The sequence below is a fragment of the Christiangramia forsetii KT0803 genome, from assembly GCF_000060345.1.
In the GTDB taxonomy this organism is placed as follows: Bacteria; Bacteroidota; Bacteroidia; order Flavobacteriales; family Flavobacteriaceae; genus Christiangramia; species Christiangramia forsetii.
Genome location: NC_008571.1, coordinates 1614169 through 2075541, shown reverse-complemented (window position 1 = coordinate 2075541; position 461373 = coordinate 1614169). Strand labels below are relative to the sequence as shown.

The following is a 461373-nucleotide window of genomic DNA, read 5'->3' as shown; positions in this document are numbered from 1 at the left end:
TAGTTAAAACTCTGGTAGAACTGTAATCATCTACCGGAGCCGGAATAATTAAATGTTCGAATTGCTGAAGATTTCTTTTTAAAGTTTTTAGGTTTTGCGCCTCTTTATTGTAGTCCAGTTCATTGATTAAAATCCGCCTTAATTCCGCAAAAACTTCATCAATAGCATAAGTTTTTGCAGTTTCCAGATGGTTTACAGCTAAAGCAGTAAGTTCATCAAGCGTATCCAGATCTTCCATGAATTGCTTAGCAATACCCGGCCTTTGAACTTTTACGGCTACAGGTCTGCCAGAGTGCAATTCAGCGCGATGCACCTGTCCAATAGAAGCGCTCGCCAGAGGTGTTTCATCAAAAGAATTAAATGCCCTTGAAATTTTAGTGCCAAGTTCTTTCTCAATGATTTCCTTTATTTCCCCGAAAGGAACCGGAGAAACATTGTCTTGAAGATTGGCCAGGGCTTTCAGGTAATTATCTGGTAACAAATCGGGTCTTGTAGAAAGTAACTGTCCCAGCTTAATATAAGTAGGTCCCATTTGTTTGAGGTCTTCTACCAATTCTTCAGGACTTTGATCAAATTTATGATCTTCATCCTCTTCTTCGAGTGTATCATTTAATGCTGCGGCACTGGTTTGGCGAAATAAATCGCTGTTCCAGTATTTAAGCATAAAATGAATGAATTTATAATACCTCTTGATCTTATCTGGCGTATTGCTCATTAATGGCGTAAATTGTTAGGTGCCTAAATTTATAAAATTAAGCGAGATTAAAAGGAAAGCAGATTATTTAAATGGTTAATGTTATTTGGATGACCGAATAAGTATAGCAGATCTCCCTGATGAATGATAGTCTCAGGAGAGATTTCAGTAAGATATCTTCTATCTCGTTGAATAGCCAGTAAGGTGACCCGATAATTCTTTCCAATGCCCGAATCCTCGATGGTTTTACCTACAATTTGATGATTGTCTTTTTTAACTTTAAGCGTTACGATCTCTCTATTCGGAATATTTAAATGTTGCAGAGCAGGGGAGTGCGGACTCTTCTTCATGGAAGTAAGCATCTCATAATCTGAAGAACGAATCTGGTTGATAAATTCCTGAATTTCATCAAATGGAACCAGGTACTTTTTTAAAACCCTTGTGAAAATTTCAATAGAAGTTTCAAATTCTTCCGGAATAACTTCATCTGCACCAAGCCGGATTACATCTTCCATTTCCTTAACATACTTTGTTCTTACAATAATTGTCGCAGTTTGGGTAAACTGTCTAATACTCATCAGCATTTTTTTTGTCGCTCCGGGATCTGAAATTGCAATTACGATAACCCTTGCTTCCTGAACATGTGCATGCTTTAAGATGGTATCGTTGGTAGCATCTCCAAAAATAATGGGCTCCTTATTTTCTTTTGCTTTCTCAAAAGATTCTGGATTAGCATCAATGATTACGTAAGGGATTTCGGCCTTTTTCGCCGCTTTTGAGATATTAGAACCGTTAATACCATAACCTATAAGAACCAAATGATCATGTAGGTTTTCTTCTGAAAACTCCTCTTCAGCTTTAGTACTTCGCTTGATGTTTTCAAGACGTTTTCTAACGGAAGCAGGAATGGGAGCTTTAAGAATTGCATAGGTAATTCTTGGAGCTGAAGCAATTAAAAATGGCGTAACACCAATCGTTATAATTGATATCGCCAGGAAGTACTGATAAATATTTTCAGGAATAATGCCATTGTCTTTTCCTACTCCTGAAAGTAACAACGCAAATTCTCCAACCTGAAAAAGACTGAATAAGGATAGAAAAATAGTCCGTACGGGATATTTTAAAATTAGAACCGTGAGACCAACTACCAGCATTTTTAAGAAGATCACTCCAATTACCAGCAGGAAGATATTCAATAAATTGTTAAAGAAAAACTCCAGGTTCAGCAGGGTTCCTACAGAGATAAAGAAGAAACTGATAAAAATTTCCCTAAACGGCAGCACGTTTGCAGTTGCCTGATGGCTATAGTCTGATTCAGAAATAATAAGTCCGGCGAAAAAAGCGCCTAGAGCCAATGATAATCCAACGGTGGAGGTAAGCCAGGCAACACTAAAACAAAATACTACCACCGTTAGAATGAATAACTCCTTATTTTTTGTTTTTACAACCCAGCCGAAAACCTTTGGTACCACAAACCGAGCAAGAATATAAACAATCATAAGCACGAGTAATATCTTTAATACCATGATGATGATCGTAGATACTATATTAGGAGTTTCTCCTGCAAGAAGCGGAGTAAACAACATCATAGGCACTACGATAATATCCTGAAATATCAATATTCCAAGGCCTATTTTACCATGAGGTGTGGAAATTTCACCTTTCTCCTGAAGTAATTTTAAAACAATTGCTGTACTACTTAAGCTAAAAAGGAAACCAAGAAATATGGAAGTATTTAAAGGTAAACCTATAAAATAGGAGATGGCCGCGGTAATTGCAATGGTGCCACCTACTTGCAAACTACCACCAATGAAGATGATTTTTTTTATGGCGGCCAGCCCTTTTAGTGATAATTCTATTCCAATAACAAAGAGTAAAAAGATAATTCCAATTTCAGAAAGTAATTCCACTTCATGTTGGGAGCTTATTAAATTAAAAGCATGAGGACCTGCAATTATTCCTGCGATGAGGAAGCCCAGAATCGCCGGCAGTTTTAATTTTTGAAAAACTAAAATGATAACTATAGATAATCCTAAAATAATAACTATGTCCTGTAGAATAGGTATTTCCATGAATTGGCTGGTTTTAATCGAATTTAAAGATAATAAGTTATGCGGTTTGTATAGAACTTAAAACAAAAAAAGCGGCAGGAAAATCCTACCGCTACTTTATAATTAATAGTTCAAATAATTTATCCCTTTAACCAGGCATTTCTTAGTTCCATCTGGTTTCCATCTGTAGTTTGCATTTCCACCATTTTCATTTCCTTATCCATTGGTTTAGTGACTTTCCCTTCCAGTTTCATTTCTGCGCCATCTCTAATTATGGTCATGCTAATGGCATCTCCTTTTTTCCAGTTATTTGAAGCATTAATCAAATCGTATACATTTTTGATATTGTACTCGGTACCGTTGATAGTTTTTACGATATCTCCACCTTTAACACCAAGGTCTTTAAGAAATGTATTTAATTCAATATTATCTCTAAATATTATTTGCATCGTTTCTTGATTCGCAGTGATATAAGGAGTTTGACCTTTAAGAAAATACCCGACTTCACTCATCATTTCTTTTTCCTCTATACCGGCTTTCGCAAAAAACTCATTATATGGAATAGGAGTAGTACCGGTAATATAGGTATCGAAGAAATCCTGAATTTCAGGATAAGTCAATTCCACAATATTTGATATTAACTGGTCATCATCAAAAGGTTTGTCTTTTCCATATTTAGCATTCAGCTTTTTCATTAAGTCAAGAATACCTGTTTTGCCACCGCTAAGTTCTCTTAAGCGAATATCCAGAGCCATTCCTATAAGTGCTCCTTTCTGATAAACGTTATAATAACTATCCTTATACTCATCGGTTAGAATATTCTTGCTCATTACAGTAAAAGGAACGGTATCATCAAATCTTTTAGATACATTTATTTTATCTACCATTCTATCATAGAATTCCTGGTTACTTATCAATCCCTGGTTTACCTGGAAAAGATTGGCAAAATATTCAGTCACTCCTTCATACATCCATAAATGCTGTGACATTTTTGGATCGTTATAGTCAAAATAATGTACTTCTTTAGAATGTATTCCAAGAGGAGTAATAATATGGAAGAATTCATGAGAAACAATATCGGTCATACTTTTATCAAGCGCGGCAGCTTCCATAGTTTCAGGCATCACAACTACCGTAGAAGTATGGTGTTCTAACGCTCCAAAATTACCGGCATCATTCTGTCCCGGTGTTGCAGATAAATAAACAAGAATGGCATATTTATCTGTACTATTAATGTCTCCAAGGAATTTTTTCTGAGCGCGGATCATTTTTTCCATTCCAGGTTTAAGACTCTCTGCGGAAAATTTCTTATTTGGAGAATATACGTCTATGAGTACCTGCATATCCTGCACCATAAAGCTGGTAGTATCAGGGCTGGAGTACATAATAGGATTATCAATTACTTCAAAATACCGATCCAGATTATAGATGTCGGTTTTGCTATTTTCACCCTCAATCGTTTGATCTACAGTAAGTGCTGTTCCCGGGATTAATTCGGAAGGTCTCTGAATTTCAAGACGAAATTCCTTTTCTGTCATTTTATCAAAATACCCTACAAAAGCATGCAGGTTTAGAAGAAAGTTCTTGTCTTTAAGAATATTAGTACCAGCCATAGAATAAACACCGCCTTCGCCTTCCCAGTCGAAAGAATCGTTAACCTGGTACATGACCTTATCAAGATCTTTTGCATTTTTAATAGACCAGCTGTTTTCATCTATTTTCACAAACTCCATCTCATCACCTTTATAATTTAAGGCTTTGAAGTTTTCTGAAAATTTCCCGTAGTTGTCTGTAGAGTAGGTGCCCGGAACTGTTTTTGGGATATAAAAACTTGTACTGTCTATAGTAAACCTGTCAGGATTAACGGTAACCCATACTTTATCATTTTCTACATCTACCAGATTAATATTAGCAACGGTAGGTTTTGTGGTAGGTGTTTCAGTTACATTTTGAGTTTTACAGGCAAAAAGAAGTGAGACTGTAGCAACTCCCAGAATTATTTTTTTCATGAAATATTATCTTTAGGATGTTAGACTGGATTTTAAGTAATTTGTTACAATCAAAAAAGGCGCTGATTGGCGCCTTTTTTATTTTCTATGAATACTATTCCTTATTCTCTAATATGTCCTTCACCCAACACATAGTATTTATTGGTTACTAATTGCTTAAGACCTAGTGGCCCTCGGTGATGTAATTTATCTGTACTAATTGCCAGCTCTGCACCAGCTCCCATTTGCCCACCATCGGTAAATCGGGTAGAGGCATTATGATATACAGCAGCACTATCTACCTGCTCCATAAAAGTAGCAGCTTCTTCTTTATCTTTAGTAATAATTACAGAAGAGTGCCCTCCGGAATATTTGTTGATCTTTTCAATAGCGTCGTTTGTACCATCTATAGAGCCAAGTACAATTCTCATAGCAAGAAATTCCTCATACCAGGTATCTTCAGAAGGTATTTTCTCTGCGTCTGGAAGTATCTTCGCAACATCATCATCTACCAGAATATTCACTTTGTTTTGAGAAAACATCTCGTAAAGTTCTTTCACTTTATTTTCAAAATCTGGAAGGTTCTTATCAATAAGTACTTTATCAAGTGCATTACAACCTGAGATCTTATCGATTTTGGCATTCAGCATTACTTTCTTCGCTACTTCCATATCGGCATTCTTAGAAACATAAAGGAAGTTATTTCCTCTACCACTTACCAGCACTGCGCCGGTTGCATGTTCTTTCACGAATGCAATTAAACGTTCTCCACCTCTTGGTACTATTAGGTCTAATTGCACCGGTGGATTTTTAAGAAATTCCTGAGTCTTGGTTCTGTCTAAATGAAGGAGTTCGATCCAGTCTTTTTCAAGATCATTTTCTTTCAAGGCTTCATGCCAGCACTCTTCAAGAATTTGATTACTATTTATAGCTTCTTTACCTCCTTTAAGGTAAATTTTATTATTTGCTTTAAATGCAAGTACAGCTGCTTCAATGGTAACATCAGGTCTAGATTCGTAAATGATCATGATGTTTCCAAAAGGGGCTGTTTTATTAGTAATATCAAGACCTGTATCTAGCTTTTTATGCTCTATAGTTTTTCCAACAGGGTCATCCTGATCCATTACCTCTTTTACAGACTGAATCATTCCATCTACTTTCTTGTCATTCACGATAAGACGGTCGTACATGGCCTGATCTTCTTTAGTAAAAGCATCAAGATCTTTTTTATTGGCTGCAATTATTTCTTCACGTCTTTTATCCAGAATTTTCATCATGGATTTAAGTACACTATTTTTAACTTCTGATTTTATCAACTTCATTTCTTCGTTTCTTTAGTTTAGTTAATCTATTTTTTTTACGAGGTAAATTTGGTTCCTACAGGTTTACCGGCCATTATATCTAGTATTACATCTTCACGTTTACCGTTGGCGATGTAAGTAGTAATATTCTTGGCTGCAGTACCTTTAGCGATCTTAATTTTGGATTCCATACCTCCTCGGCCTTCACCTTCACCTTTGTCAGATTCCTGAACGTATTTTTCAACATTTTCATCGACCTGTACATTGTTTAGCTTTTCTGAATCGTCATGTTCAGGGTGTCCGGTATATAATCCATCGGTATCACTAAGAATAATCAACTTTTCAGCATCGATTAATTCAGCAACCAGACTCGCCAATTCATCATTATCAGAGAACATAGACATGGTCACCGATACTGCATCATCTTCATTCGCAATAGGAATTATTCCTTCTGAAAGTAAAGATTCATAACAATTGATCATATTCTCCCTGTGAATTCCAGGGCTAAAATCTCTTTTCGTAGCTAGTACCTGGGCACATCTCATTCCGTAATCATGGAAGATACTATAATAGTGTCTCATCATTCTAGGTTGTCCCACAGAGGAATAAACCTGTCTACGTTTACTTGCATCCTCAATATTAATTTCGCCAAGAATCTCCTTACCAGCGATCGCTGATCCTGAAGAAACTAATACCACCATAATGTCTTCTTCATATAAAGTGGCGATTTGTCTTACGAGGCTTTTTAATACCGGGCCTAATATTCTATTATCTTTATTGGTCATTACATTTGTACCGACCTTTACAACAATTCTTCTCTTTTTATCCATTTTTAGAGTCTTTTGTTATCTCAATTTTGAATATTAATATAATTATTTTTCTTCTCCAAGTTCTACTGCACGGTCAAAAGCCGCATAGGCTGCATCTTTAATTAATTCTTTAACGTTGTTATCGTCCATAGAATCTAATGCTGCTCTGGTAGTTCCACCTTTAGATGCTACACGATCCATCCAGGTGTCTGGAGAAAGATCATTCTGATTGAATAATTCAACGGCACCTTCAAAAGTTTGACTTACCAATACTTTGGAATCATTTTTAGAGAATCCCATTTTTAGAGCTGCTTCCAGCATAGAATTCATAAAATAGAAAACATATGCCGGCCCACTACCAGAAATCCCTGTAGAAGCATCTATATAATTCTCATTTTCCACATGTATGGATTCTCCTGTAGTATCTAACAGATTTCTCACCATTAATAACTCCACGCGAGATACTTCTTTAGATTCTGTATAGGAAGTAACACCTTTTCCAACCTGGGCTGGAAGATTAGGCATAGATCTAACAACTTTTTTAACACCAAGACCTTCCTGAATTTTATTAATAGTTACACCGGCCATAAGAGATACAAATATTTGATCCTTATTAACCATCGACTTCATTTCTTCAAAAAGGTCATCACAGTGGTAGGGTTTTACTGCAACGAATACCATATCTGCTTTGGGCAGGCACTCTTCAAGAGACTCATACACATCAAAGTGGTCAAGATCTCTTAATCTTGCTATCACATCTGCTGACTTATCGAAAATCATAAGGTTTCTGCGATTAAGCATGGCAGATTGTGCCATCCCTTCAGCATAAGTTAATCCCATGTTTCCTGCTCCAATAACTAATGTCTTCATTTTTACTTTTTTGGTTCAATTAATTTTAGCTTTCTGCTAATTAGTTCCGCCCATTATTTGGCAAATACCATGCGATAAAGCCAGTATTGCTAATTAGAATTTAGTTTAGCCTTATAATTTAGCCTGATTTGGCGAAAGCATACATTAATAAAAACATAAATTCCACTAAAATATATTGATTTTTAAGTCGGGATAAGTGTTTAATACTCAATAAATCATTTCATTTTGTGAATATTTCTGTTTATTCACTCCATCAGCATGGAAATATGTAATCAGAAAATGATCTTTATTTTAAGCCTAGATCAATATCTCTTAAAATTATGTTAATTACCGATTCGATTTTCTAATTGGTTCAATTCTTTGCAGAAATGGCAATAATCTGAAATTATGTCATGCTTTTTGGCTTCAATGCTCATTTAAGCTCGTATTTTATTGTTTTTTATCAATATTGAAAGATCTAAACCTTTGGAAACATCAGTTAATACTAATCATTTGCCGCAATAAATGTTTGATTTGTAGTATAAAAAGATGTGAAAAAATTATATTATTACGTTTTGAAAAATTTTGGATATTTTTAGAGTAATAACTTACTGCTCAGATTAATGGAAAATACGAAAGAGGTTTCTACAGTAGCAACTGTAAATGAAAGTAATATAGATCAACCAAGAATAGTTGCAGTTGGAGCGAGTGCTGGCGGATTAGAAGCCTTAAAGGCATTCTTCAAAAATATTTCTGCTAATGATAAAAGTGCTTTTGTTGTAATTCAGCATTTATCCCCGGATTACAAAAGCATGATGGGTGAGCTTCTAAGTAAGAATAGCAATCTACCAATTGTTCAGATCAAAGATCAGATGGAGATTAAAAAGGGGCATATATACCTTATCCCACCAGCCAATAATCTTGTTCTCGAAGATGAAATTCTCAGACTTACTGAAAAGCCTAAAAACCAGACCCTCAATCTGCCTATAGATATGTTTTTCGAATCTATGGCGAAGCAAAGAAAAGAAAGGGCTATTGGGGTAGTATTGAGTGGTACAGGTAGTGATGGTACCAGGGGAACCAGGGCTATTAAGGAAAATGATGGAATGGTGATGGTGCAGAATCCCAAACAGGCAAAGTTTGACGGGATGCCGAAGAGTGCCATTAATACCGGTCTTGTAGATTATATTTTACCTGTAGAAGAGATGGGGCCCGAGTTAAAAGATTTTATTTCAAGTCCTCCTATATTTCATTTTAAAGATGGCGATGTTCAATACGATGAAAAGGAATTAAATAAAATACTTAATTATATCGATGAAAAGTCTGGACTGGACTTTAGAGAATATAAATATGCTACGCTGGCCAGAAGAGTTGCCAGAAGGGTTAATATCTGCAAATGTCAAAATTTAAAGGAATATTATAACTTTTTAACCAGTGAAAATGAGGAAGTAGAAATTTTATATAGAGAATTTCTTATTGGGGTTACAAAGTTTTTTCGTGATGATGAAGTATGGGAATCTTTGATGACTCATGTTTTTCCAAAAATGATTCACGAAAAAGCGGACGGGGAAATTTTAAAAGTCTGGGATGTAGCATGTAGCACCGGTGAGGAAGCATATTCTTTTGCTATGTGTTTACATGAAGAAATGGAAAAACAGGGTAAAAATATTGAGATTAAAATTTTTGCTACAGATATTTCTCAACCGCATCTTGATATTGGTAGTAAGGGGTTCTATCCGGAAAGCATCGTTGCCGATGTGTCTAAAGATTTTTTACTTAAATACTTCGTTAGTAAATCTAATGGATATAAGGTTTCTGATAGAATAAGGAGATCGGTTGTTTTTTCCAGACATAATATTATTAAGAATCCACCTTTCAGTAATATGGATATGGTGGTATGTCGAAATCTGCTTATTTATTTCCAGAATAGTATTCAGAAGAAAGCACTTAATATGTTGCACTATGCTTTAAAGGAAAATGGGGTGCTCGTTTTGGGAACCAGCGAAAGTGTACATTCCCACCAGGAAAATTTCAGCGAGATAGATAGGAAATGGAAGATCTATAAAAATATTAAACCAAGTACCAGACTTAAAAACGGAGTAGGTCAAGCATCTATTTCTGAAAATTCAACAGCAGAATTGCATCAAAATAAGGCTAAAAGAAAACGAAAAGCAACCAGGCCACATTCAAATCCCATTCGGCAAAAGTTACAGGGAGAATTGAATGAAATGATTCTGGAACAATTTGGGGGAGCCTCTGTCTTTGTTGATTCAGATTATAATATTCTTCAGGCTGTGGGCGAGTTCCGGAAATATGCCAATTTACCGGTAAGCGGGTTTTCGATAAACTTATTAGATATGCTGGATACTGAACTTAAATATGCTGTTCAGTCTACATTTAATAAAGCATTTAAGGAAGACAGAAAGGTGGTTTATCGTGATGCAGTAATCAATCAAAGAAGTGAGAGGTTTGGTGCAGATATAATAGTAAAACCATTTAAAGATTATAGTCTTGGGGGTGAAACTAATTATATCATCTCTTTTATAGAAAAGGATATTGATTTTGAAGAAATAGAAGAGGTCGCTAAAATTAGTCCATCAAGTCAAACCAAGGAATATGTCGCAAGCCTTGAAAATGAATTAAAGGATACTAAAGAAGATCTGCAAACCTCACTGGAGGAAATAGAAACCAGTAACGAGGAATTACAGGCTGCAAATGAGGAACTTCTGGCTTCCAATGAAGAATTACAGAGTACCAATGAAGAACTCCAGAGTGTAAATGAAGAGATAAATACGGTAAATGCCGAGAATGTTCAGAAGATGGATGATCTGGCAGCATTAAACGCCGATATGAATAACCTTCTGAAAAGCACCGATATTGGAGTGATTTTCCTGGATTCTGATTTTAAAATTCGAAAGTTTACGCCAGCTATCAAAAAGCATTTCAGTCTTATAAATGGGGATCTAGGCAGGCCTATAGATAATTTCACCAATAGTTTTGGTTTGACCAGGAAACAAAGCTTTCTGGATCGCTGCGATAGAGTGCTGAAAACCGGAAAAGTGCTTGAAAAGCACATTGTTTCGAGAGAAGGGAAGAATTACCTGCAAAGAATTTCTCCTTATATGGAATCTAACAATGAAATAAACGGAGTGGTAATTTCTTTTATTGATATTGAAAGTATTCAAAAATCTAAAGAGCGATTAATTGCTAGTGAAAAGCGTTTCAAATCTTTTTATGAGGACGATCCTGTTTTACATATTAGTGTAGATTCAGAAACTTCAAAAATTATACATTGTAATAAGAAAGCTATTCAAAAGCTTGGATATGAAACTAAAGAGGATCTTATAGGAAAATTAATACCAGATTTATTTGATAAAGATTCTCAGGCGGTAGTAATGCAATTAAAGTCCAGTATTAAAAAATCGGGGGAATTAATCAATCTTGATCAGAATATGGTCACGAAAAAAGGAAGATTATTACCGGTTATTTTAAACGCAACGGCAGAGAAGGACGAGGATGATAAACTTAAAACAATACGTTATACCTGCGTTGATATCTCGGCACTTAAGAAAGCTCAGGAACAATTAAAAGAGCAGAAAAATGATCTTGAAAGAGCAAATCGGGATCTTGAGCAATTTGTATCTATATGCTCCCATGACCTTCAGGAACCTTTGGCAACCATCAAATTTGGTAGTGATGTACTGGGAAAAATGTATGCCAGTAAATTGGATGAAAAAGGTGAAAACTATATAAAATATATTAAGGACGCCTCAGACAGGCTTTCGGCTCAAATACGTGCATTGCTGGAACATTCCAGAATTGGTAAGAATGGTAATAAAACACTGGTGAATACCAAAGAGATGGTTGAGGTTGTTAAATATGACCTCGGAAAAAGAATTAGGGATTCTAAAGCCCAGATACATACAGGCGCTTTACCAAAGATAAAAGCTTATGAGGTTGAGTTAAGATTGTTATTTCAGAATTTAATTAGTAATGCTATTAAATATGTTCCAAAAGACAGAAAACCAGAAATAAGAATTTCTGCCTATAGAGAAGATAAACATTGGGTATTTTCTATCGTTGATAATGGAGTAGGTATTTCAGAAGAAGATCAGCGAAACATATTTACCATTTTCAATAGGGTTCCTGGAAATGATGATATGGAAGGAACCGGAGTTGGTCTTGCCCATGTAGAGAAAATTGTATTGCTGCACGAAGGAACTATTTGGGTAGACTCGCAAGTCGGAGTAGGAAGTACTTTTTACTTTAAATTAAAAGCTTAAAACCATAATGGCTGATAGTATTCGGTATCCCGGAAAAGTTGATCTTTCCAGTTGTGAAAAAGAACCAATACATATTATTGGGACTTCTCAAGCCCATGGGGTAATAGTAGCCTATGACAGGAAGAGTTCTAAAATAACTCAGATTGGTGAAAATTGTAAAGAATTGTTTGGAATTTCCGCAGAAGATCTGCTTGGCCAGGGTCTGGAGTCTATTTTCAGTAAAAATGTTACGCAACGCATTACTAACAGCCTTAAGGAGGACGGAGTTTTTGACATTGAAGAAACAGAGATTAACGGTAAAAAGTTTATAGTAATTCCGCAAATAACCAGTGAAAATCTTATTCTTGATATTGAATTGATCGATGATAAGAGGGAGAGTTATGATTTCCAGAAAGAACTTAGCAGTTTGCTGAATACTTTAACTGCATCACGCACTGCTGAAGAACTTTGTAATGATGCCGCCAGGATTACCAAATCTATTTTTGAATATGATAGGGTAATGATCTATAAGTTTGATGAAGAATGGAATGGGAAGGTCATAGCCGAAGAAGTAAATGAGGGTATGGAAAGTTGGTTGGGACTGCAGTACCCTGCAAGTGACATTCCTAAACAAGCCAGACAGTTATTTCTGAAAAACAGGGTCCGTGCAATTTCAGATGTGAATTATTCTCCTGTAAATATTATCCCTCAAATTTCACCGGTCAATAATAAACCTCTCGATTTAACAAATTCAAAATTGCGAGGTGTTTCGCCCATCCATATTGAATACCTTCAGAATATGGGAGTTGGAGCGTCATTAACCGCGGCCTTGATTAGCAACGGTAAATTATGGGGCTTGCTGGCATGTCACCATAATACTTCGAAGTTTATTAATTATTATCAACGACAGACTTGTGAATTTCTTATTCAGGTATTTTCTAATGAGTTATCGGTAAAAGAGTCAGGTAGTTTTCTTTCAAATATTGAAAAGCTGGATGATTTGCGGGTGAAGCTTATCAACCAAATTCAGAAGAAAAACAGTATTAAAAAAGGACTAAGCTCTGCAAGAACAAAACTTACAGATTTTTTGAATTGCTCGGGAGCCGCAATAGTTTTAAACGGGAAAATAAAACTCCTGGGAGACACCCCGGAGAAAAAAGAGGTTAAACATTTGATTAAGAGTTTTCTTGCAAAACAGAATAAGAACCTATTTTTCACCCAAAATCTTCGACAGTTTTATCCAGAGGCTGAAAACTTTAAAGAAACAGGATCGGGTATCTTAAGTGTAAAGCTTGGACAAAGCGATAAAGATTTTCTTATCTGGTTTAGACCTGAGGTTATCCAGACTGTAGAATGGGGAGGAAACCCTGAAAATAAAGCTACTTATGACGAAGAAAGGAAACGTCTAACTCCACGCAAATCCTTTGAAAAGTGGACAGAAAAATTAACCGGAGTAGCTGATAGCTGGAAAGATTACGAAATAAGAGGAGCCAGTAAATTAAGTGAAAGTGTTAGTTATGTAGTTCTTGAAAATCAAAAGAAAGAGATAGATATATTGAATGAGCAGGTAGTTGATGCTCATAGGGAACTCGAATTATTTAGTCATGGATTATCCCATGATCTAAAAGCCCCGCTTAGAGGAATAGATGCTTACGCCCATATTCTTAAAGAAGATCATTATACAGATCTTCAAAAGGAAGGACAGATGGCTGTAGACACTATTTTAAGTTCTGCGGAGGAAATGAAAAATTTGATTGATGATATACTCTCTTTTGCCGGTGTAACCAATCGCGATATTCATAAGAATACGAATACTACCAATACCATGATCGATGATATTTTTATCTCGTTCAATACAAAATCAAACTATCCAGATACTGAAATACTTGTGGAAGCGCATATGCCTAAAATAATTGGCGATAAACGTATGCTTAGCCAGGTTTGGTCTAATCTTATTGCAAACGCTTTGAAGTACAGCGAAAAATCTATTAAACCCAAAATAGAGATCGGTAGTGAAGTACGAGATAGAAAAACAGTGTATTATATTAAGGATAATGGGATAGGTTTTGATTCAAAATACAACGAAGAAATTTTCAATCTATTTTCAAGATATTCGGGAGGGGATTATCAGGGCACAGGCATTGGTCTGGCAATTGCAAAAAAGATTATTGAGAAGCATGATGGTAAGATATGGGCAGAAAGTAAAGAAAATTGCGGCGCTACATTTTACTTTTTCGTGTAATCAATAAGACCTTTTAAAAAGTATTCATTTATTTTAGTGCATATTCAATTAGGAAATGATCAATAGAAAACTCAATATTTTATTAGTAGAAGACAATCCATCTGATATTTTCCTGATTAAAAGACAAATTAATAAGATTGTTTCTAAACCTGAAATTGAAGTAACCGACAATCTGGAAGGTTGTAAAGAACTCCTTGTGAATTTTGCCCCCGATGTGGTACTTTCTGACTACAACCTGCCAAAATGTACAGGTCTCGATATTCTGGAAATGGTAAAAGATCATGATAGCAGTATTGAGTTCATTTTCATTACGGGAACTATTAATGATGAAGAGTTAGCGGCTAATACAATTTTGAACGGAGCCTCAGGTTATATCTTGAAGAAGCATATTAATAACTTAGGTGAAAAGCTGGAACCACTTCTAAAGAAAGTGGTGATCAATATGATATCTACAGATGATCTGCGTGAGCGTATAAGAAATAACAAAATCACCGTCAATCAGATATATGATTATCTTGATAAAATCAATTCAGATAATGCCGAACAGCGGGACAATATTAAAAATATCAAACAAGCAATAAATAGATTTAACCTGGACAATGGAGATGCTGAATAGCATAAGAGAGGAAACTAAAGAGTTACATGCTAATATTGAAAAGTATAATATTGCTAATAAGATAATGGATCATTCCATTAAACTGGAAGAATATAAACTTCTGCTATTTCAGAATTATATGGCCTATAAAGCGGCAGAATCAGAAATTAAAAAATTCCTTCCAGATTATTCAACAGACAAAACAGACCGGCTAACACAGGATCTTGAAAATTTAGGAATTACAGATTTAAATTTTAAGCTTGATTTTATTTGTGAGAATGAAGCCGAGGCAATTGGTGCTGCCTATGTAGTTGAAGGCTCTGCCATGGGAGGGATGTTGATTGGGAAAGAGGTCAAAAATTGTAAATCCCTTAGTACGCTGCCTTCACAATTTTTCTTTAATGGCGAAAGAAGCGGGATGGCTGGCTGGAATGATTATTTGAAATTTATGAGATCACGTAATTTTTCAGAGCAGGAAATCAGCATTGCAACAAGTAAGGCGAAGGATACTTTTTTACTTTTTAAAGAAGCTTTCAATTTACAACTTTCAGATTGCTGAAGATTTTAGTGACTTTCCGTAGTTCATAAAATATTAAACACATTATTCTGAACTTGTTACAGAATCTCTTCATATTATAAACCAATACAATAAACGGATACCTTATAATAAATTATTGGTGACAAAATAACTATTATTGAAAAAACCAGATATATCAAAATTTGATTTTCCTAAGTTGTTTCCCAATTCATTTTCAACTAGATTTAATTTCTCTAAATCCATATAGATGACCAGTATCTCTAAAATTTTTCTCGGCTTTCTTATACTATTTATCTCAAGTTTTCAATTAACTGCTCAGGGAGGGAGAATTCCTGTTTCTGCTGAAAAAGGAATGGTGGTTAGCAGCCATTATTTAGCTTCTGAAGTAGGAAGGGATATTTTAGCTCAGGGTGGAACAGCGGTGGATGCCAGTATTGCAACTGCTTTTGCCTTATCGGTCACTTTGCCGTCTGCCGGGAATATTGGTGGTGGCGGATTTCTTGTTTATTACGGGGGAGATGCTGAAACCACTACATTTAATTTTCGGGAAAAAGCACCACTTGCCGCAACCCGGGAAATGTACCTGGATGAAAATGGTGAAATAAAGAATAATTCTAATCACGAAGGTTTATTATCGGTAGGGGTTCCGGGAACGGTTGCAGGGTTATATAAGGCACATCAGAAATTTGGAAAATTAGAGTGGTCAGAATTGGTTCAACCTGCGATTGAAATAGCAGAAAATGGTTTTCCGGTAAGTCCCCATTTGGTGGGTTTCTCCAACTGGGTTCTTGAGAATGAAGATGAATATCCTTCGACCGCTGAAGTTTTCTTAAAAAATGGAGAAGCTTTGGAATCTGGGGATATTCTTATTCAGAAGGATTTGGCTGAAACTTTAAAGCGAATCCGTGATAAAGGAGGGGTAGAGGGCTTTTATCAGGGGAAAACAGCGAGCCTGATTGCTGATTTTATGAAGTCTAACGGCGGAATCATTACCAAAAAAGATCTTAAGGTATATGAAGCTGAAGAAATGGAACCAATAACGGGAACCTATCGGGGGTACGATATTATAGGAATGGCGCCTCCAAGTTCTGGTGGAGTTGCGATTGTGGAAATGCTCAATATACTGGAAGCATATGATCTTAAGGAGAAAAAGCATAATTCAGCAGAAAGCCTTCATTTTATTACCGAAGCCATGAGAAGAGCTTATGCAGATCGTGCTCAGTTTCTGGGAGATCTAAATTTTAATGAACAGGTTCCTTTAGATAAATTAACTTCCAAAGAATATGCTGAAATGCTGGCAGATCAGATTCAGGAAAATATAGCCTCTAAAAGCGACTCTGCAAATTTTAACAAAGCCCATTTAGTTTATGAAAGTCCGCAGACTACCCATTTATCTGTAGTAGATTCAGAAGGGAATGCGGTATCTCTTACCTATACTTTGGAGCAATCTTACGGATCAAAGATCGTGGTCAAAGGAGCTGGATTTTTGCTGAATAATGAGATGGGAGATTTTAATGCTATTCCCGGATATACAGATACAAAAGGAAGAATTGGAACAAAACCCAACCAGATAGAACCCGGAAAAAGGATGCTTTCCAGTATGAGTCCAACTATTGTAGCTAAAGATGGGAAGCCGGTGATCGTAATTGGTTCACCGGGAGGGAGGACCATTATCAATACCGTGCTGCAGGTTATTCTGAATATGGTGGATTATGATATGAATATAGCAAAGGCAATTGAATCGCCAAGATTTCATCACCAATGGTTGCCAGATGTTACTTATTTCGAAGAATGGGGGTTTTCACCGGATACTCAAAGAATTTACTATGAGATGGGGCACGAATTTAAAATTCGTGAGTCTCAGGGTAGGGCTATGGGAATTTATTTAGATCATGAAACAGGAATAATTGAAGCTGCTGCAGATAGCCGCAGTTATGATGGCCGTGCGGTTGGGTACTAAAGGTCTACCTTATTCAGTTCAATAACTTCTCCTGCATCCATATTTTTAATGGTTTCATTTCCAATTCTAACCCTTACTAGTCTTAGGGTAGGAAATCCTACTGCTGAGGTCATTTTTTTTACCTGTCTAAATTTTCCTTCTGTGAGGCTAATGCTTATCCAGCTTGTAGGGCCGTGGCGTTCGTCACGTATTTTCTTTGCACGCTCTGGAAAAGAGGGGCGATTTTTTAATTTTTCCGCTTTACATTTTAAACTTTTGTATGCTTTACCAAAAATGCTTATTTCCACACCATTTTGTAATTTGATCATTGCTTCATCGGTGATATCACCATCCACCTGTGCGTAATATTCCTTTTCAATACCGCCACGGTTAATTTTTGTGCTTAGTTTACCGTTGGTGGTTAGTAACAATAGTCCTTCAGAATCCTTGTCGAGCCTGCCTATAGACATAGTACCTTCAGGGAAGTCATACAGGTCACCTAGCAATTTATGTTTTCCGCCAGGTTTCTGATTTGTGATAAACTGGCTCAGGTATCCGTAGGGTTTATAGATCTTAAAATGCCGATGGTAGTCTGTTTCCATATTCTATTTAAAATATTTCTGCGGAAAATTTATAAAAATTTTAAAAGTTATTCTGGACTAATCTAAGTAAGTTACTATAAATATGAAATTAAAACTTGGGTTATGAACATTGCAATTATTTATTACAGTGCCACAGGTACAAACCACCAAATGGCAAAATGGGCTGCTGAAGCTGCTAAATCTGAAGGAAATCATGAAGTACGGTTTAAAAGAGTAAGAGAAACGGCTCCAAAAGAAGCTATTGCATCTAATGAAGACTGGAAAAAGCATCATCAGGAGACTCAGGATGTTGAAGTAGCTGAACTTGATGACCTTGACTGGGCAGATGCAATAATTTTTAGCATTCCTACCAGATATGGAAATTTACCTTCCCAGCTTCAGGCTTTTTTTGATACGACCGGTGGCCTATGGAGTCAAGGAAAACTGGTTAATAAAGTAGTTTCCGGAATGACCAGTGCACAAAATCCGCATGGAGGTCAGGAAACCACTTTGCTATCTCTTTATAAAAGTATGTATCACTGGGGAGCAATTGTAGCTGCTCCAGGATATACCTCACAGGAACTTTATAAAACCGGTGGAAACCCATATGGTTTCAGTTCTAATGGCGGAGTTGATAACTTAGATGAACAATCTAAAAATTCAATCACACACCAGGTTGTGCGGACCATTAAATTAGCAGAATGCATTAAAAATGGTATGGACTAAAGTATTGTATTAGCTTTAAGAGTAAATTTAAGATTGATATGGATCTAAATAAACTTAAATAAAAAATGCCTTGAAAATTCAGGGCATTTTTTATTAGAATTTTTTTAAATCACTAATTATTATCTTCCGGAACCGGAAAACCACGGTCGCGCATTAAAGCATCAATTTCAGCATCTCTTCCTCTAAACTTTTTATAAGCTTCCGCAGGATCCATAGCATTTCTTGGAGCAAAAAGATATTTAACCAGCTTGGCCGCTACCTCCTTATCATAAAAACCACCCGGTGCTTCAGCAAAAGCTTCCGCAGCATCAGAGGTTAATACATCTGCCCATAAATAACCGTAATATCCCGTAGCATATCCTTCGCCAGAGAATACATGTCCAAAATGCGGAGTACGATGGCGCATCACAATTTCTTCTGGCATATTAAGCTCTTTTAAAGTTTCTCTTTCAAAAGTATCAGGATCAATTTTATCAGGATCTGTGGTATGATATTTCATATCCATAATTGCTGAAGCCAGAAACTCTGTAGTTGCAAATCCCTGGTTAAAAGTGGAGGCTTTCTTGATCTTTTTTACCAACGCATCAGGAATTACTTCATCAGTTTCATGATGTCTTAGAAATTGATTGATCACTTTATCTGTAGATAACCAGCGTTCCAGAAGCTGCGACTGAAATTCTGTATAATCCCTAACTCCGCTATTAAGTGTTGGATATTCAATATTCGCTGATAGGAAATGTAGTGCGTGACCAAATTCATGGAAGAACGTATTCGCATCGTCCCATGAAACCAGTACAGGCTCTCCCGGAGCAGGTTCAATAAAATTTGAATTATTAGATGAAAGAACGGGCTTTTTACCCATTAAATCACTGTAGCTACGATAGGTAGTAGCCCAGGCGCCGGAGCGTTTACCCTGTCTCGCATAAGGATCTAAGTACCAAAGGCCAACGAGCTTTCCGGAGTCTTTATCACTAACTTCCCAAACTTTTACATCTTCCTGAAAAACCGGAACACTCCCTTCTTCAACAGGGGTGAATTCAAAATTGAATAATTCACCGGCGGTAAAGAATAAAGCCTGCGTAAGATTACCCAATTCCAGGTACTGTTTTACTTCTTCACTATCAAGGTCATATTTCTCTTTTCTAACTTTTTCAGCATAGAATCTATAATCCCATGGTTTAATAGTAATATCTGCATTTTCTGAATCTGCTACTTTCTGCATGTCGCTAACTTCTTCTTTAACCCTGGCTAAAGCTGCCGGCCAAACCTGCATCATTAAATCCATAGCATTTTCAGGGTTCTTAGCCATTCTGTTTTGTAAACGCCATTGAGCGTAGTTGTCATAACCAAGTAATTCTACACGCTCATCACGTAATTTCAGAATTTTTTTTACGTTCTCATTATTATCATACTCATCGGCATTATCACCACGAGAATAATAATTATTCCAAACTTTTTCACGCAGTTTTCTTTCTGTTGAATAGGTTAAGAAAGGATCCATAGAAGAACGCGTATTGGTAACCGCATATTTTCCTTGGTTATCGCGATCTGTAGCAGCCTGTGCAGCAGACTTTACATAAGATTCAGGAAGACCTCCAAGCTGATCTTTTTCAAGATATATCACATAATTCTCTTCATCTGCAAGTATATTATTAGAGAAGCTTGTATAAAGCCCCGATAATTCCTTATTAATTGCAGCGTATCTTTTTTTATCTGCTTCGTTCAAATCTGCGCCCTGCATAGCAAAATCTTCATAGATAAGATCTATCACCCTTTGTTTAGCAGTATCTAAAGGATTTTTCTGTGATTTATCATAAACAGTTTTAATCCTTTTAAAAAGCGCTTCATTCTGACTGATCTTAGAAGAAAACTCAGAAATTTCCGGTGCCAATTCTTTTTGAACTTCTCTAAATTTGGGACTGGAAACATTACTGCTATAAATTCCGTAATAAGTAAAAGCTCTATCGAGTTCTGCACCTGCTTTTTCCAGGGGGATTATGGTATTTTCAAAAGTAGCTGCCTCGTTATTGGCAGTTATCTTATCAATATCGGCAAGATGTAACTCCATTCCTTTTCTAATAGCCGGTTTAACAAGGTCAACTTTCATTTCATCGAATGCTGGAACACCTTGATAAGGACCGGTCCACTCAGATAATAATGGATTTTTATTCATAGTTTTTTTTTCTTTTTCCTGGCCATTAGTATAGGCAATGATAGAAACCAGAGCAAATACACTCAGGCCTTTTTTAAGTCTTGGGTTCATATTTTTGTTTGCTTTTAAAATAGGGTTGAATATACGAAGATTTAAAAATTTATGTTAGTCTAAATTGATTCAGAAATAAGTTAAGAAGAACGCTGTTATGAAGAAAGTTAGCTGTTTAAACTTCTGGAGGCTATTTTTCAGGTTTTCCAGGAGTAGATTTACCAGATAGTATCTTCCTTGGGGAAACACCATATTTCGCTTTGAAAATTTTAGAGAAATAGCTTCGACTTGAAAGACCTAATTCATAAACAACTTCACTTACATTTTTATTACCTGTAGAAAGCATATTGAGGGACTTGCTCAATCTAACATCTCTGATATACTGATTAACTGTCTTGCCATAAATAACCTGAAAACCTTCCTGCAACTTATTAGTGTTTACACCTGCAATTTTCGCCAGGTCATTCACCGTACCTGTTTGTGAAATATGGGTATCAATATATTCTACCGCTACTTCAATGGCCTTACGGTCTTTTTCTTTGATATCTTTCTGTTCAAATCGCTGGCTATCCTTTTTAAACCTGGCCAGCATATAACTTAACACTTCAAGTGCTTTTGCACCGATAAAATTAATCCGGGGGAATCCAGTTAATTCGCAATTTCTTATCTCTTTAATTGCGTCAGCTGTTTTAAGGCTATAACTCCCGGTTTCCGAAATTCGGTTAGAAGCCTGGATATCACTAAATATTTTATAGAAAACCGGTTCTAGATCATGAAGGTCAAAAGAGAAGTATTCCTGAAATTTTAATCGGTCAATTTCAAGATAGCAAAGCACAATATCCTTGTCTTTATTAAAAATCAAACTGTGTGTTTCCTTATCTTTGGGAGCAGCAATTAGAAATTGATGATCGGTAATGTTAACTACATCCTCTTGATTTTTAAAATGACTTTTCACCTCACCTTTTACACAATAAATAAATCGAATTGGTTTTATAAAAGGCTGGGAAATCTGTAAACCAAGATCTTTTTTGAGCTTGCAACGATAGGTGTATAGACCTATTCCGTTGGGAAAATTTATTCCTTTAATACTGCCTTCTCCATTGTTCTCAGGTATCACGAGTTTAAACTCACCGAGATGTTCAGAAAAATCACTTCCAAATTCACTTGCGAGTTCAGGTATAAATTCATCTACATCATTTAATTCTAAATGATAGTTCTCCATATCTTGGTTGATTGAATATTTTAAAGTTAGCCAAACTTAAAAGTACGGTCTACTGTAAAAATTAGCATGACGATATCAGTTAAACTTTTAATAAATCCATATATTTTTGGCGTATTTAAAAGTATTTAACCGATCTCCTTCCGAAGCACTACCAGGGGCGGGCTTTTAATTACGCTCAAACTGTTTCCCAGTCCTATAGTCACTACTAAAAGAATAATTCCCGGAAGAAGTACAACAAAAGGAATCCAGGAAGGAATAAAAGTGGTTTCAAAAACAAAATAGCCCAGTAATAAACTGCTGATAAGAGAAAGCAGAATTCCGGAAAGTGCACCTAACACCCCGAGATAGAAATATTCGAAAGCCAGTATTTTTAAAATTTGATCACTTCTGGCCCCGAGAGTTCTTAATAAAACACTTTCCTTGATACGCTGATATTTACTGGTTCGTACAGCGCCAATTAGTACAATTATGCCGGTTAAAATGCTGAAAAATGCCATAAAATTAATCAGCCAGGAAATTTTAGTAAGGATTTTTTCAATGAGCGTTAATACCTGTCTAAGATCAATAATCGTCAGATTTGGGAAATTTTCTACCAGATTTTGTTGGAGTTCTGCGGAACTATTTTCATCTGGTACTTTTGTTGTTAAAACCCGAAATTGAGGTGCATCCTCTAGCACTCCGGCGGGAAAAACAATGGAGAAATTTAGCTGCATTCTACTCCAGTCTACGGTACGAATACTTGCAACCACCGTATTTAATAAAACACCCTGTACGTTAAAATTTACCTTATCTCCAACCTGAACCTTTGCGTCTTCTGCAAAATTATTACTAACTGAGATCGGGATAATTTCATTTTCAGGCTTGTTCCCTATAAACTCACCTGCTTCCAGGACTTCAGAAGAGATTAGAGAATCTCTATAGGTGGTTCGGAATTCGTGTTGCAAGATCCATCCATTTACCTGGGAAGTAGAATCCTCCCTAATATCATTCACAGCAACGCCTTTTAAACTTTCAACTCTCATTGTTACAATGGGAATATTCTCAAGCACCGGAAGATCTTTGGATCTTATAGTTTTAGCGACTTCTTCTTGTTGTTCAGATTGAACGTCCAGTAAGATCATATTGGGACTTTCGGCTTGTTCATCGAGTGAAGCCTGAGCCAATAAAAGATCTTTGGTAAAATAAAGCGTGCTAATTAAAAAAGTTCCAATTCCAATGGCCAATACGAGAATAAGGGTTTGATTTTGTGGTCTGAATAAATTAAGCAGACTTTGTCTTGGTATAAAACCCCAATTGGAGGGGAAATATCTTTTTATGAACTTCATAAATAGATTAGCAACTCCGGCTAGAAGCGAAAATGTAATGATGATCCCCAGGACAAAAAATAGGGAGTATTTCCAGTCTTCCAGTAACCAGAAGGCGAACAGAAAGATAAATAAAAAGATTCCTGCAAGAACTAAAACACCCGCTTTTCTGGACTTGGAAATTTCAGTATCCTGAACTCTTAATGTTTGTAAAGGTGAAACATATAAGGTGACTATTAAAGGGTACAACGCAAATAATACAGACATTAAAATTCCCAATAAGATACCCATAAAGATCACTCTTGGGCTCATTGAAATTTCAACAGTAACGGGTAGTATATCCTGAAGAAATAATGGAAATATTTGCTGTAATAAAAGTCCAAGAGCAGTTCCGGCAACCCCTCCGATAAATCCGATAATTGCAATTTGAATCAGGTAAATTGAGAACGTCTGCTTTTTAGTGGCTCCAAGACATTTTAGCACCGCAATAGAGCGTAATTTTTCTTTTATATAAATATGTATAGCACTGGCAATTCCAACACAACCAAGCAACAGCGCTATAAAGGCAACGAGATTCAGGAATTTCCCGAAATTCTCATAGCGCCTTCCCAATCTCTCACTGGTAGAAGTATGCGTATCGAGATCGGCATCATTTGTATCCAGAATAGGATCTAAATTGTCATCAAATTTTTCAAGATCCATTTTTGGGTCGGCAAGGAAATAGTATTTATAACCAATTCTACTACCTACCTGTACGAGACCGGTTTTCTCAATAAATCTATTAGGAATTATTACTGGAGGAGCAATGGAACTAAAAATAGCAGCACTGCCGGGAACAGATTTCAAAGCTCCTGCAACAGGGATTTCTATATTACCAATCTTTATCTTATCTCCAGGTTCAATCCCTAATTGTAACATAACGGTTGCATCAAGAAGTGCAGCCCCTTTCGTTTGATAATCTTTTGCAGCAGAAGCAGGCTCGGTTTCAAGCTCTCCATAAAATGGAAAATCACCTTTAATCCCACGAACACGAACCAGTTTTGTTCCTTCTTTTCCCGGAAATGCCGCCATGGAAGCAAAACTGATCTCTTCAGCTTTGGGACCGCCAAGAGAATCCATGATAAATGAAACTCGTTCATTCGGTAAATCTTCGGTGTCAATTATATAATCGGCTCCCATCAGGGATTTAGACTGAAGCGCGATATTTTCTTTTAGGTTATTGCTGAAAGATTGAATAGAAACCACTGCAGCAATACCCAAAACAATGGAAGCCATAAAAAGCGCCAGCTTCTTGCTACTCGCTTTTCCGTCACGCATAGCCATCTTTAAAAGCCAGATGAATCCTGCCTTTCCGGAATTATTCTGTTTAGGATGGAACATGTCTATACGTTTAAAGTTTCCATTACTCTTCCACCTTTAAGACGTAATATTCTTTGAGTTTTTTTCGCCAGCTCCATATCGTGAGTTACTATAACCAGAGTAGTGCCAGATTCTTCATTTAGTTCAATAAGCAGTTCTATTACCTTTTTCCCTGTTTCTTCATCAAGATTTCCCGTAGGTTCATCTGCAAAAAGTATCGCCGGTTTATTACTGAATGCCCTGGCAAGGGCCACACGTTGCTGTTCTCCTCCAGATAGCTGCGAAGGGTAATGATCAAAACGTTTTCCTAAACCTACTTTTTCCAGTAATTCTTTTCCTATTTGGGTGGCCTTTTTATCCCCGCGCAATTCCAAAGGGACAGCAACATTCTCCAAAGCGGTAAGAGTAGGTATTAATTGAAAATCCTGAAATACGAAGCCTACTTTTTGATTTCTTAAAACGGCTCTTTGATCTTCATTTAAATCGTTGATCATAGTTCCGCAAAGTTCAATTTTCCCTGAATCTGGCTGATCCAGGCCGGCACAAAGTCCTAAAAGGGTAGTTTTCCCACTTCCGGAAGGACCTACAATGGCAAAGGTTTCTTTTTCTTCTATATCAAAACTGATATTTTCCAAAACAGTAAGCTCTTTTGAGCCACTGCTATAGCTTTTCTTCAGATTTTCAATACTTAATATCTTTGCCATCTACTTACTTTTAGGTTTCTTTATCAATCGAAACAAAATAAAGAAATGATTTCAAATAAATCCACAGAACTATGAGAAGCTTCACCTTATTTTTATCATTGTTTATGTTTTTGTTTATTTCTTCCTGTGGAGAGGTGACGAAAAAAGATGAAAAGGAGACCAACCAGGAGTTAGAAGAAAATGAATCTGAAAAGGATGATAAGCCGAAGGTGATCCTTTTTTTTGGAGATAGCCTCACTGCAGGTTACGGATTGGAACAGGAAGAAGCTTTTCCTGCAATTATTCAGAATAAAATAGATTCTCTAAAGCTTTCTTATAAGGTTTTAAATGCAGGTTTGAGTGGAGAAACTACCTCCGGAGGTAAAAACCGAATAGACTGGGTGCTTAAACAAAATGTAGACGTGTTTATATTGGAGTTGGGAGCGAATGATGGTTTAAGAGGAATTCCTGTAGAGGAAACCCGAAATAATCTTCAGGCAATAATTGATTTCGTAAGAGCTAAAAATCCAGATATTGAAATTATTCTGGCAGGAATGCAAATTCCGCCAAATATGGGTCAGGAGTATACCTCTGATTTTAAAAGAATTTTCCCTGATCTTGCTGAAAAAAATGAGGTACATCTAATTCCGTTTCTACTGGAAGATGTGGCCGGGAACCCTGAACTTAATCAACAGGATGGAATTCATCCAACGGCTGAAGGGCAGAAGATACTTGCTGAAAATGTTTGGGAAGTGTTACAACCGATAATAAATAATTAGAACAATTTAAAGAGACTTTTTAATTTGTTTTAGTGCACAGACAGCACCCAGTGAGATGGCAGCTGTAGTTCCAAGGCTTCCTCCGAAACCTTCAAAATAAGAACCGGTCAAAAGAAAGATCACCGAAAAAATAAAACCCGATAGTCCAATAATCCAGAATTGGCGAATTATTCTGGAAGCAGCCATGCCAATAAAAGAAGCCCCCATTACCACCACAGGAATATTGGTTGTTAGGTAGTTATTCAGAATATCTGGAAAAATGAAAAATAATCCACCTGCTAAAACAGAAATTCCGGCAGATGCCATGACCCCACCTAGTTGTAGTTGGTTATTGAGATAAAATGTCACTAAAGCACTAATTATGCCTGCGATTAAAATTATTGCTATATCCATGCTAAGAGAATAAGAATAAGATTAAAGACATCAATGCAACTCCACCAAAGGCAACAGATCCTAATTTTCCTCCGTAACCATGTAAAGTGTCTTTTGAAAAAATCAGGAGCAGTCCACTAAACAGTCCTGCAATCGCAATAAAAAAATATCCATTAGCAATAATAGGAGCAGTCATCCCCACAAAAGTACCGCAATAGACAGCGACCGGTAACTCTCTTAGAATATCAGATTTTCTATTCAAGAATGGTAGAAATGAACTTATAAGCCCTGTAATTCCTGCTGCCAGAACTGCGCCTATATAATATTCAATATTCAACCAGTAAGTTGCTATAGCTCCAATAACAGTGAATAGGATTAGTAAGATGTCTATTTTTTTTAATCTGGATCTATCAGAATTAAATTTTTTAAAGTAAAAGAATCCTAATAATAAGCTAACGGTAGCAAGTATAAGAAGAGAAGGTATGCTTTCCAGATTTTCAAAAAAGGCTACGATCAAAAAGGAAAAGTGTAGCATCAGAAAGATGAAAATCGGTAATTTTTTGAGTTGTTTTTGCAAACTATTGAAGCGTGAAATTATTTTGAAATAGTTGCCGGCAAAAATGGGATTTTTTAATGTTTATTCATAATTAATCTAACAGCATATATAAGGATAGTTTTATATAAAGAGAAGTGTATTATTAATGAAGTGAATGCATTTATTAGAGAGAATAAAGTAGTTACTTAACTTCCGAAGAGATTTTTACTGGATGGTAGATTTAATGGAGAGGTTTCAACTACTATTAATATTCTTTAGAATTTTTAAATAAATTAAAAGGATAAAGCATTTTATCCCATATTTGAAGTTTCTTAGCAGAAAGTGAATTACGTTAATCAAACCAGTTATAAATAATCTAATATAAAATGTCTAAAGCAAAACTTACAGTATTAAGCAACGGTTCTTTAAAGGTACAGGGTGATTTTGAAATCGTAGATAAAGAGGGAAATGTGTATGATCTTGGAGGTAGAGAACAGGTGTCTTTATGCAGATGCGGATTATCAAAGAACAAACCTTTTTGCGATGGTGCGCATCGAAATCATTTTGAACATACTGCTGAAGCTTTTGATCTACCTCCAAAAAAGTAGGGAACATTCAATTAAGAATATAGGCACTGTCCAGGAGCAAGTTTTTTTACTTGTTGACATGGTGAAAATTATGGTGTTTATGCACCTAAAGACCGGAATCTCTCAGAGATTCCGGTCTTATATTTATTGCGCTATATAAACTAACCTAAAAAATACGGGTTTATTAAATGGAGAAATTCTTGATCAACTCATCTTAATCTTCATTTTTTAAAGTTGTTCACTCCATGTTTTCAGCAGAGATTTTTCACTCCGCTTTATTGCGCATCAAAATGGCCCAGAGGCGTGTTTGTTATCCTCTGTTTTTCATTCCAACGCAGGAGGAATCTTTACCTTGCTAATTTTCCTGAAAACTCTTTTCCTTCTTTCCAGTGCCAAGTCTAAACTTCGTTCTAAGTTTTTGCCTCCGGGGTTTATCACTGTTTTCGTCCTTTACCAGTTGAATATGGAATTTAGATCCAGCTTCCTGGTAAGTAGTTTTTTCGGGTAAAATGGTATTGTCCCTGCTTTTTAGATTATTCCACGGAAGAGACAGCCAGATATTAATATATTCATCCAGCTTCATGCGGCCCTCAACAAAAACATGCAGGGCCGATGACTGAATTTCTGTACGTGGAATTATAATTTCACCATCGATTACTTCAAACGTCTGCCTGATAGGTCTGAAAGCTAACGAATCAAAGCGCTCTTCTTTCATAAGAACAACACTTTCCATAATTGGCTTATAGTTGTAAAGCGCCAGGTCTTTTAGATCCAGTTGGAGCGTTCCATTTACCGAATCCATATTCAGTTGGCCGTTATTATTTAGAACAGCATCAGCATCCAGGTTAAGGTTTAAGTTTCCGCTTAATTTTTCCGTGTCTCGCAATTCTTCATTCTGAAAATAATCTAAACCTTTTACTAATTCTTCAAGGTCTATATTCTCCATGTTCAACTGAATTTTCACAGGAAGATTTTCTGAATTACCTATTCCGGCAACAACATTTAAATTTACCCGACCTTTCAGAAAGTTTAATCTGGTATCATTAATTTTAAAACTTCCATTATTCTGAAAACCTAAATCAGATCTAAAATTTGAAACCGCTAAATTGTCGTATAAAAGCGAATCTATCTCTATTTTTGCGGAAGGATAATAGGAGTTATGGATAGACTTTAAAATGGCCTTAAGTTTTTTGAGTTCTAGTTGCGATGTTTTGGAAGAATCAGTGTTTTTAGAAGTTGAACCGATGAATGTCTTTATATCTTTTTTATTTAGGTAAGGAGATTTTATAATAAAGGTGGATGAGTGAGATTCATTTTCCTGATCATTATTAATAAAATTTGAAAAATTATTGATCGAACCTTTAATATCCAGGGAACTTTTTCCGGGTAGGTCCACGTCCAGTCTTTCCAGGGTGGCAAGATTATTTTCAATATTTAAATCCAGGCTATCTACCAGAATTTGGATATCTGTACCCTCAATGTTTATCCTGGATTTATCCAGGCTTAAATATCCCTGCGCATTTGGATTTAAGATTTTCAAGTCTTTAGACTGACCTGCATAACTTCCCTTAAAATCAAAATTTCCGGATTGAAATACAAAATTTACCGTTTTAAGGAGGTCGTTCAAATCTTTAGACCGGCCTTTTACTTCCGCATAAAAATTAAAAGCAAATGGGTTTTGATTTGAACTCAAAGTACTCACATCATTTGCAGCAATACTTCCGTCAATTTTCGCATTAGAGCCTTTATATTTAATTCTGAGATCTTTTAGCTTAAGGATAGAGTCATTTTCAAAATATACCTGAGCCCCAATATCCCTGGTAATAAGATTTCTAAATTTTAAAGAATCAACAGCCAGGTAAAGTTCGGGACTCAACTCATTAATATTTTTAAAGACTTCATACAATTTGGGATTTTTCAACTCTTTCTCTGAATTGTTAGTGTCTGTACCAAATCCAATTTTCATCCACTCATCCAAATCAATATACGGAGCTTCAATTGCCAGTTTAATACTTCCATTGTTTTCAATTTCATCAAGAAGAAATCCTGGGAAATTTTTTATTTCACTATTTAAAGTGAACGGATAGTGGTCGCCCAATTCCAACTCAAAGCTATTTAAGCTAATATTGGAATTATCTACATTAACCGATAGGGAATCGAATCCAATATCCATTGCAGCATTTGGATAATAGAATCGGGAATTCAAAAGCTTTAGATCACCGCTGGCATTACTCAGTAATTCTTCTGATTTCTGTACGTTCCCGGTAATCTTTCCTGAAAATTGATAGGTGCCAGCATTAATATCAACCAGGCTGATATTAAATAGTTTCTGAAACATTTTAATAGGCCCAGAGGAGCTTGCCTCAAAATCAAGAAAAATAGGTTCAGCAACGGTATTTCCCGGCTCCGGAACTCTAATCGTTCCTTTCAATGCTGTTTTTGCATTGTTGTATTTAAAGTTTAAGTTGTCAAAATAGATAGTTTCAGCATTTGTAAAGCTAATATTGGTGTTGAAATCATTAAAAATCAATTCATTATATTCTACTGAATTTAGGTTTAAGAAAATTTCCGGATGGAATTTATTATAGATCGTTTCAAAAGTCTCATTCAGGGTTTTAAGGTTAGTTGCCTTCTTATTGGATTCAGGCATAAATTCTATAATGGTTGCAATAAAATCGTTCAGGTTAATATTTTGAAAATCCATGCTAACTTTAGTGGAAGTAGGTTTATTTGGATTATCAGATATTAAGGAAGACACATTTGTAATGGAACCTTTAAAAATCAGGTTTTCGCCATTGGGCAGATTTATTTGTAATTTTTCAAGTCTGGAATTTTTTTCACGTAGGTTGATATCTATAATTTCCACCGGCAACTGAAGACTGTTCTTTTTAAGAATTACATTGGTTTTATTTAAAGTAAACCTTCCGTTTGCACGATCAAAAATTTCAGAAATATCTGAAATGTCCCCGTAAATATTTGCTGCGAAAGTGAAATTTCCGCCCTGAAAGTTAAAATTCTCGTTTTGCAAAATTTTGGCCAGGTTTTCATTATTCCCGGCTATATTTACATTGGCTTCAACAAAATTGGCAGACTCCCTAGAAGATTGGAAATAAGAATCTTCGGCGACGATTTTTATGTCATCTAAATGAGCCTGAAAATCTTCAAATAAGACTCTAACATCTGCCTTCGATTGCTTTTTTTGTATTGAATCCTTATCATTATACAACTGATTGGTGAGTAATCCGTTAAAATTAACTTTGGTCAAATTATAATCATTTTCAATACTTATAGAATTAGCCTCTGTAGAAAATTGTCCATAAACCTTCGGGATATCACCATAACGAAATTTCCCATCCAGGGAAAGCATTGTATTTAAGGGATTCGTAATCTCGTACGCTGAAAGTTTAGCAGAAATACTATCAGGAAGAAAACTTCTTAAAGCGCCAAAATCGGTATTTGGATTCTTAAGCGAAAAATTATATTGAGTAACCTCATTAAAATCGAAATTAGCAATTACTTCAAACGATTCTTTATCCAGGTTTAATAAAAATTCAGGAATATTGATGGTGTTATTAATTTCTTGAACTACTATTTCAGGACTACCAGTAAGCATAGCGCCATTGATGTAACTGCCCTTCATTGTATTGAATCCTAAATCATTTACTTTAATGGTGAAATCCAGCGTTCCTTTTATATTATTGTCTTCTTTTTTAAATCTTCCACCAATATTCCTGATTTCAAGATTAAAAGATTTATTCAACATAGTGTCTTTAGAGACAAAATGTATATTTTTAAGTCTGATATTAAATTTATCTGAATGTAACCAGGCTGGCAATTCTAGTCCTTCCTTGCGATTTTTTTGACTTTCTTTTTTTAACTGAATATATGCTGCTACAGATTTTTTGGACAGAATCTCGGTCCTTATTTTAGCATTTTCAACAAGGATATTTTTAAACTGTATATCACCACTCAATAAGTCTTTTGCGGCAATGCTAACTTTTGCCTGTTTGATATAAGTAGTAGTTCTCTTGTCCAGAATAGTATCGGTTCCCACCTGTTGTATATCACTGATAGTAAAACCTACATTTGGAAAGCCTTCCAGAAATGTCGCATCAACATCGCCGATTTCTAAAGTACCGTTATTGTTATTTTTATACCATTCCTGCAATTCATCAATAAGTAGATCTCTACTGAACCAGCCAATAATAAAAAGTGTGGTAGGAACTAAAAATAAGAACCCCACGAATAGGCCAATTTTCTTTAGCCATTTGAGATGTTTTTTCTTGATATTTTTTGGAGCTGTAGAATTCAAACTTTGAAAAATCTATTCATGAAAGATACTGGTTTTAGCAATCTTTCTCCCTTATCATTTTAAATAGGAACTAAGGGATCAAAAATAAGACAAAATCACAGATCAAAGGAGATAGAATGTTTCTTATGTATTTCTTAAAATTCATTTTAAGCTGTTATAATCTCTCTATATTTATTTTTTTCAAAAAAAGAAACAATAAGCCTTTATGCGCATCATTAATGCCTACCAAAATAATCTAAAAAACATTAATTTAAACATTCCTGAAAATCAACTGATTGTGGTGACCGGTTTATCAGGATCCGGGAAATCATCGTTGGCGATGGATGTTATTGCGAATGAGGGATACCGTTATTTTTTGGAAAGCCTTCCGGCATATAGTCAGCAAAATGCACAACTAATTCCTACTGCCGAAGTGGATGATATTGAAGGTCTGCCACCGGTAATAAGGGTAGAGCAATCAAAGCGTTTCCAGTCTGTCAAAGCTACTTTCGGAACCCTGTCTGAGCTTAGTGCTGTGTTTAGAGTTTTATTTGCCAGATATGCAGGTAAGGAAACTATGAGCAAGTCGCTCTTTTCCTTTAATCACCCTAAAGGGGTTTGTGAGCGCTGTCGGGGAATTGGGGAAGCTGAATATATAGATCTTAATAAACTGGTTGGAGATGAAAACAAAACGCTTAGAGAAGGCGCTGTTACCACGACTTTACCTAATGGCTACATCGTTTATTCTCAGATAACCGTTGATGAATTAAATAAAGTATGTAAAGCACATGGTTTTAATGTGGATATTCCCTGGAAGCAGCTTTCTGAAGAACAAAAAGAGGTCATTTTAAATGGTAGTGAGAGGATTAAGGTTTTCTACGGAAAACACAGTATAGAGTCCCGACTGCGATGGAAAGGCTTTAAAGCAAAGCCCAGAGAAGAAGGTTTCTATAAAGGGATTCTTCCTATTATGAGTAATATTTTAAGGCTTGATAGAAATCCAAATATCTTAAAATTTGTTAGTTCCAGTATTTGTCCGGATTGTAAGGGCGCACGTATTAAACCGGAACACCTGAAATTTAAATGGAAAGGCCTGAACTTTCAGGAATGGATGGAGCTTTCGTTAAAAGATTTGTATGATCTGCTGAAGCGTCAGAATCTTGTAGCCGGTGAGCAAGTTCTGGTTGATAAGATCTGTGATCAGTTATTCGATTTAATCCGGCTTGGAATGGAAGAATATTCCCTGAATACTCCAAGTACTGATATTTCTTCAGGGGACGCACAGCGAATCAAACTGATTCGGCAGGTGAATAGCAGCCTGCAGGGAATTCTGTATGTATTCGATGAACCTTCTATTGGTTTATCTGAAGATTACCAGGATTATTTACGCCACATTCTAAATCGTCTAATAAGTCGTGGAAACACCGTAATGGTAGTAGAACACGATTTAAATTTTATTAAATCTGCAGACTGGATCGTAGAATTAGGTCCGAAGGCTGGGGTACATGGAGGAGAAGTTATTTTCAACGGATCTATTCAGGAATTCCTTAGTGCCGAAAAAATTTCCAGTCCTACTTTAGCTGAATTGCGCAACACGACTTTCAGAAATGATAAAGAAGTCAAAAACGAGTCGGTAGATTTATTTCAGCCTCAACCGGATGAATTGATGCTTGTGACCAGGAAAACGCCCCTGATAATGGAGAGGCTATCCAATTATTGTGAAAAGAATGACTTAAAATTACTTAGCGTATCTGATCAACCCATCGGAAAAACTCCTAGAAGCAATCCTGCCACCTATACCGGTTTAGCCGATAAAATTCGTGATCTTCTGGCTAAATCTCCGGAATCGAAAAGCCTGAATCTTACAAAAACTGCCTTTTCCTTTAATAATAAACGAGGAAGATGCGAAGCCTGTGAAGGGGCTGGTGTAATTACGCTTTCTATGAATGTCATGGGAACGATAAATCAGATTTGTCCACGCTGTAACGGGAAGCGTTTTAAGGCTGAGGTATTACAAGTGCACTGGAACAAAAAGAATATTTCAGATATCTATAATTTGAGTATTTCGGAAGCTTATGATTTTTTTTCCGAAGAGAAGCAACTCCAAAAAATACTTTCTTTGATGCTGCAGCTGGGACTGGGATATATCAAACTGGGCCAGCCCTCCAATACCTTATCTGGTGGTGAAGCGCAACGTATTAAACTCACGAAGCATTTCGCAAAGCAATCTAAAAAAACACTCTTGTTGCTGGAAGAACCCAGTATTGGATTGCATCAGCAAAATGTAAGGGAACTGCTAAAGGCATTGCATCAGCTAAAAGCACAAACAGCAGGGATTATTTGTTTTGAAAGTCATCCACTCTTTAGATCTTCCAGTGATATGCTGGTAGATAATGCCTCGAAAACTCCGGAGCTAAAGCCAAAAAAAGTATTAGATCAACGTAGGGATGTGATTTCCATTAAAGGGGCTCGAACCCATTATCTCAAAGATCTGGATATAGATTTGCCAAAGAATCAATTATCTGTAATTACAGGAATTTCCGGTTCAGGCAAATCTTCTATGGTGATTGATACACTGCACGGCTACGGATTACAGGAAATGACGAAACAGTTTTCCGCTTATCAGCAGTCCAGAGTAGGCGTAAATTTTCAATTTGAGGTAGATCATATTGCAGGGCTTAGTCCTACCATCTGCATAACGCGTAAGACAAAAAGCTTTACGGAACGTTCTGATATTGCCAAGCAAACAGGAATAGATAAAATGTTGCGATTTGCTTTTTCGAGAAAAGCACAATATGAAAATAAAGAATTATCTGCCAGTCATTTTTCTAATAATCACGAGTTAGGAAAATGTGCTATTTGCGATGGAATAGGGGAAGAATTACTTCCCGATCTGGATAAAATAGTTTTAGATGAAGGCAAAAGTATAGCCGACGGATTATTTGAGCATAATAAAGCTTTGGGCTATTATGGTCATGCAGGAAGTCAGTATATGGCGATAGTAGAGGAACTTGGAGCAACTTATGGGTTTAGTCTGAAAACTCCTTTTAAGAAGTTAACAAATAACCAGAAAGAGATTCTATTTAACGGAACGGGCGAAACTGTCTGGAATACCAGCTGGCAATTTAAAACCAAAACCAGAGAAGGGGAGCAGGAACTAAGTATGCAATGGGAGGGACTATTCCATTATTTAAAAGAGGAATATTACAAAACCCGTAAAAATAAACATATAGATAAGCTAAAAGCTCTCTTTAGTCTTGCGGAATGCGGTCATTGTTCAGGCAGCGGATTAAAACCGGAACGTCTGGACTTTAAAATTGGAGGAAAATCTATCCATGAAATAAAGTTGCTGAGTTTTGAAGCTTTGGAAGACTGGCTTTCTAATGATAATTTTCAAGAGGAGATAGATAAAAAGCTCCTTTCCAAAATTAAGCCCTATTTATCCAATACGATCAACAGGGCGATGCAACTGCATATCAATTACCTGCAACTTCATCGAAAATCCTCCAGTCTTTCCGGAGGAGAAAATCAACGAGTAGCGCTTATCAAGCAGTTAAACAGCCCGTTAAAAGGCATTACTTACCTGTTGGATGAACCTTCCGCAGGATTATCCAGCGATAATATTCCCGATCTTATCAATATTCTGAAAGAACTTATTGAAAAAGGTAATACAGTCGTAGTCATCGAACATAACAAGGAGATTATTTTGTCCGCAGATCAGTTGGTTCAGGTAGGGCCGGAAGCAGGTAAACCTGGGGGATATATCACGTACCAGGGAACCCCTAAGAATTTTTTAAAACAAGCTATTTGTCATCCTTATCTGAAAAAACCTTCCAAAGCGGTTGCTTTAAAATGCGCCAAGGATGCAATCAATATTCAAAAATTAAATAAACATAGCTTAGTAAAGGATACATTGGAAGTTCCTATAGGAGGTATCACAGCTATTAGCGGGAAATCGGGCATAGGGAAAACAACCTTAGTAAAAGACATTTTAATTCCAAGTATTGAAACGAACACGCCGATAAATTGTGGGAGCATTAAATTTCCACAAACATATAAGGAAGCGCATTATTTCGAAGCTAAAAAGCTACGTTCCCATGCAAAAACCTTATTAGTTTCTTATCTAAATCTTCTGAAAGATATAAGTAAAATATTTGCACACGAAACAGCTCTTAAACCTCGTGACTTTTCCTATAAAACAAAAACGAGTCAGTGTCCTAATTGCAAGGGGAAAGGCTATTTAGAAACCAGTCTGGATGTCGTAGCCAATTCCATTGAAAAATGTGAGGTATGCCAGGGAAAACGCTATAATGATGATATTTTAAGACATACTGTGAGGTCGAAGAATATTGCAGACATACTAGCTTTTAATATAAATGAATTGAAAGAATGGGTACAAGGAGAAGTACCTGAAAAAACACTGCAATTCTTAGATCAGTTAGAGGAAGTCGGGCTGGCGCATCTTAGTTTAGATCAGCCGGTGCAGTCTCTTTCTTCAGGGGAAAAGCAACGTTTATTATTATTAAACTGGCTACAGGATGGGGCTACCAAGACACTTTATATTTTAGATGAGCCCAGCATCGGCTTACATTATGCTGATATTGACCTTTTGTATTCCATTCTTGAAAAGCTCAGCAAAGCCAATGATATTCTAATTATTGATCATAACCCTTACTTGCTGGAGAAAATAGGAGTTGGGGTGGTTTTGGAATAATTCAGGCAATAAGAGTTTTTAAATATAAAAGTTAGCAGGATGAAAACAGGAATTTGTTTACTCGGCTAAACTTCCCAACTACATTATATTGGTAGAATTCTTTTGAAATTTAATCCTCAATCTTATCCTTGACGCTATTGACATTTATACTTGATACATTTTTCTTCTAAATGCTGTTTTTACATAATTTTTACTATTTTTAGGATATTATTAAGAATAATGAAGGTTTTGATTTCATTTGAGCCTTCGTATAGCATATCTTTTAACACCCAATTTCGGGAAAATGATGATGAAACTCTTTAAACCCAAGAAGATAGGGAGAGCTTTTTCAGAATATGTTATCATCCTAAGTAATAGTTTAAAATAATTTATTCAATCAAGAAACAGATAGGTTTTTATGGAAAGAAGAAAATTTGTTCAATTAGCCGGTCTGGGAGCGGGGGCTTTAATGCTCCCAATGCAATTTATGGGAAGAGATATTCCTGCAGAAGCACTCCTGGAGCCCGGTATGGACGTGGCAATAAAAAAGAAAATGGCAGATGTAGCGCTAAATACAGCTAAATCTTTAGGTGCTACATATGCCGATGCCAGAATTGGCAGGTATCTTAATCAATATGTGTTTACCCGTGAAGATAAAGTCCAAAATGTAGTAAATACAGAATCATTTGGGATTGGTATTCGCGTGATTGCGAACGGTACCTGGGGATTTGCTTCTACTAATGAGGTGACCGAAGACGGAATCAAAAAAGCAACCGATCAGGCCGTGGCTATCGCCAAGGCTAATTCTATGATCCAGAAAGATCCGGTAAAATTGGCTCCGGTAGAATCGTATGGTGAAGTTTCATGGAAAACGCCGGTTAAAAAGGATTTTAAAGAAGTTCCTGTTTCAGAAAAAGTAGATCTTCTTCTGGATGCGAATGCTGCAGCTATGAGCAACGGGGCAGATTTTGTGAATTCTGCTTTATTTATGGTGAATGAGCAGAAATACTTTGCTTCCACAGAAGGTTCTTATATAGATCAGGATATTCATCGCATCTGGCCAACTTTTGGTGTTACGGCTATAGATCGTGCTGCCGGTAAATTTAAATCTAGAGACGCAATGAGTGCGCCAATGGGTATGGGCTACGAATATATGGACGGGCTGGAATCTGAAAAACTGGAAGGACCAGCAGGTCTCAAGTTATACAGAAATAGCTATGACATAGTAGAAGATGCCACAATGGCTGCCAAGCAGGCGAAAGAAAGGCTGACCGCAAAATCTGTAGAACCGGGAAAATATGATTTGGTATTAGAGCCAAACCATTTAGGTTTAACTATTCATGAATCTGTTGGACATCCATTAGAATTAGACAGAGTACTTGGATACGAAGCGAATTATGCCGGAACCAGTTTTGCTACTTTAGATAAGTGGAAATCTGGTGATTTTAAATATGGTAGTGATATCGTGAATTTAGTAGCCGATAAGGTTCAGCCGAACTCACTTGGTGCTGTGGGATATGATGATGAAGGAGTTAAAACCAAAGAATGGGATTTGGTGCGTAATGGTGTATTGACCAATTATCAGGCAATCCGTGATCAGGTACATATGATAGATCAAAATGAATCCCATGGTTGTTGTTATGCACAAAGTTGGAACGATGTACAGTTCCAGCGTATGCCAAATGTTTCCCTGGAGCCGGGCAAAGAAAAATATTCCATAGACGACATGATCAAGAATGTTGAAAAAGGAATCTATATAGCCGGAAGGGGATCCTATTCCATAGATCAGCAGCGTTATAACTTTCAATTTGGGGGTACCGTTTTTTACGAAATAAAGGATGGTAAAATCGTTGGGATGTTAGATGATGTAGCCTACCAGTCTAATACCCAGGAGTTCTGGAATTCCTGTGTGAAGATATGTGACAAAGATGATTATCGCATGTTCGGTTCCTTCTTTGATGGGAAAGGTCAGCCTTCTCAGGTAAGTGCGGTTTCCCATGGTAGTTCTACTGCCAGGTTTAATGGGGTGAATGTGATTAATACCGGTAGAACGGTGTAGATACAATTTTCTAAATAAAGATCTTATAATAATGGCAATATATACAAAAGAAGAAGCAAGAAAATTGATGGAAAAAGCCCTGAGCTTTTCTACAGCAGATTCTTGTGAAATCAATATGGGTGGCAGCGAGAGCGGTAATATTCGCTACGCCAGAAATACGGTAACTACGGCGGGGCATCAATCTAACCAGACCCTGGCAGTAACTTCCAGTTTTGGTAAAAAATCTGGAACTGCAACGATCGATGAATTTGACGATGCATCACTGGAAAAAGTGATAAAAAGAGCGGAAGAACTTGCGAAATTATCACCGGAAAACCCTGAATTTATGGAGCCTCTTGGCCCCCAGACTTATCAGGATTCAAAAGGTTTTATTGAAGGCACTGCCAATATTCAACCGGCATATCGTGCCAAGGTTGCAGCGAGTAGTATAGAACCAGCTTCGGCGAAAGATGTTACCGCAGCAGGGTTTTTGGAAGATTCAGCAGGTTTTAGTGCAAAAATGAATTCCAAGGGATTATTTGCCTACAACCAGTCTACGAATGTAGATTTTACAGTAACCATGCGTACTAATGATGGTACGGGTTCTGGCTGGGTAACCAGGGATTATAATGATATTTCAAAATTTAATCCTGAAGAAGCGGCTAAAGTGGCTATTGATAAAGCCGTGATGTCACGCGAAGCAAAAGCTATTGAACCAGGAAAATATACTGTTATTCTGGAGCCCGCGGCTTCGGTAGATCTGTTGGGAAACATGGCAGGATCATTCAACGCGCGTACTGCAGATGAGGGACGTAGTTTTATGTCTAAAGATGGCGGCACTAAAATGGGAGAAAAGATCGTGGATGAGCGTGTAAATATTTGGTCTGATCCACAACATCCAGACGTTCCTACTTCTACCTGGAATGGCGATGGTTTGCCTTTAAAGAAAATGAATTGGATTGAAAACGGAGTCGTTAAAAACCTTGCTTATAGCCGTTACTGGGCGAAGGAAAAGGGAGTAGAGCCGGTACCATTCCCCAGCAATTTCATTATGGCTGGTGGTGATGCTTCCCGGGAAGAACTTATAAAGAGCACTAAAAAGGGAATTCTGGTGACCAGGCTTTGGTATATAAGAGGGGTAGATCCGCAAACGCTACTCTATACAGGATTAACAAGGGATGGAACATTTTATATCGAAAACGGGGAGATAAAATATCCCGTTAAAAACTTCAGATTCAATGAAAGTCCAATAATTATGCTCAACAACCTGGAAGAACTGGGTGAGCAGGTTCGTATTGACGGAAATCTTATTCCGTATATGAAAATTAGAGACTTTACATTTACCAGCTTGTCTGATGCTGTTTAGAACTGATTAAATTTTTTATACTGGTTGTTTGGACTTTGTCTTTACAACCAGTTTTTATTTATCATATTTCCAACACAAAAGTCAGCCGGATTCTATCAAATTGATTAAATTATTCAACGTTTTAAAGTAAGTTGTTGTGAGTAATGAGTTTTTCTTTACCAGGCTGCAGTACGAGTCGGGAGATTGGGATGTAGACCAGCGTATGCCTTCTAATTTACTGAATTCTCTTGTAGAGTATACCACGCTAAGAATTGATAAACAGGAAAATATTGTCCCGTTAGGGAGTGACGAAATATTCGGTTGCCCTTTTTGTTATATCTCTGGTCATAAGCTGGTTCAGTTTACCAAAAAAGAGAAAGAAAATTTCAAGAAATATGTAGACAATGGAGGCTTTGTGTTTGCAGATGACTGTAACCATGATATAGACGGTTTGTTTGCGAAATCTTTTGAACGCCAAATGGAAGAAATTTTTGGTTTTTCAGCATTAAAAAAGCTTCCGAATGATCACGAATTGTATTCTATATTTTTTGAATTTGAAGATGGCCCTCCTACAACCTCACAGGAGCTTAATGGCTGGGGTGATGATCTGGTACATGATTATTTAAAAGCTATAGAAGTGAATGGAAGGATTGGGGTTTTGTATAGCAATAAAGATTATGGTTGTGAGTGGGATTACGATTTCAGAAACAAACGCTGGTATAAAATAGATAACACACGTTTTGGGGTGAACATCGTTATGTATGCGTTGACCTCATAAAATAGATAATATGGAAAAAGACCTGGAAGTTTTAGAACGGGAAGTGCAAAGCCTTACCGGGAAGCTAAAAGATTTAAAACGGGAAATTGCCAAAGTAATAATAGGGCAGGACGAAACGGTAGAACAATTAATAATATCATTTCTTGCGGGAGGTCATATCTTGTTAGAAGGAGTTCCCGGCTTGGCAAAAACATTGATGATCCGAACCCTTTCCCAGGCAATAGATCTAAAATTCAGAAGAATACAGTTTACGCCAGATCTAATGCCTTCAGATATTATTGGAACTGAAATTCTGGAAGAAGATCACAGCACCGGAAAGAAATTTTTTAAATTCAACAAAGGACCCATTTTCGCTAATATTATCCTGGCAGATGAAATTAACCGTACCCCACCAAAAACACAGGCGGCTTTACTGGAAGCAATGCAGGAATTTGAAGTAACCTATTCCGGCCAAACCTATAAACTGGACAGACCTTTCTTTTTGCTTGCTACACAGAATCCAATAGAACAGTCTGGAACTTTCCCTTTGCCGGAAGCGCAACAAGATCGTTTCTTATCCTATATTAAAATTGGTTATCCTTCTGAAAAAGAGGAAACTGATATTTTAATGCAGACTACAGGACTCAAGTCCAAAAAAGTTATACCTGTGCTTAACGGTGAGGATATTCTCAGGTTACAGGAACTTGTTCGGGAAGTGCCTATTAGTGAAGATCTGGTGAAAACAGTTAGTAAACTGGTACGCTCTACCAGGCCGGAAACTACCAATAACGATTATGTGAAAGAATGGGTAAACTGGGGTGCTGGTCCTCGTGCGGGACAGGCCATGATTTTAACGGCAAAAGCTCGCGCATTAGTTCACGGCAGGCTTGCGGTAACCATGGAAGATTTAAAGCATGTTGCTTTACCGGTTTTGCGACACCGAACCATCCTCAACTTTAAAGCGGAAGCAGAAGGCATTAGTTCAGACGATGTAACCCGTCATCTTCTAAAATCAATTAATGCAGAAACAAATACATCGAAGAGGTGAAAACCGAATATAAACAATTATTAAAACCTGAAATTGTAAATAGCGTTTCTGGATTGTCGCTTATTGCCAGGGTGATTGTAGATGGATATTTACATGGGCAGAATCACAGCAGGCGGGTAGGAGCAGGAATGGAATTCAGTCAATACCGGGGATATGAGCCTGGTGATGATTTAAGGCGCTTAGACTGGAAAGTACTGGCCCGTTCCGGAAGGTATTACATCAAACAATCTGAGATTGAAACCAATATTGCGGTAAAATTTATAGTAGACGCCAGTAAATCGATGTTGCATAAAGAGGACGGAATTTCTAAATCGGAATATGTAAAGGTTGTAATAGCTTCTTTAGCTCATCTCTGCCAGAACCAGGGTGATGCAGTAGGTTTGTTTGCACTGAATAATCAAAATGTGAGGAGTGTTTTTCCCAAAATGCAAAAGCAACATTTTAATCGATTTTTACTGGAACTTATCAATATTAAGAATGAAGGTAAATGGCCGGATAATCCTGGAATCATTGAAAACATTCATAATAGGGGGGAGAAGGAACTCATCATTCTTATTTCTGACATGTACGAAAGTAGTACTGAAATAACCAATTTGATAAAAAGCCTGAAAACTTCCCGAAATGAAATAGTTTTATTTCAAATTACCGGGAAAAGAGAAATGGATTTTGATTACAAAGGCACAGTTACTTTTGAAGATCTGGAAACCGGACAACGTATTAAAATAGATGCCGAAAAAGCGAAACAGGATTATCTAAATGCTTTCAAAGAAAAGATTAATACCGTTAAAGACGATTTATTAGCCAACGATATTAGCTACCAGCTTTTCAGGATGGATGAAAATATAGGGCAATTGTTACAAATATTTTTAAAGAACAGGAATAGGTTAGTGTAATATGGTTTTTCTGAATCCCACATATTTATGGGCTCTTCTGGGGCTTGCCGTTCCCATTCTAATTCATTTATGGGGTAAAAAAGAGGGTGCCACCATTAAGATTGGGAGTATTCAGTTTCTTAAGGAATCAGATCCAAAAAAAACAAGTTCCATCAACATTAATGAATGGTGGTTATTATTGCTCAGGATGCTTATAATTGGAGTCCTGGCCTGTATTCTTGCTAATCCAGTTATTTCAAATGATAAAACCACAAAAAAGGTCACATATCTTATAGAACCATCGATTGTTCTGGATTCAAAGTTTGAAAACCTGGTAGATTCTTTAAGATTAGACCATGATTTAAAAGTACTTCAAAATGGCTTTCCAGACCTGGATATAGATAAACTGAAATCTGGAGAAACTATTGCTCCAGATTATTGGCAGCTGGCAAAAAAGATGGAAAAACTATCTGCAGATAGTATTGTAGTGTTTACCCGAGCTATGGTTGCTGGAATTCAGGGGAAACGCCCGGAAATCAATAAAAAGATCAATTGGATACTTTTGAATGCTGAAAATTCCAAAGTCGTACCTGTGGAGGCTAAAAGAAAAGGAAATGATATTCAGCTACTTTCAATGTTGAGTGATGAAAAACATCTAAAGTTTGAAAAAGAAACTGTATCTATCAATGACCCTAAACTTGAACTTAATAATCAGGGCGATAGTTTAAAAATTAGGGAGACTAACAAGCTTCATCAATTAGCCTTGCAGGAGGATAGAGAATTAGGAGTGAAATTATTCTTTTCAGATAGTCTGGCAAAGGAAGCACGTTATATCTCGAGTGCTTTTTCAGCAATTTCAAACTATTTGGATATTGATATTCAACTCACTAAAACCAGAAATAGGGATAGCCTGAATATTCTGGAACAAAATCTCGTCGTATGGCTAAGCAACCAATCGATGCCGGAAACCTCTGGGACTGCACTGATTTACCAGCCAGACAGCCTGGCGAATACTATTGTTGAACCCGGACCCAATAAAAATACATTTTATCTCACCCGTCCCTTGAATGCTGAAAATATTGTAGAAGAACATCTGGCAGAAAAACTGATCGGTTTGCTTGATCTTCATGAAGTAGATGAAAAGATTGAAAAAAATGATACTCGGGTAATGGATAGGGCAACTTTTCTACCCGTAGAGAATTCAAAAAATAAACCAAAAAACCAACCAGTTGCAGCTTCTATTTCCAAATGGTTCTGGCTGGTACTGGTTTTATTATTAATAATGGAGCGGGCTTTGGCCGCTTATAGAAAACAGTGAAACAAACAGGGATAAACATATTGACCAATTTTAAAAAGCGATGGCAATTACTGCTTTGCCTTAAAATTGCTATAATGGCTTTGGGGCCTGCTATATTGATGTTTTTTATCCTGAACAATCTGTTGTGGGCTACTCTGGCTTTTTCAGGAATTGTCGGTTTGCTGGCTATTATTTATCAACCCTGGAAAATAGATCTAAAGAGCGTGAGCAATTCCATAGATCATCAACTGACGAGCATGGAGAACAGCTCCGGGTTGTTATTAGTGTCCACCGAAAATCTTTCTGGTATTGCCAGACTTCAGCAGAAAAAAGTCAGCAGGAAATTACAAGACCATAGAAATGAAATTAAGCCCGGAGTTAAGTTTGGGAAGACAGTAATATTCTTTTTTACCTGTGCAGGGATTGGATTTATTCTTTATCAATTTCATTGGTTTGATACAGCAGAAAATTTAAATTCTTCAGATGAGCAGGAAGAAATTATAAGTTTTAAGCCTATAGATTCAGTAGCCGGTAAAACCACCCCGCCTAAGCTGGTAAAACAGGAACTCATTGTTAGCTATCCTTCGTATACCAATATTTCTTCTTTTACCGCTTCAAATATGAATGTAAAAGCTGTGGAAGGTACCCGGTTGACCTGGAAATTACAATTTGATAGCGCCCCGGATAGTGTTTTTATGGAAAGTATGGGGAATCAATATCCCATGAATTTCAGTAACGAGACCTATACCAGAAGTTCCACCGTAACAGGCTCCGGATTTTACAATTTTCGATTTACAGATGAGCAGAATGCTTCCTATACTTCAGATCTATTTGCCATTGAGGCTTTTGAAGATCAAAGTCCAGTTATCGTAATTAATGACTTAAAACAGTTTGAGACCTACAAAGTGGATGAGAGCAAAGATATTTCCTTTGAAACCTTGCTTACAGATGATTTTGGTTTAGGGGAAGCTTATATAATTGCAACGGTTAGCAAAGGCAGCGGTGAGTCGGTAAAGTTCAGGGAAGAAAAATTAAGTTTTAAGGAATCTATAAGTATTGGAAAAAAACGTCAACGTTTATCCAAAACCATGAATTTGGATGCACTAAAAATGGAAGCAGGTGATGAACTATATTTTTATGTTGAAACCCTGGACCTTAAACGACCTACACCAAATAAAGCCAGGAGTGAAACCTATTTCGCAGTAATTCAGGATACGGCTACGACTAGTTTTGCCGTGGAAGGGAGCATGGGTGCAGATCTTATGCCGGAATATTTCAGAAGTCAGCGCCAGCTCATTATCGATACTGAAAAGTTAATTGAAGAACGATCAAAACTATCGAAAGAAGCCTTCAATACCGAAAGCAATAATCTGGGATTCGATCAAAAAGCCTTACGCATCAAATACGGCCAGTTTATGGGTGACGAGACAGAAGGAATGGAGGCGCAGAATACTGGTGAAGGAACAGAACATGAGTCTCATGATGATCCTTTAGCAGAATATAGCCATGATCACGATGGAAATAACGAACATAATCTTGTGGAAGTTAAAGAGAACCACGAGGAAGAGGATGCAAAGAATCCATTAAGCGAATACGTTCATAATCACAGCGATCCGGAAGAATCCACACTTTTCAGCAATTCTCTGAAAAGTAAATTACGGCAGGCTTTGAATATCATGTGGGATGCAGAATTGTACCTTCGTATGTACGAACCTGAAAAATCCTTGGCTTACCAGTATAAGGCTCTGGCACTAATTCAGGAGATAAAAAATTCTGCTCGTATTTATGTGCACCGCATAGGTTTTGATCCGCCACCAATTAAAGATGACGTTCGATTGTCTGGAGATCTGGAAGAAGTTTCCAGTTTTAGAAAGAAAGAAAACCTGGAGGAACAAGATGCTAGTAATTCGATGCGACTGGCGATTGGCAGGTTGGAAGATCTTAAAAATAATCCGCAAACTATTTCGGAAGAGGATAAGAAGCTTTTTGAAAATGCCGGGGATGAACTTGCCGTTATTGCTATTAACCAGCCGGGCAATTATTTAGATATCCTCCAGCAACTAAAGTCTTTAACGGGAAACCTTGAGATTTCTGAGAAAACACTTACCACGGTTCAACACGGTTTACTTAAAGCAGTAGGAGAATTAAAACCCAGTCCAGCTAAGAACATCAAATTTTCAGGCCAATTAAATAATATGGTTTTGGAGGAACTGGCTAAAAATGATGAATAACATTACTTTTTTAAATATCGATTGGCTTCTGCCGGTAATTTTTTCTGCGATTTTAATTTGGCTAATATTCATCTGGAAAGAATGGTATGTTTCTAAAAGCAAGAGATTTTTGCTAAAGTCTTTTCTGGCATTTTTATCGATTGGATCATTGGCACTAATAGCATTAAAGCCGGTTAGGTTAGTTGAAGCTGAAAAGAATAAGGCTTTAATTTTAACTCCCGGTTATAATGAAGAACAGCTAGATAGTCTCCAAAAGGAAACCAGGAATCTGAAAATTTTGAGATATGAACCGGGTGAACCCGTTTTGGAAGAAGAAGATAAAATAACTTCCGCTTTTATACTGGGACATGGCATTTCCTCTTTCGATTTGTGGCAATTTGATGGGATTTCTTCCAGTTTTTTACCTGGTGATCGTCCTGATGGAGTGATTAAATTGCGCTATAAAGAGAAAAATTCAATAGGGAAATCTTTTATTATACAGGGTAAATATAATAATCCCAAAAATGGAAATCAATTAGTCCTGAAAGGCCCTGGAGGAAGTAAATTGGATTCTATATCCTTGAAGGATGCTAAAAATCAATCTTTCAGCTTAAAAACCAGCTTAAAAGCTAAAGGCAATTTTCTTTATTCCCTGGTAGAAAAGGACTCTTTAGGAAATGTACTTTCTTTAAATCCTGTTCCTGTAAGAGTAGCAGACCGGCAGATTTTAAAAATTTTAATACTTAATGCATTTCCTACTTTTGAAACCAAATATCTGAAGAATTTTCTTGCAGAATCAGGTCATAAAGTTGTGGTAAGGAGTCAGCTTACCAGGGGAAGATTTAAATTTGAATATTTTAATACAGAACGATTACCGGTAAACAGCCTTTCAGAAGAAATTCTGGCAAATTTTGATCTTTTGGTAATAGATGCTAATCAGTTGAAAAATATAGGAGGCACCAATTATGATAACTTACATAAAGCAATAAGAGAGCAGGGATTAGGTGTTTTTATTCAGCCCGATTTAAGCTTATTTAATGCATCGCGAGAGTTTCCTGAATTTGATTTCACAACGAATAATAATTCCGAATTCAGACTAAAAGAATGGCCAAATGTGCCGGTAAAGACCTACTCATTTATAATTCAGGATAGGTTTAGGTTCCAACCTATTCACGAATCTGAGTCCGGAATACTTTCAGGTTATACGAAGCTTCAAAATGGGCGAATGGGGACTAGCGTGTTCAAGAATACTTATCAATTAATTTTAGATGGTAATACCGCAGTTTATCAAGCTTTATGGTCTCAGCTAATAGAAAAACTCGCAAAGAAAAAAAATCCGGTTATTGAATGGAACAGCGATTCTTTTATGGCGTATGCAAACGAACCTTTTTCATTTAAAGTAAGAACTACTATTCAGGATCCGGAAATTATAGATAATCAACAAAATGAAATTCCCATAAAAAGTAATATTGATATTCCCACTCTATGGGAGGGAACTACTTTTTCAAGAGAGAAAGGCTGGCAGTTTCTTACAGCCACGCAGGATACCACTTCTGGATTTTATTATTATGCAGGGGATAAAAAAGACTGGTCAAGTTTGAGAGCGCAAGAGACAATGCAACAGAATCTACGATATTTCAACTCAGACTTAAACTCAAATCAGCTTCAGAAAGTACAGGAGCCTATCAATCTATTCTGGTTTTATATAATTTTTCTGTGTTCTATCGGGTTTTTATGGCTGGAACCTAAAATGAGTAATTGATCTTTTCATACAATTATTTATTAATTATAGGATTGATGAAAACATGAATATGGGGAATTTTTGTTCGAAATATTGTTATAGATATGAAAGCTAAATGAAAGTAACAGGTACCGTATTATAACAACAGCAATGGTGCAATGATGCCTACTCTAACTTCATTCCTATTATAATCTGCAGCATTAAATTGATCTTCGGCATATGGGGTATAATTATAGAACCTACCAATATAAGCCAGGAAAAATTTAAGATTGAAGTCTTTAAACGGACTATAGTATAGCGTGGGAACCATCCCGTAACTTGTTCTCAGACGGTTACGGTCCTCATTCTCTTTACCGTAAGCGTTGCTAGTCATTAGACTTAATAAGCCTCTGAATTTTGGGCTAAACTGGTATTCTGCTCTCATCCAGTTTTCTATATATATCGCATCTTGTGCTACCGAGCCGGTATCGAAGATATCGGTAACAATACCTTTGGTATCAATCTCTTCATAGCTATAGTTAAAATCGTACATCAAGGTGAGGTTGTCATTTTGATACTTATTACCTAAGGTAAAAAAATAGGTTCCTCTACTTTTTACCTGGTTTGAATAACTCAGGCTATAAATCGTTTGAAATTTTCCATCAAAAAAGTTTCCACGCCAATTTCCAACCACTGCTACCGGCCAGATGGGTTCTTCGATGTTTTCTGCCACTTCATCGCCGTAAATATCGTCATATAGCATGGTGCGTGAATTTAATATTTGAAACCCGAATTTGTGATCTTCTTCAGGTTGATACGTAATCCCGGCGCCGGTAACATATGCCAGGGCATTACTTTGAATATCATTGTATTCCAGAACATTCAGTGCGCTAAACTCATATTCATAACCGCCATAAAAGGCATAAGTTTTTCCAATTAAGACATTGAGTTTAGGGCTAGCTTTGATGTCTACGTAGGCTAGTTCAATATTACTTCCCAATTGATCCAGACTTTGAATATCGCTGCCTCTATTAAAACGGTTTCTAAAACGAAAGTTTACCCGTTCATGCAATTTGGCTGCAAATCCAAGTGCCGTAAAACCATTTTCAAACTGCATCCCATTGTAATAACGATCCCCACCCCTAAAAGTATATGCCTGAAACTCTGTACGTAAATCGAAAGTAATATCGATATTATTTAAGAGCTCTATTTTTTCAGCGGAAATAATAGGCTTTGTGAGACTGTCGTTAATCTGGGAATATCCTGATAAAGGTGATAATAAAAGCACAATTATTAAAAATGACTTCATAAAATAATTAGGATTTACGATTTTGATTTAGATGAAATTGTAATAAGAGAGTCAGCGATCGATAGATTTGGCTCAATTTATTTTTGTAGGGGCTTCGTTTAAATTTACTAAAATTTCATCGAAATAAGCGTATAGGCTAATTAGTTAGAATCTTCAATTTTATTGGGTTATTCGATCCCTTTAACGGGAAACTTAATTTTTCAAATTTATTACTGAAATTTGAGCATAAAGATTCAGGAGGAAGAATTGGTATAATCCCACAAAAAAAGTATCCAATCCGGAACAAAACCAATTTCTATAAATGGTCTTAATTTCCTGACTGGATACTTTTTCTTAAAACTTTAAGTTCTTTCTTTATTCTAAATTTGTACTACAAAATCTGCAAACACCTTTTTATGAAGTTCCAGGTCTAAATCTGGAGATACTGAAACTCTGGCAATATAATCTTTGTCATCTTCTTTAGTGGTTCCCTGAGTTGAGGTTGCCGGAATCGTCCAGTAACAGCCTTTTAGCTGACCATAACTCACACAATACTTACTTTCATTTGGGATCTCAGTGATCATCATATCGATCAATTGCAAATTCAAAGCTCTTTTGTATGATTCTCTTTCTTCATCAGTACTTCCTTTCGTAGGAAGATCTAATGAAAACACCGATGGGGTAAAGCCTTCCTTAGCTAATTCATCTGAAACAAAATTGATTTTAGCTTCCGGCAAAGTGGTCTCGATAAAGTTTACAAATTCACGAGTATTCTTATATGCATCTTTTATTCTTTGATTCATAGAAGGTAGTTGCTCTGCTAATATTTCAACCTGAAGAGCGGTAGCTTCATTGTCACAAAGTTCCAGGTGCTTGTCTATTTTATCCAATAAAGATTCCGCTTTTTTGTTCGCTACACAATAACCTGCAGTACATCTTCCTCCACTTGGAAATTTAGATCCGCTTACATATGAGATGGTCCTAATTGCGGAGAGGATACCGTCTTCTCCACAGAACTGTATGTTAGGGCAAAAGGTTTGATCTAGAATAAAAACCGGATCGATGGCTGCTTTACCATAGGCATTTGTACGTTTTTTACTTAAAACCTCCCGTAATTTTTCCAGATCTGGAACTTCAACTCTGGGATTAGTAGGAATTTCGGCAATAATAAATGGTACGGCATCTTCTTCCGCTACTTGTTCCATTACCTTATTGGTGCTTTGAACCATATCGTTATTGCCATCTACAGGTAAGTCTAATATTTCTACATTTTCAATACAAGCCGCCACTCGTCTTGCCTGATCATTGGTGCCACCATAGCAATTTGGAGGCACAATAATTTTGATGGCTTTTCCTTTGTGCTTTTCAAGTGCTTCATCAATAAGTCCCATCATAATGGCATATTGAACAGATAGTCCACAGGAACCCAAAAGTACTTTCGAGGTGGTGGCGGTGATCTCCTGAACCGAATTTATTACACTTGACTTATTAGTTTCGTAGCTGTTCTTTTTCTGAGTTGTTGAAGGTTGGCCTATTAAATCCTGCAATGCAGAAAAACAGTCGGCGGGTGTCATGGCAATGCTTTCTCGTCTTCGAACATGCTGGATTTCTGAAATATAGGATGCATTTTGCGCGCCATTTACCAGTAGAACACTTCCTAGTTCAGCTTGCAGGTTTATATAAAAATCGATATTCGAATTAATATTAATGTCAGTCAGATCATCTTCCCGGGAAATAAAAATAGTGCTGCCATTAAACTCAGAAACATCTTCTGCTTTCACGACCTGTTTTAATTCAAAGTTATAATTGTAAACCTGTTTTAACGCTTGAAAATCAAAACAATCTGGCAATTTATCTGTGTAAACGATCTGGGTATCTTTCTTTTTAAATAAATTCTTTCTTAGCAACGCTAAAACAGGCATTGTTCTCGAAGAAAAACTAATGACATTTTCTGATTTTAGATCATTCAGCTTGGCAATTCCCCATTCTAAGATTGTAGATAAGGGATGTCCCAAACGAATATAATCGAAGGCCGTAGGCAATTCACTAAGAGCGGCTTTTTCAAAATTTTCAGTCTTAAATAAGATTTCGAACCGATCAATAAATTCAGTTTTTGCCAGCTCTTCATTATAAATATCCAGTCGATGGGTGGTAAGTTTTAACCAGTCTTCCGGCATATTTGCTAATACATTTTCTATATAGGTGGTCACTTTAGACGCTTTCATAATCTTCAATTTTAGATCGGTGGGGAATATAAATGAATTGGGTTATTTTAAAAAGTATTATACGTCGTTTTCTATGTATAATTAAGTGGAAAATAGAATTTAATGAGTATTCCTGAAAGGATAGTTTTTGCTCAGATTTCTTATTACAATTTCAGTTAAAATTTTATTTGGGCCGTTAGTTCTATGTAAATATGAAAAAAGAAATGAGCTGAATATTAACTTCAGCTCATTTATTAGATTCATCTTAAAAAGTGCTTATTCAGCTTATTCCTAAGAACGTACCGCTTTTTCTATATCCTGATCTCCGGAAAGAATCTCGAATACCGCATTGTGACGCACTTCATTCTCCAGAACTTCGGTTATAGTTTTAGCAACATCTGCACGAGAAATTTCTCCTCTTTCATTCAATTTTTTCTCCAGTTTAATCTTTCCAGATTCTTGATTATTAGTTAATGAACCAGGTCTCACGATGCTATAAGTAAGACCACTAGACATTAAGTATTCATCTGCATTCTGTTTTGCCTTAAGATAATCCTGAAGTTCATCGCTTACTGAAGGATCATCGGCTCCCATAGCACTTAACATCACAAACTTAGAAATACCTGAATTTTTAGCGGCATCCATAAGTTTTTTGGCTCCTTCCTGATCTACGCCAATTACATCTTTTCCTTTAGAACCGGCGGCGAAAATCACCTTATCGGTATCTCTAGTGGTATGGCTCAGATCTTCTTTTAGATCTCCCATAATGGCGCTCACATTATCTTTTTCAAAAGTTTCTTTTTGATCTTGCTTGCGAACCATTGCCACCGGGGTGTAAGTGTCTGAATTTTTTAATAAATTAATAATAATTTTTCCTGTGGTACCTGTGGCACCTGCTACTAATACTTTCTTTTTCATCATTTCAATTTTTTATTATTTATTATTCTCAAAGGTCTCTGCCAGATTCACAATTACTTTTCCCTGTGCATGTCCATCAGCTAAATATTCAAAAGCTTTCACAGCATCTTGAAAAGAGTAGATAAGATCTATTACTGGTCGAATCGTTCTGTCCTCAACCATTGTTTTAATTTCCTTTAATTGTTCTGCATTTGGTTGCATCCAGGTAAGTGTGTAGTTGGCCGACTTTTCTTTGATGAGTTCACTTAGTATTTCGGGCATTTGATAATCTTCCATCCCCATTTGTTTAGCGGTTTCAGGGTCCGGTGGGCCAACGATGCTGGTAACGCTACCACCTTTTTCAATAATATCGAAGGCTTCGAAGGTATAATCATCGCCTAGCGTATCAAAAACAATATCCAGGTTATTAGATACTTCTTTATAGTCTTCATTTTTATAATCAATTACGCGGTCTGCTCCAAGGGCTTTTACCCAGTCCATATTGGTTTTGCTGGTGGTGGTATACACAATCGCGCCTTTTGCTTTTGCATACTGAATTGCAAAGCTACCCACTCCGCCAGATCCTGCGTGAATTAGAACCCGATCATCCTTTTTTAAACCGGCCTTTTCTAAGGCCTGAATTGCAGTAAGTCCTACAAGGGGTAGGGAAGAGGCTTTTTCAAAACTAATCTCCTCGGGTTTGTGTGCCATTACAGCACTGTCTACCGCGACAAATTCTGCCAATGTTCCCATATATTCCTGCGGAACCCTTCCAAAAACTGCATCTCCAATTTTGAAATTCTTTACCGCAGAACCAATTTCTACTACCTCTCCACTTACATCATAACCCACAGTGGCAGGAAAGTCAAGCTTTAGCATTTCTTTTAAATTTCCCTCCACAATTTTATAGTCGATGGGGTTTAATGATACAGCTTTTACAGCGATTAATATTTCATTTTCAGATATTTCAGGTTTATCAACCTCATTAAATTGCAGGCTATCTTTAAAGTCTCCGTATTTGGTAATTTGTAATGCTTTCATAAATTTTATTGTTTAGTATTATCTGTTGATTTTTCAGAAGTATCTGAAAGGATATCAATCCATGATTCCAGGGTATTTTTAAGCACAAGCACTTCTGAAAGCTCCATGTTATCGTTTAGCAACGTATTTAATAAATTTTGTGGAATATGAGCCGCCTTTTCTTTATAGGAAAGTCCTTTATCCGTTAGACCCACCAAAACAGTCCTTTCATCATTACTGGACCTATTACGTTTCAATAGCTCGTTTTTTTCCATTCGTTTTAAAAGTGGAGAAAGTGTATTGGTATTTAGCATCAATTTTTCTCCAATCTTATTTACCGAAAGTTTATGCTCTTCCCACAAGACCAAAAGAACCAAATATTGCGGATAAGTCAATTCGAGTTTGTCCAGGTAGGGTTTATAGGCTTTTGTGATTAGTCTTGACACCGAATAAATAGGAAAACATATCTGATTTTCTAATTTTAACTGTTCGTCCTCGCTCATAAATTTGTTTTATACACGATTATATCGTACACGTCACAAAAATATAAAGACTATTTAGTTTTGCTATCAGGTTTAAATAAGTTTTAACTTCTCAAAGTATAAGAAATTACTCTCTGGCTAGTTCTATCAGGGCTTTTAAACTTTTTTAGATCTCAATGTGCTTACGAGGGAAGACTTATTTTGCCCTATTTATCGGTATCATTTTTAATTCCCTTTAATTTTCCATTTAGAAAACCAAAAATTAGGTTGATTAGAATTACAAAAACTGTGAGTGCGAGTAAATGCAGATATAACCCGAATCCTGCCAGACAGCCTGCAGCTGCACTACACCATATTGCAGCCGAGGTTGCCAGGCCCGTTACAGCGGTATTGTTTTTTTTATGTAATATCACCCCAGCGCCCAAAAAGCCAACACCTACCACAACCTGACCTACAATTCTTGTCATGTCGGTGCTTTCTGAAGATTGAAACATTAAAGAAATGCTTATAAAGGTAGCCGCACCGAGAGCTACAAGTGAGTAGGTTTTTAATCCGGCCGGTTTGTCTTTAAATTCTCTTTCCAAACCCATTAAAGCTCCGCTAACAGCTGCCGCACCTAGTTTGATTATAAACTCCCAGATATCTATTTCCATTATCTTTCAATTTAATGTTTTTGGGACTTAAAACTTTATGATTACTATTCATAAAACTGCCAGGTTTTTATTTTAACAGGACTATTCTCAAATTTATCTTGAAACTCATTATTGCTGCTAAAGGAACTTTGGGTCAATAACTTATACTCAGCAGTCACATGAAATTTTCTTTTGGCAAAGACCCAGGGCCTGACCTGAATGTTACCAGATTTTTTTCTGCTAAGCCAGTAGGTTTTTCCTGCAATACTGGTATTAATTTCAATCTCTCTATTTTTCTCAGGTACCTCGTCCTGACATAAAATTAGTGAACATCTGTCGGCAAATACCATTACCTGGTAAATTGTTTCTACTTCCTGCTGAGTAATTTGAAGGTCTTGTAAGTAATTCTTTTCAGTTTGTTCTAATTCTTTCAAAAACTTTGAAACGGTCTTATTTTCGCCCCGCATCTCTTTATAAATAAATTGTAAGTGATGGGCGATTAGCATGGCTATCCAGCAGGATTTTTCATTGGCTTGGGATAGCAATCTCTTGGAGCGCTTTATAATTTCATGGGTATTTCTTTTTTCTAACAGAAAATCCCTGGGAGTGCCCATTTCAGTTAAATAATTTTTTTCTTCAAAATCTAATTGCCGGTCATCATGTTCAATGATTGCAGCAAGAGTAGCCACCCAATTTTCATTTTTATAGGTATCTGTCAGTTCATGAGCGATTTTGCCGGCTAGTAAACCATGACTGGAATGAGAGAATATTTCCCAACCTTCGTTTTTTGAATTTACTATCATGTTTTAGTATTTAAACGGATATTTTTTGGAGGTACACCGTATCGTTCTTTGAAGATTTTTGAAAAATGGCTCCGGCTATTTAAACCAATAGCATACACTATTTCGCTAATACTTTTATCTGTCTTCAGTAATAATTGCATCGCGGTCTCCAATCTTCTGGACAGAATATATTCGTGAACAGTGCAATTGAATAAAATCTGAAATCCTTCCTGAAGTTTCACTTCACTTATACCTTCATTATCTGCAATTTGACTAATGTTATCCAGCTCAGCAATATTGCGATCTATTAACCGAACCACATTTTTAATTTTACCCAGATCTTTGGATCTCAGGATTTGCCGTCCTTCTGCCTGCGAGTCATCTTTATAAAGCATCAGCATATAGGTAAGTAGTTCCAGTGCTTTGGCTCCATTAAAACTGGTGCGTTCAAGACCACTTGATTTAAAGCGATATAACTCCTCCACCAAATGAGCCATCTTTAGGCTATACTCCGTATGATGGTAATGTGTACGGATAGCATTGGTATCTGCAAATAGTTCATGGTAAATTTTATCCATTTCATCCAGAGGAAATGTAAGCTGTTTTACAAATTTCTTCCGGTCTACATCCAGGATCACTGTCTTTATTTTCTTGTTTCCAGGAAATAAAATCTTATTGCCACTTTTATAATTAGCACCAAGGATTACCGATTGGCCCTGATCTAAAAAATGGGTGATCTCTTCATTACTAAATTGATGCTGTAGGTTCCCGAGAATTAAATAGATGAACTTAAAGGGCTGTATTTCTTCCGCACAAAAATCAAGACAATACTCACTTTTAAATTCAAGATCAAATTTAAAAAGTCCTACTCCATTTGGAAAATTAATACCCGAAATATGACCGGAGCCTATTTCCGAAGGTAAGCTAAGAGCATACTCCCCATATGATTCGGTACAGGTTGTATTAAATTTTTTAGCCAGCTCGTTGAATATATCACGGGCAGTAATTGCCTTGATTGAAATGATATTCATAATAGGATAATTTATCTATGTATTGCTAATTTATTAACACTCTGACCTAGTTTTCTATTCATTTCAGTTAAACATTTCCTAATAAGAAGAATATCGTTAAGGCACTCTCGAAAAACGCACGGAAGTTCCTTCTTAAAAGAGGAATTTTGAAAAATTCAATAGAAATAGAAGTTATGAAGAGGAATTTGGAAAAAATTTATGATGATTGGATTCTTGCAGAGGATCATCCATGTATTATGGCGCAGACAGTGTTTAGCCAGAAAAATATAATTATAGAAAATTACAAGCGATTTGGTATTTCCGGATCGACAGAGAAGTTACTAAAAGATCTGGAGAATTATATTGAAAATTATGATTTCAGTTCTAACGAATTTCAGTCATTTATAGCTGTATTTCCAGAATCTGAAATCCATAACGAAGATGAATTTGAACTGGTCTTATGGAAACAACTTTCAGATCTGAAAAAACTGGATAATCGCCCCTGGGATCCTTCCGTTAGTAGAAATCCTGAAGATGTAAATTTTAGTTTTAGTATAGCTGGCCGAGCTTTTTATGTGGTAGGTATGCATCCTGAAAGTTCCCGGATATCCAGAAGAAGTCCTTATCCTTCCATTGCCTTCAATCTACACGATCAATTTGAAAAGTTGAGGGAAATGGGTGTCTATCAAAATGTAAGGAATAAAATTAGGGATCGGGATATGGGATTGCAGGGATCTATTAACCCTATGCTGGAAGATTTCGGAGAGAATAGCGAGGCCCGGCAGTATAGTGGAAAGTCTACAGATAAGGATTGGACCTGTCCCTTTCACCAATAATTCCTGAATGAAGTGCCGAATGATAGAATGAATTTGAAAGAGTAAAAACCAATGAATAAATTTTTCAGAGAAAACAGAAAGGCGATCTATGGCGGAATTACGGCCACTCTTTTTACGGGAATGGGGGTTTTTCTATTAGGGCAGGTTTCCGGTTATGAGGCGAAACAATTGATAACAACCTCACATCAGGGTCTTAATATGCTATGCAATACCATTATCCTGGCTTCAGCGACGATTCTAACTTTATTATTAACCTTACTGGGAATTAGCACCGGAACCGAGTCTAAACTTAAAAGTGACCATTATTACCAGGTCCTGGATATAGCCCAAATAGATACCATTTTGCTTGTAGGAGCTTTAATAATGTTTCAGTTGTTTAATATACCTATCAACGAGGCCGACAATATTCCCTTGGCATGGTATAATACTATTTACTGGCTGAGTTTGATATTTTCTTCCATTTTGAGTGGAATGATGATCACCGTAGTGTTGATGCTTTATGCGACGCTCACTAATATCATCCATATAGTTGGTTTAAAAAATGATCATCATTTAATTTCAGAAGATGAAATGCAGGAAAGTAGAAATGAACCGGAAAAATAAATACAGTTGAACTATGTCTAATCACGCATTACTAGAAAAACATCGCCAGCTAATAGTACACCTGAAAGAAAGGTATGTTCTGTCTACTAATGATTTGAAGGTTTTGGAGGAGATACATACACATACGATCAATTGTGTAGCGTTTACTACAGAGGGAAGTTTTGATGCTAATAATGGCGAATTTTATCCTCAAGAAATAAGAGGGAATTATAAAATTAGAATTCGCTTTCAGAAAAACGAGTCTGATCCTGAGAATACGATCTATTTAAAATTAATATTCTGAAATTTTTTATTTGATTCTGTTTTTGATCATAGTGTGGCTAGTCCTTCAGGTCATAGTTCGTGATTTTTCTCGTATAAAAACATTCAGAACTTAAACACATTGATATGGAAAAATGGTTTGAATTATCACTAGATACCGTAATAGCAATATTTATTTCATGCATCGGAGTATATATTGCAATCATATTTTTTACCCGCATATTTGGCAAGCGTAGTTTTTCAAAGATGTCCAGTTTCGATTTTGCAATGACCGTGGCCGTGGGCTCTATGATTGCAAGTACCGTATTAACCAAATCTGTAAGTTTAGAACACGGGATTGCAGGACTGTTTTTTATTTATTTACTGCAATTAATTGCCGCCTATCTTAGGAGATGGAAAATATTTCAGAATTTAATTGATAATACTCCGCTTCTTTTGATGGAAGGAGATAATATTCTGTTTGAAAATTTAAAAAAAGCGAGAGTCACAGAGTCTGATTTAAGATCGAAACTTCGGGAAGCGAATGTGATGCAATTAGATCAGGTAAAAGCGGTTATTTTCGAAACTACCGGTGATATTGTCGTTTTACACACAGATCAGGACCGATTGGTATTAGATAAATGGTTGCTAAAAGATGTGGACAGGAAATAACACATAATTTTTTTGAGTTCTCTTTAATTCTTTCAATTATCTGAATAAATAAAAATATGATATTACTTATTTCAGTTTTTGCTACTCTTATGATGACCGCGTTTAGTTATATATGTGGCTATATCTCCGGGAATCAGTTTAGAGAGCCGGAATTATTGAATCAATTGATTAATACAAGCAGCCTACCATTACGACCAGAAAAGAAAAGTTTAGTGGGATGGTTATTACATGTACTGCTAGGATTTTTGTTTGCTGAAATGTTATTGCTGAGTTTAGAATATACAAAGCTATCTCCTAATTGGATTTTTGCTTTGATCAGTGGGGTAGTAGCCGGTATTATTGGTATTCTTGGTTGGCAAATCATGTTTTCTTTAAATCCGGATCCTCCAGAAATCCGATTAAAAAATTTTTATTTGCAGCTTGTGGTTGCCCACGTCGTTTTTAGCTTAAGTTTTATATTTATCATTGAATAGCCGGATGGTTTCGTTGAAAGTCTCTATTTGAGATTAAAATTCGAATTACTACTAATTTGATGCTTAACCAATAGAATATAAGTTTTGATTGGTTATGATTTTTTTATAAAACTCTTCAAAATTTTTGGGAATATATATATTCTAATTCTTAATAGATTTGAAAAAAAAATCGGTCATGAAAAAGAGTAAACTAGCATTAATTACGGGCGCATCAAATGGAATTGGTTACGAATTATCCAAAATTTTCGCTAGAAATGGGTATGATTTAATTTTGGTAGCCAGAGGAGAGACAAAACTCAAGGAAACAAAAGAGCATCTGGCTGAATACAATTCAGAAATTAGCATTTATCCCGCAGATTTGAGTAAGTATGATGAAATTATCAATTTGAAGAAATGGGTTGATCAAAATCAAATGAAAATAGATGTGCTGGTTCTAAATGCCGGGAGAGGTTTGGGAGGTTCATTTATTAATTCTACAGATCTAGAAGAAGAACTTAATCTTATTCGTCTCAATATTGATTCAATAGTTCATATGTCCAAGCTTTTTATAGGGGACATGGTGGATAGAAATGAAGGGAAAGTACTCATGACATCTTCAATTTCAGGGATCGAGCCAATTCCTTTTGAAGCCGTATATGGTGCTAGTAAAGCTTTTGTGAATTCTTTCTTCTTTGCTTTGCGTAATGAGATTAGTACTACCAATGTTCGTATGACGTTGTTACTTCCCGGAGCTACAGAAACTAATTTTTTCGACAATGCGGGTCAGTCAGATACAAAAGTAGGATCAATGGATAAAGATGACCCGAAAGAAGTGGCTGAGAGGGCTTACTATGCATTAGACTCCAATCATGAATTTGTATATGGTAGTGACGACGCGGAGTATGAAGGTGAAGTATTAAATAGAGCTCTGAGTTCATCACACAAGGCCCAAAAGCACAGAAAGATCTCAGAACCGGGATCAGCAGAATGACATGTAGATAAGAAGTATGCCTCGAGAAGTGAGGTTTATATATTTAAATTGATATAAGGAAGTGGCACCAAATTGGAACTTCTTTTTTAATGAATTTAGATATAGCTAATTTGGGAGAGCACCCGAGGTCTTTTAGATGTGAAAAGTCCTCAACTGAAAGATGAATATATATGTCACTTTTCAAAAACTAGGAAATTCTCTGTATAGATATGATATTGAATTCCCCTATAGATTTCTAGAGGTACTCTTTTTGTTATCAGTAAATTTTTCAAGATCACTTTTAAGACCTTCGGGGTGCCAAATGCAGGATTTTATAAGCTTTAGTTCTATAGAAGTCGTAATATGATTCGTTTTTTAATATGAGGCAATTCATTCTGAATTCTCTAAAAAGCTGATTTATTGGTATTTGTGCTTATTGAAGATGAAGCTATTGAAAATCAAATTTTAAGCATATTCTGCTTAGATCTATTTAGCCCTCTTTTCTTACACCCATCAATAAATCTGGATGAAGACTCTTCTCTCCATCGCCGTGCAAAACAGACATGTCTCCTGTACTCTCAAGAATAACTGCTTTAACCTCGCTGTAATCAAGCACATTAGCCTCCCTTAATTTTGCAATCAAATCGCCTTCACCAACATTTGCACTTTTCAAATTTGCATAAAGGATTTCTCCATTTTGCATTAAAAGTAATGGGTTATTAGTAGCCATTCTTTTGAACATATTACTTTTTCTGACCAATAATGAAAATATACTTTGAAAGCCGATGATTCCTGCAAGAGCGACGGCTCCTTTGAATAGGGAATGATCGGTACTAAGGACAACAGAAGCAAGTACGGAGCCTACGGCAATTGTAGAAGCAAAATCAAAACTTGACATTTTTGCAAAGGTCCGTAATCCCGATATCCTTACAACAATAATCATTACTGTAAAAATTGCCAGAATTGATATTATTACCTTTATTATAATTGGAGCTGTAGCATAAATCCAGTTTTCCATAATTTCTTTTTTTATCAATCTATTAGTACTGTTTACAGGAATGTGAATAGTAAAGATAAAAGATAGTTACTCCTAATCAAGTAAAATGGCAATCTAAACCCAGTTTATTAAATCATAAAACTTATAAATTTAAGGTGATTCGAAAGTGATTTAAATATAGGCTTTCGTTAATAGAGAAATTATGGAAAAGCATTCACAAATATCAAATGGATTCTTACTGTTCATTTGAATCTTTAGCCGTTGCAAAGTTTTTAAATTAGAAACCAGGAATGTTTTTTATAAATTGAATTCACGGTCATAATTCCTGTTTTTAGAAAATGTATGTCCATATTTTAATCTTATTTTCAGGGGTTTAATTTATAATGATCTATTCTTCGTAATTTGAACTGAAAATATAAAACCTTAAGCATGAGTATAAGAAAAGCGATTTATTATTTCGTAATTCTCGTTAGTACTGTTGTAATAATAGCAAGTCTTCTATCTCTCATTTATGATTTACCTTATTGGTATTCAAAATTGCTGGATTTTCCCCGATTACAGTACTTTATTCTAGGTATCGTTTGTTCTATTTTCTATGTTATCTTAACAAAAAAATGGAACTGGCTTAGCATTTTTCTCGGCCTTGGTTTGGTAGTGTCTTTATGGATCCAATCTATTCGTATATTTCCGTATTGGATTGGAGAGAAAGTTGTATCCGATGCCGGTGATACTATTTCAGTAAAAAACTCCGTGAGTATTTTACTGGCTAATGTTTTAATTTCTAATCGCAAGAGCGAAAAGTTCATAAAAGTAGTTAAAGAGGCTAATCCAGATATAATTTTAGCGATGGAAGTTAATCAATGGTGGTTAGATGAACTTGAAAATTTAAAGCAAGATTACCCCCATGTAATAAAGCAACCGAATGAGGTGGCCTACGGAATGGCTTTGTATTCAAAATTTCCGATAAAAAATGCTCAAATCAAATATTTAAAACACAAAAATGTACCATCTTTTCAAGGGCGCGTAGAATTAGGTTCAGGAAAGGAATTTATGCTTTATGCAGTACATCCGGTAGCTCCAATGCCAAGTGATGAGTATCCCGATAATGTTGGCGAAGAAGAAATTGAGCTAATAAGTGTAGGTAAATCTGTATCGAAAAACCAGATGCCTTCAATTGTTGCAGGAGACTTTAATGATGTTTCATGGTCTAATACATCAAGATTGTTTGAAAATAACGGAAAATTAAATAATGTAAGGCTGGGTAGAGGTTTATACAATACTTTCGATGCAAACTCCAGTATTATGAAATGGCCATTAGATCATTATTACGTAACTAAGGAATTTAAACTGATAGATATAAGACTATTGGATAAGATAGGATCTGATCATTTCCCTATCTATGCTAAATTCTTATTGGATGAATAGAAATTTAAAGCTGGTTATTTTTATGTGAAGTTTCTGCAACTATTGGTTCTTTCCGAATTAAAATTTAAAAATATTTTATTGTTATTACTTGCCAATACAAAAATTCGCAAAAATATTCCCAAGCAGATCATCATTGGTAATCTCACCGGTAATCTCACCAAAATGATGCAGCGCCTGGCGAATATCAATTGCCAGTAAATCTCCCGATAAATCAGCATTCAAGCCTTCTTCTACCTTATTAATCTCCTCTAAAGCTTTTAGAAGGGCTGCGTAGTGCCTGGAGTTGGTTACAATGGTATCACTATTACGCAATGCACCGGTATTTACATATTCCAGCAGCTTTTCTTTTAATTCTTCAACGCCTAAATTGGTCTTGGCCGATAATAGCAGAAATTGTGCTCTCTCTGCATGACTGGAGATTTCTTCAAGCTTGGTCTTTAGATTATGAATCTCTTCATCAGCTAGACGATCGGTTTTGTTAGCGATGATCAATAATGGTTTCTGCGGAAATTTATTTTTGATCTTTTCTATTTCAATCCGAACCTGCTGAAGCCTTTCTCTGTTCACCGCAATTTGAGAACTGTCAACTAAATAAACCACCACCTGCGCCTGACTGATCTTCTCAAAGGTCTTTTTGATCCCGATGCTTTCCACCACATCTTTGGTTTCGCGAATTCCGGCGGTATCTATAAATCTAAAACCTACGCCGCCAATACTCATTTCATCTTCTATCGTATCTCTGGTTGTTCCGGCGATCTCAGAAACGATGGCTCTTTCTTCGTTCAGTAAAGCGTTTAATAATGTTGATTTTCCAACATTTGGTTCTCCAACGATCGCAACAGGAATTCCGTTTTTCAAAACATTCCCGGTAGCAAAGGAGTCCAGAAGTCTTTTTAGTACCGTCTGTATCTTTGAAACAAGGTCCTTGAATTGATCTCTATTGGCGAATTCCACGTCTTCTTCGGCAAAATCCAGTTCCAATTCTATAAGGGAAGCAAAATTTAATAACTCCTCTCTTAATTTCTGAATTTCATTAGAAAAACCGCCACGCATTTGTTGCATGGCCATTTGGTGAGAAGCGGCATTTTCAGAATTGATCAAATCGGCCACCGCTTCTGCCTGACTAAGATCCATTTTTGCATTTAGGAATGCACGAAGGGTAAATTCTCCCGCTTCCGCAGAACGACAGCTTTTTCTTATCAATAATTGAATGATTTCCTGCTGAATATATGGACTCCCATGACAGGATAATTCTACTGTTTCTTCCCCGGTATAAGATTTTGGAGCTCTAAAAACTGAGGCCAAAACTTCGTCTATCGTGCGCTCACCGTCCATTACATTTCCGAGGTGGAGTGTATGTGTTGGCTGCTTGGCAAGGTCCTTTTTACTTTTTGCTTTGAAAAGTGGAGCAACGATTTCCAGGGCATCAGGTCCTGAAACTCGTATTATAGCAATAGCGCCGGCGCCTGAAGGAGTAGCAAGGGCAACAATAGTATCATTCAATTTCATGTGACAAATTTATAAAAGAAATTATTGCTAAGCCAATTCTGTAACAAACCTTGATTCTCCTCGTCTTTTATATAGAAACCATCAATAACCATCAAAAATTTTAGAATGAGAGAAGATAACCAAATGTTAGTCATGACACACTTAAGTCAATTATTAGACCTGGTGACTGGAATAGGAGGATTTATAGTTCCTTTAGTTCTATGGCTAACGCAAAAAGATAAAGTAGCAGGCATGGATATGCACGGAAAGATGATCCTTAATTTTCAAATAAGCCTTTTTATTTACTCTATTATATGTATTCCGCTTATTTTTCTTTTCGGTCTCGGAATACTTTTAATTATTATCGTTGGATTGATAGCCCTTATTTTACCTATTATGAATGCGATTAAGGTGAGCAATGGCGAAATGCCGTATTATCCTTTGACCATAGAATTTTTAAAATAAAAATTTTAGTAGATTTTTCATTTAGTTAGTAATAAAAAGCCCGTTCAAATTAATGAACGGGCTTTTTTATTTTTTTCCTACCTATTGTGACTGGAAACTGGATATTAATTATTCAGCATTACCGGCATGACCAGCATCGTAATTTTTTCTCCAGGATCTAAACCATCAATAGGGGTTAGGATACCCGCTCTATTTGGAAGGCTCATTTCCAGCATTACTTCATCGGCAGTCAGGTTGTTCAGCATTTCTACAAGAAATCTTGAGTTAAAACCAATTTGCATATCGTCTCCCTGGTAAGAACAGGTTAAACGTTCTTCGGCCTTATTGCTATAATCTACATCTTCCGCAGAAATATTCAACTCGGCACCGGCGATTTTTAATCGTACCTGGTGCGTGGTTTTATTTGAGAAAATAGAAACCCTTCTAACTGAACTTAAAAACTGATTTCTTTCGATCGTCAGTTTATTCGGATTCTCTTTTGGAATTACCGCCTCGTAATTAGGATATTTCCCGTCGATCAATCTACAGATCAACTGAGTTTCGTCAAAAGTAAACTTCGCGTTAGAATCGTTATATTCTATCAATACTTCAGATTCACTTCCGGCAAGGATTCCTTTCAGAAGGTTCAAAGGTTTTTTCGGCATAATAAATTCTGCAGCCTGGTTCGCTTTGATATCTTCTCTGGAATATTTTACCAGCTTATGAGCATCTGTAGCCACAAACGTAAGTCCGTCTTCCGTAAACTGAAAGAAAACTCCGCTCATCACCGGTCTAAGATCATCATTTCCGGAGGCGAAAATCGTCTTGGAAATTGCAGAAGCAAGAATATCGGCTTCCACAACCGTACTGCTTGGGTCTTCAAGCTCTACCGGATTAGGAAATTCTTCACCATCGGCATATGCAAGCGCATATTTACCGTGGTTGGAACTTAATTCTATGGTATTGTTATCTTCAACTACAAAAGTTAGCGGTTGCTCCGGAAAAGTCTTTAGTGTATCTAAAAGTAATTTCGCAGGGACTGCAATTTTACCTTCAGAATCTGACTCTACCTTAAGTTTTGCAGACATCGTGGTTTCAAGGTCTGAAGCAGAAACCGTTAGTTCGTCGTTATTGAGGTCGAAAAGGAAATTGTCTAATATTGGTAACGTATTACTGTTGTTAATTACCCCTCCAAGTATTTGTAGCTGTTTCAGCAGATAGTTGCTGGATACAATAAATTTCATCGGCTTTTATTGAATTATTTTAATCACTTACAAATATATTTTAATAAGATAAAAATAACGGCTTGTTCACGGAGTTTTTATTAACAGACTTTGATTGTAAAAATGATGTAAAAACCTGTAAAACAAGTGTTTGAAAAATTAAACTGAATTGAAATTGTTAATATGTAGTTGTTAAAACCTTGATTGGTTTCTACAGAGGCTTTACTTTACATATTTCTGCTTTCTGTAGTACCTGAAAGCAATTCCGAAGATTAACAGGAGAATTATAGGGCCGGCAAGATTTATTAATTGCCATTGTTCTCTTTGCGCAGCAGCTTTTTCCTTATCTAAAAATGCAAGCTTGATCTTTTTGGAACGAATATCAATAAGTCCGGTATCATCTAATAAATAATTTACCGCATTCAGCAGAAATTCCTTATTTCCGTAGGTATTTCCGGTATATCGCTGAAAGCCCAGTTCCATAGCTTTTCCGTCCCGTATATCATTCTTAATCACATCCCCGTCTGAAACCACCAGCATTTTTGAATCTACTCCTTTATCCCGATGATTTGATATTTTAAAAGGTTTTACTCTATTCTTATAAACCGATGTAAATTCGCCTTCCAGCAAAACAACGAGTGGCTGCTCCCCTGAATTGTATAAACTCACATCAGGTTTTTCGCCAACCATATCGAGGCTTATCTGTGCCGGAACTCCTTCAAGTCTGGTTCTTGGGGAACTACTTAAAAGAATGGTTTTTTCAATATTATTAGTAAGGGTATCTATAGGGTTAGCATATTCAAATTTCACAGCCTCAATATTGTTGATAATAGGGTGTTCATTAGGAGAACTTGTTAACGGACTATAGAACCAGGGGTAAGGATTAAACCTTGTATTTTGTCCACTACCGCTGGCAAGAATGATCGGGGCAGAGTAGAGGTCATTGATGAGTTCTGGATTTATACGAATACCATAAGAGAAAAAATAGTCACCCAGGTTAAGATTTCTTGGCAATGCAATGGCAGCTCCACGATTGTTGAAGAGGCTATCGGTTTCCATATTAGTAACTTCAGCCAGCCATAACATTTTCCCGCCATGCATTAAATACTGGTCCAGTATATATTTTTCATTTTCTGAATATGCCTGTGTTGGCTTAGGTTCCAGAATAAGATCATATTCCTTTAGATCTGCCATTGTTTTTTCAGGATTAGTTGCTGCGGAATCCAATGTAAACGGAGCCATAAAATAATACTCCTGAATAGTCTTTACAAAATCGGCAATTTGACTATCGGGCAGTTCCCCGTTTCCACGCATCACGGCGATCTTCTTTTCTCGAGGGTAGATGAGCTTGCTTAATCCATCGGCAAAAACATATTCCAGTTGTTGTACCGAAGCATTTACACGCTCTTCATCGGTAGCACCAATTTGATTTTTCAGCAATGGGATCTTTATCGTTTTATCGCCATAATTTGCAATTGCCCACGGGAAAATAATGCTTTCGCTGTTTTTACCATTTTCCTGAACATTCAGCCTTGCGGGGGTCATTCCCATTTTATAGAATTCTTCGGCAATGGCATGGGCATCTCCGCCTTCAGCTAAGGGATCTACAAAATTGACTTTTATATTTCGGTTATAGGCTGAAAACTCTTCCAGCATCTGGCGGGTCTCATTCTGAAGTCTTCTGAATTCTGAAGGGAAATTACCTTCCAGAAAGACATCGAAAATTACCGGCTGTTTTACATCTGCAACTATTTCTTTGGCTGCAGGGGAGAGGCTGTATCTCTGATCCTGGGTGAGATCGAATCTCAGGTAGAACTCTGAAGCCAGGAAATTTGCAGCTACAAGAATAACCAATAAAATAAGTATGGATTTTATCTTTTTTGGTTTCTTCATTATCGCCGGTTCTTTGTTGCTGAAAGATTGATCTCTGTCAGTTTTAAAAACAGAAATATTAAACTTAGAAAATAGATAAGATCGCGGGTGTCTACCACACCCCGGCTTATACTTTTATAATGAAAACTAATTCCGAAGGATTCAAGAATATAACTTGAAGTACCGAAAATGTTGGTTTGAGCAAGACCTTCAAAAGCATAATAACAAACGAAGCATAGAAAAACTCCAAGTAAAAATGAAACGATTTGATTGGAGGATAAACTGGAGGCAAAAATCCCGATCGCTGCATAACAACCCCCAAGAAAAACTAATCCGATATAAGAACCAATAGTGGCTCCCACATCAAAATTTCCTTGTGGTCTTCCAAGCTGACTTATAGTTAAAACATAAAGCAGCGTAGGAATAATTGCCAGAATCACTAAAAAGAGAACGCCTAAATATTTTCCGGTAATCAGCTTCCAAATTCCGATGGGTTTGGTAAGCAGAATCTCCATGGTTCCCATTCGTTTTTCATCAGCAAAGCTTTTCATGGAAATCGCAGGAATCAGAAATAAAAATATCCACGGTGCCAGGTTAAAGAAGGGTTTGAGATCGGCAAAACCGCTATCCAGAATATTGTAACCGCCTGAAAATACAAATAGAAAGAATCCGCAGGCAATAAGAAAAAGACCAATCACCAGGTATCCCGTAAGGGAAGAGAAAAAGGATTGTATTTCTTTATTTAATATCGCAAGCATGCTTTCAATTATCAATTATCAGTTGTGGGTTATTGGTTACCATTTATTAGTTGTCTGTTGTTTGTCATTTCGACCATCGGGAGAAATCTCACTTTTAATTTCCACATTTCGACTGCGCTCAATGTGACACTATTCAATTTTCACTTCTCAGTTGTATTTAAGTTTTCATTACGACCATAGGGAGAAATCTCATTCCTCCGGAATTATAATTTATGCGATTTCCTTTTTTTGTATTCTATACCGGAGGGAAAAACCTCTTCATTCTATTGAAATTTTAATAAATTAAACTTCTCACTTCTCACTTCTCACTTCTCACTTCTCACTTCTCACTTCTCACTTCTCAGTTGTATTTAAGTTTTCATTACGACCATAGGGAGAAATCTCATATCTAATTACTCACTACTCAATTCTAACTAATCCAAACTAGCCAACTTATCAACACTCCAGGCTTCCGGTTTTTCATTAAACAAAACCTTTGTTTTAGCCCAAACACTTTTAAAAAGTTCAGAATTTCTATAGTTCTCCAAAGCTTCTTCATCTTCCCAGAAACTATACGTGAAAAATTGGTTTGTATTGTCTTTACCTCGATAGAGTTCTAAAAACTGGCAACCTTCGAAACCTCTAATTTTGTCTTTGTTTTCTTCAAAATTAGCAAGAAACTCATCAATTTTTTCCGGTTGAAATCCCATTTTTACTATACGTACAAACATCTATTCAAAATTTACGGTTATGGTATCCAAATACTCAAGTCCGAATAGACTAGCGGCACTTCCCACGGTACTTGGATTACTTTTATAAATAGCCAGTTCTATGTAACCGGCAGAATTAAAAACAGCTAACTTCTTACCATCTTCTTCTTTTCGGTTTTCTTTTTCTACATTAAAATTAATGGCGTGGCTGTAAGTTTCATAGATCATATTAAAATTCACGTTTCTGGCGCTAATTTTAAAATCTCGTCCCTTACCAACACTTTCAAATAATTTCCTGGAAATATTGGTGATCACATTTCCATAGTTATCAACATAAATCACATGACCCAGAATCTGGTCTTTTTCAGAATTTATAAGTGGCTCAAACTGTTTTAGATGCCTGATCTCGCTAACGCTTTTACCTATAACTTCCAGGGTTCCACCACGGGAAATGTGACAGGCAACTTTAACAAACACATCAAGCACTGGGAAGTTGGTCTGTATTTTATCATGAATATTGATTTCCACGATCTTTTCAGGCATTATTTCTGAAGCCAGTAAAGAAAGGATCCCGTTATTGGCGCAAATAAAGTAATGCTCATCCAGTTTTACGGCGAGGTGCTTATTTTCCGGAGTAAGTTCAGAATCTATCCCAATAATATGGATGCTTCCTTTCGGGAAACTTTTATAGGCATTCTTTATAATATATGCCGCTTCACTAATATGAAAAGGAGAAACCGAATGGGAAATATCAACAATTTTAACATCACTAAGTTCGCTGTAGATAGCTCCTTTAACCGCACCAGCGAAATAATCTTTCTCTCCGAAATCGGTCGTTAAAGTAATGATTGCCATGGGCGATTGTTAATATTTTTTTAATCTGAGACTGCTAAATTTCCTTAAGTTTGTATAGAAGGCGAATATAATTTTATTTTTAGGTATTCGCTTAGGCTAAAAGGTAAAAAATGCCATAAATTCGGTTTCAAAATTAGGATATTGAAATGCGAAGGACAAATAAAAATGACCTGAAAAATGCACAATGCTTCATCTTAAAAATCATAGCTTTTGAACGAACTTCTTATTGAACTCTCAGAAATTAGCCCTCGAGAATTTTTCGGGCAACAGAATGAACATATTGAACTTTTAAAAAAATATTTTCCAAAATTAAAGATTATTGCCAGAGGAAGTAAAATCAAGGTCTTTGGAGATGAAGAAATGCTGGAAGAATTCGATAAACGTTTTTCGATGCTTATGGATCATTTTGGAAAATACAATAAACTTGACGAGAATACCATTGAAAGGGTTCTAACCAGTGAGAGTGAAGAAGATTATAATACTTCTAAAGAAAGTGGGGAAGTACTGGTTCATGGAGTAAGCGGAAAGGCTATTAGGGCCCAAACAGCCAACCAACGTAAATTAGTAGAACTTTCTAAAAAGAATGATCTTATTTTCGCTATTGGACCTGCGGGAACCGGTAAAACCTATACAGGTGTCGCTCTTGCCGTAAAAGCATTAAAAGAGAAACAGGTTAAAAAAATAATTCTTACCAGACCTGCGGTAGAAGCAGGGGAAAATCTTGGTTTTTTACCAGGTGATCTTAAAGAAAAATTAGACCCTTATATGCAACCATTATATGATGGTTTGCGAGATATGATTCCTGCTGAAAAGTTAGAAATGTTCATAGAAAAAGGAATAATTCAAATTGCACCATTGGCTTTTATGCGTGGGCGTACCCTGGATAATGCTTTTGTGATTCTGGATGAAGCCCAGAATACCACGCACGCACAGATGAAAATGTTCTTAACCAGAATGGGTAAAAGCGCAAAATTTATGATCACGGGTGATCCCGGACAGATAGATCTTCCCAGAAGAACAATATCTGGTTTAAAGGAGGCGCTACTTATACTTAAAGACGTTAAAGGAGTCGGCATGGTGTACCTGGACGATAAGGATGTGATTCGTCACCGATTGGTGAAAAAGATAATTTCCGCATATAAAACAATAGAACACAACGATTAATTATAAAAGATTAAGCTCTTTATGAGTAATACGATAATCAAAACAGATTTTAATTTTCCTGGTCAGCAATCAGTCTACAAAGGCAAAGTTCGAGATGTTTATTTTTTAGAAAATGACCTTCTTGCGATGATCGCTTCAGACAGGCTTTCAGCTTTTGACGTGGTAATGCCCAAAGGAATTCCTTATAAGGGGCAGATCCTTAACCAGATCGCTACCAAAATGATGGAGAAAACCAGTGACATTGTTCCAAACTGGCTGGAAGCAACACCAGACCCAAATGTTGCGATTGGAAAGAAATGTGAACCTTTTAAGGTTGAAATGGTGATTCGTGGTTATATGTCTGGTCACGCAGCCAGGGAATATAAAGCGGGAAAAAGGGAATTGTGCGGAGTTGCTATGCCTGAGGGTTTAAAAGAAAATGACAAATTTCCACAACCAATTATCACTCCTGCGACTAAGGCTGAACATGGTGATCATGATGAAGACATTTCCCGAGAGGATATTATAAAGAAAGGAATCGTTGCTGAAGGAGATTACTTGAAACTTGAAGAATATACAAGGAATTTATTTCAACGAGGAACTGAAATTGCAGCCCAACAGGATCTTATTCTGGTGGATACAAAATACGAATTCGGAAAAACTGTGGATGGAGAAATAGTTCTTATTGATGAGATCCATACACCTGATTCTTCAAGGTATTTCTACAAAGATGGTTATGAAAAGCGACAGGAAAACGGAGAAGCTCAAAAGCAATTATCCAAGGAATTTGTTCGTCAATGGTTAATTTCTAACGGATTCCAGGGCTTAGAAGGACAATCTGTTCCAGAAATGAGTGATGAGTATATCGAATCTGTTTCAGAAAGATATATTGAACTCTATGAGAAAATCACAGGAGATACATTTGAAAAGGCTGATGTTTCCCATATAGAATCTCGAATTCAGAATAATGTGGAATCATATTTAGAAACTCGTTAAAAAATGTTTCGTGTAAAAACGAATTGTCAGATTGAGCCTGTTGAAATATATAATATAATGATTCCAGACAAGCTTAGGTAGACCGAGTTAGGCAAGTTATACAAAAGAATAAGAAATTATCAGATTTCAATACATTCTAAGTAAAACACCTCTTTTAACCCTTATTACTTTTTTGATTGCATCCGATTTAATAATTTTAAAGACAGAACCGGTTAATCCGGTTCTGTCTTTTTGAATTAAACCAACTTAGATTATGAGTAATTATCACATAAAAAATCTGGAGGAATATTTCCAGGTATATAGAAAATCTGTTAGAGAGCCAGAAAATTTCTGGCAGGAAGTAGCCGAAGAACATTTTGTTTGGAGGAAAAAATGGGATAACGTACTTAGTTGGGATTTTTCAAAACCGGAAGTGAAATGGTTTGAGAATGCCAAACTAAATATTACAGAAAATTGTATAGATCGTCATCTTCTTGCTCAGGGAGATAAAACGGCAATTATCTGGGAGCCTAATGATCCAAAGGAAGATGCTTTACACCTTAGCTTTAATGAACTTCATAAAAAGGTAAATCAATTTGCGAATGTCCTAAAGGATAATGGGATCCAGAAGGGAGATAAGATTTGTATTTATCTGCCTATGATTCCGGAGCTTGCGTATGCTGTTCTCGCCTGTGCGAGGATTGGTGCTATTCATTCGGTTGTTTTTGCCGGTTTTTCAGCTTCTGCTTTGGCAACAAGAACCGTGGATGCAGATTGTAAATTGTTGATCACTTCAGATGGATCTTTCCGTGGAAATAAAACGATCGATCTTAAGGGGATTGTAGATAAAGCCCTGGAGGATTGTCCTGATGTAAATACTGTTCTGGTTGCTAAGCGAACCGGAGCTGATATTAATATGAAAGAAGGCAGGGATAAATGGCTGGCACCTTTGATGGAAGAAGCTTCTGATGAATGTACTCCTGAGATTATGGATGCCGAAGATCCATTATTCATTCTATATACTTCGGGCTCCACAGGCAAGCCTAAAGGGATGTTACATACCACGGCGGGATATATGGTGTATACAGCCTATACTTTTAAAAATATTTTCAATTATCAGAATGATGAAGTTTACTGGTGTACTGCCGATATTGGCTGGATTACAGGACATTCTTATATAGTGTACGGTCCGTTGTTAAATGGAGCAACTACCGTGATGTTTGAGGGAGTTCCTTCATACCCTGATTTTGGGCGATTCTGGGAGATTGTGGAAAAACACAAAGTAAATCAGTTTTACACTGCACCTACTGCAATTCGAGCCCTGGCTAAGAAAAATCTTGATTTCGTAGATAAATATGATCTTTCTTCTTTAAAAGTTCTTGGAACGGTTGGAGAACCTATTAATGAAGAAGCATGGCACTGGTATGATAATAATATAGGTAAAAATAAAAGTCCGATTGTGGATACATGGTGGCAAACGGAAACCGGAGGTATCATGATTTCTCCTATCCCTTTTGCGACTCCCACAAAACCAACTTTCGCTACATTACCTTTTCCCGGAATTCAGCCTGTTTTGATGGACGAGGAAGGGAAAGAAATTAAAGGCAACCAGGTAGATGGTAGGTTATGTATAAAATTCCCATGGCCTTCCATGGCAAGAACGATCTATGGAAATCACGACCGTTATCGCGAGACTTATTTTTCAGCCTTTGAAAATAAATATTTCACGGGTGATGGTGCGTTAAGAGATGAGACGGGATATTACAGAATTACCGGTAGGGTAGATGATGTGATCATTGTTTCAGGTCATAATTTAGGTACGGCTCCAATTGAAGACGCTATTAACGAACATCCTGCTGTAGCAGAATCTGCCGTGGTTGGATTTCCTCATGATGTGAAAGGTAATGCTTTATACGGATTTGTAATTCTGAAAGAATCTGGTGAATCCAGGAATCAGGATAACCTTAGAAAGGAGATCAATCAGCAAATCGCAGATAAGATAGGACCTATTGCAAAACCTGAGAAGATCCAGTTTGTGGAAGGTTTACCAAAAACCAGAAGCGGTAAAATTATGCGTCGTATTCTTAGAAAAATAGCATCGAATGAAACTTCAGATTTAGGAGATACCTCTACTTTATTAAATCCGGAAGTAGTTGAAGATATTATAGAAGGTAAACTGTAAAGGCATTTGGCTAAAAGCACGTAGACATGAAATTTTTATATGTATTGGTTTTTTTAATCCTAAGCATAGGATGCAGTAGTAATGGAGATGATCACTCTTCAGAAACGATACCGGACTTTTCAAAAGTTAAAGAAGTTGTCTATTGGAAAAAATTTGGAACAAATGATTCTACTATATTGGCGGAAAGAGAATATACCATAGAATCGGGATTTGTTACAGAAGCAGATTTTGGAGGTAGTGAAAATGTCTATTTTGAGTATGACGAGGATGGAAGGCTCATTGAAGTGAATGGTGGTACGGGCACTTTGGATTATGAGATAATTTGGAATGGTGAAAATTGTACTATTTCCACTGATTATAGCACTTCTAATCTTATTTATAATAATGGAAATTTAGTTGAATTAGAATATATTCATGAAGAGGGCAATGTATCAATATATCAAAAAAGGAATTTTGAATATTCAGGAGAAAATGTAATTGCTACCTATTTAAATGATACACTTCAAAGTGAATTTTTAGATTATCATTCAGATGTCATCAATCCATTATATTATTTAAAATCCATTGAGCCTTGGCGAGCCACTGTTAATTATAAACCATTTTCAAAAAATATTTTCGATATCAGGAGGGATCAACCTTATAGTGGAGGAGATTATTTTAGTTCTTTGAAAGATTATGAATACATCTATTTAATTAAAGATAGATATAGAGTTGAATCGATTTCTCCAGAGTGGTCAATCTATACTTGGAAATACGAGTTTTTTGATTAGCTTTCAAAAAGACATACTTCTATTAACTATACTCATATTTTGGCGATTATTCTGCTCGCTTGTCTTTAGATCTCTGAATAATATAATCTCGTTAAGAAATTTAGGATTTTTATAATTTGTAAATATCTTTTAAAGTTGAATCTTTATTTTTCTTCAAACGGCTCAGTAATTTCATAAAAATCAAAGCAGTAATATAGGCATCACCAGAAGCGGTATGTCTATCTATAAGATCAATATTATAAGCTTCAGCGATCTCATCTAAAGAATAAATCTTGTCCCGATCTATAAAATTGGTGGCAATACGGGTTTTTTTATAGAGTATGGAAGTATCCAGCACTTTATTCTTCAGTTTAGGAAGTCCGTTTCTGGAAAGTGCCTTATTGATCATTTTCATATCAAAACCAGCGTGATGAGCAACCAATACGGAATTTTGAATATAACTAAGAAATTTTTTTAGCGCTTCTAATTCTGATAATTTCTCGAACTTTTCATTCTGAATGATCCCATGGATCTTAACGGTTTCAGGATTGAATTTTTTTTGTTCCAGAAATACTTCAAAATTGTCGCTTATCTCAATGCTGTTATTTTCAATTCTCACGGCTCCGATACTTAGAACTCTATCTTCATCATAATTAAAACCTGTTGTCTCGGTATCAAATACTATAAATCTAATATCAGAAACTTCTTCCGGTAGTTTTTCTTCGAAACTTTGAGCGTAATTCTGCCAGAAATATGGAAGGTCTTGATTTGGAGTCTTTTTATTAAACCATTTCCTAATCATAAATAATAGGTAGTTTCAAATCTAAGTTTTATGAGTTCCTGAATTTCCTTAATTGTTTTAAAACAGCGTTTTAATTTAATCTTGTCCTCTTTACCAAGATCCTCAAGATTTATAAACCTTCCGTTATCTTTATGTTTAAGTCCTTGCTTGGTTCTAAATTTTATAAGTGCTCTGGAGGAATAAGCGCAAGCCTGGTAAATTTCTTTATTATTAGGTTCTAACTGGGCTAATTTTTCAAATCTTTCAGAAGTATTGCTAATATTTTTCACACGGTGTTCCAGTATCAGTAATCGGCCAGCATCAGTCAAAGGCATAATTCCCCTTTTTTTGATATCGAAAAGATCTTTTTTCTCACCATCCTGTTCTACCAAAAACTGCCTGAAAAAACCGAGGGGTGATGGATTTCTTAAGGCTTGCGCAGCCAATCGATTCAGGAAGTTTTTGTTTCCCTTTAATATATCGAATATATGGTCTGAAATGGAATTAGTGAGTTTTACTTCTCCAAAAGAAATATCAAAATCAAAAAAGATCTGGCATAAAAGAATCTCGTCGTTCCCGGAAGTAGTCACCCATTGCGAAAACTGATCTTTCCATTCAGAAAGGGAAAGACAATATTTTGAATTTCTCGCCATCATTTCTGCAGGACAAAATTCATATCCAATGATATTCAATCGCTTCGTTACTTTGGTGGCAAGTTTCAAAAAATATGCGCGGACTTCTTCAAGTTGATCTTCAGGGACATCTTCAAAAACCAGCGCATTATCCTGGTCTGTATGGAGTAACTGCTCTTTTCTACCCTGACTTCCTAAGGCCATCCAGGCGAATTTAACGGGAAGAGGTGAATCCATTTTATCTATACACCTTTTTATAGTGCGTTTAATGGTGGCATCATTAAGCTCGAATATAATATTTGATGTGTGGGTAAGCGGAATATTACTTTTAAGATACCCGTTTAAAAGGATCATAATTTTATTCCTGATCCGTTTTAATTTCTTGGTGCTGCTGGCCCTGTTGATAGCTTTCATTAAAACAGCCGGATTATTTCCCTGGGAAACAATAATGTCATGTTCAGAAACAATTCCTTTCACTTTGGTATTGGGAGTACCATCTTTGGTAATACAAATATGATTGATATTTTGTTTCATCATTATTAGCTGGGCCTGGGCAATGGTCAGCTTTTTAGAATAACAAATGACAGGCGAATTCATAACTTCACTTATGGGACTTTCAATTGGTAGTTTGCCTGTAGCAACCAATTCTCTAAAATCTACATCGGTCACTATACCAACAGGTTTTTCTTCCTCAACAATTATAACAGATCCCACCCTGCGTTTGCTCATTAATATGGCCGATTTCTGAATACTTGTATCTGGAGAAACCGTAACCATCTTTTTTACAATTGGAATTTGCTGTAATTCAAACAGGGCCTCTTTTTTAAAGCCGATACTCTCATCATCAGAAATTAGTTTCCCTCGATGCTCATTGGAATAAGGATTTCTGGTATTGGAAGCAAAACTCTCCATAAGGAAGTTTCCAACGTGTGGATTGCTAATAGCGTAGGGTTTAAATACAGTTAATGGGATAGCATAGATCACACTTTCCTCATCGGTAATCGCGTTAATTTGGTAATTCTCTTTTGCAAATAAGGGGCGCAATCCAAAAACATCTCCTTCGTCACATTTGTCGATAGTTTCAGGCTCCTGGTTTGCATCCAGTTTCTGTAGATCTACGGCGCCTTTTTGAACTATATAAAAATAATCATGTACGTTCTCATCTCTTGAAAATATCGTCTGCCCCTGTTCAAAGTACATTACTTTTATCTCATTGGCGATTAATTCTAATTGTGAATTATCCAATAATGAAAAAGGGGGGAAGTTACTCAGAAAATCTGCAATTCTGGAAGCAATTGAATTCGTCATAATTCAAATTTATCTGAATTATGACAAATATGGAACTATATTAATCTTCAATTTTTATTTTATAATCCTTTATAAGTTTATGAATTACTTTTTCAGTTTCTGAAAGTTGCGCATAGGTTGGCGCTTTGTCTTCCTTTACTTTTTTAAAATAAGGGATTATCTCGCCTGTTTCATAAGTCTCAATAAGTTTTGGATGAATATAATAACTTCTACAAACAGCGCGAGTATTCCCTAAACCTTCTGCAGCCGCATCAAAACCTTCAAGAATATTCTTTTTATTTTCCTTTTCATCTTCGATATATCCCTTTTCAATAAGTGTTTCAAAAAATATTTTGGAAGCAGACCAGGTTCTGAAATCTTTTGCCGAATACATATCACCGCTAATTTCATGGATGTAGTCATTGATCATTTCACTATCTATACTTTGTTTTTCACCATTTTCATTATAGAATTTGAAAAGCTCCCATCCCGGTATTTCTTCACATTGATTGATAAGGTCTATTAATAGCTTGTCTTCAACAGTAATTGAATGTTCTTTCCCTTTTTTTCCAATAAATTCAAATTTAATTCCGTTTTTAAAGGTTTTTACATGTCGGGTTCTAAAAGTTGATAGGCCATAAGTTTTATTGTTTTTGGCATAATAATGATTTCCGACTCTAATATGTGTTTCTTCCATGAGTCTGATCACAAGCGCCAAAACTTTTCTTTTGGGCATACCTTCTAATGACAAATCTGAATCTACTTGTTTTCTAATTTTTGGTAACATTTTACCAAAAGAAGTCATTTTAAAAAATTTCGTCTGATTTCGAATTTTTGACCAGGTGGCATGATATAAGTATTGTTTTCGTTCCTTTTCATCTCTCCCCACAACTTGAAGATGTCCGTTAGAGAGATGAGTAATTTTCACATCTTTCCATGCAGGTGGAATAACCAATTCTTTAATTCTTTCAAGAGTCTTCTTATCTGAAATTTTTTCTTCCTTTTTATAATAAGCAAAGCCTCGTCCAACTTTTTTTCTTTCAATAGATAAAAGGTTCTCAGAAACGTATCGAAGATTTGCCAGTTTTACAGCTTCGTGTGGGTTAGACATTACTGTTTCAACATCATCAGGCGACAGGGTCATAATTTTTTATTTAAATATACTTCGAAACCTAAATACATATATTTAAAAAATTGTGAAATATTTAGGTCTGAAAAAATTAAACTCCCTGATTTCAGGGAGTTTAACAATAAATTATGTGATGTTGAATCTAGTCGAAGTAACTAAAACTATCTCCTTCTTTAATATTCAGAAGAGATTCATAGATAAGATTAATCACATTTTCAACATCATCTCGATGAACCATTTCTACCGTAGTGTGCATATATCTTAATGGTAAAGAAATCAATGCTGAAGGAACTCCGCCATTACTGTAGGCAAAAGCATCAGTATCTGTCCCGGTAAATCTGGAAGATGCATGTCTTTGGAAAGGAATCTTTTTGTTTTCTGCAGTATCCAGAATAAGTTCTCTCAGTTTATTCTGAACTGCAGGAGCATACGAAATTACGGGTCCGTCTCCAATTTTATTTAATCCATTAGTTTTCTTTTCGATCATTGGAGTGGTAGTGTCGTGAGTCACATCGGTAACAATAGCAACATTCGGTTGAATCCTGTGAGTGATCATTTCAGCGCCTCTCAATCCAATCTCTTCCTGAACAGAATTTGTGACATATAATCCGAAAGGTAATTCTTTCTTATTCTCCTTTAGAAGTCTCGCTACCTGAGCAATCATAAAACCTCCAATTCGGTTATCAAGAGCACGACAAACAAATTTATCTCCGTTCAACACAAAGAACTCATCTGGATACGTGATCACGCAACCTACATGTACTCCCAGTTTTTCAACATCCTCTTTATTATCACATCCAACATCTATACAGATATTGTCCATTTTCGGGGATTGTTCTTTTTCTTTATCTCTGGTGTGAATGGCTGGCCAGCCAAATACTCCCTTTACAATTCCCTTTTTAGTATGGATATTTACTCTTTTAGATGCCGCGATCTGATGGTCGCTCCCACCATTTCGTACAACATAGATTAAGCCTTCATCACTTATATAATTTACATACCATGAAATTTCATCTGCATGGCCCTCTATAACTACCTTATATTTAGCTTCCGGATTTATCACTCCCACGGCAGTACCATAGGTATCAGTAATAAACTCATCCACGTATGGTTTTAAATACTCCATCCATAATTTCTGTCCTTCAGATTCATAACCGGTTGGAGCTGCATTATTTAAATAAGTCTCTAGAAACTCTAATGATTTTTTGTCAAGTACTTCACTTTTCTTCATTGTCATTTTAATTTTTACGAATTTAAAAAGTTTTAGATGGGTAACAACTTGCTATTGATTAATTTTGGAATGATTTTGGTGAAAATGATTCTGAAAAGTTCAAATTATATATGGTGATCAGATTTTTATTCATATCGATATTTTTAATAGGGTTTAGTGTAGCCGCTCAGGATACTCATAAACCTGTTGAAGTAGACTCAATTGAGAATGATACCCTGCAGAAAAAATATATGATCATAGCTGGGGATTCTATTCCTCGTGAAGCAATAGATCTTGAAGAAGTTGTTTTATTACGTAAATTAAAATTTGATAGTAACACAGACAGAAAACGTTACCTTATATTAAGGAGGAAAACTAGAAAGGTATATCCATATGCTAAACTTGCTTCTGAAAGGTTAATAGAATTGAATTCCAGGCTTGATGATATTAAATCAAAACGAGCGCAGAAAAAATACACCAAAATTGTGCAGAATTATATTGAAGAAGAATTTTCTGTAGAATTAAAAAAGCTTACCAGGACTGAAGGTCAGATCTTAGTCAAACTTATACACAGACAAACGGGGATTACTACATTCGATCTAGTAAAAGAGTTGAAGAGCGGATGGAGGGCATTTTGGTATAATACCACGGCAAGCATGTTTGATATCTCCTTAAAAGAAGAATATCACCCGGAATCAGATCAGGAAGATTTTCTTATTGAAGATATTTTACAAAGATCTTTCAGGGATAATATTTTGGAAAGGCAGGCTTCCGCGCTTGATTTTGAATACCTCGATCTTAGCGATAAATGGAATAATCGCAATTCTACAAAAAAAAGAACCAAGTGATCATCACCAGTTCTTTCTGATGTTCAGTAGCTTATAAATTAGTCTTAATTTTTCTTAAAAAAATTTAATAATTTATTTGGCAGGAAGAAAGAAGTTGGTGTATATTTGCAGCCGCTTACAAAACGAGCGAGATGTTCACTGACAGTAATGAGAATGGGGTATACGATAGGAAAGGACTTCAAAAATTAACTAAAAAAAAGATTGTTTTTTATTTGGTTGGAGAGCAGAAGTCGTTTTATATTTGCACCCGCTTTGGAAACGAAGTGATGTTCATTCAGAGAAAGGGGGGTTAGGGAATTGCTGCTGAAGTCTTTAAAAAGAAACTAAAATTTTTATCAAAAAAGTTTTGGTTGGTAAAGAAAAAGCATTGTATATTTGCACCCGCTTTGAGAGAGAGCACACGTTCAAAAATTACAGATTGAGATTAAAAGAGACCGCCGAACGGGGCGAGAGTAGAGGTTCGAATCCTTGGGTTTTAACTAGACAATGATCAATAAACAATAAGCAATGATCATCAGGCAATTTTAGGATTGTTAATTGATAACTGCTCATTGATAATTGATCGAAGTTCATTGATATATTGAATTGACAAGGATTATAGAGTATTTATATTTTATAATCAAGTGTATAAGAATTAAGACTAGAAAAAGTCATACTGAGCAATTTCTTTAGTAGTTGTTGAATATATATAAGATTTAACGATGAAGAGTTTGATCCTGGCTCAGGATGAACGCTAGCGGCAGGCCTAACACATGCAAGTCGAACGGTAACAGGGATTGCTTGCAATCCGCTGACGAGTGGCGCACGGGTGCGTAACGCGTATACAATCTGCCTTTAAGCGGGGAATAGCCCATGGAAACGTGGATTAATACCCCATAGTATTATGATTTCACCTGGGATTATAATTAAACATTTATGGCTTAAAGATGAGTATGCGTCCTATTAGTTAGTTGGTAAGGTAACGGCTTACCAAGACAGCGATAGGTAGGGGTCCTGAGAGGGAGATCCCCCACACTGGTACTGAGACACGGACCAGACTCCTACGGGAGGCAGCAGTGAGGAATATTGGACAATGGAGGCAACTCTGATCCAGCCATGCCGCGTGCAGGAAGACGGCCCTATGGGTTGTAAACTGCTTTTATACGGGAAGAACCACATCTACGTGTAGATGCTTGACGGTACCGTATGAATAAGGACCGGCTAACTCCGTGCCAGCAGCCGCGGTAATACGGAGGGTCCAAGCGTTATCCGGAATCATTGGGTTTAAAGGGTCCGTAGGCGGAATAATAAGTCAGTGGTGAAAGTCTGCAGCTCAACTGTAGAATTGCCATTGATACTGTTGTTCTTGAATTATTATGAAGTGGTTGGAATAAGTAGTGTAGCGGTGAAATGCATAGATATTACTTAGAACACCTATTGCGAAGGCAGATCACTAATAATATATTGACGCTGAGGGACGAAAGCGTAGGTAGCGAACAGGATTAGATACCCTGGTAGTCTACGCCGTAAACGATGGTTACTAGCTGTCCGGCCTAATTGAGGGCTGGGTGGTTAAGCGAAAGTGATAAGTAACCCACCTGGGGAGTACGTTCGCAAGAATGAAACTCAAAGGAATTGACGGGGGCCCGCACAAGCGGTGGAGCATGTGGTTTAATTCGATGATACGCGAGGAACCTTACCAGGGCTTAAATGCAGTCTGACAGGTCTGGAAACAGACTTTTCTTCGGACAGATTGCAAGGTGCTGCATGGTTGTCGTCAGCTCGTGCCGTGAGGTGTCAGGTTAAGTCCTATAACGAGCGCAACCCCTGTGGTTAGTTGCCAGCGAGTAATGTCGGGAACTCTAGCCAGACTGCCGGTGCAAACCGCGAGGAAGGTGGGGATGACGTCAAATCATCACGGCCCTTACGTCCTGGGCCACACACGTGCTACAATGGTAGGGACAGAGGGCAGCTACCCCGCGAGGGGATGCGAATCTTCAAACCCTATCACAGTTCGGATCGCAGTCTGCAACTCGACTGCGTGAAGCTGGAATCGCTAGTAATCGCATATCAGCCATGATGCGGTGAATACGTTCCCGGGCCTTGTACACACCGCCCGTCAAGCCATGGAAGCTGGGGGTACCTGAAGTCCGTCACCGTAAGGAGCGGCCTAGGGTAAAACTGGTAACTGGGGCTAAGTCGTAACAAGGTAGCCGTACCGGAAGGTGCGGCTGGAACACCTCCTTTCTAGAGCTTTGTCACCTAGTGACAAGCGACAATTAGTAAGGGAAGTTCAGAGGCCAATTTGGTCTTGATTCTTATCGTCAATTCGATTAAAAATAGTGAAGAGCGAAAAGTGAAAAGTGAAGAGTTGAAAAACTTTGAACTTTAAAACTTTGAACTTGGAACTGTTTTATGGACAGTCTCATAGCTCAGCTGGTTAGAGCGCTACACTGATAATGTAGAGGTCGGCAGTTCGAGTCTGCCTGAGACTACGACCGCGCAAAGCGCGAGTTTAAAGTTACAGGTTGAAAAGTTTAAAGTTAAGCTTGAGAGACTGAAGTTCATTTGAAATAAATTAAAAGGAAATTCTAGAAGCTAAGGAATTCTAATTCTAAATTCTGAATTCTAAACTCGGAATTCAAAAATGGGGGATTAGCTCAGCTGGCTAGAGCGCCTGCCTTGCACGCAGGAGGTCATCGGTTCGACTCCGATATTCTCCACGATTCCTAGAGATAGAACGGGCATAGTTTTTACAAACAACCAGGGAGCGAAAGCTTTTTAGTTTGTAAGATCATCGAGGTTTTATCGTTAGACAGGAAAAAAGTTCATTGACATATTGAGAAACAAAGAATACGAGAACACTATTAGATAGAAATATTTAATATTAAGTAATACATTATAATACTTCTGTTTTGAGCAATCAAAATAGATTAGAGCATTAAGCAAAGCGCATACAAGCTAGATAAGGGCGTATGGGGAATGCCTAGGCTCTCAGAGGCGAAGAAGGACGTGATAAGCTGCGAAAAGTCGTGGGGATTGGCACATACAAATTGATCCGCGAATATCCGAATGGGGCAACCCACTATACTGAAGGTATAGTATCCGCAAGGAGGCAAACCCGGAGAACTGAAACATCTAAGTACCCGGAGGAAGAGAAAACAATAGTGATTGCGCTAGTAGCGGCGAGCGAACGCGCAGTAGCCCAAACCAATGAGTTTACGGACTTATTGGGGTTGTAGGACTGTAACATTGTTTGTACAAGGAATTAGAACAAGTTGGAAAGCTTGGCCATAGACGGTGACAGCCCGGTATAGAAAACTTCGTATAAAGCATAGCAGTATCCTGAGTAGTGCGGGGCACGTGAAACCCTGTATGAATCCGGCGGGACCATCCGCCAAGGCTAAATACTCCTGAGAGACCGATAGTGAACCAGTACCGTGAGGGAAAGGTGAAAAGAACCCTGAATAAGGGAGTGAAATAGATCCTGAAACCATACGCTTACAAGCGGTCGGAGCCCCTTCGTGGGGTGACGGCGTGCCTTTTGCATAATGAGCCTACGAGTTACCGTTGCCAGCAAGGTTAAGCAGTTCAGCTGTGGAGCCGTAGCGAAAGCGAGTCTGAATAGGGCGTTTTAGTTGGTAGTGGTAGACGCGAAACCGTGTGATCTACCCTTGGGCAGGTTGAAGCTGTGGTAACACATAGTGGAGGACCGAACCCGTTGACGTTGAAAAGTCTTGGGATGACCTGAGGGTAGGGGTGAAAGGCCAATCAAACTCGGAAATAGCTCGTACTCCCCGAAATGCATTTAGGTGCAGCGATATAGATAGTTTTATAGAGGTAGAGCTACTGATTGGATGCGGGGGCTTCACCGCCTACCAATTCCTGACAAACTCCGAATGCTATAAAATGATTCATATCAGTGAGGGCATGGGTGCTAAGGTCCATGTCCGAGAGGGAAAGAACCCAGACCATCAGCTAAGGTCCCAAAATATATGTTAAGTTGAAGAAACGCGGTTGAACTGCCCAGACAGCTAGGATGTTGGCTTGGAAGCAGCCATTCATTTAAAGAGTGCGTAACAGCTCACTAGTCGAGCGGTTCGGCATGGATAATAATCGGGCATAAACATATTACCGAAGCTATGGACTTTCAGTTTACTGAGAGTGGTAGGGGAGCATTGTAACAGAGATGAAGGTGAGTCGCGAGGCTTGCTGGATTGGTTACAAAAGAAAATGTAGGCATAAGTAACGATAATGCGGGCGAGAAACCCGCACACCGAAAGACTAAGGTTTCCTCAGCTATGCTAATCAGCTGAGGGTTAGTCGGGACCTAAGGCGAACCCGAAAGGGGTAGTCGATGGACAAGCAGTTAATATTCTGCTACTTGCCCCACGTTAAAGCGGACGGAGGCGTAAATTTGGTGCGTACTGACGGAATAGTACGTTGAAGGGAGTGGTAACACCCCGATAGTACACAAAAGCTACGGCCGGCGTGATAATCCAGAGGAGCGACTTCCAAGAAAAGCGAGTGGAGGCAACCCGTACCCTAAACCGACACAGGTAGTTGGGATGAGAATTCTAAGGTGCTCGAGAGATTCATGGCTAAGGAACTAGGCAAAATTGGCCCGTAACTTCGGGAGAAGGGTCGCCCCCCTTATGGGGGGGCCGCAGTGAAAAGATCCAGGCGACTGTTTATCAAAAACACAGGGCTCTGCTAAATCGAAAGATGACGTATAGGGCCTGACACCTGCCCGGTGCTGGAAGGTTAAGGGGAGATGTTAGCTTCGGCGAAGCATTGAACTGAAGCCCCAGTAAACGGCGGCCGTAACTATAACGGTCCTAAGGTAGCGAAATTCCTTGTCGGGTAAGTTCCGACCTGCACGAATGGTGCAACGATCTGGATACTGTCTCAGCCATGAGCTCGGTGAAATTGTAGTATCGGTGAAGATGCCGATTACCCGCTGTGGGACGAAAAGACCCCGTGCACCTTTACTATAGCTTAGTATTGACTTTGAACAAGTGATGTGTAGGATAGGTAGGAGACTTTGAAGCTGCATCGCCAGGTGTGGTGGAGTCGTTGTTGAAATACTACCCTTTACTTGTTTAGAGCCTAACTTCCAATGGAAGGACAGTGCTTGGTGGGTAGTTTGACTGGGGTGGTCGCCTCCAAAAGAGTAACGGAGGCTTCTAAAGGTTCCCTCAGCACGCTTGGTAACCGTGCGTAGAGTGCAATGGCAAAAGGGAGCTTGACTGAGAGACATACAGGTCGATCAGGTACGAAAGTAGAGCATAGTGATCCGGTGACACCGCATGGAAGGGTCATCGCTCAAAGGATAAAAGGTACGCCGGGGATAACAGGCTGATCTCCCCCAAGAGCTCACATCGACGGGGGGGTTTGGCACCTCGATGTCGGCTCGTCACATCCTGGGGCTGGAGAAGGTCCCAAGGGTTGGGCTGTTCGCCCATTAAAGTGGCACGCGAGCTGGGTTCAGAACGTCGTGAGACAGTTCGGTCTCTATCTACAGTGGGCGTTAGAAATTTGAGTGGACCTGATCCTAGTACGAGAGGACCGGATTGGACGAACCTCTGGTGTATCTGTTGTTCCGCCAGGAGCACTGCAGAGTAGCTACGTTCGGAAGGGATAAGCGCTGAAAGCATATAAGCGCGAAACCCACCACAAGATGAGATTTCTTTAAAGGACCGTGGGAGACTACCACGTTGATAGGCTATAGGTGTAAAGGCAGTAATGTCATAGCCGAGTAGTACTAATAATCCGTAAAGCTTGATGCGCGATGGCTCTGAGGCCGCAAAACCTCAGAGCCGCCAAATGCTTATTTTATAAGTGTATTACGAATTCTTCTTATTTTTTGTTTCTTATATATGTTAACGATATTTGTTCTAAGCAATTAGAACAGTTTTAAGCTCGACGCTTATAACTTACCTTTTAAGGTGGCTATAGCAACGGGGCTCACCTCTTCCCATCCCGAACAGAGTAGTTAAGCCCGTTAGCGCAGATGGTACTGCTGTATTGTGGGAGAGTATGTCGCCGCCTTCTTCTTGAAAACCCTTTATCCAAAAGATAAAGGGTTTTTTTATGCCCTGTTGTGAAGGATTAAAGGGAAAGTATATTAATTATCATGTTTTTATTTTAGCGTATATATCTATGCTTATATATTCATTATTCTTTATTTCACAATCTTTCATTCTTCCCTCATAATTGAACCCTAAATTTTTTAGTGTTTTGGAGGAGCTTTCGTTTTCTGATTCTACATAAGCTTCCAAACGATGTAATTTTAAATCTTCAAACAGGTAATCGAAAAGAATATTTGCCGATTCCTGAATTATTCCTTTTCCCCAATATTCAGGAAATAGCCAAAAGCCTATTTCAGCTTTATTATGTTCTTTGTTGAAATCATTATAACCAATAGCTCCACAAAATTTACTATCCTCTTTACTTCTTATAACCCACCATTGTCCTGAACCGGATTTTTCTAGATTTTCATACCAGTTCATTTGATCTTCTGTAGCTTCAAAACTTTTATAGTTTACTCCATAATATTTTATAATTCCCGGAAGGGAAAGTCCTTGAAAGACCATCTGTTGGTCTTCTTTCTTAATTTTATTAAGTAGAAGTCTTGCTGTGGAGAAATTCAGGATCGTAGCTTTCAAAATATTTAATTTTGTAGGTTAAAAATAGTAAAAGCAAATTATAGAGATAGAGTCTAACCTAGTCTCATTTTAATTATAAATATCTCTATAAAAAGTAAAGTATTTAACTAATATGAACAATAACCATAATTTTCAGTCTGTTAATGGTGGTATCAAGTAGGCGTATGATCCAGTTAAACTTAAATTGAGCATACTTCAAAATTGAAATAGATTTACAAAATCGGCGTACCAGGAATGTGATCTTTGAAGCAGGAATAATCTCTGGAAGATTTATTCAGTCAGAGCTTAACGTCAAGACATAAAAAAGAGGCTGTCTAAAAAGTGTCATTCTGGATGAAATGAAGAATTTCATAAAAACCTAAATTTGTAATTTTAAGTAAATTGAGATTTTTCGACTTCGCTCAAAATGACATTACTTTCACTTTTTAGACAGCCTCTTTGAATTAGTCATTGTATTACCTATTTAGTGAGAACATACTTACCATCCATTTTCATTGTAAACTCCATTCCGCCTTGAGTAGTAGTGCTTTCCTGATCGATTATAAGAACCATTCTATTTTGTGTAACTTCACTAATTCTCATTCTACCTTCCTGAGGTCCGGCTACACCCTGGCCTTGAACCTGTCCAATAGTTTGTGAAGTGATTATGTAATCGCCTTCTATCTTCCATGTTCCTGAGGATGATGCATTATCGATAGGAACCACTTCAGTTAGTCCCTCTGCACTCAACCTAACGTCGTAACTGCCGGCCATATTAAAAGTTTTATCATCATTGAAACTTAATGTTGCATTAATATTCTCTCCTATACCATCAAAATTGGAGCTAATATCTATACCTTCAAAGTTTCCAGTAGTTTCTCCGGAATAATTGAATGCTTCAATATTCCATTCACCAGTTAGCATGGAGGTGTCTACATCAGGAGCGTCATCATCTGATGAACAGGAGGTAAAAAAAACAAATAATAATGCAAATACTGAAAATCTAATTGTTTTCATCTTTTAAAATTTTGGTTGATTAATTAATAAAACTGAAAAAGATGTGGTAGGGTAAAGACAAAACGTCGCTATCTTTATATTAGTCAAATTACTAAAAAATTATTGTAGCCGATTTAATTTTTAAGAAAATCGTTAAAATCATTAAAAAAATCTTCTAATCGCAACATTTTGCTTGAAAGGAATTTTTTTACTTCAGGCCAGTCTTCTTTATTATATATACTTACATTTCCCATCTCAACATATATTCTTGAAATCTTTTTTTCTTCTGGTAGATCGTAATTTTCAGCAAAGACAATTTCGGGTAGATAACCTTCAGTGAGCACAGTTTTAAGAGAAAGTAATTTTTCAAAATAATAGCTACGTATTAATTCATCATTATCAACAATGTCCAGCGAAACCTGGGCTACTTTCCGATCAAAGGTGAATTTCAGCTGAATTTCCTTCATCTTAGTGTTATACAATAACCATTTATGTGGAAATTCTTTCCCGAAACTGGTCCAGAATTCCTGTCGTAATTGCTTTGATTCCTCTTTGCTGAACATTTTAAATGAAATATGCGAGTAAAATTCCCAGGATGATCACGGCCAGTTTGGTTGCATTAAAAGAATGATTTTTTGAAGACTCGAACAATATGGTTGTAGATACATGTAGAAAAATACCAATTACTATAGCATTTACGTATACAATATATTCAGAAATAAAGGCGATATTATTTTTTAACCAGCTTCCAAGAGGCGTCATTAAAGCGAAAAAACCCAGGAATAAAAATACCTTAGGCTTGCTTAATTTACTTTGAATTAAAAAAACAGAAAGTATAGCGGCAACAGGAATTTTATGAACCACAACTCCATGTAAAAGATGATTATCACTTTCTAGTGGAAAGCCTTCAAGTAATGAATGTAAACTTAAGCTAATGAGTAATAATATAGGAAATGCACTGGTGTTATCATGGAAATGTAAATGACCGTGTTCCACTCCCTTCGATAGAAATTCCAGAACAATTTGTAAGAGCAGTCCAAGCATGATAAATATACCAATACCGGAGTCAGGATTGCGATAAACAGCGGGCAGTAATTCCAAAACAGTTACAGCTAATAAATAAGCTCCACTAAAAGCGAGTAAAAGTTTAAAGCCAGAAGAGCTACCTGGTTTTAATACTAAGGATATAAAATATCCCACAATGACTGCAAGAATTGGTAATAGATAGATATACAGATTTTCTAACAAGATATTTTTGATTGATTGTACCAGGATATTCAAAAACTACGTTCTGAAGTATCCTGTTATTATTATAGTTTCGGACAAAATTAACTTATTTTTGCGGTTCTTTAAAGAAGGATTATGGATAACTACAGAATGATCGCCAAGACCCTTTATGGTTTTGAATCGATCCTGGCAAAAGAATTACTGGACTTAGGAGCACTGGACATCAAAGAAGGTAACCGGATGGTTAGTTTCGCGGGTGATAAGGGCTTTATGTACAAGGCCAACCTATGTTTACGCACAGCCATAAAAATTCTGAAACCTTATGAAAGCTTTAGGGTGAATTCTGAACAGGAATTGTATGATAATATTAAAAAATTACCCTGGGAGAAATTCCTGGCAGACGATGGTAGCTTAGCCATAGATTCAGCTGTGCATTCAGAAATATTTACTCATTCCCAGTATGTAGCTCTAAAAAGTAAGGATGCCATTGTAGATAGGTTTAGAGAAAAATTTGGAAAACGACCTGATGTAGATCTTGATTTTCCAGACCTGCGCATCAACATTCATATTGAAAATAATTTCTGCAATGTCTCATTTGATAGCTCTGGAGATTCCCTGCATAAAAGAGGTTATAGAACTGCAACGAATATTGCACCTATTAACGAAGTACTTGCAGCAGGAATGCTGTTAATGTCCGGGTGGGACGGTCAGTGTGATTTTCTGGACCCCATGTGTGGTAGTGGAACCATTCCTATTGAAGCTGCCATGATAGCCTGTAATATTCCGCCAAATCTAAACAGAAAGGAATTTGCTTTTGAAAAGTGGAATGATTGGGATGAAGATCTTTATGAGAAAATTGAAGAGTCTGCAATGAAAAAGGTAAGGGATTTTCATTTTAAGATCAAGGGTTATGATAAAGCACCTTCAGCAATAATGAAAGCGAAGGATAATGTGAAAAATGCCAACCTTTCAGATTTTATTGATATTGAACAGAGAAGTTTCTTTGAAAGCGAGAAACAGAAAGAAGGATATCTTCATATGCTTTTTAATCCGCCATACGGAGAACGTTTGGAAATCGATATAGAAGATTTCTACGGAAAAATAGGAGATACGTTAAAGCAGAATTATCCCGGAACCCATGCATGGTTTATTGCCACTAATTTCGAAGCGATCAAAAGCGTTGGCCTGCGAGCTTCGCGAAAGATTAAGCTCTATAACGGACCTCTCGAAGCGAGATTATTGAAATATGTGCTTTATGAAGGTTCCAAGAAAAAAAGTAAGCAGGAGAATAATTAATTTCTCGACTTCTTATAGAATGGGATAAGGTAAGAGATATTGTATCCAAATCCTGCTCCAAACTCACTGCTATCATAAGTTCTTCCAAATCCGGGAATGGCAAGGTTGTCAAAGTTAGTCGGTGTATTCTGTCCAATTCTCCTTTTAAGCTGTACGTTAGCTGAAAGAAAGAGATTTTTAATGATTTCAACTTTGATTCCAATCATAACTTCCCCCCAGCTGGCAGTTAAACCTGTTGTTTCTGTATTATCTTCCCTAATGTCTGGACCAAAATAGTTTGAAGATGTATAGATCCTGTATTGATCCAGGGTCTGAGAGAAGCTGGCAAACCCAAAGCGTACACCAACGAAAATTGCATTTTGCATATCCAGCCAGTTTTCATAGGCATTATAATCACCACCAAGTTTTATATAACTGCCATTAGTAAAAGTCTCGATATTATCCCCTTCAAAAGTGATCTTTTCAGTACCTAACTCTGCGGCGGCATAAAAGTTTTTATAAACTCGATAATCTCCTACTAACTGAATTCCACTAAAATTATCATCTAATAATGTGCGCAGTGGTTTGCTTAGATCTATTCCTACCCGAACTCCATATTTCTCGTTATACTGAACAGTATCCTGCGTTGCTTCCTGCTGCTGTGCTGAAACCGATAACCCAAATAGAAGTATAAATAGTAAGCTAGAAAAATATCGATACATGTGCCTGGTTTTGATCATCAACATTAGGTTCATCAATCTGTATATCCTGTATCCAGTTGGGACCGTTAGCCCCGCCATCTACATCTACCTTCAGTCCTACGTAACTCACTTTGTATGCACAGGCGCGATTGATATACTCCTCCTGGCGACCATAAGTGAAATTTATAGTGTCACGCAGACCACTATTAGTAGCTGTGCTGTCATTAGGATCTGTATTTAACGTAAACACATATTCAGTTAAGTCTGCAGAGGTTTTTAAAGGAATAGCGACGCTATCCCTGCTAAATCTGAAGTATTCTACCGGAGTACCACTACCAGTATTAATTACAAAACTTGTACTATCGGTCGCTCTTATACTTAAATTTTGAGGATCTTTTAGCTCATCAGGTTCCTCAATATCATAAAACCTAATGATTAGTAGCGGAGTGGTTTCGATGGATTCAGCACAAATATCATCCCGCTGGCAGGCAAGTGTAGTTATTAATGTGAATACAAGTAAAAAGATGTAAGTATTTTGTTTCATTTGGATACTAACGTTTTTCCAGGCATACCACATTTTCAACATGGTGGGTCTGAGGGAACATATCTACCGCCTGGATTTGAGTTACCTTGTAATGTTCATCCAGCAAAGACAGATCACGAGCCTGAGTTGCAGAATTACAGCTAACATATACAATACGCTCAGGTAATATACCAATTATTTGAGCTACAACATCTTTATGCATTCCGTCTCTTGGCGGATCTGTAATAATAACGTCCGGGTGTCCATGTTTATTGATAAAGCTTTCAGTAAAAACCTTTTTCATATCGCCTACATAGAACTCTACATTCTGTATTTTATTTCTTTCGGCATTCTCCTTTGCATCTTTGATAGCTTCCGGTACGGCTTCAACACCAATTACTTTTTTGGCATTTTTCGCAACGAATTGAGCGATAGTTCCGGTTCCTGTATAAAGATCGTACACAAGTTCATCACCTTTGAGATTGGCATAATCTCTGGTAATCTTATAGAGGTTATAAGCTTGTTCTGAGTTCGTTTGATAAAATGATTTGGCGTTGATCTTGAATTTTAAACCTTCCATTTCCTCAAAAATATGATCACGTCCTTTAAAACAAATGACTTCCTGATCATAAATAGTATCATTTGCTTTAGTATTTACAACGTACTGAAGTGATGTTATTTCAGGAAATTTTTCTGCAAGCGCATTTAGAAGTAATTCTCTTTTTTCCTGATCTTCTTTAAAGAACTGAACAAGAATCATGATTTCCCCGGTGGAGGTTGTTCTAATCATTAAAGTTCTTAGGAGACCTTCCTGATTCCTGGTATTAAAAAAAGCAAGATCATTTTCTATAGCAAATTCCTTTACAAAATTTCGAATGGCATTACTAGGATCTGCCTGTAAGTGACATTTTTCTATATCAAGGATTTTATCCCACATTCCCGGGATGTGAAAACCCAGGGCATTTCTCTGCTGAATATCTTCCCCGCTTTGGATTTCTTCCTGTGTGAGCCAACGACTATCGCTAAAAGAAAACTCCATTTTATTTCGATAAAAGTAGATTTCCTCACTGCCCAGAATTGGAGTGATTTCAGGTAATTCAATTTTACCAAGCCTGCGAAGATTGTTCTCAACTTCATCCTGTTTATATTCCAGCTGAAATTTATACTCCATATTTTGCCATTTGCAGCCTCCACAGGTTCCAAAATGCTGGCAAACTGGCTCCGTTCTTTTATCAGATAATTTATGGAACTCGGTAGCAGTTCCCTGGTAATAGGATTTTCTTTTTCGTGTAGTTTGAATATCAGCTACATCCCCCGGAACGGCATTGTCTATAAAAATGACTCGGCCATCAGGTGATTTGCCTATAGCCTTGCCTTTAGCTCCGGCGCCTGTAATTTCAATTTCAGTAAAAAGCTTGTTTTTATTTCTTCTTGCCATAGCGCAAAAATAGGATAATTAACAAGATTTAAAGAGGAGGCAGTTGAAATTTTCAGCAAACATTTAGTAATTTGCAGCAATTCAAATCTCAGGGATGATTTCTCTCCCTTTTCTTGATTTTTCAATCAAATAAAGAAGGAATTGCATAAAACTAATTCAAAAACGAAAAACTAACATGCCATTACCTAAGATCAAAACTTCAAAAGAAGCCATACAACTTGAGGACCAACATGGTGCACATAACTACCATCCATTACCTGCTGTACTTAGCAAGGGAGAGGGTGTTCACGTCTGGGATGTTGAAGGTAAAAAATATTACGACTTTCTTTCTGCGTATTCAGCGGTAAATCAGGGTCATTGTCATCCGAAGATTGTTGAAGCAATGCATGAACAGGCGTCTAAACTTGCACTTACTTCACGTGCATTTCATAATGATGTTCTTGGTGCTTATGAGCAATATGCTACCGAATATTTTGGTTTTGATAAGTTGCTTCCTATGAATACCGGAGCAGAAGCTGTGGAAACGGCGATAAAAATCGCTCGTAAATGGGCTTATGAGAAAAAAGGCGTAAAGGAAACAGAAGCGGAGATTATTGTAGCCGAGAATAACTTCCACGGAAGGACTACAACCATTATATCTTTTTCTAATGATGAAGGTGCCCGAAAGAATTTTGGACCCTATACTCCGGGTTTCATCAAAATCAACTACGATGATATTGATGCTTTAGAAGCGGCTATTGAAAATAATCCTAATGTTGCTGGTTTTCTGGTAGAGCCTATTCAGGGGGAAGCAGGGGTTTATGTGCCGAGTGACGATTATATGAGCAAGGTTAAGGAGATTTGCAATAAAAATAATGTTTTGTTTATGGCAGATGAGATCCAGACCGGTATTGCGAGAACTGGAGGATTATTAGCCGTATGTGGACACTGTTCTTGCGAAGGACATTGTGAGCGTCAGGAAAAAACGTATAGTAAACCAGATATTCTAATTCTTGGAAAAGCGCTATCTGGAGGTAACTATCCGGTTTCCGCGGTACTTGCAGATAATGAAATTATGGAAGTGATCCAGCCAGGACAACACGGTTCCACGTTTGGTGGAAATCCTGTTGCGGCTGCGGTAGCGGTGGCAGCATTGGATGTGGTTAAAGACGAGCATCTAATCCAGAATGCAAGAAAACTGGGTAATTTATTTAGACAATTGCTTGATGATTATATTAAAGAATCTAATATTGTTGAGCTCGTAAGAGGTCGTGGATTGCTAAACGCAATCGTAATTAATGATGCTGAAGAAAGTTCTACAGCATGGGATATTTGTATGGCGCTAAAAGAGAATGGTCTTCTTGCTAAACCTACCCACGGTAATATTATCCGTTTTGCACCTCCGTTGGTAATGACTGAAGAAGAGTTGAGAGATTGTGTAGCGATTATCGTTAAAACACTGAAACAGTTCGAAAAATAATCTCTAGAACATAAAATGAAAAAATCCCGCAATTTGCGGGATTTTTTATGCGATAAAATTAAAATTTATCCTCCGTATTCTCTCAATATCTCTTCCTGTATTTCCTGCATACCTTCCATACCTCCAAAGAAAATAAATACTATAATAGTACTTAATAATGAAAGGGCGCTAAGTACCAGGCCAATTATTGCTAGGATCTTTCCTGTTTTTACGTTCTGGTAACCTGTATATAATTCAGGATCTGCATTATATATTTCAATAGCACGCTTAGACATGACGAGGGCAATTATTCCAAAAATTACGCCGGCTACTCCATAACAGCAACAGCCTATAATTGATAAAATCCCGAAGATCAGGATTAATGTAGAATTAGGTAATTCTCTTTTTTCCATGGTAAATAATTTTGGTTGGTTAGTTGAATGTATTAATCATTTTGATAATATATGCTCCAGCAATGATAACAGCATTAAAAATAATAAGACCTATTTTGATGTTGTAATCATATTTAAATTTAATAAAAAGATTAATAATCAGAAATCCGAACAATACCACCAGGCTATAAATAGCCGGATACATAACAAATGCTTCTTTAAATTCTCCCTGAAAGAGGAGTAAAGCTGCACGCTGTCCCCCACAACCAGTACACTCTACACCCAACACAGTTTTATTGAGACAGGGAAGCATGTATTGTTCTAAATTATTCAATTCCTGATACTAATTTTTTTAGTCAACTCTTTGTTATCATTAGTAATTACCTTTACAATATAAATAGCATTGCTCAAATTTCCGGTCGAAAAATTAAATTCTTTCTCTTTAGCAATAAAATTTTTGTTTAGAATTAATTTTCCGTGGAGATCAAATAATTTTAAATTCTTTAATTCGGCATTGTACAAAACCTTTGTTTCCAGCTGTTCTAATGAGTTATTTTGAAATATATCAATGGTATTCAATAAAATATTAGGGAGCTTTTTTAGATCAGCTACAGGTGCAATAGAATCTGTTGTGGTGTCTTCTGCAGGCAGTTGCTCTATAAAACTTATAAAAAATCTATCGTTATAATCACCTGCAGGCAAGCTCATTTTAAAATAGCCCGTGGTGATACCAAAATAAAGATCATCCTGTGCGTCATATACAAACAAACGGTCTGGATTGAAATTATTGAATTTAGCCGCTGAAAATTTCAAACTGGTATCTTTTTTTAGGTTGATCTTAAGCGGAATTAATTCCTGATCCACCTTCGGCCTAACATTGATTAGAAAAGGTTCTTCGGAAATTGACCAGCTGATATCCTCTGAGAATCTATCCATTTTTCTTGCATCCATCCCGTGATCTTCATTAACTGTGGAAAGATTATTAAAAGAAAGTGCAAGTTGTCTTACATACATAGAATCTATCTCAATGTTAAAAATAACAGATGGATTTGCAGGTTCTAAAGATTTGAAATTGGAGACTCCCTCAATTTCTTTTTGATACATTCTTTGAGAATTCTGAAAATGAACAACCCCTTCATTTTTTCCAATGATCATAAAACCCTGTGCTATGGGCATCCGCTTTCTGGGATAAGACTCCCCAATTTCGCCGGTTTCGCTTTCGTCACTATATCGTTTAAAAATCGCCGGAATATAAATACCGGCTCCCGGAGAATAAGTTCCGTAGCCACCTTCGTAATCTGAAAGATAGTGTGAGTTGCCATTTTTCTTAGAATCCCAAAAATATGCGATACCCGTGGTTGAAATATTTTCAAATAGAAATTTCTCAAGATCTAAGGAGGACGGATACGGATTACCAACAAGTAATACCTGATCTTTTTTAACAGGAAGTTCTATTTTCCCGTCATTAGGAAGACCTCTGAAATCATACATTTGAGCGCTCCCGGGATTTATCTTTTCTCCTTCGATTAAATTAGAATTACTACCGTTTACGCCTTTCATACTAAAGCCTTCACCGGGAAGAAGATCAAAATGCTCTCCAACGTATTGCCAGTCGGAATAGTTTGCTCCTGAATAGGTATAAATCCATCTGCCGGAAATACTTAACGGGTCGCTATAGCCTTCTAATCCCGTGGTTAGTTTAGCTTTTTTGCTTTCGGTATTTGAAAGGGGATCGTATAAATAATCATTCAATTGATTTTTTCCGGCGAATCCCACCACGGGAAGTCCCCAGTAATTATAATCAAATGCATTAGAAGTTCCTTGCTGAACTACAGCAATATCACCACTTCCGGTATTTATATTAGCTGGTTTGTCACCCTGAAGCAATTGTGAACCTTTCCGAAGATATAAACTGGCTCCGGTTTCATTTTTATTATTTTTAATGAGATGAATCTCGTTCTGGACAAATATCAGCCGATCTTTTGCATACATATAGCTATCAGACTTTTCTGAAGGAGCAATATATAACTGGGCTTTTAGGACAGTTGTACTAAAAATGAAGAGAAAAAGAATGGTAAGCTTCATGAAAGCTATAAATTTGCATAAATGTAATAAATAAAACTTTGCAAATTACCAACCGAAATTTTTTAACTTACTGAAAATGAACAATTCACAAATAATTAATACCGCTCTTATTGTAATTGGTGGAGCGCTTCTTATTTACACAATCGCAGCTGAAAATGCAAATCCGTATTTTAAAATAATAGGTTTAATTATTATAATGCTGGGCTTGTACCGGGCTACAAATTACTGGGTGGCTACTAAAGATGATCACGAGAATGAAAATGAAAATTAAGGAGCCATGAGAGATCTAAAGCCTGGAGATATTGTAGAATTATTAGATGATGATTTAAGTGGAACTGTTCAGCATATAGATGGTGAACAGGTAGAAATCAAAACTGAAGATGGTTTCATCATGCAATTACCTGCAGATGATTTAGTGAAAATTAAGAGTGATATTGATGATATCGCAATGGAAGATTTTGACTTTGAAGAAATATTAAAAGAAAAAGCACCGACAAAAAAACCTGCTTCTAACCGAATAAAGCCAAAAGAGAGGAATGCTCCCCCCATGGAGGTGGATCTTCATATAAACCAATTAGTAAGGTCATCTAGAAGCATGTCTAATCATGAGATGCTCAACTTACAATTGGATACCGCCAGGCATAAACTGGAATTTGCTATGAAAAAAAGAATCCAGAAGATTGTTTTTATTCATGGTAAAGGCGAGGGGGTGCTCAAAATGGAACTGGAATATTTACTTGGTAGATATTCCAATGTGAAATATTACGATGCTGACTATCAGAAATATGGTTTAGGTGCTACTGAAGTTTATATTTTGCAGAATCCTTAATTTGTTTCTTCAGTTTCATCGGGATCTGTCTCATCTGGAGTATCTCCGCAATTCGTGTCCTGGGAAGGACATAGAATAATGTTTATTCCTGATTCACTATAGTTTCCAAAATCGTATGATTGATATTGAATGGACTCTCCTGAACCGTCTTGTTTTGTGAATTTAAGGTCTTCCACGATAATTCTATAGCCATAGCTTCTTGTAATATCATGATCTATATATACATCATGTTGGAGTTCTGCTGTTTGTGCAGCATTCAAATAATTTGAAATTCCTTCAGCCGTTTGGAATAGTGTAGGATTATCTTCATTACCTTCCTGAACTTCAAATCTGGTAAGAACACCATCATCATCATCATCATTATCGAGATAATTGGGAATTCCATCTTCATCCGCAGGTTCAGTTTCCCTTTCTCTTCTAGTTTCTATATTATCACCATCATCATCTACATCCAGGTAATCTGGTATTCCATCTTCGTCTGTATCTAAATGGTCTATTCCATCAGGATCCCAACCTTCGTCAATATTATTCAATCCATCTCCATCTACATCAACATTGGGCGATTCATCTCCAAAACTTGTTGTTATAAATACAGTAGCCCCGGTCCCACTTATCCATTCTTCTACTACCGCTGGTTCTTTAGGCGGAACCACATTGCAGAAATAATCGCTGGGGACTTCAGAATTGAATATTCTATAGACTATTCTGTTGTCTGTACTACTATCACCGGTTAAGTCAAAACTTATTCCTTCATCTTCTTCTGGCGGCTCCAGGTTACCTTCTTCATCTAAGGATACCAAGTTTTTTCTAAATTCCAGGGAAATAGATTCAAAAACATCATTATTGTTTACCGAATAAAATACATTTTTATTAGGCCCCTCACAGAATTGAACGCTACTGTCTTCAAAATCAAAACTAGTAACGATGATCTCTCCATCATCACAAGCACTTAGAAGCGCCAGGGAAAAAATGCTAAAGAATAAACGTCTCATAAAGATGCTTTTTCCACAAAAATAAAGGAATCAAACTTATAAGGAAGAGAAGTAGGAAATTATTTTATTTCCGTTAATTTTGCGACCATGGAAAATGTGTATTTTGATTCAGCAGCTACTACCCAGTTACGGGAGGAAGTGGTCGATAAAATGGCCCGCGTTTTAAAAGAAAATTACGGTAACCCTTCGTCTACCCATAGCTTTGGAAGGTCGTCAAAATCTTTAGTTGAACAGGCCAGGAAAACGGTTGCAGGTATTTTAAATGTAAAAGCCTCTGAGATCGTTTTTACTTCCGGCGGAACTGAAGCCGATAACCTGACTTTGAATTCTGCGGTTCGTGACCTTGGTGTCGAAAGAATTATTACCTCCAAAATTGAACATCATGCAGTACTTTATACTGTAGATCAACTTAAAGAGTGTTTTGAGATCGAGGTGGAATATGTGAATCTGGATTCTAAAGGAAATGTTGATCTTTCAGATCTAGAAAACCGATTAAAGGCTTCAGATAAAAAGACATTAGTAAGTTTGATGCATGTAAATAATGAGATTGGTAATAAACTGGATCTTAAAAAAACTGCGGAACTGGTAAAATCTCACAACGCATTATTCCATTCAGATACCGTTCAATCTATAGGACATTATAACCTGGATCTAAATGATATTCCGGTAGATTTTACTGCCGTAAGTGCTCATAAATTTCATGGACCTAAAGGGGTGGGCTTTGCATTTATACGAAGAAATTCAGGTTTAAAACCGCTAATTTTTGGTGGAGAGCAGGAGCGGGGCCATCGTGCAGGAACCGAAGGTGTCCATAATATTGTGGGGCTGGAGGAGTCCTTAAAACTTGCTTATGAGAACCTGCAAGAAGAAATGGAATATACACTATCTCTAAAAAAACATTTTATAGAAAGCCTTAAAAAGGAAATTCAGGGAGTAAAATTCAATGGGGAATGTGAGAATTTTGATAAAAGCACCTATACTTTAATCAATGTTTGTCTTCCATTAAGCCAGGAAAAGGCACTAATGCTATTATTCCAGCTGGATCTTAAAGGAATTGCGTGCTCTAAGGGCAGTGCCTGCCAGAGTGGAAGTGACAAAGGATCTCACGTATTAAATGCTTTTTGTTGCGAAGAAGACCTTAAAAAACCTTCCCTTAGATTCTCATTTTCAAGTTTTAATACGAAAGATGAGATAGATTATGTGGTAAAAACTTTAAAAGAGTTTATTGAAGGTTAATTAAACTTCACTCTAAAGATAACAAAAAAGCTGAACCATCGGGTTCAGCTTTTTTGTTACTTATAAATAATAATTAACCGTCATTCTGAATTTATTTCAGAATCTGTTAGTTACATATTCCATTGGAAGGAGACCCTGAAACAAGTTCAGGGTGACTTACCAAAGTCTATTTTCTGAAAAATTTCGAGGTATAGGTGGTTGTATTTCCAACGTTATCGGTAACGATCACCTTCAAATCATTTTCAGTTTCTGTTAGAACATTGTCAGAAAAATAATGCGTAAGGCTATTGTTCTTATATTCGTATTCCATCAGGATAAATTTTCCGTTTACCGTTGCTCTAAATGCATCAATACCAGAAAGATCATCTGAAATTTTAACTTTTAAAGTCTCATTTCCTGAAATCCATTGACCATCATAGAAATTAACCGGGCTAACTCTTGGAGCCGTGGTATCCCTGGCTAAAGTATACTTTCCAAAAGTTCTGGTGCCGGTAGTGAATCTATTTCCTTTTTTATAGGTAGTAGAATAACTTGGTCTCCCATTATCTGAGATCCTCGCGATAAATAGTTTATTTTTTTCTTCTTCAGAATAATTACTTACATCAAAGCCAATAGTAAAATTCTTGTGAAGTGGAATTTCATCTTTATGCACTTTTACCGCTTCCTCTGAAAAACTGATATCTAAGTAAGCATCGTCATAAAGACTTCCGCCGGGAATATAAACATCTATTTTTTCACCTTTGGCTGAAAGTCCTTTAGCGTTACTGGCAAAATATTCGGTTTCCAGTTTTTCCTTTTTCTGAATTTGATCACTAATTTGGCCTTTGATGGGGATTCTAACCAATTTTTCATTCCCTTTAAAATCGGTTACTCTAATGGTATATTGATAATCCAGGCTGTCTTTTACATTCAGTTTCCCTTCAGAAGAAAGATTTCCATAAATACTTAATGGGTTATTGGGCGTTCTATAAAGTCTTTGAACGCGGTTTCTATTGTTTGCGTAATATTCATAATCTATAAGCTGATTTAAATGTCTTGTTTCAGCAAAAGAAAATTTATCAAAGTCAATTTCAAAGACCAGATCTCCATTAAGTGTAGCTTCAATTCTATAAACGCCATTATGGTTGTAAGCACCATCTAACTGATCTACAGTAGATATACCGAAGCCTATTTCACCACAAGCTTCAACCTGATTTACAGTGTAGGTGCCATCGTTTAGCGGAATTAGATTTAATTTTTGACGTTCCTGAGAATTGTTAACATGCGCGTCATCTCCTAATGGATATGCAAAAATACCCTGAATCAAAGGTTTACGACTATCGGGAACTTCCAATCCAAACATCTGGGCATTCATTGGCCGCTGACTGCCATCGCGTATTTCGAAATGCAAATGAGGTCCGCCGCTACCCCCGGTATTTCCACTGTACGCAATTAATTCTCCCTGTTCCACAGCCAACTCACCGGCTTCAGGAAAAAGTTCTATTTCATAAGATTCTTTTGCGTATTGCTGTTTTCGTAAATATTCTTTGATTTTAGGCGCAAGCTTCTGTAAATGTCCGTAAACAGTGGTGTATCCATTTGAATGTTGTATGTACAGGGCTTTTCCGTAGCCATAATGCTGAATATTAATACGGCTTACATATCCTGCAGCTGATGCTCTAACTTCCAGACCTTCCCGTTGCTGCGTTTTAATATCTAAACCACTATGAAAATGGTTAGATCGTAATTCACCAAATGTTCCCGCCAGGACAATAGGGATGTCTAGCGGATTTTGGAAATAATCCTGAGGAAGGTTGTTCTGTGCTTGTAATGTAGAAAATAGTACTAAAAATAGCAGGCTTGTAGCGCTCTTCATAAATCTGGGGTAAATTCAATTAAACCTGGGTAAAGTTAATCAAACTTATATAGATAATAAAGTGCTTAATAAGAGAGAATTATCTACATTGTTGATTATTATTTCAAAACAGCTGAAAAAGTATTGGGATATTTCAAAGTGTATGTTAACTTTGTAGGGGTTCACATCGGTTTTAGCGCTTATGAGTGAAATTACAGAAATAGTTGATAACCTTGAGAATAGAATCAGCAAGCTTCTTCATAAATATGATGTTATGAAACAGGCGAATGATTCTCTTCAGGAAGAATTGACTTCTGTGAAAGTTGGATACGAAAAACTGGAGGGTGATTTACAGACCTCTCAGGAACAGGTTCAGACTTTAAAAGCTGCGAACGCGATGCTTGGCAGTACCGACCATAAAAGAGAAACGAAGCTTAAAATAAATAGTTTAATTAGAGAAATTGATCAGTGTATAGTCCAGTTATCTGAATAAGTTTACGTCATGGGAGATAAACTGAAAATTAAAATATCGATTGCAGACCGTGTATATCCGCTAACCATTCAACCCAGTCAGGAAGAAGGTTTGCGTAAGGCGGCAAAAAAGATCGAGGCTATGATTAAACAATTTGAGCAAAGCTATGCGGTTAGGGATAAACAGGATGTTCTTGCAATGTGTGCATTGCAGTTCGCCGCCCAAACTGAGCAAAAGGATATTGATAATTCGAGCGAAATGATTGAAGCAGAAGAGAAGTTAAGGTCACTTAACGAATTGCTGCAACAACATTTAACCTCTTAAGTTCTTTAAATAATAATAAGGTTACTGCCTGTATTAGTGCTTTTTTGATAAACTCAACACGATTCTTTTAAAAAGGATGAGTCTAAGTTGTAAAAGCGGGCCGTGTCCCTTCGTGGGAGAGCGGATTCTTGATCAACTTGTTAATCCTAAACTTGATTTAAAGGAGTTTATAACAAAACCTGACTAATACAGGCTTTTTTTTTATATATAAACAAAAACGAATGGAAATACTAATAATAGTTATAGCCGCAGTAGTAGGTCTGGCGCTGGGTTTTGCAATCGCAAAAATGCTGGAAAAGAAACAGGCTTCTGGTACAATTGCCAGTGCTAAAAAAGAAGCTGGCAGTATTCTAAAAGAGGCGAAAGCGGAAGGTGAAAGTATTAAAAAGGATAAAATTCTTCAGGCGAAGGAGAAATTCATTGAATTAAAGTCGGAACATGAGAAGGTGATTCTTTCCCGCGACAAGAAGATCAATGATGCTGAAAAAAGGATCAAGGATAAGGAATCTCACGTTTCTAATGAATTAGGGAAGAACAAAAAACTTAATAAGGACCTTGAAGAAAAGGTAGCCGATTATGACCATAGATTAGATTTTCTGGAGAAAAAACAGGAAGATATAGATAAGCTTCACAACAGTAAGGTTCAGCAATTAGAAGTAATCTCTGGTCTTTCTGCTGAAGATGCTAAAGCACAGCTTATAGAATCTTTAAAAGATACAGCAAAGGCTGATGCGATGTCCATTATTCAGGATACAGTAGAAGAAGCTAAACTTACCGCGCAGCAGGAAGCCCGTAAGATCATTATCAACACGATTCAGAGAATAGGTACGGAGGAAGCGATTGAAAACTGCGTTTCCGTATTTAACCTGGAGAGCGATGATGTAAAAGGTAGGATCATTGGTCGTGAGGGTAGAAATATTCGTGCGCTGGAAGCAGCTACGGGAGTAGAGATCATTGTTGATGATACTCCAGAAGCTATTATCCTTAGTTGTTTTGATTCGGTACGAAGAGAGGTTGCGAGGTTATCACTTCATAAACTGGTAACAGATGGGCGAATTCACCCTGCACGTATTGAAGAAGTGGTGAAGAAAACCAGAAAGCAAATTGAAGAAGAAATTATTGATATAGGGAAGAGAACAGTGATCGATCTTGGAATTCATGGTTTGCAGCCAGAATTGATCAAGATGGTTGGTAGAATGAAATATCGTTCTTCTTATGGTCAGAACTTGCTACAGCACTCCAGGGAAGTTGCAAAACTTTGTGGTGTGATGGCAGCGGAATTAGGTCTAAATCCTAAACTTGCAAAACGTGCCGGATTACTGCATGATATTGGAAAAGTACCGGAAACTGAAACAGAAGTACCTCACGCAATTTTAGGGATGCAATGGGCAGAGAAGCATGGAGAGAAACCGGAAGTATGTAATGCTATTGGAGCTCACCACGACGAAATAGAGATGAATTCATTATTGTCTCCAATCGTTCAGGTATGTGATGCGATTAGCGGAGCGAGACCGGGAGCGAGAAGACAGGTATTGGATTCTTATATCCAGCGATTAAAAGATCTTGAAGAGATTGCCTTTGGATTTGGTGGCGTCAAAAAGGCTTATGCGATCCAGGCGGGTAGAGAATTAAGAGTGATCGTGGAAAGTGAGAAGGTTTCTGATGAAAAAGCATCTAACCTTTCTTTTGAAATCTCTCAGAAGATCCAGACAGACATGACGTATCCAGGTCAGGTGAAAATCACGGTAATTCGTGAGACCAGAGCTGTAAATGTAGCGAAGTAAGTATTTTTTTATATAAATTTTAAAAAGCCCGTTCAATTTGAACGGGCTTTTTATTTTATAAATTTTGCAATCGTCAAGCTAAACTCGTTTCAGCTTCCCTTTTTTTATAGATTAGATCCTGAAATAAATTAGCATTGACGTATTTTTTAAAATTGCTAATTAAGAAGCGACACAGCTAATTGCAACTACTCTTAAATTCCCGGCCTATCGAAAGTTTACCGTAAAATTTGAAGTGAAAGCACCGTGAAATTTTAGGGTGTTTGAGCTAATCAAACTTTTCTTTACAATTGAATCTCAATAGCGAGTTCCTAAAATTTAGGTGCTGAACGATAAACTTAGATAAAGTTTCGTAAGCCTAGATTTTTTTGGTTCGTTTTTTCATCCATGGAAAAAATGAACAAGCATCTTCAAAAAATGTCAATTTCCAACGCTGGATAAAAATTCTTATCTCAGGTCTCAGGAAGACGTATTACTTTAAATAGTTTAAATTGTCCTTCCATTCATTTCGAACCGGAAAGTAGTGGAGGGAGAAATCTGGTGATTAACAAAGAGATTTCTCAGTCGCTTTACTTCTTCGAAATGACAGCCCTAGAATTTTCCTAAAATGAATTGCGGGGTTCAATACTAGTCATTATAAATATTCTCATAAGAGTTTCCTTCCATTTCGAAGAATTTTCCCGTAACATATCTAAAATGATAATCCAGGTCTGCAATCTCTTTTAGATCATCTTCCTCTAGCTGAAAACCTGTACTCATCAAATTTTCCTTGATTCTACCTTCATTGGTAGATTTAGGAATAACACCGGTTCCTCGCTGCTCGCTCCATTTAATAAGAATTTGTCCCGGGGAAGCACCATGCTTTTTGGCAATTTTGTTGATCACCGGATTCTCCAGAAGTGAAGGTTCATCTGCCGCTTTCATTTCATCAGGCCGGTCACCACTTCCCAGAGGAGAATAAGCTGTTACATTGATGCCATTCTTACTGCAGAATTCCAATAATTTATTTTGCTGTAAATAAGGATGAAGTTCTACCTGGTTCATTTCAGGAGTATGATCTGTTTCTGCCATTAAATCTTTTAGTTTTTCAATACTGAAATTTGAAACTCCTATATGTTTTACTAATCCCTGTTCTTTAGCTTTTAGCATTTCATTCCAGGTTTCTATTATTGGAGCTTCTTCCAGCGATAAAAAATCATCAGCTTTCTCTGGAAATCCCACATCTGGTTTAAAAGCCACCGGCCAGTGTATTAGATATAAATCGAGGTAATCCAGCTCTAGATCTTTAAGTGTTTGTTTTAAAGCAGGAATTACATCCTCTTTTTTATGAGCATTGTTCCAGAGTTTGGATGTAACCCAGATATCTTCTCTTTTTACCTTTCCATTTTTAAATACTTCTGAAAAGGCCTCTCCAACTTCAGCCTCATTTCCATAGGTTGCAGCGCAATCTATATGTTTGTAACCATTATTCAGAGCGATTTTAACTGCTTCGGTTACTTTTCCTTTTTCAGATTTCCAGGTTCCAAGACCTATGGCGTCCATAGTGTCGCCATTTTTAAATTTTAGTTGCTTCATAATTCAATTTTTCATGAATTTAAGCATTCAAATGCCGTGGTAAAAAGAATGCAGTTGGTTTAGCAGAATTTTAATATTCTATTTCCTGGGATGAAACTGCTCCATAACCTGTCTTAGATGCGATCTATCCACATGAACATAAACTTCGGTAGTAGTAATGCTTTCATGACCTAGCATTTGTTGTATCGCCCTAAGATCGGCTCCATTTTCTAAGAGATGGGTAGCAAAAGAATGTCTAAAAGTATGCGGACTCACTTTTTTACTAATGCCGGCAACTTCAGTCAGCTTTTTTACAATGGTAAATATCATTGCACGAGTTAGCTTGTTCCCTCTACGATTCAGAAACAGCGTATCGGTTGCTTCGGGTTTGATGTCCTGGTGATTTCTAACCTGATCTTTATAGAGATTGATGAATTTTACGGTGTATTCTGAAATTGGAACAAAACGCTGCTTATCTCCTTTTCCGGTAACTTTAATAAATCCCTCTTTAAAGAAGAGATCCGATATTTTGAGATCTGTCAATTCTGAAACTCTTAAACCACAACCATAAAGGGTTTCAATAATTGCCCTATTTCGCTCACCTTCATTTTTACTTAAATCTATGGCCGCGATTATTTTATCTACTTCGGCAATTGAAATGGTGTCTGGTAACTTCCTTCCAATCTTTGGAGACTCCATTAAATCCAAGGGATTATCTTTTCTATAATCCTCAAATAGGAGATAACTAAAAAAACTTCTTAGACCTGAAATTAAACGGGATTGAGACCGGGCATTTAGATCTTTTGAAACACTGTAAATAAATTCCTGAATCCATTTTTCTGAAATTTTATCTGGACTAATCTGAATTTCATTAACATCTAAATAATTAATCAGTTTAATCACATCCAAACTATAGTTTGCGATGGAGTTCTCTGAAAGTCCGCGTTCAAGCTTTAGATAGTACTGATAGTCTTTTAGCGCATTTTGCCATTTCATGTGTTAAAGATAAGAATTGGAGGCTATCAGTCTTAATAATACTTTAGGTTTAGCTAAGGTTTTTTTAACAAGATGACACCTACATTTGCCGCAGAAATAATAAAAATAATAATTATGAAGAAGACGTTTTTAGTAATTGCTATTGCAATCTTTGGAGGTACAATTAGTGCCAGCGCGCAGGAGTCATGGAATTTTGGTATTAAAGGTGGTTTAAATTTTTCTACCGTGACCGGAGATTATTTTGATAATCCAAGTTCAAGAACAGGGTTGAATTTTGGTCTATTAGCTGAAATTCCGGTGGCAAATAGGGTTTCTATTCAGCCTGAGGTATTGTATTCTGCCCAGGGATATGATTTTGCTTCCATAGATGAAGATAACATTTTTGATACAGACGATAATATTGAATATCAACTGGATTATATTCAGGTTCCTGTGTTAGCTAAAATTTATGTTTTGGATGGTTTAAGCGTGCAGGCTGGACCTTCTTTTAATTTCAATGTAAACGAAGAAATTGATTACTCTCCAACCGAAAATGGGGGAGATGTAGAGCTTGATGGTCTCGTTAATGATTTTGAATTCGGAGGTGCTGCTGGTTTAGAGTACAAACTGAATAATGGTTTCTTTATCCAGGGTAGATATACTTATGGATTTACAGAAGTCTTTGAAGGCTCTGATGCGCATAACTCAGTATGGCAGGCAGGTATTGGATACCAGTTTTAAGAAATAAGTCATCTATAATGATTAAAAAGCGGAGAATTATTCTTCGCTTTTTTTATGCCTTATAATTAAATATTTATTTAAATTTTTGAAAATCAGGTATCAATCATAATATTTAATCTCATAGGGGATTTTTCCCCTGTCTCTCTAGAAATTTTTAACATAGGAAACTTTTTTAATATATTTAGTTGATAATTAACAACCTAAAAATTTCATTATGAGAAAATTATTGATCATTGGGGCATTAATAATGTCTTCGTTTTCGTACGGCCAAGGTTTTAAAGCTGGAATAAATGTTGGGATTCCAACGGGAGATGTTTCAGATTTTTATAATCTCCAGGTTGGAGCTGATGTAGCTTATATGTTCGAGGTAGCAGATAGGCTTAGCATTGGACCTATGATAGGCTATATGAATTTTTTCCCTGAAGAATCTGATTTTATTGACAACGGACAGTTTTTACCAGTGGCTGCTGCTGGACGTTATGGACTAACAGATTCTTTCTTTCTGGGAGCAGACCTTGGTTACGGAATTGGTATCACAGATGGACTTGATGGAGGGTTTTACTATCGGCCTCAGGTAGGTTACGATTTTGGACTTGTAGGCTTGATAACTTCATATTCGGGAGTAAGTGTAGATGGCGGTAGTTGGAGTTCAATAAATTTAGGAGTCGAATTCGGACTTTAAATTAGATATTTTTTGAAGTTTAAAGCGAGAATGAATTTTCTCGCTTTTTTTATGCTTAAAAGTTAGTTTGTTTTTCTTCCAAAAACTGAAGTTTTATAGTATGTTTGCCGCTTCAATCAAATAAATCGAATCAATATGTTTAAAAGATCTTTACTATTATTAATGTTTGCTGTTTTATCAATCAATGCCAATTCTCAGGAATTCTCTTTTGGTGCTAATGCCGGATATTTAAATATAAATGCCTCCGTAGAAAATGAGGTTGATAGAATTAATGTGTCAGAATCTGCTTCTGGTTTTTATATTGGAGCAATTGGAGAATTAATGTTATCTCAAAATTTCGGACTGGAAGCAGCTGTGAATTATGGAAATGTTGAAGAGACTAATTTTCTTATGGTACCGGTACTTGCCAAATTGTATGTGGCTCAATCTAAGGTTTATTTCCAGGCTGGACCACAGGTAACTTTTCTGCTTGAAGATACTTTTGGATTTTTGAATACCGTAGGAATTGATCTTAGCGGAGGTGTTGGATATGATATCAATGAAAACTTTTTCGTGAGCGGAAGATATTCCTATGAAATTACAAATAGAATTCCTTCTAAACACAGGGACGGGGTCTATGAAGATATTAATGGACAATATCACAGCTTGAATATTGGTCTCGGGTATAAATTCTAAAATTGCATTAATTATATACATTTAAAAGCGAAGCGATTAGGCTTCGCTTTTTTTATTTTATAACGCTTAGGAATAATATCTATAATTAGATTACGTTTTATATAAACCTGAAATTCTAAATTATTAAACTGACTGACTTAATCTTAATTGCTAAAAAATATCAGTTTAATTGTACTATTCAGCATTCTGTCTCTTTGTGCACAGGCGCAGGAAAAAGAATCTGAATACCAATCATTAAAATTTAAATGAGAATTAATATAAAAAAGCATTTAATGGCTTCCGGTTAGGATTAAAGTTTAGATTGTAGAAAAGCAGGTTGTTCTACGTTTTTTTTATGTCTGGACGTTAATTTATCTTTAAAGTAGATCGTTTAAATCTTATTATTTAATAATTTCAGTAAAACTGCTTTTATGTCTTTTAGGTTAACAGTTCTTTTTTCTCTGATTTTTATATTGTCTGGTATCTCGCAGGAAACAGAAAATAATAGTATTCTAAATTTTCCCGGTAAATACCAGAAATATGATGCTTCTTCCATTCAACTAAATGGAAATTTGAATCTAAATAATGGAATATATAACGGACTCTATAATCTCGAAGATATTACTAACGGATTATTTCTACGTCCCGAAACCTTTGAGATAAGCACTCCTAATGTGATAATGTTTGAGATAGGTCATACCTTAAAATATTATATAGGGAATTCAGATGTTTATATTCTGGGAGGACAGCAGACGATTATTTCTACTAGATTTGATGGGTTTAGATCTTATGATTTTGGATTGAATGCAGGATTAGGATACGATGTAAACAAAAAAATCCAGATCGAAGGAAGAACGTTTCAGAGTTTGTATAACACTTCACCCGATGATGCTTTTCAACCTATTCAATTAACACCTATACAACCACTAAGTTTAAGCTTTAAAACCAAATTTTAGTTTTCGTCTCCCCATATTTCATGAATAAGATTAACAATTTGCTACATTTACATTATGAAGCTACTAATACTTAACGGGCCAAACCTCAATCTCCTGGGTACTCGTGAGCCTAAGAAATATGGAACAGAGAGTTTTGAAGATTATTTCTCAAAGCTACAATTTAGATTTAGAAATATTGAATTGTCATATGATCAGACTAATATTGAAGGAGAACTAATAGATAAAATTCAGAATGCCCGCGAGGATTATGATGGAATAATTTTAAATGCTGCCGCGTATACACATACTTCTGTTGGAATAGGAGATGCCGTTGCAGCTATAGATACTCCGGTAGTAGAAGTTCATATCTCGAACACGTTTTCCAGAGAAGAATTTCGTCACAAATCTTACATTTCACCAATTGCCAAAGGGATTATTGTTGGTTTTGGATTGCAAAGCTATGATCTTGCTATCCAGAGTTTTTTAAATGATAAAGATGAATAAGGCTTATCTAAACTGGAGCAGTGGTAAAGATTCAGCTCTTGCACTTTATTATGCTAATGCGCAGAATGCATATAAGGTTGAAAAACTGCTTACCACAATAAATAAAGATGTAGGAAGGGTGACCATGCATGGAGTTAGAAAAGAGCTCTTGCTAAAACAGGCAGAAAAAATAGGATTGCCTATTGAAATTTCTGAGTTAAGTGCTGAAACTAGCATGGAAGAGTATAATCTGAAAATGAAGAAAGCAACAGATTCTTTGGTAGATGCTGGTTTTACTCATAGTCTTTTCGGAGATATCTTTTTAGAGGACCTCAAACAATACCGGGAAGATCAGTTAAAAAATATTGGATTAACTCCTGTGTTTCCCTTATGGAAGAAGGATACTAAAGAACTAATATCAGAATTTTTAGAGCTTGGTTTTAAAGCGATAGTGGTTTGTACTAATTCTAAATATTTGGAAGAATCTTTCTGCGGAAGAATTATAGACCATGATTTTATTTCAGATCTACCGGAAAATGTAGATCCCTGTGGTGAAAATGGAGAGTTTCATACGTTTGTTTTTGACGGGCCTATATTTAGTTCGCCTGTTGAATTTGAAATAGGGGAGAAGGTAAAGAGATCTTATAAACCTGCTGAAAATGATGATGATAATTGCTTTCAGGACGAAGATAAATCCTGGGATACCGAATTTTGTTTTTGTGATCTTATTCCGAAATTTTAGAGTGTATTTTTGAAATTGTCATCTCGAAGGAGTATAGCGACTGAGAAATCTTGTTAAAGTGTTTTGTACTTTTTTAAATCATTCATTTAAGCTAAAATCAAAAGAGATTCTTCCCTGCTGTCGAGATGATTGTAAAAGTTGATTGTCTTTCAGAACGCAATGCAGTGGAGTGAAGAATACCACGAGAGATTCCTCCTATCGTCAGGATGACAAAAAACAAAAAAATCCAATTCTATAAGATCCTGAAACAAGTTCAGGATGACGAAGAGTTGATCTAAATAGTTTGTCATTTCGAAGGCATATAGCGACTGAGAAATCTCATAGCAAGTTCCAGAACTCTTTTATATAATCCATGAAAATCCAATTTTGAAGAGATTTCTCCCCACGGTTGAAATAACAATAAAAGTTGATTGTGATTCAGAATGCAACGTAGTGGAGTGAAGAATCCCACGAGTGATTCCTCCTATCGTCGGGATGACAAAAAACAAAAAAATATGATTCTATGAGATCCTGAAACAAGTTCAGGATGACGAAGAGCTAATCTAAATAGTTGTCATCTCGAAGAAGAGAACCGACTGAGAAATCTCATAGCAAGTTCCAGAACTCTTTTATATAATCCATGAATATCCAATTTTGAAGAGATTTCTCCCTAAGCTCGAAATGACAAAAAATTAAAAATCCCACACTCTTTTGAATGCAGGATTTTTAATTTTATCTAACGTCTAACGTCTAACGTCTAACGTCTACTACAAGTGAATTACTTCATCATAAGCAGCTGCAACAGCTTCCATAACGGCTTCACTCATGGTTGGGTGAGGATGAACAGCTTTTAATACTTCGTGGCCTGTAGTTTCCAGTTTTCTGCCTAAGACAGCTTCCGCGATCATATCGGTTACACCGGCACCAATCATATGGCAACCTAACCATTCGCCGTATTTCGCGTCGAAAATTACTTTAACGAATCCGTCCTTTTTACCGGAAGCACTAGCCTTTCCTGAAGCTGAGAATGGGAATTTCCCAATCTTAAGTTCGTAACCTGCTTCTTTTGCCTGCTTTTCAGTCATTCCAACTGAAGCGATCTCTGGAGTCGCATAGGTACATCCAGGAATATTTCCGTAGTCTAATGGCTCTACGTCCATTCCCTTGATCTTTTCAACACAAAGAATACCTTCAGCTGAAGCAACGTGTGCTAAAGCAGGGCCATGAACCACATCTCCAATAGCATAAATTCCTGAAACATTGGTCTGGTAGAAATCATTTACAACGATTTTATCTTTTTCAGTCTTAATATTAAGATCTTCAAGACCTATATTTTCAATATTTGATTTAATCCCTACTGCAGAAAGTACAATATCAGCCTCAAGCGTTTCTTCACCTTTTTTGGTTTTCACCTTAGCTTTAACTTTTCCGCCAGATTTTTCAACGCTCTCTACGGAAGAATTGGTCATCACCTTAATTCCAGCTTTTTTGATGCTTCTTTCAAATTGCTTAGAAACCTCTTCATCTTCTAAAGGCACCACATTTGGAAGGTATTCAACCACAGTAACTTCAGTTCCCATAGCATTGTAGAAATGAGCAAACTCAACTCCAATAGCTCCTGAACCAACCACGATCATAGATTTAGGTTGTTTTTTCAGGGTCATTGCCTCACGATATCCAATTACAGTTTTACCATCCTGCTTAAGATTTGGTAATTCTCTTGAACGAGCACCGGTTGCGATAATAACATTATCTGCCTGGTATTCTGTTTTCTTATCTTTACTGTCAGTAACTTCTACTTTTTTGCCTGATTTCAATTTTCCGAATCCTTCGAGAACATCGATTTTGTTCTTCTTCATAAGGAATTGAACACCTTTGCTCATTCCATCGGCTACATCTCGGCTTCTTTTTACTACGGCTCCAAAGTCTTTGTCGGCTTTTTCAAGCTTTAAACCATAATCTTCAGCATGCTTCAGGTAATCAAAAACCTCTGCACTTTTAAGAAGTGCTTTGGTTGGGATACATCCCCAGTTAAGGCATACACCTCCAAGGCTTTCTTTTTCAACAATTGCGGTTTTAAAACCTAATTGAGAAGCACGTATCGCAGTTACATAACCACCCGGGCCGCTACCTAATACTATAATATCATATTTACTCATATTCGGAATATTTTGAATCTGGTTATAGAGTTTGCGAATTTAAGGAATTAAACCCTAAACTGAAAGTTAGAAAGTAGAGAGAAAGGCATAAAAAAAAGCCTGTATTAAAACATACAGGCTTTGCAAGGTTAAGATATGTAGATCGAGATGAATCTATTTTATATCAAGATCGAATCTTTTCTGAACTTCACCAAAATTAGAGAAATCTACATCTGCATTGGCTTCAAAAGTGGCAGATGGTAATACTACAATTCTGAAGGTCTGATTATCAATAAATTCACTGCTAAGATTACTTAGATCGAAGTTTCCATCTATAATTATTTCGACATCACTTACTGTATGATTGTACACGTACTGAATGGTCCCATCTCCAATAAAGAAATTTTGAGGGATTAGACTCCACGAATCAATAGTTCCACCATCGTCGGCGTCTAGTATTTCCAGACGATAAACAAGAACTGCATCAGATTCAGGTTCGAATGTTGCCACATCATCTGGAATTTCGATTAATTGAGAATATAAATTGGCATCAGAAAAATAATCAAAATTAATTGTACGCTCGTATGTATACCCAAGTCCATCAAGGCCGTCGATTCCATCTTCACCCGCAGGTCCTTGTGGCCCTCGTTCGCCGTCTGAAGAACATGAGACAAAAAATAAACTGGTTAATACTATAAGGGATAAAAATTTTTTCATGATAAATTAGATTTAGTTATTTATTAAATTCTATACTGGCCGAATTCACACAGTAGCGCTGGCCTGTATCTGTAGGACCATCATCAAAAATATGGCCAAGATGGCTACCACAGTTTGAACAGAGAATTTCCGTACGTATCATTCCAAAGGTTTTATCTTGGATATACTCCACTTTTCCTTCTATGGCATCATCAAAACTAGGCCATCCACAACCACTTTCAAACTTAGAATTACTTTCAAAAAGTTTGTCTCCGCAAGCCGCACACTTGTATTCGCCTTCATCAAAATGCAGATTGTATTTTCCGGAATTTGGAGCTTCTGTACCTTTCTCTCTAAGCACTCTGAACTGTTCAGGAGAAAGTTCTTTTTTCCACTCTGCTTCGGATTTTTCTACTTTATATTTTTTCATTTTATTCGTTTTCAGGATTAAAGTCCATTGCAATACCGTTAATACAATGCCTTTTCCCGGTAGTTTCCTTTGGACCATCATTAAAAACATGACCTAAGTGACCACCACATCTGGCACAATGTACTTCGTCTCTCTGGTATCCCAACTTTGAATCACTACCATAAGCCACTCCACCTTCAATAGGACGATCAAAACTCGGCCATCCGGTACCGCTCATAAATTTGTGTTCGGTTTTATAGAGTTCATTTCCACATGCCGCACATACAAAAGTACCGGGCTTTTTAATATCGTTGAGCTCGCTGGAAAATGGTCTTTCTGTTGCCGCTTTTCTTAACACATCAAATTCTTCTGAAGTAAGCTCTTCTTTCCATTCAGATTCAGTTTTGCTGACTTCATAATCTTTTGAAGATTTTTTAGATGTTTTTTGAGCATTCCCGTTACAGCTCATTAGAAAAGTTGCGAGAACAGTGAATAAAAATAACTTTTTCATAAAATTTTTCTTTCCAATAAAATTACAAAGATTGTGCCGTGATAAAAGTTGTGATTTTGTTAATAACCTCAGGATTTCCTAAAACACGTCTATGTCCTTGTCCTGAAGTGATCATTAGTTCGCTATTTTTCAGTGTTTCATGTATTTCGTAAGCCGAATTAACTTTAACATCTACATCTTTTTCATCGTGAATAACCAGGGTAGGTATTTTTACATTTTCCGCAGAAATAGCGCCGGAAAGTGTATCCATATCTTCATTAAATTTTGCATCCAGATAGTCTTTCATCTTTGCAGCTACCTTATGATTCATCTTCATATTTTCGGCAAAATGCCTGGTGATTTCAGTGATATTATTTGCGGTTCCAATAATGACCAGCTTCTTTGTTTTTAAGCCTTCGCTTATTGCTTTCAAAGCAGCCATTCCGCCAAGAGAATGACCGATGACAGCTTCAAATGAACCATGCTGCTCGTCCAGATAATGAGCGGCTTTAATAAAAAATGGCATCATGCTCATTTTTCCATCAGCTTTTCCGTGCGCTGGTGCATCAAAACTAATAACCATATAGCCTTTAGCTTTTAACGCTTCAGCTATTTTGGCGAGTTGTGTTCCTCTTCCGCTCCAGCCATGAACCAATAATATTTTCTTATCACCTTCTCCGTATTCATAAGTAACTATCTCACGATTCATGGATGGCACAATTACCGTCTTTTGAACCGAATTAGAATCCATTTCTTTTTCTCTTCCCGGTAATTTGTACTTAAAGGGAGTGAGAAATAATTTTGCCGCAAATCTACTTGCTAAAAAAGGAGAGATCTTTGTTAGAATTGTGGAGATCGCCAATATATAAGAAGGTACCAGTAGCCTTTGAACCGGTATATTGTCTTTTGTTTTTTTGGTCATATTTAAGAATTCCTAAGTCTATTATATTTTTTATAACATTAGCTAAAACTAGCCTCTTAAGCCTTGTAGATACTGCAAATATCAACAATGGTATTGTTTTTGAAACATTAGTTAGTGTTAAATCATACTTAAACCATCTGCAGCGAGTAGACTGCTTTTGTACTTTTAAGTTACTAAAAACCAAAAATCATGAAATTTAGAATTACTTTTTTATGGTTAAGTGTGCTTCTCTTAGTGGTAGCATGTAAGACCAATCCCTTTACAGGAGAGAAGAATCTTAACTTTGTATCTAACGATCAATTGTTCCCTTCTTCTTTTGAACAATATAACCAGTTTTTGAATGAAGCCGAAGTAGTTCGCGGAACTGAAGATTCAAGAATGGTGAAGAAACTTGGAGAAGATATTGTGGTGGCCGCCGAGCGCTATCTCAATGCTAACGGTTACCAGGGTTTTATGAGCGATTTTAAATGGGAATTTAACCTGGTAAAAGATGATCAGGCTAATGCATTTGCAATGCCGGGTGGAAAGGTAGTTGTCTATACCGGAATCCTGGATGAAGCTAAGAACACTAACGGATTGGCTACAATTATGGCTCATGAGATTGCTCACGCGCTTGCAGACCACGGGGCTCAACGAATGAGTGCGGCACAATTGCAACAGATTGGTGCTGTGGCAGGTTCTGTAGCAGTAAGTGGAAGAAGTGAAAGCACTCAACAAATTTTTGCTCAGGCTTATGGCCTTGGTTCTCAGCTTGGAGTAATGCTTCCATTTAGTAGAAGTCACGAATCTGAAGCAGATAGAATAGGTCTTAGTATGATGGCAATTGCAGGTTACGATCCTCGTGAAGCTCCAGAATTATGGAGAAGAATGCAAGCTAATGGGGGGCAGGCTCCACCAGAATTCTTAAGTACCCACCCTTCTACGCAGACGAGAATTAACAACTTGACACAATGGGCTCCTGAAGCAATAGAGGAGGCCAAAAAATATGGAACGACCAGTTTCAAATAAGATATTCTAAAAATAAGATTGAAAAGCCACCAGATTCGGTGGCTTTTTCTATTTTTAGTGCATGAAGCAATTACCAAAAGGAAGTAAGAAGCTTATTCATGCCTGGGCTTTTTATGACTGGGCCAATTCTGTTTATAGCCTGGTTATCTCTTCCGCGATCTTTCCTATTTTTTATGGAGCCCTCACTATTATTAAAGATAGCGATGGAAATAAGATAAGTGATACTGTTACTTTCCTGGGCATAAACTTTAACAACGATTCCCTTATAAGTTATGTAACCGCAGGCGCATTCCTGGTGGTTAGCTTTTTGAGTCCATTTTTGTCTGGTATTGCAGATTATATTGGTAACAAGAAGAATTTTTTAAAATTCTTTTGCTACCTGGGAGCCATTTCGTGTATTGGCTTATTCTGGTTTAGCCTTGATCATCTATGGTTTGGTCTTTTATGTTACTTTCTGGCGCTGATAGGATTCTGGTCCAGCCTTGTATTCTATAATTCTTATTTACCCGATGTCGCTTTTCCAGATCAACAGGATAAAGCCAGTGCCAAAGGCTTCTCCCTGGGTTATATTGGGAGCGTAGTCTTACTTATTTTATGCTTACTAATGATTTTAAAATATGAGTGGTTTGGTTTTGAAGATGAAGGCCTGCCTACCAGACTTTCATTTGTTCTTACAGGGGTTTGGTGGATCGGCTTTAGCCAGTACACCTATTACTACTTGCCAAAAGGGAATAAGAAAGCTAAACTTACCAATGATGTTCTTTTTAATGGATTTAAAGAGCTTAAGGGAATCTGGAAATCCATTGAGCAGAATAAAACTTTAAAACGCTACCTCATAGCATTTTTTGTCTATAGTATGGCTGTACAGACGATTATGTTAGTTGCCACGTATTTCGGGATCGAAGAGTTGGAGTGGGGAGATCAGGATCCAACTACGGGACTTATTATTAGTATTTTATTAATTCAATTGGTAGCAGTTGCGGGTGCAACTTTAACGTCAAGGTTAGCCATAAAATTTGGTGATATAAAAACTCTTATTTTCATCAATTTAATATGGATCGCAATCTGCGGCTATGCTTATTTTATTACAACGCCTATTCAATTTTATTTTGCAGCGGCTTCTGTAGGACTTGTAATGGGAGGTATCCAGTCACTCTCGCGATCTACTTATTCCAAAATGTTGCCTGAAAATGCTTTGGATACCGCCAGTTATTTTAGTTTTTATGATGTAGCGGAAAAGATAGGAATAGTAATCGGAATGTCATTATATGGTTATGTAGCCCAAAGTACGGGAAGTGTAAGAAATGCAATCTTATTTTTAGTTGTGTTCTTTATAGCGGGTGTGATCTTATTAATGAGAGTGCCGAAAAGAATTATTAAGGAATAAAAGAGGTGGTGAGAAAAATAAGCTTAACTCTCATTACGAACGTAGTGAAGCAGTCTGCCAGTTGATGATTACTAATTTGCAGATTGCTTCGTGCCTCGCAGTGACATAAAATTAAACTTTTTACACAGCCTCTCAACATTGTAAACTATTTAATTATTAATGGGAAGTTACACTTCCAGACCCATGGGTTTTAAAATCCTGTTTAGCAGGGTTTCCTTTATATACTATATCCCCAGAACCAGAAACAGAAGCTTTTAATGAATTGCTGGCATTTACCATAATGTCTCCTGAACCTGATACTTTGGCCTCTACATTTTCAGCCTGTAATTCGAAAGCTTCAAAGTCTCCACTGCCAGTAACGGTACATTCAAAATTCTGACTTTTTCCTTTTAATTTTACATCTCCAGATCCTGTCACCATTCCTTTAAGATCTTTAACTTCCAAATCAAGCTTCAAATCTCCCGAGCCTGTAACCTGTACCTTCATGTTTGAAGATTTTAGCCTGTCTTTTGTCCAGATATCACCAGAACCCGTAACAGAAACTTCTTCTATATTTTCAACAGGTACGGTAATAAGTATGTCATCTTTTGGATTAAGGTTAAAACCTTCTTCCGTGGAAATTCTAAGTTTTCCATTTTTCACTTCTGTTTTAATATATTCCTGTAGATTGCTTTCTGCCTGAATTTTTAAAGTGCCTTCACTTCCTGAAACTAATTCTACATTCATGGAGCCTACAAGCTGTACTCCGTCATAGGAGCCTACATTTCTATCTTTAGTGACCACATCACCATTTCCTCTTACTCTCTCACCACCCCATTGTGCGCAGGCAGTTGCCATAAATAATAGAGAAGTCGCGAATAATAAAATTGATTTTTTCATAATTTTAGTTGTTAGATGAAAGATTAATTTTTGTTGAATTTCACGCTACCATAGCTGGTAGATATATTGATCTTGGTATCATTTGATGATGATCCATAATATCCTGAAATACTGTGATTTGAGTTACCCTGATCTCTTTTTCTAATTTCAAGATCTTCCATTCCACTTATTCCGCCGTAGGAAGTTTTTATATCAAACTGAAAGCTCATTTCGTGGTCATACCCAATGTTTACTCCAGCATAATCAGTATTAATATCAATTTTACTCGCGTCTTTAACTATCTTTTCTATAGAAAGTGAGCCGTAATCCATATTCAGATCTAAAGAATTAAAAACGCGGTCTATTTTAGTGGTTAAATAATCACCATTACCAACCAGTACTTTTACTTTGCCTACTTCAACGCTACCATAGTCACAGTTGAATTCCATTTTAGATACTTTCCCTATTTTAGATTTAGAGTAATCAGCACTAATAGTTAATTGTCCGGCTTCTTCAATTTCATAATCTGAATAATCTGCATTAATTTCTGCATTGGTAACATAACCTATACGACTGTTGCGAGTATAATCAAAATTAAAATAATTAGATTTCCCTCTTAATTCGCCGATGTCTATTTTGCCATAGTCACACCTAATTTTGGCATTTCCTGTAGTTTTATCAATATAAATTCCGCCGTAATCGTTATTAATGTCCAGATGGTTTCCTTCAGGAGCCCTTATAATATAATTTACTTCCATATTCACATTATCAAATCCACCGGTTAAACTTTTCCACCATGATTTTTCTTCTTTAGAAAATCTGGTTTTTGCACTTACTCCGGAAGAAGACTGATCAAAATCTACATGGATTTCTTCCAGTTTTTCCTGAACTTTATCTTCATCATTTCCATTGGTCTTGATAATAACCTCAATGACAACCCGATCTTCATCCCATGTGGTAATATCAACATTTCCATAGCTGTTATTGATGCTTAGATTGGAATTTGAATTTACATTAAACTCTTCTGTGATCTTTTTCTCTTTAGTATGTTTTCCGTTGAGTTCATTTTCTAAACTGATACAGCTTTTTATAGCCATATTTGCATCATAATAGGGGAGTCCTGGTGCCAGCACCGCAAAAATTAGGATACTAGATAATATTGTTTTCATAACTGTCTTTCTTTAGTGTTTTAATATTTTCAATTTGGGTCAAAACGTTATTTAAGAGGTCTATCCTTTGCTGGAAATTCTGAATCATAGCGTGAATTACTCTATTATCTTTACCACTTTTTATAAGGTCTTTTTTTAGATTTTCATAGTTTCTATCCAGTTTCTCCATTTGAATTAAAGCATCATTAATAATGACTTCGGTCTCAGGTGACTTTTCTTCATTTAGAGCTGTTAATTCTTTTTTGATCACGCCAGTATAAAATTCCTGCGTTTGTTTCATTTCAGAAGAGATACTTGCCAGATCTGAATTTTTGGCTGAAGCAGCCGGAGTGATAAACTCACCTAAAAGAAAAAACGCGAGCAAAAAGCTGGCAGCAATTCCAATTATAGGAGCCCATAAGCTGCGTACTTTTCCTTTTTTTTCCGAAACTCGTGATCTTTTACTGAGCTTCTTAAAAAATCGTTTTTCGTGCCCGGTATGGGGCTCTTCGATATCGAAATTCAAATCTTCGAAAAGGCCGTTAAATTCATTATTTTTCATGATCCTGTAACTTTTTTCTTAGGCTTTCTTTTGCCCTGGAGATCATCGTTCGGCAATTGGCATAAGAAATATTCATTATTTCACAAATTTCTTCATAGTCGTATCCTTCAATTAGATGCAAGGTTAAACCAAGTCTGTAATTCTCCTTAAGAGACCTAATTTGTTGTAGGATTAAACGAACTTTAGTATTGTTCTTATCATCTTCATTCAAAGAAACACCTCCATCATCAGCTTCATTTTTTAACGCATCATTATAGCTTACTTCGCCCAGCTTTGTAATTTTCTTATAAGCCGTAATACTTTCGTTCACCACAATTCTCTTTAACCACGCTCCAAAAGTGGAATTTTCTTTAAAACTTTCAATTTTTGTGAAAGCATTTAAAAAAGACTCCTGCATAATATCTTCGGCTTCAGCAGAATGCCCCGTGATACGATACGCAGTATTGTACATCGCTTTGTAATAACGATCATAAATTTCCATTTGAGCACGTTCATCGCCATGACGACAACGTGCTACCAGGTCTTTAATATGGATGATGGTTGGTGTCAATTAAAACTTGGTTTCTATAATAAAGATGGACTTCTTTTTTATTTGTTACACTTTTGAAAAATTATTTTGCTTTCAGCGTGGCATAAGAATTGAATATTTGAAATAGAAAATCTGAAATAAAACTGAAAGCCTTATCTATCAGGGCTTTTAAATAACTTCTCAAAATTAACGAATATTAGTTTTGATGACAGTTTGACTTAAATATAATTATGACGAAAACAAAGTTTAGTAATATTGACAGTTTGTCATTGCAGGGAATTGATGAAGATGCAGAATTAATCCCGTTAATGACTCCTGAAGATGAAGAGGAAATAAATCGTGAAAATCTTCCGGAAACTTTACCTATACTTCCGCTTCGGAATACAGTGTTGTTTCCTGGAGTAGTGATACCAATTACCGCAGGAAGGGATGCTTCTATTAAGCTTATTAACGAAGCGAATAACGGGAGCAAGACCATTGGAGTGGTGTCTCAAAAAGATGAGGAAGTGGAGAATCCTACTTCTAAAGATATTAATAAGGTAGGAGTAGTAGCAAGGATCCTTAGGGTGTTGAAAATGCCCGATGGGAATACCACCGTGATTATTCAGGGTAAAAAGCGTTTCCAGATTACCGAAGTGGTGACCGAGCAGCCTTATATGAATGCTACTATTACTGAAGTTCCTGATAACAGGCCGGAAAAAGATAATGCAGAGTTTTCTGCAATTATCGACTCTATAAAAGATCTGGCGCTCCAGATCATCAAAGGAAGCCCTAATATTCCTTCAGAAGCATCTTTTGCGATCAAGAATATTGAGAGTAATTCCTTTCTGATAAATTTCGTTTCTTCTAATATGAACCTTAGTGTTGAGGAGAAACAGAAGCTTTTAGAGATGAACGATCTTAAGGAGCGTGCGCTGGCAACTTTAAAGCATATGAATACAGAGAACCAGAAACTGGAACTCAAAAATGATATTCAAAGCAAGGTGCAGAGTGATATGAGCCAGCAACAGCGTGAATATTTTCTTCATCAGCAAATGAAAACCATCCAGGAAGAACTTGGGGGTGTTTCTCATGAAGGGGAAATCGTGGAGATGCGTGATCGTGCGAAGGATAAGCAATGGGATGAAGATGTTAAGAATCATTTCGAAAAGGAGCTTTCCAAGATGCAACGAATGAATCCGCAGGTTGCGGAATATTCGATTCAAAGAAATTATTTAGACCTGTTTCTGGATCTTCCCTGGAATGAATTCAGTAAAGATAAATTCGATCTTAAAAGAGCCAAGAAGATTCTGGACCGGGACCATTATGGTTTAGATGACGTTAAGAGACGTATCATTGAATATCTTGCTGTGCTAAAGCTAAGAAATGATATGAAATCGCCTATTCTTTGTCTTTACGGACCTCCGGGAGTTGGTAAAACTTCTTTAGGTAAATCTGTAGCAGAAGCTTTGGGCCGGGAATATGTGAGAATTTCATTGGGAGGTCTTCGTGATGAAGCTGAAATTAGAGGTCATAGAAAAACCTATATTGGTGCAATGCCCGGTAGAATTATCCAGAGTTTAAAAAAGGCGGGAACCAGTAATCCTGTTTTTGTGCTGGATGAAATAGACAAGTTAGCAGTCGGAAATTCTGGAGATCCATCTTCAGCATTATTAGAAGTGCTGGATCCTGAGCAAAATTCTGAATTCCATGATAATTTTCTGGAAATGGGATTTGATCTTTCTAAGGTGATGTTTATTGCTACCTGTAATTCTTTAAGTACCATTCAGCCTGCATTGAGAGATCGTATGGAGATCATTAATGTTACCGGTTATACTATCGAAGAAAAAGTAGAAATCGCAAAAAGGCATTTATTGCCAAAACAGCTTGAGGAACATGGGTTGAATTCAGATCATCTTAAGATTGGTAAAAAACAACTGGAAAAAGTAGTTGAAGGCTATACTCGTGAATCTGGTGTTCGTGCATTAGAGAAACAAATTGCGAAAGTAGTTCGTTATGCGGCCAAGAACATTGCGATGGAGGAGGAGTATAATATCAAGGTATCTGGAGAAGATATTATTGAGATTCTTGGAAGCCCAAAACTGGAGCGTGATAAATACGAAAATAATGATGTTGCCGGTGTAGTCACCGGTTTAGCATGGACCCAGGTAGGTGGTGATATCTTATTTATAGAATCAATTCTTTCAAAAGGAAAAGGAAACCTTAGCATTACCGGGAATCTTGGTAAGGTGATGAAAGAGTCTGCTACTATTGCTATGGAATATATTAAAGCAAATGCTGAGAGACTAGGAATTACTCCTTCTATATTTGATCAATATAACGTACATATTCACGTTCCTGAAGGAGCCACACCAAAAGATGGACCAAGTGCCGGTATCACGATGCTCACATCTTTAGTTTCTTTGTTTACCCAGAAGAAGATAAAGAAAAGTATAGCGATGACGGGAGAGATTACCTTGAGAGGTAAAGTATTACCTGTTGGTGGTATCAAAGAGAAGATCCTGGCTGCGAAAAGAGCCAGAATTAAAGAGATTATTCTTTGTGAAGATAACAAACGGGATATTGAAGAGATTAAAGAAGAGTATGTAAAAGGTCTTACTTTTCATTACGTTAAAGAGATGAGCGATGTGATAGATATAGCTCTCACTAATCAAAATGTGAAGAACGCAAAGAAGCTATAAAGATAAGCCCCGAAAGGGGCTTTTCTCATTTTAATACCTGAATGCTTTTATAAAAATTTACCTTTGTAAAAGAATTGCAATTACATGGAAAAGAAAATAACGATCGCCATAGATGGTTTCTCTTCAACAGGAAAAAGTACAGTAGCTAAAGGGCTGGCTAAAAAACTTGGTTATGTATATGTAGATACCGGTGCGATGTATCGTGCGGTCACTTTATATATGATGCGTAAACTATTTGTATCTAATACGAATTTGAATGAAGAAGCCATTGTGAGGCATCTTCCATTTATTGGTTTAAAGTTCATTTTTAGTGAAGAAGCCGGTTTCGGAGAGATGTATCTTAATGATGAGAGAGTGGAGAAAGAGATCCGCTATATGGAGGTTTCGGAGCAGGTGAGCAAAGTAGCCGCTATTCCGCAGGTAAGAAAGAAACTGGTGGAGCAACAGCAGGAAATGGGCAAGGAAAAAGGTGTGGTGATGGATGGCCGTGATATTGGAACTGTAGTATTTCCAGATGCTGAATTAAAGATCTTCATGACTGCTTCTACTGAAAAGCGTGCTCAAAGAAGATACGATGAGCTAAGGGAAAGAGGTGATGAGGTAGCGTATGATGCGGTTCTTAAAAATGTAAAAGACAGGGATTTTATGGATTCTACCAGGGAAGATTCTCCTTTGATAAAAGCCGATGATGCCGTAGAATTTGACAATTCAGAATTGAATCTCGAAGAGCAATTCGACAAAATCTTAAAGATCGTGGAAGACAGAATATCCGAATAATCTGAAATGTCTGAAAATAGAGGCATAAGTAAATCGGTGCTGTATTTGATGTCTGCCAGTGCCGGTTTTGTAGTAGCCAATAATTACTACAATCAACCCTTATTAAATTTAATAGCGAACGATTTTGATGTATCTGAAGCGGCCGTGAGTAATGTCCCATTATTCACGCAGCTTGGTTATGCCTTTGGACTGTTGTTTATAATTCCGTTAGGAGATAAATTCCCGCGGAAGAAAATGGTGATGATAGATTTCATTTTCATCATTATTGGCCTTTTGGCAATGGCCATTGCACCAAGCTTACCCATATTAATTATATCAGGATTCATAGTAGGGTTTTCCTGTGTAGTGCCCCAGGTATTTGTACCCATGGCCGCACAATTGGCGAAACCTGAAAATAAGGGTAGTGCGATAGGTATTGTTATGAGCGGACTCCTTATTGGAATCCTCGGGAGTAGATTCATCAGCGGTTATGTAGGAGAATATTTTGGATGGCGAGCTATGTATTATGGAGCTACCGCAATGATGCTCGTGCTATGGTTACTTCTAAAATTGAAACTACCCGAACTTCAGCCAGATTTTAAAGGAACTTATAAAGAACTCATGCGTTCTACCTGGCATTATTTCAAAACTGAAAGTCCGGTGCGCCTGGCTGCACTAAGAGGTGGATTGGGATTTGCTGGTTTCAGTGCTTTCTGGACCACGCTGGTATTTGTAATGGAAGATAACTTTAATTATGGAAGCGGTGTTGCCGGAGCTTTTGGGTTGCTGGGAATAGGAGGAGCGCTTGCAGCAACGGTCATAGGTAAGTTAAGCGACCGCATGAATAAAAATAATTTGATCACCCTGGCAACAGTCATTATGCTATTAGCCTGGGTAATCTTTGAATTTTCAGGGAATTCTATCATTGGTTTGGTCATAGGAGTTCTATTGGTAGATATGGGATTACAATCACTACATATTACCAATCAGAATATTATATTTTCCAGGAATCAGAATGCCCGCAATAGAATTAATACCATTTATATGGTAGGATACTTTGCCGGAGGTGCCTTAGGGACGATTACCGGAGCTTACGCCTGGGAGCTTTTTCAATGGGAAGGAGTCGCATCATTAGGTCTTTTCTACACGATAATTATCCTTATTGCTCACTTTAGTTTCAAGAAAACTGAATCTGCTTAAAAATAGAGCACTAGGGGTTTGAATAATATAAAATAAGTTGTATTTTTGCACACCTTTTTGGCAGAAGACCGGAAATCCAAAAAGGCTTGAAAATCAAAACTATAAATAACTTCTGTAGTTTCTGTTTTGCTGAAAGATTTCCGAAGAAACACAGAATACAAATTTAGGAGTCAGTAATGGCTGAAGAAACAAAAAACAAAGAAGTTCAGGACAACACTGAAAATGTTGAGGTTCAGGACGTAGCAGGTATGGATTCTCAATCTCAACCTGAACAAGAAAAACAACAGGAAAATCCTGAGAAATTCCTTAAAGAATTCAACTGGCACAACTACGAAGAAGGAATTGATCCTATCGACGATAAGAAGCTGGAAGAATTTGAAAAACTGGTAGCAGCAAATTTCGTAGACACTTTAGATGACGAAGTTGTAACAGGAAAAGTAATTAATATTACAGATCGTGATGCAATTATCGATATCAACGCAAAAAGTGAAGGTGTAATTTCTCTTAACGAGTTTCGTTACAATCCAGACCTTAAAGAAGGTGATGACGTTGAAGTACTCATTGACGTTCGTGAAGATTCGACAGGTCAGTTGATCCTTTCTCACCGTAAGGCGAGAGTGATCAAGGCTTGGGAAAGAGTAAACACAGCACACGATGAAAGTCTTGTAGTAAACGGGTTTATTAAATGCCGTACTAAGGGTGGTATGATCGTGGACGTATTTGGTATTGAAGCTTTCTTACCTGGTTCACAAATTGATGTGAAGCCAATTAGAGACTACGATGCTTATGTAGGAAAGAACATGGAATTCAAAGTGGTTAAAATTAACCATGAATTCAAAAACGTTGTGGTTTCTCACAAAGCGCTTATCGAAGCAGATATCGAAGAGCAGAAGAAAGAGATCATCGGTCAGCTTGAAAAAGGTCAGGTACTTGAAGGTACTGTTAAGAATATCACTTCTTACGGTGTATTCGTTGATCTTGGAGGTGTTGATGGACTTGTACATATTACAGATCTTTCTTGGTCTAGAATCAACCATCCAAATGAGATCGTTGAGCTTGATCAGAAATTGAATGTTGTAATCCTTGATTTTGATGAATCTAAATCAAGAATTCAGTTAGGTCTTAAGCAACTTAGCCAACACCCATGGGATGCACTTAATGAGCAACTTAAAGTTGGTGACAATGTAAAAGGTAAAGTAGTTGTAATCGCAGATTACGGTGCATTTATTGAGGTTGCTGAAGGTGTTGAAGGTCTTATCCACGTTTCTGAAATGTCTTGGAGTACGCACTTGCGTTCAGCTCAGGATTTCGTAAATGTTGGTGATGAGGTAGAAGCACAAATTCTTACTTTAGATAGAGAAGACAGAAAAATGTCTCTTGGTATCAAGCAATTGAGCCAGGATCCATGGACTGATATTACTTCTAAGTATCCTGTAGGTTCTAAGCATGAAGGTATCGTTCGTAACTTTACTAACTTCGGAGTATTCGTTGAGTTAGAAGAAGGAATCGACGGACTTATTTATATCTCTGATCTTTCATGGACTAAGAAAATCAAGCATCCATCTGAATTTACGAATGTAGGTGATAAGCTTGAAGTAGTAGTTCTTGAGCTTGATGTTGAAGGTAGAAAACTTAGTCTTGGACATAAGCAGATCGAGGACAATCCTTGGGATAAGTATGAAAAAGACTTTGGAGTTGGATCTAAGCATACTGCAGCGATCACTGAGATCGTAGACAAAGGTGCTACTATAGACTTCAATGAAGATATCACGGCATTTATTCCGCAAAGACATCTTGAAAAAGAAGACGGAAGTAAACTGAAGCAGGGTGAAGGAGCAGAATTCCAAATTATTGAATTCAACAAAGAATTCAAGAGAGTGGTAGCTTCTCACATGGTAATTCACAAAGAAGAAGAGCAAAAAATTGTTAAGCAGGCTGCTAAGAAATCAGCTTCACAAGGCAAAGATAGCGCCACTACTATTGGTGATGTTAATGCTGATCTTCAAGCGTTGAAAGATAAAATGGAAGGTAAGAAATAATCTTTCCCGATATTTATAATTAAAAACCTCCTTAGGCAACTAAGGAGGTTTTTTTTGTGCCAAAATCTAAGAGTTCATTTATATAATAAAAATGTTGCATTGCTATTCAAGTCATTTTTAAAAGTTATTTATCTATTTCCAATCTTTTCCTTGATCTCCTGGTATATAACTTTTCAGTTTTAGTACTTATCATTTCGTCTACTTTCAGAATAGATGGTATTGCAAGCAAAACATATATCATAGTAAAACAACAACCTGTAGGTTTCAATTTTGAATAAGAATTTACTTTCATAGATTAATTTAAAAAATCGTTGAAATTCAGAATATCGCAATTAAAACACTTCATAGTTGTTAATTATAAACTAATAATCATAAATATATAAAAAATTGAGAACCAAGCACTTGTCTGTTCCGTATGTATTATAAATGTCCCCCCGATATTTATTAACCATTAAATATTTTATTATGAAAAAACCCATCATTAATGTGGAGTTTTCAGATTTACGATCTGAACAGAAAGACAATTCACGGAGAAAATTTCTCAAAAAATCCGGACTGCTAGTAGCAGGCACCGGGCTTTTTATGTATTCCTGTAGCGATGAAAACCTGGAGGAAGATTTCCAGGTAGCAGATGCAAATGGAAAAGGAAGCGGACAGGGACAGGTATTTAATCTGGGAAAAGGTGATTTGGCTATTCTGAATTACGCTTATATCCTGGAACAGCTGGAAGCAGCATTTTATGCTAATGTAGTAACCGATACCGGATTATCATTTTCACCAGTAGAAGACAACGAAGAGCAAATCTTTACAGAATTGTATTATCATGAGGTAATACATCGTGAATTCTTTAAAAAGGCTCTAAATACAGTTGCACCTCCGGGGAAAGTAGCACCAGATCTAGATTTTAATTTTAGCAGTGTAGATTTTACAGATAGGCAGCAGGTGTTAACTGTCTCGCAAATCTTAGAAGATACTGGAGTTTCAGCTTATAATGGTGCGGGCACGCTCCTGGAAAATCTTGACTACTTACTGGTAGCAGGAAAAATTGTTTCTGTGGAAGCAAGACATGCTTCAGCAATTAGAAACCTGATTGCACCTGGTACGACCAATTTTGCTTCAGATGATATCCTGGTTAAACTTTTTGGTACCGGACCGGCATACGATAAAGCTACTCCACCGCTAGAAGTTCTTCAAGCTGTAAAGGCTACGGGATTCTTAGAAACCAAGCTTATTACCAACAATTTTCCAACTGCGTAACTGAATCTCAATTTTAAATAAAAAATTATGAATATTATAAAATTCTTAGAAAATATTTCCGATCCCGAGGTATTGAACGCTCGGATGTCGCGAAGAAATACCCTGAATAAAATTAAAAATACAGGCAAAGACCTTGCATTGGTTTCTATTCCATTTGCAATGGCCGCAACCAGTAAAAATACTTCCGCAGCAACCATGTCTATGGCATCTGCTGCCTACCAGGCTTCTCCTACTGAAGTACTCAACTTTGCATTGACGCTGGAATACCTGGAACGAAATTTCTACCAGATGGGAATTGATTCCGGTGTGATTCCAGAAGCTGATAGAGACGTTTTTGGATTGATCCTGGATCATGAAAAAGCTCATGTTAATTTTCTTGTAGCAGCCCTTGGAGATGCAGCGGTCGGTGAACCAAATTTTGATTTTTCTGCAGGTCTTGGGTTAATGCCTTTTGACGATTATAATACATTTCTTGCTTTGTCTCAGGGGTTTGAAGACACCGGTGTAAGAGCCTATAAAGGTCAGGCCGGGGCTTTGGCAAATGATGATGCACTCTTGGAGTACGCTTTACAAATTCATTCGGTAGAAGCCAGACATGCCAGTCAGGTAAGAAGAATGAGAGGCTCTAAAGGTTGGATCACATTTGATAATCACAATCTGGGTGATGCTTTTGATCCGATATATGCGGGAGAAGCAAATACCACCCATCTTGGAATAAACCTTTCGGGCGAATTTCCAAACTTCGGTGGAGATGCTGCCGTTACCGAAGCTTTTGATGAACCATTAACCATGGCAGAAGTAAATGCCATTGCTGGTCTTTTTATTGCATAGGGAAAATAATTGCTATGATGAATCCCGGAAATTTTCCGGGATTTTATTTTTTAATGTTTTTTCTTAGATATAATTATCTCCTTTCCACTCATAATAATTACTGAATTAAAATGATAAAGAGAATCCAGATTATATAAAAGCCTACTAAAATTTTGGAGAAAAGTTTCAAATAATTTCACAGATCATTTTAATTTAGCTGGAGTAAATTGATAGCCAATACCTGTTAAATTTTAATTAACTGGCAATTCGTAATAGTATAGCAGTAAGTACCGGAAATAATCCTTATCATTGAATATGAAAAAAAGATACTGGGCTATCTTTATTTTTATTTTAGCCCTTGCCATCACTTATGTTTCAGGTCCTGTTCCTTCTAAACCTGAGTATTCAAATAATTTACCGGAATTACCTGAAAACCTTCAGGTTCTTAAAAATTATATAGCGAAAAAAGAAGATTCCATGCCAGTTCGTAAAGATAACGAAGCAAGGATTATATGGCAACATAATGATTTTCAAAAGACAGAATATAGCATAGTTTATCTACATGGTTTTTCGGGAAGCTACAGGGATGGATATCCTGTAAATAAAAATATAGCCGATGCGCTTAAAGCAAATATTTACATGGCGAGATGGGCTGGTCATGGATTAGAACCAGCAGCAGCTTTAGAAAATTTTTCAGCAGAAAATGCCTGGGAATCCGCTAAGGAAGCCTTGATTATAGGTAGTAAGATTGGCGAAAAAGTAATTATAATGAGCACTTCTACCGGTGGGACACTTGCTATTAAATTGGCTGCAGAATTTCCCGATCGCGTTCATGCGTTGATTAATCTCTCACCAAATCTGGAAGATGATCAACCCGGAACCTTTGTTCTAAATTCTCCCTGGGGATATGAAATAGCGAATCTTATATCCTTCGGAAAGATGAAAAAGATTGAGCATAAACAGAAATTAGCCAGACAATACTGGGATACAATATATCCTTCAAAAGCACTGGTAGATCTTCAGGTACTGGTTGAAACTACTATGCTCCCAAATACATTTAAGAAAGTAACCTGTCCTGTTCTAACTCTTTATTACCACAGAAATTTTATTGAAGAAGATGAGCATGTAGAATTGAGCACTTATAAAGACGCCCACAAATTATTATCCACAGCAGATTCAGTAAACGTATTGAAGCCATTAAAAACACCCGGCACACATTTTATTGGAAGCCAAATAAAATCTAAAGACACTAATGTTGTAGAAAGAGAAATTATTGATTTTCTGAAAAATAAGATGGAAATAAATTTTTAAAGGTTTAGATAAAATTGAAGGTATAGACACATAATATGCTAAGGCGAATTTACATATTTCAGGAAAGCATACTTCGAATCCTGAAAATTAGTAATATCGGGGTATAGCTTTTTTAACCCAGTCTAAAAAAAACATTACTTTTGTTGCAATCTACAAATAGTCTTATGAGCCGAAAAGTACTACTAGACTCTAATCAACTCAATATTATTCTACATCGCCTGGCTTGTCAACTGGTAGAAAAACATACAGATTTTAAGAATACGGTACTTGTGGGAATCCAACCCAGGGGAATCTATGTAAGCAATAGAATTGAGAAAATTTTAAAAGACGAATATGGCTTAAAGGATATTAGAACCGGCCAGTTGGATATTACATTTTATAGAGACGATTTTAGAAGAGGAGAGAAGCCTCTGGAAGCGAATAAAACCATGATTGATTTCGTAGTAGAAGATAAACGAGTGGTTTTTATTGACGATGTTCTTTATACCGGACGAAGCATTCGTGCGGCATTAACGGCAATTCAGTCGTTTGGAAGACCAAAGGAAATAGAGCTTTTAAGTTTGATAGATAGAAGGTTTAGTAGACATTTACCCATTCAGCCGGACTATAATGGCAGGCAGGTAGATGCAATTAATGAAGAAAAAGTAAAGGTGAGCTGGGAGGAGAACGATGGAGAAGATGCGGTTTACCTTATTTCAAAATAGATAAAAAATGAGCAGCGAATTAAGTGTAGATCACTTATTAGGAATCAAATATCTAAAACCTGAAGATATAGAGCTTATCTTCAAAACAGCCGATCATTTTAAGGAAGTAATTAATCGGCCCATAAAGAAAGTTCCTTCATTAAGAGATATTACCATTGCCAATCTATTCTTTGAAAACAGCACCAGAACAAGACTTTCTTTTGAACTAGCCGAAAAGCGATTAAGTGCAGATGTTATAAATTTTTCAGCTGCATCTTCTTCTGTTAAAAAAGGAGAGACTCTTATAGATACTGTAAATAATATACTTTCAATGAAAGTGGACATGGTGGTGATGCGTCATCCAAATCCGGGAGCGGGTATTTTCCTTTCCAAACATGTAGATGCAAGTATTATTAACGCGGGGGATGGAGCGCATGAACATCCAACTCAGGCATTATTAGATTCCTATTCTATAAGGGAAAAACTAGGAGATGTAAGAGGTAAGAAAGTAGTGATTGTTGGAGATATTCTTCATAGTAGGGTAGCACTTTCAAATATTTTTGCACTGAAACTTCAAGGTGCTGAAGTTAAAGTATGTGGACCAAAAACCTTACTGCCAAAGCATATAGAATCTCTTGGAGTAGGAGTGGAGATGAATTTAAAGACTGCCCTGGAATGGTGTGATGTGGCCAATATGTTACGTGTTCAAAATGAGCGGATGGATATTAGCTATTTTCCCAGTACCAGGGAATATGTAAAGCAATTTGGATTAAATAAGAAGTTGCTCGATAGTTTAAAAAAGGAGATAGTTATCATGCATCCTGGCCCTATAAATCGCGGAGTAGAGATTACAAGTGATGTTGCAGACTCTGAGCATGCCATTATATTAGATCAGGTTCAAAACGGAGTTGCGGTGAGAATGGCTGTGATCTATCTTCTGGCATCAAAGATCAAACAATAATCACGACTTTAAAGAGGTTTTCTTTTTACTTAACTTAGACAGAAATTAGAAATTGTATATGAAAACTGCCAAAAAAGAGAATTTTCTGCTTATCGAGAATGAAAATGATTCTCTAACCGACTTTTCTTCGGAACTTACCAAACACCATAATGATATTGAGAATGAAAATATCGTTGTGAACTTAATTAGATATAAAGATATAGCTGCGGATCGCTTACTGGCGTTTCTTGAAATATCGAATTTGCATAGAAAAGCAAATAAAAGCTTTGTTCTGGTTAATGATGCTGTTGGAATAGATGAGCTTCCGGAAGAATTAGTGGTAGTGCCTACACTTCAGGAAGCTGAAGATATGATACAAATGGACGAAATTCAGAGAGAACTGGGATTTTAAAAATCTCTACAGCTTTCTAATTGAAAATGAAGATTGAATGAAAATCACCATTCTTGGTTGTTATGCAGCCACCCCCCGAAGTTTTACCAATCCTACTTCCCAGGTTCTGGAGATAAAAAACCATTTATTTCTTATAGACTGTGGTGAGGGCACACAAGTTCAGCTACGACGTAATAAGATCAAATTTTCAAAAATAAAGCACATCTTTATTTCTCATTTGCATGGGGATCATTTTTATGGTTTGGTAGGTCTGGTGTCTACTTTCAGACTGCTTAATCGTGAAAGTGAATTGCATATTTATGGTCCAAAGGGAATTAAGGAGATTATAACCTTACAATTGAAATTGGCAAATTCCTGGACTAACTTCCCGTTGATCTTTCACGAGCTGACTTCTAAGGAACCTGAATTGTTATTTGAAGACACCCAGGTTAGTGTGAGTACGCTGCCTCTTAAGCACAGGGTTTATACCAATGGATTTCTTTTTAAAGAAAAGGAAGGGGATAGGAGATTGCTAATGGACAAGGCTGAAGAGTACAATATTGATTATACACTTTTCAAAAGTCTGAAAAAGGGAAAAGATGTAGTTTCTGAAGACGGAAAACTTATCCCTAACCGTTTAGTGACTGAAGATCCATCGCCTCCAAAATCTTATGCTTTTTGTAGTGATACAGTATTTGATATGGATCTGGTACCTATGATCAAGAATACCACCGCACTATACCATGAATCTACTTTTCTTGAAGATCAGTTAGAGCTAGCCTTTCCTACAAAACATTCTACCGCAAAACAGGCAGCAACTATTGCGAAAGCTGCTGATGTACAAAAACTTATCCTGGGTCATTATTCAACGAGGTATCAAAATATCGAATTGTTTCGTACAGAAGCCTCTGAAATCTTTTCTGAAATCATTTTAGCCGATGATGGAGAGGAAATAATCGTTGAATAACCATCTTTTAATACAAACTATTTTAGGTTGTTAGTCGACTGACTCACAGCATATTTACCGTAAATTCCTACAATAAATGTTAAAATACTCCAAAATTTAGCATTTTCTTAGCTTTCATGTGTTCTTAATCGATAAAAGATGTAGATTTATCTTCCCTGAATCTAATATCTGAACCTATGAAACAAATTACTTTAACAAGCTTTATGTTAATATTTTGTGCGGTATTTCTTACCTCTTGCGCAAAGGATAGCATTAATGAAGAGGTTTCTTCTTATGACCAAACGGTAACCGAAAGGTTAGAGTATAATTATAACGGGATCGAGGTTGAAATTTTGGACGAATTAAATTTATATAGAAGAGCGCTTGGTTTAAGTGAATTGAAAGCACTGGTAAATGTTTCTGTTGAGTCTGAAGGGCACAACGAATATATGATCAATAAAGGTGTAGTAAGCCATGATAATTTTTCGCAAAGAGCATCATTTCTTATACAGGAGGTAGGAGCAAGTAAAGTTGCAGAGAATGTAGGCTACGGTTATAGAACTTCAGAAGCTGTGGTTAATGCCTGGTTGAAGAGCAAAGGACATAGAGAAAACGTTGAAGGTGATTTTACCCATTTCGGAATTTCAGTTAGACAGGATGCAGATGGAAAAAATTATTTCACCAATATTTTTATCAAAAAATAAAATAATAAAGTTTTGTTTCCCCCCAAATCGAAAAAAAGGGTTCAGGCTAGAGGCTGACCCTTTTTTTTGTTCTTATATTTACGTTTTAAAATGTTAATTGAGAAAGCTCTTTAACATAATAAAAATTCAATTCTAAAATCAACCTTCCATAATTCACCGGTTAAGAGAATTTAATAATATAAACTTTTAATTAGTATTTAATTAAGATCATTTACTGTATTTCAATAATAAAAAAGTTCAGGATATTAACCTGAACTTTTTTTCTTTTAATAAAATTATGCTCTTTAAAGTGATGTTCTAATCTATTTATCGAGCTTTGGAAGTTCGTTAATATACATTCTTTGATATTCAATATTATTCATATCACTCTCGCCAAGTTGCTGAAAGTCCAGTCTTTTTATAGCAGATTTGCCAATTTGTGATCTGCCTAAAATAGAATTGATAGCTGTTTCCAGTAGAGGTTCATTTTCATCACCAAGAATTCCAAAGTCATTTAAGTTTTCGGTATAAACAATATCCGGTTGTAATCCATCAACATAATCTGATTTTCCCGCAGAATTAATCGATTTGAAAACTAGGGGTTGCATTGCGTAAGTATGATTAGTGCTTGCGTCATCCTTAGCAAAATCGTCACTATCATACAAAGTGACCGAAGCCTGAAATTTTCCTACCGTTCTATCACCAACCTGAACCACATTAATGTATGGATCAAGACCATTTATGATAAGCTCACTGGCCGAAGCACTGGATGCAGAGGTAAGAACATAAACTTCAGAAAGGTTCAAACTATTAATAAGATTGCCGTTTCTAAGCTTATTATCAAAACGATTTATAAGAGCTTCCGGATTTTGAGTTTCATAGAAATTCTGATATTTATCATTCCAGCGTTCCTTTATAAAAACCTTATCATTGAACTGACCCGTGATCATACTTGCAAGGTCTTTCGCAGACTCTACAGATCCACCGCCATTATATCTTAGGTCAAGAACTAAATTAGTCACACCATTTGCTTTAAATTCGGCAAATGCATCATTTAACTCATCATCAAAGTTAGCTGTAAAGCTGTTGTACATTATATAACCAATTTTTTTTCCGGAGATTTCAAATGTCTTTGCGATATAAACCGGATTTTCAGTATAAGCATCATCGCTCAAATTTACCGTTTCATCGGTTAGTACAATTTGATTGTTCTCTATGTAACCAACATTAATAGTAAAATTTTCTTTATCTATCAAACTTGAAAAATTAGCGGAGGTTAGTTTCTGACCATTTATTTCAGTAAAAATGTTACCTCTTTTCAAACCGGCCTCAGAAGCCGAAGTATTGGGTAAAACATATCTAATAAGTCCGAATACATTTCCGGTGCCTGAAATTTGACCTACACCAAACTTAATACCTGTTGCACCGCTCATTCCTTCAAAACGTTCTTCCAAACTATTATAATCATCGGTTATAAAGCTGAAACGATCAAAATTAGCAGTTAGATTATCGAATAACATCTCGGGAGAAGTAGCATTTGCCAGAAACTCATTTCTATTATTAGAAGAACTGAAATGAGTATCAGCAAGTTCAGGCACATCTGCCTTATAAAGATATAGTTCATTAAGGCCATTGTAAATAAAGCTCTCAACTTCTAACTCATCATTTTCGGTACTATTTGTAGCTTTATTTTCTGAGGCTGTATTATCAATAATGTCTTCATCTTTTGAGCATGATGCAAGTATTGAAATTAGAAAACTACTCAGTATAAATATGTTTTTAAGTTTCATCAGGTGTATTTTTAGCAGAAAATCTGTTAGATTTTTCATTGTTAAATAGATGTTTCAGTAACTATGCCAGAAAGTGTTAAAGGGCTTTTGAGCTAATATAGAAACCTAAACTGCTAATATATACGTAGATAAATGGAAAAAGGTTCAGGCTAGAGGCTGAACCTTTTTCTCTTCAATCGATTTGTTGGGGTCGATTTGAATTATCCTGATAATCATCCTTAGTCTGATAATTACCCCGTCATCGATGCTGAGTTTAAAGTAATATTAAATAGAAAGAGGCTAACTGAATTTTTCTGTCTGCATCCGCGCCGGCGCTATATGCAATAGGGGGGGATACAGTAAAAAATCCAGAGCGCCTCTTTCCTTCTGGTTAGTTATATGGTTATTCCATTTTTACTACGCTAAACATAGATCTTCTGTTTAACTGATGATCTTTTTCAGAACAACGGTCACAGTCTATCGCTGGTTTAGTTTCGCCATAACCTTTGAATTCAACGATTCTATCTTCTGAAATTCCTTTTGAAACCAGGTAATCATATGTGGACTTGGCTCTTCTTTCTGCAAGCTTTTCGTTATAAGAATTGGTTCCTCTACGATCTGTATGCGAACCTATTTCTATAACAAGTTCTGGATATTCATCTTTCATAAGAGCTACCAGTTTATCTAATTCTGTGGCAGCATCAGGTCTTATATTGGATTTGTCAAAATCGAAATAGATATTGTCAATTTCAGCAAGATATTCTACATCCTTTACAGGGCTTAATTCAATATCATAGATCATTTCCTCTTTTTCATCAGAATCCATAGTGCTTATTTCTCCTTCAAAAGTCTCATACTCAATTTCCTTTGCTTCCACAGGAAACTTTTTATCTCTGGCAATCTCAGTTTCGTAGTTGCCTTCTTCATCTGTTTCCAGAAAAGCTATTTCTTTTTTATTTTCATCCATTAACCTTACCGTTGCAGCTGCTATAGGACTTCCATTCACGGCATCGGTAACCTGACCTTTTAGGATAAGCGGATTCAATTTATTGAATACAAATATGTCATCACTTCCACCTTCACGGTTAGTTGAGATGTACCCCTCTTTGGAATCTGAAACCTGGAAATAGGCAAAATCATCCATATTACTATTTACCGGTTCCCCTAAATTTTCAATTCCGTCTTCTTCAGTCATTCTGAAAATATCAAACAAGCCTAATCCCGCGTGGCCATTAGATGAAAAGTATAATGTTCCATCTGTATCCATAAATGGGAAAGTCTCGTCGAATTCGGTATTCACAGGTTCCCCTAGATTTTCTGGTGTTCCGAAGTTTCCATTTTCATCAACTGAAACCATATAAATATCGGTTCCTCCGAATCCATTTGGCATATCTGAAGTGAAATAAAGTGTTTTCCCGTCTGATGATAGGGAAGGATGTCCAACAGAATACTCATTACTGTTAAAAACAAGCTCCTTTACTTCAGCCCATCCATTTCCTGAATTTGTTGCTGAATATAATTTTAAATGGTTTGTTTTTTCTTTATCTCTTTTTCCCTCTTTATTTCCCAGGTAATTATTCCGTGTAAAATATATAGTATTACCATCTGGACTTACAACAGCAGGACCATCATGCAATTTAGTATTCACATCTCCGCCGATAGGACTTACATTGCCCGAAGCTTTATCTAAAACATAAATATCAAGAAATGGCTCACCATTCCAGCTATAGGTTTTATCTTTTACATTTACATGTTGTGCTCTGGCTGAAACGAAATATACCTGATCATCTTTCACAAAAACCCCAAAGTCACTAAACTCTGAATTGAAGTCGGAACTTTTAAGTTTATAGGTAGCTTTGCTTTTATATTCATCCTTATTAAGCATCGTCTGGATCTCATCAGATTGCTTACCGCTTTCGAGATATTTTCTAAGCCATTGTCTGGATTCGTCATAACGTTTAACTCCTCTGAGTGCCTGGGCATACTTGTAGTAATATTCAGAAGAAACAGTAGTATCCTCAATAATATCACCATAGTAAAAAACGGCATTCTCAGGACTTCTTAACATCATGTAAGTATCCCCTAATTTTTTAGAATTATAAGTGACATTATATTCGTTTTCAATTAGCTCTTTGTAAACATCGGTAGCTTCCAAATAGGCGAAATCTTTATAAAGTCTATCTGCTTTTTTTTGCTTTCCGCTCTGTGCCTGCATACTAAGTGAACAGGAGAGAAGTATTAAAAATAAAGAGTATATATTTTTCATAATCTACAGGCTTTTGGTTAGAAGAAACGTGGTGATTTATACCTGGTGTTTTTAAATCTGAATTCGTAAATCAATAAGAATTCATGAGAACCGGAAGTATATGGTTGAATGTCAGATATTGAATATTCATAAGCATATCCTGCCCTGAATCCGTCAAATAATTCTACATCTAAAAATGCTCCAATTGCGTCATCTATTCTATAATTCGCACCCAAATAAAATTTCTCATTAAAAATTCCAGTTGCGGTCATATCTACTGAAAGAGGTGCCCCACTGGTAGCTTTAACTAAGGCAGATGGCCTTAATTTAAAACTATCACTCAGATCAAAAACGTAACCTGAAGTAAGATAATAATGCACCTGCTCTAAAGCTTTGAATTCTTCCAGACGATTATTGTCTTTGTTGATTAGTTTTGGCGCTGAGAATCCCAGGTACCATTTCTGAGCTGAGAGGTAGGCCCCAGCTCCAAAATTTGGGGTCCACCGATTAAAATCATCAGAAAAGAAAGGATCATCTCCAAGTGTTGGATCATCAAGACCATAATAATATGCTCCCGCTTTTAAGCCTAATCTTAGCGTAACATCTGCACTAAGATCTACTCTATAAGAAAAGTCTCCATAGACGAAAGTGGTGTTTTCATCACCAATCTTGTCATTAATTACAGAGAGTCCTAAACCTATTTTATCATTCCTTAATGGGGAGTTGATAGATAGCGTTTGAGTTACAGGAGCTCCATCTACACCTGCCCATTGGTTTCGGTTAAGTGCTGTTATGGAAAACGCATCTCTACTGCCGGCATAAGCAGGGTTTATAGAAATTGTATTATACATATACTGCGTAAACTGAGGGAGCTGTTGCGAAAATCCTGGGGCTGCAACAAATAAAATTAATATGATTAAATAAACTTTTTTCATGGTTTCCCTTTTTTATTTAGTTCCTAAGTAAATATAACCTTGAATTGGCTCGAAGTCACTGTTTCTTATCTCCAGTACGTAGAAGTAAGTTCCTGATGGTAGCTGATTAGAGCTTGTAAACGATGAATCTGAATAGCCATCCCAATTGTTCTGGTAATTTTTAGCATCAAATACTTTTGCCCCCCATCTGTTAAAGATTTTCAGGTCATAAGTAAAGCCACATTCAGTATCCAGATCTACTTCAAAGAAATCGTTGATATCATCATTGTTTGGAGTTACCGCTTTAGAGATGCTATCCTTAAGATCTTCAACGCTACAATCCAGGACAATACAGTCATCGTTTATAAGTACGCTCACCGTAGTAGTTGAAGGACAGTTTCCATCTATCTGATATTCGAAAGAATAAGATCCGACGGCTAGCAAAGATGGATCTACAAATCCATTATCAAGTGCACCGGTATTATTAACATCTACCCATACTCCCGTATCGTCGAAGTCTCCTGTAAATAATTCAAAAAGGTCGAAAGTTGAATCTTCTGTACAAAGATCAATAACTCCATTATTAGCAAGTTCTATCTCTTGAGCCACTGGATCTTCAATTGTAACAGTAGTAAATTCAGATAATTGACCGAACTCATCCTGAGCAACTATATCATATGTTCCAGGAGCAAGCGCTGTAAATATTCCTTCCGTTTGATAGTTTTCTCCATCGATGCTGTAAGAAAGACCTTCCTGCGCAGCAACTGCAATAGTTCCAGTTGGTACAGCACAAGTTGCCTGAGTTACATTAACTTCTGGAGCTTCCGGTGCAGGTGGCGGTGCAGGTGCTGGATCTTCATCGACAGTAACGGTAAAGCTACAGGTAGTAGAATTTCCAGATGCATCAGTAACAGTAAAGGTAACTTCAGTATTACCTACAGAGAATTCTTCTCCTGAAGCAATTCCTGAAGTCATTTCAACGGTAGTGCCTTCGCAGTTGTCTGTAGTGGTAACAGCTTCGTAATTTACTACCACGCTGGTAACACCATTTTCAACATTTACAGTCACATTATCCGGACATTCAATTACCGGAGCTTCATTATCATTTACAGTTACTGTAAAAGATGTCGTCGCAATATTTCCATTATTATCGGTAGCAGTATATGTTATTTCAGTAGTTCCAACCGGGAATATAGTTCCTGGTTCTAAACCTTCAGTAAGTAATACGCTTTCTACTTCACAATTATCGGTTGCACCAGGAGTATTGAAATCTGCAACAGCTCCACACATACCCTCTTCAGTATTTAAAGTGATGTTATCCATATCTTCGATTACCGGAGCCTCGTCATCGGCAACTGTAACAATAAAGCTACAATTCACGGAGTTTCCAGCAGCATCGGTTGCAGTGAAAGTAACGGTAGTAGCTCCAACAGGGAATACATCACCGGATTCTAATCCCGCAGTTTGCTCAACACTTACATCTCCAGAATTATCAAATCCAGCAGGAGTTTCAAAAGTTACCGCTGCTCCACAAATACCTGCATCTACATTCTGAGAAATATCAGAAGGGCAGGAGATTGTTGGATCTTCGTTGTCTTCAACAGTCACCGTAAAGCTACATTCTGAAGTATTTCCAGCAGCATCGGTTGCAGTGAAGGTTACCGTAGTGGTTCCAATTTCAAACTGTGATCCTGAAACAGGTCCGCCAGTTTGTTCAACACTTACTGAACAGTTATCAGTTGCAGTGGCATTAGTAAAGTCTACAGTTGCATAAGAAACACCAGTTTCAGTATCAACAGTCATATTAGAAGGACAGCTGATTTCAGGAGCTTCATTATCAACAATTGTCACGGTAAAGCTTTCCGTGGAAACATTTCCATTGATATCTGTTACTGTATAAGTTACTGTAGTTGTTCCTACCGGAAATTCTGAACCAGACTCGAAACCTTCAGTAATTACTATTGAATCAATTTCACAATTATCAGTAGCTGCAACAGTATTGAAGTTTACAACAGCTCCACAAATTCCATTATCATTATTCGTGGTAAGATCATCCATTTCTTCAAGAACCGGAGCTTCAGTATCTATTACAGTTACATCAAAGCTACAGTTCGCTGAGTTTCCAGCTTCATCAGTTACGGTGTAAGAAACGGTAGTAGTTCCAACCGGGAACACATCACCAGATTCTAATCCCGCAGTTTGCTCGATAGTGGCGAAACCTGAATTATCTGAGAATTCTGGAATTGTGAATTCAACAGCTGCTCCACAAACTCCGGCATCATTCGTTAGATCTATATCAGAAGGGCAGGAGATCGTTGGATCTTCGTTGTCTTCAACAGTCACCGTAAAGCTACATTCCGAAGTATTTCCAGCAGCATCGGTTGCAGTGAAGGTTACCGTAGTGGTTCCAATTTCAAACTGTGATCCTGAAACCGGTCCGCCAGTTTGTTCAACACTTACTGAACAATTATCAGTTGCAGTGGCATTAGTAAAGTCTACAGTTGCATACGAAACACCAGTTTCAGTATCTACTGTTATATTAGAAGGACAGCTGATTTCAGGAGCTTCATTATCAACAACTGTCACTGTAAAGCTTTCCGTTGAAACATTTCCGTTGATATCTGTCACTGTATAAGTTACTGTAGTTGTTCCTACCGGAAATTCTGAACCAGACTCGAAACCTTCAGTAATTACTATTGAATCAATTTCACAATTATCAGTAGCTGCAACAGTATTGAAGTTTACAACAGCTCCACAAATTCCATTATCATTATTCGTGGTAAGATCATCCATTTCTTCAAGAACCGGAGCTTCATTATCTATTACAGTTACATCAAAGCTACAGTTCACGGAGTTTCCAGCTTCATCAGTTACGGTGTAAGAAACGGTAGTAGTTCCAACCGGGAACACATCACCGGATTCTAATCCCGCAGTTTGCTCGATAGTGGCGAAACCTGAATTATCTGAGAATTCTGGAATTGTGAATTCAACAGCTGCTCCACAAACTCCGGCATCATTCGTTAGATCTATATCAGAAGGGCAGGAGATCGTTGGATCTTCGTTGTCTTCAACAGTCACCGTAAAGCTACATTCTGAAGTATTTCCAGCAGCATCGGTTGCAGTGAAGGTTACCGTAGTGGTTCCAATTTCAAACTGAGATCCTGAAACCGGTCCGCCAGTTTGTTCAACACTTACTGAGCAGTTATCAGTTGCAGTGGCATTAGTAAAGTCTACAGTTGCATACGAAACACCAGTTTCAGTATCTACTGTTATATTAGAAGGACAGCTGATTTCAGGAGCTTCATTATCAACAACTGTCACTGTAAAGCTTTCCGTGGAAACATTTCCATTGATATCTGTTACTGTATAAGTTACTGTAGTTGTTCCTACCGGAAACTCTGAACCAGATTCGAAACCTTCAGTAATTACTATTGAATCAATTTCACAATTATCGGTAGCTGCAACAGTATTGAAGTTTACAACAGCTCCACATATTCCATTATCATTATTCGTGGTAAGATCATCCATTTCTTCAAGTACCGGAGCTTCAGTATCTATTACAGTTACATCAAAGCTACAGATAGTCGAGTTGCCTGAAGCGTCTGTTGCAGTAAATTCAACAGTAGTAGTTCCTACCGGGAATACATCTCCAGGTACAGGACCTGCTGTTTGAACTATCTCAGCTCCTTCAGCATTATCTGTGAATTCCGGGATAGTGAAGTTTACAACAGCTCCACAAATTCCAGGGTCGTTATTAAGATCCATATTTCCAGGACATGCAATCTCTGGTCCTTCAGTATCGTTTACAGTGATCGTTACTAGCGCTGTATCGGTTCCTCCATTTCCATCAGAAATTGTATACTCAAAAGTATCTACTCCTGTAAAACTATCATTAGGAGTGTAAGTAACCGTTCCATCAGTATTAATTGTTACCTCACCATTGCCAGGTGTTGTAGTTTCAGTTACAACCAATTCACCTCCATCAATATCAGAATCATTCTCAAGAACTGAAACAATTACAGGTGTATCCTGATCTGTAGTTGCAGTATCATCCAAAGCAATTGGAGCGTCATTTACAGGATTTACCGTTACCGTTACCGTGGCCGTATCCTGAAGTCCTTCTTCATCCTCGATCGTGTAATCAAAAGTATCCTGTCCGTTAAAATTGTCGTTTGGAGAATAAGTAATTGTACCGTTCTCATTAATTGTTACAATTCCATTGTTAGGACTTGTAGTAGAAACTACGATAAGATCGTCACCATCAGGATCTGAATCGTTGTTTAACACTGCAATTTCTACCGCAGTATCTTCATCAGTATTTGCTGAATCATCTACCGCAATCGGAGCATCGTTCACCCCGCCAATAGTAATTGTTACTGTTGCAGAATCGAACCCATCATTTCCATCAGTAATGGTATACTCAAAAGAGTCGGTTCCATTATAGTTTTCATTTGGCGTATAGGTGATGGTTCCATTTTCATTGATCACTACCGTTCCGTTTTCCGGAGTAGTAGTTTCCGTTACAGAAAGTGGATCATTATCAGGATCTGAATCGTTGTTTAAAACTGCAATTTCTACCGCAGTATCTTCATCAGTATTTGCTGAATCATCTACCGCAACCGGAGCATCGTTCACCCCGCCAATAGTAATTGTTACTGTTGCAGAATCGAACCCATCATTTCCATCAGTAATGGTATACTCAAAAGAGTCGGTTCCATTATAGTTTTCATTTGGTGTATAGGTGATGGTTCCATTTTCATTGATCACTACCGTTCCGTTTTCCGGAGTTGTAGTTTCCGTTACAGAAAGTGGATCATTATCAGGATCTGAATCGTTGTTTAAAACTGCAATTTCTACCGCAGTGTCTTCATCAGTATTTGCTGAATCATCTACCGCAACCGGAGCATCATTCACCCCGCCAATAGTAATTGTTACTGTTGCAGAATCGAACCCATCATTTCCATCGGTAATGGTATACTCAAAAGAGTCGGTTCCATTATAGTTTTCATTTGGCGTATAGGTGATCGTTCCATTTTCATTGATCACTACCGTTCCGTTTTCCGGAGTTGTAGTTTCCGTTACCGAAAGTGGATCATTATCAGGATCTGAATCGTTGTTTAAAACTGCAATTTCTACCGCAGTATCTTCATCAGTATTTGCTGAATCATCTACCGCAACCGGAGCATCGTTCACCCCGCCAATAGTAATTGTTACTGTTGCAGTTGAATTATCACAGCTCCCATTTGTGATGGTGTAAGTGAATAAATCTTCTCCATTAAAATTCTCACTTGGAGTATATTCAAAAGTATTATCATCAGTTTGAGTTATAATACCATCTGAAGTCTGAGTAAATGAAACAATCGTTAAATCGCTATCCTCAGGATTGTTGTCATTTGCTAATACATTAATAGTAACAGATGTATCTTCATTTGAATTAGCTGTATCATCATTTGCAGTAGGGCCCATTGGTTGTTCAGCAATTTGAGCACTATTAGATTCTTCAGAAATACAGTCATTATTACTTGCCGTAGCAGTATATGAACCAGGAACTACATCTTCAAAAGTACCTTCAGATTGAGTATAGGCGGTATCATCACCTTCGTTATCAACTAAAGTATAAGTAAGCGTACTGTCATAATTTGTAATTGTAATAGATCCGGTGGCACTTGTACAACTAGCATCTGTTGCAGTGATAATTGGAGTGGTTGGAGTTTGCTCGCTATCTTCAATGGAAGCTGCAGCAGATATTGCGTTACAATCATCATTATTAACTCTTACAGTATAAGTACCAGGAACTACATCTTCAAAAGTACCTTCAGATTGAGTATAGGCGGTATCATCACCTTCGTTATCAACTAAAGTATAAGTAAGCGTACTGTCGTAATTTGTAATTGTAATAGATCCGGTAGCACTTGTACAATTAGCATCTGTTGTAGTGACAATCGGAGTGGTTGGCGTTTTATCACTTCCTTCAACTGTTGTTACAGAAGAAGTAGCATTACAATCATTGTTAGCTGAATTCACAGAATACTCTCCAGCTGAAAGTAATTCGAAAACACCAGATTCGCTAATTTTTTCAGCAGTAGGATTTCCTTGACTATCAAGTAAAGTATATGAAAGTGAATTGTCATAATTTGTAACTGTAATAGACCCAGGATTCTCACAATCAGCATCCGTTGCAGTAATAGTTGGAGTGGCTGGCGTTTCAGGTTGCTCATTAATTGTTACCGAAGTAGCATCGCTCACACATTCTTCCCCGGTAAACCTGGCGGTTACATTATAAGTATCGGCCGCTAGCCCTGAGAAAGTTCCATTAGTTTGATAATCTGTACCGTTAATGCTGTATTCCACCCCTTGTGTGATTGAAACAGTGAATGATCCTGTCGCTAAGTCACAAGTTGGCTGTGTAGTAGAAACTACTACTGGTGCATCCGGAGTATTTGGTTGTGGGTCGATTGTTACCGAAGTAGCATCGCTCACACATTCTTCCCCGGTAAACCTTGCGGTTACATTATAAGTATCGGCCGCTAGCCCTGAGAAAGTTCCATTAGTTTGATAATCTGTACCGTTAATGCTGTATTCCACTCCTTGTGTGGTTGAAACAGTGAATGATCCTGTAGCTAAGTCACAAGTTGGCTGTGTAGTAGAAGCTACTACTGGTGCATCCGGAGTATTTGGTTGTGGGTCGATTGTTACCGAAGTAGCATCGCTCACACATTCTTCCCCAGTAAACCTGGCGGTTACATTATAAGTATCGGCCGCTAGCCCGGAGAAAGTTCCATTAGTTTGATAATCTGAACCGTTAATGCTGTATTCCACTCCTTGTGTGGTTGAAACAGTGAATGATCCTGTAGCTAACTCACAAGTTGGCTGTGTAGTAGAAACTACTACTGGTGCATCCGGAGTATTTGGTTGTGGGTCGATCGTTACCGAAGTAGCATCGCTTACACATTCTTCCCCGGTAAACCTGGCGGTTACGTTATAAGTATCGGCCGCTAGTCCGGAGAAAGAACCATTAGTTTGATAATCTGAACCGTTAATGCTGTATTCCACTCCTTGTGTGGTTGAAACAGTGAATGATCCTGTAGCTAAGTCACAAGTTGGCTGGGTAGTAGAAGCTACTACTGGTGCATCCGGAGTATTTGGTTGTGGGTCGATCGTTACCGAAGTAGCATCGCTCACACATTCTTCCCCAGTAAACCTGGCGGTTACATTATAAGTATCGGCCGCTAGTCCGGAGAAAGTTCCATTAGTTTGATAATCTGAACCGTTAATACTGTATTCCACTCCTTGTGTGGTTGAAACAGTGAATGACCCTGTAGCTAAGTCACAAGTTGGCTGTGTAGTAGAAGCTACTACTGGTGCATCCGGAGTATTTGGTTGTGGGTCGATCGTTACCGAAGTAGCATCGCTCACACATTCTTCCCCAGTAAACCTGGCGGTTACATTATAAGTATCGGCCGCTAGCCCGGAGAAAGTTCCATTGGTTTGATAATCTGAACCGTTAATGCTGTATTCCACTCCTTGTGTGGTTGAAACAGTGAATGATCCTGTAGCTAAGTCACAAGTTGGCTGGGTAGTAGAAGCTACTACTGGTGCATCCGGAGTATTTGGTTGTGGGTCGATCGTTACCGAAGTAGCATCGCTCACACATTCTTCCCCGGTAAACCTGGCGGTTACATTATAAGTATCGGCCGCTAGTCTGGAGAAAGTTCCATTAGTTTGATAATCTGAACCGTTAATGCTGTATTCCACTCCTTGTGTGGTTGAAACAGTGAATGATCCTGTAGCTAAGTCACAAGTTGGCTGGGTAGTAGAAGCTACTACTGGTGCATCTGGAGTATTTGGTTGTGGATCGATCGTTACCGAAGTAGCATCGCTCACACATTCTTCCCCGGTAAACCTGGCGGTTACATTATAAGTATCGGCCGCTAGCCCGGAGAAAGTTCCATTAGTTTGATAATCTGACCCGTTAATGCTGTATTCCACTCCTTGTGTGGTTGAAACAGTGAATGATCCTGTAGCTAAGTCACAAGTTGGCTGTGTAGTAGAAGCTACTACTGGTGCATCCGGAGTATTTGGTTGTGGATCGATCGTTACCGAAGTAGCATCGCTTACACATTCTTCCCCGGTAAACCTGGAGGTTACATTATAAGTATCGGCCGCTAGTCCGGAGAAAGTTCCATTAGTTTGATAATCTGAACCGTTAATGCTGTATTCCACTCCTTGTGTGGTTGAAACAGTGAATGATCCTGTAGCTAAGTCACAAGTTGGCTGGGTAGTAGAAGCTACTACTGGTGCATCTGGAGTATTTGGTTGTGGATCGATCGTTACCGAAGTAGCATCGCTTACACATTCTTCCCCGGTAAACCTGGCGGTTACGTTATAAGTATCGGCCGCTAGTCCGGAGAAAGAACCATTAGTTTGATAATCTGAACCGTTAATGCTGTATTCCACTCCTTGTGTGGTTGAAACAGTGAATGATCCTGTAGCTAAGTCACAAGTTGGCTGGGTAGTAGAAGCTACTACTGGTGCATCCGGAGTATTTGGTTGTGGATCGATCGTTACCGAAGTAGCATCGCTCACACATTCTTCCCCGGTAAACCTGGCGGTTACATTATAATTATCGGCCGCTAGCCCGGAGAAAGTTCCATTAGTTTGATAATCTGAACCGTTAATACTGTATTCCACCCCTTGTGTGGTTGAAACAGTGAATGATCCTGTAGCTAAGTCACAAGTTGGCTGGGTAGTAGAAGCTACTACTGGTGCATCCGGAGTATTTGGTTGCTCATTAATTGTTACCGAAGTAGCATCGCTCACACATTCTTCCCCGGTAAACCTGGCGGTTACATTATAAGTATCGGCCGCTAGCCCGGAGAAAGTTCCATTAGTTTGATAATCTGAACCGTTAATGCTGTATTCCACTCCTTGTGTGGTTGAAACAGTGAATGATCCTGTAGCTAAGTCACAAGTTGGCTGGGTAGTAGAAGCTACTACTGGTGCATCTGGAGTATTTGGTTGTGGATCGATCGTTACCGAAGTAGCATCGCTCACACATTCTTCCCCGGTAAACCTGGCGGTTACATTATAAGTATCGGCCGCTAGCCCGGAGAAAGTTCCATTGGTTTGATAATCTGAACCGTTAATACTGTATTCCACCCCTTGTGTGGTTGAAACAGTGAATGATCCTGTAGCTAAGCCACAAATTGGCTGTGTAGTAGAAGCTACTACTGGTGCATCCGGAGTATTTGGTTGTGGATCGATCGTTACCGAAGTAGCATCGCTTACACATTCTTCCCCGGTAAACCTGGAGGTTACATTATAAGTATCGGCCGCTAGTCCGGAGAAAGTTCCATTAGTTTGATAATCTGAACCGTTAATGCTGTATTCCACTCCTTGTGTGGTTGAAACAGTGAATGACCCTGTAGCTAACTCACAAGTTGGCTGTGTAGTAGAAGCTACTACTGGTGCATCCGGAGTATTTGGTTGTTCTTTGATGATTATTTTTTCAGAATCTATAGATTCACAATCATTGTTATTTTTAGCGGTAAGGGTATAGTTCCCTGGTTCTAAATTTGTAAAACTCCCAGAGTTTTGAAATTCGCCACCATTTAAGCTATAGGTTAATCCTTGCTCAGTTCTTACACTAAAAGACCCGGTTGTAGTCTCGCAACTAGGTTGCATAATAGAGCTTTCTATTACCACAGGTGCATCAGGAACCTCTATAATTTCAAAATTTGCGTTGGTTGTTTGAGTACAACCATAAGAGACATAAGTATAGGACACTATGTAATTTCCAGGAATACTTTCAGAAACATTTACCTCGCCGGTTGAAGGATCAATTTTTAAACCTTCTGTACTGCTATATATTCCACCTTCAACACCATCCAGTGCTACACTGGCAGTTTCTATATCGCCACACACGGGGGTTGTTTCATAAACAATTGAAGCGGAACCAATTTGGAAATCTACACTAATAGGTTCTATAAAATCCTTTAATGTTGCATTGTCTTCATCTGAACTTTTAGTCTTTATAAAAACAGATTTAATGGCAACAGCTTCTCTACAATCACGGGCGAGTAATGCATTTACCGTATTCAGCGCAGCAGTTAAATTAACAGCTCCTTCAATAAATTGCAATGGGGAATAACTAGTATTACCATAAGCCCCTGCGGGCATAGGAGTAGAAGTTTGATTAACCTGTGCACTAGCACTAAGGCTTGTTTGTTCAACGAATAAAAATTCGTCTCCTACCTTTTTCCATAAATAATAGATTAACCTAGGATTATCACCTCCATTAGAATACTCCAGAGTAAGTAGAATATCATTGATAGTTCTACCTCCATCTGGACCGGCAGTCGAAAAGCTTCCACCATTTCCATTATTAGTTATGGTTAATGGAGATTGATAAAAAGCAAAGTCAATATAGGCGGTACCTACTGTTTTATTCCGATCAGCTCCTACAAACATCCATTGATTACCTAAGGCATCACTACTTAAGTGAAACATCCCATTGTTGATGTCTCCTTTGTCTATAGGATTATTTATAATTTTCCAGGTCCAAGTATTGGGATCATCGTTCCATTTTTCACCACCTTTAAAAACATTATCATTGGCGCCAAAAGCATCTTTTTTAAAGCTAGTGGTATTTGGATCAATAGGAGTACCATCATTTAATAATACATGTCCCCCAAATCCAGAATCACCTTCAAACCAATCTCCTATTCCCTTGGTTGTAAAATTAGATAATAGATCTCCATCAATCCCAAAGCCACCATTGGGTACTGCTACTTCTACAACTTCATCCACAAGCTGGGCATTCGCATTTTGAATAGTGAATAGAAATACGGCTAAAAAAGCCAGGGTTAGCCTTTTAGAAAAAGCATTCAATATCCTTTTTTGAGATATTGAAAATAGACCAGTAAATTTTGAAATAGTAGTTTTCCAAATCATATCAATAATGTTTAGAATTATCAATTCTGTTTATATCGTTCTTAGCGATGATGTTTTAATAATTTCAATAATTTGACTTTCAAATAAAATCGCTTTTATCTGATTTGGGGAGTCCAGTATTTTTTAAAAAAAAGTAAGGGTAATAACACCTTTAGTCTTGAGGGACTACTTAGAGAAGTGTGGGGGTGACTCTATAGTGGCGTAATTATGAAGTAAATCTATCACAAGAAAACCGGTATCGTATGGGATATTTTGATTTTTAGATATAACGTGGAATAAATTCGTTAAAAGACACTTAAAATGATTTTTGAGACTGAATATAATACATTATAACTGCTGTAAATTGTAGGAATTTTGTAGGAATCAATTAAAATTTATAAGGGAAAACCCTTAAATAGTGAATGAAAACAGCTGTTTAAATAGTTGTTTTTTAAGTGATTAAGGATTGTATTTATGTAGTCCTATTTATGGTTCATTGAGAGTTGTTTCTGTACTAATATTTATGAAAATAATTGCGCTTCAACGAAAATATTTGCTGCAAACCCTAAAGCATCTTTAATTAGAATAAAAAGATTTCAGCCTTGTTTAATAAACTTGTAAATTGCATTAAACTATCCTTCAAAAAATGGAAAAGGACTTAGCAAATTATCGAAGATCATACGAAAAAGGAGAATTACTGGAACGGGATATTCCAGACGATCCGTATATATTATTCGAATCCTGGTTTAATTTAGCCGATAATTCCAAGAATGTTGAAGAAGCAAATGCTATGAGTATTTCTACGGTTGGTAAAGATTTGATGCCAAAAACCAGGGTAGTTTTATTAAAAAGTTTTGATCCAGATGGCTTATATTTTTACACTAATTACGATTCTGTAAAAGGAAGAGATCTCGATGAAAATCCAAAGTGTTGTATTTCTTTTTTTTGGCCTTCTCTCGAAAAACAGATCATTATACAAGGTGAGGTCGTAAAAGTTAGTAGTAAAAAGTCCGAAGAATATTTTCATTCCAGACCGCGAGGTAGTCAGCTAGGGGCTCATGCTTCAAACCAGAGTTCGGTAATTCCTTCAAGAGAGTATCTTGAAGAGAGGTTAACAAAACTAGAGCAAAAATATCTTAAAAAGGAAATTCCAAAGCCTAAAGAATGGGGTGGATTTTTATTCAAGCCAGTTGCTTTTGAATTCTGGCAGGGTAGGGCAAGCCGTTTACATGATAGGATCTTGTTTACAAAAAAAGATGATAATTGGAAAATTGAAAGATTAGCACCATAATTATGAAAAGATTGATTTTAGTTAGGCATGGAAAATCCTCATGGAATAATAATCTTCCAGATCACAAGAGACCTTTAAAGAAAAGGGCATATAATGATGCAAAAATTGTTATTAATGCCTTTAAGCATTTTTATGAATCCGGCGCTTCCTTTAGAACCAGCTATGCTGTAAGGGCACACGAAACGGCAAAATTATTTAAAGAAGCTTTGAATGTACCAGAACAGGACTTTAAAGTTCTGGAAGAACTGTATACTTTCAATCAAAATGATCTTTTATCGGTAATAAAATCTTCTTCAGATAAAATTGGTAAACTTATTGTTTTTGGTCATAATCCAGCCATGACCATTCTGGTAAATTCCCTGGGAGATAAAAAAATTGAAAACCTTCCTACAACAGGATTATGTGTGATAGATTTTGAAGAAGACTCCTGGGAAGATTTGCGAAATGGAAAAACGATCTTAACCTTATTTCCCAAAAACTTACGATAAGCTTTTATGGCTGAAAAACGTTATATAAACAGAGAGTTGAGCTGGTTATCTTTTAATGCCAGGGTTTTACAGGAAGCGGCTGATGAGACTGTACCATTGATAGAAAGGCTTAGATTTCTTGGAATTTTTTCAAACAATCTCGACGAATTTTTTAAAGTACGTTATGCTACGGTAAAACGTATAGACCTTGCAGGGAAAGCTGGGAAAAAGGTGCTTGGAGGAATAAAAGCGAGCAAACTTTTAGAGGAAATTACAAAGATAGTGATAGATCAACAGTCTGAAAGCCTCAAAATATTAGAGGATATTCAAACAAAATTGAGGGATCACGATATTCATATAATTAAAGAGGATCAGGTAACCAGAAATCAACAGGACTTTATTAAGAACTTTTTTCTTAGCAAAGTAAGCCCAGCCTTAGTGACCATAATTCTGAACGATCTTCCCGAGATGCCATCATTAAAGGATAGTGCTGCATATTTAGCAGTAAAAATGGTAATGACAGATGAAACCGAGCCTGCTCAGGGTATTTCAAAAATTCTAAATAAATCAACAAAAGAAAAGAGGTACGTTCTAATCGAGATTCCGAAGAATATAGAACGTTTTGTAGTGCTGCCAGAAGAAAATGGAAAGCAGTATATAATTTTATTGGATGATCTTATACGTTATAATCTCAATACTATCTTCAATATTTTTAAATATGAAAGTCTTTCCGCTCACATGATCAAAATTACCAGAGATGCGGGATTGGACCTGGATAGTGATTTGAGTAAAAGCTTTATTGATAAAATTTCAGATAGTGTAAAAGACAGAATCAAAGGAGATCCCGTAAGATTCGTTTATGATAAGAATATAGATACTGATACCCTCACGTATCTTATGAATAAAATGGGAATTGAATCTACAGATAGTATTATTCCCGGTGGTAGATATCATAATCGTCGGGATTATATGGATTTTCCAAGCTTGGGAAGGGGAGACCTTCAATATGAAGTGAGAGAGCCTTTGCCTATTCCCGGTTTAATTCTGCAAACAAGTGTACTAAAAGGAATTGCAGAAAAAGATTATCTTTTATATACACCCTATCAGAGTTTTGCCTACGTGGTAAAGTTTCTTCGGGAAGCCGCTTTGGATCCTAAGGTAAAAACTATAAAAATCACTATTTATAGACTGGCAAAGATATCTCATATTGCCAGTTCCCTTATAAATGCCGTAAAGAACGGAAAAAAGGTTACCGTTCAAATTGAGCTTAGAGCCCGTTTTGATGAAGTTGCCAATATCCGGTATGCAGAACAGATGCAGGAAGAAGGCGTGAAGCTAATTTTTGGAGTGCCGGGACTTAAGGTTCACTGTAAAACCTGTATAATAGAAAGGGAGGAAGAAGGTAAATTAAAGAAATATGGTTTTATAAGTACAGGGAATTTCAATGAGAATACGTCCCGTTTATATACCGATTATACTTTATTCACCGCAGATGCTTCAATTTTGAAAGAAGTGAACCTGGTTTTCGACTTTTTTGAAACGAACTATAAGGTAAATAAATACAAGCATCTTATTGTATCTCCGCATTATACCAGGAATACCATTTATAATTTGATTCAGAATGAGATTGATAATGCTAAAAATGGAAAGCCTGCTGGTATTCGTCTAAAACTGAATAGTCTTTCAGATAACGGTGTAATTGATAAGCTTTATATGGCAAGCAAAGCAGGTGTTAAAGTTAAATTACTTGTGCGCGGCATATGCTGTTTGATTCCAGGAGTTGAAGGACTAAGCGAGAATATTGAAGCTATTAGTATTGTAGATAAATTCCTGGAGCATCCTCGAGTCTTTATATTTGACAATAAACAAGATCCACGGGTTTATATATCTTCCGCAGATTTTATGACAAGAAACCTGGATCAGCGAGTAGAAATTTCATGTCCTATTTACGATAAAGATATTAAACAGGAACTCATTGAGACTTTCGATATAAGCTGGAAGGATAATGTGAAAGCAAGAAATCATTGTCGCGGCATGGAAAATCCATACCGTAAAAGTACAGGCCCGAAGGTAAGATCTCAGTTTGCCTTATATGATTATTATTTAAAAAAAATTGACATTAACGAGTAATGATAAATCAAAAAACATACGCAGCGATTGATATTGGTTCTAATGCCGTAAGACTATTAGTGTCTACCATTACCGAAAAAGAAGGCAAGGAAACAAACTTTAGAAAGACTTCACTGGTAAGAGTGCCAATTAGATTGGGTGCAGATGTCTTCTTAAAACAAAAAGTTTCTGAAAAAAACACCACAAGAATGATCGATACCATGCATGCTTTTAAATTAATTATGAAGTCACATGGAGTAGAAAAATATAAAGCCTGTGCAACATCAGCGATGAGGGAAGCAAAAAATGGAGCTGAAATTGCCGATATTATAAAGGAAAAATCAGGAATTGAAATTGAAATTATAGATGGAAGTCATGAAGCGGCAATTATTGCGGCTACAGATTTGCATGCGCTTATTCAAAATGACTGTAATTATTTATATGTAGATGTAGGTGGTGGGAGTACGGAATACACGATGTATAGCAATGGAAAAACTGTTACCTCAAAATCCTTCAAAGTGGGAACGGTAAGAATGATGGAAGATCTTGTAGAACACAAGACCTGGGAAGAGATGCAGCAATGGGTGAAGGAAACTACCAGGGAATATGATGATATAGACCTTATAGGCTCAGGAGGAAATATAAATAATATTTTCAAAACGAGCGGTAAAAAAGAGGGGAAGCCTTTAAGTTTAAAATATTTAAAGGACTATGACGAAAAATTAAATTCCCATACATATGAAGAAAGAATCACAGAGCTTGATCTTAAAAATGACAGGGCAGATGTGATTATTCCTGCTTCTAAAATATATGTAAACTCTATGAAGTGGGCTAGAGCTAATTGGATCTATGTGCCAAAGATTGGTCTGGCAGATGGGATTATCAAGTCACTTTATAATGATACTAGATCTAGGAAAAAGACCTAGCCGTGAATACTTTCATTTTCACCCAAGTCTTTCATGATAGCGCCCTCGAACTCTAAAAGGTCCTGCCATTTTTTATCTACAGTTTCCCGGTCACCATACTGCCTCGCAAATTTCAAAAACATGGTATAGTGATTCGCTTCACTTACCATAAGATCACGGTAAAATTTAGCCAGCTCCTTATCCTCAAGTTCCTCAGAAAGTAGTCTGAATCGCTCGCAACTTCTTGCTTCTATTAATCCCGCAATAAGAAGACGGTGAACTAATTGGGTGCTTCTGCTTCCCCCTTTAGGGAAGAACTCACGTAGTTTTAATACATATTCATCTTTTCTATCCCAACCCATGCTGAATCCCATTTTAAGAAGACGATCATGCACCATCTTAAAATGTCCCATTTCTTCCCTGGCGAGGGCGGTCATGGCTGTGACCAATTCAGAATATTCTGGATACGTTACAATCAAAGAAATTGCCGTAGACGCTGCTTTCTGTTCGCAGTATGCATGGTCTACAAGTATATCTTCAATATTTTTTTCTGCGATATCGGCCCATCTGGGATCTGTTGGTAATTTTAGTCCTAACATAATTAAACGTCTAAATCAAATGTTGCCCTTAATTTATCAAGTAGCGGGTTTGCCTCTTTTAGCTTTTCATATTTCTCCTGTGGAGTAAAAGCATATTTTCTGGAAGTGGCTTCATCTACATGAATAATAAGGCTAATATGCGTGTTTCGTAAATGAGCTTTTAAATAGGTCATCAACCTGTTTTCTTCTCTTTCGAGATCCAGTTTCATGGTCTCATTTGGGAAAGTAAGATGAATGTTCCTATCTTCCAGAGTTGGAATCTGCGATTCAAAAATAGAAGCAAGTATTTTTTCTCCTTTTCTCTTTAATTTTTCGGTGTAATTTTTCCACTGTTTAACAAGATCTTCTTCATTAAAATCATCATCCATCACTTCCTCTACAGGCATCATCGCCTTTTGCTGCTCAGCAAGTTCTTTTTTCCTGCCAATACTTTTAATGGAGAGGCCAGAGACCTTTTCCCTTTTAATATCAGGAAAAGCTTTTTTTGCAGGTTGGGTTTCTTTTGAAGGTTCTTCTGCAGCAGTCTCGAAGGCATCCTTATCGTCCTGATTTACAATTTCAGAATTAGAAGTTTTTGGTTTTTCTGAATCTTCTTCACCTGTTTTTTGAGCTTCATTTTCAGTAAAATCACTGATTTCAGTTTTTTTCTGAATTTCAGCTTCTTCAGGTATTTCTCCTACGGAATTTATTTCTGCAGGACTTTCTTCTGAATAATAAGGCTCTTCATTTTCTTTTGCGCAGGTTTCAGTGGCAACTTTAGGTTTGGGAATTGAACTTTCTTCTGAAGGAGAAGAAATATCATGTTCATTTTCTCTAACAAGTTCTTTTTTTTCAGAAGGAATGCTTACTGCTTCCTGTTCAAAATTTGAAGCTGGAATTATTTTCCGGTCAGACTTTTTTTTTTCTGAATCAAAGGTGATAGAAGCAAGTTGCATCATGCAAAGCTCTACCAGCAATCTTTGATTATGACTGCTCTTATATTTGAGATCACAGGAATTAGCAAGCTCTATAGCTTCAAATAAAAACTGATGTGAAGCTTTTTGGGACTGCTCGAAATATTTGGCTTTTGTTTGTTCTCCAACCTCTAGAAGAATAATTGTTTTTTGATCTTTGCAAACTAACAGATCTCTGAAATGGGATGCAAGACCGGCTATAAAATGATGTCCGTCGAAACCGCTGGATAAAATATCATTGAATTTGACCAGTAATTGTGGAATATTATTTTCAAGAACAAGGTCGGTTACCTCCATATAGGTATCGTAGTCCAGAACATTTAAGTTTTCTGTAACTGCCTGCCTTGTAAGATCATTTCCACTAAAACTAACAACTCTATCATAGATGGAAAGAGCATCACGCATGGCGCCATCTGCTTTCTGGGCAATAATATGTAAGGCGTCATCTTCCGCATTTACGCCTTCCTGTTCAGCGATATGGGCTAGGTAATTTTTTGCATCGGTAACGGTAATTCTTTTGAAATCGAAAATCTGACAACGGGAGAGTATCGTTGGGATAATCTTATGCTTTTCTGTAGTTGCCAGGATGAAAATAGCATGTTTTGGTGGCTCTTCCAGTGTTTTCAAAAATGCATTGAAAGCCGATGCAGATAACATATGCACCTCATCAATAATATAGACCTTGTAATTCCCAACTTGCGGAGGAATTCTAACCTGATCGATTAAATTTCGAATATCATCTACAGAGTTATTAGAGGCGGCATCCAGTTCAAAAATATTGAATGCGAAATCCTCATTGGGATCCTGCGTTTCCTTCTGATTGATCATTTTTGCAAGAATACGAGCGCAGGTAGTTTTACCAACCCCACGAGGTCCCGTAAATAATAATGCCTGAGCCAGGTGGTTATTATTTATGGCATTTGCCAGGGTATTTGTGATAGCCTGCTGGCCAACGACATCCTTAAAGGTTTGTGGCCTGTATTTTCTTGCCGATACTACGAAATGCTCCATCAAAAAGAATTGAACTACAAATATAAAAATCACAGGGCTAAACTCTTGTGAAAGGAGGCTTATTTATGAACAAATACCGGAAGAAATCAACATAAAATCACTTACATTTGCGGCAAGCAGGCCGCCTTATCGTTCCGACATTTCCCGATAGCTATCGGGATCGGAGAGGAAAGTCCGGACACCATAGGGTAGCATAATGGGTAACGCCCATCGGTCGTGAGATTAGGACAAGTGCAACAGAAAGAATGTACAGGTTAAGCTGTAGTGAAACCAGGTAAACTCTATGCGGTGCAATGCCATGTAAACCGGCATCTAAGGATCGCCCGTCCGTTGCCGGAGGGTAGGCAGCTAAAAATTAGTGGCAACGCTAATTTCAGATAAATGATAAGGAGCCCGATCAATTATCGGGTGACAGAATCCGGCTTACAGGCCTGCTTTTTTATTCTTCAATTTTCTTGTAAACTCTTACATAATCAATAATAAACTTCTGGGGGAAAATTTCGGGATTTACTTCTCCCGCCCAGTTTCCTCCAAGTGCCAGGTTAAGGATTAAATAGAAAGGCTTTCTAAAAGGATTGGTCTTTTCTCCGGCTTGATCAATATCAAAACTGTGATATACAGAATTGTCAATTAAGAATTCGATCTTTTCATCGGTCCAGCTAACCGAGTACACATGAAATTTTTCGGAAGGATTATCTAATAACCGGGTTCCGCCATTAGATGTAATTCCCTGCGGATTATCCCAGGGATAATGAACGGTAGCATGAATTTCATCTGGAACCTTACCAACATGTTCCATAATATCAATCTCCCCGGCATAGGGATATTCAATCTCTTCGAAATTAGCTCCTAACATCCAGATTGCCGGCCAGACGCCCTGTCCCTTTGGAAGTTTTGCTCTTACCTCTACACGACCATACTTAAATTCGAATTTATCTTTGGTGTTGATACTTCCGGAAGTATATTCTGCGAATTCGGTATTTATACGGTAGTTTTGTACTTCAGGATCAAACCTTTTATTCTTGATTTTTTCTTTCCGGGCAATGATTTCCAGCTTCCCATTTTTAATTCTAAGATTTTTTTTTCTTTTAGTATAGATCTGTTCCTCGAGATTTCTAATAAATCCGGTTTCGTAATTCCATTTTTCAGCATCAGGTTTTCCGGAATAATTAAATTCCTCATTCCAGATCAATTTATAATTTTGAGAATGCAGCATTTGAATAAATAAGATAGTGAGAATTGAAAATGCTGAAATTTTTTTCATCGGAAGTTAGTTCGACTTTAGAACTCTATTTGCCCAGACTATTGCCTCTTCCTTATTTTGAAATAATTCGAACGGAACGGGAGAAAACTGCTTTTCAAAATTAGCAGTTTTAAGTTTATCTATATTTTCACTAATAACGCCAACTCCTTGTAAAGTATTAGTCTTTATTAAATCTATATAGATAATAGGATTCACGTTATAATTGTGCTTCCTGTTTGCGATATATATAAATTTACCTTCGTTAAAGTGTTTAGCACAAATGGACCTCAATTCACTAATATGTTCTTTTTCGAAAAGTACATCTTCTTTTACCGTGGAGATAACTATGGAATCGTAAAAATCCAGCCTGGTAAAGCTAAGCTCTAATGTCTTTGTAGATTTGGTCATAGTTGAAGATAAGTAATTATTCAAAGAAACTAAAAACGGAACTTCCATATTTACGACTTTCCTTGAAATTTTCAAGTTTTGAAAGATCGGTGTGTTTAGAATGTTCAATAATCAATTGTCCGTCTTCATGCAACATATCATGCTTAAAAACTAACTCAGTAATTTTAGCGAATTTTTCATCTTCAAAATTGTAAGGAGGATCTGCAAATATAATATCTGCTTTTACCGGGGCTTTCTCCAAATATTTAAAAACATCACTTTTAATAGTGATAATGGGGAGTGCAAGTTCAGCTGAAGTCTTTTTAATAAATTTCACACAGTCGAAGTTGGCATCAACAGCAGTAATATTTTCAGCACCCCTTGCTCCAAATTCGTAAGCGATGTTCCCGGTTCCGGAAAAAAGATCTACAATGCTAAGCTCTGGAATATGGTAGTAATTATTCAGAATATTGAAAAGTGCCTCCTTGGCAACATCGGTAGTAGGTCTTACCGGTAATTTTGAAGGTGCAGTGATCCTTCTTCCTTTATGAGTTCCTGAGATAATACGCATTATAATGACTTTATTAAAAGATACTCTGAAAGTTCTTGTGTTGGTTTACTTTTCGTCTCAAACTGAAATGAATGAAATGGCCTCATAAATGAAATATTCTTAATATAGTTCCAGGCGATTTTGTACTCTTCAGAATCTTTCGAGATCTCACCAAATAAAATGAGCTCAAATTCATGTGGATCTAGATTTAACTGTTCTGCAGTGAATAAGAGGTAATAAAGAAAATCTTCCTTAGTATCATATTCAAAACTATTGGCAAAGATCAGTTTTCCGTTTTCAATCACTATTAACTCATAAGAATTTAAGTGTGAATGTAAATAAACCTGGGGCTTAAGCTTCTTATTTTCCAGGCCCAATAAAGATTCAATAAGTACACTTAAACTATGCCGATATTCAAACTCCCCGTATTTATCAAAAAAGTAATTAATGATATTCGCATAAGGAATGTAAATATTTACGATTTCGCTATTGATTTTGTCAAAGGCTATAAAGTCGGTTTTAAGAATCTTAGTATTAAACTTAAGGTAGCTGGCGGCATTATCTTCATCAAATAATTCCTCGGGAACAAGAGTAAACAGGCTACTGGAGAATAAAAGAATCACTTCATCCACCGGTTGTTTTAGAGATTCTTCCTGTTCATAGGTAATCTCAATTTTCGAGAGTACTTTAATAGGATCCAGTTGTTTTTCAAACTGAATTTTCTTGAAATATATAATTTTGTTATCCTGCTGATTTAGGATACAAAAAGAAAGTCCATTCAAGCTAACCTGAATGGACAATTTCTTATAGTTTGTATTTTCTCTAATTGTCTTTATCTCCTCCATATCGGTCAAACCCATTACCACTCGTGCTAACTTCGGTCATAGAACCAACACTTATATAACGGCCATTAACGTCATCAACAGATTGCACTTCATTTTCCTGAAGAATTAAAGTTTTATCCTGATCTGAAAGTACTACTGCCTTGGCAACTTTCGCCTCGAACACGGGGATTTTGTTGTCTCCCTTAGTAATTGTTCCAGCTTCAAGTTCGAACTTTGCATCTACACCATCAATTGGCACATTCATCATAGTACGATATCTCTCCTCATTCCCTTTAAATAAAGAATCTTTAACTGGAACGAATCCAAGCGTATCAACAATCACTTTTTCTATATATTGATCTACACCGTAAGTCTTCTTATATTCCTCATCAAGTAAGGTAGTATCACGACGTTGAGTAATAGCAAATTCGGCAGTATCAACAAATCTTACCAGTTTGTCCCAATCTCCCTGGAACTGTCCGGTCACCTCTTGGTGCGCTAATTCTGCGTTTCTAATGTCTTTAAGGTTTTTGATGACCTTGGTGTATCTTTTCTCTTTAACCTTGTTAAATTGAATCGGTTCGTAAACCGCGTTGAAAGTAAGATATGCCAGGAAGATAATCACCAACCAAAGAAGTATCTGTATTACAAATCTCATGCTTTAATAGTTTATGTTTTAATTTGAAGGTTATTGGTTACACGCAAATCTACAACTTTTTTTTATTCGTAAAAGTTTCTGCCATAAAAATCCATTCTTATCTTTGATATTTTATGCACTTTCTATGGAAAAAACTACTCCGGATTCATTTTTTAAATTGTTAGTTGAAGATCTTGGATTTACAGCAACAGATAAACAGGATGTAGCTTTACAGATGTTGTCTGAATTTGTTGTTAATGGTGGAAAAGACAGACTTTTTCTTTTGAGAGGATTTGCCGGAACAGGTAAAACAACGATCATCAGTACGTTGGTTAAAAATCTTTGGAAAATAAGAAAATCAGGGGTTTTGCTGGCACCAACAGGACGTGCGGCAAAAGTGATCTCCAATTATTCTAAAAAAGAAGCCTTTACTATTCATAAGAAAATCTATTTTCCGAAGAAGTCGAGTGGAGGAGGAGTACAGTTTACACTTCAACCCAATAAGCATAAAAACACCCTGTTTATAGTAGATGAAGCTTCCATGATTTCTGATGATGGGGGGAATTCCAAATTATTTGAAAACGGTTCTTTACTGGATGATCTCATTCAATATGTCTATCAGGGTCATAATTGCCAGTTAATTCTTATTGGTGATACCGCACAGTTACCACCTGTAAAGATGGATTTAAGTCCTGCGCTGGAAGAACAAAAGCTGGAATTAAATTATAATAAGGAAGTTACTTTTATTGAGCTTGACGAAGTAGTCAGGCAAAGTGAAGAGAGCGATATTTTGCATAATGCCACATTAATTAGAGAAAGCCTACAGGAAGAATTTTACGAAAGTTTTAAGTTTGAGCTTTCAGAAAATAAAGATGTAATTCGATTGACTGATGGCTATGAAATTATGGATGCTATTCAGGATTGCTACAGTTCAGACGGTTATGAGGATACCAGTATCATTGTTCGTTCTAATAAGCGGGCAAATATGTATAATCAGCAAATTAGGTCCAGGATCCTTTTTCAGGAAGAAGAACTTTCTGCCGGTGATTATTTAATGGTAGTCAAGAATAACTATTTCTGGGTGAAACCTACCAGTGAAGCAGGTTTTATTGCCAATGGAGATATAGTAAAAGTTTTAGAGATCTTCGGATTTAAAGAACTTTATGGGTTTCGATTTGCAGAAGTTCAGGTACAGATGGTAGATTATCCAAAGATGCGGCCTTTTGAAACGGTGATCATGCTGGATACGTTAACCAGCAATACTCCGTCCCTTAGTTATGAAGAATCAAATAAGTTATATGAAGAGGTGAAAAAAGATTATGCCAATGAACGATCTAAGTATAAACAGTTTATGAACATTAAGAATAATAAATACTTTAATGCTCTTCAAATAAAATTCTCTTACGCTATCACCTGTCATAAATCACAGGGTGGGCAATGGAAGAATGTGTTTATTGAGCAACCTTACCTGCCAAATGGTGTTGGAAAAGAGTATTTAAGGTGGCTTTATACTGCGATGACCAGGGCACAGGATAAATTATATCTCATTGGTTTTGGAGATGATTTTTTCGCTGCTAACTAATTATTACTTTTACTGAAAATATTAAATGAAAGAGCCTTCTAAAAATCGGATTGTTGCGATGATCCCAGCCCGTTACAAAGCTTCCAGATTTCCAGGTAAATTAATGAAAGACCTAAATGGTAAGACAGTGATTGCCCGTACGTATGAAGCTGCGGTAAATACAGAACTTTTTGATGAAGTCTATGTCGTTACAGATAGCAATAAGATTTTTGATGAAATAGTGAATGAAGGCGGACAGGTAATAAGGAGTAAAAAGGAGCATGAATGTGGGAGTGACCGTATCGCTGAAGCTGTTGAAAATATGGACGTGGATATAGTTGTAAACGTTCAGGGGGATGAGCCATTTATAGATAAAAATAGCCTTGCGAAACTCCTGAAGGTTTTTGAACAGGAAGGAGCAGAAGAAATAGATCTTACATCTTTAAAAACACCATTGAAAGATAGCGATGATATTACCAACCCTAATAATGTAAAGGTAATCACCGGGAAAGATGATTTTGCCCTTTATTTTTCAAGATTTCCAATTCCGTATCGCAGGGATACTTCTGCAAATGTCACATACTACAAACATATTGGTATTTACGCATTTAGAAAATCTGCACTAATGGATTTTTACCGCTTGCCCATGTTACACCTGGAAGCTGCGGAAAAAATTGAATGTATACGCTATCTTGAATACGGTAAAAAGATCAAGATGGTAGAAACCAGTGTGAAAAGCGTAGGTATAGATACTCCGGAAGACCTTGAAAAAGCCAGGAAACTGTTGAGTTAATTACTAACAGCTTCCTTATAGGTTTTTAAAGCTCTTTCTCTGGCTTCTTTGTGATCTACCATTTTTTCAGGATAGTCGTCGGTTCCAAATTCTGGAACCCACTCCTTTATGTATTCTTTATCCTTATCGAATTTTTCAATTTGTGTGGTAGGATTGAAAATTCTGAAATAGGGAGCCGCATCCACGCCGCTACCGGCAACCCATTGCCAGTTTCCGACATTCGAAGACATTTCGTAATCCAGTAATTTTTCAGCAAAATAAGCTTCGCCCCAACGCCAGTCTATTAATAAGTGTTTACAAAGAAAAGAACCTACGAGCATTCTTATTCTATTATGCATAAACCCAGATTCATTTAATTGTCTCATCCCCGCATCGACAAGTGGATAACCGGTTTTACCCTGTTTCCATAGCTCAAACTCATCTTTATTGTTTCTCCATTCAATTCTGTCGTATTTCTTTTTAAAAGCTTCTGTTACCGTATCCGGAAAATGGAAGAGTATTTGCATAAAAAATTCCCGCCACACCAATTCATCCAGAAAAGTCTTATTACTCTCCTCATCTGCATCTCTAATCATTTGCCTAACGCTCACCGTTCCAAATCTTAAGTGAGGTCCTAATCTTGAAGTCCCCTCTACGGCGGGATAATCACGCTTATCTTTATAATCTTTTATTAAACCGGGGGTGACCTTATAATCAGGAACTTTTAAAGAAGATTTTTTAAATCCAATATCTGCCAGGCTCAAATTTGGAAGTCGGCTGTTTTGATAAAAATTATCCATATACCTTGTGGTGTAATGGAAATCAAGGTCTATCTTACTGAATTTCTCCCTCCATAAATTTTTATAGGGAGTATATACCACATAAGGATCTCCATCTTTTTTTACAACTTCATCTTTTTCAAATATTACCTGATCTTTAAAATCTTCAAATTCAATATCATTACCAGACAAAATCTTAGCAATCTTTTGATCTCGCTCTTTAGCATAAGGCTCATAATCACGATTCGTAAAGACCTTTTCAATTTCGTAATCTGAAATTAAGTTCTTGAAAACTTTTTCCGGTGTTCTATAAAAAATAGCAATGGAACTTCCATGATCCTCTTGAAGTGTACTCCGCATTTCTTGAAGTTCTTCAAAAATGAAAGTTACCCGAGCATCATCTTCGGGTAGTTTTTCCAGTATTTCATGATCAAATATGAAAATAGGTAATACTGGTAAATCGCCTTGGAGCGCTGCTTTTAATCCGGCATTGTCATCAAGTCTGAGATCTCTTCTAAACCAAAATATATTTACTTTTTTACTCATTAATTGCTGTTTATCGTTGATAGACCTCCATCTACTCCAAGAACCTGACCGGTGATCCAGGAGCTGTTCTCACTTAATAAGAAAGCAGCCAGATTGGCTATGTCTTTAGGTTCTCCAACCCGTTTTAACGGATGTCTTTGATCCATTTTATTTCTTTTATCATCGTTTGATAAAAGCTTTTCAGCTAAAGGCGTGTCGGTCAATGAAGGTGCGATGACGTTTACTCTAAAATTGGGAGCATATTCTGCTGCCATGGATTTTGCAAATCCTTCAATGGCTCCTTTTGCAGCCGCAACACTTGTATGAAAAGGCATTCCTACTTTCACTGCAACCGTACTAAAAAATACCAGGCTTGCCTGATCTGAATTTTTTAGTTTATCAAGTACACCATGGACACATCTAACCAATCCGAAGAAATTAAGATCCATTTCTTTTTCGAAACTCTCAGGTTTCATCATTTTAAAGGGCTTGAGGTCGATGCTTCCGGGACAATACACCATACCGTCTATAGTATCTGGCAGATCTAATTCTGAAATATCATCTTTCAAAACATCGAATTCTAAATGAGTGATTTTATTGGTGTCTAACTTGCCTTTATTTCTAGAAGCTATTATAATATTATTATTCTGATTTAAAAGTTCTGCTATTTGATATCCAATTCCGGTGGAACCTCCTATCAATAAAATATTCTTTTTCATTTCTATTAATTTAAAATGTCCTGTTTAAGGGTTTGCGAATTTTTAGATTCTTCCTGAAACTCCCCAAATAGTTCAGTTAATTTCTTTTTTCGATAATCGAAAATTTCCTTTAGCTTGGACTTTACCAGTATGGGATGCGCTAATTGCCCAAGGATTCCAAAGGGTAATTTGTAATCTATTATATCTTCCATTTCCACACCACCTTCAACAGGTTTTATAAAGTGCTTGTGATGCCAAAGGGCATAAGGCCCAAACCTTTGCTCATCCACAAAATATTCGCCTTCTTTCACATGGGTAATTTCTGTAATCCATTTTGTTTTAATACCTGCAATAGGGGTTACGATGTATTGAATTATTTGACCCTCGAACATTTGTCTGTCTGCTCCAGACAAAATATCAAAACCCATATAATCTGGAGTGATCGTTTTTAAATTTTTAGGATCGGACAGAAAGTCCCATGCTTTTTGCGGACTTATTGGTAACTTCTGAACACTTTGCAGGGTATAAAGCTTCATTTTATCTAATTTCTAGTAAAGCTACGTTTAGTTTTGTTTAAAATAAAAATATAATAGTTAAACAAAATTTAAATTGATTAAATGCTTTAGTAAATAGTTTCCAATAGAGATAAAGCTTCTTAGTATATTTACCCGAACTAAAACTATAATCAAATGAAAAAATTACTATCACTGGCAGTCATTTTTTGCCTTACATTTTCTGTAAATGCTCAAATTGAGTCTCCGCAGCCTAGTCCCTTTGGGAAGATCGAACAAAAAGTTGGACTTACAGATGTGACCGTAGAGTATTCAAGACCTGGTATGAGAGGCAGAACTATTTTTGGTGACCTGGTTCCTTTCGGAGAAGTATGGAGAACCGGAGCGAATGCAAATACCAAAATCACCTTTAGTGACGATATCAAGATCAATGGGAAAGAACTAAAAAAAGGTTCTTACTCTATTTACACGAAGCCTCAGAGAGATTCCTGGGAAGTAATGTTTTATTCTTCTACAGACAACTGGGGAGTACCACAAGAATGGGATGATAGTAAAGTGGCTCTAAAAGCTACTGCCGAGACCATGGAGATGCCAATGAACATGGAAACTTTTACTATTGTTATTGATGATCTTAAAAATGATTCAGCAGCTCTGAATTTTATATGGGAAAATACTGTCGCTATGTTGAAAATGGAAGTTCCAACTGAAACGAAAGCAATGGCTAGTATTGATAAAGTAATGAATGGCCCTACTGCGAACGATTATTTTGCTGCTGGAACTTATTACCATGAAGCAGGAAAAGATCTTGACAAAGCTTATAAATGGGTTTCTAAAGCTTCTGAAATGGCCGGAGATCAGGCATTTTGGATGTTAAGAAGAAAGTCTTTGATAGAAGCTGAAATGGGTAAAAAGCAAGAGGCGATAGCTACAGCAAAGAAGTCTATGGCTTCCGCTGAAAAAGCTAATAATGCCGATTACGTGAAAATGAACAAAGAATCTATTGCAGAGTGGGGAGGAAGTAAATAATTCCTGAAACTACTTTTATACAGAAAGGTTTTCTAGGATCTGTTACGTCATCCTGAACTTGTTTCAGGATCTCATGAGAAGCTGAAATAAATTCAGCTTGACGATTTAAGACTTTAGAAAACCTTTTTTTATTTAGTATTTCAATCCTATTTCTTCACGAATAGAGTCGAGCAAAGTCATAAGATCTGTAGTCTGGGTATGACTCCAAATATCACTTTCAATTCTTCCTTTTTGATACATTTCGGTCACATGTGCTGCTTCAAAATTGTATCCGGTAGTATGTACTCCAAAATCTTTTATTACTTCTTTTCCTTCGGAAATAACAGTAATCGTGGTCGGTTCATGAAAGCGTGAATTGAGTATTATCTTTCCTTTTTCAAGCAGAATTTCAGCGGTAGTAGGTGTTTTTTCTTGAAATGTTGAAAATAGATCTGCTTCCACACCATCAGCATAATTAAATTTCATATTACATGCTGAATCAACACCGGTTTCGGTAAATTCTGCTGAAGCCTTAATATTCTCTGGTTTTCCCAATATGCTATAGGCCAGAAAAACGGGATAGATCCCAATGTCTAATAAACTACCTCCTCCAAGTGATTTATTAAAAAGCCTTTTGTTTTTGTCAAATTCGGCTGGAAATCCGAAATCAGCTTTTACAGACTTTACTTTTCCAAATTCCCCTGAATTTATTCTTTCACGTACATATTGAAAATGTGGTAGAAATCTAGTCCAGAGAGCTTCCATTAAGAAGACTTTTTTCTGTCTGGAAAGCGTAATCATTTCTTCAGCTTCCTGAAGATTCATGGCAAAAGGTTTTTCGCAAAGAACCGCCTTTCCATGGTTAATGCATTTCAAAGTTAGCTGATGATGAAAAACATGTGGAGTAGCAATATAAATTACGTCCACATTCTCATCGTTCATCAATTCTTCGTAGGAACCATAGGCCATTTCTGAATTATGAACTTTTGAAAAATCATTCGCTTTTTCAATTTCTCTGCTGGCTACCGCATATAATTCAGCATTACTCACAGATTTGAGATCTTCGGCAAATTTATTAGCGATTTTTCCCAGTCCGATGATTCCCCATTTTATCTTCTTCATGTTTTGCTTAATTCAGAATTATCCGGTTTAATAACCTGTAATATCAAAGCCAGGGATATCACTAATAGACAACCGAGTACATTGAGCCATAAGTAAGGCATAAGATCAAGTTCAAAAACTAAAAGCACGATTGCCTGGGTAATAATTGCGGCGATAAAAACGGCGTTGCTTTTTACAGATTTAATAAAGAAAGCTAGTAAGAATATTCCAAGAACATTTCCGTAGAAAATACTTCCTATAATATTTACCAGCTGAATGAGATTGTCAAACAGATCTGCAAGGCTTGCGAAAGCAATAGCGATAACACCCCACATCAAAGTGAACCACTTAGATGCAGCGAGATAATGTTCTTCGCTCTTAGCTTCCTTATGATTTCTTTTGTAGAGATCAATAACTGTAGTGGAAGCCAGGGCATTTAATTCTGAAGCTGTTGAAGACATCGCAGCAGATAGGATAACCGCCAGTAAAAGTCCTATAAAACCTTTGGGAAGATTATTCAGAATAAAATGGATAAAGACATAATCCTTGTCATTACTTTCCGCCTCTACATCTGAAGCATCTATGAATATTTTTGATTCTTCCCTTATTTCATTTTGTTCTTTATCCAGCCTCGTATATTCTTTCTCAAAATTTGCAATTTCAGCTTCATTCATTTGAGATTTATTCTCGGCATAATTTAAACCAAGACTTTGTTTCTCTAACTGAATTTCTTCATGCTCAAGCATTAGATCTTTATACTGCTCGGCATAATTAGAATTTAAAACAGTTTCTGTTGCTGCAGGATTAAAATTTAAAGGAGCAGTATTAAATTGATAGAAAACGAATACCATGACTCCAACCAATAAAATGAAAAACTGGAGTGGCACTTTTAATAGTCCGTTAAAGATCATTCCCATCTGACTTTCCCGAACGGAAGCTCCAGAAAGATATCTTTGCACCTGGCTTTGATCTGTACCAAAGTAGGAGAGAGCAAGAAAGCTTCCTCCAATAAGTCCGCTCCATAAGGTATAACGATTCTCAAAATCGAAAGAATAATCTAAGATATCCATCTTGCCTCCGGTTCCTGCAATTGCGAGTGCATCGGTAAAGCCAACAGAATCTGGTAAGTAACTTAGAATAATAAAAAAAGCAACTACCATACCCGTAAAAATCACGGCCATTTGCTGTTTATGGGTGACACTAACCGCTTTAGTCCCTCCTGAAACGGTATATATGATTACCAGAGCTCCAATAATAATTGTTAGATAGGTGAGATTCCAGCCTAATACTGCTGAAAGAACAATCGCAGGTGCAAAAATGGTAATTCCTGCCGCCAGTCCTCTTTGTATTAGGAATAAGATTGCAGTTAAGGTTCTGGTTTTTCTATCAAATCTGGACTCCAGATATTCATAAGCAGTATAGACTTTAAGCCTGTGGTAAATGGGAATAAAGACCATACAAATAATTACCATCGCGATGGGTAATCCAAAGTAGAATTGTACGAATCCCATTCCATCGTGAAATGCCTGGCCGGGTGTGGAAAGAAAGGTGATTGCACTTGCCTGAGTGGCCATCACCGATAGACCGATTGTCCACCATTTGGCATTTTTACCACCTCCAATATAATCTTCTACATTTTTACTTCCGCGAGATTTATAAACCCCATACCATACAATAAAGGCAATCGTTCCAGTAAGGATTATCCAGTCTATTAATTGCATATCAGGCGAAGTAATTCATTATTAAATAAAACGCCAGAACGTAAATTGCATTGGCAATTAGGACAAGGCTGTAGCTTTTTTTCCAATGGTATTTTTCGGGTGTATCCATTATTTACCTATTGAAATTAAATTTGCAAACAACCTGAAAGCGCCCGGAACTGCTTCCGGAAACTGCCTGAAAAAACTGATTCCCGTATAAATATAATATCCATCGCCATACTGCGCTACCAAAAGACTACCATTCTTAGGGCTTTCACTCTCATCATGCATACTTAAAATAGGAGTAAAATTTTCATCCCAATTATCAGGAAAGTAGAGGCCACGTTCCTGTACCCATCCTTTGAAATCGTCTTTGGTTAGTTTATTGGGAGAATTTAGAACCGGATGTTCAGGAGACAGAAAAGTCACTTCCGCATTTTCATTGGTAACCCTGTCTCTGGAAATTTCTAAGTTATAAGGCGCTATATTATCTAAAAGTAAGCCTCGATTAGTATTATATTGAACGATCATTGTCCCGCCCTTTTTTACATATTCCAAAAGAACGGACTGCTTGTATTTTAATTCCTCAACAATATTGTAGGCTCTTATACCTACCACTACGGCATCAAATTTCTTAAGCGAATTATCTGAAATTGAATAAGGTGAAATTTTTGTGACATTATACCCGATTTGCTCGAGACTTTCTGGTATCACATCTCCGGCGCCTTCTATGTAAGCGATATTCTGGCCTTTCTTTTTTATATCAAGTTTAACCAGTTTTAAACCTGCTGGTATGATAAGGTTTTGATTAGGAAAATGATCGTAATTTATTTGAATAAGCTTTTCAATATAAATCTTGCCATTTACAATAGCTTCAGGGGTAAGATTAGTTTCATTTTGAGTTTTGGGAGGTGTGATTTTGAAAACCAGGTTTGCGTTTCCTCCAGATTGAGCAATTGAAAAATTGGTTTTTACCGGTTCGATTTTCCAGTTTTTATCAGCCATCAAAAGTAATTCACCCTTAATATTTGCTTTGTTAGCGGTCACCTGAACAATAACTTCTCTCGGTTCAGAATTATTGAAGATTAATACCTCTTCATTGAAACTAACAGTAACCGCAGGAATTATTTCGAAGTTTTTATAAGTTTCTCCATAAACCTCATCGTTATATTTATAAACTACAGGTTGGTGAAAATCTATTTCTGTTCCATTAAAATTAATCTTAAAAGTTGCTTTTGTACGTAAAGGAGTTTCTGGTAGTCCTATTAAATTCTGGTCATTTACAGCGTACACGCCCATTGTTCCTTTTTCTTCCAGCCAATACGGTGTAGTAAACTCAGCAGACTCAGGGATTTTGAAATTTATATCACCATCCCAGCCTTCATTGTTTGCGAGTTTTACCTGAGGTGTTATTTTGGAATTATTTGGAGTTAACTCAACCGAGCTTAACTGTATATTTTCGCTACTTCTATTGATAGCCTCTAATCTCACTGGTAATTCTTCTGAAGGCGTTGTAAATGCTTTTTGAGCAACTGCTTCCAGGTACAAACCAGAAGATGCATAGATAATTTCCTTAATTTCTTCGGTTTTTATCTCTTTCCAATGTGCATCTTTCAGATTTTGAATAAGCTTATAAGCTTTCAATAATTGCGGGATATGCTGTGAGGGTTTTTCAAAATTGAAATTTTCTTCAACTTCTTTCAGAATGTTTCCTATTGCTTCACCACCTGGAACACGATTCCATGAAGTATTAATTCCGCCAAAGATGCCAGCATCTTTCGAAGGTAAATCTCCTTTTAGTAGCTCAATATATTCCATTTGCTTGCCACGACTACCAGTGCTGCCAAAGCCTTGTGAACGGTGTTGGCTCCTGCTTAAAGATGCGATCTCAGGATTAGATAAACCTCGAGTAGGGAAATAAGTTCCAGTGTCAAAGCTTAAAAAATTAGATTTATCAGCTTCCTTAAAGGCTTCATCACCTCCATAAAACCAGGGAGAAGTATTAAAAAATAAGCGTTTTGGCTGGTAGACCTCTAAATAGTCTAAATGAGATGGGTAGGCATCTTTTTTACCCGCCATATCAAAAGCTTCAAAGCTTAGCATGGCAGAGGAAGTATGATGTCCATGCGTACTGCCTGGCGTGCGGTGATCAAATCTATTTATGATCACATCGGGTCTGAATTTTCTAATGATCCAAACCACATCACTCAACACTTCATCTTTATTCCAGATCTCCAGCGTTTCTGCGGGAGTTTTGGAATATCCAAAGTCATTAGCCCGGGTGAAAAACTGTTGTCCGCCATCAATTCTTCTGGCGGCAAGTAATTCCTGTGTCCTTATTAAACCAAGTTGTTCCCTTAATTCTGGCCCAATAAGGTTTTGCCCACCATCACCTCTGGTTAAGGATAAATAGGCAGTTCGCGCATTTTTCTCATTGGAGAAATAGGAGATAAGCCTGGTGTTTTCATCATCGGGATGTGCCGCGATATAAAGAACTGAACCTAGAAAATTAAGCTTTTTTATATGATTGTAAATTTCAGAAGAACTCCATTTTTCAGGAGCTTGTGCTCCACTAATGCAGAAACTAAGAAGAAATAGTACAAGAATTAATTTTCGCATGGAAATTATGGGTTTCACCAAATATAAAAACTTTCAAAGCTACTGAATGAATATTTTCGGCTTCTTTTAGAATTTAGAGCGCTTCTTTACCATCATCATGTCTTCTTTCAACTTCGATAAGAGAAACTGCTTTTTGCAGGATCAGGTTGTTAGGGTAAGTGATCAATTCGCCATCTGCTGTTCTAAGATGTAAATGAAACGCCTTGATATCTTCAATTTCGGCTTCAATGGGAATGTCTTTATCATGAATTTTAATGGTATCACCAATCTTATAAGGGAAGGAGAAGAACATGATAATTCCTGAAGTAATATTGCTAAGAATAGACCAGATGGCAAAAAGTGCCACCCCTATCACAGCAAATGTTGAAGAAAATATTAGCGCTAGTTCAGATAATCCAACACCCCAGGCAAAGGAAAGCAGGAATGTGGCTATTAGAAGAAGCAGGATATTGATGTACTTGAACATTAGTCTTGTTCGTGTGATATTTATCTCACTTCTTTTACCAACCTTATTCGCTGCCTTTTTTAAAACGAACTGGATGATCGTTAAAAGTATAAGTACTGCAAGTGAGTACATTAATTGTTCGCGATAGTTGATGAGTATTTCGTACATTATCTTAAATCCAGTTTATCACGTAAAGGTAGATTTTTATTCGAATTTTTATTCCAGTAATCACTTTTTATACGCTGTTTTTTGACCGCTTTTGTAGTTAGAATTTCTGCATTTTCTCCAAAACCTGAAGGATAGGATTCTTCCCATTTTTCAATACTAAAAGGAAATTTTCTGCTAAAATAAATTTTCAGTTCCCTTTTTAGTTCTGGATACGTTAGCTGATACACATCAAGTTCGTCTACAGTATAATATTCTCCCATTACAGAGTAGGCTTTGAAAGGCTTATGACTAAGCCGCAAATATTCGAAAGAAGGAAGCATTTTAAAGTTACCGGTTGGCAGTTGATCAGGTGTTATTCTAAGTTGATTCCATATTTCATTCTCCAGAGGAATCTTTTCAATTTCCATTTGTTTATCTGCCTCTCCCTCAAAATAAGAATGACTGGAAATATTGAAATTTTCACGATTGTTAAGTTGCGTATAGGCCTGCCCGCACCATTCCTGTACAGAAGCTGAAATTTTAAGTGCATGCGTTTCTCCATTTAATGGAAAGAAACTGCTTTGCATAATACTGTAAGGATAAATACCTGTAAGGAAATTTTTGGTGGAGTTTAATTTTAAAACCGAAATATTTTTCTCGTTTTTATTCCAGGTTTTCACCTGTTCTTGCGGAAGAAAATCTTCGGTAACATAAATTAGAACCGCTTCACCTTCTCTTATTTCACCATATCTGGCCTGTTCCAGATTATAAGAAGTGATTTCTGCCTCTCCCGAATACCAGTAATCTTTAAATTCATTAGAGAGTTGCAAATCATGTTTTTCTTCAGGATTTTCGCAGGAAAAACAGAGTGTAGCAAAAAGGCAAATATTGACTAACCGAATCATATTTTTTCTTAAAGTTACAAATTTCAGGAGTTAAGCATTTCCTTGAGAGTTTTATAAACTTCATGCGTCGGAAGTCCTACCACATTAAAATAACTGCCTTCTATTTTTTTGATACCAATGAGACCAATCCACTCCTGGATAGCATATCCGCCGGCCTTATCAAACGGTTTAAAATTGGTGACATAATATTCGATTTCTTTTTCGGTTAACTCTGAAAAATAAACCCTGGTACTATGATTAAGGACTTTTTGATAATTTTTAGAAGTAAAACATACTGAAGTAATCACTTCGTGATTTTTTCCGGAAAGAGAACTAATCATTTTTACCGCTTCTGCATGGTCTTTTGGTTTTCCCAGCGCCTTAGCCTCATTATAAACAATGGTGTCGCTGGTGATCAATATTTGATTTTCTTTGAGGTCATTCAGGAAAACTTCCGACTTAAGGACTGAAAGAAAATCTGTTATTTCCTCTTTTTTTAGATGTTCTGAAAACACTTCATCTACCGGTCGGACATCTATTTTCACAGGGATTTCCAGATCCTGAAAAAACTTTTGTCTTCTGGGCGATCCCGAAGCCAGGATGATCTCATGGTTTTTCAGTAATTCTTGTAACATAAATTTAGAGTAAAATGAATTGCAGTAATCCGATGGAGGTCAATCCAAAGAAAAGTACCATTTTCAGTATAAAACTGAGTCTTTTATATTCAGATTTTTTTTCGGCACTCCAGATATTTACTAGAAAAAATAGGAGAGGAGCTACCAAAAGCAACAAAACATATATTACCGCTGATACATTCTCGAATAAATATTGATATGTATAGTAGATCAAAAAGCCCAGCGGAATAAGTCCAGTAATAAAAAGAATAATATTAGTGCGTTTCTTTCCCAAAACAATGGGGAGTGTTTTATATCCGGCGTTGTAATCCCCATTAATATCTTCCTGATCCTTAACTATTTCTCTGAGTAAATTCACTAAAAATGCAAACATGGAATAATCTATCAATATTGAAAATATGGTGGATTGTGTTTGCTGATTTTGCGGTGTAATGGCCGGTAAAAGATCATAGAGACCCACCCCAACAGGGATAAGGCCAACAATAATACTTACTAATATATTTCCAACTAAAATTGTTTGTTGTAGCTGAGAGTTATAAATATACAATATCGCTGAACCGAAGATAAAAAATGCCGAAAATCCTGGTCTGCCGATCATATTCGACAAATAAAAACCCAATCCAACGCCGACAATACTGAGGATAAAAAAGAGCCTGTAGGCGACCTTTTCTGAAATATTGGTGTTTATAAGCGCTCGATCTGGTTTGTTCTCTATATCGGCGGGAATATCAAAAATATCGTTGATCACATAACCTGAAGCTGCAACACAAACTACGGCCAACACCAGCATAGAAAATCCAAATAAATTAAGGGTGATCGCAACTCCAAAAGGTTCAAATAAGCCATATTTTATTAAAAACATGGTTAGAGCAATAAAAATGAGGTTACCTGCTCTAATAAGCTTTAGGAAATTAAACATGCAATCAAGAGTTTTTGTCCATCCACTTCCCCTGCACCTTCATAACCTGCTCGATCACATCTCGCACACAGCCTTCACCACCGTTTTTGTGAGATACATACAAAGACACCTCTTTCACCTCTGGAACGGCATCCTGCGGACAGCACGGCAATCCTACAAGTTTCATGGGGTAATAATCTGGGATATCATCTCCCATATATAAAACCTGTTCCGGCTTAATTTCATAAATATCAAAGAATTCGTCCATTTGTTCCACCTTATCATGAACACCAAGATAAATGTCTGTAATTCCAAGGTCTCGAAGGCGTTGCCTTACTCCTTCATTTTTCCCTCCGCTAATAATACAAACGGTGTAACCCGCATTTTGAGCCATTTTCATAGCGTAACCATCTTTGGTGTTCATAGTTCGCAGAAGTTCTCCTTTGGTAGATATCTGGATAGATCCATCGGTTAGAACTCCGTCAACATCAAAAACGAAGGTATTTATCTGGTTTAGATGTTCTTTATAGCTTTTTTCCATGTAACTTCTGAATAGATTCGGTTAATAAAGTATAGATTTTTTTACGGTCTTCATCCAGCATTTCAAGATGAGCCGATATTGTTTTTTTATCATTTCTAAGGGCCGGACCGGTTTGGGCCGAATAAGGATCCAACGTTTCCAGTTTGTCTACCGTTTCTTTGATAAGTGGTCTTAGAATATCAAAAGGTAATTCTTCTTTTTTGCAGAAATCTGCAGCCAATGTAAACAGATGATTGCTGAAGTTATTTACAAAAACTGCTGAAACATGTAATGCTTTTCTTTGTTCTGAATTTACTTCAAAAATCTTGTCGCTTATCAATGAAGCAATGTTCTTTAAATATTCAAGATTCTCTTCGGAATTTGCTTCAAGGCAAAGTGGAATTTCTTTAAAATTTACCGGTTTAATTTTAGAAAAGGTCTGAAGCGGATAAAAGACCCCGGAATTCTTGAATTTTGACAAAATTTGAAGCGGTTGACTTCCTGAAGTATGAACTACGATTCCGTTTTTTGTATCCAGTTTCTCAGTAATTTCTTCAATAGCTTCGTCTTTAATGGCGATTAAATAAAGATCAGCTTCCTTTAGTTTGGAAATATCCGAAACTTTTTTAGAAGCATTATCCACAAAGTCAAGGTGATCTATATCCCTGTTAAAAACCTGAATTATATCCAGTTGCTTTGTTTTTGTAAAGCTTTTGTATAAGTGAGTTGCCACGTTTCCGGCACCAATAATTATCACTTTGATCATGGGGCTAAAATACCAAAATTTTCAAGCAGTTAAAATTAACATTCGTAGACTTGAGAATGAATGCTAATAAGCGGCAAAACTGATAATAAATCGTTAAATTTGCAGCCGTAAAAATGACACTTCTTCCATGCAGAAAAAATTAGCCTCAATCCTTTTTTCTACCCGAATAATGGCCGTTTTATTTGTGATTTTCGCAGTCGCTATGGCCATGGGGACATTCATAGAAACCTGGTATAGTATCGAGACCGCAAGAATACTGATTTATAATACCTGGTGGTTTGAGGGAATTATGCTTTTTCTCCTCATTAATTTCATCGGGAACATCAAACGATTCAAACTTCATAAAAGGGAAAAGTGGAGTAGTTTATTATTGCACCTGTCGTTTATCCTGATTCTCATAGGAGCATTTATCACAAGATATATTAGCTATGAAGGCGTAATGCCTATTCGAGAAGGTGAAACTACCAATGCTTATATGACCCATGATACTTATTTTACATTCTTTATTGATGGGGAGATTGATGGGGAGCCAAGACGTAGGGTGTTGCAAGAGGATGTGCTATTTGGTCCAGAGGTGGAGAACGATTATGTTTTGAATACCGATTTTAATAGCCAGCCGGTAACATTTGAAGTGAGTAATTTTATTCATGGAGCAGAAGAAGCACTGGTTCCTACTGAAGATGGAAAAAACTATCTAAAAATTGTTGAGGCGGGAGATGGACAACGTCACGATCATTACCTTGAAGAAGGACAAGTTAGCAATATTCATAATGTACTATTTACATTAAATAGTCCGCAGGATGGTGCTATTAACATACAGGTTAATGAAGCGGGTGAATATGTGGTAGATTCTCCGTTTGATGGTACTTATATGCGGATGGCAGATAAGATGGAGGGGGAGCTTGTAAAAGACTCTACCCAGACTTTAATGCTTAGATCTTTATACAATATTGGTGAAATGCAGTTTGTTATTCCGGAGCCGGTAGTAAAAGGAGAATATGATGTAGTTCCAACAAACCCTAAGACAAGACAGGATCTGGATGCAGTTACGCTAAAAGTATCTTCCGGTGGAGATTCAGAAACACTTACGTTACTAGGAGGAATGGGAACTATTTCAGACCCTGTACAGCTTAATCTGGGAGGTCTGGATATATTCGTGAACTACGGATCTATAGAACAGGAACTACCATTTGCTTTGAAACTAAATGATTTTATTGCTGAAAAATATCCCGGAACTGCTGATAGGGAAACACCTGGTTATGCATCTTTTAAAAGTAAGGTAGAGATTATAGAGGAAGGTAAAGAGCCTGAACCTTATGACATATATATGAATCATATTTTAGACAAGGATGGTTTTCGATTTTTCCAATCGAGTTTTGACCCTGATGAAAAAGGAACGGTACTTTCTGTAAATCACGATTTCTGGGGAACCTGGATCACTTATATTGGTTACTTCCTGCTTTATTTCGGACTTATGTGGATTCTTTTTGATAAAGGCTCGCGCTTCGGAAATCTTAAAGTGATGCTGGACAAAGTAAAAGCCAAGAAGAAGTCGTTAACTACACTACTTGTCTTGCTTTCTATGTCTTTTGGAATGATGGCGCAGGAAGATGAGCATATGCATGCTGAAACTGCCAAAGCGCAAATGGACAGTATTATAATGACCAATGCGGTTAGTGAGGAACATGCGGCAAAATTTGGGAGACTGGTAATTCAGGATGCCGGGGGTAGGATGAAACCCGCAAACACCTATTCTTCAGAATTGCTTAGGAAGCTTAGTAAGTCTGACGAGTATGCCGGTCTAAGTTCAGATCAGGTGTTGATTTCGATGACAGAAAACCCGATGGTTTGGTATAACGTACCGTTGATCTTTGTAGAAAAAAACAATGATAGTCTTCATAATCTATTGGGCGTTGAGGAAGGAAGAAAATACCTGTCATTAACAGATTTCTTTGAAAGAACGGGAGAGTATAAACTGTCATCTCAGCTGGATGAAGCATATAGAGCAGCAGTTCCGAATAAATTTCAGAAAGATTTCATAGAAACCGATAAAAAGGTCAACCTTCTTTATCAGGCGCTTCAGGGCAAGATCTTAAAGATCTTCCCAATTCCTGAAGATGAAAATAATAAATGGCTTTCGTATAAAGAAGTTGATGATTCTGGATTAAAAGGAATGGATTCAGTGTATACCAAACAGATTCTTCCGCTTTATATGAATGCTTTACGAACTGCACGGGAATCTGGAGAATATTCAAAAGCGAATCAGTATCTGGAGAGTATAAAGAGTTATCAGCAGAAATTTGGTTCAGAAGTAATGCCTTCCGAAGAAAAAATAGACGCCGAGATAACTTATAATAAATACGACATTTTTAAGAACCTCTACTGGATGTATATGCTGGCAGGGCTTTTTATGCTGGTTTTTGTGATTATAAGGATCTTCAAAGAGAATAAGATAATTCGAGGATTAATTTATTTGAGTATTGGGATTGTTGCTATTCTCTTCACATTACATACTCTGGGGCTTGGAGTAAGATGGTATATATCTGGTCATGCCCCATGGAGTGATGCCTACGAATCTATGATCTATGTGGCCTGGGCAACGATGTTCTTTGGTTTAGCTTTCGGAAGAAAGTCTAATTTAACTATTGCATCTACTGCTTTTGTAACCGCTATGGTCTTGTGGAGCGCACACCAAAGCTGGACAGATCCTGCGATAGCTAATCTGCAGCCAGTCCTGGATAGCTACTGGCTAATGATTCATGTTTCGGTAATTGTTGGTAGTTATGGACCTTTAACCCTGGGAATGATCCTTGGTGTTGTAGCGCTACTTTTAATGGTGCTTACTACAGAATCCAATAAGAAAAAACTTTTACTTAATATCCGGGAAATAACCATTATTACCGAAATGGCGCTAACCGTTGGTTTGGTGATGCTAACTATAGGTAACTTTCTTGGAGGACAGTGGGCTAACGAGAGCTGGGGAAGATACTGGGGTTGGGACCCTAAGGAAACATGGGCATTAGTTAGTATTATGGTCTATGCATTCGTTATTCATATGAGATTAGTACCCGGCCTTAGAGGAAGATGGATCTTCAACTTTATGTCAATTGTCGCTTATGCTTCTATTATGATGACTTATTTTGGAGTGAACTTTTACTTAAGCGGACTGCATTCTTATGCCAGTGGAGATAAGGTGATCACCCCAACTATTGTGTATTATTCAATTGGTGGTGTCGCCATTCTTGGAGCTTTATCTTATTGGAAATATCAAAAGCATTATGCTAAAAAGGCAAAAAAGGAAATCAAAAGAAATGCTGATACGATCTAAGCATTTGAGTATATAAAATTAAAGAGCCCCGAAATTATTTATCGGGGCTCTTTAATTTTATAAGAAATGGGAAGTATTTTATTTTGTATTTCCAACCATATCTTTAGGATCTACCCAATCATCAAATTGTTCTTCGGTTACATAACCTAAGTTCGCAGCTTCTTGTTTAAGAGTTGTTCCATTTTTATGTGCAGTATTTGCGATTTCAGCAGCTTTATAATAACCAATTTTGGTGTTAAGTGCGGTTACCAGCATTAATGAATTATTCAGGTGCTCCTGGATTCTCTTTTCATTCGCTTCAATTCCTCTTGCGCAATGCTCCTCAAACGAATCGCAGGCATCACCTAGTAATTGTGCACTTTGCAACAAGGCATTTGCCATAACCGGCTTGAACACATTTAATTCAAACTGACCCTGCATTCCACCAACACTCATAGTAACGTCGTTTCCAATAACCTGAGCACAAACCATAGTTAAAGCTTCACATTGGGTAGGATTAACTTTTCCAGGCATAATAGAAGATCCTGGCTCATTTGCAGGAATATTGATCTCTCCAATTCCACTACGAGGACCAGATGCCAGCATTCTAATATCGTTACCAATCTTATTAAGGGAAACAGCCAATTGTTTTAAAGCTCCGTGAGTCTCAACAAAAGCATCGTGCGCAGCAAGTGCCTCAAACTTATTTGCGGCAGAAACAAAAGGCAGATCTGTAAATTTAGCAATAAACTCTGCCACTCTTTTAGAATATCCTTTTGGAGTATTTAATCCCGTTCCTACGGCAGTTCCACCAAGGGCAAGTTCAGCAAGGTGTGGAAGAGTGTTTTCCAATGCCTTGATACCATAATCAAGTTGAGCAACATATCCGCTAAATTCCTGACCTAAGGTTAGGGGAGTAGCATCCATAAAATGCGTACGTCCAATTTTAACGGTGTTCTTAAATTCTTCTGATTTTTTCTTTAAGGTATCCCTTAATTTTCGAAGTCCCGGCAAAGTTACCTTAGTGATCTTATTATAGGCAGCGATATGCATCCCTGTTGGAAAAGTATCATTAGATGATTGCGATTTATTTACATCATCATTAGGTTGTAAAGTTTTATCTCCTTCACCAATTGTTTTTCCTGCAAGTTGATGCGCACGGTTGGCAATTACTTCATTTACGTTCATATTGCTTTGAGTACCGCTACCGGTTTGCCAAATCACTAACGGAAACTGGTCGTCATGCTTACCTTCAAGAATTTCATCACATACTTGCGCAACAAGATCTCTTTTGTCAACAGGTAAAACTCCAAGTTCACAATTTGTATATGCTGCTGCCTTTTTTAAGTAGGCAAAGCCATAAATAATATCTAAAGGCATTGATGAAGCAGGACCAATTTTAAAATTGTTTCTTGAACGTTCGGTCTGTGCGCCCCATAATTTATCTGAAGGAACTTTTACTTCCCCCATGGTATCTTTCTCTATTCTGTAATCCATAGTACAAAAATTGGTTGTTTCGCAAAGTTAAGGTTTACCAGATTTCTTTAATCTAAAAAATGTTTAAAATTAAAACCTATTAACTTTTGACTAGATAAGCTTTGTTTTCTTTAGAGATACGAAGTTAATTTTAATCGTAAATAACTAGTTATCAGAAAGTTATTATGAAAAAAGGGGGTATTCCCCCTTTGCTGTTTTATAGGGGAAACGTAACTTTATATCCTAGAAATTATAAAAGAAATTATTATGATAAACTTAATAAAGTTCTCATTAATTCTATTGTTTGGCTGTTTTCTTTTCTCAGGCTGTAGTAACGATGACGATAGTAATATTTCAAATCAATATTTAACGGCTAAAATAGATGGATTAGACTTCGCAGCTGAACCAATTAATTCTATTAAAATTTTACGAAATACAGATAACTATGGAACTAACCTATACGTAAAGGGGATTTCTTTGGAGGGTGATTTTATTGAATTTGTAATCTATAGTTATAAGGGTCCCGGTAAGTATTATTTTGGAAATAATTATTTTGATAAGAGCTGGATTAAATTTCACCAGCTTTCCAGCCTGGAAGAGTGGGAAACTATAATGGATTTAAATAAAAGATCAAATTTCGTTGAAATAACATTAAATGACGGGGTTTCCATAGAAGGTAATTTTTCATTTGATGGAAAAAGTAAAATGACGGGTGTCTCTAAATTAATTTCTGACGGGGTTTTTAGGGCAAATTACTAAGGAAGCTTAATTACAAATAATCTATTTGAGTTTAGATTTTATATAGTTATAACCTTAATTTTTTAGAACGAACTCTCTACGGAGTGTCATTTAATAGTGGTAGGACTAAAATAAAAATTTAAGATTATTTGTGATAAGCCAGCTAGAGTTCATATCTTTGACCAGATTCAAATCAAACTTTGACTGTTATGTTCGAATTCGATCAATACCTAGGTTTCTTAGCTTTTCTAGCAATTTTAACGATGGGTTTCTGGCTTATGATCTTTTTAATGGCATTCCTTCCTTACTGGATAGGAGGTTCTGTTGGAGAGCTAATAAAGGAAAAACGTGAAGCCCGCAAGAAAGCTAAAGCGGAAAAAGCATAAAAAAAGGGACTTTAATTAGTCCCTTTTTTTATGCTTCATTCTTTCATTTTAAAATTCTCCCTCGTCATAATCTTCATTTCCGCCATTTCTTTGCTGACGTTGTTTCTGCTGGTTGAAACGGTATATAAAGGAAACATTTACAGACTGTCCTTGTCTCCATTGAAATTCACTATCCTGTTCAAAGAACTCGGTAGTAGTAAAACTATTTCGTTTCCTTCCGTTGAAAATATCCCTGACATTTAAAGAAAGTGTGGCTTTCTCATTTAAAATTTCTTTGCTGAATGCGAGATCCACATTTAAGATACCTTCCTGGGTTCCCTGAATTTCATCTGAAGGCCCACGGTAAAATAAGTTTGTTTGCCAGTCAATTTTAAGTGGTAAAGTAACTTTTGAACTAAACCTACCAAACCAGCTTGAATTATCCTGACTGTAATCTGTGCCATTAAATTCACCATCCAGCTTAAAACGAAATACATTCACACTACCATTTAATCTTAACCAGTCTGCCGGGTTGTATAAAAACCCTAATTCACCACCCATTCGGTCGTTGGTAGCTAAATTAAAAGGAATACTTCTAATCACCTCAATCTGTTGGTCTGAAGGTCCGCTGATAAAAACCTCTTCCTGAACCCTTTGAAATGCATCTGTTTCTCTTTGGTAATATACAGAAGAAGTAAGCGTAAGTTTATCCCATTTCTTCAGGTATCCTAAATCAAAAGCATTGGAAAAAGCCGGATTTAAATTTGGATTCCCCTGGAAAATATTATTTCTACTGCTTCGGGAAGGGAACGGGTTAATGTACCATCCTCTGGGTCTGTTTATTCTCCTGTTATAGCCCAGGGTGATGTTCTCATCTTCTCCCAATTCATAAATAAGGTTCACCGTTGGGAATAAACCAAGATAATTATTATCGAAATCAGTATCTATAGGAAAGGTAAATTCTTCCTGTAGTTCTTCTTCGGTCAGCTCTGAATCTATTTTACCTTTTAAATTCGTATTCTCCAGTCTTAAACCTAAAAGGAAACTGAAACTTCCAAACTTGGTTCCATATTGAGAGTAAATTGCCTGAACATTTTCTGAATAATCAAAAACATTCGTCTGACTTTCATTCAGAATAAATTCTCCTGCGTTGTTCTCCTGATAAAGTTGATAATCTGTAATCTCGTTTTCAAAATTACCACGATATCCTGCTTCAAATTGTGATTCTTCTCCTATAGGTAGTACATAATCAGCCTGTATAAGATATTCTTTTTGGTCTTCTTTGGTAATAGTAGATTCAGAAGGGATATCGATATTATCTCTTTCGGTATTATTGTACCTAACTACTTCTTCAATAAAAGCATCCTGGGTTTCATTATCGTTCTCGAACTGAAAATCTGCCGTAAGTTGATGTCCTTTATTATCAAATTTCTTTACATAATTAAGGGAAAACTGAATACTTTCGTCTTCTTCATTTTCAATCTCACTTCTGTTTGTGCCCAGTAGTTCTTCACTCCCCATTAGGTAATCATTGAGGTTATTGGTAACATCGCGGTCATCACCAATTCTGTAAAAAATTGCTCCGGTGATTGAAGACATATCAGATAAATAATACTCCATTCCAAGGTTGGTGTTAAAACCACGATTAATCCTATCGTAATCCCTGTCTTCAATATTTCTATCATAAGAAATGCTATCTAAAAGCACATCTGCACGTGGTTCGAAATAACGTGTGTCAAAGAATGCGTAACCCGGTGATTCCGAATATCTGTAACCTGTAGTGGTGAAAAGATTGAATTTATCGGTACGATAGTTCAAATTGGCAGAAATACTACCATTTTCAGGAATTCCTCCGTTTACAGTAACAGAACCATTGAATCCCAGTGTTTCTTTTTTTCTAAGAATAATATTGATGATACCAGCAGTTCCTTCAGCATCATATCTCGCAGAAGGAGAGGTGATCACTTCAACTCTTTCAATAGCTTCTGCAGGTAACTGGCTTAAAACATCGGTGTTACCAAATCCTGCCATGGCTGAAGGCTTCCCGTTAATCAGGATTCTAACGTTCTCATTTCCCCTAAGGCTAATTCCTCCCTCGATATCTACAGAAATTGAAGGAACATTGTTTAGCGCATCGCTAACACTACCTCCGGCAGTGGTAAGATCTTTCCCAATATTATATATTTTTTTATCAAGTCTAATATCAACCTGGGTAGTTTCTGCTCGTACTACAACTTCATCTAGATTTTCTGAACCAAGTCCGAGTTTAATAGTTCCCAGATTTAAGTCAGTATCCACCTGTCTATTATTGAATTCCTTTGTTTCATAAGAAATGAACTCTACTAGAATATTATAGGTGCCTTTTTTTACTTCAATAGAAAACTCTCCATTGGCATTAGTTACTCCGCCATTAACAATTGATGGATCGTCAACATTTTCTACGGAAATGGTTGCGTATTCCAGGGGAACTTCCAACTCATTATCAATCACTTTTCCAGAGATAGTATATTTAACTACTTCTGCGGGAGCCTGGGCATAATTTTTTGAAACAAAAAGGCTGAGAATGCTTAGGATTAAACTAAGCGAATAGATCTTTCGGATGGTCATTGTCAATTTTTTTAATATGACCAATCCGAATCATAAAGGTTTAATTAACGGTGGTTAATATTATGTTAACAACCGATTTACTTTTGATACTGGATTAAAAATCTAAAATATATGTTTTAACCTCACTAATTATTTTAAATAGCTATATCAGGTTTTCCAGTATGTAATCCATAGAGATAGCTAAGATTTTCTAGTAAGTTGTCTATTTAGAAGGATGTAATTATCAAATTGTTCTTCGTTCATAAACTTTTTTAAAGTTCTATGTTCACTTTTCTGAATAGTCTTTAACTTACTAATCTGTTGTATATTCCCAAGACTGGAATTAATGATTTCATTTTTCTTGATGGTATATTCAATGATAGCATCTTCCAACAGTTCGGTTTGCTCGGGAGATAGATCAAGATGTCCTTTCCATGTATGAGCAAGCTCAGCAGCAACGTCTCTAATTTCCTTGCGATTCTTTTCGTGTATAAATATTTGGGAATAGACGAAACCTGCCACTGCAGCGGCTGCGACACTTATTAATGCAATTCTGTGTTGAAGTTTCATTTATGTTTTCTTTTATAGCAATTTTTCAATATCTGAAGGTGGCCTGCCTATAACAGCTTCTTTTTCTGTTTCAACTATAGGCCTTTCAATTAATTTAGGATTTTTGACCATGGCCGTAATGATCTCACGGTCACTTAAATCTCTATTTTTATATTCCTCTTTCCAGATCTTTTCATTTTTACGAACTAACTGCATTGGTGTGATTTTTAGCTTTTTTACCAGGCTTTCCAGTTCACTTTCTTCCAGTGGTTCTTTAAGATATTCCTTTATTTCAAATTCTTTACCTGAATTCTTTAAAATCTCCAATCCTTCTCTGGATTTCGTACATCTTGAGTTATGATAGATCTTTAGCATATTATAATTTTTTCTTTTTCAAAATAATCAAATAAATTAAATTTTAAAAGTCGAGAGATAAACTTATCAATCTTCGTTCCGTTGACCCATCATCATTAAAAAAGATTTTAAAAAAGCATCTATGTTACCGTTCATAACATCATCAACATTCCCTGTTTCTTCAGCGGTTCTAACATCTTTCACCAATTTATATGGGTGCATCACATAATTTCGAATTTGCGATCCCCATTCTATTTTCATCTTAGAATCTTCAATCTCTCTTCGCTGTTCCTGTTTTTTCTGAAGCTCAATCTCAAACAACTGACTTTTTAATAGTTGCATTGCTTTATTTTTGTTCTCCAATTGAGAACGCGTTTCAGAATTTTCAATGACAATTCCGGTGGGCTCGTGGCGTAAGCGTACGGCAGTTTCCACTTTGTTTACATTTTGCCCACCAGCACCAGAAGATCTCATAGTCTCCCAGCTAAGATCTGAGGGGTTAATGTCAATTTCTATGCTGTCATCTACCAGCGGATATATATAAGCCGAAGCAAATGAAGTATGTCTTTTTGCATTAGAATCAAATGGGGAAATACGTACCAGTCTATGTACACCATTCTCACCCTTTAACCAGCCAAAAGCATATTCGCCTTCAATTTCCAGCGTGACCGTTTTTATTCCGGCAACATCGCCAGCCTGATAATTGAGTTCTCGAATCTTATATTTCCGCTTTTCAGCCCACATCAAATACATTCTCATAAGCATCTCTGCCCAATCGCAACTTTCAGTTCCGCCGGCACCGGCAGTGATTTGAAGCACGGCGCTCATACTGTCACCTTCTTCAGAAAGCATGTTTTTAAACTCAAGGTCTTCTATAAGTTCTACGGCTTTATCATTTCTCTGCTGAACATCTTCAGCAGTAGCTTCATCCTCCTTATAGAAATCGTAAATCACTTCCAGGTCTTCTACCAAAGTTTCAGCCTTTTCATAATCTCCAACCCAGCTTTTTTCAGCATTGACCTCTTTCATGATCTGTTCGGCCTTTTTCGGGTCGTCCCAGAAATCAGGAGCAAAGGTCTTTTCCTCCATATTGGTTATTTCAATCTTTTTGGCATCAATGTCAAAGATACCTCCTTAACGCAACCAGGCGCTCTTTAAGATCTCTAATGTTCTCTATTGTTATCATTCATGGTTGATTTGTTGTAAAAATAGAATTAAAGGGAGTTTCGGAAAAGTATTTAACGATTATTTTATAGTTTTAGAAAGCTTTAAAAACACACTAAATGCGCACTAATCTATTTATAATTCTGGCACTCAGTATTTCACTTATTTCAAATGCCCAGTTCCTGGAAAAAAAGGAAGATCTTAAAAATTATGAAGGCTATTTCAATTTTCATTATAATGAAAAGGAAGATGAAATCTATCTGGAAGTAGATAGTCTGGATCAGGAATTTCTTTATACTCATTTTCTGACTACCGGAGTTGGATCTAATGATATCGGATTAGATAGAGGACAACTAGGTGGTACTGCGGTGGTCAAATTTCAAAAAGCGGGCAATAAACTTTTGTTGGTACAACCAAATCAGGATTACAGGGCTATAACTGAAAATAAAGCTGAAAGGGAAAGCGTTTCTGAAGCTTTCGCTCAATCTGTGTTATTCGGATTTGAGATTAAAGAGACCAAAGGGAATACTTATATAATTGATTTCACTCCCTTTCTAATGCAGGATGCACATGGAGTTTCAGATAAGCTTAAAAAAGGTGAATACGGAACTTATAAGCTGGATAAATCTAAAAGTGCCCTGGCATTAGAAAAAACCAAAGCTTTTCCTGAAAATGTGGAATTTGAAGCCTTGTTGACTTTTGAAGGGGAACCAAAAGGAAGAACGGTAAATTCCGTGGTTCCCGATTCGAAAAATATTAGTGTCACACAGCATCACTCGTTTGTGAAATTACCTGATGATAAATATGAAAAAAGGTTGTTTGATCCCAGAAGCGGTGCCATCTTTATTTCGTACATGGATTATGCTTCTCCAGTGTATGAGCCTATAAAAAAGCGTTATGCGATAAGACATCGTCTTAAAAAGAAAAATCCGGAAGCAGCTATTAGTGAGGCTGTGGAGCCAATTATTTATTATTTAGATACCGGAACTCCGGAGCCGGTTCGTTCAGCATTAATGGATGGAGCGAAGTGGTGGAATGAGGCTTACGAAGCAATTGGATATAAAAATGCGTTTCAGGTGAAAATGCTACCTGAAGATGCCGATCCTTTGGATGTACGATACAATGTGATACAGTGGGTACATCGTTCTACTCGCGGCTGGAGCTATGGTGCCAGCGTAGTAGATCCAAGAACTGGCGAAATAATCAAAGGACATGTGAGTCTTGGAAGTTTAAGAATTCGTCAGGATTTTATGATCGCACAAGCTATGATGAATAAGCCATTTGCCAATAATGATAAAAATCATGATCCCATGATGGAACTTGCCCTGGCAAGGATTCGTCAGTTATCTGCTCATGAAGTTGGACACACGATTGGTTTTGCTCATAATTTTGCTGCAAGTACTAAAGGACGTGCTTCAGTAATGGATTATCCACATCCTCAATTTGGATTAAATAATGGTGAAATTGAATTTGCAAATGCTTACGATACCGGAATAGGAGAATGGGACAAAGTAACGGTGAATTATAGTTACAGTGATATTCTTGAAGATAAAGATGAAAAGGAATATCTCAATACTATTTTAGAGGAAGCCAGAGCAGAAGGTTTAATTTTCATTACCGATTCAGATGCTCGAGCTTCAGGAGGAGCAAATGCACTGGCGCATTTATGGGACAATGGGAAGAATGCCACAGAAGAGCTCGAAGAAGTCCTGAAAATCAGAAAAAAAGCGATAGAGAATTTTTCAGTAGATAATATTAGAACTGGTGAGCCTTATTCAGTGCTGGAAGATGTGTTTGTGCCACTGTATTTCTTTCATAGATATCAAACCGAAGCGGCTGTTAAATTAATTGGCGGACTACAGTATGAATATGCGGTCAAAGGAGGTGCTAATGAAATTGTTAACCCCGTTGACGGAAAAATGCAGGAAAAGGCCTTAAAGACTCTTCTAAGAACTTTATCTGCGGAAGAACTTACCATACCTTCAGATAAATTAGAATTATTTCCTCCGCGAGCTTTTGGTTTTTCAAGAGACAGGGAATCTTTTAAAAGTAATACCGATGTTGCTTTTGATGCCTTTGGGGCTCCGGCAACTGCAGGTGAAATGACGTTAAGCTTTCTTCTTCACCCTGCGAGAGCCGAAAGACTTGTTCAGCAAAATAGTCTGAATCCAGACTTGCCAGGGCTTGAAAATGTACTGGATGAAATTATTTCAGAAACTATAAAAAGCAATGTCAAAGGAAATTATGAAGCAGCTGTTCAGAATACGATCAATTTTGTTGTTTTTAAGCATCTTTTGAATCTGGCGGTCAATAAAAAATCCACTCCATTAGTAAGAGCTATTACCAATGAAAAAATAGATGAACTGGCAGACTGGTTAAGAGGAAAAGATGCTGTGGTTTCAAAAGAAATGTACAGAAATATTAAAATATTCAGAGAAAAACCTGAAGAGTTTAAACTGGAATTAAACGTTCCAAAAATTCCTGATGGTTCGCCGATTGGAAGTTTTTAATGATTGAAAAATGAAGAGTATTAATCGAAAAATGTTGGAAAATCAGGTATTACCTTAATAGTTTAAAAAACTTGGATTATGATATTATTTTGGATAGGGATCGCTATTTTATACTGCATTATCGTCTTTTTCGTCCATAAACTTTTCTACAAGGAAGTTAGAGGTGACGAAGAGTCAAACAAAAGGGAATGGAGAATTTGGGGAATTCGCACTGCGTACTGGGAAGGAGCTTTATTGGTAAGCCTGGGAGTTATAGCTGTAATACTTTTTATAGCAAAATGGGCGAATATTTTACCTGAAATGAGTAAGTAGAAATTAACTTGAATATAGGCACTCTAAACTTTTTTTTATTCCGGTTACTGCTGCTAAGATTCCTAAAATAGGATGCAAACTTATATTGAATATGAAATTATTAGAAAAGAATCTTTAAGTTTTTACCTTAGCATTCAGTAAAAAATAATAGAATGAAAGAGATAGATCTTAGGAGTGATACGGTTACCAGACCAACCAAAGGAATGTTGCAGGCTATCATGTCTGCGGAAGTAGGGGATGATGTATATAAAGAAGATCCCACTATTAATAAGTTAGAGAAGAAACTGGCCGATATGTTCGGGAAAGATGAGGCATTGTTTTTTCCAACGGGTAGTATGGCAAACCAGGCGGCTATAAAACTTCATACGCAACCGGGAGAACAGTTGATATGTGATAAATGGGCGCATGTTTATAATTATGAAGGTGGAGGAGTTTCCTTTAACAGCGGAGTATCCTGTAAACTGGTAGATGGAGACCGCGGAATGATTACTGCAGAGCAGGTGGAAGAAAATATAAATCCGCCAGATTTTTATCATAGTCCGTTAACTACATTGGTTTGTCTTGAAAACACAACAAATAAAGGTGGGGGAGCTTGTTACGATCTGGAAGAAATAAAAGAGATTAGAAAAGTTTGTAATAAAAATGAGCTTGGATTGCATCTGGATGGCGCCAGACTTTTTAATGCCTTGGTTAAGACTGGAGAGAGTCCAAAGGATTTTGGTAAACTTTTCGACACTATTTCAGTTTGTCTTTCTAAGGGACTGGGAACTCCTATGGGATCTGTATTAATTGGCGATAGCCGACTTATGAAAAATGCCATACGAGTAAGAAAAGTTTTAGGAGGAGGAATGCGCCAGGTTGGGTTTATGGCTGCTGCCGGTATTTATGCTTTGGACAATCATATGGAAAAGCTTAAGAAAGATAATGAAAGAGCGCTGGAAATTTCTAATCTTTTAAAAAATCAAGCTTACGTTAAAAATATAGAACCTACAGAGACCAATATTGTTATTTTCTACTTGAAAGACACAGATAAAGAATCCGAATTTATGAACCAACTTTCAGAAAAGAATATCAGGATAAGCAATATGGGACAGGGGAAATTACGAATTGTGACGCACCTGGATTATTCAGAAGAAATGCATCAATATTTTTTAGAAACACTTCAAAATATAGACTTGTAGTTTAAATAAGCTTAACTAAATATTAGCAGGCCTTTAATATGGGTTGGATTCAAATTCATTTAATTTTCGGAAAAATTAGATCATGAAAAATTTAAAACCCAGACAGGAAGTTCCAGAATTAATTGTAAAAACCACTAAAGGTTTAAAATGGAACCTACGAGATAACAAACCAGATAATTTTACGATGGTAATTTTTTATCGTGGAATTCATTGTCCCGTTTGTAAAAAATACCTGGAAGAGTTAAACACGAAGATAGAAGATTTTAAAGATAAAGGAATAAATGTTATTTGTGTGAGTTCTAACAACGAAGAGCTGGCTCAAAAAACAGTGGAAGAATGGGATATTGAAAACCTCAATATTGGATATAATTTTAGTGTTGAAGATGGTAGGAAATGGGATTTATTTGTTTCAGAAGGAATAAAAGATTCAGAACCTGAGGTGTTTGTAGAACCGGCACTTTTTCTGATCAAACCAGACAATACGCTTTATTCAGCAAGTATTCAATCCATGCCTTTTGCCAGACCTAAGTTTGATGAATTGCTTAAATCTATCTCATTTGTATTGAAAGAAGATTATCCTGCCAGAGGAGAAGCATAGCTATTAAACGTTGAGAAATTAAAACAGAAAAGCCCGGAAAATTTTTCCGGGCTTTTCTGTTTTAATTTTTTCGTCACCCTGAATTTATTTCAGGGTCTCAAGTTATCTAATTGGATTCTTAGTTTTATGAGATTCTGAAACAAGTTCAGAATGACACTATTTCTGATATTTGAGGAATTACAATCAGTTTTTAGAACTATTTAGCACCAAAAATTATTTCATTAAACCGTCCATTCCAGGAATATCTGGCATTCCATCTTTCGCAGCAGCACCAATTTCAGCTTCATTGATGTTGGTAGCTTTTTCAATTGCCTTGTTCATCGTTAAAACCAGGTAATCTTCCAATTGTTCTTTATCTTCAAGAAGTTTATCGTCAATAGAAATATTCTTTACCTCTCTGTTGGCAGTAATTGTAATTTTCAGCAATCCGTCACTGGATTGTTCATCCACCAAAACGGTATCTAATCTCTTTTTAGTTGCTTCAACTTTTTCCTGGGCTTCCTTCAGTTTATTCATCATGCCCATCATATCTCCAAACATATTTTTTCAATTTAAAATTTGTGAGATCAAATTTACTAAATTACTGCATTAAACCAGTCAAAATGAAAAGACTATTCGTTATTCTATTAGGATGCGTTACATTTGCAACCGCCCAAAATAAAATTGATTTGAAAAAAGATATTCAAGCCCCCAAAGCAAAAAAGATTTCTGAAAAACTCGAAAAGCATGGAGATGTGCGTATCGACAATTATTTCTGGATGAATCAGCGCGAGGATCCTGAAGTAATCGCTTATCTGGAGGCCGAAAATGACTATAATGATAAAATGACTGCTCATACAAAAGAATTTCAGAAGAATTTATTTGATGAGATGAAAGGTCGTATAAAAGAAGATGATGAGTCGGTTCCTTATAAATTAAACGGTTACTGGTATATCACGCGGTTTGAAAAAGGTTTTGACTATCCTATTTATTCGCGGAAAAAGGAAAGTTTAGAAGCACCGGAAAAGGTCATTTTCAATGTAAATGAGATGGCTAAAGGTTTTGATTATTATAGTTTGGGAGGACTGAATGTTACTCCAGATAATAAACTCGTAGCCTTTGGAACAGATACGGTAAGCAGAAGAAAATATACGCTTAGGATTAAAAATCTTGAGACCGGAGAGATTTATGATGAAGAAATAAAGAATACTACCGGAGGTTCTACCTGGGCTAACGATAATAAAACACTTTATTATACCAAGAAAGATCCTCAGACTTTAAGATCGTTCAGAATTTACAAGCATATTTTAGGGACAAATCCTAAGGAAGATGAGTTAGTATATGAGGAAGAAGATGAGACTTTTAACACCTACGTCTATAAATCCAAATCTCGGGAATATATTATTATTGGTTCTCATAGTACCCTGACTACTGAGTATCGTTTTCTAGAAGCTGATAAACCTGAAAAAGCATTTAAAGTATTTCAGCCAAGGGTGCGTGGATTGGAATATAGTATTTCACATTTTAACGGAGACTTTTATGTGGTTACCAATAAAGATGAAGCGACCAATTTTAAGCTGATGAAAACACCGGTAGGCAATACCGGAATGGAAAACTGGATAGATGTGATTCCGCATAGAAAGGATTTTTTATTGGAAGACATAGATATTTTTAAAGAATATCTCGTAGTTAGTGAGCGAACCAATGGTCTCAATAAAATAAGAATTATTAAATGGGACGATAGCGAGGAGTTTTATATTCCTTTTGATAATGAAACTTACACAGCATTTACATCTATAAATCCAGATTTCGAAACCGATCTGTTGAGGTATACCTATAACAGTATGTCTACACCAACTTCAGTGGTTGAGTACAATATGAAAACCGGTAATAAACTTGTATTAAAAGAACAGGAAGTTGTTGGAGGAAAATTTGATAAGAATAACTATACTTCCGAAAGGCTTTGGGCAACTGCTGATGACGGAACTAAAATTCCAGTTTCCTTGGTTTACAGAAAAGGAATTAAAATGGATGGAAATAGTCCGTTGCTTCAGTACGCCTATGGTTCGTATGGTTCAACCATAGATCCATATTTCTCTACCGTTCGATTAAGTCTGCTGGATCGTGGTTTTATTTATGCCATTGCTCATATTAGGGGAGGAGAATATTTAGGTCGTGAGTGGTATGAAGATGGGAAGTTGTTTACCAAGAAAAATACTTTTACAGATTTTATTGACGTTTCAGAATTTCTGGTAAAGGAAAATTACACTTCTTCTAATCATCTTTATGCTATGGGAGGTTCTGCCGGTGGTTTGTTAATGGGGGCTATTGTTAATTTGGCTCCTAATCTTTATAACGGGGTGATTTCTGCAGTACCATTTGTAGATGTGGTTACCACGATGTTGGATGATAGTATACCGTTAACTACAGGAGAATACGATGAGTGGGGAAATCCTAATGAGAAGGAGTATTATAAGTATATAAAATCATATTCACCATATGATAATGTGTCGGCTCAGGAGTATCCAAATATGTTGGTAACAACAGGATTACATGATTCTCAGGTTCAATATTGGGAGCCGGCAAAGTGGGTCGCAAAATTAAGAGAGTTAAAGACAGATGATAATATTCTCCTATTCCATACCAATATGGATGCAGGTCATGGCGGAGCATCAGGTAGATTTGAAGCTCTAAAAGAAGTAGCCGAGGAATATGCGTTTTTACTGGATTTAGAAGGTATAAAGCAATAATTAAAAAATTTGCCTTAAATTTGACCGGTCTTAATAAGTACTGCTTTTTAAGACCTTTTGTAAAACGAACTTCGATTTATGAGAGAAGACTTGAAAGTTTATGACAATGTACTGCAACTAGTAGGTAATACTCCTCTAGTACATTTAAATAAAATAACCAGTGGTTATAAGGGACAATTTTTTGCTAAAATTGAAGCCTTTAATCCTGGACATTCATCTAAAGATAGAATAGCCCTCCATATTATAGAAGAAGCTGAAAGAAAAGGCCTTCTAAAACCTGGTGATACGATCATTGAAACTACTTCTGGAAATACCGGATTTAGTATTGCAATGGTAAGTTGTATTAAAGGCTATGAATGTATTTTGGCAGTTAGTTCGAAATCATCGAAAGACAAGATCGATATGCTGAAAACGATGGGAGCAAAGGTACACGTTTGTCCTGCAAATGTTCCTGCCGATGATCCACGTTCTTACTACGAAGTTGCGAAGAGACTTCATAAGGAAAAAGAAGGATCAGTTTATATCAATCAATATTTTAATGAGTTGAATATAGATGCTCATTTTCAAACGACCGGTCCTGAAATATGGAAACAAACTGAAGGAAAAATAACACACTTAGTGGCCTGTAGCGGAACTGGAGGAACGATCTCCGGTACTGCAAGGTTCCTTAAAGAGCAAAATCCTAATATTAAAATTCTTGGAATTGATGCTTTTGGTTCAGTTTTAAAGAAATATCACGAAACCCGCGAATTCGATAAAGAGGAAATATATCCTTATAGAATAGAAGGTCTTGGGAAAAACCTAATTCCAACTGCTACAGATTTTGAGGTAATCGATACCTTCACTAAAGTTTCTGATGAGGACGCTGCGCATACTGCGAGAGAAATAGCAAGAACTGAAGGCCTCTTTGTTGGTTATACCAGTGGAGCGGCTATGCAGGGGTTAAAACAATATAATGAAGAAGGGGAGTTTGATGAAAATTCTAATGTTGTAATTATTTTTCCAGATCATGGATCTCGCTATATGAGTAAGATTTACAGTGATGATTGGATGAATGAGCAGGGTTTTTTCGATGCAGAGCACGAAAATGTTTCGCAATCTATTGAAGTGATCAAATAAGTCTTTATTAACACTTATTAACAAAAGCATCCTATTCTTTGTAGGATGTTTTTGTTTTTATTAGATTTCGATGTTTATAATTTACTTTGTACAATTGAGCCAAATTTCAGTATTTTTGCGGCTCGTCTAAAAAATGACCGATGAAGGATTTATTTGATAAAATTTACAAAGACAAGGGACCGCTAGGTAAATGGGCTGAGCAGGCAGAAGGATACTTCGTTTTTCCAAAACTGGAAGGGCCAATTTCAAACCGTATGAAATTTCGCGGTAAGGATGTAATTACATGGAGTATCAACGATTACCTGGGACTTGCCAATAATCCTGAAGTTCGTAAAGTAGATGCTGAGGCAGCAGCCGAATATGGCTCTGCGTATCCTATGGGCGCTAGAATGATGAGTGGTCATACAGATCTGCATGAGAAATTACAGGATGAACTTGCTTCTTTTGTAAATAAACAATCCGCATATTTATTGAATTTTGGATATCAGGGAATGGTTTCTACCATTGATGCTTTGGTATCTAAACAGGATGTTATTGTTTATGATGTAGATGCACATGCCTGTATTATAGATGGAGTTAGATTGCATTTAGGTCAGAGGTTTACCTATAAGCATAACGATATGGAAAGTATCGAAAAGAACCTTAAAAGAGCAACTAAAATTGCTGAACAAACCGGTGGCGGTATTCTTCTTATTTCAGAAGGTGTTTTCGGAATGCGTGGAGAGCAGGGAAGACTTAAGGAAATTGTTGAGCTTAAAAAGAAATATAACTTTAGATTATTTGTAGATGATGCTCATGGTTTTGGAACACTTGGTAAAACAGGTGCCGGAGCAGGAGAGGAGCAGGGAGTTCAGGATGAAATAGATGTTTATTTCGCCACTTTCGCAAAATCTCTGGCTAGTACGGGAGCATTTATTGCAAGTGATAAAGAGATCATAGATTATTTAAAATATAACCTGAGATCACAAATGTTCGCTAAATCTCTGCAAATGCAGTTGGTAGTGGGAGCATTAAAGCGTTTGGACATGCTTAGAACCATGCCGGAACTTAAGGAAAAGCTCTGGGAGAATGTAAATGCACTTCAAAACGGATTGAAAGAGAATGGGTTTGATATTGGAACTACACAAAGTTGTGTTACTCCAGTATATCTTAAAGGAAGTATTCCTGAAGCAATGGCACTAGTGAAAGATCTTCGTGAGAATCATGGAGTTTTCTGTTCTATAGTGGTATATCCAGTGATTCCTAAGGGCTTAATTCTTTTGCGCATGATTCCAACTGCTACACATACCCTTCAGGATATAGAAGAAACACTTACGGCCTTTTCTGCTATTAGAGAACGTCTTGAAAATGGAACTTATAAAAGACTTTCAGCATCTGTTGAAGCTGCAATGTCTAATAAATAAGAAGTTTTAGAAGAAGCTGTTTAAAAAGTTTTACCATCGGGTCATTGCGAGGGACGAAGCAATCTGCAAATTGCTAGCAATCAAGTAATAGATCACTTCACTTCGTTCGTAATAACTTTGGATCAAACTTTTTAAACAGCTTCTTTTCTATTTAATTACTTGGCTCATTCCCATCACCATTTTCATCTTCACCAGTAGTATCATCTAACCTTTTCTTACTTCTCTGTCTTCTTTTATTTCCTTCGTTAGATTCTTCCAGGAATTCATCAACCTTGTGTAAATCTAATCTATATGAAATTCCTCCGGCAACCTGCCACCTTGAAGGTGTATCTTTGAAATTTATAAGTCCAGAAACGTCAAATTGAAGATTTTCACCAACTAAATAAGCAGCTCCTGCACGAGCAATATCATCTGCATAAATATCGCTTTTTATCCCCTGGTATTCACCAAAGAGAGCAAAATTTGGGGTTACTGTATGGGTTACTGTAGCGATACCGGCATAACTTCTAAAATCTTCTGTTAGTTTATCGGCGATTAGATTCAAGACTAAGACCCATCGTCCCCAGTTATTCTGAGTGATAATTGCTGCTTTTGGGCTGAATTTTCCTTCTCCGGGATATAAATATGGATTATCCCCAAATGAAAAGTTGGCGCCGGCATAAATCGAAACTGCCGGAATAAGTGTTTTCCATTTGAATTGCTGATTGGCTTTCCAGCTATAAAGATTAGGTTTATCCTCTCCCAGACTCACATAAGGATCAAAAATCAGATATTTTGCACCTATTGTATTCGATTTGAAATTTCGAAGAGTAGCTTCTCCGGTAGTTCCAAGAAAGTTTCTGGTGATATCTTGATTTTCGAATGATCCTGAAATATTCAATTCCAGTCTTTCAAAAAGAAGACCGTAGCGTAATTGATAATCAATACCCCAAATATCGGTGTCTGTTCCCAGACCGGTATGATCATCATTTCCAAAGTAAGGCCCAGTCTCAAATTGTAGTACATTAGTACCTACGCTGAAAGCACCCTGAGATTGTCCGGGTCTATTAGAATTAATAGTTTCAGTATATTGGGCGTGAAGACTGGTAGTTGCTATAATTAGTAAAAAGCTAAATATGGCTGATTTACGCATAGTTATTCGGGTTGATTCTTTCAAAGATATAAGATTTATTATAATTTTATAACCGAAGCGTCTCTGTTTCTGGAGGCTTATTTTTATTTTTGTCAAAAGATTAAAAATGTTGGAAGCATCATTATCTGGAGTATTAAAAACGGTACTCATCGTTTTGTTAGTATACTTTGGTTTAAAAATATTATTCAAATTTTTCGGCTCGCTTATTCTGAAATATTTTATGAAAAAGATGGGGCGTAAATTTGAAAAGCAGTTCAATCAGCAATTTGGGGGTGCACAACCATCTCAGGAGAAAAAAGGGAAAACGAGTATAGATAAAAAACCAAAAGCCGGCAAGGGCTCTAATAAAAATGTTGGTGAATATATCGATTACGAAGAAATTGATTAATTTCGGATTTTAGCAAAGCCTACCGGTTCTGGCTTTGCGTTGCACAAAATTGTGATTAAAATCAAAAGTCCGATTAATGGCTAAACTGAAGCGATTCTTACCTCACCTGTTAGTTTTTGCAGGCTTTATTATATTATCATTATTTTATTTCCACCCTGTTCTTCAGGGTAAAGAAATTTTCCAGAGCGATATTGTGCAATACATCGGGATGGCACAAGAACAAAAAGATTTTCGAGCTGAAACCGGTGAAGAACCATATTGGACCGATGCGGCTTTTGGAGGAATGCCCACCTATCAGTTGGGAGCTCATTACCCTCATAATTATATAAAAAAACTTGATAGTGTTTTAAGGTTTCTGCCCAGACCTGCAGATTACCTATTTCTCTATTTTATAGGTTTTTATATTCTTTTGCTTTGCATGAAGGTTGACTACAAACTGGCATTTTTAGGTTCTATTGCTTTTGGTTTTTCAACCTATCTCATTATAATCCTTGGAATAGGGCATAATTCAAAAGCCCATGCAATCGCTTATATGCCGATGGTTCTTGCCGGAATAATTGCCATTTTCCGGCATAGGAATATTTGGAGCTTTTTACTGCTCACTGTAGCTATAGCGCTGGAAATTCAGGCGAATCACTTTCAAATGACCTATTATCTTTTACTCCTGGTAATTATATTAGGTATTGCATATTTGGTAGATGCTTATCAAAAACAACTAATTCCTCAGTATTTTAAATCTATTGGAGTTATGGTGGTTGCCGTAGTTCTGGCGATCGCCGCAAATGCCACCAATCTATTGGCCACTAGTGAGTATACCCAGTTTAGTACCAGGGGAGAATCAGAGTTAAGTATTCAGCCTAACGGAGGTCCTAAGAAAAAATCTGGTTTAGGCTTTGAATATATTACTTCTTATAGCTATGGAATTGTAGAGAGTTTCAATCTCATGGTGCCCAGGTTTATGGGAGGTGGAAGTTCTGAAGATATAGGTAAAGACTCAAATATCTATAAATCTTTAAGAGAAATTGGCGCTTCCCCATCTCAGGCTGCAGGTTTTGCCGAAAATGCTCCCACTTATTGGGGGAATCAGCCTTATGTTGGTGCTCCGGCCTATATTGGTGCAACAGTGATCTTTCTATTTGTCTTCGCACTTTTTTTGATTCGCGGACGCTTAAAATGGTGGATCGTTGGAGGAAGTATTTTAGCATTGTTGCTTAGCTGGGGAAAAAACTTCGAGTTTCTTACTAAATTCTTTATTGAGTTTGTACCATTATATGACAAATTTAGGGCAATCACCTCCATTCAGGTCATCCTTGAGCTTTGTCTACCTTTACTTGCAATAATGGGACTTTACAGATTATTTCTGAACGAGGTTAAAAAAGATGAGAAACTATACGCATTAAAATGGTCCTCAATTATAACAGGTGGTCTACTATTAATATTCCTGTTATTTAAATCTGTACTTTTTGATTTTGCCGGGGCAAATGATGCTATGTATAGCAAGCAGTTTGGGATGGACTTTATGAATGCTTTGGAAGAAGATCGAAAATCTATTTTCAATAATGATGTGATTCGTTCCCTGATTTTTGTCCTTATCGCTGCCGGACTTATTTGGGCCTTTTTAAAAGCTAAGGTGAATAGGAATATGCTTATTGGAGGCTTGGCTATTCTAATCTTAGTAGATCTTATAGGAGTTGATAAGCGCTATGTAGATGAAGATGATTTTGTACAGGCGAGGGAAATGGAACAACCTTTTCAAAAGATGGCGGCAGATGATGCAATTCTGGAAGATCAAACTCACTATAAAGTATTTGATGTCTCAGGAGATCCTTTTAATACTGGGAGAACCTCTTACTATCACAACGCCTTAGGAGGGTATCACGCGGCTAAACCTGGAAGAATTCAGGATCTGTTTGATTTCTATATTTCAAAGAATAATATGAAGATATTGAGCATGTTGAATGTGAAATATTTTATCGTTCCAACTGAAGAAGGTAACCAGGCTCAGCAAAATCCGGACGCTTTTGGAAATTCCTGGTTAGTGAATGATGTAACATGGGTGGAAAGCCAGGATCAGGAAATATTGAGTCTGGAAGATGCAGATCTAAAATCTACGGCTATAATCAATTTTAAATTCAAAGATGAAGTTCAGAATGATTTTAATTTTGATTCGGAAGCAAATATTGAATTAATCAATTATAAGCCAAATGAATTGAAATATGAATTTTCAGCAGATTCTAATCAATTTGCGGTTTTTTCTGAAAATTATTACCAACCGGGATGGAAGGCTTATATTGATGGAAAACCCACTCCTCATGTACAAGTGAATTATGTGCTAAGGGGAATGAATATTCCTGCAGGTGAACATGAGGTCGTTTTTAAATTTGAGCCGGAAGTAGTTACTACTGGGAGTACCATTTCTTTAATAAGTTCCATACTTATAGGACTGGTTGTCGTTGGTGGAATAGGTTATGAGTTGAAAAAACGAAAGTGATCTTATCATTTGATACTGAATGAAGAAAGTTCTAATTATAACATATTATTGGCCGCCGGCCGGTGGGCCTGGTGTTCAACGTTGGCTTAAATTTGTTAAGTATTTAAGGGATTTTGAAATTGAACCTGTGATTTATGTTCCTGAAAACCCAAGTTACCCAATTACAGATGAAAGTTTTGAGAAAGAGATTCCAGAGGGAATAAGAGTAATTAAGAATAAAATCTTCGAGCCTTACGCAATTGCAGGAATCTTTTCTAAAAAAGATACTGAAACAATTAGTTCAGGGATCATTCAGAAAGAAGAAAATCAATCGGCTTTACAAAAAGCGATGCTTTATATCCGGGGGAATTATTTTATTCCGGATGCTCGGAAATTTTGGGTCAAGCCATCTGTTAGGTTTCTAAAGAATGAAATAGAGGAAGGTAATTATCATGCGATTATCACTACAGGACCTCCTCATAGTTTACATCTTACTGGTTTAAAGCTTAAGGAAGTTTTAAATATAAAATGGATTGCAGATTTCCGGGATCCCTGGACGCAGATAGGGTATCATGATAAACTAAAACTGAACAAGAGTTCAGTAAAAAAACATAAAGCCCTTGAAAAACAGGTGTTAAATGCTGCAGATCATATAATCACAACTAGTTTTACCACCAGGAATGAATTTACCTCGAAAACATCTAAACCTGTAAGCCTAATAACCAATGGTTTTGATACGGAAATTAATGAGAGTGAGTCACCACAAGATAGGTTTGAGATCGCTCATATTGGCTCTTTATTATCTGGAAGAAACCCGGAAAATCTCTGGATATCACTTAGGAATTTAGCTGAAAGTAATGAGAATTTTAGAAGCATTTTTAAATTAAGACTTGCCGGAAAAGTTAGCCAGGAAGTCTTAGATAGTATTAAAAAGTATAAACTAAACAATTACCTCGAGAATGAAGGTTACGTTAGTCATTCCAGGGCTATAGAGATGCAAAGGCAAGCTTCGGTACTTTTGCTTATTGAGATAGATTCTGAAGAAACCAGAGGGATTATACCTGGAAAACTTTTTGAATACATGGCATCAAAAAAACCAATTCTGGCTATTGGTCCTGAGAAATGGGATGCAGAAAAAATAATTTCAGAAACTGAAGCAGGAAAGGTTTTTTCTTATTCTGATGCTTCTGGAATAAAAAACCATATAGAATTTTTGTTTCAGCAATTTATGGATGATGGCATAATTAGTAAATCCCATAATATTGAAAAATATCATCGTAAGTCAAGAACTGGTGATTTGGCTAATTTGATAAAACAACTTTAAATGGGAATCATAATTAACCAGTCCTTCAAAAATATGGTAACCACGTATATCGGGTTCGGGATAGGGGCGGTTAATACACTATTTCTTTTCACCTATTTTCTTGAGAAAGAATATTATGGACTGGTAAGTTTTCTACTATCAGCAGCCAATCTCATCTGGCCATTTTTGGTATTTGGTGTTCACAGTACTTTAATAAAGTTCTTTAGCTCGTATAAGACCAGGGGAGACCAGGACCGGTTATTAAATCTGGTTCTAATACTTCCAGCAATTGCTGGTTTAATTATTGGCTCTATTGGGTTGATCTTTTATGATTATCTTCTGGAATATTTCAATGGAGAGAATGATCTGGTACAACCATACATCTGGCTAATCTTTTTAATTGCCCTTGCTACTTCTTATTTCGAGGTGTTTTTCTCATGGTCAAAAATATACTATAAAAGCACCTTTGGGAATCTTATGAAAGAGGTTTTTCATAGATTCTGTATTAGCGTTTTATTATTCGCGGTCTATTTTAAATGGATAAGTATTGAGCTGTTTATTTATGGAATCTCCGCCGTATTCGTGATTAGAACAATATTGATGGCGATGTATGCTTTCTCATTGCATAGACCAAAATTCAGCTTTAAATTTCCAGAAAACCTTTCACCTGTTTTAAAATATTCGGCATTGATACTTTTGGCAGCTTCCGTAGCTACTGTATTACTGGATCTGGACAAGGTGATGATAGAGTATTATTTGCCTATAGAAAATGTTGCTATTTATGGGATAGCAGTCTATATAGCAACAGTGATATCTGTCCCTCAAAAGGCTATGCACCAGATAACGCATCCACTAACTGCCGAAATGCTGAATAAAAAGGATAAGGTAGGTTTAAAGGACCTTTATGAAAAGAGTTCTCTGAATCTTTTGATCGTGAGCGGACTTATTTTTATCTGGATTATTACCAATATTAATTCGTTATACCAATTGATCCCTGAAGAGTATGATATTGGTATTCTGGTAGTGCTATTAATTTCTCTGGTGAAGCTCTATGATAATATTTTGGGGAATAATAACAGCATCGTATTTAATTCAGATTATTATCGTATCGTGCTTGCAGTGGGGGTAATCCTTGTATTGGTAGCATTTATACTGAATATTCTTCTTATTCCAGAATTTGGAATTGAGGGAGCTGCTATTGCCAGTTTTATAGCTTTTGTGCTCTATAATACATCCAAAATGTTTATTGTATATAATAAGTTTAAAATTCATCCTTTTACTTCTAAAACCGGCTTAGCGTTACTTCTAACAGTCCTGTTTAGTGTAAGTTTCTATTTTCTGAATTTTTCCTTTCACCCAATTCTAACTATTGGATTGAAAGCTGTTCTAGCCGGTGGATTTTATCTAGGGATAATTTATTTTTTCCGGTTTTCAGAAGATATAAATCAACTAATAGATAGATTTATAAAAAGGTCATAAAACGAGAAAACCCCATCAGCTTGGGAGCTTCAAGGGTTTTCCAACTAACCAACCAAAAAATTAAATTATGAACTTGTCATTTATATTCTATTATTCACATTTCGTGCCGAACTTCTCGATCCAGAGGAATTTTTTGATCTGACTGATTGTGACCTTGTTGTTCCTGATGAAGACCTTGTTCTGGCAGAAGAACTAGATTTTCTTGTTTGACGCTGTACTGTAGGTTTCCTTTCATAATTTCTATTATTTTTTTCTATAGTTCTACTTCTGGTAACCGGAGCCGATCTTTTAACTTTGGAATTATCTTTTGTTTGAACAGATCTTTCCCTTGTATTTGAAGTAGGTCTCTCTACTCTTTTAGAACTTCTGTTTCCAACTCTGGTAGAGGCTCTTTGCTGAGGATTTCTAACCGATCTTTCATTTGTTGAAATTTGTCTTTTTTGTTGAGCGTTTTCAATACTGGAAGATCTTCCTCCGGAATTAGTACTTCTTTCATTCCTATTACTATAAGAGCGAGATTGTTTGTTCGAAGAGTAACCTGTGTTTCTCGTTCTGTCCGTTCTATCAGGGCTAATTCTCTGAGACCTGTTGGTATTAGAATAAGACTTGCTTCTGGCTACATTTTGTCTTGAAGTAGCATTTCTATTGTTAGATCGAGCCCTCGTATTTGCTATAGCACGTTTTGAGGCAGTTCTTCTTCCGTAATTATAAGATCGTACCTTTTGAGAAGGTCTGTAAAAATTCCTTTTTCTTTCTTTATTTATATAATAGTTATTATAAACTGTTACGTACTTATTATAAGATACTCTTTGTGGTTCATAATACGCTCTATATGGTCTTCCAAATACAACACTAACATTCACACTAGGGCGGCGATAGTAATCATGCCATGATCTATAAACATACTGTCTGTTATAAGAATTTATAAAGCCGGTATAATGAGTTATATGATGGTGACGGTTATAATGAACATATAGATTACCCACTCTACCAAGACGGCCAAAATTATTATAACTTAAAAATATGTCCCCTGCCTGAATAACTCGTCCGTAATAATCATAATATATAGGAACATTTTCAATTTGAATCACAGCTCCATAATCATCGTACTGTATATAGGGCTCATAATTATATCCTGAATTATAGCTGATATTTACATTTGGAGATGAAACATGCACAGAATTCCCTCTTCTGAAATCTGGATTAAAATAGAAATCAAATTCACCATTTGGATAAACCGAAAATTCTACGCCTCCTTCAACAAAAATAAATGAATCGCTATAATTAATATATTTGGTGGCTGGTTTCGAATTTTCAGATGCGGATACTGACCATCCAATAAATAAGAATGCGAAAATAAGGGTCAGGTTTCTCATGGTAGTGGTGTATTTAATTAAGAACATTTTCCTTAACAAATACAAAGCACGTGCCAAAATCTGGTGCCAGTGAATTCAGTAACTAACTACCAGTCAATTTTGATAGTAAAATATTGATATTTAAATATTTAAATTCAGGAAAGTTTTTCTTTTAGATATTTAGAAGTGTATGATTTTTTAATTTTGGCTAATTCTTCGGGTGTGCCCTGGCCAACAAGATAACCTCCATTTTCGCCACCTTCAGGACCAAGATCTATCACATAATCTGCACATTTAACCAGATCCATATTATGTTCGATTACGATTACAGAGTGACCTTTAGAAATAAGAGCGTTAAAAGATTTAAGAAGTTTCTTAATATCATGGAAATGCAATCCTGTGGTTGGTTCATCAAAAATAAATAGCGCCTTGGTTTTGGTGTTGCCCTTCACCAGGAAAGAAGCCAATTTAATCCGCTGCGCCTCCCCACCAGATAGGGTAGAGGAGCTTTGCCCTAATTGTACATAGCCTAATCCCACATCTTTAAGAGGTTTTAATTTCTTAACGATTTTACTTTGATCATGATCTTCAAAAAATTGTGTCGCATCATCGATGGTCATATTTAGAATATCATCGATATTCTTATCGTGGAATGTTACTTCAAGCACTTCTTTTTTAAAGCGTTTTCCGTTACAGGTTTCGCATTCCAGGTGCACATCAGCCATAAACTGCATTTCAATAGTAACTTCACCTTCTCCTTTACAGGTTTCACATCTACCACCATCCACATTGAAAGAAAAGTGTTTCGCTTTAAAGCCTCTTAGTTTGGATAAACGCTGATTAGCGAAGAGATTTCTAATATCATCATAAGCCTTTATATAAGTTACGGGATTAGACCTGGAAGACCTTCCAATTGGATTTTGATCTACGAATTCAACGGTGCCAAGATTTTTAAAGTCACCTTCCACACCACTAAATTGTCCTGCCTTTTCTCCATAACCTCCTATTTCTTTTTGAACAGCAGGATATAGTATTTTTTTAACCAAAGTACTTTTTCCACTTCCTGAAACTCCCGTAATAGCCGTAAAAACTCCCAATTGAAATTCTACGTCTATATTTTTTAGATTGTTCTCTCGGGCACCTAATACTTTTATCTTATTTTTAGAAGTTCTTCTTTTCTCCGGAACTTCAATTTCCATTTTTCCGTTAAGATAACTGGCAGTTAGAGAATCAGATTTTAAAATGTCTTTCATGGTTCCGGTAGCGACCACATATCCGCCGTTAGTACCGGCTTCAGGACCAATGTCAATAATTTCATCGGCTGCATTCATGATCTCTTCATCATGTTCTACTACGATCACGGTATTTCCAAGATCCCGAAGATGTTTTAGAACTTCAATAAGCTTTTCAGTATCTTTTGGATGCAGACCAATAGAGGGTTCATCTAAAATATACATAGATCCAACCAAACTACTTCCCAGGGAAGTGGCGAGATTTATTCTTTGAGATTCTCCACCTGAAAGCGTATTGGATTTTCTATTTAGCGTAAGGTAATCAAGACCTACGTTAGAAAGAAATTGAAGCCTATTTTTTATCTCTGTAAGTAGCCGTTTAGCAATCTGTTGGTCATACTCGTTTAATTCCAATTCATTGAAGAAAGCTCTCACTTTATCCAAAGGTTTTTCAACAAGATCGGTAATGCTGTGGTCACTTATCTTCACATATTGAGCTTCCGGTCTAAGCCGTTTCCCTTTACAGGCAGCACATTTTGTTTTTCCCCGGTAACGGGAAAGCATTACTCTATTTTGAATTTTATAAGCTTTGCTCTCAAGAAATTGAAAGAATTGATTTATTCCTTCAAAATATTTATTTCCATTCCAAACCAAGTCTTTTTGTTCAGCAGTAAGTTCGAAATATGGTTTATGAATGGGGAAATCAAATTTATGGGAGTTATTCACCAATTGATCTCTGTACCAGCTCATGCTGTCACCTCGCCATGGAAAAATTGCATTTTCATAGACAGAAAGTCCGGTGTTTGGAATTACAAGTTCCTCATCAATACCTATAACATCTCCATAGCCTTCACATTTTGGGCAGGCTCCATAAGGATTATTAAAACTGAATAAATGGACGTTTGGCTCCAGAAAACTTATACCGTCCAGTTCAAATTTATTACTGAAATGTCTGGAAGTATTATCTGAAAGTTTTTCTATAAATAATTCTCCCTTTCCTTCAAAAAAAGCGGCATCCACTGCATCTGCCAGTCTATTATAAAAGTCCTCTTCATCTTTGGTGATAATTCGGTCTATAACAAGCCAGGTATTATCATCTTTAGCTTTGCTAAGGTCGGTTTCGTCAATTCTAACAACGTTGTCATCTATTTTGATTCTGCTATATCCTTGCTGTGCAAGCACATTAATTTTTTTCTCAAGAGAACGTCCTTCTTCAACATGAATAGGTGCAAGAAGTAAAAGTTTTTCCCTTTCAGGAAAATCTTTTACGTAATTTATAACGTCTGTAACCGTATCTTTTTTTACCTCATTTCCGGAAACAGGGGAGTAGGTTCTTCCAATTCGAGCGAATAGTAGTTTTAAATAATCGTAAATTTCAGTAGAAGTACCCACCGTAGACCTGGGGTTGGTAGAGTTCACCTTTTGTTCTATAGCGATAGCAGGAGCGATACCCTTTATATAATCAACTTTAGGCTTATTAAGTCTTCCAAGAAACTGTCTTGCATAAGAACTCAAACTTTCTACATAACGGCGCTGACCTTCCGCATACAAGGTGTCAAAAGCCAAACTTGACTTACCAGAACCAGAAAGACCGGTAATAACAACAAGTTTATTCCGTGGAATAACGGCATTGATATTTTTGAGGTTGTGCAGCTTTGCACCTTTAATGATAATATTTTGCTTCGGATCTACTTTAGATATATCTGCTGTCATGCTTTATTTCTGATAGAACGGCAAAGTTACTCAATATGAAGCGGGAAAGAAAGCTTCCTAAAACCTATAGTATTGTTAAAATATTAAGCTTTTGTTTGCATTTCTCAATTTTATCTTGCTATATTTGAGCCATAACCTAAAATTATAGTTGCCTATTAAACACAGTTACTTTTTTAAAACTAAATAACCTAACCCGCAGGAATCTTTAATTCCTGTACATTAAAGTAACTGTTATGAATAACACTAAGGTAACTGACGCTTCGCTCGTCCGTGATTATCTTGATGGAAATGAAAACGCACTTGGCGCCCTCATCAATCGTCACCAACATCGTATTTACAGTTTTATTTATTCAAAAGTCTATAATAGGGATATTACTGAAGATATTTTTCAGGATACTTTTATTAAAGTAATTAGAACTTTAAAGAGAGGAAAATACAATGAAGAAGGGAAGTTTCTTCCCTGGGTAATGCGTATTGCCCATAATCTTGTCATAGATCATTTTAGAAGGAATAAGAGAATGCCAAAATTTGATAATAGTGGCGACTTCAATATTTTTTCAGTTTTGAGCGATGGAAATCTTAATGCTGAAAAGCAATTGATCAAAGACCAGATAGAATCTGATGTTCAGGAATTAATAAAGGAATTACCAGAAGATCAATTAGAGGTGCTTACCATGAGAATTTATAAAGACATGAGTTTTAAGGAAATCTCAGAACGAACCGGAGTTAGTATTAATACGGCTTTAGGGAGAATGCGGTATGCCTTAATAAATCTGCGTAAAATTATAGAGAAGAGAAATTTAATTTTAACTAATTAGAAAAAACAATATCCCCTCGTTTGTATCGTTATTCTATAAAACCATCATAAAATAATAACAAATGGGGAAACTTTACTTTAAAAAATCTTCGAAAGAAGAAAAAATTAATCATCTACAACCAAAAAAAGAGACAATTGAGTTTCTTTTGAATTATTCTAAAGCACTTAGTGTAATTGAGTATAAGAAGATGAAATTTGAGGCGCTTCTGAATTAATTTTAAAAAAGACCTGTAATATTAGCCTGCAGGTCTTTTTTATTTCTTTTTAGCTCGATAATCATTTATAACAGATTTTCTGCCAATAGTATTGGTGATCAAATCTTTTTCTAGATCCCAGCCTCTTGCAGGCGAATACTGCCTTCCGTACCAAATGATTTGAAGATGAAGTTTATTCCAAAGGTCCTTTGGAAACAATCTCTTAGCATCTTTTTCTGTTTGCTTAACGTTTTTGCCGTTACTCAAATTCCAGCGATACATCAATCTGTGAATATGGGTGTCTACCGGAAACGCTGGAATATTAAATGCCTGTGCCATTACAACACTGGCAGTTTTATGTCCTACAGCAGGCAATTCTTCTAAGGCATCAAAACTAACAGGAACCTCGCCGTTATATTTTTCAATCAAAATTTCTGACAGCCCATGAATTCCTTTAGATTTCATAGGGGAAAGACCAACAGGTCTTATGATTTCCCTAATCTCTTCTACTGTTAACTTCACCATTTTATATGGATTATCTGCAATTTGAAATAGTATAGGAGTGATCTGGTTAACTTTTACATCGGTGCTTTGAGCTGAAAGGAGTACAGCTATTAATAATGTGTAAGGATCTTTATGATCAAGAGGAACTGGAATTTCCGGGTAAATATCATTTAACGTATCAATAACGAACTGTACCTTTTCCTGTTTGGTCATAAAGTTTTAATTTAGGGCAAAAGTAATAATTATGACAACATTGAAAGAAGGGGATAAGGCTCCCGATTTTAAAGCTGAAGATCAGGACGGAAATGAGATCAAATTATCAGATTATAAAGGAAAGAAGCTAGTTCTATTCTTCTACCCAAAAGCCAGTACTCCTGGTTGTACCGCTGAAGCATGTAATCTTAGCGACAATTATGATGCTATGAAAAAGAAGGGGTATGAGATTTTGGGAGTGAGTGCCGATTCAAAAAAAAGGCAGCAAAATTTTAAAAATAAATATGATTTTAAATATCCGCTTTTAGCCGATGAAGAAAAGGAAGTTATAAACGCTTACGGTGTTTGGGGACCTAAAAAATTTATGGGAAAAGAATATGATGGTATTCACCGAACAACTTTTATTATTAATGAGGAGGCTAAGATCGAAGAGGTAATTAAAAAAGTAAAGACCAAAGCTCATGCAGAACAGATCTTAGAAAATTAAACTTTTTCAGGAAAATTATAATAAAAGAAGGCGAATTTTTATTCGTCTTTTTTTATAGTAGCATTTTTTATAGTCGCTGTACTATCACAATTTTCAATTTCCAACTCAATATTGGTATCCTTAGATAATCCAGAGACTATATAGATACTACAAGGCTTAGCATCTGTATTACTTTTATTAAAGTCTACATCGCCATCATATAAGATTTCTGAAACTGCCGAAGTATCTATACTATTTGATTGAAAAAACCTCATTGAATTTTCAGAAAATTGACGCTTTTTAATTCGGATATTCTTAAGAACTCTTGCATTTGGAGAGTAATCACAGGATGTCTTTTTTCCTCCTAAGAAGAAAATTAAAATAACGATTCCAAAAAAAAGTCCTAATCCATAATAAGCCAGGCGATGGACAAATTTCATACTTTAAAAGATCAATAGATTTATATCACGATAGGAAAGATTAAACCAGTCAGCTATTGATTTGCTGGTTAAAATTCCGTGGTAAAAATACAAACCATTACGTAAACCACGATCAAATCTCAGGGTATTTTCAAGACCACCTTCTTCAGCGATATGTAAAAGATAAGGGGTGAAAATGTTACTTATTGAGAGTGAAGAGGTTCGTGCATATCTGGATGGAATATTTGGAACGCAATAATGAATTACGTCATGCTTTGTAAAAATAGGCTCGTCATGAGAAGTGATCTCACTGGTTTCAACACAACCACCCATATCAATACTAACATCTATAATTACAGCGCCCCGTTTCATGGTTCTCACCATTTCTTCAGTGATTAGAATCGGAGATCTATCTTTACCGCGAACTGCACCAATTACAACATCTGCTCTTTTTAGTGCTTTTAATAGATTTTTAGGCTGAATTGTACTTGTATAGAATGTATTTCCCAGGTTGGCCTGAATATTTCTGAGTTTAGTAAGAGAGCTATCAAAAACTTTAACGCTAGCACCTAAACCAATTGCCGATCTCGTCGCAAACTCTCCAACGGTTCCCGCACCAATTATAACCACTTCTACTGGCGGGACACCACTAATGTTTCCAAACATTAATCCATTCCCTTTAGCATGATTACTCATTATCTCTGAAGAAATAAGCACAGAAGCTGTGCCAGCGATCTCACTTAAGGCACGTACTATAGGGTAGCTACCATCATCATCTTTAATGAATTCAAAACCAAGTGCGGTAATTCTTTTTTCTGCTAGCTTCTGAAAATACTCTTTACATTGTGTTTTGATCTGTAAAGCAGAGATCAGTATTGTCTGAGGATTGATATACTCAAGCTCCTCCATGGATGGAGGCTCGATTTTTAATATGGTAGGGCATGAAAAGATTTTTTTAGTATCTTTTGTAATCTCGGCACCAGCTTCAGAATAATCTTTATCACTAAACCGGGCCCATTTTCCGGCTCCAGATTCTATCATGACTCTATGACCGTGAGCGGTGATTGCGGCCACCGCATCTGGGCTTATACAAATACGTTTTTCCTGGTACGCTGTTTCTTTAGGAATTCCAATAAAGAGCTGCCCTTTTTTCTTGTAGATTTCAAGGGTTTCTTCCTGTGGTATTAATTGTTCCTTGGTAAAGGGTGATACCTGCTGTTTGCCCATATATATAAGTTAAAGCAGTTAAATTACAACTAAATTTAGAAAAAGAAGAAAATAGGATTATAGTTTACGGTAATAGTCTTCAATAAGCACGTTGGACTCTTCAAAATTTTCTGAATCATCTCCCTGGAAATCTTTGATTTCTTTTCGGTCCTTATCCGAAACTGGTGAGAAAACAGCGATTTCTGTTTCTTCTAATTCTGAAAGATCCAGACCATATAGCCGGTCAAAAATTTTAATCCTTATCAAATAGACAATGGAAAGAATGATAATAAAAAAAGGAGCTAGGTAGATGAGGCCATTTATATCCATAAAATCGACCTTCATATAGACGTCTTGATAAAATATTACGACTAACTGATAAGTATACATAGAAATCGGAATCAAGATGACATGATACCACCAATGCTTACAGGTGAAAAACCAGATTAACAAAAGAAATAATGGTGTTATTTTGCCCGTATAAGTCCAGGCAGCCGTCATTACATCCTCGTAGTATTTACTTTTATAAACAAAAAAAGAATTTTCCCAAACAGGACCGCTTGGGAAAATTTCATATAAATAAAATATATAAGGTGAAAACGCTATTAGTATAGCAATTATACTACCCAGCAGCAGGAATTTTGATCTTTGATCTTTGGACAGCTTGCTCTTTAATTTCATCTTTATTAATATCGTCGTTTGAAGTTGAAGTTACAAAAAAACTAGCTCCAAATATTGCTGCTGCGAAAAGTACTGCTTTAAGTTTCATAATTATAGGTTTTAAAAGATTGTTGATTCGTTTTGTTTTCTAGAACAAACATATAACAACTTAAAAACCTGTCAGCTAAAACATTAGTCGTACCTTTGCGCCTTTTTTAGAGCAAAAAAATGCTCTGAAAATCGCTTTAAAAACTTAAAATATGTTAGTTTAAATTTATTTATAAATCGTTCAATGAATTAAATCATTTTAAATCACTTTATAAAACACCTGCAAAAGTAAAAAAATTCTTACAAACTATTTTACGCCGCTATTTTCATATTTTTTGTTTTTGTTAACAAAACTTTAACTTTCGGGTATTCGAAGATTCGACCTGAATTAGCAATTTTTGGGTGTTATCACCCAGTAATTTTTCTATTTTTTCAGGCCACTCTATTAAATTCCATTCTCCGGAATCCAGATAATCTTCTAAACCAATATCTAAAGCTTCGACATCATCTTCGATCCTGTAAAAGTCGAAATGAAATACCGGCCCTTTTTCTGACTCGTAATGGTTAACTAATGAAAACGTAGGACTTGAGGCTGTGTCTTGCACGCCAAGTGCTTTTACCAGCTCTCTTATGAGCGTAGTTTTTCCTGCACCCATGTCACCGTAAAAAAGCAAGGTCTTGCTCTTTGTATTACTAAGTATGTAATCTACGGCTACATCAAGTTCTTGAAGTTTATAGGTTAACTCCATAATTCAATATGTCAGATTTGGGATTGTAAAGATATATAAAAAATATATAATATCGTACACTCGTCTGATTACCAGGGAGGTAAGAATGTAATTTGTGTTTTTAATCGATAAAATATGCTTTTTATCGATTATTTAGGATTTAAGACTACAAATGGGATTACAACTTCTTCAAGTGAAATACCTCCATGTTGGTATGTATTTCTATAATAACTTACGTAGTGGTTATAATTATTAGGATAAGCAAAAAATAGATCCTCTTTTGCAAATATGTATGAACTACTCATATTTATAGTTGGGAGGTGTACCGATTTTGGGTCTTCTATCGCGAGAACCTCTTTGTTTTCGTACGTCAAGCTTTTACCGGTTTTATATCTTAAATTAAGACTGGTATTCTTGTCTCCAATAACCTTGGAAGGATTCTTTACATTTATAGTTCCGTGGTCTGTAGTTATGATCAGCTTAAAGCCTGATTGCTGAGCTTTCTGGATGATTTCTAACAGCGGAGAATTCTTAAACCAACTTTGCGTAAGACTCCTATATGATTTATCGTTTGAGGCCAGTTCTTTTATAACTTCCATTTCTGTTTTAGAGTGAGAAAGCATATCTACGAAATTATAGACAACCACAGTAAGATCATTAGATTTCTGGGTTTTAAAATTATCTACCAGTTTTTTTCCTCCTTTTAAACTGGTTATTTTATGGTATTCAAATTTTAAATCGCTTCCCAGACGTTTTAACTGTTCTCTCAAAAACTCAGCTTCATAAAGATTCTTTCCTCCTTCTTCTGTGTCATTTTTCCAGTATTTAGGAAAAAGCTTTTCCATGTCACTAGGCATTAATCCGGAGAATATGGAATTACGTGCATATTGGGTAGCGGTTGGCAGAATGCTGTAATAAGCACTTTCCTTTTCTTTCTTATAATAAGGATTGATTATGGGTTCTAATGATTTCCATTGATCGTACCTTAAGTTATCTACCACGATCATCAAAGTTGGTTTGTCTTTTTCAAGTTCAGGTAAAACTTTTTTCTTGAAAAGGGTATGCGACATAACCGGCGGTTCTGCATTTTTCTCGAACCAGCTTTGGTAATTTTTAGAAATAAATTTAAAAAATTGATTATTCGCTTCCTGTTTTTGTGATTCCAGAATTTCAAACATTCCCGAATCTTCAATCTCTTCTAATTGAATTTCCCAGTAAACCAGTTTCTGATAAAGTTCTGCCCATTCTTCATAAGAATTTACCTGCGACATTTCCATCGCAATCTTTCTAAATTCCTGCTGATAGTTTGAGGTGGTCTTTTCTGAAACTAATCTGGAATGATCCAGGTTCTTTTTAATGCTTAGAAGAATCTGGTTTGGATTCACCGGTTTTATGAGATAATCGGCTATTTTAGATCCAATGGCCTCTTCCATTATATATTCCTCTTCACTCTTAGTGATCATTACAATAGGAACTGTTTCCCTTTTTTCCTTTATTTCAGCCAGTGTTTCCAGTCCGGTTAAACCGGGCATGTTCTCATCCAAAAATATAATATCAAAATTCTCATTTTCAATTTCTTCTAATGCTTCAGTACCACTTTTACAGGTTTGAACTTCGTAATTACGTGATTCCAGAAACATAATGTGAGGTTTCAATAAATCAATTTCATCATCTACCCACAATATTTTGATATTACTCATATGCTTTATTTATTTTTTGATTTTGAATGAGCAAAATGCTAGTAATTTCTATGGTTTTAAAGATATTACCACGGCTCATTTCATATATGTACCTTTGTTATTGAATTAAATAAAAATATAGCTTGGCTTCGCAAACTAAACTTAAAATATTAAACGATCCAATTTACGGTTTTATTACCATCCCGAACGAGCGGATCTTTCGTATTATTGAACATCCATACTTTCAAAGACTACGCCGAATTTCACAAATGGGTCTTTCATATTTGGTGTATCCGGGAGCACATCATACCAGGTTTCATCATGCTCTAGGCTGTGTGCATCTTATGCAAAAAGCTGTGCGAATCCTTAAGTATAAAGGCGTTGAGATTTCTTCGGAAGAAGAAGAGGCACTTCTTATAGCAATTTTGATGCATGATATAGGTCACGGTCCGTTTAGTCATGCCATGGAGCATAGCCTTGTAGAAGGTGTTGATCATGAGACTATTTCGCTTCTTTTTATGGAAGAAATGAATTCAAAGTTTAACCAAAGTTTAACGCTGGCCATCAACATTTTTAAAGGAAGTTATCATCGTAAATTTATGAATCAACTTATCTCCAGCCAGATGGATATGGATAGGCTGGATTACTTGAAGCGAGATAGTTTTTATACCGGTGCAGTAGAAGGTAATATTAATAGTGAACGTTTAATTACAATGCTAAACGTAGTTAATGATGAACTGGTAGTTGAAGAAAAAGGAATCTACTCTGTAGAAAAGTTTCTCATAGGTCGTAGGTTAATGTACTGGCAGGTATATCTCCATAAAACCAGTTTAGTGGCAGAACAGCTTTTAATAAGAGTTTTAAAAAGAGCGAAAGAGCTAATAGGGCAGGGAGAAAAATTGCATGCCAGCGGCTCATTAATGTACTTTTTAAAAAATAAAATTACCAGGGAAGATTTTGATAATAAAACCCTGGAAATGTTTTCTCGTCTTGATGATAATGATGTAATTTCAGCAATGAAAGACTGGATGTATTCCGATGATTTTGTTTTGAGCAATCTTTCAGAAATGATTATAAATAGAAACCTTTTAAAAGTTAAGATCAAGAAAAAGCGACCTTCAAAAGAAAAGCTGGAAAAACGATCTTTAGCGCTTCAGAAGAAATATAATATTTCAGAAAAAGAAGCATCTTACTTCGTTTTCGAGGGTGAGATCGCGAATTTGGCTTATAAAAAAGAAATAGATAATATTAATATTCTCCATAAAAATGGTAAGATCAATGACGTAGTGAAGGTTTCAGACCAATTTAATCTAAAGGCCCTAACAAATACGGTAACAAAATACTATATGTGTTACCCAAAAGTTAAAGATTAACTCATTTTTTTTACTTTTGCCAGAATGAAGTTTACTGCAACGCAAATAGCCGAGATACTAGACGGCAAAGTTGAAGGCAATCCCGAAGCCGAAGTTTCGGAGTTAGCCAAAATTGAAGAGGGGTCTGAAGGCTCCCTGACTTTCTTAAGTAATCCTAAATACACTTCTTTTTTATATACCACCAATGCTTCAGTCACTATTGTGAATGATGATTTTGAAGTTGAACAACCTGTAAATACTACTCTCATTAAGGTAAAAGATGCTTACAAAGCATTTTCTACTTTGCTGGAATATTATAATCAAATAAAACTGAATAAATCTGGAATTGAACAACCAAGCCATATTTCTGAATCTGCTAAATACGGTGAGGGGCTCTATCTGGGAGCATTTGCTTATATAGGAGAAAATGTAAGTATTGGAGAAAATGTAAAGATCTATCCTAATGTTTATATTGGTGATAATGTAAAGATTGGTAATAATGTCACGCTATTTCCCGGGGTTAAAGTATATTCTGAAAGTCTTATAGGCAGTGAAGTTACCATTCATAGCGGTGTGGTAATTGGCGCCGATGGTTTTGGATTTAGTCCCGGAGATACCGGGGAATATAGTAAGGTTCCACAAATTGGAAATGTCATTATAGAAGATTATGTAGATATTGGCGCGGGAACAACGATAGATCGTGCTACTTTGGGATCTACTATTATAAGAAAAGGAGCCAAGCTGGATAATCATATTCAGATCGCCCATAATGTTGAAATTGGAGAAAATACTGCCATAGCCGCTCAAACAGGAATAGCTGGTTCAACCAAGATCGGAAAAAATTGTTTGATAGGTGGACAGGTTGGAATAGCAGGGCACTTAACAATTGGAAACCGGGTTAAAATTCAGGCACAATCTGGAATTGGTCGCGATATCAAGGACGATGAAATGCTACAGGGATCTCCTGCAATTGGATATAGCGATTACAACAAATCATATATACACTTCAAGAATCTGCCTAAAACGATGAATATTATACACCAACTGGAAAAAAAGATAAATAATGGCTGATAGAATTTCAAAACAAAGAACCATCCGAGAGGAAGTCTCTCTTGAAGGTGTTGGCCTGCATACAGGGAAAGAGGTTAAATTAACCTTTAAACCTGCGCCGGAAAATACAGGTTATGTTTTTGTAAGAACAGATCTTGACGGAAAACCTCAGGTAGAGGCAGATGTAAGTTATGTGGTAAATACCCAAAGAGGAACCAATCTTGACAAGAACGGGGTAACTATTCAAACTTCTGAACATGTACTCGCAGCCTGCGTAGGTTTGGAAATTGACAATCTTTATTTAGAACTGAATGCGTCTGAACCACCTATTATGGACGGTTCTTCCAAATTCTTTGTAGAGGCTTTGGAGAAAGCCGGAACGGTAGAGCAGGAAGCGGAAAGAGAAGAATACGTGGTAAATGAAATTATCTGCTATCGTGATGAAAACGGAAGCGAAATAATAGCCATGCCTGCAGATGAATACCAGGTAACTACCATGGTAGATTTTGGTACAAAGGTTCTCGGGACCCAAAATGCTTCTATAGAGCATCTTTCAGAATTTAAAACTGAAATTGCAGATTCCAGAACTTTCAGTTTCTTACATGAGATTGAAACATTATTAGAACATGGCCTTATTAAAGGGGGCGACCTTAATAATGCTATTGTTTATGTAGATAAAGAGATTAGCGATGAAACTCTAAAGAAGCTTAGAGTTGCTTTCAACAGGGATGAAATTTCAGTAAAACCTAATGGAATTTTAGACAATCTTACGCTACATTATCCTAATGAAGCTGCAAGGCATAAACTTCTTGATGTTTTAGGAGATGTAGCATTGGTGGGAACTCGAATTAGAGGGAAAATCATTGCAACAAAACCCGGACACTATGTTAATACTGAATTTGCGAAGAAGCTTGCTAAAATAATTAAAGCCGAAAAAAGAAATAACGTTCCTAAAATAGATTTTTCACAGGCACCCTTGATGGATGTGAATGATATTATGGATACACTTCCGCATAGATCACCGTTCTTACTTGTTGATAAAATATATGAGCTAACAGATACTCACGTTATTGGGATGAAAAATGTCACTATGAATGAACCTTTTTTCGTGGGGCATTTCCCTGGGAAACCAGTTATGCCCGGTGTACTTCAAGTAGAAGCTATGGCTCAAACAGGAGGTATTTTAGCATTAAAATCGGTGCCAGATCCTGAAAACTATCTTACGTTCTTTATGAAGATAGATAATGTGAGGTTTAAAAGGCAGGTAGTTCCCGGGGATACACTTATCTTCAAACTGGAATTATTGGCTCCAATTAGACGTGGAATTTGCCAAATGCAGGGTTATGCCTATGTAAACGGACAACTAGCCACAGAAGCCATTTTGATGGCACAAATCGTTAAATCAAAAGAAAAAGAATGAACCAGCCCTTAGCATATGTACATCCGGGAGCTAAAATTGCCAAAAATGTTGTAATTGAACCTTTCGCGACCATACATAATAATGTAGTAATTGGAGAAGGTACCTGGATTGGTTCCAATGTAAGTATTATGGAAGGTGCTCGCATCGGGAAAAATTGTAGTATTTTTCCGGGTGCAGTGATATCTGCCGTTCCACAGGATAAAAAATTTAATGATGAAGATACTTTAACTGTTATAGGAGATAACACTACCATTAGAGAGTGTGTCACCATTAACAGAGGTACTACAGATAGAATGAAAACAGTAATTGGTAATAATTGCTGGATCATGGCGTATTGCCATATTGCTCATGATTGTATTGTGGGCGATAATTGTATTTTTTCAAATAATAGTACGCTGGCAGGTCATATTAACGTTGGAGAACATGTGATACTTGCCGGAATGGCGGCAATTCAGCAGTTCTGTAGCATTGGGAAGCATGCATTTGTTACCGGAGGTTCTTTAGTAAGAAAAGATGTACCGCCTTTTGTTAAAGCTGGACGGGAACCACTAAGCTATGTTGGTATAAATTCCATAGGTTTACGAAGAAGAGGTTTTTCTACGGAAAAAATTCGCGAAATTCAGGATATTTATAGAATATTATATCAGAAGAATTACAATAATTCTCAGGCAGTCGCTATTATTGAAGCAGAAATGCAGGCAACAGCAGAAAGAGATGAAATTTTAGAATTTATTAAAAACTCACAACGAGGTATCATGAAAGGATACTTCAGTTCAAACTAAAGAATAATGGCATCAACTAGTGATATTAGAAACGGACTTTGTATTAGATACAACCACGATATTTATAAGATTACTGAATTTCTTCACGTTAAGCCTGGTAAAGGCCCGGCTTTCGTAAGAACGAAGTTAAAAAGTGTAACTACAGGTAAAGTATTGGATAACACTTTTTCTGCGGGACATAAGATTGAAGAGATTCGGGTAGAAACGCATAAATTTCAGTTTTTATATGAAGATGGAGAATTCTGGCATTTTATGAATGTAGAGGATTACACTCAGATTAGACTTACTGAAAATGCCTTGGATATGCCTAAGCTCATCAAAGAAGGTGAAGTTGTGACTATTCTTATAAATACTGAGGATAATATGCCACTTTCAGTAGATATGCCGGCAAGTGTTGTTCTTGAAGTTACACATACAGAGCCCGGTGTTAAAGGAAATACAGCAACCAATGCAACTAAGCCTGCGACGGTAGAAACTGGTTTTGAAGTGAACGTCCCATTGTTTATAAATGAAGGGGATAAGATCAAGATCGAAACAGATAAGGGTACCTATAAAGAAAGAATAAAAGAGTAAGCATTTTATATGAAATTTCCTCACGAACATTCCCTTAAAGAAATTGCTGCTATCATCGATTGTGATTATGTAGGTGATAATGATTTCCCTGTACAAGGGATGAATGAGATCCATGTGGTGACTCCCGGCGACATTGTATTTGTGGATCATCCCAAGTATTATGATAAAGCTTTGGAGTCGGCAGCGACTATTGTTCTTATCAATAAGGAAGTTGAATGTCCAGAAGGGAAGGCACTTTTAATTTCTGACGATCCTTTTAGGGATTTTAATAAACTAACCCGGCATTTTAAACCTTTCCAATCGCTTAATGGCTTAATCTCGGAATCTGCGGAAATAGGAGAAGGAACTATTATTCAGCCTAACGCAGTTATAGGGAATCATGTTAAGATTGGAAAGAACTGTTTAATAAAGTCAAATGTAACTATCGGGGATAACTGTGTGCTTGGTGATAACGTAATCATCCATAGTGGAACTGTTCTTGGTGGTGATGCATTTTATTATAAGAAAAGAGCAGAAGGTTATGATAAATTACTTTCCGGTGGTAGAGTAGTGGTGGAGAATAATGTAGAAATTGGCACTAATAATTCTATAGATAGAGGTGTTACCGGTGATACCATCATAGGTGAAGGTTCAAAACTGGATAATCTAATTCAAATAGGTCATGATACTGTAATTGGAAAGAACTGTCTGTTAGCCTCCCAAATAGGAATTGCAGGATGTGTGGTTGTGGAAGATGACGTAACGATCTGGGGGCAGGTAGGTATCAGAAGTGATATCACCATAGCTAAAGGCACTGTCTTAATGGCACAATGTGGGGTTTCAAAGGATACTGAACCTAATACTACATATTGGGGCACACCTTTTGGAGAAGTAAGAACTAAACTTAGGGAATACGCGGCAATCAAAAAATTGCCGGAAATTGTAAAAAAGATAAAATAACGTTTACTATGGGTTTAAAGACAAAAGAAATTGTAGAGCAATTCTATCAATCCAATTTCTATAAAGATGAAGATGTTTTAAGAAGTTTTCTTCATCCTGATGTTGAGCTTTCCTGGTACGGTACTACCGGGCTAAGGAAATTAAACCTTGCCGGAATTGCAGAAATTAGTGGGCAGTTGGCAGAATCATATGAAACATTAAGGGCAGAGATCGAAAAAATTGTAGAAGATGGAGAAAATGCAGCTATACATTTTACGTATCATGTAACTACCATCGAGAATCCAGAAGAAGAGATGCCTCTTGCTCATTTTATAGCTATATGGGAAACTAAAGACGGTAAGCTTTTCAAAGGTGTTCAAATAGGTCAGTTAGGAGAGGAGATAGAAGATAACCCCTGGAGCTAACATTTTTCGCTAATCTTCACCCTCTTTTTAGAGGGTTTTTTATTTTATTTATGTTCTACGCTTGTAGAATTAAAAAATTATTCTACATTTGTAGAGTAAATAAATATATATGGAACTTTCAAACGCTGAAGAACAATTAATGCAGATCCTCTGGAAAAAGGAAAGGGCTTTTATGAAAGATCTAGTGGAGGCTTATCCAGATCCTAAACCCGCTTTAACTACGGTGGCTACTTTATTGAAACGCATGCAGGATAAAAATTTTGTTGGTTACGTACAGGAGGGGAGATCACGTGAATATTTTCCAAAAGTTACTAAAAAGAGCTATTTCTCTAAACAAATGAATGGGATGATCAAAAGCTTTTTTAATGATTCCGCATCTCAGTTTGCCTCGTTTTTTACTGAAGAATCAGATTTATCTGAGAAAGAACTTATAGAACTGCGAAAGCTCATAGATGAAAAGTTAAAGAATAAATAAGATGTTAGAATACATTATAAAATCGGGATTATGTCTTATAGTGCTTTTTAGCTTTTATAAGCTATTTCTTGAAGCTGAAAGCTTTCATGGGATTAAAAGATTTTATTTGATCATGATGCTGGCTGTTTCATTGATCCTTCCTTTAGTTAGTTTTAGTTATGAGGTGAGAATTCCTGTTGAAGATTTCGGGGAAAGTGTTGCATTAACAAGTACCCAATCAAAAGCGATAATCTCTGAGGTTTCCTGGTGGCAAGAACACCTACCTAAAATATTATTAGTTGTTTATATCACTGGATTTTCAATAGGTAGCTTTAGGTTTTATAGAAACTTTAAAGCATTAATTACAGAGGCTAAGAAAAATGATCAACTTAAAGATCTTCCTTATATCTATGTGTTGCTTAGTAGAAAATTATCACCGCACTCCTTTTTTCATTATATATTTCTGAATAAGGAAGAATTCAATAATGATGAGATTTCCGAAGCGGTAGTGGAGCATGAGAAGGCACACGTAGATCAAAAACATTCTCTGGATTTACTTTTATTAGAATTTATTCATATCGTATTCTGGTTTAATCCCGTTTTTATTTTCATCAAACATTCGGTTAAACTTAACCATGAGTTTTTAGCCGATCATAGCGTTTTACAAAAAGCGTATAATCCATTGGAGTATTCCAACATATTATTTCAATACAGTTCCGGGCATCATCACAATTCATTATCGAGCCCAATAAATCATTCATTAATCAAAAAACGAATTATTATGATTACAAAAAGTTTTTCGCTAAGGCGTTTATTATTGAAGTCCTTCATATTTCTGCCTGTACTGGGAGGCTGTGTGTATCTCTTTAACGAAGAAATAGTGGCAAAACCAGTATTAGCCAATTCTGAAACTGTAAATACTATTTCAGGAATATTTCAGCAACAGGATCGCACGATCACACTTCAGGTTAAAGATGAAAACATTCTTTTGAATGGTAAATCAGTAAGCCTTGACAATTTTTCAGAAGCAATAAATGAACTAACAGAAAACTGGTCTAAGGAAGACTTAAAAAACCCGTGGTTTGAAATTGATTTTTCTAATTCCAATACAAATTTCATTGAAAGATTAAATAGGGAATATCGTAAATCCAGATTATCGAAAATTTCAGAAACGGAATTTTTAGCTCCAAGTCCGGTAGCTCCAGGAGGAACTCCACCACCCCCACCGCCACCACCGGTGCAACGAAGAAATGGCAATGTACCTCCGCCACCTCCACCTGCTCCGGAACATTCAGAACATGAACTGCAAAAAGAAAACCTGTTCAGTATAAAAATTAAAGGAGATAGACTTCAGGTTAATGGAAAGTCCACATCACTAAACGATTTTAAAGAAACTTTAGATGATCTTACAGCTGCAAGGACAAAGGAAGAATTGAAAAACTCCAATTTCCATATGCAGATCCTAGATCCAAAGCCTGGATTTATGGAAAAACTGAATAAGGAGTTCAAAAAGACCAGAATGTCCAAAATAACAGGGCATAATATTTTACCACCGCCTCCTCCAGCTCCTCCCAAATTGGGAGTAAATCATAGAGGAAAAGCACGAGAATGGAGAAAAATGAAGGATAATGAACGAAAAATGATAGTAGAAGAGCGTGAAAAGATAAGAGTTATAGAGAAAGAATTACAGGAGGATAAAAAACTAACTCAATCTGAACGAGCTAAAATGCAGGCTGATCTTCGAAAAAAAGAAATTGAGATCAACCGTAGGAAGAAAGGGATTGAAAGAGATCGAAGAGAAATAGAAAGGGAGCATAAAGCTTTGGAAAAAGTGCAATTGCTTGAAGCGCCTCCAGCACCGCCAGATCCATTGAAAGCAATTAATGAACTGGAAGAAGAAGGTGGAAGCTTTTATCTTGATGGAAAAGAGATTTCAGCACAGGAAGCTCGAGAGCTGATTAATGCTAAAAATTATTCAAAAATAAATATTTTACAAACGGGTGGTCCTGATGGAAAACTTGAAATATCAAGCAAATAATTAATTTTTATTTTCAAAAATCCCGATTATAATGAATTGGGATTTTTCATTTAAGGTCAATTTTATAGGAATTTTAAGGTTTTTTACAGCAATAATCTATAAAATGACTTTAGGTTTTATATTTAAAAACATACTTTTGTAATCCAAAATTAAAAGACACTTATGAGCGTTTTAGTTAATAAAGATTCTAAAGTAATTGTGCAGGGTTTTACGGGAAGTGAAGGTACTTTCCATGCCGAGCAAATGATAGAATACGGTACAAATGTAGTTGGTGGTGTAACTCCTGGTAAAGGAGGTCAAAAACACCTTAACAAACCGGTATTTAATACAGTATCTGATGCTGTAGAACAAACCGGGGCTGATGTAACTATTATTTTTGTGCCGCCAGCTTTTGCTGCAGATGCAATTATGGAAGCTGCAGATGCAGGTATTAAGGTGATTATTACTATTACTGAAGGTATCCCTGTTGCCGATATGGTAAAAGCTTCAGATTATATTAAAGATCGCGATTGTAGATTAATTGGTCCTAACTGTCCTGGTGTTATCACTCCTGGAGAAGCGAAAGTTGGTATTATGCCAGGTTTTGTGTTTAAAAAAGGTAAAGTAGGAATCGTTTCCAAGTCTGGGACGCTTACCTACGAAGCTGCAGATCAGGTTGTAAAACAAGGTCTTGGAATTACAACGGCTATCGGTATTGGTGGAGATCCAATTATTGGAACTACCACGAAAGAGGCTGTTGAATTATTGATGAATGATGAAGAGACTGAATGTATCGTAATGATCGGTGAGATTGGTGGTCAGTTAGAAGCAGATGCTGCTCAGTGGGTTAAACAAAACGGAAACAGAAAGCCGGTTGTTGGTTTTATCGCTGGTGAAACTGCTCCTGCAGGACGTACTATGGGACATGCTGGTGCGATCGTTGGTGGAAGTGAAGATACAGCTCAGGCTAAGAAGAAAATTTTGAGAGAGAACGGAATTCACGTAGTAGATTCTCCAGCTGAAATTGGAAAAAAAGTAGCTGAAGTTTTAAACAGCTAGAAATAGAATATAATTTTTTTGAGAATCCTTCTGTTTAATTCCGTTTTCGGGATATTTCAGAAGGATTTTTTATTAGAGGCCTGCTTAGGTTTTGCTATATTTGAGAAGTCAATTAAGGATGATCATTATTTGTGAAATGAGCCATAATGAAATTTCGATAATAACCGAAATGACTTTTGGTAAATTACATCTGACCGATTAAAAACAAAAAATATAAACAGATGAAATTATTAGAAGGAAAGAATGCTATAATTACAGGCGGAAGCCGCGGAATTGGTAAAGGTATCGCTGAAGTTTTTGCTAAACATGGAGCCAATGTTGCTTTTACGTACAATTCTTCTTCACAGTCTGCTGAAGAACTTGCGAAGGAATTGGAGTCTCTTGGAGTAAAAGCTAAAGCCTATCAATCTAATGCAGCAAGTTTCAAAGAATCCCAGGATTTGGTTGATAAGGTTGTGGAAGAATTTGGTGCTATCGATATCGTAATCAATAATGCAGGGATCACAAAAGATAATCTTCTAATGAGAATGAGTGAAGAAGATTTTGATAAGGTTATTGAAGTTAATCTTAAGTCTATCTTTAATATGACCAAAGCGGTACAGCGTACTATGTTAAAACAGCGCAGCGGTAGTATTATTAATATGAGTTCTGTGGTTGGTGTAACCGGAAATGCGGGTCAGGCGAATTATGCCGCTTCTAAAGCAGGGATCATAGGTTTTTCCAAGTCGATGGCTCAGGAATTAGGTTCTCGTAATATCAGGACCAACGTTATCGCTCCAGGTTTTATTGAAACTGAAATGACCGAAAAACTTGATGAAAAAACGGTACAGGGATGGAGGGATGCTATTCCATTAAAAAGAGGTGGTTCACCTGAAGATATTGCCAATGCCTGTGTTTATCTTGGAAGTGATCTAAGTTCATATGTTACAGGACAGGTTATTCACGTAGATGGAGGAATGCATACCTAGAATTTAGACTTTAGAAGTGATAAGTTAGATTTTCAGCGATAATGAATTTTTAGCGCGAAGAATAATTTAATTAACTTGGCTTTTTGAGCCTAAAGCTCATAACTTCTAATTGTAAATGGATATAAATACACTATTATATATAGCCCTGGCTCTCATCGTAGCGCTGGGGTTTGCTTTTTTTCAGTATTTGTATAAGAAAAATGATAAAATTAAGAAGGATTATATCTTCTTCACCCTAAGAACGCTGGCATTATTTCTGGTGCTTCTAATCCTGATCAACCCAAAGATTACCTCTACAGAGTTTGAGATCAATAAACCGGAGCTTGTGGTGCTGGCAGATAATTCTCAATCAATTTCATACCTGGAAGAGGAAGAGAGCTTTCGTAATATTTCAGAATTTTTAGCAGGGAATGAGAAGATTCAGGAAAATTTTGAGGTAAGCCAATTGTATTTTGGAGAGAAACTGGAGTTGAAAGATTCCCTGGATTTTTCTGCAAACCAAACCGATATATTTTCAGCCTTATCGGAAACTGAAAAGATCTTTTCAAGTAATCAATCAGCAATTGTATTATTAACCGACGGAAATCAAAGCCTGGGACGGGACTTTCGATATTTTAAAAAGAAAGCAGGAAGTTATATTTTTCCTCTTATTATTGGGGATACCACCAGTTATAAAGATTTAAGCGTAGAGAGGATAAATGTCAATAAGTATGCTTTTCTGAATAATAAATTCCCGGTAGAGGTATTTCTTAATTATTCCGGAGAAGAAAATGTAAATGCAGATTTCAGTATAAAATCTGGTCAGACAATTGTTTATAGTGAAAAATTGAATTTTTCGAATGGTTCTAATTCTGAAATAATTAGAACTGAACTACCCGCAAATTCATTAGGAGTAAAAACCTATCAGGTTGAAATTGAACCCATCTCTGCTGAAAAAAATAAGGTAAATAATACCCGAAAATTAGCGATTGAAGTGATCGATGAACGAACTTCAGTCTTAATTCTAAGTGATATAACCCATCCAGATCTGGGGACGCTTCAAAAGGCAATTGAGAGTAATCAGCAGCGCACGGCAGATATTAAATATATAGATGATAAAAATTTACAAATATTAGATTATCAATTAATTATACTTTATCAGGTAAATAGAAAGTTTAATGATGTTGTCGCTGAAATTCTTGAAGAAAATTATAATTATTTGATGATTACGGGTGCTAAAACGGACTGGAATTATTTAAATAATCTTGATCTTGGATACTCCAGAAGTGCAACTAGTCAATCCCAGGAAATTTTCCCTGTATACAATCCTACTTTTAGTTCTTTCCAGTTTGAAAATATAGGTTTTGACGATTATCCTCCATTATTGGATAAGTTTGGACCATTGGAATTTGACCAAAATAAATTTAATGTGATGCTTTCTCAGGAGCTTCAGGGGTTAATTACCGGAGAGCCTTTAATGGGAGTTACACAGAGTGTTCCGAAGTCTGGCTTTTTATTTGGCGAGAATATCTGGCGATGGAGGGCTAAATCGTATTTAGATCATAAATCTTTCAAGGAATTTGATGATTTTATAGGAAAACTGGTTCAGAACTTAGCTTCAAAAACATCACGCCAGCGGTTAACCGTAGATTCAGAAAATTTCTATTATGCCAACCAGAACGTTATTATTTCAGCCCAATATTTTGATGAAAATTACCAATTTGACGCAGGGGCTAATTTGAAAATTTCCATTAATAACAAGGAAACTGATGAGAAATTCAGTTCAGATTTAATTCTTAAAAATAATTTTTATCAGTTTGATGGTGGAGATTTAGATACCGGTCAGTATACATATACACTAAGCGTTCAAGGAAGTAATCTCTCTAAATCTGGCAGTTTTGAGGTAGTGGCGTATAATACAGAACAGCAGTTTGTTTCTTCCAACCTATCTGGAATGCAATCATTTGCAGAGAATAATGAGGCAAAACTATATTATCCAGATGAACTTAATGATCTCGTAAATACTTTACTTACTGATGATAAGTTCAAACCTATTCAGAAAAGCCGCCAAAAAAACGTACCTTTGATAGACTGGTACTACCTCCTGTTTATCCTGATTACTATTCTTGCCGCTGAGTGGTTTTACCGAAAATATTTAGGACTAATTTAAATTTCAAATTTTATATATGGAAAGATTACCGAAGATTGCAGTACCTCTATTTATTGGTATTGTTATTTTAATCATTGTTATAGCAAAATCTACAGTTACGATAGATTCTGGTGAGGCCGGAGTTTTATATAGAACCTTTGGGGGTGGTGTGGTTACCGAGGAACCAGCATTATCTGAAGGTTTTCATTTTGTGGCTCCCTGGAACAAAGTATTTGTTTACGAAGTTCGTCAGCAATCGATCGATGAAGAAATGACTGTTCTTTCTTCAAATGGATTAGAGATATCCTTAGATGCTTCCGTTTGGTTTCAGCCAGAATATAAGGCGCTGGGAAAATTACATCAAGAAAAAGGAGAAGCTTATATTCAGCGTTTGCTTCAGCCTGCCATACGTTCAGCAACGAGAGCTGTAGTGGGAAGATATAATCCAGAGCAATTATACGCAAGCAAAAGGGAAGCAATTCAGAAAGAAATTTTTGACGAAACAAATCTCTTACTTGATGAGCAATACGTTCAGGTTAACGAAATTTTGGTTAGGGATGTAGCTCTGCCATCTACCATTAAGGATGCGATTGAAAGAAAGCTAAGACAGGAGCAAGAATCACTAGAGTATGAATTTAGACTGACTAAAGCGGAACAGGAAGCCGAGCGTCAGCGTATTGACGCAGAAGGTAAAGCAACCGCTAACCGAATTCTTAGCGAATCGTTAACAGATAAGGTATTACAGGAGAAAGGTATTCAGGCAACTATAGAATTGTCCAAATCTCCTAATTCTAAAGTAGTAGTGATAGGTTCTGGTGAAAGTGGAATGCCATTAATTCTGGGTAATAATTAATAAACAAATCTTAAAATAATTATTTCAGGTTTTATATCTGAATTTTTTAATTAGATTTGCGTTCACAATGAGAAAATATACTGTACATCATCATCATTTTTCTATCCACGCTCAGGCGAGGTGAATATGATATGTTGTAACATTAACTAAAATATCATAACCCGTTTGAGCAATCAAACGGGTTTTTTTATTTCTAATAGCAGCCATTAAAATTATGAGTAAAGAAAAATTAAGAATTGCAGTTCAAAAATCAGGTCGATTATTCGAAGATTCCATTAGCATTTTAAAAGACGCTGGAATTTCAATCGACAACGGAAAAGAACAGTTAAAGGCTTCTTCGAGGAATTTTCCTTTAGAAGTAATGTATTTGCGAAACGGCGATATTCCTCAGTATTTGCGTGATGGGGTAGTAGACGTTGCGATTATTGGGGAGAATGTATTAATTGAAAAGGGAAAAGATATTATTAGAGGAGAGAAACTTGGCTTTTCAAAGTGTAAAGTTTCTCTGGCAGTCCCGAAGTCTTTTAATTACTCCAGCATTAAAGATCTGGATGGTTTAAAAATTGCCACTTCCTATCCTAATACAGTGAATGAGTTTTTAAAAGAGAAAGGTATTTCAGCGGAACTTCATATTATTAATGGTTCTGTAGAAATTGCTCCAAATATTGGTCTGGCCGATGCTATTTGCGATATTGTTTCCAGTGGAAGCACCTTATTTAAAAATGGATTGAAGGAAGTTGAAGTAATGCTTAAAAGTGAAGCGGTTCTTGCTATTTCTCCCCAGATTTCTGAAGGAAGAAAAGCAATTCTTGAAAAGTTGCAATTCAGAATGAAATCTGTGTTGACCGCCAGGACATCTAAATATATCCTTATGAATGTCCCAAATGACAAGCTTGACGATGTAATAGAGCTTTTACCTGGGATGAGAAGTCCTACTGTTTTGCCGCTTGCTGAAGAAGGCTGGAGTTCGGTTCACACGGTAATAAATGAAGATCGCTTTTGGGAAGTTTTAGATGAGCTTAGAAATTATGGAGCGGAAGGGATTCTGGTAGCACCCATTGAAAAAATGGTAATTTAATAACTGCTGAAAATTTATAAAATGAATAAGATTTTAAATCCAGCAAAGGCAGACTGGCCTGAGATTTTAAAACGGCCTACTCAAACGCTTGCTGATATTGAGCAAACCGTAAATCAAATCTTTGATGAGATACGAACAAAAGGTAATTCTGCGGTTGCGAAATACACTGAACTCTTTGATGGAATAAAGATGGAAAGGCTAAGGGTTTCTGAGGCAGAGGTACGAAATGCAGACAAGGAGATTTCAGAAGAATTAAAATCAGCAATTCAACTTGCTAAAGCGAATATTGAAAAATTTCATTCCGCACAGAAAACGGGACGTGTTAGCGTTGAGACGACTTTTGGAGTAAGTTGCTGGCAGGAAAAAAAACCGATCCAGAAAGTCGGATTGTATATTCCTGGAGGAACCGCTCCCTTGTTTTCGTCCATTTTAATGCTGGCAATTCCTGCCAAACTCGCCGGATGTGAGGAAATTGTACTATGTACGCCTCCAGATAAAAATGGCAATTTAAACCCTGCAATACTTTATACTGCCGAACTTTGTGGTGTTACTCAAATCTTTAAAATAGGAGGGATTCAGGCCATCGGAGCCATGACCTTCGGAACTGAAGATGTGCCTCAGGTTTATAAAATATTTGGTCCGGGAAATCAATTTGTGACTGTTGCCAAGCAACTTGCTACAAAATACCAGGTAGCCATAGATATGCCGGCAGGACCTTCAGAATTGCTTGTTTTTGCAGATGATTCTGCCAATGCTGCTTATGTTGCCTCAGATCTTTTGAGCCAGGCAGAACATGGTAAAGACAGCCAGGTAATTATGGTTTCAACTTCAGAATCGTTTATCAATAAAGTTTCAGATGAAATTGAATCTCAAATAAAAGATTTACCTCGTAAGAGTATTGCTGAAAAGGCTATTGAGAATTCAAGACTAATATTGGTAGGTTCTAAAGAAGAAGCACTGGAACTTATCAATGAATATGGACCGGAACACTTTATAATATCATCTAAAAATGAAGATTATTTTGTTCAGGGAATTATTAATGCAGGTTCGGTTTTTATTGGGAATTATACGCCTGAAAGTGCCGGAGATTATGCTTCGGGAACCAATCATACGTTACCAACAAATGGTTATGCAAAGCAGTATAGTGGGGTAAATCTGGATAGTTTTATGAAGACGCTTACTTTTCAAAAAATTTCAGAAGAAGGGATTAAAAAAATAGGTCCTTCCATTGAATTGATGGCAGAAGCAGAAGGTTTACAAGCGCACAAGAATGCGGTGAGTCTTAGATTAAAAGATATTAATTAGATGAAGGATTTTAATATAAACAAGCTGGTAAGACCTAATGTGGCTGGTTTAAAGCCTTATTCTTCGGCCAGAGATGAGTTTAAAACACAGGGAGCTGAGATGGTTTTTCTGGATGCGAATGAAAACCCAAATGATAACGGATTGAATAGATATCCGGATCCGCAGCAAACATCGGTAAAGGAAAAGTTATCGGAAACCAGGGGAGTTTCCCCAAATAATATTTTGCTAGGTAATGGAAGTGATGAAGTTTTAGATCTAATTTTTAGGGCATTTTGCGAACCGGGGAAAGATAATGTGATCACGCTTCCACCAACCTATGGCATGTATAAGGTGCTTTCTGATATCAATAATATCGAAAATAGGGAGGTGCTGTTAAATCATGATTTTGAGCCCGATCTTACCGCAATCTTTAAACAAATCACTAAAGATACCAAGATCATTTTTCTTTGTTCTCCAAATAATCCTTCGGGAAACTCATTTGAGGCTGAAAAAATAGAAATGATCCTGGAAAAGTTTAACGGACTCGTGGTAATTGACGAGGCGTATATTGACTTTTCAGATAGTAAAAGCTGGATACATAGACTAGAAGATTTTCCTAATCTTATTGTTACTCAAACTTTTTCCAAAGCATTTGGAAGAGCGGGAATTCGATTGGGAGTGCTGTATTCTTCAGACGAAATTATTGCAATTCTGAATAAAATTAAGCCTCCATATAATGTGAATCAATTAACTCAGAAAGAGTCTCTTAAAATATTATTTAATTTAGATTCAATAAAATTACAAGTAGCTGAAATTAAGAATGAAAGAACGATTTTATCTAAACAATTACTTGAAGTTAATTTTGTTTCAAAAATATACAGATCAGATGCTAATTTTCTATTAATTGAAGTAGATCATGCTAATAAGCGATATGATCAATTTTTGGAAAAAGGAATCGTAATTAGAAATAGAAGCAACCAGCCCCTATGTGAAAATTGTTTACGAATCACGATAGGAACTAAAGAAGAAAATAAAAAATTGATCAAGGCTTTTAAAGAACTAGAGAATGAATAAAATATTATTTGTAGATCGTGACGGAACATTAATTCATGAGCCTGAAGATTACCAGATTGATACGCTTGATAAGCTAGAATTTTACCCGGAGGTATTTGCCTATTTGGGTAAAATAGCTAAAGAACTGGATTACGAGATTGTGATGGTAACTAATCAGGATGGTTTGGGAACTGATGAATTTCCGGAAACTGATTTCTGGCCAATCCAGGATTTCATTATCAAAACTTTTAATAATGAAGGGGTGGAATTTAGTGATGTTTTGATAGACCGAACCTTTGCGAAAGATAATGCCTCTACAAGAAAACCTAATACCGGTTTACTGGAAAAGAAATTTATTGGTAATTCAGATTATGATTTGAAGAATTCGTTCATGGTAGGAGATCGGCTTACAGATATAGAATTCGCTATGAACTTTGGGGGTCAGGGAATTTTTATAGATACTCATGAAGATCTTGCAGAAGATGAAGTTAAGAATGACAAATCTGAGGTAGAACGAAGAATAGCTTTAAAAACCAATTCCTGGAAGGAGGTCTATGAGTTTTTGAAGTTGCAGGATAGAACGGCTTCTGTAGAACGCAAAACCAACGAGACCGATATTAAAATCGAACTCAATCTCGACGGAACCGGAAAAAGTGAAATAAGTACTGGTATAGACTTTTTTGACCATATGTTGGATCAATTGGCCAGACATGGACAAATGGATCTTAAAATCCTTGTAAAAGGTGATTTGGAGGTAGATGAGCACCATACGATAGAAGATACGGCGATTGCTTTAGGAGAAGTCTTCAGTAAAGCGCTTGGAAATAAATTAGGTATAGAGAGATATGGATTTTGTTTGCCTATGGACGATTGTCTTGCCCAGGTAGCAATAGATTTTGGTGGTAGAAACTGGCTGGTTTGGGAAGCAGATTTCAGTAGAGAGATGATAGGTAAGATGCCAACTGAAATGTTCAATCACTTCTTTAAATCGTTTACCGATGGAGCTAAAGCGAATCTTAATATAAAGGCGGAAGGTAAAAATGAACATCACAAGATAGAGGCTATTTTCAAGGCATTTGCAAAAGCGATAAAAATGGCGGTGAAAAGGGATACCGAAAAGATGATTTTGCCATCTACAAAAGGAATGCTCTAAAAGAAGTTAAACTTTAGAATTGAGGGGTGAGAACCGCTCCTAAAGTAACTTCATTAAATTTTTACGATGAAAGAGAATCAAAAAATAGTAATTATAGATTACGGAGCAGGGAATATTCAGAGTATCAAGTTTGCTATTAAAAGACTTGGTTTTGAAGCTGAGCTTAGCAGTGATGCTTCAGAAATTAGGAATGCAGATAAAGTTATTTTTCCCGGTGTAGGAGAAGCTGGAAGTGCTATGAGAATGCTAAAATCTACAGGGCTTGATGAAGTTATTCCTACACTTAAGCAACCAGTACTGGGGATATGTTTAGGAATGCAATTAATGTGTAATTCATCTGAAGAAGGAAAAACTAAAGGCCTGGGGATTTTTGATGCTGAAGTGAAGAGATTCAGTAATCATGTAAAAGTTCCTCAAATTGGTTGGAACCAGATTTCAAATTTAGAATCAGCACTTTTCGAAAAAGTAAAAGAAGGGGAGTATGTTTATCTAGTGCATAGTTATTACGTTCCGGAATGTAAAGACGAAATTGCCAGAACCGAATATGGAGTAAATTATTCCACGGCTCTACATCGGGATAATTTCTACGGAGTACAATTTCACCCGGAGAAAAGCAGCATCACCGGAGAACAAATTTTAAAAAACTTTTTGAAGTTAGAATTAGCTGAATAATTAAAATTAGGATTGAAAGAAAGATTTTCTCAATTCTCAATACTAAAATCTCAATACTAAAAATGCGAATAATACCCGCTATAGATATTATCGAAGGTAAATGTGTAAGACTTTCTAAAGGTGATTACGCTACCAAAAAAATATATAATGAAGATCCATTAGAGGTAGCAAAGTCTTTTGAAGCTCATGGCATTGAATATTTACACCTTGTGGATTTGGACGGTGCTAAGTCCAGTCATATTGTCAATCATAAAATTCTGGAGACGATTGCTAATAAAACAAGCTTGAAAATTGATTTTGGAGGCGGATTAAAAACCGATAAAGATCTTCAAATTGCTTTTGAAAGTGGAGCAAGCCAGATAACCGGAGGTAGTATTGCTGTTAAAAATTCAGATGTATTTCAAAACTGGATTCAGAAGTTTGGGAATAAAAAGATCATTTTGGGTGCTGATGCAAAAGATAGAAAGATTGCCGTTTCCGGTTGGCTGGAAGATTCAAATGAGGAGATCATTCCGTTTATTCAGAATTATGAAGAAAAGGGAGTGAAATATGTAATATGTACAGATATTTCCAAAGATGGAATGTTGGAAGGTCCTTCTTTTGAACTTTACAAAGAAATTCTTTCTGAAACTAAAAATATTAACCTGATCGCTTCTGGCGGAATCTCGGAGTTTGATGAATTGCCAAAACTGGCAGAGCTTGGCTGTGAAGGAGTTATCATAGGTAAAGCGATCTATGAAAATAGGATTAGTTTAAAACAGTTTGAAAATTATATATTAAATCAATAGAAGAGGTAATTAGTTATATTAAAAATAAATATACCGTCAAGTGGAACTTGTTTCAGCTTCTAATTTTTGAGATCCTGAAACAAGTTCAGGATGACGGAAACAAAAATTTTAGAGAAAAGAATTCTAATTTCTAAAATCTAACGTCTAAAAAGATGCTTACAAAAAGAATTATTCCCTGTCTGGATATTAAGAACGGCAGAACTGTGAAAGGAGTCAATTTTGTTGATTTAAGAGATGCCGGAGATCCCGTGGAACTTGCTGCTGCTTATGCTGAAAAGGGTGCAGATGAGTTGGTTTTTCTGGATATTTCAGCTACCGAGGAGAAAAGAAAAACTCTGGCGAAACTTGTGCTTGATGTAGCCGAACAATTGAATATTCCATTTACCGTAGGTGGTGGAATTTCTTCCGTAGAAGATGTTGATATACTTTTGAAGAATGGAGCAGATAAAGTATCCATAAATTCTTCCGCAGTTAAAAATCCTGAGTTGATCAATCAGCTTTCAGAGAAGTTTGGGAGTCAGTGTGTGGTGGTAGCTATCGATGCCAAGAATATTAATGGTAAATGGACGGTTCACCTGGTAGGCGGAAAAGTTCCCACCGAGCTTGATCTATTTGAATGGGCAAAAGAAGTGGAGCAACGTGGAGCTGGAGAGATTCTATTTACTTCTATGGATCACGATGGTACTAAAAACGGCTTTGCCAATGAAGCTCTGGCCAGACTTTCAGAAGATTTGAATATTCCCATCATTGCTTCAGGAGGAGCGGGTAATATTCAGCATTTTCAAGATACTTTTCAGGCTGGAAAAGCAGATGCTGCTCTGGCTGCGAGTGTGTTCCATTTTAAAGAGATTGAAATATCAGACCTTAAAAACCAACTAAGAACAGCCGGAATTTCAGTAAGATTATAATTACTAATTTCCAGCGATATTAAATGTCGTGCTGAATTTATTTCAGCAACTTAACAGAAAATAATGATCCTGAAACAAGTTCAGGAGGACCTATAAAGAAATAAAATGAATATAGATTTCAATAAAAATATCGACGGACTCGTGCCGGCAATCATTCAGGATTCTAAAACCAGTAAAGTTTTAATGCTTGGATATATGAACGAGGAAGCTTTCCTAAAGACAAATGAGACTAAAAAAGTCACTTTTTACAGTCGGACAAAAGAGCGTTTATGGACTAAGGGGGAAGAAAGTGGGAATTTTCTGAATTTGGTTAATATAAAACTGGACTGCGATAATGATACGTTGCTTGTGGAAGTAAATCCTGAAGGCCCCGTTTGCCATAAAGGAACTGATACCTGCTGGGCAGAAGAAAATACAGTTGAATATGGATTTCTATCTAAACTTGAAGGCATTATTGAAAGCCGAAAGAAATTAAGCGAGACTGAACCTGAATTGAGAAAAGAAAATGACAATAGTTATGTTGTTTCACTCTTTGATAAAGGTATCAATAAGATTGCACAGAAAGTAGGAGAGGAGGCCGTAGAAACGGTTATTGAAGCGAAAGATGACAATGATGATCTCTTCTTAAATGAAAGCGCAGATCTTTTATTTCATTATATGATCCTGCTAAAGGCCAAAGGTTTTGGATTAAAGGATATTGTTAAGGTTTTAGAGGAAAGGCATTAATAAATATAGCTGATATTCTTTTGTTGAAGATCTAAAATAAGGAACCATTGATGTATTAGGAAAATGCTTTAATTTCTAGGCCTTTAGCACGCAAAGAAATCTTACAGGTTTTCGAAAACCTGTAAGGTTTCTTTGGTTTAACCTGATTCTATATTATTAGTGGTATGTGTAAGCACCTAATTCAGTAAATAAAAACCAAATAGAAAATTCGCAAGCATTTTCGTAAGCAAGCTAAAACTAGCCATTAATTATATACGGTGTTGGTATTATTACCTTTCTGTCCAGATTAGTTCAAACCTTACACAAACTATTAGCATTTCTTCTGTCGGTTTTTTTCCGCTTTCCTCCAAAAAGCTTTCAAAAAAGTCCCAATGTGCTTTTTTCCATTTTTTGAGCGGTTCAATTTCCGTTCCCATATCCAATTCAGCGTATTCTTTGGAAATTTTATTAAATGGAATTGTATCTACACTTGAATTTTCTATAATCGCTTTTGCTTTTCCGTCAAAATCCGTTATTATTTGTTTTGTTCCGGCTTTCGGAATTTCAACATTATATTGCTTATACAAACTATATAAGCCAGAAGAGGCTTTCTTTTTTCCATTCACGGTTAATTCCGCCAGTCGATCTGCATCTTCTCTATTATTATGAGAAAATTCGGGCTCTGGCATTTCTTCATTCTTAAATCCAGGATTTGCTTTGATGTAATTGTTCCACATTTCGTAGACTGTTATGTCAATTCCGCTTTCAGTTTCCAATTCCGATTCAATTTCCGTTCTCGATCCATTCTCCATTTTTGTTTCGGTTTCATTGTAGTTTTTGCAACTAACCAAAGCCAAAATAAAAATGATTATTAAATGTTTCATCGGTTTTTTTAGTATTAATGCCAACTCATTTTAATTGAAATATAAAACTGTCTCTGGGTAATTTAAAGAATAATTCTGAAAAGTTTTTATATTCCTTCTCCAGTTAAGGTCGAAACTTTGTAGCAGTTTATAGTGAGGTCATTCCCATTTCCCCATTTTTCCCGACTTATAATCTGCATAAGCCTGCTGAATTTCTTCTTCAGAATTCATAACAAATGGTCCTCCAAAGACTACTTTTTCTTCAAAAGGTTTAGCATGCCCCAATAATAGAATACTATTTTCTTTTGCTGAAATATTTAAAATTTCGCTATTCTTTGAAAATTCAGCTAAATGAAGTTCCGGAACTTCAATTTCATTAACTTCCAGTTTTCCGCGAACTACATAAAAGAAAATATTATCAGATTTTGGGATTTCTAATTGCACTTTAGATTCTTTATCAAAATGCACCAAAGAAAGATCCACTGAAGTTGGAGTATCAAAAGCGCCACGAATACCTTTAAAATTTCCAGAAACTACCTGAGCTTTTATGGTTTCCTCTTCATTCGTCCAAATCGAAATCTTGTCCTCCTGAAGACCACGATATACAGGAGCCATCATTTTCAACCTTTTGGGAAGGTTCACCCATAATTGCAGAATTTCAATTGGCCCTCCAACTTTTTTAAAGTCTTCTGAAGAAATTTCAGAATGTAAGAGACCTTTACCCGCTGTCATCCATTGTACGCCGCCACCTTTAATTACACTATAGTGCCCGTCGCTATCTTTATGAGCAATATCGCCATCCAGAATAAAAGTTACGGTTTCCATTCCGCGGTGTGGATGTGGTCCAAAAGGCAATCCGTTATTATTAGGGCCATAAACCTGAGGTCCGTGATGGTTAAGAAATATAAAGGGATCTATCATCTGCAGATTTTTGGTAGGTAGGGGAGACCAGGTCTTTAGATCTCCCATGGGCCTATATTCCGCTTTATGAAGTTTCTTGATATTCCTCATTTTCAGGTTTATTTATTTCTTACGTAAATAAGTTTGAATTTGGAATTGGCATTTTCCCTTGATTCAATTTCAAATTTATCTATGGAATTTATCATAGGTGTTAATTTTTGAAACCCATAGTTTCTGGAATCGAAATTTGGCTGCTTTTTCTGAAGTAAACTTCCAACATCTCCCAAAAATGCCCATCCATCTTCATCGGCAACATCAGAAATAGTATGGGAAATAAGTCTGATTACTTTGGGCGTCACCTTCTCTAAATTTGTTTTTTTACTTCCCTTCTCTTTATTGTTCTTATCGTTTTCAGCTTCCTTAGAGTTATTTTTAAGGATTTCGATATAAATAAATTTGTCGCAGGCAACGATAAACGGATCTGGTGTTTTCTTTTCTCCGATTCCAATTACTTTCATGCTGGCTTCTCTTAATCGCGTTGCCAGCCTGGTAAAATCTGAATCACTCGAAACCAGGCAAAATCCGTCAACTTTATTAGAATAAAGGATATCCATGGCATCGATGATCATTGCTGAATCTGTGGCATTCTTCCCTTGAGTATAACCATATTGCTGGATGGGATGAATGGCGTTCTCTAAAAGAACGTTTTTCCATTTATTTAAATGAGGTTTTGTCCAATCCCCATAAATTCTTTTGATTGTAGGATTGCCATATTTGGCAATTTCTTCCATCATTTCTTTTACATGAGCAGATGGGATATTATCGCCGTCTATAAGTACGGCAAGATTAGTTTCCATTAATAGTAATTTTAAGGGGCTAAAGTTAAGCTTAAAAAATTAGTCGGGTAAATTTCTGAAGAAAATGCATAAAAAGAAGAGGCTGTCTAAAAAGTATTGATGGTCGTTACTGTAAGATACCAAACAATTAATATTGTTTAAACAGCCTCTATTGCTCCTTAGAATCTTAGTAAAGCATTCATTTTTGATTCTGTATTGGGCATAAATTCATGTTCTACCAGATAAACTTTTCCACCCATCTCAATGGTTTTTTTTGCGGCAAGATTTAGAAGTGAGATATTGCCATTTTCCTGCTGATCAGAAAATTCAACTTTCATTTGATCTTCATTAAAATTACCCCATATTTCCGCACGATTTTCTATAAAAAGGGTATCAACTTTTCCCTGATATACTGAAGATATAATGTCGCTTACTGCAGAGGAAGTATTTTCAGTTTTACTTAACTCCTTATATTTTTTAATTTTCTCATTGCGGTTCTCATTCAAATACGGCTCAGCAATTTCCAGAGCTTTCTGTTGAATTCCAAGCATATCGGTATCATTAGGATTACCAGAAATCACTTTATCTATTAAATGATTATAAGTATTAGCATCTTTATAAATAGGGAATAAGTGATCCTGGCAGAATACTATCAATGGTAATTTATCTTTTGTTAGATAGTCTTTTAATCCCTGGTCTACAGCTCTGAAAAATTGTTTAATTTCTACATTCTCGTCTCTTTCGTTTCCACCATGACCGTGGAATTGCGTTTTTTCCCCACCTTCTCCCTGGGTTCTAAACTGGAGTGCCTTTTCCTTATAATCAAAACCGACTCTTTCTTCCAGGCGGGAAGGAGTAAGGTCATCAATTTCCACCTGGCTTATACTATATTTTGATGTTTCATAAAATTTAACGTCTTCCAGCTGAATTGACAGAATATTAAATCTGCCATCGCCAGTCATTACCGGAACCAGTGGTTTCACGTAAAATTCTGTTGAAATATAATGGTAAGCTTCAAAGTTTACCGGGAGGGTATAATTTTCAAAAAACTCTGAGGAAGCAAAAATTGCCAAACCATCAGATTGATGACGCCAAAAGTCTCTATCATCTATTAAAGCCAGAATGGGATTACCAATTTTTTCAATTGTTTCATCAGCAACCTTATCTGATTTTAATTTCTTTCTTATCTCATTCCATTGGGAATTGAGATGCTTTTTATTCTTTTCTTCCAGAACTTCTTTCCCCGCTCTTTGAGTAGGAATAAAGGTTGAAATACAGGTTTCATTATTATAACCTGCTAGTTTCTTAAATTCTTGCTCATTAATCATCGACATAGTTTTATTTTTTTGTGGTTAACTTGAAATTTAAGATACACTTAAACCCATTGATATCAAAGCTTCAAAGGCTTGCTTTGTGCTAAATATTTCTTAATAACTTTGAAAGTTTTCTTAGTGTCCAGAAGTTAATCAGAGCTCGTCGTCTGGTTCTACATGTATAAGAACGTCTGCAATCTGTGGAAGTTTTTCAAGCACATCGTCTTTAACTCTATGGGCGATATCATGTCCTGCCTTCACACTAATTTCAGAATCTACAGCGATATGAAGGTCTACATGAAAAGTCATTCCGGTTTTTCTAATAAAACATTTTTCAGTTTCGACCACTCCTTTATTGTCTTGAGCAATAGCTCTTATTTCAGATTCAATATCATCATACCTGTGCTCATCCATCACTTCTCCCAGAGCTGGTCTCAAAATGAGGTACGCATTAAAGAGTATAAATCCGGATGCAAATAATGCGGCCCAGTCATCGGCATTTTCATAGCCTTTTCCCATATAGAGAGCAACGGAAATTCCGATGAAAGCCATAAAAGAAGTGATCGCATCGCTGCGATGATGCCAGGCATCAGCCTTTAACGCAGAGCTGTTGGTCTCTGTCCCTTTTTTAGAAACAAAGCGATATGAAACCTCTTTAATAATGATGATTACCAATAGAACAATTAGCGTGTAAGGTTCGGGAACTTCATGAGGAGTGCTGATGTTTTCAATACTTTCATAAGCAATAACCGTTGCCGAAACTATGAGAAATCCAACCACCATAAATGTAATAAGCGGTTCTGCTTTTCCATGACCATAGGGATGGTTCTCATCGGCCGGTTTATTGGCATATCTTAGGCCAAGTAACACCAAGAGAGAGGAAAAAACATCGGTGGTAGATTCAATGGCATCGGCTATAAGCGCATAAGAGTTCCCAAAAATGCCTGTCACCGCTTTAGCAATTGCTAAAAGTGCATTTCCTGCAATACTAAAATAAGAAGCTTTTACCGCTTCCCTGTAGCCCGGCTGCATAAACTTGATTTTGAAGTTTACAAATTTAATAGAATTATAAAGTTTAGATTACCACCAAACAATAAAAAAACTGTGAATGCTTGATTTTGTCTTCATCCAAACTAATGGCGCTTTGTTTTCTTTAAAAAGAAATTCAATATTCTGTAATAGTTCTTCCTGACTCATCCAGTCTGAATTTTTTCCCGGATCGCAACTCCAGTTTTTTTTCTTCGGACTATGAAAAAGATTTTCCTGCCAATTCATTTTCAGGAAATCTTTAAATTTAAACCACTTGCCACTATAACATTCGGGATTAATATTCCCTCGATCATCCAGCTTATTATTTTTAGGAATAAAAAGTTGAGCTTTAAAGCATAGTTGTTGTTTAATCTCTTCGGAAACAAGCCCCAATTTATTTAAGTAAATAGAAGTTTCAGGTTTGTATAATAAAGGAAACTGCTTCGATTTCAGTTTTTCTAATTTCATAGAAAAACTATCACGTCTATTAGGGCCTATCCATCTTTGATTTTCCGAAGGAAATGTTTGGTCGTAGACATAAAGCTTGTAGACGAGCTCAATATGTAGAGGCGTTGAATTATGTTTATCGAAAATTAAGAAATCCAGTTCACCAAGGGTTTGTTTATTATGAATGATCTGAATGTTCGAATCTATAAGTTCATATCGTGAAGAATACTTTATAGCTATTTCAAAAAAACTTTCCATTCTTTTTCCCAGAACTGAATTTCGAGGATGGTCTAATTTTTCGAGATCGGCTATTAAATTATTAGTAATATCAACTTCCGGAAATTCAAAAGTAGTAATATCAGTATTATGATTTTTTGGAAAAATATCCTGGGTATCCAGAAAACCTTGAAACTGATTTAATATGCTGGGCTCTGTCAAAAGAAGTTTAGGGTTCAGGATTTATTTTGCTGTTATTGGGATCCAGATATCTTCCTTAGAATCCGGGTTTTCAGGACCTTTATAATCTGCTCCTAAGACTTCAAAATGTGGACGATCATCCAGGTCATAATCAGAATTAGGTAACCATTCATTAAAAATATAGTTCGAAGTTTCAGCGAATTCGCTTGCGGTACCTTTATGGATAAATACAGCATATTTTCCGGCGGGAATCTCAAGTTTTTCCAGTCCTTTCGGAATTTCTTTAAAATCTGAAACTTCTGTTGCCGCCCATTTATTGAATTTTGACTGTGTATCAAATTCACCTTTCATAAAATTTTCTCCATACTCCTGAACAGAATAAAGACTTTCTCCTTTATTACGTTCTATAGCGCCTCTTAACCTCATAAACCTATTCCAAAGCAGGCTGGTCTTATCATCTGCCAGGCTAGTCGTAATACATATACCTATCAGTTTTTTAGATTTTAATTCTTCAATCTTAGGTTCTGAAATCATTATAAGCTATAATTTTAAAAAGTTTTATTTTAATATGTTAGTAGCTAAACTACTCTAAATATATAATAATAGCACAATATTCTACTAAAGACTAAAATACGTTAATCCAGATCATAACAGTCCATCCATATACCTGTATTACCTTCTAATCGTCCTGGTACAGGAGAATCGTATGTAATTAAAAGTTTACCGTTCGGCAAAAATGCCATCCCTTCAGCTTTATCTGCTCCATGCTCCAATTCTGCACCCCTGGCTACATCAAAAAGTCTTTTTGGTTCATGGATAACACTTGCATGATTATCTGGCAGGCCACCTTTAATTTTATAAATACTTATGGTTCCATCAAGATCCATCGTTGGTCCTGCAAGAAGGTAGAGATCTCCATTTTTTGTGATGTTCAATTCTCTTATTCCCATGCCATTTAAGTCTATAAAATGTTTTCTATATAGCTTACCTTCTTCCGAATTTTTAGTCAAGAGCAGTTCACCATCAAATTCTTTACAGCCAATTTCTAGAATTATAGCATAACCATTTAAGACTGGACCTCGTAAACCTATAAATATTCTTTGGTTATAGATAGCAAGACCTTCAATATCAAATCCATTATCCTTACATGGGATCATCATAAATCTTTCAAGGTGTTCATCTGTCATTAAAGCATTATGTAGTTCGGTGCTTTTTGTTCCGCCGCGAAGCATTCTTGCCGTTATTTTTTCACCGTTATATTCAGTTTCTTTTAAAAGCTCATACGTGCCATTTTTCTTAATGCAGGGTATGCGACCTAAACTGAACCTGTTTTCATCTATTGCAACATCGCTTAGGCTATTTAATTGCTTTCCCAGAGAATCTTCTGTAGAGGGTGAGTTTCTCTTTAAACTCATACTCCCGCAAAACCATAAATACGGTTCTTCGTATGCGAGCGCTTCCATATCTACTTCATTGTCTTCTGCTGGAAGATCAAAAAAGTCGAACAATTCATAATGTTTATGATGATCGTAGCCATTCTCTGTACTGGTTAACCGCTCTATTCCGGCATCTTCATCGTAGCTTAGCCATAGATTATTTTCCGTAGCTAAACAACTTGAGATTTCTGTTCTTAGATCTTCAATATTTGAAAAACCTTTTTCAAACTGAATAAGACATTTATGAGCAATTTTCTTCTGGTTGGGTTTCATTTTCAAATGGTTTACTCTCTCAATGTACTGAGAATTCAATAATCGAGGAATTTAGATGCTATGTTTTAAGATTACTTTGTAATTCCTGAATCTTCTTTGTTAAAGCTTCCCTGATAGAATTTTAAATACCTTTGCCAAAATTGCAGATTTGTTTAGGAAAAGATTCTATTACTTTATAAAAGTTCAATATTTAGGATACAGATTACACGGATGGCAAAAGCAGCCAGATGTAAAAACAGTGGAAGGTCTGGTGACAAAAACATTAGGTTGGGTAATACCAGATGCAAAATATAAGATTCTTGGAACCAGTAGAACAGATGCCATGGTTTCTGCTGAAGAGTCGGCTTTTGAGTTGTTTCTTGATCATGAACCCCTAGAAGATCTGGATGGTTTTCTCCATTTGTTCAATAAGAACTTACCTCAGGATATTAGAGCCTTAAGTATAGAAGAGGTTGATGATAAGTTCAATATCATTCAGCATTCCAAGACAAAGGAATATGCCTATCTCTTTAGTATTGGTGATAAATTTCATCCATTTTGTGCACCGTTTATGGCTAATTTTCAGGAAGATCTTGATGTTGATAGAATGAAGGAAGCCGCAAAATTATTTCATGGAATTCATAATTTCAGGAATTACTGCATTCGGGTATCCGAAAAAAGTACGTTCGAAAGAGAAATGCTAAAATCTGAACTTGTAGAGAACGATATCTATACCGCTAATTTCTTTCCTGAAAAATCTTATATCTTTCATATTCATGCTTCGGGATTTTTAAGGCACCAGGTTAGACTCATGATGGGAAGCCTTGTATTGGTGGGTAGAGGAGAACTCAGCCTTCAGGATATTGAAGATAGTTTAAAACCGGATAGTCCACAATTGCAAATGGATTATATCGCACCGGCTTCAGGGCTTATTCTTCGGAAAATTGAATTTGAATAAGCGCTCTTAACTTTCTTTGTCTTCAAGAATTTTAAGCGAAATTTTGATGGTTTCATAAGGGATGGCCTCTTCAAAATGTTCAAAATAAGCTCTTAAGCTTCCAGGGTTGTCAAGTTCTTTTTTCGCCTTTTCAATAGATTTAAGATCTGAAATTGGAATAAATTGATGTAGGTTTATTTCTTCTCCTTCATCATAAAGTTTCACCAGATGGGTGAAAATGGTGTTTTTAGCAATGCCTCTTTCTGTTGCCATCTCTTCAACATTTAAACCCTCATTATAAAGAGATAAGGTTTCCTTGAGAGTATTTCCTTTTTTCGCTTTTTTCTTCGGCTTCTTTTCTCTTTTATCTTTACTGAAAGCGGTGATCTCTTTAATAAATCGATAACCATAATCTTCCATCTTTTTTCTTCCAACCCCATCTATAAGCAAAAATTCAGAATCGGACATTGGTCTTTGTTTTTCCATATCCTTAAGTGCAGCATCATTGAAAATGAGATATGCAGGAATGTCTTCTTCTTTGGCGATTTTTAGGCGTAATTGTCGTAATCTTTCAAATAATGAATTTTCAGCGACACCAGATTTAGCAGCCTGATTGTTTTGCTTTTCTTCTTTAACATCGGCTAGATAGACCTTTTCTTTTTCAAATAAAACCTTTTTCGCCTGCTCTGTTAATTGTAAATGGTTGTTCCTGTCGAAAGCGATCTCTATATACCCAAGATTTATAAGCTGAATAAGATACTGCTGCCAGTGATGCCAGGAAATATCCTTACCAATCGCATAAGTGGAAAGTTCCTGATAATTATTTCTTCTTATAAGTTCATTCTGAGAACCGCGAAGTACATCGATTACTGCAGAAATAGGTTCAGATGCTTTTAGCCTGAAAATACAGGAAAGCGCTTTTTGAGCGATAACGGTTCCTTCAAAAAATTCCGGAGGATTTCTACAAATATCACAATTGCCGCAGTCTTCCTGTAAATATTCTCCAAAATAGCCAAGCAAAATCTTTCTTCTACAGCTAAGGGCTTCAGAATATTGCTTCATTCGGTCTAATTTCGCTAACTGAACCTCTTCATTCTTGGCATTCGATGCGAATTTCTGAAGCTGTATTACATCAGCATAGCTATGGAAAAGTAGCGTGTCTGAAGCTAAACCGTCACGTCCTGCACGCCCAATTTCCTGATAATATCCTTCGAGATTTTTAGGCATATTGTAATGGATTACCCAGCGAATATTCGATTTATCGATGCCCATTCCAAAAGCTATGGTCGCACAAATGATTTGTTTTTCATCATTTATAAAATCATCCTGAATTTTTGAACGATTTAGATGATCTATCCCTGCATGATATGCTTCAGCCTTAAATCCTTTTCTTTTTAGTTTAGAAGCGAGTTCTTCGGTAGTTTTTCTACTTAAACAGTAAATGATACCACTCTCACTCTGACGGTTTCTAAGAAATTGAGAGATCTGTTCAAATCGTTTAATTCCGGGTTTAACTTCAAGACTTAAATTTTTACGGTCAAAGGAAGCGATATGTTTTTTCGCTTTTGGCACATTCAGCTGCTTACAAATATCGTTTCGGGTAGCTTTATCTGCAGTTGCAGTTAACGCCAGTATGGGAGTAGAAGGGAAGCGGTTTTTCAGGTAGCCCAGTTGTGTATATGCCGGTCTAAAATCATGCCCCCAACTAGAAATGCAATGTGCTTCATCAATAGCGATTAGACTTACCTTACCATCAACCAGAAGTCGATCTACAAACTGAAGGCTTTCCGGGGCAACATATAATAATTTAATTTCTTTATTATCAATTTTCTGAAAAATAGCCTGCTTATCGGCCTCTTCCTGGCTACTGTTCAAATAAGCTGCAGGAACTCCGTTTGCATTTAATCCATCCACCTGATCTTTCATTAGAGCAATAAGCGGAGAGATCACCAGGGTTATTTCAGGAAGCAGAATTGCCGGGAGCTGGTAACAAATAGATTTACCGCCTCCGGTAGGCATGATCACCAGATTGTCCTGGCCTTCAAAGACCGAATTGATTATTTTCTTTTGTAAAGGTCTAAAATTTTCATAACCAAAATACTCTTTGAGGGTATCAAACAACACAGCTTCTTTCATAATTGCAAAGGTATGATTAAGCGTAAATTTTTAGTAATTCTTAGTGATGATTTCCGCAGAAATATTCAGATTTCAACCAATAGATCTCATTGCGATTGCTGTTAAGGGATTATTAGTATTTTTAAAGAAAATTTATTCTACTTATGGCTAAAAGGAGAAAACTAATGCTGAGGCGTCCCAAAACCACGAAATCTGTAAATCAGATTCCCGGTACCATGACGTATGTGGGAAACAAGGAAGCTTCTGAAACGAAACTGGATGTTATAGACTATAATCTTGAAAATTATGAAAGGTTTAGTTCTACCACCCCTGAAGATGCTTTTAAATTTGTAGATGAAAAAAGCGTTACCTGGTTCAATATTGATGGTTTAAGTAATGTAGCCGAGATCGAAAAGCTTGGAGATTATTATGAGCTACATCCATTAGTGATGGAAGATATTGTGAATACAGGGCAGCGTCCAAAAATTGAAGAATATCAGGACTATCTCTTTATCGTGGCTAAAATGCTTTACTATAAAAACGGAGAGATCGAAAATGAGCATATAAGCATGATCGTAGGGAAGAATTATGTGCTTACTTTTCAGGAGTCTGACGGTGATGTATTTGATCCTATAAGAGAGCGAATAGAAACCGCCAAAGGTAGGATACGATCCCGTGGTGCAGATTATTTGATGTTTGCCTTACTGGATTCTATTATCGATAATTATTTCCTGGTGATCGATGATATGAGTGATCGTATAGAAAGTCTCGAAGAGAGTCTTTTTACTTCCAGACCTAGTGACGATATTACTTATGAGATCCAGGACCTTAAAAGAAATATATTAAGGATTCGAAGGGCGGTTTTTCCACTTCGGGAGGTAATTAGCCGAATGGAAAAAATGGATAGTGAATTAATAGATCCTCATACCAGTAATTTTATCAGGGATCTTTATGACCATATAATTCAAATTTCAGAAAATATAGATATCTATCGGGAAATGATCTGGGGACTTATGGATATGTATATGACCACGATTAGTAACAAAATGAACGAAGTAATGAAGGTGCTAACCATCATGGCAAGTATCTTTATTCCACTGACTTTTATCGCCGGAATCTATGGGATGAATTTCGAATATATGCCGGAATTACAGTGGGAATACAGTTATTTTGTACTTTGGGGAGTAATGATCATTGTTTTCTTATTGATGTTATATTACTTCAAAAGAAAAAAATGGATATAACCCTAAATTTCTAGTAATGAAAACTTCAATAATACTATGCTTTATTTGTTTAGTGGTAGTCAATTCTTCGATTGCTCAGGAGGAGACCGGTAAAATAAATGATTCTATTAATAAGATTTATGTTGGAACCTACACAGAAAAAGAAGGCCATGTGGATGGAAAGGCAAATGGTATCTATTTGCTGAATCAAAATTCTGATACCGGAGCGCTCAAATTTAAAGGAACTGTGGCCGAAGTAATGAACCCTTCTTTTGTGAAAGTTGGCAAAATGGGGAAGTACCTTTTTGCGGTAAGCGAGTTAGGACCACATGAAGGGGAAAGCGGTTTTATTTATTCTTATGAAATATTGGAAGATGGGAAACTTAAGGAGATTAGTAAAAATTCAACCGGCAGTTTTGCTCCATGTCATATAGCTCTTGATAGATCGGGTAAATATGTATTTGTAAGTAATTATATGGGCGGAGTGGTTATGTCTTACAAAATAAATGAAGACGGAAGCTTGACGCAAAATCAAAAAATTAATTTAGAAAATCCAACTAAATCCCATGCTCATTCAGTAAAAATTAGCGGTGATAACCGTTACGCTTATATAGCCGATCTTGGAAATGACAAAATTTGGATCTATGAATTCAAAGAAGGACGCTTATCACCTCACGAACAGAAATATGTTGAATTAGAGAAAGGTGCTGGACCGAGACATATGAGTTTTTCCAGAAACGGAAGTTTTGTCTATTCTATGAATGAATTGAATAGCTCGCTAAGCGTTTTTGAGGTTCTTAAAAATGGGGGGCTTAATTTAATTCAAAACATATCTTCACTACCAAAAACTTATAAGCAACAAAATTCTGGAGCAGATATTCACATTCATCCTTCAGGAAAATATATTTATGCATCAAACAGAGGGCATAATAGTATCGCGATTTTTAAAATTGAAGATTCGGGGAAGCTTAGTAGTCTCGATTTTGTGCCTGTAGCGGGAAAAACACCCCGAAATTTTGCAATCTCCCCTTATGGTAAATATTTGTATGCGGCAAGTCAGGATACGGGCAATATCACCACCTATAGGATCAATCCTGAAAATGGAAAGTTAAAACCTCAGGAACCAGTATTTGAAATTAAAACCCCGGTTTGCCTGGAGTTTGTTAAGTAAAAAAAATGATGGATTATAAGGTATTAATTTATCTTTTTAGAGAGCAATAAGATCTACAGATGCTCAAATATTTAGATAAGACTTGAAATATTATTTTTTAGGAAAACTAAGGTTTTTTGAATGGGGGAAGAAATAAAACTGTTGAAAAGTGAATATTAAAGTTTAAGATCAATTGATGCAAATTGCAAGAAAATCTTAATAATTGAACTTTTCAACAGCCTTACTTTTTAAGAATAATTATAGATCTATTTTTCCATAAGATGAGTACCATGGGTTACGGCGCCTCCTGCTCTTAAAGCGGCTACGACGAAAGTTGCTTCAGCAAGCTCCTCTTCTGAAGCTCCAGCATCTATGGCAGCTTTTTTATGGATTTCGATACAATATGGACATTGCGTAGTTAGTGCTACCGCAACAGCCATTAACTCTTTATATTTTTTAGGAATGGAACCATCTTCTAATGCTGCTTTATCAAAAGCTTTATAAGCTTCCATAGCTTTAGATGATTTCTTTTCCAGTGTACTTAACTTTTTAAGATTATTGTCGTTATACATAAATAATTAATTTTTTGATTCCCGGTTTCAGTCGAAATATTTTCTGTGACTTACTATTCACTAAGTCTTTAAGAAAAATTTACAATTTCAGAAAAACAGTTCAGACTTCATTTACAACAAAAAAACCATCATTCCCTTGTGCTTGATATAATGGCATAAAGATATAAGCATCCCATTCACTCTTCACTTCCTTTCCGTTCTGTATGGCTAAAAGCTCTCCTTTTTCAATCTTTTGGAAATTCTCATAACCCGGCTGCATTTTAAATTCATCAGAATCTTCCAGACCATGTCTGTAAAGAATTTCAAAGGTCTTTTGTTTAGGCGCATTCTTTTTTGCAAACCTGTCCACACATTCGGGATAGGTAGAAATTTTGCTGACGTCAAGATTACAGGCCTCTTTTAATGCCAGCCAGATCACTCCTTCATGGTTCTCCTGTGAGGTCTTATCTGTATGTTGACCAGCTTCAAAAACAAATCCGGTCATTCCCGTTCTACTTAAGTAATGGTCAATATCACCAGTAATTATATCACTAAAACCACGAATAATATAGGTTGGGAATTTATGAGCCCATGCATCATTATCGTTCACCTCCTGAACGGAAACATATGGTAAGCTTGCAGAAGAAGTAGTATGACAATCCAGGAAATACCGTTTGGTAAAATCTCCTTTAGATTGCTCTTTTAAAACTTCAATAATTTCAAACATTTCTCTTTCCTCATGAGAATCTGGCTGGTTTTTTTCTACATTTTCTTCAGTCCATGTCCTGTTGAGGTCTTCATCTATATAGCGTTTGTTTTCATTTAAAGCCTGTTGATTACCGGAGACGCCAACAATAGTTCCACTAATTTGCGGCTTTGTCTTTTTCAGTTCCTCAAAAACATTCATTAGCGCTTTCACTCCGCTAGGTTCATTTCCATGAATACCAGCTGTTACAAATAGTAAAGGGCCTTTTTTTTCGGAACTATATTTCCCAATGATCCTTGGAACATTTTTATTTAATTCTTCGCTCATAATATAGATTTAGTCCATAGTGGCTAAGGTTCTATTGCTTAGCTGACCTTTATAAATTTCTTTAAATTCTACTTTTCGCTCTATAGCTTTGATGATATAGTCTGTAAATGATGGAAGACCGATATCTTTAAAACGTTCCATTCCACCAGGACTTAAAACATTAATTTCAATAAGTTTATCATCTACGATATCAAGACCCACGAAAAATAATCCGTCACGAATTAATTTCGGTGCAGTTAGATCAATAATACGCTGCATTGCAGGTGTTAAGTCGCTACTATCAGCGGTAGCACCTACAGAAAAGTTACTTCTAAACTCTCCTTCACCACTAACTCTTCTAATAATTGCCTTTTTGCCGTCTTTTTCCATCACCTTTCCGTTCACTAGCAGAACACGAACATCTCCATCTTTCCCTGCCGGAAGGTATTCCTGTGCAATCACATAACCCTGAGTACTTAAATGTGTAATAATTTGATTTACATTCTTTTCATGTTCATCAATAAGGTAAACATCCTGTCCTCCTGAACCTTCTAATGGTTTTAGGACCATTTTTTTGTTTTTCTGGTTCTCCCAGAAATCCAAAATTTGATCCTTATCCCTGGTGATAATTGAGTCAGGTTTAATTTCCTGCGGTAGTTCTTCAAAGTATAATTTATCTATAAAAGCATGCGATAGGGCATAAGCATCATTAAGCACTAAAACCTCTTCCTGCTGCACCATCCTTCCAAAAGCTATTCCTGCCTGTTCTGCCCATTGACGCCCTTCTTCTTCTGTAGGGTTATTTCGAATAAATACTACATCAAGCTTTGATGAATTTATTTTCTTCGGCTTATTCTTTTTATCATGTAGTGCCTCCAGAAATTTTTGAGGAGACTTACTTTTAAAACTTTTAGGGACAGTAACCGCATTTATACTTATAGGTTCATCATGATGGAATGTAAAATCTCCAACTCCCATAGCATAAACTTCGTGGCCTCTTTGATGAGCCATAGACATTAATGCAGTAGAAGTACCATTTTTCTCTGTTGCAACGTCATTCAATACAAAACATATTTTCATTTACATACCATTTGTGGCAGGCTAAGGCCTTGCCTGATTAATTCTAATTTTTCATACATTTTTTCACTGTGCAGGTAACTAGGTTTAACCTGCACAGGATTAAGAACTTTTCTATCTGTAAGCTCCTTTATAATACCGGTGTGTTTTATTCCATATTTTCCGGCTAGAAGAGGTTCATAGTCTCCTCCATTTTTCAAATGTTCTTTAAGTAATACCAATCCTTTTAAATAGATAATATCTTTCATAAACCCACCTCCTTGCATTATTCGTGAGGTAATATTAAAAGACCTTTCAGCAGAAAAATTATAGGTTTGTTTTAATAATCTAAAGATTTCCTGAAAGTTTCCTCCTTCCATCAATGCTTCACCAGCAATCACACGCCCGGCAAGTATTCTTAATCTATTGGCAGTAAGTCCATCTACCATAAATTCTGACATTACGGCAAGGCCTTCCTGAAGCGGATCGTAATCTGCCAGTCCAATACTCATCTGATGTAAAGGTTGGTTGCTACCATTATAATAGGTGAGAACATGTGTTCCTACCTCGTGTTGGATAAGCGCATCTGCCTCAACCCGGCTCATTTTATAATCTGCAGGAACATATAGTTCACCATGCGATACCATCATGATATTCACATCTTTCCTAATATGCACTTTACATTTAAAATTTTCGTCTTGTTCGTGATAATAATCAAACTCTTTTCTTGCCAGACTACTGAAAGCTTTAGAGTCTATTAGATGGTCTTCCTGGGTTTCAGTTTTTTCTTCAACTTTGTTCAGGATATTCCGAGCTTCTTCACAAAGACTTCTTTCAACGCCTTTGTAAAGACGAATACTATCATATTTAAAATTTTGGGTACCCCGCTCGTTTAACATGGTGATCTGCATATCTAGCTCTTCACGTTTTTCTCTAAACAGAAAAGACATGGCGGGATCATCGATATCCTCAATTTTAAGGTTATAAAGTTTTCGCTTCAGCACATCTGGATCTACCGGTAATAATCTGTAATGGTAATCTATGACATTTTGATATTTACTATCGAAAAACTCCTTTTTAATATCGTAGATATTTGCTGGCGAAACGAGCCAAAGAAATTGATAAGATCTTTCTATATCTGCCAGTTGCTTATCAATATCAAAAACTATTTGCTTTAAGTACTTTCTTCCAAGTGCATTAAAACTAGCTACTCCACCAGATGTTTGAACTCTAATGAATTCAAAAAATGAACGATGGATAGCTCTAATTAAATAATCCTTAAAATTTCTAAAAAAGACTGGATATAGATGATTTTCCTCAGTTCTATAAACAGGGGGAATTTCAAGTCCAACAACCACCGCACCACAGCTTTTTGCATCTTCAACTTCCATAAGAGATAGTTCACCTTCTGCCTGTCTATTTGGAGTGTCTATAATTTCTGTATCGAGATAGATGCCCGTGAATTGTTTATTTATTTTCAGGAAATCTTCTTTTAGGGTATCTAAAGCAGACGGTAACCTTTGAGCCGGTCCTTTAATTTTAATTTTTGCTGAATCATGCTTTCCGGAATAGATCTCGAATAGGAGGTAAGATTCCATCTCAGCCGATAATTGATCGGAAATTTTATAAAGTAAATTTTGATATCCCGCGAAGTCTTCGGTCCCAATAATCAGGTAAGAAGATTCGTTGGTGACAAATCTTTTAGTTCCTTTATCGTTACTTTTTTTCCGGTAAATAACCAGATATGGAAGTTCCTTCTCGATATGTAAAACTCCTTTACCGGGTAAGTTGCAACTAATTTCCTTTTCTTTTTCAAGAATTGTTAAAATTTGCTGAATGGAATTTTCAGATAAATCAGGTATTTCCTGCATTACTTTGAAAACTTAATTTGATAATAGCCTATAGTTGCTATTATTATGGGTTATTGATTGATTTGTATTTGTACTAAAACCTAATTTAGGAAGATTAATAAGTAACCAGCCCGAATTTTTAGCTTTTGACAATATTTTATGAAAGCCTTATAAAGTAATGTGAAAGAATAATCTTTAAAGTTTTCAATATTATTCAGGATAAAACTTGAAATACATAGATGATTTTAACGGAAAATATAATGTGAGTTTGCAATGATTGTCATTTCTCATTTTTAAATCTATTTTTGCTCAAATTTATTTTTCAGTATGGATTATAGTCTTACGATCATTGTTCCTTTATATAATGAAGAGGAGAACCTGAAAAGGGTAGAAGAAAAAATGATGGAGTATATTTCTAATTCCAGGATAAATACCCAGGTACTTTTTGTAAATGATGGTTCAAAAGATAATTCAGAAAAGTTAGTTATTGATATATGCCAAAGAAACCCTGAATTTAAATATATCAGCTTTGAAAAAAATGCAGGCTTGAGTGCTGCGATTAAAGCCGGATTCGATTATTCTGAAACAAATCTAACAGGATATATAGATTCAGATCTTCAAACCGATCCTTTCGATTTTAATCTTCTATTGGATGAAATTGATAATTATGATCTTGTGACCGGTTATAGACATGAGCGAAAAGATTCTGGGATTAAAAATTTATCTTCACACGTAGCCAATACGGTGAGAAACTGGTTTACACATGATGGAATGGATGATACCGGCTGTCCATTAAAAATAATAAGAACAGATTACGCAAAAAGAATTCCTATGTTTAGTGGGCTTCATCGTTTTCTTCCTGCCATGATTTTGTTGCAGGGTGGGCGTATTAAGCAGGTACCTATAAAACACTTCCCTAGAATTGCCGGAACTCCAAAATTCGGTCTTAGAAACAGGTTAATCAAACCTTTAATGGACTGTTTCGCCTATTTATGGATGAAGAAAAATTATATAAACTATAAGGTTGGAAGGAGATCTTAATTATTTTCCGAAGCGCAAATCGAATTAATAGAGGTGCCCAATCTCAATATAGGATACTATAAGATTTATGTGATATCATTTTGTGCCAGATGAAATTTTATAGGACTTCCAATTTCTCGAAAGCCCTTTATTTAATTTTAGCGAGACCGAGATTTTAACTCGGGACCTCCGGGTTATCACGCAGATGATCACTAGGCTGAATGTATTTCTTATGGCTTACAGTAAGCTAGATTTAAATAACATATTAAATGGTCTATTACTTTTAATGCGAATATTATAAATGTATGCTACTATTCAACTGTCATTAAATGTCCATATAGATTGGTTCAATCTTAATCTATCTCTTTTGAGTTGGCCTGATTATAAAACTATATGAATAGGATTTAGGTTGGATTGTATATTCCGGGTGTACCAGCCTTCCCCAGGAAGTATCACCACCAACGCCCATTTGCAGATGATCTATATTCCATTGCATATTTTCACCAAATTCAATATCAGCTCCATGCTTTTTAGTTACCGGTACAAGTCCGGAAGCAGATGCCGCAATTTCATTTTCTTCCAGATCAATTTCTGCCATTTCAAAAGGCCATATACTTGAATTCAATAACGAATTCGTCGCAAATGCTGAAAGAGTAAGACCCTCAGACTCCAGCTTCATCCATCTAACCTCTGTTTTATTGCCCGTTTCCTGCGGTCTTAAGTACCTATGAAATTGATCTTCGATTTTACCTGAATAAATACCGGTTTGTTGACCCGTTTTGCGATCCCAATAAGTCTCTCCCGGTCCTTTACCATACCAGCTTACTTCTTTGAAGTCGGATGGTAAAATCATATACATTCCAATTCTTGGAATATTTGGTAGCTCCTCTTTCAGTGGTTCAAATTTATAGTTGATTTTAAGATCACCATTAGAATTTACTTCGTACACTACATTTATCTTCGCAATATTTTCAGGAAGCTTATAAGCCACTTCAAAAGCAACTGTTTTATTGTTAAGCACTGGTTGTTTAGTTAGTTTCGAAGTATAATTATGCGTAGCCGTTTTCCATATTTTAGCCCATTTATCCATTCCGTTTCCAAGGTCATTATCTGTAGGAGCACGCCAGAAATTTAAGTGTATGGGCTCATTGGTAATCAATTTATTATTATATCTCCATTCCTTGATTTCCCCGGAAATCTTATCCAAACTTAATTGAAAGTTATTTCCTTTGATCAAAATGGTGTTATGTTGAGAAGTAATATTTACGTCATCGTTGCTTACAGGTTTGAAATCTGATCCTTCAAATGCTGATAATAAAAATTCTTCAAAAGCTAATAAGTGATCTGCCGGTAGTAGAACTTCTTCGGAATCGGTTTTTAAATAAACCTGTAATATAAGTTCATTTTTATCTGAAGAGGCTCTGTCAAATTTTAATTGATAGTCCTGTTCTGTTCTCGGTTTGATTTCATTTAAAGAAACCCTTCCTGAGTCTATGCTTTTTCCATTTTCCAGAAGTTTCCATATAATTTGTTCATCATCAAATGTTTTAAAGAAATTTTTATTGAAAATTTGTAATATCGAAGAAGCTTTATCAAATTTAAATTCAACCGGTTGGTAAACTTTTTTTACTTCAGATAAATGTGGGTGTGGATTCCGATAGGGATCAACCAAACCATTATTTAAAAAATTTCCATCGGTAGGAAGATCTGGGTGGTAATCATATCCATAAGCTAAATAAGGTTTCCCATCGGGATATTTATATTCAAGGGCTTGATCTACCCAATCCCAAATAAACCCTCCCTGAAGGACATCATAATTCTCTATGATGTCCCAGTAATCCTGTAAATTCCCTACAGAATTTCCCATCGCATGGGCATATTCTATCATTATTGCCGGTTTTTGAGGATTGCTTTTAGCGTAATCTTCTAAATGCTCCGGTGAAGGGTACATGGGGCAATAAATATCTGTATAATGCTCTGTTTTTGCAGGTTCATATTGAACAGGTCTTGAGTCGTGATCTTTCAACCATTGATAGGTGGTCTCAAAAACCTTTCCGTGTCCCGCCTCGTTGCCCAGGGACCAGATGATAATAGAAGGATGGTTTCTATCTCTGTAAAACATTCTTTTTGTACGCTCCGAATGAGCAGGAATCCAGCTTTCTTCGTTCCCTATTTGGGTTTTTTCATCAATCGCCAGAGGATGACTTTCTATATTAGCTTCATCAATCACATACAGTCCGAATTTATCAGTAAGATCATACCAATAAGGATCGTTGGGGTAGTGGCTACTCCTTACCGCGTTAATATTATTTTGTTTCATCAACCGGATATCTTTTTCCATACTTTCCCTGCTTACCACATGTCCGGTAAACGGATCGGTTTCATGCCTGTCTACACCTTTTATGTAAATTGGATTTCCATTTACCAGTAATTGATTTTCCTTTATTTCTACGGAACGGAAACCGACTTTCTTTGAAATAAAAGAAGGGGAGATATCATTGTCCGGGTGTAATCCAAATTCCAGCGTATAAAGGTTTGGAATTTCTGCCGACCATTTTTTTACATTTTTAAGTTCTTCAAAAAAAGTTTTCTCTAGGGAATCATTCTTTATTATAAATATTTCTTCTGAAGCTGAATAGACAATTTTCCCATTTTGATCCTTCAGTTTTACCCAAAGTTCTGCTTTCTGATTTTTTTCAGAAGTATTTTTTAGAAAGAAAGTCGCTTTAAATTCTCCGTTCTGATAGTTATTTACCAGACCTGCTTTAATTCCAATATCCTGAACTTGAACTTTGGGAATACTATAAAGGTAAACGTCCCGTTCTATTCCGCTCATTCTTAACATATCCTGACTTTCCAAATAACTGGCGTCGCTCCAACGCACCATCTGCAACGCTAGCATATTTTTGCCATTTTTCACAAGATTTGTGATATCGAATTCTGCGGGGGTTTTTGAACCTTCCGAATATCCTACGAATTCCCCGTTCAGGTAAACTTCCATAGCTTTTGCACCGGCAAAGTGAAGGATAATTGTGTTGTTCTTAATAACTTCTGAAGATATTTCAATGTTTTTACGATAGGTGCCCACAGGATTATATTCATAAGGAATATCTGGCCAGGTTTCTTCAAAAGGATAACGCTCATCAAGATAAATGGGATTGCCATATCCCTGGGTTTCCCAATTCCCCGGAACATTAATTTTGCCCCATCCTTCTGTATTTATTTCAGTTACATAATAATTCTCCGGTCGGTCGTTTAAAGATTTTACCCATTTAAAATCCCATTTCCCGTTCAGGGAAATAAACCTTTCCGAAAGTTCTTTTTTGCCTTTTTCGGCCAAAACTTCGGTTTCAAAAGCGAAAAAATCGGCTCTTGGGTCAAGTTTGTTGATTTGAAAAACGGTATGGTCTTCATAAGGTTTTCTTTCTTGGGCAATTGTATTCGTGCAAAGCAGCACGAGCGATAAAAAGCAGTATAGTTGATTTTTCATTATTTGAAGGATATTAAATATTGACATTCATATCACCTGATTGTAGTACAATCCTAAGGTGATGGATAAAATAATCGATCTGGTTTCTAGTTATAACTATTGGAGGTTTCAATTTTAGCACGTTATTATCCGGGCCGTCTGTACTCATTAAAATTCCCCGGTCTTTCATACAGTTTACCAGTAAGTCGGCTGCATGGGGTAGGGGGTTTTTGTCTATATCATTAAGCTCAAAGCCCAGGAATAATCCTTTTCCTCTAACATCACCAATAACCGGGAATTTACTTTGTAAGATTTTAAGCTGTTCTTTTAAATAGTTCCCGTTATCCAGGGCATTTTCCTGTAATTTCTCTTCTTCAATTACTTCCAGTACTTTTTTTCCAATTGCACAGGAAACAGGATTTCCGCCAAAGGTGTTAAAGTACTCAATTCCATTAGCGAACGTAGTTGCGATTTCCCGGGTGCAAACCACAGCTGCCAGTGGATGACCGTTACCCAATGGTTTCCCAATGGTCACGATATCGGGAATCACCTGGTGTTCCTGAAAACCCCAAAAATGATTGCCTATTCTTCCACAGCCCACCTGTACTTCGTCTGCAATACATACGCCACCTGCTTCCCGGGTATATTTATAAGCCAAATTCAGATAATTTTCGGGCAATTCGATTTGACCGCCACAACTAATGATACTTTCACAAATAAAAGCAGCAGGTTTTCGATTTTTACTATGTATCACGTTTATCGCTTCCCTGATATGGTCAGCATAATCCGGGCCGGTATTATCCCCCCGATATTTACCCCTGAATGAATCGGGGAGCGGAACTATTTGGGTATGCTCTGGTGCTCCTTTTCCGCCTTTTCCATCAAATTTATAGGAGCTTATGTCTATACAGGCATTGGTGTTCCCGTGATATCCTACTTCTACCGCTATAAAATCTTTTTGACCGGTATGGGATTTCGCCATTCTAATGGCCAGTTCATTGGCTTCACTCCCGGAATTTACAAAATGAACCACCGAAAGTTCTTTAGGGAATGTTGCTAAGAGTTTTTTGGCAAACTGGAGGATATTATCGTGAAGGTACCTGGAATTGGTGTTGAGCATTTCCATTTGCTTTTTTCCGGCTTTTACCACTTGCGGGTGCTCATGACCCACGTGGGCCACATTGTTAACCATATCCAGGTATTTACGGCCTTTGTCGTCGATAAGGTAAGCTCCATCACCCCTTACAATTTTCAGAGGATCGTTGTAGCTCAAACTAAGGCTTTTGCCCAAAAAAGCTTTGCGTTCTGTAATCAGCGTTTCGGAATCCAAGCTATTTTCTGGTACATTCAGGTCTTTAAATAGAGATAGAGGATTCGGAAAAAGCTTATTGTAGACTTCTTTATCTCTATACAAACAATTGGAAACAGGTGTTAGATTTTGGGGATTTTGAAGACTAATTTGGAAGAAAAAAGCATTCTTTTCTTTGCGTTTGTGTTCTCCCAATAAAGCACTTCTATCAATTTTCTGATCAAGCTGAAGAGAAGGGTCTATTTTAAGATACCGATAGATAGAATAAAACTTTTCTTCTTCATCAAAGGAATGCTCAATAACCAGAAGTTTTTTAGTTTCATTCAATTCAATAATTTTCCCCGGAATTAGGGAACTCACCTTAAATTTTTTGAAATGCCAGAACTGTACACCCAATAATATATTTCGCCAGTAGTCACCTTCTAAAGTTGCTATACTATTTTCTTCTTTGATCAATTCCGGTCTAACCTCGTTATAGCCACCAAAAAGGATCTTTTTATTTTCTTTTAACCAAAGCTCCTGAATCTTACTGGCCATTTTTCGCTTGTCCCTGGCATCGTCAAAACTGCTAATGGAATCTGAAGAAATATCTAAACTCAGATGTTTAAATGAAGTTATCTTTTTGGTTTCAATAAGATATGAAAGATGATATTTGTTTGAATGACAGAATTCCTGAAATTGTAAATTCTTCCCGTCTTCACTATAGCCACAAGAATCTTTAAAAAATGCGCCTGTCAAATAAGGATTTAAGTCATACCACTTTTTTATTAAATCCCAGGCCCCAATAGTACTTACCTGATGGTATTTATTTTCAGGTTCAGATTGGGCATTAATTTGGGATTTTGTAAGGCTAATGATCAACCGGGCACCTACCAGCCAGTATAGAATATCCAATTCTTCCTCCTCAAGGGGAAAAGAAGCATGATAGCCCTTAATAACCTCTAGAGCAGCTTCAAGAGTCTGCTCTTTCTGCATAATTGCATAGGTAATACAAATCGCCAGATCATTGATCGTGGCGGTGTAGGTAGCGTCTCCAAAATCTATAAATCCGGTTACTTTTTCAGTATTAGGCTGAACAATGATATTATTATCATTAACATCATTATGTATGATACCTTTACGGCAATGCATTAGTTGATATTCTATAGATTTGAAACCCTGATAAAAATAATCGATGTACTTTTTTCTTTCTGAATCAAAAAGGTTTTGGTGATTTTTGGTCCAGGCAGTTTGTGAGATATCCCAGTCGAATTCTCGCTGCCTGGGGTAGGGGTCTTCAAAATCACTTAAAAGATTAGTGAGATGTCCGGCTTTTTTACCCAGGTCGTACAATAAACCTTTAGTGTGTGAAACCGTTTCACTCCAAAGCTTCCCAGGCAACCAGCTCAATAATCTAACGTAGAATTTATTACCATCAATTTCCAGTTCTTCGATAGACTTCCCGCTGATGCTAATGATTGTTTCCGGAAGCAAAAGCGTAGGATCACCACCATTTAAATGATCGAGAAGATTATTCTGAAATTTCAGAAAATCCAGATCACATTTTTCCGTAGAAGCTATTTTCAGGATATAGTCCCCGCTTTCTGTCTTTATTAAAAAATTAAGGTCCAGTTCTCCGGGAAGTAGTTTAACAGCTCCGGTTTTATGGTAGAGCTTTGCTGTTATTTCCTCGACCGTATTCTGGTCAAAATCCAATTTTAAATTTCCCATAACTATTCGTTTAAAAGCAGAAGTAAATAATGCGCGGCAGACCAGCTAAAGTTGTAAGCTTCCAGGCCTTCTCCCGTTACTGGGTTATAGTTTTCGCGAATGGCCTTTCCTTTTTTAGTTACTCCTTTAGCATTATGGATTAATTTTTTGGTCAATTCGTTTGCCTCCTTATTGTATCCGTATTTTCTTAGTCCTTTGATCCCGAAATACGATTGATCTATCCAGGTTGGTCCACGCCAATAGCCTCCATCCGGTTTAAATTTTTCTGAACTGGCATCTAATGTTTGTAGTGGAACATGCGTATTAAAGTTTGTGCTATCCATCATGATTTCCATAAGATTTTTGGCTTCAGATTCTGAGGCGACTCCAGCCCAAAGAGGGATCCAGCCTTCGCTGCCTTTTACTTCAATAAACGACTTACCGTCTATAGAAGTATCGTAGAACCAGCCATCCTTCTCATTATAGAATTGCTTCCGAATTTGCTTTTTCAGGGTTTTAGCTTCATTTAAGAATTGTATTTCTTCTTCTTTTTCATCTAGAATATTTGCCAATTTCTTTAAATAAAGTTTTTCAGCATATAAATAAGAGTTGAGATCCACGCTTTCCTGATCCATTGAATAAGCATTTTCAACATTTTTAAGCAATTTTGTATCGTCAAAACGAACGGCGTTGTCCATCCCGCTTTCCCACTTAGCGGCAATTAAAGTTCCATCGGTAGAACCATATTCACAGAGCCCGTCTTGATCATGGTCACGGTATTGGTACCACCAGTCATGTTGTTTTTTGATTTTCGGGTATATTTTTTTAATGAATTCCTTATCGCCATCCTGTTGAAAAATTACCCAGGCAGCCCAGGCAGAAAGCGGGGGTTTAGTATTCCTGTAGTTATTTTCTTCAATTAAATTATCACGATAAACACAATCGGGTATAAATCCGGTTTCGGTTTGATAATCATACATGGCCAGCACTTGCTGTTTTGCCAGTTCAGTATTGTAAAACGCTACTGCCACCGCATGTTTCCAGCTGTCCCAGGCCCAAAAACCATAAAACCATTTATAATTATAACTAGGGAAAAATCCATCATATTTTAATCCGCCGGAAGCTGCTCTCCAATTGTTTTGAAGGGTGAGTAAAGATTTTTGAGCCACTTCATAATAGGTTGAATCACGCCACTGTTTTTGCATTTTATTATTGATTGCATTGATGGTAGCTAGTTTTTCACTTTTTACTTCTCTATACTCTTCCGTGAAATTTTTCTGAACAGTTTCAATTAATGCGAGTTCCTTATCATCGAATTCCGTAGCGAATGAAAAAGAATAAACTAACTCATAGGTTTCGCCCGGAGCAATAGTAATAGGTTCTAAATTTGCCGTATAGGAAGTATCTGAAACCATTATTGAAGAAGGTTCAACTTCTTCAGGCAGGTCAAGCAAACCATAGAAATTATTGACTTCACTTTTCACTTTTATAAATTCTTCTGTTTTTTGTAACCTGAACTCGGCATCAAAGATTTTCCCTTCTAAAACTGGTTGGATAGAAATCGATTTATTCTGAAGGTTTTTGAACTGAAATTTAAAAACCGCCGTTTTAGAAGAAGCAAAAAACATGGAATGCGATATTTGCCAGTTTTCGGTTTCTTTCTGAAATTTTAAACCGGATAATCCTCCCTGGTAGGTTTTTTTAACTGCCAGGGTATCATTGACTACATTTAAATTTTTTATGCGAATTTCAACGAGAGAAGGTGCTAACCAGGCACCATTTTCCTGCGACATTATAAATGGGCCTGAAAATCCGTTTTGATCTGATGCTGTAGGCATGGAATAACCAAACCAGGAACCTTTATCTGAGAAGACAAGAAACGATTTATCTTCTGGGGAATTTGGGGTACCATTATAGTCTAATAAGTTGTAGATTTCTTTTTCGGTTGATCGATCATAGTTCTTCTGAGCGAACAAGAAAGTAGCACCAATAAAGAAAAAAAGGCTTAGCAATAGATATTTATTCATTTTTATAAAAGCTTATTATCTGACAATTCAGAAAAGGTTACTTAAATAGAAATGAATTAAATGGAAATAAAATCGTGATGTAGAAAATCAAGAATGTGGACGGGTGCAAATTACAAAAAATTAGCAAATGCCAAATAAATGGTTTAAAAAAAATTCAAAAATTTATAATTCAGTTGGTTTAATTGAAATAAGATCAATAAAATGTTAAAAGTTCATTTCAAAAAATTGTTTAGCTCGGTTAAAATATCTTGTTTTGTTTAAATATTAATAAAGAGTGGAATTAAATCTTATTCTGGAAAGATTAAAGAAAAAAGATAAAAGAGCTTTTCAAAAAGTTTTTGAGGCTCTTTATCCACGCTTGGTATCCTACTCATGTAAATTCACCCTGGACCAATCGGCAAGTGAAGATCTGGTTCAGGAAACCTTTATCTTCTTATGGGAAAACCTTCCTAACCTAAAAATTAAAAAATCCCTTCAGGCTTACTTATTTACTATGGTTAGAAACCGTAGTCTAAATTATCTCAAAAAAATAAAAGTAACCGATTCAGATTATATTATAGATATTTCCATATCCCTGTCTGAAGATTTTCAGGGAGAAATTCTAACGGAAAAGGAGATGTACCAACTTGTCCAAAAAGCGGAAGAAATCTTAAAATGCTTACCGGAGAAGATGCAGGAAATATTTAAACTAAAGGTAATGCATGGTTTAAGTTATAAGGAAATTGCGGAAGAAATGGAAATCTCCATTAATACCGTGAAAACTCAATTAAAACGCGCCAAATTTAAAATTGAATCGGCTCTCTTAATTATTTCTATGCTCGTTTTCTTTAACTGAGTTAAAAATAAATCTAAAAATTGTCACCCTATTCGTAAAATAATTTGTCTTTAGTATAAAGGGCAACATACCTGAATGATAATGGAGTATAGTTTATTAATAAAAAGAATTAAAAAAGGCTTAAACCTTGAGGAAGAAAAAGAATTTCAGCAATGGTATTCTTCTTCAGAGGATCATCGCCAGTATTACCAAAAATTAAAAAAGGACGATCATAATAGTGACGCTATTAATATTAATACTTCCGGTGCCTGGAAAAAAGTTGAATCCAAAACTGTAAAAAACAATACTCCATATTGGAAATATACTGTTGCAGCAATCCTGGTGATTGGCTTCCTGAGTTTCCCAGCCTATTACTTTCTAAATAATCCATTTGAACAGGAGAACCAGATAGTTGATGTTCAGGAAGTAGAAAAAAAATCTGAGGATATAATCTTTGAAGATCAAAATGGAACCTCAATAGCTTTTGGAAACAATGATTCTGTTGTAGCCGGTAAATATTACCAGGGAAGTAAAGATCAACTTAAAATAGATAAAACCCAAGCAACATCTGGGACGAATACTATTATAGTCCCAACCGGAAAACAATTTACTGTTGAGTTGAGCGATGGAACTAAAGTTACCCTAAATGCAAAATCCAAACTTGAATTTCCTTCCAGTTTTGATCAAAAAGATAAGCGGGAAGTAGTTCTGGTATACGGTGAAGCTTATTTTGAAGTAACTCCTGCTTTGCAGAATGCAGGAAAGAGATTTGTTGTTAAAAATTCTAATCAGGATATAGAGGTAGTAGGGACTTCATTCAATATTGAAAATTATAATGAAGGTAAAATTGTGACTACGCTGGTTGAAGGAGAAGTAAACCTATTATATGGTAAAAAGGCGGTTACCTTAAACCCAGGCCAGCAATCGATCATTGAAAACAATTCTTTAGAAGGCATAAAAGAAGTAAACGTATATGATTATATCGCGTGGAAAGACGGGATGTTCTTATTCAAAGATGAATCTTTAAAAGACATTTTTGAGGTTTTATCCAGGTGGTATGATATAAAGGCCGATTTTCAGATAAAAGAATTAGAAGAAATGAAATTTAATGGCAGGTTCAGAAAAGAGCAAAATCTTGAAAGTATCCTGGACATTATAGAAAATACTAAACGAGCACGATTTGAATTAAATGGAAATAAAATCAAAGTGATGCAATACCAGGAATGAAAAAGGAATGGGGTTTATATCTGGACAATCTAAACCCTCATTCCCATTAATTAAGTAATTAACTAACTACAAATTTATGAAAACTAAATTGAATGGTAAACTATTGCCTTTACGCAAGGGAGTATTAATCTTTATTATGAGAGTCTTTATCTTATTTTTTTGCATTAGCAGTTTCGGATTTAGTTCTAATGAACTATTTTCTCAAAATGCTAAAATTAAAATTGAAAAGTCCACAACCATTAGTGTTGAAGATGCTTTTCAACTGATTAAGGAGCAGACAGATTATACTTTTATTTATCCAAGTAACCTTTTTGATGGAGCTCAACCTCTTAGAGTAAAAGCCGGAATTATTTCAGCAAAAGATCTATTAAATCGCTGTCTTGCTTTAGTAGATTATACCTACGAGTTTACAGAAGAACATGTAATCCTTCTAAAGGAAAAGGATGTTTTTTTTGATTCAGAAACGAAAACGATTTCGGAACAATCAACAGTAACCGGAGTAGTGACAGATTCTAAGGGAATGCCGTTACTTTCGGTTAATATTTCTATTGAAGGTACTAATAGGGGAACCCAAACCGATTTTGACGGGAATTATTCTATTGAAGTAGCACCAGGTGAAAAATTAAGTTTTCAATATATAGGATTTCAAAAGAAAACAATTGAAGTTGGCGATCAGCAAATTATCAATGTAACCCTGGAAGATGATCTGGAAAGCTTAAACGAAGTGGTTGTTGTGGGTTATGGTACTCAAAAGAGAAGTGATGTTACCGGAGCCATTAGTTCAGTGAAAAGTGAAGAACTTAATAAAGTGGTAAGTACCAATCCGTTGGATGCCATTCAGGGTCGGGTGTCTGGAGTAACAGTAACCAACTCTACCGGTAGCCCCGGTTCAGCACCCGAAATTTCTATTCGTGGAATTGGAACCTTTGGAAATAATGAACCGCTTTATATAGTGGATGGGGTACAAGCCGATCCTTATTTTATTAATACCAACAATATTGCAAGTATTGAAATTCTCAAAGATGCTGCTTCTGGTGCCATTTATGGAACCAGGGCCGCTAATGGTGTAGTAATTATTTCTACTAAGAAGGGGGAAGAAGGAAAACCCAGGATAGATATTGAATCTTCTTTAAGTATAAACACACCGAGAGAAGAAATGCAACTTCTTAATGCCGATGAGTATATTTCTGTTCACCGTCAAATGTATGAAAATGCCGGAGCTGAACTTCCACAGTATGTAGTAAATTCGCCTATAAATGATACTGACTGGATTGAGGAAACTCACCGTACGGGCTATCTTTCAACCAATAACATTAGAATTAGTGGAGGGGGTAAAAATATAAATTACAGCGTTGGCGGAAACTATGCGGACGAGATAGGTTTGTTGATAGGTTCCAATTTCACCAAAAAGGGAGTGAATTCACAATTAAACCTGGATAAGGGAAAATTAAAAGTTTCTACTAACCTCAATTACAGTGAAACTTACAGAGAAGATCATAAATTCTCCATTAGGGAAACTTATTTCATTTCTCCATTAATTCCTGTCTTTGATGAGGAACATGAATCAGGTTTTGGTTACAGAACCGGTGATCTACCAGATCATAGAAACCCGGTTGGGGAAGATCAATTCTTAGAAGGTTATACCAAATTAAAATACTTCTTAGGAAATATAAACTTTGATTTTGAAGCATTCAAGAATTTCCACATAGGAGCTGGTTTTAGTGTATCAGATCTTCAAGATTACACCTATAATTTTCATCAGCCTTTCCGTGTAAGGGATGTGCAGGATATTGCAGAACGTGAATTTTCATTTATTTCTGAATTTCATTCAGAATTTAGAAGGTTAAATGAAGAATATACGGTTAGATATAATTTTGAGATTGATAAACATGCAGTAGTATTATTAGCAGGGTATCAAAGAATCAGGGAGCCGTTTAAAAGTACTTACGCCCAGGCAGAGGGATATAAACTTGATGATGAAGGGAATAAGGTTGCAGCAACTATTTTAGATCCTAATTTTAATACGCTCGATGCGTTTAGCGATGGAACTTATTCAGCCAGTGGATCTAATGCTGAATATGCTTTAGTCTCCCAGTTTGGAAGGATCAATTATGCCTTTGATGATAAATATCTGGTGCAGGCCAGTTTAAGGCGAGACGGAAGTTCCAAATTTGGAAAAAATAACCAGTATGGTGTTTTTCCTTCGTTTGCATTAGGTTGGAAAATTACAGAAGAAAACTTCATGGAAAATCAGGAAGTGTTCAATTTTCTGAAATTGAGATACAGCTGGGGACAGGCAGGAAATGATAGTGCCTTAGGGTATTATGATTATGTTGCTTTAATATCACAAGGAAAAAGTCAGGACGATGGAGGCTATGTTTTTGGAAGTCCACAAAACTCTTATTTAGGGAGTATCGCTCGCGATCTTCAAAACGATGACTTGCAATGGGAAACGAATACTTCGGCTAACTTCGGACTGGATTTTGGCATTTTTGATAATAAACTTCAGGGTTCTTTAAACTATTATAACAGTAAGACTGAAGATTTATTAATTACAAAAGAAGTTTCACCTTCCGCAGGAATTAACAATCCAATAGTGAATGTGGGCGCATTCGAAAATAATGGATTCGAATTTGAAGCAAATTATCGCAACAGGGATAATGAATTTAAATACGCTGTAGGAGGAACTTTTACTACTATAAACAGTGAGGTGACCAAACTAAGTAATGAAGATCAGGTATTGTATGGGGTTGGTTTACTATTTGGATCAGATCATTTTGTGAACCAAACAAAGATTGGTTATGAACCGGGAGCATTCTTTTTACCTGTTGCAGATGGAATTTTCCAGAGCGATCAGGAAGTACAGACGCATAGCGTGAATGGAAACCTTATTCAGCCTAATGCCGAACCCGGCGATATTAGGTTTACAGACCAGAATGGTGATGGGGTAATTAATGAAGACGATGAAGTATACGCCGGAACAGCTATTCCAAAATACGAATACAGTTTAAATCTAACAGGAGAGTATAAAAACTTTGATCTTACCATATTCTTTCAGGGTGTGGGAGGTAATAAGATCTACAACGGAAATGATTTCAGGCTTTTGAGTCTGGACACTGGTAGAAATTACAGAACGGCTGCACTCGATGCGTGGACACCTTCTAATACTAATACAGATGTTCCTCGTGCAGTTCTAAATGATCCTAACAGAAATAACCGTGCTTCTACCAGATTTCTGGAAGATGGTGATTACTTAAGATTAAAAACACTGCAACTTGGATATACTTTATCTCCTGATGTGCTTCAAAAGACTTTTATAGAAAGCGCGAGAATCTTCGTTACGGGGCAGAATCTTTTTACGCTAACCGATTATTCGGGACTTGATCCCGAAGTTGGAGGTAGCGTACTTTCCAGGGGGATTGATCTTAATCTTTACCCAAAATATAAATCTTTAATAACTGGAGTTCAACTTAGTTTCTAAAAAAATATTAAAATGAAAAAATATATAATAAAATCTGTTTTTCTACTGAGTATTTTACTGACTATTGGATGTTCTGATGATGAATACTTAGACAAACAACCACCAGACCAATTAACTTCAGAGAATTTCTGGCGCAATGCCGAAGATGCACGATCTGGTTTAACTGCGGCTTATTCAGAGTTGGAAGCCAGAAGTAATTTCTGGGATGGCTGGCAGGAAGGCCGCTCTGTAGTGGAGTATTTCCGATCAGACTATGTTTTGCCTGGTCCTGATGCCACCAATTATTCCCATTGGATGTCTATTTATAATTTCAATTATACCAATGGCCATATATTCCTGGATGTGCTTTGGAGTACCAATTATAAGGGAATCAATTTTTCCAACCAGGTTATAAAAAATGTTTCTGAAATGACCGCAGATCAGATTTCCAATAGTGAAAAAGAACAAATTTTAGGGGAAGCTTATTTTCTGAGAGGATATTATCATTTCAAATTGCTAACTCTGTTTGAACAAATTATCATTAGGGATGATATCGTTGCTCCAGCCACCTTAGATAAAGCTTTAGCAACAAGACCTGAAGCCTGGGATTTTGTCATGCAGGATTTTAAAACGGCATCTGATAGGCTAAGTTTTGAAATTCAGCCTCAGGACTATGGCCGGGCAAATAAAGGTGCGGCTCTTGGTTATTTGGGGAAAGCCTATATGTACAAAGCAGGGGACGAGTCCTCCAATACCAGTGATGATTATCAAAACGCCGCCGAAGCTTTTGCTAAAGTTATAGAAAGCGGGCAGTATGCTTTAGTCGACGATTTTAAGAGTCTGTTCAATGGTGAAAATGAGAATAATAAAGAATCTATTTTTGAATTGCAGTTCAAAAGTGGTGATGCAACTTCCTATAATGCAACCCGTTTACATTCTTTCGTAGCCGATTGGGCCATAGGAGGCTGGGGTGGTATTTTAGCCGATGACCGTTTAGTAGCCGAAATGAAAGAAGAAGGTATGATTGCTGAAAATGGTCTTTATGACAATAGATTATATTCTACCCTCTATTTTGATGATCCTTATTTTAATGATGAATCTACCAAAAGGATGGAAGGTAGTACGTGGGATAGTTTAATTGAAGCTACTTATGGAGATCCCAATGCTAAAGACGATGTAGCAATTTTCAGAAAATGGCTGCCGGAACCTTTAGAGGGGAACGGATATATAGGCCTTAACGTCACTTTACTTAGATATGCTGATGTTTTATTAATGTATGCGGAAGCTTTAAATGAAACCGGAAATACAGAAAAAGCTGTGGAATTGATCAATGAAGTAAGAACGTTACACGGAAATGTTCCAGCTGTTGCACTAAATTCCAAAGAAGAGGTATTTGAGCAACTAATGCATGAAAGAGTGATGGAGCTTAGCCTTGAAAGCACGAGATTCTTTGACCTGAGAAGATGGGGAATGCTGGATGAAGCGATGAGTGCTGCTGGTAGAAACGGATTCAATGCTCAGGAACATTCTTATTTGCCTATACCATTATCAGAAATACAAACTAATACTGAAATTAATTAATAATAATTTGAGTTAGCCAGGTAGTGAATTCGACTTATTTTAGGTCGAATTCGCTATTTTTAAACAAAATTAAAATAATGAAATTCAGCAAAGAAAGCGATTTAGATAAAGTATTAAACTCATTGATAATTCCTTACAAAGAAAGGGTTCCTGATGTTTATAAGGTCATTGATGGAATGCTGAAGGAAGGGATGATCTTTAAGGAGGAAGCTATTAAAAATGACCATATTGCTTTTCGTACGTTGGGAGTTCCTAATCTTGGGATTGCTTCACTGGAAAAAATTTTTCTGCATTATGGTTATGAGAAGCGTGATTATTATTTTTTTCCGGAGAAAAAATTAAACGCTTTCTGGTATTCCCATCCTGAACCTAGATACCCGAGAATCTTTATAAGCGAGTTAAGGGTTTCAGACTTAAGCCAGAATGCCAAGACGATAATTAAAAAATATACCGGGAAGATAAAAAAAGATCCTGTAGATAAGTTGGATTTTGAAAATGTGGATGAGGTTTCTACATTTTTTACTTCTGCCTTATGGGAGCTGCCGACACTTGCTGATTACCAAAGTTTACAGGAAGAAAGTGAATATGCTGCCTGGGTAATTTACAACCGATATTATTTAAATCATTTCACCATAAGTATTCATGACTTGCCTGATGGCTATAACAGTCTGAAAGAGTTCAATACATTTCTAAAATCCATAGGGATAAAATTGAACAATGCCGGTGGGGAGATAAAGGTAAGCAAGGATGGATTTTTAAAACAAAGCAGTTCTGTAGCCGGTAAAGTAACGGCTAATTTTCAAGGTTCAGAAGTTATTGAAATACCCGGCAGTTATGTAGAATTTGCTGAACGGCTCGTATTACCTCAGTTTCAATCCTTACCTAAATCTGAAATAGATAGGAAACATCGTCGTGATGGTTTTGAAGCCGCGAATGCTGATAAAATTTTTGAAAGTACATATGAATCTCAACAGGAGTAAGTGTTCAATATTAAAATTTAGATCTGTTGATTAAAGCTAGCTTGAAGATTTTTGATATAATAAATGAATCCCTTTATTAATTCATAGGAATCCATCTTTTACGTAGCATAGTTTATTATTATAGTGCCCCATATTAAAATCAAGTTTACCTGAGAAATAGGATTATAGATTTGAGACTTATATGCCGTCTTTTATAAATGGCAACTTTATAGATAATTATTTTTGAGCTAACTTTTTATCCAAATTAAAATCAGAGTTTGATTTAGCAGATTCACACAAGCACTTTATTTTATAATTGCGCTTTAGATACTCTTTCTTAGAATTTTATAAATATCATTCGATATATCGTATACGTTTTCGTGCTTTTGATTGGTCAATATTACAATCGTAATACCATCTTGTTTAAATCTTCGCACGATACATTCGTAATTCCCACTCGAACCATGATGGGAATGTTCCATAATTTTATCGTTTTGCCATTCACATGAGCCAAGTGGTGATTGAATATTAAAGCCCCATTTTGCTTCTTCGGAAAGAGTTTTTATAGATTGTTTATTAACTACATTAAAATCATCTAACTGTTCGAACCATAATGACATATCCCTTGCAGTTGAACTGATCAAGAGATTTTTAATTGAGATTTCGTAGTCATCTTCTTTAAAATTAGTATCAAAAGGAATTGCCATTAATATTTTCTCCTTGTATGGAAATTGGTCATTAATTACGGTACTATTCATATTAAGTGGGTTAAATAGGTTCTCCTGTACATAATCACTAAATTTTGATTGTGTTATATTCTCAACTATTTTAATCAATAAAATAGGGTTGTTATTTGAGTATAAATAATCCGAACCTGGTTCAAATTCTAGATTTTCAATAGTTAGAAGATTTTTCATAATATCTTCATCGGTAATTTTAATTCCTTTACTGAAATATTCGTCCCAGGGTATTTGTGGTAAGCCACTAGAGTATTGTAGTAAGTTTTTTATAGATATTTTTTCCGCCCATTTTGGTAATCCAGAGATGTGCTTAGAAAGTTTATCATTTAAGTTGAGATGGTTTTTTTCTTTTAATTGCATAATTGCAACAGCGGGAAATTCTTTAAAAACAGAACCAATATCAAAGCGATAATCTTTGTTCAACAATTCACTTTTAGAGCCATCAGTAAAACCAAACGATTTTTCATAAACTATTTTGTTGTTTTTAGTTACTAATATATTCCCATTAAGTTTTCCATTTTGATATAATTCATTCAAATAAGAGTCTATGCTCTCATGATTTTGACATCCGAAAAGTGAAATTATTAAACTTAGTAAAAGAATTTTGATTGTGATTTTAGCCATTTTGATTGATGAGTTGATGAATATCTATTTAATGACAAAGCAATTAAACGATTGTTACAGTTTGTCTTCTAAGAATTTTTTATAATGCAACTTATTTGACAGTAACATGATTTTCATAAAGTATTCATACAACCGAATGAGTCAGATTATGTTTGTCGCAGCCATTTTTCACAAACTGTATTCCAGCCTTTCTTCAGGAGAATACTTTGCATAAGAAAGCTTATTTATTTCGGCTATGGATTGCCTTAAATTTTCAGTATAAAACATATGTGTTACATAAAAAAACATTTGAATTGAACGAGGAGCCATATACAGCCTACATTTATTTTTTAAACATAGTCTTATATGAAATTCAAATTAATGCTCGGCGCTCTCGTATGCATTCTCATTACATCAAAAAATTATTCACAAGAATTAACCATTCCACCAAAAAAATATGTGGATACTGTAAATATTAAAAAAGCGGTTGTAAGGCAAAATAATGATTTTCCAATATCAGACCAGGCCAACACAAAAAACTGGGATCTGCTCGAAAAATATTCTGATGAGTTTGAAGCGAACCAATTAAATGAAGCTATCTGGTATCCCAATAATCCAAAATGGAAGGGACGCCCACCTACCTATTTTGATGGTTCCAATGTAAAGCTTGAAAATGGAGAGCTGGTAGTACGGGTGAATCAGCACCAGGATGTAAAATTACCTGAAGGCTTTACCCATAGCACGGGTTTTATCAAGAGTAAAGAGAAATTTTTATACGGTTATTTTGAAGCAGAAGCCAAACTGATGGATGCTCCATGGGTTTCGGGGTTCTGGATGACAAATGTGGACAAAGACTGGTGGACAGAGATCGATATTTGTGAAAATGCGCCGGGTGTTGAATATAACAGGAATGATCTTAATTCAAATATTCACGTTTTTAGATCTCCACCGGAACATGGAAATGTAAAAGAACATTTTTCACGTACAAAAAAATATTATTTCCCGGAGGAATTACAGAAAGACTACCATGTATGGGGACTGGAATGGACCCCTGAAGTGATACGCTTTTATATTGACGGGATTTTATTCAGAGAAGCTGAAAATACTCATTGGCACCAACCTCTGGAGGTGAATTTTAATTGTGAGTCCAATAAATGGTTCGGTGCATTGCCCGATGAAGAACGTCTGGATGGAGAGTATCATGTAAAATATTTTAGAGTTTGGAAAAGAAAGTAATCAGTAAACAAAGAATAATGAATACAGTAAAACTAAGCCTCTTACTATTATTAATATCGTCCCATCTTTATTCCCAAAATAGTGATCTGCCGGAAGGATTCCCAAAGACAGACCGTTCTAAGATCAATATTAATAATGGATGGAAATTCCATTTGGGGGAGGTATCGGGAAATCCGGGCAAAATTGAATTTAATGATGTTCAGTGGAAAGAAGTTTCTGTTCCCCATACACTTCAACTGGTTTCCTACGAGTTGGATAGCATAAAAGAAAGTTGGGTGCAGGAAAAATATTTGAGGGACTTTGGTTGGTACCGGAAAAATCTCGTCATAGATGCAGCAGCCGATGAAAAGGTGTTCATTGAGTTTGAAGGCGTACATAATGCTACGGAGATTTGGGTAAATGGAGAACAGGCGGGAAGTTTTAAAATTAACGGGTACGTGCCTTTTCACTTTGATATTACCAAATATGTAAAACCAGGTCAGCAAAACCTGATCGCTATCAAAGCCGATAATAGTTATGATAAAAGCATTGCACCTGATCCCCACCGGACAGATTATGTGAAATTCGGAGGGCTGTACCGGGATGTATATCTGGTAAAAACTAATAAACTCCACGTAAATTTTAACTGGGAAGATTATAATGCCGGGGTACATATCACCACTCCTACTGTAAATACCAATAACGGGACGGTTTCTATAAAAACCACCGTAAGCAACGAATATGATGTTCCCCAAAACACTAAAATTGCGACCAGGATCATTAACGATAAGGGTTACGTGATCAAAAATTTAGAGAATGAGGTTTTGATCCCTGCAAATAGTACACATACATTTTATCAAACTACAGGAATAGATGATGATTTTCATTTATGGTCTCCTGACACTCCATATTTATACCGGGTAAATTCTGTTATTTACAATGAAGAAGAACCGGTGGATTATGTCGAAAACCGTTTTGGATTCCGGACTTTTAAATTAGTTGAAGGAAAAGGTTTTGTGCTGAATGGTGAACCTATTTTCCTTATTGGAGTAAACCGGCACCAGAATTTTCCCAATATCGGGGATGCAGTTCCTAATGCCTTGCATTATCAGGAAGCTTTGCAATACAAACAGGCCGGGATGAACATAATCAGGTTGGCGCATTACACTCAGGATGATGCTTTTCTGGATGCCTGTGACGAGCTAGGACTTTTGGTTTATGAAGAACCTTCTACCTGGATAGAATGGGGTGGGGAAGAGTGGTTCTCTAAGCTTGATAGAGCCACCAGAATTATGATAAGAAACCATAGAAACCATCCTTCCATCGTTTTTTGGGGCGCAGGAATCAACCACCGCGGACCGGTTCCCCAGATGCAATATGTGGCAAAAGAGGAAGATCCCAACCGCTTAACAGCCTCAGCGTCCAGTCCATGGAATGGGGTGAAAAATGCCGGAATTACCGATGTACATGCTACAATGGACTATCGCCGTACCGAGTGGCCTGAAAGTGATTTTAATATGGTTATGGAGCATGGTAGTTCTGCCAACGCTGAAGTGAACCAGTTCCATATTTCAAGATATAAAGCCAGTAAGCAGAATATTGCCGCGATTGGCTGGTTGGGAGCCGATTATAACCATCTGCAACCGGATATTATTGACAGCCGATGGAAGCGTGATTTTATGACCACTTACGCCGTTTTAAGTGCTTATCGGGTTCCAAAACCTGTATATTATTGGTATCAATCTGAACTGGTGTCTAAACCTATCGTTCATATAGCTGATGAGTCCGTTTCCAATAACGGAAAAATTCGTGTTTTTAGTAATGCCCGGGAAGTAGCATTGTATCATAACGATTCTCTGATTTCACGCCAGTTGCCAGATAACGATCCTGAAAAGGCAAATCTGGAACATCCTTCCTTTACCTTTCATTATAACTGGAAAGAAGGTGAGATTCGGGCGGAAGGATTTATACATGGTGAAAAAATAGGGGAACATTCCAGAACGAAACAGGCTGAACCTTACGAGATAGAAGTGAAAATTAGTGACGGTGGAGATCAGGCTTTTTACTCCGGAGGATCCGATTTACGTTTGGCACATGCCTATGTACTTGATAAAAACGGGGAAATAGTAACTTCAGCTGAGAACAGGATAAATTTTGAAATTTCCGGGGAAGGGGAGTTCGTGGATAATGGTAAAATTGAAGCTAACCCTGCATTATTATATGATGGTGTGGCTTCTATCTACGTAAGATCTACAGCTGCAGCAGGAAAAATAGAAGTTATGGCTTCTTCCGAAGGATTAAAACCTGGAAAAACATCTATTACTACCGCAACTTTTAATCCCGACGAAATTGCCCGCACCGCACAACCTATTTATGACTTTCCCGTGGTAAAAATAGATATAGGGGGTGAAAAGCAATTGGTACAGCACGAATGGCAGGCATGGACCGGAAATTCAAATAAAGAACTTCGGTTTGAATTGAAAGATTTTCAGGATGCGAAAATTAAAATAAGTGGAGCTGGAAAAATCAATTGGTTTGGAGATGATGCATCTATGCTTGGTGATCTCAGTTTTATGGGTACCGATGGTGTTTATTCCGAAGAAGGAGAGCTTCAATTAGAATTTTCAGGATTGGAAAATGGGGAATATGTACTGGAAACCTATCACCATACTAGAAGAGGGGATGCTAAAATGACCAATGATATTGAACTTGAAATAAAAGATGCTAAAGGTAGTTTTACCAAAAAAGCAGATGATCATCTAGTGGATTATTATCAGCACGATAGTACCGGTGAAAGAGAGCCACTTTCGGTTAAAACTATTTTTAATACCAATGGGGACAAAGAAGTAATTATTTCATTTAAAAATTTAGAGGAAGGTGATATTTGGTTAAATGGATTTATTCTGAAGAAGGTAAATTAGGATTGGCCATTACAAATTTATATGCTATAAGATTTGGCTGGTTTCTTCAGGAATAAGCCAAATTAACCATCTGTGTTAAGCTTGAAACCATATCTACCTCATTAACAGTAGGCTTGCAGTTATATTTGGAAGTAAACCAAATAAAACTGTAATTATGAATTTGAAACTACTTTTCGCCTTTACCCTAGTTATTTTCTGTAATGAGATGCAAGCGCAATTACCTTCCCCTCCGGAAGGAAAACGCTGGATAATAAATGAACCCTATTCCGACGAATTCAATGGAACTGAACTGGACAAAAACAAATGGTATGATTCCCATCCGTATTGGACAGGTAGGGCACCGGCCATGTTTTTGCCATCCCAGGTAAGCACTGAGAATGGAAATTTAAAAATTCAGAATACAAAACTTGAAAAGGATTCCATAGTTTATAATGAATGGAACGATACTTATACAACCTATACCATAGGAGGCGGTGCAGTGGTTTCCAAAGCCCAAAAAGCACATTACGGATATTACGAGGTACGGATGAAGGCTTCAAAAATATCAATGTCCTCAACCTTTTGGCTTAAAAATCTTGCTGTTTCCGATGGTTGTACCTCAAGCAAAACAGAGCTTGATATTATAGAAGCTATTGGCGGCGCTAAAAGATTCCCCGGTTTTTCCACACAAATGAAGTCCAATACTCACATATTCCATAAGGATTGTAATGGAGTGGAAACCGATTATGCAGTGGGTGCAAACGGAGATATAGGAGGGAATGCCGCCGATGCCTACCATACTTATGGTGCCTGGTGGAGAGACCCTAATAATATAGATTTCTATATCGATGGGGAATACAGCCATTCAATTCAACCTTCCACGCAAACCGATCCCACGCCTTTTGATAGGCCTATGTGGATAAACATGGTTACCGAAACCTACGATTGGGAAATCCTACCCACAGACGAAGAACTTGCAGATGATAGTCGTAATACGACTTATTATGATTATGTACGTGCTTATTCTTTGGTTGATGTAGATGAAAAACCCCAGGGAGGAGCACTTTTGATCAATGGGGGTTTCGAGACAGGAGATTTTACCGGCTGGATTGGCTGGGGAGGAAATCCGAAAGAAGTGGTAAACAATAACCAGTATGCTGGAAATTACGCCGTTCATATTGTGGGAGGCGGTGCGCCGGAACAGGTAGTGACTTTGAAACCTAATACCCAGTATAATTTATCTGCCTATGCAAAAGTCCTTTCTGGGGATATAGTTTTGGGAATCAAGCAAAATCAGGGAGGTGCGGTAGTGGGCAGCGTAGCATTTACAGCAAGCGAATACACCCAGAAATCTTTTACTTTCACCACCGGCAGTGATGCTAACCTGAAAGTATATTTTTTCGCCCAACCTGGAGAAGAAGCTTATGGTGATGAGTTTGCACTGACAGAGGTTGGTAGTGGAACTTCTGAACAGGGATCCATGCCATTGGAAGAATCCATCGGGTATTATCAATCACCAGAATATCAGCAGGAATCCACCAGTATAAGTGCCAAAATTGAATATAAGGCCAGTATAGAACGTGACCTGGTGTTTCAACTTTTGAATGCTTCCGGGGAAATAGTCCAGGAGCTTAACGGAAATGCCCTGGCAGGATTTGGCAAAAAAAAGGTGATGCTGGAATTAGAGAACCCCATAGATTTAAATAAGGAATATAACCTGAAAACGCAACTTGTGAGTGCCGGCGAAACTCCGGTGGTTGTGGATGAAATCACGGAAGCCGTCAGATTACCGATACCCGAAGTCATCGCTTTTGCAAAAACACCAGACACCTTGGAGATACAGGATAATTACAGCTTTGATATTGCTTATACGGCAAGGGAAAGCCGTGATATTGTTGTGGAAATTTGGAGTTCCCCTACACAGTGGATGGCCAGTAAGAAGGTAAATGTACCTGCTGGAAAAGATACCGTGCAGGTAAATATCCAGTTGAACAACCTGCCAGAAGTGGGAAATGATTACGTTTTAAAAAGCAGCTTACGGCCCGTGGGAGGTGATTGGAGGACGAATATTACTATTGAAGAATTAAGGAATATTGTCATGATCGAACCAAAGATCCCCGCAACGGGAATTTCTATAGGTATTCATGAAACTATTCTAAAGGTTGGCGATACCCTTACTATTCCTGTTACCATATCCCCGGAAGATGCTACCGATAAAGATTTTTCCTGGGAAATAAGTGATGAAAATATACTGAATATCGATAGCGAAGGTATTTTTAGCGCAACAGCAGGTGGGACTGCCTTTGTTAAAGCAATTGCTTCTGATGGGGACTTTACAGATTCTACCAAAGTCCAGGTACAGGGGCCATTTACAGAAATTGCCCTGCCTTCGGTAATCCAGGCGGAAGATTATGATCTGGGTGGTGAAAATGCTGCATATTTAGACCTTTCTGCGGGAAACTCCGGAGGTGTATTTAGAACTGATGATGTAGATATAACTCCCACAAGCGATTTGAGTGGCGATTATCATATAACCGATTTTGAAAATGGGGAATGGCTGGAATATACTGTCAATGTTACCACAGGGGGAAATTATTACTTTTCTGCCAGAATTGCTTCAACTGTAAGTTCTACACTTCAGTTAAAAATAGCTGATATTAGTAAGATTCTTAGTATCCCAAACACGAATGGAAAATGGCAAACTTTGGCTTTGACCTTACCATTGGCTATTTCTTCAGGAGAAAAAGTATTACAGATTAGTATGAAAGGAGGGAGTTTTAACCTGAACTATGTTCAATTTGGAGCAGTACCAGCGGTATGCGAAGGGGTCGCTGACTGGAATGTCCAAACTATATACAGCGATGCGGGAACAGAGGTGATTTATAATGGATTAAGGTATAGCAATAAGCATTATACCACAGAAGCACCCGGAACCGGCAATGCATGGATTTTTGAAGGTTATTGCGGTGCGGCAAAACCTGATTGCTTTGATTTGCCAAGCTGGTCCGCTACTAATGTTTATCCAGATGCGGGGACGGAGATAGTTTACAACGGCAATTTATATAGTAATAAATGGCACGCCAGTACAGGAAAGGAACCCGGAAATTCCAAAGTATGGGAATTTATTGGGCCTTGCAGTTCAAGTTCACAAAATACCACACCCACCACATGCCCCGAAAACGCAAGTGTTTGGAATCCTAAAGCAGTATACAAGGAAACTGGAAGCCTTGTAATTTTTAATGGAACCTTATACAGCAATAAATGGTATGCAAGTGCGGGCCGGGAACCCGGAAAAGCCAATGTTTGGAAAATAGAGCGCGCATGTACATCAATAGAAAGCACTTCTAAAGTTTCTATGACAATTGAAAAATCAGGTATGGGAGAAGCAATTTTAGAAGATGAAGCATTTAAAATGTACCCTAATCCTTTGCAAAGTCAGGTTTTGAATTTAGCTTTTTCAGAAGATTTCGGAAAGGCAGAATTGACGATAGTAAACATGGCCGGCACCAGTATTTTTGAGAAGATAATTGAGGCTGACGGAATACTTTCTGTAGATTTAGAAAAGACATATTTATTAGATGGCCTATATATTTTAAAAGTGAAGACAGAAACCAGGTCGTTTACCCATAAGCTGATAGTGAAGCGATAAAACACCGATGATAACTTGAAAACAAAAATGACCTTAAATATTAAAAATTTAAGGTCATTTTTTATGATTACCTGGTCAGGGTTCTGACTTCATCTTTGAGTTTTGGAAGATGAGTAACCAATACGGACCAAATATTTTCATCTGAGATATTGTCGTACACGTGTATAATCTGATTTTTTAGCGCTATGATAGATTTTGCACTCGATATTTTTTTTTCAAACCTGGGATCTTTTTTTAAAATCCTGTTCACAGCTTCTCCTATGATTTCTAAATCCCTTTCAACAGCCCTTTTACATTAAATTCTTTTTGTACTTATAAAAGTCCATTTCCGCACCTGCAAAATAACTTTCAATTTCTTCAATTGCCAGTTTAATATCAAAAAGCCATTTTAGAATTTTTTCATCCATAGATTAATTCCTTCGATTTGTTTATTGAATTAATCAAAATTGGGTTTTTTAGTGTTTGTTCTTCCACTAAATCAACCTCCCGTCCTAAGAGGCTTTTCAAGTTTTCTTTAAAGTCTATATAATTATCGAAGTACTCCGACAGGTCAATTGATCCAAATCTCACTAAAAAATCTATATCGCTCTTTTCCGTGAAATCCGATCGTAAAGCAGATCCGAACAAGTACAATTTATCAACTTTGTGAGATTTACAAAGACGATTCAATTTTTCAATATGATTCTCAATTAATTGCATATTTCAAATTTAGCTAAAAATCTCTTATGACTTTGTTCTTAATTCAGAATGAAAGGAATGCTAAATTTTGAATAAATATTCAATCCAGTTTTTTGATTTTGATATCTTTAAACTCTACACCCTGGCCTTCTGCCTGTAAAGCTATATACCCACTGGTAAGAGGCTTTCCATCTTCTTTTAGAGTAGGGTCAAAACCCGTGGCGACTCCGCCGCCAATTTGGGGTTTACTATACTCCAACACTTTATTCCCATTGATTTTATGGATGATAAGGGAATCACGATAAACAATAAGTTCCGCATTAACCCATTCGTCCCATCTATAAGTTCTAGAGGATGAACGAATACAATGCCGTGGATCCATTTCACCATCGTAATACACTTCGGTACCTGGAGAACACATATTTCCGGTGGGTCTCGGTTCACCATCGCCGGCATCGGCAAGCATTTGATATTCTACGGAAATTGGCCAGTCCTGTTCTTTTAGAATAGTCTCTGGTGCCTGGGAATGGAACATCACGCCGCTATTGCGATAGGTGTAATCTGGCGCATCTTTTAACCACTGATCTGTAAAACGATATTTAAATTTAAGATGATAGGAAGAAAATGGCTCTTTGTAAAACAGATGGCCATACCGCTCGTTAAATCCGGTATACTCATCGTAATTTACCTGGATTACCCCGTTTTGCACCCTGAAGGTATTAGCATAATTATCGCCCACTTCATGATGGTGGATCTTTACAATCCAATCGTCAAGGTTTTCCCCATTAAAAAGGGATTGCCAGTTTTCGCTGCTGTCTTTTTTGATTTTCGATCCACATGATAAAGCAATGAGCATTACGGTAAGAAGGAATAATACAGATACTTTTTTCATAAAATTTAGAATTTATGTTATTCAGCTTTTTCCCCTTTTGCTACATGGGAAGTTCTTCTTTTGGAGGAAAATCGCATGATGCTTTGGTAGTCACTATTGTTATAAATATGTGATAATCCCCACCCTAAAATTGCCCCTGGCTCCTCAGATTCATCAGTATTAAGTTCGCGGTTAAGACCAATAGCATGCGGCGCACCCTTAATAACTGATTTTATACCAAAGTTAACGCCATCTGGAGCCCATTGGATCGTGTTTTTTTCAGGTCCGTCGGTGGTGATCAGCGAGGCAATGCCCCCATTATGTTTCCAAACACAAATTTCATGGCCACTGTTGCTAATTGGGTTGTAAGCAGATTTCACATAAGGCCCTTTGGGATTATCAGCTATGGCTACTCCGTGACGTATCTGTCTACCCCCAAAAGTGATTTCTTCCCCCATTTGTTCTCCTTTGTAGTACAAATAATATTTGCCATTGTAGGGAATAATGCAGGGATCGTGTACTTTATGACTGTCAAAATCACCTTTTTTTTCAACTGCAAACCTGTTTTGTTCTTCCCCTTTCCAAATACCGTTATCAGCTGGACTTAAGATAGGGTCTTTACTTTTGGTCCAGGGGCCATTGGGAGAATCTGCCCAGGCAAGTCCCACCTGGTTTTTGGTTCTTACATTGTAAGGAGATTGAATAGTCTGATAGGATAAATAATATTTGCCTTTGTCTTCCATAATTTCTACGGTAAACACAGAACGGTCGTCATATTCCCCTTTTTCACCACGAGCAACGGCTATACCCTGTTCTTCCCAGGTCCAACCATCTTCTGAAGTCGCATACCAGATATCACAGCGATCCCATGGGAAAACCTTGTCATTTTCAATATCTCCCCCAAATCCCTGCGTAGGTCCAACACTTTTAGTATACCATACATAATATTTCCCATCATGCTTTAATAAAGCACTGGGATCACGCCTTACCACACCTTCTTCGTAAGCAAGATCGCCTTTCAGGGGTTGCAGTTCACTGAATTCAATAAACCATTCATTACCCACATCCGGCCAGTCTAATGCCCTTACTGAAGCGGCGCTAAGGGAATCTGGATTGGTAATTCCCAGCCGATCAATATCTACCTGAGAAATTTCCGGCTTATCTTCTGTCTTTTCCGCGGAAATTTTCTCCGAAGTATTATTACAACTATATAAAGTAGCCATAAGACCTATAACAATTAAAGCTTTAGTTTTTTTGATCATTTTTATTTTTGATTATGGGTTGATGATATTTTAATTGAAGTGGTCTCTTTCTTCAGGCCAGGAGCTTTGACATTTACCTTAATGGTTGAAGGCTGGTTGGTACCTTGAATAATTAAAAGTGCTCTTCCCTGATCTGTAATTATGGAGTTTGATTGATAATCCTGTACATTATCCCCGGCACCGTTATCTACTCCAAGAATTTTTGCTTCACCTTCAATAGTAAATTCAATTTTCTTTTCCTGGGTTTTGACCGGATTGCCCGAATCATCTATCAATTGGGCTACAATATGGGCCACGTCACGCGAATTTGCGGCTATGCTGTTGTTTTTCGTGCTAAGCTCGATTGCTACGGGCGGGCCGGCAGTTGTACGTTGAATACTTACAATTTTGCCGTTTTTTGTTCCTTTCGCGATCAAGGTGCCATCAGTAAAAGGAACAACCCATTTATAGATCCTATCATCAAATTGATCCAGTTTTTTACTGCCGAGTGATTTATCATTTAGAAACAATTCTACTTCCTCCAGGTTAGAATATATTTCTACGATAACGGTATCATTTGCTGAATAATTCCAGTGCTCGTTTACGTCATGCCAGGTCCACAAAGCCTGTTTCCATGCGCCGGGTTCTTTTTCTACTACATCCCCTTTATTCTTATCATACCTGAAAATCGATTTTTCAGCCTTTTGGGTTGCGATATAAATATGGGGCTCATCATTCCATAAAGTTTTTATCATATGGTAAGAGGGTTTTTTAAACCCAGCAAAATCAAGCATCCCGCTGGTAGTCCCTTTTCTTGGCCATTGAGCGTTAGATTCCCCCATATAATCAATTCCCGTCCATAAAAAAGTTCCTGCTATAAAAGGTCGTTCCATTACAGCCTTCCATTCATGCCACTGCACTAAATTCTCTGTTCCCATTATAGGTTTATCTGGATAGTTTTTATGGCCATAATCATACATAACCCTACGGTAGCTATATCCTACTACATCCAGTGCATCGGTATATCCCGAAACATGACTTACCGAAGGCAGGATTAAATTGGCAGTTACTGGTCGGGTAGTATCCATTTCCTTTGTCCAATTGGATAATTTTTTTGCTGTTTCGGCCAGGACATATTCATTTTCCGGGCTTTCATTATATAGTTTTTTAATTTCTTCAGGGGAAATTGGGGGCTGTTCCCAAAAATAATTTCCTTGCCAGTCCATGTTGAAAAAGCCACTGGAATGGGAGTAGCGGGGATAGGTCCATTCAATCTCGTTCCCTATGCTCCACTGGATAATAGAAGGATGGTTTCTATCTCGTAGCATGGTATTTTTGAGATCTTTTTCAGCCCACTTCTGAAAATGTTCCGTATAGCCTCTGGATATATAATCTGAATGTCTTTCCTGTTGGTTTAATCTTTTATCTTTTGAAAAACCCCATTCATCAAAAAATTCTTCCTGGATCAAAAAGCCCATTTCATCGCAAAGATCTAGGAAGTCTTCTGAAGCCGGATTGTGGGCAGTGCGTATGGCATTTACCCCTGCTTCCTTTAACTTTAACAAGCGTCTTTTCCACACACCTCTAGGGACGGCGGCTCCTACAAGCCCAGCATCATGATGTAAATTGACACCTTTTATCTTCATGCTTTTTCCATTTAGAAAAAAGCCATTGTCTTTGTCAAACCTAAATGACCTGATCCCAAATGAGGTTTTATAGTGATCTATATTTTTGTCGTTACTTTTTATGGTGGTTATAGCGGTGTACATATTGGGAGTATTTATATCCCATAGAAGTGGGTCGTCAACTTTCAATTCCTGAACGATAGGTTTTTCAGAATTACCTTTTAAACTTATATTTTCAGAAATACTGGCTACTATTTTATCCTGCGGATTATATATTTCTGTGATCAATTGAAAATCCATATTTTCAGAATGGTCATTTATAAGGCTAATTTCGGCATTAATAGTTGCTTCTTTTTCTGAAATTTTTGAAGTTGTAAAAAAAGTCCCCCATACTGGTATATGCAGCTTATCGGTAGTAATCAATTTTACATCCCGGTAAATTCCGGAACCTGTGTACCACCTGCTATCAACATATCGGGTGCGATCAACTTTAAGCATTAAAAGGTTATTTATGCTGTCTTTTTTAAGATAGGCGGTGATATCGAAATAAAAAGGGGAGTAGCCATAGGGATGGAAGCCCAACTTATTCCCATTTAGCCAAATTTCAGCATTGTTATAGACCCCATCAAAATATAGATAGGTTTTTTCATCTTTGGTAACCTTAGTTTTAAATTCCTTTTTATACCAGCCGATGCCGCCGGGAAGATATCCGGTCGCGCCCTCGCCGTTTATAGAGTCGAAAGAGGCTTCCACACTCCAGTCATGGGGCAGCTGTAGCTTTTTCCAATTTGCTTCGTGGTGAGTACGGCTGCTATCTGAAATTTCGCGTAAGGAAAATTGCCAATCCTGATTGAAATCTATTTCTCTTTCAGCAACCATTTTTCTATGCTCCTGGGAATAAGAGCTATTACCCAAAAAGGAGAGTATAAGAATAAAAGCATACAATTTAGATATTGCAATATTTTTTAGTTTTTTATTGTTCATTTTATAAATGCTTTTTTTACAGATTGCTAAAAACATGATCATTTCTTTCTAAACTCCAATTTGTTCATCAAAGAACCGGAGACTAAGTTCCAAATGCTTTTGCCAGTAGGACCATTCATGTCCGCCTTCAAACTCTTCAAAGCTGTGTTTTACGCCAAGTTCAAGTAGTTGCCGATGCAATTTTCGGTTAGCTTTCAATAAATCATCATTTCTTCCACAATCAAATCGAAGGTTGGGCAATTGATCTTGATGTTCTAAAATGACGTCTATGACATTCTTTTCCACATCCTTCAAATTATATAGGTTCAGGTTCTCTTCTACAAAAGCCGCCATTCCTTTAAATGTTGTAATAGCACTATGTGCTGAAATTGCCTTAAATTTTTGAGGATATTTAGCTCCTAACATCAATGCACCGTAGCCACCCATGGAGAGCCCGCCAATGCAGAGTTTAGATTTCTCCCCTGCAGATGGGATATTTTCGATAATAGCCTTTGGCACATCCGAAACAATCCATTGAGCAAAGTCTTTTTCCTGGTGAGATAAATAGGACGAACCATCTCCCCAAAGTCCATCTGAAGGCATGGCAATAATGGCTGGATCAATACTGCCATTGTCCATTAATTGCTTAGCGGTATGGTGGGCACCGCCTTTTAAAGCCCATACCCAGGCACTCCCATAAACACCATGCAACAGGATATAGATGGGCAGGTTAGTTACATTTTCAGCAACTTCGGGAACAAAAAGGCAAATATCGCCCCGCCCTTTCAGGTTTTTAGTTTTAACTGTTAGAAAGCGCAGCCCATCAGTCTCAAAGTTTTTGTCTGAAAGTTCAATAGTTCTTAAACTGCTCATTTTATCGATTTATTCACTTAATTATTAGAACACCACCACTCCCTTGGCATTATTGCCAGCAAGCATATCATCAAAAGCTTTTGGCAGATCTTCGAGCTTGTATTCTTTCGTAATCATTTCCCTTAGTTTCAGATCCCCTTTTTTAAAAAGGTGCATCAACTTAGGAAAATCTATCTGTGGGCGACATTTTCCGTACAACGGGTTTATATAAACCTTATCCCACTCAAACAATCGCATATCTACATTTATCTCCTGTTCTATACCACTAACCTGAACTGCGGTACCCGCGTTGCGGATCATTGCCAAAGGTGCAACACCCAATTCTGGAATAGCAGTGCATTCAAAAGCATAATCTGCGCCACGGCCATCAAATATTGTTTTAATTTGTTCAGCTATTTTATTTAATCCTTTATCAGTCTTTTCGGCTAAAACGATTTTTGTAGCGCCAAATTTTTTGGCCAGTTCCAGTTTTTTAGGATTGATGTCCACGGCAATAATCCTACTTGCACCTGAAATCTTACAGGCATTTATAACACTTAAACCTACCCCGCCACAGCCCAATACTACAGCTGAACTACCTGCTATTAATTTTGCTGAATTTACCACTGAACCGTAACCTGTCATTACACCGCAGCTTATGATACTCGCAGCAGAAAAATTCAGTTTTTCTTCCTCCACCTTTACGACGGCTGATTTTTTTACCAGGGCATATTCACTCAACGTACCAATATTGAAGGATCGTTCTATAGCTTTTCCATTCCATTTAGAGCCTTCCAGATGGGCGTGACCCGGAGTATGACCGTTACTGCCGGCTACCACGGGTGAATTATTCTCACAAATATGCTGGTTTCCATCCTGACATTGAAAACATGTCATACACGGAGTAGCCCAGTTTAAAATAACCTGGTCACCTTTTTTCAGGTCTTTTATCGCGTTCCCCACCTTTTCCACAATTCCGGCGCCTTCATGACCCATCACTAAAGGTTTGCCCCAGGAAAGGGAATCATAATCGGTATGGCAAAGTCCGGCAGCTTTAATTTTTACCAAAACCTCGTCTGCTTCAGGATCTGCAAGGTGTATGTTATCTATTATAAAAGTACCGTCGCCTTTGGCAACCGCGCTTTTTGAAATAATCGGCATGTTTTATTTTTTAAGCTTTATAGAAGGGTTTTATGACCAGAGGCTCTTGATTTTCTTATCTGAAAAATATATTATTAGCATCTTGTTTTTATCTGCATCCTATGAAAAAGGAAATACAATTTTCTAATGGAATTTATTTTTCAAATAGCATGGGAAAAAATTTACCTTGCATTTTCTCACCTTTTTCGATTACCGGAACACCTTTCAATAATTCTTCATTCGTATTACTGATTGTTCCATCTGCAAAAACATTAAGAACAAATGCACGGCGGCTTATATCTGATTTATTCTCATAGGAACCGTGTACCATTAATGGATGATGAAAAGAAGCATGGCCTTTTTTTAATTCTATAGGAACCGGCTTAAATTCATGTTTTTGTTCTTCGGTGAGGTAATTCATTATTTTATCCATATCACCCGCCAGTTCTGGTTTGTCGAGCAAGCCCCATTTATGGCTTTTTGGTATATAATGAAGACAACCATTTTCAGTAGTGGCGTCATCAAGTCCCGTCCAACAGGTTAAATGCTGCATAGCGGTAGTGCGGGTCCAGTAAGAATAATCCTGGTGCCAGGCTACCACGCCTCCATGTTTTGCCGGTTTGCAGAATAACTGGTCATGCCAGAACCTGACAGCTTTATTTCCCAATAACTGACTGGCAGCCATAACAAAAGCCGGGTTCCACAATACATCATGAAAACCTTTGGTTATACGCCAATGTCCCAGGGAATGGAAAAGTACCGAATTGGGATCTTCAGATTCATTGGAATGAAATTCATAAAAAAGATCGTGTTCGGGGTGTTCGGGATCCTGGATTTCTTCTAGTTGTTTGTTTAGTAGATCAATTTGCCGGTCGTCCAGCAGTTTTATCCCCGATAAGTGCCCATACTCGTGGTAATAAGCAACCTGTTCTTCAGTAAGCTTATATTTCTCCCACTCTTTTGCCGTTTTTGGCTGCGGAAAAATATCTGTTAGCGGATGATGGTATTCTGCGAGATCTCTCATGGTTTTATTTTTTATGGTTTAAATCACATTATAGTTTCTCTAGTTTGATAGCATCTATAAAGGCAGTTGCTCCTGTAGCGGCAGTAAATGAAATATAGACTTTGTCGGTATCGCCGGTATTAAAGCTAAATTCATCTTCCTGCCATGATGTATTATTGTTTGCCGCATTTTTAATATCATAAACTTCCACCTGTAATTCTTCATTTTCAATTTTGGAACTCCAGCTTAATCTATACTCAGTATTTTTTTCCACATCAATTTCCTGTATAACACTGCCTTGATCCTTTAATTCCAGGTATATCACGCCTTCATTTAGATTTAGGGTATTGTTATTGATTTTTACATCGCCTTTCCAAAGCCAGCCATTCAATCCATTAGATTCAAATGAACCATTGGTCAGCAATCCGGAATTATAAGAGACTTCACTTTTTTTATAAGTCCTTACAAAATCTATATAAGCGGTATTTTTTGAATCGTCATTCAGGTTTTCTACTAACGGTAATCCCGGCAGACCCCAGGAAGCGGTATAAAATGAAAACACCTCTGTATCAAAGATCATTTTCAAGTTTTCTTCAAATGAGGTGGGCGGGGTAGTGGTCATCACCAATTTCCCATTATGATAGAAATGAAGGGTATTGGCGTCTTTCCACCATAGTCCGTAAACGTGAAACTCTTCTCTCCCCAATGTAGGCATGGTCCATTCATTTCTAACCACATCAATTACTTCTGAACCGAAGTAATGAAAAGCATTCGTATGGTATTGATAGCCCAGGTTTTTATCCCTTGTTTCTGAAACAGGATTGGAAGCATTCCCAATATGTTCTATAACATCTATTTCAGAATATTCTCCCACCCTGAACCAGAACGATGAGGTCATGGAAAGGGAAGATGCTTTCATTGAAGCTTCGTAATAGTAACCGGGTTTCGCGCTCCAGTCTTTAGAAACCATCGCGGCTGAATTTACCCAGATATCGGTATCAGGATCTTCAACTTCAGAAGGATCTTTAAGCAGGGTAGACCTTAAATTAAGCCTGCCATTTTCTACAAATGCATTTCCTTTTTTGAATTTACTTGGAGCCCTTCCTGCCCAATGTGGATGGTAATCATCCCATTTGGTTTCATCCAGGCTTTCGCCCTCAAATTCATCGGTTAATTCAGAGACTATGGCCCATTCTTGTTCTTCAGGTAACCGGGAATCACTATTTTCAAGTATTTGATTTCCTGAAGAATAACCTTCCGTAGGATCAATTTGAGTAACTGGAGGTGTAGTAACCGGTGGTTCCTGTGGTTCAGTATTGCTATCACCTGAGCAGGAGCTGAAAACTACACTAAGAAGTAATATTAAAAATAATTTCATTTTTATAAAAATTTGATAAATGATTGTTTTTCAACTATGCTAGTTTGTTTTAAAAACAAAAGTTGATTATTGTCGTGCTGAGCTTGTCGAAGCACATTCCAAAAGCCCTTCGACAGGCTCAAGTCGAAACGTTTTTGTTTCAACTTTCGACTGCGCTCAAGGTGACAAAAACTTATGTTAGGCGTCTAAACGGATTAGCATATAACATAACCATAGGTATGCTTTCTTTATAAAGCTTATTCTTTTATTGTTTGGCCAGTTTAAAACCATCTACATACACACTGAAGTTTCCGGTATTCTCAGCAGTAATAAAGATTTTAGTATTATCACCGGAATTAAAAGTGAGGTTCTTACTGCTCCAGGAATCATTGGAGCTTATAGTTTCTTCCTCGATATCGAAAATTCCAATTTTAGCAGAGCCTCCCGGATTTTTCACCTTATAATTTAAGGTGTATGCTGTATTTTTTTCTACCTGAACTTCCTGTAAAACTGCTCCCGTTGGGGCTAATTGCAGGCTAAATACTTCTCCGTCATTAATCAGGGTATTGGTTTCAAGGGCAATTGTGCCTTTCCAGTACCAGTTAGCAAGTTCAGACTGATTAAAACTTCCATTCTTCACTAGGCCACCATCAAAATCTGAAGTTGCAGGTTTGTACGTTCTTACAAAATCTACCAGCATGGTGTTTTTACTATCGTCTTTTAAATTTTCAATTTTTGGTAAGCCAGCCCATGTGAAAACTTCAGTATCAAAAATTAGATACAAGTCTTCTTCAAAAGGAACTGCTGGAGTGATTTCCATCACCTGTTCTCCATTCAGATAGAATAGGAGGGTAGTGGCATCTTTCCACCAGAAACCATACACATGAAATTCTTCACGGCCACGGGTACCCATTTCATAAGTCGCTCCAATTGGTTCGGGACCCTGTTCCGGGCCATAAACGTGGGTGTTCGCTGCATATTCGTAAGACAGCCTTTCAGCCAGATTCTCTTTACTGGAATGCCCGAGATGTTCGATCACATCTATTTCTGAATATTCACCAATACGAAACCAGAAAGAAGAGGTCATGGATAAGTCTGAAGCTTTTATAGATGCTTCATAGTAATAGCCCGGTTTCGCTGATTTCGCTTTGGAAGTCATGCTGGCCGCAGCGACCCATACATCATTCTCTGGATCATTCACTTCAGAAAGGTCGTCTACCATAGAGGTAGATTTCAACCTCAAATTGCCATCTGCCTGGGTGGTATTCTCCCTTACAAAATTGCTGGGAACGCGTCCGGACCAAACAGGGTGCAAACCATTCCATTTTTCTTCATCTAAGGAAGCCCCGTTAAATTCATCGGTTAATATTTCTTCTACTTCCCAGTTTTCTTCAGTAGGAGGATGGCCCATTTCCCCGTCAATGGAAAAATTTGCTAGCATATATCCTTCGGTAATGTCAGGTTCCTGTGGATCAACCACTTCTTGTTCGGGTTCCTGTTCTGTACTATCATCGCTCTTTGAACAGCCTAAAATCGGCAGGATAATAAAGCTCAGGAATAAAATTTTAATTCTCATTTTCATAGTCAATATTTTTAAACTTCACATGTTCTACATTCTACATGAGATAAAAAAAGGGACGGGAAAGTTATATTCCAGCCCCTTTTATTTGATTGTGATAAAAATTTTAATTCCTTACCACGGTGATATTATCTAAATAAACATCTATGTCCAGATCTGCATGGAATCCCGGATTCCACATTTTAAACATCACATAATAGTCTCCCGGAGCAAGATCAACAGAGGTAGTTGCCGTAAACCAGGAACCTCCTGCTTTTCTGAAAAATTGCTTATTGGCTTCAACATCTGTAGCTGCATTTACTAAGGAAATTTCAAAAACAAACTCGGTTCCTGATGAAGAAATATCTCCAAACACATCCATAGATAATGTATAGTTACCGGCTTCATCTACTTTTACCAATACTTCCTTATACCTTAAAAAGTTATCAGTAAAAGCTGGAGCTCCAGGTTCGCTGTACGAATATTTCAGACTACCACTACCTTCTGAGAAACGTTCAGTAGATACCGAAAAATTAGCGTTTCTATCTTCACCACCATCTCCGGTGATTACCCAGTCTGAAAGGCTTTGTTCTTCCCCATCATTATTGCCACAGCCTACCAGATTAGATTCATCATTACAGTATGGCCCGGTAGCTTCAGTTACGGTAATAAATTCAGCTTTGGTAATGCTTTCGCTTTCACCATCCTGAGACCTGTTTACTTCTAAGGTTACATCGTAAACACCTGCCTCGTTATAAACTACTGTTGGATTTTGTTCTGTAGAGGTTTCCGGAGTTCCACCAGGGAATGTCCATTTCCACGAATCACCATCTCCGCTACTTGAATCCGTAAAGGTGATTGCTTCGCCAGCCTCAATTGTGGTAATATTTGCTGAAAACTTAGGTTCTATAGGTATAGCTGCCAGAATGGTGATATAGTCGGTTTTCACTTCTATATCATCATGTTCAGGAGCTGCACGATGTGCGGTTAATTTTACATTATAAACGCCTGGTTCCGGATACGTAACTACCGGGTTTTCTGCAGTACTCGTTGCTGGAGTTCCGCCTTCAAATTCCCAGAGGTAACTATCTTCTTCACGTTCAAGTTCAAATTCAGATCTTCTGTTTTTTGTGAGATTGGTAAATTGAACCGTACTTCCAAACAGCGCTGAGGTTTTATCGGCTGTAAAAGCCGCTTCCACTTCAGGATAGACTATTACTCTAAAAGTATTACTTTCAGTAGTTCCATCGTCATGTTCCACTTCCAGCGTAGTAAAGAAACCTGTAGATTGCTCAGCCGGATTTACCGTATCAAAGGAAGGTTCAGAATACATTACTTCAACTTCCTTCTGATCTGATGTGGTAATATCGGCACCGTTAAATGTCCAGGTGCGTGAGGCAACATTTAAAGAAGAATCTATATAAGTTATGGATTCTCCTTCCGTTATTAATGCAGTATTGGCTGTTGCTCTAAAAGTCACTTCTCTAATTCCGTCCCTTAAATTGGAATCTGGAGTACAGCTTATAAAAGCGATAACCATTACCAATACAACCAGTCCTAAGTTGAAGAATTTTCTATTTAAAAATTGTTTCATAATTATCAATAAAGATTATTAATATCCTGGGTTCTGTTCCAGACTTGGGTTTAACTCGATTTCTGAATTAGGAATTGGCCACCTTATTTCAAATTCATTATAATTTGGACCAGGATTTCCAGCTGTACTGAAACCTTCCTGGTTGATAGCATTTATCGTTTCTTCATATACCCCAAAACGGATCAAATCATTACGTCTCCACCCTTCTAAGGCAAGCTCTCTACGTCTTTCTGCGAGAATCTCGGCAGCATTTTCAGACTGACTTCCTAAAGCCATATCTGGAACTGCAGTAGGTTCTAATCTAACTCTTTCCCTCAGACTGTTCACAGTCATATCAATCACAGCTTGACTTAACTCTCCCTGGCCGTTCAATGCTTCCGCATACATTAGTAAAACATCCGCAAAACGAATATATGGGTTGTCAAAAGGAGCATCGTTTACATAGTTATTTGGCTTTTCTGCATGCCATTTCCAGGCTCTCCATGGTACTTTATTGGTACCCCAGGATTCCGGGTTGAACATTCCTTCTTCTGGTGTCCAGTTATTAGCATTGTGTTTTGCTACATTGTTTAATAAACGGATGTCATCACGGTCGTAAGATGCTTCCCATTCATGATTTGCATATACGGTTCCAAATCCTCCACCTTCATTTACATTTCCGTTAGGTCCGTAAAAAGCACCCAGGTAAGATCCTTCATTTTTACCAGGTCCTTCTTTTCCTATTGAAAAGAGGATTTCTTTGTTTTGCTCATTGGTATAGTCAAAAAGATCTGGATAAGAATCTACCAGGCCATAAACACCGCTGTCAATCACTTCTTTAAGTTCAGCTTCTGCAAGGGCAAACTTATCATCCTGATTTAAAGGGAAGCCGGTCATTTGCAGGTAAACTTTCCCCAGAAGTGCCTGAGCTGCACCTTTAGTAGCTCTTCCTCCTCCCTGTTCCATAGGAAGAGTAGTTTTAGCGGCCTGGAGATCTTCAATAATAAAAGCATATACTTCTTCAGGTGTAGCCTGTGGTACTTCTAAATTATTTAGGCTGGTAGTTTCATGTTCTATGAGCGGAACGTTTTCCCAGGTTGATACCAGTGCAAAATTGATCATAGCCCTTAAATATCTTGCTTCGGCTAAAATTCTTTGTTTTGGCTCATCTTCAATTTGATCTGGAGTCATAGCACCCACTCTGTCTACCACACTATTAATACGGTTTAATGAAATATACATGCTCTCCCACATTCTTCTAACTGTAGCGTTAGAAGGAGTGAGCTGATGAAGAAATATCAATTTTCTATCACCTCCCCAGCCAGGAACCACTACTTCATCTGCTGCCAATGTCCCCCAGTGGTTTAACCAACCGTCGGCATCATCGGTTACTATAATATCCTGAACGGCATCATATGCTCCCACTAAATAGATTTCAGCTCCTTCTTCATCTGTTAGTAATGCATCTGGACTAACAAAAGTTTTTGGATTTTCATCTAAGTAATCATCACTACAGGAGGTCAAGGAGATAATCCCTATCAGGATCATCCAGACTCCTTTAAATTTTACTGTTTCCATAATCTTTTTATTTTAGTTATTAATTCTTTTTACAAACCTATATTCATTCCTATTCTGAAAGTTCTTGCTCTCGGATAAGAGTCAACATCCAAACCTGGTGTTAATTGGTTGTTTCCAACGCTAACATCAGGATCATATCCTGAATAATCTGTCCAGATATAAAGATTGTCTACCGCTCCATATACTCTAAATGATTTTAGCCCCATCTTATTTGCAGTGTCATTAGGAAGATTATATCCAAAAGTTATATTACTCAATCTGATGTAAGAACCATCCTCAACGTAGCTGGAATAAGTATTACCAGAAATACCGGCATCTCCGTATCCCCAAATTCCTGGTACATTAGTATTTGGGTTTTCAGGGGTCCAGCGGTCTCTTACCTGCCCATATTTATTAAAAAATGGAATATCCTGTGAAGTTCCTTGTTTTATATTTTTGTTGTAAACATCATTTCCATAGGAAAAAGATGTTAAAACAGATAGGTCAAAGTTTTTGTAAGTGAAATTATTATTGAAACCTCCGAAAAATTCTGGAAGCGTATTTCCAATAATAGTTCTGTCATCTGAATTTACAATACCATCACCGTTTTGATCTACAAATTTTGGTATTCCGGGACGATACTGGGTATTATCTGGTTGTCCAGCAGAAGTTACTACTCCGTCTTTTAATGTATAAACCAAATCATAGTAAGGAATTCCCTGTGTTGCGGCATCCTGACGGATTTGTTCGGCTGCTTGCGTATCTGTTAGACCATCAAAAGCGGCAAAGTCTCCATAATTATAAACTCCCTGCTCTTCAATTCCATAAATCGATCCAAGCGATTCACCTACTCTTACAATATAATCATTCTGTATCTGGTTATCACCAATAGCAGTAACGAAAAACTCATTCGCTCCCCCCAGATTTTTTATTTCATTTTTGTTGAAACTAATATTAAAGCTTGAGTTCCAGGTGAAATTGTCCTTTTCTATGTTTATAGTATTTAGAGCAAATTCTAAACCTTTATTTTCAACCTCTCCTAAATTGGAAAAGGAAAACTCAAAGCCCGATGTTGTAGGAAGAGGCACTTCTAATAATAAATCTGTAGTGCTTTTATTATAATAATCTGCATCAAGAGTAATTCGGTTCTTGAAAAGACCCAGTGACAGCCCAATATCATATTGTGTGGTGGTTTCCCAGGTAAGATCTGGGTTTCCTAATCTGTCTATCGCGACTCCGGTTGCTAATTGATCACCGGCAAAGATATAGTTGGCAAGAGTTCCGGCTGCAATAGATCTATAAGATCCAATTTGCGTATTTCCCGTTTCTCCATAACTGGCGCTTAATTTTAAATTATTAAAGGTCTTACTGTTTTCCAGGAATTTTTCATTAGAAACCTTCCACGCGACCCCCGCTGAAGGGAAGAAACCCCATTTTTTATCTTCTGCAAACCTTGATGATCCATCGTAACGAGCACTTAAATTTAAGGTGTATCTATTCTTAAAATCATATTGAACCCTACCCAAATATGATTTTAATGAATTATCATTATATCCTGAGTTTGTAGGTAATGTTACCGTAGCTGTCCCTAAATTATCAAGATTTACTCCGGGTAAATTGAAACCGGTAGATCTGGCTACTAAAAACTCATTGAAATTTTGCTGTTGCTCATAGACTGCTGTGGCATTTATTCTATGATCGTCAAAAGTTTTATTAAAACTAAGGTTTTGTTCAGTGATAAAGCCAGCACCCCTGGATTCATTAGTAAAAGCTCTACCATTGGCAGACTGTCCCCAACCAAATTTTTCAGAGTAGTAAGCCTGTCCTTTATTGGTATAGAAGTTTCCTCTAATAGAAGATTTGAAACTAAGGGCATCTGTAAAATTGTATTGAACGAATATATTTCCAAAGCTTTGGAAGTTATCTCCTTCATTCAGGTTTCCTTCAAGAATCCTGTTAGGATTTACAATGTCACCCCCTCTTAATGATAGTAATCTACCATCATCATCATATTCTGCATCATCATAACGGGTTAGACCCTGAACCGGTGAAAATAGAACAGCATTGGTAACGATTCCCGATCTTCCGTTTGCATTTTCAGTAGCTGCCGAAACAACTCCACTTCTTTTGTTATAACCAATATTTACATTCAGACCGGCTTTCCATTTGTCAGATATTTTTTGATCTACTTTAATACTGGCTGCATAACGTTCAAAATTGGAAGTTTTGATAACACCCTCTTGATCTAGATAAGAGAAGGAGCCCGCATACGAAGTATTTTCGCTTCCTCCAGATAAGGATAATTTGTAATTACTTGTTATTGCAGTCCTGGCAATTTCATCCTGCCAGTCTGTTAGTATAACATCAGGATTATTAAGATCTATCGGGTTTCCAAACTGATCCCTGTAGGCTCCTACAAATTGACCGGTAGGATTGTTAGGATCGAATGGAGTATACTCATATCTCCAGTCTACAAATTCTTGCGCAGATAAAAGGTCTATAGGTCTAACAATGTTTGAAACACTGGTATAGGCTTCAAAGTTTAGATCTGTTCGTCCTTTTTTTCCACCTTTGGTTGTAATTAAAACAACACCATTAGCCCCTCTGGAACCGTAAATTGCAGTTGCAGAAGCATCTTTTAGTATTTCAATGGATTCAATAGTACTTGGATCTATTGTAGAAAGCGGACTTGTGGTACTGTTTCCTATCCCGGTAGATGTGCTTACCGGACTTCCCGGTATGGCAAATCCGTCAATTACATATAATGGATCATTACTGGCATTAATAGAGGAACCTCCTCTAACCCTTACCTGGAAACCAGCTCCAGGTCCTCCTTCAGATTGGGTCACCTGAACTCCGGCTGCTCTTGAAGCAAGTCCTCCCTCAAATGAAACAGGTTTTATCTTATCCAGTTCTTCAGCTTTTACAGAGGAAATAGAACCTGTTAAATCACTTCTTTTGGCTGTACCATAACCAATTACAACAATTTCGTCCATAGCTTCAGCATTTGCCTGTAGAACTAAATCAATCGTTGTTTTTTCGCCTACCGTAACTTTTTGGGCATCATATCCTATAAATGAAAACACCAAAACATCTGATGGAGAGGCCTCTAAAGAGTAAAACCCATCAAAGTCGGTAGCAGTTCCCTGATTTGTACCTTCTATAAGGACAGTTACACCGGGCATAGGAATATTATTGTCATCTATAACCTGGCCTGTTATTTCCTTTTGAGCATTCCCATCCTGAAAACTCATAAATAATAGTAATTGGACGAGTAAAAAGAAACTCCTTATTAAAGCTTTGAATTTTTCATTCATACTTAAAGTTTTAGTGTTATGTAAATTATTCTGATTTATCTTGTTAAAAAAGAGAATAAAAAATTAATCTTTCCTTAACATGTTGTAAAGGTGTATAATAAAAGCTCTGAACAGGATAACATATGTTTTGAAGGTTGCAACATATGATTTTTATTCTCGTAAATTGAGTAATAGCCTTGCTTTTAAAGTTTTTCCGTTGAATGTAGAAATTATGAATTCCTAACTGTCTTAAGAAAAACGTACTTCACAAGATAGAGTGTCCATATTATGGAATGCCTTATAAGAAGCTTATAGATAAGCAATAAGGTAGTACTTCACTTTCCTCAGTTCTGTGATGCAGTTTTAAATCTCATATAGGCAAATAGCGGGATTTTGCAATAATTTCTCTGAGTAAAAACCATATGTTACCTTAAAGAAAACATACGTAATCCTTATATGTAAAGAAAAATTACAATTTAGCAGCAGAGAAGAAGTTAGATCACAATTTTAAAAATCAATAAATGTTCAGACCAAAACAAATCCTTGTCTATATGTTTTCGCTGGTATTACTATCAGCTTGTGGACAGGGAGAGAAGAAGATGGATTTAGGAAATATGCAAAATTTTTCCCAATCTGACAGTACGGTAAATTTCCAGCCAAATTGGGAATCCATCAAAGAAAACTATGAAGACCCGAAGTGGTTCAACGATCAAAAATTCGGAATTTTCATCCACTGGGGTGCTTATTCAGTACCGGCCTATGGATCTGAATGGTATCCTCGTTTAATGTATATGGATACGGCAGTGTTTACGGCACAATTGGATCACCAGAGCTCGGGACCTTCAGATGTTTATAAACATCATGTGAAAGAATGGGGTAAGCAGAAGGATTTCGGATATAAAGATTTTATCCCGATGTTCAAAGGGGAGAAGTTTAATGCAGAAGAATGGATTAGCCTTTTCAAAAAAGCGGGAGCAAAATATATAATTCCGGTCGCCGATCATCACGATGGTTTTGCAATGTATGATTCTAAAACCACACGTTGGAATTCTGTAGATATGGGGCCAAATCGTGATATACTCGGAGAGCTTTTTCAGGAAGGCCGCAAGCAGGATATGATAATGGGAGCTTCTTCGCATTTCGCTTTCAACTGGTCTTTTTACAACAAAAAAGATCATTTTGATACTACCAATCCTGAATATGCCGATTTGTATTCTTCCAAAGGACAGAATCTTGAAGAACCGGTTTCCGAAGAATTTAAAAAGAGATGGTGGAATAGAACAACCGATCTAATTGATAACTATCAACCTGAGATTCTTTGGTTTGATTTTTATTTAGATATCCCGGATTTTGAAGAATTAAGACCGAAAATAGCGGCCTATTATTATAACAAAGGAAATGAATGGGGCAAAGAAGTCGTGATCAATGATAAGAATTTTAATCATGAGGCTTTTCCTGAAGGTACGGTGATATACGATTTGGAGCGCGGAAAACTGCCTGGCATTAGAAAACTGCCCTGGCAAACCGATACTTCTATTGGAAAAAATTCCTGGAGTCATGTGACTAACTGGGAATCTAAAAACACTAATCAGTTAATAGACGATCTCGTGGATATCGTTTCAAAAAATGGCAATTTATTGCTGAATGTAGGTCCCAAAGCTGATGGTACTATTCCAGAAGACCAAAAAAAGATCCTTTTACAAATTGGGGATTGGCTGGATGTAAATGGAGAAGCTATCTATGAAACAGAATATTGGGAAACTTTTGGTGAAGGTCCTACAGAAGTAAAGAAGGGACATCACTCTGAAGGTGAGAACAAGGACTTTACTGGTCAGGATATTCGTTTTACTAAAAAGGGAGATAAGTTGTTTGCTATTATGATGGCGTGGCCGGAAGATGGAAAAGTAAATATCGAATCCCTGGGTGATAATAGTGAATTCGGAAGAGATTTTAAGGTAAAGAATATTCGTTTACTGGGAAGTGATGCAAAAGTGAAATTTGTCAGAAATGAAAAAGGTCTTAAGGTTGAAAACTTAGGAAAGAAATCGGGTGATTATGCCCACGTTCTAGAGCTTACAAAAGCTTAATTAATAAAAGATCATTGTAATGAAATATATAGTATGTGAAGAACCTGGAAATTTTCAGTTAAAGGAAAAGGAAAAACCGGTTCCGAAAGACAATGAGGCTCTTTTAAGAGTTAAAAAAGTTGGGATTTGCGGTACAGATTTGCACGCATATTCTGGAAACCAGGCTTTTTTTACCTATCCACGTATTCTTGGTCACGAACTGGCCTCTGAAGTTGTTGAGATTGGTGAAAATGAACGAGGCTTAAAATCTGGGGATAATGTAGTAGTGATGCCCTATATAAGCTGTGGGGAATGTGTGGCCTGTAGAAACGGAAAGACCAATTGTTGCTCAAATATAAGTGTAATCGGGGTGCATTCTGATGGCGGAATGCAGGAGTACATTACCGTGCGCCAGGATTTATTATTACCTGCCAATCAGTTATCGAATGATCAAATGGCCATTGTGGAACCATTGGCAATTGGAGCACATGCTATCAGGCGAGCTCAGCTGAAAAAAGGAGAGACCGTTGTGGTAGTGGGTTGTGGCCCAATAGGTATTGGGATTATCAAACTGGTCCAAATAGCTGGAGCGAAAGTGATTGCCCTGGATATGAATGATGACCGACTGGAATATGCGAAAAATGAAATTGGAGCAGATCATATAGTGAATGTTTCAAAAGATCCGGTTGAGAAAATCACTGAAATTACCAATGGCGATCTGGCCGATGTAGTCTTTGATGCAAGCGGTCATAAAGCAGCCCTGGAGAGTGGACCCGATTATATGGCTCACGGTGGGCGGTATGTTTTGGTAGGCTTATCTAAAGGCGAATTAACTTTTACCCATCCAAAAATTCATGCAAAAGAATCATCTATTCTATGTAGCCGAAATGCCACTGTAGAGGATTTTGAGCATGTTATAAAAGTGCTGGATGAGTTTCCAACTTCTTCTTTTATAACCCACAATGTTCCATTTGGCGATATGATTGAAAATTTTGATAGTTGGACCAAACCGGAAACCGGAGTTATAAAAGCAACGGTAGATTTTTAGAGATTTATTATATGCATAAAGTAATCACATTTGGTGAAATTCTAATGCGTTTGTCGCCTCCAGATAATCGTAAGTTTAGTCAGGCGAAAAATTTCGAGGTTATTTATGGTGGGGGAGAGTTTAATGTTGCCGCCTCTCTATCAAATTATGGAATAGATACTGAATTTGTAACAGCCCTGCCTGATATTGCGATCGGGGATTGTGCTTTGAGCGCGACCCATGAATTTCAGGTTGGGAGTAAACATATTATACGTCAGGGAGAACGTTTGGGAATTTATTTTATTGAAACAGGAAATTCCATACGCCCAAGCAAAGTAGTTTATGATCGGCGTGGCTCCGCGATATCACAAATAGAAAAAGGTGTTTTTAACTGGGAACAGATATTAGAAGGAGCGAACTGGTTTCATTGGAGTGGGGTAACGCCTGCCCTTTCTCAGGCCACTGCTGAAGTGTGTCTGGAAGCAATTAAAATGGCCGACAAGATGGGACTTGGTATTTCCACAGACCTGAATTATCGCAGCAAATTATGGCAATACGGCAAAGCGCCCCATGAGGTAATGCCGGAAATGTTACAATACAGCAATGTAATCCTGGGAGATATCGATACGGCCATGTTTATGTTGGGAAAAGATAAGGTTGCTCCTAATTATTCTAATGATGAAGAAATTAAAACGCATTTTTCAGAATTAACAGATCTTCTTCCTAAGCTAAACACCATAGGTATGACTTTTCGGGATTCGGTAAATGCTTCCCATCAGCGAATTGGAGGTTTTTTATTCAAAGATGATATATTATATCGGGCTAAAAACTACGAAGTACAACCCGTTGTTGACCGTGTAGGAACCGGAGATGCCTTTATGGGCGGATTTCTTTATGGACTACTGGAGTTTGGAGGGGATATGAAAAAAACGATTGATTTCGCAACATCCGCCTGTGCTTTAAAACATAGCATTTTTGGTGATGTGAACCGGGTAACCAAAGAAGAAGTTTTAGAGTGTATGGCCAGTGATGGTTCTGCTAAAGTAAATAGATAATAGTAACCAAAAGATAAAGAATAATGGCTCAGTTTTCAAGAATAGAAGTAACAGGGATCATGAAGGAAACAGGGATGGTGCCTTTATTCTACCATCCTGATATTGAACTTGGAAAAAAGGTATTAAAGGCTTGTTACGATGGAGGTGCCCGGCTTATGGAATTTACCGCCAGAGGTGATTTTGCCCATGAGGTTTTTTCAGCATTGAACAAATATGCCATAGAGGAATTACCAGGAATGATTATGGGCGTTGGCTCGGTGACAGATGCGGCAGCAGCTTCTTTATACATGGCCTTAGGAGCGAATTTTATTGTAACCCCGGTCTTAAGGGAAGACATCGCTTTAGTGTGTAATCGTAGAAAAATATTATGGTCACCAGGTTGTGCAAGCCTTACTGAAATTGCCAAAGCAGAAGAACTGGGTTGTGAAATTGTAAAGTTATTTCCTGGAAATATTTATGGTCCCGGCTTTGTAAAAGGCATTTTAGGGCCTCAACCCTGGACATCTATCATGCCTACCGGTGGGGTAACCACCGAAGAAGAAAATTTAAAAGGCTGGTTTGATGCCGGCGTGACTTGCGTGGGGATGGGGTCAAAATTAATTTCAAAAGAAGTACTTGCAAATAAGAATTTCGAGGGATTGGAACTTAAAGTAAAAGAAACACTTGCACTTATACAGCGAATAAGAAAAAGATAATTTTTAAAATAGCATACACCATGGCTAAGATGGCTCAACCATATTCACAGATAGATACGCGGGATAATATTATCGTGGCGATCCAGGATTTGCCAAAAAGCACTATAGTCAATATTGCTGGTAAAGATTTCCCTCTGGAAGAAGCTATTAAACAGAAACACAAATTTGCACTTTATGATTTTCAAATTGGAGATGAAATAATTATGTACGGGGTGCTGGTTGGAGAAGCTATTCAGCCTATAAAAAGGGGTGCTGCCATTACTACTAAAAATATCAAACACGCTTCCGCAGAATTTAATTCGGAGCAATCTAAATATAAATGGACGGCGCCAGATATTTCAAAATATACCGAGCGGACTTTTAAAGGCTATCACCGGGCAGATGGATCGGTAGGAACCCGTAATTACTGGCTGGTAATTCCTTTAGTTTTCTGTGAGAACAGGAATATTGATGTGGTGCAGGATGCTTTAATGGAAGCATTGGGATACCAAACTAATAAAGATTATTCTGTAGACACCCCAAAGCTTATTGAGAAATATAAAAATGGCGCGTCTCCTGAAGAACTTATGGAAACTTCCATTGTGCACACCACCGAAGAATTAACTAAAAATCGTTTATTCCCGAATGTTGATGGGATCAAGTTTTTAAAACATGATGGCGGGTGTGGCGGTATCAGGCAGGATTCTGAAACCTTATGCAGGTTACTTGCCGGATACATTACAAATTCCAATGTGGCGGGGGCGACCATTCTAAGTTTAGGTTGCCAGAATGCACAGATGGATATGCTCCAGAACGCAATCGCCGAAAAAGACAAAAATTTTCAAAAACCGGTGTATTATCTGGAACAACAGCAAATAGGGAATGAACGAAAGTTTATAGAAACCGCCGTTAAAAAGACATTTATCGGCTTATCCCAGACAAATAAGATAGACCGTAAACCAGCAGCTTTAAATAAGCTGGTTCTGGGGTTGGAATGTGGGGGATCCGATGGGTTTTCGGGAATTTCCTGTAACTCGGCCCTGGGATATGCATCAGATTTGCTTACCGCCCTGGGTGGTTCTCCGGTGCTTTCTGAATTTCCAGAACTCAATGGAGTAGAGCAGGAACTCATCAACAGATGTAACGAGAAAGAAGATGCCGAAAAATTCGCCAATATCATGAATCGATATTCGCAACGTGCAAAAGATGTAGGTTCTGGATTTGAAAACAATCCTTCCCCGGGAAATATTAAAGATGGCCTGATCACAGATGCGATGAAATCTGCCGGTGCAGCTAAGAAAGGTGGAACATCCCCGGTAACTTCGGTATTAGACTATACCGAGAAGGTAAAAACGCCAGGCTTAAATCTTTTATGCACCCCCGGGAATGACGTGGAAAGTACGACGGGGCTTGCCGGGAGTGGGTGCAATATGATCGTATTTACTACCGGTCTTGGTACGCCCACCGGTAATCCCGTTGCACCGGTCCTAAAAATGTCCAGCAACACCGCACTTTTTGAGCGTATGAATGATATCATTGATATTAATGCCGGTACGGTGATTACTGGAGAAGATACCATACAATCTATGGGTGAGAAGATCCTGGACGAAATTATTTTGGTGGCCAGTGGGGAAAAAGAAGCAAAGGCAGTATTACAAAATCAAAATGATTTTATTCCCTGGAAAAGGGGAATATCATTATAAAATATGAGCAAAGACCTCCCAAGTTTTAAAAACCTGTGAAGTCTGGAAAAACAAAATATGCTTATCTATTTAGAGACCTTACATAAGTTTTTGTCACCTTGAGCGCAGTCGAAAGGTCAAAAAATGTCTTGACTGCGGTGGACGTGGCAATTTAATTCATGATTTGCTTATAAGGTGCTTTAATGAACGAGCATAAAACAAAATATCAAATGAAACAACTTAACAGAAATACAGCAAATAAACCTATTGAATATCCCGAACGTGTACTACAGTTTGGCGGAGGTAATTTTTTGAGGGCTTTCTGTGACTGGATGATCAATGAGCTGAACGAAAAAACCGGGTTTGACGCCGGGGTAATAGTTGTAAAACCTACTGAGGGTGGAAATTACAAGGAATTAAAACAACAAGATGGTCTTTTTCATGTGGCGCTGGATGGAATAAAGCGGGGAGAAATGCTTTCCGAAGTGAAATTGATAAGCTGCGTGAACCGGGTAATTCATTCTTACAACGAATGGGATAAATACTTAAAAACAGCTTTACAACCAGAGATACGCTTTATTATTTCTAATACTACCGAAGCTGGTATTAAGTTTTCTGACTCAGATAGTTTTGAGGATCAACCACCAAAAGAGTTCCCGGCAAAACTGACTTTATGGTTGTTGTACAGATTTGATCATTTTAAGGGAGCAGAAGATAAAGGTTGCATCGTTTTACCTTGTGAATTAATAGAAGATAATGGAGAAGAACTATTAAAAACCGTACTGCAATATATCAAACTGTGGGATTTAGGAGATGATTTTCAACAATGGATTGAAAAGCACAACTATTTCTGTAGTACACTGGTAGATCGAATAGTTTCCGGTTTTCCTGAGAATAGGAAGAACGAGATTCAACAAAAAACAGGTTTTAAAGATCCATTATTAGTTGCCGGCGAGGAATATCATAGTTGGATTATAAAGGCACCCGAAATCGTGAAAAAAGAACTGCCATTTGAAAAGACAAATTTGAATGTACAGTTTGTAGATGAGCTTGCTTCTTACCGGGAATTAAAAGTTAGGATATTGAACGGAGCGCATACTTCGCTTGTTCCTGTAGGTTACCTGGCAGGCTTACGAACAGTGAGGGAAAGCATGGATGATGACCTGGTTTTAAATCATGTGGAGCAGGTATTACGAGAAGAAATTAAACCTACACTAAATAAGTTTCCAGAATCCGAAATAGATGCATTTATAGACGCGGTATTAGATAGGTTTAAAAATCCTACTTTAAAACATTACCTACTTGCTATTTCTTTAAACAGTACTTCAAAATTTCAGGCACGTTTGCTGCCGGCATTCAAAGAATATACTTCCGAAAAAGGCCATTTTCCCAAGCGAACCGCTTTCTCACTAGCATGTATGCTTCGGTTTTATAAAGGGGAATTTAAGGGGGAGAGTATAGAAGTGAAAGATGATCCTGAAGTACTTTCTTTTTTCAATCAGCAATGGGAGAAAAAGGATAAAAAGCTTATAAATACTGAAGAATTTGTAGAATCGATACTTCAGAATAAAATAATTTTCGGAGAAGACCTTACTCAATTTGAGGGTTTGGTCAGGACCATTGCCGTTTACCTTAACGAAATAGAAGCTGAAGGTATTCGGGAGAGTCTAAGAAACCTTAAAACCCCGATTTATGAAAATTGACGCGCACCAGCATTTTTGGAAATATAATCCCGAAAAACACAGCTGGATTAGTGATGATATGAAGGTGATACAAAAAGATTTTCTGCCGGAAGATCTTAAACCTATATGCAAAAAAGAGGGTATAGCGGGTTGCGTGGTTGTACAGGCAGATCAAACCGAAGATGAAACTAATTTTCTACTTGACCTGGCTGAAAAACATGATTTTATAAAAGCCGTTGTGGGATGGATAGATTTACGTTCCCCGGATCTTGAAGAGAGACTCGAGCACTATAGAAAATATGAAAAGCTAAAGGGGTTTCGACATGTGGTGCAGGATGAACCGGATGTGAATTTTATGAAGCTCGCCGATTTTCAAAAGGGGATTGCTTCCCTCGAAAAATATGGATTTACTTATGATATTCTCATTTTTCCCTCACAAATGGAAGCTGCGCTGGCTACGGTAAAAAAGTTTCCGAAGCAAAAATTTGTGATCGACCATATCGCCAAACCGGATATTAAAAATGGAAAAATTGATGAGTGGAAAGAAAAGATGAAAACCCTGGCATCGCATAAGAATGTGTATTGTAAAGTTTCCGGGATGGTCACCGAAGCAGACTTGGAAAAATGGGAATATTCCGATTTTGCACCCTATCTGGATGTAATATTTGATGGCTTTGGATCGGAGCGTATTATGTTTGGATCTGACTGGCCGGTATGTTTACTGGGAGGTAGCTATTCTGAGGTTAAAGGAATTCTGGAAAACTATATAAAGCCGCTTAGTGAAAGAGAAAAAGAAGATGTGTGGGGCAGAACGGCACAGAACTTTTATGATGTATAATTTAAAAATATTTGAAGATGGACTTAGGATTGAAAGATAAAGTAGTAGTAGTAACTGGTGCCGCCGGGATAAAAGGTAGTATTGGTGAGACGATTGTACAATCGTTGGCAGAAGAAGGAGCCATTCCTGTGATCGTATGTAGGAATGAACGGGGTATTGGCTATGCAGAAGAATTACAACAAAAAGGAATCGATGCAATATTTATAAAAACAGACCTTTCTGATCCTAACCAAATTGAAGATGCGGTAAAAACTATTGATAAGAAGTATGGTCGTATGGACGCGCTTATCAATAATGTTGGGGTGAACGACGGCGCCGGACTGGATAGCTCGATAGAAGATTTTATGTACTCTCTAAAACTTAATTTGGTCAGCTTTTTTGCAATGACCAAATATGCGTTGCCGCTTCTAAAAAAGACCAACGGAAATATCCTAAATATAGGATCCAAGGTTGCCTTAACGGGACAGGGAAGTACTTCTGGATATGCTGCTTCTAAAGGGGGCGTTTTAGGGCTTACCCGTGAATGGGCCGTAGATTTAATCAAGGATGGAATAAGGTGCAACGCGCTTATTATCGCCGAAAGTATGACGCCGGCTTATCAAAACTGGCTGGATACTATGGAAGACGGCCAGCAAAAGAAGAAAGCTATAGAAGACAAAATCCCTTTAGGTAACAGGATGACAACTCCCGAAGAAATTGCAGATGCGTGCCTGTTTAATATTTCAGAAAAATCATCACATACCACAGGCCAGTTTATTTTTGTGGACGGTGGTTATGTTCACCTGGATCGTTCATTATTAACCGAATAAAAATAATTAGATGGAATCTACCTATACAGCTAAATTGAACAAAAAAACAAGCATTCCCGTAGTATCTAAATCGGTAATTGTTCCATTTATATTAATCACTTCGCTTTTTGCATTATGGGGATTTGCCAATGATATTACCAACCCCATGGTTTCAGCTTTTAAAAAGGTATTGGAACTTTCTAACACTGAAGCATCTTTAGTTCAGGCGGCCTTCTATGGAGGATATTTTACCATGGCTATTCCTGCAGCACTTTTTGTAAATAAATTTTCCTATAAAAAAGGGATAATGATAGGCTTAGCGCTATATGCCACGGGAGCTTTCCTGTTTTTTCCTGCTGCCGCCTATGAAAGTTTTAGTTTTTTCCTGGTAGCATTATACATATTAACATTCGGACTGGCCTTTTTGGAAACCACAGCCAACCCTTATATTCTGGCCATGGGAGCCCCGGAAACTGCAACCCAGCGTTTAAATCTGGCGCAAGCCTTTAATCCTGTGGGTTCCATAGCAGGTCTATTAATTGCCAGAAGTTTTATTCTCGATGCGCTACAATCTGATGACACCAATGAATCCGGGGATGTGTTTTACGATCAGCTTTCAGAATCTGCCAAAGCGACGATTAGAACAGCAGACCTGGAAATCATAAGAAATCCTTATGTGATCCTTGGTGGGGTAGTACTGGTCTTCCTTATCATTATCGGGATTATGAAAATGCCGCGAAATAAGGAACAGGAAGGAAAAGTTAATTTTTTCGAATCTGTGAAACGTTTATGGAGCAGTAAAAAATTTGCAGGTGGGGTCATCGCTCAGATCTTTTATGTGGGGGCACAAATCATGTGTTGGACCTACGTCTATCAATATGCAGAACCTTTGGGTATAGATAATGCCACAGCAATATATTATGGCGCAGCAGCCCTGATCATATTTCTTATCGGCCGGGCAGTAGGTACCGCTCTAATGCGATATGTGAATTCCGGTAAATTGCTGATGTATTTTGCAATTGGAGCGTTTTTATTGACCCTGGTGACGATTTTCGTGGGAGGGATGACCGGACTGTATGCCCTGGTTGGAGTTTCGTTTTTTATGTCTATCATGTTCCCAACTATTTACGGGATCGCTTTGGAAGGACAGGGCCCGGATGCCAAATTTGGAGCTGCTTTTCTGGTAATGGCTATTGTTGGAGGCGCATTTATGCCTTATTTACAGGGATATATTCTTGACTTCGGCGGACCGGGTTATGTAGATACTCTCATCTTAGGAGTTCCTGAAGTGAATTTCTCATTTATTCTACCACTAATATGTTTTGTAGTAATTGGTATCTACGGAAGACAGGTTTATAAAGTTTACCATACAAATTAATTTCAGAAGAAAATGAGTGCTATAAAAAGATTATGTTATTCCTGCGACCTAAAGGATGACCCGCAACTGATTGAAAAATATAAAGAATACCATGCTGCGGGCAATGCCTGGCCAGAGATTACCAGAAGCATTAAGGACGCCGGGATTATAGACATGGAAATCTATCTTACCGGTAATCGGTTATTTATGATCATGGAAGTGGATGAAACTTTTGACCATGAAAAAAAGGCCAGAATGGATGCTGAGAACCCTAAAGTAAAGGAATGGGAAAAACTGATGGATACATTTCAGCAAAGATTACCGTGGGCTGAAAACGGGCAAAAATGGGTGCCTTTGGAGCAAATTTTCAAGCTAGAGTAGTGATATATTCTAATTTTAAATTACTTTAATCTGAACTCAGATTTTAACTTTTCAGGATAATATTTGCTTGTTTAACCAGCCAATAGTTGTCTCTTACTACATCCTTCGTAAAAAATACTAGATACAGTTTCAAGGATGTCATTCCAAAGAAAGAGGAATCTCTTGATCCCTGTATTTCTTCGCTTTGATAACACAAAACAGGGCTTTCCTTTAACTAAATTCCTGCTCCGCTTGGTATGGAGAGAAACAACAAAGAGACTGAAGCCGAAAAACAAAGATTAGATTTGGTTTTACAGAACCTTTGGACAAGGATTAGGATATGTTATCCAATTTCATAATTTCAGAATACAATCAATTTTATTCTAAAACCCCACAGGCTGTATTTTTATTTTATAAATATAATTTCCCGGAGGAATGCGATATTTCTCTAAAGGTGCTGCTTTCCAGCTCCAGGAATTAAAACCTCCAACGCCCATCTGCTTGTGATCTATATTGAGTGTGGTATAATCGCCTTCTTCCAATTCACAGATGTTGGTCGCTTTTTCTAAATTTTCATTGGAATAGGGATAAGCACTAAATTCAAATAAACTACCAGTAAATTTGAGGCCATCGCCCTTTTTATCTTTAAACTGAACCCAGCGCGTATCCATTCGGTTAGCATTTGCCTGGGGATAAACATAGGAGGTCGGGAATTCTTCGAGATTACTGTTGTACTGTCCCACAAAAGCAGCTTCACTACGATCATTATAATTTTCGTGCGGGCCTTTGCCAAACCATTTAATTTTGGATAGGGAAGGAGCCAGACCTAGTTCCACTCCAATCCTTGGGATCCATGACAAATGGTTGCTTGTAGAAAGTTCGCTGGTGATTTCTATGCTGGCATCAGAATTAATAGTATAGCTTGTTTTCTGTGTGGCACCTCCATCGGCAAGTTGATGATAGGTATTGATAATAATAGTATGATCATCAATTTTTTCTTCTTCAATTTTTAATAATGTTTGGTTTTGAGTGGCACTTTTCCAGAATTTGAGATTTTCATCGGTATGCCATCCCAGCCGGTCATTATCGGTCATCGCCCTCCAGAAATTAGGTTTTACAGGACTGGTAATTAAATCTTTATTCTTAAAGCTGAATTCTTCCAGTGTACCAACTTTTGTATCAAACACTACTTCAAAATCAACATTTTCAATAATGAGTTTTACATCCTGTTCTTTAATGCTGATTTTTTCTCCCTGTGCCTGTGGAAATTTTAATAAAGTCTCGGTTGCTGGTAGCGCAAATTGTTCCTGCGCCTGGACATAGCCTTTATCAGCCCATTTTGTTTCCTTTTTTAATTTTGCGTAAACATTTAAATGATATTCTTTTCCTTTCTTTTCGGTATAATTAGAGTCTAATATTACTGAATGTGTTTCTTCTGAAATATTTGCTCCATCAGCGATTGCACCAGTAGCAATTGAGATTCCGTCTTCCTGAATTTCATATGAAAATTCATAATCATTCCATGCTGCAAATTTTCGGCGTTTAGTTATTTCTAACGTGTTTTTTTCAGCATTGAAATTTTCAAAAACAAATGGCTGAAAAATATACTTGCATTCATACATCACCGGTTTCACCGTTTGATCTGAATTTATAATCCCGTTAATATTGAAATTGCTATCGTGGTAGGGTTCGCCGAAATATCCACCATAAGCATATTGCTCACAGCCATCCTTTTCTACCAGTATGCCCTGGTCCATCCAGTCCCAGATGAAACCACCAGCCCAGCGTGGACTTGCATGCACAATATCCCAAATATCTTTTAAGCCACCGTTGGAGTTCCCCATGGCGTGTGAATATTCTATGGCGAGTAAAGGTTTCATTCCTGTTTGTGAAGCATCCATTTCCAAAAACTCCTGTGGGGTAGGGTACATTCGGCTAACAAAGTCGACAATATTATAAGGGTCTTCAGGGGTGTTCCTGCTCTGGGGAGAAAGCTTGCCTCCACCGCCATTGGCCCCTTCGTAATGAACCAGGCGATCTGGATCCATATACTTTGTATAGCCGGAAAGTGCACCATGTAGCGGGCCAAGTCCGGACTCATTTCCTAAAGACCAGGAAAATATACTGGGATGATTTTTATCCCTTTCAACCATTCGTATCATTCGGTCTAAAAAAGCATTTCCCCAGGCAGAATTATTGGTGAGTTCTCCCCGTAAACCGTGGGACTCTATATTAGCCTCATCCATTACATAGATCCCGTATTCATCACATAGGTCATAGAATTCAGGATTGTTTGGATAGTGACTGGTTCGAACGGCATTGAAATTATATAATTTCAGCAGCTCAACATCCCGTTTCATATCTTCATAACTAACCGTCTTCCCAGTTTTCTGGTTGTGATCATGACGATTTACCCCATAAATTTTTACAGGCTGGCCATTTACCATAAATACACCATCCTTGGTTTCATATTTTCTAAAACCAACACTGGTGCTTTTTACTTCGGTAATTTCTGAATTTAAATCTATTAAACTCAGTGTAAGTGTATACAGGTTGGGCGTTTCTGCCGTCCATTTTTTAGGATTTTCTATCGGAATATTAATGAAATCGAATTTTTCAGTCCATCGTTGCGAATACCTGTAATCGGTTATTTCTGAAAGTGGAATGGTTTCCTGAGCTATAGGTTCTCCTTCAGTATCAAATAATTCAGCTGATAATTGCCAATTCTTATAATCGGTGTTTTCCGAAGTTTTAATAGATGGCTTAATGAGTAATGTTGCGTTTTTATATTCTTTATCCAATTCAGTCTTTACAAAGAAATCTGATATGGCCGTTTTTGGTTCAGCCAGCAATAAAACATCACGGTGAATCCCGCTGAGTTTCCAATGATCCTGGGCTTCCAGGTAGGAACCATCAGACCACCTAAAAACTTTGGCAATCACGGTATTTTCTCCTTTTTTTAGATAAGGACTAATATCAAATTCTGCAGGTAAGCGACTTCCCTGGCTATAACCTACTTTTTCTCCATTTATATACAAATAAAACGCCGAAGTTACCCCTCCAAAATGAATACGCACTTGCATATCCTGCCACGAATTGGGAACTGTAAACTTCCTTTTATAGATTCCAACGGGATTATTGTCTTCTGGGATATTGGGGTAATCATTGGTTCCCCACGGATGTTGGGAATTTGTATAAATAGGCATTCCAAAACCCTGCAATTCCCAATTTGCAGGAACTTCAATGCTTGTCCAATCTTTAAAATATTTATTTAGAAAATTTTCAGGAGCCGATGAAGGGCTGGTGGAAAAATTAAATTGCCAGGTACCGTTCAGAGATTTTACACGATCTGAATTTTCTTTATTCAAATTTATAGCTGCCTGCTTATTGGAAAACGAATACATAGTAGCCCTTGCAGGTAGTTTATTGATACCTGTTACGGCCGGATTTTCCCAGTCGTTCAAATCCTGCGCATTTAAAGCAGGGATATGGATAAGAGCGAATAGTGCAACTAATAGAATATTAATTTTCATGGAGATATATTTTTCTTAAAAAAGGGGGAACTATTGTTCCCCCAAAGGCTAATCAAACAATTACGTAAACTTAATTTTCCCAGTGTTCATCAATAATTTTCTGGATGTGGGGATAATTTTTATCAGTTTCGTTAAGTTCTTCTCTGAGATCTTTCAACCTGATTTTCAAATTCGAAATGATCTCCTTATAATAAGGATCGTCATATGCATTATTCATTTCGTAAGGATCGTTTCTTAGATCATAAAACTCCCAGGCCACCGGGGTGTGCCGTTTAAAATCGTTCCCCCAGCTTTCCTTGTTCCAGGTAGCATTGGGGTCTTCAGTATCTACCCAGTATTTTCCATAAAAGAAAATAAGTTTAAAATCCTTTGTCCTTATACCAAAATGTGCTGGGTTTCCATGTTTATGAGCCATATGCATCCAGTAACGATAGTAGGTGGCATCCTGCCAATCTTCAGGTTCTTTCCCGGTTTCGAGGATGGTTTTAAAACTGTGTCCCTGCATATAATCAGGAGTTTTTCCGCCTGCTAATTCTATAAGGGTAGGAGCAAAGTCTGTATTGTTTATAATGGCATTGGTACGGGTGCCGGCTTGTATGGTTTTGGGATATCGAACAAAAAAAGGCATGCGCATAGATTCATCATACATCCAGCGTTTATCTATATAATCATGCTCTCCAAGCATAAACCCCTGATCCCCGGTATAGACAATAATGGTGTTTTCCATTAGCCCTTCCTGCTCCAGGTAATCGAGCAATCGTTTTACATTATCATCAACACCTTTCACTGCCCGAAGATATTTTTTAAGATAATCCTGATATACAGCACTAGTATATTTTCGTTCTTCGGCATCCAGTTCAAAAGGAATATGTTCGCTAATATCAATATCTCCCGCATCCCGATAGTTCTTATATATTTCTTTTTCGGGATAAATATTCATGGCCTGGTTTCTTACCAAATTTCTTCTTGAAACCGAGGAACCTATAATTCGCGTAAGGGAATCGTGGACACCTCTTGTAGCGATAGAACCATTATCAGCGTTATAATACATGCTGGCCGGTTCTGGTATAAAAGCATTTTTGAGATAGTCTTCATATCTGGGGGCATGTTCAAAGTCATCATGCGGCGCTTTAAAATGATGCATCAGAAAGAATGGTTTGTTCGGATCACGCTTATTTTTTAACCAGTCTAAACTAATATCGGTAATGATATCTGTAGAATGTCCTTTAGTTTTTATCACATTTTGTGGCCAGGACTTTTCACCGCGGACTCTGAAGTCAGGATCAAAATATTTACCCTGCACCGGCAATACCTGGTAGTAATCAAAAGCTGCAGGTTCGTCATGTAAGTGCCATTTACCTACGAGCGCAGTTTGATAACCCAGTTTGCTCATTTCTTTAGGCAAATATTGTTTTTCTACGGGAAGTGTTCCTTCCAGATCTATCACTCCATTAGTCTGGGCCCGTTGACCTGTTAAAATAGCCGCTCGACTGGGTACGCAAATGGAGTTGTTTACGAACGCATTGTCAAAGATCATCCCATCACGTGCTAAACTATCCAGCACCGGCGTTGGGTTTAGTTGGGCAAGCCTGCTTCCGTATATGCCAAAAGCCTGCGTAGTATGATCATCTGCCATTATATAGATGATATTAGGCTTTTTCTGGCTATTTTTTGAAACATCTGATTGTGCATTTGTAGCACAGGATATAAAAAATACAATAGGTATAACCAGCAAGTAATGATGCTTCGTAAAAATTGCTTCGGAAATTTTGAGAATATACTTCTTCATACAAATATGGATTAATCCCACTGCTTATATATTTTGAAATAACAAAGTAGGTAAATATTGGATTTAACCTGTAAAATGAAGGCTACGTATGTTTAAAAAGCTATATCAAATGTTTCGCGGGTATTCTTTAAATTAAATTTATTTTATTTAAGGTGCTTGTAATCAGTAGTTATAGCGAATATTTAAAGAAGGTAGATGGTTGAATTTCTAATTAAATCTAATTGCTGTTTTTTATTCTCGAAAAGTTTGAATTCAAAATAACACCTATCGAATTTGAAATCTATGATCAGGTATTATTTAATTTATTCACGTATTCGCTAGGAGTCTTACCAAACTGTTTTTTGAAACATTTAGCAAAATAGGAGGCTGTATTAAAACCTGTCATATACATTATTTCCTTCACCGAAAGGTCACTTTTTTCAAGTAACTGGACTGCTCTTTTTAATCTGATACTGCGAATAAATTCACTTGAAGAAAGACCGGTAATTTCTTTTAGTTTCAGGTAAAGATTGCTTCGACTTAATCCCATTTCCTTAACGAGCATTTCCACACTAAAATCGGTATTCATCATATTATTCTCCACAATATCCATGGCCTGCTGAAGGAATTTTTCATCGGCAGAGGTTACCGTAACATCTTCTGGTTTTAGAATGATTTCCCTGTTGAAACGTTTCCTTAGATGATTTCGTTTTGTAATAATATTCTTCAGTTTTAACTGAAGGAGCTCCAGGTTAAAAGGTTTTATTAAGTAATCATCGGCCCCGCTTTCCATGGCCACCAATTCACTCTCCTGGGAATCTTTAGCGGTTAATAGTAAGAATGGAATATGGCTGGTAGCCGGGTCATTTTTACAATGATGACAAAATTCTATGCCATCCATCTCAGGCATGATAAGGTCACTAATGATAATATTGGGAACTATTTCTTTTGCTTTTTCAAAACCTTCCCTGCCATTTTCAGCTTCCTGAATATTATAATTATCCTGCAGGCTTTGTCTTATAAATTTCCGGATATCTTTATTATCATCTACTACCAGTATGATTGGTAGTTCAGGCCGGTCTTTAAAAATGTTTTTATCATTTTTCTCATCACTTAGAGAAATAAGGTAGGACGACGAATTTGCCGGATTTAGAAGGATCTCTTTATCCTTCCCTTTATATAGTTTGATACCTTCTTTATTGATGTAAGAGCTTTTATCTTTGGGTAGGCTTATAACGAAGGTAGAGCCGCCCTTTTCATTTTTATCAATATTTATAGTACCTAAATGATGATCTACCAGGCTTTTGGTATAACTAAGGCCAATGCCTGTTCCCACCATTTGTTTTTCCCTTGAAATATCTTTGCTATAAAACCTCTTAAAGATTCGCTCTTTTTTAGCTGCTGAAATTCCAGCTCCGGAATCGGTCACTTCTATAACGACCACTTCTGAAACTTGTCCGTCTATCTGCTTTTTATCAATTTTTATTTTGACTAAAACATAGCCGTCTATAGGGCAGAATTTAAACGCATTAGATAAAAGGTTGTTCATTATTTTCTCTAAGGCATCGGGATCAAAACAGGAAGTGATACTACTTTTTTCAGTTTCAAATTTATATTCGATATTCTTCTTTTCGCTAATAAATTTAAAGGGCTCACCAACTTCTTTAAGGAATTTTACAATATTACCTTCTCTAACGGTCAGCTTCATTTTACCCTGATCCATCTTTTCAAAATCCAGTAATTGCGTCAATAACCTTAATAAGTATTTCGTGTTTTTATACATCATAGCATACTGGTTCTCAATAATGCTATAATCCAGATCTTTACCTTTTTGTTGTAAATATTCCAGAGGGCCTTTTATTAACGTAAGAGGCGTCCGAAATTCGTGAGAGACATTCGTGAAAAAATCCATTTTCATCTGTTGCAATTCCTCATTTTTTTCTTTTTCCAGATGCTCCATCTCCAGCTGATGTTTTTTAGTAGTGCTGATTATCGTGTATTTAAGAAGCGCATAGAGTAAAGCAATAAAAAGCAGAAAATAGATCACATAGGCAGTATTGGTCATCCAGAAAGGGGGGATTACCTCAATTGCCAATTCTGCTGGTGTGGGATCCCATATTCCATCATTATTAGTAGACTTGATTTTTAAGATATAATCGCCCGGGTTTAAATTAGTATAGGTTGCAAAACGCTTTTCAGAATCTGTATAAATCCAATCTTCATCAAAACCTTCTAATTTATAGGCATACTTGTTTTTTTTAGGGGAGGCATAATGAAGCCCCGCGAATTCAAAGGAAATATTATTCTGATTGTACTTTACTTTAATATTTTCAGTTTCCGTAATAGATTTATCCAGAACAATTCTTCCTTTTAGCTTTTCATCTATTTTAACGGGTTTATTCGCAATGGAAAAATTGGTAATTACTGTTTCCGGAGGGTAGGGGTTCTCTATAATTTTACTGGGGTAAAAGGCATTAAATCCATTGATTCCCCCAAAGAGCATTTCACCGTCATCCCGCTTCAAAAAAGCTAATTCCTGAAATTCATTATTCTGGAGTCCGTCATTAACATTAAAATTCTTAAAGGTCTCTTTTTCCGGATTAAACCTGGAAAGTCCTTTATTTGTGGATAGCCATAAATTTCCTTTTTCATCTTCAAGAATTCCTTTAATCACATTATTTGGCAGGCCATCTTCTTCGGAATATGAAATAAAACGTTCAGGTTGGGATTGTGACGCCGGAATAAATTTATCCAAGCCACCACCAAAGGTTCCTATCCATAGCGCTCCGTCTTTGCTTTCATGCAGGCTTAAAATATAATCATGACTTATACTGGTAGTATCGCCTTTTTGATGTTTGTAATTGATGAAATCCGGATTCTCTTTTTCAATCTGATCCTTTTTTAGCCGTGCTAATCCATCCCCCGTGGCAAACCAGATATTTCCTTTACTATCTTCATAAATGCTCCGAATAATATTATCTGAAATGCTGTTAGGATTATTTTGCTCGTTTAAAAATTGTTGTTTTTTAAATCCGTCAGGAGATGCTGAATCCTTAACCCATCTGTGTACCCCGCCACGATACGTTCCTATCCATAAATTTTCGTTACTATCGGTCAAAAAGGAAAAGACGCTATATTCAATTTCAGGAATCGGGATGATATCACTTTCTTTAATTTTTTCAGGATTGGAAATATCAAGTTTATAAAAAGAAGGAGTTCCTTCTGCACCAATAAGCAGGGTTTTCTTATTATCGATTTCAATTTCTGATAAAGCAAAAGGCTTTAGGACGGTTTCAAAATTTTTAAATCCTGAATAATTCCGGTTATCTTCCTCTAATAACATATTCAAGCCTCCACCTTCGGTTCCTATCCATAAAGTTCCGTTAGAATCTTCATACATAGCCCGTATCTTATCATAGCTTAAGCTATTATCGGCAGTAGTTTTTCTTATATGTCGAAAATCTTTATGCCCGGGATCAAATTTATTGATACCACCACCATTGGTTCCAACCCAAATAATTCCTGTGTCATCGGTATAAAGGGATTTTACAATATTTTTGCTGAGACTGTTTAAATTTCGGGGATCATACTGAAAATGGTCTGTAACAACAGGCAATTTTCCATTTTCAAGATAAATCAGTCCTTTATTGGTTCCACCCCAAATATTATTTTCTTTATCTATTTGAATATCGTTGAAGAAACCGTCAACCAGACGAACAACATTTTTCGTTTGCTGCGTTTGATCGGATAAAAAATAGAGTCCGTCAGAAGTTCCAAAAAATAATTTACCGTTATCATCCTGTGCAATAGCTTCTACCATCCCTTCGGGAAGATTAAGGTCCTTATTCACTTTTGAAAAACCGGTGGCCCCTTCGTTATTCGACTTTAATTTATATAAGCCAATTTGACCTCCAGCCCAAATTTCACCGGAACTGTCTTCGAAGATTGAATAAATAGTGTTATTCTCAGGACTTCCTTTATCTTTTTCTATATAGAAACGCTGAAAGCGATATTCATTCTTTGATTTGCGAAGATCCAGTAGATTCAAACCATCCCGGGTTCCTATCCATAAGCGACCTTTCTTATCCAAGAATAAACAGGTTATATGGTCATTGCTTAAACTGTTTGCATCCTTTTTATCATTCCTATAAGTGGTAAATTTATCGGTGGTTTTATCGAAAAAATTGAGGCCGCTACCCGTAGTCCCTATCCATAAATTGCCTTTTTTATCACCGGTGATTGAAAAGATTAAATTACTGCTGATAGAATTTTCATCCTTTTTTGGCTTATAAACTGTAAAATTATAGCCATTAAATTTATTAAGGCCGTCATGGGTCCCAAACCAGATAAAACCGGTTTTATCCTGGTAAATGGCATTAATATCACTTTGGGAAAGGCCATCATTAGTAGAGATTCGTTCAAAACTAATTTGATTTTGAGCAGACAAATTTAGATAGCATCCAAAAAATAATAGCAGGCTTATTATTGGTCGGTAGATTAAAATTGTCTGTTTAATAAGAGCGAGCATAGAGTTTTTAAAAATAATGTATGGATAGAATGTTCTTAATATTTAAATATTTTTAAACCATATATTTATTAAATGCAATTTAGTAATTATGTTAACATTCTTTAGGAATATAATTTTCAAATGAAGTAGGAGAATGATTATGTACAAATAATCACTTTCTCTCAAAAGGATAGTTTTGGATTTAGTCTTTGAATACCTTTACAGGTAGCTAACCTATCAACCATTTCTTAAATTTTCTTCGTTAGAATTGTAATTTTTTATCCCTAACTCTAGTGAAAATCAGACAATAGATATTTAGATAATTAAATAATCTGGACAGGAGTTCGGTCTAAATATGTTTGACCTTAATAATTTAAAATTGTCCATTTTTCAAATCAAAACAATTTAATTTGAATACGATTAAAGTTTTTGAGAATTCTAATTTTATCTATCTCATTCTTCCTGCCAAATTATTTTAGGTGATTGATTGATATCCAATATTACCCTAAGTTCCTAGTGCAAATTTGATCATCATATAGAAATCAGTCATCGGAAAATGACTTTCAAAGTTCTTCCATATAGCTCATTCCGTTTTGGAAGAATATCTCTCAATAAAGGATAAGCTTTCGTAAATGTCAAAAAGAACTTTTAAATATAATCACCTGAAAATAAGATGGATAAGTAAGAAAATAACTCTTGATTAAAACCTTGCATCATAAAAACAGCAAATAAAGCGATGTCTTGGTTATGATTTGAATAACCTTTGGAAGGTTATAGTTCTTTAGAAACGGGAAGTAAGATAATTATTGGGAATTTTTATTACACAATCATTCCAAAAAATATGGGTTGAATTATAAACTGAATTAATAAACAGATAGTACTAAAATAGGCTGTACAAATTCTTAAGTTATTTTCAGTAATGTTGTTAAGTGAGGATCATTAACCGAAATAATGAATAACCCAGATGTAGAATTGAACCCTATGTTTAGTATAAAATGTCTGAATTTTTATTCTAACCATTAAAAATATTATCTAGTTGTGAAATTTCGCTAAAATATTCTTTGTGTGCGTAAAGTAGGTGTTATATAAAAATAGTAGATGTGATAAATTTTAATAAAAACAAAAAAGCCTCCCGTAAGGAAGGCTTTTCGTGATCGCACCAGGATTCGAACCTGGGACCGCCTGCTTAGAAGGCAGGTGCTCTATCCAGCTGAGCTATGCGACCTTTTTGCGGTTGCAAATATAAGCCACTTTATAAATAATACAATGTTTTTTCATCTAAAAAATCACACATTTATAAAAAAATAAAACTTCCCGAGGGAAGTTTTTGATTATCAGTATATAATATTTTTGATTTTTTCTAATTCTCTCTAATTAATTGTGTTTCCAGTCCCTTTGAAGTGATCACTAGCTGATTTAAATTACTGGGAGTGGTATTATTTTCTTCAAAAACCTGGATATGTAAATTATTGAAACGGCGAATTAATTCTAGTGTCTTCAAAGAAAGATTAAAAAATGTACCAGATTCGTGAATATTTTGAATCCATTCTTTTACAGATTCGATCTGTTTGTATTCTTCCTCAGTATTGAGGATATAATCCTGTTGTGTCAGCATGACTAATAAATTTTTCTGTTAGCCAAGCAGGGTATTTCAATAGATTTGGAGTTTCAAATATAGAAGTAAAAATGAGTCATACATATTGCATGATTAGAAAATCTTCAAACTGCTAAAATTAATCGGTAAAGGACAATATCATGGGTTCGAGAAATAATATTAATTTAGCTGAAAACTTCCTGATCACATTTATGACGACTTTATTTCAATGTATTGATTGTATTAAAAATGATATTTTTTCATTATTTAAGATGATCTCAAGAGATGGATAGTTGGTTAATTTATACAATAGGTTTTTTTGCACAATTACTTTTCTCTGGGCGTATGATCCTACAATGGATTCTTTCTGAAAAAAGTAAAAAAATAATTACTCCCATTGTATTTTGGCACTTAAGTTTACTTGCTTCTTTTTTACTATTCGTTTATGGTTATTTAAGGAATGATTTCGCAATTATGATGGGGCAAACGCTAACTTATTTTATATACATAAGAAATCTTCAACTACAAGGTGAATGGCATAGGTATCCCAAGTTATTTAGAATATTTCTATGGATATTTCCGTTGCTCATAGTTATTTATGGTTTCAATAATAATCAATATGATGCCGCAAAGTTATTTAGAAATGAAGCAATACCATTTTGGTTGTTAATTCTTGGATCTTTAGGACAACTAATTTTTACCTTAAGATTTATATACCAATGGCTCTATTCAGAAAGGAAGAAAATATCAAGTCTCCCCCTGGGTTTTTGGTTATTAAGTTTACTTGGTTCGGGAACTATTACAATTTATGCAATACTTAGAAAAGATCCCGTTTTATTAGCAGGTCATGGAATTGGATTGATTATGTATATTAGAAATATTTATATTCAAAAAAATGAAGTTAAAGGATAATTATCTTCTTTTATTAGTGATGGTTTGTATTGCGATATTTTTCGTTAATCTCGATGCGATACTGGTGAATATTATGGAAGCCCGAAATTTCGCTACAGCCCGGGAAATGATTAATCTGGATCATTGGATCTTCACAACACTAAATAATGAACCTAGATATGAAAAGCCTCCACTTCCAACATGGCTAACGGCTCTGTCAATGTTGCTATTTGGAATGAAAAGTCTTTTTGCGTTAAGGTTGCCTGCAGCAATAATGGGAACTATAACCGTAATTTTTATTTATAAATTAGGTTTTAAAATTACTGCACATCGAAAATTTGCATTTATCGCAGGTTTAATTGGCGTAACCTCATTTTATATACTCCATTCGGGTAGAGATGGACAATGGGATATACATACTCATGCCTGGATGATCATGGCTATATATGGGATGTATAGAATTTTTGCTGAAGAAGGTAATAAATATACAAACGGTGTAATTGCGGGGCTCTTATTGGGCTGTTCATTTCTTAGTAAGGGCCCTGTCTCTATGTATGGATTGCTCTTACCCTTTTTAATTGCCTACGGAGCAGTTTATAAATATAAAAACCTCAGAAGCAAATGGAAGCCTTTAATATTGATGGTATTAATTGCTTTTATCGTTTCAGCCTCCTGGAGTCTTTATGTATATTTTTTCGATACTCATGCCGTTGCTAAAATAACTGAAAAGGAAACAGGTCGTTGGCTTGATTATAATACCCGTCCAATCTATTATTACTGGAGTTTTGTAATTCAAACGGGAATATGGACGATTCCGGCATTTGTCAGTCTGCTTTATCCATATCTTAAAAACAGGGTTTTTGATAAACCAGGCTATAAGTTTACACTATGGTGGACTTTAGCTTCAGTAGTATTGCTTTCTATAATACCTGAAAAGAAATCAAGATATCTCTTACCGGTTTTAATCCCGCTTGCTTTGAATACGGCATTTTATATAGAATATCTTTTTAGAAGGTTTGATATGATGCCGAAAAAAGAAAAGCTGGTTGTTTATTTCAATTTTTCGCTAATCGCTCTTATAGGTCTTGCCTTTCCAATTATAGGGTTCTATTTCTTAAAAGATATATTTTCAGAAATATGGCCCTGGTTTCTAATTACTTCCATTTGCCTTGGATTAATAGGCATCCTCATATTTTATTATTTAAGGAGAAATCGTATCAAACCGGTATTTTATTTAAGCGTTTGGTTTATTATCTGTATCATATTTTTTGCTTTTCCAATTGCAAAAAAAATGGAACTAAATCCTTCTTACAAAAGTATTTCTGTTATTGATCAACATTTTGATGAGGATGATTTACCCGTATATGAATTCAGTGGTTTTACACCAGAATTAATATGGGAGTATGGAAGACCTATTAAAGATTTGAAAAATGAAAATGCTTATGATATTCCTGATAAGGAACGCTTCTTATTATTAGTTACTGAAAGCCAGACCAAGGAGATGAAAACTGTTCTATCTGGATTCAAAATAGAGAAGATCGATGAGATTGATATGAATGCGAGTCTAAACAGTCATCGGGAAAGATTATACAGAAATCTATTTTTAATTAGTAGCGAATAAATTAAGAATCTATTAGTTATGATCAACTATCCAATCAAATTTAAACCCATTCTTCAGGAAAAAATATGGGGAGGACGTAAATTAAAGGATCTTTTAAATAAAGATACCAGCAAGAATAATATTGGGGAAAGTTGGGAAATTTCTGGTGTGAAAGAAAATATTTCTATAGTTGAAAATGGTTCTGAATCAGGTAAAAAAATCACTACTCTTATTTCAGAATATAAAGGTGAATTGGTTGGTAAAAAAAACTACCATCAATTCGGGAATGACTTTCCTTTGCTAATTAAATTTATTGATGCTAAAACCGATCTTTCTATTCAGTTACATCCCAATGATAAATTAGCAAGACAGCGTCACGACTCGTTTGGGAAGACCGAAATGTGGTATGTAATGCAGGCCGATAAAGGATCTAAGCTGAATATAGGTTTCAAAAAAGATCTGGATAGAACAGAATATTTAGAATACCTTGAAAAAGGTAAAATAACTGAACTACTGAATTTTGAAGAAGTTCAAAAAGGAGATGCGTTTTTTATTAATACCGGTAAAGTTCATGCGATTGGTGGCGGCGTTCTTTTGGCTGAAATTCAGCAGACTTCAGATATAACCTATAGAATTTACGATTGGGATAGAGTAGATGTTGAGGGGAAAAGCAGGGAGCTGCATACGGCATTAGCCATTGATGCAATAGATTTTAAGAAAAATGATGATTATAAATTAATATATGACGCGGAAGTGAATGCATCTTCAGAGATTGTATCCTGTGAATATTTTACCACTAACTATTTGCCAGTAAACAGAAAATTAGAAAAGGATTATTCTCAATTAGATTCTTTTGTAATATTTATGTGTCTTGACGGAGTTGCTAAGATAACACTTGATTCTAATTCTGAAATTTTAAAAAAAGGGGAGAGCTTATTAATACCGGCTTTTGCCGATATTATTGCAATAGATGCAGAAAAAGCGGAACTTCTGGAAATATACATTTAGCAAATCCAGAAGTTCCTGCTATTTAATAATTCAAAATAGTATTAATTTCCTTTAATTCGGTGTCATTAAAATGAAGGTTTTTAATTGCTTCAATATTATCTTCTAACTGCGAAACCTTGCTAACTCCAACCAGAACAGAGGTTACACGCTTATCTTTTAAAAGCCACGCAACTGCCATCTGAGCAAGACTCTGATCTCGATTTTGTGCTATTTTATCTAATTGCTGAATTTGATTAACAACTTCATCTGTAATTTGCGATTTATCAAGGTAGCTGCCTTCAGTTGCTGCCCTGGAATCCTCTGGAATCCCACGAAGATATTTGGAAGTGAGAATACCCTGCTCTAATGGAGAAAAAACAATACTTCCAATTCCCACTTTTTCAAGAGTATCTAATAAACCATTTTCTACCCAGCGATCCATCATATTATATCTTGGTTGATGAATAAGAAATGGCGTTCCTAGATCTTTTAAAATTTCAGAAGCTTTAAGAGTATCTTCAGCACTATATTGCGAGATACCTACATAAAGAGCTTTTCCCTGTCTTACGATTTGATCCAGTGCACCCATCGTTTCTTCCAAAGGGGTTTCAGGATCCGGACGGTGGTGATAAAAGATGTCTACATATTCCAACCCCATTCTTTTTAAGGACTGATCTAAACTGGCGATAAGATATTTACGAGATCCAAAATTTCCGTGAGGACCTGGCCACATATCCCATCCGGCTTTTGTTGAAATAATTAATTGATCCCGATAATCTTTGAAATCTTCCTGGAATATCTTTCCGAAATTTTTTTCAGCTGAACCGTATGGAGGCCCATAATTATTAGCAAGATCAAAATGGGTAATTCCATTATCAAATGCCTTTCTAAGTAAATTACGGGAATTTTCAAAATCGTCCTGATCTCCGAAATTATGCCAGAGACCTAATGATAATAAGGGAAGTTTTATTCCACTTTTACCACAGCGTCTATATTGCATTTTGTCGTACCTGTCCTTTTGTGCTATATATTGATTCATCTCTTTTTATTAGTAAATGCAATGTACTAAATGAGCTGAAAAAAGACAGTTGAAGAAAAGTAAAAATGACAAAAAAAGAAGAGTATTATACTTTTGCTGTATAATGCCCTTCTTAAAGTGTATTGATTAGCGCTAATAATTAGTTCTTGCTAAAACTAAGTCTCGCTGTATTACCATTTTCACTATCCTGAAATATCAGGTTAATCTCTTTTTTATTGGCAGAGATCACGTCATAATTACTGGTTAGTTCTCCAAACTTACCATCTGAAGAAAAGAAAACATTAAAATCTACGTCATTGTATGATTCAAATTCGCTGCCCGAATCATTACTAACTCTCCAGGTTCCGTTGGTCTGATCATTTGAAGAAGTAGCAGAAAGATCATTCGACTCTTCAAATACAAAAATATAGTCTTCATAATTGGCCGTTTTTTCAGAAGCATTCAATGAAAATAGAGAAATTCGCCATTCTCCTTCTTTAACTATTAAATTTAATTCTTTAGCCTCGGCTGTTGATAGGTCTATATCATCCATATCGGTGTCACAAGAAAGAAAAAAACTAACCATGATAAAAACCAGTGTAATCTTAAAACTTTTCATAGGGTATAGGATCTTTTTGTTTGGTTCTGTAGGAACGTAAAGTTAAAAATCCTATTGTACATATTTAAGGAAATTTTAAGATTTAACATTTTAGAATAATAGTAGAATTTACTTACAACTAGTTAACAAATAGTAAGTTGTGTTATTTAGAAGAATTTTTGCTGGCTATCGGCGTCTTTAAAAAACATTTTTATAAGACGAAAACAAAATAGATATAATGGTACCTGTTGAAAGGTGAACTCAAGTTTAACAAGAGCTTATATAAGTTTGAATTTTACTTATATACTTTTCTCGATTATTAGTTGCTTGTATTTAGTACAAAAATAATTCATCGATAAAATTTAGTAAGGAGCAGAGCTATGAAGCTGATAAAAGTTTTAAAATTAAAGGATAAATACGAAATCAAAGCCTTGGTTAGTTATAAATTCTTGAATATTCATTTTCTATCAATAGAAAAATCTTTCACTAAAAAAGAAGGATATGATTGCTGGTATAGTACAAAAAATAATAAAAAAGTATCAGAAGCAAGGAAATTAAAACTTGATAAATGGTTAAAAACTCATCAGAAATTTATTGAAAAAATTTAAGCTTTCGTTCCATTAGAAATAGAGATGAAATATTAAATAATTTGTATAGAATACAAATGCCTCCTTTCTTTCCAAATTTTTTAGCCATACCTTTTAGAGTTTAATTTTATCAATTACTATGTATAAAATTTGTTTTCAATTCATAGTAAATTAATAATTACAGCAAAATTAGCTAAAACAAGTATAAAATTTTTCTAAATACTATTAAGTCCATTGAAATTCCTAGTACTTTAACGGAGACTATTCAACCAAAAAAATAATTCAAATGAGTAAAAGAAAAAATTTCGCACGCTTTGGAATGGCTGCAAAAGGGGCAGTATATTGTTTAATTGGGGTTTTAACCGCTCTGGCCGCCTTTGGACAGGGAGGAGAAAAATCTGGTAGCAAAGGTGCCTTACAATATCTTGCAGAACAATCTTATGGCCAAATTTTATTGGTTATTATGGGAATTGGTTTATTAGGTTATCTTTTCTGGAGAATGTATCAGGTTTTTGCCAATCCTAATGAATTTGAAGATAATTTGAAAGGTTACGGTAAACGTATAGGATATTTTATTAGTGGACTTATCTACGGTGGTCTGGCCTTTTATTCTTTAAAATTAGCTTTTGGAAGCGGTTCTTCCAGTGGTTCAGGTGGAATGATGGGAGGAATAATGTCTGGTTCCAATGGAGATACCATAGCCATTATTATTGGTGTTGGAATTGCAATCAAAGCAATTTATGATCTTTACCGTGCATATTCGAATAAATTTAGAGAAGAAGTGGAAGAAGCAGGTATGAGCCGAAAGGAACAGAAATTACTTATCAATGCAGGAAAATTTGGGCATACTGCCAGAGGTGCTGTTCTTGGATTAATGGCGTATTTAACCTTGAAATCTGGCCTTTCCAGTGGGAGTAGTGTAAAAACTCAAACAGATGCGTTTAGTTATATACAAGCTGAATTTGGATCTATTGTCTTAGGAATAGTGGCTATAGGTCTTGCCGGTTATGGTGTTTATATGCTTATTAAAGCAAAGTACCCTTCTATATCTGTTGCAAGTAGCAATTAAAATTTAAGAAGCATAAAATATAAAAAGCCTGTTAATTGATAGATTAACAGGCTTTTTAAGTTGGGGTAGGAGACTAAATTTCGCCTTCTTGTATTTCTTTAAATTCAATACATCCCTGATTTCTATAAGGAGTTACATGGCAATTTTGATAATTGATCTAATAAAGCTTATCCCTGGAATAGATAAAACTTCTGTTTTATCAGGATTTTTATAACATAGAAAAATGATAGTAATACGCAGTAAAATAACTTAGCATGTTATCTCAGTTTCGATAAGAGCTTTAGAAGTCCGTGATTTTTTAATGGCAGTTAATTCTTTACATTTTTTATTATAACTGACATATTTAGCTTTGAGGAATATCCTTACTTATTTCCAGGATGTTTTTTACTTTCTCCTGTAATAATTTAATTTCAAAAGGTTTATAAATAAAATCTGTAGCTCCCGCAGCCTTACACTCTTCTTCAACATCTGGAAGTGCAGACATCATGAGAATAGGAGTATTGTAAACCTCTTCGGTTTTTCTGATTTGAGTACATATATCTGTCCCATCTATACCAGACATTAGCTTATCCATTAATACCATATCAATATCTTCATCTGTAAGTATATCAATTGTCACTTCCGGCTTTTTAGAGAGTATAATATCATAACCTTTAAATTCGAGTATATCCTTTATCATAAGGCCAAGGTTATGATCATCTTCTACAATAAGTATTTTATACATTTCTACAGATTGATTTTAGTTGGTAATAGATTTTATAGTCAATTTATATACAATACCACTATTTTTTAAGCGAGCGCTGAATTTAAAATCTTTTCAATTTTTGAAAGCAATATATTTTTCTCAAAAGGTTTTTCAAGGAAAGCCGACGCCCCCGCTTGTAAACAATTCTCTTCAACTTCAGGAAGAGCAGACATCATTAGAATAGGAATTCTACTGGTAGATTCGTTTCCCTTTAATTCTTTACACACCTCTATACCACTAATCCCAAAAAGAAAATGATCCAGAAGTATCACATCAATTTTCTTTTGATGAACTATGTTTAAGACATCTTTCGCTTTTTCAGACACAAATACTTTATATTTATTAAATTCTAGTATTAGTCTTAGCATTTCCCTTATCACCCGATCATCCTCAATCACTAAAACTTTACGCATTTTCACTTTTTTGTTGATTTACTTTTAGTTATCGTTGGTATAGTAAATATAAATTCAGAGCCTTCGCCTTTATTGCTTTTCACAGCTACATTTCCACGGTGTCGTTCAATTATTTCCTTTGCCAGAAATAAACCAATACCAAAACCAGAATAGGTTTCATCATTTTTTTGACTTACACGATAAAATCTTTTAAAGATGTTCTTTAGATGCTTTTGGTCAATCCCAATACCATGATCCTTCACACTTACAGAAACTTTGTTATTACCAGACTCAAAAACACGTACTTCTATATTCTTATCATCGGGTGAATACTTAATCGCATTGGTAATAAAATTAATGAGTACCTGGCCAATCCTATCCATATCGCCACACACCTCAAAACTACCCTCGTGATCTATATCTATATTAGATTCTCTGCTGGAGTATTTAATATCCTGGATAGATTCATCAATCAGATCATTTAGATTAAAAGCTTTTTTATGTAGTACCATCTTATCACCTTCAATACGAGATAAATCAAGTATTTCTGCAATAAGCCGGGTCAAACGAGACACCTGGCTGTCTATTCTTTCTAAAGAAGGTTTTAAGGGAATAGAATCTAAATTAATTTCGGTACTGGCCATTAACATATCCAACAGTAACTGGGTGTATCCCTTAATTGAAGTAACCGGCGTCTTAAGTTCATGGCTTACCATTTTTAAGAAATCTTCCTTTCTCTTTTCTTCTTCCTTTAGTTTCTGTATTTCTGTAGTTGTACCTATCCAGAATTTTATCTGTTCTTTTTCGTCTTTTACCGGAATAGAACGAACCAGGTGCCAGCAATAATCTCCACTTTTATTTAAGATTTGAATTTCCATTTCAAATGCATCACCAGAATCTACAGATTTTTTCCATTTTTTCTTTATCTCCCATTTTTCTTTAGGATGAAGGAATCCATTTAAGCTCGTTTCTTTTAATTCATCACGAGTTAAGCCCGTATAATTTAGCCAGCTTTGGTTATAATATGTTACCTCTCCTTCGGCATTTGCTTTGGTAATTTTATCTGGAATAAGCTCTGCCAGTTGCCTAAAATGTTCCTCACTCTTTCTTAAAGTCGCTTCAGCCTGTTTTTGAACTTCAATATTTGTAAAAGAACCAAACCACTTCATAATTTCCCCATCAGGATTATAGTAAGGCATGGCTTTGGCCAGGTACCAGTTATAATTTCCCTCTTTCAATTCCAGCCTTGTTTCTTTGGTAAACGATTTACCGGTATCTATACATTTATTAAATTGATCTTTAAATTCTTTAAGGTCATCTGGATGAATTGCTTCTTCCCACATCCCATCTTTAATAGATTCTCCGGAATTGATACCCGTATAATGTTGCCATTGCGGATTAAAAAACTCGATATTTCCTTCTGCGTTTGAAATCCAGATTAACTGGGAAATTGAATCTACTAGTAATTTGAATTTAATTTCACTTTTTTCAAGGTTCTTTTCGATCAATCTTTTATCAGTAATATCACCAAATACCAATAATATCAACTTTTCACCACCTTCTTCTCTGATAATTTCCCGTCCATTAAGCAACATGGTCCGCTGGCCAAGTCCCGGAAAATCATGGGTGATCTCATGATCGTAAAAACTGGAATGCTTCGGAAGAATTTCTCTTAGTAAATTCTTTAATTCCGGAATATTCCATCCTTTATTTTCCAGATCAAATATTGCTTTACCTTCAATCTCAGATTCATCTAAGTGGAACTTTTTATAAAATGCAGCATTTGCCGATTTTACATTCAAGCTTTTGTCCAATACTACCAGTGGTTCTCTAAGGGTTGAAACGATATCTTGGGAATAATTTTTAGAGACCGTTAATCGCTTGTTATTATTTACCAGCTCATCATTTAATGTAATCAATTCTTCATTGGTACTCTGCAGTTCCTCTTTACTGGTTTCTAATTCTTCATTTAAACTTTGCAATTCTTCTTTACTACTTTGCAACTCTTCATTGGCACTTTGTAATTCCTCGTTTGTTGCTTCCTGGTCTTCGGTTATACTCCGCATATCTTCGCGGGCATGGGAAAGTTCCTGCTCCAGCTGGTGAATACGGGCGTCTTTAGAGTTTTCAGTAGATTTTATGGTCTGGCTTGCTTCCAGTTCAAAACCATCGTCATGAAAAAGAATTAAGTAATAAGGCTCTACCAGATTAGGCAAAAGCATCGCTTCTAGAGAAACAATAAATTGCTGGCCATTGGTCTCTACCGGAATATTTTTTTTGATAACTGATGGATTGTTACTCATCTCATCGGTTAATTCTTTTTTTACTTTATGCAGGATATTCCTTAACTCAAAAGACAATCCCATTTTTGCCATTTTCAGCAGATTATGAGTTGGCTTTCCGGAATATTGTTCCAGGAATTTACTGGTATTGCCTCTAAAATAAACAATATCCATAGCTTCATTTACAACTACTCCGGAAGGACTGTATTTTCTCAGGATAAGATCATCTGCAGACTTTTGAAAATTAGTTTTTTTATTTTCAGAAGGTGGTTCGCTATGAGATTCCAAATCTTCCTCAGATGGCGCATTACTTGGTGACGGCTTGTACCTACTTGTTTTATCTTTTCTAGAAAATAATTTATCATCCCTTTCGGCCACTGTAAAGAATTCTGAAGCGCTACTAATGGTCTCGGATTTCCCTAGTAATAATAATCCGCCCGGATTTAGGGCATAGTGAAAATTAATAAGGGCTTTCTTTTGAAGGTACGGTTGCAGATAAATTAAAACATTCCTACAACTCATAAAATCCATTTTCCCAAAGGGTGGATCTTTTAAAAAATTGTGCAGGGAGAATACGCATAGTTCTCTTAAATCTTTATGTACATGATAGCTGCCATCGGTTTTAGTGAAATAAGTTTCAAGTATTTCATTGGAAATCCCTTCAACTTCATTCGCTTTATAAATTCCTCTTCGTGCTTTAGAAATGGCAATTTCATTAATATCTGTCCCGAATATTTGAATTTTATAATTTTGTGTTCCTTCTTTTTGGCTTTTTAAGTATTCCAAAAGAGAGATCGCAATGCTATACACCTCTTCCCCGGTACTACAACCCGCAATCCAGACTCTTATAGTTTTATCTGTATTTTTATTCTCTAAGATCTTCGGAAAAACACTGCTGGACAGGTTTTTAAAAATTTCCTGATCCCTGAAAAAATTAGTCACCGGAATTAGTAAATCCTGGTATAATAAATCCTGCTCTTTGGCAGTATTTCTTAGATACTGAAGATATTCTGTAAGAGTTTGCTTATTGGTCAAAGCTACTCTACGCAGAATTCTTCTGCGGATGGTTGTTTGCTTATAATAGGTAAAGTCTATTTCTTTTCGTATTCGTAATAATGCCAGTATTTGCTGAAATATTTCTGATTCTTTTTTACTACTGGAAGACTCTTTTTCTTTCTTAACCGGCTTCTTCGCATCCTTTGTGGTCTTCTTTTTTATTTCTGAATCCTGATCCGAAATCAACTCTTCTCCCTGGTGAGTATTAAATTCAACTTTATTGATAGTTTTTGCAACATCCAGGATTTTACCGGGAATTTTACCTGGGGACATTATAAAATCTACCACATCTGCTTCCGCAGCATTTTCAGGCATCGCCGGGTAGGCTGCAGATTTTTTATCTTGGGCAAAAGTTATTCCTCCATGATCTTTTATAGCTTTTAAACCTTTCGTTCCGTCAGAACCTGTGCCAGATAGGATTACACCAATAGCATAGGAGCCATATATCTTTGCAAGCGAAGTGAGAAACGAATTAATGGGCTGGTAAGGAGAAAGGTCGTTGCGTTTATCACGAGCCTTTAAAACCATCTCCTTATTCTGAAAGCTTAAAGTTTTATTACTTGGGATCACATAAATATGGTTGGGTTTTACCTCCATCTTGTCCCTGATCTCTTTTACCGGAATTTTCGTATTCCTTTGTAAAATTTCAGGCAACTGGCTTTGATGTTCAGGATCCAGGTGTTGTACAAGTATGAACGCCATCCCAGAATCTTCAGGCAGGGCTTCGATAAAAGTATTAAAAGCCTCCAGGCCACCGGCAGAGGCACCAATGCCCACGACGCAGAATTGTTTGGACGTTTCTTTAGGTTTATTGGTCTGGTTTGGTTGGTTGTCTTGTTTCATTAATTTATCCAATTAAAACGAATAAGCCTGGAACATAAAAATCCGGCATTTCGAGCAAGGGAATTTAAGGAAGTTTAAACAATTATTAAATTATTATAGAAACTTAAATATCGTGAATATGTTTATGTAAAAAAGCCAAAAAATTTCATCTTGTAATTTTGTATAGATTCAATGTGAAATAGTCCGTTCCTGTTAACAATCCCCAATTTGAAAAATTCCCGAACCTATATTCACATTAAACCTATAAAAAGTGAGGTTTTCGTCTAAAAAAAACTCGAAAGCAAATATATTCATAGATAGATCCCAGGCTTAACTATTTAGCTACAAAAACTAACAAAATACTTTAGATATGTTATTATTTAGAATATTTAACATAACTATTCGTTTTTCAGTTTTTTCATATGATTGGGACTGTCTTTCCATAATGCAGACCAACCTCCACCATAGCTTTTTGTTACCTTTCCACCAAATTTTCCAGTCCTATTCCCGAAAGTTCTTCGCTAATTTTTCTCTCAAATAAAAACCTAAAAGCCAACTGCTTCCACTTATATGCCACCTCCTTAAATTAAAAAGGAATGCTAATCTATTTATTGAAGTTGTAAACCATCCTTCTCAATAAAATTTGGTCTGTAGATTATTGATCCAGAATTTAACGTAGCTTTTATATTCGTTTACAATCTTTTGTTAATCATTAGAGCCGCCTTTATTTAATTTCTAATTTAAGGTTTAAACCAAATATTTAATCTCAAAAATTTAAAATTATGAGTATTATAAAAGTGATTGAAGTTCTTGCAACTTCTGATGAGAGTTTTGAAGCTGCTACTAAAAAGGCAGTAAGTGAGGCGGCTAAAACGGTTAAAAATATTAAATCTGTTTATGTTAAAGATATGAACGCAAAAGTGGAGAATGGAAATCTCGTATCTTATGGGGTAACTGCTAAAATATCCTTTACAATAGGATAATATACTGTAACCTTAGAATGGGTTGTCCAAAAAAGATAAAGAGTCTTCGAAGGAATCTTTGGAACTTTTTTGGACGATCCTATTCTTTTCTATTGCTCGACAACACCTTAATACCTTCGCAATATATTTATATCCCATGGCTGAAAAAGAAAAATCAAATGAAATCGAAGCTGAAAACCGTGAATGGCTCGAATCCTTTAGGTGGATATTAAAAAATGAATCTCCGGAAAGAGCTAATTATCTTCTGAACTTGCTAAAAGTTGAAGCGGTAAAGAACGGTATCTCTCTAAAAAAAAACATTAATTCCCCCTACATTAATACCATTGCCACCCAGGATGAGATCGCTTATCCCGGAGATCTCGAAATTGAAGAAAAATTAATGGGGATGATCCGCTGGAATGCCATGGCCATGGTAGCTAAAGCAAATAAAAAAAGCGCCGGCATTGGCGGGCATATTTCTACCTATGCTTCTATTTCAAATTTATGGGAAGTAGGTTTTAATCATTTCTTTAAAGGAATTGATGAAGGACGTGGTGATAATATTTATTTTCAGGGACATGCTTCTCCCGGGGTTTATGCAAGGGCATTCCTGGAAGGCAGGTTAGATAAAGAAAACCTGGAAAATTTCCGCAGGGAAATTAAATCTGAAAAAGGCATAACTTCATACCCACACCCACGTTTGATGCCTGAATTCTGGAATCATCCCACAGTATCAATGGGACTGGCTTCCATAACTGCCATTTTCCAGGCACGTTTTAATAAATACCTGGAACACCGAGGACTTATAAAAGAAAACAATCAGAAAGTCTGGGCTTTTCTGGGGGATGGCGAAATGGACGAACCTGAATCTCGTGGAGCCATTAGCATTGCCGCCCAGGATAAACTGGACAACCTTATTTTCGTGATTGACTGTAATTTGCAACGTCTCGACGGGCCGGTTCGTGGAAATAAAAAGATCATTCAGGAGCTGGAAGGCGTTTTTAAAGGAGCAGGCTGGAACGTGATCAAAGTTCTTTGGAGTAGTGACTGGGATCCTATTTTCTCCAAAGACAAAAATCATAAGCTTATCCGGAAACTGAATAAAATACCGGATGGGGAACTACAAAAATATGCCTTTGAAGAGGGTTCCTATATGAGGGAACATTTATTTGAAGATGATGAAGACCTGAAAAACCTGGTTAAAAATCTATCAGATAAGGAATTAAAGGAATTACGACGTGGTGGACATGATCCCGTGAAGATCTACAATGCCTATAAAGAAGCAGTGGAACATAAAGGTCAGCCTACGGTTATTTTGGCGCAGACCATCAAAGGATACGGGCAGGGGGATGCGGGTGAAGCCAGCAATGTTTCACACCAGACCAAAAAAATGGATAAAGCCGGATTAAAACATTTCCGGGATTATTTTAATGTGCCTATTTCAGATGATGATTTGGAAGATATTCCTTTTATAAAGCCGGAAGAAGATAGTGAAGAACTTAATTATTTAAAGAAACATCGAGAAGATCTTGGAGGTTTTGTTCCGAAGAGAGAAGACAAAAGTGAAGTTTTAAAAGCGCCTGATGATTCGGTTTTTAGTAAATTTTTTGAAGGTTCTGGAAAAGACGAAGCGGCTACCACCAGTGCGCTTGTACAAATGCTAAGTAAATTACTGAAAGATGATAATGTGGGGAAAAACATAGTCCCAATAATTCCTGATGAATCCCGGACTTTCGGAATGGAATCTTTATTTCAGCAGGCCGGGATCTATGCGGAAGGAGGCCAGAAATATGAACCGGTAGATAAAGACAGCCTGCTCTATTATAAAGAATCCAAAGAAGGGGTGATCCTGGAAGAAGGTATCACTGAGGCCGGTTGTACCAGTGAATTTATTGCCGCCGGTACCGCTTACATCAACCAGGGGCTAAATATGATCCCTTTCTATTTTTTCTATTCCATGTTCGGATTTCAGCGTACGGCAGATCTTATTTGGGCCGCCGCCGATGCCGGAGCGAAAGGTTTTTTAATTGGCGGAATTTCCGGAAGAACAAGTCTGCCGGGAGAAGGCTTACAACACCAGGATGGAAACAGCCATTTATATGCCCTCGCTTTTCCAAATTTAAAAGCTTATGACCCAGCCTTTGCCTATGAAGTTGCCATCATCGTAAAAGAAGGCATTAAGGAGATGTACACCGAAAAAAAGAATTACTTCTATTATATGACTGTGGGTAACGATACTTATGCGATGCCAAAAATGCCCAAAGGCAGCGAAGAAGGATTATTAAGTGGAATGTATCGCTTTCAGAAAACTTCGAAAAAATATAAGAAAAAAGCGCATCTCTTCGGAAGTGGTGCTATTATGAAAGAAGTGCTGCAAGCAGCAGAGATCCTCGAAAAAGATTATAATGTGCGTACCGATATATGGAGTGTGACCAGTTATAAAGCTTTATATGATAATGCGCAGGATATAGAACGGGAGAACAGGCTTAAATCCCAGATGAATAAAGAAACCAATTATATAGAAGATTGTCTAAAGGATGAAAAAGGGGTTTTTTTGGCAGCAACAGATTATGTAAAAGCTTTGCCGGAAGCGGTGGCGAAATATTTTCCACAGAAATTAACGGTGCTGGGTACCGATGGTTTTGGCCGGAGCGATGCCCGGGAAGAATTACGGAATTTCTTTGAAGTAAACGCTGCGCATATTGTTTATACGGTTTTATATGAGTTTGCGCTACAAGGTGAGATAAAATCTAATGATTTAAAAGAAGCCGCGAAAAAGCTGAATATAGATCCTAAAAAAATAAATCCCAGGACCTCATAAATCCGTCAACTAAAAAATAAAAGCATGGCTAAAGAAATAAAGATCCCACAGATCGCAGAAGGAGTAGAATCGGCTACCGTGACCGAAGTGCTGGTTAAAGAAGGAGACAGCATAGAAAAAGACCAGTCGATCATCGCGGTTGAATCAGATAAAGCTTCAGTGGAAATTCCCAGTCCGCAGGCGGGAACTGTAAAATCCATTTCGGTAAGTGAAGGGGATGAAGTAGAAGTGGGTGACGTGATCCTGGAGTTGGAAGAAGGGGACGCTGAGGAGGATCCTGAAGAAGATAAAGAGGAAGAGAGCGAGAAAGATAACGAGTCTGAAAAGGATGAGGATTCAGAAAAAGAGGATTCAGAAAAAGAGAATTCTGAGGAAGAAGAAAAAGAGGATAAGAGTAAAAAAGATAAAAAAAGCACATCAGAAGAAGAGGATTCAGGCAGTTCTGAAGAAAAAGAAAAAGCTTCTGAAAATAAGGAAGAAGATGCTGCTGATGAAGATGGCGAGGATTCTGAAACAAAAAAGAATAAAAAAGATCAGGATAACGACTCTGAAGATAAGAAGGATTCCAAAGGAAAAAAGAGTAAAAAAGATCAGGAAGATGATTCCGAAGATTCTGAAAAAGATGATTCCAAAGATTCTGAAAAAGAAAAAACTTCGAGAACGGAAGATGTAGCGGCGGCGCCGGGGGTTCGGAGATTTGCCCGGGAACTTGGTGTTGATATTAGTGAAGTAAAAGGCAGCGGCGAAGCTGGTAGAATCAGCAAAGAAGATGTGAAGGCTCATAATAAGGGAAGTAATAGCCAGCAAGGAAAAACTTCCAATGATCTATCGCTTCCGGATTTCAGCAAATGGGGAGAAACCGAACGAAAAGCAATTTCGGGGATCAGGAAAGCGACGGCAAAGAATACTTCGGCGGCGTGGAGCACTATTCCGCATGTATTTCAGTTTGACGAAGCCGATATTTCAGACATTGAAGAGCGTATGGAGAAACTTCAGGAAAAAGCTGATGGAAATCTTACCATTACTGCTATTCTCGCTAAGATATCGGCCAGCGCTTTAAGACAGTTCCCTAAATTCAACGCCAGTATCGACATGGAAAACGAGGAAATGATCCTTAAGAAATATGTGAATATCGGGATCGCGGTAGATACTGAAAAAGGCCTGCTGGTGCCTGTAGTTAGAAATGCAGATCAAAAAACAATTATCGAGATCTCTACTGAAATCACTGAATTAGCGGAGAAAGCCCGGAACGTGAAACTCAGCGCCGAAGAAATGAAGGGTGGAAACTTCACCATTTCCAATCTTGGGGGAATTGGTGGTACTAATTTCACTCCTATTGTTTATCATCCGCAGGTAGCTATTCTCGGGGTCTCCAGGGCGAAGAAACAACCGGTGTATAAAGATGATGATACTTTTGAAGCACGGGATATTCTCCCGTTGAGCCTTTCTTACGATCATAGAATTATTGATGGTGCAGAAGGTGTGCGATTCCTGCATTGGATTTCCCGTGCGCTTGAAGATCCTTACGAAGCTTTATTGGGAGCTTAAAAACCTGAAATTACTGTCAAGCTGAGATCTGTGGTAAAAAATTATCTAATGTAGGGAATTGAATTATTGTTTAGGATGCTTGTTTTTTTTTCCATTGATGAAAAATGCAATCCTCTTCCTTTGGTCGTCGGTTGCAAGCAAAATCTAGGCTTACGAAAGTTTATCTAAATTTATCGTTTAGCACCTAAATTTTAGGAACTCGCTATGGAGATTCAATTTCAAAGAAGAGCTTGATTAGCTCAAACAGCCTAAAATTTAACGGTGCTTTCACTTCAAATTTTACGTTAAACTTTCGATAGGCCGGGAATATTTGAAATTAACTGTTTAGCCTCATCGTTACCATTTTTAAAGAATATGCCAATGATAGCGCAGTCGAAGTTTTGAGATACTAATAGTTAAGTAACCTTCGACTACGCTCAGGCTGACAAACCTTAATTATAATACATTTTTGATATTCTCAGTTGGTGAAAATGTAAATAGAAAATTTATAATCTATGTCTAAGAATGAGAAAAAAGAACTTATCATCATCGGAGCCGGTCCCGGGGGTTATGCCGCCGCTTTTCGTGCTGCCGATCTTGGTTTAAAAGTGACCCTGATAGATCCAGAAGCCAATCCCGGTGGGGTTTGCCTTTATCGCGGTTGTATCCCTTCCAAAGCCTTGCTGCATATAGCAAAAGTAAAACAGGAAGCTATGCAAGCAGCCGAATGGGGAATCGAGTTTGAAAGTCCGAAGATCGATCTTAAAAAACTTCAGAAATGGAAAGATTCAGTGGTGGAAAAACTTACCGACGGACTTGGTCAGCTTTCAAAAAGTAAAAAAATCGATTACATCAAAGGAACTGCTGAATTCATTTCCGATAAAAAAATAAAAGTAAACCCGGTAGAAGAAGATCCTTACGAACTAGAATTTGAAAATCTTATTCTGTCCACCGGTTCTGTGAACGTTTCCCTGCCCGGAATAGAGATTGATCACAAGAAAGTAATTGATTCTAAAGATGCGCTGGATTTAAACAAGATCCCCAAATCTATGCTGGTGATCGGCGGTGGTTATATTGGCCTGGAACTGGGCAGTGTATATGCCGCTTTAGGTTCAAAAGTATCTGTGGCTGAAATGACTTCAGGATTCCTTCCGGGCGCAGACAGGGATCTTGTAAATGTATTTGAAAAAGAACATCCTTTTGAAGCACTTTATTTTGATACCAAAGTAGAAAAGGCTTCGGTTACTAAAAATAAGGTAAAAGCAACCTTGAAAGGCAAAGATGATAAAACCAAAGAAAAAACTTTTGATCAGATATTAGTTGCCGTGGGGCGTAAACCAAATACAAAAACTCTGGCGCTAAATATGGCAAATATCGAGCCGGACGAGAATGGCTTTCTTAAAGTAAACCGACAAAGGCAAACGAAAAAAAAGAATATTTATGCCATTGGTGATCTTACCGGCGAACCTTTACTCGCTCATAAAGCAACTTATGAAGGCAAGGTTGCTGTAGAGACCATTGCCGGGGAAAAAGGCGCGGCTTATGATCCAAAATCTATTCCGGCGATCGTGTTTACCAATCCGCAGATGGCCTGGTGCGGACTCACCCAGGAGGAAGCCAAGAAAAATAACATTGAAATTAAAGTCCTAAAATTTCCCTGGAGCGCTTCTGGTCGTGCTGTAGCAGTAGGTAACCCGAATGGAGTTACCAGGCTTATTGTTGATAAAAAAACCGGAAGGATCCTGGGTGGCGGGGTAGCGGGAAAAAATGCCGGTTCGTTAATATCAGAAATCTCCCTGGCCATAGAAATGGCAGCAACGGCAGAAGATATTGCGTTAAGCATTCATCCGCATCCTACACTTTCAGAAACAATTATGGAAGCTGCGGAAATATTTTCAGGCAGTCCTACGCATATATCTAAAAACTCTTCAGAATAATTGGCCTATCAACGAGGTTAAAATGACTTTCATCGATTATAGATTTTGCAGCCTAAAAATATGCTATTCTGCAACTGAAAATCTATTTTCTAAAAGCTTCGTTAAAATAATAAAATAGCCATAATCTTTAATAAAACTGATTATATAAATCCGTAGAAAGCTAAACAAACTCTGTAATAATATATTTTCGATGGTTAAAACGAAACTATTGAAATTAATACAAGTTAATTCGCTTCCTCTAGAACAAGTTATCGAGAATATAGCTAGCGTCCTACAAGTTGACTACCAGGAAAATTGCAATGAATTTTTTATAACTATACCTCCAGATTTAGGAGAAGGTTTTATTAGGGGAATTAGCTTTAAAAGTGGACTTGGCCTGATGCAATATGACTGTACTTTTAAAGAAGATGTAGAAATCCAATTTATAGTAAATAGGGTTCATCCATTAAAATTTCTCTCCACTCTTAAAGGAAGTTTGGGACATCGTTTTGAGAATCAGCAGGACTATCATGAAATTCAGCAATATCAATGTGCTATTGTTGCCAGTAACAATCATCACGGTCATATCTTGTATTTTAAGGCTAATGTTAGCACTAGTTTTAATAGTCTCGAAGTTGCTCGAAAAGATTTTTTAGATAGAAAGGAATGTGAACTCAAAAAGCTTTCTAATGGATTGGAAGATCTGTTTCATGATGTTGAAGCCACACATTCATTCTATCACGAGGGATTTTATAGCCTTCAAATTGCCGATATATTCCAGGAAATAAGGGATATGAATGAAAAAGACTTTCTAAAAAACCTCTTTTTAGAAGGGAAAATTTATCAGGCGCTTTACCAGCATATACTTCAATACCAGGATGACATTACAGATGAAAGCAACAAGTATTTGCTAAGGAGATCTGAAATTAATCTTATTAAAAAGGCGGCAGATATCATTGATAACGAAATTACTAATACCGGAACTATAGAAAGTATTGCCAGAAGGGTGGGTTTAAATGGAAATAAACTACAAACAGGATTTAAAAAATTATACAAAGCAACGGTGAACGGCTATATACAACAAAAGCGTTTAAATATTGCTAAAAGCCTTTTGAGGAGTACAGATCTTAATATCTCTGAAATTGTGGATCAAATTGGATTAAACAGTAAAAGTTATTTTTCGAGAATATTCAAGGAAAAGTATGGATTATCCCCTTCAAAATTCAGGTCTAAACATTTATCGAAAAACTAAAGTATGGTGAGTGCAAACAGTTTATTTTAAATGATTTAAAGAGAGTTATTACTATTAAAAACCAGCTTCTTAATTGCTTTCTATAAATAACTCACAATTTAAAGCTCACTCCGGATTATTAGCTGTACTTTAAAAATACCTGAAACACTCAAAAAAATGAAATCAATCCAAATTCGTTCCATTCCGGTACGTGAAGTAATTGCTGATTTTGCTAATGCTTTTGATACCACCTATAAGGAAAACTGCCGTGAATACTGGTTGAATATACCTGCGCACCTTGGTGAAGGAACTATAAAGGGATTTGAATTTTCAGGAGGGATAAGCATTCTAAATTACGATTGTAAGTTTAAAGAAGATACTGAGATTGCTTTTATTGTTGATGATATACATCCATTAAAGTTTTTATATAGCCTCGAAGGCAGCATGGATCATCGTTTTGAAAATGAAGAAGAATGTCATACTATAGAACAATATCAAAATGTGATTGTAGCCAGCAGCGGTAAAAAAGGTCATGTGCTTACATTCGCCAGGAATTCAAAAACGTGCATGAATAGCCTGGAAATTAACCGATCTAAATTCTATGCTCATATGGAGTGTGAACTAAAAGATTTAGAAGATGATTTAGCCAAGATTTTCAGAGATATTTGGGCTTTAGAATCTTTTTATTATAAAGGTTATTACAGCCTTCAAATTTCTGAGCTATGGGAAATGAGTTTACTTTTAAAGCATAAAAATTTTGTACGGAAAGTTGCCATGGAAGGGATTGCCTACCAGATGCTTGCAGAAGAAATTTTGCAATATCAGGATGGGCTCAAAAAAGATGACGATGGTACTAAAGGTATACTTACAAGGATAGAAGTCAAATTAATTAATGATGCCGCTACTCATATAAAAACCGAACTTGGCGATTTAGGAACTATAGAAGATATTGCCCGGAAGTTTGGCTTAAATGTAAATAAACTCCAGGATGGTTTTAAAAGGATATACAAATTAACTGTAAACAGCTACATACATAAGATTCGGCTGGACCTGGCTATTTACTTACTCACAAATTCAGATCATAACATGTCTGAAATTGTGGAGAAAATTGGCCTGAATAGTAAAAGTTACTTCTCGAAAATTTTTAAGGAATCTTATGGATTATCACCTTCTCAATTCAGAAGGAATAATCATAAGAAAAATATAGAGACCGAGGTTTAAATTATAATACGACCCCACATAATAGTTCTTATCTACCTTCCCTATATCTTGATTTTATACAAAGAAATACTGATTTCTATAAAAGCCATTATTTAAACTTCTTTTATAGTTCATTATACAGAGCAGTAATTAATCTATTTTCTTCAATTTGAAATCAAAAAATTTTCTTTAAAATTATTTTAATTAACACTTAAAATTTTAATAAAAAACCGATTGAGTTATTTTTTTAAGGAATTGCGATTTTTAATGATTCTTTGATTATTTAAATTGAGAATAATTCAAAAAAGGATGGATTATGAAGGCAAAAGATTCAATTCATGTGGCGCGTTGCTTAAATAGGTTAAAAGAAAAATATAAATTAAATGCTACGGAAGTAAAGCAACTTAAAGATCTGGAAGAATGCGAAGTGACCAGTATCGCATTTACTGAAAATGGTGGTTTTGATAGAAGAAATGGTGAATTTTATCCTGAAGATAGGGAGTGTAATTATAAGATCAGGATTAAATACAGGGAAAAGGATACGGATCCAGAAAAAATTCTGGTTCTCATGCCCGTTTACGAACTTCAGAATATAAGAAAGCCCATATTAAACAGAACCCCTTTATCCCGGTAGTTATGCAAAATACCAACCAGCTACAAACTATCGAGTTATTGAAGGAGCTCTACTCAAGGAATTGCGACGATGCTATATTTTATAGAAACAATTCTATGGTAATGAAGCGGATTCTATTTAAAGTGTTCTTTGAGCGCTTAGGAGCTCAAAAAGCTTCTTATTGTAACGGATTAAAAATTTTAATCCTGGATCGCATAAATTCAGAAGAATTTTATTTTAATCATGTAAAACCTGAGGAACCAAATAAACTATTTATAAATCTTTATCGAAAAAGTATCTTACGGGAATGTAATAGAAGAGAAAAAATTGCTCTAAGTTCATATTGTGACCTATTAAAAATTAATACCGATCAGGATATTAAACATATTCTAGTCACCCATAAGAAGGAAATTCAATCAATTCTAAAAGAAATGAGAATCATGGGAGTAGACAAATACTCAGTCTAGCATAATATCATATTATCTTATTTGTGTAATTTGAATGGACTGTGTTGTAAATAGTGGCAATACAATTTTTAGATTTTGTTACATCAAGACCGAATAGAATACTGAATTTGATTTTTTTTCCATTGCCTTCCCTTTTAATGTTAATAATTGAGATAAACGATAATTCAATCATTTTGAAAATAAAGATGGTTGATTTTAAGAAAAAACAGGAAACGAATCCGTCACTTCAAGGATGGTTTTAAGAAAATTTCTTGGGGACAAGCCCACGAAGCATTTTATAAGAATACGTTTTCAAACTTTAAAAATTTACAAGCTAGGCAAGCCTCGGGGTAATTAACTCTACTGGAATAAAAACAGAAGGTCTTCAAGTTTTTAAAAAATTAAACATCATATGTTTAAGTGTAAACTAATCTCCAATGAATCAATGAGCTGCCTTATCACAGGCATAAAAGGTAGTTTTCAATTTAATAGAAAATATCTATTTTTTATTTCCATTTTTCGTGATTTGCTGCAGATTCAAGTCTATTTACAAGTATTTACAGACCATTTGTCAAAATTTAATTTTAGATTAAGCAAGTAGTAGTGATCTGGAACTGATAATCAATTATATGGTAAAATGTACCATTACGTTGCATATTAAACTCTTGCTATTTCCGTCTCGCTTTTATATAGTTTCTTAATTGGGATACTGTGAATTTGTGGTTTCTGATGGACAAAATTATCCATTATTATGAACTCATAGAAGTGAGAATTCTCAACCAATAAAATCTTAAAATAGAATTCAAGATATCTTAGTGGCTCTACATTTGTAAATCGGCTCCAATTAACTTAGATCTATAAAAGTACTTCGAACGAAATGTTCAGAGAAATAAAAAACATCCGGAGTTATCCGGATGTTTTTTAAACAAAATCGAGTTCGTGAATTAATTGATATTTTTCTCTTTCATCTGTTTTTTTAATTTTTTCACCTTGGACATATCCATAGTAGTTTCATCAGCATTGTTAATATTACTCTGGCTTACATCAAACTGAAGGCTTTTAAGATAGTCTTTTTTATTTCCTTCCAGCATGGCCATAATTGCTTCACCATAAAATTTTCTGGCTTCTTCTACACTGCGATTACCTTCAATAACATCATTTGCAAGATTTAGTGCCAATAGATTAGCAGCTTCCTTATCACATCTGGCAGACATAACTCCCTTGGTTCTTTCCACTATTACACTACCATCAAACTCTGCCAGATCATCATATTTCTCTACTGGCACATTATAATTTATAAACTGCTCCAGAACATCCTTATGGGGCATGGGAAAATCATGTTGAATTTCCTCTTTATAAACGATAGTATGAGTAAATGGCCCCGTATCTTTCCACATAAGCATGCTTGGAGTTTGCTCATCAGGGTCCCCATATTTATCCATCATTGCCTTAGCGGCTTTCGTGGCTGTTTCCGGCCAGCCCTCAATATTATCTTTTATATTCTGACTGTTAACATTCAACATGAAAAGACCCAATAATAGCGATAATAAAATTTTCTTAAAATTTTTCATTTTCTTAGTTTTTTAATTTTTAAAAAATTGATTTTCAATAGTTTAATGAATTTAAAAATTAATGTGATTACAAGATAATATTTAGAACAAGCTTAACGATCAACGTTAATTAAAACCTACCATAACACGTGTAATCTATGGATCTTAAGAAAGGCTTAACTTATTTGTGAGCTGAAAGATTTAACCGGAATTTTGAATCTCTGTTAGTTTCTAGTTAGAGTTAAGTTTAAAAAAATTACAGGAGGCCGTTACTTAACAGCTACCTTATTTAACCTTGTTAGATTTAGAACCTAAATCATTGCAAAATAATTATTGGAACTAGTTAAATAATTTCAATATTCTACTGGCCTTTCCGGTGGGAGTAGTGTAAAAACACAAAAAGATGCATTTAGTTATAAACAATCTGAATTTGGATCTATTGTATTAGGAATAGTGGCTATAGGTTTTGCCGGTTATGGTGTTTATATGCTTATTAAAGTAAAATGCCATTCTATATCTGTTGCAAGTAGCAATTAATATTAAGAAGCATAAAATAAAAAAGCCTGTTAACTTTGAAATTAACAGGCTTTTAGTCGGGGTGGCAGGATTCGAACCTGCGACCTCCTGCTCCCAAAGCAGGCGCGATGACCGGGCTACGCTACACCCCGAATAATAATTATTTATTTTTAGCCTTTTCCGTTCCAAATCACTTTTTGAAAAGCAGCCGGGAATCGGAGGAGATTTATCCCAATTTTTCCGGTCGAAAAAGAGAATAAAAAAACCGCAGACTAAAAATCTGGCGGAGAGACCGGGATTCGAACCCGGGCATCCCGAAGGATGACAGCTTAGCAGGCTGCTGCATTACCACTCTGCCACCTCTCCAATATTTAAGAACTTCGCAAGTATTTTTGCGGTTGCAAATGTAACTTTTACTTATAAGCCATCCAAACCTTTTATACCTTTTTTCGCTTTATTTCAGGTTGAAATCTTTGATAGATAATTTAAATAACTTGACTTCAGTACTCTAAGTCTGAAAAAAATATTAGACTATTTTTTCTTTCTTTATCAGTTTGTGCAGATTTTCTAAAATTCTGCTGTGATTTCTTACAAAAGGATTCTTTTTATCCCATACATACCCAGCCAATACAGCACATATTTGTTCTTTCACATGCGGATTGGGATTGGGATGAAAAAATATATCCTGAAGTTTACCTGAATACCACTCTTTTACGTAAGTAGAAAACACATCTACTCCCTTTTTTATGTATTTTGAATACTCATTTTCCCAATCTACCTTCTTACCGTTAATTTCCCTGAAAGCAAGTTTAGCAGCTAATAAGCCAGATTCAGTAGCAAAAGCTACTCCTGATGAAAATACAGGGTCAAGAAATTCTGCTGAATTACCCGTTAAGGCAAATCCATTCCCGTAAACATATTTCACATTCCTGGAAATATTATTATATAGTAAAGGTTTAAAATTAAACGGATATTCATCAAATCTACCTTTGTAATAATCGGTTTCCAGAAGCATCTGTTTAAATGCTTCCATATTATTTCCGCTAAATTTTTTAAACCAGGAATTTGGACCTACAAATCCAAGACTGGAACTTCCGTTGGAGAATGGGATATACCAAAACCAGGTTTCGGTATTTAAAACTTCAAAGGTTATTTGCGATCCTTCGATACCTTCGGGCCTGTGAGTTTCTTTAATGTGCGTAAAAATAGAAGAGTGATCGTAAATTTTTGGAGGAGCTTCCAGGTCTAAGTGTTTGGCAAGAACACGACCGTTGCCACTGGAATCAATGATAAATTTGCAGGTGATTTCATTTTCCTCTCCCGTATGGTTTCTCGTTTTAATTGTCCAGAAACTATTGGTATAAGAAACCGAAGTTACTTCCGTTTCAAATCTTATATCTACTCCACGAGTGCTTAAATCATCCGTTAAAACCTTATCAAAATCTGCTCTGGGAACCTGCCAGGTCCAATCCCATCCATTTCCAAATTTTTTACTGAAATCAAATTCAGCCACCTCGTTATTCCTAATAAAACGTGCACCATATTTTTTTTGAAATCCCTGAACTTTTAGGATGTCTAAAAATCCGGCTTCTTCAAAATTATCCATACATCTAGGAATAAGGCTTTCACCAATGCTAAACCTGGGGAATTTTTGTTTTTCCAGCACTAAAATAGAAGCATCCTGCTTTTCTAAATAGCCTGCAGCAACACTTCCCGAAGGTCCTGCACCAATAATTACAATATCCCTTATCTCATTTTTCATAAATAGTTAATGGAGTAAAGGGCAAACTTAAATAGAAAGTGGGAATTGAAGACACGAAATAAATTAAAAAAGCCCTGAGTAGTTACCCAGGACTTTTTTTGAGATATAAGCAAATGGTCAATACCGGTTCAGTGATTTAGCCAAGAAGCAATATGAAAATTATTATTCTTATGCGTATCCTAACCTGTTATCGACCTTTTCAAATGTAGGTTTCTATATTCGAATAAATTAGCGCAATTACTATAGCTAACTTTTTAATAAAACTCCAGAACCATAATTAAGGTTAAATTTATCTTCTCTTAAATTGAAGAATCTTTCAACTTCATTTTCTGAATAATTTCAATCCTAGTCTTTTTTAGTGTTTTCTATTTATTATACTACATTTGTTAAAAGCTTTAACAGCGATCCCCAACCTATAATTACTAGCAGAAACGGTATATGCTGAATTTAGATAATGCACTTGAAATTACTGATTTTTATCAGGTTCTATTTGACAATAAAAAAATTGATCTGGGTGAAATTACTCAAACAAGACTGGATGAGAGTTTTAACTTTCTAAAAGATTTTTCACGCAATAAGATAATTTACGGAGTAAATACTGGATTCGGACCCATGGCTCAGTATAAGATCCATGATGAGGATAAGATTAAATTACAGCAAAATCTTATTAGAAGTCATTCTTCCGGCGCTGGTGCTTTAATGGAGCCACTATATGTAAAAGCCCTAATGCTCGCGCGATTAAATACCTTATGTCTGGGGAAATCGGGAATTCATAGATCTGTCGCCGAAACGCTGAGTACTTTGATAAATAAGGAGGTTACTCCGGTTATTTTTGAACATGGCGGAGTAGGGGCGTCCGGTGATTTGGTTCAACTGGCACATCTTGCTCTGGTTATAATTGGTGAGGGAGAAGTTATCTATAAAGGAAAACGAAGAGGAACTAGCGTTGTTTTTAAAGAGTTGAATATTCAGCCTGCCGAAATAAAAATCAGGGAAGGCCTTGCGATAATGAATGGTACTTCTGCTATGACAGGTATTGGTATCGTTAATCTTATTTATTCAGAAAGATTATTGAGCTGGGCAGTATTTTGTAGTTCTGTTATAAATGAGATTGTAGAAGCTTATGACGATCATCTCTCTGAAGAGTTGAATTCCTCAAAACTTCATCCCGGGCAACAGAAGATCGCCAGGAAAATGAGAGAGCATCTTGTAGATTCAAAGCTTACCCGCGACCGGAATGATCATCTTTATTCTAATGGTGCCGATAATAATACATTCTTCAAAGAAAAAGTTCAGGAATATTATAGTTTAAGATGTGTTCCGCAGATATTGGGTCCGGTATTAGATACGATAGATACTTCTTTGAAGATTTTAATTGAAGAAGTAAATTCGGCCAATGATAATCCTATAATAGATGTTGAAACCAGACATGTGTATCACGGAGGGAATTTTCATGGGGATTATGTCTCGCTGGAAATGGATAAACTGCGTTTAGCGGTTACAAAGACATCTATGCTGGCCGAAAGACAGTTAAATTACCTGCTAAATTCTAAACTGAATGATATTCTACCTCCTTTCGTAAATATGGGAAAGCTGGGTTTAAATTTCGGAATGCAGGGCGCACAATTTACTGCTGTTTCTACTACTGCTGAAAATCAAATGCTTTCTAATTCTATGTATGTGCATAGTATTCCGAATAATAATGACAATCAGGATATTGTGAGCATGGGCGCAAATTCAGCGAATATGACCAAAAAGGTGATTGAAAATAGCTTTGAAGTGCTTGCTACCGAATTAGCGACGATTATTCAGGCATTATATTTTCTGAATTTTAATGAAAAATTATCTTCTGCTACTAAGTCAAAACTGGAGAAATTGAGAGAGATTATTCCGCAGATAAAAGAAGACCGACCTTTATATGAAGAGATCACAAACTTAAAAGAATTTTTGAAAAATAACGAAGCCTACTAATTATGAAGTACGCATTGGTAACAGGGGGATCCAGGGGAATTGGAAAAGCAATTTGTCTAAAACTTGCTAAAGAGCTTAATTATAACATTATTCTTAATTATAATTCGAATACCGAAGCTGCGAAGGCTACTCAGGCAGAAATTATAAGCCTGGGAGTGAAATGCGATATTTTAAAATTTAATGTTTCTGATATGGATTCTACCCAGGAATTTATTGAACAATGGAAATCTAAAAATCCAGAAGCTAAAATTGAAATTTTGGTAAATAATGCAGGAATCACCAAAGACGGGCTGTTTATTTTTACCAATAAGGAAGCATGGAATTCAGTAATCGATACCAGTTTAAATGGTTTTTATAATGTAACTCAAACGGTATTGAAGGATATGCTGAGATCCAGGTATGGGAGAGTCATAAATATTGTTTCGCTTTCAGGATTAAAGGGAAATCCGGGACAGGTAAATTATTCCGCTGCAAAAGGCGCTATGATCTCAGCTACCAAGGCGCTGGCTCAGGAAATCGGAAAAAGAAAAGTTACAGTGAATGCAGTAGCGCCGGGATTTATTCAGTCTGATATGACCAAGGATTTTGATGAAAATGAGCTGAAAAAGCATATTCCTTTAAATCGATTTGGAGAGGCTGAAGAAGTTGCTAACCTGGTAAGCTTTCTGGCTTCAGAAAGATCTTCTTATATCACGGGAGAAGTGATTAACATTAATGGCGGATTATACTCATAGATTTATGGCAACCTGGGATGGAAAATCACGAGGCACCCTTTTAGGTATCCGTATTTATGTGCAAATAATAAAAAGGACAGGCTTATATTCGGCATATTTCGTCCTTCTTTTTGTTGCTCTATATTTTATCTTTTTCTCATTTACGTCTACTAAAAGCACCTATTATCTTTTTAGAAAAAGACTTGGTTATTCACCAATTAGAGCTGCTTTTAATGTTTACAGGAGCTATTTTACATTTGGTAGAATTCAGTTAGACCGGATTGCGATTACCAGCGGACTGAAACATAAATTTACGTTTGAATTTGATGGGATAGAGCATATAGATGCTTTGCTAAGTCAGAAAAAAGGGGGAATTCTTCTCACTGCACATATTGGTAATTTTAATTTAGCCAAACATTTTTTTGAAGAGAGACATTCAGAAGCTGTGGTTAATTTAGTGGTGACAGATTTTGAGCATCGCCAGATTAAAAATTATTTAGAGTCTGTTACGGGAACTTCTGAAGTTAAGATCATAGTTTTAAAAGACGATCTCAGTCACATATTTAAAATGAAGGAAGCGCTGACAAATAATGAATTACTGGTTTTTGCAGCAGACAGATATTTAAAACATTCAAAAACCTATAAAGCTGAATTCCTTGGCGAAAGGGTGAAATTTCCTCAGGGGCCTTTTAAACTAGCTGGGAGAAATAAAATTCCGGTCTTATTTGTGCATTTAATGAGAGAGAAGAATTTTCATTATCATTTTTATGCACGACCTTATAAACCTAATGAATTTACATCTCAGGAAATATTAAAATCTTATCTTGACGATCTGGAAAAAATGGTAAAAAAATATCCTCATCAGTGGTATAACTACTACGATTACTGGAACGATTTTAGTTAAAAATGGCAGAAAACCTTTTACATCATCCAATTACCTCGCACGAGGAGATCATAAATTTAATCCCGCAAAAAGAACCTTTTGTTTTTGTAGATACGCTTTTTGAATATACAGCATTAACCGGAGTCACTGGTTTTACCATCCCCAATGAAAATGTTCTACTTGATGAAAATAGGCTTATTGAAAGTGGCTTGATTGAGCACATGGCGCAAAGTATGTCATTACATAGGGGGTATCAGGGTTCGCTAAGCGGGCAGACAAAACCTAAAACCGGGTTTATTGGAGTGATTAAGACGGTTGAAATCTTCGGACTGCCTCAAGTTGGCGAAAAACTTAAAACTTACGTACATATACTTCATGAAATTATGAACGTAACTTCAGTTTCAGCAAGAACAGAGAATGAAAAGGGGGTTGTGATTGCAACCTCAGAAATGAAAACCGTGACGGTAGAATGAGTGATTTAGAACTGAGCACTACCATACAAATGAAAGTCCGTTTTCATGAATGCGATCCGTTGCAGATCGTTTGGCACGGGAATTATTTTAAATATTTTGAAGAAGGAAGAGAGGATTTTTGCCAAAAACACGGAATTTCTTACCTGGATGCAAAAAAGAATAATTTTGCCACTCCCATTGTAAAAACTGAATGTGAGCACAAACTTCCACTAAAACATAGTGATGAATTTGAAGTTGAAACCAGCTTTATAAATGCGGAAGCTGCCAAGATGATTTTTCATTATAAAATAGTTTCTTCCGGAAAACTTATTTGTACCGGTAGAACCACTCAGGTTTTTACCGATAAAAATTCAGAATTGGTACTTAACAATCCACCGTTTTTCTTAGATTGGAAAAAGAAAATGGGATTGATTAAATGAGCAGAAATTACCTTTTAAATGATGCAATAATTTCTCCTTTAGGCTTTGGTACAGATGAAAACCTTCGGGCTATTAGGAATTCAGAATCAGCATTAAAATTTCATGATAATTCAAAATTCTTTGAAGATGGTTATTACGCCGGGCTGATCGAAACTGAATTTATCGACGAAAAGTTTAATGCACTTGGAGATCCTTCACTTTACACCAAACTAGAAAAACTGCTCATCCTGGCTATCAGTCAGGTTATGGAACAATCATCCATAGTAGATCTTAGTACTACCGGCCTTATTATTTCTACTACAAAAGGGAATATAGATGAATTAGGAAAGAACAAATTTCCGTCAGATAGAATCTACTTATGGAAAATGGCAAATGTAGTTGCTGAATTTTTCGACTTTCAACAGAAACCCATCGTGGTTTCGAATGCCTGTATTTCTGGTGCTTTAGCGATTAAAACCGCTAATGATCTTATAAGCACCGGTAGGTTTGAAAATGCTATAGTCGCCGGCGGGGATCTGGTTTCAGAATTTGTTCTTTCAGGTTTCAATTCTTTCCAGGCGATTAGTCCGGTGCCTTGCAGACCTTTCTCCAAGGATAGGCAGGGAGTGAGCCTGGGAGAGGCCGGCGCCGCCATATTAATTGGCCCTGCTAATTCTTACACTAAAGAGAAAGTAGAATATATAGACAGTTTTACTTCTAATGACGCGAACCATATTTCTGGTCCCAGTAGAACGGGAGAGGGTTTATATCAAAGCATTTTCAGGTTGCTTAAGAACAATAAAATAAACTCTTCTGAGATTGATTACCTCTCGGCACACGGCACTGCAACTGTTTATAACGATGAGATGGAGTCTATCGCTTTTCACCGCGCCGGACTGGAATCTGTACCTGTGAATAGTTTTAAGGGATATTATGGGCATACGCTGGGAACATCGGCGTTAATTGAAAGTATATTGACTAAGCATAGTTTACTCAATAAAGAACTCATCGCCTCTCATAATTTTACTGAATCTGGAGTTTCAAAGGATTTGAATGTTATTCGGAAGAATGATAATAAGAATTTGAAGCTGGCTTTAAAAACCGCTTCTGGTTTTGGAGGCTGCAATCTGGCCATGCTCCTAAAGAAAGAAAGTTTATGAACAGCAAACTTTTTATACAAAATTGGGTAATTATTCGAGATTCCAAAGTCTATAAAAACGGGGAACTCTTATTTGAACCTAAAGAGAATCTGGATACCTCTAGATTTTTAAAAAGTATTTACAAGCATCAAAATCTGGAATATCCTAAATTCTTTAAAATGGATCGTCTTTCTAAGCTGGGATATTTAGGTGTGGAGTTGCTAACTAACGGTGAACTCATGGATAAAAAAACCTCGCTGGTTTTTGCCAATTCTGCTTCCAGTCTTGAAACCGATAAAGCTTATTTGGAAACAATGGGTGAATTCCCATCGCCATCACTTTTCGTTTATACCTTACCAAATATAATGTTGGGTGAAATCAGCATCAGATATCAGTTAAATTCTGAAAATATTTTTTTTGTTTCCGAAGAATTCCAACCAGATTTATTTGTGGATTATATAAGGGTTTTATTTCAGCAGGAAAAAGCCGAAAATGTGCTTTGTGGATGGGTGAACTTGCACAATAATGATTATGATGTATTTTTGTGGCAAATTGGCCCTGGCGGCGGAACCGATTTTAACGAAGAGGAGCTAAAGAAATTATACTTACCTACACATGAGTGACCTGCATACCGAATTAAAAAAAAGCATAATTGAACAACTTAACCTCGAGGACATGGAGGTGAGTGATATTGAAAGTGATGAGCATCTGTTTGGAGACGGATTAGGGCTTGACAGTATAGATGCGCTTGAACTTATTGTACTTCTGGAAAAGGATTATGGGATTAAACTCAACGATCCTAATAAAGGAAAGGAGATATTTAGTTCTGTTAATACTATGGCTAGCTTTATTGAGAAAAACAGAACAAAATAAATTATGCGAGGTGTTACCGTCACCGGAATGGGAATAATTTCTGCCATTGGCAGAAATCTCAAGGAGACCCATTTATCTCTTAAAAATGAAAAAGACGGAATCACTTTTCCTGAAATTCTGGCAACAAATATTAAACATTTACCGGTAGGAGAGATCAAACTGAGTAATTCTGAATTAAGCAGAATTACTGGTTTACCTAAAGATCATTCTTATACTCGAGCTGCTTTGCTCGGTGTTTTTGCGATCAAAGAATTAATGGAAAATTCAGGTTATGATCAATTTCCGGAAGATACAGGATTAATTTCCGGAACCAGTATTGGCGGGATTGATATGACCGAAAAGTACTTTCTTGATTATAAAGAAGATCCGGAAAATCGTAAATATATCCAGGCGCAACATCCGGGCTTTACTACTGAAAAAATTGCGGAATATTTTAGCCTGAACGGAATGGTCACTACTATAAGTACAGCTTGTTCTTCCTCTGCAAATGCAATCATGATGGGGGCAAAGATGATTGAATCTGGAAGATTAAAACGAGTGATCGTGGGTGGAAGTGACTGTTTGACGAAATTCACTTTAAATGGATTTAATTCTTTAAAGATTCTTTCTGAACAAAAAAGTCGCCTTTTTGATAATGCTCGTAATGGATTAAATCTGGGAGAAGCAGCAGGATATTTATTGCTGGAAGCCGAAGATTGTATTGAGAAAAAGAAAGTTTTAGGGCGTGTTTCTGGTTATGGAAACGCCAACGATGCATATCATCAAACCGCCTCTTCTGAAAATGGGGAAGGAGCTTATCAGGCTATCACCAAAGCATTAAAAAAGGCAGGTTTATCTTCGAGTGATATAGATTATATCAACGCTCATGGAACCGGAACAAGAAATAATGACCTTTCAGAAAGTGTGGCTTTAAAAAGAATTTTTGGAGATAAGGTCCCGTGTTTTAGTTCCACTAAAGGATTTACAGGACATACTTTAGGTGCTTCCGGTGCGATTGAGGCTATTTTTAGTTTACTGGCCATTCAGAATAAAGAGATTTTTTCGAACCTTAATTTTGAGAACAAAATGTCTGAAACAGCATTAGAGCCGGTAACAAAACTTCAGAATAAGAGCGTAGAGACTGTGCTATCAAATTCTTTTGGTTTTGGCGGAAATTGTACTTCTTTAATATTTCAGCGATATGGGTAAAATTTATATTAATGGAATCTCATCCATATCTCCTCAGTATGAAAATATTTTTGAAGAGGGCAGTCCCCAGGTATATAATGAAAATATACTGAAGGCATTAGAGGTAGATTACAAATCTGTCATCAAACCCATGATGCTAAGGCGCATGTCCAAAGCAGTGAAAATGGGTCTCTTCTGTTCTAAAAAAGTTTTGCTGGAAGTCGGAGTAGATATACCAGACGCTATTATAGTTGGAACAGGTCAGGGCTGTATGCAGGATACCGAAAAGTTTATGACCAATATGCTGGAATCTGGAGAAGGCCTATTAAGTCCTACTTCATTTATTCAATCTACACATAATACTGTAGCCGGCCAGATTGCGCTTAATCTCAAGTGCAAAGCTTATAATATGACGTTCACCCAAAATTCCGTTTCTTTTGAAAGCGCTTTGATAGATGCGCTGCTACAAATGGAAGATAAGAATGTAAACAATTTACTTATTGGCGGGGTGGAAGAAACTTCAGCTGAATTTACCGGTTTTCAAAAACTGGATAAACAAATCAAAGACGAAAACATTCGTAATCTTGATCTGTTTAAATCTAAAACTGAGGGAACGATCATTTCAGAATCTGCAAGCTTCTTTTCTTTAGGTACAGAACGATCAGCAACTTCATATGCCGAATTTAAAGATGTTGAGATTTTTAATTCAATCGAAATTTCAAAGCTAATCTCCAAGGTTGAAAATTTTCTGAAAAGAAATAATACGTCTGTTTCAGAAATTGACGCCGTTATTTTGGGACGAAATGGAGATGCAAGATATGATCATTATTATGATGAGCTACAGGATGGAATATTCTCAGAAAAATGTCAGATAGGATATAAACATCTCGTGGGAGATAATAATTCGGTTTCTTCCTATGCTTTCTGGCTGGCGTCTAAAATCCTGAAAGAGAATAAGATTCCGGAGATTTTTAAATTGAATACTTTAAATTGCAGTAATCCCCGCAATATTTTGATTTATAATCAATATTTGGGAAGAAACCACGGACTCATCTATTTACAAGGCTTTTGATATTTAAACTGATTAAATCCCTTTTTGCAGTTGCTACAATTGTCGCAATAGCGCTCTATTATCAGGAAATATGGCCTTTGTGGCCTATGCTATTGATCGCTTTTGCTTATATTTTTCTAATACTGGTGCTTTCAACCAACGTACAATTCAACTTTTTTGTAAAATCTTATAATCAAAATCCACATTTTCCAGAGAAAGCCGTAGCACTTAGTTTTGATGATGGTCCTGTAGAAAACACTTTGGAAATCCTTAAAATTTTAGATAGATACGAGGTTAAAGCTGCTTTTTTCTGTATTGGCCGGAATATTAAAAAACACCCTGAAATTTTCAGGGAGATTATTAAAAGAGGTCATATCGTGGGAAACCATACTTATTCCCATACCCGAAAGATGGGTTTTTTAAGAAGTAAAACTATTTTGAAGGAAATAAAGAAATGCGACGAGATCGCAGAAAAAATAGGAGGGGTTAAAATGAATCTTTTTCGACCTCCATTTGGGATCATCAATCCTAAAACCAAAAAGGCGCTTCAAAAAACAGGGCATAAGGTAATTGGCTGGAATATCCGGCCTTATGATGCTATCACCAAATCTCCCGAAAAGATTTTAGAAAGAATTATAAAAGACCTTAAAAAAGGAGACCTAATTCTGCTTCATGATAATATGCCAAATACGGCGACTATATTGGAACAGTTATTGGTTATTTTAAAACAACGTAATTTCAGCACCGTAAGAGCTGATAAATTATTTGATATCCATGCGTATAATTAAACTTTGTATTTTCTTTTTCAGCTTGAACATGCTGGCTCAAAATACTCCCCTTAATAATTCTGAAAAGCAGGCTTTTAAAGCCAGTGTTGTTGAGAAATCTAACGATATCGAAAGCTTTTCAGCAGATTTTTCCCAGATAAAACATATGAAAATGATGGAGGGTAGTTCCGAAAGTCAGGGTAAGGTTTATTATAAATCGCCAAATACCTTGAAATGGGAATATATAAAACCTTATGATTACCAACTATTATTTAAGGATTCCAAGCTTTTCATTTTAGAAGAAGGCCAGCTTTCTGAAGTAGATCTTTCCTCAAATAAACTTTTTGATAAAATGGGGGAATTGGTAGCCGGAAGCGTAAACGGCAAGATATTGATGGCCGATAAAGATTTTGATATCACGTATCATCATGCAGATTCAAATGTAAAAGCGCTTATTATTCCTAAAGATGAAAATTTAAGAGGAATGTTTAAGGAAATCTGGATTAATTTCAATCAGGAGCATATTATTAGATCAGTTAAACTTATAGATCCATCTGGTGATTATACCGAAATTTCTATGAAGAATATAAAAATTAATCAGCCTATTCCTTCCTCAGTCTTTCAAAACTAAAGTATCTTGCTCTTTCTAAATTTAATTTATGATTCTAGAAGGTTTTTATGAAGTTTCCAATACCGCTGTAGCGGGTGATACTGCTGTGACTACCTTAAAGATTAATAAGGATCATAAAATTTATAAAGGTCATTTCCCTGGAAGACCTGTTACCCCTGGAGTTGTTCTAATGCAATTGTTTAAGGAGGAAGCTGAAAGAATTTTCAATAAAAAGCTTCAACTAGTTAGAGCCGATAATGTGAAATTTACCACCGTTTTTGATCCAACTCTGGATAATGAACTTATTCTTGATTCGAATTTGACCAAAGCTGGAGAATTCATTAAACTTAAAGGAATAGCTAAGACTAAGAGTTTTATTGTTTTGAAGATCAATTCATTGTATAAAGTCTGCTAATTTATATTTCGGCTTTTAGTTTTGTATGTTATGTGGGTTTTATTCAACTCAACGGTACAAATTAGTCAGTATCTAATTCTACTTTTCTGTTATGTTCCTCTTTGAATAAATAATACTTTTGCAATAAATGATTTCAGAGTGATAAATGAGCCGATTTTTCAACGAAGATTTGAAGTTCTTAATTGCTGCGTCATTGTACCAACCTACAATAACGCACATTCTCTGGATAATTTTTTAACCGATCTTAAGCTCTACACGAACAGCATTATTATTATAAATGATGGTTCTACAGATGCCACTGCTGAGATTTTAGAACAGCATCCATACCTTCATATTAAAGTACATTCTGAAAATAGGGGTAAAGGAATAGCGCTGAAAACCGGTTTTGGTTTTGCTGAAGAATTGGGTTATGCTTATGCCGTTACAATAGATTCAGACGGGCAGCATTACCCCGACGATCTTGATGTTTTTCTTACCGAATTAGAAGCCAGGAAAGTAGATGATCCAGAATTGTTACTGGTAGGTGATAGAAATATGGGGCGTGATGGGATTCCGGGAAAAAGCAGTACAGGAAATAAATTTTCAAACTTCTGGTTTCTGGTGGTTACCGGTATAGAACTTCACGATACCCAAAGTGGATATAGATTGTATCCTGTGAAGCTTATTAATTCACTAAAATTAATTACCTGGAAATTCGAGTTGGAGATCGAAGTTCTGGTGAAAGCAGCCTGGAAAAAAGCTGAAGTGAAAAATATTCCTATTAAAGTTTTATATCCGAAAGGAGAAAGGGTAACTCATTTTAGACCATTTTGGGATATTGTAAGAATTGTCCTTTTATATATGTGGTTCGTTCTGGTGAGCTTTTTCTACATCCATCCCAGGAATAAATATCAGGATTTTAAGAACAAAGGATTTAAGAAATTCTGGAAAGAGGATATTATTAAAAACCAGGAACCAGCACACAAAAAAGCTGCGGCCATAGCTTTGGGCGTATTTGTTGGAATTTCACCATTTTGGGGTCTTCATACGTTACTGGTGTTTACGCTGGCAGCCGTTTTTAAATTAAATAAGGTTATAGCCTTCTTATTCTCGAATATAAGTATACCGCCTTTTATTCCTGTAATTATTTATGCCAGTTATCAAACAGGATCCTTAATTACCGGTAATGGGTTTGATTGGGATCTAAAACTTCAAAAATTAGAGACCGGTACCGATGTGTTTCTGGGATTGTGGCAGTATATTATGGGGAGTTTTGCACTGGCTATTGTAGTAGCAATTGCTATCTGGATTGTGTTTTATTTTTTATTTTCGGTATCTAACCAAAAACGGGTGATAAAACCTTAATGCAAAAAGCTTTACTCAATATTCATAAGTACCTGAAAAACCATAAAATTCTCGGTTTTTCAATCCTTCTTTTGTACACAATTCTTATTGGTTTCTTTGCTTGGAATATCCATCTTGAAGAAGATATCACCAAACTTATTCCCGGAGGTGAAAAACAGGAATTACTCAAAGAAATTTTGAATGAAGTTGATTTTTCTGATAAGCTGATCGTAAGTATCTCTGCGGAATCGGACGATGTTAATCCCGATTCTTTGGTGGTTTATGCGAATGAGCTTACCGAAATACTTGAAAGAGATTATTCAAATTATATTCTGGAAATTAAAGGGAAGGTTCCTGAAAAGGATATTACGCAAATCTATAATTTCGTATACACAAATCTCCCCATTTTTCTTAATGATAGAGATTATCTGGAGATTGAAAACCGCCTATATCGGGATAGTATTAATAACCGTCTGGGTTCAGGTTTCAGGCAATTAATGTCACCAACGGGCTTTGTTACGAAAGATTATTTTTTAAGTGACCCGCTGAATTTCACAAATCTTGGTCTGGCTAAACTTCAGGAATTACAGGTTGGAGATAACTTCAGTATTTATAAAAATTATCTGGTTACCAAAGACAAGAAGAATATCATTTTATTCTTGGATCCTGCTTACCCTGCTTCAGAAACTAATAAAAATGAACTATTTATTGAGTCTCTGGAAGAAACGGTAAATGCTTTAAATAATGAATATGTTTCTGTAGAAGCCAGTTATTTTGGAGGTGTATTATATTCCCTTGCGAATGCAAACCGAATAAAAAAGGATATTCAGCTTACTATGGGAATTGCCATAAGCTTACTCCTGTTGCTGTTAATTTTTTTCTATCGCAAGATTTATACGCCACTTTTATTATTTCTTCCAAGTATCCTGGCCGGGATTTCGGCAATTGCTATTCTTAGTATTACCAAAGGAAGTGTTTCAGCCATTTCACTGGGGATAGGAGCAATTTTACTGGGGGTTACTTTAGATTATGCACTACATATTTTAACTCATTATAGAAATAATAGAGATGTAGAACATCTATATCGCGATATTTCAAAACCAATTTTAATGAGCAGTGCAACTACGGCAATCGCTTTTCTATGTCTCATTTTTGTGCAAAGTGAGGCTTTAAATGATCTGGGGATCTTTGCAGCGATAAGCGTGCTTCTTTCTTCGGTTTTTGCTCTTATTTTAATTCCGTTGTTTTATAATCCTAACAGTAAATCTTCAGATAGAATTACCTTTCTTGATAAGATCGCTGCTATAGATTATTCCAGGATACGGCCTTTAGCTATTGCGATAATAGCAATTTTTGGTATTTCTCTATTCTTTTTCAATAAAGTGAAATTCAATAATGATCTTTCTAAATTGAATTATGAGCCGCCTAATGTAAAAGAACTGGAAAAAGAAATTGAAGCGCTGGCTGGAAGAACAGGGAAAAGTGTTTACATGGTGGCTTATGGAAATACGGTAGATGAAGCGCTTCAGCAGAATAATAAATTATATCAAAAACTTCAGAAATTCGAAAATGAAGGTTTAATTAATAACTTTAGCAGTATTGGCGGGGTTATCCATTCTACTACTACCCAGGGAGAAAAGATTGAAAAATGGAATTCTTTTTGGACTGATTCTAGAACTGATAGCGTACAACAGAACCTTGTGAATCTTTCTTCGGAATATGGATTTAAGCCGGAGACCTTTAATAGATTTTATTCTCAGTTAGAAACGAACTTTGAGACCATTGGTCTAAACGATTATAAGAATGCAGGTTCTCTTTATTTAGATGATTTTATTTCGAAAGGGGAAGAATTAGCTACCGTTACCAGTACTGTGAGTTTAGATGCAGATCGCGCAGATGAATTTGTATCATTTTTTGAAGGAGAACAGGGGGTATTCGCATTAGATCGCAAGGCAATGAATCAGAATTTTCTTGGGAGTTTAAAAGCAGATTTCAATAGACTTATTCTTTTTTCTGTCCTGGCGGTTTTTATCGTTTTGTTAATCTCTTATCGAAACCTCGAAATCAGCCTTTTTACCTTATTGCCAATTGCGATCACCTGGATTTGTGCACTAGGGATTATGGCTATTTTTAATATAGAATTCAATATTCTGAATATTATTATTTCCACCTTTATTTTCGGGCTGGGGCTGGACTATAGTATTTTTATTACCAACGCCTGTTTGAATGAATATGAAACAGGAGTCCGGGAATTAAAAACCTATCAAACCTCCATTCTTATTTCGGTAATTACCACATTGCTAGGAATGGGTGCGCTTATATTTGCGCAACACCCGGCCTTAAGGTCTGTTTCAATTGTTTCGATAATTGGCGTTATAACTGCTGTTTTGGTAAGTTTTGTAATTCAAAGAGCTATTTTCAGAAAACTTGTTCTGAACAGAGCTCATAACGGGAAAGCTCCTTATTACTTCAAAAAACTTCTTGATTTTAGAGGAAGGATCACACAGAATGAGAGTGAAAAATTATATCGTAAACGGGCTATTCTTGATAATTACAGGTACAAGTCGGTATATCCACTTGTAAAAAAGAAATTTAGAGAAATTAGAGAGAAAAATATAAGGCTGAGTAGATATATTGATAATGGAGAAAGTATTTCTGTGATTAATTCCGGTTTTGGAATCATTCCGCTTTTCCTTTCTTATAAGTTTGGGAACTCCAGTATTTCTGCTTTAGAAACTGATACAGAACTTTTAAACATCTCAAGAAATACTGCAAGATCTAATTCGGCAAATATTACCTTTTATAATTCCGTTGAAGAACTGAGTGAAACCAGTGTATATGTGATCTATGGAAATTATTATGATGAAAAAACTTTGAAAGAACTGATCAAAAAGAATGCTGAAAAAGTAATTTTTGTAGATTCAGACTTTCCAAACCGATGGTTACTTGACCTGAATTTCGAAATTATTTACCGTCAGAATAATATTCTGGTTTTAAGAAAAGCTGAATAAATGAGAACAAGCTTCCTGCTGATATTGATAATTTTCTTTTTTCTTGCGTCTTGCGGGGTAAAGAAGTCATTGCAGCAGCGACCTGATATTTCGGGTATTGAAAAAATAGATACTACGAGGATAAAACATAGTGAAACTTTCTACAGCTTAGGGGAAAATCAACTTTATCAAAATGAGCAGGGAATATGGGAACTTTATCTGGAAGGCGATGCGCTGGAAAGGGGAGTGGCCAACGGAAATCTTACCCGTGAGCTTATTCACCATCAGGAAATCGCTTTTATGAATAAGCTTCAGGAGATGGTGCCTTCAGAAAATTATCGCGGTTTTCTGAAATCTGTAGTATCCTGGTTCAATAGAAAGATGTATTTACATGTGCCCGAGGAGTACAAGGAAGAGATCTACGGTGTTTCCAGATACGGACTGAAACGTTACGAGGATTTTGCACCGGCTTATGTGAGAATGCTTTATTTTCATGGAGCGCATGATATTGGCCACGCATTACAGGATTTGATGCTGGTGGGCTGTACTTCCTTCGCTGCATGGGATTCTAAAACTGATGATGGCGAGCTATTACTTGGACGAAATTTTGATTTTTATGCCGGTGATGAATTTGGAGACCAGAAGATAGCTGCGTTTGTAAATCCGGATTCCGGACATAAATTTATGATGTATACCTGGGGAGGAATGATTGGTGCAGTAAGCGGAATGAATGAGAAAGGAATCACGGTTACGATTAATGCCGGGAAATCTAAAATGCCCTTAATGGCTAAAACACCAATCAGCCTGGTTGCCCGGGAAATTCTCCAGTATGCTTCCAATACGGTTGAAGCTATTGAAATTGCCAAGAAAAGAGAGGTTTTTGTTTCTGAATCTATTATGGTTGGAAGCGGTGATGAAAAGAAAGCTATATTAATAGAGGTTTCACCGTCTAATTTTGGAGTTTATGAAGTTCAAAATTCAGACCAGTTAATTTGTAGTAACCATTTTCAAAGTGATGCTTATCTAAATGATCATCGCAATTTGGAGACAATTGAAGAGAGTCATTCAAAATACCGTTTCGACAGAATGCAGGAACTGGTTTCTAATACTGAAAAGTTGAATCCTAAAAAAGCCGTGGCGGTTTTAAGAAACATGAAAGGAATCAATGATGAAGATTTAGGTTACGGCAACGAAAAGGCGATTAATCAGTTGCTGGCGCATCATGGCATTGTTTTTAAACCCGAAGAAAGAAAAGTATGGGTTTCTTCGAATCCTTATCAAATGGGAGAATTTGTTGCCTATGATCTGGATGAAGTTTTTGCAAGATTTGAGAAGAGACTTGTAGCCGAATCTGTTGCTGATGTTGAAAATAATATTCCGGAAAGTGATTTTATTGAAATGAAAGCTTTCCAGAATTATGAGGAATTTCGAAAGCTGGAAAGAGATGTAAAAGAACAACTAATAAATAAAATTTCAATTTCGGAAGAAAAAGCGCAAAGCTTGATTCAGTTAAATCCTGATTTTTGGGAAGCCTGGTATCTGGCAGGAAAGATCTATTATAGTAATGAAGATTATAAGAATGCCGTTATTCACTTCAAACAGGCAAAAAAAAGAGAGGTGACTACACGTCCCGATATTGAAATGATTGAGAAAATGATCAAAAAAAGCTATAGAAAACTTTAATATGAGTGATCATTTGTTTGAAACCCTTGAAACTATCAAGACTGAACAATGGAAATTGTTCAAAAAGCAGCTGGAATATATTTCTGAAAATTCTCCTTATTATAGAAAGTTATTTCAGGAAAAGTCTATTTCCATTGCTGAAATTAAATCTTTCGATGATCTCCGAAAATTGCCTATCACCTCTAAAGAAGATCTTCAGCGATATAATTCTGATTTTATTGCGGTTCCGAAAGATGATATTATCGATTTTGTAACAACTTCTGGAACGCTTGGAAGTCCGGTGAATTTTGCGCTAAATGATGCTGATCTGGATCGTTTGGCAGAGAATGAGTATCGTTCATTTAAACTGGCAGGAGTAAAGAAAAGTGATAAAGTACAGATCACTACTACGCTGGATAGAAGGTTTATGGCCGGTCTCGCTTACTTTCTAGGTTTAAGAAAACTTGGAGCGGGAATTATACGAACCGGGAGTGGCCTACCTCAATTACAATGGGAAAGTATCGAAAGGTTTAAACCGAATTATTTAGTGGCGGTACCTTCTTTTTTATTGAAATTGATCCAGTACGCCGAGGAAAATAATATTGATTATAAGAACTCATCTATTAAGGCGGCTGTTTGTATAGGGGAGCCACTGAGAAATCCGGATTTTGAATTGAATGCATTGGGTAGAAAAATTACCGGATTATGGGATATTGAGCTGTTTTCAACCTATGCTTCTACGGAGATGTCTACAGCTTTCACCGAATGTCCCGAACATCATGGAAATCATGTGTTAACCGATCTAATTCATGCCGAAATAGTAAATGAACAGGGAGAACAGGTAAAACCCGGTGAGATTGGTGAATTGGTGGTAACACCTTTAGGGACTCAAACTATGCCTTTATTAAGGTTTGCAACAGGTGATATGCTTACCTATCATGAGTCTAAATGTTCATGTGGTAGGAGAACTCCAAGATTAGGCTCAGTTATTGGCCGAAAGCAGCAAAAGATCAAATTGAAGGGAACGAGTTTATATCCTCAACATATTATTGAGGTATTGAATAGCTATGGTAAAATTGCATCATTTGTTATTGAAGCCCATTTAGATGAGATGGATAATGACCACCTTATAATATTTGTTCCTAACTCCTTTACTGCAATTGAAGATCTGAAAGATTACTTTAGGTCACATTTAAGTGTAACTCCCGAAATTAAAATTCTGGAATTAGAGAACCTGGTGAAACTGAAATTCCCAAAAGGAAGTAGAAAACCTCAAGTTTTTAGAGATCTTAGGTGATTTTTTACTTTATTATTTACTGAAAAAGCTATTTTACTTCCTTATTTCATCATAATTATTCAAACAATATAGGTTTAAATAAAACTCATAATGCGTTAATTATCATATATTTATGGTGATTAATGAAGAATCTAATGATACAGTTTTTTAGGAAAATTAGGCGAAAATTACTTACTGAAAGTAAATTCACTAAATATCTAATTTACGCACTTGGGGAAATTGTATTAGTGGTTATTGGGATCTTAATTGCATTACAAATTAATAACTGGAATGAGTTAGAAAAAATTAAACTCCGAGAAATAAGTCAGCTAAAAAGTATTCAGGAAGATATTATGCTAGATACCACTGATGTGAAATTTAACCTTACTTATCATAAGTTATTTTTAAAATCGGAACAGAAACTTCTCAAATATTTATTAAGTCCAAATCAAGTTCCTGAAGAGGAAATTAAATATGAAAATGCCCAGGGAATTTCCTTATTGTTGGTTTTACATGAATCTGCATTTAATAATTTGAGAAATAATAATCTCAATATAATGACCAGTCAGAAGCTTAAAAAACAAATTTCCAATCATTATGACAGCTACGCAAAATCTCTCCTCATATTTGAAAATAACTACGACCAGTTTGATAATTACCTATTGAAGCGGCCATATTTCTTAAAATATTTTCACTATAAGGATAAAATGGCTTCAAAGGAAAGTACAGAACATAATAATTCCGATTATTATAATCCTGAAATTGAAATGACAAAATTAATTCTAGCAGATACCCTAGGTCTTAAAAGTGATGAAGAATTTAAAATTGTCCTGGCAGAATGTATTTCAAACAGTAAAATTAAAATTCAATTCTATGAAAATTTTATTGTGAAAAATAAAGAATTATATAAGGCTATAGAATTAGAATTATTGAAACTGGAGAATTAATCTTACGAGTTAAAGCTTGCGATAATTGAGACCGTAGAACTGTTTTTAAATGATTATGTAGAGTAACTACACTTTTTTACAATAGATCACGATCTTCTCATCACGCATATTGGAGGTAAAGAAAATATAGTCACTGCCTCCATCTTTTATTTTGAACTTTTTTCTAATATCTTCTACCGATTCGGGGAAATTACGGGTGGTGATATTCGCTTTTTTAGACTTAAAGTGTTTCTTTAACCCTGATGGTTTATATTCTTTAATAGATGCTATTTGAAATTTTCTACCGGGGAAACCTACTAATGCTTTTGAAGTATATAAATGCGAATGCTGATGTAATTTTTTTGTTTTGGTTTTAACCGCTAATAAATCAAATAAACCACTTTTCATTATGGCTGCATTGGGCTCATATAAATAAGTTTCGGGTTCGGCTAATTCAGCGATTTGGTGTTCTGGTTCGCTTTCACTTGAAAACTTTTGAACTGAATCTTTCTCAAAATTTATAGCTTTGATTTCAGGAGTATCTTCAAAATCTTTTTCTAAGATCCATAGTAGTTCCTTGACTTCATTTCTTACCGCTACTATATGAACCTCTTTTACAAATTTCAATTCACTAAGACCTGCAGAAATATCAAGAATTGGAGAACTCTTTATCATCATAGTATTAGTATGATTAAAGAGCAATTCTAAATTTTGTGGAATATTGGGGTCACAATCTTCAAATTTAAAGACTTTCCCGCCACGATCATCCCTTCTGGCAGGATCTGCATAAATCCAGTCTAACCCTCCTTTAAATTTGCTTAGAAAAATAAGTCCGTCGCCTGTATTTACAGAAATATTATCAGCCTTGAGAGCTTTAAAATTGTGTTCGGCGATTTCAGCAAGGTCTGTATTTATTTCACAATACATGAATTCCTGAAAGTTTTTGGAAATAAAGTAAGTATCAATCCCCAAACCACCAGTTAGATCTATTCCGGTATTTCCTTTGATAAGCGAAGCTTTGTATTTTGCTGTGATTTCAGAGGAGGTCTGTTCCAGGTTAAGTTTAGGCGGATAAAGAATATTTGGATTTTGATAAAACTCAGGAAATTTCTTTTCAGCCACATTAAGCCCTTTAATTTGAATTGCCAGTTCCTGAATGCTAATAGCTTTAAATGGACTTCCTTTTAGAATAAGTGTTGGTAGATCTTTTTTCTGATGCTCTCTAATAAATTTTGAGACTTTTAGATCGAAAATTGCCTTATTCAACATAAGTTTTTAAAGGTCTCGGGTTAGCCTTTTTACAATTTTATACTCGCTTAATGATTCTTTTGCGATCACCTTAAGAGCGGTGTAAAATGGCACTGCTACTACCATTCCCGTGATTCCAAACATTAATCCCGCGATTAAAATAATAAGAAAAATTTCAAGCGGATGAGATTTTACACTTGCGCCAAATATCATGGGTTGTGAGATAAAGTTGTCTATAAGCTGGCATATTCCATAACCAAGCATTACATAAATAAGTCTCGGGAGAATAATACTGCTAAAATCGGCTCCCAGAAAGCTTGAAATTACGAATAATGCCATTAAAATTCCTGCCAGCAAAGGTCCCAGGTATGGAACCAAGTTCAAAAAGGCACAAATAAAAGCAATGGCAATAGGATTGTTAATTTCGAATACCGATAACAAGATGGTATATAGAATAAATAATACGGCAATCTGCATGGTAAGTCCCACGAAATACCGGGATAGTAAGACCTTAATTTTATTAAAAACTCTCTGGAACTTCTGCTCATCACCACGATTGGCGAAAACAAGAATACTGTTCAGCATTAATTTACTGTCTTTTAAAAAGAAGAAAGAGATAAATAAAATAGAAAAAACGGCGATTAGGGTCGCGCCAAGAATTCCGAATACATTATTTAAAAACTGGGGAATAAGGCTTACATCAAAATTACGTATAAACTCACTCCTTTTGAGACCTTCAATAATATTGATCTCTTCTACACCCAGATATTTGTTAACCTGCTGATTAAGATCATTCAAATCATTCTTAAAGGCTTCAATGTCTATTTGCCCCAGATATTTGCTCTGTTCAATTACAATTGGAACAAAAACAAAAATAATACCCACAAAAATGGCTAGTACAAGTATTAAAACCGTAATAACCGCAAGCTGATTGGGCAGCCGTAGTTTATTCCGAAGAAAAATTACAATGGGTCTGCCAACAAGTGCGATTACCCCGGCTACAGCGATATAAACGATCACTGATTGAATTTCCCATAAGAAATAGAGCAAAAGCAAGATACCTATCATGATACCTATAGCCCTTAGTATTCCATTTGCAAATTCTTTTCCTTTCACAGCGTAAATATATTATTTCTTATGAAACTTGTTGAATGCTTTGGTGATTTCATATAACGCAATTCCAACAGACTGTGCCACATTCATACTACTGTTTTCGCCAAACATTTCAATATGATACAGTTCATCACAAAGGTTTAATACTTCAGCGCTAATGCCATGTCGTTCATTTCCAGCAATAAGCACTAATTTTTCATCCTCGTTCAAACTGAAACTTCCTATTGGATTGCTGGAAGAAGTGATTTCTATGGCAATATTCTTATAGCCTTCGGTTTTTAGGTTTTTAATAGTCTTTACTGAATCTTCAAAGAATTCAAATTGTACCGTTTTAAAGGTGTTTCTGGCCGTACGCTTAAGCCTGTTACTTTGCAGATTAGGTTCACTGCCACAGAAAACAATTTTTTCAACCCCAAAAGCATCTGCCAGTCGAAACATACTTCCCAGGTTGGCTTCACTGGTGATATTATCGAGTAAAAGAATGATCGGGAATTTTCTTTTTTGAAATGAAGTTTCTTGATGTGTAAGTTGATCTATCAATTTTCAAAAGCGTATTTAATAATATTTGCGCCCATTCTCAAAGCTTTTTGGCGAACTTCCTCGGGGTCATTATGAACTTCCGCACTTTCCCATCCGTCTCCAAGATCGCTTTCCAGAGTAAAGAGTAAAACAAGTCTATTATTTTCAAAAATTCCAAAGGCCTGAGGACGCTGTGCATCATGCTCGTGAATTTTTGGGAGTCCGTTTGGAAAGCTATAAGCTGAAGAAAAAATAGGGTGATTCGCAGGAATTTCAGAAAGTTCCTTTTCCGGGAACAATTTTTTAATCTCTTTTCTTACATATTCATTCATTCCGTAATTATCATCAATATGAAGAAATCCGCCACTTAAAAGATAATTTCTAAGATTTTCTAGTTCGGCTTCGCTAAAAACTACATTTCCATGCCCCGTCATGTGTACAAATGGAAATTGAAAAATATCTGTACTGCCGGGTTCCACAGTTTCCGGCTTGGGATCTATGCTGGTATTGATATTCGAATTACAGAAATTAATTAAATTAGGTAGGGCAGTGGGATTAGAATACCAGTCACCCCCGCCATTATATTTTAATACTGCTATTTCCTGAGTATTTCCTATGCTGAAAATTCCCAGACTTAAAATGATCATTAGAATTTTAAGTTTCGGCATTCTTATTTTTTCTGATTTATAAGCGCAACGCTATGGCAGGCAACTATCGCGGCCGTTTCAGTGCGTAGACGACTATCTCCCAAACTTACGGCATTCCAGCCTTTATTTATAGCTTTTTCAATCTCTTCTTTGCTGAAGTCGCCTTCAGGCCCAATTAAAATATTGATATTTTCGCCTGGAATAATTTCATTTTGAAGATAATTTTTCCCTGTTTCCTCCTCGCAATGTGCAATATATTTTGAACCTTCAATTTCTGTAGCAATGAAATCTGAAAAATTTATGGGATCGTTCAATTTAGGCATTCGGTAATGCAATGATTGCTTCATGGCGCTTTGTAAAACTCGTTCAAACCGGTTTAATTTCACCACTTTTCTTTCGCTATGATCGCAGATAATTGGCGTGATCTCATGGACTCCAATTTCCATCGCCTTTTCCAGAAACCATTCATACCTGTCGTTCATTTTTGTTGGCGCCACGATCATATGCACATAATAGGGTGGAGCCGGTTGTTTTTCTACTGAAATCACCTTGGCAAGACATTGCTTAATATCTGCTTTAATGATCTCAGCATTGATCAAAAGTCCGTTCCCGTTGGTGATATTTAGAATATCACCTTCAGATTTTCTAAGCACTTTTACAATATGCTTGCTTTCGTCCTTTGGAAAAATGATCTGTTTATCTTTTTCAGAAATTTCAGGATTATAGAATAACTGCATATTAAAATTTATATCTGGATTGTGCGGTTACAGAAAAATCTGCGAAATCCTTTTTCAGGTATTTGTGATATCCTGCGATCCCGATCATTGCTGCGTTATCTGTAGTATATTCAAATTTTGGAACAAAGCATTTCCATCCCCATTTTTGTTCAGCATCTTTTAGCGCCTGTCTAATACCGCTATTGGCAGAAACACCTCCGGCGATGGCAACCTGGGTTATACCGGTTTCTTTTACCGCCTTTTTCAGCTTATCAATAAGAATCCCGATAATTGTATATTGAATAGACGCACAAATGTCCTTTAGATTTTTTTCTACGAATTCAGGATCATTTTTAGTCTCCCTTTGCACAAAATAGAGCACCGCAGTTTTAAATCCGCTAAAGCTGAAATTCAACCCATCCACTTTAGGTTTTGGAAATTTGAAAGCTTTTGGATCACCTTCCTGGGCATATTTATCTATTAAAGGTCCGCCAGGATAAGGGAGACCTAATATTTTTGCGCTCTTATCAAAAGCTTCTCCAACAGCATCATCAATGGTTTCACCAATAACTTCCATCTTGAAATAGTCTGTAACTTTCACGATTTGTGTGTGACCACCGCTTATAGTCATTGCTAAAAATGGAAATGTAGGTTTTTCAAAATCATCTTCTTCAATGAAGTGCGCTAAAATATGGGCTTGCATATGATTTATCTCAATAAGAGGAATATTTAACCCCATAGAAAGTGACTTGGCGAATGAAGTTCCTACCAGGAGCGAACCCATCAATCCCGGACCTCTTGTAAAAGCGATTGCAGAAACATCTTTTTTATCGATATTTGCCTTCGCTAATGCCTGATGAATCACGGGAACGATATTTTGTTGATGCGCTCTGGAGGCAAGTTCAGGAACCACACCTCCATATTGTTCATGTACTTTTTGAGTCGCAACAATATTAGACAGGATTTTTCCGTTGCAAAGTACAGCAGCAGCTGTATCATCACAAGAAGATTCAATGGCGAGAATGTTTATTTTTTGGTCTGACATCAGAAATTATTGGTCATAGAAGTTGTAAATTAGTCGCAAAGTTAAAACATAATAACGTATCAAAAAACTCTGGAAAATACTAACTAAAACGCTGGTTGCTCTCGTTTTGTTATTCATTATTTTATTGATAGTATTTTCTATCCCTGCTGTACAGACATCTGTAGCTAAAAGGCTTACCGATTCCGTTCGTGAAAAGAACGATGTAAATATTTCAATTGGAAGAGTCTCACTTAGTTATTTCGGGGATATTAAGCTCAATGAAATATATGTGGAAGATCATCATGAAGATACGTTATTAACCGCAAAAGAGATTCGTTCTTCTATTATTAGCTTCACAAATCTTATCAATAATTCTCCAAATCTTGGGGATACCCGTATTGATGGTCTTCATATGCAAATGCGCAGATATAAAAATGAAGACCGTGATAATCTTGGGGTTCTTATTGAAAAATTAAGGAAGGAACCTACTGGTGATTCTACCCATTTTGAATTGAATGCAAATAATGTTCAAATTCTAAATAGCAGATATAGCTATATTGATGAAAATCTGGATAAACAGGATGTTCTTATTGTGGATAGTCTAAGTATTTACGCGAATGAGCTTCAAATAGATGATGAAAATATCAATATAGATATTGGTAGTTTAAAGGGCTATGAACACCGCGGAATTGAGATAGACAATCTGTCTACCCAGTTCCATTATGACCCGAACAAGATGAATTTGGTGGACATGAAGCTTCAAACCCCAAGTTCTCAAATAGATGCAGACCTATATTTTAATTATGATCTATCAGATTTTTCAGATTTTGAGAATTTAGTTCAGGTAGAAGCAAATTTCAGGGAAAGTATTCTTTCCAGTAACGATCTGCAGGCTTTTTATGATGGTTTTGGTGATGATCAATTATTGCAATTTGAAACGAAACTTACCGGGACTCTTAACGATTTTAATCTTGATGATTTTAGACTGAAAGGATTGGACAGGACTGAGATTTACGGTAATTTTCAGGTAAAAGGTTCTTTCTCAAAAGAACCCGGCAGCTTTAGTTTAGATGGGCGTTTTTCAGATTTTAATACCAATTATTATGATATGGTTAATTTTCTTCCAGGTCCATTATTGGGGAAATTACCAGAATCACTCCGGGATTTCGGAAGCGTTAATTTAAAAGGGAATACCCTGGTTACCAATTCGTCGCTGGATGCAGATGTAATTTTAAGCAGTCAGTTAGGTTCTGCCAATGCAGATTTCGTTTTGCGTAATTATAATAGTTCTTCAGCTTCTACATATAAGGGAAAATTGATTTTTAAAGATTTCAATATTGGTAAATTGATTAGTAATGAGCAATTGGGAAAAACCAGTTTTAATCTAGATTTCGATGGCGGAGGTTTCACACGTGAAGATCTAAATACACAACTTAAAGGAGCAATCTCCAGATTCACATATAATAATTATACCTACAAAAACATTAGAGTGATCGGGAATCTTCGGAATCCATTGTTTAACGGATACTTTGTTTCCGATGACCCTAATCTTCAAATGGAATTTAATGGTTTGATAGATGTTTCAGACGATATTAATGTGTATGATTTTGAAGCTTCCGTAGAGTATGCAGATCTAAATACCCTGAATTTTGTTAACAGAGATAGTATTTCAGTTTTCAAAGGGGATGTGATCATGAATATGAAGGGAACCAATATAGATAATGCTTTTGGGGATATTATGCTTCTTAATACATCGTATAAAAACCAAAACAATCTCTATTATTTTGATGATCTTAGTGTTTCTTCAAGCTTTGAAGGACCTGTTAGAACGATTACCATTAATTCCCCGGATGTTATAAACGGGGAAGTTAAGGGTGTTTTTAATTTGAATGAAGTAGGTTCTCTGGTAGAAAATTCCATTGGTAGTATATACACTAATTATAAGGCGAAAACCATCACCACAAATCAGTATATGGAATTCGATTTCGATATCTATAATCAGATCGTTGAAGTGTTTTATCCTGAGATTGAACTTGCTCCAAATACATTTATAAGAGGTAGAGTAGAGTCTGATGAATCAGAATTTAGATTAACTTTTAAATCGCCGAGGATAGACATTTTCGACAATATGATAGAACAAATCAACCTGCAGGTTGATAATACAAATCCAATTTATAATACCTTTTTTGAAGCCGACAGTGTAGCAACCGATTTTTATAATTTTTCCGAATTTAGTTTTATTAATGTAACCCAGAGAGATACTCTTTTTATTCGATCTGAATTTAAGGGAGGGAACAAAAATGATGATGAGTTTAATCTAAACCTTTTTCATACCATCAATGAGAATAATAAATCTGTAGTAGGAATTCAACAATCAGATTTTAAATTCAAGGAAAATGTTTGGTATTTAAATGAAGATAATAACCGTAATAATAAAATCGTATTCGATAATAACTTCAGGGACTTGCAAATAGATTCTCTGGTTATGAGCCATCAAAATGAAGAAATTCGATTAAGTGGCAATATGCGGGATTCTACCTATAAAAATTTCAAAATGAAATTTCAAAATGTAGATATCGCCAAGATCACTCCTGAAATAGATAGCTTAGATTTAGCCGGAACATTAAATGGCGATCTTGACCTGCTTCAGGAGGATGGCGCATATTTTCCCAATACAAATTTAAAAATCGACTCCTTAGCGGTAAACGATACTTTCATGGGAAATCTTCTGATGGACGTAAAAGGGAATACAGATCTCACCAATTATTCAGTATACGCTGTTCTTCAAAAACAAGGCCTGGAGTCGCTCTCTGCAGTAGGGGGTATAGATGTTAGTGGAAATGAACCTTCCATAGACCTGGAGGTGAATCTAAATAGACTGAATCTTTCCATTTTTACGGCATTAGGAGCAGATGTTCTTACAGATATTAGGGGTTTTGCTTCGGGAAGGGCTTTTGTTAGCGGGAACTATAAAAATCCCGATTTTTCCGGTAGTTTAAGATTAAATAAGGCAGGACTTCTAATTCCTTATTTAAATATTGATATAGATTTTCAGGATCAGGCCAGAGTTAATTTAACCAAGCAGCAATTTGTATTTGATAATATAGATATTGTAGATACAAAGTACAATACCCAGGGTGTTTTAGACGGGACTATATCCCATCGGAATTTCTCTGAATGGTTTCTTGACTTAACTCTGAATTCAGACAGAATGCTGGTTCTTGATACCGAATCGGACGAAGATGCATTGTATTATGGAACTGCATTTATTGATGGCGAGGCAACTATAAAAGGCCCTACAGATCAATTGGTAATTGATGTAAATGCAGCAACTGAAAGGGGAACGGTTTTTAAAATTCCTTTAAGTGATACTGAATCTGTTGGAGATAATTCATTTATAAGATTTTTAAGTCCTGAAGAAAAAGCAGCAAGATTAGCCGGGGAAGAATTGGAACTGCCTGAGGTAAAAGGCATAGAGATGATCTTTGATCTTGACATCACCAATGATGCTGAAGTTGAAGTAGTAGTAGATAAAACTAGTGGTAGTACATTAAGAGGTCGTGGTTCCGGAAACTTATTGCTGGAAATAAATACCAATGGTAAGTTTAATATGTGGGGGGATTTTATTGTTTATGAGGGAGTTTATAATTTCAAATATGCCGGCCTGGTTCAAAAAGTGTTTACTGTGGAATCTGGAGGAAGTATAAACTGGGATGGAGATCCTACAGATGCTCAATTAGATGTTAGCGCCGTTTATTCACTGAATGCAAACCCCGCAGTACTATTAGAAAACCCTTCGGTGAACCGAAAAATTCCTGTAGATGTTGTAATTAATCTTCAGGGTGAAATTGCGCAGCCTGATATTGGTTTTGAAATAGATTTTCCAAGTGCCAGTTCAACGGTAAAATCTGAATTGCAATATAGAATTGATGATAGAGCAACCACTGAATTACAGGCTTTATTTTTGGTAACTCAGGGAACTTTCTATAGTGAATTCGGTTTGCGAGGTGCAGCGATCTATGGAACCCTGGCTGAACGGGCTTCCAGTATTGTTAATGATATTTTTGCTGATGATGATGGTAAATTTCAGGTAGGTGTGAACTACGTTCAGGGTGATCGTACTCCAGATCAGCAAACAGTAGATAGATTTGGACTTACGCTTTCTACTCAAATTTCAGACCGCGTGATCATTAATGGTCAGGTTGGGGTTCCTATTGGTGGGGTTACCGAATCTGTGATTATTGGTGATCTTGAAATAGAATTTTTACTGAATGAAGAAGGAACACTTCGTGCGAAGGTTTTCAACAGGGAGAATAATATTCAGTTTATTGGAGAAGAAATAGGGTTTACACAGGGGGTAGGTTTATCTTATAATGTAGATTTTGATACTTTTAAAGAGTTAATTAGAAAAATAGCTAACAAAGAAATTGAAGAGTCTGCCACCGAAGAAGATAGAAAAGAGTCTGCAAAATCTCTTGCTCCAGATTATATAAATTTCCCTACTTCAGACCAGAATTAAAGCTTTAATATTTAGTTAATTTGTTTATCCACAAAGTATCATAAACGTCATTCTGTCCCGATAACTATCGGGATTGTTTCAGAATCTCATAAAACTACGAATCAGTAAACTAACTTGAGAACCTGAAATAAATTCAGGGTGACGAAACAACTATTCAAAAAAAGCAGATATACAAATTAGTTAATCTCCAATTTAGCCAACAATGTAATTTTGTAGGAAATAGTACTATTTACTGGATTCTTGAAATTTAGTTTGTAGATTTAAATTTCAATTTAATTTTTATGAGTAAGAAAGTAAAACGCATTGGAGTAATGACTTCAGGAGGCGATTCACCCGGGATGAATGCAGCGATAAGAGCAGTTGTGCGAACATGTGCCTATTATCATACAGATTGTGTTGGGTATTATAGAGGTTTTCAGGGGATGATTAATGGGGAATCCACAAATATGAACGCGCGGAGTGTCCGCAACCTGGTAAACCAGGGTGGAACTATTTTGCAGTCTGCCCGTTCAAAAGAGTTTCTTACCGAAGAAGGCAGAGCCAAAGCTGCAAAGAATTTAAAAGAAGCTGAAGTTGATGCGATGATCTTAATTGGCGGTGATGGTACTTTTCGTGGCGGTCAGATTTTTAGCCAGGAACATGGAATCCCGGTAATTGGAGTTCCCGGAACTATCGATAATGATATCTATGGAACTCATTATACTATAGGCTATGATACGGCTCTCAACACCGTAGTGGAGGCCATAGATAAGATACGTGATACTGCAAGTTCTCACAATAGGTTGTTCTTTGTAGAAGTTATGGGTCGTGATGCCGGTTTTATTGCCCTTAATAGCGGAATTGGTGCCGGAGCTGAAGAAATTCTTATTCCTGAGGAAGATCTTGGGTTAGAACGATTGTTAGATTCTTTGGAAAGAAGTAGAAGAGCAGGGAAAACGTCAAGTATCGTTGTTGTTTCAGAAGGAGATAAGATTGGTAAGAATGTATTTCAGCTTGCTGAATATGTAAAGAAAAATCTTCCGTTCTACGATGCTCGTGTGACAGTTTTAGGACATATTCAAAGAGGAGGAAGGCCTAGTTGTTTTGATCGTGTACTGGCAAGCAGGCTTTCTGTAAAAGCTGTGGAGTTGTTATTAGATGGCAAAAGAGATCTAATGGTGGGAATGCTCAATAATGAAATAGAGTCCTGCAGTTTAGACCAGGCACTAAAAGGAAAACATAATATTAATAAAGACCTTTTAAGAATATCTGAAATCTTATCTACTTAATACGTAAGAAGTCATAAATAGATTTTAAGTAAAAAATTATTAGTGTTCCGAAGCCTTGGGAACACTTACCTATAAAATTTAATTAATGAAAACAATAGCAATTATTGCTCACGATGGTAAAAAACCGGAAATGGTTCAATTTCTGAATGAGAACAGGAGTACTCTCAACTCCAAACAGCTAAAAATTATTGCCACCGGTACTACCGGTTCAAAAACTGAAGCTGCCGGTTATGAAGTGGAAAAACTACTTTCGGGGCCATTGGGAGGTGATGCCCAAATAGCTGCACGTATCGCTGAAGGTTTAGTAGATATGGTGATTTTCTTCAGGGATCCGCTGGATAAACACCCTCATGAACCAGATATCTTTATGCTAATGCGTTTATGTGACGTGCATAATGTTCCTTTGGCAACTAATCCCGCAACTGCCAGGTTACTAATTAAAGGCCTGGAATAATTAAAATTTTACGGCTATAGCGCTAATTTCAACATTTACGAATTTTGGAAGATTTGCTACTTCCACAGTTTCTCTTGCCGGCGCATTTTCAGATTTAAAGTAACGTGAGTAAACCTCATTTATCTTTCCGAAATTATTCATATCACTAATGAAAATTGAGGTTTTCACCACATGATCCAGATCAAGTCCAGCTTCTGCTAAAATCGCTTTGAGGTTTTCCAACACCTGAACTGTTTCAGTTTCCAGATCATCGATTTTTAGATCCCCGGTTTCCGGATTTAAGGCGATTTGTCCCGAGATATACAGCGTGTTTCCAGCAAATATTGCCTGGTTGTAAGGTCCGATTGGTGCCGGAGCGTTTTTAGTTTGGATGATTTTTTTCATTTACCTGAATTATATATGGTTTTATAATTAATCAAAAATAAGAGATTTCTCAGTTCTTCATTTCTCCGAAATTACTCAATGATTTGTGGGGTACGTCATTCCGGTCGCAGTCGAGGAATCTATTAATAATATTTCTCAGTTGCTCTGCTTCTTTGAATAATATTTGAATTTATAGCTTTCTAACAGATAACCTCTAATCATCGATTATAGTCTTCTATCTGGATTCCTTCTTTTATCATATTTTATATCACTAAGAACGCTGGATTTAATTCTGATTAGAAAATTCCAGGACTTTCTATTGCCAAATGGAACCCAACTAAAGCTCATAAGCCAGCTATCCAGATCCCTTTGGAATCTAAGCTGAGTAGGAGTGACCCCATTATTTACCAAATCATAACCCGAGCTAACGCCAACCTGCCATTTTGGTGCTAACTCAACATTACCGTTGAACATAATTGAATGTGCAGAAATTTCGCTTTGCCTGGTCCTATTTGTATAATTCATGGAATAAGCTAATCTAACATCCCATGGGATCGCATAATTATAGAACGAGCTTTCATTTTCCTCTTCTTTTCCTTCAAAAGGATCTTCATCAAATAATTCTCCATCCTGTCCCATTCCCTTACCAAATAGATCATCTGGTCTTCCACCATTTCTCAAGGTTTCATTGTCCAGTTCATCATCTTCCACTTCGTCGCCTCCTTCAAAATCTTTACTGGAAAAGGAGTATCCAAAGTTTACACTACCACTTGTTAATCTAAAAAGACTACCTCCATTTTCTATATTCAGCTTATCAATTCTTCGGTTATTATTATCAAGAGCATAGGGATCAAGGCTTCCGCCAAAGTTTATATCTAATTTATTCTTCACAATCGGGATGGATCCTCGTACCGAAATTGGCGATAGTTTAAGGGAATCCCCAGCAAGATTATAACTGGTACTTAAACTAAAATTATTAAGCAGGGTGATCTTTTTGGGTTCTACAGCAGTACTATCTTTATCCCGAACCTTGGCCTCAAAGGTGTTGCTAAGGCTCAAACCGATAGAGCTGGAAAAGTTTCGTCCTGGTGCACCATAGAGCGTTCCGTCAAATCTTGAATAATCAACAAGTTCTATTTGATCCTCAGTAGTTAGATCATCCCTTTCATAAGTATCATAAAATCGGTCAAATGCGGGATTAATATTATAGCTTATAGAGGGTCGCATCACATGCCGAATTGCCTGTATCTTTTTATCTTTTCCAAAATTCTTCAATCCATATAAAGTAGTACCTATACTAGCGTTGAAGTTATAAGTTCTGTAGGAATCAAAGCCGCCAATGGTATCTATGACCACATCATCCAATACGGGGTCATAACTTCTTTCAAAGGTTTTTGAAACCCATGTTTCTTCATAACTGGTACCTGTGCTAACACTTAAAAACTTGAATATTTTAAAGTTAGTAGAGATAGGGATGGAGTGTTGAGCCCCTAATCTTGCAGCGTCAAACATTTCAGGTTTAAAGAATAAGGAATCCACGGTATTTATTTGATTCTCACCTCTTAAACTATACTGAAAATTGATATTTTGAATAATCCCATTTTTAGCACCTCCTTTTGGAGCAAACGGATAGATCCTGGACATACTTAACTGAAGTGTAGGAAGACTAAGGTTTACTTGTTGAGTTCTTGTATTCTGAGAGTGTCTTGCTGCTAAACTTAGATTTACCTGGGGTTCACCTGGAAAAGTCTTACTGTAAGAAACGGAGGAACTTAATGTGTTATTAAGGTAGTTTCCGGTGTTAGACTGATTGATCGATTCGGCGTAATACTCGCTACTCCCCAAATTCACAGATGCTGAAAATCTTGACGTTGGATTAGCCTTTGCATCCTGGCTATGTGACCATTGAATATTATAAGAAGACCTTTCGCTAAAGTCTGGAAAACCTCGCTCACTATTAAAGAGTTTTTCATATCTCACCCGTGCATTTCCACGATACTTATAGCGCTTGGCATAATTTGAGGAAAACTCTAAAGTGTAAGATCCATTGGTATAATAACTTCCTAAAGTTAATAAATCTACATAATCGCTTATGGCAAAATAGTAACCTCCGTTTTGTAAATTATACCCAAACTGGCTATCCCCAAACGACGGAATTATAAAACCCGAGGTTTCTTCATCTGTTAACGGAAAATATCCAAATGGTAATCCCAGTGGAGTTGGAACATCGGCAATATACATATTTACGAGTCCGGCAACGATCTTTTTGTCTGGAACAAATTTTATTCTCCTGGCATAAAAGAAATAATCTGGGTCATCAATATCGTCGGAAGTAGTAAAACGTACATTCTTCATAAAATAGACCGAATCATTTTCCCGTTTGGTTACCATTCCTTTTACATTAAATTCGGCTTCCTGAGTTCTGGAATTATAAACTAAGGCTCTTTGAGTATCAAAATTGAATCTAATAGAATCAGGCTCCACTTTTCTTTGAGCCTGTGTAAAAATAGGAGTTTGCGAATAAGTGTCTGCAGAATCTTGTATACCGTAGGCGTAAACTTCATTCTTTTCATTATCAATAATAATAAGCCCTGCTTCAATTGTCATGTCGCCATAAACAATCTTGGCCTCATTATAAAGATACATTTTACTATCCTTCGGACTCAACCTCATATAATCTTTAGCAGTATAATTCACGATATCTGTTAAAAACTGAGGTTTTCTTACGCTGTCTTTTTTTATGGTATCCTGCTGTTGGAGTTGTTGAACTATCTCTTCAGAATCTATTGCAGGGGCAATCGAGTCCTTTTCCGCTTCTACAGGTATAGACGAGGTTTCGACTTCCTGCGGGTATAAAACAAGGGAAAAGAACAGCGTGAAAACTAAGCAAAAAAGACTATTCGGGATATTTGTTTGCAATGCTTTAAGTGCTATTTTTGTACAGATTGGCTTGCTTTTTGCAAATTCAAAATTACATATATTTTTTCAGCTGAGTTTTGAGTGTGCAGCAAAAATATTAATTAAAATATTCACCCCACATAAGCGTTAGCTTTTTATGAGAACGAACTTACTTAAACTTTTCGTATTCACAATTGTCTTATTCGGTCTTTCTGGTTCAGTTTTTTCTGCAGAAGTTCCACCGAATAAGGAAGAATTTGTTGTTGTTTTAGATGCCGGTCATGGAGGAAAAGACCCTGGAAATATGGGGAATGGCTTTAAAGAAAAAGATATAGCCCTTAGTATTATCTTGAAAATAGGGAAATCCCTGGAAAAATATGACGGTGTTAAAGTGGTGTATACCCGAAAAACTGACGTTTTTGTAGAGTTATTTGAAAGAGGTAGAATTGCCAACGAAGCAAATGCCGATCTTTTTGTATCTGTACATTGTAACTCCCATAATTCCCAAGCTTCAGGAACCGAAACTTTTGTATTAGGTCTTAATAGAAATGAAACGAACTTTGAAGTAGCAAAGAAAGAGAATTCGGTAATCTACCTGGAGGAGAATTATGAAGTTACCTACGAGGGTTATGATCCAAATTCTCCTGAATCCTTTATTGGCCTAACAATTATGCAGGAAGAATATTTGGATCAAAGTATTTTACTTGCAGATAAGGTGCAAAAAGAATTCACTAATGATCTTAAAAGAAAGAACCGGGGTGTGAAACAAATGGGATTAATTGTATTGCATCAAACCTATATGCCCAGTGTATTGGTTGAAACCGGATTTTTGACAAACAATCAGGAAGGCCCATATTTAAACAGCAGGAAAGGGCAGGAAGATATGGCCAGGGCTATTACAGCTGCTATTGTAGAATATAGTCATACCATTAACCTTAATCTTTTAGAGAGTATTGCTAAAAGTCATCCTGTAGGTCAGTTGAAATCTACAGATAAACCTTCTTCCAAAATATATGAAGATGTGATCTTTAGAGTTCAGATAGCTGCAGGGTCAAAAAAAATAGATCCAAAACCGTATAACTTTAAGGGCTTGAAGAATATTGATCGTACTAAAGAAGGTAAGCTCTTTAAGTATTATTACGGGGAAACATCAGATTATTTGAAAATTCAGCATCTGCATCAAGAAGCGATAAAGAATGGATATGCAACAAGTTATATCGTCGCATTTAAAGATGAGCAAAAAATTACAGTTAATGACGCGTTAAAATCAAAGCTTAAATAGAGCGGCTTTTCTATTTTTATTTCTAAATTTGTGCGTATTCATTAAAAAATTTGCTTTTGAAATATTCCAGAGAGGTCAAAACTGCCCTATTAGCTATTACTGCTATAGTTATCTTAATTTTTGGTTATAGTTTTCTGAAAGGGGAAAATCTTCTGGACAACAGCCGAACCTTCTATGCTGTTTATGATGATGTTGAAGGCTTATCACCATCTTCAGAAGTAACAATCAATGGTCTTAAAGTAGGCCAGATCACGGGAATCGATTTTTTAAATGAAACCGGTGATTTATTGGTAAGCTTTACCGTAAAAAATGATTTTAGGTTTTCTAAGAATAGTGAAGCTAAAATCTATGGTGGTAGCATCATAGGTGGGAAATCTTTAGCAATTGTTCCGCAGTACGATTCTGAAATGGGAATTGCTAAATCTGGCGATACTTTGAAAGGAGATAAGGAAGAAGGTATTATGGAGTTGGTAAATGACAGGCTTACACCACTTCAAAAGAAACTGGAGGGTACTATTGTAAGTGCAGATTCTATGCTTACTGCGATCACTGAAATTCTTGATGATTCTACAAGAAATAACATTAAAGGCACTTTTAGAAACCTGGATGCAACTGTAGCATCTTTTAAAGTTACGGCCGATGAACTACAAGGGATCGTAAAAGGTAATTCAGAGAAGCTGAATAGAACTTTTACCAATCTGGATGAGATGTCTACTAACTTTAATAAGTTTTCAGATACTCTTACTAATATGAACATTAATAAGATCACCGGTGATCTTGAAAAGGTGATCGCTGATTTTGAGGGTATTTCAAATAAATTAAATAGTAAAGAAGGAACTGCCGGGAAGCTTATAAATGATGATGCAGTTTATAACAATCTGGATAGAGCTACTAAGCAACTAGAGCAGCTGTTACAGGATATTAAACTCAACCCAAAGAGATATGTTCATTTTTCTGTTTTTGGTAAGAAAACCGGGGGATATGATGAACCTAAAGACTCTTTAAAATAACCAACTATGCAAATTGTTGCACAGATTCTATTTATAATTGTCCTCGTGGCAGGAATTGGCTTTTTTGCCAGGAATATTAGACGAGTTATCCGAAACGTAAAGCTTGGAAAAGAAGTAGATCGTTCAGATAATGCTGGTGAGCGATTCGCGAAAATGGCCAGAATTGCAATTGGTCAGAGTAAAATGGTTAAAAGACCAATTGCAGGTTTTCTTCATATCATTGTTTACGTTGGTTTCATAATTATAAATATTGAAGTACTGGAGATCATCATCGATGGTATTTTTGGAACTCATCGTATTTTCGCTTTTATGGGCGGTTTCTATGATGTTCTAATCGCTAGTTTTGAAGTTCTCGCATTATTAGTATTTGTAGGTGTAATTTTATTTTGGATCAGACGAAATATTATAAATATTCGTAGATTTTTAAGTAGAGAATTAAAAGGTTGGCCTAAGAACGATGCCAATTATATTCTTTATTTTGAAATGGTATTGATGATACTTTTTCTTACCATGAATGCTGCAGATTATCAATTACAGATGAATGGTGCAGATCATTACGCTTCAGAAGCAGGGATCATGGGAAGCTTTCCTATTAGTCAGTACTTGCTGCCTCTAATAGACGGACTAGGCAATGCTACTTTAATTATTATTGAACGAACAGCCTGGTGGCTACATATTTTAGGAATCTTATTTTTCCTGAATTATTTATATTATTCAAAACACCTTCACATTCTTCTGGCCTTTCCAAATGTATATTTATCTAAACTAACCCCACAGGGTGAGTTTGATAACCTGGAAGCGGTTAAGAAGGAAGTAGATCTAATGATGGATCCAAACGCTGATCCTTTTGCAGCTCCTGCTGAAGGAGAAGACGAAGGAGAACCGGATAAATTCGGAGCCTCAGATATTTTTGACCTTAATCAGGTGCAATTGCTTAATTCTTATACCTGTACGGAGTGCGGTCGTTGTACTTCAGAATGTCCCGCTAATCAAACAGGCAAGAAATTATCTCCAAGAAAGATCATGATGGATACTCGGGATAGGGTAGAAGAAGTCGGGGAGATCATTAATAAAAATGGAAAATTTGAAGATGACGGTAAGAAATTACTGGACGATTATATTTTAAGGGAAGAACTTTGGGCCTGCACCACTTGTAACGCATGTGTAGAAGCTTGCCCTATAGGTATAGATCCTCTTTCAATTATTTTAGATATGAGAAGATATCTGGTAATGGAAGAGAGTGCGGCTCCAAACGAATTGGCAATTGCGATGACCAATATCGAAAACAATGGTGCTCCCTGGCCTTACAACCAGATGGATCGTCTGAAATGGGCCGAAGAAAAATAGAATAAGAATTTAAGAAACTAAGATAAAGATCAACAATTATGGCAGAAGCACTTAAGGTTCCTACAATGGCCGAATATATGGCAGAAGGTAAAAAGCCGGAAGTATTGTTCTGGGTTGGTTGCGCCGGTAGCTTTGATGACCGCGCGAAAAAAATAAGTAAAGCCTTTGTGAAATTATTACAAAAGGCAGGAGTAGATTTTGCAGTTTTGGGAACTGAGGAAAGTTGTACCGGGGATCCTGCAAAAAGGGCTGGTAATGAATTTCTTTTTCAAATGCAGGCAGCCACCAATATTGAAGTGCTTAATGGCTACGAAATAAAGAAAGTTGTAACTGCATGTCCGCATTGTTTTAATACCATTAAAAATGAATATCCTGCACTAGGCGGAAATTATGATGTAATGCATCATACGCAATTTTTAAAAGCGTTGCTTAATGAAGGTAGACTCAAAGTTGAAGGCGGGAAATTTAAAGGAAAGAAAATAACATTTCACGATCCCTGTTATTTAGGACGTGCAAATAATGAATATGAAGCACCTAGAGACCTTTTAAGAAAATTAGAAGTGGAGCTGGTGGAGATGCGTAAATGCAAAAAAGATGGTCTCTGCTGTGGAGCTGGTGGCGGTCAAATGTTCAAAGAGCCTGAACCTGGAAATAAGGATGTGAATATTGAAAGAACCGAGCAGGCTCTTGAAGTTCAGCCTGAAATTATTGCAGCGGGTTGCCCTTTCTGTAATACTATGATGACAGATGGAGTTAAGAACAAAGAAAAGGAAGACAGCGTGGCAGTAATGGATGTTGCAGAGATGATTGCAAACGCTGAGGATTTTTAAAAATACCAAAAGTTAAAACACGGTACTATATTTGACCTAAAGGCTAAATAAATTAGATTTGTAACAATTCAATTTTAGCCCTTATGTTAGTAACCTTTGAAAGCCTTGCCGATAGTTCCAGAGTTTGGATTTATCAAGCAAACAGGTCTTTTACAGAAGAAGAAATTCAGGAAATTTCTAAAAAACTGGACACGTTTATTGAGAAGTGGACCGCTCACGGTGCCAACTTAAAAGCTTCTTACGAAATAAAATATAAACGCTTTATTACTATAGCGCTGGATCAGCAATTAAATGCTGCCTCCGGTTGTTCTATAGATGCTTCTGTTCAGTTTATTCAGCAATTAGAAAGAGATTATAACGTAGACCTGTTAGATAAGATGAATGTATCTTATAAGCAGGGAGAATTTATCGCTTATAAGAGTCTAACTGATTTTCGGAAAATGGCCAAGGAAAAAGCGGTGTCCCCAAGCACTATCGTATTTAATAATCTTGTAAATAATAAAGCCGAATATCTTTCAGACTGGGAAGTTCCGGCATCTGAAAGTTGGCATAAACGTTTTCTGAATTAATGAAGTTGAAGCAATCCCCCAGGTTTTATACATTTCTACTTTTAATACTTATTTCCTTTCAGGGAATTTCGCAGACTAACCAGATCAAAAGTCCATTGTTTGCAAAGGATTATCCACAGCAAAAAAAATGGGTAGATAGTGTTTATGATTCTATGAACCTGAAGGAAAAAGTTGGTCAGTTATTTATGGCGAGTATCTGGTCCCAGAATGAGAATGAAGCAGATAGTATTAGAAAGCAGATTAAGGAAAACCATATTGGTGGCCTTATTTTTTCAAAAGGAGGACCAGTAATGCAGGCGCAACTTACCAATGAATTTCAGGAAATGTCTGAAATTCCATTGCTTGTTGGTATGGATGCAGAATGGGGACTGGCAATGAGACTGGATAGTACATTTGCCTTGCCCTGGAATATGACGCTAGGCGCTATTCAGGATAATAAACTTGTTGAAGAGGCTGGAGCAGCAATTTCAAGACATACAAAGAGGCTGGGGGTCCATTTCAATTTTGCTCCGGTGGTGGATATAAATACCAATCCTGATAATCCAATTATTGGGAATAGATCTTTCGGAGAAGATAAAATAAATGTTACTGAAAAGGCCCTTGCATTTATGAATGGAATGCATAGAGAAGGGGGGCTAAGTAGTGCGAAACATTTTCCCGGTCATGGAGATACAGATACAGATTCCCATAAAACCTTACCAACTATAAATTTTACTTCTGAAAGAATCGATGAAGTAGAGCTTTATCCTTACAGGAAGTTAATTCCTAAAGGATTAAGTAGTGTTATGGTGGCTCATTTAAATGTTCCGGCATTAGAGTCAAAAGATGGGAAGCCAGCATCCTTATCTCAAAAGATCATTACAGATATCCTTAAAAAGAATATGGGGTTTAATGGTCTGATCTTTACCGATGCTTTGGATATGAAAGGGGTTTCAAGAAATAAAGAACCGGGTGAAGTAGATCTTGATGCTTTTATGGCCGGGAACGATGTGCTGCTTATGAGTGAGGATATTGGTAAAGCATCAAAAAGTATAATAGAAGCAGTAAATTCTGGTTTGGTTTCAGAAGAAAGACTGGAACTTTCTGTAAAGAAGATTCTATATGCTAAATATAAAGTTGGTTTAAATAAGTTCAAACCTATTACCACCACTTTCTTAATTGAGGAATTATATACTTCCAGAGATGAAGCGCTGTTAGAAGATTTATATGAAAATGCGATTACTCTAATAAAGAACAATAAGGCCGTAGTTCCGGTCAAGAATCTGGAAAAGAAAAAAATAGCCTATGTGAACTTTGGCGATGATGATGGAAGTGCATTTTTAAGCCAGATGAAAAAATACGGAAAGGTAGATTGGGTAAAAGCTGCAAAACTACCTGAACTTCTGGAAAAACTTGAAGCCTATAATTACGTGGTTGTTGGTTATCATAAATCTAATTCCAGCCCGTGGGCATCATATAAATTTTCAGAGAAAGAACTGGTTTGGCTACATGAGATTGCCAGAAAAAATAAAACGGTACTTTCATTATTTACACGTCCTTATGCACTTCTGGATGTAAAGAGTTTTGCTAATCTTGAGGGTATTATCGTTGGTTATCAAAATCATCCCGTGGCACAGAGAAAAGTAGCCCAGGTTTTGTTTGGAGCTACAGATGCTAAAGGTAAACTGCCGGTAAGTATCAAAAATGAATTTCCGGTTGGGACAGGTTTTAATACAAATAATGTAAATAGACTCTCTTATGGTACTCCGGAAAGTGTCGGAATGAATTCGGTTAAGCTTAAAAAAATTGATAGTATCATCAAGTATGCTATAAATAAGGAAATGACTCCCGGAGCCCAGATACTTATAGCTAGGAAGGGAAAAGTGATTTATGAGAAAAATTTTGGGCATCAAACCTATGAAAAAAATCTGCCGGTAACAGATACCACAGTTTATGACCTGGCATCTTTAACCAAAATTTTAGCGACCCTCCCATTGATAATGGAGTTAGATGAAGAGGAAGTCTTAAATTTCGATACAACATTAAGCGAATTATTTCCGTCTTTTAAAAATTCAAATAAAAAGAATATCAGGCTTCAGGATATGCTAATGCACTATGCGCGACTGCAGGCCTGGATACCATTTTATATTTCAACGCTGGATCCAAAGACCAAAGGGCTATCTAATATTTATTACAATGAAAATCCTTCGGAAGAATTCAATACCCAGGTTGCAGATAAAATCTATATAAGAAAAGACATTGGGGATACAATTTTAACTACTATAAAAAAGAGCGATCTGGAAAGAAGCTTGAAATATAAGTATAGTGATTTACCATATTATCTATTAAAATATTATCTGGAGGCATATTACGAGACCTCATTACAGAATATCACCCAGGAACATCTCTATAAACGCTTGGGCGCAAATTATACAGGATACCTACCAAGAACAAGGTTTGACAGTTTGCAAATAGCACCAACAGAAAATGATCAGTTATGGCGCAGACAGGTAGTTAGAGGTTATGTACACGACCAGGGAGCTGCCATGCAGGGTGGAATTGGCGGGCATGCCGGGCTTTTTAGTACTGCCAACGATGTTGCTAAGATCATGCAGGCTTATTTGAATGGAGGATCTTACGGAGGAGATAAATTTCTGGAAAAGGAAACTATAGAAAAATATAATACCTGTTATTATTGTGAAGATGATGTAAGGAGGGGTGTTGGATTCGACAAACCACAACTCGGGAACTCAGGACCAACCTGTAATTGTGTTTCTATGATGAGTTTTGGACATAGTGGATTTACCGGCACCTTTGCCTGGGCAGATCCAGAGGAAGAAATTGTTTACGTATTTTTGTCTAACAGAACTTATCCAGATTCCAATAACAGGAAACTTATTCGTGAAGATATAAGGTCTGAAATCCAAAAAGTTATTTACGAATCTATAGATTTTTAACTGATGAAAATTGCCATTGTTTGTTATCCTACCTTTGGGGGTAGTGGAGTTGTAGCTACCGAATTGGGTCTGGCTCTTTCCCGAAGAGGTCATGAAGTTCATTTTGTAACGTACAAACAACCGGTAAGACTCGAAACAATTTCCAGTCATATAAGATTTCATGAGGTTAACGTTCCAGAATATCCACTATTTCATTATCAGCCCTATGAACTTGCTCTAAGTAGTAAATTGGTTAATGTTGTTAAGAATTACGGAATTGAACTTCTACATGTACATTACGCAATTCCCCATGCCTATGCAGGATATATGGCGAAAAAAATGTTGGAAGAAGAAGGAATAAGCATTCCTATGGTTACCACCTTGCACGGAACAGATATTACCCTGGTGGGAAATCATCCCTTTTATAAGCCTGCGGTTACATTTAGCATTAATAATAGCGATGTTGTGACTTCGGTATCAAAAAGCCTTAAAGAAGACACATTAAAGTTTTTCGAGATACGCAGGAATATTGAAGTGATCCCTAATTTTATTGATGTTTCAAAATTTGCGCAGAAATCGTTTACAGACTGCCAGAGAGAGTTAATGGCGCATGATGATGAGAAGATCATTACTCATGTTAGTAACTTTAGAAAGGTGAAGCGTATAGAAGACGTGGTGAAGATCTTTTTTGAGGTTCAGAAAAAAGTAAAAGCCAGATTAATGATGGTTGGAGAAGGTCCTGAAAGAGCAGCTGCAGAGCAATTAGTAAGAGAATTAAATATTAGTGATAGGGTTCTTTTTCTTGGTCAGAGTAATGAAATAGATAAAATTCTATGTTTCTCAGACCTCTTTTTACTGCCATCAGAAACCGAAAGTTTTGGATTGGCAGCTCTTGAAGCAATGGTTCAATCTGTACCTGTAATATCTTCAAACACAGGAGGTTTGCCAGAAGTTAATATTAATAATTTTTCAGGATTCTTACACGAGGTTGGAGATGTGGAAGGAATGTCTAAAAGCGCAATTTCCATACTTGGTGACAGCACTAAGTTGACCAAATTTAAGCAACAGGCCAGGGAAGCCGCTGAAAGATTTGATATAAATCAAATTGTTCCTAGGTATGAGGAATTATATGAGAAAGCTTTGATAAAGGCATAAAAAAAAGTGGAGATCATTAAATCCTCACTTTCTTCTTTCTTAAACCTATTTAAGAAAATCTAAAACTGATATCTTATACCCAACGCAATGTCTGGTGTAAAGTCATCATGCTCTCTATAATCTGAAAAACCAATTTCAGGTCTCAGATCCAAAGAGAGCAATAAAGGGAAATCAAAATTATACTCTATCCCTATATCTCCAGCTATTAATGCGAAGAGACCATCATCATCAAAATCGTCATTTCCTCTATTATCATCATAGCTTCCTAATCCGGCTCCGGCACCTACATACCAGTTAAAACCGCCTTCGATATTCCAGACCCATTGGTATAGACCCACAAGTTTCACAGCATCATAATTATTACCATCTCTCCATCCAAGGTCAAATTCCAATCGGTTGTTATCACCGCCAACCGCTCGCTGGTAAGAAACTTCAGCACCAAATCCACCACCATCACCAACTCTAAGGCCAAGTGCATTTTTTGAAATTTCCTGAGCATTCATATTGCTAAAGAAAACAGCTCCAAATGTAAAAGCTGCCAAAAGAACTAATTTTTTCATATCTGATTTTTTTGTTTGATCACCACAAATTTATGTTGAATACTATTACGAAAACGTACACTGGCGTAAATGTATTGTTAATATTAATTAAAAAACTGTTAAGTAAGATTAGAGAAAACTTTTAAATTTGAGTATGGAATTGAAGCAAGCCCTATACCACCTATCTAAGGAAATATCTGGAGAACTACATTACGACGATCTATGGAAAAGTATTTATGCTACCGATGCCTCTGTTTATCGCGAAATACCTCTCGCAGTGTGTTTTCCCAAAAATGAAAAAGACCTTGTAAAACTGATTGATTTTGCTAAAAGATATAAGACTTCACTTATTCCAAGAACGGCAGGGACTTCTCTTGCAGGGCAATGTACGGGGGATGGAATTGTGGTTGATGTATCTAAACATTTTACAGGTGTTATTGAGGTAAATCCAGAACTTAAACGAGTAAGTGTACAGCCCGGAGTGATTAGAGATGATTTAAATAGACGATTGGAAAGACATGGTCTCTTCTTTGGTCCGAATACCTCCACATCTAATCGTTGTATGATTGGAGGGATGGTTGGTAATAATTCAAGTGGTACTACTTCCATAAAATATGGAACCACCAGAGACCGGTTAGTTTCACTTAAAGTTATATTAAGCGATGGTTCCTATGCAGAATTTAGAGATCTCACGCTATCAGAATATCAGGAGAAATTAAAACTTGATAACCTTGAAGGTGAAATATATCGTCTTCTCCATGAGAAGTTAAATGATAAAACAAATCAGGAAGAAATTTTAAAGAATTTTCCGCCTGTGGGACTTCATAGAAGAAATACTGGTTATGCCATTGATGAATTACTGGCTTCAGAAGTTTTTACCGAATCCCCCAGGAACTTTAACTTTTGTAAACTAATTGCAGGAAGTGAGGGGACTCTTGCCTTTATTACCGAAATCACTTTACAGCTTGATGAGTTACCTCCAAAGTATACCGCGATGGTTGCCGCGCATTATCCTAGTATAGATTCTTGTATGCAGGCTGTAGTCCCGGCAATGCAACATTCACTTTTTACTTGTGAAATGATGGATAAGGTAATCTTAGATTGCACCAAAGAAAGCTTAAAATACCGGGATAATAGGTTTTTTATAGAAGGAGATCCAAAAGGAATTTTAATGCTGGAGTTAAGAAATGATTCCGAAGATGAATTACAGCGTCAGGTTGATGCTCTACTGGAAACTTTGAAAAACTCTGGATTAGGCTATGCTTTTCCGGTTTTATATGGAGAACAGATAGATCTTGCTTTAGAACTTCGGAAGGCGGGACTCGGCTTGCTGGCTAATTTAAAAGGAGATAAAAAAGCAGTTGCTTGTATCGAAGATACTGCAGTTGCTTTGCCTGTTTTAGCCGATTATATTTCAGATTTTAGTAAGATTATGAAATCCTACGATCAGCAGGCCGTTTATTATGCGCATGCGGGTGCGGGAGAGATCCATTTAAGACCTATTCTGAATTTAAAGAAATCTGAAGACGTAAAACTATTCAGAAGTATTACAAAGGACGTAGCAGAGCTGGTTAAAAAATATAATGGATCACTAAGCGGAGAACATGGAGACGGCCGTGTGAGAGCAGAATTCATTGAATTGATGTTTGGAGAAAAAGTCTATAAGCTTTTGAAGGAGGTTAAATATGCTTTTGATCCGAATAATATTTTCAACCCTGGTAAGATAGTAGATGCTCCGGCAATGGATGTCTCGTTAAGATATACACCAGATAGAACTGAACCGGAAATAGAAACCATTATGGATTTTTCTGAAGCCGGTGGAGTTCTCAGGCTTGCAGAACAGTGTAATGGGAGTGGAGATTGTCGAAAATCTGTGGAAGCAGGTGGTACTATGTGTCCTAGTTATAGAGCAACCAAAGATGAAAAAGATACTACAAGAGCGAGAGCGAACGCATTGCGTGAATTTTTAACAAATTCAGATAAAAAAAATAGATTTGATCACCCTGAACTTAAGGAAGTACTGGATCTTTGTATAAGTTGTAAAGGCTGCAAGAGTGAATGTCCGTCTAATGTGGATATGGGCGCTCTGAAAGCTGAATTTCAGCATCAGTATAATCAGGCACACAAACCGAGCTTTAGAGACAGGGCTTTTGCCAATATTACACAACAAAATGAAAGAGCTTCTAAGTTCCCGGTAATTTCCAGGTTTATTATGTCGAATAGTCTTACTTCAGGCATTGCTAAGAGCTTTCTTAGTGTGGCACCGGAAAGGACGTTGCCTATTGTGGCGAAGCAAACCCTGAAAAAATATTATTTAAAGCACAAGGCTAAATTCCAGAATGAGAATTCAGTTAAAACGGTTTATCTTTTTAATGATGAGTTCACGAACTATCTGGATGCAGAGGTTGGGATAGATGCCTTGAATCTACTTGCAGATTTAGGATACGAAGTTTTAATTATTGATCATCCTGAAAGTGGTAGAAGTCAGATATCAAAAGGCTTTCTTGATAAAGCTAAAGAACTGGCTAACAAAAATGTTTCAATTTTTAAAGATCTAATTTCAGATGAGACGCCTTTAATTGGAGTCGAGCCATCTGCGATATTAAGCTTTAGAGATGAGTATTTAAGGCTTGCAGATGATAAAGATTCAGCGGTAAAACTGGCAAAAAATTCCTTTATTATTGAAGAGTTTTTAAAGCAAGAGATCGCTATGGGAAATATAAGGCAGGATCAATTTACTGATGATTCCGCAACTATTAAAATTCACGGCCACTGTCATCAAAAAGCATTATCCAATGTTTCAAAGACTTTTGATATACTGAATCTCCCTAAAAATTATAAAGTGACTATCATTCCCTCAGGTTGCTGTGGGATGGCGGGTTCTTTTGGATATGAAAAAGAGCATTATGAGATAAGTATGAAAATTGGTGAAAATTCATTATTCCCGGCTATACGTAAAAGTGAAGAATCTGTGATTATTTCGGCAAATGGAACCAGTTGCAGGCATCAGATTAAAGATGGTACAAATAGAATGGCTCTTCATCCTGCGACCATATTAAGAAATGCCCTTAAAAAAATATAATCTTGAAAGTTTTGTTAATCCTTCTTAAAAATGTTTATAGGCTTCGCTAAACTCATAAATTTAGGGCGAAAGAAATTTTGGTATTCAAGAGATCTAAATGCCCCCATATGGAGAAAGATTTACGCATTCAGGAATTAGAAAAACAATTGATTGAAAATCAAAAAACGATCAGTGGTTTACAAGATGTCTCCAAAGATTTAGAAATTGAAAATGCTACCTTAAAAAATAAGGTGTATTCTTTTAAGGAATTAATTTATTCTTCCCCTTCAATGATCACCTTGCTTAGAGGTAAAGACCTAATAATTGAAATTGCGAATAGACCCATTTTAGATTTCTGGCAGAAAGACGAGAATATAATTGGTAAATCGTTACTTGAAGCTCATCCCGATATTAAAGAACAAGGCCTGGAACAATTATTATTAGAGGTTATGGATTCCGGAGAAGCTAGGTATGGGTATGAACTGCCTGTTTATATAACTAGGAAGAACCAAAAAGAACTATCCTATTTCAATTTTGTATATCAACCACAAAAAAATATTGCAGGGAAACTGAGCGGAGTGGCTGTGATGGCTCAGGAAGTAACGCCAAAAGCTATTTTTCACAAAAAAATTGAAGAAAGTGAATATAAATATCGTGAATTGATCCATTCGTCCAATTCCCTTATTGCTATTCTGAAAGGAGAGGATATGATCGTTGAAATTGCCAATGATGCTATTAAGAAAGTCTGGGGGAAAGGGAGCGACGTTGAGGGAAAACCATTATTTGAGGTTCTCCCAGAAATGGTTGAGCAGGGGATGCCCGCAATTTTTAAAAATGTTTTAGATTCTGGAAAAGCTTATAGTGCTCAGGAAAAGTTGATAAATCATTTACAGGATGATGAAATGAGACCTGGCTATTTTGATTTTATCTACCAACCACAAAAGAATATTCGGGGAGAAATAGATGGTGTTGCGGTTATAGCGAATGATGTCACCAATCAGGGTCTGCTAAATCAAAAGATTAAGGAAAGTGAAAAAGAACTTCGTGACCTTGTTAATTTTATGCCACTTAAAGTTTGTATGACCAATGCTAAAGGTGTTCCTGTCTTTTATAATAATAGCTGGAGAAATTATACCGGTAAGAGTATAGAGGAATTACTAAGTAAGTCCTGGATGTCACTTATTCATCCTGATAATCGGGAGAAAGTAGAAATGGTAGCAAGAAAAAGTCTGGAGACAGGTAGTGATATAGACCTGGAATTTAAGATCTTCGATGCAAATGGACAGGCCAAATGGCATTTGAACCGTGCGACAGCGATTAGAAATGAAGAGGGTGAAATCACATCCTGGATAACCTCCAGTACCGAAATTCAGAAATTGAAAGATGAGGAAAACCGTAAGGAAGGTTTTTTGAAATTAGTAAGTCATGAGTTAAAGACTCCTGTTACTTCAATAAAAGGTTATGTACAATTATTGCTGACTATGCTTCCTGAAGCTAATCAGGAAAATGGCGAACTACCAGTAAAACCTTATTTAAACAGAATTGAGACCCAGGTTGAAAGACTTATCAGGTTAATTTCTGAAATGTTGGATCTTTCCCGGATTGAACATAATGAAATGGAACTTAAGAAGGAGAAATTTAGTCTTAACCATCATGTAGAAGAAATTATTGAAGATATTTCATATTCTAACAAAGAAGTGCAAATAGAACTCAAACATCATTGTGAATGTGACGTGATTGCAGATAAAGATCGTATTGGACAGGTGATTATAAATTTTATTACCAATGCTCTAAAGTACTCTCCAGAAGATAATCGCGTAGAAGTAACGGTTTATAATAAAACTGAAAATGAAGTCGCCGTTAGTGTAAAAGATTTTGGGATTGGTATCGAGAAGAAAGAAATCAACAAAATATTTAAAAGGTTTTACCGCGTTTCAGGAAATAGGGATGAAACTTATGCCGGCTTCGGAATTGGTTTGTATCTTTCTAACGAAATAGTAAAAAGACACAACGGAAAAATAGTTGTTAATAGTGAATTTGGCATAGGTTCTGAATTCATTTTCGTTTTACCTCTAAATTAAAAAAGAATGGCAAAAATATTGATCGTGGACGATGACCAGACCATAGGCTTTATGCTGAAAGATATTCTTGAATTCAGTGGACATGAGATTACTGTCTCTCAGGAACCTCGTAAAACAAAGGAAAATATTCTTAAAAATGATATAGAATTAATTCTTTTGGACAAACTTATTTCTGGTGTAGACGGCACCGATGTATGCATGGAACTTAAAAAAGATGAGTCTGTTTCACAGGTTCCGATTCTAATGATGTCTGCGTTACATAACGTTGGTGAAGACTGTAAAGCTGCCGGGGCCGTAGATTTTTTATCTAAACCATTTGATATGGAGACATTAACCAATAAAATAGACAGTATATTACAGGAGAAAGAGAGTAATAGCTGAAAGAAATTAATAAGTATTCCACGCACCTTATTGAGATTATATCACTGCAACTAATCATTACGTCATTATTTTTAATTATAACAATTTCATTTAGTAGGTAAAAAACTGATTTTTGAAAATTTGAATGAGAAGTATTTGTTGTCCTAACATTAATTAGGATTCCATTTTCAAATATGTTCTTAAAAAATTACATTTGTTCAAAATCCTTCGCATGCCCGGAAACTCCTTTGGAAAAATGTTTAAGTTAACCACATTTGGCGAATCACATGGTGTGGCCATTGGTGGAGTTATAGATGGTTGTCCTGCCGGTCTTGAAATAGATACTGAAAGTGTTCAGAATGATCTTAATAGAAGACGTCCGGGACAATCTGCCATTGTCACTCAAAGAAAAGAGCCGGATACTGTAGAATTCTTATCGGGAATTTTCGAAGGTAAAACAACCGGGACACCTATCGGCTTTATTATAAAAAATGCTAACCAGAAATCTAAGGATTATTCCCATATTAAAGATACATACAGGCCATCTCATGCAGATTATACCTATGATGAAAAATATGGGATAAGAGATTACCGGGGTGGGGGAAGATCTTCTGCCAGAGAAACTGCATGCAGGGTAGTAGCTGGAAGTATTGCCAAGCAAATGCTTAAAAGTGTTAGTTTTAATGCTTTTGTTTCTTCTGTTGGAAAAATTGAATTAAATAAGGATTATTCCGAACTTGATTTTTCAGAAATAGAAAAAAATCCTGTGCGCTGTCCAGATCCTGAAATGGCTAGGGAAATGGAAGCATATATAAAAGAAATCAGGGGAGACGGTGATACTGTTGGAGGAACTGTACAATGTGTGATAAAAAATGTGCCTATAGGTCTTGGAGAGCCAGTATTTGATAAACTTCATGCTGAACTCGGTAAAGCGATGCTTTCCATTAATGCTGTTAAAGGTTTTGAGTACGGTAGTGGTTTTGAGGGGACTAAAATGAGAGGTAGTGAGCATAATGATCATTTCAATACAGATGGTTCTACCCAAACAAATTTAAGTGGTGGCATCCAGGGAGGAATTTCCAATGGAATGGATATTTACTTCAAGGTTGCCTTTAAACCTGTTGCTACTTTAATGCAAAAACAACAGACTATTAACTCCAAGGGAGATGAAGTTGAAATGCAGGGGAAAGGTAGACACGATCCTTGCGTAGTTCCAAGAGCGGTTCCAATTGTAGAATCTATGGCTGCTTTGGTGCTTGCTGACTATTATCTCCAGAATAAATCATCGAAAATCTAATTATTAGAAAAACCTAAACATGAAAAAACTTGCACTGCATTGGCAGATATTATTAGGAATGGCAGCTGGGGTTATATTTGCCCTTATCATGACTAATTTTAGTTGGGGAGCAGATTTTGTTGGCGACTGGATCAAACCTTTTGGTAACATATTTATCAATGCCCTTAAACTAATCGCAGTGCCTTTGATCCTGGCTTCTCTAATAAAAGGGATTTCAGATCTTAAAGATATTTCCAAGCTTTCCAAAATGGGAACGCGAACTATTCTTACCTATATTATTACCACGGTTATCGCAGTTTCCATAGGACTTCTTCTGGTGAATCTTATTGGACCCGGACGTACTATTTCAGAAGAAACCCGTAGCGACCTTATAACAAGTTATGAAGGAGATGCCTCTGTTAGGATATCAGATGCTCAAAAGCAGAAAGATGCAGGGCCATTACAAGCCCTGGAAGATCTTGTGCCTAGTAATATTATTGGTGCAGCCGGTGATAATGGGAATATGTTGCAGGTTATATTTTTCGCCATTTTCTTCGGAATAGGATTAATACTTATTCCTGAAAAAACAGCTAAACCGGTAAAAGATTTCTTTGATGGCTTTAATGAAGTGATACTGAAAATGATAGATCTGATAATGCTTACAGCTCCATATGGTGTGTTTGCCTTATTAGCAGCGCTGGTAGTTGAGTCTCCAAGTGCCGATCTTTTTGCCGCATTGGTCATGTATGCATTAACAGTACTCGTTGGTCTGGCATTAATGATTGGAGTTTATGTGCTATTAGTATGGATATTTACAAAGAACACACCATCATTTTTTATTAATGGAATTGCTCCGGCACAATTACTCGCATTCTCAACGAGCTCAAGTGCTGCAACACTTCCAGTAACGATGGAACGAGTAGAAGAACACATGGGTGTGCATAAAGAAGTTACCAGTTTTGTTTTGCCTATTGGAGCCACGATAAATATGGATGGTACTAGTCTTTATCAGGCTGTTGCCGCAGTGTTTATTGCTCAGGCATTCGGAATTGATCTAACAATTGGAGCGCAACTAGGAATTATTGCTACTGCTACATTAGCATCTATTGGTTCCGCCGCTGTACCAGGTGCGGGAATGGTGATGTTGGTTATAGTGTTAGCCCAGGCTGGAATTCCTGAAGCAGGATTAGCCTTGATCTTTGCAGTAGACAGACCTCTTGATATGTGTAGAACTACCGTAAATGTAACTGGTGATGCTGCGGTATCTCTAATGGTTGCAAAATCTGTAGATATGATGGGGCCTCCTAATGTAAAAAATTGGGATGATGAGTATCACCCGGAAGAAGAAACGATTACCGAAAGCGAAAAAGTTTAATCTAAAAATTTAGCTTTTAATTCGGGAGAAGGGATCATACATTGTTCTTTTTTCCCGAACCATTTATAACGATTATTGGCTATAAAATCATAAACTCCATCCCTGAGAGATTCCGGCATAAACAGAAAGTTTTTTAATAAGGAATATCCTCCTGAAAGATCTCTGGAGATTTCAAGAGCTGCGCTGGACTTTCTATAATAAGCGACGCCTGGCTCTATTAAAATAATTGAATCTAATTCTTCAGGATCCAGACCTCTTTCATCTACTAGTTTCCTGCCTATTTCACTTTGCAGGGAAGCATATCTAAAAATATCTTTCTTATCATGTTTAATAATAAACTGAACGGCACCATCGCATAGATTGCAAACGCCATCAAAAAGTATAATTTTTTTATTTTCCGGAACTGAATTCATATTTTATTTAATCTTTTTCAATTAATACCTTGAATATGCTTTTGTCTCCCTGCACAGTCGAAGGGTCATTAAAAGCATCTCGACTGCGCTCGATGTGACCTGGAGATATGGATTTATCTTAATTCAAGATAATTATGTTTTATTTTTTAGCCGACTGTACAAGTTCCAATTGTTCCAAGCCAACCGATGTAGTAAACATACCATAATTTACGATTGCTTTTCCTTTTTCAATAGTATCTATGGAGCCAACGGCCTTTCCATCTTCCAAACGAACACGATCTCCAATTTTAAGTTTGGCTTTAGGTTTATTCGCTTCTTGTTTTTTAATATGATCCTCTTTCTTTTTCTCTTCTTTCTTCTTTTCCCGAATTGGTTCAATCTTTTTCTGAACTTCCTGATTAAGCTGTTTTTCCTTAGCTTTTTTCTTTCTCTGTTCTTTTACACCTTCTTTTTTACGCTTGGAGTTTTCAATTTCCACCATTTTCAGGAACTCCCCAATAAGCTCCTTTTTCTTTTTATTATTGAAGTATTTCTCACTAATATCGTTCACCTTTTGACCAAGGTATATGAGACGCTGATTAGAATCATATAATTCCTGATAACTCTCTAATTTCTGCTGAACTTTAGAGTTCACTTCTTCGAGTTTTTCTTTTTGCGCAGCTGCTTTTTCCTCCTTTTGTTTAAGCGAATCGGTAGTTTTTCTTAAAACAGACCTTTCTTTTTGAAGATTAGCAATACTGCGGTCAAAACGTATTTTTCCTTTCTCTACTTTCTTTTTGGAGCGATTAATAAGACTATATGGAATTCCATTTTTCTGAGCTACTTCAAAAGTAAAAGAACTACCTGCCTCTCCAACCTGAAGTTTATAAATTGGTTCCAGAGTTTTGCTATCAAACATCATATTCGCATTGCTCATCTCTGGAAGTTCATTAGCAAGTTTCTTCAGATTTGCATAATGCGTAGTCAAAATTCCATAAGAGCCCTTTTCATAAAATACCTCCAGGAAAGTTTCAGCCAGTGCACCACCGAGCTCCGGATCACTTCCCGTTCCAAATTCATCAATTAAGAACAGGGTTTTATCATCACATTTTCTTAGAAAATGATTCATATTCTTCAGCCTATAACTATATGTACTTAGGTGGTTTTCAATAGACTGATTATCTCCAATATCGGTTAATATTTTTTTGAATATGCACATTCGGCTATATTCATGAACTGGAACCAAAATTCCACTTTGAAGCATCACCTGTAGTAAACCAATTGTTTTAAGTGTAATACTTTTACCACCGGCATTAGGCCCAGAAATGACCATGATCCGGTTATTAGGCATCAACTCGATACTTTGCGGAAATGTCTTCTCTCCTTTTTTCTTATTGCTTAAATAAAGCAGGGGGTGATATGCTTCTTCTATATGAAGCTCTCTTTCTTTTGTGATTTTTGGAAGAACCCCATTTATTTTTTCAGCATATTTCGATTTTGCTGAAATCACGTCCATATCACTTAGCAGATCCTGGTATTCGGTTAAAATTTCACGATAAGGTCTTGTAAATTCTGTAAGAGATTTTAAAATTCGTTTTACTTCTTCTTTTTCTTCATATTCAAGATTATTTAGTTCTCTGGTAAATTGATAGGTGGCTTCAGGCTGAATATATACAATACTTCCAGTTTTGGAATTACCCATAATCCCACCTTTTACTTTCCTACGGTGCATAGCACTTACAGCGAGAACCCTAACATTTTCAACGACACTTTCCTTAATGTCATCCAGATAACCGTAAGATTGATAGGTGGAGAGCGCCGAATTAAAACTTGAATTTATTTTTCCTTTTACAGAATTGATAGATCTTCTTAAATTCTGAAGAAGGGGAGAAGCGTCATCTTTCATTTCCCCAAACCTGTCTATCACGCCATTAATAGTATTGGTAAGACTTAGATCAAATTCAATATGAGAAACAGTTTCAGAAAGGGCCGGAAATACTTCATGATATTTTTTGAAGTATTTTAGATGCGTATTTACTGTTTCAGTAATCGAGGCGATTTTCCGAAATCCTCCAATCTCGATCACAGATCCTTCTATTCCCAATAGTTTTATTTCAGATTGAATAGCATCGAACCCGTGATTAGGTATAGGCTGATCATTCGTTTTTGAATCAAAATATTCGTTGGTTTGATCAAGCCCGAAAACAGTTTTCCTGTAATTTGGATAAGGTTGAATATTAAGAGCCTTTTCTTTTCCCTGTCCGGTAACGCATAAATCGCTAATTTGATTACAAACTACCGGAAACTCAAGATCATCAAGACTCCTGGAACTAATTTTTATCATATCAATTTTTCCCTACTTTTGAGGCATTACAAAGTTACTTAATTCTCATGAACGTAAGAATAGATCAAAGCTGGAAAAACAAGCTGGATAACGAATTTGAAAAAGAATATTTCGAAAATCTTATAACCTATATAAAGGATGAATATTCAGAACATAAATGTTTTCCTCCTGGAAATGAAATTTTCGCTGCTTTTGATTATTCTTCTTTTGAAGATACGAAAGTGGTAATTTTAGGACAGGATCCCTATCACGGAATAGGGCAGGCAAATGGCTTATGTTTTTCTGTGAAAGATGGGGTAGCATTCCCTCCATCATTGATCAATATTTTTAAGGAAATAGAGAGCGATTTAAATAAACCTATTCCCTCTACCGGAAATCTTGAACGATGGGCAAATCAGGGGGTATTATTGCTAAATGCCACCCTTAGCGTTAGAGCTCACCAGGCAGGTTCTCATCAAAATAAGGGCTGGGAAACCTTTACAGATCAGGTAATTCGTATAGTTTCTGAAACTAAAGAAAATGTGGTTTTTCTACTTTGGGGTGGTTATGCGAAGAAAAAAACTAAATTAATTGATAACTCTAAACATCTAATTTTAACCAGTGGGCATCCTTCCCCTTTAAGTGCCAATCGTGGTTATTGGTTTGGAAATAAACATTTTAGTAAGACCAACGAATATCTAAAGAGTCAAGGTGAGCAACCCATAGAATGGTAAAAGATTAGAAATTATGGATAACCTTCGAGACTTTAATTTTTGAGTCGATAAGATTTAAAGTCTTTAATTTATCCATTACTTTTTCCACATTTTTATCTGAGATCTGTTCCTGACTCCAGCTCGTAAGATCCAGCCACTTCCTGATATCTTCCAGTTTCTGATCGTACCTTTCAGAAAGCTCTACTTCAATATTCTTCTGAAGTTTGAAATTTTCAGTTTCTGAATTCAATACTCCGAGCATCTTCTGTAGTGCCTCTGGTTCTGTTTCAATACTTTCCTCGCTCGCGGCAATAACAAAACAAGGCCATGGAGTAGGGCAGTCTGCGATTAGCCTGAAGGTTTTATTGTCTACTAAAGGTTTGGTGGTAAAATGCTCCCACATGAAATACTGGGCATCATCTTTTTTAAGTGCATCAATGGCACCATCCAGATTATTGATGATTTCAAACTGGAGCTCATCCGTATTCCAATCCATGTGTTCAGCATTTACATACGCCATTAAATGAGACCCGCTCCCCATTCGACTTATTGCCGCTTTCGTATTTTTAAGATCCTGAATGTCTCTATATGGAGAACCAGCATTTACGTGAATTCCCCAAATCAAAGGACTGGCAATATAGGTCTGGATGATCTTACTTTTGTTCCCATTAATGATATCCCGAATTACACCTTCAGTAAGTATTACGGCTACATCAATTTCTCCTGAACGTAGCGCTTTACACATAGCACCTGTTCCCTCAGGAAATTCTTTCCAAACAACATTGATGTCTTCTTTTTTGAATTTATCGTTTTCTATACAACGATGCCATGGAAGATTGAAATGTTCAGGAACGCCTCCTACTTTTATCGTTTTCATGTTGCGTGTTTTTTCTTTAAGTATTCATAAATGCTATATTGAGAACGAATTTCTTTTTCTCCCTCTTCTCTTTGCACATATTTATTGGTTTCCTCAGGATCTTGAATTCTTGCTTTTACGTTATCATTTAATTGAATATCAAGAATATCTTTAAATTCCTGTTTAATATCATCGTCCAGAACCGGCGAAATAACTTCAATCCTACGATCAAGGTTTCTATTCATCCAGTCAGCGCTTCCGTAGAACATTAAATCATCCCCACCATTTTCAAAAAGATAAATTCTACCATGCTCCAAAAAGCGATCTACTACACTTGTTATATAAATATTTTCACTCAGGTCTTTTACTCCGGGGATAAGGCAGGTAAAGCCACGTATAAGCATTCTAATTTCCACACCTGCGTTACTTGCTTTATAAAGTAGTTCAATTATATCTTCATCTTCAAGGCTGTTCATTTTAGCTGTGATCTTAGCTTTTTTGCCTTCCCGTGCATTCTCAATTTCATTGTAGATGAGTTTAGTAAACTCCTGTCTTGTAGAAAATGGAGAAATTAACAGATTCTTTTCTCTTGGTATAATTAACTCACCTTCCAGAACTTTAAATAATCTGTAAAGTTCTTTAGTTATATTTTTATTTGCAGTAAATATGGCATGATCACAATAGATCGCTGATGTTTCCGCATTAAAATTCCCCGTTCCTATATAAGCATATTTCACATTTTCATCACCTTCCTGGCGGGAAATAAGCATGATCTTGGAATGTACCTTTACTTTAGGAAAGCTATAAATAACATTCGCTCCTTTTTCTTCAAATTTTCGTCCCCAACTAATATTATTTTCTTCATCGAATCTTGCTTTGGCCTCAACAAAAACGGTAACCCTTTTTCCATTTTTAAGAGCTTTCATCAGGGAATTTGTCAGTTCAGACTCATCTGCCACCCGGTATAAGGAAATACTTATTTCAGTCACATCTTTATCTTCCGCAGCCATATCTACAAACTTTTCCACATAAGAAAAGGACATATAAGGGAAATGTAAGGACTGGTCTTTTTCTGCAATAGCCTTGAAATAGTCTTTACTCTTGTCTAATGTTTTATGGGGAAGCGCCGGTAATTCTTTAAAATGTAATTTCTTATTATTAGTGGGATCTGGAAAGGAAAAGAAATCTTTGAAATTATGATATTGGCCGCCCGGCATCATATCTATTTTTCCCAGTTTCAAAAGTTTGCGTATTTTCTTCTGAACTTCCTTAGGCATTTTTGCATCATAAAGAAGTCTTGTAGGCTGGCCTTCTGTACGTTGTTTTAAAGAGATATAGATTTTCTCTGCCAGTACACCTTCATAAATGTCATCTATATAAAGTTCAGCATCACGAGAGAGTTTAATTTCATAAATACCGGTTATATCGTCTTCAGGAAAAATTTTAAATGCTTCATGCCGAACAATCTCATCCAGGTAGGTAATATTATGTTCATCCTGTACATCGTCCATCATCACAAACCTTCCGCAGTCCTCTACAGGGATATTTATTACCGCCAGTTTATTTTCATTTTTAAATGTAATAAGGAAATATAGCACCGAATTCTCCAGGAATAATTCATTTTCATTTTCCAGGTCCAGGACAATAGGTTTTATATGCTTTTCAACTTTATTATTAAAAAATGAATCAACAAATTTCTTATGAGTATCACTGTAATGTTCAGCATCTCTTATATGTATTCCATTTTCGGCTAGTTCAGGAATTATATGGTTATGATAAATATCTCCAAAATCATTCTGTTGCTTCTTTACCTCCTGAATAATTTGTTTGGTAATTTTTGAAGGACGCAGAGCCAATTTTTTACGAATACTTTTCTTTACCCGCTTCATTTGGCGCAATTGAGATACTCTTACTCTAAAGTATTCATCCAGATTAGAAGAGAATATTGCGAGAAATTTCATCCTTTCGTACAAAGGATTAATTTTATCTGCGGCTTCCTGAAGAACCCTCTCATTAAAACTCAACCAATTTAGATCTCTATGTCTAAAACGGTCTTCATTAAGTTGCTGCATGGGTTATCTATTGTTTGGTTAAAAATACAAAGTACACCATGCTTTGCTTTTAATATATTGTTAAATAAGACAGTTATTGGGAGATCTTATTAAGTGTATAAATGATAAGCTCATCCATCATTTCAGAAGCATTTTCAAGAAATTCTCCTGTAGCACGATTAGCAAGTACAAGGTTCATTGAAGCAGCATTATGACCTAATAATCGGGATATCCCATAGATACCTGAAGTTTCCATTTCTAAATTGGTGACTGAATGGCCATTGTACTCGAAAGCTGCAATTCTATCGTTCATTTTAGGGTCCGGAACCTCGGCTCGAAGAATTCTTCCCTGTGGTCCATAAAACCCGACATTTGTAGCTGTAAATCCTTTAATAGTAGCATCAGAACTCAATCTTTGTATTAGATCTTTTCCACCCTCAACAACATATGGGAGCGCTTTTTTAACAGACCAATTGGTTTGTTCTACAAAGGCATTAGCGATATCTTTTTTAAGAAATGAATCGTCTTTATAGTAATGCATAAGGCCATCAAAACCGAGGGCTAATTCACTTATAATATAGCTGCCTACAGGGATTTCTTTTCGAATTGAACCGGTGGTTCCAATTCTTATAATATCAAGACTGGTTAATTTATCTTTGATCTTTTTGGCCTTAAGATCGATATTTACAAGTGCATCAAGCTCGGTAAGGGCGATATCTATGTTATCGGTGCCCATACCGGTAGACATTACTGTGATCCTTTTTCCTTTATAAATACCAGTATGTGTGCAAAATTCCCTTTTCTGCTTCTTTACTTCAATCGAATCAAAATGAACACTTATTTTTTGCACCCTTGCAGGATCTCCAACAGTAATAACGGTGTTAGCTATTTCTTCTGGTAATAAACCAAGGTGATAAATAGAACCGTCCTTATTCAGGATCAATTCTGAAGCTTCTAAACTCATTCTATAATTTTAATAATCGGTGGGATTCAGACTCATAGAGGAAAGCATACATTTTGGTGCCGCCAAAATATTCCTCATTATTTAGTTCTCTGTAAAAATTCTTTTTTTCTTCAAGTACATGTTGTCCTTTTTCGTTAAGAACGATCTTGCCTTCTTTATTATGGTAGAAAATAGAAAGTTTCTTTAGCAGTCTTTGCATTTGCGTATCACTATAACCATAATATCCCTGGTACTGAAGGGCATAACCTAGAAGATGATTTTCATTCTTGATCTCCTGATTTTCAATCAACCGAAGCACATTTCTTTCTAAAGAATTGATGCCGGTAATACTATTCGGAAATCGTTCAATATGGGCTCTAATGCAACTGGATAAATACTCAAAATTGGTGTTGATCTTTATCTGGGGTTTCAATTTTAATGGATTGTCCCCGCAATATAATTCCCATATAAGAGCTGCAGCTTCTATATCTTCATGATTTAGCTGAATACTGTTCTTATAATGGTTCTCTAATTCTTTTAGACTAAGTTGAGATAGGGCCTGGAGTTCCTTTTCACCCTTAAGTTTTTTACTGCAAACAAGAGAAATAGGGATCTCCCCATGCTTATCTACAAGAATACTTATCGCTGCTAACATATTGATATGACAGAAAAGATCGAATTCAAACCAGAGTACTACATTGTCATAATTATTTAAGGATTTTAATCGCTTGATTTCAGAAACAAATCGCTCCTCATAATTTTCAGCTGAAATATTATAGGTTTTAAGAAGAAATTTTTTTCTCAACTTGAAAAAATCAGAATTGATCTCTTTTTGAGTCGGCCCTTCACAAAGCAGTTCTCTCCAGACAACGATTTCTCCAGGCAGATTCAATTCCTGCATCTGCTCAGCCAGACTGTCGCCGTTTACAATGTGTAGGGTTTTATTTTCCATTTTATAGTATAAAAAAGCGTATTAGATCAACCTCCAACACGTTTTACATTATATCCTTCTTTTTTAAGTATTTTCATTACTTTTTCTCTGTGGTCCCCCTGAATAATTATCTCTCCATCTTTGGTAGAACCGCCAACGCCACATTTTTTCTTCAACATTTTACCCAGGGCGATGAGATCTTCATCAGATCCTTCATAACCTTTTATTATAGTTACTGTTTTACCTCCTCGCCCTTTATTGCTAAAATGCGCTTCAAGTTGCTGATCTTTTGGAGTGAGGTCATTCTGAGATTCTCCATCGGTATATTCAGATTCGTCAAAATCATCATTTGTGGAAAAAACGAAACCTCCCAGATCCTCAAGGCCTAATTTCTTTTTTGCCATAACTATTATTTTTTAAGACCTATCTCAACAAGTCTTTGATGAAGAAATTCACCTGCAGTAATATCTTCAAATTGTTTTGGATGATCTTCATCAATACATTCTTCTAAACAATCCAGTTTCATTTCACTTCTTGGATGCATAAAGAAAGGTATAGAATATCTAGGTTTTCCCCATTGATCTTTAGGAGGGTTCGTTACCCGGTGAATTGTAGACCTCAGTTTATTGTTGGTATGCCTCTCCAGCATATCCCCCACATTAATTACCAATTCGTCCTCCTGCGGAATCGCATCGATCCATTCTCCATCTTTTCTTAGAACCTGAAGTCCGCCGGTAGAAGCACCCATTAACAAAGTAATTAGGTTAATGTCTCCATGAGCACCAGCTCTTACAGCTCCTTTTGGCTCTTCCTGTATTGGCGGATAGTGAATTGGTCTTAAAATACTATTCCCATTACTTGCCCAGTGATCAAAATAATGCTCTTCTAGCCCGATGTATAAAGCAAGTGCTCTTAGTACATAGATCCCTGTTTTTTCAAGCATTCTGTAGGCCTCCATTCCAGTATGATTGAAGTCCTTTAATTCTTCAACCCGTACATTTTCAGGATATTCTTCAGTAAGGTTTGCATCTTTAGAGGGTTCCTGACCAAAATGCCAGAATTCTTTAAGATCGCCTTCCTTTTTTCCTTTAGCGTGTTCTTTTCCAAAAGAAATATATCCTCTTTGGCCGGCAAGGCCCTCAATTTCATATTTCTGTTTAGTTTCAACTGGAAGATCAAAAAAGGATTTAACCTCTTTATATAGTTCTTCTACCAGCTGATCACTTAAAAAATGGTTCTTTAACGCCACGAAGCCAATCTCTTCATATGCTTTACCAATTTCATTTACAAATTTTTCTTTGCGCTTCGGATCATCCGATAAGAAGTCGGCTAGATTTACACTAGGTATATTATTCATTGCCATTTTGAGCGATTTTTTATTATAAGGTAACAAACAAAGTTAAATAAAATAAGGGGATATGCCGTTTGTTTATATTTTTCTTAGCAAATAGAAATTTAGTTACATTTGAGGTATAAAACTATTTCATGTATATCCGTTTTTCATCTTAATCGTTCTTTCGTTACCCTGAATTTATTTAATGTTCTCAATATTGCATTGATTTATATTAAGCTGAGATTCTGAAACAACCCCGATAGTTATCGGGACAGAATGACATCATTTTTCAGTTTAGAATGCTTTACGGACAAACAAAACTATTTTATGCTTTCTAATAATACCAAATCAAGGACAATGGAATATAAGGAAACTCAATTGTCTAATGATGCGATGCTCGATCTCTACAGGTCCATGCTGAAACCCAGAATGATAGAGGAAAAGATGCTGATCTTGTTACGACAGGGGAAGATTTCAAAATGGTTTAGCGGAATAGGGCAGGAAGCAATCTCAGTAGGTGTTACAAAATCTCTTGAAACAGAAGAATATATCCTGCCTATGCACCGAAATCTGGGTGTTTTTACAAGCAGGGAGATTCCTTTAAACCGCTTATTTGCACAATGGCAGGGAAAAGCTTCTGGTTTTACGAAAGGGCGCGATCGCAGTTTTCATTTCGGAACCCAGGAATATAATATTGTGGGGATGATCTCACATCTAGGTCCTCAGCTTGGAGTAGCCGATGGGATCGCCCTAGCGCACAAATTAAAGAATGAAAAGAAATTAACTGCTGTTTTTTCGGGAGAAGGAGGGACTAGTGAAGGTGATTTTCATGAAGCATTGAATATCGCTTCGGTTTGGGATTTGCCGGTCTTATTTTGTATTGAAAATAATGGTTATGGGTTATCTACACCTACCGTAGAGCAGTATCGTTGTAAAGATCTTGCAGATAGAGGCGCTGGTTACGGGATGGAATCGCATATCATCGATGGAAATAATATACTTGAAGTCTATACAAAAATCTCTGAAATAGCTGAAAGTATTAGAAAAGAACCTCGGCCTGTTCTGGTGGAGTTTAAAACCTTCAGAATGCGGGGGCATGAAGAAGCAAGTGGGACGAAATATGTGCCGCAGGAATTAATGGATGAATGGCAACAAAAAGATCCTGTTTTAAATTTTGAAGAATATTTAATTGCAAAAAATATTCTAACAAACGATCTAAAAGAGAAATTTAGAACAGAAATATTAGCTGAAATTGACAAGAATCTACAGTTAGCATTTTCTGAAGATATAATAGTTTCAGATGCAACAAAAGAATTAGATGATGTTTATGAAAATTTTGAATATCAGGAAATTAAACCTAAAGAAAATACTGAATATATTCGATTTATTGATGCTATTTCACAAGCATTAAAAGAATCTGTGAAGAAGCATGAGAATCTTGTTTTAATGGGACAGGATATTGCAGATTATGGAGGTGTGTTTAAAATCACAGAAGGTTTCGTGGAAGAATTTGGCAAAGATCGTATTCGCAATACACCTATTTGTGAGTCTGCAATTGTTGGAGCAGCTATGGGACTTTCAATCAATGGTATGAAAGCTATGGTAGAAATGCAATTCAGTGATTTTGTGAGTTCCGGTTTTAACCCTATTGTGAATTACCTGGCTAAGGTGAAATACAGATGGGATCAAAACGCCGATGTTGTTCTTAGAATGCCTTGTGGTGGTGGAGTGGGAGCTGGACCTTTCCATAGCCAGACCAATGAAGCCTGGTTTACAAAGGTGCCCGGTTTAAAAGTTATTTACCCGGCATTCCCTTATGATGCCAAGGGTTTATTGAATACAGCTTTTAATGATCCTAATCCGGTATTGTTTTTTGAACATAAAGGGCTTTATAGAAGTATAAGACAGGAAGTGCCAGTAGATTATTATACATTACCTTTTGGAAAAGCTTCCTTATTAAGGGAAGGTGAGGAAATAAGTATCATTAGTTATGGCGCCGGGGTACATTGGGCGATAGACGTGCTTGAAGAAATGAGCTATATTAAGGCCGATCTTATTGATCTTAGAAGTCTTCAGCCATTAGATATGGAAAGTATTTGTAAATCGGTCACTAAAACCGGTAAGTGCATTATTCTTACGGAAGATTCACAATTTGGAAGTTTTGCTTCGGAAGTAGCTGCACAAATTTCTGAAAGTTGTTTCGAAAGCCTGGATGCACCGGTTATAAGGGTTGGTAGCATGGATACCCCAATTCCTTTTGCTAAAAATCTTGAAAAACAATACTTGCCTCAGGAAAGATTCAAAGAAAAATTAAAAAATTTAATAGAATATTAATAAGCTTCCCCAGTAAGCGCAAACTAATTAAGAATCCTTAACAAATCCACTGTTAAATTATTAATAATCTTTTGTTGAGGGACTATCACTACTGTAATTTAGACTAGACTAATCAATTAAATCTATAAATTATGGTACGTTTAATCGTTATTTTTCTGATCATCGCGATCATTGCCGCAATCTTTGGATTCGGTGGTGTTGCAGAAGGAGCTGCAGACATTGCAAAGATAATATTTTACATTTTCCTTGTATTGTTAGTGATTTCTGTTTTAAGCAGACTTTTCAGAAAATAATATAAAAATCAGTTTACATCATCCAATGTGTTCTTGTATTTAAAGTACACATTGGATTTTTAGTTTAAATCAAATCTAAAATGAAAAAGTATCTAATTTTATTTACCATGGCGGCATTAATTGCCTCATGCGGTGGAACCAGTAAAGTGGCTAAAGAAGCCCGCAAGACCTTTGATGGAAACTGGACTTTAACCAATATTACCTATCCAAATAATCCCGGAGATTTTAATGTAACTCTATTTAATGAGGCTTCGGCTTCTTGTTTTGAGAATAGTACCTGGGATTTTGTTTCCAACAACAACCGTGGTACTTATACTATTAGCGGTGTGGGTTGTGATGGTGATACCAATTATTATATTTGGTCTATAGACGAAGAAAATACTCCTGCAGGAGTCTATGATTTTCTTCTTAAACCGACGAACGATAAATATAAATCTACTACCGGTGATCAGGGATTCAGACTGAATCTTAAAAGTGTAACTGATACCAATATGGTTTGGGAGCAGACAGTAAGTTTAGATGGTTCTCCTTTTACCATACGAATGAATTTTTCAAAATAATAAATAAAGCAAATAGCTATGAAGACAGTTTTTAATAAAATGTTTGCAGTATTAGTAGTATCAAGCCTTTTATTCGGGTGTGAAGCAACTAGAAATGCGAATAACAAACAGAAAGGTGCTGTAATTGGTGCCACAGGTGGTGCCGTTATTGGTGGTGTAATAGGTAATAACACTGGTGATGGTAATACTGCACTTGGATCTATTATTGGTGGAGTTGTTGGTGGAGCTGCCGGAGCGATCATTGGTAATAAAATGGATAAGCAGGCTAAGCAGATAGAGGAAGAAATTCCTGGAGCTGAAGTAGAACGTGTAGGAGAGGGTATTAATGTGACTTTTGATGAATCTAGTGGAGTTTACTTTGATACTGAAAAATATAATATTAATGCTAAGTCTCAAACTACACTTAATAAACTTGCTGATATTTTCAAAGAATATCCTCAATCTAATGTTCTTGTAGAAGGACATACCGATGATACAGGTAGTGATAGCTACAACTTAACGCTGTCAAAGAATAGAGCTCAGGCTGTAACCGGATATCTTGTAGATAACGGAATTGACAGAGGTAGATTTACTACAAAATGGTATGGGGAATCTCAGCCGAAATATGATAATACCACTGCCGATGGTCGTTCTAAGAATCGTAGAGTAGAGCTTGCAATTGTTGCGAATGAAGAACTTAAGGAACAGGCTAAAAAAGAGGCTGAAATAAAAAATGATAATAACTAATATATTTATCATATAAGTTTTAAAAATCCCGGGAAGTATTCCGGGATTTTTTTATTCTTTTAAGTAACTTCAAAAAGTGAAGAACACTCAGGTTATAATAATTGGTGGAGGCCTGGCTGGTTTAACAGCAGCGATACATTTATGCCAGAAAGAGATTGATGTTATTCTTATAGAAAAGGAGCAGTATCCTCATCATAAGGTATGTGGCGAATATTTATCAAGAGAGGTGATACCCTATTTAAATTCACTAAACCTAAATATAGAAGCATTAAAAGCTCCGATTATAAACCGTGTTGAATATTCTTCAGTTTCGGGAAAATTAATTAGTTGTGACCTCAATATGGGAGGGATCGGAATAAGCCGTTATTCGCTGGATCATCTCTTATATAAAAAAGCTGAAAATTCAGGATGTACTATAATAAACTCACTGGCTGTAGAAATTGAATATACTAATGAGCAGTTTATAGTGACTACTTCTCAGGGAGAGATAATTACTTCAGAATTCGTTCTGGGAGCTTATGGTAAAAGATCAAATCTTGATAAGAAATTAAGCAGAAAATTCATTCAAGAACAATCGGGTTGGCTGGCTGTTAAAGCACATTATAAAACGAATTCAGAATTTTATTCGGAAAATCTTGTTTCCCTTCATAATTTCAGTGGAGGATATTGCGGACTTTCAAAAACGGAATTAAATACCATAAATGTTTGTTATCTGGCAAGCTATGCCAGTTTCAAAAATTATAAAAACACCGAAGATTATAAAGAAAAGGTGTTGATGAAAAACCCTCATCTAAGAAAATTTTTCAATAATGCTGAAATGGTATTCGATAAGGAACTATCTATAGCGCAGGTGTGCTTTGATAAAAAATCTATGATTGAAAACCATATTCTGATGATAGGTGATTCGGCAGGTTTAATTCACCCGTTATGTGGAAATGGAATGGCTATGGCTATACATAGTGCCAAAATTGCTTCAGAAGGAATTCTTAGGTTCTATAATCTTAAAAACATTACCAGAAATGATGTTGAAAATAACTATGTTCAGGAATGGAATCAGAAATTTAGTTCGAGATTAAAAGCCGGCAGAGTACTGCAGAAAGTATTTCTGAATAAAACCTTAACTAATATCTCTCAAGGGTTTCTGAATAGAGTACCTCAATTATTACCTCATATCATTAAAAGAACTCACGGACAACCAATTCATGTTTAAAATAGATACTTCCAGGCGTACCGATAAGAGCGAGATCATGGATGATTTTGATCTACAGGGTAATGAATTGCGAAGAACTTTAAAAGATCTGGAGAATATCAATGCCTGGCTAGGTGGAAATAAAATTACTATTAATGGGATTGAGAAGCTTTTAGAAAATCAATCAAATTCGAGAAGAATTAGAATAGCTGATATAGGCTGCGGAAATGGAGCCATGCTTAGAAAAATTGCGAAATGGGGGAAAAGAAAGGATTATAATCTGGAACTAATAGGGATCGATGCCAATGCCCATGCTGTCGAAATAGCTCGGGAACTCTCAGGGGATTTTGATAATATCAGTTTTGAAGAGTTGAATATTTTTAGCGATTCTTTTAAGAACATGAATTTTGATATCATTCTTTGTACGCTAACCTTACATCATTTCAAGGACAAACAAATAGTAGACCTGTTAAAGCAATTATACAACCAGTCAAAATTGGGTGTGGTAATAAATGATCTGCATAGAAATAGTTCTGCATATATTTTGTTTCAGGCGTTTTGTGTGGTTTTTGTAAATAATGAGATCGCCAGGAAAGACGGCTTGACTTCAATACTTCGAGGTTTTAAGAAAAGGGATATTCAGAATTTTGCTAAAAAAGTGGCCGCAAAGAATCATGAAATATCCTGGAAATGGGCATTTAGATATCAGTGGATCATTAAAAAAGAATAATTGACTTTATGAGTGTAAGAATTATTAGTGCTGAAAAAGAATTACCAGAATATTCTAGAGATACTAAAGATGTATTACCATTGGTAGAGGAGTGGCTGGGAGATCAGGATGAAAGATTTAGGAGAAAAATTCTAAAGATTTTTGAAGGAGCAGGGGTAGATAAACGTTATTCTATTATGTCTCCCGAGGATGTTTTCACCGCAACTTCCTTTGAAGATAAGAACAATATTTATGTTCGGGAAGTTAAAAAACTAGGGAAAGAGGTATTGAATAAGGCATTAACTAATTCTGGCTGGGAACCTGAATCTTTAGACTATATAATTACCGTAAGCTGTACAGGGATTATGATCCCATCTTTGGACGCATACCTTATCAATGATCTTAATTTAAGAAGAGATATTATAAGGTTGCCGGTTACCGAAATGGGCTGTGCCGCGGGAATTTCAGGAATGATCTATGCTAATAATTTTTTAAAATCTAATCCTGGAAAACGGGCTGCAGTAGTAGCAGTAGAAAGCCCTACAGCAACTTTTCAGCTGAATGACTTCAGCATGGCAAATATGGTTAGTGCGGCTATTTTTGGTGATGGTGCTGCCTGTGTTTTGCTTTCTTCAGAAGAAGATGCTAAAGGTCCTGCAATTATTGGAGAAGAAATGTATCATTTTTATGATGCAACCCAAATGATGGGATTTGATCTTACCAATCAGGGATTACAAATGATATTAGATCCTGCGGTGCCTGAAACAATTTCAAATCACTTTCCAGATATTATACATCCATTTCTTAAAAAGCATGGTTCTTCCATAGAAAGGGTTGATCATTTAATATTTCATCCCGGAGGCAGAAAAATTGTACAGACGGTTTCTGATCTTTTTGGTAACTTAGGAAAGAATATAGATGATACCCGGGAAGTATTACGCCTTTATGGCAATATGAGCAGTGCAACAGTTCTCTATGTTCTTGAGCGTTTTCTGAAGAAGGAAATTCAGGAAGGAGAACAAGGAATTATGCTAAGTTTTGGACCGGGCTTTTCAGCACAAAGAATTTTAATAGAATGGTAGCAGAATTTAAAGATAAGGAGTACTGGGCGCTTATTCTTGGCGGAAGTAGCGGTCTCGGTTATGCCAGCGCAAAGAAACTGGCTAAACACGGCATGAATATTATCATTATTCATCGCGATAGAAGAAGTGAGATTCCTGATATTGAAGAAGCCTTCGACGAAATTAGAAATTCAGACGTAAAATTTGAAAGTTTTAATGCCGATGCAGTCAAGAAAGAAAGTCGGGAAGAACTTATTTTAAAAATTAAAGATATCCTGGGTGAAAATGGTAGAATCCGAACCCTTCTTCACAGCATAGCCAAAGGAAATCTAAAGCCAATGACCGGTGATGATAATCTACTGGAGAATATAGATTTTCAGTTAACTATAGATGCTATGGCCCTTAGTCTTTATGATTGGGCGCAGGCAATTTTCAGAAATCATCTTTTCGCTAAAGATGCACGGGTAATTTCCTTTACAAGTGATGGGAATAAGAAAGCATGGAAGAATTATGCAGCTGTTTCTGCAGCAAAAGTCACCCTTGAAGCTTTAACCAGGAGTATGGCCCTGGAATTTGCCAGACACGGTATTAGGGCAAACTGCATTCAGGCAGGGATTACCGTTACCCGGTCTTTCCAGATGATTCCCGGGAATGAAACCTTACGGGTACATGCGTTAAAACACAATCCTTTTAGACGATTAACCGTGCCAGATGATGTGGCAAATGCGGTGTACCTATTGAGTAAGGATGAAGCAAGTTGGATCACGGGAACTATTATTCCTGTGAATGGCGGGGAACATTTAATGTAAATTACAAAGCCATTGGACAGTAGATCAATCCTTGCACAATTACCTTATTCAACCCCTTTTTTATTTGTAGACAAGATCTTAGAGGTAAGCGAAAATTCTATAACTGGAGAATATACATTTTCCCCGGATCTTGATTTTTATAAAGGTCATTTTAAAGATAATCCTATCACGCCCGGGGTTATTTTAACCGAATGTATGGCTCAAATAGGAGTTGTATGTTTAGGGATTTATTTATTAAATGCTGAAGGAACTAAGAAAGAAACACCTGGAGTGGCCTTATCATCTTCAGAAATAGAATATCTGAAACCGGTTTATCCGGGAGAAAAAGTCACAGTAATTTCAGAAAAGCAATACTTTAGATTTAATAAACTGAAGTGTAAAATAAAAATGGCTGATTCTGAAGGTAATCTGGTTTGCAAAGGAGTAATTGCCGGAATGATCATAAAAGGTTAACAGGATGATATGAATAGACGAGTGGTCATTACCGGAATGGGTGTTGCTGCGCCAAATGGGGTGGGTCTTGATAATTTTGAAAATGCCATAAAACAGAATAAAAGCGGCATTCGTTTTTTTCCGGAATTAGAAAAATTAAAATTCAGTTGCCAGATAGGAGGGAAGCCGGAAATAACTGAAACTTTACTGCAACAATATTTTACACCTCTTCAGCTTCGCGGACTAAATAGTAGCGGAATTGTTTATGGAGTCATTTCAGGCACAGATGCCTGGAAAGACGCAGGGCTTACTATTACCAACGATAACTCACCGGACTGGGGTTCAGGAATTATTTTCGGAACAGGAATTCTTGGAGTTGATAAATTCAGGGAGGCCATTCATTTAATTGATGAGGGCAATACCAGAAGATTAGGCAGTACCAGTGTGGTGCAAACTATGGCAAGTGGCATTAGTGCTTATCTCGGAGGGATTTTAGGTTGTGGCAATCAAGTCACGACAAATTCATCTGCATGTACTACTGGAACCGAAGCACTGCTTATGGGATATGACAGAATAAAATCTGGCAAGACGAAACGTATGCTTGTTGGGAGTTGCGGAGATCATGGCCCTTATATCTGGGGTGGTTTTGATGCGATGCGTATTCTGCCAAATAAGTATAATAATGATCCTGAAAAAGCTTCCAGGCCTATGAGTGAATCTGCTGCAGGATTTGTTCCCGGGAGTGGTGCAGGAGCTTTGGTTTTGGAAGATTTGGATTCGGCCATCGAGCGAGGAGCAAGAATTTACGCCGAAGTTTTAGGCGGAGAGATCAATAGTGGTGGCCAGCGAGGTGAAGGTAGTATGACGGCTGCCAATAATGAAGCCGTAGAACGCTGTATAAAAATGGCTTTAAAAAACTCCAATATTCGGCCTGATGAAATAGATGCTGTAAATGGTCATTTAACAGCTACATCCAGAGATTCGGTGGAAATTTTAAATTGGACAAAAGCCTTGAAAAGAAATGGAGCTGATTTCCCGTATATTAACTCTTTAAAGGGAATGACCGGCCATTGTTTAAGTGCTTCCGGTTCTATGGAATGTGTTTCATCAGTTCTTCAGATCTATGGAGATTATATATTCGGAAATATGAATTGTGAAGATATTCATCCTGAAATTTCGGCATTAATTGATCCCGATAAAATTCCGAGGAAGAAAATTGATAAAAAAATTAATATTCTGGCTAAAGCCAGTTTCGGTTTCGGGGACGTAAATGCAGTAGTATTATTTAAAAAATATTAAAAAAAAATGCTTGAAAAAGAAATACTTACAAGACTTAAAAAGATCGTTGAGCCTTATGTTCAAAGAATGGAAGGTTTGAATAACTTTCAGGAAGAAACAGACTTTCTGAACGATCTTCAGATAAATTCTGCAAATCTCGTGGATGTGGTACTTGATGTGGAAGATGAATTTAATATAGAAATAGATAATGATTCTATGGAAGGAATGTTAACGGTAGGAGATGCCAAATCTATCATTCAAAAAAAGCTCGCAACTAATTGATAGGGAATGATATTATAGACCTTAGCATTTCATTGCCTACTAATAAGTCGGAAGATTTTAGATTTTTAAAAAAGGTTTTTTCCGAAGAAGAGATCGTCCTAATTAAAGAATCTGAAAATCCTGAAATATTGCTCTGGCAATTATGGTCTATGAAAGAAGCTGCCTATAAAGCACACCAGAGAGCTTTTAAGTTACCAAGAAAGCTAAATCCTATAGCATATAGATGCTCTTTAAATTCAGATAATAAATCAGGAATTGTAAAAGTTGATCATTCGAGGTACTCTACCACTACGGAGATTAATGCAAATTATATTCATAGTAGCATTGATGCTAAAGAAGAGGTATTTCAAAAAATCTATTTTAATATATCCCATTCAAAGAAGGATCTTCGTAGGAATATTTCGGCAGGGTTATCTGTGGATGAATCGTTTATAAAAGTTTATAAAAATGCAGAAGGTCTTCCATGCATACATCTAAAAAAAGAGGATAAAATACTGCCAATCTCATTAAGTCATCATGGTAATTTTACGGCTTTCATTATTCCGTTAATTAACTCCTAAAAGCAGTTAAACATTTAAAAACTGGGTTGATGCCTCCAGCCTTGTTTTGTATCTTCAACTATCAATTAAAATCAAATATTTATGAAGACAGTAGATAAAATGGAGGTGCTTCACAGCCAATCAGCAGAATTTATTGAACAAGGTGGAACAGGGAAATTTTTAAAATTGATCCCTGATACTTTTATAATAAAGGGTGAAAAAGAAAATGGAGTTTTTAATCAGGGCTATGCAATTAGACATTTGAATCGTAGAGACATGCTACTAATAGATGTGGTTGAAAAATCTTCAAAACCTGCTATAAAAAAACTAGTAGAAGAAGGATATAATATTAAAGGTATTTTAATAACCTGTGATGGAATTTTAAAATCTGCGTATGCCGATTTGAAAACCATTTCAGAAGATGCCGGTGGAGCTCCGGTCTATGCCCATCCAAGGAATAATTTCAAAGATGATTTTAAAACAAAAGATCTAACTGCAAAAGATAAAGTACTTGACAGTTTTGACATAAATATTTTTGACCTACCTGGCAACGAAGGCGCTTCTGTAGTGATCTATACTGAAATTAATGACGGAATGTTATTCCCCGGAGAAGATGCGGTGGGATCTGATTATGATTCTGAACTGAATACTTTCATTAGACCCGAAATGAAGAATGAAAATAACGATTATGGGCTTGCTGAAAGTTGGGCGGCATTTGATACGCCATTTACTTTTCTATTTCCAAGAAAAGGAAAGCCGGCTTTTAATCTTGAGGAGGGAGATCAAATTGATCTACTAAATAAACTTGGTAAAAGTTAAATAGTAAAATAATTTTTTTAAAAAAGGGCTATTTTGAAAGATTCTTTTTGACCACGATTGTCTTGAATTCAGCAAATCCGTCAGCTAGATTTTCTTTCTAAATGCCCTTTTCTTATTTTAATAAAACTACTTTTTTTCTTCTTTTTCTTTTTGTTCCTGTTCTTCAGCCTCTTCTGCTTCTTCAGTAGAAATAAGAGGATGCTCCTTTATATTCAGGCCAACGATCAAAATAACATTGGTTATAGTACCATAGAGCATCATTACTACCGCAATAAAACCTCCGCCCAGTAAAGACGCCATTCCAAGACTTACATAGTAAATGGTTTGATACCATGCACTTCCCACTTCTTCAGACTCGCTAATTGGCAAATTGAGCATGAGAAAAGTAATAACCGCTGCAACAATTAGAATAGTGTCAGATTTTGCGATCATCAAAACATCTTTATAATGCCTGTCGGTTAGTCTGGATTCCGAAGAGCGACTAAGGCCTAGAAGCGTTAGCATAAGGGCAAGAATGGTGGTAGATCCCAGAATCACAGTATTACAAAGCATGTTAATCCCAGACATGGAATTTTTCAATAATTCCATCGCCTTGTAACCGGAGATTTGTCCTAAAATAAATGCGCCTGTTCCCATGACTATAGTGGAAACCACACCTCCAACAATTGCTCGTTTTATTATTTGATTCATCTATCTCAATAGTATTTCTCAGTTAAATATAGGGTATTCTCAAATACTAATTATTTCCAGCTCCTTAGTAGCGATTTAAATTTTAAAACTAAGGTTCTGTTAAATGGAACAATTCTTACATCAAAAGTTCCTAATTTAAAGTTTAAAATTCCAACTATGTCAAAACTTAATGTCACGCAAAAGCTTATTAAAGAACATCTTTTAGAAGGTGAAATGGAACCGGGAAAAGAAATTGGTATTAAAATAGACCAGGCCTTATTGCAAGATGCTACCGGAACTTTAGTACAGCTGGAACTGGAAGCCATGGGCTTAAAAAAAGCTCAAACAGAGGTTGCCGTTCAATATGTTGACCATAATCTTCTTCAAACAGATTTCAAAAATGCTGATGATCACTTATTTCTACTTTCCGCAGCTCAACGTTTTGGGCTATGGTATAGCAGGCCCGGAAATGGTGTAAGCCACCCCGTACATATGCAACGATTTGGAAAACCTGGTAAAACCATGATTGGTTCTGATAGTCATACGCCTGCAGCTGGTTCTCTAGGGATGCTTGCTATTGGTACAGGAGGTTTGGATGTTGCAGCAGCTATAGCCGGACAACCCTATTTTGTAAAAATGCCAAAAGTAATGGGAGTGAAGCTTACCGGGAAATTACCAGATTGGGTAAGCGCGAAAGACGTTATCCTGGAAATGCTTAGAAGATATGATGTAAAAGGAGGAGTAGGGAAGGTAATAGAATATTATGGAGACGGGTTAAAGCACTTAAGCGCCATGGATCGTCACGTAATCGCAAATATGGGAGCAGAATTGGGAGCTACAACTACAGTTTTCCCGAGTGATGAAGAAACCAAACGTTTTTTAAAATCTCAGGATAGAGAAGCAGACTGGTCTGAATTAAAAGCAGATGAAGGTTGCGAGTATGATTTTCATGAGGAAATAATTCTTGATGAGTTGGTTCCTCTAATAGCAAAACCTACAAGCCCTGGAAATGTGGTGCCTGTAAGTGAAGTAGCCGGTAAACCTATTAGTCAGGTTGTGGTGGGATCTTCTGCCAATCCGGGATTGAGGGATTTCTGGATCGCAGGGGCTATTGTAAAAGGGAAATCTGTCAATAATGATGTTTCTTTTGATATCAATCCTACTTCAAGACAAATGATTCAGAATATGATTGAAAATAAGGCTTTTGCGAACCTAATCACCGCTGGAGCGAGATTTCATCAATCAGGTTGCATGGGATGCATTGGGATGGGGCAGGCACCGGCTTCAAACACGATCAGTTTAAGGACGATGCCAAGAAATTTCCCCGATAGATCTGGAACAGCAGATGATCAGGTTTACTTATGTAGTCCGGAAACTGCAGCAGCTTCTGCCTTAACCGGTAAAATTACTGATCCCAGAGACATGGAAAAGCTTTATGATATGAGCTATCCAAAGTTTGAAAAACCTGAATTAGAAATTATTAATACTGAAATGTTGGTTGCTCCCTTAGAGGATGGTACCGATGTAGAATTAAAGAAAGGACCAAACATTCAATCATTACCTCATATAGATCCAATTCTGGATGATTATAAAGTTCCGGTTCTATTGAAAATGGGAGATAATATTTCTACTGATGGAATTTTGAAAGCAGGGGCAGAGGTGTTGCCATTCAGAAGTAATCTACCGGAAATTAGTAAATATTCTTACATCGTAATTGATGATACTTTTTATGATAGGGCAATGAAGGCCAAAGAAGAATTTGGTGGACATATTGTAGTAGCTAAAGATAATTATGCCCAGGGATCCAGTAGAGAACATGCGGCATTAGCTCCAAAATATTTAGGACAGGTTGCCGTTATCGCAAATTCATACGCACGTATTGCCTGGCAAAATTTAGTGAATTTTGGTATTCTACCTCTTGAATTCTTAGATATTGCAGACTACGATAAAATAGAGCAGGGTGATACTGTAAAATTTAAGAATCTGAAAAAGAATGTTGAAAGTAGAAATAATATTCAGGTAATTGTCGAGAAGAAATCTGGTGGCACAGAAGAATTCGAGACTAAACATACCATGAGTGACCGCCAGATAAATATTTTAATAAAGGGTGGTATTATCAATGATTTTAAAGAAAAATTGGATGAAAAAGGCTTAAAAGCCTAGGAATTATTTCCAAACTGAATAAAAATAAAAAGCCCTTTCGGTAGAAAGGGCTTTGCTATATCTATAAATAATAAGCTTAATGCGTACTCATTTTAGCTTTACGCTTTTCACATTGTCTATCCAGATCCCTAGTAGTTTCAGCAATTGAAGCTTCAAAAGAATTCTCATCCGATTGAGCGAATATCTCAGGTCCCGGAGCACTTAATCTTACTTCAGTAATATATCCGTTTGGTTTTTTATTTTCGTCTCTTTTAAAAAAAATATTGGCTCTTACGATCCAATCATATTTAGTCTCAAGTTTATTTAATTTTTTCTGGGTAAAAGCTTCCAGATTTTCACTTTTATCAATATTCACAAATTCAAATATAGTCTCCATATTATCGATTTTTTATTTAGTTAAATAAACTTATTTCTTAAGGGCTTACCAAGCCTCTTAGGCTAGATTTGGCAAAGTTTTAATAGTATTTTTAGACTTACATATTGGAACCTTAAAATGTACTTAATCTTATGCTGAATACTGTGAAATAGCCAGTAAAATTCAGAGAAAACTGTAATTTTGTAGTATTATGAAAATAAAGGATTTACAAAAGAAAATGATGAGTAGGGCAATAGATCTTGCCCGTGAAGGCAGAGATATGGATAATGGTGGTCCTTTTGGCGCAGTAATTACAAAAGGAGATGAAATTATTGCTGAATCCTGTAATAAAGTATTGGCTAAAGAAGATTGTACCGAACATGCTGAATTGCGAGCTATACAAAAAGCTTGCAGGAAACTAAATAGTAGTAGTCTTCAGGGCTGTGTCCTTTTTACCAGCTGTGAGCCATGTATGATGTGCCTTGGAGCAGCGTATTGGGCAGATTTTGATAATATCTATTATGGAGCTTCTGCTTTGGATGCAAAGGAATATGGTTTTAAATATAGCGATATGTATTACAAGACAGATGCAGATAAGAGACATCAGGAATTCAAAATGATACAGCTATGTCGTGATAAAGCAGTACAATTATGGTCTTAATTAAATGCAGAGAAATTTAATATTGAATTAGAATTAATAAATCAAACTAGTCCGGAAGCAATTTCCTGTTTCCGGATTTTTTATTTTAAGTATATATTTATAGAAATTTAGACGCAATTGGAAAAAGACGAAATAGAACAGGAAGAAGTAGACAAAGAGTTAGAAAAGTCTGATAGCAGCAATGATGACACGAAGACTAAATCTCATGGGGAGATCTTAAAAGAACAAATCATTGAAGGTTGCGAGACTTATGACAGAAGCAAAAGTAGTATTCTTCTAAGTTCATTTACTGCGGGATTAGAAATAGGTTTTAGTTTCCTTATGATTTGTTCGGTTTTCTTTTATTTTGAAGGAAAAGTAGCCGAGGAAACACTATTTAAACTTATCGCCCTGGTTTATCCCATAGGCTTTATCATGGTGGTACTGGGACAATCTATTTTATTTACTGAACAAACATCCCTGCTAACCCTTCCGGTATTAAATAAGAAAAGAAGCATTCTTAGTTTATTTGGAATTTGGGGAATAGTAATCCTTGGGAATCTGATAGGAGGGATGCTCATGGCACTCACTTTATCCTGGGTTGGACCAAAATTAGGCATATTCGATATAAATTCCATTGCCAAAGTTGGGGAACATTTTGTAGATTATGATATAACTACAATCCTGGTAAGTGCGATTCTTGCAGGTTGGCTTATGGGATTACTTAGTTGGCTGGTAACATCTTCAAAAGAAACGACCGGAGAGATCTTTATCATTTATATAATTACCGCTGTCATGGGATTTACAGGTTTACACCATAGTATCATTGGTCATATTGAAATATTTGCCGGTATGCTGGTTTCACCGGAAATCGACTTTATTATCTATTTAAAAACGCTGATCACAGCTTTAGTTGGGAATGCCCTTGGTGCGACTATTTTTGTAGCACTATTAAAATACAGAGCCTTTATATTTAATGTGAAAATACCCTAATTCGTTGTTAAATGAATTTTAAACTTAACGTTGTAGGCTATACAAATCACTAAATTAGAAAAAAACAAAGATTATGTCTGACGATACTAATAAGCAAGCCGACTGGCAGAAAAATGCAGGAAGACCTTCTAATTTTCATGAAAAGGATGATAATTTGAAGAAAGATGGTGATGGAAATCTAAAAATAAAGAAGCAACAAAATGAGGTTTCTAAGGAAGAAAATGAAGCAATTAAGGATACGCTAGATTCTCTTAGTGATGATGAAGAATAGAATAAGAGCAATAAAATGAAAAGGATCTTTGCGATAACGTTTATTGTTTTAAGTTTCATCGTAATGTATTCATGTGCTGGCACTAAAGACCCTTCAGCTACTGAATTGAGGGAATATGAAGATCTAAAATCATTAGTATCGGCACGTAATTTTAAGATAGTTAATGATTTTGCAAATACCTCTATCGGTGGTAATGTGAATATTGTTGGAAATACAAATTTCATCGAATTCAAAGGAGATAGCGTAGATGTATTTCTCCCATTCTTCGGAATTAGATATTCGGGATCATCATACGGTAATGAAGGTGGAATAAAATATAAAGGCATCGCTAAGGATCTTAAGATAACAGAACAGACTGATAAAGCCAGACTTTTATTAGAATTCAGAGGTTCCCAAAACGGGGAGGACCTGGATTTTATAATTACATTATTTCCCAATAAGAACGTGAACACTTCAGTAAACACTTCTGAACGTTCCACTATTTCCTTTCGTGGAGAAATTTCTGAAATCAAGAGTGAAGAAGACTTTTAGTGTAATTTGCGTTATTAATTTTTTAAATTCCCTGTGAATTTAAGTGCTTCAGATAGATCTGTAAAATGCATAATATTACCTTCCTTATAAAATATACGTTCAACGGCTATGTTCGTCGTTCCGGTTTTACTGTGAGTAACTATGCAGAAACTTCTTAACTGGCGGTTTTGTTTAAAGAATTTAGACCAATCCTGTGCCACTACGGAATAATCGTGTAAACGGTTAGATATATAATTCACATAAAAATCTTGTCCATATGACTTTTCAGCCAGAACAATTACCTGGCTGGCTTGTTCCCAGCCGTACGTAATACCTTCGTATAATTCCGTAATAATTGTTTGATCCAAAAAAATAATATCACCAAAATCAAGATGATGGATTTCTTTTACAGAATCATCAGGAACAATATTGAGTACAGAGTTTGGATGTGTTTGCATTGATATTTAACTAGAATCAAATATAAAATTATATCTAATATACTAATAATCAGAACCTAAAGTTATTGGTAATGCATTTATTTTTAATGAATTATTATAGTGTAAAACCAGATATATTAATAATCATTTTATTTACATTCAATTTTTAAGTTAATGAGGGACAAAAGGAAGAGTGCTATTTAAAATATTCTATTTTACATAATATAAATTATAGTACAAATGTATGATATGAAGAATTAGTCTGATGTGCACGTTTTCATTCGTAAGCTATAATTCTTTATTATTTAAAATATCCCAGAAACATTCTATTTCTATAAGAATATTCAGTACTTGGGTCATTAAAATTTTAAATATGCGATTCTCGTAGATTCATAATCCTGCTAATCATTTGTAACTATAATTTGTCATTATGTAAAATTGCCGCTACCAAACGCTCGATTGTTTTGTATAAATAAAATGCTCAGGCATTTTTTTCTACACACAATTATCCATCGCTTGCCAACGCCAAAAAAAAGCTAACCTTTTAGATTCATTTAAAAATCGCGTATTTGAGGAAATGTCCGTTAAAAAAAAATCAGACGATTCTCATGAGTTTGCCACAAGAGTATAAAATTTAAGAAAAATAAATTTCTATACACTTGTTCTATGTAGCATTTCAATTTAACTTTCTTTTCTTGTTTGCATTATCTTTTGCCTTGATGCAAAAGAAAGAAAAAATCAAGGCTGCATATAATTTTGGAAACAATTAACGGCTCATTCGCTATATTTCAGGAAACATTGTAACTATTAATACCATTCTTAATAAGCATTAAAGTAGTTGGTTTTAATAGTGTTTAGTACTAATAACCTAAAATATGGACGCTCATTTCTCCTATTGTTTTCACCAAAATTTTATGAGGCCGTTTTTAAAATTCTATTTAACATAATGTTTAGACAAAACTACTTTAATTAACTCATTTGTAAGGTTAATCGCCCTTTTTGTGTTTGTGCTTTTTTAATGGTGGATAATCTTTCTTTTTGTCGGGAGTAACTCTCCTTCTTTTGTCTAATGAGCCATCATCCTTTTTAGGTTTTGGACCAGGTTTAATTGCTTCGATTGTAATCATAATTTTCTATTTATTAATTTTTAATATTTAATATTAATTTTAAAAACCAATTTGAAATTCTTCTAAAAATTGATTTTTTAGTCTGTTTTGCTTCTAAATCATCATAATAGGCTTTTCTTTTTCTTGCTTCTGCTTCACGACCAGCAATGATTTCCTCTTCACTCCAATCATATGACCATTCAATGTTTCCATTAGTAATCCAGTAGTGTGACCTACAAGGCAATTGCCAATTACCAATTGAAGGATATAAAGTTGGCTTATTAGTTATTTCTTTGAAAGACCATTCAGATGGGTCTAATGGAGTCATTATTTTATTATCACAACCACATGGACACAAATGACCAGCTATACCAAATTCTTCAGAAACATATAGTATTCCTTGCTCTAAGTCTTTTGGTAAATATTCAACTTTTAATAATTTAATTTTTCCCATTCTCCCCTACTAAATTTACTCCATCAACGTTAAATAACATGTGGAAATATGAATTGTCATCCAAATAAAAACCTCTTATTTGTTTATATTTTATAACCGCTAAACAAGCATTTAAAGCGTTAAGTTCTGAAATTTGAATATTACTTTTATAAACATCATTGGGAATATCAGTTAATGGAGCTAGCCTTTTATCTATAATGCTTTGTGCAGATTCAGTAGGAAAATATGTAGTACGAAGTGTGCCACTTACTAACCCAGTATCTTTATCTAATCCCATACCTACATCTATAAATGGAATTTTTAGTTTTACAAGTAAATCAAATATTTCTCTTCGAGAATCTCCACTATCAACACACACAAAAACAAAAGTAACTCCAGTCAAATCATCTTCTGAATCACAAGTAATATAATTTGAGTAAATATTTACATTGCTACGGAAATTTTGATAACGGTTTTTATAGACCTCTGTTTTTCTTTTACCTAATTCTTCTTCATCTAATTTTCCTGGGGAACGGAATGCATTATGAACATGATACCAATCTCCATCAAACCCTTTAATTTCTTTAACTGGAGTTTTTACCAAAAAATCTAAAAGGTAAGAACCTGTTCCTCCCAGACCAATAATAGCAATTGTATCTTCTTCAAGTTTAGCACTTAACTCTCCTATTTCTGCCCTACTTGTTAGAGTATCTCTAAATTTAAATACTGACTTATAATTTTCATCAACTACTCTAAAAGTATAAGGATTAGCATCAAATTTATCCATAGCTGGTCCAGAAATTATGGTAACATAATTTTCAATTTTTTCGAACCAATCTTTAAACTTTCCACTTGGAGGTTTGTTAGAAAAAGACCTTTGCACAACTAAATCTTTTGATGTCAAATGAATTGATGTTGCACCACCACCAAGATTTCTAATTGGTTTTCCGTTCAATTCATAAGGAGGACTACCACAAAAAAATATTTGATGGTCTCTCATGCTCATTTTATTTTGGTTAATAAAATTTACTATTGAAACTATTGCACCAATTTGAAGGTTTCCATTATTGTCTATATAAGGTATATCTCTAATAACTAGATGATTGCTATCTATTGATAAAGCATACCCTTTTTTTAGTAATCTATCAATATCCTCATTATTTTTTGCTAAACTTACTATCATTTCAATTTAAGATTGTCCAGTATGTTTAACTTTAAAAGTCATTCCTTTTTTTACTCTAACTTTTCCACCTGGAGATAAAATTCCAGTAGGTTTATTTCCTTGTCCTCTTTCATAAGTAACTGAATAAGTTCTTTCAGGGTGTTGAGGGAAATCAGAAAATGCTAGTGTAACTACTTCTTCATAAGTTATCTCATTTTTTTCTTCTTCATATGGTGTACCATTAACTATAATAGTTACCATCTTTTTTTTGTCTTCTTTTTTTAATTTGTTATCCATTTTTTTATTTTTTTGGAATTAAACAATAATTTATGGTACAAATAAATAACAACATGGCGCAACCTACTTGCGCCATTAAAAAAAGATCAATTTATTTAATAATTAATTGGAATTATATTTGTTTACGGCCTTTTCAAAAGTCTTTAAAACTCTATCTATAATTGGCTTTGGAGATATAATTGTAGCATCTGAACCATAGCTAAAAATTTTTGAATAAAATTCATATGATGGCTTTACTTTTACCTTAATAATAAATTTTTCGTTATTATCTTCTATAATTTCTTGAGTATTATGAATAGGAAGTGTTTTAAGATAATTTCCTTGTTTTGGATTAAAATTAATTACAACTTCTATAGGTTCGTCATCAGAAACTGTAATTCCAAAGGAATATTTAAAATATTCTAAACTATCAAATTCAATAGTATCAAACTCTTCTTTAGTAACTGTTATATCAATTATTCTATCTAATGCAAAAGTTATTAATCTATTATATTTAATATTTATTCCCAATATATACCACATTTGTTTATCTTCCTTCAATAAAATAGGTTTGATTTTATGAACTTTAGAATTACCATCAAATTTTTGATATTCAATTTCAATAACTTTCTTTTTAGTTATTGAATCTAGTATGTCTGCTATTAATTCTATTCCATTAATGTGATGATGATTTTCTGTCTCTAATAAAGTTTCTTTTTCAAAAAGTTCTTTAGTTTTAGGAGAAATATTTGAATTTTCAATCACCTTCTTTACAGCATTAGAAATCTCATTAAAGATTGGGTATTCTTTGTATTGTCTAATTGTTTTAGCATAGAATAATAATGCATTAACTTCCTCTTTTTCTAACTCAATGGAAGGGAAAATATTTTCAGGTATTACTTCGTAATAATAAGTTTTTGTACTCTTATCTTGCTTTATAGGTAGAAATAAAGCTAGTTCAGTATCTTCTGCTAAATCACTTAAGTCTTTTTGTATAGTTCTGATACTAACAGGAATACCAGCTTCGTTACATATTTCCGTAATTCTACTTGATTTATGCTTACCTCCCCTTCTAAGTACGCTATGAATAATTCTATATCTTTTTAAAGCTTCTTTATTATGATCATCCCCCTAAAATTAGGACAGTAAGTTAAGTTCAAAAATAACTTTAATTTTACTGTATTATGACACGAAGAAAATTCACCTCAAAGTTCAAAACGAAAGTAGTCCTTGAATCGCTAAAAGAGCGTCAAACGACTCAGGAACTCGCACAAAAATTTGAAATCACTCCGCAACAAATCAGTACCTGGAAACGAGAATTTTTAAAAGATGCTGATGCGGTCTTTTCTAAAGGAAGTAAGTCTAAGAAATCAGAAGAAGAGGAAAAGAAAGACCAACTCCTTAAAGTAATTGGGGAGCTAAAAGTGGAAAATGATTTTTTAAAAAACGCCTTGCGATAAAACCTTTAAAGGAGCGTAGAACAATGATAAGCAAGGATCATTCAAAACTCAGCCTACAGCGACAATGCAGGCTATTGCAAATCCACCGCAGCGGAATTTATTATAAACCCCGCGGAGAAAGCACGCTCAATTTAGAACTGATGCGCCTGATGGATGAACATTATACCGATCATCCCTTTAAAGGTGCCAGGCGGATGCATACCTGGCTTACGATGGATAAAGGATATACGATCAATAAAAAACGTATTGAGCGTTTATATTCCAGAGTGATGGGGCTTCAGGCCATTATGCCTGGGAAGCATACCTCCAGACGCAATAAAGAACATAAGGTATATCCTTACTTGTTGCGGAACTTGAAGGTAGATCGTCCCAATCAAGTTTGGGCAATCGATATTACTTACATACCGATGCGGAAAGGTTTTATGTACCTGGTAGCGATCATCGACCTGCATAGCCGCTATGTACTCAACTGGTCGGTATCCAATTCCATGGATGCCCAGTGGTGTAAAGAAACTTTAGAAGAAGCCATTGACGTACATGGCAAGCCTGAGATACTCAATACTGATCAGGGAAGTCAGTTCACCTCGGAGGTTTTTACTCATAGTGTACTCTCTAAGAACATTAAACTCAGTATGGATGGCAAAGGAAGGGCTATAGATAATGTGTTTATAGAACGCCTCTGGAGAAGTGTGAAATATGAAAGCATCTATCTCAATCCGCCAGAATCTGGAGTAGATCTTTACAAACAACTAGAAAACTATTTTGATTTTTATAACCATCGAAGAAGACATCAGGGAATAGAAAATGAAATACCCCTTAACCGATATTTAGAACAAGAAAGAAAAGCTGCCTAATAAATGAAAAATAGAACTTAATTTAGCAGCTAAGCTGTCCTAATAAATGGGGGTACTTCATTATTTGGCATAATCTAAATGGAATCTATAAGTTCTTTAAAGTGTTCGAAAGCACTATCTCATAAACTGTGTAAATAGAAAATAACAGGGGTCGCGACCCCTGTTATTTTTTTGTCTAATTTTAAATTTTACACAGTATGAAAAAAGAAGATTTATTTAGCGATGAATTTTTAAAGCAGTTCAAAAGTGGAGATCAGCTCAACAGCTTCTTAAAAGAACTGCAAAAGCGTGGTATTGAAAAAATGCTCGAAGGAGAGCTCGATGGTCATTTAGGTTATGACAAAAGCCAGAAGTCTGGTAACTCTAATACCCGTAACGGCTATGGCCAGAAAAAGGTTCGCACCTCCTTTGGTGAATCCCAGATCCAGGTCCCCAGGGATCGTGAAGCATCCTTTACTCCTATGATTGTACCCAAGCGTGGCAATATGGTCGATGGCATTGAAAACGTGATTGTCTCGCTCTATGCCAAAGGAATGAGCAATAGTGATATTGAAGAGCAAATTCGAGAGGTCTATAATTTTGAAGTCTCTACTTCCACCATATCCAGGATTACCGAGAAAGTAACCGAAGATATTGTGGCCTGGCAAAACCGACCTTTAGAGCCTGTGTACCTGATCGTTTGGATGGATGGGATTGTCTTCAAGGTTCGAGAGAACTCCAAGGTAATCAACAAGACGGTGTACATAGCAGTCGGGCTTCGCAGGGATGGAAAGAAAGAAGTCCTGGGGCTTTGGTTGGGAAAAAATGAGTCGTCAGCTTTCTGGATGTCTGTACTTACCGATATAAAATCACGGGGCACCGAAGATATCCTGATCACCGCTACCGATAACCTCAATGGCTTTACCGATACCATCAGAAATATCTTCCCAGCGTCTAAAACCCAGATCTGTGTGGTGCACCAGATCAGGAATGCTTGCCGTTATGTGGTCTGGAAAGATAAAAAAGCCTTTACCGCTGATATGAAGCATATTTACAATGCTCCCAACCAACAGGCCGCCAAAGCTGCCCTGGAAGATTTTGCAGCACAATGGGAGAGCAAATATTCCTATGCCATCAAAAGCTGGAGGGACAACTGGGAAGATCTTACCGTGTTCTTTGAGTTTCCACTGGAGATCAGGAAAATCATTTATACCACCAATCTTATTGAAAACCTGAACGGAAAAATAAGAAAATACACTAAAAACAAATTATCCTTCCCTACTGATGAAGCAGTAATGAAATCTGTATATTTGGCTACAAGGGAAGCTACAAAGAAGTGGTCAATGCCTATCAGGAACTGGGGCATTATTTTAAATCAGTTCCTTACGATCTATGAAAAAAGGGTCAGACTTTAAAAAAGTCCAACCCCTGTTATTTAAACTTTACACACTTTACGGGACAGTGTCTGTTCGAAAATCATAACCATTGCTAAAGTGTCTAGTTCACAATATTTTAGTAAGGCAGAAGTTATTTTATCTACTTCGGCTTGCTCCATATCTGTATACTGTAATTTACCATATGCTGTTAATGCTGCTCCACCATCTGCAATACCTTCTATTTCAGATAATGTTTTTTCTATTTCATCTTCACTCCAATCTTGGAAAACTGGAGGTAACATTTCATAGGGATTTTTTACAATATCATTTTCAATTTCTAACCAAATATGTTCTTTAGAAAAATTCTTACTTGTAATTTTTATTTCATTTATTGGTTTTGAATATTTTTCTTTTAAATATTTACTAGAATTTAGTGATGCTGGTAAAACAGCTTTTATTGAATTAGAACCTTTTGTAATAGGATTGTAATAATAACGTTTTTCAATTTCCCATAAATCTACCATATCTCTTTCCCCTTGCCATTTTATAGTACTATCTCTTTTAGAGTGAGAAATGTTTTCAATGAAAGTTATTAAATCATCTTTGTCTTTTTCATTTGAGTCCAATAATTGAACATATATAGCATTTAGAATTGTATTTTCATGGTGTGAATACCTAAATATTGTTCCATTATCATTTCCCAAAGCATTTTGTAAGGCTCTAATAAACTCAAAATTAGGAAATACTCCTGCTATATTATTTATATATTCATTTGCGTGTTCTATTGTTCCATCTTCATAATATATATGATGTGAAAATTGAAAAGCTGTTTGTTCATATGGTCTTAGATTTTTATTAAAAGGTAATGCAACAGTACTTGTTTCAAAATCAATAAAATGTAAAGGATAATTCCAATTATCAATTTCTTTTTTCAGACCTTCAATATCAGCATAAATAGTATCATCATTATTTACTTCTTTTTCAATTTGCAACCATTGTCTATGAGATGTTGTAAGCTTTTCGGCTTCTTCTTTTAATCCAATACTATCTTCCGTAAGATCTTTTTTAAAAAAAACTCCTTCATCAAATAGTTTTGTTCCTTTTCGAAAGTCATAAATATCAAAAGTATTAGGCTCATTAAATTCTTTTTCTTTCCAATTATGCTGCTTACTAAAACATTCTCTAAAACCAGATTTTAAATCTTGATTAGTTTTATTAGATGATTTGAACTCACACTTTTTACAGGCACTAAAAGTAGTAGGCCAATTAGCGTATTCATTATTTTTATATAATTCTTTAAATAAGTTAATAGATTTCTTAAAATCTAAATTACTATGGTATAAATGTTTATTTAATTCAATTTCTGCAATAATATCAGTGATGTTTTTTCTTCCCAAAACTGAATTCCCAGTTTCATTTAATGAATTTACTTTTTTAATTATTCCAGTACGATTATCTTCTTTATTACTAATCCTAAATAATTGATTTAAACTATCTATACTCGCTTTTTTAGATTTATCAGCCATCATAATAAAAGACTTAATATCCCAGTCTGGATAACATAATTGCATTACATATTTTTGAAAAGCAACATCAAATAAATATGGTTTCCAACCAGCTAACATTTTTCTGCTTTTACCAATAAATATATAATCATCATCTGGTGTAAATGATTTTGACTTAACTTCTATTAACTCAATATTATTACCTTTTTTAACTAATATATCAGTCCTAATAAATAATCCATCTACTAAAAAAGCAGCTTCATAAATAATAACGTTCTCTTCTTTTAATAATTCTTTCGTTTGGTTCGATAAAAGTTGGTAGTCCCAGTCATTTCCTTCAATTAAAATGCCATTAGGATAGTGCATTCTTGCCAGTTCTTCAACTTGAAAACCTCCTTGAGCCAATGCTTCTAAAAAGGAATCTTCATTTTTAGTATTTGCGTATTCCTTATTATTGGTATAAAAAAGTTTATTTGGACATTCAAGCCCTAATTTGAATCTTGATTTTGAAAGAACTCTCATACTTTTTCTTTTATTAGTTTACTCTAGTTTAGATTTAGAGCGATTAGATAATATTCTGTAGGGTAGAATTACACATAGCAAAATGTAATACTCAAATATACAGAATTTTAACAAGTAATATATTACGGAAAACCGTATTGAAATAAAGGAAAACATACCATTCCACACACATTATGCTTCCCTCCTAACGTCGTCGCATAAAAAGTGTTCCATTAACATTGTAAAAAAGGCATTTGATAAGATTTTTTTAAAGAAATATTGTAGTTATTACTTCGCTTTTACCAAAGCAAAGTAACATAATGCGGTACATTATAGTTTAAATATGTATATGAGTAAAATGGCGAATAGAACTTTTTCTGTTCTATTTTGCATAGATCTAGAAGCAACGGCTTTAGGTATAAAACTATTCTAACATTTTAAAATGCCCTAAAAAATGTAACACTTTATCTACCGGCATCTCACAAGGTTTTAAAAGCATTGAATTTTGAGTTTTGTAGAAATTTAGACTAATAAAAATTTTCCCTCCTAATTCTTCAGCATATAACTTAGTACTATTCCCATTATTAAATTCCGTTTTACTCACTCCATATCGTTTACCTAAATACCAAACTTCCGAATATCCTATCGGAAAATTATTTAATATATCTCTTACAAATTGAGTGCTTGAAGGTTTTAAGTTTTTAGAAAATTTGTTTTTCAGAAATTCCAGTTTAGGGTCAATAAATTTTTTACAAAAAGGTTTTTCAGGATCATTCCGGTAATAGTTTTGAATTTCTTCACGTGATGCCCGAAATTTTTGAAAAGACAATACCTCTGTAATAATATGCTTTTCAAATTTAGATTGTAGTTTTTTCAAAATTTGACTAGATTTTTCACTTTGTTCCTGAGAAAAAGTATACACCGCCGATCGGTACTTTTGACGCATGCTATGGGAAGAAGTACTTTTATGAGTCCGTAAGTGAATCTCTATCAGGATGTCCAGAGAAATTTCAGAAGGCAAAAAATGAACAATTATACCTTCAGAGAAACTTATATTCTCATGATACGAGCTAACATAACCCTGCTCTACCTTCACAACTCCCCGGAGTGCCTGAAAAACAGCCTCAGTACACCAATGGCAACCACCACCAAGTCCTATTTTCTCAAGATCTGCCATCTTAGGAATATATTCAATTTTAATCGATTTTTTCCCACCAATTTTTAGTCTGTTGAGATTTCACACTAAATAATTCGCCTATTTGAGGCCTGGAGTTGGAGATCCCCATTTCCTGCGCTTTAATTGTAAATCTTTCGATTGGATCTTTCCAATGATGTTGTGCCAAAGCAAATGCGGCCCAATGTACCGCCATAATTTTATCTGCTTTTGCATCTATCGCAGCCTGAACGCTTTCTTCAGGAAACATATGTATTTGATGCCATTTTTCATTGTACTGGCCGCATTCCATAAAACCAAAATCAAATGGACCTAATCTTTCGCCTACTTCTTTAAAGTGCTTACCATATCCGCCATCCCCGCTAAACCAGATATTTTCATTAAAGGTTTTAAAGGCCCAACCTCCCCAAAGTGATTTAGCCCGGTCTTTTAATCCGCGGCCGGAGAAATGACGGGATGGTGTAAATGTGATTTCAATACCTTCAAAATCAATTTTATCCCACCAGTCAAATTCAGAAATATTATCCATAGGAATATTCCATTTCTTTAGATGTCTTGAAACACCCAAAGCAACACCAAACCTCTTAACCTTGCTTTTTAAGAGTTTAATACTGTCATAATCTAAATGATCATAATGATCGTGAGAAATCAAAAGCAGATCGATCCCGGGTAATTTTTCAATTATATCCAGAGTATTCTTACTAAATCTTTTTACTGAAAATGGTGAAATTGGTGCTGCGTTAGAGCCAAACATTGGATCTATAAGCATAGTCTGTCCCTTTATTCTCATAAGAATAACCGAATGGCCATACCATATAAATTTTGCATTATCTGACGGTGCTAGAAAATCTTTTCTCTTAAATTCTGCAACCGGGATAGGAATTTTTGGCTCTCTTCCTTTTTTCTCGCAGAACTGTTTATAGAGAAGCTTTGGAATATCCTGAAAACTAATGTTCATTCCGGTTTTTTCCAGATTAATGAATTTATTGCCATCCCAATTATCTGAGCTCGAATATTTCTTAAGATCTTGGTTTGTGGGCTTTGCTCCAAATTGATTACGCATCAAAATAAACTAGTTTAGTTCAGTACCATCTTCGCGAAACTCAACATCCTTATTCTTACCTTTCTGTTTAAACTCCACATCGTAGAACTCCCCTTTTTTAGCACTGATCACATGTTCTACTTCAGTAATTTCATAATCTGAATACTTCTCTTTTATAACTTTCTTAATGGCTTCCGGAAGATTTTCAGTTTTAATATCATTTTCAGTCTCCACCCAGGAACCGTCAGTATTAAAATCTGCCCTGTATTTCTCACCATCCTGTTTAAAATGCGATTCCCAGTAACCATGCTCATCCTGCTCCCAGTCTGGATCATTTTCCCCAGGATATTTCTTTTGAAAAGCCATGGCTACGGCCTCTGGAACTTCACTTTTATTACTATCTTTTTCATCTTTTTTTTCCTGACAACTGAGCATTCCTACAGTTAGGCATCCCGCTATAAATATTGATATTTTTTTCATGACGTTAATTTTATATAAAGCTAAAGAGTCCATAAAAGTTATTCGCCAATGAAATCATAAAATATTATTTTCTATGTTGCTTATGCCGATATACATTTCAAAAGAGAAAATAATCATATATCTTTTAAAAATATAAATACCGATTGATGTTAAGAATACAACGCACAAACTCTGATGACGAAGGGTTTATCTCCCTGGAACAAAAGCTAGATATATATTTAGCCATTAGTGATGGAGATGAACACGATTTTTATGATCAGTTAAACAAACTTGATGCTATTAAAAATGTAATTGTTCTTTATCTTAATGAGATTCCCGTAGGTTGTGGTGCTTTTAAAGAATATCAACCAGGAATTGCAGAATTAAGGAGAATGTTTGTAGATGTAAAATTTAGAAATAGAAACTATGCAGGGGAAATATTAAGGAATATAGAAGCATGGGCTCAAGAAACTGGTTACACTAAGTTGATTCTTGAAACCGGCAAAAGGCAGTTTGAAGCTATAAATTTTTATAAAAAAAATAGATTTGAACTCATAGACAAGTATCCACCCTATGAAAATATGGAGAATAGTGTATGTTTTGAAAAATTGCTATAATGTCGAGTTGTATCTAATCCTGAACCAAAAGAAGCTGTCTAATGTGTTATTCTGAATGAAATGAAGAATCTTAGAAAAACTTAAATATCTAATTTTGAGTAAACAGCTTCATCAAATTATAATAAAAATACCTATAAACCTTCATTACAAACATTACATAGTACTATTAGCACCTAATAATCCTATGGCTTCTTCAAGTTCAGCAGGAGTTCTATTCGCGAGCTTTAAAACTCTTTTTTACTGAAAAGAATACCAAATGGTCTTAATTGACGAATATTTAGCAGCACAACTGTAATAATTGCCATGATAGGGATAGCGAGGATCATTCCTATAACTCCCCAGACCATATTTCCCAGAATTACTGAAACTATTACAAAAAACGGATGTACATCTACCCTTTCCCCTACCACGTAAGGCTGTAATACATAACTTTCAACAAACTGGGTGATAGTAAACGTTAGTGCTATGCCAATAAGAACAGTAATATCTCCGGAAGTTAAAAACCCAAAGGCTACTGCCATAACAAATCCAATCACATTTCCTATGTAAGGTATCAATGTAAGTACAGCGGCGATAACACTTACCAGAATAAAATTATTTACTCCTGAAATTCCAAGACCAATGGAATAAATAACTGCTAATAATCCCATTAATATTAGTTTTCCCAGCAGATATTGTGGAGCTACTTCCGCAGATTTTACAATGATGGTTTTAATGGTTTGCTGTTTCTCATCTGGAAAAACCCTTAAGAGAAAGTTTTTGAATATATGGCGGTAATTCAGAAGAAAGAAAATATATACGAATGTCAGTAAATAATTCGCAAGAAAGCTGGAGAGTCCACTCATAAATGTTTTTGCCCATTTGCCTGGTTGTAAATCCATTGTTGAAGAGCTATTTTTTGCTTCTTCAATATCCTGTTTATTTAAAGGGGTGTGTTCTAAAGCAAATTCTTTAGCATTTTCTATCTTAGGCTCCATTGTTTCTTTAATCTGGGGCCAATCCTCAGCGAACGATCTTACCTGAAAAGAAACTATAGCCATTAAACCTATTGAAATCAAAAAGAGCAAAAGGCTATTGAGTATTGCAGCCAAAGGTCTTTTCAGCTTTCTTTCCATTCTTTGAGATAAAGGCAGGACTATCAGGCTAAGGATCACTGCGGTGATCATGGGTGCGAAAAAACCTTTAGCCTTGGTGAGTCCCAGGAATAAAAAATAAGTTGCAACAATTATGGTAGCGCTATAAAACAACAATTTCTTTTTGGAGATCATTTTATGATTTTTCTGGTATGAGATTTTCAATATCGGAAATGTTTTATCGACTTTCTAATAAAGGATTCTTATCTTTTTTAAGATAATTGTAATTTCATCAAAAATTATTAAATGGCAGCAGGAGGATCTAATATTGCAATCTATGGCGCGATAGGCGCAAATTTATTAATCGCTATAAGTAAATTCTTGGCTTCTTTTTTTACAGGAAGTTCGGCAATGCTCGCTGAAGGAATACATTCTTTAGTAGATACAGGGAATGGTTTACTCTTGCTCCTGGGAATAAAGCGATCTAAGCAGAAACCTGATAAAATGCATCCGTTTGGATACGGTAAAGAAGTTTACTTCTGGAGTTTTGTGGTAAGTATCCTTATTTTCGCTCTCGGTGGCGGATTTGCCATATATGAAGGTATTCACGCTATACAGGATCCTCACGTTATTGAAGATCCTACCTGGAATTACTGGGTACTGGGTGCGGCTATTGTCTTTGAAGGAACAGCTCTATATCTCGCGCTTAAAACCTTCAATAAGTCCAGGAAGCATAAATCTAAAAACCTGATCAAGAATATTATTAAGAGTAAAGATGCCGCCACTTTTGCTGTAATTATTGAAGATACAGCTGCAGTTGTGGGCCTTACTGTCGCACTTATTGGTGTTTTTCTCTCACAAGTATTCGGTAACCCCTATCTCGACGGCGCTGCCTCAATTGTTATTGGCACAATTCTTTTAGCGGTAGCAACTTTTCTTGCGAAAGAAAGCAAAGGGCTCTTGCTCGGAGAAAGCGCACATGATGAAGTTATTGAAGATATTGATAATCTTATCAACTCTAAAGCGTATGTAAATGCATCAAACATCCCCCAAACAATGCATTTTGGGCCAGATAAGATATTACTAATAGTTGAAATTGATCTTGTAGATAATCTGGAGTTTTTGGAAGCTGAAAAAATCGTTGATGATCTAAGAAATGAAATAATGCAGGAGAAACCTAAAATCAAGGAGGTATATATTCAAATCACCAGTAAGCTAAATTAATATAGGTTTCAAACTACTTCCCACGGAGCATAAAAAGGAACATAAAAAAAGCCATCTGTTAAGATGACTTTAATTTTTTAAAAAGAATCACAACTAATTAGTCAATTAGTTCAACGTTTATAGCGTTTAATCCTTTTTTTCCTTGCTCAGTTTCAAACTGAACTCTATCATCTTCACGAATATCATCGATTAGACCACTTGAATGTACAAATATATCTTCGTTTGATCCTTCAGCTTGAATAAAACCAAATCCTTTGGTGTTATTGAAAAATTTTACTTTACCTTCTTGCATTACTATACTTATTAATTGTTATAAATGCCGTTTGCTTTTAAAGATCGCACGGCAAACGATCTATAATACTATCTCTAAAAACCTATTACAGGATTTTAAAATAGTTAGTCGATTACTTCGACGTTTACGGCGTTAAGACCTTTTTTACCTTGTTCAACTTCGAATTGAACTCTATCGTCTTCACGAATTTCATCAATTAGACCACTTGAGTGTACAAAGATGTCTTCGTTTGAATCGTCAGCTTTAATAAAACCAAATCCTTTGGTGTTATTGAAAAACTTTACTTTACCTTCTTGCATTACTATACTTATTAATTGTTACAAATTTGCCGTTCTTGTTTAGAGATCGTACGACATCCAATCTTTATTATTTTCAGATCTCAAATGAAATCTGAGAATAATTAGTCAATTACTTCAACGTTAACAGCGTTAAGACCTTTTTTACCTTGCTCAACTTCGAACTGTACTCTGTCGTCTTCACGAATTTCGTCAATTAGACCACTTGAGTGTACAAAGATGTCTTCGTTTGAATCGTCAGCTTTAATAAAACCAAATCCTTTGGTGTTATTGAAAAACTTTACTTTACCTTCTTGCATTACTATACTTGTTATTATTTATAAATTTGCCGTTCTTGTTTAGAGATCGTACGGCATCCAATCTTTTATTATTATCCTGCTCTAAGATTATCCATCTTTCCTAGCTGGCGAAGCATTTTAAAATGCTCTCCTACTGCCGAGACAAAATTATGATTATTATGATATGGCAAACCATATTCCTTTGCGGTTTGCGCTACAATATGCGAAATTTTTCTATAATGAACATGACATATATTTGGTAATAAATGATGCTCAATTTGGTAATTTAATCCCCCAATACACCAGGAAAACAACCTGCTTTTTGGTGAGAAATTACTCGTTGTAAAAAGTTGATGGCTTGCCCAATCCCCTTCTACAATACCTTCTTCATTAGGCAAAGGATATTCTGTTGTTGGGACAATATGTGCTAATTGAAAAACTGTTGTGATCATTAATCCGGTTACAAAATGCATGCTTATAAAAGCCAACACAATGATCCACCAGGCTACCGGAGCCATAATGATTGGTAAAACCAGTACAAATCCAAAGGAAAGTACTTTCCATCCGATAACTTTCATCAACTCGGTGTTAAAAGCATTTCCTCCTTTAAAAAACCCCATTTTCTTAAAACGAGCCATTCTAACAAAATCTTTCGCAGTTACCCATGATACTGTTGAAAGGCCATAGAAGAACCACGAGTAAATATGTTGGAATTTATGTATGAAATATCTTTTGGTATGTGGTGTAAACCTTAAAAAAAATGGCGGATTTATATCATCATCTGCCTCTTCTATATTAGTGAACGTATGATGCAGTACATTATGCTGTATTTTCCAGATGCTGGCATTTGCACCAATCAAATTCAACGTGTATCCCAGATACTGATTTACTTTCTGGTTTTTGGAATATGAATTGTGAATTGCATCATGCATTACACCCATTCCAATTCCGGCCATTCCAAATCCACTAATGATATATAAAGTGAAAATTAACCAAATACTAGTTACTATTCCAGTATTGATAATGACCAATGGAACAATAAATACCAAAAGCATTAAAACCGTTTTTACGATCATACTGCCATTAGCATGCTTACTAATATTATTAGTTTTGAAATAAGAATTTACCCGACTTCGTAGAGTCTTTGAAAAATCGGAAGCTCTTTTCTGAGCAAATTTTGGATTATTGATACTGGTACTGTTTTATTTTAATGTCTAAATACTAAAGTGACTAAAACTTGATATATCCTGAATGGATCTTAAGTGAAGAAAACTAAATTATTTTAACTATGCAAATGTACACTTAATTGTTTAGTGCTCATCACAATAATCTATTAATTTTCAATAATTTACAATTCAGGATAGTTTGTAGACTACTTAGAATAGAAAATAATCTTTATAAATGCTACTAGATTTTCTTAACTCGTACAGCGTTAAGTCCTTTCATTCCTTGTTCAAGTTCAAAACTTACTTTATCGTTCTCATCAATTTCATCAATAAGACCGCTAACGTGTACAAAATATTTCTCACCGGTAGTTTTCCCTATAATGAATCCGAAACCTTTTGAATGATCAAAAAATGAAACTTTTCCTTCAGTATCTGTCTCAGGTTCGTCATATTCTCTATCTTCTTTCTTAGGGATAGCGATCTCAATATCTTCAGCCTCTACTTCTACTTTCTGGGAAGGATCTGGTGGAGTATCTGTTAGATTTCCATCTGCATCTACATAGGCGATCATATCTTCAAATGAACCTCCTTTGTTAGAATTTTCTTTTCTCTCCAGCTTCTTAGCTTCTTTTTCTTTTCGCTTTTTAAGCTTCTTTTTTTCTTTTTCTCGTTTGTTTTGGGTTTGTCCGGATCTTGCCATTCACTAAATTTTAATTACTATTCGTTTCAAACTTTGATGTTTTGAACCAACTAAACGAATACCAGAAAATTTAATGTGTAAGATTATCTTTTGAAGGTTTAATTTAGAGAGAGCAATGGCTGAGCTCAGCCTGCATCAAAATTTTGGTAAAGATAGTCATAGGAATCCGATTATAAAAGATTTAAAGCTCAGACTTAATAAAATTATTATTTATTAAGCATGTCTTATAATAATCTGTTAAAAATAAGCTTGTTATAGAATATATACTTAGTCCGCATCTTTAATAAATTCTGAAGGCATTTTAACGAAACCTAAGTAACATTCGTTTTAATCGGTTTTTAAGGTCACCTTAACAACTTGTCCGGTTTCTATATATTTAGAAAAAGTTCTTCATTAAGAGCTGAATCCTAAGTTTGATATTTTAGAAAAAAATTATGAATATAAAAACTGGATACTGCTTGATGACTATTAACTTATATGCTTAGTTTTCTGATAATGAATAGTTATTTCAAAGGCTTATTAAATTCATTAAGATGATTTAAAAGGCAGATTATAAGATTCTGAAATAGACCTGGAATAAAGCCTCTTATCAGTTAAAATGTTTTATGAATAATCAAATTAATTACAAAGAAAAGGAATATGAAAGCAGTAGGTTTCAAAAAGTCGTTATCCATTGAGAAAGAAAATAGTTTTATCGATTTTGAAATTGATAAACCAAAACCACAAAAGAGAGATCTCCTGGTTAAGATTAAAGCGATTTCAGTGAATCCTGTAGATTACAAGGTTCGGCAAAGTGCAGCAAAGGATTCAGAATTGGATAATCCAAAAATAATTGGCTGGGATGCTTCAGGAGTTGTAGAAGCCGTAGGCGATGATGTTGAAATGTTTAAGGTTGGTGATGAAGTATATTACTCAGGCGACCTAACGCGTCCAGGATGTTATTCCGAATTTCAGTTAGTTGATGAAAGAATTGTTGGTTATAAACCTGATAATTTAAATTGGGAAGAAGCCGCTGCTTTGCCCCTTACCTCTTTGACAGCCTGGGAATCTATATTTGATAGATTAAGAATTAAAGAAAATGAGGGTAAAGCTAAGACTGTACTTATTATAGGCGGTGCCGGTGGTGTTGGATCCATCGCGATCCAAATTCTTAAACAGCTAACTAATTTTAAGGTCATTGCAACGGCATCCCGGGATATTACCAAAAAATGGTGTGAGAAAATGGGAGCTGATAAAATTGTAGATCATCATAATCTTATGGATAGTATGGGAGATACTCGAAATGTAGACTACATTCTTAATTTTGCTGATACTTCTGGAAACTGGAAAGCAATGACCGAATTGATTGCGCCTCAGGGTGGAATTTGTTGTATTGTGAATACTACTGAAAATGTAGATTTAAACCTGATGAAGGAGAAAAGTGTAAGTTTTCATTGGGAACTTATGTTTACCAGAAGTATGTTTAAAACTGATGACATGATAATGCAGCATGAAATTCTGAATAAGGTAAGAAAGCTTATTGAGGCCAATAAGATAAAAACTACTTTGAATGAAACATTCGAGGGTTTAAGTGCAGAAACTCTGAAAAAAGTACACAAACTACAGGAATCAGGAAAATCGGTAGGAAAGAATGTGATTTCCTTTTAGAGAAAATTAGAATTTGTATATAATGTTTTTGTACTATAATTGTTTTGTCACCCTGAATTTATTTTCAGGGTCTCAAGTTATCTTATTAATCTTATGGGATTCTGAAACAATCCCGATAGTTATCGGGACAGAATGACGCAATTTATGATTTTATGATACTTTGTGGATAAAAAAAATAGAAGAAATAAAACCCGCCGAATAGCGGGTTTCATTATAATTACTGTAATAGCAAATTAACTGAAAGCTTTTGCTCCGGCATTTGCTACTTCATGATCATTCTCAACGGTACTTCCGCTAACACCCACAGCTCCCAAAACTTCACCATCACTATTTTTAATGATCACGCCTCCGGGAAATGTGATCAAACCATTGTTAGAATGTTCTATATTAAACAATGCGCCTCCAGGTTGAGACAACTTTCCGATCTCTCCTGAATCCATATCAAAATACCTCGCAGTTTTAGCTTTTTTAATAGCAATGTCTTTAGATCCTAACCAGGCTCCATCCATTCTTACGAAGGCCACAAGGTTTGCGCCTTCGTCTACCACTGCAATATTCATTTTTGTATCTATTTCAGCAGCCTTCTTTTTCGCGGCTGCTATGATCTTCTCTGCTTTATCTAAAGTAACTTTCATGCAATTTCATTTTTTAGAATTAAAAAGGACAAAAATTTCAATTGTGGGAAACAACTTTTTTAGAAATTTTTATCCTTAACCAACAACAAATTCAGTAATAAGAATTTTTCATAGCAATCTTTTCCCGATATGCTTATTACTCCTTTGATGCCAGAATATCAATTTTTTTAATTTCTGGTTTTTCGACTAACAGTGTATCAGCATTTGCCATTAATTTTTCAGCAATTGCTCCATTTAAATGAGCTTCCCTCCCATCTTCATTTTCAAATGTGTCGAATATACCGAAGCTATTTTCATCGATCTGAAAACTATACCAGGTAATTGTTTTTTCTTCTTTCTTTGCTAACTCAACAGCATCTTTTAAAAAGGAAGCCACATCAGATTCTTTTCCGGGTTTCGCTTTAACTGTTGCTAATAATCCATATTTCTTCATAATTTCAATCTTTACATTCATTTAAAGATACAATTAATAAAGCCTGATATAATTGATGTATGTTAGGTTCAGCTGTTAAAAAATGTTAAGTAAGAGTACTTCTTTATTATTTTCCTCATGCTTTCGGGTTTTATACCTAAATAATTGCCAATTTGGCGATTCCTTGCTTTTTTCCAATTTTGCAATTCGTTTGAACTCATCTTGAGATTCTGTTTGGAACCGAGAATAAAAGTATACTCCTAATGAAAGCTTTTTAGATTAGCACAGCCATAGCTTCAATAAGAAAAAAAGATCAACTTAGGGAACAGAATACTAAGTTTTCAGGCAAAGGAAGTCAGGACGAATTCTAATACAAAATTAAATAGTTTTAAAACTTTCAAACATAAAAAAAGGCCGGAAACACGTCCGACCAATATTTTATAACTTAAACTGATTTATGCATTTTTTTCAAAAGAAATTTTGGTAATTACTGCGTAGGATGTAATTGCATCACCGCTTACATGCGCCTTCATTTCTTTTACATAAACAGATTTTATATTTTTTATTGATTTAGAAGCTTCTTTCACTGCATTTCTTGTCGCTTCATCAAAACTTTTTTCAGAGGTTGCTATAACTTCAATAACTTTCACTATTCCCATAATATATAATTTTAATTAAACATTTAATTGCCTGAATTTACTCATTAGTAAATTGGATTTCAAATGATTAACAGAAGATTATTAAAAATGGCATTTTTTTTATTTAGCTATCCTTCTCTTTTATAGGAATTAAATAAACCGGAATTTTTGTCTTTTCGAGAATATGACTTGCAGTTGTTCCCATCAAAATTTTTTCAAGAACCGAATGGCTATGGGTACCCAAAACAATCATGTCCGCATCCCATTCTTTAGCATATTGCAGAATCGCAGAGGCGGTAGGTCCATCAGCCATATGAGTGGATACAGATGGATCATTCAAATGGTTAGCGGCGGTTTCTATAAAATTTCTGGCTACCTCTTTTAGTTCTGAAATAACATTTAGATCTACCGACATTTCATTATATCCTTCATAACCCATAAAACTCGGATAATTCATTCCATAATAACCAACATCTGCCAGAACATGAATTAAACAAACTTCAGCTCCAAGCTTTTTAGCGAGGTCATATCCCTTATGAATAACTTTTTCTGAATTTGGATTATAATCCACTCCTATAAGAACCTTTTTCATGATAAATAATTGGTCCTTCTAAGTTAAGTAAAATCTATAAAAAAGATGAATAGGGAGCGCTTGAATATATCACACCTGGTTTTATCAAAGAAAGAAATGATGCTTACTAAGCGAAAATCGAAGAGATTTGGATTAAGCTAAAGAAAGCGTATTGAAGTATTTTATATATAAAAACTGGTCACTCCTACTTTAAGCTCCAATCTGGATATTTTAATTTTTTACAACTATAAGTTCTGCTTTAGCTCCGGTAAGAAGGTTCCACTCTTTAACAGCTAGTTGATCTCCCTTTTCACTTAAAACACGCAGTTCTGCTGTATTTGGTCCAGAACTACCCTGATTTAGAGCTACAAATTCAATACTATTAAAACCATCTTGCAGTGTTACTAGAATTGGGGTGAAACCGGCTCTTAAACTAACACTGGCAGCTACAAGCTCCCCATTTACAAATATTTGTACTTTATCACCATCGATATACTGGTGATCCCGACAATAAACTTCAACAAATTTCCCCTGGGTAACTACATTTCCCAGGCTTTGATCCATTCTAAATTCCTCTTTAATTTCGTTGTCTTCTGCCCATCTTTTTTTGATGACATCAGCTTCTGTCATTAAGCCTTTCGGGTTATCTCTAAGATCTATAGGTTTCGGTTTTTCCTTTAAGAACCTGCTTTTTGTTTCTGTTTCTTCATTTTTAAGAATCGGAAATCCTGTAGATTTTGATTCTTCAGCTTTAAAAATAGGTCCGGTATTAGTAGTGCGGGGAATTTCTACCTGGGAAAATCCAGTAAAGCCAATACTAAAGAGTAAAATAAAAAGTAATTTCGAACGCATATCTGTAAATCTTAAGTCCACTTTATGATATCAAAAATACAGCCAAAATTCCAATCTTGTTGCTAAAGCTTCATCTTTCACATGTAACCTATCAGTTTAATCCTCCGGAAAATTTGGGTCTTTCTTTAATTCTTCTATCTGTGCGGTATGGCGTGCTGTATGACCAGCCATAAATAAGAGCGTTTGATATCCGTCAATCTTTCCAAAAGGAAATTCATTTACAAAACTTCGCATATCCACCTCTGAATCTTTTAACCAATCTACAAGTTCTTCCCGTTGATCCTTAAAAGCCTCAATGGCTTCATCAGCGTTTTTAAATTTATTTGAAGGTTTAAACTGATCCTGAGTTGGAATTTTTTTAGATCTATCGGTAATAAATTGAACCACTTCTTCATCAGTCATTTCTACTTCTTCATTCATGGTAGAAGTATTTTCGCTTACTCTGGATTCAAGCAGAGATTTTAAAGAAAACTCCACTATATTAATATGTTCAATAATCTGTGCTGCAGACCAACTATTTTCATCTATTATAAATTGCATTTGCTCGCCAGACAATCCCTGTAAACTTTCTTCCAAAGCTTCCTGGGTTTCATCTAAATACTCAAAAACATCAATTTTGTTTTCAATAATTACCCGCTCTTCACAGGAACTTTTATGATTTTGACAGAAAGTACTTCCAATATAGAGTACACCTAAAATCGAAAAGCTTATTAATGCTGCTAAAGTTTTCATATTCAAGTTATTAAAGGTTCTTATTTAAAGTTTATTTATACTTCTTTATTTGTTTAATGTACGTTCTGAGCTCCACGATTTTATTTTCATTAGTAGTAGAAAATGTATAAATATCACAAAACGCGTATTTTCTTTTCTTGCCAGGTTCAACCATAAACTCAACAATCCCTTCAACAACAGATTTTTCTTTAAAAGAGATTATATCCTGAACGGTTATATCCATTGGACCTCCAGTCTTCATCCTATTAAGCGACTTTTCAAATTCTTTTCTTCCTGAAATTGTTTTTTCTCCAATTATTTTCCATTGGATATCATCCGTAACATTATCTGAAAGGAATTTTGTGTCACAATCTGCAAAAGCATTGTTTAATTTTCTTATTAATTCTTCTCTGCCATCCATGATCATTTAGATTTCTTCGATAAGAGATAAAATATTACCTGCGGGATCCTTAAACCAGGCAATAACAGGCCCTACATCTCCTTTATGTATTCCTCTGGAATCAGTTTTAAGCTCATTTTCATAGGTTTCAAACTGAATACCTTTTTTAGTAAGCAGACTTACTTCCTCTTCAATATTATGGACAATAAAATTAAGAACTGTAAAATCTGCTGGTTTATGATCTTCTTTAAGATAGATTAATACCTGGCAATTTTTCAATTCTAACTCTAGTAGTCCCATCTTATTTTTCTTAGCTTTTATGCCAAGAATGTTATTATAGAATTCTTTGGAACGATCTATATTATTTGTTGAATATGTAGTAAATGCCTTTGAATTAGTCAGCATAAAACTGATTTTTAGTTGTTTACTTTTAAAGTTACGTTATTATTCTAAAACCAGGGGAAAAATGATGTGGACTTCTAAAAACTAAAGTGAAGCCTAAGTATTTGAATATAAGTCGAAACTACAGCTATTACAAATCGCATTTTAGTTCTACTGGGAAAAGTGTAAATTTGATTTGAAAAATTTTAAAATATTATAATGGAGGTTCAGGAAATACTGAAGAATAATTCAATAGCTAATAAATTCATATCTCAATTAAGGGATACCGGTATTCAAACAGATAGAATGCGATTTCGAAGAAACATCGAAAGACTTGGGGAGATCATGGCTTACGAACTCAGTAAAGAGTTGGAATATCAAACTTCTGAAGTAAATACTCCTCTTGGAAAATCGAATGTTCCAATGCCTAAGAACGAATTGGTGATTTGTTCTATACTTCGTGCCGGATTGCCGCTACATCAGGGAATACTAAATTATTTTGACGATGCTGAAAATTCCTTTATTTCCGCCTATAGACATCATCCTGATAATGATGAGAAATTTGAAATTCTTGTAGAATACCTGGCTTCCCCTTCTTTAGAGGGAAAAACGCTTGTACTGGCCGATCCTATGTTAGCTACCGGAAGATCGTTTGTGAATGTTTTAAAAGCTTTAGAATCTATGGGAAAACCGGAAAAAATCCATTTAGTTTCTGTGATTGGATCTGATGAGGGTGTAGAGTATTTAAAATCTGAATTTCCTGAAAATTCCAAATTATGGATCACCACTATAGATCATGAGCTCGATAAAAACGGGTATATCGTTCCGGGATTAGGTGATGCCGGCGATCTTTGTTATGGTAACAAATTACAACATTAGAAAGGGTAACCTATCGCAAAGTTAAATACCGGGCTTCCAAAATCGTTCACCCATCGATCCCCGACAGGTTTCTGAGGATCGTGCATTGGAAATGCAAGATCGAATCTTATTACAAAACTTTGAATATCGATACGTAATCCTGCTCCGGCACCAATTCCCAATTCCGTAAGGAAATCAGACTGAAATTGACCCGCTTCTCCTCCGGTATCAGTTTCAGAATCAGAATTCCATACATTCCCTGCATCTATAAAAAATGCTCCGTTTAAATAAGTTACAATTGGGAATCTATATTCAGCATTGGCTTCGAATCGTATATTTCCCGACTGGTCTCTATATCCAGAATCCTCTTCTTCCTGAATATAAGTTCCAGGGCCTAAAGAACGTGTACTAAATGCTCTTACACTATAAGGTCCTCCAGAAAAATATTGTTTGCTAAAAGGTAAAACTTCAGAATTACCATATGGAATTCCATAGCCTCCAAAAAGTCTTGTGGCAATGGTATTTTGTTTTCCCAATCTAAAATGATATCTAAGATCCAGATCGAGTTTTGCATATTGTGCATAGTTTAATCCAAAAACTTCATCTTCACCTTCCTCATTCTCCGTTCCTATGAGACTCATGGTATTTCCGGCAATATCGAAATTTGTATTCACAAAGAACACATGCTTTTTTGTGGCATCTATCATCCCGTTATAAATGAAAGAATATCTTAGACCCGCAATAAATTCCTGATCAAAACTTCTTTGTAAAAATGAATTTTCATCAAGAATATCGTTAAATTCTTTACTTGTATTACTTAGCTGGACAAAATTTAAGCTGATAGGATCAAACTCATGGGTAACATATTTATTGGCATTCCAAAAATATCCGAAGGATGCATTTAAGGAAGCTAGCGTAAAAAGCTGCGCTCTTCTTAAATAGTCTCCTCCAAGGCTTATTTTTGTTTTTGGGATGTCATATTCAAAAAAATTATTATTAAACTTTATAGGAAATAATAGCCTGGGAATAATAAGATCGTTACTTATTCCCAAATTAAGTGAATTTCTTCCCGGAAGCCCTCCAGACCCTAATTGTACTTCGTAACCCAGATTTAAAGAAATATCCAGTCTTTCTCCTCCTTTGAACAAATTCCGGTTAGAAAATGTAAGTCCTAAATGAGGCCCGGCAAAACTATTCGATTTAGTAACACCCTGTATTTCGGCTTTAATTGCTCTCTTTTTCAGGGGTGATAAGAAAATATTCGCTTCAAGCAATCCTAAACTATCCACTGCAAGTGTATCTACTTCATCATACCTAATGTTTACAAATTTATAAGCTCCAATGGTTCCCAGTCTTCGGCTGGTTGCTCTGGAATCTTTAGGGCTATAATTTTCACCAGATTCTATAAGGATGTATGGGTCAAGATATTTTGGTTTAAAGAACAATTCATCCTGCAGGTAGTTTTTATCATTAAAGCGTTTATAATTATTGGAGACGCTATCTTCATCAACATTATAATTCGCATAGACATTCACATTTGAAACTCGATAAGGAATAACAGATTTTGAAGGAACATCTTTTTTCAATCTAAGAAACAAATCAAATTTCTTTTGGTCATATTGATTGGTATCTGCTTCGAAGATCAAAAAACCGGGGTTAAAGTTATAGTAACCAATACTTTTTAAATGTAGGTCGATACGTTCTCTTTCCAGCTTCAATTCTGGGAGATCAAACCGCATACTTTCTTCAAGTAGTGTCTCCCCAAGATTCTTTTTGATCTCCCGGTAAACCAGTAGCGAATCTGTATCCATCTGATACGTTGCCATAGTATATGGTTCTGGAACCGTAAGATCATAAGAGACTGATGCAGTTTTTGAATCTTCATTGATCTCGGTATCTGAACTTACCCTGGAATAGAAAAAGCCCCTGTTCTCTAAACGATTTAAGAGTAGATCTTCTGTATTGATAAGATCTACATCTGATACATAAACCGGTTCTTCTCCTAACTTCTTGTTTAGAAATTTATTAATAAAGCCCGGTTTCTCTCGTTGAGATTTATAATGATAATAAAGTCCCGGTCTCATTCCCAGGATCTGACTATTAGGTTTTGGCCTTAAAACACTTATAAGTTCATTTTTTAGTTGTGGTTCATTCTTAATGGTGGTATCAGATTCTATTTCAATACTTGCGCCCGTATATAACTGTTCATCTTCAGGTATAAATTTCTCTACACTACAAGCCTGAACAAGTATGATGGTTAAAATCACTAAAACGGAAACTCTAATTCTCATCGGCTTTGTTTTCTGATTTTGTAGTTTCTTTATCTTTATCCGTTGAATCCTTATCCTCCTCTTTCTTCTGAACCTTTTCCATCACCGCCTTTTCAAACATATTCTTGAATTTATTAAATTCCTTAGTGAAAATTAGGGCAATACCACTAACTACTAATTGTCCATCTATCACATTTTCGTATTGACTTCTACTGAAGCCTTTAATTCTCCATACCCCATCCTCGTCAAGCAGATAAGAAATACCAACATTTCCAATTACCGGAGTTGCCTCCTGCCCTGCCTGATTTCCTCCCTGGATATCTACGGCACTTCCAACCTCTACTACCAGCCTATCATCTAAAAATGCTTTTTGTGCGCTTATATCTAACTGAGTCCTATCCTGGGGGCCACCATCTCCCTGATAATCTGTAAAACTGTCTACGTTAAAATTAAGCTGAACCCCGCTTTCACCAACAAGACGACTGGAAAGCATATTTAATTGATCTGAAAGAGCACTGTTTAAATTATCCCTGGCAACGGCCATAGTTCCTCCCCCGGCACCTGTACTATTGCCTTCAGGAAAGAAACGATTAAGCACCAATAATGAAAATACCTGTTTGTTGAGTTCCTGTTCCTGGCTGTTTAATGTTTGCACCCTGCCATATACTTCACCTCCTGCAACACCTCTTTCACTTTCAGGCATATCTAAACCGAAAGAAATTGTTGGTTGCATTAATTCCCCATCAACATTTAAGTAGACCAGAAAAGGTATTTCCTGACGAAATTTATCAGATCCATTATCGAGGGCAGTAGTTTGTGCAGCCATAAGCGAAGAAGCAGAAGTTTCTACACGATAGATTGCACTAACATCTAATTGTGCATCAAAAGGGTCTCCAGCCCAGGAAACACGGCTCCCATCGGCAAGTTCAAAACGTCTTTTAACCAGGTTATAGAGACTCATTTCATAAAAACCGTCATTTACATTATAAATCCCGGTAAGCGCCATACGTCCATTAGGATACATATTAAAAATTAAATCCCCTTCGCCCTGTACCTGGAATTTATCCCCGGTTTCTTCATTGATAATAATGCTGAAAGTTGCTCCCTCATCAACACCAATTTTCATAAAAATATCGTAACCCGATATCACATAAGATTCTTCTTCGGTTTGGGAAAGAATATCCTCCGGGTTTTCTTTATTAACAAAAATTACGATACCATCTCTCTCCTGCATCTGTAATTCGGTTTCAGGAACCACATACGTGAAATCTGTACTTTCTTTGATATCTATATCCATATTTACAACCGGTAGCGTAAGATCTCCCGTAACGGTACCATCTACATCTACTACGGCAGTACCATAAAATAGATCATTATCTTCTTCGGTAGAATTAAGTAATCTAAATCCATCTGCCTGAACATCTAAATCGAATCCTGGATTCAGAAGATTTTCAGTAATAATTTTACCATTAACCACTATTGAATTATCATTTGCATCTTCGATATTAAAATTATCGAAATAAACTCCCTGGTTATCCAGCGTAAGCGTTTCGTTAGGAAATTCGAAATTTTCATTTAACATCGCAACATTGAATTTTGCGCTGGAAAACTCAAGACTCCCTTCATATATTGGTTCTAACACTGTACCGTTTAGGCTGATGTTTCCTGAAAAACTTCCATCCCCATTCTTGATCATCCCCTGTGAAAAACCTTCTAAAGCACTCATCTGAAATTTATTCAAATCAAGTTGCATGTCAAGTGTGGCTGATGGTTCTGCTGCTACATAAGAACCCGTGAGATCAAGATCTATTTCCCCACCTTTTAAAGCCATCTCGAAATCGTATTGACTAAATCCAGCAGATTCACCTTTAAGACTTAATGTATTTAGATCTACGCCCAGCATTTGTAATTGGTTGATCTCCATATTGGCAAGAATACCACTTTCACCAAATGGTTCTTCATAAACCAGGTTCCCATTGATCTGGCCCTGGGCTAATTTTTCTTCAGGATTCAGGTAATTTAATAAAGCGGCTAATTTGAAATTCTTAAAGTCAAGACTTAGATGATCCTTTTCAATTCCCGGTGTATCATTGCCAAGTTTCATTTCCTGATCATTCCTCGATAATCGAAAATTCTGAAAATCTAAATATTCGGTACCGAAACTTATTTGATTGGCATTATCAATTTGCCATGGATTTCCGTTAAGAATAAGATCTTGTGGCTCTAAATGAAATTTTAAGGTATCTCCCTGAAAATTAAGTTCAGATTTTACATGTACGATTTGCTTTTCCTCATAGAAAGAAGAAAAATCAAGGTTTAGTTTACTATTTAAAACATCCCCGGAAATTATTGTTTTCTTAATTGCCAGTGGGCCGGTATTCAATTCATTGAAGGCGAATTCAAAATTAAGATCTGATGGGTCCGATCGCAGTTCCAGTTTTAGACTATCGATCTCACTGCTGTAGTAATTAACAAAAGGTAAAGAGACTGAGGCATCTAATTTTCGTTCAGATTCTATGAAGTCTACGTTTATATCTACTGTATCCAGTTCTTCCAGATTTACCAGGAATACTTCGTTGAGAATTGGCGCCTGACTAATCTTTGCATCCAGTTTTAAATTTACCGGGTTGGTTATGCTATCTTCCTGATAATTTTCAGTAATATACCTTTTAAAGTGTCGGTTTATGGCAGCACTAAAAGCTCCCGGGCTGGCATTTGACTGAAGATTAAGATCCAGCATACGATTATCAACCATTACCGAGGTTGTATCTGTTCCTACAAAAGCAGCAGCCTCAAAATTACCCAGTAAATAGGTTTTATTATTGTATACCGCAACCCCATCTATAATTTCGGCTTCTAGTTCATAGGCGCTGGAATTACCTTCAAACCAACCTTTCAGCTCAAAACCAGTTTTTATACTTCTTCGTGTGAGACCAATTGCTTCAAGGTCTGCACCATCCATATAAACATTAAAATCGAACCTTGGAGAAACTGAATCCAGCGCTACCATTAACTGAGCTTCCATATCCAGATTTGTATCCTGATACGTAAGATTAACCGGGCCTTTACCGTTTTCCAGTTCTCCCGTTATATCTACATCCCTGAACTCATATCCATTATATGTGAAAGATGAAATTTTGGTGTCCAGGCTGGCATTAAGATCGGAAACCGTGCTCCCACTTCCCGATAAGTCAATATCCAGTTGAATATCCCCTAAAGCCTCATTCTGCAACAAACTTCCTAATGAAATACTATCCCCGCGGACTTCAGCATCAAAAACCATCTTATCCCCCATTTCAAAATTACCATCTACAAAAAGATCACCATCGGTAGTTTTAAGATTTGCATTGGTTTTAATTTTGCTGGTATTTCCGGAAAAACTTCCCTGAAGACTCAACTTTTCTGGTAATTTAACTCCAAGATCAGATTCACTAACGAATTTAGTCAGGTCAGCTCTGGTAGAATTTAGCCGAACATTGGGCAAATTAAAACTTAGTTTTTCAGGATCCTGAGCATTTACGATACTTCCATTACCGTTAATACTGGTATTTCTCCATCTAATATTTAGCGAATTCAGGTTTAAATTATCAATCTTACCATTCACATTAAGATTACCCCGAATTGGAGAACCGGCAAGAGCTTTTATATATTCATTATTTTTCAGATCAGGCTGAAAGCTGTAAAAATCACTAATGTTTACATAAATATCCTGAAGACTTGTATCCAGTCTTGCGTCACCCGGATTATTCATAAAACTATTTAAATCATCATAGGTAAGAACAACTTTTCCTGCCAGTGAATTATTATTTGCCTGTAGATTTAAATTGGTGAATTCCATACGCTGGTTGTTCACTAATGCTTCAATATTAAACTGTTTGATATTGAAGCCGGAGCCTTCCTGGAATTTTAATTCTAAAATATTCAGTTTTGCCTCTTTATTTTGATAAACAATATCAGATGCCTGAAGCGTTAAGCTGTCTAATAAAATCGCATTGGGATCAAAAACTCCTTCGGTTACATTTGCATCATTTACATTATACGCCAAATTATTATGCTGTAGATCGATACTTTTAATATCAATCTTCCAGCCCGGCCATTCAAATCCGTCAGTAGTTTCAGCCACAGCTTCAGCGGAATTACCTGTAGAAGTATTTTGCTGCATTTTTAAGGCTATCCTGGAATCATGCAGTTTTATCTGAGATCCGGAAATGATGCTATCCTTAAGGTTGAAATTGGCTTCGGCCAGTTCAAAGTCATTTAATCCAATCTGTGCTGAAACAGAATCTGGAACTGAGTTATAAGAGGCACTAACATTGTTAAACTTAAGTTCTTCGATCCCGAAAACAGGCATTGGAGCCTCCTCTTCTTCCGAAGGAGGAAAAGGTTTGGTTTGATCGTAGCTGATATTAGCATTATTCAGAATAGCTTCCGATACCTGAAATGCCATATTCTGCAAATCAGTTTTAGAAAAAGAAAGCTTTAATTCTTCAAATTTCGCCTTGGTATCTATTCCTGAAACCTGGTCTATATATTTTATGTCGAAATCTTTTAGGTCAAAATCACCCAGGGAAATATCCATAGGAGCAGCAGAAGTATCAACCGGTGTTGTAGTTTGTGTCTGAGTAGTATCAGATGCAAAGGCTTCCATCAAAAACTCGTAATTAAACCCCTTAATAGAGTCTTTCCTGATGATATTGGCCTTTACATTATTCGCGTCGAGAGAATTCAAACTAAAACCATTGCCTTGAATTAAAGGCCAAACAGAAATATTTGCAGAAATACGGTTGGAATAAATAATAGTATCCCCTTTTGGATCTTCGATGTATAAATCATCTACCTGGATATCCCCATTAAATTGAATAAAAATTCTATCCAGATCGATTTTAGCACCCGTTTTTTTCTCAATAGAAGAGATGAATTTATCTTTAATAATATTCTGTCCCCAGGGACTTCTAATAAATAAAAGAATTAGCAATAAAAGTATAAGTATCCCGAGAAACACTTTTCCGGTGATCTTCAGTACTTTAAAAAGTCTCTCTTTAGCGGTGCTCAATTAGTAAATTTTAGCAATTTCCAAAGTTATCGTTTAGAGGTTGTAATCCGAAACTATAGAATCCTAATTTCTAATAAACTTGTGTTAAAATCCTTCAGGAATACAGTCAAGAAAGACTCTGATGCATTATAATTTCACCCCGGCTGTGGAGAATTTTTACACAGTTAATAGCTGTTTCTACAGTTTTGCACTTCGAATTAATAGACTAATTATAGCTGAATAAATCAAAATTTATATGATTTCAATTTATGTATATAAGAAGATAATATCATAAAAATCAAGGGTTCATAAGCCTTTTAAAATATTTAAGATATTAATTACGCCTCTATAAATGAGAAAATAAATCCAGAAATGGCACTATTATAGATTTTATGACCGCGATTAGTAAAACTAAATAATCAAACAATAAAAACTTAAAAATCTAAATTTATGAAAAAAGTAATAACAGTAACGGTATTAGCAGCTACCATGTTAACTTCATGTGTTTCTAAAAAGAAATACGTTGCGCTTGAAGGAGAATTAAACGATACCAGAAGTACGTTACAGAAAACTCGCGTTGAAAAAGAAGAAATTGAAGAAAAGTATGCTCGTATTGAAGAAAGAGTTGCTGATTATAATGCAAAGATAAATTCTCTTAGAACAGAAAATGAGGGGATGATGGAAATGAATGATCTTACGGTCATGTCTAAGAATACCAAGAATAAGATGAAGAATACTATCGCTAAAATGGATCCTGAAAAGGTTAAAGGTGCAAAAACACTGGAGGACTCTATTAATCTTGCAGTTTCATATAATTTAAAACAGAACATTTCTGAAGGCGCCGATGAAGATGATATTGACATTAGCGTAGATGAAACTGTAGTAATGATTAATGTTTCAGATAAACTTCTATTTGGAAGTGGTAGTTATAGAGTAACCGGTGAAGCTCAGCCATTGCTTAAAAAACTTGCAGAAGTAATTAATAGTGAACCTGCAATGGAAGTAATGATTGAAGGGCATACTGATGATAGAACTATGGTAACGGAATCTTATTTAAAAGATAACTGGGACCTTAGTGTAAGAAGAGCTACCTCTATCGTTAGAGTACTGCAGGATAAATATAATGTAGAGCCATCTAAACTGATCGCCGCCGGTAGAAGTAGTTACCAGCCACTTGTAGAAAACTCAAATAAAGATAATATGGCGAAAAACCGTAGAACAAGAATTGTAATTATCCCTAACCTGGATAAGTTCTTTGCAATGCTTGAAGGTGATGCTTCGGTAGCTAAGAATTAGATATCAAAATATAAGGTTTAAAAGAGGGAAAGTCTATTTGGCTTTCCCTTTTTTATTTTTATAATGGCTATAAACTGGATAAGGATACTATGAATAAATAATTTAAAGTTCCAAAACCTGCTATTTTTAAAATACGTTGTTGACTTACCTGGGAGAGGTTTATAAATTTTTATTATCTAATCTTAATCAATGAAAACTGAATTTAACGCAATGAGTTTAAGTAATTATTGTTCAATAATATGAGGTTTATATAATCAATGATTTTTCTATATTAATCCACTCTCATTGCTGATTGCTAACTAATCATACAAGGAAACCTTATTCGAGGTTATATAATGATTACCTGTTATTAGATTTATTTAAATTGAAAAAAAATCTCCCTGAGAACTATATAAACCTAATTATCAGAGACTTCGTAATTCTACCTGTTAAAATAATTATGACTGTAAGAATAGATTTATAAAGATTTTTTTTAAATAGTATGCTTTTCATCGATTAAAAAATGCTTTTTATCGATTTAATTAAATTGTTTTTCTATATTTAGTTTTATATTGAAAGCACAACCGAATATAATCGCCAACTTGATTTTTTTATTGATGATCTCCTTCTCGGGAATTTGTCAGAATAGTGCTTCTGCTAGTTTTACCGCCTCTGTAAATATTATTGAACCTATTTCTATTGAAACTACCTCAAATATGAATTTTGCTAGTATTGATGCTCGTAATGGTGGCTCTGTAATATTAAATCCAGATCATACAAGGATCACTACCGGTGATGTTCGTTTAGAGAATGCAGCAAGTGTTTCCGCAGCAGTCTTCGAAGTCAGGGGACAAAATGGCCATTCTTATAATATTAGTGTTCCCACGGGAGAGTTTAAAATGACAAATGGCACAAATGAAATTGTGATCAAAGATTTTCTTACAGATTTCAAGGCTGGTTCCAAAAATTCTGATACCCAAACCATTAGTTTAGGGGCTACCTTGCAAATTGAACCAGAGCAAATGCCCGGACATTATACTACTTCTTCCCCCATCGAAATAACGGTTAGCTATAACTAAAAATTTTAAAATTACTATTGTAAGTTTTTTCTTCTAAATACTATTCTTAGTGTTTTATGCTATTTGAAAGAGAATTTTCAATATTAAAAGTCAATCATTGAATATTTTTGCTTTTTAACGAGTTTAATCCACAGATCAACGAAAATTTTTGGTCAGTACAATCCCTTCTTTGCATATTTACCGCGCTAACAATCTATTAAACCTACTATTATGAAAAAAATTACTTTATTATTCGCAAGTTTATTCGTTTCAGGAGTTTCCTTTGCTCAAGCTGATTCAGATTCAGGAACTGCAGATGTAAATGCTGAAATCGTAAGTCCTATCAGTATTGAAAACGGTACCGCTCTAAATTTTGGTTCTATTAATGGTACTGCAACTGGTGGCGATGTCACAATAAATACTAATGGTAATAGAACATTCAGCAATGATGAAATGGATATTACCACTGCAACAACCGTAACAGCAGCCTTATTTAAAATTACTGCCTCTAATGGTTTTGGTTATGATGTTACAATTCCGGACACTGAACTTACTGGTCCTGGAACCAATATGGATGTTACTTTTAGTCATGATAGAGTAGCTGTTTCAGATAGAATTGGATCTGGAAGTGCTCAGGATTTAAATGTTGGGGGTACTCTAACCGTAAATGATGCCCAGACTGCAGGAGACTACTC

General features: G+C 36.3%; 381 protein-coding genes, 5 tRNA genes, 3 rRNA genes, 2 other RNA genes and 1 pseudogene (2 of these 392 cut by a window edge). 208 read left to right on the top strand and 184 right to left on the bottom strand.

The window, feature by feature from the left end; translation table 11 throughout:
• The 6 genes from GFO_RS09235 to proC all read right to left on the bottom strand — a co-directional run.
• A protein-coding gene (locus tag GFO_RS09235) for an AarF/UbiB family protein (RefSeq protein WP_011709838.1) crosses the window boundary here: on the bottom strand, nucleotides 1–715 show its start. Its footprint begins 956 nt before the window's first position; the window shows 715 of its 1671 coding nt (coding positions 1–715); it begins with the start codon at nucleotides 713–715; its stop codon lies beyond the left edge, outside the window.
• A 47-nt stretch (nucleotides 716–762) separates the two neighbouring features.
• The gene (locus GFO_RS09230; protein ID WP_011709837.1) at nucleotides 763–2766 is read right to left on the bottom strand and encodes a monovalent cation:proton antiporter family protein; all 2004 of its coding nucleotides are present in this window, start codon (nucleotides 2764–2766) and stop codon (nucleotides 763–765) included.
• Nucleotides 2767–2885: 119 nt separating this feature from the next.
• On the bottom strand, nucleotides 2886–4754 hold the full coding sequence (locus GFO_RS09225; RefSeq protein WP_011709836.1) for a M61 family metallopeptidase: 1869 nt from the start codon (nucleotides 4752–4754) through the stop codon (nucleotides 2886–2888).
• 101 nt (nucleotides 4755–4855) lie between these two features.
• Nucleotides 4856–6055: a glutamate-5-semialdehyde dehydrogenase gene (locus tag GFO_RS09220; RefSeq protein ID WP_011709835.1), complete on the bottom strand. Its 1200-nt coding sequence runs from the start codon at nucleotides 6053–6055 to the stop codon at nucleotides 4856–4858.
• A 35-nt stretch (nucleotides 6056–6090) separates the two neighbouring features.
• On the bottom strand, nucleotides 6091–6864 hold the full coding sequence (gene proB, locus GFO_RS09215; protein WP_011709834.1) for a glutamate 5-kinase: 774 nt from the start codon (nucleotides 6862–6864) through the stop codon (nucleotides 6091–6093).
• Between the two features lie 42 nt (nucleotides 6865–6906).
• Complete coding sequence (proC, locus tag GFO_RS09210) at nucleotides 6907–7713, bottom strand: pyrroline-5-carboxylate reductase (RefSeq protein ID WP_011709833.1); 807 nt, start codon at nucleotides 7711–7713, stop codon at nucleotides 6907–6909.
• Between the two features lie 602 nt (nucleotides 7714–8315).
• On the opposite strand from proC, the gene GFO_RS09205 reads away from it, so the two are divergent.
• The 5 genes from GFO_RS09205 to ggt all read left to right on the top strand — a co-directional run bounded on the left by GFO_RS09205 (nucleotide 8316) and on the right by ggt (nucleotide 17289).
• Entirely contained in the window at nucleotides 8316–11975 is a 3660-nt protein-coding gene (locus GFO_RS09205) for a chemotaxis protein CheB (RefSeq protein WP_011709832.1), read from the top strand.
• Nucleotides 11976–11982: 7 nt separating this feature from the next.
• Nucleotides 11983–14196: an ATP-binding protein gene (locus GFO_RS09200; protein WP_011709831.1), complete on the top strand. Its 2214-nt coding sequence runs from the start codon at nucleotides 11983–11985 to the stop codon at nucleotides 14194–14196.
• Nucleotides 14197–14251: 55 nt separating this feature from the next.
• Nucleotides 14252–14812, top strand: a complete 561-nt coding sequence (locus GFO_RS09195) for a response regulator (RefSeq protein ID WP_011709830.1) — start codon at nucleotides 14252–14254, stop codon at nucleotides 14810–14812.
• Nucleotides 14796–15350 (top strand): biliverdin-producing heme oxygenase, encoded by a 555-nt coding sequence (locus GFO_RS09190; RefSeq protein ID WP_011709829.1) that lies wholly within the window; start codon nucleotides 14796–14798, stop codon nucleotides 15348–15350. Before GFO_RS09195 ends, GFO_RS09190 begins: the two co-directional genes overlap by 17 nt.
• 226 nt (nucleotides 15351–15576) lie before the next feature.
• Nucleotides 15577–17289, top strand: a complete 1713-nt coding sequence (ggt, locus tag GFO_RS09185) for a gamma-glutamyltransferase (protein ID WP_011709827.1) — start codon at nucleotides 15577–15579, stop codon at nucleotides 17287–17289.
• Here the strand turns inward: ggt and GFO_RS09180 are convergent.
• On the bottom strand, nucleotides 17286–17870 hold the full coding sequence (locus GFO_RS09180) for a pseudouridine synthase (protein WP_011709826.1): 585 nt from the start codon (nucleotides 17868–17870) through the stop codon (nucleotides 17286–17288). The genes ggt and GFO_RS09180 overlap by 4 nt on opposite strands.
• A 102-nt stretch (nucleotides 17871–17972) precedes the next feature.
• Between GFO_RS09180 and wrbA the strand changes: the two genes are divergently transcribed.
• Complete coding sequence (gene wrbA, locus GFO_RS09175; RefSeq protein ID WP_011709825.1) at nucleotides 17973–18575, top strand: NAD(P)H:quinone oxidoreductase; 603 nt, start codon at nucleotides 17973–17975, stop codon at nucleotides 18573–18575.
• 112 nt (nucleotides 18576–18687) lie between these two features.
• Here the strand turns inward: wrbA and GFO_RS09170 are convergent, their stop codons facing one another.
• From GFO_RS09170 to GFO_RS09155, 4 genes are all read right to left on the bottom strand, one after another.
• On the bottom strand, nucleotides 18688–20838 hold the full coding sequence (locus tag GFO_RS09170) for a M3 family metallopeptidase (RefSeq protein ID WP_011709824.1): 2151 nt from the start codon (nucleotides 20836–20838) through the stop codon (nucleotides 18688–18690).
• 130 nt (nucleotides 20839–20968) lie between these two features.
• On the bottom strand, nucleotides 20969–22000 hold the full coding sequence (locus GFO_RS09165; protein WP_011709823.1) for a helix-turn-helix transcriptional regulator: 1032 nt from the start codon (nucleotides 21998–22000) through the stop codon (nucleotides 20969–20971).
• A 125-nt stretch (nucleotides 22001–22125) separates the two neighbouring features.
• Nucleotides 22126–24684, bottom strand: coding sequence for an ABC transporter permease (locus tag GFO_RS09160; protein WP_011709822.1), 2559 nt, complete (start codon nucleotides 24682–24684; stop codon nucleotides 22126–22128).
• A gap of 2 nt (nucleotides 24685–24686) precedes the next feature.
• Entirely contained in the window at nucleotides 24687–25367 is a 681-nt protein-coding gene (locus GFO_RS09155; protein ID WP_011709821.1) for an ABC transporter ATP-binding protein, read from the bottom strand.
• Nucleotides 25368–25438: 71 nt separating this feature from the next.
• Here GFO_RS09155 and GFO_RS09150 point away from each other — a divergent pair, with 71 nt between their 5' ends.
• The gene (locus GFO_RS09150; protein WP_011709820.1) at nucleotides 25439–26125 is read left to right on the top strand and encodes an arylesterase; all 687 of its coding nucleotides are present in this window, start codon (nucleotides 25439–25441) and stop codon (nucleotides 26123–26125) included.
• 6 nt (nucleotides 26126–26131) lie between these two features.
• On the opposite strand, the gene GFO_RS09145 is transcribed toward GFO_RS09150, so the two are convergent.
• Both GFO_RS09145 and GFO_RS09140 read right to left on the bottom strand, forming a co-directional pair.
• Nucleotides 26132–26518 (bottom strand): hypothetical protein, encoded by a 387-nt coding sequence (locus GFO_RS09145; protein WP_011709819.1) that lies wholly within the window; start codon nucleotides 26516–26518, stop codon nucleotides 26132–26134.
• Nucleotide 26519: 1 nt separating this feature from the next.
• A complete protein-coding gene (locus GFO_RS09140) occupies nucleotides 26520–27014 on the bottom strand; it encodes a hypothetical protein (RefSeq protein WP_188619039.1) in 495 nt (164 codons plus the stop codon).
• Nucleotides 27015–27418: 404 nt separating this feature from the next.
• Between GFO_RS09140 and GFO_RS09135 the strand changes: the two genes are divergently transcribed.
• Nucleotides 27419–27640: a CDGSH iron-sulfur domain-containing protein gene (locus GFO_RS09135; RefSeq protein ID WP_011709817.1), complete on the top strand. Its 222-nt coding sequence runs from the start codon at nucleotides 27419–27421 to the stop codon at nucleotides 27638–27640.
• A gap of 334 nt (nucleotides 27641–27974) precedes the next feature.
• On the opposite strand, the gene GFO_RS09130 is transcribed toward GFO_RS09135, so the two are convergent.
• Nucleotides 27975–31931: an AsmA family protein gene (locus GFO_RS09130; RefSeq protein WP_011709816.1), complete on the bottom strand. Its 3957-nt coding sequence runs from the start codon at nucleotides 31929–31931 to the stop codon at nucleotides 27975–27977.
• Between the two features lie 205 nt (nucleotides 31932–32136).
• Here GFO_RS09130 and GFO_RS09125 point away from each other — a divergent pair, with 205 nt between their 5' ends.
• The 9 genes from GFO_RS09125 to GFO_RS09085 all read left to right on the top strand — a co-directional run bounded on the left by GFO_RS09125 (nucleotide 32137) and on the right by GFO_RS09085 (nucleotide 47932).
• Nucleotides 32137–36624 (top strand): ATP-binding cassette domain-containing protein, encoded by a 4488-nt coding sequence (locus GFO_RS09125; RefSeq protein ID WP_011709815.1) that lies wholly within the window; start codon nucleotides 32137–32139, stop codon nucleotides 36622–36624.
• Nucleotides 36625–37021: 397 nt separating this feature from the next.
• Complete coding sequence (locus GFO_RS09120) at nucleotides 37022–38662, top strand: TldD/PmbA family protein (protein WP_011709813.1); 1641 nt, start codon at nucleotides 37022–37024, stop codon at nucleotides 38660–38662.
• Nucleotides 38663–38693: 31 nt separating this feature from the next.
• A complete protein-coding gene (locus GFO_RS09115) occupies nucleotides 38694–40007 on the top strand; it encodes a TldD/PmbA family protein (protein ID WP_011709812.1) in 1314 nt (437 codons plus the stop codon).
• Nucleotides 40008–40143: 136 nt separating this feature from the next.
• Complete coding sequence (locus GFO_RS09110) at nucleotides 40144–40764, top strand: DUF4159 domain-containing protein (protein WP_011709811.1); 621 nt, start codon at nucleotides 40144–40146, stop codon at nucleotides 40762–40764.
• 10 nt (nucleotides 40765–40774) lie between these two features.
• Complete coding sequence (locus GFO_RS09105) at nucleotides 40775–41791, top strand: AAA family ATPase (RefSeq protein WP_011709810.1); 1017 nt, start codon at nucleotides 40775–40777, stop codon at nucleotides 41789–41791.
• Complete coding sequence (locus tag GFO_RS09100; protein ID WP_011709809.1) at nucleotides 41788–42684, top strand: DUF58 domain-containing protein; 897 nt, start codon at nucleotides 41788–41790, stop codon at nucleotides 42682–42684. Before GFO_RS09105 ends, GFO_RS09100 begins: the two co-directional genes overlap by 4 nt.
• A gap of 1 nt (nucleotide 42685) precedes the next feature.
• Nucleotides 42686–43981 carry a BatA domain-containing protein gene (locus tag GFO_RS09095; RefSeq protein ID WP_011709808.1) on the top strand — a complete coding sequence of 432 codons (1296 nt, stop codon included), beginning with the start codon at nucleotides 42686–42688 and terminating at the stop codon, nucleotides 43979–43981.
• 74 nt (nucleotides 43982–44055) lie between these two features.
• Nucleotides 44056–46191, top strand: a complete 2136-nt coding sequence (locus GFO_RS09090; protein ID WP_232501929.1) for a tryptophan-rich sensory protein — start codon at nucleotides 44056–44058, stop codon at nucleotides 46189–46191.
• Nucleotides 46181–47932, top strand: a complete 1752-nt coding sequence (locus GFO_RS09085; RefSeq protein ID WP_011709806.1) for a hypothetical protein — start codon at nucleotides 46181–46183, stop codon at nucleotides 47930–47932. Before GFO_RS09090 ends, GFO_RS09085 begins: the two co-directional genes overlap by 11 nt.
• Before the next feature lie 115 nt (nucleotides 47933–48047).
• Here GFO_RS09085 and GFO_RS09080 read toward each other — a convergent pair whose 3' ends face one another.
• From GFO_RS09080 to GFO_RS09045, 8 genes are all read right to left on the bottom strand, one after another.
• Nucleotides 48048–49199, bottom strand: a complete 1152-nt coding sequence (locus tag GFO_RS09080) for a porin (protein WP_011709805.1) — start codon at nucleotides 49197–49199, stop codon at nucleotides 48048–48050.
• Between the two features lie 359 nt (nucleotides 49200–49558).
• On the bottom strand, nucleotides 49559–51403 hold the full coding sequence (locus GFO_RS09075; protein WP_011709803.1) for a PLP-dependent aminotransferase family protein: 1845 nt from the start codon (nucleotides 51401–51403) through the stop codon (nucleotides 49559–49561).
• A gap of 270 nt (nucleotides 51404–51673) precedes the next feature.
• A complete protein-coding gene (locus GFO_RS09070; RefSeq protein ID WP_011709802.1) occupies nucleotides 51674–52303 on the bottom strand; it encodes an SDR family oxidoreductase in 630 nt (209 codons plus the stop codon).
• 12 nt (nucleotides 52304–52315) lie between these two features.
• A complete protein-coding gene (locus GFO_RS09065; protein WP_011709801.1) occupies nucleotides 52316–53320 on the bottom strand; it encodes an NADP-dependent oxidoreductase in 1005 nt (334 codons plus the stop codon).
• 5 nt (nucleotides 53321–53325) lie between these two features.
• Nucleotides 53326–53802: a MarR family winged helix-turn-helix transcriptional regulator gene (locus GFO_RS09060; protein ID WP_011709800.1), complete on the bottom strand. Its 477-nt coding sequence runs from the start codon at nucleotides 53800–53802 to the stop codon at nucleotides 53326–53328.
• A gap of 185 nt (nucleotides 53803–53987) precedes the next feature.
• Nucleotides 53988–54434, bottom strand: coding sequence for an MgtC/SapB family protein (locus tag GFO_RS09055; RefSeq protein ID WP_011709799.1), 447 nt, complete (start codon nucleotides 54432–54434; stop codon nucleotides 53988–53990).
• Between the two features lie 44 nt (nucleotides 54435–54478).
• A complete protein-coding gene (locus GFO_RS09050) occupies nucleotides 54479–55216 on the bottom strand; it encodes a DUF3891 family protein (RefSeq protein ID WP_011709798.1) in 738 nt (245 codons plus the stop codon).
• Nucleotides 55213–56226, bottom strand: a complete 1014-nt coding sequence (locus tag GFO_RS09045) for a helix-turn-helix transcriptional regulator (RefSeq protein WP_011709797.1) — start codon at nucleotides 56224–56226, stop codon at nucleotides 55213–55215. Before GFO_RS09045 ends, GFO_RS09050 begins: the two co-directional genes overlap by 4 nt.
• A gap of 146 nt (nucleotides 56227–56372) precedes the next feature.
• Here GFO_RS09045 and gntA point away from each other — a divergent pair, with 146 nt between their 5' ends.
• The 6 genes from gntA to GFO_RS09015 all read left to right on the top strand — a co-directional run bounded on the left by gntA (nucleotide 56373) and on the right by GFO_RS09015 (nucleotide 59999).
• Nucleotides 56373–57041, top strand: coding sequence for a guanitoxin biosynthesis heme-dependent pre-guanitoxin N-hydroxylase GntA (gntA, locus tag GFO_RS09040; RefSeq protein WP_229664782.1), 669 nt, complete (start codon nucleotides 56373–56375; stop codon nucleotides 57039–57041).
• A gap of 51 nt (nucleotides 57042–57092) precedes the next feature.
• Nucleotides 57093–57644, top strand: coding sequence for a hypothetical protein (locus tag GFO_RS09035; RefSeq protein WP_011709795.1), 552 nt, complete (start codon nucleotides 57093–57095; stop codon nucleotides 57642–57644).
• Nucleotides 57645–57657: 13 nt separating this feature from the next.
• Nucleotides 57658–57927: a hypothetical protein gene (locus GFO_RS09030; protein ID WP_011709794.1), complete on the top strand. Its 270-nt coding sequence runs from the start codon at nucleotides 57658–57660 to the stop codon at nucleotides 57925–57927.
• 104 nt (nucleotides 57928–58031) lie between these two features.
• A complete protein-coding gene (locus GFO_RS09025) occupies nucleotides 58032–58556 on the top strand; it encodes a DUF421 domain-containing protein (RefSeq protein ID WP_011709793.1) in 525 nt (174 codons plus the stop codon).
• A 56-nt stretch (nucleotides 58557–58612) separates the two neighbouring features.
• Complete coding sequence (locus tag GFO_RS09020) at nucleotides 58613–59029, top strand: hypothetical protein (RefSeq protein WP_011709792.1); 417 nt, start codon at nucleotides 58613–58615, stop codon at nucleotides 59027–59029.
• 175 nt (nucleotides 59030–59204) lie between these two features.
• Nucleotides 59205–59999, top strand: coding sequence for an SDR family NAD(P)-dependent oxidoreductase (locus tag GFO_RS09015; protein WP_011709791.1), 795 nt, complete (start codon nucleotides 59205–59207; stop codon nucleotides 59997–59999).
• A gap of 469 nt (nucleotides 60000–60468) precedes the next feature.
• Here GFO_RS09015 and GFO_RS09010 read toward each other — a convergent pair whose 3' ends face one another.
• Nucleotides 60469–60996, bottom strand: a complete 528-nt coding sequence (locus GFO_RS09010; protein WP_011709790.1) for a DUF421 domain-containing protein — start codon at nucleotides 60994–60996, stop codon at nucleotides 60469–60471.
• A 408-nt stretch (nucleotides 60997–61404) separates the two neighbouring features.
• Between GFO_RS09010 and GFO_RS09005 the strand changes: the two genes are divergently transcribed.
• Entirely contained in the window at nucleotides 61405–62400 is a 996-nt protein-coding gene (locus GFO_RS09005) for an endonuclease/exonuclease/phosphatase family protein (RefSeq protein ID WP_011709789.1), read from the top strand.
• A gap of 84 nt (nucleotides 62401–62484) precedes the next feature.
• Here the strand turns inward: GFO_RS09005 and mnmE are convergent, their stop codons facing one another.
• Complete coding sequence (gene mnmE, locus GFO_RS09000; RefSeq protein ID WP_011709788.1) at nucleotides 62485–63909, bottom strand: tRNA uridine-5-carboxymethylaminomethyl(34) synthesis GTPase MnmE; 1425 nt, start codon at nucleotides 63907–63909, stop codon at nucleotides 62485–62487.
• 105 nt (nucleotides 63910–64014) lie between these two features.
• On the opposite strand from mnmE, the gene GFO_RS08995 reads away from it, so the two are divergent.
• Complete coding sequence (locus GFO_RS08995) at nucleotides 64015–64353, top strand: DUF4870 domain-containing protein (RefSeq protein WP_011709787.1); 339 nt, start codon at nucleotides 64015–64017, stop codon at nucleotides 64351–64353.
• 104 nt (nucleotides 64354–64457) lie between these two features.
• Here GFO_RS08995 and dnaN read toward each other — a convergent pair whose 3' ends face one another.
• The 5 genes from dnaN to GFO_RS08970 all read right to left on the bottom strand — a co-directional run bounded on the left by dnaN (nucleotide 64458) and on the right by GFO_RS08970 (nucleotide 69729).
• Nucleotides 64458–65576: a DNA polymerase III subunit beta gene (dnaN, locus tag GFO_RS08990; protein WP_011709786.1), complete on the bottom strand. Its 1119-nt coding sequence runs from the start codon at nucleotides 65574–65576 to the stop codon at nucleotides 64458–64460.
• Nucleotides 65577–65777: 201 nt separating this feature from the next.
• Complete coding sequence (gldG, locus tag GFO_RS08985; protein ID WP_011709785.1) at nucleotides 65778–67448, bottom strand: gliding motility-associated ABC transporter substrate-binding protein GldG; 1671 nt, start codon at nucleotides 67446–67448, stop codon at nucleotides 65778–65780.
• A complete protein-coding gene (gene gldF / locus GFO_RS08980; protein WP_011709784.1) occupies nucleotides 67448–68185 on the bottom strand; it encodes a gliding motility-associated ABC transporter permease subunit GldF in 738 nt (245 codons plus the stop codon). Before gldF ends, gldG begins: the two co-directional genes overlap by 1 nt.
• A 413-nt stretch (nucleotides 68186–68598) precedes the next feature.
• The gene (locus tag GFO_RS08975) at nucleotides 68599–68895 is read right to left on the bottom strand and encodes a putative quinol monooxygenase (RefSeq protein WP_011709783.1); all 297 of its coding nucleotides are present in this window, start codon (nucleotides 68893–68895) and stop codon (nucleotides 68599–68601) included.
• Complete coding sequence (locus tag GFO_RS08970) at nucleotides 68896–69729, bottom strand: SAM hydrolase/SAM-dependent halogenase family protein (protein WP_011709782.1); 834 nt, start codon at nucleotides 69727–69729, stop codon at nucleotides 68896–68898. It abuts the gene before it with no gap.
• A gap of 210 nt (nucleotides 69730–69939) precedes the next feature.
• On the opposite strand from GFO_RS08970, the gene GFO_RS08965 reads away from it, so the two are divergent.
• From GFO_RS08965 to GFO_RS08950, 4 genes are all read left to right on the top strand, one after another.
• Complete coding sequence (locus tag GFO_RS08965) at nucleotides 69940–70893, top strand: PhoH family protein (protein ID WP_011709781.1); 954 nt, start codon at nucleotides 69940–69942, stop codon at nucleotides 70891–70893.
• 21 nt (nucleotides 70894–70914) lie between these two features.
• On the top strand, nucleotides 70915–71868 hold the full coding sequence (locus tag GFO_RS08960; protein ID WP_011709780.1) for a phosphoribosylaminoimidazolesuccinocarboxamide synthase: 954 nt from the start codon (nucleotides 70915–70917) through the stop codon (nucleotides 71866–71868).
• Between the two features lie 253 nt (nucleotides 71869–72121).
• The gene (gene acs / locus GFO_RS08955; protein ID WP_011709779.1) at nucleotides 72122–74029 is read left to right on the top strand and encodes an acetate--CoA ligase; all 1908 of its coding nucleotides are present in this window, start codon (nucleotides 72122–72124) and stop codon (nucleotides 74027–74029) included.
• A gap of 26 nt (nucleotides 74030–74055) precedes the next feature.
• A complete protein-coding gene (locus GFO_RS08950; protein ID WP_011709778.1) occupies nucleotides 74056–74799 on the top strand; it encodes a hypothetical protein in 744 nt (247 codons plus the stop codon).
• 109 nt (nucleotides 74800–74908) lie between these two features.
• Here GFO_RS08950 and GFO_RS08945 read toward each other — a convergent pair whose 3' ends face one another.
• The 4 genes from GFO_RS08945 to GFO_RS08930 all read right to left on the bottom strand — a co-directional run bounded on the left by GFO_RS08945 (nucleotide 74909) and on the right by GFO_RS08930 (nucleotide 79838).
• Nucleotides 74909–75580 (bottom strand): 3'-5' exonuclease, encoded by a 672-nt coding sequence (locus tag GFO_RS08945; RefSeq protein ID WP_011709777.1) that lies wholly within the window; start codon nucleotides 75578–75580, stop codon nucleotides 74909–74911.
• Nucleotides 75577–77499, bottom strand: a complete 1923-nt coding sequence (locus tag GFO_RS08940; protein ID WP_011709776.1) for a DUF294 nucleotidyltransferase-like domain-containing protein — start codon at nucleotides 77497–77499, stop codon at nucleotides 75577–75579. Before GFO_RS08940 ends, GFO_RS08945 begins: the two co-directional genes overlap by 4 nt.
• A gap of 40 nt (nucleotides 77500–77539) precedes the next feature.
• A complete protein-coding gene (locus GFO_RS08935; RefSeq protein ID WP_011709775.1) occupies nucleotides 77540–78622 on the bottom strand; it encodes a DNA topoisomerase IB in 1083 nt (360 codons plus the stop codon).
• A gap of 127 nt (nucleotides 78623–78749) precedes the next feature.
• Entirely contained in the window at nucleotides 78750–79838 is a 1089-nt protein-coding gene (locus GFO_RS08930) for a M42 family metallopeptidase (protein ID WP_041250070.1), read from the bottom strand.
• A gap of 110 nt (nucleotides 79839–79948) precedes the next feature.
• On the opposite strand from GFO_RS08930, the gene GFO_RS08925 reads away from it, so the two are divergent.
• The 6 genes from GFO_RS08925 to rrf all read left to right on the top strand — a co-directional run bounded on the left by GFO_RS08925 (nucleotide 79949) and on the right by rrf (nucleotide 86698).
• Nucleotides 79949–80665 carry a DUF4294 domain-containing protein gene (locus GFO_RS08925; protein WP_011709773.1) on the top strand — a complete coding sequence of 239 codons (717 nt, stop codon included), beginning with the start codon at nucleotides 79949–79951 and terminating at the stop codon, nucleotides 80663–80665.
• Between the two features lie 698 nt (nucleotides 80666–81363).
• Nucleotides 81364–82891: ribosomal RNA gene (locus GFO_RS08920) — 16S ribosomal RNA — on the top strand.
• A gap of 174 nt (nucleotides 82892–83065) precedes the next feature.
• Nucleotides 83066–83139, top strand: a tRNA-Ile gene (locus GFO_RS08915).
• Between the two features lie 154 nt (nucleotides 83140–83293).
• Nucleotides 83294–83367: transfer RNA gene (locus tag GFO_RS08910), tRNA-Ala, on the top strand.
• A 230-nt stretch (nucleotides 83368–83597) separates the two neighbouring features.
• Nucleotides 83598–86433, top strand: a 23S ribosomal RNA gene (locus GFO_RS08905).
• A 155-nt stretch (nucleotides 86434–86588) separates the two neighbouring features.
• Nucleotides 86589–86698: ribosomal RNA gene (gene rrf / locus GFO_RS08900) — 5S ribosomal RNA — on the top strand.
• Together the 16S, 23S and 5S rRNA genes with 2 tRNA genes alongside form the textbook arrangement of a ribosomal RNA operon.
• An 80-nt stretch (nucleotides 86699–86778) precedes the next feature.
• On the opposite strand, the gene GFO_RS08895 is transcribed toward rrf, so the two are convergent.
• From GFO_RS08895 to GFO_RS08880, 4 genes are all read right to left on the bottom strand, one after another.
• Nucleotides 86779–87312 carry a GNAT family N-acetyltransferase gene (locus GFO_RS08895; RefSeq protein ID WP_011709772.1) on the bottom strand — a complete coding sequence of 178 codons (534 nt, stop codon included), beginning with the start codon at nucleotides 87310–87312 and terminating at the stop codon, nucleotides 86779–86781.
• A gap of 459 nt (nucleotides 87313–87771) precedes the next feature.
• The gene (locus tag GFO_RS08890) at nucleotides 87772–88308 is read right to left on the bottom strand and encodes a lipocalin family protein (protein ID WP_011709771.1); all 537 of its coding nucleotides are present in this window, start codon (nucleotides 88306–88308) and stop codon (nucleotides 87772–87774) included.
• Nucleotides 88309–88421: 113 nt separating this feature from the next.
• Nucleotides 88422–88850 (bottom strand): DUF4268 domain-containing protein, encoded by a 429-nt coding sequence (locus GFO_RS08885; RefSeq protein ID WP_011709770.1) that lies wholly within the window; start codon nucleotides 88848–88850, stop codon nucleotides 88422–88424.
• A 1-nt stretch (nucleotide 88851) separates the two neighbouring features.
• Nucleotides 88852–89535, bottom strand: a complete 684-nt coding sequence (locus GFO_RS08880) for a ZIP family metal transporter (RefSeq protein WP_041250318.1) — start codon at nucleotides 89533–89535, stop codon at nucleotides 88852–88854.
• A 114-nt stretch (nucleotides 89536–89649) separates the two neighbouring features.
• Between GFO_RS08880 and GFO_RS08875 the strand changes: the two genes are divergently transcribed.
• Entirely contained in the window at nucleotides 89650–90810 is a 1161-nt protein-coding gene (locus GFO_RS08875) for a THUMP domain-containing class I SAM-dependent RNA methyltransferase (protein ID WP_011709768.1), read from the top strand.
• On the opposite strand, the gene GFO_RS08870 is transcribed toward GFO_RS08875, so the two are convergent.
• Genes GFO_RS08870 through rlmD form a run of 3 tightly spaced genes read right to left on the bottom strand, consistent with a single transcriptional unit; the run spans nucleotide 90807 to nucleotide 93451 of the window.
• Nucleotides 90807–91511 carry a DUF6048 family protein gene (locus GFO_RS08870; protein WP_011709767.1) on the bottom strand — a complete coding sequence of 235 codons (705 nt, stop codon included), beginning with the start codon at nucleotides 91509–91511 and terminating at the stop codon, nucleotides 90807–90809. The two genes, GFO_RS08875 and GFO_RS08870, sit on opposite strands and share 4 nt — an antisense overlap.
• Nucleotides 91492–92034: a DUF6452 family protein gene (locus GFO_RS08865; protein ID WP_148264608.1), complete on the bottom strand. Its 543-nt coding sequence runs from the start codon at nucleotides 92032–92034 to the stop codon at nucleotides 91492–91494. Before GFO_RS08865 ends, GFO_RS08870 begins: the two co-directional genes overlap by 20 nt.
• A gap of 7 nt (nucleotides 92035–92041) precedes the next feature.
• Complete coding sequence (gene rlmD, locus GFO_RS08860) at nucleotides 92042–93451, bottom strand: 23S rRNA (uracil(1939)-C(5))-methyltransferase RlmD (protein ID WP_011709765.1); 1410 nt, start codon at nucleotides 93449–93451, stop codon at nucleotides 92042–92044.
• A gap of 175 nt (nucleotides 93452–93626) precedes the next feature.
• Here rlmD and rocD point away from each other — a divergent pair, with 175 nt between their 5' ends.
• A complete protein-coding gene (gene rocD / locus GFO_RS08855; RefSeq protein ID WP_011709764.1) occupies nucleotides 93627–94910 on the top strand; it encodes an ornithine--oxo-acid transaminase in 1284 nt (427 codons plus the stop codon).
• Nucleotides 94911–94975: 65 nt separating this feature from the next.
• Here rocD and GFO_RS08850 read toward each other — a convergent pair whose 3' ends face one another.
• The 3 genes from GFO_RS08850 to GFO_RS08840 are packed head-to-tail and all read right to left on the bottom strand — an operon-like array spanning nucleotide 94976 to nucleotide 97366.
• Nucleotides 94976–95302: a CCC motif membrane protein gene (locus GFO_RS08850; protein ID WP_011709763.1), complete on the bottom strand. Its 327-nt coding sequence runs from the start codon at nucleotides 95300–95302 to the stop codon at nucleotides 94976–94978.
• Between the two features lie 19 nt (nucleotides 95303–95321).
• Nucleotides 95322–95615, bottom strand: a complete 294-nt coding sequence (locus GFO_RS08845) for a DUF2752 domain-containing protein (RefSeq protein ID WP_011709762.1) — start codon at nucleotides 95613–95615, stop codon at nucleotides 95322–95324.
• Nucleotides 95612–97366, bottom strand: coding sequence for a T9SS type A sorting domain-containing protein (locus tag GFO_RS08840; RefSeq protein WP_011709761.1), 1755 nt, complete (start codon nucleotides 97364–97366; stop codon nucleotides 95612–95614). The genes GFO_RS08845 and GFO_RS08840 overlap by 4 nt, the downstream gene beginning before the upstream one ends.
• A 76-nt stretch (nucleotides 97367–97442) precedes the next feature.
• On the opposite strand from GFO_RS08840, the gene GFO_RS08835 reads away from it, so the two are divergent.
• Together GFO_RS08835 and GFO_RS08830 are read left to right on the top strand one after the other, a co-directional pair.
• Nucleotides 97443–97637: a hypothetical protein gene (locus GFO_RS08835; protein ID WP_011709760.1), complete on the top strand. Its 195-nt coding sequence runs from the start codon at nucleotides 97443–97445 to the stop codon at nucleotides 97635–97637.
• 6 nt (nucleotides 97638–97643) lie between these two features.
• A complete protein-coding gene (locus GFO_RS08830) occupies nucleotides 97644–98195 on the top strand; it encodes a Smr/MutS family protein (RefSeq protein WP_011709759.1) in 552 nt (183 codons plus the stop codon).
• On the opposite strand, the gene GFO_RS08825 is transcribed toward GFO_RS08830, so the two are convergent.
• On the bottom strand, nucleotides 98192–99187 hold the full coding sequence (locus GFO_RS08825) for a hypothetical protein (protein ID WP_011709758.1): 996 nt from the start codon (nucleotides 99185–99187) through the stop codon (nucleotides 98192–98194). The genes GFO_RS08830 and GFO_RS08825 overlap by 4 nt on opposite strands.
• Before the next feature lie 87 nt (nucleotides 99188–99274).
• Between GFO_RS08825 and GFO_RS08820 the strand changes: the two genes are divergently transcribed.
• Nucleotides 99275–100423: a cysteine desulfurase family protein gene (locus tag GFO_RS08820; protein WP_011709757.1), complete on the top strand. Its 1149-nt coding sequence runs from the start codon at nucleotides 99275–99277 to the stop codon at nucleotides 100421–100423.
• Between the two features lie 166 nt (nucleotides 100424–100589).
• On the opposite strand, the gene GFO_RS08815 is transcribed toward GFO_RS08820, so the two are convergent.
• Entirely contained in the window at nucleotides 100590–102278 is a 1689-nt protein-coding gene (locus tag GFO_RS08815; protein ID WP_011709756.1) for a M23 family metallopeptidase, read from the bottom strand.
• 181 nt (nucleotides 102279–102459) lie between these two features.
• Here GFO_RS08815 and GFO_RS08810 point away from each other — a divergent pair, with 181 nt between their 5' ends.
• From GFO_RS08810 to rny, 4 genes are all read left to right on the top strand, one after another.
• On the top strand, nucleotides 102460–102750 hold the full coding sequence (locus GFO_RS08810; protein WP_011709755.1) for a hypothetical protein: 291 nt from the start codon (nucleotides 102460–102462) through the stop codon (nucleotides 102748–102750).
• Nucleotides 102751–102759: 9 nt separating this feature from the next.
• On the top strand, nucleotides 102760–103053 hold the full coding sequence (locus GFO_RS08805) for a cell division protein ZapA (protein ID WP_011709754.1): 294 nt from the start codon (nucleotides 102760–102762) through the stop codon (nucleotides 103051–103053).
• A 51-nt stretch (nucleotides 103054–103104) separates the two neighbouring features.
• A non-coding RNA gene (gene ssrS, locus GFO_RS17535) (6S RNA) lies at nucleotides 103105–103222 on the top strand.
• Between the two features lie 52 nt (nucleotides 103223–103274).
• Nucleotides 103275–104837 (top strand): ribonuclease Y, encoded by a 1563-nt coding sequence (gene rny / locus GFO_RS08800; protein ID WP_011709753.1) that lies wholly within the window; start codon nucleotides 103275–103277, stop codon nucleotides 104835–104837.
• Nucleotides 104838–105461: 624 nt separating this feature from the next.
• On the opposite strand, the gene GFO_RS08795 is transcribed toward rny, so the two are convergent.
• Nucleotides 105462–106409, bottom strand: coding sequence for an aldo/keto reductase (locus GFO_RS08795; RefSeq protein WP_011709752.1), 948 nt, complete (start codon nucleotides 106407–106409; stop codon nucleotides 105462–105464).
• 78 nt (nucleotides 106410–106487) lie between these two features.
• Entirely contained in the window at nucleotides 106488–107384 is an 897-nt protein-coding gene (xerD, locus tag GFO_RS08790; RefSeq protein ID WP_011709751.1) for a site-specific tyrosine recombinase XerD, read from the bottom strand.
• 114 nt (nucleotides 107385–107498) lie between these two features.
• On the opposite strand from xerD, the gene GFO_RS08785 reads away from it, so the two are divergent.
• The 6 genes from GFO_RS08785 (at nucleotide 107499) to GFO_RS08760 (ending at nucleotide 111600) form a co-directional block, all read left to right on the top strand.
• A complete protein-coding gene (locus GFO_RS08785; protein ID WP_041250068.1) occupies nucleotides 107499–108104 on the top strand; it encodes a porin family protein in 606 nt (201 codons plus the stop codon).
• A 214-nt stretch (nucleotides 108105–108318) separates the two neighbouring features.
• Nucleotides 108319–108786, top strand: coding sequence for a hypothetical protein (locus GFO_RS08780; protein ID WP_011709749.1), 468 nt, complete (start codon nucleotides 108319–108321; stop codon nucleotides 108784–108786).
• 135 nt (nucleotides 108787–108921) lie between these two features.
• Nucleotides 108922–109461: an outer membrane beta-barrel protein gene (locus GFO_RS08775; protein ID WP_011709748.1), complete on the top strand. Its 540-nt coding sequence runs from the start codon at nucleotides 108922–108924 to the stop codon at nucleotides 109459–109461.
• Nucleotides 109462–109871: 410 nt separating this feature from the next.
• Nucleotides 109872–110396, top strand: coding sequence for a hypothetical protein (locus tag GFO_RS08770; protein ID WP_011709746.1), 525 nt, complete (start codon nucleotides 109872–109874; stop codon nucleotides 110394–110396).
• A 54-nt stretch (nucleotides 110397–110450) separates the two neighbouring features.
• Nucleotides 110451–110879 carry a type II 3-dehydroquinate dehydratase gene (aroQ, locus tag GFO_RS08765; RefSeq protein WP_011709745.1) on the top strand — a complete coding sequence of 143 codons (429 nt, stop codon included), beginning with the start codon at nucleotides 110451–110453 and terminating at the stop codon, nucleotides 110877–110879.
• Nucleotides 110872–111600 (top strand): Dph6-related ATP pyrophosphatase, encoded by a 729-nt coding sequence (locus GFO_RS08760; RefSeq protein WP_041250316.1) that lies wholly within the window; start codon nucleotides 110872–110874, stop codon nucleotides 111598–111600. Before aroQ ends, GFO_RS08760 begins: the two co-directional genes overlap by 8 nt.
• 746 nt (nucleotides 111601–112346) lie before the next feature.
• Here the strand turns inward: GFO_RS08760 and lpdA (GFO_RS08755) are convergent.
• From lpdA (GFO_RS08755) to GFO_RS08735, 5 genes are all read right to left on the bottom strand, one after another.
• A complete protein-coding gene (lpdA, locus tag GFO_RS08755; RefSeq protein WP_011709743.1) occupies nucleotides 112347–113738 on the bottom strand; it encodes a dihydrolipoyl dehydrogenase in 1392 nt (463 codons plus the stop codon).
• Between the two features lie 153 nt (nucleotides 113739–113891).
• Nucleotides 113892–114434, bottom strand: a complete 543-nt coding sequence (locus tag GFO_RS08750) for a hypothetical protein (protein WP_011709742.1) — start codon at nucleotides 114432–114434, stop codon at nucleotides 113892–113894.
• 16 nt (nucleotides 114435–114450) lie between these two features.
• Complete coding sequence (gene msrB, locus GFO_RS08745) at nucleotides 114451–114843, bottom strand: peptide-methionine (R)-S-oxide reductase MsrB (RefSeq protein WP_041250067.1); 393 nt, start codon at nucleotides 114841–114843, stop codon at nucleotides 114451–114453.
• 1 nt (nucleotide 114844) lies between these two features.
• Entirely contained in the window at nucleotides 114845–115333 is a 489-nt protein-coding gene (gene msrB, locus GFO_RS08740) for a peptide-methionine (R)-S-oxide reductase MsrB (protein ID WP_011709740.1), read from the bottom strand.
• A 22-nt stretch (nucleotides 115334–115355) separates the two neighbouring features.
• The gene (locus GFO_RS08735) at nucleotides 115356–116234 is read right to left on the bottom strand and encodes an alpha/beta fold hydrolase (protein WP_011709739.1); all 879 of its coding nucleotides are present in this window, start codon (nucleotides 116232–116234) and stop codon (nucleotides 115356–115358) included.
• A 189-nt stretch (nucleotides 116235–116423) separates the two neighbouring features.
• On the opposite strand from GFO_RS08735, the gene GFO_RS08730 reads away from it, so the two are divergent.
• Together GFO_RS08730 and GFO_RS08725 are read left to right on the top strand one after the other, a co-directional pair.
• The gene (locus GFO_RS08730; protein WP_011709738.1) at nucleotides 116424–117242 is read left to right on the top strand and encodes a M48 family metallopeptidase; all 819 of its coding nucleotides are present in this window, start codon (nucleotides 116424–116426) and stop codon (nucleotides 117240–117242) included.
• A 61-nt stretch (nucleotides 117243–117303) separates the two neighbouring features.
• A complete protein-coding gene (locus GFO_RS08725; protein ID WP_011709737.1) occupies nucleotides 117304–118629 on the top strand; it encodes an MFS transporter in 1326 nt (441 codons plus the stop codon).
• 156 nt (nucleotides 118630–118785) lie between these two features.
• Here GFO_RS08725 and GFO_RS08720 read toward each other — a convergent pair whose 3' ends face one another.
• From GFO_RS08720 to GFO_RS08705, 4 genes are read right to left on the bottom strand one after another with little or no spacing between them, the layout of a single operon-like run.
• Nucleotides 118786–119508, bottom strand: coding sequence for a head GIN domain-containing protein (locus GFO_RS08720; protein ID WP_011709736.1), 723 nt, complete (start codon nucleotides 119506–119508; stop codon nucleotides 118786–118788).
• Between the two features lie 23 nt (nucleotides 119509–119531).
• Nucleotides 119532–120656, bottom strand: coding sequence for a DUF4097 family beta strand repeat protein (locus GFO_RS08715; protein WP_011709735.1), 1125 nt, complete (start codon nucleotides 120654–120656; stop codon nucleotides 119532–119534).
• A complete protein-coding gene (locus tag GFO_RS08710) occupies nucleotides 120637–121197 on the bottom strand; it encodes a hypothetical protein (protein WP_011709734.1) in 561 nt (186 codons plus the stop codon). Before GFO_RS08710 ends, GFO_RS08715 begins: the two co-directional genes overlap by 20 nt.
• A complete protein-coding gene (locus GFO_RS08705; RefSeq protein WP_011709733.1) occupies nucleotides 121187–121747 on the bottom strand; it encodes an RNA polymerase sigma factor in 561 nt (186 codons plus the stop codon). The genes GFO_RS08710 and GFO_RS08705 overlap by 11 nt, the downstream gene beginning before the upstream one ends.
• A 209-nt stretch (nucleotides 121748–121956) precedes the next feature.
• Here GFO_RS08705 and lon point away from each other — a divergent pair, with 209 nt between their 5' ends.
• The 12 genes from lon to GFO_RS08645 all read left to right on the top strand — a co-directional run bounded on the left by lon (nucleotide 121957) and on the right by GFO_RS08645 (nucleotide 135444).
• Complete coding sequence (gene lon / locus GFO_RS08700) at nucleotides 121957–124407, top strand: endopeptidase La (RefSeq protein WP_011709731.1); 2451 nt, start codon at nucleotides 121957–121959, stop codon at nucleotides 124405–124407.
• 84 nt (nucleotides 124408–124491) lie between these two features.
• Nucleotides 124492–125184: a (d)CMP kinase gene (cmk, locus tag GFO_RS08695; RefSeq protein ID WP_011709730.1), complete on the top strand. Its 693-nt coding sequence runs from the start codon at nucleotides 124492–124494 to the stop codon at nucleotides 125182–125184.
• Nucleotides 125185–125190: 6 nt separating this feature from the next.
• The gene (locus tag GFO_RS08690; RefSeq protein ID WP_011709729.1) at nucleotides 125191–126363 is read left to right on the top strand and encodes an MFS transporter; all 1173 of its coding nucleotides are present in this window, start codon (nucleotides 125191–125193) and stop codon (nucleotides 126361–126363) included.
• A 176-nt stretch (nucleotides 126364–126539) separates the two neighbouring features.
• Nucleotides 126540–128402 (top strand): 30S ribosomal protein S1, encoded by a 1863-nt coding sequence (gene rpsA, locus GFO_RS08685; RefSeq protein WP_011709727.1) that lies wholly within the window; start codon nucleotides 126540–126542, stop codon nucleotides 128400–128402.
• A 465-nt stretch (nucleotides 128403–128867) separates the two neighbouring features.
• A complete protein-coding gene (locus GFO_RS08680) occupies nucleotides 128868–129659 on the top strand; it encodes a ferritin-like domain-containing protein (RefSeq protein WP_041250065.1) in 792 nt (263 codons plus the stop codon).
• Between the two features lie 27 nt (nucleotides 129660–129686).
• A complete protein-coding gene (locus GFO_RS08675; protein WP_011709724.1) occupies nucleotides 129687–130490 on the top strand; it encodes a ferritin-like domain-containing protein in 804 nt (267 codons plus the stop codon).
• A gap of 294 nt (nucleotides 130491–130784) precedes the next feature.
• Complete coding sequence (locus GFO_RS08670) at nucleotides 130785–131780, top strand: alpha/beta hydrolase (RefSeq protein ID WP_011709723.1); 996 nt, start codon at nucleotides 130785–130787, stop codon at nucleotides 131778–131780.
• Between the two features lie 164 nt (nucleotides 131781–131944).
• Nucleotides 131945–132484: a bifunctional pyr operon transcriptional regulator/uracil phosphoribosyltransferase PyrR gene (gene pyrR / locus GFO_RS08665; RefSeq protein WP_041250064.1), complete on the top strand. Its 540-nt coding sequence runs from the start codon at nucleotides 131945–131947 to the stop codon at nucleotides 132482–132484.
• A gap of 7 nt (nucleotides 132485–132491) precedes the next feature.
• Nucleotides 132492–133424, top strand: a complete 933-nt coding sequence (locus GFO_RS08660) for an aspartate carbamoyltransferase catalytic subunit (protein WP_011709721.1) — start codon at nucleotides 132492–132494, stop codon at nucleotides 133422–133424.
• Nucleotides 133425–133482: 58 nt separating this feature from the next.
• The gene (locus GFO_RS08655; protein ID WP_011709720.1) at nucleotides 133483–133815 is read left to right on the top strand and encodes a hypothetical protein; all 333 of its coding nucleotides are present in this window, start codon (nucleotides 133483–133485) and stop codon (nucleotides 133813–133815) included.
• Nucleotides 133816–133852: 37 nt separating this feature from the next.
• Entirely contained in the window at nucleotides 133853–134761 is a 909-nt protein-coding gene (locus tag GFO_RS08650; protein ID WP_011709719.1) for a ribonuclease Z, read from the top strand.
• 176 nt (nucleotides 134762–134937) lie between these two features.
• Nucleotides 134938–135444 carry a CAP domain-containing protein gene (locus GFO_RS08645; protein ID WP_011709718.1) on the top strand — a complete coding sequence of 169 codons (507 nt, stop codon included), beginning with the start codon at nucleotides 134938–134940 and terminating at the stop codon, nucleotides 135442–135444.
• Nucleotides 135445–135746: 302 nt separating this feature from the next.
• On the opposite strand, the gene GFO_RS08640 is transcribed toward GFO_RS08645, so the two are convergent.
• The 4 genes from GFO_RS08640 to GFO_RS17655 form a co-directional block, all read right to left on the bottom strand.
• Entirely contained in the window at nucleotides 135747–137213 is a 1467-nt protein-coding gene (locus GFO_RS08640) for a S41 family peptidase (protein WP_041250315.1), read from the bottom strand.
• A 382-nt stretch (nucleotides 137214–137595) separates the two neighbouring features.
• Nucleotides 137596–139458 carry an OmpA family protein gene (locus tag GFO_RS08635; RefSeq protein WP_011709716.1) on the bottom strand — a complete coding sequence of 621 codons (1863 nt, stop codon included), beginning with the start codon at nucleotides 139456–139458 and terminating at the stop codon, nucleotides 137596–137598.
• A gap of 17 nt (nucleotides 139459–139475) precedes the next feature.
• Nucleotides 139476–140372 (bottom strand): PorP/SprF family type IX secretion system membrane protein, encoded by an 897-nt coding sequence (locus GFO_RS08630; RefSeq protein WP_011709715.1) that lies wholly within the window; start codon nucleotides 140370–140372, stop codon nucleotides 139476–139478.
• A gap of 12 nt (nucleotides 140373–140384) precedes the next feature.
• Nucleotides 140385–151304 carry a T9SS C-terminal target domain-containing protein gene (locus tag GFO_RS17655; protein WP_041250063.1) on the bottom strand — a complete coding sequence of 3640 codons (10920 nt, stop codon included), beginning with the start codon at nucleotides 151302–151304 and terminating at the stop codon, nucleotides 140385–140387.
• 625 nt (nucleotides 151305–151929) lie between these two features.
• Between GFO_RS17655 and pdxH the strand changes: the two genes are divergently transcribed.
• The 4 genes from pdxH to GFO_RS08605 are packed head-to-tail and all read left to right on the top strand — an operon-like array spanning nucleotide 151930 to nucleotide 156076.
• Nucleotides 151930–152574, top strand: a complete 645-nt coding sequence (gene pdxH, locus GFO_RS08620) for a pyridoxamine 5'-phosphate oxidase (protein WP_011709713.1) — start codon at nucleotides 151930–151932, stop codon at nucleotides 152572–152574.
• 2 nt (nucleotides 152575–152576) lie between these two features.
• Nucleotides 152577–153062, top strand: a complete 486-nt coding sequence (locus GFO_RS08615) for a SixA phosphatase family protein (RefSeq protein ID WP_011709712.1) — start codon at nucleotides 152577–152579, stop codon at nucleotides 153060–153062.
• Between the two features lie 6 nt (nucleotides 153063–153068).
• Nucleotides 153069–155171 carry a polyphosphate kinase 1 gene (gene ppk1 / locus GFO_RS08610; RefSeq protein ID WP_011709711.1) on the top strand — a complete coding sequence of 701 codons (2103 nt, stop codon included), beginning with the start codon at nucleotides 153069–153071 and terminating at the stop codon, nucleotides 155169–155171.
• On the top strand, nucleotides 155171–156076 hold the full coding sequence (locus GFO_RS08605) for a Ppx/GppA phosphatase family protein (RefSeq protein WP_011709710.1): 906 nt from the start codon (nucleotides 155171–155173) through the stop codon (nucleotides 156074–156076). Before ppk1 (GFO_RS08610) ends, GFO_RS08605 begins: the two co-directional genes overlap by 1 nt.
• On the opposite strand, the gene GFO_RS08600 is transcribed toward GFO_RS08605, so the two are convergent.
• On the bottom strand, nucleotides 156073–156654 hold the full coding sequence (locus GFO_RS08600; protein WP_011709709.1) for a MiaE family protein: 582 nt from the start codon (nucleotides 156652–156654) through the stop codon (nucleotides 156073–156075). The two genes, GFO_RS08605 and GFO_RS08600, sit on opposite strands and share 4 nt — an antisense overlap.
• 2 nt (nucleotides 156655–156656) lie before the next feature.
• On the bottom strand, nucleotides 156657–158618 hold the full coding sequence (gene dnaX, locus GFO_RS08595; RefSeq protein ID WP_011709708.1) for a DNA polymerase III subunit gamma/tau: 1962 nt from the start codon (nucleotides 158616–158618) through the stop codon (nucleotides 156657–156659).
• A gap of 113 nt (nucleotides 158619–158731) precedes the next feature.
• Here dnaX and rnpB point away from each other — a divergent pair.
• An RNA gene (gene rnpB, locus GFO_RS17400) (RNase P RNA component class A) lies at nucleotides 158732–159060 on the top strand.
• Here the strand turns inward: rnpB and GFO_RS08590 are convergent.
• Genes GFO_RS08590 through GFO_RS08570 form a run of 5 tightly spaced genes read right to left on the bottom strand, consistent with a single transcriptional unit; the run spans nucleotide 159058 to nucleotide 162280 of the window.
• Complete coding sequence (locus tag GFO_RS08590) at nucleotides 159058–159882, bottom strand: glycoside hydrolase family 16 protein (RefSeq protein WP_011709707.1); 825 nt, start codon at nucleotides 159880–159882, stop codon at nucleotides 159058–159060. The genes rnpB and GFO_RS08590 overlap by 3 nt on opposite strands.
• Before the next feature lie 6 nt (nucleotides 159883–159888).
• Nucleotides 159889–160269, bottom strand: coding sequence for a hypothetical protein (locus tag GFO_RS08585; RefSeq protein WP_041250314.1), 381 nt, complete (start codon nucleotides 160267–160269; stop codon nucleotides 159889–159891).
• A gap of 16 nt (nucleotides 160270–160285) precedes the next feature.
• The gene (locus GFO_RS08580; RefSeq protein ID WP_011709705.1) at nucleotides 160286–160819 is read right to left on the bottom strand and encodes an RsmD family RNA methyltransferase; all 534 of its coding nucleotides are present in this window, start codon (nucleotides 160817–160819) and stop codon (nucleotides 160286–160288) included.
• The gene (locus tag GFO_RS08575; protein WP_011709704.1) at nucleotides 160819–161658 is read right to left on the bottom strand and encodes a DUF3822 family protein; all 840 of its coding nucleotides are present in this window, start codon (nucleotides 161656–161658) and stop codon (nucleotides 160819–160821) included. The genes GFO_RS08580 and GFO_RS08575 overlap by 1 nt, the downstream gene beginning before the upstream one ends.
• A complete protein-coding gene (locus GFO_RS08570) occupies nucleotides 161621–162280 on the bottom strand; it encodes a hypothetical protein (RefSeq protein ID WP_011709703.1) in 660 nt (219 codons plus the stop codon). Before GFO_RS08570 ends, GFO_RS08575 begins: the two co-directional genes overlap by 38 nt.
• A gap of 124 nt (nucleotides 162281–162404) precedes the next feature.
• On the opposite strand from GFO_RS08570, the gene GFO_RS08565 reads away from it, so the two are divergent.
• On the top strand, nucleotides 162405–163841 hold the full coding sequence (locus GFO_RS08565) for an ATP-dependent DNA helicase (RefSeq protein WP_011709702.1): 1437 nt from the start codon (nucleotides 162405–162407) through the stop codon (nucleotides 163839–163841).
• A 25-nt stretch (nucleotides 163842–163866) separates the two neighbouring features.
• A complete protein-coding gene (kdsB, locus tag GFO_RS08560; protein ID WP_011709701.1) occupies nucleotides 163867–164613 on the top strand; it encodes a 3-deoxy-manno-octulosonate cytidylyltransferase in 747 nt (248 codons plus the stop codon).
• On the opposite strand, the gene GFO_RS08555 is transcribed toward kdsB, so the two are convergent.
• The 3 genes from GFO_RS08555 to GFO_RS08545 are packed head-to-tail and all read right to left on the bottom strand — an operon-like array spanning nucleotide 164610 to nucleotide 167130.
• Complete coding sequence (locus GFO_RS08555) at nucleotides 164610–165917, bottom strand: cryptochrome/photolyase family protein (RefSeq protein WP_011709700.1); 1308 nt, start codon at nucleotides 165915–165917, stop codon at nucleotides 164610–164612. The genes kdsB and GFO_RS08555 overlap by 4 nt on opposite strands.
• Nucleotides 165917–166615 carry an SDR family NAD(P)-dependent oxidoreductase gene (locus GFO_RS08550; RefSeq protein WP_011709699.1) on the bottom strand — a complete coding sequence of 233 codons (699 nt, stop codon included), beginning with the start codon at nucleotides 166613–166615 and terminating at the stop codon, nucleotides 165917–165919. Before GFO_RS08550 ends, GFO_RS08555 begins: the two co-directional genes overlap by 1 nt.
• A 5-nt stretch (nucleotides 166616–166620) precedes the next feature.
• Nucleotides 166621–167130, bottom strand: a complete 510-nt coding sequence (locus tag GFO_RS08545) for an SRPBCC family protein (RefSeq protein ID WP_011709698.1) — start codon at nucleotides 167128–167130, stop codon at nucleotides 166621–166623.
• Nucleotides 167131–167283: 153 nt separating this feature from the next.
• Here GFO_RS08545 and GFO_RS08540 point away from each other — a divergent pair, with 153 nt between their 5' ends.
• Nucleotides 167284–168132, top strand: a complete 849-nt coding sequence (locus tag GFO_RS08540) for a DUF2911 domain-containing protein (RefSeq protein ID WP_011709697.1) — start codon at nucleotides 167284–167286, stop codon at nucleotides 168130–168132.
• 132 nt (nucleotides 168133–168264) lie between these two features.
• On the opposite strand, the gene GFO_RS08535 is transcribed toward GFO_RS08540, so the two are convergent.
• From GFO_RS08535 to GFO_RS08495, 9 genes are all read right to left on the bottom strand, one after another.
• A complete protein-coding gene (locus GFO_RS08535; RefSeq protein WP_011709696.1) occupies nucleotides 168265–169233 on the bottom strand; it encodes a Gfo/Idh/MocA family protein in 969 nt (322 codons plus the stop codon).
• Entirely contained in the window at nucleotides 169230–170933 is a 1704-nt protein-coding gene (locus GFO_RS08530; protein ID WP_011709695.1) for a sodium:solute symporter family protein, read from the bottom strand. Before GFO_RS08530 ends, GFO_RS08535 begins: the two co-directional genes overlap by 4 nt.
• A 108-nt stretch (nucleotides 170934–171041) precedes the next feature.
• Nucleotides 171042–173531, bottom strand: a complete 2490-nt coding sequence (locus GFO_RS08525) for a PIG-L family deacetylase (protein WP_011709694.1) — start codon at nucleotides 173529–173531, stop codon at nucleotides 171042–171044.
• A 73-nt stretch (nucleotides 173532–173604) separates the two neighbouring features.
• On the bottom strand, nucleotides 173605–174144 hold the full coding sequence (locus tag GFO_RS08520) for a mechanosensitive ion channel domain-containing protein (protein WP_011709693.1): 540 nt from the start codon (nucleotides 174142–174144) through the stop codon (nucleotides 173605–173607).
• On the bottom strand, nucleotides 174144–175028 hold the full coding sequence (locus tag GFO_RS08515) for a hypothetical protein (RefSeq protein ID WP_011709692.1): 885 nt from the start codon (nucleotides 175026–175028) through the stop codon (nucleotides 174144–174146). Before GFO_RS08515 ends, GFO_RS08520 begins: the two co-directional genes overlap by 1 nt.
• 23 nt (nucleotides 175029–175051) lie before the next feature.
• Nucleotides 175052–175642, bottom strand: a complete 591-nt coding sequence (locus GFO_RS08510) for a Maf-like protein (protein ID WP_011709691.1) — start codon at nucleotides 175640–175642, stop codon at nucleotides 175052–175054.
• A gap of 4 nt (nucleotides 175643–175646) precedes the next feature.
• A complete protein-coding gene (locus GFO_RS08505; protein ID WP_011709690.1) occupies nucleotides 175647–176561 on the bottom strand; it encodes a geranylgeranylglycerol-phosphate geranylgeranyltransferase in 915 nt (304 codons plus the stop codon).
• A 4-nt stretch (nucleotides 176562–176565) separates the two neighbouring features.
• Nucleotides 176566–177081: a KdsC family phosphatase gene (locus GFO_RS08500; RefSeq protein ID WP_011709689.1), complete on the bottom strand. Its 516-nt coding sequence runs from the start codon at nucleotides 177079–177081 to the stop codon at nucleotides 176566–176568.
• Entirely contained in the window at nucleotides 177065–177826 is a 762-nt protein-coding gene (locus tag GFO_RS08495; RefSeq protein ID WP_011709688.1) for a Rossmann-like and DUF2520 domain-containing protein, read from the bottom strand. The genes GFO_RS08500 and GFO_RS08495 overlap by 17 nt, the downstream gene beginning before the upstream one ends.
• Before the next feature lie 127 nt (nucleotides 177827–177953).
• Here GFO_RS08495 and GFO_RS08490 point away from each other — a divergent pair, with 127 nt between their 5' ends.
• Nucleotides 177954–181154 carry a cytochrome c biogenesis protein CcsA gene (locus GFO_RS08490; RefSeq protein ID WP_011709687.1) on the top strand — a complete coding sequence of 1067 codons (3201 nt, stop codon included), beginning with the start codon at nucleotides 177954–177956 and terminating at the stop codon, nucleotides 181152–181154.
• 78 nt (nucleotides 181155–181232) lie between these two features.
• Here the strand turns inward: GFO_RS08490 and fumC are convergent, their stop codons facing one another.
• Nucleotides 181233–182630: a class II fumarate hydratase gene (gene fumC / locus GFO_RS08485; protein ID WP_011709686.1), complete on the bottom strand. Its 1398-nt coding sequence runs from the start codon at nucleotides 182628–182630 to the stop codon at nucleotides 181233–181235.
• A gap of 246 nt (nucleotides 182631–182876) precedes the next feature.
• Between fumC and GFO_RS08480 the strand changes: the two genes are divergently transcribed.
• Nucleotides 182877–183368 carry a hypothetical protein gene (locus GFO_RS08480; protein WP_011709685.1) on the top strand — a complete coding sequence of 164 codons (492 nt, stop codon included), beginning with the start codon at nucleotides 182877–182879 and terminating at the stop codon, nucleotides 183366–183368.
• Between the two features lie 188 nt (nucleotides 183369–183556).
• Nucleotides 183557–183733 (top strand): hypothetical protein, encoded by a 177-nt coding sequence (locus GFO_RS17820; RefSeq protein WP_026934940.1) that lies wholly within the window; start codon nucleotides 183557–183559, stop codon nucleotides 183731–183733.
• A 48-nt stretch (nucleotides 183734–183781) separates the two neighbouring features.
• On the opposite strand, the gene GFO_RS08470 is transcribed toward GFO_RS17820, so the two are convergent.
• The 4 genes from GFO_RS08470 to prfB form a co-directional block, all read right to left on the bottom strand.
• Complete coding sequence (locus GFO_RS08470; RefSeq protein ID WP_011709683.1) at nucleotides 183782–186319, bottom strand: TonB-dependent receptor; 2538 nt, start codon at nucleotides 186317–186319, stop codon at nucleotides 183782–183784.
• Between the two features lie 180 nt (nucleotides 186320–186499).
• A complete protein-coding gene (locus GFO_RS08465) occupies nucleotides 186500–186868 on the bottom strand; it encodes a hypothetical protein (protein WP_011709682.1) in 369 nt (122 codons plus the stop codon).
• 12 nt (nucleotides 186869–186880) lie between these two features.
• Nucleotides 186881–187222 (bottom strand): arsenate reductase (glutaredoxin), encoded by a 342-nt coding sequence (arsC, locus tag GFO_RS08460; protein WP_011709681.1) that lies wholly within the window; start codon nucleotides 187220–187222, stop codon nucleotides 186881–186883.
• Nucleotides 187223–187288: 66 nt separating this feature from the next.
• Nucleotides 187289–188387 (bottom strand): peptide chain release factor 2 gene (prfB, locus tag GFO_RS08455; protein WP_148264607.1). Its coding sequence is split into 2 segments (ribosomal slippage): nucleotides 187289–188323 and nucleotides 188325–188387, totalling 1098 coding nucleotides; the frame shifts between segments, so codons are not numbered across the junction.
• A 97-nt stretch (nucleotides 188388–188484) separates the two neighbouring features.
• On the opposite strand from prfB, the gene GFO_RS08450 reads away from it, so the two are divergent.
• The 4 genes from GFO_RS08450 (at nucleotide 188485) to GFO_RS08435 (ending at nucleotide 192966) form a co-directional block, all read left to right on the top strand.
• Complete coding sequence (locus GFO_RS08450) at nucleotides 188485–190875, top strand: zinc-dependent metalloprotease (RefSeq protein WP_011709679.1); 2391 nt, start codon at nucleotides 188485–188487, stop codon at nucleotides 190873–190875.
• Between the two features lie 78 nt (nucleotides 190876–190953).
• Nucleotides 190954–191187: a hypothetical protein gene (locus tag GFO_RS08445; RefSeq protein WP_011709678.1), complete on the top strand. Its 234-nt coding sequence runs from the start codon at nucleotides 190954–190956 to the stop codon at nucleotides 191185–191187.
• 152 nt (nucleotides 191188–191339) lie between these two features.
• Nucleotides 191340–192368 carry a threonine aldolase family protein gene (locus GFO_RS08440; RefSeq protein WP_011709677.1) on the top strand — a complete coding sequence of 343 codons (1029 nt, stop codon included), beginning with the start codon at nucleotides 191340–191342 and terminating at the stop codon, nucleotides 192366–192368.
• Nucleotides 192369–192450: 82 nt separating this feature from the next.
• Entirely contained in the window at nucleotides 192451–192966 is a 516-nt protein-coding gene (locus GFO_RS08435) for a redoxin domain-containing protein (protein WP_011709676.1), read from the top strand.
• Nucleotides 192967–193179: 213 nt separating this feature from the next.
• On the opposite strand, the gene GFO_RS08430 is transcribed toward GFO_RS08435, so the two are convergent.
• Nucleotides 193180–193506 (bottom strand): YbaB/EbfC family nucleoid-associated protein, encoded by a 327-nt coding sequence (locus GFO_RS08430; protein WP_011709674.1) that lies wholly within the window; start codon nucleotides 193504–193506, stop codon nucleotides 193180–193182.
• 62 nt (nucleotides 193507–193568) lie between these two features.
• On the opposite strand from GFO_RS08430, the gene GFO_RS08425 reads away from it, so the two are divergent.
• The 3 genes from GFO_RS08425 (at nucleotide 193569) to capB (ending at nucleotide 198217) form a co-directional block, all read left to right on the top strand.
• Nucleotides 193569–195695 carry a S9 family peptidase gene (locus GFO_RS08425; RefSeq protein ID WP_011709673.1) on the top strand — a complete coding sequence of 709 codons (2127 nt, stop codon included), beginning with the start codon at nucleotides 193569–193571 and terminating at the stop codon, nucleotides 195693–195695.
• A gap of 78 nt (nucleotides 195696–195773) precedes the next feature.
• Complete coding sequence (capA, locus tag GFO_RS08420) at nucleotides 195774–196814, top strand: cysteate synthase (RefSeq protein ID WP_011709672.1); 1041 nt, start codon at nucleotides 195774–195776, stop codon at nucleotides 196812–196814.
• A gap of 140 nt (nucleotides 196815–196954) precedes the next feature.
• Nucleotides 196955–198217, top strand: coding sequence for a cysteate-C-fatty acyltransferase (capB, locus tag GFO_RS08415; protein WP_011709671.1), 1263 nt, complete (start codon nucleotides 196955–196957; stop codon nucleotides 198215–198217).
• Nucleotides 198218–198368: 151 nt separating this feature from the next.
• On the opposite strand, the gene GFO_RS08410 is transcribed toward capB, so the two are convergent.
• Entirely contained in the window at nucleotides 198369–199349 is a 981-nt protein-coding gene (locus GFO_RS08410; protein ID WP_041250313.1) for a transporter, read from the bottom strand.
• A gap of 106 nt (nucleotides 199350–199455) precedes the next feature.
• Between GFO_RS08410 and GFO_RS08405 the strand changes: the two genes are divergently transcribed.
• From GFO_RS08405 to GFO_RS08390, 4 genes are all read left to right on the top strand, one after another.
• Complete coding sequence (locus tag GFO_RS08405) at nucleotides 199456–199737, top strand: DUF4834 family protein (RefSeq protein ID WP_041250062.1); 282 nt, start codon at nucleotides 199456–199458, stop codon at nucleotides 199735–199737.
• Between the two features lie 76 nt (nucleotides 199738–199813).
• A complete protein-coding gene (locus GFO_RS08400) occupies nucleotides 199814–202228 on the top strand; it encodes a YfhO family protein (protein WP_011709669.1) in 2415 nt (804 codons plus the stop codon).
• A gap of 19 nt (nucleotides 202229–202247) precedes the next feature.
• The gene (locus tag GFO_RS08395; RefSeq protein WP_011709668.1) at nucleotides 202248–203531 is read left to right on the top strand and encodes a glycosyltransferase family 4 protein; all 1284 of its coding nucleotides are present in this window, start codon (nucleotides 202248–202250) and stop codon (nucleotides 203529–203531) included.
• Entirely contained in the window at nucleotides 203532–204989 is a 1458-nt protein-coding gene (locus GFO_RS08390) for an oligosaccharide flippase family protein (protein ID WP_011709667.1), read from the top strand.
• An 80-nt stretch (nucleotides 204990–205069) separates the two neighbouring features.
• On the opposite strand, the gene GFO_RS08385 is transcribed toward GFO_RS08390, so the two are convergent.
• Nucleotides 205070–206365, bottom strand: a complete 1296-nt coding sequence (locus tag GFO_RS08385; RefSeq protein ID WP_049792101.1) for a hypothetical protein — start codon at nucleotides 206363–206365, stop codon at nucleotides 205070–205072.
• Nucleotides 206366–206499: 134 nt separating this feature from the next.
• Nucleotides 206500–209289 (bottom strand): excinuclease ABC subunit UvrA, encoded by a 2790-nt coding sequence (uvrA, locus tag GFO_RS08380; RefSeq protein ID WP_011709665.1) that lies wholly within the window; start codon nucleotides 209287–209289, stop codon nucleotides 206500–206502.
• Nucleotides 209290–209522: 233 nt separating this feature from the next.
• On the opposite strand from uvrA, the gene GFO_RS08375 reads away from it, so the two are divergent.
• Both GFO_RS08375 and GFO_RS17815 read left to right on the top strand, forming a co-directional pair.
• Complete coding sequence (locus tag GFO_RS08375; protein WP_011709664.1) at nucleotides 209523–210107, top strand: RNA polymerase sigma factor; 585 nt, start codon at nucleotides 209523–209525, stop codon at nucleotides 210105–210107.
• A 61-nt stretch (nucleotides 210108–210168) separates the two neighbouring features.
• Nucleotides 210169–210321 carry a hypothetical protein gene (locus GFO_RS17815; RefSeq protein WP_011709663.1) on the top strand — a complete coding sequence of 51 codons (153 nt, stop codon included), beginning with the start codon at nucleotides 210169–210171 and terminating at the stop codon, nucleotides 210319–210321.
• A gap of 39 nt (nucleotides 210322–210360) precedes the next feature.
• Here the strand turns inward: GFO_RS17815 and GFO_RS08370 are convergent, their stop codons facing one another.
• A complete protein-coding gene (locus tag GFO_RS08370; RefSeq protein WP_011709662.1) occupies nucleotides 210361–211017 on the bottom strand; it encodes an endonuclease III domain-containing protein in 657 nt (218 codons plus the stop codon).
• Nucleotides 211018–211048: 31 nt separating this feature from the next.
• On the opposite strand from GFO_RS08370, the gene bcp reads away from it, so the two are divergent.
• Nucleotides 211049–211504 (top strand): thioredoxin-dependent thiol peroxidase, encoded by a 456-nt coding sequence (bcp, locus tag GFO_RS08365; protein WP_011709661.1) that lies wholly within the window; start codon nucleotides 211049–211051, stop codon nucleotides 211502–211504.
• Between the two features lie 38 nt (nucleotides 211505–211542).
• Here the strand turns inward: bcp and GFO_RS08360 are convergent, their stop codons facing one another.
• The 6 genes from GFO_RS08360 to porX all read right to left on the bottom strand — a co-directional run bounded on the left by GFO_RS08360 (nucleotide 211543) and on the right by porX (nucleotide 216244).
• On the bottom strand, nucleotides 211543–211923 hold the full coding sequence (locus GFO_RS08360) for a DUF4258 domain-containing protein (protein ID WP_011709660.1): 381 nt from the start codon (nucleotides 211921–211923) through the stop codon (nucleotides 211543–211545).
• Between the two features lie 3 nt (nucleotides 211924–211926).
• A complete protein-coding gene (locus GFO_RS08355) occupies nucleotides 211927–213129 on the bottom strand; it encodes an alanine dehydrogenase (protein ID WP_011709659.1) in 1203 nt (400 codons plus the stop codon).
• A gap of 57 nt (nucleotides 213130–213186) precedes the next feature.
• Nucleotides 213187–213453 carry a hypothetical protein gene (locus tag GFO_RS17970; protein WP_229664765.1) on the bottom strand — a complete coding sequence of 89 codons (267 nt, stop codon included), beginning with the start codon at nucleotides 213451–213453 and terminating at the stop codon, nucleotides 213187–213189.
• 277 nt (nucleotides 213454–213730) lie between these two features.
• Nucleotides 213731–213877 carry a hypothetical protein gene (locus tag GFO_RS17725; RefSeq protein WP_158308621.1) on the bottom strand — a complete coding sequence of 49 codons (147 nt, stop codon included), beginning with the start codon at nucleotides 213875–213877 and terminating at the stop codon, nucleotides 213731–213733.
• A 283-nt stretch (nucleotides 213878–214160) separates the two neighbouring features.
• Nucleotides 214161–214565 carry a tRNA (adenosine(37)-N6)-threonylcarbamoyltransferase complex ATPase subunit type 1 TsaE gene (gene tsaE, locus GFO_RS08345; protein ID WP_011709657.1) on the bottom strand — a complete coding sequence of 135 codons (405 nt, stop codon included), beginning with the start codon at nucleotides 214563–214565 and terminating at the stop codon, nucleotides 214161–214163.
• Nucleotides 214566–214693: 128 nt separating this feature from the next.
• A complete protein-coding gene (gene porX / locus GFO_RS08340) occupies nucleotides 214694–216244 on the bottom strand; it encodes a T9SS response regulator signal transducer PorX (protein ID WP_011709656.1) in 1551 nt (516 codons plus the stop codon).
• A 122-nt stretch (nucleotides 216245–216366) separates the two neighbouring features.
• Here porX and GFO_RS08335 point away from each other — a divergent pair, with 122 nt between their 5' ends.
• The 21 genes from GFO_RS08335 to hisIE all read left to right on the top strand — a co-directional run bounded on the left by GFO_RS08335 (nucleotide 216367) and on the right by hisIE (nucleotide 237884).
• On the top strand, nucleotides 216367–217596 hold the full coding sequence (locus tag GFO_RS08335) for an HD domain-containing protein (protein ID WP_011709655.1): 1230 nt from the start codon (nucleotides 216367–216369) through the stop codon (nucleotides 217594–217596).
• A 24-nt stretch (nucleotides 217597–217620) separates the two neighbouring features.
• Nucleotides 217621–218646: a UDP-3-O-(3-hydroxymyristoyl)glucosamine N-acyltransferase gene (gene lpxD, locus GFO_RS08330; protein ID WP_011709654.1), complete on the top strand. Its 1026-nt coding sequence runs from the start codon at nucleotides 217621–217623 to the stop codon at nucleotides 218644–218646.
• A complete protein-coding gene (locus tag GFO_RS08325) occupies nucleotides 218639–220045 on the top strand; it encodes a bifunctional UDP-3-O-[3-hydroxymyristoyl] N-acetylglucosamine deacetylase/3-hydroxyacyl-ACP dehydratase (protein WP_011709653.1) in 1407 nt (468 codons plus the stop codon). The genes lpxD and GFO_RS08325 overlap by 8 nt, the downstream gene beginning before the upstream one ends.
• Nucleotides 220042–220827, top strand: a complete 786-nt coding sequence (gene lpxA / locus GFO_RS08320) for an acyl-ACP--UDP-N-acetylglucosamine O-acyltransferase (protein ID WP_011709652.1) — start codon at nucleotides 220042–220044, stop codon at nucleotides 220825–220827. Before GFO_RS08325 ends, lpxA begins: the two co-directional genes overlap by 4 nt.
• 6 nt (nucleotides 220828–220833) lie before the next feature.
• Entirely contained in the window at nucleotides 220834–221400 is a 567-nt protein-coding gene (efp, locus tag GFO_RS08315) for an elongation factor P (protein ID WP_011709651.1), read from the top strand.
• A 9-nt stretch (nucleotides 221401–221409) separates the two neighbouring features.
• A complete protein-coding gene (locus GFO_RS08310; protein WP_011709650.1) occupies nucleotides 221410–222339 on the top strand; it encodes a UDP-3-O-(3-hydroxymyristoyl)glucosamine N-acyltransferase in 930 nt (309 codons plus the stop codon).
• A gap of 8 nt (nucleotides 222340–222347) precedes the next feature.
• Nucleotides 222348–222743, top strand: a complete 396-nt coding sequence (locus tag GFO_RS08305; protein WP_011709649.1) for a nuclear transport factor 2 family protein — start codon at nucleotides 222348–222350, stop codon at nucleotides 222741–222743.
• A gap of 109 nt (nucleotides 222744–222852) precedes the next feature.
• Nucleotides 222853–223218, top strand: coding sequence for a BlaI/MecI/CopY family transcriptional regulator (locus GFO_RS08300; protein WP_011709648.1), 366 nt, complete (start codon nucleotides 222853–222855; stop codon nucleotides 223216–223218).
• Between the two features lies 1 nt (nucleotide 223219).
• Nucleotides 223220–225235 carry a M56 family metallopeptidase gene (locus tag GFO_RS08295; protein WP_011709647.1) on the top strand — a complete coding sequence of 672 codons (2016 nt, stop codon included), beginning with the start codon at nucleotides 223220–223222 and terminating at the stop codon, nucleotides 225233–225235.
• Between the two features lie 162 nt (nucleotides 225236–225397).
• On the top strand, nucleotides 225398–226273 hold the full coding sequence (gene sucD, locus GFO_RS08290) for a succinate--CoA ligase subunit alpha (protein ID WP_011709646.1): 876 nt from the start codon (nucleotides 225398–225400) through the stop codon (nucleotides 226271–226273).
• A gap of 221 nt (nucleotides 226274–226494) precedes the next feature.
• A complete protein-coding gene (gene fabG / locus GFO_RS08285; protein ID WP_011709645.1) occupies nucleotides 226495–227241 on the top strand; it encodes a 3-oxoacyl-[acyl-carrier-protein] reductase in 747 nt (248 codons plus the stop codon).
• Between the two features lie 115 nt (nucleotides 227242–227356).
• On the top strand, nucleotides 227357–229390 hold the full coding sequence (locus GFO_RS08280; RefSeq protein WP_011709644.1) for a hypothetical protein: 2034 nt from the start codon (nucleotides 227357–227359) through the stop codon (nucleotides 229388–229390).
• Between the two features lie 16 nt (nucleotides 229391–229406).
• Nucleotides 229407–230222, top strand: a complete 816-nt coding sequence (locus GFO_RS08275; RefSeq protein ID WP_011709643.1) for a prohibitin family protein — start codon at nucleotides 229407–229409, stop codon at nucleotides 230220–230222.
• 214 nt (nucleotides 230223–230436) lie between these two features.
• Complete coding sequence (gene hisG / locus GFO_RS08270) at nucleotides 230437–231300, top strand: ATP phosphoribosyltransferase (protein ID WP_011709642.1); 864 nt, start codon at nucleotides 230437–230439, stop codon at nucleotides 231298–231300.
• A gap of 21 nt (nucleotides 231301–231321) precedes the next feature.
• Nucleotides 231322–232605 (top strand): histidinol dehydrogenase, encoded by a 1284-nt coding sequence (hisD, locus tag GFO_RS08265; RefSeq protein WP_011709641.1) that lies wholly within the window; start codon nucleotides 231322–231324, stop codon nucleotides 232603–232605.
• Nucleotides 232606–233658, top strand: a complete 1053-nt coding sequence (hisC, locus tag GFO_RS08260; RefSeq protein WP_011709640.1) for a histidinol-phosphate transaminase — start codon at nucleotides 232606–232608, stop codon at nucleotides 233656–233658.
• Nucleotides 233651–234790 carry a bifunctional histidinol-phosphatase/imidazoleglycerol-phosphate dehydratase HisB gene (gene hisB / locus GFO_RS08255; protein WP_011709639.1) on the top strand — a complete coding sequence of 380 codons (1140 nt, stop codon included), beginning with the start codon at nucleotides 233651–233653 and terminating at the stop codon, nucleotides 234788–234790. The genes hisC and hisB overlap by 8 nt, the downstream gene beginning before the upstream one ends.
• A 66-nt stretch (nucleotides 234791–234856) precedes the next feature.
• Nucleotides 234857–235462: an imidazole glycerol phosphate synthase subunit HisH gene (gene hisH / locus GFO_RS08250; RefSeq protein WP_011709638.1), complete on the top strand. Its 606-nt coding sequence runs from the start codon at nucleotides 234857–234859 to the stop codon at nucleotides 235460–235462.
• A 62-nt stretch (nucleotides 235463–235524) separates the two neighbouring features.
• Nucleotides 235525–236250 carry a 1-(5-phosphoribosyl)-5-[(5-phosphoribosylamino)methylideneamino]imidazole-4-carboxamide isomerase gene (gene hisA / locus GFO_RS08245; RefSeq protein WP_011709637.1) on the top strand — a complete coding sequence of 242 codons (726 nt, stop codon included), beginning with the start codon at nucleotides 235525–235527 and terminating at the stop codon, nucleotides 236248–236250.
• 152 nt (nucleotides 236251–236402) lie between these two features.
• Complete coding sequence (gene hisF, locus GFO_RS08240) at nucleotides 236403–237158, top strand: imidazole glycerol phosphate synthase subunit HisF (RefSeq protein ID WP_011709636.1); 756 nt, start codon at nucleotides 236403–236405, stop codon at nucleotides 237156–237158.
• A 105-nt stretch (nucleotides 237159–237263) separates the two neighbouring features.
• Nucleotides 237264–237884: a bifunctional phosphoribosyl-AMP cyclohydrolase/phosphoribosyl-ATP diphosphatase HisIE gene (gene hisIE / locus GFO_RS08235; protein WP_011709635.1), complete on the top strand. Its 621-nt coding sequence runs from the start codon at nucleotides 237264–237266 to the stop codon at nucleotides 237882–237884.
• A gap of 269 nt (nucleotides 237885–238153) precedes the next feature.
• Here the strand turns inward: hisIE and GFO_RS08230 are convergent, their stop codons facing one another.
• The 8 genes from GFO_RS08230 to GFO_RS08195 all read right to left on the bottom strand — a co-directional run bounded on the left by GFO_RS08230 (nucleotide 238154) and on the right by GFO_RS08195 (nucleotide 245377).
• A complete protein-coding gene (locus GFO_RS08230; RefSeq protein WP_011709634.1) occupies nucleotides 238154–238747 on the bottom strand; it encodes an ASCH domain-containing protein in 594 nt (197 codons plus the stop codon).
• A 138-nt stretch (nucleotides 238748–238885) separates the two neighbouring features.
• Complete coding sequence (locus GFO_RS08225; RefSeq protein WP_011709633.1) at nucleotides 238886–239737, bottom strand: pirin family protein; 852 nt, start codon at nucleotides 239735–239737, stop codon at nucleotides 238886–238888.
• Between the two features lie 8 nt (nucleotides 239738–239745).
• Entirely contained in the window at nucleotides 239746–240483 is a 738-nt protein-coding gene (locus GFO_RS08220) for an NYN domain-containing protein (RefSeq protein WP_011709632.1), read from the bottom strand.
• 158 nt (nucleotides 240484–240641) lie between these two features.
• A complete protein-coding gene (locus GFO_RS08215; RefSeq protein ID WP_011709631.1) occupies nucleotides 240642–241796 on the bottom strand; it encodes a baeRF7 domain-containing protein in 1155 nt (384 codons plus the stop codon).
• 132 nt (nucleotides 241797–241928) lie between these two features.
• Nucleotides 241929–242807: a cation diffusion facilitator family transporter gene (locus tag GFO_RS08210; protein ID WP_011709630.1), complete on the bottom strand. Its 879-nt coding sequence runs from the start codon at nucleotides 242805–242807 to the stop codon at nucleotides 241929–241931.
• Nucleotides 242808–242855: 48 nt separating this feature from the next.
• Nucleotides 242856–243689: a DUF1853 family protein gene (locus tag GFO_RS08205; RefSeq protein ID WP_011709629.1), complete on the bottom strand. Its 834-nt coding sequence runs from the start codon at nucleotides 243687–243689 to the stop codon at nucleotides 242856–242858.
• A gap of 21 nt (nucleotides 243690–243710) precedes the next feature.
• Complete coding sequence (locus GFO_RS08200) at nucleotides 243711–244202, bottom strand: GyrI-like domain-containing protein (protein WP_011709628.1); 492 nt, start codon at nucleotides 244200–244202, stop codon at nucleotides 243711–243713.
• Between the two features lie 101 nt (nucleotides 244203–244303).
• Nucleotides 244304–245377, bottom strand: coding sequence for a DUF3616 domain-containing protein (locus tag GFO_RS08195; protein ID WP_011709627.1), 1074 nt, complete (start codon nucleotides 245375–245377; stop codon nucleotides 244304–244306).
• 148 nt (nucleotides 245378–245525) lie between these two features.
• On the opposite strand from GFO_RS08195, the gene GFO_RS08190 reads away from it, so the two are divergent.
• The gene (locus GFO_RS08190; protein WP_011709626.1) at nucleotides 245526–246314 is read left to right on the top strand and encodes a tRNA pseudouridine synthase A; all 789 of its coding nucleotides are present in this window, start codon (nucleotides 245526–245528) and stop codon (nucleotides 246312–246314) included.
• Nucleotides 246315–246320: 6 nt separating this feature from the next.
• Here GFO_RS08190 and recQ read toward each other — a convergent pair whose 3' ends face one another.
• The gene (gene recQ, locus GFO_RS08185; RefSeq protein WP_011709625.1) at nucleotides 246321–248429 is read right to left on the bottom strand and encodes a DNA helicase RecQ; all 2109 of its coding nucleotides are present in this window, start codon (nucleotides 248427–248429) and stop codon (nucleotides 246321–246323) included.
• Nucleotides 248430–248572: 143 nt separating this feature from the next.
• Between recQ and corA the strand changes: the two genes are divergently transcribed.
• Together corA and GFO_RS08175 are read left to right on the top strand one after the other, a co-directional pair.
• On the top strand, nucleotides 248573–249652 hold the full coding sequence (gene corA / locus GFO_RS08180; protein ID WP_011709623.1) for a magnesium/cobalt transporter CorA: 1080 nt from the start codon (nucleotides 248573–248575) through the stop codon (nucleotides 249650–249652).
• Nucleotides 249653–249668: 16 nt separating this feature from the next.
• On the top strand, nucleotides 249669–250802 hold the full coding sequence (locus tag GFO_RS08175) for a lactonase family protein (RefSeq protein WP_011709622.1): 1134 nt from the start codon (nucleotides 249669–249671) through the stop codon (nucleotides 250800–250802).
• Between the two features lie 245 nt (nucleotides 250803–251047).
• Here the strand turns inward: GFO_RS08175 and GFO_RS08170 are convergent, their stop codons facing one another.
• From GFO_RS08170 to GFO_RS08155, 4 genes are all read right to left on the bottom strand, one after another.
• Nucleotides 251048–251353 (bottom strand): carboxymuconolactone decarboxylase family protein, encoded by a 306-nt coding sequence (locus tag GFO_RS08170; protein WP_011709621.1) that lies wholly within the window; start codon nucleotides 251351–251353, stop codon nucleotides 251048–251050.
• A 100-nt stretch (nucleotides 251354–251453) separates the two neighbouring features.
• Entirely contained in the window at nucleotides 251454–252365 is a 912-nt protein-coding gene (locus tag GFO_RS08165) for a M14 family metallopeptidase (protein WP_011709620.1), read from the bottom strand.
• 9 nt (nucleotides 252366–252374) lie between these two features.
• Nucleotides 252375–253424 carry a glutathione synthase gene (locus GFO_RS08160; protein ID WP_011709619.1) on the bottom strand — a complete coding sequence of 350 codons (1050 nt, stop codon included), beginning with the start codon at nucleotides 253422–253424 and terminating at the stop codon, nucleotides 252375–252377.
• A complete protein-coding gene (locus tag GFO_RS08155; RefSeq protein WP_011709618.1) occupies nucleotides 253421–255271 on the bottom strand; it encodes a peptidase MATCAP family protein in 1851 nt (616 codons plus the stop codon). The genes GFO_RS08160 and GFO_RS08155 overlap by 4 nt, the downstream gene beginning before the upstream one ends.
• A 306-nt stretch (nucleotides 255272–255577) precedes the next feature.
• Between GFO_RS08155 and GFO_RS08150 the strand changes: the two genes are divergently transcribed.
• A complete protein-coding gene (locus GFO_RS08150) occupies nucleotides 255578–256291 on the top strand; it encodes a glycosyltransferase (protein WP_011709617.1) in 714 nt (237 codons plus the stop codon).
• A gap of 337 nt (nucleotides 256292–256628) precedes the next feature.
• Here the strand turns inward: GFO_RS08150 and lacZ are convergent, their stop codons facing one another.
• From lacZ to GFO_RS08135, 3 genes are read right to left on the bottom strand one after another with little or no spacing between them, the layout of a single operon-like run.
• Complete coding sequence (gene lacZ / locus GFO_RS08145) at nucleotides 256629–259760, bottom strand: beta-galactosidase, LacZ type (protein WP_158308620.1); 3132 nt, start codon at nucleotides 259758–259760, stop codon at nucleotides 256629–256631.
• A gap of 13 nt (nucleotides 259761–259773) precedes the next feature.
• The gene (locus GFO_RS08140; protein ID WP_011709615.1) at nucleotides 259774–262758 is read right to left on the bottom strand and encodes an aminotransferase class III-fold pyridoxal phosphate-dependent enzyme; all 2985 of its coding nucleotides are present in this window, start codon (nucleotides 262756–262758) and stop codon (nucleotides 259774–259776) included.
• A 2-nt stretch (nucleotides 262759–262760) separates the two neighbouring features.
• Complete coding sequence (locus tag GFO_RS08135) at nucleotides 262761–264764, bottom strand: MGH1-like glycoside hydrolase domain-containing protein (protein ID WP_011709614.1); 2004 nt, start codon at nucleotides 264762–264764, stop codon at nucleotides 262761–262763.
• Between the two features lie 274 nt (nucleotides 264765–265038).
• Between GFO_RS08135 and GFO_RS08130 the strand changes: the two genes are divergently transcribed.
• The 5 genes from GFO_RS08130 to GFO_RS08110 all read left to right on the top strand — a co-directional run bounded on the left by GFO_RS08130 (nucleotide 265039) and on the right by GFO_RS08110 (nucleotide 272826).
• On the top strand, nucleotides 265039–265599 hold the full coding sequence (locus GFO_RS08130; protein ID WP_011709613.1) for an RNA polymerase sigma factor: 561 nt from the start codon (nucleotides 265039–265041) through the stop codon (nucleotides 265597–265599).
• 81 nt (nucleotides 265600–265680) lie between these two features.
• A complete protein-coding gene (locus GFO_RS08125) occupies nucleotides 265681–266805 on the top strand; it encodes a FecR family protein (protein WP_041250061.1) in 1125 nt (374 codons plus the stop codon).
• Between the two features lie 76 nt (nucleotides 266806–266881).
• Nucleotides 266882–270286 (top strand): SusC/RagA family TonB-linked outer membrane protein, encoded by a 3405-nt coding sequence (locus tag GFO_RS08120; RefSeq protein ID WP_011709611.1) that lies wholly within the window; start codon nucleotides 266882–266884, stop codon nucleotides 270284–270286.
• 12 nt (nucleotides 270287–270298) lie between these two features.
• The gene (locus tag GFO_RS08115) at nucleotides 270299–271846 is read left to right on the top strand and encodes a RagB/SusD family nutrient uptake outer membrane protein (RefSeq protein ID WP_011709610.1); all 1548 of its coding nucleotides are present in this window, start codon (nucleotides 270299–270301) and stop codon (nucleotides 271844–271846) included.
• 77 nt (nucleotides 271847–271923) lie between these two features.
• Entirely contained in the window at nucleotides 271924–272826 is a 903-nt protein-coding gene (locus tag GFO_RS08110; protein ID WP_011709609.1) for a DUF1338 domain-containing protein, read from the top strand.
• Between the two features lie 302 nt (nucleotides 272827–273128).
• Here the strand turns inward: GFO_RS08110 and GFO_RS17260 are convergent, their stop codons facing one another.
• Entirely contained in the window at nucleotides 273129–274169 is a 1041-nt protein-coding gene (locus GFO_RS17260; RefSeq protein ID WP_011709608.1) for a serine hydrolase domain-containing protein, read from the bottom strand.
• Nucleotides 274170–274514: 345 nt separating this feature from the next.
• Between GFO_RS17260 and GFO_RS08100 the strand changes: the two genes are divergently transcribed.
• The 3 genes from GFO_RS08100 to GFO_RS17475 all read left to right on the top strand — a co-directional run bounded on the left by GFO_RS08100 (nucleotide 274515) and on the right by GFO_RS17475 (nucleotide 281912).
• Nucleotides 274515–275384: a family 16 glycosylhydrolase gene (locus tag GFO_RS08100; RefSeq protein ID WP_011709606.1), complete on the top strand. Its 870-nt coding sequence runs from the start codon at nucleotides 274515–274517 to the stop codon at nucleotides 275382–275384.
• 17 nt (nucleotides 275385–275401) lie between these two features.
• Nucleotides 275402–278284 (top strand): glycoside hydrolase family 2 protein, encoded by a 2883-nt coding sequence (locus GFO_RS08095; protein ID WP_011709605.1) that lies wholly within the window; start codon nucleotides 275402–275404, stop codon nucleotides 278282–278284.
• Nucleotides 278285–278438: 154 nt separating this feature from the next.
• Nucleotides 278439–281912, top strand: coding sequence for a carbohydrate binding domain-containing protein (locus GFO_RS17475; RefSeq protein ID WP_011709603.1), 3474 nt, complete (start codon nucleotides 278439–278441; stop codon nucleotides 281910–281912).
• A 67-nt stretch (nucleotides 281913–281979) separates the two neighbouring features.
• On the opposite strand, the gene GFO_RS18060 is transcribed toward GFO_RS17475, so the two are convergent.
• The 13 genes from GFO_RS18060 to GFO_RS08030 form a co-directional block, all read right to left on the bottom strand.
• Nucleotides 281980–282162 carry a HepT-like ribonuclease domain-containing protein gene (locus GFO_RS18060; protein WP_011709602.1) on the bottom strand — a complete coding sequence of 61 codons (183 nt, stop codon included), beginning with the start codon at nucleotides 282160–282162 and terminating at the stop codon, nucleotides 281980–281982.
• A gap of 149 nt (nucleotides 282163–282311) precedes the next feature.
• Nucleotides 282312–282611: a nucleotidyltransferase family protein gene (locus tag GFO_RS08085; protein WP_011709600.1), complete on the bottom strand. Its 300-nt coding sequence runs from the start codon at nucleotides 282609–282611 to the stop codon at nucleotides 282312–282314.
• Nucleotides 282612–282690: 79 nt separating this feature from the next.
• The gene (locus tag GFO_RS08080; protein ID WP_011709599.1) at nucleotides 282691–283482 is read right to left on the bottom strand and encodes a 3-keto-disaccharide hydrolase; all 792 of its coding nucleotides are present in this window, start codon (nucleotides 283480–283482) and stop codon (nucleotides 282691–282693) included.
• 17 nt (nucleotides 283483–283499) lie between these two features.
• Entirely contained in the window at nucleotides 283500–284723 is a 1224-nt protein-coding gene (locus GFO_RS08075) for a glycoside hydrolase family 117 protein (RefSeq protein WP_011709598.1), read from the bottom strand.
• Between the two features lie 2 nt (nucleotides 284724–284725).
• Nucleotides 284726–287311 (bottom strand): glycoside hydrolase family 2 TIM barrel-domain containing protein, encoded by a 2586-nt coding sequence (locus GFO_RS08070; RefSeq protein WP_049792127.1) that lies wholly within the window; start codon nucleotides 287309–287311, stop codon nucleotides 284726–284728.
• 48 nt (nucleotides 287312–287359) lie between these two features.
• Complete coding sequence (locus tag GFO_RS08065) at nucleotides 287360–288163, bottom strand: alpha/beta hydrolase (RefSeq protein ID WP_011709596.1); 804 nt, start codon at nucleotides 288161–288163, stop codon at nucleotides 287360–287362.
• Between the two features lie 24 nt (nucleotides 288164–288187).
• Complete coding sequence (locus tag GFO_RS08060) at nucleotides 288188–289303, bottom strand: Zn-dependent alcohol dehydrogenase (protein ID WP_011709595.1); 1116 nt, start codon at nucleotides 289301–289303, stop codon at nucleotides 288188–288190.
• Between the two features lie 133 nt (nucleotides 289304–289436).
• Nucleotides 289437–290306 (bottom strand): phytanoyl-CoA dioxygenase family protein, encoded by an 870-nt coding sequence (locus GFO_RS08055; RefSeq protein WP_011709594.1) that lies wholly within the window; start codon nucleotides 290304–290306, stop codon nucleotides 289437–289439.
• A 28-nt stretch (nucleotides 290307–290334) separates the two neighbouring features.
• Nucleotides 290335–291663, bottom strand: coding sequence for a carbohydrate binding domain-containing protein (locus GFO_RS17255; protein WP_011709593.1), 1329 nt, complete (start codon nucleotides 291661–291663; stop codon nucleotides 290335–290337).
• Between the two features lie 244 nt (nucleotides 291664–291907).
• Entirely contained in the window at nucleotides 291908–293224 is a 1317-nt protein-coding gene (locus GFO_RS17250; RefSeq protein ID WP_011709592.1) for a LamG domain-containing protein, read from the bottom strand.
• A 103-nt stretch (nucleotides 293225–293327) separates the two neighbouring features.
• Nucleotides 293328–294794: a PKD domain-containing protein gene (locus tag GFO_RS08040; protein WP_011709591.1), complete on the bottom strand. Its 1467-nt coding sequence runs from the start codon at nucleotides 294792–294794 to the stop codon at nucleotides 293328–293330.
• A gap of 18 nt (nucleotides 294795–294812) precedes the next feature.
• On the bottom strand, nucleotides 294813–296351 hold the full coding sequence (locus tag GFO_RS08035; RefSeq protein WP_011709590.1) for a RagB/SusD family nutrient uptake outer membrane protein: 1539 nt from the start codon (nucleotides 296349–296351) through the stop codon (nucleotides 294813–294815).
• 29 nt (nucleotides 296352–296380) lie between these two features.
• A complete protein-coding gene (locus tag GFO_RS08030; protein ID WP_011709589.1) occupies nucleotides 296381–299647 on the bottom strand; it encodes a SusC/RagA family TonB-linked outer membrane protein in 3267 nt (1088 codons plus the stop codon).
• Between the two features lie 500 nt (nucleotides 299648–300147).
• Between GFO_RS08030 and GFO_RS08025 the strand changes: the two genes are divergently transcribed.
• From GFO_RS08025 to GFO_RS07980, 10 genes are all read left to right on the top strand, one after another.
• On the top strand, nucleotides 300148–301713 hold the full coding sequence (locus tag GFO_RS08025) for an alpha-L-fucosidase (RefSeq protein WP_011709588.1): 1566 nt from the start codon (nucleotides 300148–300150) through the stop codon (nucleotides 301711–301713).
• 19 nt (nucleotides 301714–301732) lie between these two features.
• A complete protein-coding gene (locus GFO_RS08020) occupies nucleotides 301733–302740 on the top strand; it encodes a zinc-binding alcohol dehydrogenase family protein (protein ID WP_011709587.1) in 1008 nt (335 codons plus the stop codon).
• Nucleotides 302741–302751: 11 nt separating this feature from the next.
• Nucleotides 302752–303774: a sugar kinase gene (locus tag GFO_RS08015; RefSeq protein WP_011709586.1), complete on the top strand. Its 1023-nt coding sequence runs from the start codon at nucleotides 302752–302754 to the stop codon at nucleotides 303772–303774.
• 23 nt (nucleotides 303775–303797) lie between these two features.
• Nucleotides 303798–304469 carry a bifunctional 4-hydroxy-2-oxoglutarate aldolase/2-dehydro-3-deoxy-phosphogluconate aldolase gene (locus tag GFO_RS08010; protein ID WP_011709585.1) on the top strand — a complete coding sequence of 224 codons (672 nt, stop codon included), beginning with the start codon at nucleotides 303798–303800 and terminating at the stop codon, nucleotides 304467–304469.
• Nucleotides 304470–304498: 29 nt separating this feature from the next.
• Nucleotides 304499–306151, top strand: coding sequence for a UxaA family hydrolase (locus tag GFO_RS08005; protein WP_041250303.1), 1653 nt, complete (start codon nucleotides 304499–304501; stop codon nucleotides 306149–306151).
• A gap of 209 nt (nucleotides 306152–306360) precedes the next feature.
• Nucleotides 306361–307833, top strand: a complete 1473-nt coding sequence (locus tag GFO_RS08000; RefSeq protein WP_041250060.1) for a tagaturonate reductase — start codon at nucleotides 306361–306363, stop codon at nucleotides 307831–307833.
• Complete coding sequence (locus GFO_RS07995; RefSeq protein ID WP_011709582.1) at nucleotides 307823–308650, top strand: amidohydrolase family protein; 828 nt, start codon at nucleotides 307823–307825, stop codon at nucleotides 308648–308650. The genes GFO_RS08000 and GFO_RS07995 overlap by 11 nt, the downstream gene beginning before the upstream one ends.
• 17 nt (nucleotides 308651–308667) lie before the next feature.
• Nucleotides 308668–309459: an SDR family oxidoreductase gene (locus tag GFO_RS07990; RefSeq protein WP_011709581.1), complete on the top strand. Its 792-nt coding sequence runs from the start codon at nucleotides 308668–308670 to the stop codon at nucleotides 309457–309459.
• A 10-nt stretch (nucleotides 309460–309469) separates the two neighbouring features.
• Nucleotides 309470–310816 carry an L-fucose:H+ symporter permease gene (fucP, locus tag GFO_RS07985; protein WP_011709580.1) on the top strand — a complete coding sequence of 449 codons (1347 nt, stop codon included), beginning with the start codon at nucleotides 309470–309472 and terminating at the stop codon, nucleotides 310814–310816.
• Nucleotides 310817–310828: 12 nt separating this feature from the next.
• Nucleotides 310829–311176 carry an L-rhamnose mutarotase gene (locus GFO_RS07980; protein WP_011709579.1) on the top strand — a complete coding sequence of 116 codons (348 nt, stop codon included), beginning with the start codon at nucleotides 310829–310831 and terminating at the stop codon, nucleotides 311174–311176.
• 362 nt (nucleotides 311177–311538) lie between these two features.
• Here GFO_RS07980 and GFO_RS07975 read toward each other — a convergent pair whose 3' ends face one another.
• The 5 genes from GFO_RS07975 to GFO_RS07955 all read right to left on the bottom strand — a co-directional run bounded on the left by GFO_RS07975 (nucleotide 311539) and on the right by GFO_RS07955 (nucleotide 322578).
• On the bottom strand, nucleotides 311539–314688 hold the full coding sequence (locus GFO_RS07975; protein WP_011709577.1) for a glycoside hydrolase family 2 TIM barrel-domain containing protein: 3150 nt from the start codon (nucleotides 314686–314688) through the stop codon (nucleotides 311539–311541).
• A gap of 70 nt (nucleotides 314689–314758) precedes the next feature.
• On the bottom strand, nucleotides 314759–316477 hold the full coding sequence (locus GFO_RS07970; RefSeq protein ID WP_011709576.1) for a sulfatase family protein: 1719 nt from the start codon (nucleotides 316475–316477) through the stop codon (nucleotides 314759–314761).
• A gap of 286 nt (nucleotides 316478–316763) precedes the next feature.
• Nucleotides 316764–320903, bottom strand: coding sequence for a two-component regulator propeller domain-containing protein (locus tag GFO_RS07965; RefSeq protein WP_158308619.1), 4140 nt, complete (start codon nucleotides 320901–320903; stop codon nucleotides 316764–316766).
• Nucleotides 320904–322114: 1211 nt separating this feature from the next.
• A tRNA-Arg gene (locus GFO_RS07960) sits at nucleotides 322115–322188 on the bottom strand.
• A gap of 135 nt (nucleotides 322189–322323) precedes the next feature.
• Nucleotides 322324–322578 carry a hypothetical protein gene (locus tag GFO_RS07955; protein ID WP_011709574.1) on the bottom strand — a complete coding sequence of 85 codons (255 nt, stop codon included), beginning with the start codon at nucleotides 322576–322578 and terminating at the stop codon, nucleotides 322324–322326.
• Nucleotides 322579–322842: 264 nt separating this feature from the next.
• On the opposite strand from GFO_RS07955, the gene GFO_RS07950 reads away from it, so the two are divergent.
• The 3 genes from GFO_RS07950 to GFO_RS07940 are packed head-to-tail and all read left to right on the top strand — an operon-like array spanning nucleotide 322843 to nucleotide 326056.
• Nucleotides 322843–323469, top strand: coding sequence for a lipid-A-disaccharide synthase N-terminal domain-containing protein (locus tag GFO_RS07950; protein ID WP_011709573.1), 627 nt, complete (start codon nucleotides 322843–322845; stop codon nucleotides 323467–323469).
• Entirely contained in the window at nucleotides 323453–325069 is a 1617-nt protein-coding gene (locus GFO_RS07945; RefSeq protein WP_011709572.1) for an ArnT family glycosyltransferase, read from the top strand. Before GFO_RS07950 ends, GFO_RS07945 begins: the two co-directional genes overlap by 17 nt.
• Before the next feature lie 18 nt (nucleotides 325070–325087).
• Complete coding sequence (locus tag GFO_RS07940; protein WP_011709571.1) at nucleotides 325088–326056, top strand: type I phosphomannose isomerase catalytic subunit; 969 nt, start codon at nucleotides 325088–325090, stop codon at nucleotides 326054–326056.
• 22 nt (nucleotides 326057–326078) lie between these two features.
• Here GFO_RS07940 and mgrA read toward each other — a convergent pair whose 3' ends face one another.
• Nucleotides 326079–327074 (bottom strand): L-glyceraldehyde 3-phosphate reductase, encoded by a 996-nt coding sequence (mgrA, locus tag GFO_RS07935; protein WP_011709570.1) that lies wholly within the window; start codon nucleotides 327072–327074, stop codon nucleotides 326079–326081.
• A gap of 139 nt (nucleotides 327075–327213) precedes the next feature.
• Nucleotides 327214–327672: a hypothetical protein gene (locus tag GFO_RS07930; protein ID WP_011709569.1), complete on the bottom strand. Its 459-nt coding sequence runs from the start codon at nucleotides 327670–327672 to the stop codon at nucleotides 327214–327216.
• A gap of 359 nt (nucleotides 327673–328031) precedes the next feature.
• On the opposite strand from GFO_RS07930, the gene GFO_RS07925 reads away from it, so the two are divergent.
• Nucleotides 328032–328259: a hypothetical protein gene (locus GFO_RS07925; RefSeq protein ID WP_011709568.1), complete on the top strand. Its 228-nt coding sequence runs from the start codon at nucleotides 328032–328034 to the stop codon at nucleotides 328257–328259.
• A gap of 265 nt (nucleotides 328260–328524) precedes the next feature.
• Nucleotides 328525–329307 (top strand): DUF1206 domain-containing protein, encoded by a 783-nt coding sequence (locus GFO_RS07920; protein ID WP_011709567.1) that lies wholly within the window; start codon nucleotides 328525–328527, stop codon nucleotides 329305–329307.
• A 343-nt stretch (nucleotides 329308–329650) separates the two neighbouring features.
• Here the strand turns inward: GFO_RS07920 and GFO_RS07915 are convergent, their stop codons facing one another.
• The 3 genes from GFO_RS07915 to GFO_RS07905 all read right to left on the bottom strand — a co-directional run bounded on the left by GFO_RS07915 (nucleotide 329651) and on the right by GFO_RS07905 (nucleotide 334625).
• Nucleotides 329651–330031: a response regulator gene (locus GFO_RS07915; protein WP_011709565.1), complete on the bottom strand. Its 381-nt coding sequence runs from the start codon at nucleotides 330029–330031 to the stop codon at nucleotides 329651–329653.
• Nucleotides 330032–330096: 65 nt separating this feature from the next.
• A complete protein-coding gene (locus GFO_RS07910) occupies nucleotides 330097–330465 on the bottom strand; it encodes a response regulator (protein ID WP_011709564.1) in 369 nt (122 codons plus the stop codon).
• Between the two features lie 2 nt (nucleotides 330466–330467).
• Nucleotides 330468–334625: a chemotaxis protein CheB gene (locus tag GFO_RS07905; protein WP_011709563.1), complete on the bottom strand. Its 4158-nt coding sequence runs from the start codon at nucleotides 334623–334625 to the stop codon at nucleotides 330468–330470.
• Nucleotides 334626–335386: 761 nt separating this feature from the next.
• On the opposite strand from GFO_RS07905, the gene GFO_RS07900 reads away from it, so the two are divergent.
• The 8 genes from GFO_RS07900 to GFO_RS07865 all read left to right on the top strand — a co-directional run bounded on the left by GFO_RS07900 (nucleotide 335387) and on the right by GFO_RS07865 (nucleotide 345341).
• Nucleotides 335387–335587 carry a dodecin family protein gene (locus tag GFO_RS07900; RefSeq protein ID WP_011709561.1) on the top strand — a complete coding sequence of 67 codons (201 nt, stop codon included), beginning with the start codon at nucleotides 335387–335389 and terminating at the stop codon, nucleotides 335585–335587.
• A gap of 136 nt (nucleotides 335588–335723) precedes the next feature.
• Nucleotides 335724–338387, top strand: a complete 2664-nt coding sequence (gene aceE / locus GFO_RS07895; RefSeq protein WP_011709560.1) for a pyruvate dehydrogenase (acetyl-transferring), homodimeric type — start codon at nucleotides 335724–335726, stop codon at nucleotides 338385–338387.
• Nucleotides 338388–338411: 24 nt separating this feature from the next.
• Nucleotides 338412–339935 (top strand): 2-oxo acid dehydrogenase subunit E2, encoded by a 1524-nt coding sequence (locus GFO_RS07890; RefSeq protein WP_011709559.1) that lies wholly within the window; start codon nucleotides 338412–338414, stop codon nucleotides 339933–339935.
• Nucleotides 339936–340429: 494 nt separating this feature from the next.
• Nucleotides 340430–341851: a dihydrolipoyl dehydrogenase gene (gene lpdA, locus GFO_RS07885; RefSeq protein WP_011709558.1), complete on the top strand. Its 1422-nt coding sequence runs from the start codon at nucleotides 340430–340432 to the stop codon at nucleotides 341849–341851.
• Between the two features lie 208 nt (nucleotides 341852–342059).
• Complete coding sequence (locus GFO_RS07880; RefSeq protein WP_148264606.1) at nucleotides 342060–343082, top strand: helix-turn-helix domain-containing protein; 1023 nt, start codon at nucleotides 342060–342062, stop codon at nucleotides 343080–343082.
• 156 nt (nucleotides 343083–343238) lie between these two features.
• Nucleotides 343239–344282: a helix-turn-helix domain-containing protein gene (locus GFO_RS07875; RefSeq protein WP_011709556.1), complete on the top strand. Its 1044-nt coding sequence runs from the start codon at nucleotides 343239–343241 to the stop codon at nucleotides 344280–344282.
• Nucleotides 344283–344577: 295 nt separating this feature from the next.
• A complete protein-coding gene (locus tag GFO_RS07870) occupies nucleotides 344578–344895 on the top strand; it encodes a hypothetical protein (protein WP_011709555.1) in 318 nt (105 codons plus the stop codon).
• 101 nt (nucleotides 344896–344996) lie between these two features.
• Entirely contained in the window at nucleotides 344997–345341 is a 345-nt protein-coding gene (locus tag GFO_RS07865; RefSeq protein WP_188619041.1) for a hypothetical protein, read from the top strand.
• Nucleotides 345342–346264: 923 nt separating this feature from the next.
• On the opposite strand, the gene GFO_RS07860 is transcribed toward GFO_RS07865, so the two are convergent.
• Nucleotides 346265–346891: a hypothetical protein gene (locus GFO_RS07860; protein ID WP_011709551.1), complete on the bottom strand. Its 627-nt coding sequence runs from the start codon at nucleotides 346889–346891 to the stop codon at nucleotides 346265–346267.
• A gap of 363 nt (nucleotides 346892–347254) precedes the next feature.
• On the opposite strand from GFO_RS07860, the pseudogene GFO_RS17965 reads away from it, so the two are divergent.
• Nucleotides 347255–347407, top strand: a pseudogene (locus GFO_RS17965) (DUF1206 domain-containing protein); the annotation flags it as partial.
• Nucleotides 347408–347463: 56 nt separating this feature from the next.
• On the opposite strand, the gene GFO_RS07855 reads toward GFO_RS17965, so the two are convergent.
• The 3 genes from GFO_RS07855 to GFO_RS07845 form a co-directional block, all read right to left on the bottom strand.
• Nucleotides 347464–347538, bottom strand: a tRNA-Pro gene (locus GFO_RS07855).
• 129 nt (nucleotides 347539–347667) lie between these two features.
• Nucleotides 347668–347752, bottom strand: a tRNA-Ser gene (locus tag GFO_RS07850).
• 160 nt (nucleotides 347753–347912) lie between these two features.
• The gene (locus tag GFO_RS07845) at nucleotides 347913–349148 is read right to left on the bottom strand and encodes an NAD(P)/FAD-dependent oxidoreductase (RefSeq protein ID WP_011709550.1); all 1236 of its coding nucleotides are present in this window, start codon (nucleotides 349146–349148) and stop codon (nucleotides 347913–347915) included.
• A gap of 438 nt (nucleotides 349149–349586) precedes the next feature.
• On the opposite strand from GFO_RS07845, the gene flxA reads away from it, so the two are divergent.
• From flxA to GFO_RS07755, 18 genes are all read left to right on the top strand, one after another.
• The gene (gene flxA / locus GFO_RS07840; RefSeq protein WP_011709549.1) at nucleotides 349587–351119 is read left to right on the top strand and encodes a flexirubin biosynthesis tyrosine ammonia-lyase FlxA; all 1533 of its coding nucleotides are present in this window, start codon (nucleotides 349587–349589) and stop codon (nucleotides 351117–351119) included.
• A 2-nt stretch (nucleotides 351120–351121) separates the two neighbouring features.
• The gene (flxB, locus tag GFO_RS07835; RefSeq protein ID WP_011709548.1) at nucleotides 351122–351853 is read left to right on the top strand and encodes a flexirubin biosynthesis SDR family reductase FlxB; all 732 of its coding nucleotides are present in this window, start codon (nucleotides 351122–351124) and stop codon (nucleotides 351851–351853) included.
• The gene (locus tag GFO_RS07830; protein WP_011709547.1) at nucleotides 351834–352736 is read left to right on the top strand and encodes an LpxL/LpxP family acyltransferase; all 903 of its coding nucleotides are present in this window, start codon (nucleotides 351834–351836) and stop codon (nucleotides 352734–352736) included. The genes flxB and GFO_RS07830 overlap by 20 nt, the downstream gene beginning before the upstream one ends.
• A 2-nt stretch (nucleotides 352737–352738) precedes the next feature.
• On the top strand, nucleotides 352739–353188 hold the full coding sequence (locus tag GFO_RS07825; protein WP_011709546.1) for a hotdog family protein: 450 nt from the start codon (nucleotides 352739–352741) through the stop codon (nucleotides 353186–353188).
• Entirely contained in the window at nucleotides 353185–353607 is a 423-nt protein-coding gene (locus tag GFO_RS07820) for an acyl-CoA thioesterase (protein WP_011709545.1), read from the top strand. Before GFO_RS07825 ends, GFO_RS07820 begins: the two co-directional genes overlap by 4 nt.
• Nucleotides 353604–354746: a beta-ketoacyl synthase N-terminal-like domain-containing protein gene (locus GFO_RS07815; protein WP_011709544.1), complete on the top strand. Its 1143-nt coding sequence runs from the start codon at nucleotides 353604–353606 to the stop codon at nucleotides 354744–354746. Before GFO_RS07820 ends, GFO_RS07815 begins: the two co-directional genes overlap by 4 nt.
• Nucleotides 354743–355348, top strand: a complete 606-nt coding sequence (locus GFO_RS07810; RefSeq protein WP_011709543.1) for a hypothetical protein — start codon at nucleotides 354743–354745, stop codon at nucleotides 355346–355348. Before GFO_RS07815 ends, GFO_RS07810 begins: the two co-directional genes overlap by 4 nt.
• Entirely contained in the window at nucleotides 355341–355598 is a 258-nt protein-coding gene (locus tag GFO_RS07805) for a phosphopantetheine-binding protein (RefSeq protein WP_011709542.1), read from the top strand. The genes GFO_RS07810 and GFO_RS07805 overlap by 8 nt, the downstream gene beginning before the upstream one ends.
• 3 nt (nucleotides 355599–355601) lie before the next feature.
• Entirely contained in the window at nucleotides 355602–356786 is a 1185-nt protein-coding gene (locus GFO_RS07800; RefSeq protein ID WP_011709541.1) for a beta-ketoacyl-[acyl-carrier-protein] synthase family protein, read from the top strand.
• Nucleotides 356779–357837, top strand: coding sequence for a beta-ketoacyl synthase chain length factor (locus GFO_RS07795; protein ID WP_011709540.1), 1059 nt, complete (start codon nucleotides 356779–356781; stop codon nucleotides 357835–357837). Before GFO_RS07800 ends, GFO_RS07795 begins: the two co-directional genes overlap by 8 nt.
• Nucleotides 357834–358604: a polysaccharide deacetylase family protein gene (locus GFO_RS07790; protein WP_011709539.1), complete on the top strand. Its 771-nt coding sequence runs from the start codon at nucleotides 357834–357836 to the stop codon at nucleotides 358602–358604. Before GFO_RS07795 ends, GFO_RS07790 begins: the two co-directional genes overlap by 4 nt.
• Complete coding sequence (lolA2, locus tag GFO_RS07785; protein WP_011709538.1) at nucleotides 358591–359214, top strand: flexirubin biosynthesis/transport protein LolA2; 624 nt, start codon at nucleotides 358591–358593, stop codon at nucleotides 359212–359214. Before GFO_RS07790 ends, lolA2 begins: the two co-directional genes overlap by 14 nt.
• Before the next feature lie 28 nt (nucleotides 359215–359242).
• Nucleotides 359243–359608 (top strand): ApeI family dehydratase, encoded by a 366-nt coding sequence (locus GFO_RS07780; protein WP_011709537.1) that lies wholly within the window; start codon nucleotides 359243–359245, stop codon nucleotides 359606–359608.
• A gap of 138 nt (nucleotides 359609–359746) precedes the next feature.
• Nucleotides 359747–360952, top strand: a complete 1206-nt coding sequence (locus tag GFO_RS07775) for a DUF2062 domain-containing protein (RefSeq protein WP_011709536.1) — start codon at nucleotides 359747–359749, stop codon at nucleotides 360950–360952.
• The gene (locus tag GFO_RS07770) at nucleotides 360952–363942 is read left to right on the top strand and encodes an MMPL family transporter (RefSeq protein WP_011709535.1); all 2991 of its coding nucleotides are present in this window, start codon (nucleotides 360952–360954) and stop codon (nucleotides 363940–363942) included. Before GFO_RS07775 ends, GFO_RS07770 begins: the two co-directional genes overlap by 1 nt.
• Entirely contained in the window at nucleotides 363943–365604 is a 1662-nt protein-coding gene (locus GFO_RS07765; protein ID WP_011709534.1) for an acyl-CoA--6-aminopenicillanic acid acyl-transferase, read from the top strand.
• Nucleotide 365605: 1 nt separating this feature from the next.
• Nucleotides 365606–366880, top strand: a complete 1275-nt coding sequence (gene flxY, locus GFO_RS07760) for a flexirubin biosynthesis putative acyl-CoA ligase FlxY (RefSeq protein WP_011709533.1) — start codon at nucleotides 365606–365608, stop codon at nucleotides 366878–366880.
• Nucleotides 366881–367014: 134 nt separating this feature from the next.
• Nucleotides 367015–367806 (top strand): DUF6090 family protein, encoded by a 792-nt coding sequence (locus tag GFO_RS07755; RefSeq protein ID WP_041250059.1) that lies wholly within the window; start codon nucleotides 367015–367017, stop codon nucleotides 367804–367806.
• A gap of 66 nt (nucleotides 367807–367872) precedes the next feature.
• On the opposite strand, the gene GFO_RS07750 is transcribed toward GFO_RS07755, so the two are convergent.
• From GFO_RS07750 to tsaD, 6 genes are read right to left on the bottom strand one after another with little or no spacing between them, the layout of a single operon-like run.
• Complete coding sequence (locus GFO_RS07750) at nucleotides 367873–369054, bottom strand: THUMP-like domain-containing protein (protein ID WP_011709531.1); 1182 nt, start codon at nucleotides 369052–369054, stop codon at nucleotides 367873–367875.
• Between the two features lie 6 nt (nucleotides 369055–369060).
• On the bottom strand, nucleotides 369061–370149 hold the full coding sequence (locus tag GFO_RS07745; protein WP_011709530.1) for an AI-2E family transporter: 1089 nt from the start codon (nucleotides 370147–370149) through the stop codon (nucleotides 369061–369063).
• Between the two features lie 12 nt (nucleotides 370150–370161).
• The gene (locus tag GFO_RS07740; RefSeq protein ID WP_011709529.1) at nucleotides 370162–370686 is read right to left on the bottom strand and encodes a TrmH family RNA methyltransferase; all 525 of its coding nucleotides are present in this window, start codon (nucleotides 370684–370686) and stop codon (nucleotides 370162–370164) included.
• Nucleotides 370683–371333, bottom strand: a complete 651-nt coding sequence (locus tag GFO_RS07735; protein ID WP_011709528.1) for a DUF4159 domain-containing protein — start codon at nucleotides 371331–371333, stop codon at nucleotides 370683–370685. Before GFO_RS07735 ends, GFO_RS07740 begins: the two co-directional genes overlap by 4 nt.
• A 2-nt stretch (nucleotides 371334–371335) precedes the next feature.
• Nucleotides 371336–372049 (bottom strand): 16S rRNA (uracil(1498)-N(3))-methyltransferase, encoded by a 714-nt coding sequence (locus GFO_RS07730; protein ID WP_011709527.1) that lies wholly within the window; start codon nucleotides 372047–372049, stop codon nucleotides 371336–371338.
• A gap of 1 nt (nucleotide 372050) precedes the next feature.
• Nucleotides 372051–373073: a tRNA (adenosine(37)-N6)-threonylcarbamoyltransferase complex transferase subunit TsaD gene (tsaD, locus tag GFO_RS07725; protein ID WP_011709526.1), complete on the bottom strand. Its 1023-nt coding sequence runs from the start codon at nucleotides 373071–373073 to the stop codon at nucleotides 372051–372053.
• Between the two features lie 124 nt (nucleotides 373074–373197).
• On the opposite strand from tsaD, the gene GFO_RS07720 reads away from it, so the two are divergent.
• The 3 genes from GFO_RS07720 (at nucleotide 373198) to GFO_RS07710 (ending at nucleotide 379293) form a co-directional block, all read left to right on the top strand.
• Complete coding sequence (locus GFO_RS07720) at nucleotides 373198–377571, top strand: translocation/assembly module TamB domain-containing protein (RefSeq protein ID WP_229664785.1); 4374 nt, start codon at nucleotides 373198–373200, stop codon at nucleotides 377569–377571.
• A gap of 281 nt (nucleotides 377572–377852) precedes the next feature.
• A complete protein-coding gene (gene pfkA, locus GFO_RS07715; protein ID WP_011709524.1) occupies nucleotides 377853–378839 on the top strand; it encodes a 6-phosphofructokinase in 987 nt (328 codons plus the stop codon).
• 85 nt (nucleotides 378840–378924) lie between these two features.
• Complete coding sequence (locus GFO_RS07710) at nucleotides 378925–379293, top strand: methylglyoxal synthase (RefSeq protein ID WP_011709523.1); 369 nt, start codon at nucleotides 378925–378927, stop codon at nucleotides 379291–379293.
• Here GFO_RS07710 and GFO_RS07705 read toward each other — a convergent pair whose 3' ends face one another.
• Together GFO_RS07705 and GFO_RS07700 are read right to left on the bottom strand one after the other, a co-directional pair.
• A complete protein-coding gene (locus GFO_RS07705) occupies nucleotides 379294–379677 on the bottom strand; it encodes a RidA family protein (RefSeq protein ID WP_011709522.1) in 384 nt (127 codons plus the stop codon).
• A 204-nt stretch (nucleotides 379678–379881) separates the two neighbouring features.
• Nucleotides 379882–382575 carry a putative LPS assembly protein LptD gene (locus GFO_RS07700; RefSeq protein ID WP_011709521.1) on the bottom strand — a complete coding sequence of 898 codons (2694 nt, stop codon included), beginning with the start codon at nucleotides 382573–382575 and terminating at the stop codon, nucleotides 379882–379884.
• Between the two features lie 136 nt (nucleotides 382576–382711).
• On the opposite strand from GFO_RS07700, the gene GFO_RS07695 reads away from it, so the two are divergent.
• From GFO_RS07695 to bshA, 7 genes are all read left to right on the top strand, one after another.
• On the top strand, nucleotides 382712–383836 hold the full coding sequence (locus GFO_RS07695; protein WP_011709520.1) for an N-acetylmuramoyl-L-alanine amidase family protein: 1125 nt from the start codon (nucleotides 382712–382714) through the stop codon (nucleotides 383834–383836).
• Between the two features lie 56 nt (nucleotides 383837–383892).
• The gene (locus GFO_RS07690; RefSeq protein ID WP_041250057.1) at nucleotides 383893–384846 is read left to right on the top strand and encodes an MlaD family protein; all 954 of its coding nucleotides are present in this window, start codon (nucleotides 383893–383895) and stop codon (nucleotides 384844–384846) included.
• A 6-nt stretch (nucleotides 384847–384852) separates the two neighbouring features.
• Entirely contained in the window at nucleotides 384853–386193 is a 1341-nt protein-coding gene (locus GFO_RS07685; protein ID WP_011709518.1) for a 4Fe-4S dicluster domain-containing protein, read from the top strand.
• Nucleotides 386194–386231: 38 nt separating this feature from the next.
• Nucleotides 386232–387023 carry a (Fe-S)-binding protein gene (locus tag GFO_RS07680; RefSeq protein ID WP_011709517.1) on the top strand — a complete coding sequence of 264 codons (792 nt, stop codon included), beginning with the start codon at nucleotides 386232–386234 and terminating at the stop codon, nucleotides 387021–387023.
• Nucleotides 387024–387106: 83 nt separating this feature from the next.
• Nucleotides 387107–387592 carry a hypothetical protein gene (locus GFO_RS07675; protein WP_011709516.1) on the top strand — a complete coding sequence of 162 codons (486 nt, stop codon included), beginning with the start codon at nucleotides 387107–387109 and terminating at the stop codon, nucleotides 387590–387592.
• Nucleotides 387592–390528 (top strand): serine hydrolase domain-containing protein, encoded by a 2937-nt coding sequence (locus GFO_RS07670; RefSeq protein WP_011709515.1) that lies wholly within the window; start codon nucleotides 387592–387594, stop codon nucleotides 390526–390528. The genes GFO_RS07675 and GFO_RS07670 overlap by 1 nt, the downstream gene beginning before the upstream one ends.
• 3 nt (nucleotides 390529–390531) lie before the next feature.
• A complete protein-coding gene (gene bshA, locus GFO_RS07665; protein ID WP_011709514.1) occupies nucleotides 390532–391662 on the top strand; it encodes an N-acetyl-alpha-D-glucosaminyl L-malate synthase BshA in 1131 nt (376 codons plus the stop codon).
• A gap of 59 nt (nucleotides 391663–391721) precedes the next feature.
• On the opposite strand, the gene GFO_RS07660 is transcribed toward bshA, so the two are convergent.
• Entirely contained in the window at nucleotides 391722–392222 is a 501-nt protein-coding gene (locus tag GFO_RS07660; protein ID WP_011709513.1) for a hypothetical protein, read from the bottom strand.
• Between the two features lie 133 nt (nucleotides 392223–392355).
• Between GFO_RS07660 and GFO_RS07655 the strand changes: the two genes are divergently transcribed.
• The 5 genes from GFO_RS07655 to GFO_RS07635 all read left to right on the top strand — a co-directional run bounded on the left by GFO_RS07655 (nucleotide 392356) and on the right by GFO_RS07635 (nucleotide 400354).
• Nucleotides 392356–395283, top strand: a complete 2928-nt coding sequence (locus GFO_RS07655) for an FAD-binding and (Fe-S)-binding domain-containing protein (protein WP_041250056.1) — start codon at nucleotides 392356–392358, stop codon at nucleotides 395281–395283.
• Between the two features lie 107 nt (nucleotides 395284–395390).
• Complete coding sequence (locus GFO_RS07650; protein WP_049792100.1) at nucleotides 395391–397343, top strand: ATP-binding protein; 1953 nt, start codon at nucleotides 395391–395393, stop codon at nucleotides 397341–397343.
• A gap of 6 nt (nucleotides 397344–397349) precedes the next feature.
• Nucleotides 397350–397724, top strand: a complete 375-nt coding sequence (locus GFO_RS07645; protein WP_011709509.1) for a response regulator — start codon at nucleotides 397350–397352, stop codon at nucleotides 397722–397724.
• Between the two features lie 211 nt (nucleotides 397725–397935).
• Entirely contained in the window at nucleotides 397936–399000 is a 1065-nt protein-coding gene (aroC, locus tag GFO_RS07640) for a chorismate synthase (protein WP_011709508.1), read from the top strand.
• A gap of 19 nt (nucleotides 399001–399019) precedes the next feature.
• Entirely contained in the window at nucleotides 399020–400354 is a 1335-nt protein-coding gene (locus GFO_RS07635; protein ID WP_011709507.1) for a dicarboxylate/amino acid:cation symporter, read from the top strand.
• On the opposite strand, the gene GFO_RS07630 is transcribed toward GFO_RS07635, so the two are convergent.
• Both GFO_RS07630 and GFO_RS07625 read right to left on the bottom strand, forming a co-directional pair.
• Nucleotides 400351–400767, bottom strand: coding sequence for a thiol-disulfide oxidoreductase DCC family protein (locus GFO_RS07630; RefSeq protein WP_011709506.1), 417 nt, complete (start codon nucleotides 400765–400767; stop codon nucleotides 400351–400353). The two genes, GFO_RS07635 and GFO_RS07630, sit on opposite strands and share 4 nt — an antisense overlap.
• A 139-nt stretch (nucleotides 400768–400906) precedes the next feature.
• Nucleotides 400907–403090 (bottom strand): endonuclease MutS2, encoded by a 2184-nt coding sequence (locus GFO_RS07625; RefSeq protein ID WP_011709505.1) that lies wholly within the window; start codon nucleotides 403088–403090, stop codon nucleotides 400907–400909.
• Nucleotides 403091–403137: 47 nt separating this feature from the next.
• Here GFO_RS07625 and GFO_RS07620 point away from each other — a divergent pair, with 47 nt between their 5' ends.
• Nucleotides 403138–403803 (top strand): uracil-DNA glycosylase, encoded by a 666-nt coding sequence (locus GFO_RS07620; protein ID WP_011709504.1) that lies wholly within the window; start codon nucleotides 403138–403140, stop codon nucleotides 403801–403803.
• A gap of 4 nt (nucleotides 403804–403807) precedes the next feature.
• Here the strand turns inward: GFO_RS07620 and GFO_RS07615 are convergent, their stop codons facing one another.
• From GFO_RS07615 to GFO_RS07590, 6 genes are all read right to left on the bottom strand, one after another.
• On the bottom strand, nucleotides 403808–404659 hold the full coding sequence (locus GFO_RS07615) for a substrate-binding domain-containing protein (protein WP_011709503.1): 852 nt from the start codon (nucleotides 404657–404659) through the stop codon (nucleotides 403808–403810).
• Complete coding sequence (gene ppk1 / locus GFO_RS07610; protein WP_011709502.1) at nucleotides 404656–406710, bottom strand: polyphosphate kinase 1; 2055 nt, start codon at nucleotides 406708–406710, stop codon at nucleotides 404656–404658. The genes GFO_RS07615 and ppk1 (GFO_RS07610) overlap by 4 nt, the downstream gene beginning before the upstream one ends.
• Before the next feature lie 73 nt (nucleotides 406711–406783).
• Nucleotides 406784–407653 carry a nucleoside phosphorylase gene (locus GFO_RS07605; RefSeq protein ID WP_011709501.1) on the bottom strand — a complete coding sequence of 290 codons (870 nt, stop codon included), beginning with the start codon at nucleotides 407651–407653 and terminating at the stop codon, nucleotides 406784–406786.
• 1 nt (nucleotide 407654) lies between these two features.
• A complete protein-coding gene (locus GFO_RS07600; protein ID WP_011709500.1) occupies nucleotides 407655–408584 on the bottom strand; it encodes a DUF1835 domain-containing protein in 930 nt (309 codons plus the stop codon).
• 26 nt (nucleotides 408585–408610) lie between these two features.
• On the bottom strand, nucleotides 408611–408967 hold the full coding sequence (locus tag GFO_RS07595) for a translation initiation factor (RefSeq protein WP_011709499.1): 357 nt from the start codon (nucleotides 408965–408967) through the stop codon (nucleotides 408611–408613).
• A 5-nt stretch (nucleotides 408968–408972) separates the two neighbouring features.
• Entirely contained in the window at nucleotides 408973–409920 is a 948-nt protein-coding gene (locus GFO_RS07590) for an isopenicillin N synthase family dioxygenase (RefSeq protein ID WP_041250297.1), read from the bottom strand.
• A gap of 333 nt (nucleotides 409921–410253) precedes the next feature.
• Here GFO_RS07590 and GFO_RS07585 point away from each other — a divergent pair, with 333 nt between their 5' ends.
• From GFO_RS07585 to GFO_RS07525, 13 genes are all read left to right on the top strand, one after another.
• The gene (locus tag GFO_RS07585; RefSeq protein ID WP_229664786.1) at nucleotides 410254–412230 is read left to right on the top strand and encodes an alpha-ketoacid dehydrogenase subunit alpha/beta; all 1977 of its coding nucleotides are present in this window, start codon (nucleotides 410254–410256) and stop codon (nucleotides 412228–412230) included.
• Between the two features lie 131 nt (nucleotides 412231–412361).
• The gene (locus GFO_RS17460; RefSeq protein ID WP_011709496.1) at nucleotides 412362–412523 is read left to right on the top strand and encodes a DUF1328 family protein; all 162 of its coding nucleotides are present in this window, start codon (nucleotides 412362–412364) and stop codon (nucleotides 412521–412523) included.
• Nucleotides 412524–412603: 80 nt separating this feature from the next.
• On the top strand, nucleotides 412604–413083 hold the full coding sequence (locus GFO_RS07575) for a lipocalin family protein (RefSeq protein WP_011709495.1): 480 nt from the start codon (nucleotides 412604–412606) through the stop codon (nucleotides 413081–413083).
• 18 nt (nucleotides 413084–413101) lie between these two features.
• Nucleotides 413102–413809 carry a YiaD family glycine zipper/OmpA-like lipoprotein gene (locus GFO_RS07570; protein ID WP_011709494.1) on the top strand — a complete coding sequence of 236 codons (708 nt, stop codon included), beginning with the start codon at nucleotides 413102–413104 and terminating at the stop codon, nucleotides 413807–413809.
• Between the two features lie 76 nt (nucleotides 413810–413885).
• Entirely contained in the window at nucleotides 413886–415019 is a 1134-nt protein-coding gene (locus GFO_RS07565) for an NAD(P)/FAD-dependent oxidoreductase (RefSeq protein WP_011709493.1), read from the top strand.
• Entirely contained in the window at nucleotides 415012–415728 is a 717-nt protein-coding gene (locus tag GFO_RS07560) for a methyltransferase domain-containing protein (RefSeq protein WP_011709492.1), read from the top strand. Before GFO_RS07565 ends, GFO_RS07560 begins: the two co-directional genes overlap by 8 nt.
• Nucleotides 415729–415736: 8 nt before the next feature.
• Complete coding sequence (locus GFO_RS07555; RefSeq protein WP_011709491.1) at nucleotides 415737–416789, top strand: type III polyketide synthase; 1053 nt, start codon at nucleotides 415737–415739, stop codon at nucleotides 416787–416789.
• Nucleotides 416783–417577 (top strand): enoyl-ACP reductase FabI, encoded by a 795-nt coding sequence (locus GFO_RS07550; RefSeq protein WP_011709490.1) that lies wholly within the window; start codon nucleotides 416783–416785, stop codon nucleotides 417575–417577. Before GFO_RS07555 ends, GFO_RS07550 begins: the two co-directional genes overlap by 7 nt.
• 12 nt (nucleotides 417578–417589) lie before the next feature.
• Nucleotides 417590–418030, top strand: a complete 441-nt coding sequence (locus GFO_RS07545; RefSeq protein ID WP_011709489.1) for a 3-hydroxyacyl-ACP dehydratase FabZ family protein — start codon at nucleotides 417590–417592, stop codon at nucleotides 418028–418030.
• 9 nt (nucleotides 418031–418039) lie between these two features.
• On the top strand, nucleotides 418040–419308 hold the full coding sequence (locus GFO_RS07540; protein WP_011709488.1) for a beta-ketoacyl-[acyl-carrier-protein] synthase family protein: 1269 nt from the start codon (nucleotides 418040–418042) through the stop codon (nucleotides 419306–419308).
• A 6-nt stretch (nucleotides 419309–419314) separates the two neighbouring features.
• Nucleotides 419315–419569 (top strand): acyl carrier protein, encoded by a 255-nt coding sequence (locus GFO_RS07535; RefSeq protein ID WP_011709487.1) that lies wholly within the window; start codon nucleotides 419315–419317, stop codon nucleotides 419567–419569.
• Nucleotides 419566–420129 carry a 4'-phosphopantetheinyl transferase superfamily protein gene (locus GFO_RS07530; protein ID WP_011709486.1) on the top strand — a complete coding sequence of 188 codons (564 nt, stop codon included), beginning with the start codon at nucleotides 419566–419568 and terminating at the stop codon, nucleotides 420127–420129. Before GFO_RS07535 ends, GFO_RS07530 begins: the two co-directional genes overlap by 4 nt.
• Before the next feature lie 81 nt (nucleotides 420130–420210).
• On the top strand, nucleotides 420211–420927 hold the full coding sequence (locus tag GFO_RS07525; RefSeq protein WP_011709485.1) for a hypothetical protein: 717 nt from the start codon (nucleotides 420211–420213) through the stop codon (nucleotides 420925–420927).
• Between the two features lie 126 nt (nucleotides 420928–421053).
• Here the strand turns inward: GFO_RS07525 and GFO_RS07520 are convergent, their stop codons facing one another.
• Nucleotides 421054–421617: a hypothetical protein gene (locus GFO_RS07520; protein WP_011709484.1), complete on the bottom strand. Its 564-nt coding sequence runs from the start codon at nucleotides 421615–421617 to the stop codon at nucleotides 421054–421056.
• Between the two features lie 156 nt (nucleotides 421618–421773).
• Between GFO_RS07520 and GFO_RS07515 the strand changes: the two genes are divergently transcribed.
• Nucleotides 421774–423759 (top strand): aconitate hydratase, encoded by a 1986-nt coding sequence (locus GFO_RS07515; RefSeq protein ID WP_011709483.1) that lies wholly within the window; start codon nucleotides 421774–421776, stop codon nucleotides 423757–423759.
• Nucleotides 423760–423835: 76 nt separating this feature from the next.
• Here the strand turns inward: GFO_RS07515 and GFO_RS07510 are convergent, their stop codons facing one another.
• Nucleotides 423836–424135, bottom strand: coding sequence for an HPF/RaiA family ribosome-associated protein (locus tag GFO_RS07510; protein ID WP_011709482.1), 300 nt, complete (start codon nucleotides 424133–424135; stop codon nucleotides 423836–423838).
• A 190-nt stretch (nucleotides 424136–424325) separates the two neighbouring features.
• Here GFO_RS07510 and GFO_RS07505 point away from each other — a divergent pair, with 190 nt between their 5' ends.
• The 4 genes from GFO_RS07505 to GFO_RS07490 all read left to right on the top strand — a co-directional run bounded on the left by GFO_RS07505 (nucleotide 424326) and on the right by GFO_RS07490 (nucleotide 426549).
• Nucleotides 424326–424775 (top strand): nucleoside deaminase, encoded by a 450-nt coding sequence (locus GFO_RS07505; protein ID WP_011709481.1) that lies wholly within the window; start codon nucleotides 424326–424328, stop codon nucleotides 424773–424775.
• Between the two features lie 117 nt (nucleotides 424776–424892).
• Nucleotides 424893–425747 (top strand): formate/nitrite transporter family protein, encoded by an 855-nt coding sequence (locus GFO_RS07500; RefSeq protein WP_011709480.1) that lies wholly within the window; start codon nucleotides 424893–424895, stop codon nucleotides 425745–425747.
• Between the two features lie 73 nt (nucleotides 425748–425820).
• Nucleotides 425821–426018, top strand: coding sequence for a hypothetical protein (locus tag GFO_RS07495; RefSeq protein ID WP_041250054.1), 198 nt, complete (start codon nucleotides 425821–425823; stop codon nucleotides 426016–426018).
• A gap of 15 nt (nucleotides 426019–426033) precedes the next feature.
• Nucleotides 426034–426549, top strand: a complete 516-nt coding sequence (locus GFO_RS07490; protein WP_011709478.1) for a DUF4251 domain-containing protein — start codon at nucleotides 426034–426036, stop codon at nucleotides 426547–426549.
• Nucleotides 426550–426563: 14 nt separating this feature from the next.
• On the opposite strand, the gene GFO_RS17245 is transcribed toward GFO_RS07490, so the two are convergent.
• The 6 genes from GFO_RS17245 to GFO_RS07465 form a co-directional block, all read right to left on the bottom strand.
• Nucleotides 426564–426986, bottom strand: coding sequence for a hypothetical protein (locus GFO_RS17245; protein WP_011709477.1), 423 nt, complete (start codon nucleotides 426984–426986; stop codon nucleotides 426564–426566).
• A 965-nt stretch (nucleotides 426987–427951) separates the two neighbouring features.
• Nucleotides 427952–428092 carry a hypothetical protein gene (locus tag GFO_RS17810; RefSeq protein WP_011709475.1) on the bottom strand — a complete coding sequence of 47 codons (141 nt, stop codon included), beginning with the start codon at nucleotides 428090–428092 and terminating at the stop codon, nucleotides 427952–427954.
• 13 nt (nucleotides 428093–428105) lie between these two features.
• Nucleotides 428106–428525 carry a ubiquitination-like system serine protease family protein gene (locus tag GFO_RS07480; protein WP_011709474.1) on the bottom strand — a complete coding sequence of 140 codons (420 nt, stop codon included), beginning with the start codon at nucleotides 428523–428525 and terminating at the stop codon, nucleotides 428106–428108.
• A complete protein-coding gene (locus GFO_RS07475; protein ID WP_011709473.1) occupies nucleotides 428512–429687 on the bottom strand; it encodes a ThiF family adenylyltransferase in 1176 nt (391 codons plus the stop codon). Before GFO_RS07475 ends, GFO_RS07480 begins: the two co-directional genes overlap by 14 nt.
• A 6-nt stretch (nucleotides 429688–429693) precedes the next feature.
• On the bottom strand, nucleotides 429694–429963 hold the full coding sequence (locus GFO_RS07470; protein ID WP_011709472.1) for a multiubiquitin domain-containing protein: 270 nt from the start codon (nucleotides 429961–429963) through the stop codon (nucleotides 429694–429696).
• A 102-nt stretch (nucleotides 429964–430065) separates the two neighbouring features.
• Nucleotides 430066–430707 carry a WYL domain-containing protein gene (locus tag GFO_RS07465; protein ID WP_011709471.1) on the bottom strand — a complete coding sequence of 214 codons (642 nt, stop codon included), beginning with the start codon at nucleotides 430705–430707 and terminating at the stop codon, nucleotides 430066–430068.
• 419 nt (nucleotides 430708–431126) lie between these two features.
• Between GFO_RS07465 and GFO_RS07460 the strand changes: the two genes are divergently transcribed.
• The 3 genes from GFO_RS07460 to GFO_RS07450 all read left to right on the top strand — a co-directional run bounded on the left by GFO_RS07460 (nucleotide 431127) and on the right by GFO_RS07450 (nucleotide 433650).
• On the top strand, nucleotides 431127–431402 hold the full coding sequence (locus GFO_RS07460; protein WP_011708813.1) for a transposase: 276 nt from the start codon (nucleotides 431127–431129) through the stop codon (nucleotides 431400–431402).
• Nucleotides 431399–432256 carry an IS3 family transposase gene (locus tag GFO_RS07455; RefSeq protein ID WP_262489192.1) on the top strand — a complete coding sequence of 286 codons (858 nt, stop codon included), beginning with the start codon at nucleotides 431399–431401 and terminating at the stop codon, nucleotides 432254–432256. The genes GFO_RS07460 and GFO_RS07455 overlap by 4 nt, the downstream gene beginning before the upstream one ends.
• Before the next feature lie 197 nt (nucleotides 432257–432453).
• Nucleotides 432454–433650, top strand: coding sequence for an IS256 family transposase (locus tag GFO_RS07450; RefSeq protein ID WP_011708903.1), 1197 nt, complete (start codon nucleotides 432454–432456; stop codon nucleotides 433648–433650).
• Between the two features lie 20 nt (nucleotides 433651–433670).
• Here GFO_RS07450 and GFO_RS07445 read toward each other — a convergent pair whose 3' ends face one another.
• From GFO_RS07445 to GFO_RS07430, 4 genes are all read right to left on the bottom strand, one after another.
• Nucleotides 433671–435638, bottom strand: a complete 1968-nt coding sequence (locus GFO_RS07445; protein WP_011709470.1) for a DUF2779 domain-containing protein — start codon at nucleotides 435636–435638, stop codon at nucleotides 433671–433673.
• Nucleotides 435639–436041: 403 nt separating this feature from the next.
• Nucleotides 436042–436794 carry a peptide-methionine (S)-S-oxide reductase gene (locus GFO_RS18055; RefSeq protein ID WP_011709469.1) on the bottom strand — a complete coding sequence of 251 codons (753 nt, stop codon included), beginning with the start codon at nucleotides 436792–436794 and terminating at the stop codon, nucleotides 436042–436044.
• A 19-nt stretch (nucleotides 436795–436813) separates the two neighbouring features.
• Nucleotides 436814–437854: an MBL fold metallo-hydrolase gene (locus tag GFO_RS07435; protein ID WP_041250052.1), complete on the bottom strand. Its 1041-nt coding sequence runs from the start codon at nucleotides 437852–437854 to the stop codon at nucleotides 436814–436816.
• Nucleotides 437855–437863: 9 nt separating this feature from the next.
• Nucleotides 437864–438313: a PepSY-like domain-containing protein gene (locus tag GFO_RS07430; protein ID WP_041250051.1), complete on the bottom strand. Its 450-nt coding sequence runs from the start codon at nucleotides 438311–438313 to the stop codon at nucleotides 437864–437866.
• 146 nt (nucleotides 438314–438459) lie between these two features.
• On the opposite strand from GFO_RS07430, the gene GFO_RS07425 reads away from it, so the two are divergent.
• Nucleotides 438460–438909 (top strand): GNAT family N-acetyltransferase, encoded by a 450-nt coding sequence (locus GFO_RS07425; protein WP_011709466.1) that lies wholly within the window; start codon nucleotides 438460–438462, stop codon nucleotides 438907–438909.
• A gap of 224 nt (nucleotides 438910–439133) precedes the next feature.
• Here the strand turns inward: GFO_RS07425 and GFO_RS07420 are convergent, their stop codons facing one another.
• Nucleotides 439134–440177, bottom strand: coding sequence for an AI-2E family transporter (locus tag GFO_RS07420; RefSeq protein ID WP_011709465.1), 1044 nt, complete (start codon nucleotides 440175–440177; stop codon nucleotides 439134–439136).
• Between the two features lie 111 nt (nucleotides 440178–440288).
• Between GFO_RS07420 and GFO_RS07415 the strand changes: the two genes are divergently transcribed.
• Nucleotides 440289–441206, top strand: coding sequence for a cation diffusion facilitator family transporter (locus GFO_RS07415; RefSeq protein WP_011709464.1), 918 nt, complete (start codon nucleotides 440289–440291; stop codon nucleotides 441204–441206).
• A 97-nt stretch (nucleotides 441207–441303) separates the two neighbouring features.
• Here the strand turns inward: GFO_RS07415 and GFO_RS07410 are convergent, their stop codons facing one another.
• The 5 genes from GFO_RS07410 to GFO_RS07390 form a co-directional block, all read right to left on the bottom strand.
• On the bottom strand, nucleotides 441304–441498 hold the full coding sequence (locus GFO_RS07410) for a cold-shock protein (RefSeq protein WP_011709463.1): 195 nt from the start codon (nucleotides 441496–441498) through the stop codon (nucleotides 441304–441306).
• Between the two features lie 104 nt (nucleotides 441499–441602).
• A complete protein-coding gene (locus tag GFO_RS07405; protein ID WP_011709462.1) occupies nucleotides 441603–441797 on the bottom strand; it encodes a cold-shock protein in 195 nt (64 codons plus the stop codon).
• Nucleotides 441798–441898: 101 nt separating this feature from the next.
• Nucleotides 441899–442093 (bottom strand): cold-shock protein, encoded by a 195-nt coding sequence (locus GFO_RS07400; protein ID WP_011709462.1) that lies wholly within the window; start codon nucleotides 442091–442093, stop codon nucleotides 441899–441901.
• 71 nt (nucleotides 442094–442164) lie between these two features.
• Nucleotides 442165–443127: a fatty acid desaturase family protein gene (locus GFO_RS07395; protein ID WP_041250294.1), complete on the bottom strand. Its 963-nt coding sequence runs from the start codon at nucleotides 443125–443127 to the stop codon at nucleotides 442165–442167.
• 352 nt (nucleotides 443128–443479) lie between these two features.
• Entirely contained in the window at nucleotides 443480–443938 is a 459-nt protein-coding gene (locus GFO_RS07390) for a cold-shock protein (protein WP_011709460.1), read from the bottom strand.
• Between the two features lie 639 nt (nucleotides 443939–444577).
• Here GFO_RS07390 and GFO_RS07385 point away from each other — a divergent pair.
• Complete coding sequence (locus GFO_RS07385; RefSeq protein WP_011709459.1) at nucleotides 444578–445585, top strand: zinc-binding alcohol dehydrogenase family protein; 1008 nt, start codon at nucleotides 444578–444580, stop codon at nucleotides 445583–445585.
• A gap of 233 nt (nucleotides 445586–445818) precedes the next feature.
• Here the strand turns inward: GFO_RS07385 and GFO_RS07380 are convergent, their stop codons facing one another.
• From GFO_RS07380 to GFO_RS07345, 8 genes are all read right to left on the bottom strand, one after another.
• On the bottom strand, nucleotides 445819–446220 hold the full coding sequence (locus tag GFO_RS07380) for a GlcG/HbpS family heme-binding protein (RefSeq protein WP_011709458.1): 402 nt from the start codon (nucleotides 446218–446220) through the stop codon (nucleotides 445819–445821).
• Nucleotides 446221–446356: 136 nt separating this feature from the next.
• Complete coding sequence (locus GFO_RS07375) at nucleotides 446357–446674, bottom strand: putative quinol monooxygenase (protein WP_011709457.1); 318 nt, start codon at nucleotides 446672–446674, stop codon at nucleotides 446357–446359.
• Nucleotides 446675–447087: 413 nt separating this feature from the next.
• Nucleotides 447088–447291: a dodecin family protein gene (locus tag GFO_RS07370; RefSeq protein ID WP_011709456.1), complete on the bottom strand. Its 204-nt coding sequence runs from the start codon at nucleotides 447289–447291 to the stop codon at nucleotides 447088–447090.
• Between the two features lie 103 nt (nucleotides 447292–447394).
• Complete coding sequence (locus tag GFO_RS07365) at nucleotides 447395–447862, bottom strand: universal stress protein (protein ID WP_011709455.1); 468 nt, start codon at nucleotides 447860–447862, stop codon at nucleotides 447395–447397.
• Nucleotides 447863–448072: 210 nt separating this feature from the next.
• The gene (locus GFO_RS07360) at nucleotides 448073–448693 is read right to left on the bottom strand and encodes a hypothetical protein (protein WP_011709454.1); all 621 of its coding nucleotides are present in this window, start codon (nucleotides 448691–448693) and stop codon (nucleotides 448073–448075) included.
• 96 nt (nucleotides 448694–448789) lie between these two features.
• Nucleotides 448790–449425: a DinB family protein gene (locus GFO_RS07355; protein ID WP_011709453.1), complete on the bottom strand. Its 636-nt coding sequence runs from the start codon at nucleotides 449423–449425 to the stop codon at nucleotides 448790–448792.
• Between the two features lie 31 nt (nucleotides 449426–449456).
• A complete protein-coding gene (locus GFO_RS07350) occupies nucleotides 449457–449825 on the bottom strand; it encodes a nuclear transport factor 2 family protein (RefSeq protein WP_158308618.1) in 369 nt (122 codons plus the stop codon).
• A gap of 6 nt (nucleotides 449826–449831) precedes the next feature.
• Nucleotides 449832–450209 (bottom strand): VOC family protein, encoded by a 378-nt coding sequence (locus tag GFO_RS07345; protein ID WP_011709451.1) that lies wholly within the window; start codon nucleotides 450207–450209, stop codon nucleotides 449832–449834.
• Between the two features lie 195 nt (nucleotides 450210–450404).
• Between GFO_RS07345 and upp the strand changes: the two genes are divergently transcribed.
• Complete coding sequence (gene upp / locus GFO_RS07340) at nucleotides 450405–451064, top strand: uracil phosphoribosyltransferase (RefSeq protein ID WP_011709450.1); 660 nt, start codon at nucleotides 450405–450407, stop codon at nucleotides 451062–451064.
• On the opposite strand, the gene tamL is transcribed toward upp, so the two are convergent.
• Nucleotides 451061–453334 carry a translocation and assembly module lipoprotein TamL gene (tamL, locus tag GFO_RS07335; protein WP_011709449.1) on the bottom strand — a complete coding sequence of 758 codons (2274 nt, stop codon included), beginning with the start codon at nucleotides 453332–453334 and terminating at the stop codon, nucleotides 451061–451063. The genes upp and tamL overlap by 4 nt on opposite strands.
• The gene (locus tag GFO_RS07330; RefSeq protein WP_011709448.1) at nucleotides 453324–458366 is read right to left on the bottom strand and encodes a translocation/assembly module TamB domain-containing protein; all 5043 of its coding nucleotides are present in this window, start codon (nucleotides 458364–458366) and stop codon (nucleotides 453324–453326) included. Before GFO_RS07330 ends, tamL begins: the two co-directional genes overlap by 11 nt.
• A gap of 429 nt (nucleotides 458367–458795) precedes the next feature.
• Between GFO_RS07330 and GFO_RS07325 the strand changes: the two genes are divergently transcribed.
• From GFO_RS07325 to GFO_RS07315, 3 genes are all read left to right on the top strand, one after another.
• On the top strand, nucleotides 458796–459641 hold the full coding sequence (locus GFO_RS07325) for an OmpA/MotB family protein (protein WP_011709447.1): 846 nt from the start codon (nucleotides 458796–458798) through the stop codon (nucleotides 459639–459641).
• 596 nt (nucleotides 459642–460237) lie between these two features.
• Nucleotides 460238–460699: a DUF4402 domain-containing protein gene (locus tag GFO_RS07320; RefSeq protein ID WP_148264603.1), complete on the top strand. Its 462-nt coding sequence runs from the start codon at nucleotides 460238–460240 to the stop codon at nucleotides 460697–460699.
• 210 nt (nucleotides 460700–460909) lie between these two features.
• Nucleotides 460910–461373: the 5' portion of a DUF4402 domain-containing protein gene (locus GFO_RS07315; protein WP_011709444.1), read on the top strand. Its footprint extends 34 nt past the window's final position; 464 of the gene's 498 nt are visible here — the first part of the coding sequence; its start codon is at nucleotides 460910–460912; its stop codon lies beyond the right edge, outside the window.

Bases quoted from the DNA above. Each gene is read 5' to 3' on its own strand.
- GFO_RS08590 (WP_011709707.1), bottom strand. From the start codon at position 159,882: ATGAAAAAAATTTCAGCATTTTCAATTCTCACTATCTTATTTATTCAA.
- rpsA (WP_011709727.1), top strand. From the start codon at position 126,540: ATGGCTGAAGAAACAAAAAACAAAGAAGTTCAGGACAACACTGAAAAT.
- GFO_RS08600 (WP_011709709.1), bottom strand. From the start codon at position 156,654: ATGTTAGGACTAAAATTACCAACAGATCCCAGATGGGCCGATATCGCA.
- GFO_RS07670 (WP_011709515.1), top strand. From the start codon at position 387,592: ATGAAGTTGAAGCAATCCCCCAGGTTTTATACATTTCTACTTTTAATA.
- GFO_RS08970 (WP_011709782.1), bottom strand. From the start codon at position 69,729: ATGGCAATCATTACTTTAACGACCGATTTCGGAGAGAAAGATTATTTC.
- GFO_RS17820 (WP_026934940.1), top strand. From the start codon at position 183,557: ATGTTCGAATTCGATCAATACCTAGGTTTCTTAGCTTTTCTAGCAATT.
- GFO_RS08640 (WP_041250315.1), bottom strand. From the start codon at position 137,213: ATGAAACTTAAAAACATATTTATACTGAGTAGTTTTCTAATTTCAATA.
- GFO_RS17255 (WP_011709593.1), bottom strand. From the start codon at position 291,663: ATGAAATTATTTTTAATATTACTTCTTAGTGTAGTTTTCAGCTCCTGC.
- GFO_RS09145 (WP_011709819.1), bottom strand. From the start codon at position 26,518: ATGGATATAGCAATAATTTTAATCGCAGGCATAATTAGTGCTTTAGTG.
- sucD (WP_011709646.1), top strand. From the start codon at position 225,398: ATGAGCGTTTTAGTTAATAAAGATTCTAAAGTAATTGTGCAGGGTTTT.
- GFO_RS17725 (WP_158308621.1), bottom strand. From the start codon at position 213,877: ATGAAACTTAAAGCAGTACTTTTCGCAGCAGCAATATTTGGAGCTAGT.
- rocD (WP_011709764.1), top strand. From the start codon at position 93,627: ATGCCATTACCTAAGATCAAAACTTCAAAAGAAGCCATACAACTTGAG.
- GFO_RS07435 (WP_041250052.1), bottom strand. From the start codon at position 437,854: ATGCGTAATCAATTTGGAGCAAAGCCCACAAACCAAGATCTTAAGAAA.
- aroC (WP_011709508.1), top strand. From the start codon at position 397,936: ATGCCCGGAAACTCCTTTGGAAAAATGTTTAAGTTAACCACATTTGGC.
- GFO_RS08720 (WP_011709736.1), bottom strand. From the start codon at position 119,508: ATGAAAAAATCAATTTTATTATTCGCGACTTCTCTATTATTTATGGCA.
- GFO_RS08940 (WP_011709776.1), bottom strand. From the start codon at position 77,499: ATGACGAATTCAATTGCTTCCAGAATTGCAGATTTTCTGAGTAACTTC.
- GFO_RS08070 (WP_049792127.1), bottom strand. From the start codon at position 287,311: ATGAACAATAAAAAACTAAAAAATATTGCAATATCTAAATTGTATGCT.
- GFO_RS08725 (WP_011709737.1), top strand. From the start codon at position 117,304: ATGAAGCAATTACCAAAAGGAAGTAAGAAGCTTATTCATGCCTGGGCT.
- GFO_RS08885 (WP_011709770.1), bottom strand. From the start codon at position 88,850: ATGTTCAGCAAAGAGGAATCAAAGCAATTACGACAGGAATTCTGGACC.
- GFO_RS07525 (WP_011709485.1), top strand. From the start codon at position 420,211: ATGAAGACAGTAGATAAAATGGAGGTGCTTCACAGCCAATCAGCAGAA.
- GFO_RS08490 (WP_011709687.1), top strand. From the start codon at position 177,954: ATGCAGAAAAAATTAGCCTCAATCCTTTTTTCTACCCGAATAATGGCC.
- GFO_RS08865 (WP_148264608.1), bottom strand. From the start codon at position 92,034: ATGAAACAAAATACTTACATCTTTTTACTTGTATTCACATTAATAACT.
- corA (WP_011709623.1), top strand. From the start codon at position 248,573: ATGGCTAAAAGGAGAAAACTAATGCTGAGGCGTCCCAAAACCACGAAA.
- GFO_RS07630 (WP_011709506.1), bottom strand. From the start codon at position 400,767: ATGAATTCAGTTCCGGAAAATAAAAAAATTATACTTTTTGATGGCGTT.
- rny (WP_011709753.1), top strand. From the start codon at position 103,275: ATGGAAATACTAATAATAGTTATAGCCGCAGTAGTAGGTCTGGCGCTG.
- GFO_RS08650 (WP_011709719.1), top strand. From the start codon at position 133,853: ATGAAAATCACCATTCTTGGTTGTTATGCAGCCACCCCCCGAAGTTTT.
- xerD (WP_011709751.1), bottom strand. From the start codon at position 107,384: ATGAAATGGCAAAATGCGCTAAAAGACTATCAGTACTATCTAAAGCTT.
- GFO_RS08450 (WP_011709679.1), top strand. From the start codon at position 188,485: ATGCGCACTAATCTATTTATAATTCTGGCACTCAGTATTTCACTTATT.
- upp (WP_011709450.1), top strand. From the start codon at position 450,405: ATGGAGGTTCAGGAAATACTGAAGAATAATTCAATAGCTAATAAATTC.
- GFO_RS07445 (WP_011709470.1), bottom strand. From the start codon at position 435,638: ATGAGAGTTCTTTCAAAATCAAGATTCAAATTAGGGCTTGAATGTCCA.
- GFO_RS08465 (WP_011709682.1), bottom strand. From the start codon at position 186,868: ATGAAACTTCAACACAGAATTGCATTAATAAGTGTCGCAGCCGCTGCA.
- GFO_RS08830 (WP_011709759.1), top strand. From the start codon at position 97,644: ATGAGAGATCTAAAGCCTGGAGATATTGTAGAATTATTAGATGATGAT.
- GFO_RS09020 (WP_011709792.1), top strand. From the start codon at position 58,613: ATGATATTACTTATTTCAGTTTTTGCTACTCTTATGATGACCGCGTTT.
- GFO_RS07695 (WP_011709520.1), top strand. From the start codon at position 382,712: ATGAGAACGAACTTACTTAAACTTTTCGTATTCACAATTGTCTTATTC.
- bshA (WP_011709514.1), top strand. From the start codon at position 390,532: ATGAAAATTGCCATTGTTTGTTATCCTACCTTTGGGGGTAGTGGAGTT.
- GFO_RS09165 (WP_011709823.1), bottom strand. From the start codon at position 22,000: ATGGAGAACTATCATTTAGAATTAAATGATGTAGATGAATTTATACCT.
- GFO_RS08690 (WP_011709729.1), top strand. From the start codon at position 125,191: ATGTCTGAAAATAGAGGCATAAGTAAATCGGTGCTGTATTTGATGTCT.
- GFO_RS17655 (WP_041250063.1), bottom strand. From the start codon at position 151,304: ATGATTTGGAAAACTACTATTTCAAAATTTACTGGTCTATTTTCAATA.
- GFO_RS08295 (WP_011709647.1), top strand. From the start codon at position 223,220: ATGTTAGAATACATTATAAAATCGGGATTATGTCTTATAGTGCTTTTT.
- GFO_RS09200 (WP_011709831.1), top strand. From the start codon at position 11,983: ATGGCTGATAGTATTCGGTATCCCGGAAAAGTTGATCTTTCCAGTTGT.
- GFO_RS07600 (WP_011709500.1), bottom strand. From the start codon at position 408,584: ATGGAAAATAAAACCCTACACATTGTAAACGGCGACAGTCTGGCTGAG.
- GFO_RS07320 (WP_148264603.1), top strand. From the start codon at position 460,238: ATGATCTCCTTCTCGGGAATTTGTCAGAATAGTGCTTCTGCTAGTTTT.
- GFO_RS08065 (WP_011709596.1), bottom strand. From the start codon at position 288,163: ATGAGCAGTTTAAGAACTATTGAACTTTCAGACAAAAACTTTGAGACT.
- GFO_RS08385 (WP_049792101.1), bottom strand. From the start codon at position 206,365: ATGAGAAACCTGACCCTTATTTTCGCATTCTTATTTATTGGATGGTCA.
- hisH (WP_011709638.1), top strand. From the start codon at position 234,857: ATGAAAGAGAATCAAAAAATAGTAATTATAGATTACGGAGCAGGGAAT.
- GFO_RS07540 (WP_011709488.1), top strand. From the start codon at position 418,040: ATGAATAGACGAGTGGTCATTACCGGAATGGGTGTTGCTGCGCCAAAT.
- GFO_RS07620 (WP_011709504.1), top strand. From the start codon at position 403,138: ATGAACGTAAGAATAGATCAAAGCTGGAAAAACAAGCTGGATAACGAA.
- GFO_RS08110 (WP_011709609.1), top strand. From the start codon at position 271,924: ATGAAATTCAGCAAAGAAAGCGATTTAGATAAAGTATTAAACTCATTG.
- GFO_RS08785 (WP_041250068.1), top strand. From the start codon at position 107,499: ATGAAGAAGACGTTTTTAGTAATTGCTATTGCAATCTTTGGAGGTACA.
- GFO_RS07535 (WP_011709487.1), top strand. From the start codon at position 419,315: ATGCTTGAAAAAGAAATACTTACAAGACTTAAAAAGATCGTTGAGCCT.
- GFO_RS07865 (WP_188619041.1), top strand. From the start codon at position 344,997: ATGAAGCGGATTCTATTTAAAGTGTTCTTTGAGCGCTTAGGAGCTCAA.
- GFO_RS07995 (WP_011709582.1), top strand. From the start codon at position 307,823: ATGAAAATTGACGCGCACCAGCATTTTTGGAAATATAATCCCGAAAAA.
- GFO_RS08360 (WP_011709660.1), bottom strand. From the start codon at position 211,923: ATGAAATTTGTCCATCGCCTGGCTTATTATGGATTAGGACTTTTTTTT.
- GFO_RS08820 (WP_011709757.1), top strand. From the start codon at position 99,275: ATGGAAAATGTGTATTTTGATTCAGCAGCTACTACCCAGTTACGGGAG.
- GFO_RS07365 (WP_011709455.1), bottom strand. From the start codon at position 447,862: ATGAAAAAGGTTCTTATAGGAGTGGATTATAATCCAAATTCAGAAAAA.
- GFO_RS07350 (WP_158308618.1), bottom strand. From the start codon at position 449,825: ATGGATGGCAGAGAAGAATTAATAAGAAAATTAAACAATGCTTTTGCA.
- GFO_RS08355 (WP_011709659.1), bottom strand. From the start codon at position 213,129: ATGGGCAAACAGCAGGTATCACCCTTTACCAAGGAACAATTAATACCA.
- GFO_RS09115 (WP_011709812.1), top strand. From the start codon at position 38,694: ATGGCAATATATACAAAAGAAGAAGCAAGAAAATTGATGGAAAAAGCC.
- GFO_RS08670 (WP_011709723.1), top strand. From the start codon at position 130,785: ATGAAAAAAAGATACTGGGCTATCTTTATTTTTATTTTAGCCCTTGCC.
- GFO_RS07910 (WP_011709564.1), bottom strand. From the start codon at position 330,465: ATGCGTAAAGTTTTAGTGATTGAGGATGATCGGGTGATAAGGGAAATG.
- ggt (WP_011709827.1), top strand. From the start codon at position 15,577: ATGACCAGTATCTCTAAAATTTTTCTCGGCTTTCTTATACTATTTATC.
- GFO_RS07395 (WP_041250294.1), bottom strand. From the start codon at position 443,127: ATGCTTTTGGTATTTATTGTTCCATTGGTCATTATCAATACTGGAATA.
- bcp (WP_011709661.1), top strand. From the start codon at position 211,049: ATGACAACATTGAAAGAAGGGGATAAGGCTCCCGATTTTAAAGCTGAA.
- GFO_RS08775 (WP_011709748.1), top strand. From the start codon at position 108,922: ATGTTTAAAAGATCTTTACTATTATTAATGTTTGCTGTTTTATCAATC.
- hisG (WP_011709642.1), top strand. From the start codon at position 230,437: ATGAGTAAAGAAAAATTAAGAATTGCAGTTCAAAAATCAGGTCGATTA.
- GFO_RS09055 (WP_011709799.1), bottom strand. From the start codon at position 54,434: ATGGAAATAGATATCTGGGAGTTTATAATCAAACTAGGTGCGGCAGCT.
- GFO_RS17810 (WP_011709475.1), bottom strand. From the start codon at position 428,092: ATGATTACAATCGAAGCAATTAAACCTGGTCCAAAACCTAAAAAGGAT.
- GFO_RS08400 (WP_011709669.1), top strand. From the start codon at position 199,814: ATGGCTAAACTGAAGCGATTCTTACCTCACCTGTTAGTTTTTGCAGGC.
- GFO_RS09180 (WP_011709826.1), bottom strand. From the start codon at position 17,870: ATGGAAACAGACTACCATCGGCATTTTAAGATCTATAAACCCTACGGA.
- GFO_RS08780 (WP_011709749.1), top strand. From the start codon at position 108,319: ATGAGAAAATTATTGATCATTGGGGCATTAATAATGTCTTCGTTTTCG.
- GFO_RS08645 (WP_011709718.1), top strand. From the start codon at position 134,938: ATGAAACAAATTACTTTAACAAGCTTTATGTTAATATTTTGTGCGGTA.
- GFO_RS09035 (WP_011709795.1), top strand. From the start codon at position 57,093: ATGAATAAATTTTTCAGAGAAAACAGAAAGGCGATCTATGGCGGAATT.
- GFO_RS08770 (WP_011709746.1), top strand. From the start codon at position 109,872: ATGTCTTTTAGGTTAACAGTTCTTTTTTCTCTGATTTTTATATTGTCT.
- fumC (WP_011709686.1), bottom strand. From the start codon at position 182,630: ATGGATTACAGAATAGAGAAAGATACCATGGGGGAAGTAAAAGTTCCT.
- proC (WP_011709833.1), bottom strand. From the start codon at position 7,713: ATGAAGACATTAGTTATTGGAGCAGGAAACATGGGATTAACTTATGCT.
- GFO_RS08555 (WP_011709700.1), bottom strand. From the start codon at position 165,917: ATGAGTAAAAAAGTAAATATATTTTGGTTTAGAAGAGATCTCAGACTT.
- wrbA (WP_011709825.1), top strand. From the start codon at position 17,973: ATGAACATTGCAATTATTTATTACAGTGCCACAGGTACAAACCACCAA.
- GFO_RS09060 (WP_011709800.1), bottom strand. From the start codon at position 53,802: ATGAGCGAGGACGAACAGTTAAAATTAGAAAATCAGATATGTTTTCCT.
- GFO_RS09120 (WP_011709813.1), top strand. From the start codon at position 37,022: ATGGAAAGAAGAAAATTTGTTCAATTAGCCGGTCTGGGAGCGGGGGCT.
- GFO_RS09195 (WP_011709830.1), top strand. From the start codon at position 14,252: ATGATCAATAGAAAACTCAATATTTTATTAGTAGAAGACAATCCATCT.
- GFO_RS08445 (WP_011709678.1), top strand. From the start codon at position 190,954: ATGATATTATTTTGGATAGGGATCGCTATTTTATACTGCATTATCGTC.
- GFO_RS07980 (WP_011709579.1), top strand. From the start codon at position 310,829: ATGAGTGCTATAAAAAGATTATGTTATTCCTGCGACCTAAAGGATGAC.
- GFO_RS07950 (WP_011709573.1), top strand. From the start codon at position 322,843: ATGGATAGTTGGTTAATTTATACAATAGGTTTTTTTGCACAATTACTT.
- hisIE (WP_011709635.1), top strand. From the start codon at position 237,264: ATGAATATAGATTTCAATAAAAATATCGACGGACTCGTGCCGGCAATC.
- GFO_RS07780 (WP_011709537.1), top strand. From the start codon at position 359,243: ATGATTCTAGAAGGTTTTTATGAAGTTTCCAATACCGCTGTAGCGGGT.
- GFO_RS07750 (WP_011709531.1), bottom strand. From the start codon at position 369,054: ATGTTGAATAAGGCAATTTTCGATCTAAAAGTCTCAAAATTTATTAGA.
- GFO_RS07625 (WP_011709505.1), bottom strand. From the start codon at position 403,090: ATGATAAAAATTAGTTCCAGGAGTCTTGATGATCTTGAGTTTCCGGTA.
- GFO_RS07450 (WP_011708903.1), top strand. From the start codon at position 432,454: ATGAAAAAAGAAGATTTATTTAGCGATGAATTTTTAAAGCAGTTCAAA.
- GFO_RS07380 (WP_011709458.1), bottom strand. From the start codon at position 446,220: ATGAAAGTTACTTTAGATAAAGCAGAGAAGATCATAGCAGCCGCGAAA.
- tsaD (WP_011709526.1), bottom strand. From the start codon at position 373,073: ATGTCAGACCAAAAAATAAACATTCTCGCCATTGAATCTTCTTGTGAT.
- GFO_RS09190 (WP_011709829.1), top strand. From the start codon at position 14,796: ATGGAGATGCTGAATAGCATAAGAGAGGAAACTAAAGAGTTACATGCT.
- GFO_RS17245 (WP_011709477.1), bottom strand. From the start codon at position 426,986: ATGCAAACACATCCAAACTCTGTACTCAATATTGTTCCTGATGATTCT.
- flxY (WP_011709533.1), top strand. From the start codon at position 365,606: ATGAGTGATCATTTGTTTGAAACCCTTGAAACTATCAAGACTGAACAA.
- dnaN (WP_011709786.1), bottom strand. From the start codon at position 65,576: ATGAAATTTATTGTATCCAGCAACTATCTGCTGAAACAGCTACAAATA.
- GFO_RS07410 (WP_011709463.1), bottom strand. From the start codon at position 441,498: ATGCAAGAAGGTAAAGTAAAATTTTTCAATAACACCAAAGGATTTGGT.
- GFO_RS07735 (WP_011709528.1), bottom strand. From the start codon at position 371,333: ATGCCGAAACTTAAAATTCTAATGATCATTTTAAGTCTGGGAATTTTC.
- GFO_RS08125 (WP_041250061.1), top strand. From the start codon at position 265,681: ATGGAGTATAGTTTATTAATAAAAAGAATTAAAAAAGGCTTAAACCTT.
- GFO_RS08930 (WP_041250070.1), bottom strand. From the start codon at position 79,838: ATGAAGAAAAGTGAAGTACTTGACAAAAAATCATTAGAGTTTCTAGAG.
- GFO_RS08715 (WP_011709735.1), bottom strand. From the start codon at position 120,656: ATGAAAACAATATTATCTAGTATCCTAATTTTTGCGGTGCTGGCACCA.
- GFO_RS08310 (WP_011709650.1), top strand. From the start codon at position 221,410: ATGAAATTTCCTCACGAACATTCCCTTAAAGAAATTGCTGCTATCATC.
- GFO_RS07355 (WP_011709453.1), bottom strand. From the start codon at position 449,425: ATGAAAACTTTAGCAGCATTAATAAGCTTTTCGATTTTAGGTGTACTC.
- GFO_RS08495 (WP_011709688.1), bottom strand. From the start codon at position 177,826: ATGATCAAAGTGATAATTATTGGTGCCGGAAACGTGGCAACTCACTTA.
- GFO_RS09085 (WP_011709806.1), top strand. From the start codon at position 46,181: ATGATGAATAACATTACTTTTTTAAATATCGATTGGCTTCTGCCGGTA.
- GFO_RS08655 (WP_011709720.1), top strand. From the start codon at position 133,483: ATGAAAACTGCCAAAAAAGAGAATTTTCTGCTTATCGAGAATGAAAAT.
- GFO_RS08020 (WP_011709587.1), top strand. From the start codon at position 301,733: ATGAAATATATAGTATGTGAAGAACCTGGAAATTTTCAGTTAAAGGAA.
- GFO_RS09095 (WP_011709808.1), top strand. From the start codon at position 42,686: ATGGTTTTTCTGAATCCCACATATTTATGGGCTCTTCTGGGGCTTGCC.
- GFO_RS07475 (WP_011709473.1), bottom strand. From the start codon at position 429,687: ATGATAGTAAGTTTAGCAAAAAATAATGAGGATATTGATAGATTACTA.
- GFO_RS07605 (WP_011709501.1), bottom strand. From the start codon at position 407,653: ATGAGTTTAGAAGCTTCAGAATTGATCCTGAATAAGGACGGTTCTATT.
- GFO_RS08390 (WP_011709667.1), top strand. From the start codon at position 203,532: ATGGGAATCATAATTAACCAGTCCTTCAAAAATATGGTAACCACGTAT.
- GFO_RS09220 (WP_011709835.1), bottom strand. From the start codon at position 6,055: ATGAAGTTGATAAAATCAGAAGTTAAAAATAGTGTACTTAAATCCATG.
- recQ (WP_011709625.1), bottom strand. From the start codon at position 248,429: ATGAAAGAAGCTGTGTTGTTTGATACCCTCAAAGAGTATTTTGGTTAT.
- aceE (WP_011709560.1), top strand. From the start codon at position 335,724: ATGGCTGAAAAAGAAAAATCAAATGAAATCGAAGCTGAAAACCGTGAA.
- flxA (WP_011709549.1), top strand. From the start codon at position 349,587: ATGCTGAATTTAGATAATGCACTTGAAATTACTGATTTTTATCAGGTT.
- GFO_RS08680 (WP_041250065.1), top strand. From the start codon at position 128,868: ATGAAAAAACCCATCATTAATGTGGAGTTTTCAGATTTACGATCTGAA.
- fucP (WP_011709580.1), top strand. From the start codon at position 309,470: ATGGAATCTACCTATACAGCTAAATTGAACAAAAAAACAAGCATTCCC.
- GFO_RS09125 (WP_011709815.1), top strand. From the start codon at position 32,137: ATGCGCATCATTAATGCCTACCAAAATAATCTAAAAAACATTAATTTA.
- GFO_RS08155 (WP_011709618.1), bottom strand. From the start codon at position 255,271: ATGCAGGAAATACCTGATTTATCTGAAAATTCCATTCAGCAAATTTTA.
- GFO_RS08230 (WP_011709634.1), bottom strand. From the start codon at position 238,747: ATGAAACATTTAATAATCATTTTTATTTTGGCTTTGGTTAGTTGCAAA.
- GFO_RS07830 (WP_011709547.1), top strand. From the start codon at position 351,834: ATGGCGGATTATACTCATAGATTTATGGCAACCTGGGATGGAAAATCA.
- lpxA (WP_011709652.1), top strand. From the start codon at position 220,042: ATGAACCAGCCCTTAGCATATGTACATCCGGGAGCTAAAATTGCCAAA.
- GFO_RS08080 (WP_011709599.1), bottom strand. From the start codon at position 283,482: ATGAAAAAAGTATCTGTATTATTCCTTCTTACCGTAATGCTCATTGCT.
- GFO_RS07495 (WP_041250054.1), top strand. From the start codon at position 425,821: ATGTCTGACGATACTAATAAGCAAGCCGACTGGCAGAAAAATGCAGGA.
- GFO_RS07710 (WP_011709523.1), top strand. From the start codon at position 378,925: ATGAAAACAATAGCAATTATTGCTCACGATGGTAAAAAACCGGAAATG.
- GFO_RS08220 (WP_011709632.1), bottom strand. From the start codon at position 240,483: ATGGAAACTAATCTTGCCGTACTTATAGACGGCGATAATATCCCATCT.
- GFO_RS08000 (WP_041250060.1), top strand. From the start codon at position 306,361: ATGAAACAACTTAACAGAAATACAGCAAATAAACCTATTGAATATCCC.
- GFO_RS08575 (WP_011709704.1), bottom strand. From the start codon at position 161,658: ATGGGTTTGACCGATATGGAGGAGATAAAGACAATTAGAGAAAATACA.
- GFO_RS17475 (WP_011709603.1), top strand. From the start codon at position 278,439: ATGAATTTGAAACTACTTTTCGCCTTTACCCTAGTTATTTTCTGTAAT.
- GFO_RS07765 (WP_011709534.1), top strand. From the start codon at position 363,943: ATGAGAACAAGCTTCCTGCTGATATTGATAATTTTCTTTTTTCTTGCG.
- GFO_RS07875 (WP_011709556.1), top strand. From the start codon at position 343,239: ATGAAATCAATCCAAATTCGTTCCATTCCGGTACGTGAAGTAATTGCT.
- GFO_RS09010 (WP_011709790.1), bottom strand. From the start codon at position 60,996: ATGGAAAACTGGATTTATGCTACAGCTCCAATTATAATAAAGGTAATA.
- GFO_RS09155 (WP_011709821.1), bottom strand. From the start codon at position 25,367: ATGGCAAAGATATTAAGTATTGAAAATCTGAAGAAAAGCTATAGCAGT.
- GFO_RS08150 (WP_011709617.1), top strand. From the start codon at position 255,578: ATGGATTATAGTCTTACGATCATTGTTCCTTTATATAATGAAGAGGAG.
- GFO_RS09170 (WP_011709824.1), bottom strand. From the start codon at position 20,838: ATGAACCCAAGACTTAAAAAAGGCCTGAGTGTATTTGCTCTGGTTTCT.
- GFO_RS07345 (WP_011709451.1), bottom strand. From the start codon at position 450,209: ATGCTGACTAATTCAAAGGCATTTACTACATATTCAACAAATAATATA.
- GFO_RS07645 (WP_011709509.1), top strand. From the start codon at position 397,350: ATGGCAAAAATATTGATCGTGGACGATGACCAGACCATAGGCTTTATG.
- gldG (WP_011709785.1), bottom strand. From the start codon at position 67,448: ATGAAGAAACCAAAAAAGATAAAATCCATACTTATTTTATTGGTTATT.
- GFO_RS07970 (WP_011709576.1), bottom strand. From the start codon at position 316,477: ATGAAGAAGTATATTCTCAAAATTTCCGAAGCAATTTTTACGAAGCAT.
- GFO_RS07595 (WP_011709499.1), bottom strand. From the start codon at position 408,967: ATGGCAAAAAAGAAATTAGGCCTTGAGGATCTGGGAGGTTTCGTTTTT.
- GFO_RS08505 (WP_011709690.1), bottom strand. From the start codon at position 176,561: ATGTTTAATTTCCTAAAGCTTATTAGAGCAGGTAACCTCATTTTTATT.
- GFO_RS07415 (WP_011709464.1), top strand. From the start codon at position 440,289: ATGGCAGCAGGAGGATCTAATATTGCAATCTATGGCGCGATAGGCGCA.
- GFO_RS08550 (WP_011709699.1), bottom strand. From the start codon at position 166,615: ATGAAAAAGAATATTTTATTGATAGGAGGTTCCACCGGAATTGGATAT.
- GFO_RS07480 (WP_011709474.1), bottom strand. From the start codon at position 428,525: ATGGGAAAAATTAAATTATTAAAAGTTGAATATTTACCAAAAGACTTA.
- GFO_RS08100 (WP_011709606.1), top strand. From the start codon at position 274,515: ATGAAATTCAAATTAATGCTCGGCGCTCTCGTATGCATTCTCATTACA.
- GFO_RS08430 (WP_011709674.1), bottom strand. From the start codon at position 193,506: ATGTTTGGAGATATGATGGGCATGATGAATAAACTGAAGGAAGCCCAG.
- GFO_RS08160 (WP_011709619.1), bottom strand. From the start codon at position 253,424: ATGAAAATATGTTTTGTATTGAATGACGTTGCAACAGAGAAAAATGGT.
- GFO_RS08510 (WP_011709691.1), bottom strand. From the start codon at position 175,642: ATGTTACAAGAATTACTGAAAAACCATGAGATCATCCTGGCTTCGGGA.
- GFO_RS18055 (WP_011709469.1), bottom strand. From the start codon at position 436,794: ATGGCAGATCTTGAGAAAATAGGACTTGGTGGTGGTTGCCATTGGTGT.
- GFO_RS07815 (WP_011709544.1), top strand. From the start codon at position 353,604: ATGAGCAGAAATTACCTTTTAAATGATGCAATAATTTCTCCTTTAGGC.
- GFO_RS07925 (WP_011709568.1), top strand. From the start codon at position 328,032: ATGAAGCTGATAAAAGTTTTAAAATTAAAGGATAAATACGAAATCAAA.
- GFO_RS08120 (WP_011709611.1), top strand. From the start codon at position 266,882: ATGAAAACTAAATTGAATGGTAAACTATTGCCTTTACGCAAGGGAGTA.
- mnmE (WP_011709788.1), bottom strand. From the start codon at position 63,909: ATGAAATTGAATGATACTATTGTTGCCCTTGCTACTCCTTCAGGCGCC.
- GFO_RS08875 (WP_011709768.1), top strand. From the start codon at position 89,650: ATGGATAACTACAGAATGATCGCCAAGACCCTTTATGGTTTTGAATCG.
- arsC (WP_011709681.1), bottom strand. From the start codon at position 187,222: ATGCTAAAGATCTATCATAACTCAAGATGTACGAAATCCAGAGAAGGA.
- GFO_RS08500 (WP_011709689.1), bottom strand. From the start codon at position 177,081: ATGGAAAAAAGCTATAAAGAACATCTAAACCAGATAAATACCTTCGTT.
- GFO_RS08520 (WP_011709693.1), bottom strand. From the start codon at position 174,144: ATGTACGAAATACTCATCAACTATCGCGAACAATTAATGTACTCACTT.
- GFO_RS08435 (WP_011709676.1), top strand. From the start codon at position 192,451: ATGAAAAATTTAAAACCCAGACAGGAAGTTCCAGAATTAATTGTAAAA.
- GFO_RS07810 (WP_011709543.1), top strand. From the start codon at position 354,743: ATGAACAGCAAACTTTTTATACAAAATTGGGTAATTATTCGAGATTCC.
- GFO_RS07390 (WP_011709460.1), bottom strand. From the start codon at position 443,938: ATGGCAAGATCCGGACAAACCCAAAACAAACGAGAAAAAGAAAAAAAG.
- GFO_RS07385 (WP_011709459.1), top strand. From the start codon at position 444,578: ATGAAAGCAGTAGGTTTCAAAAAGTCGTTATCCATTGAGAAAGAAAAT.
- GFO_RS08975 (WP_011709783.1), bottom strand. From the start codon at position 68,895: ATGTTTGTACGTATAGTAAAAATGGGATTTCAACCGGAAAAAATTGAT.
- GFO_RS08305 (WP_011709649.1), top strand. From the start codon at position 222,348: ATGGGTTTAAAGACAAAAGAAATTGTAGAGCAATTCTATCAATCCAAT.
- GFO_RS07515 (WP_011709483.1), top strand. From the start codon at position 421,774: ATGTCAAAACTTAATGTCACGCAAAAGCTTATTAAAGAACATCTTTTA.
- tsaE (WP_011709657.1), bottom strand. From the start codon at position 214,565: ATGGAGTTAACCTATAAACTTCAAGAACTTGATGTAGCCGTAGATTAC.
- GFO_RS08810 (WP_011709755.1), top strand. From the start codon at position 102,460: ATGAGTGAAATTACAGAAATAGTTGATAACCTTGAGAATAGAATCAGC.
- ppk1 (WP_011709502.1), bottom strand. From the start codon at position 406,710: ATGCAGCAACTTAATGAAGACCGTTTTAGACATAGAGATCTAAATTGG.
- GFO_RS08375 (WP_011709664.1), top strand. From the start codon at position 209,523: ATGAATAACACTAAGGTAACTGACGCTTCGCTCGTCCGTGATTATCTT.
- GFO_RS08540 (WP_011709697.1), top strand. From the start codon at position 167,284: ATGAAAAAATTACTATCACTGGCAGTCATTTTTTGCCTTACATTTTCT.
- GFO_RS08115 (WP_011709610.1), top strand. From the start codon at position 270,299: ATGAAAAAATATATAATAAAATCTGTTTTTCTACTGAGTATTTTACTG.
- GFO_RS08410 (WP_041250313.1), bottom strand. From the start codon at position 199,349: ATGCGTAAATCAGCCATATTTAGCTTTTTACTAATTATAGCAACTACC.
- GFO_RS09105 (WP_011709810.1), top strand. From the start codon at position 40,775: ATGGAAAAAGACCTGGAAGTTTTAGAACGGGAAGTGCAAAGCCTTACC.
- GFO_RS07945 (WP_011709572.1), top strand. From the start codon at position 323,453: ATGAAGTTAAAGGATAATTATCTTCTTTTATTAGTGATGGTTTGTATT.
- tamL (WP_011709449.1), bottom strand. From the start codon at position 453,334: ATGAGAATTAGAGTTTCCGTTTTAGTGATTTTAACCATCATACTTGTT.
- GFO_RS08095 (WP_011709605.1), top strand. From the start codon at position 275,402: ATGAATACAGTAAAACTAAGCCTCTTACTATTATTAATATCGTCCCAT.
- GFO_RS07755 (WP_041250059.1), top strand. From the start codon at position 367,015: ATGATACAGTTTTTTAGGAAAATTAGGCGAAAATTACTTACTGAAAGT.
- GFO_RS07860 (WP_011709551.1), bottom strand. From the start codon at position 346,891: ATGAAAAATTTTAAGAAAATTTTATTATCGCTATTATTGGGTCTTTTC.
- GFO_RS07905 (WP_011709563.1), bottom strand. From the start codon at position 334,625: ATGAAACAAGACAACCAACCAAACCAGACCAATAAACCTAAAGAAACG.
- GFO_RS09160 (WP_011709822.1), bottom strand. From the start codon at position 24,684: ATGTTCCATCCTAAACAGAATAATTCCGGAAAGGCAGGATTCATCTGG.
- GFO_RS08675 (WP_011709724.1), top strand. From the start codon at position 129,687: ATGAATATTATAAAATTCTTAGAAAATATTTCCGATCCCGAGGTATTG.
- GFO_RS09150 (WP_011709820.1), top strand. From the start codon at position 25,439: ATGAGAAGCTTCACCTTATTTTTATCATTGTTTATGTTTTTGTTTATT.
- GFO_RS09005 (WP_011709789.1), top strand. From the start codon at position 61,405: ATGAGTATAAGAAAAGCGATTTATTATTTCGTAATTCTCGTTAGTACT.
- GFO_RS08960 (WP_011709780.1), top strand. From the start codon at position 70,915: ATGAGTAATACGATAATCAAAACAGATTTTAATTTTCCTGGTCAGCAA.
- pfkA (WP_011709524.1), top strand. From the start codon at position 377,853: ATGAGTAAGAAAGTAAAACGCATTGGAGTAATGACTTCAGGAGGCGAT.
- GFO_RS08630 (WP_011709715.1), bottom strand. From the start codon at position 140,372: ATGAAAAAAGTTTATTTAATCATATTAATTTTATTTGTTGCAGCCCCA.
- GFO_RS08825 (WP_011709758.1), bottom strand. From the start codon at position 99,187: ATGAGACGTTTATTCTTTAGCATTTTTTCCCTGGCGCTTCTAAGTGCT.
- GFO_RS08840 (WP_011709761.1), bottom strand. From the start codon at position 97,366: ATGAAGCTTACCATTCTTTTTCTCTTCATTTTTAGTACAACTGTCCTA.
- GFO_RS08325 (WP_011709653.1), top strand. From the start codon at position 218,639: ATGGCTGATAGAATTTCAAAACAAAGAACCATCCGAGAGGAAGTCTCT.
- GFO_RS09135 (WP_011709817.1), top strand. From the start codon at position 27,419: ATGTCTAAAGCAAAACTTACAGTATTAAGCAACGGTTCTTTAAAGGTA.
- GFO_RS07940 (WP_011709571.1), top strand. From the start codon at position 325,088: ATGATCAACTATCCAATCAAATTTAAACCCATTCTTCAGGAAAAAATA.
- GFO_RS07575 (WP_011709495.1), top strand. From the start codon at position 412,604: ATGAAAAAGTATCTAATTTTATTTACCATGGCGGCATTAATTGCCTCA.
- GFO_RS08025 (WP_011709588.1), top strand. From the start codon at position 300,148: ATGTTCAGACCAAAACAAATCCTTGTCTATATGTTTTCGCTGGTATTA.
- pdxH (WP_011709713.1), top strand. From the start codon at position 151,930: ATGGAAAAGGACTTAGCAAATTATCGAAGATCATACGAAAAAGGAGAA.
- GFO_RS17260 (WP_011709608.1), bottom strand. From the start codon at position 274,169: ATGGCTAAAATCACAATCAAAATTCTTTTACTAAGTTTAATAATTTCA.
- GFO_RS08925 (WP_011709773.1), top strand. From the start codon at position 79,949: ATGGTGATCAGATTTTTATTCATATCGATATTTTTAATAGGGTTTAGT.
- fabG (WP_011709645.1), top strand. From the start codon at position 226,495: ATGAAATTATTAGAAGGAAAGAATGCTATAATTACAGGCGGAAGCCGC.
- GFO_RS09015 (WP_011709791.1), top strand. From the start codon at position 59,205: ATGAAAAAGAGTAAACTAGCATTAATTACGGGCGCATCAAATGGAATT.
- GFO_RS09030 (WP_011709794.1), top strand. From the start codon at position 57,658: ATGTCTAATCACGCATTACTAGAAAAACATCGCCAGCTAATAGTACAC.
- GFO_RS08005 (WP_041250303.1), top strand. From the start codon at position 304,499: ATGGCTCAACCATATTCACAGATAGATACGCGGGATAATATTATCGTG.
- GFO_RS08015 (WP_011709586.1), top strand. From the start codon at position 302,752: ATGCATAAAGTAATCACATTTGGTGAAATTCTAATGCGTTTGTCGCCT.
- GFO_RS08580 (WP_011709705.1), bottom strand. From the start codon at position 160,819: ATGCGTATTATCTCAGGAACTCATAAAGGAAGAAGGATCACTGCACCT.
- GFO_RS08395 (WP_011709668.1), top strand. From the start codon at position 202,248: ATGAAGAAAGTTCTAATTATAACATATTATTGGCCGCCGGCCGGTGGG.
- GFO_RS07680 (WP_011709517.1), top strand. From the start codon at position 386,232: ATGGCAGAAGCACTTAAGGTTCCTACAATGGCCGAATATATGGCAGAA.
- GFO_RS08530 (WP_011709695.1), bottom strand. From the start codon at position 170,933: ATGCAATTAATAGACTGGATAATCCTTACTGGAACGATTGCCTTTATT.
- GFO_RS08605 (WP_011709710.1), top strand. From the start codon at position 155,171: ATGATAAATCAAAAAACATACGCAGCGATTGATATTGGTTCTAATGCC.
- msrB (WP_011709740.1), bottom strand. From the start codon at position 115,333: ATGAAAAAGTTATTTTTATTCACTGTTCTCGCAACTTTTCTAATGAGC.
- GFO_RS08995 (WP_011709787.1), top strand. From the start codon at position 64,015: ATGAGAGAAGATAACCAAATGTTAGTCATGACACACTTAAGTCAATTA.
- GFO_RS07590 (WP_041250297.1), bottom strand. From the start codon at position 409,920: ATGAATAATATACCTAGTGTAAATCTAGCCGACTTCTTATCGGATGAT.
- GFO_RS07400 (WP_011709462.1), bottom strand. From the start codon at position 442,093: ATGCAAGAAGGTAAAGTAAAGTTTTTCAATAACACCAAAGGATTTGGT.
- GFO_RS07685 (WP_011709518.1), top strand. From the start codon at position 384,853: ATGCAAATTGTTGCACAGATTCTATTTATAATTGTCCTCGTGGCAGGA.
- GFO_RS08165 (WP_011709620.1), bottom strand. From the start codon at position 252,365: ATGAGCGAAGAATTAAATAAAAATGTTCCAAGGATCATTGGGAAATAT.
- lpxD (WP_011709654.1), top strand. From the start codon at position 217,621: ATGAAGTTTACTGCAACGCAAATAGCCGAGATACTAGACGGCAAAGTT.
- GFO_RS07655 (WP_041250056.1), top strand. From the start codon at position 392,356: ATGGAATTGAAGCAAGCCCTATACCACCTATCTAAGGAAATATCTGGA.
- pyrR (WP_041250064.1), top strand. From the start codon at position 131,945: ATGAGCCGAAAAGTACTACTAGACTCTAATCAACTCAATATTATTCTA.
- GFO_RS08085 (WP_011709600.1), bottom strand. From the start codon at position 282,611: ATGCAATTAATTGAGAATCATATTGAAAAATTGAATCGTCTTTGTAAA.
- GFO_RS08945 (WP_011709777.1), bottom strand. From the start codon at position 75,580: ATGATTAGGAAATGGTTTAATAAAAAGACTCCAAATCAAGACCTTCCA.
- GFO_RS08730 (WP_011709738.1), top strand. From the start codon at position 116,424: ATGAAATTTAGAATTACTTTTTTATGGTTAAGTGTGCTTCTCTTAGTG.
- GFO_RS09045 (WP_011709797.1), bottom strand. From the start codon at position 56,226: ATGAATATCATTTCAATCAAGGCAATTACTGCCCGTGATATATTCAAC.
- kdsB (WP_011709701.1), top strand. From the start codon at position 163,867: ATGAAAGAGCCTTCTAAAAATCGGATTGTTGCGATGATCCCAGCCCGT.
- GFO_RS07370 (WP_011709456.1), bottom strand. From the start codon at position 447,291: ATGGGAATAGTGAAAGTTATTGAAGTTATAGCAACCTCTGAAAAAAGT.
- hisA (WP_011709637.1), top strand. From the start codon at position 235,525: ATGCGAATAATACCCGCTATAGATATTATCGAAGGTAAATGTGTAAGA.
- GFO_RS07920 (WP_011709567.1), top strand. From the start codon at position 328,525: ATGAGTAAAAGAAAAAATTTCGCACGCTTTGGAATGGCTGCAAAAGGG.
- GFO_RS07375 (WP_011709457.1), bottom strand. From the start codon at position 446,674: ATGAATGTAAAGATTGAAATTATGAAGAAATATGGATTATTAGCAACA.
- GFO_RS08370 (WP_011709662.1), bottom strand. From the start codon at position 211,017: ATGACCAAACAGGAAAAGGTACAGTTCGTTATTGATACGTTAAATGAT.
- GFO_RS09090 (WP_232501929.1), top strand. From the start codon at position 44,056: ATGGCTTTGGGGCCTGCTATATTGATGTTTTTTATCCTGAACAATCTG.
- rlmD (WP_011709765.1), bottom strand. From the start codon at position 93,451: ATGGCAAGAAGAAATAAAAACAAGCTTTTTACTGAAATTGAAATTACA.
- GFO_RS07930 (WP_011709569.1), bottom strand. From the start codon at position 327,672: ATGAAAAGTTTTAAGATTACACTGGTTTTTATCATGGTTAGTTTTTTT.
- GFO_RS08280 (WP_011709644.1), top strand. From the start codon at position 227,357: ATGGATATAAATACACTATTATATATAGCCCTGGCTCTCATCGTAGCG.
- GFO_RS07510 (WP_011709482.1), bottom strand. From the start codon at position 424,135: ATGGAGACTATATTTGAATTTGTGAATATTGATAAAAGTGAAAATCTG.
- GFO_RS08615 (WP_011709712.1), top strand. From the start codon at position 152,577: ATGAAAAGATTGATTTTAGTTAGGCATGGAAAATCCTCATGGAATAAT.
- GFO_RS08815 (WP_011709756.1), bottom strand. From the start codon at position 102,278: ATGAAGAGCGCTACAAGCCTGCTATTTTTAGTACTATTTTCTACATTA.
- GFO_RS08525 (WP_011709694.1), bottom strand. From the start codon at position 173,531: ATGCGAAAATTAATTCTTGTACTATTTCTTCTTAGTTTCTGCATTAGT.
- GFO_RS07505 (WP_011709481.1), top strand. From the start codon at position 424,326: ATGAAAATAAAGGATTTACAAAAGAAAATGATGAGTAGGGCAATAGAT.
- GFO_RS08215 (WP_011709631.1), bottom strand. From the start codon at position 241,796: ATGTCGATGATTAATGAGCAAGAATTTAAGAAACTAGCAGGTTATAAT.
- porX (WP_011709656.1), bottom strand. From the start codon at position 216,244: ATGAGTAATATCAAAATATTGTGGGTAGATGATGAAATTGATTTATTG.
- GFO_RS08950 (WP_011709778.1), top strand. From the start codon at position 74,056: ATGAAATTTTTATATGTATTGGTTTTTTTAATCCTAAGCATAGGATGC.
- GFO_RS07420 (WP_011709465.1), bottom strand. From the start codon at position 440,177: ATGATCTCCAAAAAGAAATTGTTGTTTTATAGCGCTACCATAATTGTT.
- GFO_RS08545 (WP_011709698.1), bottom strand. From the start codon at position 167,130: ATGAAGCTTTATACCCTGCAAAGTGTTCAGAAGTTACCAATAAGTCCG.
- GFO_RS07890 (WP_011709559.1), top strand. From the start codon at position 338,412: ATGGCTAAAGAAATAAAGATCCCACAGATCGCAGAAGGAGTAGAATCG.
- GFO_RS08195 (WP_011709627.1), bottom strand. From the start codon at position 245,377: ATGAAACCCAACCAGAAGAAAATTGCTCATAAATGTCTTATTCAGTTT.
- GFO_RS17250 (WP_011709592.1), bottom strand. From the start codon at position 293,224: ATGAAAATGAGAATTAAAATTTTATTCCTGAGCTTTATTATCCTGCCG.
- GFO_RS17815 (WP_011709663.1), top strand. From the start codon at position 210,169: ATGGGGAAACTTTACTTTAAAAAATCTTCGAAAGAAGAAAAAATTAAT.
- capA (WP_011709672.1), top strand. From the start codon at position 195,774: ATGAGAGAAGACTTGAAAGTTTATGACAATGTACTGCAACTAGTAGGT.
- GFO_RS08935 (WP_011709775.1), bottom strand. From the start codon at position 78,622: ATGACCCTGTCGCCTGATGATGTTGAAACAGTAATGTCTAACCCACAC.
- GFO_RS08425 (WP_011709673.1), top strand. From the start codon at position 193,569: ATGAAAAGACTATTCGTTATTCTATTAGGATGCGTTACATTTGCAACC.
- GFO_RS08635 (WP_011709716.1), bottom strand. From the start codon at position 139,458: ATGAAAAATATATACTCTTTATTTTTAATACTTCTCTCCTGTTCACTT.
- gldF (WP_011709784.1), bottom strand. From the start codon at position 68,185: ATGCTTGCGATATTAAATAAAGAAATACAATCCTTTTTCTCTTCCCTT.
- GFO_RS07470 (WP_011709472.1), bottom strand. From the start codon at position 429,963: ATGGATAACAAATTAAAAAAAGAAGACAAAAAAAAGATGGTAACTATT.
- uvrA (WP_011709665.1), bottom strand. From the start codon at position 209,289: ATGACAGCAGATATATCTAAAGTAGATCCGAAGCAAAATATTATCATT.
- GFO_RS07425 (WP_011709466.1), top strand. From the start codon at position 438,460: ATGTTAAGAATACAACGCACAAACTCTGATGACGAAGGGTTTATCTCC.
- GFO_RS08275 (WP_011709643.1), top strand. From the start codon at position 229,407: ATGGAAAGATTACCGAAGATTGCAGTACCTCTATTTATTGGTATTGTT.
- GFO_RS07430 (WP_041250051.1), bottom strand. From the start codon at position 438,313: ATGAAAAAAATATCAATATTTATAGCGGGATGCCTAACTGTAGGAATG.
- GFO_RS08750 (WP_011709742.1), bottom strand. From the start codon at position 114,434: ATGAAAAAATTTTTATCCCTTATAGTATTAACCAGTTTATTTTTTGTC.
- GFO_RS17460 (WP_011709496.1), top strand. From the start codon at position 412,362: ATGGTACGTTTAATCGTTATTTTTCTGATCATCGCGATCATTGCCGCA.
- GFO_RS07705 (WP_011709522.1), bottom strand. From the start codon at position 379,677: ATGAAAAAAATCATCCAAACTAAAAACGCTCCGGCACCAATCGGACCT.
- cmk (WP_011709730.1), top strand. From the start codon at position 124,492: ATGGAAAAGAAAATAACGATCGCCATAGATGGTTTCTCTTCAACAGGA.
- GFO_RS09070 (WP_011709802.1), bottom strand. From the start codon at position 52,303: ATGATGAAAAAGAAAGTATTAGTAGCAGGTGCCACAGGTACCACAGGA.
- hisD (WP_011709641.1), top strand. From the start codon at position 231,322: ATGAATAAGATTTTAAATCCAGCAAAGGCAGACTGGCCTGAGATTTTA.
- acs (WP_011709779.1), top strand. From the start codon at position 72,122: ATGAGTAATTATCACATAAAAAATCTGGAGGAATATTTCCAGGTATAT.
- GFO_RS07550 (WP_011709490.1), top strand. From the start codon at position 416,783: ATGGTAGCAGAATTTAAAGATAAGGAGTACTGGGCGCTTATTCTTGGC.
- GFO_RS08535 (WP_011709696.1), bottom strand. From the start codon at position 169,233: ATGAAGAAGATAAAATGGGGAATCATCGGACTGGGAAAAATCGCTAAT.
- GFO_RS08515 (WP_011709692.1), bottom strand. From the start codon at position 175,028: ATGATTCGGTTAGTCAATATTTGCCTTTTTGCTACACTCTGTTTTTCC.
- GFO_RS09205 (WP_011709832.1), top strand. From the start codon at position 8,316: ATGGAAAATACGAAAGAGGTTTCTACAGTAGCAACTGTAAATGAAAGT.
- GFO_RS09080 (WP_011709805.1), bottom strand. From the start codon at position 49,199: ATGAAGTCATTTTTAATAATTGTGCTTTTATTATCACCTTTATCAGGA.
- GFO_RS08300 (WP_011709648.1), top strand. From the start codon at position 222,853: ATGGAACTTTCAAACGCTGAAGAACAATTAATGCAGATCCTCTGGAAA.
- GFO_RS08710 (WP_011709734.1), bottom strand. From the start codon at position 121,197: ATGAAAAATAATGAATTTAACGGCCTTTTCGAAGATTTGAATTTCGAT.
- lpdA (WP_011709558.1), top strand. From the start codon at position 340,430: ATGTCTAAGAATGAGAAAAAAGAACTTATCATCATCGGAGCCGGTCCC.
- GFO_RS08805 (WP_011709754.1), top strand. From the start codon at position 102,760: ATGGGAGATAAACTGAAAATTAAAATATCGATTGCAGACCGTGTATAT.
- GFO_RS08060 (WP_011709595.1), bottom strand. From the start codon at position 289,303: ATGCCGATTATTTCAAAAAGCGCGGTTGCCAAAGGCGACGGTACTTTT.
- GFO_RS09050 (WP_011709798.1), bottom strand. From the start codon at position 55,216: ATGATAGTAAATTCAAAAAACGAAGGTTGGGAAATATTCTCTCATTCC.
- GFO_RS08170 (WP_011709621.1), bottom strand. From the start codon at position 251,353: ATGTATAACGACAATAATCTTAAAAAGTTAAGTACACTGGAAAAGAAA.
- GFO_RS07870 (WP_011709555.1), top strand. From the start codon at position 344,578: ATGAAGGCAAAAGATTCAATTCATGTGGCGCGTTGCTTAAATAGGTTA.
- lacZ (WP_158308620.1), bottom strand. From the start codon at position 259,760: ATGAAAAATCAACTATACTGCTTTTTATCGCTCGTGCTGCTTTGCACG.
- hisC (WP_011709640.1), top strand. From the start codon at position 232,606: ATGAAGGATTTTAATATAAACAAGCTGGTAAGACCTAATGTGGCTGGT.
- GFO_RS07560 (WP_011709492.1), top strand. From the start codon at position 415,012: ATGTTTAAAATAGATACTTCCAGGCGTACCGATAAGAGCGAGATCATG.
- GFO_RS08075 (WP_011709598.1), bottom strand. From the start codon at position 284,723: ATGATCAAAAAAACTAAAGCTTTAATTGTTATAGGTCTTATGGCTACT.
- GFO_RS07915 (WP_011709565.1), bottom strand. From the start codon at position 330,031: ATGTATAAAATACTTATTGTAGAAGATGATCATAACCTTGGCCTTATG.
- GFO_RS07555 (WP_011709491.1), top strand. From the start codon at position 415,737: ATGAGTGTAAGAATTATTAGTGCTGAAAAAGAATTACCAGAATATTCT.
- GFO_RS08660 (WP_011709721.1), top strand. From the start codon at position 132,492: ATGAGCAGCGAATTAAGTGTAGATCACTTATTAGGAATCAAATATCTA.
- GFO_RS08040 (WP_011709591.1), bottom strand. From the start codon at position 294,794: ATGAAACAATTTTTAAATAGAAAATTCTTCAACTTAGGACTGGTTGTA.
- GFO_RS08135 (WP_011709614.1), bottom strand. From the start codon at position 264,764: ATGAATAAATATCTATTGCTAAGCCTTTTTTTCTTTATTGGTGCTACT.
- GFO_RS07660 (WP_011709513.1), bottom strand. From the start codon at position 392,222: ATGAAAAAATTAGTTCTTTTGGCAGCTTTTACATTTGGAGCTGTTTTC.
- GFO_RS08480 (WP_011709685.1), top strand. From the start codon at position 182,877: ATGATAAACTTAATAAAGTTCTCATTAATTCTATTGTTTGGCTGTTTT.
- GFO_RS08030 (WP_011709589.1), bottom strand. From the start codon at position 299,647: ATGAATGAAAAATTCAAAGCTTTAATAAGGAGTTTCTTTTTACTCGTC.
- GFO_RS08795 (WP_011709752.1), bottom strand. From the start codon at position 106,409: ATGAAGCAACTAAAATTTAAAAATGGCGACACTATGGACGCCATAGGT.
- GFO_RS08850 (WP_011709763.1), bottom strand. From the start codon at position 95,302: ATGGAAAAAAGAGAATTACCTAATTCTACATTAATCCTGATCTTCGGG.
- GFO_RS07325 (WP_011709447.1), top strand. From the start codon at position 458,796: ATGAAAAAAGTAATAACAGTAACGGTATTAGCAGCTACCATGTTAACT.
- GFO_RS07635 (WP_011709507.1), top strand. From the start codon at position 399,020: ATGAAAAAACTTGCACTGCATTGGCAGATATTATTAGGAATGGCAGCT.
- GFO_RS08870 (WP_011709767.1), bottom strand. From the start codon at position 91,511: ATGTATCGATATTTTTCTAGCTTACTATTTATACTTCTATTTGGGTTA.
- dnaX (WP_011709708.1), bottom strand. From the start codon at position 158,618: ATGGAGCATTTCGTAGTATCGGCAAGAAAATACAGGCCACAAACCTTT.
- GFO_RS07975 (WP_011709577.1), bottom strand. From the start codon at position 314,688: ATGAAAATTAATATTCTATTAGTTGCACTATTCGCTCTTATCCATATC.
- proB (WP_011709834.1), bottom strand. From the start codon at position 6,864: ATGGATAAAAAGAGAAGAATTGTTGTAAAGGTCGGTACAAATGTAATG.
- msrB (WP_041250067.1), bottom strand. From the start codon at position 114,843: ATGAAAAAATATAAAGTAGAAAAATCCGAAGCAGAGTGGAAAAAAGAA.
- lolA2 (WP_011709538.1), top strand. From the start codon at position 358,591: ATGCGTATAATTAAACTTTGTATTTTCTTTTTCAGCTTGAACATGCTG.
- GFO_RS07490 (WP_011709478.1), top strand. From the start codon at position 426,034: ATGAAAAGGATCTTTGCGATAACGTTTATTGTTTTAAGTTTCATCGTA.
- GFO_RS08210 (WP_011709630.1), bottom strand. From the start codon at position 242,807: ATGCAGCCGGGCTACAGGGAAGCGGTAAAAGCTTCTTATTTTAGTATT.
- GFO_RS08055 (WP_011709594.1), bottom strand. From the start codon at position 290,306: ATGAGAGATCTCGCAGAATACCATCATCCGCTAACAGATATTTTTCCG.
- aroQ (WP_011709745.1), top strand. From the start codon at position 110,451: ATGAAGCTACTAATACTTAACGGGCCAAACCTCAATCTCCTGGGTACT.
- GFO_RS08405 (WP_041250062.1), top strand. From the start codon at position 199,456: ATGTTGGAAGCATCATTATCTGGAGTATTAAAAACGGTACTCATCGTT.
- GFO_RS08140 (WP_011709615.1), bottom strand. From the start codon at position 262,758: ATGGGAAATTTAAAATTGGATTTTGACCAGAATACGGTCGAGGAAATA.
- GFO_RS08565 (WP_011709702.1), top strand. From the start codon at position 162,405: ATGGAAAAAACTACTCCGGATTCATTTTTTAAATTGTTAGTTGAAGAT.
- GFO_RS08010 (WP_011709585.1), top strand. From the start codon at position 303,798: ATGGCTCAGTTTTCAAGAATAGAAGTAACAGGGATCATGAAGGAAACA.
- ppk1 (WP_011709711.1), top strand. From the start codon at position 153,069: ATGGCTGAAAAACGTTATATAAACAGAGAGTTGAGCTGGTTATCTTTT.
- GFO_RS08570 (WP_011709703.1), bottom strand. From the start codon at position 162,280: ATGAGATTTGTAATACAGATACTTCTTTGGTTGGTGATTATCTTCCTG.
- hisF (WP_011709636.1), top strand. From the start codon at position 236,403: ATGCTTACAAAAAGAATTATTCCCTGTCTGGATATTAAGAACGGCAGA.
- GFO_RS08035 (WP_011709590.1), bottom strand. From the start codon at position 296,351: ATGGAAACAGTAAAATTTAAAGGAGTCTGGATGATCCTGATAGGGATT.
- GFO_RS09065 (WP_011709801.1), bottom strand. From the start codon at position 53,320: ATGAAAGCATTACAAATTACCAAATACGGAGACTTTAAAGATAGCCTG.
- GFO_RS07795 (WP_011709540.1), top strand. From the start codon at position 356,779: ATGGGTAAAATTTATATTAATGGAATCTCATCCATATCTCCTCAGTAT.
- GFO_RS09230 (WP_011709837.1), bottom strand. From the start codon at position 2,766: ATGGAAATACCTATTCTACAGGACATAGTTATTATTTTAGGATTATCT.
- GFO_RS07615 (WP_011709503.1), bottom strand. From the start codon at position 404,659: ATGAAAACGATAAAAGTAGGAGGCGTTCCTGAACATTTCAATCTTCCA.
- GFO_RS07845 (WP_011709550.1), bottom strand. From the start codon at position 349,148: ATGAAAAATGAGATAAGGGATATTGTAATTATTGGTGCAGGACCTTCG.
- GFO_RS07675 (WP_011709516.1), top strand. From the start codon at position 387,107: ATGTTAGTAACCTTTGAAAGCCTTGCCGATAGTTCCAGAGTTTGGATT.
- hisB (WP_011709639.1), top strand. From the start codon at position 233,651: ATGAATAAAATATTATTTGTAGATCGTGACGGAACATTAATTCATGAG.
- GFO_RS07825 (WP_011709546.1), top strand. From the start codon at position 352,739: ATGGCAGAAAACCTTTTACATCATCCAATTACCTCGCACGAGGAGATC.
- GFO_RS07360 (WP_011709454.1), bottom strand. From the start codon at position 448,693: ATGCGTTCGAAATTACTTTTTATTTTACTCTTTAGTATTGGCTTTACT.
- GFO_RS09075 (WP_011709803.1), bottom strand. From the start codon at position 51,403: ATGAAAGCGTCTAAAGTGACCACCTATATAGAAAATGTATTAGCAAAT.
- GFO_RS07900 (WP_011709561.1), top strand. From the start codon at position 335,387: ATGAGTATTATAAAAGTGATTGAAGTTCTTGCAACTTCTGATGAGAGT.
- GFO_RS07520 (WP_011709484.1), bottom strand. From the start codon at position 421,617: ATGAATCAAATAATAAAACGAGCAATTGTTGGAGGTGTGGTTTCCACT.
- GFO_RS08470 (WP_011709683.1), bottom strand. From the start codon at position 186,319: ATGACCATCCGAAAGATCTATTCGCTTAGTTTAATCCTAAGCATTCTC.
- GFO_RS09025 (WP_011709793.1), top strand. From the start codon at position 58,032: ATGGAAAAATGGTTTGAATTATCACTAGATACCGTAATAGCAATATTT.
- GFO_RS08760 (WP_041250316.1), top strand. From the start codon at position 110,872: ATGAATAAGGCTTATCTAAACTGGAGCAGTGGTAAAGATTCAGCTCTT.
- GFO_RS07955 (WP_011709574.1), bottom strand. From the start codon at position 322,578: ATGCTGACACAACAGGATTATATCCTCAATACTGAGGAAGAATACAAA.
- efp (WP_011709651.1), top strand. From the start codon at position 220,834: ATGGCATCAACTAGTGATATTAGAAACGGACTTTGTATTAGATACAAC.
- GFO_RS07585 (WP_229664786.1), top strand. From the start codon at position 410,254: ATGGAATATAAGGAAACTCAATTGTCTAATGATGCGATGCTCGATCTC.
- GFO_RS07405 (WP_011709462.1), bottom strand. From the start codon at position 441,797: ATGCAAGAAGGTAAAGTAAAGTTTTTCAATAACACCAAAGGATTTGGT.
- flxB (WP_011709548.1), top strand. From the start codon at position 351,122: ATGAAGTACGCATTGGTAACAGGGGGATCCAGGGGAATTGGAAAAGCA.
- GFO_RS07805 (WP_011709542.1), top strand. From the start codon at position 355,341: ATGAGTGACCTGCATACCGAATTAAAAAAAAGCATAATTGAACAACTT.
- GFO_RS07820 (WP_011709545.1), top strand. From the start codon at position 353,185: ATGAGTGATTTAGAACTGAGCACTACCATACAAATGAAAGTCCGTTTT.
- GFO_RS08175 (WP_011709622.1), top strand. From the start codon at position 249,669: ATGAAAACTTCAATAATACTATGCTTTATTTGTTTAGTGGTAGTCAAT.
- GFO_RS07570 (WP_011709494.1), top strand. From the start codon at position 413,102: ATGAAGACAGTTTTTAATAAAATGTTTGCAGTATTAGTAGTATCAAGC.
- GFO_RS08585 (WP_041250314.1), bottom strand. From the start codon at position 160,269: ATGACCAAATCTACAAAGACATTAGAGCTTAGCTTTACCAGGCTGGAT.
- GFO_RS08200 (WP_011709628.1), bottom strand. From the start codon at position 244,202: ATGATTTCAGAACCTAAGATTGAAGAATTAAAATCTAAAAAACTGATA.
- GFO_RS08890 (WP_011709771.1), bottom strand. From the start codon at position 88,308: ATGAAAACAATTAGATTTTCAGTATTTGCATTATTATTTGTTTTTTTT.
- GFO_RS17970 (WP_229664765.1), bottom strand. From the start codon at position 213,453: ATGAAGGTCGATTTTATGGATATAAATGGCCTCATCTACCTAGCTCCT.
- GFO_RS07770 (WP_011709535.1), top strand. From the start codon at position 360,952: ATGCAAAAAGCTTTACTCAATATTCATAAGTACCTGAAAAACCATAAA.
- lpdA (WP_011709743.1), bottom strand. From the start codon at position 113,738: ATGAGTAAATATGATATTATAGTATTAGGTAGCGGCCCGGGTGGTTAT.
- GFO_RS07650 (WP_049792100.1), top strand. From the start codon at position 395,391: ATGGAGAAAGATTTACGCATTCAGGAATTAGAAAAACAATTGATTGAA.
- GFO_RS07800 (WP_011709541.1), top strand. From the start codon at position 355,602: ATGCGAGGTGTTACCGTCACCGGAATGGGAATAATTTCTGCCATTGGC.
- lon (WP_011709731.1), top strand. From the start codon at position 121,957: ATGACGAAAACAAAGTTTAGTAATATTGACAGTTTGTCATTGCAGGGA.
- GFO_RS07990 (WP_011709581.1), top strand. From the start codon at position 308,668: ATGGACTTAGGATTGAAAGATAAAGTAGTAGTAGTAACTGGTGCCGCC.
- mgrA (WP_011709570.1), bottom strand. From the start codon at position 327,074: ATGAATCAATATATAGCACAAAAGGACAGGTACGACAAAATGCAATAT.
- GFO_RS08835 (WP_011709760.1), top strand. From the start codon at position 97,443: ATGAACAATTCACAAATAATTAATACCGCTCTTATTGTAATTGGTGGA.
- GFO_RS08735 (WP_011709739.1), bottom strand. From the start codon at position 116,234: ATGACCAAAAAAACAAAAGACAATATACCGGTTCAAAGGCTACTGGTA.
- GFO_RS08440 (WP_011709677.1), top strand. From the start codon at position 191,340: ATGAAAGAGATAGATCTTAGGAGTGATACGGTTACCAGACCAACCAAA.
- GFO_RS07730 (WP_011709527.1), bottom strand. From the start codon at position 372,049: ATGCAGTTATTCTATAATCCTGAAATTTCTGAAAAAGATAAACAGATC.
- GFO_RS08225 (WP_011709633.1), bottom strand. From the start codon at position 239,737: ATGAGGAATATCAAGAAACTTCATAAAGCGGAATATAGGCCCATGGGA.
- capB (WP_011709671.1), top strand. From the start codon at position 196,955: ATGAAGGATTTATTTGATAAAATTTACAAAGACAAGGGACCGCTAGGT.
- GFO_RS09225 (WP_011709836.1), bottom strand. From the start codon at position 4,754: ATGAAAAAAATAATTCTGGGAGTTGCTACAGTCTCACTTCTTTTTGCC.
- GFO_RS07460 (WP_011708813.1), top strand. From the start codon at position 431,127: ATGACACGAAGAAAATTCACCTCAAAGTTCAAAACGAAAGTAGTCCTT.